The organism is Microcoleus sp. AS-A8 (genome assembly GCA_039962225.1).
Lineage (GTDB): Bacteria > Cyanobacteriota > Cyanobacteriia > Cyanobacteriales > Coleofasciculaceae > Allocoleopsis.
Window position 1 is genome coordinate 57,672 of the sequence record JAMPKV010000004.1, and the last position, 358,147, is coordinate 415,818.

Below are 358,147 nucleotides of genomic sequence, written 5' to 3' on the forward strand. Positions count from 1 at the left end.
CAACATCACCACAATGGCGTTGAGGTCTCTCGACTTTGTCATTCCTGGTGAGTGGCAAAATGTGGTTGGTTTTGAGAATACCATTCGCACGGTCACGGGTGAAACGGACGAACAAATCATTCAGCAAATCGGCGATCGCGCTGTCTACCTGTACAATGACCGCTCTCAAGGCTACCAACGTGCCATGTGGCTTTACCAAACCGTTGACAAGACGGATTATGCCTTGGGTGCGGCGGCTCTAGCCAATAAAGTCGGCGAAAAAATCCCACTCATGGGGTTTTTAAGCAACCTAACACCCAAAGCGGACAAAGCCCAAACGATTGATTTGTCCTTGAAGCTGGTTGTAGAGTTAGTCGCCTTCTGTCAGATTAACGGCATCCCCGGCGATAGTATTGGGGACTTTGTCGCCTCTTTAGGGGAGTACAGTGGCGAAAATTTGATGCGGATGGCCGCGTTAGTGTGTTTTGATGGCCTGATTCCCCTCGGCCCCGATTTTATCAGGCAGGCACAATCCACCCTTTCGGGACTGAGTCCTTCAGATTTAGAACGCAATCAGACCTTCAGCAGCGTTAGTGACGCCATTCCTGGGGGCGATGCGGGCGGTAAGCTCAACTTTATCGGTCAAAGCTTTGATTCAGTCAAAGGTTGGATGAGTAATTTTGTGGCCTCAAAAAGTTTGACTCCACAAAATGTCGCCAATAACCTGCAAGGGTTTATTGACGTTGCTGATAGCAAATTGGACTATCTAGGGGCTTTTCTCGATGTGTCTACGAACTATTTCGAGCATACAGGCACCCAAACCTTAGCTCGACGACTGATTGAGAGAGCGGTTGCTGAAATCTAGTGCCGTTTACGCATCAGCAGACAATTGCGCTCGTCTACGCGCAAGTACGCTAGCTCATCCATGAGCTGGTGCATAAAAATCAGCCCTCTGCCTCCTATTTCCTCTAGTGGATCAGCATCTTTATGGTGGTCGAGGGCTTTTTGGAGTTTAGTTTGCAAATCAAATGGCTGCCCCTGATCCCAAATTCGCATCTCTAAGCTGTCAGGAAATATCTTCAACTCCAGCTCAATGGGTGTTGTTGGAGGTAAGTTTTGATGAGCATGGCGAACTGCATTTGTAAAGCCTTCGACAAATGCGAGTTGGCACTGCGATTGAAAGGGTTGAGGCAGGAGCGGTTTGGTAAAATCCTCAAACCACTGTAGAACTGGTGTCACAGCGTGCAAGTCCGTCTCGACTTGGAGACGGTCTTGTTTGAGGGGTTTTTCGTTATGCCTCAACCAAACAAGGTTCCAGGGTTTTTTAAACAGCGCCACTGTCTTTACGAAACACAACCAAGATTGTTTTGAGAATGAGCTTCAGGTCATACGCCAAGCTCCAGTTTTGCTGGTAGCGTAAATCCAGTCTAATGATGTCTTCAAAATTGCGGATGGAAGATCGCCCATTGACCTGCCATTCACCAGTCATTCCGGGTTTGACATCTAATCGTTGCCATTCGGGTACCTCATAAATGTCAACTTCATTCGGTGTCGGGGGTCGGGTGCCAACCAAACTCATCTCACCTTTGAGGACATTCCAAAACTGAGGGAGTTCATCCAGACTCGTTTTCCGCAAAATGCGACCCACCTTTGTAATTCTGGGGTCGTTTTCCATTTTGAATACCTTACCATCTGCTTGATTTTGATTTTCAAGCTCTTTTTTTCTGGCTTCGGCATCAACATACATGGAGCGGAATTTCCAGATCTTAAACGGCTTTCCCATCCAACCTAAGCGGGTCTGACTAAATAAGATCGGGCCTGGAGCGTTGAGTTTAATCGCCAGCGCGATCGGAATAAACACTAAAGCTGTAATGCCTAAACCCACCAGCGAACCCAAAACGTCTAAGATGCGCTTGACCTTAGATTGTACAGAAGGGTGAGTCGTTGGCAACTCTGCTTTTGAGCGATTGGCAACGGAATTTGCCGATGCCTCCTGTGGCTCAATCGTCAAAACTTTGTCGAGCGCCGTCATTTCCAGTACGGCTTTCACCTGCGGAAGCACGCCCCTGAGTACCAACTGAACATCCTTGAGTCGAGCGCTCTTATGATTGCTAACGATTGCGCCAATCCCACTGCTGTCGATAAACGTCGTCTGTGAAAAATCAAAAACGAGTTTTTCGGGAAGTGAGCTTTTTTCTAAAAGCTGGTGACAAGCGTCTTTAAAGGCCACAGCGTCAACCCCAGCCAAGCGAATCGGTATCTGCATTACAGCAGCACCGTTTGTGAAATTTACCTCAAAACTTGTTTCTGGAACTGGGTCAGCCATAAAAATTTGGTACTCAGTTGTAACCTATCGTTCTGACCAACTATTGTGTCCTACAATCTTCGACATCGCCAAATATTTGGCTTAACTTCATGCTCCCTGCTTAATAGCACAACAGGCTTAGGGCTACATCGGTAAGACCCTTTTTAGGACGTACTGGCACTCTTCGAGACGCCTAACGCTTCCTTAACGCTACCACGGGTTGTGAACAATCCGGGTAATGAGTACACAGTCCATATCTAGTTGACCGACTACTAGGATACCGGAGATTAGAGTGAGGAGGACTGATGGCCTCCCCCCAACCCCTCCTGCAAGTTAAAATAAGCTATCTAGAACTGAATGCCCTTGGAAACTAAGCTTACTGCTCGCCTCGTTGAAATTTTTTCTGCCATTCAAGGCGAAGGTCTGAACGTCGGGACTCGTCAGATATTTGTCCGCTTTGCGATGTGCGACCTACGCTGTAAGTTTTGCGACAGTGCCCATACTTGGGGCATCCCCTCCCAGTGTCGCATCGAGCGGACGCCTGGAGAGCGGGATTTTGAAACGCATCCCAATCCGGTGCTAGGAAGCCTGCTGCTTAAATGGGTGGAACGGCAAAATCAGCCGGGTTTACACGATAGCTTGACGCTTACGGGGGGCGAACCCCTACTCCATACTCCGTTTCTCGTGGAGTTTCTTCCTTTATTACAACAACTCACTCCATTGCCAATTTATCTGGAAACCGGAGGTCACCGTCCCGAACAGTTAGCTATGGTTTTGCCCTACTTAGACTCGGTGGGTATGGATATTAAGCTCAAGAGTGTGAGTGGCGAAGAACACTGGTCGGCACACGCCGAATTTCTCCAGCTTTGTCATAAATCATCAGTGGAGGTATTTGTCAAGTTAATTGTTGACCGCAATACCGATGCCGCTGAGTTGGAGCAGGCGGCTCAATTAGTGGCACAGGTTAGTCCCCAAATCCCAGTCTTTCTCCAACCGGTCACCCCGTTGGAAGGCTCGAATCAGCCTTTGCGCGTGCCTGCTCCGGAACAGGTTCTTGCTTGGCAAGCTTTAATGAAGCGCACTCTCGCCTCGGTGCGTGTCGTACCGCAGACCCATAAAATGATGGATCAGCTTTAGTACTGTTCCTCGCGTTGGGATTTTACTCTGGCTTTGGCTTGAGATGCACTCTTTTTCAGAGCAGAAAGCCGTGCTTCGTATTTGCGCCGTTGACGCCGACTCGGTGTGATTTCCACCAGGGTTTTCAACGCGCTGCCTAGACTTTTGTAGGCGTTGGGTAGAGTATAACCAAAGCGAGTGGCAAGGGCGATCGCTTTTTCATCAGCCTCTACCGCTTCCTTGAGGGTTTTATCCCCATTGTTTTTTTGATACAACCGCCAGCCGGAAACGCCACACAACGCCAAGGCTAACAAGAGTAGCAAGGCATCCTGTACCCACAGTTCACCTACAGCACCGCCCAAACCAATGGCTAGAGCCGCCATTTCCCAGCCCTCCTTAGGGATGGTATCATTCTGAATCCGAGCCACTTCGTGCCAAAATATCAAGTTGCGCTGGTCAAGAGCAAGTTGCTCCCATTTGACTAGGTCAATTTGAATCTCAACCTCATCTCTGCCAATTTCTTCAGTGCGAAGCAAGGGGGGATTAACTTCAGTGGTTGCTTCTACCATGACCCAGCTCTGCAATTCTGGTGGCAGCAGCGTTTTTAAACGCCGGAGTTCACTCATCTCGGCTCTGGCAGAAGAGGTTGCATAGGATGTCATATTATCTGCCTCTACAAAACTCCAAAGTATCAATTCAAGCTAACCATAAGGGTATCACTAGGAATGGTGGCACCCGGTTAGCACCCTGTGCAAGAACTATGGCAAGGCGTTGTACCCTGCTGCATCCTCTTGTCAAGAGAGCGGTGGGATTTTCCAGCGACAATTGCTCTCCTCAAGCAGGCAAGCCTACTGGCTTACACCGTCTTAGCCCAGCAAGACACTCAAGCATCTCAACCTAACGGCATCGAAGAGAACATAAAACTTGTGTCCTTTACTATTCTCAGTTTAGCTAACTTCGGCAGAATCCCCAGGCGCTCAAAAGATGCGACGAACACAATAAATGATGGTTAGATCTGAAAGTCTCGAATCCCCTGAGTTCATCCTCTCTTTTCCGCCTCAGGAGAGAAGTCTTGTATACGAACACATCCCTGAATAGATAACTCAATCAGCTGCCATTGTAATCAGCCTAAGGTTACAATCAAGCTTTAATACTACTTGACTGTTGTGGGCTACCGATTGGAGGTGGATAAAAATAGACGACAAATCTACATGACCTTAACCCAAAAAGAATTTGCCAAGTTTTGATAAACACTCAATAGGCAAGTTTGTCAGTTTTATGAAGATTAACAGAAATATAACATTTTCAAAAAAGATTAATTCAAACTTTTATTAGTCGTTCCAATAAACTTTTCCGCAAGTAAAAATCTTGAGGAATAACATAACATAGAAAAAATCATGCATATTAAGAGTCAATCCATCTATATTTTGTTCACCAATCCTCTGAAAAAAAACTTGAACATTTCCAAGATGCGTTAGTCGAGTTGGTGCCCATGCTCATACTGCCAAAGCAGCCAGTATCACTTCTTTTCGACTCTCCCGTTAATTCCAAAAACGGTGTCATGCGAAGGGTTAAAAGTCTACTTATTTCGGATGCAACTAAAGGGAATAACCAACATAACAATGGAAGCCGAATCGTTTAAAGTCCTTTTGGTTGAGGGCAACCTCCAAGAAGCTGCACGTTTTGAAAAGTTCTTATCACAAGCCCGAAGGATAAGCTTTGAGCGGACTCATGCTCAGCGGCTTGATCAGGCGCTTAAGCTCTTGGAGCGAAACAGATTTGATGTCATTCTATTAAACCTCTCTTTGCCCGATAGTCAGGGGATGGAGGCTGTAGTGAGCGTCCGTGCCAAAGCATCCCTCACACCCATTGTTGTGGTGACCGATCTTGAGCATGAAGGTCTAGCCATGAAGGCCATAACCTCCAGTGATCAGGAGTATTTGATCAAAGAAGAAGTGAACAGCCCTTTGCTGGTTTACGTTCTGCGCTATGCCATTGAGCGCCACCAAGCTCAGATTGCCCTGGCCAAGTCGCAGCAACAAATGGTCAGCATTGTAGAAAGTATTAGCGATGCCTTCTTTGCCTTAAATCACCAATGGCAGTTTACTTACATCAACGGGCAAGCCGCACAGCTTTTCGATAAAACCCCTGATGAACTCCTCGGTAAAACCTTGTGGGATGAGCTTCCCGAACACGCTAACTCCATTTGCTTTGAGCAATATCACAAGGTAGTAAACGAGCAGGTTTGTGTCATATTTGAACAATTTTGTTCCCATCGTAACCTCTCCTATGAAGTCCGAGCCTACCCCTCTCCAGACGGACTCTACGCTTATCTCCACATTCGCGAGACTTGTGGCGAGGTTCGCTTACGCCAGCAGGTTGAGCAAGCACTAGAACGAGAGCGCCAGCAATTGCGGGAGATTATTGCCAATGCTCCCGTTGCCATCGCCATGTTCGATACACAGATGCGCTGTCTGGTGCATTCTCACAAGTGGTCAATGGATTACGGCTTAGAAGGACAGTCCATGATGGGTCGGACGCTGTGTGAGGTTTTTTCCGACTTTCCACACCGCTGGCAGGCTGTGGTGCAACGCGCGTTAAACGGTGAAGTCTTGTCCCAGCCGGAAGATAAGTGGGAACGAGAAGATGGTTCCACTCTCTACCTCCGTTGGGCCGTTCAACCTTGGTCTACCCCCGAAGGCTCCGTGGGGGGTGTGGTGATTGCTACCGACCGAATCAACGAGTTGGTAGAAGCCAGAGAAGCGGCATTAGAAAACTCGCGACTCAAATCCCAATTTCTCGCCAATATGAGTCACGAAATCCGCACCCCCATGAATGGGGTGTTGGGGATGACCGAATTGCTGGCAAAAACAGACCTTAATCCTGAACAAGTAGACTTTGTGCAGACGCTACGCGTCAGTGCCGAGAATTTGCTGACGCTGCTCAACGACATTCTCGACTTTTCCAAACTGGAAGCCAGTGAAATGCGTCTGGAGATTCAAGAATTTGACTTAAACCGCTGCATAGAAGATGTTGCGGATTTATTGGCAACCGCAGCTCAGAGCAAAGGGTTAGAATTAGCCGTTTTAATTGATAATAATGTGCCGCGACAGTTACTGGGGGATGCTCATCGACTGCGGCAGATTTTGATGAATTTGGTTGGGAATGCGATCAAATTTACGTTTGCGGGAGAAGTGGTGATTCAAGTGTCCTTAGAATTTGAGACTTCGACCTATTCTGAACTACGATTTTCCGTAACGGATACAGGGATCGGCATTGCACCCGCAGACCAAAAGAAGCTGTTTCAATCCTTTTCCCAAGTGGATACTTCCAGCACGCGGCAGCATGGAGGTAGCGGCTTAGGCTTAGCCATTTGTAAGCAGTTGGTAGAACTGATGGGGGGTGAAATCGGCGTTGCCAGTCGAGGGGGAGCTTTCGTGGCGGGGCGGTGGTCGGTGAAAGTGGCTTCACAGCAGGGAAAAAAGAGCAGGAAATCTGCCGTTTTCCTGCCGAGAGGAGCCGAAACACCAGAGAAACCGGAGAAATTTTTCCCACCCTGTGTACTAGCGTGCCCTGCTGAGCTTCCTAAAATCACGCCTCCAACCCTACCATCCCCGCTCCCCCTATCCTCCTGTCCCAAGCAGGGGTCAACTTTCTGGTTCACCTTACCACTGGTGAAACAAGCGAGTAATCTAGCTACGCCACCACCCGCTCTTGATTTGGTTGGGTTGAAATTGTTAATTGTCAGTGGTAACGCCACCATTCGGAAAGTGGTGCATTCTCTGGCAATCTTTTGGGGAATGGATGTCTTGGAAGCGTCCAGTTGTGAAGAAGCTGTCACGGTTTGGCGATCTGTTGAGCGCAAAAACCAGTTTATTGATGTCGCAATTTTTGACTTGAACTTGCTAGACAGGGAAAGCGAAAGTGTCAGAGCGGCTTTGGCTTTAGTGCTTCAAACCCAGAGTGCCAGTCAGGCTGCGACTGATTTAACCCGTAACACTGGCACAAACGCCTGGGAGTCGGTTAATTTACCCGGTTCTAGTCACACAACAGGGCTACATAGCTCAACAAAGTGGTTGCTGATGAACTCGGTGCAAGAGCGATCGCTGGCGTTACGTCTGATGGATTTGGGGTTTAGTGGGTGTATCACCAAGCCCTTGAAAGCCTCTAAGCTATTGGGTTGTCTCAGGCAGGTTTTGATGCCCTTGGATGAGTTGAAGCATCCGAGTCAGGTTACTGTGCTTCAACCGCCCTTACTAACGCCAAAGAGCGTATCCTACCGCTCAAAGGTGAAAATTTTGTTGGTAGAAGATACTCCGACTAACCAAAAAGTTGTACTCAATCAATTGAAAATGTTGGGTTATGAGGCCGATTGTGTAGTTAACGGCAGACAAGCACTCGACTTGCTAACGCGGTGTCTCAGCTTAGCTGGGACTGGCGAGCAAAAACTGTTGGCAGGGGAAGACAGTGAAATGGATGCTCTAGTGATGGCGTCCCAGTGGGATGAAGTCCGAATCGGAGAATTTCCTCACGTCACGCCCGAACTGGGCGTCGATAACACTCCGATTGTTGCGAATGCTTGGCGAACGCTCCGTACTGCCCCTTTGGAGCCATCACGAACAGCTGTTCGTTCGCTGATGCCGTCATCTGCTTCCCCCTATGACATTATCCTGATGGACTGTCAGATGCCTATTATGGATGGTTACGAAGCCACCCACCACTTGCGTGCCTTTGAAGGTGCATCGCGTCGAACAGTCGTGATTGCGATGACAGCAAATGCTTTGGTAGGCGATCGCGAAAAGTGTCTGGCGGCAGACATGGATGACTACATCAGCAAACCCGTAAGGCTAGAAGAATTGGAACAAGTGTTAGAGCGTTGGCTACCGCCGCGAGTCAAGGAATTAGCCAGTTTAGGAATCAAAGAGCCAGAATTCCCATCCGGGCACTTGAGCATTGCCACGACTCAAAACTCACCACCATTGACTCCCAACGTTTATCACCTCTCTAGTCCCTTAACAATTCCCCCATCCGTTGCCAAACATGCCAATGAAGTACCTGTCGATTTAGAGCGTTTGTCAGAACTCTCTAGAGGAGATACGGAATTTCTGAAAGAACTTTTACAAGTCTTTTTAGAAGATGCACTCGTTTACTTGGAAGAATTAAAGAATGCCCTTGCAGTAGGAGATTGTACCACTTTGGCTCGTCGCGCCCACCAACTCAAAGGTTCAAGTGCAACGGTAGCCATCTATAAGATGCCAGAAATCGCCGCTGAGTTAGAGCGTCAGGCTGAAAACAATCAGCTTTTGGGAGCTTCGGAGCTGCTCGTTGAATTAGATGAGATTCTAGAGTGTATTCAAGCCTTCATCAGTGAGGGTTAGGATGCATCATCGTTGATGGGAGTTTAAGCTCATGAGATTATGATTAAACATATTCTTGGTTCATATAAAACGCTCAAAAAGACGTATCGATCATAGAAAATGACTCAACCCATCTGTTACCTTAATGGGAAATATGTTCCATTCGATCAGGCTTGCCTGCCCCTTAATGATTTAGGCATTGTCCGAGGGTATGGAGTCTTTGATTTTCTCCGCACTTATAACGCAGTACCCTTTAAACTCACAGAACATGTTCAAAGGCTGCAAAATTCAGCGAAATTAATTGGCTTGAGTTTACCGTGGTCAACCGCAGAAATCGAAGAGATCACGCAAAATACACTCACACACAATCATCTCCCTGAAGCTAACATTCGGATTGTCGTGACGGGTGGAGCTTCCGCTGACTTTATTACACCTCTCGGTCAACCAAGTCTAATGGTGATTGTCACTCCTGTTTCTAAATATCCCCAGGAATATTATGAACAAGGCATAAAAGTGATCACTGTACCCATAGAGCGGTTCATTCCTAAAGCCAAAAGCCTGAATTATATCTCGGCGATTGGGGCACTCCAACAAGCCAAACAAACGAATGCAGTTGAAGCACTCTATATGAATTCGCAGGGGGATGTATTGGAAGGAACAACTACAAATTTCTTTGTTTTTCGAGGCTCTCAACTCATTACACCGAAAGAAGGTATTTTGAATGGGATCACAAGAGATGTGATTTTGGAACTGGCTAAAGATAGATTTGAAATCGTTGAACAATCGATTGCTTACAGCCAGTTAAATCATTGTGATGAAGCGTTTATCACCTCTTCCACTAAAGAGATAATGCCCGTCGTTCAAATTGATGAGTTATATATCTCGCAAGGTAAACCAGGAGAAAACACTCAAAGTTTAATGCATTTATTTCATAAGTATACGAAAGGCTGATGTGGGGTTTTCTCTATTAACCCAAGCCCTAGGGATAGGCATCGCATGATTGCCCCCAAGACTTTATTGTGTTGAGATAAACCAATCGATCAGTTTTCGAGCAATACTCAGTTTAGGAGGAAGCAACGGCAAATTGTGTTTGCTAAACCAGGCCGCATCTGACAATTCTTCAGGTTCGATCACAATTTCACCACTGGCATAGGTGGCAGTGAATCCAATCATCAGGGAGTTGGGAAACGGCCAGGGTTGTGAGCCAAAATAACGAATGTCTTTAATCTCAATCCCCACTTCTTCACGTACCTCTCGCACCACTGTCTCTTCCAAGGATTCTCCCGGTTCCACAAATCCAGCGATTAAAGCATACATCCCGGCTGGCAACCGGGGGGCACGAGCCAATAAGATCTCTTCACCACGACAAATGAGCACAATAATCGCAGGCGAGAGGCGAGGATAATTAACGAATCCACACTTGGGGCAACGCTTGGCACGCTCATTGGGTAATTGAGTGGTTGGCGTGGCGCAGTGTCCGCAGTACTGGTGGGTACGATCCCACTCTACGATTTGAATAGCACGACCACTGAGTACAAACAAGTCTTCGTCTAACGTTCCGTACAATTCGCGCAGTCCCCGCAAAGCCATGCCATCAAGTAGACTGACATCTTGGGGTAGTTGTGCCGAGTAACAAGGCTGAGCATCCAAGGTGCCGAGAAATTGGGTTCGCACGGGTACCAAGCCAATCTCTGCGAGGTTGATCAGGTTGGGAATTTCGCTGATTGTTCCTTCCAGGCGAACTAAGAGCTGATTGCCGACAAAGGCGAACCACCAAGCGGGTTCAGATTGTACTGCCGGTGGCGCAATGGCAGGGATGAAGATTCGATGCATATCAATAGAGTGCGTTCGTGTAGCGTGCCGCAGATCGTCGCCTTGATCGTATCATTGCGATCGCCATCTTCTAAGGGACTTCTTCAGTAGCCCAGAATGTCCTTTCCGCTCACGGCAAGACATCGCGTTGCTCTATCACCGTAAATACCCTGGCATGATGATTAAGGATGTTGTTTAAAGCAGGGGGAACTTAAATTATGCGGTGTGCCATTATTAGTCGTGCGGGGCAAGTCTTGGCTAGGGGAAGCCTGGTTCTTCACAAAGGCGATGAGGGTGAATTGCGCTTGGATTTGCAAACCGATGGAGGAAGGCTGATCGAGGGTGGAATCATTGAGCCGGATGGAGATATGACATCAGCCAGTGAACGGTTATTTAGTCGGTTCTTAGAAGTCTGGGGTATGAGCGATTTGACGTTGACTGTCACAGTCCGATAAGCGATCGCTTTTGGCACCACTGTGTTGGTAAGCGAATAATATTAGTTTTAAACAAAGAAAACGCTGAACACAATTGCTATTGGAGAATTCTCTAGGCCAAAAACCGGATTGATTAAAACCGTGCGATTGCCTTGTTGGTGCCGCAGGTGATCACTTTCCTACAGATCGGTTGTTTTTCTGGGACAGATACTCCACCCATCCCCAATAGGGTTTACCAATAAATTAGGCTAAAATCTGCTCAAACCCAGTATTCAGCTATATACGTGGTGGGGGGAAGCAAATGGTTCGTCTAAAAGGTTTGTTGGTTGGAGTAACGGCCATGATGTTGGGGGGTGTCGCGACTGTCGCCGGTCTTGGAGCAACCACACAACCAGCATCCGCTCAGGCGGCCTATGGCAGTTATGTGGGTGCTGGAGCGACCTTTGGGATTAATGACGGCCCACAGGGCAATGGTCGGCAAATCGGTGGAGTGCTGGCAGTACGCTACAAACTTTTGGAACTTCCTTTATCTCTGCGAGCACAAGCTTTGATTGGCGCTGGTACCGCTGTTGTGCCTACGATTTCCTATGATGTGCCTCTAAACTGGCAAACCGATGCTTATCTAGGTGTCGGAGCCGCCTTCGCCAGTGGGGATACACCTTCACCCGTGGGCGATAAGACTAGCTTGGCACTACAACCGGGTGTCGATTACGTCGTCCCGAATAGCAATACAGTTCTTTTTGGCAATGCGATTATTGCCTTCGACGCCTATCGCAATGGGGGAGGAACAGCCGTTTCCGTTCAAGGCGGCGTGGGTGTGAGATTTTAACGAATGACTGATCAAAAGGGACTGAACTCGTTGGGGTGGCCAGTAAATTTTGTAAGCTTTACCCACAATATAGCCTTGTTTTAAAAATCCCCAAATGTGGGAGTCAAAACTGTTGTTGCGATTGTCACCCATGACAAAGTAAGAGTCAGCCGGCACTACCTGCTGTTCTAATTCATAGATGGGAGGTTCTTCAATATAAACTTCTTGTAGCGGTTGGTTGTTGATATAAACGATGCCGTTGGTAATGTGAATCATTTGCCCCGGTTCCCCAATCACGCGCTTAATGAAATATTCTGCTTCGTTGTTGTTGGACTGATTGTCCAGGCGTTTGGCCGCGTCAGGTACTCGAAAAACGACCATGTCTCCCCGTCGTGGGAAGTAAGGGCTGGATTTGTGGACTAAGATTCTGTCTCCTACCTGGAGCGTCGGTAACATAGACTTGCTGGGTATCTCGAAAAGTTCTATTTTTTGCTCAATCCATAGGGGCAGATAGTTACTAATGAGTCCAACAACAAGGACGAATAAAGCAATGAGAGTAATTAGATGTGACTTTGCTTTTTTAGGCTTGGGAAAAACCACAAACGCATCGTAACAAGCGACCGCTGAGATAATAGGAATAAATACAATTAGATGAGAGAAAATATTAGCAAGGCTGGAAAAAATAATAATTAATGACAGGAGAAAACCACCCAAAATGGCTTTTTCCAAATAAAATTGACCCAGTCCTGGTAAGATTCGAGAGAGGAAAACGGCAAACCAAGGGTCTTTGTTAATTCTGGGAATTTTTTCAGATAACTGAACATTTAAGTGCCTCCTCGCACAGAAGTAGGCATCAAATAGATTCAAAATATAGATAGCAGTGATGGGGAATAAACAGCTAATCCCAGTCACCGTATTGCCGTTAGGACTGAATATAGACCAAGCCGCGATCGCAATCAATACCAGTTGACTGCATAGAAATCCTATTCCCCTGACCCTCTCACCGACGTATAACTGTCCTATACCTGGAAAAAACATCGAAAGATTAACAGCTAACCAGGGTTCGGGGGAAAGTTTGATGCTTTGACCCTCTACAGCAATCAAGGGCATTGTTTTGAGTTTTAAATCCGTAAACTAGCTCTGGGGGTAGTTTAACTTTAGCAAAACGCTGCAATGCCCGTACTCTCTTATAAGGTCGGCGCTGGGACGCGCTACAATCGCAAGATTTAGCGCGGGAGGATGTCACCGGATAGACTTTCTCGAAGTCGAGGAACCATTCACAACCTGTAAGCGCTGCGTAACCATTGTCATGCCATCCTTACGCACCAACACCGCTGACAGCCAATGGTCTTGGGGTTTCGTCGGGGCTTTACCCATCTTAAAAATTCCACCGGCTGGTAGTAAATCCAGCTTAAATTCACTCGGTTTAGCATAGAGATCGGGCTTAATCGTGTCTTCCAAAGCCCCCCCTAGTAGCAAACTATCCCCCAAAGGTTCCTTGACAATCACATCAAAGCTAAAAGACTGACCGGGACGCACCTGCTCTGGTAGCTGTACTTCAATATGGGGAGGATTGGTACCGGACATCTGTTGCGTGCGCTCTGCCAAAATTTCCTGCTGCACAATTTTTTGGTTTTCAATGCGCTGGCGCGATCGCATAGTGGATTCGAGTTTCAGCGTCGTACCATTACTTGGCTTCGTTCCCGTAATATACGTCACCGTTTCTGCAACAACTCCATTGCCCTCACTTTTCCAATCCTTGAGTTCTGTACGGTAATTCAACTGGGAGTAGCGCTGCCACAGTTGACTGATCGCTTTTTCCATGGAACCGCGTGTCAAACCATCGGAATGTTTGAAATTACCACCGTAGAACTGCATCACACCCGGAACATCACGACGATTTGCGGCTGCATCGATTTGCGTCAACATGTCTTTAAGCTGAGGAGGTGCTGTTTCGGGGCTTTCCGCTTGCACAATCCTGGCCCATCCCATGGTAAGACCTAAACTGAGTACAAACAACACTGACCAGCTCACACGGAGAGACTTGGCAAAGGATATCAGGGATTGGGAGCGCTTTTGCATAGAACTTACTGGATTGTGCATTGAGAGCATACTAGGGGATAGTTTAATAAACGCCAATTTCGTCTAAATAATTGAAGCTTGGAGGCTCCATTCGTTACTTTATAACTGATTGTCGATCTTAGCTTACTCGTCGAAAGCCCCACACTCTACCTGTATCTTTACCTGAGAGTAAAGCTACCTACCGGAACAAGCACACTCTTGGCGACTGCACGAATTTGATGAGACCTTTTGTAGGAATGATTGAAACCTCGCCCATGAATATATCGAATAATGATTGAGATTCCCGTTCGGCAGAGTAAATTATTGAGGCGTAAGACAGTGGAAGAGCCTAGGGAGTAAAATTGCCGGATTGGACATTGGGGGAATCGTAGGAAATAGTTTATATAGATATAGATGGTTACACCGTATTCCAGAAGGATACTCAAGTTGCCAATTTACAGCTAATCTTTAGATTTTAACGGAAAGTCCAGCCGCCCGTAGGAGAACAAAGAACCTTGCATCACCCACCCATTCGATTGTTGATTGCTGCCAGTGGCACTGGGGGGCATCTATTTCCCGCGATCGCCGTCGCCGATCAGCTACAAGATTATAAAATTGAGTGGCTCGGTGTCCCCGATCGCCTAGAACGAGAGCTAGTCCCCGCTCAATACCCCCTCCACACAATTCCTGTCGAAGGCTTTCAACAGCGTTTTGGTCTAGGTACACTGCGAATCTTAGGGCGTCTGGTAGCATCCATTCTCCAAGTACGACGACTCCTCAAAACCGGTCAATTTGATGGCGTCTTTACAACTGGCGGTTACATTGCAGGACCAGCGATTATTGCCGCACGGATGCTAGGCTTGCCCGTGATTTTACATGAATCGAACGCCATCCCTGGAAAAGTCACGCGTTGGTTTAGTCCCCTGTGTACTCGTGTTGCTCTAGGGTTTGCCTCAACGGCCAAATACCTACCCAAGGTGAAAAGCGTCTATGTGGGGACACCCGTGCGCTCTAGTTTTCAAGAACCTCAGAAGCTGGAATTGCCGATACCTGAAGACGTACCCTTGATTGTAGTGGTTGGGGGTTCCCAAGGTGCGATCGCGGTGAATCAACTGGTGCGTCAATGTGCCCCGGCTTGGTTTGAGGCCGGTGCCTGGATTGTGCATTTAACCGGTGAGAAAGACCCTGACGCCCAAGCCCTCCAGCATCCTCAATATTTTCCTATGCCCTTTTATCACAATATGGCAGGGCTACTGCAACGCGCCAATTTGGCCGTTAGCCGCGCTGGTTCGGGTTCATTAACAGAACTGGCGATTACGCAAACTCCTGCTATTTTGATTCCCTATCCATTTGCCGCGGAAGACCACCAAGCCTTTAATGCCGCCAGTTTTGCCACTACGGGAGCGGCTCTGGTTTTTCGTCAGACGGAACTGACCCCCGAACTGTTGGAAAGCAAGGTGTTGCATTTACTCCAGTCACCCCAAGTATTGCAGACCATGGCGCAAAAAACGGCGGATCTCGCGGTCGCGGATAGTGGTGAACGCTTAGCCGACTTGGTGCGTCAGCTTGTGGAGCATAAGTCTAGTGAGCTGAACGCTTAATTAACAAGTGGCACAGTTTACTCGCAGAGTCTAGCAATCATCAGGACTGACCCAAATTTGAACCTGTAAGAAAGGTGGGCATTGCCCACCTCTACATGTGTGGTACTCAAACTTGCGCTAGAACGGCTTACCGCTATCGGCGAACAACCACAGGTGTGCCGATAGGTGCCCAGTTATATAACCAACGAGCACTAGCGGTTCGCAAGTTAACACAACCATGACTGACTGGCGTACCAAAGCGGTTATGCCAGTAGGCACCATGCAGGGCATAGCCGCCAGAGTAATACATTACGTAAGGAACATTGGGTACGTTGTAGTTTCGACCACGCATTCGAGTTGAGCGGTGCTTGGATTGAACGGAAAAAGTGCCAAGACGAGTCGGCGTGCGCCGCTTTCCGGTTGAAACCATGAAAGAGCGAACCTTTTTTCTGCCATTCCAGGCAGTGACTCGCTGAGCAGAGAGGTCAACTTCAATCCAGCGCCCTCTACGTTGTTGTCGGGCAACGAGGATTTGAGGGTTAGCGCTGAACTGAGTTTCTAAGTTAGTCTTCCCGGCAAAAGCTGGAAGATCCCAAGTTCCTAACGCCACTAAAGCGAGTGTAGCGCCAAGCGATAACACTTTTGAGTAAAGCGTTTTTGCTGAGAGGCTATACCTTGTCATAAGGGCCCACCATACGAAGCTATGAAATTCTCAGAGAGCGAGGCAGCCTCGATATCTAATGAAATGCTTTGGCTAACTCGCTCTCCAGGTCGATCATAAAACAGTCTGGGGCTGGTGTCTTCTTTCCTGTTTCTTTCTAGATTGGTTAGTGTCTGTGAAGCTTGCCGTTACCATCAGTTCACTCTCGGATTCTCAGATATAGCCGCTAAGGCAACTCGATACCCTACTCAGCCCCAGGAGAAGTGGGTATGCGCCAAATCTTGACTAAACCTTCTCTCCCGCCACTGACAAGAATTTGATTATCAGCACTGAACGCTAAAGAAGCAACTGTGTTGGGATGTCCTCTCAAGGTATCAATTAACTTCCCAGTTTGGAGATTCCAGAGTGTGATGCTGTTACTCTCGTTGTCTGTTGCTAAAATTTGCCCGGAAGGGCTAATGGCAAAGGCACGGGAAGGACTGTAGGAAGAGAAATGAAGACTGCTAAGAGGCACCGTGCCGACTAACTTTCCTGTTGGTAAACTCCAGGCATTGATATCGCCCTTTCCATCCGTCCCCATTAGGACTTGTCCATCAGGTGAGACGCGAATGTCACCAAATGACTGTATAGGTAAAGTGCCTTTGAGCTTCCCTGCCTGCAAGTCCCAAACTCTCACCTCATCCCGGTATTGCTTACTAAAGAGCGTTTTGCCATCAGGACTAATAGCCAGGGAGAAAAACCCCTGGTATCTATTTTCCGACAAGGTGTGGCGTAATTGCCCCGTGGCTAGATTCCAAACCTTAATTGCATCTTTGCCATCATTGATACCGCCGCTAATCAAGGTTTGTCCATCAGTACTGAAGACAAGCTGATCAATGCTGCTGCTGTCACCTCCAGAGAGGGTAGTCTTTAGCTGCCCTGTCTTGAAATTGAATACCTTAATTATCTGGCTGCCACCAGCTCTGACACTGCTAGTAGCAAGAGTTTCTCCATCGGGGCTAGTTGCGATCGCGCACCCAAGTATTCCTGTTTTCAGAGTGTAAAGCAATGCTCCAGAATCACGATTCCAAACCTTAACCTCACCATTGTTATTGGCACTACAACTGGCGATTGTCTGTCCATCAGGGGTAAGGGCAACTGTATAAACTCCCCAACCTTGTTGAGGGGCGTTTTGATGGGCGTTAATAGTACGAAGCAATTGTTCATTTTGAAGAGAATCAGAAATCAGAGCCGGTACGCCCCAGATAGTAAGGCTACCATTGCCAGCACTAAAGAGAGTTTGTCCATCTCGGCTCAGGGCAAGCGCTTGGGAACCGATGCTGACGGTACGCGATCGCTCTCCTGTTTGAAGGTTCCACAACATAACATCCCCAGAACTAGCGATCAGCGTTTGTCCATCTGGGCTAAAGGCGATCGTATTAACTGAGTTACCCGATCCAGCTTTCAGGCTATGCACAATCTGCCCTGTCTTCAAACTGCGAATGCGAATCGTATTCCCTTCAATATGCCCCTTTGAGACATCATCAATCGTGGAACTAGCCACAAATTGTCCATCGGGACTGATAGCAACTGAGTTTACTGAATAACTGAAATAGCCTGGGTAAGGTGAAAAATTATCGCTGTAGGTTTGTAGTAACTTCCCTGTTTTGAGATTCCAAATCCTCAACGTTTCATCAACACTACCACTAGCCAGAGTTTCTCCATCTGAACTCAGGGCAAGGGCTGACACTGACTGTGTATGTCCTGTAAGAGTACGGATTAACGCCCCAGTTTCGAGATTCCACAGCTTGATTGTCTTATCCCAACTCCCACTGGCGAGAATTGTTCCATCCTGACTAATGGCAACAGTCCTTACAACATCGGAATGTCCAGCAAGGGTACGAATTAACTGCCCTGTGTTGACATCCCACAGTTTGATTGTTTTATCTCCACTCCCAGTGACAAGAATTTTTCCATCAGGACTGATGGCAACGTCTGCAACTGGACTGGTGTGCCCCTTCAGGGTACGTAAGAGTTGTCCCGTCTGAGGATTCCATAGCTGGATACTTGGCTCACCTGTGCTAGCCGTAGCGAGTAGCTGTCCATCTGGGTTAACAGCAACAGCACTAACTCCTCCCTTGATGCCAGGAATGATACGGATGGGTTGATTTTGTTGCCCAGAATCAGTCAGTGCAGGAGTTGTATTAGTAACCTGTGCCGTGCTTGTCAGTTGTGCGGCTTCTTGAGAAAGGGAGATTGCTGTTAAAGCCACAGTGGCAGCAACCGTCCACAAGGAGGCTGTTTTCCAAAACATTAAGTTAAGGCGAAGAGGTATCTCTAACTCAATGACTCGGAGGTTACTCTGTACGTTCCGCAGATCGCACTCCCATTTGCAGGGTGAAAGCTAGCCGCATTTTCACACCTCTCGCCCAGTTCTGTATATAAAATTGAGAGAGGGGAGACGATGCAGATGATAGAAGAAGAATTTAGAAGATACGACGAAATTCAGTTACTTTTTGAAGGACTGATTGGGAAAAATATTTATTTGCCCAGCCAATTTGTTCCAGAGATGAAAGTTGAACAAACAAAAAATTACGTCTTCATCAATTCTGGCTACAAAACAGATACGTTTAATCTCGTTATTAGTAAAAAATTCGATAGCGAAGACGGAAGGCGTATTATTGCCGAGGTGTGCGAAGAGTTTAATTCAGCTCGTTTACCAGCAGCTTGGTGGACTTGTGAAGAATTTCGGGATGCTTATGTCTCTTCAACCTTAGATGAGCATGGATTTATCGAAGATGAAGTGGACATGGGTATGGTTGCGAATCTTGATGATTTATCCCAAGACATTCAGTACCCGCCTAATCTAAATTTCCGCATGGCAACGTCTTTTGAAGGAATCTCTGAATTTGGAAAGATTATCGCTTCACTTTTTGAGCAGCCAGATGACTTCGTTATGTCATTTTATCAGCGGGTGGGCGAGTTGGATGATTTGGAGAATCGTCCTTTGAAATTGTTTCTGGGGTATGTCGATAATAAGCCTGTTTGTACAAGTTCAATCTTTTTGCTTCGTCAGACAGCAAGCCTCTTCGATATCAGTACGCTTCAAGAATTTAGAAGTCGCGGTTACGGCTCGGCAATCACACATTACACACTGAGTTATGCCAAGAAATTTGGAGCGCGTTTTGCCACCCTTCAGGCAGCGCCGGATGGTCTAAATATCTACAAGCGAATGGGCTTTAAGGAAGCTTGCACTTTCCGAATTCACTCAAATAAAAGAAGGGTTCTGGGATATTAAGGAAGTAATGCCTAACACCTTATTGCATTGGACGGACAAGAGTCTCAGTTATGATGCAAGTATTGTCTGCTGCCAATGAATTCAACCGTTACGATTAGTTCACGCTCAGATACAGTGGAGCTAAGCGCGATGAAAGATACTGCCCAGATTACTGGTTTTCATGCTCATATCTACTTCAATACTGCCAGTCGTGAGGCGGCTGCGCGTGTACGCGAAGGATTGGGCGCGTCTTTTGAAGTGCAACTGGGGCGTTGGCATGACAAACCGATTGGTCCACACCCAAAGGCAATGTATCAAGTTGCGTTCTTACCAGAGCAATTTGGCAAGGTTGTCCCCTGGTTGATGCTCAATCGTGAGGGTTGGGATATTCTCGTCCATCCCTCAACAGGCGACGATGTGGGAGATCATACCGACCGTTCTCTGTGGTTGGGAGAGAAGTTAGAGCTTAATATCGAGTCTCTCCGACGGCTTGGGACAACTTAACAAGACTATGCAGCCAAAAATGGTTGTGTTCAATGAGGGCATCGGCATGGGCGATCGCAGTTGACTAACCTTGTTGGTACTGAAATAGTTGGAATTCACAAGAGCAGAGCGATCACCTCCTTACTGTTCAACTCTAGGTCACAACCTCTATGCAGACTGAGCCGTTCCTGAATTGGGTGGCATCTGTGGGTAGTCAAGCTGCTTTCTCAGTCGCTACAGGAAGATGTGTGGAAAATTTCAGTAGCCACTCATTTCAAACGCAAGCTGCTAAACTGACTATCATGGATGTCTATAGAGAAATATTGATTCCGTTGTTGATCCTGCGACGGCGTTATCCAAAGTCAGCTTTACGCTCGATCGAATTAATCCGATTGCGATTTGCAGTAAGCGAGAATATATTCTGTAGACATCCTTCACCTATAAGATTTTATAATTAAGCCTCAGTAGAGCTGTTCTACAGAATTGGTAACAAGTTTTTAGTCACTAAAGGTGGGTTGCGCGAGTAAAAAAGATTTATGCCGGACAGCGATCAGCAGTCAACCCCATCAAAAACTTCCATCAAACCTGAGCTTCATAAGGAATGCGAGGAACTCCGCAAACAGTTCTTTGCAATGAAAACGCCTAGGGATGTAGCACAGCTTCTAGAAATACCATACCAACGACTTGTCTACCACCTATATCAGGTTCCTCTTGAGGAAAGATATCTAACTTTTGAACTGAAGAAGAAGTCAGGAGGCGTTCGTATAGTATCTGCCCCTGCTAGTGCTTTAAAGCTGATTCAGAAGAAACTGAATCAAGTTCTACAATGTGCGTACCAACCTAAACCTTCAGTTCATGGATTCACTTTTAGCAAGAATATTACTACTAACGCTAAGGCACATACAGGAAAAAGATATGTTTTGAATATTGATTTAAAAGACTTTTTTCCTTCTATCAACTTTGGCAGAGTGAGGGGAATGTTTATTGCAATGCCGTATTCTTTTAGTCCAGATATAGCAACGATTTTAGCACAAATTTGCTGCTATAACAATCAACTACCCCAAGGAGCACCTAGTTCACCAATAGTGAGTAATATGGTATGTGCGAAGCTCGATAGCCAACTTCAACAACTGGCTAGAAAACTTAGATGCACTTATACAAGATATGCTGATGATATAACCTTCTCGACAACCGTACCAAAATTTCCTAAAGAGTTGGCGTACTTGATAGACATCAATGAGCAGCAAAAACTCGTTTTAGGTGATGGGTTATTGTCAATTATTAAAGATAATGGATTTCAAATAAATGAAAAGAAGATTAGATTGCAATCAAAAGATGAGCATCAGGAAGTTACTGGTTTAACAGTCAATCAATTCACCAATGTAAATCGCAATTATATTCGTCAAATCAGAGCTATGCTTCATGCCTGGGAAAAGTTTGGACTTGAATTAGCTGAAAGAGAACATCGAATAAAGTATTATTTTAAGCAGAAAAGTCCCTACAAGAATATACCTTCATTTAAACAGGTTCTTCGCGGAAAGATTGAGTTTGTTGGAATGGTAAGAGGCAAAGAAGACCAAATTTATCAAAAATATTTAAATCATTACTTAAGACTAAATAATCCGGTAATTTGATGTAATTAAAAATTACAGTCTTTTGTAAAAATGACGCAGAATGATGATGCGCTTAGGAAAGATATCAATGAGCTAAAGAGTGAAATAATCACTCTGAAAGCTAGCTTTAATAAGTTAATTGTAATACTAAGGATTAATATTCCTGACCTTCAGGAAATTATACCCATAACTGAGAGTAACGAATCTAGGAAAACTTCTATTTCGATTATAAATTATTCTTCTATCCAATCTCATAAAATAAAAGAACTTATAAATTCTTGCAACAAAAATTTGAGTAGCTGTAAAGAAAATGGTTTATTTATTGAATTCTGCTCTTCTATTGCAGGATTAATTGAAGACGTTATTCGATTTTTTTTGAGAAGGAAGTTTCGTGAACTGCAAAACGGGAATAACGAAGACTTACTAGAAGCCTGCTCATTGCTGGAGAGAGATACATCAAAACCCTGGAAAATGCCAAAATTGTATATAAGTCGTAATGATGTAATTAGATTTCGTCAGCAATTTGGAGATGAAGATGATACTTATCATCCAGATGGCGATAAGTATTTATCTTTAAGCAGCTTAGAAAAAGCACCATCGATATTTATGTTTGAATTATGCTTTATCTTACTATTTAGAGATAATTTCCATCAACAAAAAAAAGATTTTTCCTATTCAGGGTACATGAAGATAATGAAAAATAATAGACAAATAATTTCTGCTGCTACTCAAAGACAACCCAGAAAATTAGCCAATTCTTCTAGTAATTTAAATATGGAGTATTACTATCGTCTTAACAACGTAAGAAAATTCCGAAATATATATGAACATAATAAAAACAACAAAAGCAAGCAAGAGGAAGAAATCAGAGAGCTTAAGGATTATATAAAAATAGATTTGGATAACTATGATGGCATAATAAAAGCGGTTCAATGGCTGTTATTTCAATTGGATTATCCTTAGAACCACGAAGAAAAGATAAATGCAATTTTACATTTTTCATAGTTGCAAAGCTACTGAATATTTTATACAGAACAAAACTTTTGATAGCGATTAAGACGCCTAGTTCAAGCTTTGGGTATACATTGTAGATTGTCTGCTGTCGGTAAACTGTTCCGTTACGACCAGCTCATTCGTTAGATGCAGTAAGAAAACCAAGGGCGATCGCACTCCCATTCGCCGAGTGAAGGCTAACCGCATTTTCACGCCTCTCGCCCAGTTCTGTAGCTAAATTGAGAGCGATCGCCCCACGCTGAATGTAACTGTTGATGAAATACAACGCGCTCCTTTGAAGTACCTTGTGATAAATCAATCCGACCGGATTTCAGTGTGCTTGACATTCATCCCTAACTCATTAAACAGAATCGGCATTACGCAGATTTTCTCGAACTTCCATTAAAATCAGCCCCAATTGATTTTTGCCACTGCCGTCTTTGCCACAGCCCCAATAATAATCGACAGGAGAATTTTCAACGATTGGTTCATCGTTGGTGGAAAGTAAGATTTCGCGAATGTCGGCATGGGTTTCAAATTTACGTAAAACGGCTTTCCGCATAATGTCGTCTTTGACTTGTTCCCAATCTGGACGCAGAGGGCGTTTTCGTTCACGCCCCATTTTCGCCGCATCTCTTGCTGTTTTCACCTCCCGAATTTGGTCAGCGTGAAGTGTTCCGGCAAACTTTTGGGCTTGAAAATAGTGCTCGCTGGTAGGCCAATAAACGCCATCCAACTCGAATCCATGGGGCGAAAAATTGGAAAAACAACCGTAGCGATCGCGAGTACCGTAGAAGTAAATCGTCATCTTTTGGTCGTTAGGGCGATTGTGTTTTCTAGTCTACTCATTGCGGGGAATTGATCTCCCTTCCTTTGAGGCTTCGGGTGGGGTAATAGTAAGTGGCGACCAAATCTTAAATTAGCCAAGACCCAGAACAAGGTTAATATTGAGCCAAGCTAGCTCTGATTGACGATGGTATCTGCCTCAACTTCCTTCTCTGACATTCAGAATCATTGGGCACGCTTATTCATCGAAGCCTTAGCCCAACGTGGCCTTGTTAGCGGGTTTCCTAACGGAACGTTTCGCCCCAACAACTCCATGACTCGTGTTGAGTTTGCGGCTATTATTGCCAAAGCCTTTACGAGACCTTCAAAGCGGCAGTATGTTGGCTTTGTCGATGTGCCTCCCAGCCACTGGGCTGCCACTGCCATTCGCAAAGCTTACGAAACCGGGTTTATTAGCGGCTTTCCCGATAAGCACTTCCGCCTAAACGATAGAATTTCTAGGGTGCAGGTTTTAGTGTCCCTAGTCAGTGGCTTAGAGATGGCCTCGAAGGTCAAATCTGACCTGATAGCAGGACTTCCCGTGATTTACCAAGATGCGGCGGCAATTCCTAGCTATGCCAACGATGATGTAGCGATCGCCACTCGTGCGGGAATTGTGGCAAACTATCCCAATATCAAGTTACTCGGCCCCAATGTTGCAGCAACCCGTGCCGATGTCGCGGCGTTTGTCTATCAAGCTTTAGTGTATCTGGGTGAAGCTCCTCCAATCCAATCTAACTATATTGTGGTTCCCCCACAACCCGGTGTTCCCCTTTATCCGACGGTTACCTTGAGTCATCGCCGGGAATTCCGAGGCGTGTGGGTGACAACGGTGTGGAACAGTGATTGGCCTTCCAAGCCGGGGCTTCCGGTTGAACAACAAAAATCTGAACTGCTTAACATCCTAAACCGGATACAAGCGCTAAATTTCAACGCCCTAATTTTACAGGTACGACCGGAAGGGGATGCCCTGTACGCCTCTCAATTAGAACCTTGGAGTGGTTGGCTGACAGGAACTCAGGGGAAAGCACCCTCACCCTTTTATGACCCTTTGGAGTTTGCGATCGCAGAATGCCACAAGCGTAACATTGAACTCCATGCTTGGTTCAATCCCTACCGCGCCAAAACAAATGCCAAACCAGGTGGCACGGTTCGCCCTCACATCACCATCACCAATCCCCAATACGTTTACACCTGGGGCAATCAGTTGTGGATGGACCCAGGCGCACAAGTCATTCAAGACAGGGCTTACAATGTAATGCTCGATGTAGTGCGCCGCTATGACGTGGATGGCATTCACCTGGATGATTATTTTTATCCCTATCCCATCCAAGGAAAGTCGTTCCCCGACAGCAAAACCTACTCCGCCTATAAATCCGCTGGCGGTAAACTCAGCTTGGGCGACTGGCGGCGGGACAATGTGAATAAAATGGTTCAGCGCTTATGGGCAGGGATTAAGGCCACAAAACCCCATGTCAAGTTTGGTATTAGCCCCTTTGGCATTTACCGCCCCGGACAACCACCTCAGAGTACTGGACTAGATGCGTATAGTGTGCTATATGCGGATGCGAAGAAATGGTTGGAACAAGGCTGGGTGGATTATCTAGCGCCGCAACTCTACTGGAAGATTAACCAAAAAGGCCAGAGTTATCCCGTGTTGCTGAAGTGGTGGACGGATATTAACGCTAAGAAACGACACATTTATGCGGGTAACAATCTAGGGCAGTTGGATGGCAAGAGTTGGAAGCTTCCAGAGATTAACAAGCAAGTTGAACTCACGCGCAACCTGTATGAGAAGTCCTCACTGGGGAATATCTTCTTCAGTATGAGTGCTTTCACGGAAAATCGTCAGGGCATCTATAACAGCTTCAAGTCTTCGCTGTATGCCAAACCCGCACTAGTACCGGCGATGGCATGGCGAGATAGCTTACCCCCCTTCCCGCCAGTGGGACTAGTCGCGAAGAACCGCCAACTGTCTTGGAAGGCGGCTGATAATCAGGATGTTCGTGCTTGGACGCTTTATAAGCAGAGTGCTGGTAAATGGACGCTTGAGCGAATTTTACCGACGGCGACAAGGGTAGCAACGGTTGAACCGGGAACCTATGCCTTGTGTGCAGTGGATAGGATGGCGAATGAAAGTGCGGGAGTGGTTGTTACAGTGAGTTGATAATAATTCGCCTTCTTCACCTTAATTAGGGTCTTAATATCTATGTTTTTTCCCGTTTAATTGGGAATAGACCGCGATCGCGTCAGCCTGCGGTCGGCATATCCGCTAATACTTTTTCGCCTTTGTTCGGTTATGTCTACTTTCGATATCTTTCTGTTGAGCCTTTGTGTTTTAGGAGTTGGGAAAAGGCGCTCGCACAATTGATCGATTTCTTCAGTTCATCTGCGAGCGAATGCCTCTTTCTCAGGACAATTGGCAACCGTAGTTGTACACTTCTTCTTCGCCCGAACGGTCGATAATCGCCCAATGGACTGTGTTGAGTTCAGGAATTTGTAACATAAATATCCAGTTAGCTTCTATGCTTTCCCCTTTTGTGGGGAGCATCGGTGTCTGTGGGGTACACAGGGTAATTTTAGTGGTGGGTTTTCGCAGATAGTGGTAAGCCGAGGGTACGTGATCGCCATTAAAATAGGCGTATGGCACACCCACAGCAGCAGCATTATCTGCGATCGCGTCTACAGCAGAGCCTTCTTCTGTGTTGTCACCTTCAAAACTATCGTATGCCAAAGTTAATGCTTCCTCAAAAGTTACCTGACCGCCTAAAGCTTGTTGTGCCTTAATCGCTTCTGGAGCTGCCTCTAGGATCAGATTGTCATAGCCAAGGGATTTTGTCAGATTAGATAACTTCTGACTGTGCTCAGTATAAGCATAGCTAGACATCAAATTTCCCTGAGCATCATACAGCCGTCCCTCATTTGAAGAGTTATTCCAAACAGAGCGTTTGCTACCGAAAGAGAAGCCGCCTGACTCTGGATGCACCTCGTTAGTATAAACTCGACACTCAGCTCCTTTTTTTAATACTGTCCCTGTGGGAAAAGAGAATTCCTGATTGCAATTTATGCCTTGAATTTTCCAGCCTGATATATCTATATCAACCAGACTCTCGTTGACAATAGCGATATATTCGTCCGCCTCTGTGGATTTAACACTTCCATCTGAAAAAATTCTGCTTATCCTGACGTGGGGTGTCGCCTTTGATAGATCGAGTATTGCATACAACCCTTCTCCATCAGGACTAGAAACGAGAATTTGATTGGCTTGCTCGTCAGGTTGAAAATCTATAATTGAACTGCCATTGCGTTGATAGAGAAATTTAACTCCAGCAAAAATCGGATGCTCGTTATTAATGGGTTGATTTCCTGAAATCCCGTTATAGCCCTCTTTAAACTGTAAACCCAATTCGCAAAGAAACCAGTTAAATTCATACCCTGTAGCATAGTCTTCATCTTCCGTATCGGCAGCTAAGTAAACGTTCCCTCCGGCGTTAACCAAATCTCTGAGTATATCGTCATAAATAGTTGTTTCATGTGTAAAGATCGCATCCACATTTTCTGGGATATCATATCCTACAGTCCATATATGACCAGCTTTAGTCATTGTCTTTGCTAAAGCAGATTCCGATTCGCGTCGATCCGGGTCAGAGTAAGAATGAAACTTGCCTGGACGACCGCCCGTGAACCAATTAGCAATATTTTTGGCAAAAATTGCCGCGTCAGGAGATTTTTCAAATCCGAGGTTACTTAAAGTTGAAGCATCATTAGCGAGAATTATTTTGCCTAATTTTTTGTTCATTTGAGCGGCTCCTAAGTTTTTTAAAATAGCAAAGCAGTTGAGTTTTCCTTAGAGGTTTAAACGAAGTTCGAGAGTTAGGGAGGATTAGAGCGATCGCATTAATAATCAAATGCGATCGCATCAAATTTTTCTGTAAAAAACTTATCTGTGAGCGGGAGTAGCTGTCACAGTAAGTTGAGTTCTAAACCAATTTTTTGATATCACCGTAAGCGCGGTAGAAGCCACCGCGTGCCGACTCACGCACCTCTTGAACCAGATAGCGATCGCCTTCTTTCCGAATATCCTTGGGAAACTGTACATTCCAACTGGGGTTGTATCCAGGCGAGACAGTGCGGACTCTCAATTTACCCCCCTCCCGGAAGCACTCCACAATTACCCCTTGCGTCGTGTCGGAAGTCGTTTCCAACGTTGTCGACGGGGCTGCCCCCTCTCCTTTGGGGGCTTTAATAATAGTTGCTTGGGGAACTGTACCCGCTTGGGCGGCAGCAATAGCCGCGTCACTGGCATCAATACAGGCTAAAGAACCATCGGTTGTCACAATATAAACACGCTGATCAAAAAACTGCATGGAAAACGCCGAACCACAACCTGTACCCAGTTTCCACAGCCGTTCACCTGCCTGATTAAAGCAATAAATCGAAGAACTGTTATCTCCGGCGAAGACATATTTGCCATCACTAGCCGTAGCGCAGGAGTAAACCGCAGCATCACAGGAGTAAACGGGGCCTACTTCACCCTTCTTACTAAAACAATAAACCTTCTTATCACTCGTGCCCGCATACACAAATGAGGCTTCCTGCCAACCAAAGAGAACACTTCCCTTCGTCTTTTGATGCCACAGCATCCGACCCTCTTTGGCATCATACATGGTCACACCTGCACTGTGACCGTGATAGACCCCCGCATCATCACAGCGTACCATCCAACCACTCTGACCTTGGCTCAAACGAGTCCACTGAGATTCATCATCATGATCAATCGTTGTTACGCCACCATTAGCGTCAGAAACGCCTAAGACGCCATCGTGGATATCCAACCAGAAGATATCCACATTTTCATCAATTTTATAAGCGAGTCGCGGTAACTTGCCTGTGAGGTCGTAGACGTTGCCGTCATCGCACCCTGCGTAAATCCAAACATCATCAGCCACCAGACATTTGACACCATCGGGGAGTTTAAACTGATTGAGAACTTGTCCTTGAGGATTAAAGGCAAAAACTTTACCGGCTTGGTTACCTACCCAACACCGTTCAGCATCAATAAAGATGCCAAAAGCGGATGAACCGGAGGCAAATTTCCAGAGGATGGGGGCTTGTTTTGCCGTTGAGGTAGTACTGGTGACTTGGCGGCGCGTCACCGGACGCTTCTGGCGCACACCAATGACGGCGTGTTCATAGCCTTTTTTCAGCTTTTCGTTGATTTTCTTCGTGGCGTCAGCTTTCGCCTTCTCAGAGGTAGGGTAAGTTTTGCTCTGAGTCTGTCCTGAATCACCAATTCGACCGTAGCGGATGGTAACTTGGGTATCGTTGATGGTGACTTCATAGAATTTGTGGGAGCTGCCCTCGGTTTGGGACAGTTCTAAATAGGTCTTTTCTTCAGCCATTACCCGACTCCCTCGCTTTTGCCTACGGTTGGTCTATTCCTAGCAACGGTTTTAGCAAATTGCGCTCTTTAATGGGAAGTTGGAGTAATATCTACTCTTCTTCTTTGTGTTAAGAAAATTAGCTAAATTTTAATCTTAATTGCAAAACTCCCAGCAACTGAAAAGCCAACAGAGAAGTGATGGTAGGTTGTAAAACTGTAACTCGCTGTTTTAACAACCTCACAGATAGATTACACACGATGTACAACAAAAATTCTCATAAAGACTGGCTGGGAGCAGCTGTAACAGCCGGATTAGGGGCTGGGATCGTCACATCTTTTGCTGTCAGCCAAGGGCAGCACCCCTTGATGGCTTTAGCTATTACAGGTTTTTCGGTGCTGGTTGCTCTGTTGTGCACTGAGTTAGGACTGATTTAAACAGCGTATCCTAACCCATCTTGGGCAGAACTCCTACGAGATTTCAGGACATTTTAAAGTTAAAGATTTGTACCATTAGCCCAGACTCCATGTCTGGGCTAAGTTATTGGATTACAAGAGACAGAACAGAACCTAAAGGTTTCTAATCGGAAAGATGCTGCCAATGCCTCATAGCCTACTCCTGAAAACAAGCGACAAGATTGATATCTCCTCTAGCAGGAATCCCATTAGACATCCATCCCACACTAGGCTCGGCAAGTTTACTCCACTCGCGTCCCATGCCATCTGTGATAAATTCTGGAGGATTGGAAAGCGTGACGCGATCGCCAAAAAAGACTGTACTAACTTGGCTAGAACTTATGTCGGGTGTCTCACGCACCGCCACACCCTCAACACCTTCATAAATCACTTGGCGGCAAAGATTTCGCCTTGCAGGCAGAGTGGAGACTTCACCACAACGTTTGAGGTCTTTGGTCTGGACAAATCCGCTGATGGGAGAACTAACAGCAATCCACCCATCTCTCCCACCTCCCTCTGCCAGGATCACTTGTTCGTTCGACTGTATAGCTCTGATTCGATTGGTGGTTGAACGCTCTTGGTAGATAAATGTCGATCTCGCTGCTGCCCGACACTCTCCTCTTCGCTGCGCCAGTTGAACATTGTTCCTCTTGACCAAGAGCATGGCTTCTGATCCAAGCCTTCTGTTGTCTGTCGCGGTGCTGGTCAAAACAGTGGCGGTAGCCTTCATACCTCCCACAGTGCTTAATACTACAGCGAACAGAGCAATAGGTCTGCCCCAGTGGCTCATCCGTTTCATACCGTTAACCCCCCACATCATTTTGTCAGTCTTTTTGTCAAACACCAGACCGAACAAAAACTGTATAAATTCTATTATTTATTGAAGCATATTTCACGATTCAATCAGTCGCTCAGACTCATTTTTCATTTCATGAATAGAGTATAAACAGTACTAAACCAATCCGCTAAAATAAAATCTTCCTTGATAAACTAATGACCAAAAATTACCTAAATCAATATGGAGACACTCACGTATTTTCATCTGGCATTAGCCTATGAAGCAACAACAGACGTAACTGAGCTTTTGATTCAGGACAGTCTGAAAATTTTGGATTGGTGGAAGCGGCAAAAGCTGGTCATGCAGGGTCGGATTTATTGGCTCTCCTTGCTGGTCATTCTCGGTATTTTAGGGATGGCAGGTGAGGCACTAGCTCAAAGGACTATTCAATTAGGGGATCGCAACCCACAGGTAACATTCATTCAAAATCGTTTACAGCAGCTAGGATATCTTGAACGCCCGGCGGACGGTATCTTTGATCAAGCGACTCAAGAGGCAGTCATCCGATTCCAGCGCGATAAGAGACTCAATCCCGATGGCGTTGTGGGCGAACAAACTGAGTCGGCACTATTTGAAGAATTTAACCGCCAAACCGACATTTCCAGTCGGGATTTTAGTGTTAGTAATCGTTCAAATAGAGTCTTGAAACAAGGCGATCGCGGAGCGGATGTTACTGCCCTTCAACGGCGTTTGAGGGAACTAGGATATTTCAATGGACAGCTAACGGGATATTTTGGTCGAACCACTCAAGAAGCTGTGAGCCGATTCCAGCAAGCCTACCTGATACAGCCGGATGGAATTGTTGGCTCTGACACTAGGTCAGCCTTATTCGGCTCAGGTACTGGCACATCCCAATTTTTTCAAAACGATTCACTCAGCTTACCGCCTCCGCCCCCGCTTTCGGGGAGTTCTATGTCTGGGAGATTCAACCCCATTCCTTCTATACAAGTATTACGCTTGGGCGATCGCGGCTCAGAAGTGACGAATCTTCAGCAAGAGTTAAGACAAAGAGGCTTTAATCCAGGTCGCGTCGATGGAGTTTATGGTTCGCAAACTCAGGAGGCTGTTCGGCAGTTTCAGAGAACTCGTGGCTTATTCACTGACGGGATTGCGGGTCGAGAGACGCTGAGCGCTTTAGGAGTAATTTCTCAAGCCAGAAGGAATCGCTACGTAGTCGTCGTACCCGTTCTTGATGAGAACACGCTGTATCAAGTACGCGATATAGAGGGTTTTGCCAGTGCCTCTTTGACGAACTCGAAACGCGGCAAGTATGTTAATGCTGGCTCATTTCCTAACCGTGCCACGGCGGAAAGCCGATCCTATCAATTGCGATCGCAAGGACTTGATGCCAGAGTAGCTTATTTTCCCTAGGTATAGGTCGTAGCATCGCGGCAAGTCTATATTATCCTAAACTAGAGCGTGGCAATCTACAACGGTCATTGCATCTTGCCTGTTCGTTTGATTGGGAATTTAGAAAAAAATCAGGAAAATCCTGAGGTTAAATTCCCCATACGACCAAACGCTAACGCGTTCGGGTCGAAGTACCCTTTGGAGGCTTCATCATGGAAACCCTTGCCTATCTTCATCTGGCTTTAGCTAACGAGGAACCGACAGAAACCGATTATGGGGATTTGACTTCATCTTGGGAAAGCTTAAAACAGTTGAGTAGAGGCGCAATTCATCAGGTCTGGAATCAGCCCAAATTTTCCACCAGTGCCGCTGTCTCTCTACTTTCCTTCAGTATTGCCTTGGGCGTCTTGGGAATCACTCATCAGGCATCCGCCGCGGTTCAGGAAGGCGATCAGGGCACTGAGGTCACGGCTGTTCAGCAACGCTTGCAGGAATTGGGCTACTTTAAGGCCAATATCACAGGATACTTTGGTACTCTGACCAAAGATGCGGTGATTCAATTCCAGCAAGCCAAGGGATTGGAACCCGATGGAATTGTAGGGACAGACACTCTAGTCGCATTGGGAGGGCAACCTAAACCGGGTGCCAAGCCAGTGAGAGAACTCAGTTCACAGCCACTACCCAGTCCGAAGTCAGTCAAAGTGTCTACGGCACGCAATTTGCGATTAGGCGATCGCGGTTCTCAGGTGAGTGCCCTTCAAGAGAGTTTAGCCGTAGCCGGGTTTCCGGGCGGTGCCGACGGTATCTTTGATGAAGCAACCCAAAAGGCGGTCATGCGCTTCCAGCAAACTCAAGGACTCGCACCCGATGGAATTGTCGGGCCGCAAACCTTAGCTGCATTGCCCGTGATCGGCGGACCCAATCCTTCCTCACCCCGCAGAAATCCCAGCAATCGTTCAACACCTAGAACAACTAATCGCTCCACATCCAGAGATAGTAGTAATCGCACCACGCCCAGAACAACGACCAATCGCTCAACCTCCAGGGATAGCAGTAATCGTTCAACACCTAGAAAAACGACGACCCGCTCAACCTCCAGGGATAGTAGTAATCGTTCAACACCTAGAAAAACGACGACCCGCTCAACCTCCAGGGATAGTAGTAATCGCACCACGCCCCGAGCAACGACTACTCGCTCAACCTCCAGCAATAGTAGTAATCGCGCTACACCCAGCACAACGACCAATCGCCCAACACCCAGAACGACAACCAGTCGATTGAATACAGCCAATGCTACTCTGAGTAACTCGGCTACACAGGCGCTGCAAAAGCGCTTACAAGAACTGGGCTTTTATCGTGGCGAAATCGACGGGATTTGGGGGCCACAAACCCAATCCGCTGTTGAAGCTGCCCAGCGTTCCTATGATGTGAGTGCTGCTGATCTCGAAAAAAGACGCCCTAATTGAAACTGAAAAACAAAAAGAACCGGCTGAAAAGCCGGTTCTAAAGCGTTTACAAAAGAGACAAGATCAACATGCTACTTAAGTAAGAGCTTCCAGATAATCCCGCACACGGTTGCGGCGCTTGGGCTGGCGCAATTTCTGTAAGGCTTTCGCTTCGATTTGACGCACACGTTCCCGCGATAGCTCCAGAGCACGACCAATTTCGGCGAGAGAATATGGATGACCATCTCCCAAGCCGAACCGCATCCGAATCACATCGCGTTCGCGGCTGGTCAGATCTGCCAACAGTTGGTGTAAATCCCGTTGCAGAGCTTCCCGCATCAAGACTTCTTCTGGAGAAGTTTCTTCAGTTTCGAGTAAATCACCTAATTCAGTGTCTTTTTCTTTGCCCACTTTAATTTCCAAGGAAACAGAGCGAGGCACTCTCAGTAAGACTTCTCGCACTTGCTCTTTGGTCATTTCTAACTCCAGAGCAATATCTTCAATGGTGGCTGTGCGACCTTTTTCCTGAGAGATTTTGCGTTGGGCTTTTTTGATTTTGTTGAGTTTTTCGGTAATGTGGACGGGCAGGCGGATGGTACGGCTTTGAGTGGCGATCGCCCGCGTGATGCCCTGGCGAATCCACCAATAAGCGTATGTACTAAAGCGGTAACCTTTGGTTGGGTCAAATTTCTCGACCGCCCGCTCTAATCCCAAAGTGCCTTCCTGAATTAAATCGAGGAGTTCCAATCCGCGATTTTGATACTTTTTCGCTACCGACACCACGAGGCGTAGGTTAGCTTTAATCATGTGTTCCTTGGCGCGATTGCCCTGGGATTGAATTTGTTCTAGCTCTTTGACCGACAGACCCGCTAATTCGGCCCAGCGCTGTTTTCCAGCGGCCAATATAGGCTTCAAGTCCGAAACTTCCACACCGGCAGTAGCCGCCCACCGTTCTAAAGAGGGACGGTGACCTAGTTGAGACACTAGGCGATCATGAGTCTCGATTAGATGGACATAGCGCTCAATTACAGTATCTGATGTCTTGGCAAACTCAGCTCGCAAGTCCAGCATCCGCATGTAGCGCTGAACTTTCTGGGCTTCCGAGACTTCCTCATCTCGCCTGAGTAAACGAACTCGACCAATTTCCTGAAGGTATAACCGAACAAGATCCGTGGTACGACGGTTGGTAGTTTTGGAGAAACTGGCGGCTTCTGGGCCATCACTCTCCAGGTCAACCAAATCATCTGCTACCGATAGTTCTAGATCTTCGCTTGTACCGTTGGACTCATAGCTGTAGGGAAACAGCTCTTGGTCGAATTCTGTGTCGGCATAGAAAGGAGTGGCTGGCATAATAATCTCTTAATTACGACCGATGACCGCACCATCATGAAATGTGCGTCACAACTTATTACTAGAGTTCCCACCCTTGATGACCGGAGAACAGCGCTTATATTTTGTTTACCAACAAGGATGACGAGTTGGGGCTAGCAGTCCTTGCCGATAACTAGTGCTGACGTATCGCTTCAGTCTCAACTACCGCATAAACATTAGGCTTGAGCCTAAAATCTATCTTTGGGTAGAGTGACTGGGCTTTTCTGTCTCATAGCTCTAGTATAAGCGTCTCACTATTGTTGGAATAGTGACCTTGGTCAAAGGCTATGTTAATCTTCATCACGAAAGGAGTGGATTCCTGAAAGATTTCTAAATCTTAAGAAATATTTTTCTGAGAAAAACCTCCCTTATCTTTCTGTTTCTCACTCTGGCTTAGTGTCTCGCAGCATTAATGCCTCAACAGCCGCTTGCGGCGTCATCTCACCTTTGAGTAAGCGAAACACCTGATAGGTAATGGGCACGGAAACGCCTTGTCGGTTGGCTCGCTCCAGCAGCACTGGAGTTGTGTTCACCCCTTCTGCTGTGCCTTCGAGTTGCGTCAGAATTTCTGAGAGCGTCTTGCCTTGAGCCAGTTGATAACCGACTTGATAATTGCGACTGAGTTCGCTGTTGCAGGTTGCCAGTAAGTCTCCCAGCCCGGACAGCCCATAGAAAGTTTCCGCTTGAGCACCCCAATCGGTACCAACCCGGATAATTTCAGCGAGTCCACGCGTCAGGAGAGCCGCTTTAGCATTCGTGCCCAACTGCAAGCCATCACAAGTCCCTGATGCGATCGCCATTACATTTTTTAACGTACCGCCCAGTTCCACACCCAGGGGGTCAGGATTGGTGTAAACGCGAAATTTTGGCGAAGAAAAAGCCTGCTGTACGAACTGAGCCGCCTTCGTGTTGGTACTGGACACCACCGTAGCCGCCGGGAGTCCCTGTTGAATTTCTTTAGAAAGATTAGGGCCAGACAGCACCACCACTGGATTTGCGGGAAATGCCTCTTGCCAGATTTGCGAGGGAGTGCGGGTTGTGGCCGGATCTAAGCCTTTAGTCGCGGTGATGAAGATTTGTTCAGAAGGAATTGATAGCCCCTGTAATTTTGTTGCCACAGGATTAACACCTGACATGGAGACGGCTGACAAAATGATACTGGCACCCTGTAAGATATCCTCTAACCGTTCTGGGCTACTACGCGACCACAAACGGATTTCCTGACCGTTCTGAGACGCGAGGTACCTGAGGGCAGTTCCCCAAACACCGGCTCCGATGATAGCGATTTTAGTCATTGGTTGAAGGTTGAATGTTAGAACGTTGAATGTTGGAAGATTGAAACTTTGGTAGACAACCTGTAACTTATTAACCTGCAACCTGCTAACCTTCAACCTTTATCGAGGGTAACGCTGCATTAATTCCCGAACTTGCTCGGCGTGATAAGAACTGCGGGTGAGGGGAGAGGAGACAACTTGCAAAAAGCCCAAGGATTCACCATACTCTCTCCAAGCATCAAACTGAGCGGGTGTGATGAAATCAGCAATGTTTAAGTGCTTTTGGCTGGGCTGGAGATATTGCCCGATGGTGAGGATATCGCAGTTCACCCCACGCAAATCTTGCATCACTTGGCGGATTTCGCTATCGGTTTCTCCCAATCCCACCATTAAGCCAGATTTTGTATAAATCCAGGGAGCGACCTCATGGGTTCGCTGCAAAAGTTCAAGCGATCGCTGATAATTGCCTTGAGGGCGTACCCGCCGATAAAGGCGAGGTATCGTTTCCGTATTGTGGTTGAGTACCTCTGGCTTAGCTTGGCAAAGGGTTTTTAGGGCATCCCAGTTACCACAAAGATCGGGAATTAAAACCTCAATCGTGGTTTGAGGGGAGACGGAACGAATCCCTTCAATGCATTGCACAAACTGGGAGATGCCGCCATCGGGTAAGTCATCCCGATTGACAGAGGTGATGACCACATGGTTCAATCCCATACGCCGCACGGCTTCTGCCAAACGGGTTGGTTCCGTAGGGTCAAGGGCTTTAGGCTTTTTTTCAAAGTCAATATCACAGTACGGACAGGCACGCGTGCAAGCCGGCCCCATAATCAAGAAGGTGGCGGTGCCCGCCTTGAAGCATTCTCCAATGTTGGGGCAAGAGGCTTCTTCACAAACCGTATTCAGCGCTAAATCACGCAAAATTTCTTTAACATTACCGACTCGTTCCCATTGAGGCGCTTTGACACGCAACCATTCTGGTTTAACGACCACTCCCAGCCCAGCTCCCACTGAAGTTACAGTGATTATCCTAGCAAGCTGAAGGCTGATTGCCGATACAATGTGATACCATAGGTGAGTTACGGCTATAACTTATCGGGATGTAGCGCAGCTTGGTAGCGCACTTCGTTCGGGACGAAGGGGTCGCAGGTTCAAATCCTGTCATCCCGATTATAACAGTGATGTAAATTCACAAATTAAACGTCGCTGTTAACAAATTGATGTCGTTTTTAACAAATTGACGTCGCTGTTAACGGCGACTCTTCATCTAGGCAACTGTTAACAAATTGTTGTCGCTAGACTTCTGAACGTGGAATATTAACTAAGAAAGTTACCATCTCATCCTGTTGAGAAGGTTTACCTCTATCAGAATAATCCCGAACGAAGTGCGCCTTTCAACCCTCCCTAAAAATCTCTGAAAATAACGTAAGGCAGACTATCAACCCACCCTATGACGGGAGGGTTGATGAAACATGAGTGTGTTTTTGTCAGCGGCTATCACACGATCGCTTTCAACCCACCCTATGACGGGAGGGTTGATGAAACCTTTCTCCTTCTCTAACTCTCACAATTCCCTCGAACTTTCAACCCACCCTATTACGGGAGGGTTGATGAAACCGCGCCCGCTGAAACCCTTGTCTACACAAGCTGACAAATACATTTTTGTCGGCTGATTTTAAAATCCTCATTTCAGCTCTTTCTCCCAAGAGAATACTGATGAAAGTAAAAGTCTTAAACCAAGACTAGGCAAGAGTTCTGAACAATTGACGGCTCCTCCGGGATTTTGCCCCCGCTTTGATCCGTCAGAAAAATAAAAAATAAATAGGGAGGGTTCCCCCGACGAAGGGGGTGATTCAGTAGCCACCACAGCGTCCGCCCCCTTGTTGCCAAGGAAACGCCCGCACCCCTGTTGCCAAGGGCTGGTGCAAGTCATGCATTACTCCTTATTGCTGGGAGCGCACCTCTGTTACGCTGTATCATTCAGAGATAAGATTATCTGACTTAGATAACACAGGTAAGATTCCCGTCTGGACAAAGGACTCAATAGACGGCAGCATCAGGAGTGGGCAGCTACCAGGGTCAGAAAGCAAAACGGTTTTCCAACCGTCAAACTAACCCAGATTTTTCACCGTACAGAGGCTCCAAAGAGCATAAACGGCGGCGCTGTTAATTTCACTTATTAAATTGTCAAGGTTCAGCAAATTTCCTAGTTCACGGAAGTAATGCGGGTGCTGTAGGCACTAAGCGCTAAATCTCGCGCTTTTTCCTGTGGACTGCCTCGAATCGATTGTTGCCCGACTTCAATAGCAATTCCGGTTTTGGCAGCAAGGCTTTGAATGCTTTCAATTAATCTGCCGTAGCTCCAACGGTGAACGCTGACACGATACTGCTTGGCATACTCTTGCTGACCTTTCTTGTAGTTGGGAACTTTTTGCTCGGCTCTAGCTTGAACTTCACTGCTCAGGATTTCCCGTATATCACCGAGCTTGGGCAGAACAATACTGCCAGCTTGATAAGTTTTAGCGATCGCAACAATCGCAAGAGCCAGCAGTCTGTCTACATACTGCCCTAACTCAGATTCCTTAAACTGATTGGGTTCGTGCTGTTTCTGAGCTTTGTGACGTTCGTGGGAGTGACGTGATGAGAGCTGTCGCTGGCGGTTCAGGAGCTTATAGTTTTCACCGAGTAGCTGTTTGACACTGCGATAGGTTAGAACTTCGCCCTGTTGAGCATCCACCACGGCTACTGTCGCTGGCTTTTCCAGACCGAGGCTAACACCGATGAGGATTGAGGGTTGACCTTGATACAAAGGCTTACTGGGACGTGGGAAGGGCGTATTAATGCGATCGAGTGTTGATTGCTTGCGTTTGACAAAAGCTTGCTGTTTATCGTCAAGCTCCCCCTTATCTTTTGTGTTAGTCAAGATTTTGGCAATTTCAGCCGCTTTTTCGCTCTTGACCTGTTGAGTTCCCTGTGATGTCAACAGACGGGTATCCATAGAACAGTAGAGAATTAGACGATGTATGTTCCACATCAAGCCTTTCCCCTGACGTTCTTGCCAACAAATCCGTCCCGCTCTTAGGGTGAATAAGCTGCTGGAGTGTTGGTTTTTGCTGTCACGCTTGGTTTGCTGGTCTTCTAGAAAGCGTTGGAACAAATGAAGTTGACGTTGGTCGCACCATACCTCAAAGCTGTGCTTGCCCAAGCTATTGAAGCGAACGCAGATGCGCCCTTGGTCATTCTTGAACCAAATCATATCTTCACTACTTTCATAAGCCACAGGAAATGGCACAAAACTAGATTTTCTCAATAGTGCTGCCTGCCAAGCTTTTGCCTCATCTTCATCTTTAGGAACGTTGTAGATAGCCGTTTCTAATGCCTCTAGCCACTGCTCTCCAGTCAAATCTCGACCTTTGGGTATGCGACTTTTCAGTTGTTCTTTGAGGCGTTCAATTTCTATCTCTTTTGCACGCCGTCTAGTAGCAAATTTTTCTGGGTCTTCCTCAACTTCGCTGACCTGACAGTCATTTTTGAGGAGGTAGGCAAGAGAACAACGGTTGAGCGGGTCTGTACTATTTTCGTAGGCATCAAATAGAAGACTGAATAGTCTACGAGGTGCTTTATCAGCTTTGCCTTTTTTAGTCTTCTTACCCTTTTTACTGTCAGTCGGCTGATTGTGATTGAGGTCAGATGGGGTAACAAGTTGGGTCAGGAGTTCGGTAGCTTTAGCACGAATCACATCCAGGCTAAAGTTACAGTCTTTCTCCAGTTCATCATCACTTTTGAGCATCGAAAGCCAGCGTTCTTTTCCGGATATTTGCCGCTGTCGTCGTTGCTGTAGGGCAAACCAAGATTTGTAGATGTAGTCTACAAGAGTAATGGCGGAATAGTAGAAACGACCCGGTTGACCGCTAAATCGAAGGTCGGTTTTGAGGGAGTTACACAGTGTTTTAACTAATCCAATAGGTAGCTTTCCTTTTTGTATCCATCCCTCTAGGTCAGGGTGCTTTCCTATCTGCTCCAACAATTCGTTAATCAGCGGTGTATTTTTCTGAGTCATCAATTCCCACAGATGGCGGAGGGTTTCTTCCTTAGCAACCAGACGACATTGAATGGTGATAACACTCATGGAATTAGCTGATACTTTCTGTGGATTAAGAAGTATGGGTTGATAGCGCGATCGCTAATATCAATCGCTTAACATCAGGTCTGTTAAATCAGATGGTCTATAACCAAATCTTGATTTTGCTATTCAATTTAATTTTTATCTGATGAATTGATTCTATAAGATTCTAGCTATTGGAAAACATTAAAAAATATATTGTTTTTGCTAGCTATGCTTTCCTATTCAATAAGAAAAAGTTCGATAAATAACTTTTTAAAAAGCGATGATTATCGAAAATTTGTCTGCTCTTCATCCTTGAGGAATGGATAAGCTCTGCCGGAGCGATCGCAAATTGGACTCAGGTTTTAGCTGTCTAACCGTTAGACAGGTAACACCTGCTACTGTTGTTGAGGAAAGCATATCAACACCGAGAAGCCTGGATTTACCTCCTGCCTCATCAGTAAGAGGACTTAGCCCTACTTACAAGCCTCTTCATGTGGATATTTTTAAACTTTCGTCTTTTCTTTTGTTCTTTTTCCAAACAGTGAGCTAAGTAAGTTAGAACCTCACTTGAGGGTTTGAGATAGATTTCTTCAGCATAGGTGGCAACCACATTCGGATATTCCTCGGTTACGGCTGTCTGTAACTCTCTTATGGCAAACCCTTGCATGATTAAGACAAAGTTTTTTCCAGCACGTATCCTTTGAGCCGGAGCGATCGCCCAATCTGCCGTTACATCAAGACGCAAGACGGCAAAAGCAATTTTATAACCTTCTGCTAATTTCTTTTCCCAGTCCTGGAAATCCTTTTGATATAGCCAGACGGTATCTGTTGTCGTTGACTTGACCTCAATTGAGAAGTTGCTCAAGCTGGGGTGATTCCAAATATCAATATCGACCCCCTGAGACAAATGATTTTTGACTCGAAAATCCAAGCGACAGAAGGTAATGGCTAGTAGCGTTTGGAAAATTTTGCCAGCGTTTTTGGGATGTACAGAACGTATGGTTTGTAGTTGAAAACCTGCGAGTCCTTTCAACGGTCTTCTTCACCTGGATATCTGAACTTGATTAACTGTCGTTACTCTAATCCAGGCTTGATGGTGAAAAATATAGAGTTTTGCTCTTGCTATTTAACTTGACTTCTGCTATTCATAACAACTTGTTTTTGATTAACTGACTGCTCAATTGTTAGATAACTACTATTGTTCTAAATCAATTTGAACATCGTTGCTAGAGAGCGTGTAGTCTTTCTCTTGTTTTCTACTACTGCTCACAAGACAAACGGTTCAAAAATGTCTGTGGGATGTCCTCATAAAACTCCAGAAATAAATCTGCCAGTGCTAGATACCATTTGTGGTAGTGCTTGGGAGCTTGGTAGTGGCGTCCTCGCCCAAACCACCGCGTAACTGTGGTGATGTCACAGTGGCATAGCTGCGCCATCTGAGTGTAAGTTACTCCCCATTTTGAGGAGAATTGCCGAGGGGTCATTTCCAGTCGGCAGTTGGCAAACAGCTCTATTAGGCGCAATTCACGCTCACCAAGGGGACGGGGATGAGTCATACTGTCTCGTCCTGGATGATTGGTTGCAAGTCTTCCTCCCATGCTGTGGTAGCAACTAACCAAGTAGCGCTGCAACTGTCTGTGTCAAGCCATAAGATGTAATGCCACATCCAACAGCAGCGATGAGGGGCATAGTTGTAGAAGCGCCCGATTACTACTCCTGATTCTCCCTCGCTAGTAGGAGAAACTAAGCGGAGTTTATCCCCGTACAAGAACTGAGGTGGCAGCGCTCCATTAGGAAAGTCTTCAGGCAACTCAACGGAGTGAGCAAATTCAAGGTTGATGGGGCAATGGAACACATTTAAGTTGCCCTGGCGGATGGCGTTAAAGTAACTGGCAATCAGTTTGCCGTTTAGCGTCTGGGTTAATTGCCCGATGAGTATTGCGGCTAGGCTCTCTAGCTCTTGTTCTTCCAGATTCATGGATGTGGCATCAAGGTCAGCATCTGAGTAGTTGCTGAGTCGGGAGAGCAGTTGTGTAATGCCAAAATCCTCTAAGGCTTGCTGGTAGCTGTCTGGGGAAGATTGTGTGTTAGTCATCACAGAAAGTATTTAAACAGCAGTTGAGAAAAAGCCGCCCTCTGCAAGGAATGAACAGTAGGGGAGTTGAGTAGGTACTCTTACGCCTGTATCGATTTGGTCAGTATGGGGTAGCGGTTTCCACTTAATGCGATCGCCCAATGGGCGCTAGCGAAGCTAATCGCCATACAGAAATTTGGGCATGGCTGTGCCATGTGAAAAGTCAGCGGGAAGCCTGACCGATGGCGGCGGTTCATCCAGACTAATTAGAGGCAAGTTGAGACTCACGGTTAGAGGAGGGTTAAGTCAATCTTCCTGTCAAAGTAGCATATCAGCTACTAATAAGCTACATATCAGCTAAAGATATTAACAGGAGAGAGGCTCAAGTGTACGATCAAGGCGGTTTGGATGAAATGGAACTTGTGAGCAAAAGAGTTTTCCTAACTCTGCCTGATTTGGTTTATGAAAAGTTGGAGCGGTGGGCGAACTATCAAGGAAGACCCGTCGCCAATTTAGCTGCGTACATTGTGGAGAAGGCTATGGAGGAAGCAGAGGCAGAAGGTAAGATTCCGCCACCACCAAAAAAGCAACCTCCAGCCGAGAAAGGCTAGAGATTGGGGGAGTAATGCGCTGACATCTCTGATTGAGGAAACGCTGAGTAACCGCGACCGGGCGCTTGGGAAGCTGGCGGCGGATGCTGAAATGTCTGTGGAACGGATTAACGAGTAGCTGGAAAGCGATCGCCTTCATTAACACTTGCGAGAGAACCTTAGAAGCTTTGAGTGGTAGGTTAGTCTGTTTGAGTAAGTGGAAGAACACTGGAAAGCAAGTTGATTAAGAGAATAGATGGCTAATTGGGTAAAAACTAGACCTCTGCGACGGATGACTCAGGCGGAACTCGATCGCTGGTTGGAGGATGCTGCTGATATTTTGCGGGGGAATGTCGATCACTCGGAGTTTCGCGGTTATGTATTTGCGCTGCTGTTTTATAAGCGCATCAGCGATGTGTACTTGGAAGAGGTTGAGAAACTGACCGAGGAATTGGGTGATGAGGATTTAGCCCGCGATCCTAAGATGCACAATTTTATCGTGCCAGAGGGTTTTTTGTGGACTGACCCTACTGATGATAGTAAAAGTGTAGCTCGGACAACATCAGTGAAATTGGGCAAGGCACTCAATGACGCAATGGAAGCTATCGAGGTAGCGAATAAGCCTAAGTTTGACAGAATTTTGACGACGATTGATTTCAATGACTACAGTCGGGTACCAAAAGATAAACTGGTTTCTTTAATTAACCACTTTAGCAAGCACTCTCTCCGCCGAGATAATGTCCCTGATGATTTGTTTGGCAATGCTTATGAATACTTAATTCGAGATTTTGCTAGTAAAGCAGGTAAGAGTAGCGGGGAGTTTTACACTCCAAAAGAAATAGCCTTTCTCCTAGCTGAGATATTGGAACCTGCACCAGGAGATAGTATTTGTGATTGGGCTAGCGGTTCGGGAGGATTATTACTGCAATGTTGTAATTATGTCAAAAAGCACGGAGGCAACCCTAATCAGCTTTTTCTCTACGCTCAAGAAAGCAATCTGACAACTTATAACATTTCGCGACTGAACCTAATTCTGCATGGGGTTAGGAGTTTAGACAATATTCGACAGGGGGATAGTTTACGCACTCCATTGCATCTGGATGAGCAGGGTAAACTGATGCAGTTTAAGCGGATTGTGATGAATCCGCCTTTTTCGCTGAAGGATTGGGGATACAGCGATTTTGAAAATAAGGATACCAAGGAAGTTAGCGACTCCTATGATCGCATGGTCTTTGGAATGCCGCCTCGCGATAATGGTGACTATGCCTGGTTGCAGCACGTTGTTAAGTCTCTGAAAGATGACGGCAAGGCAATTATTGTCATGTCTCAAGGTGTGCTGTTTCGTGGTCAACCTGAACAAACAGAGGAAGAGGACGGATAAAACCAGAAGGCTGATGCTGAGTACTTGATCCGCAAGGGATTCATTAACCAGGATTTGATTGAGTGTATTGTCGTTTTGCCTCCCAAGCTGTTTTACGGTAATAGCGTCCCTGGTTGTCTGATTTTGCTGAACAAGTCGAAAGCGCAGGATCGTCAGGGCAAGATTTTGATGATTTGGGCTTCGCGAAATTTTCAATCAGCTAATCCGCAAAACTTACTCCGTCCTTCTGATTTAATGCGGATTTTGGTTCCTTGGCGAGCTTTTGGCGATTTGGCTAAGGCGCAGCAACTTGTAGGCGAACATGAACAGCAATTAATTGCAGCCGTAGAAGCGGAACGAACAACCCGACTACAAGAAATAGCTGCTGCTTACGATCCAGTTTTGGAACCTCTGCCAGATTTGAAAAAAGAACTGACTGATTTAGAAGGGGCTGATTATGATGCCTGGGTTGAACAGTTATCAGCAGATGATGCCTATTTTGGTGAGCTTTCATTTTTAGTATCAGAAATCAAGCGGTTGGAAAGGGTTATAGCAAGCACAAAAGGTGAAGAGAAGAAGATTCGCCAAGAAAAACTAAAGCTATTTAAGGCAGAACACAGGGAAAAAATTAAAGCTATCAATAAACAAATTAAAAGCAGGCTTACGCAGGTAAAACGCGACATAAAAGAATTAAGTAAATTGACAACATTACGAGACTTGGAAGTTGTTAATGTTAATAATCATTCTGATCGGGAAGTAACTCACCTTCAGGAAGCTGCTGTTGATTTGCTGCGAATTTGTTCAGAGCAAGTTGAGGCGAGGCGTTATTTCACAGTAGTTGAGCGTCCTGAGCTTGAGGAAAATGAATTTAACCTGAATCTTCCCCGTTATGTAGATACTTTTGAATCTGAAGAAACAATTGAACTATCAGTTGCAATCAAGGAATTAGAAGAAGCAGACAACAAGCAAATCGTGGCGATGGAAGATTTAAAAAGGCTACTGAAAAAATTATCTTTGGATGAATGATATGGATTCAAACAATTATCAATTTAAAAAAAATAAACTTCGTAATATTTGCAAATACAACACGGGTAAAACTCCAACAAAAGAATGGTATGCCAATAAAGGTAATACAAAAATAATTAAATTTAGAGATATTAAGGAAGATGGATCTATCTGTTATGAAAATGATGAAGATGGCTGGGTAAAAGAGGAGTATTCGGAATGTAGCCAATTAATTGATATAGAGGAAAAAATGATTTTACTTACTTCCTCTGCTCATTCTTCTGAGCATATAGGAAAAAAAATAACGTTAGTAAAAGAAATACCTAAAGCAGCCAGAAGATACTGCTATGTAGGAGAAATAACTGGAATAAAATCGAATAGCGAAGATGTCTCAATTGATTGGATATTTTATTATCTTCAAAGCTCAAAAGGATTAGCAGAAATAGCCAAGATGGTCGAAGGGATGCACCTTAACCCTCGTCCCTTTGGTCAAATTAATGTTTTATATCCACCCAAAGAAGTTCAACCGCACATTTTATCGTGTATTCAGTCAGTAGATGAAGTTATAGCTAAAACAAAAGAAAAAATAGTAGCTATTCAAAGACTGAAACAAACTGTATTAAAGCAAATTTTTGCACAGGGTATTCCTGGAAGACATAAAGAATTCAATTCTACAAAAATAGGAAAAATACCTAAAGAGTGGCAGGTAGCAACACTTATGTCCCACTGTGGCGACTATTCATGTGTGAGAACAGGGCCATTTGGAGCGCAACTACTGCCAGATGTTTTTGATAAATCAGGCGTAAGAATGGTAAATATCACGGACATTGGTGAGGGTAGTTTAGACTTTTCTACAGAAGCATATCTTAAAGAAGATATTGCTAATAGTTTAGTAGATTATCAGCTTCAAACGGGGGATTTAGTTTTTTCTAGAGTTGCATCAGTAGGTCGAGTTGCTTTAATTTGTGACTATCATCTTCCATTGATTATGTCCTCAAATTGTATTCGCCTTCGTCCAGGAGAGGTATTCAATTCAACATTTTTAATGCTTAGTCTTATATATGCTGAGGGTGTTGCTAGACAAGTAGTAGCAGCATCTACAGGTGGAGCCAGACCAATTGTTACTCCTCGTTTACTTCGTAGACTACTAATTCCTAAGCCAGATATTGAGGAACAAAATCAAATAATTGAAATAATTGAAAATGTTAATAATTCCATCAAAACGTTAATAGAACAAATGGAAACATTAAATAAGCTCAAGCGATCGCTGCTACAAAACCTTCTTACTGGCAAAGTTCGTGTAAATCTGGATGGTGGAATATGACATTCAACGAAGATACAACGGTTGAAAAAGAACTTATCGAAACTCTCCAGCTACCAGAATTAAGCTGGCGTTACGAAAATCGAGATAGCGTCTCTCAAAAATATCGCCCAACTAATAAAGAAAGTGAAGTTCTGTTAGTTCCCATTTTACGCGACAAGCTCAAAGCCCTAAATCCCCACGTGATTACCAATGATGAACGGGCAAACATGGTGATTGACAAACTGCAAAGACTGACTGATAACCAAGAATGGATCAAATGGCTGCGAAACGAAAAGACAGAGAAATTTGCAGCCGATGAAAACAATGAGAATATCACTCTCATAGATTATGATGACGACCCTCTAAATAATAATGATTTTTTAGTCGCCAATCAGTTTCGGATTGAAGGGAATAACCCACGAAGACCCGACATTATACTATTTATTAACGGTATTCCTGTCGTCGATATTGAAGCCAAGACCTCTAGCCGAGGAAAGGTTGATTGGCAAGAAGGTGTTAAACAAATTAGAGAAGACTACGTTACAGATATACCGCAACTTTACTATTCCAATGCTTTCTGTATTGCAGTCAATGAAACCAGGATGAAATATGGCGTTCCTGGTACAAGGTCACAAGATTGGCAGCAGTGGCGCGATCCATCTCCTCATAATCACATTTCCACCTTCGATGAAATGAAGTGTTCCCTGTATGGGCTATGCGATCGCAGCAACTTACTGGATTTAATTCGTAACTTTATTGTTTTTGAAGTTGATAAAGGTAAAACAGTCAAAAAAATTGCGCGTTATCAACAGTATCGTGCTGCTAATCTAATTGTAGAACGGGCAACTAATCCTAGCTTACCAACTAGCCAGCGTCGGGGTGTAGTTTGGCATACCCAAGGATCAGGTAAAAGCTTAACAATTTTGTTTGCTGCTAAAAAACTCTGGCATCACCCACAACTAAACCAACCCACTATCCTGATTATCATAGACAGAGAGCAACTTCAAGACCAAACTATCGGGCAGTTTTATTCTACAAACACTGAAAATTGTGTTCCTGCGGGTGATATTCCTGACTTACAGGCAAAGCTGAGAGAAGATCATCGCGGTGTAATCATTACTATCATTAACAAATTTAGCGGTATGCAGGAAAGAAACCTGCGCTCAAACATTATTGTTTTAGCAGATGAGGCACATCGTACTCAGTACGGCGATTTAGGCGACTTTATGCGACGAGCCATTCCTAACGCCTCTCGCTTTGGCTTAACTGGTACACCACTAGAACTCAATGACCGTAATACCGCTCAAACTTTCGGCAAAGAGGAAAGCGAGGGTGAATTCGAGCGGTACATGGATAAATACGGGCTTGCCGAAGCAATTCGCGATCAAGCAACTGTACCAATTCACCTAGAACCACGATTAACAAAGTTGAAACTTTGGGGTAAAGCACTCGACAACAAATTTGAGGAATTATTTGGCGATCGCAGCGAACAGGAAAAAGCTCGACTGAAGAAAGAGGGATCGAAGCTGAAAAATGTGCTTCTCCACCCGCAGCGTCTCGAACAGATTACCAAAGACATTGCTGACCATTTCCAACAAAAAATCCAACCCAACCGATTTAAGGCAATGCTAGTTTGTGAAGATAAAGAAACTTGTGCTGTTTATAAAGCAGCCCTTGATAAATTGCTTGGAGCAGAAGCTTCTCTAGTAATTGTTTCTGAAGACCCCAAGAGAGATAAAGAAATTGTTAAATTGCACTATTTGGGAGAAGCAACTCGGAAAAAGGCAATTGAAGATTTTAAGAAACCAAAGCCTACCGACCCAGAAGAACTCAATAATCAAGCCAACCGATTTAAGCGAGTAGAAATTCTGATTGTTTGCGATATGCTACTCACGGGATTTGATGCGCCAATTGTCCAGGTGATGTATTTGGATAAAGGACTTAAAGCACATACGCTGTTACAAGCGATCGCTCGTGTCAATCGACCCTATAACGAATTGAAACAGCATGGTTTGATTGTAGATTACTATGGAATATTTGAGAAATTAAATGAAGCACTTAATGATTTCGATCGCAAGGAAATAGGAAAAGTTGTCTTTCCTTATAAGAAATTTATTAACCAATTTAAGGCAACTATCGAAAATCTCACAAATCTCTTCCCAGATGTTGATCGAGCGGGTAGTTATAATTCCTTAATAGAGGTGTTAGTTTTCCTAAATGAGAATGAAAAAGCAAAAGAGCAATTTGAATTAGGCTTTCGTAATGCTCGAATTCTTTATGAAGCAATACAAACTGATGAATGCCCTTACTCTTATAGAAAAGAATATAAATGGTTGTGCAAGCTATACACAATTTACAGAAAAAAGTTTTATCCAAAAGAACCATTTGAAATCGATAAAGAAGATGGAGCTAAAACAGTTGATTTAGTTAGAGAATCAATCGATGTTGAAGAGATTCAAAAACATTTCCCTACTTATGTATTAGATGCTAATTATCTTACACAAATTAAAGATATAGAACTCGATGCCAAGGCTTTGGAAATTGAGGCAAGACTAGCGGCAGAGTTAACAATTCGCCTAGATGAAGATGAAGATTTAAGACCTTTAAGTCAAAGATTACAACAAATTATCGACCAAAAACGGGATAAAACGATAAAAGGAATAGCTCAGTTAGAAGAACTAGAGTTAGAAAAAATTAATCGCTTAAAGGAACTAGAAGAATTAGCCAGACAAACTATAGAAGTAATAGAACAAAGACAGCGACCAATCAATGATTCTATTATTAATCTAGTGAAAAAGCGACTTCCCAATATTGCCGACGAGCAAGCGATTGCAGTCGCAAATGCAATTGTGAACAAAGCAGAAACTCTCTGTTTCCCCGATTGGTTTAAGCAAGCGCACATGGATACAGAATTATATCGAGAATTTACCCGCTTACTTAATGCTAAATTTAAAAATTTAGGATTGCATGGTAAAGGTAAAGACTTTATAGACTCCTGTATTAGACTCCTGAAAAAGGTACGTTTCTGTGGTTAAACTGAAATCACCAGAAAAGCAGCAATACAATCTCCCTAACTACTCTATCCGCGAAAGTCAAAGAGCCAAACATTTGCGCCTTAAGGTATCTATTGAAAATGGTGTAGAGGTAATTGTTCCCAAAGGCTTTGACCAAAGCCGCATCCCTGGCATTCTTCAAAAAAAACAGGTTTGGTTAGAGACAGCAGTCAAACGAATTGATGAACGGCGGCAGTTTTTTACATCAACGGTATCTAATTCTCTACCAGAGTCTATCTCATTGGTAGCGATCGCAGAAGATTGGAAGGTCGAATATCATCAAACCTCAGCATCAAGAGTAGTTATAACCGAAAAGCCAGGTAGGCAGCTATTAGTACGGGGTAAGGTTAACGATGTAGATGCCTGTAAGCTAGCCTTTCGTCGCTGGATTTCTCGAAAAGCGCACAATCATTTAGTGCCTTGGCTGAAAGAAGTAAGCCAGATAAATAATCTGCCCTTTGAGAAAACTCTCATCAAAGGACAAAAAACTCGTTGGGCTAGTTGTTCTCAGCACAAGACAATCAGCCTCAACTATAAACTCCTGTTTCTTCCCGCTTCTCTGGTGCATTACGTCTTTATTCATGAGTTATGCCATACCGCTCAATTGAATCATTCACGAAAATTTTGGGCTTTAGTGAACGAAAAAGAACCAAATTATAAGCAATTAAACGCTGAACTGCGAGAAGCTTGGCGCACCGTACCTTTATGGGTAGAACCACAATCGTCATTACCCAAAATCCCAACGTGCGATTGCATCTAAAAACTTCAATATATCTACACAAAGAGAACACCCCCCCTTCTGGCACTCATCTGATGACAAGGCGACTCGGCATGAGATGCGATCGCTCATTCATTCCCTCCCAACTTTGACCGCATCGCCTGCCACGCCTCAATCTGCTGCTGTAACTGCTGTTCGGGCGATCGCGAAGCGCTGGTGCAAAGCAGATCGCACTACTTTTACGACTTGAACCAGAACATAGACAGGCTTTGAACGAGAAGTTAGATAAAAAAGAAGGCGATGTGATTTTTCGGAGTCCAACGGTTAGACTTTGACAATGATTGAGGAGAGTAGACAATAATACCCTATTTTGTCATATAAAGCTGTATTTTATGCTGTCTAACGGTTAGACACGGGTAGCGTCTAACCGTTAGACACCGATTTCACTTGATTAAACTGGAAGAGTTTGAGCGGGAAGGGGCGATCGGAGCGGTCAGTGTTAGCGTTCTTTTAGCTGTACAACCGTTAGACACGTATTTCACTTGATTGAACCGGGTGCTGAAGCGTGGGATGCGATCGCAAACATTAGTCTTCCATACGAATTGGTTCTACTCAGGACGAGGGCTTGTCAGCGATTTTTGAGGGAATGACGGTTTACGCGAATCATTGATTGACAAGAGCCGTTTGGTAGTAACTACGAAATCTACAAAAAAGCCCAATTAGAGCTTTCGCTGCAACCAGTACATAGCTGTCCTCCGCTTAGCGATCGCGATTTGTGCCGTGGTTGTCCCAACTAGACCTCAAATTTTATGCATTAGGCGGGTTCTCTTTGGAAGACTGCTTACTCCCATCTAATTGACTAAGAAGAATAAATTAATAATAAAATTGCGCTTTTGCTCCTTGGCAGTCAGTTGACGGATTGATAAAACTGAGTCAGCTAGCTAAGGTAGCCGATGAGCATTGATGATGAACTTCGCGAAATTCGCACAAATATATGGACTTGGGCTAGACGATGTCAGGACATAACGCCAACGAAACTCCAAGGTGCAGTATGCAACCCGGATTATGTGAATGATGAAGGACACCCAGAAGGCAGTGGACCTGGTGTTGGAGATTCAGTACTGTTCAGCGCCATTCTCTGCTACAGCGGAGAATCGTGGGCATGTGAATCAGTCAAAAGGTCGCAGGGAGCTGATGGCAAACTGTGGCGTGCTCCACAGCGGGTTGAGCGCGATCGCGACTACCCATATATGCAAGATGGAAAGAAGAAAAACCATGCCACTTTCTCCCGTGACCATCTTCTAGGCGTTCTGTTGTGGATGGTCACAATGAAGAACAATGGACGAGGGAATGAGGCGATCGCGCTGGCAGATAAGTGGTGGAACTGGATCGCAGAAAAACGTCATAGGGAAATTCAAAAAGCAGTCAATCAGATCGCTGATACCGGGCTTCTGCGTGACCTATTCACCTCTCCTCGATCCACTCTAGATATCATACTGGGCGGTTCTGTTCCCTCAAGATATCGAATTTGTGATGGTGCAGACGATTATTGCAGCATCAGCCTAATTCCTTATGGACACTGGGGTCGTTTGATGCTAGAAGTTTGGCGTTACATTGGTGCAACCACCAGTCTTTCCAAATCCATTGAGGTACCAATATCAATTCCCGGACTGGATCGTTCTTCGTTCTCTTTGGATTTTGACTTGAATGAATACTCAGTCTTGGACTACAACACCATCTTTCTACAAAATGATTTTGCTGGTCAGACAGGTGGTACTGGATCGGCTTTCCACGATCACTTAAATGTTGTAACTACCCTCATTTTGAGAACGATGGGAAAGTCGAATGGGCTGGCAGAAGAAACTGTGCAGGCGGTCGCTGGTCGTAATCCAAATCCATTTTTCCTATGGGCAGCGGGTAAACTTCCCGAAGCAAAAGCGAAAGCCCTAGAACTTTGCCCAAGAGAACAACCAAAGGAGATGACTCAATGGGCGTGGGAACGCGCCTACAGTGAGGAAGCTTGGAAACAATCATTTGGTTGGGATGCGATCGCAATCATCAATCTTTTGTTGGCTGATTTGACTAGCCTTCCTCATCTCGATCAAGTCGTTTCGCATGTAGATTCTCATACAGATTTCTCCCCTCGGCTCGATTTTCACAATGACGCAGTCCTTGTGCCTGCTTTAAGTAATCACTTAGATAGCCCTGCTGTTCCTGCTTTAAGTAATCACTTAGATAGCCCTGCTGTTCCTGCTTTAAGTAATCACTTAGATAGCCCTGCCGTTCCTGCTTTAAGTAATCACTTAGATAGTCCTGCCGTTCCTGCTGTCAGTAATCACTTAGATAGTCCTGCCGTTCCTGCTGTCAGTGCCCACAGTGACACCCCTGTTATTCCTGCTGTTAGAACCCACGCTGATACACCCGTCGTTCCTGGTGCGAGAGCGCATGTAGACACCCCCCGTGTAGGACATGGAGATCTACATGGTGACGCTGGACATGGCGATCTACACGGCGATCGGTTTGGACTTAAGGTGCATACAGACACACGGGGTGGTGGTCCCCACACCGATATTCGTGGAGTCGCGCATGGCGACGCTCACACCGATACACCTTCGGTAGGACATGTGGATGCTCACACGGACACTCCACAAGCCGGACATATTGATGCTCATACCGATACACCTTCAGCAGGACATATTGACGCTCATACCGATACACCTTCGGCAGGACATATTGACGCTCATACCGATACACCTCCGGCAGGACATATTGACGCTCATACCGATACACCTCCGGCAGGACATATTGACGCTCATACCGATACACCTCCGGCAGGACATATTGACGCTCACACCGATACGCCTGCCGTTCATGGGGATATGCATACAGATGTTGCTGAACACGCCGATTCACACAGTGATGCACCTCCCACTCATCTAGATATTTCTTACTGAACTGTATGAGGTGCAATCTCTATCACTCATCCCTTGGATGTAACAGTTTCCAGGCAATTTTCCATAACAGAGTAATTCATGAGCGTTGAACTTAGACCATTGGGCGTTAATTGCAATATCGCCTGCCAATACTGCTACCAAAACCCACAACGCGATGCTGGCAATCTGACTCAGTCTTATGACCTTGAGTTGATGAAAGCAGCGGTAGAGCGTGAAGGTGGCTCGTTTATCCTCTTTGGTGGGGAACCACTGCTGCTTCCAGAACAGGATTTGGAAGCTCTATGGGCGTGGGGATTAGAGAAATATGGTTCAAATGGTATCCAAACCAACGGAACCCTGATCAATGACAATCACATCCGCATGTTCAAGCAATATCAGGTGCAGGTTGGTATTTCTATTGATGGACCGAGTGAGTTAAATGATGTGAGATGGGCAGGCAGTTTGGAGAGAACTAGACAGCAGACTGCCCAAGTTGAAGCCGTTATTGAGCGCTTGCTGAAAGAAGGAATTGTACCCAGTCTAATCGTCACACTGCATCGTGGTAATGCCACTCCAGACAAGCTGCCCCTGATGCATGATTGGTTCAGATCCTTGGATAGAGCCGGAATTCAATCGGTTAGATTGCACATTCTGCAAGTTGATTACTCACAAATCCAAAACAAGTATGCTTTGAGTCTCATTGAAAACATTCAAGCACTTCTCAGCTTTGCAGAATTAGAGCAAGAACTGACAACGTTGACTCCAGACGTTTTCAGAGATGTTGAGAATTTGCTGCTGGCTACTGACAATGAGGCAACCTGTGTATGGCGTGCCTGCGATCCCTACACGACCAGTGCTGTACGCGGTGTAGAAGGTAAGGGGCAGCGTAGTAACTGCGGACGAACCAACAAAGACGGTATTGATTTCGTTAAGGCGGATTCAGCAGGTTACGAGCGATATTTGGCTCTCTATCACACCCCGCAGGAATATGGCGGCTGTCAGGGGTGTCGCTTTTTTGTGATGTGTAAGGGGCAGTGTCCGGGTACAGCGATCGCGGGTGATTGGCGAAATCGGACAGAGCATTGTTCCGTTTGGAAGCAACTGTTTGAGTACCTGGAGCAGCGTTTGTTAGGTCAAGGAAAGACACCCATCTCCCTAGATGCCAACCTGCATTATTTAGAGGAGAACATGCTGGACGACTGGCAACATGGACTGAACCCTTCGTTAAACACCAAGTTGAATGAGATGCGAGCGATCGCGGCTCAGCAACCCCCCCTAACCTGTGCGCTGGAGAGTTGAGACGATGCAGAAATTAATTAGCTCCTCCTACGGAATTCAACGTTTGGACTTCCGTTTGCCGGAATTTACTCGCTATGCCTGGACGAGCGATCACGCTAGGGAAGTATGGGAGCCACGAGTTCACCGCATCATTGCTGGGTTGCAAGAAGTTGAGTGGCGCTCCATCGTCCTTGGATTGCGATCGTGTGCTTTGAGAGCTGTTATGCCCGAACAGCTTTGTTCGCTGGCAGCGACGCTAGAATCCTATGGTCTGAAAGTTGAGCCACTACAGGCGATCGCAGTTACAGAAAACTACAGTGCCTCAATGCAAGCGCCCCTGGACGGGCAGCAGTTTAGTTACTGGTCAGTTTTAGGTAGACAGGATGATATTCAACAGTTCAAACAAGCATATGAAGCGAATGACCAACCAGAAATTGGTCGGTTGTTAGGCTACCCTCCTTGCTGTACTGAATTCTTCGCTGATGTCTGGATGCACCAGGATTTTGTTGATACAACCTGGGCAATGGCACATAAGACTCAAACGCGGGCAAGTCTCTCTCCAACGGTGATTGAAATTCCTCACGTCTCTCAAAGTAGTATGCTCCTGCGTTGGTTAGGACCTAGACAGGTGTTTCATCTGCCTTGTCGATTTGATTGCGAGGCAACAGCAGAGCTAGCCAACCGGATGGCTGAAGTCTGGCAGCAAAGTGGGTTGATTGAGGAATTGAGCTGGCTCAATGAGATGCTTCGATGGCCCGTAGAATGGTCAGCACTGCATGGGATTGCAGAAATTAAAACTCCGGTTGTGAAGATTTCTACTCGAACTGATGCAACGGCTGAAAAATATGCTGTTCGTTACCTGGGTGACACGTATCCAAACGAGGGCGCACGAGGGCTTCATTTTCCGTATCAACAACCCGCCAAGCGGCTAATCTCCGACAGTCAGCAATTTCGAGATGGGCTTGATAACCCAGTCAAACCCTTTCAAGACTCGTATCTGCTTACGGAATGGTACTTCACAGATAATGGCTTTTTCTCAAAATACAGCATGGATTCTGCCCATAAACCTATTCTGGCACTGGCTCGTCAATGCTTACAGGGAGTAGCAGGCAGGGCGCTCGATCTTGGCTGTGGCAATGGAGTTCTCATGCGGAAAATTTGGCTAGAGCATCAAGAGATTGTTCCGGGAGGAGTAGATGTCGATCCAGCAAAGATTGCTCACGCTCAAGAACTGCTGCCCGAATTCGCCAGTCACTTTGGTGTTGCGGATATGTTTGCTTCTGATGCAATCTGGAGTTCCGAACAACTGTATGCACTGGTGATTTTGATGCTTGGTCGTCTAACTGAGGTTCCCACAGAGAAAGCCAATTGGCTCTTGGAGAAGCTCCAGACTTGTACCCAACAACTGTTAGTTTATGCCTACGATGACTATTTGCGATCGCACACTTCGTTGAACCAAATGGCAACCGATTTGGGGATTGAGTTGATTGACTATCAGCCGGGTGCAACAGTCAGTCTGGCAAAAATCAACCTGTAATTCTTGTTCGTCCACTTTGTTAGTGACTTTCTATGGAAACTGATGTTCAACTCGATCAATCTCATTTCGATGAGACGCAAATCAATTGGGAACGAATTGCCGAACCTCAAGATGACCAGTATGATACACAGATTACGCTGGAGTATGCTCAGAGAGCAGGCTATACCCGTCGGGATGTGGGGAATTGTCCAACCTTTTTTGACGGTCAAGTAGCGATTCGTCCAGATACAACGATTGTGTTTGCTTTGGATTGTATTCCGGCAGATCCATCTCATCCGAATGTTAGTAAAGGGAGCGACTTGTTACGTCACTGGTCTACTGTTTACGTTCAGTTCCAACAACTCGTCGATTCAGTTAGCCTCTTTTTCTACACTCCTCATTCATTTGATTTGGTTGTAGGATCGATCTGCGGTCCCGGTGGCGCTGGGTTTGGCACGATCGCTGCTACTGTTAATCACCATGTTGGATTTGCTGAAGCGTTGGTACATGAGATGGCTCATCACAAGCTTCAGGCGTTGGGCGTTCAGTTTGAATCAGCAGAACGATTAGTCACAAATCCAGCCGAACAAACATTCAGAAGCCCAATCCGCTATGATTGTCTGCGCCCGATGACAGCCGTTCTTCATGCTCAGTATTCCTATACTTATGTCTCTGCCCTGGATATCCATATCATTAATGCTGGCACTGATGCTGAGCGCGATCGCCAAATTGCAGCAGGCTCACTTGCATGGAATCTCCCCAAATTAGAGTTTGGATTGGATGTAATCGGTAAGTATGTCACCGTTGATGAAGCAGGTGCTGACTTTATGAAGGGGTTTTACGCCTGGTCAGAGCGCATCCTCAAAGACGGGTACAGTATTCTCGAAAGGTTCCAAATTCCTCCTCTACAATTTGAGCATCCTCTGGTGTAGCAGGAATTCGATTTACTAGGCTAAGGTGTAGAGTCACATCAGTTGCCTGAGAATAACGGAGGTTTGAGTTGCTCGTTCTGGCAAGCTAGGGTTTTGGCAAGTGATGGTTATTCAGCTTTCTTAGGAAATTCACACTTCACGGTGATTTCCATGTTGCAGGCACCTTTAGCGTTGGCAATGTAGGGCACTCCGGCTTCGCTGCTGATGTTGACTCCAAATTTCAGGGTGACTTCGCTGACTTCCGCGATCGCAACATTCTTAAAAGCATTTAGGGTATAGGTGGTGTATGCCCTAATGGTTTGTTCGATCGCTCGAAATGTTTGTGGGACTTGCTTGTGTGGATCGCCGATGAATACCCCACCTCGTTTAGGCTCTTCACCTCCTGTTGTCGGATTGGTGGGGACAACAACGCCGGGAGTGGTGCTGGTGTTGTCTATGGCTTCAATATAGATGGTGGCTCCGTCTTCTAGGGTGATTGGGGTAAGTTGTCCCATAGTCTTGCTTTATACCTCTGCGGTTTTTACTTTAGACAGCCTAATAACTTAGGAATCGCACTCTTACTTTTTGCTGGTGATGCCGCACATTTGCTTTTCACTCTCACTGGCATTTGGATTGTTGGTCAAATAGGCACGTACCCAATCACAGCCTAGCGCCATCAAGCTATCTAGATCGAAGTTCCACAATTGCACCGTATTGTCACCACCGACACTGGCAAGGGTTTTGCCATCAGGACTGAAAATCACGCTCTTGACAAATCTCTGATGTCCACTCGGGGTCTTGATTTCCCGCCCGGATGCCACATCCCACAATTGCACCGTATTGTCACGACTTGCAGTAGCAAGGATTCTGCCATCGGGACTGAAACTCACGCTCGTTCCACTCAGGGTCTTAATTTCCTGCCGGGATGCCACGTCCCACAATCTCACCGTCTTATCACTGGCAGTGGCAAGGATTTTGCCATCGGGACTGAAACTCACGCTCGTTCCACTCAGGGTCTTAATTTCCTGCCGGGATGCCACGTCCCACAATCTCACCGTATTGTCAAGACTAGCACTGGCAAGGATTTTGCCATCGGGACTGAAACTCACGCTCATGACAGCATTCTGATGTCCATTCAGGGTCTTGATTTCCTGTCCGGATGCCACGTCCCACAATCTCACCGTATTGTCACCACCGCCACTGGCAAGGGTTTTGCTATCGGGGCTGAAACTCACGCTCATGACAGCATTCTGATGTCCGCTCAGGGTCTTGATTTCCCGCCCGGATGCCACGTCCCACAATCTCACCATATCGTCAAGACTAGCACTGGCAAGCATTTTGCCATCAGGACTGAAAATTACGCTGTTGACAGGAAACTGATGTCCACTCAGAGTCTTGATTTCCTGCCGGGATGCCACATCCCACAATCTCACCGTATAGTCATCACTACCACTAGCAAGGGTTTTGCCATCGGGGCTGAAACTCACGTTCCTGACCAAATCCTGGTGTCCGCTCAGGGTCTTGATTTCCTGCCGGGATGCCACGTCCCACAATTTCACCGTATAGTCATCACTACCACTAGCAAGGGTTTTGCCATTGGGACTGAAACTCACGCTCGTGACAGAATCCTGATGTCCACTCAGGGTCTTGATTTCCTGCCCGGATGCCACATCCCACAATCTCACCGTATTGTCACTACCGCCACTGGCAAGGGTTTTGCCATTGGGACTGAAACTCATGCTCATGACAGAATTTTGATGTCCGCTCAGGGTCTTGATTTCCTGCCCGGATGCCACGTCCCACAATTTCACCGTCTTGTCCGAACTGGCACTGGCAACAGTTTTGCCATCGGGACTGAAACTCATGCTGATGACAAAATCCTCATGTCCGCTCAGGGTCTTGATTTCCCGCCCAGATGTCACGTCCCACAATCTCACAGTATTACCATCAATGGCAGTGGCAAGGGTTTTGCCATCGGGACTCAAACTCACTATCCAGACATAATCCGCATGTTTATTTAGAGCCTTGATTTCCCGCCCGGATGCCACGTCCCACAATTTCACCGTGTCACCGCTGGCAGTGGCAAGGGTTTTGCCATCAAGACTGAAACTCACGCTCCTGACAACAGACGGATGCCTACCCAGGGTCTTGATTTCCCGCCCAGATGCCACGTCCCACAATTTCACCACATTGTCATCACCAACACTGGCAAGGGTTTTACCATCGGGACTAAAACTCATGAGGGGGACAGAATTCTGATGTCCACTCAGGGTCTTAATCTCCCGCCCAGATGCCACGTCCCACAATTTCACCACATTGTCATCACTGGCAGTGGCAAGGGTTTTGCCATCAGAACTGAAACTCACGCTATTGACAGGCTTCTGGTGCTTCTCCAAGCTATTACGCTCTTGTACACCGTACGCGGCTTGCTGCAAAGCAACAGTTGCAACCAATTGTGTGTTATCCACTGCCCTAGCAGATTGATCAAGTTGTTTCAGTTGGTACGCTGCCTCCAATCCTTTCAGCAGCGCCTTAAATGGTTGTCCGGTTAAAAACAGCTCATTTGAAGTTGCGCTTTTTAAGCGCACATCCGCCACTGTCAGTTTCAGGGTTGCCGCAGAAATTTGGATTCCAGCTAGCCAAGCCGCCCCTGCTGCTGCCGCAATTGCCACCCCTGCCACTGCCGAGGTAATCTTTCTTGTTCGTTTCCCGTGCCGGATGATTTTATCTGTCTCCTGCTGCGCGATTGTCAACCGTTGAGTGGCTGCTCGTTCTTCCGCCAAGGCAAGCTCCGCCTTTTGGTTCGCCTCGGTTAAAACTCGCTTTGCCTGTTCCTCCGCTTCCAGCTTTTTTTGAATATCTCGCTTATCGAGTTCTTGGCTTTCAGCAAGAAACTGATAGTCTTGGTCACTCAGGCTTTTTCCTGCTGCCCATGCCTGGGCTTCTTGCAGCGCCTCTCCTCGCAACAGGCGCGACTCATCCTGGCAATCCGATGCTCTCCAAGCATTGAGCGATTCTGCATAGGGGCGCAGCTCATCGAGTGCTTTATTCAACCAATCTTGGTTAAACACCGTCTCATAAATCCGGTTATAAATCCTCAGCTTGCCTTCGCGTTTGACTACCAACCCCGTTAGCCGCATTTCCATCTGCTCCGGGCTGTCATCTGCGGCAATTTCTCCCTGCTGCACAATCTGCTGATACAACCCCAGCAATCGCCCCGTGCGCTGTTCTCCACTCAGCAACAGCCTGTCTCGAATCGTCTTCAAATGCTCCGGCGTATCCTGCGCCTCCCAGTTCTCAATTATCCTGGTAAGTACCAAATCTTCAACCCAAGCTGCCTCTTGTTCTGCTGGTGCGGTATCATCCGCACTCAAAATTAGTTTGCAGACCTTCTGGGTCAAAAACGGCTGTCCACCAGTCCAGTCCAACACTGCCTGCATCAACGCCTGGGGATTGCTCGTCTTTACAGCCAACCCCTGCACCAGTGGTTCTACTTCATGCAGTTGAAAGCCCGTTAGCTCAATCGGGCGACCCACATTAAACGGAGTTCGCTGCTTGTCTTGAATGAGGTCAGAAGGCGTAGCAACACCAAGTAAGGCAAACGTCAATCGTCCGTAAATAGGCTTGTCTGCCCGTTGGTTGTAACACTCCCGAATCAGTGCAAAAAAGTCATCCAGATTGAACGACAGACTGAGAACACTATCAATCTCATCAATAAAGATGACGATATTCTGCGAAATCGATTCCAGCAACACCTCCTCCAGAAAGGTGCCGAACCGCTGCACGTAAGACAGCAGACTGTTCTCACTCCACCAGGCATTCAAATCAAACGTGCGATGCAGCCGCAAGGGTCGGACAATCCGGTTAATCATGCCCACATACCACTGCTCCGGCGTCACCTCCGAGGTGCCAATCGCGGTAATATCGATCGCGGCACAGGCAATTCCCTCGGCCTGTAAGCGTTGCATCGTTTGCACTCGCAGACTGGACTTCCCCATCTGCCGAGAATTCAGTACATAGCAAAACTCTCCGGCTTTCAGAGCACTGTAGAGGTCATCATCCGCTTGCCGCTGCACATAAGTCGGTGCATCGATGGGAAGACTTCCCCCAACCTGATAGTCAATGGGAAACTCTGCTGCTGTACTCATCAGGCGACCCCTAGCCGATCTTGAAAGTACTGGCGATACAGATCGCACAACGGTACGACATCATTTCCCTGGTAACGAACCAATCCCATGCTGGCAAGCTTAAACGCTTCTGCTGTCTTGATTCGAGTTGGCTCCCTAACCGCCAATACCTGCTTAAAGGCACTCAACAAGTTGGTATCTTCCTCCAAGTTATACAGGTGGCGGCGGAGATGCTCTCCATACAGCCATCCCTCTGTTGGAGCCATCTCGAACAACTGTTCCAACGTCACTTCTCCCTTGGCAATGCGGTACAGCGCCACCCGCAACAGATAGGGATGTCCCCCCATCAGCGCCATCAATCGATCAACTTCTAAATCCGACCACTCCAATCCATGCCGCTTCACCAAGTCTTGCACCTGTACCCGATTCAGTTCAGGTAACTCGATTGGCACTCCAACATTAAACGGCGATTGGTTGATATTCAAAGGGATATAGACTTCCTTGGAGTGAGTAATCACCAGACGCAGGTTTCTCCAGATGGGATTGCTCTTCGACTCCTCATGCCAAGAGCGCAGCAACCCAAAAAAGTCACTAGCGATCGCGGGATGTTTGAATAACTCATCCACCTCATCTAGACACAAGGTAAGCGGACCGTTAATTTCCGAGAGCAGATACAACTCAAAGTAGTCCGTACACTTGTCATTACTGCCCATTGGACCCTTCCAGTAGTCCTCCAGCTTATCGGGCAGATTCAACTTCCGGGTAATCCGGGAACAGAACCAGTGCAAGAAACTCTCCAGGCTAGAGAGTACCTGTCCCCCTGCCGATTGCAAGCTCAGAAACGTGGTTCGATACCCCTGCTCTGTGGCGTGATTCAAAATCCTCAATGTCAGAGAAGACTTTCCCATCTGACGCGGTGCTTTGATCCGAATCAACGCCCCTGGTTTAGCGATCGCTTCGTAACAGCGAGTTTCGATCGGTGGACGCTCAACATACAGCGTTGACTCCAGGGAAACCTGCCCTTCCGGCTCATCCAAAGAAACGGCTTGAGCTGGGGGAGCCATCATCGATCGAGTAGTACCTGCCAAGGCTGGCTCTGGTGCTTGGATTGGGCTAGCGGGTTCTGGTGTCTCCGGCAGCGGCAACGATTCTACATCACTCTTCTTTTGCATGACTGGAATCAGGTCTTCTGCAATTCCTTCCAGTGCAATGCGGTTACAGCCAAGTTCATAGGCAAACTCTATCGATTCTCCAGCCCCCAGTGCATCGTAAAAACCAACCGCAAATAATCTGGCAGCGCGGTCTCCAATCGCCTGATTCATGCCAATCACGTAGGGAATGCAGTGAGCGATCGCGATGGCTTGCACTTCGGAGTAACAGGCATTGAGTACCACACACTCTACCTTGTCAGCAAACAACTTAAACAAGCCTGCTAAGGCTCCAGACTTAACGAGTTGCGCCTGCCCGATTACATTTTCCCAAACTAAGCCGTTCTCCCCCATTCCATGCCCAGAGAAGTGGACAATTTGCGGCTTATGGTCTAACATTGCCCGTTGCACATCGCTGGGAGACACCGCCCACACCTGCTCAAGCAGAAACTTGTCACGCTTTTGCGATCGCTGCAATCCAGCATCAATCTCTTTCACCTCCTGAGTCAGGTCAAGGGGTGTTGAATTCTTGGGGTTTGCCGCCAGGAATAGAATTGTCTTTTTCTTACGTGTCGAACTGCTGCCCATCAATCAGACTTAAACCGCGAGGTACCGGGAGAGCTTATTTTGCCTACACCAGTATTCCTAGCAATCCGGACATCTTCGGGAACAGGCACGTCAAAGTACATAATTTGTTCATCTTCTCTTAGAAGATTTGCCCTCTATCAAGGGTGAGATTTTACAATTCATACCGTTGGGCAGATTTCAGCAGCTTCACTCGATATCGAAGAAGCGATGCGATCGCACAAGTGATAGAACCTGCCCAAATTTGGAGTAAGTTACCAAATCGTGAATACTGGTCGGAAACTGAGTTTCACAGTTAGTGCATTTGATTAATAAACGCAACTGGTGGCGATGCCGAAGGCGCTTCGCTATGGGACCATCGCGTTTTAGTACTATGAAGAGATGCGATCGCTCCTACACCGTCAATACCTCCCAACTTCGACCGCATTGCCTGCCACGCATCAATCTACTGCTGTAGTTGTTGGATGCGATCGCCTGCGCCCGATTTTAAATACACAGATTGCTGCTTTTGTCAATCGTGTTGGAGCTTCTCCTCGTTCGGTTCAGGTACGCGAGTTAGGCTACCGTTGGGGTTCATGCGGACAAAAAGGAGATTTATATTTCCACTGGCGAGTGGCGATGCTGCCGCGAACCATGATTGAGTATGTGGTTGTTCACGAGCTGGTGCATCTGATTGAACCGCATCATACTACTGCGTTCTGGGATAGGGTGGAGCGGATTTTGAGTGATTGGTGCGATGCTTACGGCGGGCTTCGCCAACGTAAGCAGTGGCTAGCCCAGAATGGGGCAAGTATGACCTTTAGGGATGGATGAAAAGCCCTGAGTCAGTTTGTAGACGCACTGATTGGTTCTTGCAGCTCTAAGGATCTGACTTTTTTCCGACTTTCTTCTAACTTTTTCCGACTGCCAAGGCGTATGCTGAACAGTTAGATTGGTTTCAACACAACGAGATGAGGGTTTCAGATGCAATGGTCTTTTGCCGATTGCTCAACAATTGAAAAATTTACAAACCTTTACAAAAGTAGCTCACTTTTTCTGATCGACAGTCGGATGGGAGGTGGGGTATTCGTTGGTTAGACCAATATTGAAAATATTTCAACATGAGCAAACGCTCCAAGCTAATAGGGGTGTTAGACAGCTAGTGCGGCTTAATAAATAGTTTGACTGCTTTCAGTTATCGGTTAGGACGTGGCTTCAAAATTATCAGTGGGTGTATCCGACTTTTCTCTGAACGTTTTCCGCCTGAAAAAGTAGGTATACGGAGATTAGGTTAGCTAGTTAGACTTCGCGAGAGGTCAACTATTTGTTGGTATTTACCATGAACATTACAGGAGATAGAAATGAAATTAGGTAAGTTTTTTTTGGGCTACGGTATTGCCAGTACTCTAGCAATTAGTAGCTTATTTCTTTCAAATCCAGTCCAAGTACAGGCACAGTCTACTGATGCTTTTATAGTATTTGTAAATGGTAGCGGTGATTGTTGCGCGGAGTACATGAACCAAGCCCTAGATAGATTGCGAAGAGGAGTAAGAGGGGAGATTTGGACTACATCCTACGCAAATTTTAGAGATGGAAGCAGCACAGTAAAAGCTCCTGTAGTAAATTTATCAGTGAATGCTGATGCTCTTTTTATCAAAGAGGCTACTGAGAAGATTAATAACCTGCCTTCAAGTAGACCTGTTGTTTTGATTGGACATAGTTACGGCGGTGATTCAATACTAAAGGTTCTACCTTTTATTACTCGTCGTGTACAACTTGTTGTGGTTATCGATCCTGTTGGAACAGGAGGCTTCCGCAGAGTTGCAACTGAACGTGTAGTCCTACCAAACGTGGATTACTTTATGAATAGATGGCAGGAAAATGGGCTAACAGGTCAAAATGTGGTTCCTTTTGACAGCAGGATTAGTGGTCAGATTCGCTGTCTCGCTACTAGGGAATGCGACCAGAGCGCACAAAACCTCGTTAGAAATGCGGATGGTTCTGAAAACAGAGTTGAATGTGGATGGGAGGAAATCACTTGTCCTGGCTTTCAAGCACCAATACCAGGAATCCGTAGAGGGCGTAGAGGTACAAAAGCCAAGAGAATAGAACACAACTCCATGCCTCAAGATGCCTATATTCAACATACAGTTGTAGAAAAAATCAAAGTAGCGTTGAGGCCATTTGGTGTTCTTAAATAGCAAAAGTAATCTTGACGCTTCAACTTTTACGACTTGAACCAGAACATGGACAGGCTTTGAACGAGAAGTTAGACAAAAAAGAAAGCGATGCTATCTTTCGCTGTCTAACGGTTAGACTTTGAAAATGATTGAAGAGAGTAGATAATAATAACGTATATTGTCATACAAAGGCTTAATTTATGCTGTCTAACCGTTAGACAGCATCTGATTAGGATAGCGATCTGCGATCAACCCAAGGGGAGACGCCAACCGGAGATGAGAGTGAGGACGAACGCTTTACTCGCAACGCTCTCGCTTTCTTTCTCCCTCTTAGCGAAGTAACAAGTAATCTTACCTGTCTAACGGTTAGACACTTAAAAGAATTTCCGGCTCAGCAAATAAACCTCAGCATAGACTTACACCTTACCGAGGAATCAAAGGCAACGGTAAATTGGGGTTAAAAGCTTTAGGTAGGAGAAGCTCCTAAAACTAATCTTAATTGATTTGACTAGGCTTGCGATCGTGTAATTTTTACTCTCATAGTAAAGCCTAAATATCTAAATCCTCTTCCCGCAGTAGACGGGGAGCAGAAATTAAGGTGGCTTGCCATCGCTGCAATCGGGTTTGGTTGCGGTGTACAACATCAAGGCTTTGGTTGTAGTTATCAACGATGTAGCGCACCAGTAACCGCTCCAAAAAAGGAAGTGTTAGACAGCTCTGTGTCAAGTCGGCCTGCCAATAATTCACTCCCTCTAACCCTGTATATCCTTGCAACCCTGAGAAAAAGTGTGTGTTGGATATTCTCAAGAAACGTTCAACAACACCAGCATTTAGAGAGCGATAGTTTTGATGTAGAACCAAGCCTAGTTGAGTAGCTATTTGCTCTAAGCCAACGAATTTCATATTACCTTCACCTCCAAGAATTAAGTGTTGTGGTATGCCATAAGTTCCCCACTCGCTATGAAGGTTGTACTCTCGGTTATAGTGTTTAGGCAGAATGGCATGGCGTAGTGCTAGAGCCAACACTTGAAAACTGGGTGGGTCAAAGCCTAAATGAAAGCCCATCATACACTCAGAGCCGCTATCCATGATGATTGTCAGCCAAGGGCGACCAACAATCGAACCGTCTGTGTCCTTCAGCAAAACATCTAAGCGGGTATACTCACACAGCCAAGAATAATTACTGCACTCTGCTACTTTTAGCCCCTGAAATTGTTCCGAAAACATATTATTCCTCCGAAGTGTAATTGCTGTTCGGGCGATCGCTCACTCAACGCGCTGCTGACGCCTAGCCATCGTAGCAAACGGCAGAGAACAACGTGGACATTCCCCTTGCACCCATAATGCAGGAATCGGGAACGGTCTCTTACAGTTAGTGCATTTTAGTAATAGGCGCAACTGGTGGCGATCGCACTTATAGGCATCCTTGAATTGCCACTCAATCCGATGACAAGGTGACTCCCCATAGCAAGCACCACATAACTTTATCGGTCTTGGGTTCATCGTTACCCCCTTTGGCTGGAGCATTTGAGCCAACCTGTCAGCATCAACCATCACCACATCTGCCAATGCCTCCAACTCCTGCCGAGAAGGAAACGGATTGAAATAGAACTTTTCCCACCGTACCAAGACTGCCCCAAGTCCTGCTACCTTACCCAACCCGGAGGGAGCCGAAAATTTATTACCCTTCGCCCGTCGAAAACGACCGAGAAAGTGACTGATGCTTTCTCCTTCGTAGGGTTCAACTCGATTAAGCCAAAGTTGTGTTTCCAGCTCATCCATTACTTCACCGTTCTCGCTACTTGTTTCAACACTTCTGCGTCTAAAGTTTTGTATCCTTTGAGCAGTGAGCGAATCGCTGCCTTGCGTAGAATCATGTCTAAGCGACCAATCAGTCTTTTGGTTGTTTTCTTCAAAAGCTTGAGCGTTTCGCCTTTGACCAGATTTGAGGCTTCTGACATTCCCAGAACATCTCGCACCCAAATTCGTGCGATTTGTTGAAACTCCTTATCGTCTAACCTATCCAGCTCATAGCGTTCCAGAAAACGATTTTCAACCTGCTCGTCTCGCTCAACAACTCTGGTCAGTCGATTGGTAGTACCGACGAGAAGAACAGAGAGTCCCAGATTATCGTCGTCGTAGATGTGCCGCACGTCAGAAAAAGTTTCCAGCTTCAAATGATTTGCCTCATCAATAATCAACATCTGAGCCTGAAACAACTCAAGCGTGTCGAGCGTCCGTTCGCGTAAGTCTGTGATAGTTCCACTGGTGGCTCGATGTCCTAGTGCTTTGAGAATTTTGATGAATAAATCTCTTGAACCGCAGTTCTTGGGGACTTGAATATAAACTACAGGCATAACCCGCTTGCCCTTAGTTTTTGCCTGTTGATTGCAACGGTTAGTGAATGTTTTACAGGTAACGGTCTTGCCACTGCGCGATTCTCCAAGCAATAGCCCCGTCATCCGCGATACAAGAAGTTCGTACATCCATGTATGGCATCGTTTGACATGGTCGAGTTCCAAATAAGGCGGACGACTCAACCGCTCAATTTCCGCCTGGATTTCGGGACTCAGAGCTTGAAAATCGTCAAATTCCTGAACGCTTGATTTTGCAGTTGTCATAGATACCCCCTAATAGTCCTCAAATAGTTCGTCCATGTACTGGACTTGATATCTCGGTAGTTCTGCCTCCAATTCTTCCTCAGCTTCCGAATCAGCTTCTTGGGGTTCAACAATCCCGAATTTCTCAGCAACGGACTGTACGGGGTTGACTAGCTCGTGAGCCGCTTTTCGGCGCTGTTGGCGGTTCCGCTTGATAGTTTTCTCTGTCCATTCCTCCCGCTCAAGCATGGCTTGAATGGTTTCACTATTAATTTCCTCACTCGCCTCCCGCAGCCTCTTTTTGATTGCCTGATGTTCTCTCAGAGAAAGCCTTTCAACCTCTAAGCCTTGAGCGTGGGCATAATCGAGAAACTGCTCCGTGCCGTCCTCATGAACTTGGTAGACGAAGAGGGTTGTAATATCATCCGGGTCGTAGCGTAGAGCAACAACTTTTCCTTCGTGACCTCTCAGGTGTTCGGCGCGGTATGTGAGGCTTTCAAATTGAATAGTCCCGTATTTTCCAACTCTACGCCGCTCTGCCTTCATTAACGCGATCGCTAAATCCAGTTCATCGTAAAAGAGAGGCTCAATCATCAACCCAGCTTCCCAACGCTCAAACCGACTTTGGTTTTCAGACCGAGCATCAGTATGCGCGTTGTACTCTTTGACGATGTAGCGCACGAGGATAATCTTTAACTCCAGAAGATGTAGACAAGCATCTTTGTCTACATCTTCTGGACGCTCTTGTACATTTGACCCGGTATATCCTGGTAGATTGCGTAACACTTGGTCATTGAGCGTTCTGAAGAAGCGCTCGACGATGCCGCCGTCAGATGGTCTTCTTCTTAAGGCACAACTAAAACTTAACTGAACTGCTACTTGCTCTGTAATGTGAATGGATTGGAAATCTTTACCACCGTCAGTGTAAAAGTAATTAGGTATTCCGTATGTTCCAAATTCTGTGTCGCCAAGCCCGTATTCGGAACCGTAAGACTTCGGCAAAATGGCATGATGTAAGGCTAGGGTATCGATTTGCGAACTAGGAGCGAAAAATCCCAAGAAAAAACCGATCAGGCAGCGAGAGTAGGAGTCGATAATCACTGTTAACCACGGGCGGTCTAAAACCCCGTACTCATCCACTATCCTGATATCGAGACGAGTATGATCGCACTGCCAAACATCATTACTCCCTTCCACCTCCAGTTCTCGCCCATCGCGGGTCATGTGTGTTAACCGTGACCCTGAGTAGCCAGGACTTCGTGCATTCCGTTTTCGCTCTTTCCCCTCAATGTATTCATCCAGAATTCGATAAACAGTCTGATGGCTAGGATACTCTTCAGGCTTTAGACCAAGCTGCTTAGCTCTCCCTTTCACCCTGAGGACTACCTGATTCCGGAGCATCCGTTTGCTACCCTGATTACCCTCCTTGTAAGTTTTAACGATGAACTCTTGCCAGTCAGCACTAATGCGGCGCTTTCCCTTGTCCGAGCGGGTTTGAGTGAGTCCTACCAGCCCTTGTTCCTGATATTTTTTGAGTAACCGCTCTATGCTACGAAGCGTCACTCCCAGTTTTTTGGCAGCTTCTCTCTTCCTGATGCCGTAAGTTTTGCGATCGCATGGCTCGGTCAGACTTTGCATTATCTCCATCCGGAGCCTAACCTCCGGAGTGATTAGTTCATCACTAGGGAGCCTGTGAGATTTGGCGGGGTTTTCGCTAGTTCGTTGAATTTCAGTTGGATCATAATCATCTTCTGGAGGAAAAAACGGTTGTGAATCCTGAGACATTCTTCACCTACATACGTGACGCGAGGGTTCTACATAAATAGAGTGAGCCGTAGGCCACAAGTAGAACTAATGTACTAAATACTCTCCAAATAATAATCCGGCTTGCCACAAAATGCGACAAACAATTTGTGAAGTCTGATTAAGATTCAAGTTGAAGCCCCAACCAATAAGCGACAGATAACTTGTTAAAACTATAGGCTTGCGACGTATAAAATGTTAAATACTGACCTTCACCTAAGTTAAGATTGAAAGTGAGTGAAACCCTTGTAGAATGTAGATTACGAGCTAATCTACCCTCGACATTAATTTGTGAAAAAGCGACGTTTAATTTGTGAATGTACAAGTGAATTAATAGAAGACTTCTAGCATTCAGTCGCTAAGAAGTCTTCTATTATGGTCTGTGTCTTTTGGTAAATGCTTTGACAGGTTGGATATCTGCTGGCTGTCTTACTCATCCAAATTGCTAGAAATATTCAAAGTATTTAAGACCTATTTTTCTATTTTTAGGAAAAAATGATATGTAAATCAGCTAAATTAGGGGGCAATGAATAAATGGTTTTTTTTAGATGAAGCTGATTAATGCCAAATAACTGTAGCTCTCTCTCTTGCTTGAGATAGATTGAAATTTTAAGTTGATCAATCTCTACAGGTTAATTAAAAATCAGGTCAAAGCCATTGTACAAAAACTCATTTGCATAGTATCTTTGGCTTGACAAATTTCAATTTGGGCCAATGACTGAAACAGTTGCCGAACGTCAAAATGATTTGATCAAGTATCAGCAGCCTGGTGTAACAGTATGGTTTACTGGCTTAAGTGGTGCAGGCAAGACAACCATTAGTCGCGCTGTGGGAAATCGACTAAAGTCTTATGGGCAAAAGCTGGAAATCTTAGATGGCGATGTTGTGCGTCTGAACTTATGCAAAGGTTTAGGATTTAGCAAAGAAGACCGGGACGAAAACATTCGCCGTGTTGGTTTTGTAGCAGGTCTATTGACTCGCAACCAAGTTACAGTATTAGTCTCAGCCATATCCCCCTATCGGGAAATTCGGCAAGAAGTTCGCGAACGAATTGGCAACTTTGTGGAAGTATATGTTAATGCACCGCTTCAGGTTTGCGAACAACGGGATGTGAAAGGGCTGTATAAAAAGGCTCGTGCGGGCGAAATTAAAAACTTTACCGGGATTGATGACCCCTATGAACCCCCCTTCAATCCGGACGTGGAATGTAGGACTGATTTGGAAACTGTAGAAGAGAGCGTATCCAAGGTTTTAGCTAAGCTACGAGAATTAGGTTATGCGGGTTTAACCTGAAAAAGCCAACCTCTGGGTACTCTCGAAGTTTTGTAAAAGGCGCGTTTTACCGAAGTTTGGGAATTTAGCGCTTCTTATGAGAATTTTCCGATCACCTTCTCACCCCCCCTAAGCAGAGGGGTTCTTTGTGATTTCTTTATTCAGAAATACAATTAACCAAGGCTACACCTTCATCTATGTGATAACTGACCTAGGCTTAGGACATCTCTAAACTTTGCTAGGACACTTGGTCAACTAACACATCCGTTAGGCCTTGATTTTCAGCTTGAGCAAGGAATAAATTAATTTTTTTTGTGCCAGTTGAGGTTCTGAATCCCAATCCTTCAATGTTTTTGGAATGGTTTTTAACGTGAGTGAAGAAGGAATTAAGAGCTTCAGAGGTGATAACGGCATGAATATTAGAAAAATTAGTCCCTTAGTAACATTGCTGATACTTTCTTCTATCGTCGGAACCCCATCTTCCTTGAAGGCAGAGCTTCTTCGTAACCGTATACCAGAAATTGGCGAGCAACAAGCGACTAACTTTATCCCCAATCATTCTCTAATTCAGTTGGTCAAAGGTAGTGGGCCTGAAGTATTTTTGATTCAGGACGGAGAACGGAGATGGATTACCGATTCAAAAACCTTTGACGCTTATGGGTTTAATTATAGTGACGTTAAAGAGATATTTGATGAAGAACTCAACAGCTATCCAGAAGGAACACCCATTACTAAAAATGGAACTCTTTTAAAAGGCAGCAGTTCTGGACACGTTTACATCATAATTAACGGAAATCGCAGCTTGATGAGCGCTAGAGTCTTTGAAAAAGGAAAGTTTCAAAGTGAAGACATTCATTGTGTTACAGATAGCTATTTACTCTCTATTCCAGAGAAACCCACTTTTCGCTAGCAACATAAAGATATTAAAACACCCAGTCAATTGACTGGGCGTTAGTGAATTTTCTGATTTTTGGAATTTAAACTCAGTTGCTTCTAATCAATTGCATCTTCCAAAGCCTGCTGAGTTGTGCCAATATCTCTGTTGACTTTGCCCTTAACTGTATCAGCCGTACTTTGAGCCGCATACTGGATTTTATCACCAATATTTTTGCAAGCAGTGGCTACGGCTACATTATCCACTGCTTGCCCTGTATCTCTACAGGCCATTATTGGCCTTAGATTGGGCTTCCTCGAATTCAATCTTTGCAGTTTCTTTGCCAGCTTTCTTCACATAGTCAGGAGCTTTCTGGGCATTTTCCTTGATGTTTTGAACACCTTTCTGAACGCCCTTGGATGCACCTTCTGCAACTTCTTCAGCAGACTCGCCTATATCTTCGCCAAGCCGCCGTACTCTCTCGCCTAGAGGTGTACCAGTCCGGTAGTTTTCTACATATTGCTCGCGACTGTCAACGCTCTTTTCGTCGATGTTTTGTTGGGCGTTTTCAATCAGACCTTTAGCCTTGGCTTTGGCTTCACTGGTATCTCTTCTAGCATCGACATCTTCATAGTTATTCATCCCACCTTTGTAGGTGTTGGTTGTAGCACGGCTAGGAACTTCTTGTCTCACTTCATCCGATGTCTTGGCTAATACCTTAGTGCTACCACAAGCGGTGCTAACTAAAAGCAGAACTCCTGCCAGAAAGACCGTTAAGATTCGATCAACACGGATACTTTTTAACCAATTTATGACTTTTTTCATGTTTTCCTCCGATGGGTTTTGCCTAAAAGATTAACAAAGTGATGCTTTCAAACGGTAATCAATGGGTGGAGCTTGATAAAATACAATGTTTAAGTGTAGATCCAGCCCGACTTAAGAGACTCATGACCGTAGGAAGCTTGTAATTGATTTAACGCCAATTATTAAAAATTAGCTTTGGTCGTTTTGGGTGCGGATACTTCTTGTTGCGCAGATTCGTTTGCACCCTCGCGGACAAAGTCTGAAGCTTCACCAAACGTTTCTTTAACAACGCTTAAGCGATCTTTAATTCGCTCACCGATGTTTGACTCGCGCTGAATTTGCCCACCCGGTTCAGGTGCTTCAAAATCTTGCAGGTCTATCTGCCGGAGCGGTTTCTGTTCATCGGCGGGTGACCCCTGCATCACAGCTTCACCTGGATATTGTGCGTTATTGCTTACAGCAATCAACCGATTGGAGATGATTCCTAAATCAGCTCTGTCACCCTTGGACTGAGAAGCTTTGCCATTGATCTTCGGGTCAGGGGAGAAATTATAGTTGGTATTAGAGTCTCCACCGCCTTTATAAGGATTATTCGCACCTCCAGCTTGAACGGGAGGGTTGTCGGGGCGTGCACCTTGAACAGTCCCGCTATTGCAAGCGGTACCAACAAACACTACCACTGTTGCTAAAAACGCTGTCAATAATTGACTCAATCGTAGCTGTTTGAAGAAAACAGTTAATTTTTTCATGCAATCAATACTCCTTGTCAGCCTTAATTAAGCTGAGTATCTTTTGTGAAAGCTGACATCCTATACCCAGACATCAGAATAGAGGTAGAATGGCAAAAGTTTTTGAGCCAATGCTACCAATAGCAACTCTCTTTTGTAGCAGGGAGTTACGGCGTCATCTTTCCCTTACGCTTGTCAAGATTAGCGATAGTGATGGGATGGCTTCCTCTAGCAAAGGAGACATTCTTAGGGTTTTCCAAAAATGGCTATTTTCTAACTGTAGATAGACGACAAGGTTCGCATGAAAGGCTGCTTATTTCTTGACAAATGACTTCTTCAAAATGAAAAAAATCTGGTCATGGCTCAAACCCTACCTCCGCTGGGTGATTCTGGGTGGAACCCTATTTTTTTTGGCAAAGGCATTCAAGGAACACTGGCAAGAAGTTGCAGCGATTCGGATTGATGCTGCCGGATGGATAATGCTGGTTGCGGCTTTTTTGATGACTTTAGCAGCTCATACTTGGGCTGGCTTAGTATGGAGCTGGATTCTGCGCTCATTCAAGCAGCCGATGCAGTACCGCTGGGTTCTTCAGGTTTACCTGAAAACGAACCTGGCTAAGTATTTACCTGGCAATGTGTGGCACTACTATGGTCGGATTTGGGCGGTTACCGATGCGGGGGGTTCCTTGAGTGCCGCGACCATCAGTGTGTTACTTGAACCTCTATTGATGGCTGCCGCTGCCTTAGTGATTGCTTTAACAGGCAGTCTATTCGGGTGGTTGGACATGCAAGGGGATACTCGAATTTGGGGATTACAGATTCTCGGTTTGACTGGAATTTTACTAGCCGTTCATCCTAAAGTCTTAAACCCTGTGCTTGAGTTATTGAGGCGTTTAAAGGGAAAAGCGACCGATAGTGAAGGGTTTAAACTGGAACACTATCCCTTCATTCCGTTGTTAGGAGAACTGGGTTTTGTGGGGCTACGGGGGACGGGGTTTTTGGTCATTTTTTTCGCCCTGGCTACCGTGAATTCAAACCAGATTCCACTCTTAATGAGTGCTTTTAGTTTGGCATGGGTGTTGGGTTTGGTGATTCCTACCCCAGGCGGTTTAGGAGTATTTGAGACAACGGTACTGGGACTACTGAATCCCTATTTTCCCACAGGAATAATTCTCAGTGTTGTTGCCTTATTTCGTTTAGTTAGTATTTTAGCGGAAGTTGTGGGTGCCGGTGCGGGGGTTTTGTGCGATCGCGTATCGCGTATAAGGCATACTCTATAAAGTGAGAGAATAAAGGCTTTTGAGCATCCTGAATTGAAGTTGAGAAATTCTTCCCTGTTGATGAATATTAGGGCTTTTCTAAAGAGGAATGGGGCAACATTTTTTGTATAGGCATTTCTCCCTGAGCGGCTTCTACAGTCGTGCAATCTCGCAGTTGCGAAAAAACACGGTAAGTGTCTAGAGGAGCTTCAGACTCATCCTTTGAGTCTTTCGGTTCCATCTTGAGCAAATTGTATTGAACATTATCTGCATGAATTGCCAATGTTATGTTGAAAACTTCAAAGAAATTAACGACCCATTTACATTCAGTTTCGGGAGAATCTACGTAATATTGAATTAATTTAGCAATACAGTTTTCTAAATGAGTTCGAGAGCTGGGACAAATTAAAATAATTTTTAGGAGGACAATGACCAGAGTGAGAGGATGTCCGTGAGACAGCAGCAAAACAAACAGCCCAGAAGGTTCCTGTTGATCTTCCGTTGTCAAGTATTCAATCACTCGGTTGCTGGTTCTTAAGAGCAACGCTTCATTTACACGCTCTTCATGATATTTTTCATAAAGAGTTTCTAATTTTCTGGATAGTTTTTGATTGAAAACTTCTACAAAATCTTTATTAGCTACCGAAAAAATTAAATATTTTTGCAAGGAATATTTAAATTTTTTGTAATTCAGCTCTTGGGTTTGCTTAAGAAAAATATTAGCTAAATTTTCATAACTAAAGGTGCCACGTTTTGCCACAATCATCTTGATAAAGCGAATCACCTCATCGCCCAGAGCTGTAGGGTTTTTAGGTATTTTATCTTTCGGTAGGGGAGCTTCAGAACGCGCCGTATACATTGCCAAATCAAACTTAAACTTGTCTTTCAGCTTTTTGGAAAGGGTTCTTGCCGCCTCTCGCTGTTCGACAGGATTATCCAGGTTAGTATACTGAGGTACTAGGAGATACGAGGTATAACGACTACTCCAGTGTGCTTTATCCGAGTATCCGTATTTGGCCAGAAATAACTTAAGTTCATAATAGTCTTGGCTATTAATAAAATTGGTCAGCCATGCTCTTAAACGCTTCAGAGTAGGAGAGAGAGTTTTCTTACTCACTTTAAATTCAGCCAAAAGCTCAACCAATTCTCTGATCGCGTTATGGTTTCTTGATGTATCCCAGTTGTTAACAAGAATATAACAAGAGCGTTTTAGAGTATGGCAAAAGTCTTTTTCATTATTCGATAACAGAATTTCAGTTAGGGCACGGATTGCCTCTGGATTACACTCAGATGTCTCATAATCAAAGAATAAATGTTTAAACTCCACTAATACTTTTTCAGGTGGCTGTTGCCGAACAAGGTTCAATAAAAATTGATAGATTACTTCCTGAGTTGGCGGGGTCAATAACCCTACTTTTTTAAAACTACTGCGAGACTCAGGTGGATGACCCTCGGATGATAGAATGTCCCTGATCATGAAAGTTCTTTATGACATTTTATGAATTCTTCGATTGAGACTTGATGCGATTAATTTCCTGTTGGAGTTCCTCAATTTGACGTCGCAAAGTATCGGCTTCATTGTTGGGAGGAGTTGAGACAACATCAACAGCTCCTTCTTTCGTCACCCGTCGATAATGACCTTGACGAATTTGGCGATATTCTTCTGAAATTGCCCACTCCCGTAGGTAGCGCACGCGATCAACAGGGAAGGGATGACTTAGCATTGAACCCTGACCACCGTTATAGAGTAAAAATTTGTAGATTTGATTGAGACCATCCTGATCGAGGTCTTGATAGCTTTCAGATTGACGAATGAATTCATTGAGGTTGCATTCGTGACCATACTGAGAACTTCCTCCGGCCATTTTCATCATCGTCTGCAACACGGTATTTAGATCATCTATAACCAGTAATGCAGCTCGGTCAGCAGATAATTCCGCTTTACGACGCCATTCATAAAAGGCAAAGATGAAACCACTGCTAATCAGATTACCGAAGCCAAGTGTCACTTCACTCAACATAGAGGCGGCATTCAAAGCCCAAATTCCCATTTGAATTAAAATGGTGTGACCACATTTAATGTGACCTAATTCATGAGCTAAAACGGTACGAATTTCGGCTTCATTCAGCAAGTCCAACAAACCCGTGTTCACCACAACATAGGGATGCTCTTGCCCTAAAGCATAGCTATTCACTTGACGGTTTTGCTCAACAAATAAGGTAGGCTCTGGATGTATATCTAAATCCCGAACGCATTCTCGAAATAAGCGATAGAGAGTCGAATACTGACGAGGCCCAACCTGGATGCTGTTGCCCATCAGATAAACTAACTGAGGCCGCTCGTAGAGAAATTCCACAAACTTACGAGCGACCAGGTCAAATCCTGGTACGCTGCGTAAGGCTTGTTCAGCTTGTTGATCAAGGGGGTGTTTGAAGGCTTCGCTGGAAATACCAGGGTAGGTCGGCATAGAAGACCGTTTGTAGGAGTAATTAGGGATGAGGCTATACTAGAACTTTATTTATCATAAGCCCCACCACTAATTGTATTCACCTCTTCCGGCCTTTAGGAAGTCACTTTACGTTAAGAACTAGGACAAAAAATACGATACGTTACACAAAATCATCAACCGGGCTTAATATAACAATAAATGATTGGTGCTAACGATTGCCCGTCGAGCATCGAATCCTTTACGGGAAGCCGCTGCTTTGGGTAGCTTGGGTAATGTTCACCAGTTACACCAGATAGCCTTTATTTCTGGTAGTGCCAGACGAGGCGCATTCTCATTGAAAAGCCCAATTAAGCAAACATCTAATTCGATACTTCAGCCTTCAATTGACTGGGTTGGCGTGACCGATGACGTTTGGGAAATATTGAGTTGTCCCCTAAATTTTTGTAACTCGTAAACTTTAACTCCGATTTGATATTCATATTGACTTAATAATCGTCCATAAATATACCCAGCTTTTCCATCTAAAAAACCTAGCTGAATGATATAAAATAAAATAAACCTCAGTGTTGGTTTAAAAGGTAGCCGTACCCATATTTTTTTTAAAAATCGCTTGCGCTGCACGGCATTTCCCCAAAGACTGGCACCAATTGTGCCGGATTCCTCTTTACTATTGAGGAGATTGAGATAGACACGGGCTTCCCAGTTTGAGTAGCGATTATGCCGTTCTAACCAATGATAAATATCTCGAAAGTCGATATGTAGCATATCATTTTTTAGGTAACCCGAAGCCCCTTCTAAAATGACGTGTTCGTGAACTTCGTTGTCACCTGTATTGCGAATTTCTTCCGTTTTGAGATTTTCGTAGCGGCCTTTTTTGTGCTTAAACAAGCGTAAATTCCAGTCGGGATACCTGCCACCGTGACGAATCCAGGTGCCGAGGAAGAAGACTTTGCGGTTGAGGTAGTAGCCGTCATAAGCAGAATTTTGAATAGCTGCTTCAATTTCCTCCCAAAGTTCTGGAGGAATACGCTCGTCACAATCGACAATCAGTACCCATTCATGGCGAAAAGGGAGATTTTCTAAACTCCAGTTTTTCTTTTTAGGCCAGCGACCATCAAAATGAAATTGTACGACAGTTGCACCGTATTGTTCGGCAATTTCAACGGAGCGATCGCTACTTTGGGAATCGACAACAAAGATTTCATCCGCACGGCTTAAACTCTCTAAACAAGCGGGTAAGTTCGCTTCTTCATTTTTGGCGGGAATTAGAACAGAAACAGGTATTTTGGAAGTGGCCAATGCCATAACGATAAAGTATGAATTTTGTATCGGTTCCTTAATCCTTACTGAGATGACCGTGCAGGACAACTAAGGTTTCCGACAATTGGCTGAGGCGAGTTTCTAATTCTTCTTTACGGCTGATTAACTGCTTAATCTTTTGATACCGAGCGATCGCTACACTTACACTAGGAACCTGATCGGCTGGACAGGGTCGCGACCAAAACTGACCATCCCCATCGAGTCCACACAGGCGATAACCAGTACGAGGCGTTTCATAAGTGACGTTGTCATCCGGTTGATTGACCACTTCTGCCACGTAATCCATGAGGCGATCGCCTTGTGCTAAGCGTACTGCCCCTGCCTCTTCTTGGGCTTCGCGGGGATGAGACTCTAACCAGCCATCAATAATCGGCCCTTCTAGATAAAGGTCTTGAATGTTCCGCACGGCTGTTTGCAGTTCTGTTTGCCAACGAGCGACAATATCTTGAATCTCTTTGAGCAACGTCATCGCCAAGGCTGGGTTAGCCGCGTGACGATGCTCACTGATTTTAGCGGGTTTCAGTTTGGGCAGCGTTGGCGTCTTAATTGAGTTCTTGCGGGCAGGGAAAGGCTGTACAGACACCGAGAATGAAGGGTCACGCTTGTCTGGATGGCGATCATTCCCTTCTCCAAGGTGCTCGGTTTGGTGTCCCACAGTAGCAGATGTCTTCTGGCTGTCACTCGGTCGGGGTGGCGTCAATTGATTTAAAGCTGTCTCGATCCGTTGCAGTTCTGGTTTCATGGTTATTTCTTACCACTGTGTGAAAATCACCAACTTCTTAATTTCAGCATAGCCCCCTGGCTTGAGGCCAACGCACCAATGAATCTTGAGAGTTGCAATTTTTTCATTTTGAGGTCATTTTAACTGCATTGACCTACTCAACGGAGAGGGGAAGGTTTACTCTGGCAGCCATTTGCCATTCTCAATCAACAACAAGACGATAAAGGAAGCCATTACAACGCACTTGAGATGACAACTAATACCCGTCAGATCATCTTAGTAACAGGGCCAGCGCGGTCTGGTAAAAGTGAGTGGGCAGAAGACTTGGCAAGACAGACTGACCAAGCGGTGATTTATGTGGCAACTGCGATCGCTAATCCTGATGATGTAGAATGGCTTACCCGGATTGAAAAGCATCAGCAGCGACGCCCAGGGGAGTGGACAACACGCTTGGTGCCCGTGGAGTTGGCGGCAACGATACGAGACTATTCGGATAGCGGTTGCTGTCTTTTGGTCGATTCTCTTGGAACTTGGGTCGCCAATTTGTTGGAACAGGATGAGGCTACTTGGGAAAAAACGTTACAAGATTTATTGGACAGTCTGGTACAAACAGCCGGTTGTGTGATATTTGTGGCAGAGGAGACAGGTTGGGGGGTTGTGCCCGCCTATCCAATTGGCAGATTATTTCGCGATCGCCTGGGAGAATTAGTCCGTAAGATAGGTATCATTGCTAACACCGTCTACTTAGTGACTGGGGGTCATGTGCTCAATCTCAGTGCTCTGGGATCACCCCTCCCAAAGTAGATTCAAAACTCAATTCGCTGGTTACCATGAAGGTATCAGAACAAACTAGGGATTGGATAAAGTTCTCAATATCCCAAACCCCACACGGAGCGTACAATACCATTCATGGCATCTGAACAACAAGTAAAACGCTATCTGGCCTATTGGTTTCAGTTAGGCAAAAAAGTTTTGATTGGCAATGGTGACTCAGCCGTGCTACCACAATCGGTGATAGCCGGCGATCGCTACAGCGATGATTTTGAAAGAATTTGGCAATTAATTCTCTCCCCAGAAAGTGGAGATTGCTACCTAGACGGTACCGATCAAACCATTGCCGAACTGCTGATGTCCAAGTGGGTGATAGAACCCTGTGTTCGTTGTGAAATGCCTGTGCCCATAATCAACATCGGGCTACCGCCAGAACTTTGCCCCTGCAACGATCTACCGACTTGGCCGAATACAGAAATACCTGCTCCGCGAGAACCGGTCAGTAGTCAGACACGCCTGAGTCAGATTCGCGATCGCTTAAACCACGCTAAGCATGAGGGAGAGTTACAGGACGATTTATCGACTCATCCGACACCCGAATTACCGATGCCTCGCAGCACGGGTAGGGGTTAAGGGTGTCTCAGTGAGATTCGCGATCGCTTAAACCAAGCCAACAGTAACTAAAGCCTTCGATTTGAGCTTTTGGATAGTTTGTATAGCTCCAACTACGACGTGAGGTAGTTGACTTATGTTTGTGCCTTTCTACACTCGAACTAGGCTTTCGTCTTGATTATTTCCTTGGGGAGACGCCGAGGCACCTCATAGCTAAAGAAATCATAAGCTAACTTAGTCTTGGGAAAAATTGCCCGTGCCTCCTCTAGTAAGTTATCCAACCCGAGCGCATTTCCCGGAGCATAACGGGGACTGAAATGAGTCATAATGAGCTGCTTGACCCCAGCCAAATGAGCCACTTGTGCAGCCATCGTTGAGGTAGAATGCAAACGTTCAAAGGCTAACTGAGCATCTTTGTGGGCAAATGTCGCTTCGTGAATTAAAACATCCGCATCCTTGGCCAATTCTACGGCGTTGTCACAGTAGACCGTATCCGTGCAATAAACCACTTTACGACCCATTTCAAGTTCTCCACACAGCTCAGAACCGTTAATTTGGCGACCATCGGGCAGAGTCACGGTTTCCCCTCGCTTGAGCAGGCCATAGAGCGGGCCAGCAGGTATTCCCAGGGCCTTGGCTTTTTCTACGTCAAAGCGCCCTGGCCGGTCTTTTTCCTCCACCCGGTAGCCGAAAGCTGGAACCCGATGCTTGAGCATCCGGCAACTGACAATAAATTCCTCATCTTCGTAGATGACTCCAGGTTGTACGGCATGAAGTTGAACTGGGTAGGAAAAGTTCGTCTGAGAATAGCGTTTACTCGCGCGCAGGTAGTCGTCTAAATCCGCCGGCCCATACATATCAATCCGCTCAGTACTGCCAGCCAAACCACAGCTTGCCAAAAGCCCCATTAAGCCATAGATATGGTCACCGTGCATGTGGGTGATGAAAATACGGCTAATCTGGCTGCTTTTGAGGTCACTGCGTAACAATTGATGCTGAGTCCCTTCGCCACAGTCAAACAGCCAGACTTCTGCACGTTGGGGTAGACGTAGTGCGACGCTAGACACATTCCGCGAACGTGTCGGGACTCCAGAGCTTGTTCCTAAAAAAGTAATTTGCACAGGCTGACCTTTCTACCCCACTCCCATCCAGGAAATTACATCTCATCCCTATGGTACACAAGCTCCAGTCCCTGAGCATTTTCAGGAACACAGATTTCCTATGGCGGATTAAAAGAGAAATGGCAGTTGCTGACTAGGTGATCTGCTGCAAGCAGCAGCGCTTCGCTATCATCAGGAAACATGCTAAATGTAGGCGAAGAAATAGAACCATAGGAGTATGACTCTGGACAGAGAAAATGGGGACTTTCAACGGAATCCGAAGACCCATCCATGGGAGATTTTTCCTCAAGCCTTGGGAACCCTTCAATCTACCCTATGTCTTGAGTGAGAGTACCCTGAATCCTGAAAACGAGAATAGTTATCGCGAGAGGAAGTTTTAAAGATGGTCTTTAGACGTTTATCCGTCTCTGTTTTATCTGTGTTCCAGCCAATTGGTTTGCTGGGTGGGCGTCGCTGGTGGCTCTCTTTGTCATTCTGGATGATTTTAGTGGCTCCAGTTCAAGCTCTAGAACTGCGAGTGGCGATTGAAGATGGTGTTAGCCAGGTGCAAGTCGGGAGTTCGACTAAGGCGATTGTCCGAGATGCGGCAGGTCAGGAAGTCGGGGAACTAACGGCTCTGAACGGCTACAAAGCCCAAGCTGGGGGAGGTAGAATCGCTTTAGCTCAGTGGCGATCGCCATTGCTGTGGATTGAACCAACGGGTGATGGTTATGTTTGGATTGGCAAACGCTGGTATCGGGGACGTACCCAACTGGTTCCGACCCCTAAAGGGCTGACGGCGGTCAATCATGTGGATTTAGAGCAATATCTCTACAGTGTCCTCGGTGCTGAAATGAGTGCCAGTTGGCCGCTAGAAGCCTTAAAGGCGCAAGCCGTTGCGGCTCGTTCTTATGCCCTCTATAAGCGCGCTACGGGGGGGAATAATGTCTATGATGTCGGTGATACCACATCCTGGCAAGTTTACAAAGGGCTAGAGACTGAGTCTCCCAATACTCAGACAGCCGTTCAGGCCACCGCCGGACAGGTGATGACTTACGACGGTCAAGTGATTCTTGCGGCCTTCCACGCAGCATCTGGCGGACATACAGAAAATGTGGAAGATATCTGGAAAAGCCCCTTCATCCCCTACCTCCGGGGTGTGGCTGATTATGACCAGGGAGCACCGGTTTACGAGTGGAAAAAAAGCTTTTCTCGCCGTGAACTCAGCGGCAAAATTTCTGGGGTAGGCAATGTTAAGTCAATGACTCCAGAGCGCACAACGCCACAAGGGCGCATTGTAACCATGGTTGTCGAAGGTGATCGCGGCACGCGGCGTGTCAGTGGCACCGATTTACGCAGCGCCTTGGGCTTGAGAAGTACACTTTTTGTTGTGAATCAAACGGGTGAAAGGTTTGAAATTAGTGGTCGCGGTTATGGTCACGGCTTGGGTATGAGCCAGTGGGGCGCACGCAATTTAGCCAATCAGGGTGTCAACTACCAACAGATTTTGAGTCATTATTACCCCAATGCGATTCTTTCCCAACTTCAGTAGGAGAGTGACGCTAGTTGATGGGAACGGTTCCATCGGCGATCGCTCAAACCAATCTGTGAATCCCTGATCACTGGGTGCAGAATGAGGGATATCCCTTCAGCTCAGGAACCTGAATCTAAGCGTCGCTGCCATTCAGCATCAATTTGTTCTTTCCGCTCAAGCTGTTGATCGAGCAAGTCTGTTTCGCTGGTGTAAGCTAAGTCCTCATGTTTAATCACATTTTGAGCCGCAAACTGCTGGGCATAACCGATTTTCCTCTGTAAGGTGGCATTGGATTGAGCCAGGATGAGGGATTGCTGCTGCCGTTTGTGATTGCGTGCTTCCACCTGGCTGTTTTGCCATTGAACCCAAAAATAACGAATTAGCGGAATGGCTAAAAAACCGATGCCATAACCCAGTAAGAGCCAGTAAATGGACTGGACGAAGGCAATCAATCCCCCGATTTGTGCGGCGATTTGGCCATCTCTCAACAGAGAACCCAACATCAAGGCACCGACGACATTAATCCCACCTAGCCCAATGGCCAGCATATTTTGCCCACTACTGGCTCGACTAAAGCGCCACAGCTTCTCCTGAAGGTAGGTGGCTACAGGCTGCGGTTGCCAGGATGAAGCGGTTGTCTGCAAATCGGGGAAGTGATAAACGATGTCCCCATCTGGACTCACTTCAGGACGCCCATTGAATCGGGTGAGTACGGGTAGCATATAGTCTTCGGATTCGCGCTTGTACCCTTCTGGGATATCGTCGAGATACGGGGCGATCTGTTCTGCTGCGACGGCACCGCCGGAGTTGCGAATGACCGTACCCATTTCTTGCCAGCGGCGATCTTCTAAATCGGCATTTGGATTACCATCCCCAAATAAAAACGAGAAGATGGACTCCAGAAAACTCATCTCACTGCCTGAAGAAGAGCGAGAGGATTTTCGTTGCCGCCGATGGCGTCGCTCATAGGGATCATAACCTGGACTGAAGAACCACCAGACATCCGACCACAGCCAGAAGTTAGGCATAAAGAAAATGCCACCGCCACTGGAATGACGGCTATCGCCACCCCCTGAATCGTTATCGCTGTTACTAGCACTGATGGCGATCAGGATAACGGCGATCGCCACAAAGATCAGAACAATGGAAAGAATGAGGATAACCCCAAAAGAAATCCGAATCAGATAGAATAAAACACGCCAAATTTTCTGCCACCATTCCTGTAACCGGACACGCAGGAACTTGTTGCGGAGAATGGCACGAAAGTTTTGGGGAAATAGATAGGCAATCTCGCCCGATTCGGCGACTTGTAAATGTCCACCCGCCTCAGAAGCGAGAGCCAGTAATCCTTGCTCTGCCAAATTGATATTTAATCCTACCTGAGCAGCAACGTCCCCAACCGTAACGCGGTAGCCCATCTGCTCAACCGCCTTCATTATTCTGGGATCGCGAACCATGTTTTTGTATCACGAATTGCCTACTCTCTTTAGTATAGATTTTTGTTAACAAGACTATAGCGAACAGTCATGCCTTGACCGCAGGATTAGGGGGCGTCGCGACTGCCCCTGAATAGTCTCAATCAACCCAGTTGATTGACTGATAAGAAGCTTTGCGCTGTTCTGATAGAGCTGTGTCAGCATGAATGTTCGCTGACGCTGACGTTAGTTCTTAGGCTGCCTCACCGCTTAAATTTTTCCGGAACCACATCCGTCTTGTTGTATAAGAGTTAGTATTAGAGTTAACAATTAGTATTCTAGTTAACAAAACCTCTCCTATCCCCATTTAATCCTCTTGGAAAATTATTTCTTCTCTGTTAAATGTTTCCCTAAAAACAACTGAACTCGGTCAAAATAGGCAACATTTAAAATTGATGGATTCAAGTTTATCCCCTGTCTCTCGGCTGGAACTATTTTTTTGTTCCGGCCAGATATGATTTTCAGGAACTATACCCTAAGGGGGATACAACTCACCAAGGTGGATGGAAAAGATTGAATAACCATCCGCTGAATTTGTACATTGAAGGTGCTTAATACTACCGCTCATGAGCGAATCACATTGAGAATATTGCAACTGAAAAAATCAGTTTGTTTCTCTGCTTGACCTGGGTGTATCTCAACAACTGGATAGAAGTACCGCAACTGAGAATCTCCCATTTATGCAAGCATCTCTTTCACTCAAAAGCACCGTGTTAACCACCCTGCTGCTAACGGGATTTATTGGCATCACACCCACTTTGGCTCAGCCCATTGTTTCTGATCAAACGACCGGAACAATAGTGACGCCGAATGGGAACCAGCTTGATATTAGCGGCGGCACACTTTCCGGAGATGGGGCGAACCTATTTCACAGCTTTCAAAAATTGGGTCTCAATTCTGGCGAGACAGCCAATTTTCTTTCTAATCCAACCATTCAAAACATTTTGGGGCGGGTTACGGGTGGAGATGCCTCGATTATTAATGGATTGATTCAAGTGACAGGTGGGAACTCCAATCTTTACCTGATGAATCCAGCAGGTATGATTTTTGGTGCGGATGCCCGTCTGAATGTCCCCGCTTCCTTCACCGCGACTACGGCTACAGGGATTGGGTTTAACAACGGTTGGTTTAATGCTACAGGTAACAATAATTATGCGGCCTTAGTGGGTGCCCCCAATACATTTGCTTTTAACAACCCATCTCAACCGGGAGTTATTGTTAATGCCGGACAGTTAGCGGTTCCCAATGGCCAGAATCTTACCCTATTAGGTGGCACGGTGGTGAATACCGGGCAGTTGGCAGCACCTCAGGGGACGATTACGATGGCGGCGGTACCGGGTCAAAAATTGGTACGTATCAGCCAACCGGGGAATCTCTTGAGTTTGGAGGTTGAGCCAATCGAGGCTGGAACTCAAGCTGGAGGTTGGACAATTCCAGTCTTATCACTGCCAGAATTACTCACCGGTGAGGGGGGCAGTCAGGCGACGGGATTGGCGGTTAAGGCTAATGGTCAGGTTGAATTAACCGCTTCTGCGGTAAAAATTCCCTCGGAGGCAGGTACAACAATCGCCTCTGGCACGCTGGATGTATCCACCCCCCCCAACCAAGGGGGAGTGGGTGGCAATATTAATGTTTTGGGCGACCAAGTTAAACTTCTCAGCGCCAATCTAGACGCCTCTGGTACCGATGGTGGCGGTAATGTCAGAATTGGCGGCGATTATCAGGGTAAGGGAAAAATACCCAATGCCTCTGACACATTTGTCAGTGCGGATACGAATATCAAGGCTGATGCACTCTCTCAGGGTAAGGGTGGACAAGTGATTGCCTGGGCGGATAAGTCCAATCGATTCCTCGGCAAAATCAGCGCTCGCGGCGGATTAAACTCTGGGAATGGGGGATTTGCTGAGGTTTCCGGGAAGCAATCCCTAGAATTTAAAGGTCTGGCTGACTTGTTAGCACCGGCGGGTGCAGCGGGGACGTTGCTGTTAGACCCTACGGATATCACTATCGGCGATACTGATAATCCTCCCTCTAATATCAGTACCGCCACCCTCGTCAATCAACTCATGTTTGGCAATGTCACCGTTTCCACGGCATCGGATGGGGGTGGGGCGGGAAATATTACCGTTAATAATCCCATCAATTGGGAGAATGGTTTCTCTCTGACACTGCTTGCCGATAACAATATCACTATTAATTCCGGTGCCAATATTACCTACGCGGGTGCGGCGAACCGAGAACTAAATTTATTAGCAAATAACAATATTATTCTCAATTCGGGTTCAACTTTAGCCGCCACTGGGGCGGGAAGGCTGGATGTTAATCTTAGCGCGGGTCAAGGTGGGAATAGTGCAGGAGCGATCGCTATCCAGGGTGCTGCCATCAACTCCAATGGTGGTGATATTACCCTCGGCGCAGGGGCCATCAACATCAGCAACAACGCTCTCATTGACTCCAAAGGCGGCGATATCAGCCTCAACGCAGAAGCAATCGCTATCCTCGGTGCTCCTATCAATTCCAATGGCGGTGATATTACCCTCGGCGCAGAGGCAATTACCATCAATAACAACGCTCTGATTGAGTCCAAAGGGGGCGATATCATCCTCGGTGGTAGCAGCAACCCGTTAACGACGCCGACAACCAGCATCAATCTCAACGGTGCCCGACTGAGTTCCGAGACTGGAGAAATCAGGCTTACCAGTAATGATATCCAACTGACGGGTGCGAAGTTTGAAAGTGCCAGTGGCGGAAATATCAAGCTCAATACTCCGAATGGCACAGGGGAAATTATCCTCGATGGAGTTAACTTAAGTGCTGATAACGGTAGCTTGGAACTGGTTGGGACGGACGTGCAGCTGCGTAACGGTACTAAGTTGAGTTCCTCTGGAACCGGTGATATCACCATACGCAGTTCAGGCATGATCGACACCACGGGTGGCACCTTAGCGGGAAGCAACATCTTCCTTACCGCGAATCAGGCGATTACCACCGGTGCTGTGAGCTTGAGTGCCAATTCTGGCTCAGGGATTAATCCCTTGTTCAAAATCAATACGTCTGACATTGTCAACCTCAACGGAGCGATTTCCACCACCTTGCCTAGGGGAGGTGACATTGTGATTGGGGATGTAACAGCTCCCAGTCAGATTAATGTGAACTCGGCTTTGTCCACTTTAGGCGGGAATATCAACTTCACTAGTACGGGAGCGATCACGCTTGCGGGCAACCTTACGACGGCTGGAGGAGCGATTACCCTAACGGGAACAAGCCTGAACACCGCCCTCCTAGACTCCAGCAATACGAATGGCAATGGAGGAGCGATCGCTCTTACTGCCAATAATGCTCAGCTAATCCTGTCTAACCTGAACTCCAGCTCGACTTCAGGTAGGGGGGGCGATATTTCACTCACCAATCCAGGAGCCATTATTAGTGGAGACTTGAACGCTTCCGGCGCGACAGGTGGCGGAAACATTACCGTTCAGTCAGGCGGAGATAACACCACAGGAAATATTAACTCTAGTTCAAGCAATGGGAATGGAGGAGCGATCGCCCTCACTGCCAATAATGGCAAGTTGACCACGTCTAACCTCAATTCCAGCTCAACTTCTGGCAGGGGTGGCGATATTTCACTCACCAATCAAGGAGCCGTAATCAGTGGAGATTTGAACGCTTCCGGCGCGGCAGGGGGTGGAAGCCTTACCGTTCAATCCGGTGAGAGCATTACCACAGGTGAGATCGACACCAGTTCGAGCCAAGGTAATGGAGGCAATGTCCTCCTCGATCCCCCTGGTGATATCCAAGTCACCTCCATTAACGCCCAAGGTGGTGTCGGCGGTATAGGCGGCAATATTGATATCACCACCGAGCAATTTTTCCGAGCGACTGGAATTTTCACCAACGGCAGTTGTCTCAACACCAGTATTTGTAGCGTTGGCGGGGCTGGAGGCGGTGCCATCACCCTTCGTCATGGAGGTCAGGGAGTCATTCCTTTTAATGTTGGAGATGCTAGCAAGAACGGTACAGGGGGTGCGATTGTAAGTACTGGCGGCCCGTCAATCTTACCCTTCCAATCCTTGCCTTACACTTACAGCAATGGCGTCAACATTAACATTATTAGTGTTCCATCACCCCCTCCAACTCCTCCGACTGTAGACCCCCCAACCCCTCCGACACAACCCTCGCCGCAACCCTCGACACCACCTTCCTCCCAACCGACACTACCTTATGCATCACCCCCCTTACTCACGTCAGCACCACCACCGCCATTGGCTGTTGAGCTGAATGACTCTGTGGCGACTGTCGATCAGCTATTCACCAATGAATTTAAAAAATATCTCAGCCTGGGTCAGACAAAAAGCATTACCTTGGCAGATGCTCAAAATAGTCTACGTCGTATCGAAAGTGCGACGCGTGTTAAGCCAGCCATTATCTATGCAGTCTTCGTTCCCTCAACCTTAGCCTCCAAGGCAACTGGGAATGCTCAATCCTCCCCTAATGGGGGACTCGATCTCCAGGAATTGGATAGACAACGCCAAGATAGTGACCTGTTAGAATTAATCCTCGTCACTCCAGAGGGCAAACCCATTCGTAAGCGGGTGCCTGGGACAACACGCTCCTCAGTGCTTAAGGTGGCGGAGCAATTACGCAGTGAACTCACCGACATCACTAGTCGTTCTTCGGAGTACCTCCCTCCTGCCCAAAACATGTACCAGTGGTTGGTCGCTCCGCTAGAGGCCGATTTAAAAGCTCTTGACATCCAGAACCTTGTGTTCATTATGGATTCAGGGCTACGTTCCATCCCCATGAGCGCGCTTCATGATGGTCAAGGCTTTCTGGTAGAAAAATATAGCGTTAGCTTGATGCCGAGTCTCGGCTTAACGGATAGCCGCTACAAAGACATCAAAGATAGCCAAGTGCTAGCCATGGGAGCGTCAAAATTTAGCAACCAAGCTCCTTTACCCGCTGTCCCTGTAGAGTTGTCTCAAATTACATCCTTATGGAAAGGTCAATCCTTCCTCAATCAAGAATTTACGCTGACTAATTTGAAGGCGCAACGCCGCCAAAAACCGTTTGGCATTGTCCATCTTGCCACCCATGCCTTCTTTCAGCCGGGAGAACCGAGCAACTCCTATATCCAGTTATCGGACACGAAGCTGGGCCTGAACCAACTCCGGCAATTGGGCTGGAATGATCCAGCAGTGGAGTTGTTAGTGTTGAGTGCTTGTAAAACGGCACAGGGCAATGAAGAGGTGGAGTTGGGTTTCGCTGGCTTAGCCGTCCAAGCTGGCGTTAAGTCAGCCCTGGCAAGTTTATCTTTTATCAGCGATGAAGGAACAATGGCACTGATGACGGAGTTTTATGAGCAACTACAACAAGCCCCGATTAAGTCAGAGGCATTGCGACGGGCACAGGTAGCCATGCTCAAGGGAGAAGTGAAGCTGGAAGATGGTCAATTAATTACTCCGAGTCAGACACTCCCTTTACCGCCAGAACTGGCAAAGCTGGGGAATCAAACGCTGTCCCATCCCAAATTTTGGGCGGCATTTACACTGATTGGCAATCCTTGGTAAGTGCAAGGATGCCGTTTTAGCGCTAGGAAATTCCAGCGCCGCCTCTTTGCCAGGTTGAATTTTATAGAAGAGCATCCGGATTGTAAAAATATCTGAGTCAAAAATCCGGAGTTCTGCTATTTTCTGCATAAACAGTGTGTTTATTCCCCCAATTAAAAGTTCTCAAAAATTTCTTTTAATATCTCAAAAAATGGGACTTATTTTATTTGTTTTTAATAACTGAAACTATTGATTTCCAAGAATTGAAACTAATGAATTCCGATGCGCTATAGCAGTCGTAAAGGCGATTTGGATTTATCCAAATCCTGAAACCTTGACCAATTAATCTTTTCCCTTCTGCCCTCTACCTTCTGCCTTCTGCCTTTGGCTATAGCAAAATCAAAAATTGGTATAAACGAGCCGCGTTTACCCAGATTGGTGCAACTGAAATGAATCATAAAAATAATTGTTTAATTTCTCGATTTGTTCAGGTTTTCAATAGTTTTTGGAAAAAGAACGTTACGTCAAAGAATCTTGACTTAGTCATCACCAGCCTTGCGGCGTTTGGCTTGTTCCTGGGAGTGCGGCAGTTAGGCTGGCTACAGCCTTTGGAATTAGCGGCTTTCGATCTCATGGTTCGCCTTCGCCCGGATGAAGGCCCCGATCCGCGCTTGCTGGTGGTGGAGATTACAGAGCGAGATATCCAAGCTCTGAATCAATATCCTATCTCCGACGGACTTTTAGCCAAGGTCTTGGGAGAATTGGAGCGGCATCAGCCCATTGTCATCGGTGTGGATTTGGCTCGCAATGTACCGCAAGGGACAGGTCAGGCTGAGTTGATGACTCGATTCCGAAGTCCCAAGGTGATTGCGATCGCCAATATTGGCAACACCGAAGCCGAAGCGGTCATCCCCCCACCCGGAGTATCTCAGGAACGCGTGGGTTTCAGTGATGTTGTGATTGACCCCGATAGCGTGATTCGTCGCAATTTTATGATCGCTCCCATCGATGAGAAAACGACCCTCTACTCGTTTTCCCTACGTGTCGCCCTCGCTTATCTCAAACACAAAGGGATTAAGCCTCAATTCACCCAAACTGAGGAACTTCAGTTAGGTACAACGGTATTTAACTGGTTGGCCTTAAATTCGGGTGGTTATCAAACCATTGATGATGGTGGCTATCAAATTCTGTTGAATTACCGTTCCGCTCGAAATGTCGCACGCGGCGTTAGCTTTACACAGGTGTTGAACGGGCAGATTGATCCAAGCTGGGTGAAAGGCAAGATTGTACTCATTGGCGCAACCGCTCCAACGGCAAAAGATTTGTTCTCTACCCCCTACAGCGCCAGGGAAAAAGCTATTCCTCGGATGGCAGGGGTTCTGGTTCACTCCCAGATGGTGAGCCAAATTTTGAGTGCCGTTTTGGATCATCGTCCCCTGTTTTGGTATTGGTCTGAACGGGCAGAACTCTTGTGGATTCTTGCCTGGTCATTGGTGGGTGGCGTTTTGGTGGCACGAGTTCACAATCTGCTAATCCTAGGGTTGAGTGGTCTAGGCTGTCTGTGTGTGTTGTTTGGTTTTACCCTATCGCTGTTGATGCAGTCGGCATGGATACCCTTAGCGGCACCGACGATCGGATTAATTGTCACGGGTTTGGCGGTGGAGGCTTACCAACGGCAACTTTTCCAACGCCAAGAACAGATGGTGATGAAGCTCTTAGGACAGCAAACTTCACCGGAAATTGCCCAAGCGCTTTGGAATGAGCATGATCGCTTACTGGATTCGGGTCTTCTGCCCGGTCAACGCGTGATCGCGACGATATTACTTACTGACATCAAAGGATTCAGCACCATCTCGGAAAAAATGCCGCCAGAAGAGGTGATGGCTTGGTTGAATGAATACTTGCCCATCATGGTGCGGGAAGTGCAAAACTACCGTGGGATTATCAACAAGTTCACGGGCGATGGTTTGTTAGCGGTGTTTGGGGTGCCTGTACCCGCTACAACCGAGGCAGTTGTGGCAGAAGATGCTCGACGTGCTGTAGCTTGTGCGCTGGCGATGGATGATCGATTGCAAGAACTCAACCGGAATTGGCGCTATCGAGGTTTGCCGTTGGTTCAGATGCGGGTTGGAATTTACACCGGTCCTGTCATGGTAGGAAGTTTAGGCGGCAAAGAGCGCTTGGAATATGGGGTGATTGGGGACAGTGTCAATATTGCCGCTCGTTTGGAAAGTTGTAAGAAAGACAATCAACCGAGTGACTGTCGAATTTTGATTGCCCACGAAACTCTGGTTTATCTCCAGGATGAGTTTCAGGTAGAAGCTTGGGGTGCACTGCAATTGAAGGGAAAACAGCACAAGGTTGATGTTTACCGGGTGCTGGGTCGTAACGCTTGAAAATCACTTCATCGGTGTTCAGAGGTAACCTATTATGTTTTGGACAAAGTCTCGCACCACTCTTATCTCGTTCTGCATCGCCTTTTTTGTCGGTCTGTTTCTGTCTGTGGTGCCCCTACAAGTCATTGCCCAACCCTCAAATTTACAAGTTCAAGGGCAATTTGGGAGCAGCCAATCTCCTGCTTTGTTAACGCAGCGTTTAAAGGATGAACGACGACCGCTACCCGGAAGGAGAGAACCTGCGGCTGGACGGGGTTGTGGGGCTAATATACCCAACCTGCCACTGACGGCATTGACTCCAACAACGAATCTGGGATTCACGGTTGCCGCCTATCCGAAATTCTTTTTCTATATTCCTCAGACCTCTGCAACCGCTGTGAAGTTTACTCTTCTTAAGGAAGATGACACTCAGGTTTATGAGAAAACTTTTCCAATTTCTCGCACCTCTGGTATTTTCAATCTTCGCCTTCCTGATGACAAAACTTTGCCTCCCCTCGTGGTGGGAAAAAACTATCATTGGTACTTTCAAATCACTTGTCCACAATTAGGGAGTGGGGATATTTATGTGGATGGATGGGTTCAACGAGTCTCTCGTGATGGTCAGAATAATCTGTGGTACGACAGATTGGCCACTCTGGCTGAGAAACGCCGCTTGCATCCGAATGATTCTGCGATCACGGCTGAGTGGGAAAATTTGTTAAGTTCGGAGGGATTAGACCAACTTGCTCCACAGCGTCTAATGGGTAGTTTAACCAGCCAGAAGTTGTAAAGTTGGAGTGCGATCGCATTTTCCTCACGAGCCTGTAGCAGTTGTGCTGCCTTAGGAGGTGCTAAGAATGCGAAATGCGGACTACGAAAAGGGGATCACAAAAAAATTTAAATTGGGTAGTACAATTTGACTCTGATAGCCGTTTCTATCCTGATACTGATGCTGAGTCAAAAGATGTCATAGCCCAGAAGAGCGGACAAATGAGATGATTAGCAATAGCGGAGGTGAAATGTGCCAAAAAAAAACAAAAGCAACTATTTCTTTTGTTTACGGGGTTGGATTATTGGGTTTGTAGTGCTCCTTAGTGTTGGTTTCTGGAGCGATCGCGCAGAAGCGGCTCAATGGGTAGTGCTGAAATACCGTTTTTTGCGAGAGAGAGTATCGGTACCTGAACTCACAACGTTTGTTAAGACGGGAGAACTTTCTAGAACGCTGCGAGCTTATCTCAAGCTTGCCAAAAAAGAACCGGCCGAGTTGCGGCGCACTCTGACGCAAGAGGTTAAAGTTAACCCGACTTTCCTGTATCAAGTCCTCAAAACTCCAGTAGGAGACGGGATGCTCGATCAAGTCAGTCAGGTGGTTCATACCCCCTCCAATCGGGCCAACCGGGAGTCTTTGCGAGGAGCTTTGGTGAGTTCTGCTTTGCCGGATGGCAATATTACTTTAATTGAGACATTGCAAAACTACCCAACGCCCGAAGTTCATGTCGAGGGCGAACGGCTTGCTGAGGTTATACAGAACATTAGCAAGCTAATCGGACGTCTGCCGCCACTGCCCCGATTGTGAGACAATGCTCCCTAAATCGGGTTTGTTCTAATAAGCTAAAGTTTCTAAAGTTTCCCTCAGATACCGCCGCACCCGGTTATCCAGGCTATAATCCTGAGATTGCTCGCCGGCTCGATGTTCCATCTGCCAACGCTGAAATCCTGAACTAGTGGCGATCGCTTGTTTGAGGCTATCCCAGATTTGGCTGTCTTGAGGAAATTGACGGGATGCAGGAGTAGCTGAGCTTTCCATAAAATACCTTAAAAACTCTACACGGCGTTGTTCAATAGCGCTTCTTGTGAAAGGAGCGCCACAAAACTCCAGGTTTCTGCTTTTCTTTCAGGATAACCTGGGTATCTTATTCAGATTGTGACCTCGGCAACAACTTAATGAATTGAGAATTTTAAATGGGTAATTTACAGCTCAATCCAGCCGCTTCGGATTGAGTCACTCCAAGGCATTCGATCCCGCGGCTAAGCTTTACCCAAGATTTATTAATTATTCCATTGATTATTTCTATGGCTCCATGCACGAGAGAAGTCGATTGAGTTTTTTTCCTGAATTGGGAACGGTAAAAAAGAAGCGCCGCAGGGGTCACTCTTGCTCAACCGTCAACTCCGGTGAAGATGGAGTGGTAGAGACTGGCGTAGTTACAGCTTCTGTTGCCGTAAGGGACAAAATTTTATTGACTCGTAAACCGGGGAGTGTAAAATCCTGCGGTATTTTTTCAACGGGGTAGGGAGTAGCCGCGACAAACTCAGACTCGCTCGTCAGAAGGACTTGTGCCACAGCAAGCGGCACTTGTAAAAACAAATGACTGATGAGAAAAGCCAATCCTGCGCCAAGCAGGCCCAGGAAATGCCAACGGGGGCCTAAGGGAGCGACCGCTGCTGCCACGGGAGCCACTCGGTAAATTTGCCACAGAACCCAGAGCACGAAGACAGCCGCAACAATCGTGATGACTCCCTTTGTCTTCGTTTTGAACAAGCTTAAGAGGCGTCGCTGCTCCTGTGTTAGTTGCTCTGGCTTCAGGGCAAAAATCAGAATGCTGAAAATGTCAAAGGGGCGGGTCAATTGCATCCACAAAATCGGTGCTAGCCCAATCGCCGCCACAAACAAGAACTCTAGCCAGACTGGCAAGATGGGGTCACCCACCGCCAGTCCGAGCCAAACAAGTTCTAAGGCCAGAGGAAATGCTGCTAACCCAGCAAGATGAATCCACAAAAAAGGTTCAGTCCAGAAAGAGCGCATAAGTTCGGATTGGGTTGCAGGTTATGGGGGTTGAAGGTTAGTCGATTAACAGGTTGTAGCTATAGGGAGTGAACCTTCAAACTTTCAACCTTCAACCTGCCAACCTTCAACTCTTTAAGTGGCTGACAACGTCCGGCGTCGGCTCACCATCTTGAAGGTCTCAATTATGTCGCCTTCATTCCAGTCATTGAACTTATCGAGGCCAACTCCACATTCGTAGCCAGCGTTGACTTCCTTGGCATCGTCCTTCATCCGCTTCAGGGAATCCAGAATACCTTCATGGACTACTTTGCCGCCGCGACGTACTCGGATGTTGCAATTACGAACGGCTTTACCTGTCAGCACATAGCAACCCGCAACCGCACCGCGCCCGACGGGGAAGACCGCTCGCACTTCCACTTGTCCGAGTGGCTCTTCGACCATTTCTGGCTCCAACAGACCTTCCATCGCCGCTTGAATATCATCTAGGAGTTTGTAGATGATGTTGTATTCGCGAACATCGACCCCTTCTCGGTCAGCCGCCTGTCGAGAACCATGAGCCAGTGTGGTATTGAAGCCAATAATTACAGCACCACTAGCCGCTGCTAAGTCAACATCTGTCTCGGTGACTTCGCCAGCTCCTCCCAGCAGAACTCGGATTTGCACTTCATTTTGTGGCAGTTGCTTGAGAGCACCGAGAATGGCTTCGACGGAGCCTTGAACGTCTGCTTTCAAAATCAAGTTGAGTTCTTTGAGTTCGCCTTCTTGAGCCTGAGCGGAGAGACTGTTGAGGGTAACTCGGCGTGACGCCATCACCTGGTGCAGGCGAGATTGCCGCTGTTCATCAGCTCTTTTGTTGGCAGTCGAACGGGCTTCTTTTTCGCTGGCAAAGACTTCAAACTCGTCCCCAGCAGCAGGAACCTCGTTCAATCCTAGGACTTCGACGGCAAAGGATGGCCCTGCGGCCTCAACGCGTGCCCCCCGGTCGTCGATCATCGCTCGCACTTTACAGAAGACTGAGCCAGCCACGAGGGTATCCCCAACCCGTAGGGTGCCGTTTTGTACCAACAGGGTAGCAACAGGTCCTCTGGTTTTATCCAGGTTCGCTTCGATGACGGTACCTCTGGCAGGCCGATTCGGGTTAGCGTAAAGGTCTTCGACTTCCGCTACCAACAGAATCATCTCCAGCAACGTATCCAGGTTTTCTTTTTGGATGGCGCTTACAGGAACCATAATCGTCTCGCCGCCCCACTCTTCTGGCTGCAAACCTCGATCCGTTAATTCCTGCTTAACGCGGTCAGGTTGTGCTCCGGCTTTATCAATTTTATTGATGGCAACAACAATGGGAACTCCAGCCGCTTTGGCGTGGCTAATGGCTTCAACGGTTTGGGGTTGGACACCATCATCCGCTGCCACCACCAATATAGCGATGTCAGTGACTCGTGCTCCACGCGCCCGCATGGCGGTGAAGGCTTCGTGTCCAGGAGTGTCGAGGAAGACCACCTGCTGAGTTTGACCGTCATGGTCAACATCAACATGGTAAGCGCCAATGTGTTGGGTAATCCCACCGGCTTCTCCCTGCGCCACTTTGGTTTCGCGGATCGCATCGAGCAGGGTGGTTTTCCCGTGATCGACGTGACCCATAATGGTGACGACGGGTGGACGCCTGTGCAGGTTTTCTATATCTTCCTCACCCACCATTACTGTCACCTTCGTGGCGGCAGAGGCTTCTTCGACCGTCTCAATAGTCACTCCCAGTTCCTCTGCCACGAGGCTGGCTGTGGGGATATCCAGGGTTTGGGTGATGCTCACCGCCATTCCTTTGAAGAACAGCTTTTTAATAATCTCTGTTTCAGCAATGCCCAAGGCGGTCGCAAGTTCTCTAATCGTCACAGAACCCGTCAATACAATGGTTTCTGGACGTTCTGGAACCGCTTTTTTATCCCGTTGGCGATCGCGCGCATCCGATTTGCTGTGGTCGCTGCTGCCTCTGACACCGGGCTTCCTTCTCTGGGTCGTTGTGGGCATGGCCGCCGACACCGGTTGTTTTTGCTGAGACTTCGGCTTGGCAGGACGAGCGACGGCCTGAGTGGCGATGACTGGAGCCCCTAGCTCGGCTAGCTGATCTTCAAAATCTTCCTCATCATCTTCAAACAGTTCAGGTCGCCGCTTGAGTTTGGCCCCGGCTTTTCCGGCCTTAGCCAGCTCTTGCGACTCATCATCTTCATCAACCCATTCTTTCTTCTTCGTCGGGGGTCGGGGAGGAGTCAGTCGCTTGGGTGCCTTGAGCTCCTTAATCTCTGATGAGAGCCCTTCTATATCCTCGTCCGGCCCAGCAAAGTCATCTGCTCCCAGGGTTGCTGCCACATCAGCATCTTGACCTTCACGAGGGGGTTGGGGTCTTTTCGGCGGCCCGTAAAGTTTAGGCTGTACGGGAGCCACTGGCGCTGGACTCCGACGTGCTGGCGGTGAGGACTCAGTAGCGGTTGAGGATGGGTTGGAACTCACTGGCTGACGTGGCGCTGGAGTTCCACTCGGTTTAGCCGGCGAAGGCTCTGACCGATCGCGTTTCAAAACCGGTTTCACAACCTGTGTCGGTTGAGGAGTTTTGGGCTGCGTTGGTCTTACAGGGGGGCCAGCAAGTTGAGCCAGATTGGCTTCAGCTTCAACTTGAACGTCCACTGGCTCTATCTCTTGTAACTCCGGCGGTTCCTGCTCAATGCTCGGCTCGGATGGACGTTCCGGCTGCTGCTGCTGCTTAATGGCGGGTCGATTCAGCGTCGGCTTGGGGGGTGACACCGATGGCTTGACGGGGGGTTGAGGAGGAACTCCCACTCTATTATCCTCCTGTTGCGATCTAGGACTGGTAGGAGACTTCGGCTTGATTCCTACAATTTGTTGCCTGGGCTGACCCTTGGGACGGGTCGCAAATTTATGAGGGGGCGCTCCCGTAGCTCCTTCTGTGGAGGCCGCACCGCCACGGCTTCTTACAGCCAATTTTTCTGAGGCCGCACGAATGCGTTCCGCCTCGGATTCCGTGATCGTACTACTGTGACTTTTAACCGCAATATTGAGGTCTTCACAGATGTCCAAAATGTGCTTATTGTCCAAATCCAATTCCCGTGATAATTCGTAAATTCTTACTTTGCCGTTGTTCATCCAGTATTTCCCCGTCGTAACTACCAGTTTTACACCATATCGACATGCTCGAATGACTGCTTGCTCATTTGTTTTGTGACCAATGGGTGAAGTTGTTATCTTTGTGTGAATGTGAATGTGCTTCTAAATTAAGGGGTTAATCCTCAAGGCTCGATACTAGCCTATTGCCCCGTAACCTATTAGATAGTTATCAAGCAGTTAGACCCTTCCTCTCTAATCTTGCATAAATCTTAAAAAAACTGATATAGGTTTTGTGTTACTTCTGTTTCCACTTGGCCTTCTTGACCTAGGTGGCTGATTCGGGTTGCACCTTACTCACCTCCAATCGAGACAACCCCAAAAACCAATTCCTCTCTATCTATCCTAACGATTGTTCGATTCACTGAAAGCCTTTGATGGTGTCACTGTTATATCTCTCCTTCCCCGGATTGAGTTGGTATTGCTGGCAAAGCGGCTAAACGCTGCCACAAAGTCTCATAAAGTTTTTCTGGAACCGAGGTGCGAAGACTGCGCCCCAATCGATTTTTCTTTTGAGCCACTGCCAGACAACTCGGTTGAGGACAGAGGTAAGCAGAACGCCCCATCCCCTCATCTAATTGTACCTGTCGCGATGGGTAGAGTCGGACAACGCGCCAGAACGCCTTTTTGGGAGCCACCAAGCGGCAGCTCAAACAACGACGATAGTTAGGCTCCATAGAATGGGTGAGAGGTTTTGTATTCCTTAACGCAAACAGGGGTTGTTGTCTGTTGTAAACAGTTTAAAGCGTTTAACTTGACTAACGATCGCCTAAGAGCGCGGCACGAAGCGCTATCACGCTGAGGAAGCCAATGCCAACGGAACACCAAGCCAAATCCGTCTCCTACTCCTCTTCCTCTTGTTGATCGATCGTTTCATCCAGTGGCTCTGAATCATTCAAATTCAGTGTTTCTACTGCTTCTTCATCATCCTCGTATATGTCGTCAACATCAGGAGAACTGGCGATTAATGCTTCTATTTTGCGATGTTCTGCCTCGTAATCGTACTTAGCCACATCTTTAATATCAATCTTCCAGCCCGTGAGGCGAGCCGCGAGGCGGACGTTCTGACCTTCTTTACCAATTGCTAAACTGAGCTGGTCTTCCGCCACTAAAACATGTGCCTGACGTCCTTCAGGATTGACCAGTAGCACTTGATCCACGCGTGCTGGGCTGAGAGCGTTAGCAATATAGGTGGATGGGTCAGGCGACCAGCGAATCACGTCTATTTTTTCACCCCGTAATTCATTGACCACGACTTGAATGCGCGATCCCCTAGCCCCAATACAAGCCCCAACCGGATCAACATCTCGCTCTAGAGTATCCACGGCAATTTTAGTTCGGGGACCGACATGGCGAGAGGGAGGGTTGGCTTCCCGTGCCACAGCCACAATCCGCACGACTTCATCTTCGATTTCAGGGACTTCGTTAGCAAATAGATAGACGACCAAACCCGCCGCTCCTCTGGAAACGACAAGCTGTGGCCCGCGATGAGGGCCTTCACGCACCTTTTTGAGATAAACCTTAAATGTGGCATTGATGCGATAGTTGTCATTGGGAAGCTGCTCCCGCTTGGGCAATTCGGCCTCGACTTCTGGCTGACCAAAGCCACTGGTAATCGCCATAATCACCGATTGGCGTTCAAATCGCAGCGCTCTGGCTTGTAAAACTGTGCCTTCTAGCTCTTCAAACTCTTCTTGGATGAGTTTACGTTGCTGGTCTCGTAATTTTTGGGAGAGTACCTGCTTGGTTTGAATAGCCGCCATCCGCCCAAATTCGCTTTGGTCTGGAGTCACATCTAAAACAACCGAATCCCCCAGTTGGGCTTCAGAGGCCACTTCCTGAACTTCTTGCAGTGAAATTTGATGGTCGCTGTTGCTGACTTCTTCAACAATCGTTTTGGTCGATAAGACGCGAAAACCTTCTTCTTCAATATCCAGATCGACTTCAAAGTTGTTGAAGTACTCTTCTTCAAAATGGTACCGATCTAGGCGTTGAGCGCGACGATAGCGCTCATATCCTTTTAAGAGGGCTTCTCGTAGCGCTTGTTGAACGGCAGATTTCGGTAGATTGTGACTTTGACTGATTTCTTCAATCATCTTTTTCAGGCCCGGTAAGGCAACGATTGACATAAGCAAATCTCCGTAATGAATGATGAATACATAAAAATTGAAGGGTTTGTCTCCGGGTCGAAGGTTAGTCGGTTGAATGTTTTAACCGACGCTACCCCCGCCTTGGGGAGAGGCGATTCTCGAAGAAGCTACGGCGTCTCGTTTGCTCTAGGAAAGAGTCGCTTGTGCTGACTCCTGCCCAGCTTTGTCCAAACAGAAACGGCAATGAGCGCCTCCTAGAGAAGCTACTGGACTCAAACCAACGAGAAGCCCTTAGGCGTCTACAACCTTTTCACCTTCAACCCGAATTCAAACCTTTGCTTCCAACTGCACCCTGATAATCAGTGGACGGGGAATGGCGAGCGCACGACCTTTCTGGTTCAGGTAAACTCCGGTGTCATCCCGGCGAATTAACTTTCCGCGCCACTCTGTGTGACCTTCAAAAGGTTCAGATGTCTTGACAATGACAGAGAACCCTTTGAAAGAAATGAACTCTCGGTCTGTAGTGAGTTCACGCGAGATCCCAGGACTGGAAATTTCCAAAACATAGGAGTCTGGAATGAGATCTAAAGCATCTAGCTGCTCTTCCAGTGCCCGACTCATCCGTTCGCAGTCATCCAAACTGGTATCATCAGCGCAGTTACGGATATCCACACGCAGTACAGGGGGACGTCTGTTCGTGTGAAAAACAGCCCCGACGACTTCCAATCCCAGATTTTCGGCTACTGGCGTCGCCAAATCGATGAGTTGGGGAATTATGGGATGAGTCATTGAAGCACTCCAACAACAAAAAAAGTGGGTCAACCCCACTTCCAGGTAAAATTTCTTCCAACAAGAAGCTCCGCAGCAAATCGTAAGACTTCCTGCTATGTTCGAGTGTAGCGCAATCTGCTCTACCTGTGACGGGCGATTAGGGATTGAGAGTTTGATTTTTGACGGGTTGTTCTAGTCTGCCCACAGGGACTAGCGCTACTGCTGAGCAATTTGGCGGATGGCTCGGGTTTGTTCTAAGATTTCTTCAAAATCTTCTTCAGATAAGCGCTCAACGTAATTAATCTTGACTTCCTCCAATAAATCCGTCAATAAGGTCTGAATTTTTTGTAAAGTCTGCTTACCCTGTATTTCTGTACCTAAAGCCTCGCTCAGATGTTCAATCAGGCGTTTCATCAATTGTTCTCCAACAGGGTCTTCTTCCATGGCTGCATTGAGACCGTCGTAGATGGCTTGAATGAGTTCTTTGGTCAATCGTTCAGTGAGTTGGTGCTGGAGTTGTCCAAGTCCTGGTAATTGCTCAATGCTTTGGTAAGCCGGAGACTGCTTAATCGCTTTTTCCAGGTTATGTTGCAGCAAGGCTTCTAGGTCAGGTCTAATTTTGGGAAGAATTTGATAAACCACGAGCTGTGTGATCAACGTTGTGAGCGCTGCCACTTCATCGGTATTATTGAGGTCAATATAGGGACGAACTTCCCGTTGGGAGAGCCATCGAGCCAGGTCGCCTCCGCGAATAGAACTTTGTACCTGATTTATCACCCGAACCACTACAACTTCCGTTAAGTCTTCAGCGATGGTGGCAACAAACCCCTGAGTAATTTGCTTTTGGATACGCTCCAGGTCTATCAGTTTCGCCTGATTTAAGCGAATTGTAACGGGGATGATTCGCAGTAGCAGACCATAGCGCAAAAAGGGCACCAGAGAAAACGGTAGTACGAGGAAGAGGTCGTACCAACGCCACAGCATAGCATCTCGCCAACTGATAGCTGTATGCCGGCGACTGATCAACCAGGTACGTGCTAGAAACTCTAAACCAAACAGAATAACAAAGGGTAAATCAATCTTCCAAAAGCGGTCTATAAATTCGCCATTTTCTCCAATGGGGCGATAGTAGTTTGTTTCTATTAAAGGCCGAATTTCCTCACTAAAAAAAATCAATTCTCCCCTGACACCATTTAAGCCTAAGTAGTCTTGGCTCCAAAATTGTCTGAATGATTGTTTAGCTGAATTCTCCTGATTGGGAACATGATCGCGCATTCGATTTTTGATCTTTTCCAGGGTGCCTGTCTTATTGGCTACCTGAAACGGATTCGTATCTACCATTTCTTCACTCTGAAGACGCAGCGCTTCGAGGATTTCTGCTGTCTGTCGTGAGCGTAACCTAGCCAGGATTTCTTGATTCTGTAGGGGTGGTGACTGAATCAGGCCAAGCTGCTTGTCCAGATTATTTACGGTTTCCAAATACTTCCGCGTATCTCGGTTGGGTTCAATCCCTTTATATGGGTCATACCACTTGGCGATCGGCGGCAGAGGAACCTTAAGGGTTTGATTGAGCAAAGGAATCTTGATTCTGCCTTGAAGCCAGAAATTTCGTAAGGGGATATAGCTCAAGTCAAACAGGACAAGAAACAGGTTAGTTGACGCAATGAGCGCCATTCCTCGTTCAAACCAAAGGCTCCGGCGTACTTGAGTTTTAGTTTTTATTGGGGTCAGTTTTGGCAAGGATGACATATTTTTTGTAGTTAGAGATTATTCATCCCAGAAGATCGAATTCCAAACATTATTTATTTATATAGCGGAGGCATCAAAATCCGTTGAGTATAGGACTGAATTGCTCTGCTCAATTACCCAATCTTACAGAACCCATGCAGCCCTGGCAGCAGGCCCATAAAAATGCGTCGCTATCCTTGCGTTTTGCCCATCAGATTGGTATTGTCTAAATCAAGAAAAATAGTATATCAATTATAAAAAACAGCATCTTTCAGATTAGACTATACCTGTTCAAATTGTTATCGGCTCAATCAGTGGTGTGAGGAATGTAAATGATGTGGAATCGATATGGAGTACCCGTTGCTATCATCGGCTTGGGATTAGCCGCCAGTGTGGTGACTTGTGAAGTCGCCTTTGCCCAGCGCAGCCGGGATTATACCCCAAGAGAGTTTCGCGCTGTTTTGCGTGGTTTTGGCTACAATGTTACCCCCGGAGATACCGTTACAGATGAGGCAACCAGAACGGCTATTCGCCAGTTTCAGCAGGGATATAAGCTAAAGGTTGATGGGATTGCTGGTCCTCAGACCCAGAATTTTGCAGCCAATATTGTGAGAATTCTCAAATCTAACCTGAACCTGACTCTTCAGCCTAGCCCTGGCTTACCCATTACTCAGTTTTATGATGCAGCTACGGAAGCGGCTATCAGGCGGTTTCAGGAGCAAGTGAGTTTGCCAGTGACGGGAATGGCTAATCTACAAGTTCGTCAGCGACTTGATCAGGAGGCAAAAGAAATTCTGGGTAAGCCTACTCCAACTCCACCCCCAACTCCAGCCCCAACTCCAACCCCAACTCCACGGGCGACACCCACTCCAACTCCGACACCAACCCCACGGGCGACACCGCAAACAATACCGCCCTCTCCGTCACCCAGTCCATCACCCAGTCCATCACCCAGCCCATCACCCAGCCCATCACCCAGCCCATCACCCAGCCCATCACCCAGCCCATCACCACAAACGAGTCCTCCTGCGCCACGCTAAGGTCTTAGCCTTTAGCATCCCATGACTCAAAACTTAGCTGACTCCGGTAAAGGTCTTCCTTTAGGCTCTGGTAAAGCCGGACGCTGACCATAAGGCATCGGGATATATTGCACAGAAGGGCGTCCTCCTTGGGGTTGTGGGTATAACTCCATGAGATTGTAGATGGCAGGCGGCAGACCAACGGTAATCGGTAAACCCAGTTCTGTCGCCTCCTCAACTGTGACGGGATAGTCATGGGTGACTTGTCCTGTAGTCAGGGTTTCAATAATTTTTTCGATGTTTTCTGAGGCAATCTTTTGTTTTGGCACCTCATCGTTCAAAAGCGTCCGCACAAACCGTTGCACCTGTGCGATCGCTTTGCGTGACAGGTCTGCCATAATCAGGGTTTGGTCGTCGATTTTCTCAATGGGCTTTTGTTCAACCACTTTGAGGACACTTGCCGCTGCCATATTGCCCAGTTGGGGATCGACTGGCCCTAAGACGGCATTAGCATCCATGACAATTTCATCGGCAGCTAGAGCGAGCATTGTGCCGCCACTCATCGCGTAATGAGGCACAAAAACGGTAACTTTGGCTTGGTGGCGAATGAGTGCTCTGGCAATCTGTTCTGTGGCAAGAACAAGCCCTCCTGGTGTATGCAGAATTAAATCAATAGGCACATCAGGAGGGGTGAAGCGAATCGCTCTCAACACCTGTTCTGAGTCTTCAATTGAGATGTATCGCGATAGAGGAATTCCTAGTAAGCTAATTGACTCTTGGCGATGAATCAGCAAAATGACTCGGCTTCGACGCTGCTGCTCAAATGCTCGTAGGGTTTGAACTCGGCGGGTTTCCATCTGGCGTTTTTGCCACCAAGGCTGGAGTGAGGAGAAAACCAAAAAAATCCAGAATAGGTCAAAAAAGTTAAAATTCATGCCTTTGAACCCAAAATGCAGTAACAGGTTTCATATTGCTATCACTCGCAGCAACCGACTGGCATCTTGCTTGGGTTATAGTTACGCCATTTGCTGTGTAATTGCAAGAATAAGGGTACGACAATGTCGTGCCCCTACCCTGCAAAGATAAGTGGTCATGCTATCACGTCTGTATTGCAACAGATAACAGTAGTAAGGGAATATAAAATTATTAAAATTTACACAGGTAGCCTGTCACAAGATTATAGGCAGGAGAAAGTGGTAAATAGTAATCCGCGATCGGATCAATAATGACATATTGAACTTGTTGAGTATTCGTGTTTAATGTTGCTAGAATATTTTTCTGATTTAAACTAGGGATTATAATTCCTCTTTCAGACAAACGTTGAAATAAATATGCAGACTGAATTTTGAGCAGTTGCCGCTTCTTATCAGGATCGAGAAAACGATGTAAAGAGAACCTGAATTTGCGGAGAATTTCCTGGAAATTGGGAATCTTAAATGTCTGACAAAATTCAGGACTAAATCCAGCTTTTGTTTTTCCCAGGGTGGTACCCTCAATTTTTGGCATAAATAGGATTTTCTTAAAAAGGGCACTCTTGACCCGTGTTTGCAAGTGCAAGTAGACCGGGCAAATCTGGAGTAGTGCTTTTTCTTGATTGTTTAACCTGGTTTCAAATTCCCAAGCTAATTGTATGCTTCTGGAAAATTGTTTTCTTGGATTTTCTGTACCCCAACGGCCTTCTGAACATTTCAAGGCTAGATGTGAATGAGGAAAAACACCTAATTCAGAATCATACTTACCTAGGATGTGAATTCCTCGATTAAATTTTTCTTTGTAGGGATTGATGTTGTATCTCTCCTGGTTGTGTTCTAATGCTGTGATGAAATAAGTCAACTTTTGTATGAATTCAGCAAGATTGACAGATTGTTTTTGCAATTGCTGATCAATACTCTGTTCCAGGTCAAGCCTGATGTCCCCTTGGTTATAAGTTTGAATACCAAAAGGTGAATCTGCTTTATTCATAAGAAACATCAACCAGGCTAATGGGTTAGGTTTAAACTATTTACGAGCGACATACCAGCGGATAAATAGCTTCTCTGCTTCAATCCAGATGAACACAAGAGCGCTAAATCCAATGCAAACCAATAGCTCTAATCCACTCAGGTAATGAGTATTGAAGAAGTTCCGAAGTGGTTCAACGTAAATAAGCATCAGTTGTAGGATGCTGGTGACGGCAACGGATAGCAGCAGGTAGGGATTTGACAAGGGATTTACTTCTACCATCAACCGCGTATTGGAGCGAATCGCCAGTGCATGTCCCATCTGAGCTAAACAAAGGGTGGTGAACACCATTGTTTGCCAGCGATCGCGATCTAACAACTCACTTTGCACCTGTTCGGTATAACCGTATGCCCAAACCATCATCAAGATGGTGATCACTGCCAGAATAATACCAATCCGTACCATGTAAGAGCCTAAGCCCCTGGCGAAAATGCTCTCCTTGGGATCTTTAGGGGGTTGTTGCATGACGATCGGTCTACCGGGTTCGACGGCTAGTGCCAGAGCCGGAAGTCCATCAGTCACTAAATTCATCCAAAGAATTTGTAGGGGCGATAGCGGCACTCCCCCTAATCCTAATAAGGGCGCGGCGGCGATCGTCAAGACTTCTCCGATATTGCTGCCCAGGATGTAGCGAATGAAGCGACGAATGTTGATATAAACGACTCGACCTTCTTCAACTGCCGAAACAATGGTGGCAAAGTTGTCATCCAGTAGCACCATGTCACTCGCTTCTTTACTGACATCGGTGCCTGTAATGCCCATTGCTACTCCGATATCGGCTTGTTTTAAGGCTGGGGCATCGTTGACTCCATCCCCGGTCATCGCAACAATCTGTCCCTGCTGCTGGAGTGCCTGGACAATGCGTAACTTGTGTTCAGGTGCAACACGGGCATACACGCTGACGTGATGAACTTCTGCTTCCAGTTCTGGCTGGGAAAGCTTCTGGAGTTCCTGTCCCGTCAGGCAGCGATCGCCCATTTTCGCAATGCCCAGGTCTTGTGCGATCGCCTGAGCGGTGAGTTGGTGATCGCCCGTAATCATCACCGGACGAATCCCTGCGGCACGGCATTTTTCCACCGCATCGCGCACCTCCGGACGAGGGGCATCCAGCATTCCCACTAATCCCAACCAGGTCAAGTTGGTTTCAGCCTTATCGTCTGAATCTTGTGGTAACTCTGTCAAGTTCTTGCTAGCCAACCCTAAGACACGCAACCCTCGGCTGGCAAGCTGATTGTTCTGCTCTAAAATTTGCTGACGTTGTTCGGTTGTGATGGGTTGAGCCTGATTGTCTTGCTGAATGTGGGTGCAGCGTTCTAGAACCAGTTCGGGTGAGCCTTTGGTAAACATGACAAAGGGGCTGGTTCCAATTTGGCTGGATGCATCCTGCACAACAACACTCATTCGCTTGCGTTCAGAGGAAAACGGAAACTCGGTAACACGAGGTAACTGCTGCTCTTCCTGGTCTTTGCGGAATCCCCCTTTTCCGGCGACTGCCAGCAGTGCTCCTTCGGTTGGATCGCCCAAAATTGCCCAATCGCCATGCTCTTTCTGCAATACAGCATCATTGCAAAGCACACAGGCCATCAGCAGCGATCGTAATTCTGGATCTGCCGACCCGGAAATTTCTGGCGATGATTCTGCAATAGCCAGAGGGTAAAATTTGCCTTCAGGACTGTATCCCTCACCCGTCACACGAGCCGCGTAGCGATGGGTATGGACTGCCTGCACCACCATTTTGTTCTGCGTCAGGGTTCCTGTCTTGTCCGAGCAAATGGTTGTGACAGAGCCGAGAGTTTCCACCGCAGGCAATTTGCGGATTAGGGCATGGCGCTTCACCATGCGTTGGGTGCCCAATGCCAGGGTTACGGTGATTACGGCGGGTAAGCCTTCCGGTACAACTGCAACCGCCATACTCAGAGAGACTTTGACCAGTTCCTCAAACAATGAAGGATTGAACAGGGTCCCTCCAGCAATGACGAGGGCTACCAGAATTAACGACCCTGTCACCAACGTATTACCCAGTTGGGTCATGCGTTTTTGCAGTGGCGTTGGTTCTGTTTCCACTGATTGCAGCGCCGTGGCGATCTTACCCAATTCGGTTTGCATTCCGGTGCCTGTCACCAGGACCGTTGCCCGTCCCTGCACCACCTCTGTTCCAGAAAACACCAGATTGATGCGATCGCCTAACGGTGCATCCTCTGGCAAAATCGCATTGGCTTGTTTTTCGACTGCGTGTGCTTCTCCCGTCAGGGCGGCTTCTCGCACCTGCAAATTAGCCGCTTCCAAAATTCGCCCATCTGCTGCCACCTTGACCCCTGCCTCCAGCAGCATGATATCGCCCGGAACCAGTTCTTTAGACTCAACCTCTAGGGGTTTGCCGTTGCGGATCAGCCGCACTTTCGAGGATGCCATGTTTTTCAGGGCTGCCAGTGCTTTTTCGGCTCCGCTCTCCTGAAGATAGCCCAGTAGCCCATTCAGCACCACCACCGCAAAGATTGCCACCGCGTCTTTGGGAAAGATGAACTGCCCCTTCACCAGGGATTCGCGCACATCCAGAATTGTCGAAATAATTGCAACGGCGATCAGCATCAACAACATGATGTTCTTAAACTGATCCCAGAAAATTTCTAGGGGCGATCGCCCTCCCGTTTCGACCAGCTCGTTTGTACCGTAGTGCTGTAAATTCTGGTCAACCTGTTCCTGGGTTAAGCCTTGTGTGCGATCGCTCTTCAGCAGCCAAAGGGCTTTTTCAGCTTCGATTGTGTGCCAGGATTGGCTTGTAGAGGGCTGAGAAATTTGAGGGCGCGAGGAGATGGCAGACATGGGTCAACGCTCTTGCACTAAAAATTAGTTCTTATAAGCTAACATTGCACTATTTTTAGGTGCAAGTAGAGTGCATCGAAAATTCTTTTGGGGTGGTAAGGAAAAAGTAAATGGTTTCTCCGTGTAAGGCTGGCTTAAGGGTGAGGATGATAGGTTGAGCATGATGAACGATACGTTTAAGCCGCAGGGGTTGATTGGCAGGCAGGCTGAGCTAAAGCAAATCTGTGCAATTTTGGCGGCTGACCAGGATTTGATGCTGACTGGTGTGACTGGAAGTGGGAGGCGATCGCTGATTCGCTATGCAGCACAGCAAATTGGAGCCAGAGTTTTGGAGATTGATTGCCTACGAGCCACCACCTCTTCTCGCTTTTTAGAGCTGTTGGCAGAAGGGATGCTTCATATCTTTGCAACACCGGAAGAACGAACGTTAATAGAGCAGTGGGCTTCTGCCTATCCTCTGCAATTAGAACAAGCAACAGCCCATCAAGCCCGTTTTGTTTGGCAGGTTCCCCTCAATGATGAATGGCTGATCCTGGAAGCCTTATTGAAGCTTCCCCAGGTCATAGCAGAACAGTTAAGCGGTCGAGTGGTGTTTGTCTTCCAGAATTTCCCCCATATTCGTTCTTGGGATCGGGCAGGTCGATGGGAATCCTATTTGCGACAGGAAATTCAACAGCAAAATCGAGTCAGCTATGTTGTCCTGGCAACAACACCAGAAGACTGGGTGGAAAGTAGCCCGGTTCAAATAGTTTCCCTGCTTCCCCTGCAACATCAGGAACTTGAAACGTGGCTCGTTGAAGCAATGGCAGCAGAAGGATTGAAGTTTGAAGGGGATGCCCTGGAATTATTTCTAGATTACACGCAGGGGCATGTGGGAGATGCGATCGCCTTAGCGCGGCGAATTTGGAGTGACCATCGTTGCTTTTATCAGGATGAAGAAACCCGATTTTCGTTGCCATCTTCTCCAAAACTCATCCAACTCCATCACGTCCATCGCAGCACATTAAGATTGGTCGAGGATCTGTCTGTTACCTTTGAATCTCTTCTACTTCTCCTGCCTCCCATTCAGGCACGGGTTCTGGAAAGTTTAGCGATCGATCCGACTGATAGCCCTCATTCACGCCCCTATCTTCAGAAACACCAGTTTTCAAGAGGAGGTGGGTTTCAGGGGGCGCTTACAGGATTAGAACAGAAAGGATTAATTTATGGAGCCAAAGTAGGGTATCGAGTTGCAATGCCACTTTTATCGTTTTGGCTGAAACATCGCCTTTTATAACTTCAGAACGTTTGAGAGTATTCCGACGATATAGGTTCACAATATTTCAAGAAGCCTCCAGACCGTTAGAACCGTCGCTATTTACCCATTGATCCTGCGATCGCAACAATTATCCTAAAACAGACCCTAAACTCCCTGCTGGGGAAGAAGAAAAAGGAGAATGAACACAGCAAATCAGGCTATGATCCCCCCTAACCCTCCTCGTATGATCTCCGGTTAAAAAGGGGGGAACAAGAGTAAAAAAGAATTACCGACGTGCTACACCATCTTGTCGTGCCGCACGCTGCACAGCACCGGCAACGGCTGTTACGACTCGCTCATCAAATACGGAAGGAATGATGTGTTCTCGGTCTAAATCTGAGGCATGAATCAAAGAGGCGATCGCATTCGCCGCTTCTAAGTACATATTGGTAGTAATTGCCTGTGCGCGACAGTCTAAAGCACCGCGAAAAATTCCCGGAAAGGCGAGGACGTTATTTATTTGATTTGGGTAATCACTCCGACCAGTTGCCATCACAGCAACATCATGCTCCACTAATTCTGGTTGAATTTCTGGGATGGGATTTGCCATCGCCATGACAATCGGTTTTTTAGCCATCGACAGCACCATCTGTGGCGTTACGACATGGGGGACGCTAACCCCCAAAAACACATCGGCACCGGACATGGCACCAGCGAGGGAACCCGCCGCATCAACGGCAAATTCTTTCTTTTGCAGCGTTAAGTCAGCACGGCTTTTGGAGAGGATGCCTTGAGAGTCACACATTAAGATGGTCTTAGCACCGGCTTTCCGCAGTAAGCGGGCGATCGCAATTCCAGCCGCACCAGCCCCATTAATCACAATCCTCACGTCCTCCATAGATTTGTGTACCAGCTTCAAGGCGTTAATCAAGGCCGCGAGACTGACAATCGCTGTACCATGTTGGTCATCGTGAAACACAGGAATATCTAATTCCCGCCGCAGTCGCTCTTCGATTTCAAAGCAGCGTGGAGCACTGATATCTTCCAGGTTGACACCCCCAAATACGGGAGCGATATTCTTGACAGTTTCGACAATTTGGTCTGTACTTTGGTTCGCCACGCAGATGGGAAAAGCATCAATACCCGCAAACTTTTTAAACAGCATGGCTTTGCCTTCCATGACTGGCAGCGCTGCCTCTGGCCCCAAGTTGCCCAATCCCAATACTGCACTGCCATCGGTGACAATGGCGACGGTGTTGCTTTTGATCGTGAGGGAGTAAACTTTTTCTGGGTCTTCTGCGATCGCTTCACAAATTCGACCCACGCCGGGAGTGTAAGCCATGGCTAAATCGGCTTGAGTTTCTAGCGGCATTTTGCTCTGGACACAAATTTTGCCGCCCCGATGCATGTTAAATGTGCGATCGTAGACGTTGAGCAGTTTGATATGGCTCAGAGCCTTAACCGCGTTGACAATTTGTTCGGCGTGTTCCGTACTTGTGGCATCCACCGTAAGATCGCGAGTGGAAATCCTGCGAGTCTGTTCGAGGAGCGTTATTTGCCCAAGGTTCCCTCCCACATCTGCGATCGCCTGTGTCACGCTGGCTAACATCCCGGCACGGTTGGGAACTTGTACGCGGATCGTCAAACTGAAGCTAGGGTTGGGTGTGAGGTCTGCCATGCTATATCAATTTTGGCTTTTAACTTGTAAATTTTAGATTGATTTCCAATTGTTCAATCTAAAATCTCAAATAACACCTAGCCTACAGGGCTAACGGACTAGTCATTGTACTCAGTTACACCTATAGGAGGTGATATGCCTTTTTATGACGAGTCTTTACACTGAAATTGTGATTAATGCGCCGAAACAGAGAGTTTGGCAAACCTTATTCCAGAAAGAGCAATGGAAGCACTGGAATACGTTTTTATATGACCGTAACTCAAACATTCCCTTTCGCCCAGGAAACGAAGTCTGCCTCTCTGTGCGACGCATTCCCCACGAGGATGAAACCGAATTTGAGCCTTTGATAATACAGGTTCAGCCCAATTTCTGCCTCAGCTGGGTTTCCTCAATTCCTGGCTTGCGGAATGAGTATGTGTTTGAATTGCAAGAGATTGGTGTGGGTCGTACCCAATATATTCACAAAAATTATTATTCAGGTTTCTTAACCCGTGTGTTTCTGCCGTTTATTCGGGGAGATGAGCAGCGAGGGAATCAACGAATGGCTAGGGAATTGAAGCGATATGTTGAGAGTTTTTGATCAGCTTGCAGAGTTCCTCTCCTGACTGGCTGATTCGCAGAAACTCTTAAGTCCTAAAACCAACTAAAACGTCATACATTTCTGAGAGAATCAAAAAATAGTTTTCAGCGAAAGCTCCATTTGTCAAGTTGGAAGGTTCGTCGGTTGAAAGTTGGACGGTTGGACATAATTTTCTGTAGGCATTCCTGACGGGTAGGTTCAAACTAGCCCTAACCTTCCACTTGTGAACCTGCAACCTGCATACTTTCTAACCTCCAACCCATGCTGCTGATAGCGGATAGCGGATAACCAAGGAAGAACACACCAATGCCGGACAACCTTAGAAGCCAAGTTGTTACCCAGGGCGTTCAGCGATCGCCTAACCGTGCCATGCTACGGGCGGTGGGTTTCCAAGACCAAGATTTTACCAAGCCCATTGTGGGTCTTGCTAATGGCTACAGCACGATTACCCCTTGCAATATGGGCATCAATGTGCTTGCCCAACGAGCCGAGGCGGCGATTAAAAACGCCAGTGCCATGCCTCAAATGTTCGGCACGATTACAATTAGCGACGGCATCTCGATGGGTACGGAAGGGATGAAGTATTCCCTGGTGTCACGAGACGTGATTGCTGACTCGATTGAGACAGCTTGCAATGGTCAGAGTATGGATGGGGTGCTGGCGATTGGCGGCTGTGACAAGAATATGCCAGGTGCCATGATTGCAATGGCACGGATGAATATTCCTGCCATTTTTGTCTACGGCGGCACCATCAAACCCGGACATCACAACGGGCGCGACTTGACGGTTGTCAGTTCCTTTGAAGCGGTTGGGCAATACAGCGCCGGCAAAATTGACGAAAACGAACTGATGGAAGTCGAACGCAAGGCTTGCCCTGGTGCAGGTTCTTGCGGTGGGATGTATACGGCGAATACGATGTCTTCCGCCTTTGAAGCGATGGGGATGAGCCTGCCGTATTCGTCCACAATGGCAGCAGAAGATGCAGAAAAAGCGGACAGTGCGGAAAAATCGGCTTTTGTCTTGGTGGAGGCGATTCGGAAACAGTTATTGCCCCGCCAGATTCTAACTCGTAAGGCATTTGAAAATGCGATCGCGGTCATTATGGCAGTCGGGGGTTCCACGAATGCGGTATTACATTTCTTGGCGATCGCACATTCGGCTGGAGTAGAGTTAATTCTCGATGATTTTGAGACGATTCGTGCGAAAGTGCCGGTACTCTGTGACCTGAAACCCAGCGGTCAATATGTGGCAACCGATTTACATCGCGCTGGTGGCATTCCTCAAGTGATGAAAATGCTGCTGGCGCATGATTTGTTGCATGGTGATGCCTTAACGATTACGGGTCAAACCATTGCTGAAGTATTGGCAGATGTTCCAGAGGAACCCCCGAAAGACCAAGATGTGATTCGTACTTGGGATAATCCGATGTATGCTCAAGGGCACTTGGCAATTTTGAGAGGGAATCTGGCAACAGAGGGTGCCGTGGCGAAAATTACAGGCGTCAAAAAGCCACAAATTACTGGCCCTGCACGGGTATTTGAATCCGAGGAAGCTTGTCTAGATGCCATTCTTGCTAATCAGATTCAGGCAGGAGATGTAATTGTTATCCGTTATGAAGGGCCAAAAGGTGGGCCAGGAATGCGGGAAATGCTGGCTCCAACTTCAGCACTGATTGGTGCTGGGTTAGGCGATGCGGTGGGTTTAATTACTGACGGGCGCTTTTCTGGGGGCACCTACGGCATGGTTGTGGGACATGTGGCACCAGAGGCAGCGGTTGGGGGTGCGATCGCATTGATTCAAGAAGGGGATACGATTACGATTGATGCCCCTGCTCGGTTGTTACAGCTCAATGTATCGGATGAGGAACTCGAACGACGCCGTGCTAACTGGCAACCGCCCACACCTCGGTATACAACAGGTGTGCTGGCGAAGTATGCCAAGTTAGTTTCTTCTAGTAGTGTCGGTGCCGTGACGGATTTGGGATTGGGCTAAGTTTGTACCACACATGATCTCTATTATCTAGTTCCCCTTTTTTAAGGGGGGCTAGGGCGTGTTTTCAAACTACTCGTTATTGCGTTTCATCCTGGAAGATCCCCTTAAATCCCCCTTTTTAAGGGGGACTTTAAGAGTTTTCTCCCCCCAATTCATCGAAGGGCTGGGGGGAGCGAAAGGGTTTGAAAACAGGCCCTAGGGGGGATCTAATCTATAGCGCGACAGCTTTTCCCCGGCTATTGCTGAAGTTCCTGCTGAAAAGTCTTGATCGCATCAACATGATTCACCATATTGATGCAACGTAACAACAAATTTAGATCGATGGCTTTTACTTCCTCACTACTAGAAACCTTTTCATAGTGAAGTGTATTCCCCTCTTCCCGTAGGTGATAGACCTCTAAAACTCCGTCTTCCCAAAACCACACTTCCTTTATCTTCAGCCGCTTGTACACCTCCAGTTTGTTGATGCCGCCACTCGTAAACACCACCTCGATCGCTAGATCGGGACGCACTCGACTTGGGGCAAGTTTATAAGATTCATCTGCCTCTCGCTTGACAGCGCCCCCTTCACTTTCTAGAGTCATTGAGCCAGTTGGAGTAAAGTCAAACCCTGCCATGAGCAGGTAAAGTTCCAACAATGCAGCAATCCTCTTTTTAACTGTTTCGTGGGGTTCTCCTGGCATTCGTCGAATCTCCAAAACTCCATCCAGGAAAGAGAGTCGATATCCTGGACGATCTAATAATTGCTCAACGGCTTTAAACTCTCTCCAAGTTAGTCCCTCAAACAAAAGGGGTGATTCCTTTGTGGGTGTTGCGATTGTTGCTGGGGTCATTTGAGTCTCCAGTTTGTTTCCACACTTAGAAATAATCAAGTTTGGAGGGCGGTCTGTTTATTGTAACTTCTGCTATGTGAACACTCCGGACTAGGGGTTGATAAAAAATGTAGGCATTGATAGCCAGTTGTTAGCCTATGCGATCGCCCCTTCCGGGCAGCGCGGAGCGATCGCACTGCATAAGCTCCCAACTCATGAGATATATGTTGTTACGTCAGTAATCCTCTACCAACACAGGACTTGCCCAAATGCACCCCCGTCTCAAGTCCGTCAGCTTGTTTACGACAACGTTGCTGCTTTCCCTGACTCCTTCCCTACTCCCTAGGGCAAGCACAAGGGTTACCTCTACTCTCGACTTCCTACTCCCTGCCTCAGCACAGACACTCACGACTCAAAACCGCCAAACTGAGGTAGACAAGCTATTCCAAGAAGGCGTGCAGCAGTATCGCCACGGGGAATACCCCAAAGCACTGCAAACTTATCAACGGGTACTGGAGATACGGCAACAACTGAACGACAAAGCCGGAATTGGGCAAACCCTCAACAACATAGGTGAGGTTTACCTCGGTTTAGCGCAACCTGACAAAGCCGAAGATGTCTTGCAGCAAGCCTTGGCTATGCGTCGGGAACTAAAAGACCGAAAGGGGGAAGGAGAAACCCTCGATAACCTTGGCTCAATTTACCTCTTCAAAGACCAATATGACAAAGCTTTGGAAACTTTACAGCAAGCCTTAGCTATTCGTCGAGAGGGAAAAGATAGGGCAGGGGAAGGTAGGACACTGACAAAAATAGGGGTAACTTACTCTTATTTAAAACAAAAGTCTAAAGCTTTAGAAATATATAACCAAGCACTGGCAATTCAGCAAGAAGTAGGAGATAAATTTCAGATAGGTTATACGTTTGGTGCGATAGGTTCACTATATTCAGATTTGGAAGACTATCCCCGTGCTTTGGAGTGGTTTGAGAAATCATTAGACGCACACCGAGAGGTAGGTAATCGCTTCGCCGAAGGCAATTTTCTGTCCCAGGCAATAGAGTTAGCAAACCAAGCCTTACAAGTTGCTAAACGACTAGAAAATAGCGACATTGAACAGCATACTTTGGGTGAATTGAGGGACATTTACAATAACCAAGGGAACTATCAAAAAGCTCTGGAGTTAGCACAACAATGCTTGACACTGCTACAGCAGAGTGAAAGTAACTATGAGTTCTTGGCTTTACAAGATTTGAGCCGCAGTTACGGGGCTGTAGGAGACACCCAAAAAGCCATTGAGGTAGCAAACCAATCTGTGGCAAAGTCTCGACAACAGCAAAATCCCAATTTTGAACAACAAGCTTTGGCTGCTCTTAGCCAAGCATACAATGCACAAGGGAAATATGAGCAGGGGATTGAAGTAGGACAACAAAGCTTGGCTATTGCTCAAAAAATCAAAAACTTCCGAGGCGAAGCATGGGCGGCGGAGTCTCTCAGCAATGCTTATCAAAAATTGGGAGACTATCAAAAAGTAATTTCTGTTGTAGAACCAGGCTTAGTATCTGCAAGAAAATACAAAGACCGTCAACAAGAAGCAAGCTTGCTAATGAATTTGGGCGATGCTTACCAAATAGTTGGCAATTACACCAAAGGTAAGGAGTTCATCGAGCAAAGTTTGGCAATAGCACAAGAGTTAAAAAATCCTGGTTTGGAATCTCAAGCATTATCTTACCTGGGTAATCTTTACAACAATAGCAATGACTATCAGAGAGCATTGGAGTTGAATCAGCAAAGCTTGAAAATAGCTACAGAACTTAAGAGTCCTTTACTGGAGTCCATATCAGAGTTTAATCTCGGTGATATCTACAGTAAGCTGGGAAATTACCCCAAAAGTCGCGAATATTATCAACAGGCACTTGCCACGATGCGGCAACTTAAAAATCGCCAAGGTGAAGGTATTGCTTTATTAAGTCTTGCTGATACTTACTTTGCCCAAAGAGAACCGCAAAAAACTGTAGAATTTGCCCAACCGACAAGCCAAATGTGCCTCTAAGTGCAACTGAAAGCAAGATTCCCGCCGCTAGTCAGTCTTTAATTGCTTTGGGACGAAAGATTAGCGAATGCGATCGCACAAATTGTAGCCAAAAAAGCGCCCTCAATGACAAACTCACCGCTGTGGTAGAACAATTCAATCAAGACTTGCTGAAAATTGACAAGGAAATCCGCGCTAACCGTACCACCGACGATGTGTTCTTCGACCCCCGGAAACTGGCGAAAGCTAGAGAAATTGTCAAAGCGCAACCGGGTACAGTGATGATTTACCCCTTAGTGATGGAGAATAAGCTCTGGTTGCTGATGTACTCCGAAGGGGATGTCGTCAAGAAAGTTGAAGTCAATGTTGGACAACAGGAGTTAGGGGAAACAGTCGTCCAGTTCCGTAAATTACTACAAAGTCCTAACTCTAATATTGCAGAAGTTCAAGCCACCAGTGCCAAACTCTACAACTGGTTGATTAAACCCCTAGAAGCGGAACTGAAGGCAAACCCCATTAAACATCTAGTCTTTTCCCTTGATCGGGTGACGCGCTACATCCCCATGAGTGCTCTGTTTGATGGGAAAAACTACCTGATTGAGAACTACTCTGTATATACGGTGCTATCAGCCGATTTGACCGATATGCGCGATCGCCTGCCAACCGGAACTCAAAACACCCCTATTCTGGCAATGGGACTATCAGATGCTGTCTCTGGTTTCAATGCTTTGCCGAATGTACCCGCCGAATTAGATGCGATCGTGCTAACGAAAACCAACGATACCCAAGGCATTTATCCGGGAGAGAAATTCCTAAACCACGCCTTTGACTTTCGTACTCTGCGAGACAATCTCACGGGATACAAGATTTTGCACCTTGCCACTCACGGTGAATTTGTGCCAAATAGCTCAGATAAGTCTTACCTTCTGTTAGGAACAGGTGAACAGCTAACGATCGCCAAGATTAATGCCTTGACGGCATTAAGTAATATTCACCTCGTCGTCCTATCCGCTTGCGAAACGGCATTGGCTGGGCCTCGTCAAGATGGGGTAGAAATTGCCAGTGTCGCCTACTACTTTCTCAATGGGGGAGCTAAAGCAGTGATGGCTTCCCTGTGGTCAGTTAACGATGCCAGCACTAGCTTATTGATGCAACAATTTTACAAGGATTTAGCTAGTGGAATATCAGAAAAACCGATGCCTAAAGCCGAAGCACTGCGTCAAGCACAACTTAGTTTGTTGCAAGGTAAACTCACGGCTAAAGATGCTCCACAACGAGGACTTGGGGTTGTCTCCAAACCTGGGGTAGAGACTACCGCAGCTAATAACAGCCGTTCCAATTTTTCTCACCCCTACTACTGGGCACCCTTTATTCTAATTGGCAATGGTTTGTAGAGTGACATCTAAGCTGAAAAAAGAAGTCAGGAGTCAGGGGAGAGAACTTTTCATCCAATGCTCGTAAGCGCTTTTTTATTGGAGGGACTTGCACCAAATGAGAGGACGGGCGAGACGCCCATCCCACAATCAATAATTTTGTTTATGGGGTAGGCATCCTGCCTGCCCTATGCAAGGCTAATTGTGGCTGGTTAGCTTATCTCAGTACAGCGATCCAACTTAGGTAGAGTGTTAGCCTGGATATGTTCCAATACGTATTGTCAAATGTTCCTTGTATAGCTTTAAGCTGGTATAAAATAAAATGCTGTTAGCCCTCGAACAAATTATCGTACCACCCGGACATCAACTGCTCTTAAAAAATGTCAACTGGCAGCAATTCCAAGATATTTTAAACAATTTGGGTGAAAGTCGCAGTGCGAGACTTTCTTATAGCCAAGGTACGCTAGAAATTATGACTCCACTGCCAGAGCATGAAGATAACAAAGTCATTATTGGGGATTTTGTCAAAGCAATTCTGGAAGAAATGGACATCGAGTTTAGGAGCCTTGGTTCAACGACGTTTGAAAATGAAGCGATGAGACAAGCCGTTGAACCCGATGATTGTTTTTATATTCAGAAAGAAGCCAAAATTAGAGGCAAGAAACGGCTAAATTTAGAAATAGACCCGCCGCCCGAATTAGCCATTGAAATTGATATTACATCGAGAACTAAGTTTAATAATTATCAAGAATTAGGGGTGACTGAACTCTGGCGTTATAACGGCAAAAAGCTAGAAATTAATATTCTTCAGTCTGGCAAATATGTTCAGTCAGGAACTAGCTTGGCTTTTCCCAATTTACCTATGGCTGATGTTCTCCACGATTTTGTGGAACAAAGTAAAGTAAGAGGGAGAAATGCGACGATGAAAGCTTTCCGGGCTTGGGTGAGAGAACAATTAGCAAGGCATGAACAACCCTGAATGTTCAACCATCAAGTTAGCCGGATCAGTTTCCGACATAAATCAGACGAATTCTAGAGTTCACGCGCAGACTTTTTGGGTAATCGCATCTTGTCCCAACCAGTGGCAGAGAAATCTTTTGAGCCAATTTTCCATTGCGATCGCATATAAGGAATGCTGGTAGAAATGCTCATCACGAGACTGTGCCCCCGGAAGGGTTACCATGTGAGCGCCCTCTGTCGTCCACCGTTCCATCATCTCTCGCGTCATCTCCGGGTGAAACTGGACACCATAGGCATTCTCACCATAGCGAAATGCCTGATTCTTAAAAACTTCGCCTTCAAACAGGGAAACTGCACCCTTCGGCAGTTCAAACCCTTCACGGTGCCAGTGATAGACATACAACGGCTGATCGAAATGTTCGCTATCCATTCCAGTCGGCATCACTGGAAAGTAGCCGATTTCTACCCTGCCATCAGGATGAGGTTGAACCGTTGCACCGAGGACACGGGCTAATAATTGAGCACCGAGGCAGATTCCCAGGTAAGGTTTACCCGATTTTAGAGCAACTGGAATCCAATCAAGTTCGGTACCGATGAAGGGGAGAGTTTCGCGATCATTTGCACTCATCGGCCCCCCAAAAATGATCACACCTTCGTGATTATCCATCGTTGGGGGGAGTTCGTCCTGCTGACTCGGTACTCGGATATCTAGGGTATAGCCCCAAGCGCGAAGAATTTGCCCCACGAGTCCAGTATCAGAGGTGGGTTGGTGGACGACGATCAGAATCTTTTTCACGAGTTGCACACCTATATAGATTCTCCATCTTAACGAGAGTGGCATTGGTCTTCAGTTCAGAAAGCACTATTCTTACTCCCCCCTTAATAACCGGAGCGACCGCCGGAGCTCATACGAGGACTTTAGTGAGGATGAGGAGGGCCGGGGGGGTCAATGTGTAGCGTACTAAAAGTGAAATGTTATAGCTGTAAGCATAAGGTTGGGACTTTATTGAACGGCCTAAACGACCACATAGCAGTAATAACCCTTCTGCTTTTTGCCTCCTCACTAAAGCTCCGGTGCCTTCTGCCTTTTGCTATATCAGTGAGTTGGGATGCATTAGGAAAGGATATCGTTATTTATCCAACGTTTTAACTGTCAAAACTTGCGGTGGAGTGGAATCTGGAGGATAGACTAAGCTTACCTGGACTTCCCGACTTGCCTCAGGTGGTAGAGTTAGCGTTACCAAGGGTTCACCCGGTTGCCCCCGTCGCTGTACTAGATGCACATAGCGCGTCTGCGATTGTCCTGCATCATCCTTATAACTCACCTTCACCGTACCGCGAAAGAAAATCTGGTCAACTCGTGGGTTCAAGAACAGCAGTACATCTTTCCCTCCCTCATCCTTCAAGGGCGTTTGCAAGGATACCGTCACCGTCTGAGGTTGACTTGTAGTGTTTTTCAGCGGCAACGTGAGATTGTATTCCACCCCATAATTACTGTGGGCAAAATAAGCTGTATCTTCATAGCGCCTTAACATCGCTGCACTTTGGATTTGCCCCGTGCCCAGAGTAATCAAATGTAATGTACCCACGACGTAGGAGAACGCCTTTCCCGGTTCAGGGAGGCTGAGGTGTTCCCCATTCGGAGTATCTGTAATCTCTGCCTGCCATTGCGCCCCCTCAGAAACACCCGCCACACGACTAAACACCGTGGGTTCTCTGGGTGGGTCGAGGGGTGTGGGAATCGGGTCGCGTGGCCCTGCAAAACCTCCAGTTTCCAGTAATCCTTGCCATTCTTTCAGCGTTGGTGCGCGGACACCTCTCTTGGCTAAATTCGCCACATAAACTGGCCCATTACTCCTCAACCGCATCATCGTAGAACGACCATTAGAAGCGGGTGCCCGTTCTATCGTAATCGGCTGATTCATTAATATCTGACTTTGCCCCGGCTCAATCACCAACTGCGCGGGGAAAATCCCCTGCCGCACTCCTCGCAGAACATCACTCATCGTCCGGCTACCAGGGCCAGAGTAGACGCTGCCATCGGCATTATCCTTCATATCGGGTAACTCTTTGAAGGGTGCTTCTGGAGTCGAAAGATAACTGGCAGCTTGCAAAACCTCCACCGTGACGGGTTTATCACTGGGATTGTGGACAATCACCCCTTGGTAAAGGGTACCCGTTTCTGCTTGCGTTTCCGCCCTAGCGATATGGTGAGTAAAGACATCAAATCGTCCCTCAAAGGGGAAATTGAGATGGGCAGAGGGTACCTGTTTTCCTTCTGGTGGGAAGGTTGACAGCAAAATCCCTTCTGTTTTTACCAGTTCTGGACTGTTGCTGTTAAATGTAGGAACAGTATCGAGTTTTCCCGGTAGCGCCCGAACCGATTGGGGGCGAGTTTCTACCCCAGCAATGTACTGCGGCTGCACCGCATAGATGAATAACGCCCGACAAATTAACGACGCGACTTCCCCACGAGTGGCAGTTTGATTGGGTTTGAGCTGTTTAACGTTGGGATAGTTGACGACGAGACTATTGATGGTTGCAGCGGCGATCGCATTTTTGGCATAATCCGGAATCTGTGCCGCATCGGTAAAATACTGCCTTAGCGTTCCCTCCGCATTGCCGGAAAAGTTAAAATTCTTTGCCCCTGCCAAAACACCAATCGCTTGCACTCTCGGAATCGCTTGGTTCGGGAGAAACACCCCACCGGGATAACCGGAAAAAAAGCCGCGTTTGTAAGCATCCTGAATTGCCTTATGCGCCCAGTGACTCGTCGGCACATCTTTAAACGTTGTCCCAGCCCGCTTTTGGGGGGCATCTGGGAAAGCATTGAGCATCAAAACCGCAAACTCAGCACGGGTAATCGTTGCATTAGGACGAAAAGTACCATCCGGGTAACCACTCACCAGCTTGCGCGGTGCCATCTGATTGATACACGCTTGCGCCCAATGAGTTTGGATGTCAGTAAACCCCAACGCCCTGGGAATGGATAAGTTCAACACAGCAAAACTACTAGCCAGGAAACTTAAGCTAAAACGCATCAAAACACTTCAAGACCAACATGATTCTTTGAAGCATTGTCGGAGGAATTTGTTGCAAAAACTAGAGTTTTTCAGCAAACTTCTTGAGAAATACCAAACGAGGTATCCGGGGAATGAGCCGACTTAAAAAGTTAATCAGCGTAGCAATATTGACTTTACAGAAGAATAAGCAAAGCCCACCTCATTCATGGGTGGGATGTAGCGTAGCGCTTTTAAGGGGCGTCAGTGCTAGATGGCGGTGGCAGTCTGTCTATCCAATCCTCTATTAGCTGGGTCATTGTTTTCTTTTTCTGGCTAGCATATTGTTTTAGCTTTTCTAAACGACTTTCCTCAATTCGCAGGCTCAGAGGTTTCTTCTGCATGGCGTCTATACGTTGTATGGATGCATGGTATCATTAAAGACATGAAAACCCTGAAGTTTAAGCTCTACAGCCACAAGCGGAATAAATACCTCAAACGGACAATCAGCGCGGCTGGGGTAATTTATAACCATTGCATTGCTCTGCATCGTCGATACTATCGGATGTGGGGTCAGCACTTGCCCTCGCGTCAACTTCAGAAACATATCGCTAAATTGCGCAAGCGTAATCCGTTGTGGCAATTAGTAGGTTCTCAAGCTGTTCAGGATATCTGTCAACGCATTGATAAAGCCTATCACCTATTCTTCAAACACCACAAAAAAGGAGTCAAACCACCGAGTTTTAAGAAAGTCAAAAAATATAAGTCATTCACCCTCAAGCAAGCCGGATACAAATTCTTGGGAGGAAATCGAGTCAAGATAGGAAGTCGGGTATATCAATACTGGAACTCCAGAGAGATAGAAGGAACCGTTAAAACTTTAACCATCAAACGTACCGCTTTAGGTGAGCTGTTCATGGTTGTCGTTGTTGACGGATATTCAACAGCAGAAGTCACATTCGAGACAGGTAAGATAGCTGGATTTGACTTTGGGTTGAAAGCGTTCCTCACTTGCTCGGAAGGATTCAAGGTTGAATCCCCCGAATTCCTAAAATCATCCCTCAATGTCCTCCAAAAAGCGTCTAAGCAGCACTCTAAAAAACAGAAGGGGTCAAACAACCGTAGACTTGCAAGGAAACATTTGGTTCGTTGTCACGAGGCTATTAGTAACCGCAGGCGCGATTGGTTCTGGAAGTTAGCACACAAGCTGACTGATCAGTTTGACCTGTTATGTTTCGAGACGCTAAACCTCAAAGGGATGCAGCGTTTATGGGGACGCAAGGTTAGCGACTTGGCTTTAGGGGATTTCTTGCAAATACTGGAATGGGTAGCCAAGAACAAAGGGAAGCGAGTTATCTATATTGACCGCTGGTATCCCTCTAGTAAAACCTGTTCTTGTTGTGGTCATATTCTAGACGAACTAGATTTGTCGGTTAGACGCTGGCGTTGTCTATCCTGCCACTCGGTCAATGACAGGGATGAGAACGCCGCATTAAATATTAAAAGGGTTGGGAGTTCAACCCTAGGCTTAGGGGATGTCAGACAGGAGTTACTCCTGCAATCCCTGCTCGATGCCTGAATCCCACCGATTCAATCGGTGGGAGTGGCTCAATGCTTATTGGTTGTAACAAGGATGCAGTCTGGCAAAAGACTCTTGATAGCTCTCAAACACAGAATCCTACTGAAAGGATAACTGTTTTGAAAAAAATAATGAGTGTTGAACCTCCAACCCAAATCCTTGAAGCTCAGTACATTGGGTACCAGATAGGGGACAACTTTTTAGGCCCAGCGGACTACAGATTTTATGCAAAGATTGTGGTTGAACCCAAGAATATTAGTCAGTGGAGACACGAACTTCAACCTAAGATACCGCCAACAGAATTTCCTACCTCTCCTGAGATAAGTTGGTGGTTATCCGGACAAAAGAAAGAAGAATTTGAGTTTTACGCGCCTCATAAACTATTTCGGCAAATACATGGATTTGTTGCTGTGAGCCTCAAAAATGAGGGAATTATTTATATCTATACTTTCACGATGTGAGGGAGGATGCGTGGTGAGCGATTGTGCGCCACACCCTGAGGATTTAGTCCTCACTACAAACTCCCGCATAGTGTGGTTTTCTCAGCGCACATGATATTAGACAATTTCATCCTGCTCAAGACTCAGAAACGAGAGCGGATAGCTCATATCAGCAGCAAAACCAAGGATTCCCCGATCGCGGTGCTCGTAAAGCAATTCCCCCTGAGCATTCAAAAGAAACGTTCCCCCTCGCTGGGTTAAATAAGCTGGATCTGGAACGTAGGTGTTCCAATGGCTTAAAACCTCAACCATATTTCGCAGTCGCAGAGTTGCCAGTTCAAAAGGACGCTGAAACCCTTTACCTCCGGCCTTATTGAAGAACGAACCCTTGAGTGGGGGCAGAGGTTTCGCCAACACAACCTCTTCATCGTCAATCAACTGGGGTGCTTTGCGATCGCCCCGATAACCGCGAAACACCTCAGCCAGAGTCCCAGGACTACCGATTCCTGCACACATCAGCATCAAATTGATCCAGGCGTTTTGAGCCGTCGAGAGGCTTTTAAGTTTGAGCGATAGCCCTGGATAGAGATTAAGCTTTTGGTGTAGTTCTGCCTTGGGATCGATAAACAGACAATCGGGTGGGAACCCTGTGTAGTCACAAAATTGTTGCCCCGATGCGCGATCGCCGATACCCACAGCCCGGATCACCACTCCTTGCTTTTGAATCCGTTCAGCTTCTCGTTGTAGCCACCAGGCATATTCAAGAGTGTCAAAATCCCCCAGTTGAGGCCAAACCAACACTAACAGCCGAGTGAACAATTCGCAATCGCTCAACAGTGGCACGATGGCTCCATCGCTAACTCGCTGGTATTGAGCCTGCTTGAAGATGGCGTAAGCATCCATGAATTGGTTTATTGAAAAACGTGAGAATCAAGAAAAGTAAAATCTCTTTTAATTATCCACTAAGTAGTATTTTTCTCAGATTCAGAATGTCCAGGAGTTACGACTAAGGAGTGAGGGTTGAGCCTCCCGGAGCCAAGTACGCTTAGATTTATGGAAAATAGCTTATTCAATAAAACTTTCCGAAACAACAAGGACAAAATTGATTCATGGAAAATACCTTACTCGATAAAACTTTTCGAGACAACGAGGGCAATATTGTTATTGCTCAACCGCCAAATCTGCCGCTTTTGGTTGGGATTACAGCAACTGTACTCAACTTAATTGTGAGAAGTGGCAACATCCATATAGCTATAGATGCAATAGCGTTTGGCTCTTTGTTTACTTGGGCGTGGCAGGAGCTATTCGAGGGCGTTAACTACTTTCGTCGCGCCCTAGGTTTACTCATGCTGATTGTCCTCATCGCTTCGAGGTTCTCCAACAACGTCTGAGTGTCACTTAGCGCAACTTGTCAAGCGGATCGAGTTAAGCAATTGTACGATTAAGTACTCAATCTCTCACGCTTGGCTAAAAGTCTTAAGCAGCCAAAGATTAATCTTCGTATCATCCTCAAGATGACTGCGTTTTATCGCTTCCTCCACCAGAGAGATGGTCAACTCCGGCAGCACCAGGGACTTGCTAACTCGACCACTGCGCCCAGCCGCGATCGCAAATGCAATCACTTCCTCCACATTCAAATCATTCACCCAATATTCCTCAACCCCCGACTGTTCATACAATAAGCGCTTCCGTCCCAAATCATCACTAACCGAAACGCTACCAATTTCTACAACTAACGTTGGGGGGTCATACTCTTCCAGATCGATGGGGGCATCCGTTTGCGGCGGCACTCTCAAACCCGAACCAATGTAAAAGGCCAAATCGGGTTGAAATTCCCCAATACCTGCCTTGCGAAAACTAGTATTCACAAACTCAACAATCCGCACATTCTTAATGGTGGCAAAAAGACTAACCGCCTTGGAAATAATCGAATTTTGACGGCCATGTCGAGGGCCAAGGGGCGACATCTCAATTCTTAAGAGTCCTTGATGGTAATAAAACCTGCCATCGATATAAGCAGGGTCTTCCGCCAGACCAATAAACTCTTCCCAGCTAGCTTTGACCCAGGTATCTGTCGCCAAACTTTTGACTACGGCAGTGCCCCTGTGCCCATCCGAGGAAATCATCATGGCGATTTGTCTCCCACAAGTCAGCAAGAGTGAAGAATATTAGCGCGCCCCAGTTGATAGAGCGTGATAATAGGCGATTCCTTACCTTCGGCGCTGCCAAGAAAACGCAGTCCCGCCTTTCTGGCTATATGCGACACACCGCTCCATTTTTCTCATCCTGGCAAGGGCAACCGCCACTTTTCACTCTTCTAGAAAAAATTGAGCCATCAGGAATGGTTTGGGTCTGTCTTTTGGCGTAATTTAAGAATTTTAGATGTTATAGCTGTCGCCATAAAGGTTAGGACAGATTTAACGGCTGAAACCACCACGTACTAGTAATCAACATAAAAGCCTCCTCGTATGAGCTCCGGTGCCCTTTGCCTTCTGCCTGTTGCTCTAGATGTGAGATTTCAGAACCTACGCTTGCATCTTACTTCCGACAGATTATGGGTCTACTCTCCTCCGCTATGTTCTAGATAGATGCAACACAGAGTTCTCGACCCTATTGGCTATCCTCCCAATGGGGTTTCTTTTTAGTGAGGATGGATCACTAGAATTCAATCAGGAATTACGATATTTTCCAAACCCTCTTCTGCACTTGGGTATTGAGGATTCATGGCCTCCAGAGTATCTGCGATCGTGCGAGCAACAACTAGATTGCGATACCACTTATTGTTCGCTGGAACAACGTACCAAGGAGCATAGGTTGTAGAACAATTACTAATCGCATCCTCAAATGCCTGCTGATAGTCGTCCCACAAGAGTCGCTCTTTAATATCATTGTGGGAAAACTTCCATTGCTTGTCGGGATTTTGTAACCGACTCTCCAAGCGGCGCTTTTGTTCGTCTTTGGAAATATGCAGAAAAAACTTAAGGATGGTAATGTTGCTGAGCGTGAGCATTTGTTCAAATTCATTAATGATGTGATAGCGCTGCCGCCATACATCTTCTGGTACTAAATTATGAACACGCACAACCAGAACATCTTCGTAGTGAGCGCGATTAAAGATCGTAATCATGCCACGCTGCGGTACGCGATGGTGGTAGCGCCAGAGAAAATCGTGGCTGGCTTCTTCCTCACTGGGTATTTTAAACGACCAAACTTGGCAACCTTGAGGGTTAACTTCGCCAAAGACGTGTTTAATTGTGCCATCTTTGCCCCCAGTATCCATCGCTTGTAGCACAATCAGTAAGCTGCGTTGGTTCTCGGCATACAAACGCTCTTGTAACTTGCGAATTCGCTGACAATGTTTTTCCAGTTCTGCCATCACCTCTTTCTTTTTTCTGTAGTGTTCCGAGGCATTGGGGTCCATGTCAGCTAAGGAGATACGCTCTCCAGGTTGCACTCGATAGAGGGGATAGTTCGGCTTCGGCGGCGGATTGTCCACAACGACTGTTTCTGGTGCCGTTACGCTAGCCGCATAAGTTGTCGCTTTCTCTGCGGCTTGTTGCGTTTTTTTGCTCTCTGGGTGAGCCGTACCCTTAACAGGTGCTTTCCTGTCTTCTGGTAAATGTTTGTTTTTACTCATTATTTTTTCTGCTGATCGGGCTGTACTCAAATCATAATTGAGCCAAAGAGTGACAAACCGCTCCCTACAGGCGCAATATCAAACAAAAGATGCGGCAGATGAGATTACTTTTTGGGATTTCCTTGGTAGCATCCCAAGGTGAAAAAATTAGAGAGAAAACCTGCTATGCAATCGCTACCGATCAAACGCCTCACCGAAGAATTACTCAATACTATCGTCGAGCAAGCCCGTCACAGTCCTCGACAGCGGCAGAATTACGACTTTCACGAACCCTCCGAAAAAGTTCAGCGATTCCTGAATGTTCTTCAACCAGGAACCTACGTTCGCCCCCACCGACATCAGCGTCCATCCCAGGTGAATGGGTTCGAGTTTTTCCTAGTGATTCAGGGAGAAGTCGGTATCATTATTTTTGACGAGAGCGCTCAAATTTTGCAGACCGAACGCATCTCTGCCAATGGAGCGACTCGTGCGATCGAACTGCCGGAGGGGGTCTATCATACCCTAGTGGTGCTCGTTCCTGATACGGTAGTACTCGAACTCAAAGAAGGCCCTTACAATCCCAGTACGGATAAAGAGTTTCTGGACGGCTTTCCGGCGGAAGGAACCCCAGCCGCCGAGCACATGGTGGAGGAGTGGAGAGGGTACTTTGGTTAATTGTGGATTGATGAACCCTGAACCCGACGCCTCAGACTACCTGATAGATAAAACTTAGAGTAGCCCATGCATTAACATCTAGCGCATAGCTATCGGAAGTGGTGCCAATCAACTCTGGAGCAACGGCGCTGGCATTGTGTAAATCTTGGAGAACAGAGCGAGCGACTTCCAAGGGATTAAATAAATCCCCGATGCGTTCCCCTTCCCGCTTACGTCGCGCCGAGTCCAGTGCCATGAGACTTTTGGTAAAGGGTGTTCGACTGCAAATGAGTTGAATTTCTGCCAGTCCTGGTGGCTCTTGAACCACCCAGTTAGACGCTGAAGATTGGGGCAACGTCAGAGTTTCCCCTGGAGCAATCACCGCATTTTTTAGGGGGGGTTTGTTTTCTGCGTCCTCTGGGCCTTGAGAGACTTGGTTATGATAAAGCGCGATCGCATTGCCGCTGGTATCCATGCCCAGTAGCATGAAATAAATTGGGCGATCGCTATAATTTTCCAACCGATATTGGATCTGACTGCCAATCGGGACGGTGGGGAGATTGCCCTCTCCAACCTTAGCGATCAACTCATTCGTCTTCTTGTTATCGCCAAATGCCTTTGCAGGTAAAGAGGAGGGTGAAGACGCCCGCCAGGTTTCTCGTTGCATCACCACGGTTCCTTGAGGGGAAACCATCTCTAGGGATGCTCGGATGCCCAAACGCGAAGACCCTTCATTGACCGTCAGGCGCAACAACTTGGCGGCTAATAAGGTTTCTAGCTTAGGCGTAAGCCGATTCACCGCTGACCTTACTGCTTCTCCAGCTTCCCCCGTCGTATTCCGAATGGGTTCACGACCCAGATACAAGAGTCCATAGCCCGCCGTCCGTGCTAGAGTATCCATCCCCTCTGGGCGCGTTGTGGCTACATCCACGAGTACATTCGCAGCTACAGGTGCTGCCGCTGGGGATAAGGGCACTTTTCCGAACAAATAATCAGCGGGTTGTTCTCCGGCAATCACCACCGATGAGACGGGCGGGATAGCAGCAAAAGCACTCGTGGCATCCACCCGCTCAATCCGTTCTAGACCCACCTCCAGCGCGATGGTTAGACCCAGATTGCGGGGTAGGAGACGAACGGCTTCGTGGACTAATTGCCCTACCTTAAGTGGATAATTATCCGTCACACTAAGACCCACAATTCGCGCCCTTGCCGTCAGCCCTTCTTTTGAGCGGATTTGCAGTTGTGCTGATGTGGGGGTTGGGGGATTGGGGCTTAGGGCTGGAGTAGACACAGGAGAACTCTCTTGCCCCTCTTCCACAGCGACAGGGAGGAGTGAGCCATTTGGATAAAGGCTGACAATCGAATTGGAACCGTAGTATTCCAGAACGGTTGCTGGAAGCCCTGCTAACCACAACTGTGCTGTTCTGCCACTCTCTTCAACCGCCGTCACGACGCCATCTGCTCCGATGCTGGGATCGGGAGGTAAGTAATACGCCAGTAATGAACTCTGTTGGCTGTTTTGTTGGATGACGCGGGGCTGTTGCTCTTTTCCTACCAATTGATTCACCATTCCAGCCGCACGACTCAAGCTAATCTGAATGGTGGTTGCAGGTGAAGCCTGCCACAGATGTTGTGTGAGAGCGTAGGTAAATAAGCCTGCACTAAAACCATTCCATTGTGCCTCGGTCGCCAGTTCACTTGGCCCTGCGGCGGCGAGAAGGATTCCTGGCATTTGGTTCGGGCTTAGGGTGTTGAACAGCTTTTCCCCGATGGGGTTGGTGCGAAGCCGGATTTGTTCTTGAAACGCCAACTCATTGGGACTGGGGGCTTGGGCGGGTGGGTTGGGGGAAGACCGCACGCGGAGATTTCCTTGCAGGACACGGCTCGAACCGATGTAGCTGGTATCTAGGATGGTGGTGACGTGGTCTGTCGGTAGCGATCGCAACAGCAAAACCAGGGTATCTTCGAGTAAATCGTTCCCCATCGCAGCGTCTTTGGTTTGTCCGATTCCATCGCTCGGCACGAGGCTATTTTGCAGGCGTATAGAGTCATCGCTGGCAGATTCCTGACCCATCTTGACGCGACTACCATAGCCACTGAAGTGGAACACCACAACATCACCGGCCTTAGCTTGGTCGATTAAATGCTCCACAAACGCGGTTTCGATATTCTCCCGACTCGCTTGGCTATCCGTCAGCGTCAAGATATCCTGACGCTTGAAGCCAAATCGATGCAGTAACAGTTCCCGTTGCAGTTCCACATCCGTGACACAACCACTTAAGGCCATGTTCCGAGGATACTGGTTGATTCCCACCAGTAACGCTAACTTCCGTCCGCCTGGTTGTGCCAATGCTTGGAAATAGCGATCCAACACGGGTACGGCTAAGCTTTTATCACCCAGGAGTGATAGTACAGTCTCGCTCACTCCCAGCACGGCTAGCCCCAAACCAGCTTTTTGCAGAAAAGTCCGCCGATTAAGTCCCATATCAGCTATCAGCTATCAGCTATCAGCTATCAGCCTACCAGGAATGTCGAATTGGGAATGGCAAATCGGGGGAGATCGATTTTCCTCGTGGATGGGAGCGCACAGATCATCAAGTCTGAAGTTCAAATCTGTGAGACGGCTATCAAGCACCCATCAAATCTCGTAATTGGTAATATTCATCGCTCTTGCCAATTCTGCCGCTACCGCAGGGCGTGAAAACTCTGGCGGCGGCAACTCGCCCCGACGTAACATCTCCCGGACTTTCGTTCCAGATAGATGCACCCGCTCTTCCGGTCTGGATGGGCTAGTTTTCGTGGTTGCCATCTGATCAGTACGCTTGCAGTAGAAGGCATGTTCAAACTTCATCGGCACGATTCCCAGTTCACCTAGCTCATACTCATCAAAGATGTGCTGGGCATCGTAGGTACCATAATAGTCACCCACACCGGCATGGTCGCGCCCCACAATGAAGTGAGTACAGCCATAGTTCTTACGAATCAGAGCGTGAAAAATTGCTTCTCTGGGTCCCGCATAGCGCATCGCCGCTGGATTAATCGCCAGAATCACACGGGTTTCTGGAAAGTAAAGTTCCAGCATAATCTCGTAGCAGCGCATCCGCACCTCCGCGGAGATGTCGTCACTCTTGGTGGCACCGACGAGAGGATGTAAGAACAGACCATCTACTGTTTCTAGGGCACACTTGATGATGTATTCGTGTGCTCTGTGGATGGGATTACGCGTCTGGAATCCTACGACTGTTTTCCAACCCTTTTCTTGAAAAAGGGCACGGGACTTCGCGGGGTCAATTTGGTAAGCCGGAAAGTAGGGATGGTGGTCACGTTGTAACAACCAAACCGGGCCTGCTAAATTAACGTTTCCCTGGTCATAAACAACTTTGACACCAGGGTGCTCTTCCTCATCGGTGCGGTAAACATTCACCGCTTCCCGAATTTTGTCGTAACGATACTTCTGAGTCAGCTCTAAAACACCAACAAAGTTCCCTTTCGGATCATCCAAACGCACCAAGCTGCCTTCTTTTAAAGGTTCTGCTACGGCCTCATCCACAGAGAGCGTGATCGGAATTGACCAAGGCAAACCGTTGGCTAGCCGCATCCTCTCAACCACTGAGTCGTAGTCGGCTTGTTCCATGAAGCCAATCAAGGGACTAAATGCCCCAATGGCAATCATTTCTAAATCGGAGGTTGCCCGCTTGTCGAGTTGGACTCTGGGTAGAAAGTCGGCTTTATCTAAAAATTCATGCCGCTGGTTGTGCGAAGCAATACGGTGAATGAGCTGACCGCCGTGGGGGGCGATGCCCTCTGGATGCTGACTCAAAATGATCCCCTTTCTACGTAGACTGCAATTCCAAAATAATCTTCTTTCTGCACAACGGCAATTCCACAGGTAGTCGCTATTACCTCAGGTCAAGAACATATCTCTCAGAGGAGTTCTTACTCGCTTTGATGCGGTTGCTTTAACTAGCAGCCGCCTGTCGTTCGATAATGCCACCCCCTAACAGGATATCGCCGTCGTACAACACAGCCGCTTGTCCTGGAGTGACGCTAAATTGCGGCTCCTCAAAGACCAATTTCATGCGGTTTTCTTCTAAAGGGATCACAGTGACGGGTACGGCAGGTGAACGATAGCGGACTTGTGCGGTGGCTCGAATGGGCGCTGTGGGTTCAGGGATCGAAACCCAGTTGACTCGTCCTACTGTACATTCTGGCTGAGTGGCATGGGTGCGATCGCCAACAATCACTTGGTTCCGTCCCGCGTCTATTCCAATCACATACAGGGGTTGAGCCGCTGCAATCCCGATCCCCTTACGCTGTCCAATCGTGTAATGGTGAATCCCGTTATGCTGTCCCAACACCTTTCCATCCACATCCACAATCTCACCTGAGCTTTGGGTGATGTACTTGTCCAGAAAGGCTTTCATGGAACCATGAGATTCAATCAAGCATAAGTCTTGGCTTTCCGGCTTATCGGCTGTCTTGAGGTTATATTCAGTTGCAAGGCGTCGCGTTTCTGTCTTCTTGAGTTCTCCCAAGGGAAACAAGGTTCCCGCCAGTAGGTCTTGAGTTAAGTCGTAGAGAAAGTAAGATTGGTCTTTTGTCAAGTCAACGGCTCTGAGCAATTGATAGCGATCGCTGCTTGCCTCATACTTAATCCGGGCGTAATGACCTGTGGCAATGTGGTCAATCCCCAATTGTTCGCGAGCATAACTCAGCATGGGGCCAAACTTCACCGCCCGATTGCACTGCGAACAAGGCAAAGGCGTGATGCCGGCTTCGTACCCCGAAACCAGATAATCCACAATATGATGCTGAAACACATCGCGGCTATCCACAATCTGATGCGGAATCCCCAATTGTTCACAGATGAACGCCGCATCGACCATCCCTTCAGAGCAACATTGACCTTTCCCTTTCATTAACCATAGGGTTAGACCAACGACTTCGTATCCTTGACGATGTAGGGTAGCGGCGGCGACAGAACTGTCTACTCCACCAGAGAGGCCGACGACGACTCTGTTCATGAAATCACACGTAGTATGCTTGAAATACAACTCTTCTTATAGGCTAACATCTATACGCTGATTACGGTTGAAAACCTGAGCATGGATCAATGCCCGAAGTAATTTATGTGGAAATAGGTTGAATCGAATAATCCTAGTACAAGAAGGCAGAAGGCAGACCGGAGATGAGAGTGAGGACAGGAGGCAGAAGGAATATTGTTTATACAGTAAGCTTTTTAAGCTTTTTCAACTGGATAGTTATTTCCGCCATGCTGCACTAGTTATGCAAAATATACTGTTCCTAATCCCTTTCTCAACCTCTATCTTAAGGTTAGTTCTAATTAAAATTAATTTTGCAATTATATATAAGTAAATCTCTCACCCTTTTCTAAAAACGGCTGAATTGAGACCCTCAATTAACAAGCTTAAATACTAAAATTTTCCTCTATAAAAAAAAGCTGAGAATACGAAATCAGATTCTACCGTCGTGACTGTCCAATGGCTCTTGAAGCCAGAAGATAGCCGGAAATATTGGCTATCCACCATGCTCAAAAAAGAAGAAGAAGCTCGTAGTTTAGTTGAAACAAAACCGCTTTCCCTTCAGAAAATTCCAGGGGATATAGCATCCTTAGAGACGGTACTTCTGACCAACCCGCCTTTAAAACTTTCCAAACCGGAAACTCGCTCAACTCTTAGAGTATTAACTCTCGAAGGTGTCTTCGGTACGCTTTTTTACAGTATCATTGGCGGCGCGTTGCTCAGTAATTTTTTACTGGATTTGGGTGCCGGTCCGGTGGAAATTGGGATGCTCGCCTCTATTCCTCAGTTCGTGAATTTGCTCCAACCCTTCGGAGCCTATTTAGCAGACCGAAAAGAGAGCCGCTTTGGATATTCCCTACGCATTTTCGCCCCGTCGCGATCGCTGTGGCTGATTCTCGTGCTAGCTATTGGGTTGGGAGGCTCGGTTCATATCCCTGCACATCAGCTCGTGCAGTTGACATTGGCGATCATCTGGGTAACTCAGATCTTGGAATCTTTCGGTCGTGCTTCTTGGCTGAGCTGGATGGCTGCTTTAGTGCCTCAGCGGTTGCGGGGGCGATATTTTGGCTTTCGCAATAGTGCTGTCAGTTTGACGAATCTCATCGGTGTGCCGTTGCTGGCTCTAGTGGTATCGAACTGGCCTGGTGGAAGGATTCAAGGTTATGGTGCCATCTTGATTGTAGGAGTTGGGCTTGGCCTCACCAGTCTGGTTTGCCAGTTCTTTATGACCGATGTAAACCCCAAGCTTTTCCACGCCACCCATGCAGATTCAGAGGAAAGGTCGTCTATCAGGACAATTTTTAGTTTCCTCCAGGATGCTAATTTTTTGAAGTTTTTGGTTTACTCTGGCTTATGGAGTTTTGCGGTTAACGTCAGTGCTCCCTTCTTTAACCTCTACTTGCTGGATAACCTGAGTGTAGATGTCAGCGTAGTAACGCTCTATAACAGCTTAGGAGCGGGTGCTAACTTGCTGATGCTAGTGTTTTGGGGGAAGCTGGCTGACCGGGTTGGGAATCGCCCGATCATGCTAGTTGTGGGAATCTTGGTGGCTCTGACGCCTCTACTCTGGCTAGAAGCTGGAACCGCTCCTATTTTCTTGTGGGTCTGGTTCCCCCTGTTGCACATCATTGGCGGTGGGACGTGGGCGGCCATTGACTTGTGTAACAACAATCTTCTGATGGGGGTGGCACCGCTGTTGCATCAGTCCCTTTACTTTGCGATCGCGGCGGCGGTTCCAGGTGTGGCTGGGGCGATGGGAATCACCGTAGGTGGCTTTCTCGCTACTGTGACCGAGTTCGGTGGATTGCCGGGAGTGTTTGCCCTCTCAGCCGTCTTACGACTCGCTGCTCTGGTGGCGTTGGTTTTTGTTCACGAACAGCGTTCTGTGTCTTTGGGTAAGTTTTGGCTGCTGCTGTTGCCCGCCTGGTGGAGAAAAGTGCCGATTGAACCTGGGGACATCCGGTTCCAACCCTTGATCGTTGAAGAGTTGGATTCTCCACCGGAAAGCTCATCCGAGCAATCTTCAACTGTTGATTAACCCTACAGCACAACAGCTCACTTAGCTGTGGAACCAGAATGGGTCTGGCATCAAAATTTATCCCAACTGGAGCGGGCTGTAAACTGTTTCCCCATTGCCTCTTATTTCGATGGCTTGGATGAATTTTAGCCGAGATGCAATTTGGTATAAATCGTCACCAAACTGCTGCTGTAGAGCGATGGCATCGTCGCGTAAGGGACAATCAACGATCAAAGTTCCGTTGACTAGCACGACTGTTGAAAATCTGATCAGTTGCCGATAACCGAGTCGGCCATGACCGAGAAATCTTAACTTAATTGAATTCATGACTAACTTTTTTCTGGACACCTCACCTTCTATAAGCCTGTTTAATTTGTAGATTGCCCTCATTCTTGAGTTGGGTTTTTACTAAGAATCCGTTAGAAAGCCCCCTACCCTTGTGGTTAGAGTTAAATGTCGCTAAAAATAATGGAAATACCCGCTATTTCTCTCAATTTTGATGTAGAGCGTAAGGTTAAGTTTGATTTCACCAGGAAGCTAACTGGTATCGACTTAGGATTGGAATCGTTCTACACAGACTCACAGGGCAGGCACATTGGAAATCCTCGCTTGTTGAGGAAACCACAGAGGGCTTTGAAGGAGCTGTAAAAACGAGTTTTTCAACGCCCAAAAGAGGGAAAAATAGAGCCAGAGCTTGGCAGAAATTAGCTAGGCAGCATTTGCGAGTAAGCAGGCAGTGTCAAGACGGGTTGTGTAAGTTATCCAGTGCGTTAATAGCGTCTAATGACTTTATTTGAAGCGAGAAACAAAGTGAGCTGAGTTCGACCGCTTTGGCTTTTTGTAAGTTGTTCAATCTTTATCCTCCATTAGATTGATTAAGTTATTACCTGTGCTTGTTAGATTTGCAAGCGATAACACGTTATCTCTGATAAACCTTAAGCCATTTTCTTCCAAGGGTGATATATGACTTATAACGATCAAAGTTTGGATAAGCCTTACAAAAAAGCTGACTCTAGAAGCACAGGTAAACGCTATATTCGTTCAGAAGGCACAAGCCTGGGTGCGGAGTTAGATAAAGAGGAAAATGCTCCTACTCTGGAAAGTATAAGCATGGAAAGCACAAGCACAGGTGCTGGGTTACCTCAAACAGAAAATGCTCCTACTCTGGAAAGCACAAGCACGGAAAGCACAAGCACAGGTGGTCGGTTACCTCGAACAGAAAATGCTCCTATTTTGGAAAGCATAAGCACGGAGAGCACAAGCACAGGAGCTGGGTTACCTCCAACAGAAAATGCTTCTACCATGACGCCTCAACCCATTGCTCTGCCACCTGCGACTGACATGAATGTACCTTTGCTTGGTTCAGGCAGCCCAAGTCTAGATGCTGGGTTAGCTACAGACAAAAAGAGTTCTGCCAATTCGCCTCAACCCGTTGCTCAGCCAAAGGTAACTGAGAGTGTTAGCAACGCTGCCAAAGCTACATCTGACACCAGCAAGAGTGCAGCTACCGGCAGTGGCATGAATCCTAGAGTAGCTAGAGCACTAATGGGAGGAGCCATTGGTCTTGGGTTGGGTGCTGCGTTGGGCACATTAGCTGGGGCTTTGGCTCGTAAGAAAACTGCTCAAGGTCTTGACCGCGCGATACAAGGCGTAGGAGACGCAGCAAAGACTGTAGCTGAGGGTGCTAACCTCACGGCTAAAGGCGTAGGGGAAGCGGCAAAGACTATAGCTGAGGGTGCTAACCTCACGGCCAAAGGCGTAGGCGCAGCGACAAAGACTATAGCTGAGGGTGCCAGTCAGGCTGTAGTCGGTGCCTTACAGGATACAGGGGAGAGTGTTAACTACGTTGCTAAAGGTGCCTTGGAAGCAACCAAGAATACCGCTGAGAATGCTAACCACGCGGCTAAAGGTGCGTTGAACGCACTCAAGGGTGCTACTAAGGATACAACCGAGGGGGTTAGCGATGCAGCCAAAGCTGTAGGGGATGCACTCAAGGGTGCAGCTAAGGATACCGCTGAGGGTGTTAACCAAGCCGTAACAGGAGCATTGGACACGGTTAAGGGTATAGCTGAGAATGCCCAGCAATCTGTAGTCAGTGCAAGCGACGCAGTCAAGGATAAAGCTGAGGATGCCAAGCAATCTGTAGTCGGTGCCTTAGACACCGCCAAGGATAAAGCTGAGGATATCAAGCCATCTGATAATGCGTCCGACAAGGTAGCTAAAGAGCGGGTGATTATAGATAGCTCGCCCTCGTCGGTCTACACAGGTGCGGTTGGCATTGCAGAGCCAGTTGAAACCCAGGTCGAGGTCATTTCAGACCCAACGGAAATAGACCGAATTGTCGAGCAAACTCAAGATGTAAATATTGGAACGTCCTTTGTTCTTGATGAAGGGGATTTGAGTGCAGGGCATAGTGTTGAGTTTTGAAAAGTGGTGACATGAAAGAAGCAAGCCTTCGTAGGTGAAAAATTGAGTCTTTGCAAACTAGTCGGACACGATAACGTTGAAGTCGAAGATCAAATCCTTCGGGTAGCCTACAGGCAAAGCAATAAAGTAGTCATAAATATCTAGGGATTAATCGCAGTTCCTTTCCGTGACGGACAGAGACGGTATCCTCAGGTCTTTATGACTACCGACAAAAACAGCAATTAACAAGTTAAGTTACCTAATTTTTTTGGCTTAGCGTCTTTTAACCGCAGAAAAATTCGGTCTAAGTGCCGCTTTTTCTTTGTATAAACAGACAGCTATTCATCACTTTTAGTACCAAGGAGATGATTATATGAGTGACAACAATCAGGTTTTGGATGCACATGAGATAACCGTTGAGCAGATTCCGTATGAATCCAGTGCTGATTCAAGAGACACAGGCATGGATAATGCGTTCGCTAAAGTAGCAATTGGAGCAATTATTGGTGCTACATTGGGGGCAATAGCTGGTGCTTTGGCTCATAAAGGTACAGCTCAAAGAGTTAACCTGACTGTAAAAACTGTAGGGAACGCCGTCAAAAATGGAGCTGAGCGGGTTAACTACACTGTAAAAGATGTAGGGGACGGAATCAAGAATGTAGCCGAAGGTGTGAACTCCACTGTAAAAGATGTAGGGGAGACCGTTAAGAGTACCGCTGAAGGCGTTAACTACACTGTAAAAGATACACTAGACGCTGTTAAGGGTACAGCTGAAGGTGTGAACTCCACTGTAAGAGATGTAGGAGACACTGTTAAGGGTACAGCGGAGGGAGTTAACGAGACAGTCAGAAATACAATCGACGCCGTCAAGGGTGTATCTGAGGATGTCCAGCCATCAGGTAATCAGTCCGTGAACACATCCGATAAGCAGAGGACTTACATTTTAGTCCCAGTAGATAACGAAAACGAGCAACTTGTTAGGTGAACTATCCCTGTAGATGCACACAACGCCAGTAGCTACTGGTGAAGCGGTAGTTGACCAGTTTTGAATTCAAAACGTCGCTACCGCGATCGCACATGCCGAAGTCTTTATTCTTCGCTTGCAGGTTTTTAATTACAAGAATTGCCACATCTATCGACTTGCGCCCAAACTTTTGTTACAGGTGTTGCAGGTCGAGTTGTATTAGGAGGTGTTATAGATTCTACTTTAAGAATCTTGAGCTTCTCTGTCGGCTTAATAATAGCTAAAGCTTTCTGTTCTCTAGCGTTAAAATTAGGTGCCTGTGGTCTATTTTGCCTTAATGTCACGCCCGGTCTAGCACTTACATTTACTATCGCTCCTACTGAGGGAATAACAGTTGAATTGATAGACCCTGAACCCTTAATTAGAGATTTTCCAACGAGTCTGGAAGCTGAACCATTGTTGATATTCCCTAGAAAAATCCAGCCATCTGCAATTGTTTTCGATGTTGTTTTTGGAGATGGCTTTAGACTTTGATTCGAGGTTGGAGGTTTTGTTGCTAATTGGGATAATTTTGGTTCTAGATTAGATTTTCTGGATATAATTCCTAATGCAGGTGATTTGATTGCTAAATTGGATTCTGGAGATTTTGTGGCTAACAGGTTTTGTCTTAAACTAAATCCCCAGACTGCACCTATCAAACTTATAGTAACGGCTCCTATCAGAATTCCCGTTAATTTTTGGATTTTTTCAGTTTTTAATAGATTTCTTTGTTGTTCAAGCTCTTGAGCAGTTTCTTGTTGATTGCGCTGAAATTCTTCTTGCCTTTGTTGAATATTTTTATATTCAATGGCTATGATGTCTATTTCTTTAAGCGTCTCAGACTCTTGTGCATCCTGTAAGCTTTGAGGAGGCTGTTCTTTAACCTCATGACTAACAAGATGCTCCTGGCTTAGTCTCCTCATCTTCACCCCAACTAGCTGATATTCATTTAGCTTGTTGTTGTAATGCTCAGAGGGCTTGACCTCTTCATCTGTAGCTTTTGCGGAGTTCTCTACAGCTATTACAGAGGGTTTTGCTTCCTCTGTTGTATCCTTTACTGCATTCCCTACACTGTTCCCAGTAGGGTTAACAGTCTCAGTTACACTCTGGGCTGCACTTACTACAGAGGGCTGGGCTTGCTCAGGATTATCTATTGTTGGGTTCTCTACCTCTATTACAGACTCGTTAGCTACACCCTTTACCGCCTCCTCTATAACTATTAGAGAAGGCTTGACCTCCTCATCTGTATCTTTTACTGCATGATCTAGACCGTTTATGGTGTGGTTAACACCTTCAGCTACTACAGATGATTGAGTCTCCTCAACTGTATCTTTGGTGGCGTCTTCTACACTTATAAAAGAAGGCTTGACCTCCTCATCTGTATCTTTTACTAGATTATCTAGACCGTTTATGGTGTGGTTAACACCTTCAGCTACTACAGATGATTGAGTCTCTTCAACTGTATCTTTGGTGGCGTCTTCTACAGTTATTACAGAAGGCTTGACTTCCTCATCTGTATCTTTTACTGCATGACCTAGACCGTTTATGGTGTGGTTAACACCTTCAGCTACTACAGATGATTGAGTCTCCTCAACCGTATCTTTGGTGGCGTCTTCTACAGCTATTACAGAAGGCTTGACTTCCTCATCTGTATCTTTTACTGCATGACCTAGACCGTTTAGGGTGTGGTTAACACCTTCAGCTACTACAGATGATTGAGTCTCCTCAACTGTATCTTTGGTGGCGTCTTCTACAGCTATTACAGAAGGATGGACTTGTTCATCAGCATCATTTACTGGATTACCTAGACCGTTGACAGTGTTGTTAACACCTTCAGCTACGCTCTTGGCTACATCTACGACAGAAGGTTTGACCTCCTCAACTGTATCTTTGATTGCATCGACTACAGCTATTACAGAAGGCTTGACCTCCTCAACTGCATCTTTTACTGCATTCCCTACAGTTTTTACATCGTTGACAGTGTGGTTAACACCTTCAGCTACACTCTTAGCGGCACCGACTACTGATGATTTGGTTTCCTCAACAGTATCTTTTATGGCATCGACTACACTTATTACAGATGATTTGGTTTCCTCAACAGTATCTTGTATTGCATTCCCTACACTGGTCGCACTGTGGTTAACAGCCTCAGCTACTCTCTCGGCTGTTTTTGCTGCCTCCACTACACTTCCTACAGTGCGGTTAACACGTTGAGCTGTACCTTTACCGACGAAAGCACCCGCTACTGCACCGACTATACCGCCAACAACTCCTCCAACTCGACGACCGAGTAAAACACCAATCGCTGCTCCAACTAACCCGCCGCCTATGCCTGTTCTTGCTCCATAAGCCGCACCTTGATCTCTAATGGGGTTAGTCTTTTCGTCCTGATGATCAACAGGCTGCCTGTTATCGCTCATAGTAATTGTTTGATGTATACCAAGGCGGCATCATGCCTATCCAGAGCAACTTGTTATTTATGACCCAATTTAACAATCTTAGGTAAGACCTTAACCGACCTAAAGGGGTAGATTGCGGAAGGAACGAATGTGTTGAGAAAGGTCTGTTCGCGATCGCACTCCATTTTACTCGGCTTGATGCCCTGCAATTGATAGGCTGTTTCTAAACAAGTGTAAATGTCTGGAGATCCCCCTAAATCCCCCTTAAAAAGGGGGTCTTTCAGTCAGATCCGTATAGACTTTACTTAAATGAGCTTGGATGAATAGCCCATACTTGCCTACCGTTGATGCTGGCACTATCTGATAAAGATGGGTGTTCCATTCGTCAAGTTGACGTTTCGTCGTGAATACAATAGTATTCACTACATGGTATACACTGTCATTGATTTATTTGCTGGTGCTGGGGGCTTGACTACAGGTTTTCACTTGGCGGGCTTTCAGACAATATGCGCTATTGATAAAAGCGTAAAAGCTTTAGCAACCTTTAAGCATAACTACCCACAAACTAAGCTTATTCTTTCAAAGGATATCCGTACAGTCAATGCTAGAGAGCTTCGACTGGCACTTGAATTAGAGCGGGAAGAGCTAACAGCCATAATTGGTGGACCTCCATGTCAAGGATTCTCTCGCAACATTCCTGCTGAGTACCGATATTTAGAAGATCCTCAAAACCAACTATATAAAACTTTTTTAGAGTTTATAAAAGAATTCAGACCTTTATATGTTGTGATGGAGAATGTACCCGAAATTCTAAAAGCCTATAAGGGTACAGTTAGAGAAGAGATCACCATACAACTAGAGCGGATGGGGTATGGAGTAACATCTGCATCATTAAATGCTGCAAACTACGGTGTTCCCCAAACTAGAGCAAGAGCTTTTTTTGTGGGATGTTTGAACAGTGCTGCTCCTAGACTCCCAGAACCTACTCATCATGGAGATATTAGATCTCTCAAGTCCAATCAACAAAGTATTCAACTGAATATACTACAACCCGTAGCCTCTTCTATTGTTACTGTCAGAGACGCTATTGGAGATTTGCCAGCACTAGAAGCTGGACAGGAATATACCCTAGAGGCATATATCTGTGAACCGCAAACTGACTATCAAAGGTTACTACGTAGTGGTAGTAACGCGCTCGTTAATCATATTGCTCGTGAACTGAGTCCCATCCAAATGACCAGAGCTAGAGCTTTAACAGAAGGACAAGATGCCAGAGATTTGCCTCCAGAGCTAGCCCCAAAAAAGCATTACAGCGGAGCTTATGGAAGGCTTTACTGGGATAAACCCGCCAGAACTATTACTCGATGGGTTTTTCACCCTGGCTCTGGAAGATTCTTTCATCCCATACAAGACAGAACTATCACAATCCGTGAAGCCGCAAGGCTACATTCTTACCCAGATAAATTTCACTTCCTGGGTTCATACACTCAAATGGCTGATCAAATCGGAGAATCAGTACCTCCCTTATTAGCTAAAGCGCTCGCTAAATGTATCCTCCAGACGAGTCATCATTATCATCTTGCGTTGAATTAAGCTTTTGCTGAAGTGTTGACATGATAGCTTTCACATACTCGTCAGGTGTAAGACGGTTTCGCTCAATTCCGAGCCGAATTGGTTGCTCTGGAATAGTTTGAACCTTGAACAGCTGCTTTTGGTTTTTGTACCAGATTAGTGTTAGTTGACCATCAACTTTTCCCTGTAATCCTTTGCCTGCCTCTCCAGTATTCCTATCTATCGACCAGTTCCAGGAAAACTTAGCCGGATCGAGTGGGGTTAGGGGGTACTCAACATAGACATATTCAATGGCATTTTTCTTCTTGCAAAGAATGCCTTCGTTGCTATTTGTTACACCTTGCAGATTGCGATCCTGTATTAGCTTTTGGTTCCAATGGTGAATGATGGCTTCTCCGAGGGTTGCTGGCGGTGAGTCTACTGTCAAGCCCGGAAAGCCGAGTGATGTTGCTTTTGTAACCACATCAGCTCGTTGAATTACAAACGCAAAAGTAAGTCCAGGATTAAGGTTTGGTAGCTGAATTGTTTTTAATGACCAACCTGTTCGTGTTTTGATATCAACAGCATCATGAAGAAGCTTAGTGCGCCCAGATGTTGGATCTGAAAGGGGAATATTCTTAACATAATGAAATATAGCTTCCCAGGAGTAATCCTCTATCGAGCCGACAATGGGAGCTGCGATTGTAGCAATGATAGCTTCCCTTAATCTCTCAACTTCGTCACTCGTCAGCATCAAGAGATTCCTCAACTGCCTCCAGCAGTGTGCTCATCGTTACACCTAGGGCAGTAGTGATTTGATAGAGAACCCGGACGGATGGACTTTTCAACCCTCGCTCAAGTTGGCTGATGTATGTTCGATGCAGATTTGCAACCTCTGCAAGATACTCCTGTGACCAACCTTTCCCAGTGCGAAGTCGTTGTATCTCTGCTCCTAGAAGACGATCTAATTTTTTGAGTGGCATTAAAGCTAAGTTAATGCCTTGAATACAATAGTTCTATAGACTATAGTATTCAAACCGATGTAAGCTCCTTGTAATATGTAGATTCAGCCTGCTAGAAGAATCAACGGACATGGTTGAATTCAAAACTGCACAACAGCTAACTGACCTCCGGAACCAGAATACGTCCGGCAAAACCCGATCGCATATATCGTTCCATCACATCTCGACTAATCGCTTCCCCCTTACCCGCAGCAACCAAAGCCACGCAAGCCCCCCCGAACCCAGCACCCGTAAGACGTGCCCCAAATACTCCAGGGGTTTCCTGTAGCATCGCCACCAATGTATCCAGAGCAGGCACCGAAACTTCGTAATCATCGCGTAAGCTAGCGTGGGAAGCGTTCATCAACTCACCAAAACGCTCTGCTGATACTCCCTGTAGAGCCTCCAGTACTCGGTTATCCTCAGTGATGACGTGACGAGCACGACGACGTTGCGGTTCGGGTAAGTCTTCCACAGCTTGCGGATCGGTAATATCCCTCAGCGCCTTTACCCGCAAGAGATGCGCCGCCTCTTCGCACTCAGCGCGTCGCTGGTTGTAGCCACTCCCTGCCAGAGTGCGAGGCACACCACTATCTATTACTACAACTTCTGCCCCAGATGGAAAAGGTATCACCTGACGCTCAAGCGATCGCGTATCGAGAAATAGCATATGTTCCGTATCAGCTAGGCTCGACGCCATCTGATCCATAATGCCGCATTGCACACCCGAATATTGGATTTCTGCCTGCTGTGCTAGCTGAGCGATCCGCACATCATCGATATCTAAATTTAAGAGCGATCGCAACCCCCTAAGAGTCGCCACCTCCAAAGCCGCACTGCTAGACAACCCTGAACCGATCGGAACCGAGGAAGTGACGTGCAAATTAACAGGCGGTACAATCTGCCCTTCCCCCTCTAACAGCCGAACACACCCGAAGATATAACTGGCAAATCCAGAGGGTGTATGATGATTTTCTGAAATACTCACCCGTTCGTCAAGTTCCACCGAGTAAAAGTGATGCTGTCCATCCTTGCTCAAACCCAGTTGCACCTTAGTGCGTTGGGGAATAGCCGTTGGCAATACAAATCCATCGTTGTAGTCGGTGTGTTCGCCTAGTAGATTCACCCGTCCCGGCGCACTGGCTTCTGTTTCAGGTGATGCACCAAAAATCTGCTGAAAGTTCATCATGGTTAGTTGAGAGCCAAAAAAGTATTTTTGTGGTAATGTTTTTGCTATTTTATTGAGATCAAATCCATTTTTTCATTGCTGTCGGGTTTTATTTTAAAAATTGCTAATTGGGAATAAGTATGAGACTATAGCCCTCCTAATTTATTTGTGAAATTTGATTTTTTTTATAAACCACAGACCCACACAGAGCGCTCCAAGAGAGAAAGAAAGGTTCTCATGAATCATCTAGGACTGAAGAGAGAAAGCCATTATGTCTTAGGAATTAACTTCCTCTACATATAATAATGATGCCACTACAGAGGGTATGTTCTATTTTATTAAGGTTTAATGTGATTGGCTTGACAAGACATTTTAACGTTCTAATTCTGTTAATTCCAATGGGAGATGGCGGCAACGGTAGAGCGCACGAATAATTAGTTATAGTTCCACCCATTGAGTCTGTTGGGATTTGTCCTTCAGACGCTTTTTTTATCGGAAAAGGGAGAAAAATGTGACTTTAGCAATCATTGTTCATGGAGGAGCCAAAACGGTTTCAGAGGACAAAATTGCGGCGAACCACGCGGGTTGCCTTGCAGCCGTTGAGGCTGGTTGGGCGGTGCTTCGCAGTGGTGGCAGTGCTGGAGAAGCTGTTGAGGTAGCAATTCGCGTCCTCGAAACGGACCAGACTTTTAACGCTGGATTTGGCGCAACTCTCAATAGTGAGGGAGAGGTAGAGCTAGATGCGGCAATCATGGAGGGCGCGACCCTAGGTTGGGGGGCAGTGGCGGCAGTTCAAGGGGTACGCCATCCGATCTCAGTGGCACGGAAGATTATGGATGACAAACCCCGGCTGCTAGTGGCGCGGAGCGGCGAACGCTTTGCCGCCGAACACGGAGCTGAGATGTGTGCCAAAGAAGATCTCATTAGCGACGAGCAGCAACAGGAGTGGGAAGAGGAGCAGGAAGTTTTGGATCGCCCTAATACCGTTGGCTGTGTAGCTCTAGATGCTAGCGGTACCCTAGTTGCTGGAACCTCAACTGGAGGAACCACAGGTCAGCCTCAGGGTCGCGTTGGTGACACAGCCCTAGTGGGTTGTGGCTTGTATGCTGATAATCGTTTGGGTGCTTGCTCAACAACGGGTGATGGTGAGTCCATTATCCCCGTGGTTCTTGCTAAGACAGCGATCGATTTCCTAGCTGGGAGCCGACATCCAGAGGAGGCCGCGCAGATGGCGATTGACACTTTGGTATCTAAGGTTTCAGGCGAAGCGGGTTGCATCCTCTTAGACCGCCAGGGACGAATAGGATGGGCCTATAACTCACAGGACATGGCAGTCGGTTATATGACCGCAGAGATGGACAAGCCAGCCGTGTTTACCAACAAAGAAGCAGAAAATGAGTTAAAGCCAGAATGGCTTCAGTCTGCTTAGCCACGTTATTGCAATCCTTTAGTCTGTAAGTTCTGCTCGACGTGCTGCATTTCCTCTAGCGTCTCTCCAGCGACGATTCCATAAATTTCGGTGTAGATTTTTCCGTATTTGACCTTCTCTAGAGCCGAAAGGATGATAAAGCTCTTGCGATTTAATTCGGCTTTTAGAGTCACTAGAATGGAATCCAATGTTCCATCCATACGGTAGTCACTGGAATATTTAGCCACCTCTTTTCCCAGTCCTAGGAGAGTATGGCGCTGTAAACAAAGTGGAGTTGAGCCATTAACGCGGAAATTAGCGTCGATCGCATAAAGCTGTCCATCTTGGTCTTCTAGCACATCGAAGCCAATCACTCCGAAATACCCCTGCTGGTGAGCATACTGACCAACGGCGGCAATCATCTCAAAGAATCTGCTCATGTCAGTTTTATCGTAGTGAATCAGTCCTCCTAAATAGTTACCTTCTGGGGTGACGAGTTGGCTGGTAGTGCCGATGAGTGTGATATCTCCTGTCTTGCTAACGTAGAACTGCACGCAGTAGTTCTGCACTTCATTTTTAACGAACTCCGAGACAATAATCGTATCGAGCAGCTTAATATCAAGATATTTCCTCAGTTCGTCAAAACAGTAGCGTAGGTCGCTAGTACTTCTGATGATGTAAGTGCCTTCTCCAGAAAGTCCGTGGGATGTTTTGATCAAGTAGGGGAATTGTTCTGGTAGGTCAATGTCTTGCAGAGCAATTTCGTGCAGATTGTAGCTCTTGTAGTTCGGACATTGCACTCCCAGTTCGGCTAGTGTCACTTTGCTGAGTAAGCGGTAGTGGGTATCTGGATTAACAGCATGTTTTTCAGGTTTCAGATTATCAAAAGGAAATAGCGTGATGATGCTGTCAAAGCGATCGCTTTGGCTAAGTTCATCCAAATAACTTGAGCAATGTATCCGCTCCAGATTGGAATATTTGAAGCCAAAATGCTCCCTCCAGTAGTCAATTAGCAAGGTTTGCACTGGACTGATGACAATGCCCGGAAGGGCATCGCCTAACACCGCCAAATTTTTCCAAGGTTCTTTCTCGCAAATCTTGTCGAAGGAGGTTTTCGTCGCTTCACTACTGCCGTCTTGAAGAAAGTATTTTTTCGTGTTGGGATAAGCAGCCCAGCTAGCAGTCGCCGGGTAATTTAAGAGGAATCCACAACGGGTATCTGTGGTGTCTTGTGCAAACAGATCAGAAAGCGAATTTCCCTTAAAGTATTGAAAGTTATAGGTTGAGTTCATAAAAATTGCCTCTTTGGAACAAAAGCTGCTCAGGCTGCACAATGATGAGGTCTGGAGGTTGGAAGCTTAGGTTTTTAATTCATAGCATCAATAAAACTGCCCTCCATGGATGGGCAAATTGCCCATCCCCAAGAGTTTCAAAAATTTAGTCATGTAAAATTGAATGCCCATTAGTTGAGCCGAACCCCCCCTTCGAGAATTACCGATACAGCCTGTAATTCCTTCGCTTTCTCTTCAGGTAAGGCATCATTAGCAAACATTCCTGCCGCCAGTTCGGTTCCGGCTAAGTACTTCAGCTTATCCGGGGTACGATACGGCGGATAGAATTCAGCGTGCAGGTGTGATTCCGGATGGGGTTGACCGTCAGTCGGTGCCTGGAACCAAGCCATCAAATAAGGAAAAGGGCGGCTCCATAAACCGTCATACTTGAGAGTAACGGTTTTTAAGGCTTTAGCCAGTCCTCTACGCTGCTCGACGGTAAGGTCGATAAAGGTTGCAACTGGCTCAAGGGTGGCAATCCATACTTCGTAGGGATAACGCGCACACACGGGGACAAATGCGATCGCATGTTCATCCAAATACAGAATCCGCTGCTTGTCCTCAATTTCCTTCTGTATTAAATCTTGCAACAAACCCCGCTGGTGTTCCTGGTAATATGCCTGCTGCCGTTCCTGCATTCGTGCTGGGACAGGTGGCACAAAGGGATAAGCGTAAATCTGACCATGGGGATGAAGCAAAGTCACTCCCATCTCCACACCCCGATTCTCAAAAGGCAGCACATACTGAATTTTTGGATTCTCGCCTAAAATACGAGTTCGCTCAGCCCAAACTTGTAACAGTAGCTCTAGGTGATCCAGTTCCAGAGCACCGAGGGACGCTTCAGAGTCTTGGGTGAAGACTATAACCTCGCATGTGCCATTGGCAGGGAGAGTTTCAACAATGAGCTTCGGCGGGTTCTGTGCCAAGAGTGTCATTGAAGGAAATCGGTTGTTAAAAACCGCGATATCATATTCTCCCTGAGGCAGTTCGCTAGGGAAATGAGGGTCAATGGTGGGTGCTAGCGGATTGTACTCCGGGGGCGGCATGAACGTCCGTCCCTGACGATGACTGGCGTATGCCACCCACTCACCTCGTAAGGGATGCCAACGTAAGTGGGGATTGGCTTGAATCGGTTCGTTACCGGGACTTGGAGCCTGGATGCCCTGCACAATGGGGTACCGGCTGTAGAGAGTCAGGGGACGCCCATCCGGCTTTAACAGCTCCTGGGAATACATTTTCCTCTGGCGACTATTTTAGCTTTAACTCTTGAGAGCATAGCGCCCTCTTTTTCCTATTCGCCCCTATCTAAAGTGGCATATGCAGTCGCGCCCAGTCTGCCATGAGCTGAACTTTATGGGTATAGTCGCGACTTCCAGAATACTGAGTAGGAAGATATCACCAAGGGAACGGGAGCTTTGAATCAGCTAATCGGCACTCCCGTTGCAGGGTAAGAACATGACGAAGCTTTCGAGGCTGGGGGAGCTGGGGGAGCTGGAGGAGAAGATTATGCCATATTTTAGGCACATCAGTTTATTAATTTTGTTTAATCTACTACGCCAATGATATCTATAGATAAGAACCCATAGAATTTTACTCAAACCCAATAAGGGGAGAAGATTATGCCATATTTTAGGCACATCAGCTTATTAATTTTGTTTAATCTACTACGCCAATAATATCTATAGATAGGAACCCATAGAATTTTACTCAAACCCAATAAATAGATAAACACTAATCATTTATTTATCAGTATCATTTAATATTTTTTTAGGATTTGCATCGATCAGCTAATTATTCATCGGTTGAAGGTGGTAAGCTGATAGCAAGTTACAAATGAATACATAAATCTCATCGCTCAAGGAGCGAAAGAGCCTAAGAGATTATTCTCGCCGCTCAAAATGAGCGATTCATGTAACTTAGTCTTGCCACCCTTTTAATTAAAGTAATTCCTGATTTAGGCAACTAAATCTTACGAGATTGTCTAAATGTAGGTCGCTTAGTTTGTATAAACCTAAGCGTAGGTTGCTTATGGCAGCCAAACCCTGCGACAGAATCCCCAAATTCGCCATTGTCTATAAACAGAGCAATGGTTAAGTAGCACTACAGAAGAAAGATTAACTGTAAGGAGATTTTATGACCAATTTTTCAACGTTTTCTCGACGCAGATTTTTGTTAACAGCTGGAGCATCGGTAGCTAGTTCCATATTCCTTAAAGGTTGTTTGGGCAACCCACCTTCTCCTGCTGCACTATCACCCAAGGCACAAGCGCTTGAACTGAGTCCAGAACAGGTACCGGAAACTCGAACGGTCACACTTGGCTATATCCCAATTGTCGAAGCAGCAGCACTGGTCATCGCTCAAGAAAAAGGCTTCTTTGCCAAGTACGGCATGACCGACGTTAAGCTGGCAAAGCAAGCAAGTTGGGCATCCGCACGAGACAATGTGACGATTGGTTCAGCCAATGGTGGCATTGATGGCGGTCAGTGGCAGATGCCAATGCCTCATTTAATTAGTGAAGGCATCATCACCAACGGGCGCAAAGTTGGCATGTATGTTTTAGCTCAGTTGAATACGCAGGGGAATGGAATTGCCGTTGCTCGGATGCACAAAGGCAAAGGACTGGGTTTAGACATTTCCGGTGCTGCCGACTACATCAAAGGGTTTCAACAAACCAACGGTAGGAAATTTAAAGCCGCACATACCTTTCCCCAAGTGAACCAAGACCTCTGGATTCGCTATTGGTTTGCCGCCGGTGGTGTCGATCCAGATAATGATATCGACCTCTTGGCAGTGCCATCGGCTGAAACGGTGCAAGGGATGCGAAACGGTTCGATGGATGCCTTCAGTACAGGTGACCCCTGGCCCTACCGCATCGTTGCCGATGATATCGGTCACATGGCAGCAGTTTCTGGTCAAATCTGGAGATTTCACCCAGAGGAATATCTAGCCTTGAGAGAAGACTGGGTAGACAAAAATCCCAAAGCGACCAAAGCCATCTTAAAAGCGTTGATGGAAGCGCAGCAATGGTGTGATAAGGCCAAGAACCGAGAGGAGTTGGTTCAAATCGTTTCCCAACGAAACTTTTTCAACGTGCCTATAAGGATTCTGCAACCTCCCTATGCCGGGAAGTACATGATGGGTGATGGCAAATCAGACGTTGGGGACTTCAAGATGGGACCCATGTACTGGAAAGACGATATTGGTAGCGTCTCCTACCCTTATAAGAGCCACGATTTATGGTTTTTAACCGAAAGTCTGCGCTGGGGTTTCCATAAAGGGAAGATTAACGATATCGATAGCGCTAAGAAGATTATCGATCGCGTCAACCGCGAAGACCTCTGGCGAGAAGCGGCGAAAGAGGCAGGCTTCAGTGCTGACATTCCCCAAAGTACATCGCGAGGGGTTGAGAAGTTTTTCGATGGGAAAGAGTTTGACCCAGAAAAGCCAGAGGCTTACCTCAATAGCCTTGCGATTAAGAGAGTTTAATCAAAGGCAAAGGGCAAAAGGCGAAAGGCAAAAGGCAAAGGGCAAAAGGCAAAGGGCAAAAGGCAAAAGGCAAAGGGCAAAAGGCAAAGGGCAAAGGGCAAAAATTACTCTACAGGGAAATCTTCCGATTTGTTTGCACTAACCTTTACAGCCTGAAAGTTTTCAAATTTTCATTCAACTTGTACCAAAAAACTGGAGAAAAGGAAAATGACTGTCAACACAATCAACCGCAACTCAAGATCCAGTTCAACCAACCCAATCCAAGCTTTCTGGAAAAAGCAATCTAAGGAGATTGTGCCGCCTTTGATGGGAGTTTTGGGATTCTTAATCGTATGGCAGCTATTTTCCTGGTCTGGATTGACAAGACTGCCAGGGCCACTCAGTGTTTGGACAGACCAACGGACAAGAGAACTACTTTTGTATCCCTTTTATGATAAAGGTGGTATTGACAAAGGTCTGTTTTGGCAGACTATGGCAAGCCTGGGTCGGGTTGCCCAAGGTTACTCATTAGCGGCAATTGTCGGGATTGGTACAGGTATTTTTGTGGGCACGAATCCACTGATTGATAAGGCTTTAGACCCAGTCTTTCAGTTCCTGCGAATGGTAGCGCCTTTAGCCTGGGTTCCAATTGCTCTGGTCGCCTTGCAACAAAACCAGCCTGCTGCAATTTTCGTAATTTTTATTACCTCAGTCTGGCCGATTTTAATCAACACGACCGAGGGTGTGAAGCAAATCCCGGATGATTACAACAACGTCGCCAAGGTTTTGCAGCTTTCTCGCAAGGAATACTACTTGAACATTCTATTGCCCTCTGCTCTTCCCTACATCTTTACAGGATTGAAAATTGCGATTGGATTAGCATGGTTGGCGATTATTGCCGCAGAAATCGTGATGTCAGGTATTGTCGGAATTGGTTTCTTCATCTGGGATGCCTATCAACAGAACTATGTCAGTGAAATTATCTTGGCTGTTGCCTACATCGGTGCAGTAGGCTTGCTCTTAGACCGAGCAATGGGGTACTTACAGTCCAAGATTGTTCCACAAGAAAAGAAATAACGTCGCTAATGGCTAATAGCTAATAGTAAATGGTTAATGGCTAGGAAAAACCAGAAACGACCATAAGCAATTAGCCACGACTCATAACCGATGACCAATGATTAAAGATTAAGGACTAAGGACTAAGGACTAAGGACTAATGAGTGTTTTTGTTGCTGTTGATCAAGTTGATAAAGTTTTTTCCTTGGCGGGTGGTGGTGAATACGTTGCCTTAAAAGGAATTGACCTCCACATTAAAAAAGGAGAATTTATCTCGTTCATCGGTCACTCCGGCTGCGGGAAGTCCACCCTGTTGAACATGATTGCTGGTTTGTCTCTGCCAACTGATGGTGTAGTTGCGTTGGAAGGGCAAAGAATTCAACAGCCAGGGCCAGACAAGATGGTGGTGTTCCAGAATTATTCTCTGTTGCCTTGGCGAACAGTTCGGCAAAATATTGCCTTGGCTGTTGACTCGGTGATGAAGGATTTGCCGGCAAGTGAGCGCAAAGCTATTGTAGAGCGACACATCGACATGGTGGGGTTGCGTCCTCATGTGGACAAACAGCCTGCGATGTTGTCAGGTGGACAAAAACAACGGGTTGCGATCGCACGCGCCCTCGCCATTCGCCCCAAACTGCTGCTTTTAGATGAACCCTTCGGCGCACTCGATGCCCTAACACGGGGTAATCTGCAAGAGCAGTTAATGAAAATCTGCGAAGAAAACGAAGTCACGGCAATCATGGTTACTCATGATGTCGATGAGGCCGTGCTTTTATCTGACCGGATTGTGATGCTTACTAATGGGCCAGAATCCAAAATTGGTCAGATTCTAGAAGTCGATATTCCCCGCCCACGCAAGCGCATGGAAGTGGTAGAACATCCCAGCTACTACAGCTTACGCAGCGAGATGATTTACTTCCTCAATCAGCAGAAGCGGATTAAGAAGATTCGGGCGAGAAAAACAGCCGTCGTTGCTCGTCATGGTTTGGAAAAAGTTAACCTTGACATTGGTTTTGTCCCCTTAACCGCTTGTGCTCCCCTTGCTGTTGCTCAAGAAAAAGGCTTCTTCAAAAAACATGGCTTAGATGAAGTTAACCTCGTGCGCGAAACCAGTTGGCGCGGCATTGTGGATGGCATGGCTGGTGGTTATTTAGATGCGGCTCAAATGCCATCAGGAATGCCCCTATGGTTAACATTGGGAGGTTACGAGAACCGACCCTTGCCAGTCGTCACTGCCCTAACCATGACTCGCAATGGTAATGGCATCACGCTAGATAAGCGATTTTATGACCAGGGGATACATACTCTAGCTGATTTTAGAAAGATGCTGTTAGACTCCCCATCTCAACAGCACAGAATGGGGATGGTTCATCCCTCCTCCATGCACAATCTGCTGCTGCGTTACTGGTTAGCTGCCGGTGGCATCGACCCTGACCTGGATGTGGAACTCAAGACTATTCCTCCTGCCCAGATGGTCGTCGATTTGCAAGCGGGAACCATCGATGGTTACTGTGTGGGAGAACCCTGGAACATCCGGGCAGCAATGGAAGGAGTCGGCTTTACTGTAGTCACAGACTTAGAACTTTGGCCGGGACATCCAGGAAAAGTTCTCGGCGTTCGCGAAGACTGGGCTGACGCCTATCCCAACACCCATATTGCTTTGACCAAAGCGTTGCTAGAAGCTTGTCGCTACTGCGCTGATCCAGCCAATGACCAAGAGGTGCGTCAGATTACTGCTGGGCGCGAGTATGTGAGTACGGATATCAACTATATTCACATGGGAGACCCCAATGCCTCTACCTGTAGCCTAGATGTCCCCATGCGCGAATATGCCCATCACTTGTTCTATGGAGATGGTGTCAATCGCCCCAGTCGAACTGAGCAACTTTGGCACATGACTCAGTTGGCGCGTTGGGACCATACTCCCTTCCCTAGAAACTGGGTGGAAATCTTGGAACGAGTATGCCGAGTCCGCGTATTCAGCATCGCCGCAAGAGAGATGGGTCTGTCTGATATTAGTTACACCAAAAGCGGGATTCAATTGTTCGACGGTACCCCCTTTAATGCCGAAGACCCAATTGGCTATCTCAACAGTCTGCGGATTAAACGCAATTTCAGCATTGCAGAAGTTGTCCTCGATTCACGTCCTGGCGTAGCTGCTTAGAGGTTGGCCGGTTGCAGGTTGCAGGTTAATCAGTTGTTCCAATTTCCTAACCTTCAAACCTTCCAACCTTCCAACCTTCCACTTTCAAACTTTCCAACCTTCAAACCTTCAACTTTCTTATAGACCAATGCGTAACCGCCCTCTAGCCTTTAGCGATAGCCAAACCCTCCCTACCCGAAGGTCAGTAGTAACGGCTAACAACCGTGAGCCATTCCTGGCGATTGAGAATGTTTCCAAGATCTATCCGACCCAAAAAGGCTCTTTCACCGTACTTGACGGCGTTAACCTAACCGTACAAGAAGGCGAGTTTATTTGTGTTATCGGTCACTCTGGCTGTGGCAAATCAACACTGCTGAACATGGTATCGGGTTTCGCCTTTCCCACCCATGGAAAAGTTCTGCTGCAAGGGAAGCCGATCACTAAGCCGGGACCAGACCGCATGGTAGTGTTCCAAAACTATGCGCTCCTGCCGTGGCGGACGGCTTTTGAAAATATTTACCTAGCTGTCCACGCCGTTTACCCTAACAAGTCGCAAGCTGAGAAAAGAGCGATCGTTCGGGAACATCTGGCGATGGTGGGACTAACGGAAGCCGCTGATAAAAAACCGCCGCAAATGTCCGGCGGGATGAGACAACGGGTTTCCATTGCACGAGCTTTAGCGGTTCGTCCCCAAGTCTTGATTCTAGATGAGCCGTTTGGTGCGTTGGATGCCATCACCAAGGAAGAGTTGCAGGAAGAACTGCTGAAGATTTGGAACGATCATCGCTGTACCGTTCTGATGATTACTCATGATATCGATGAGGCGCTGTTCCTAGCCGATCGCTTGGTGATGATGACCAATGGCCCTGCGGCTAAAATCGGTGAGGTGATGGAGATTCCTTTCGCACGTCCACGCGATCGCGCCCGCATCATGGAAGACCCAGAATACTATAAGCTGCGGAATCACGCCCTAGACTTCCTGTTCCACCGTTTCGCTCACGATGAATAGCTTTTTCTTGGGAGACTCTCCCCTTGAGAAAAGGGGAGGTTCTTTAACCGAACCTCTTCAGTATTCGTTGTCTCAGAGCAAACTCACCCACTCCTCCACTTTTTTCCCAGGGGGTTAAAAACTGCTGCCAGAATGCACGAGTGGGCAACAGGTTGTGATAGGTTTATTACCAAATCGGGTGAATTTCCCCTCATGACGAGATGGTTTAACCCATTCAGGCGTTCTCAATCCCTAATTAGGGCGGCATTTTGGGTGCCCTTGTTTTGCTTCGGCGGTAGCTTACTCCTGCGTGTGGCTCCAACTTATGCCCAACAAAACTTGCCACAACCTCGAATCTTTGATGAATTACCGCCCCCCTCATCTTTCCCTTCCCCCTCATCCATCCCAACGTTTAACGTTCCTACCTCGCCGTCGCCCCCAGTTCCCTCCAATACACCCTCCAATACACCCTCCAATCCAATGCCCCCGGAGCGAGAGTTTAACTTCCAGGCACCTCCCGCGCCCATCCCATCTCGTGAGCCAACCGTAACATCGAATCTGTACCGAGTTGATATTGATGGAGATAGTTCTTTTGTGTTATCCCAAGTCCGGCAGATAGAACCGCAAGCGTTTGTGCGACGAGGAGAAGGGGTAATTCAAGCGGGAGTATTTACCAATGCCTATAATGCCGAGTCGCGGGTTCGTGTTTTGGCAGAACGAGGGATTCGGGCACAAGTGACCCCAATCACCGATGGTATGGAGGCTGGTTTTCGGGAGCCGATGACTCCATTCACGCCTGGTACTGATGCGGGTTTAGAGAATCCTGACAGACTCCTGAGCAATTCCCTACCGGATAACGTCGCTTCACGCGGCTATTTTGTGGTCATTCCAGGAGACAGAAGAAACTTACCCAATCTGGCTGCCGAAGTCATCCAACTTGGAGTCAGCGAGACTGCTGTGAATCAACGAGAAGCGCCCAGAGGCCCCCATGTTGCCGTTGGCCCTTTTGATAGTCGAAAGGAGGCAGATCGGTGGAGTAACTATTTTCAGTCTTTAGGAATGGATGCTCGCGTTTACTTTGGAAATTGATCAGCTCATCACATAGAATTTAGTAGCATTGCAGTTAGGTTTTTTTTACGCAGAGGTTCGCAGAGGTTGGCACAGAGGAACGCAGAGTTTGTGGAGCTTTCAGTTAATTTTTATTGCATAGAAAACAATATGATTAGTCATGAGAGTGTTCGTTGTTTTCTTCGCTGTTGGAAGGTCTCTCAAAAATTAACGGTAGCGTTACGGTAAAGGTGGCTCCCAGCCCTTCTCCTGGACTTTCTGCGTAGACTGTCCCACCGTGGAGTTCTACCAAATGGCGGACAATCGCCAGTCCTAGCCCTAATCCGCCGAAAACTCTGGTTGTTGTACTATCCTCTTGACGAAAATGCTCAAAAACGTGGGGGAGAAAGTTCGGATTGATACCTTGGCCTGTATCGCTTACCTGGATTTGAGCATAAGAGGTTGAAGGTTGAATATTTGCAGGTTGTACTGCATCGGCGAAACCGTAGTCGATGCTATCTTCCCTTCTTTCAACTTTCAAATTGTTGACTTTCAACCTTGTAACAACAGACAGTCCTACTTCTACCTTTCCCCCTTCAGGTGTGAACTTAACCGCATTTGAGAGCAGATTCCAAATCACTTGCTGTAGGCGATTGGAATCGCCCATAACTTGTCCTACATTCGGATCAAAAAGAGTCTGAATCTGAATAGACTTAGCTTGGGCGGCTAAATACACAGTATCGATGGCAGCTTCCAGGGTTGATACTAAGTTGACTGGAGAGACATTGAGGCTTAGCTTGCCTTGCAAAATCCGAGAGACATCCAACAAGTCTTCAATGAGTTGTGTTAATAACTTTCCATTACGTTCGATAGTAACTAGCGCACGTTCCGTTGTGGCTTCATCGCACTGACGGGTTCGGAGTAGATTTGACCATCCCAAGATGGGATTGAGGGGAGTTCTGAGTTCGTGGGAGAGGACGGCAAGAAATTCATCTTTAAGGCGGTTGGCTGCCTCCGCTGTCTTTTGTGCCGCTTCACTATCAGCACGGGCGATTTGTTCGCGTAAGAGCAGTTCATCCTTCTCTCGATTGGATTCTTCTAGGCGGGTGTTGGCTTGTTGGAGTTCGCTGTTGAGTTGAAGAAGCTGTTCGTTGAGTTGGGCGCGAGCTTGATGCTCTAGAACTCGGACTCCTTCCACTGCCAGTGCAACTTGAGTCACGCTCTGTTGCGTGGTAGCACATCCCACCAACAAACTCACGGCACACTGTACCAGCAAACTGAGTTTGTGGACAGACAAAACTTCTGCGGGTAAAGGGAAGCTAGACAATGAGATGGCATTGGGGTAAGTGAAGAGATAGGCAAGCAGCGTCACCAGCACACAGAAGCTGGAAATCAACATGCCGCCTGTTACCCCAAAACGAGTTGCCGCCCAGAGCATAGGTATAAAGCTCAAAAACGAGAACTGCTGAAACACAAAGCCAGCATTATTGCTTTTTGAAACGGTGAGTGCGGCTGTGGCGATGGTGAGCAGCATGATGGTGACCACTTCTACCCAGAAGCTACGGGATTGGCAATCCCGGACAAGATGCGGTTCGTTGGGTGGATGAGCCAGCGATAACCAGCCCCAGCGTTGCAAGAAGGGAGTTAGTACTAACAGGGCTGTGGGTGCGATCGCGAGTGTCCCCAGAGCATTGCCCAGCCACCAGTGCAAAATACTCCTATCTAGTCCGGACAAAGGCATCTTGCCCACAGCGACTAAAGCGAAACTCCCGACAAAAGCGGAGGTGGCACAGGCGGCTAAGGGCGCACTTAAAGTAAAGGCGACGGCATCCCTAAGGGTCGAGAGGGAAAGCGTTGCCAAAAAGCAACGCCGATAAAGAAACCAAGCCACTAAGGGTTCCGTTGCGTCGGTTAAACTCATGATTTGAGTCCAGCCTTCATTTCCCCACTGCGGTGCAATTAATATTGAACTGACGGCTGTTAGCAGAACTCCCACAGGGCCAAACCAGAGAGTCAGTGCGATCGCCACACCCGATGGGGGAAACCACAAAGACACGGCAGGCTGAATTCGGTAAATCAGCGCCATGCCGTGAGCCAAAAGCAAAACCAACAAACCCAATGGAAGAATTAGCCACCAACGTTGGGGCACAAAGAAAATAGAATTTGGCTTCCTAGGCATGGGCGTGGCGTCAATTTAGTCTAAATGACTACATAAATTGTGAGGATACAATTGTCATCCCGCCTTCCTTCCCCACGATCAACCGATGAAGCTGAAAGTGGCTCTGATTTCTCTATCCTAAAAGAAGGATTTGATTAACCCCACACTCTTGTTGAGTAGATATAGTCAGATTTCTCAGGTAATTTAGACCCTTGGCAAATACTACGAATCGGCAAGAACAAATCGAGCAAGTTGTCGTCACAGCCCAGCAAATGCGCGAGATTGAAGGGCGCATCTTTGAGGCAGGAATGCCGATTGCCGCGTTGATGGAAAAAGTGGCTGGGTTGATTTCCCTTCGCTTTCAGGCGCTTTATCCCCTTTCTCACTATCACCGTGTAGGTGTATTAGTGGGGCCGGGTCATAATGGCGGGGATGCTGCTGTGGTGGCGCGAGAGCTGCATTTACAGGGTTACGAGGTACTGATTTATCGCCCGATCGCGAAACTCAAGGAACTCACCTCTGGGCATACCCAGTATGCCGCCAGTTTAGGAATTCCAGTTTACGAGCAGATTGAGCCGTTGCAAAACTGTGACCTAATCATTGATGGGTTGTTTGGGTTTGGTCAAACGCGATCGCTTTCGGGTAACCTCGCGGATGCCGTTAACCGATTAAATCAGTGGTCGCAACCCATTGTCAGTATTGACCTGCCATCAGGTATCCATACCGATACCGGAGAAGTGCTGGGAACAGCCGTTCGGGCAACCCACACCTTTTGCTTAGGATTATGGAAACTGGCTTTTCTGCAAGACCAAGCCTTGGAGTATATCGGGAAAGCCGAGTTAATTGATTTTGGCATCCCGGCCCTGGATGTCTGGGCAATTCTGGGACAGCCCGCAGGACTGCTACGCATGACAGCCACCGTGGCGCGAAACTATCTGCCCTTGCCTCGCCCAGCCGTCACTTATAAATATAAAGAAGGACACCTGCTGCTGATTTGCGGCTCACGCCGGTATGCGGGAGGAGCCATTTTGACGGGATTGGGAGCGCGTGCCAGTGGGGTGGGGATGCTCTCGATCGCTGTCCCCGAATCGCTCAAACCCTTGCTAGTGAGTCATTTGCCAGAAGCGCTGATTATAGGATGCCCGGAAACTCCAGAAGGCGCGATCGCTCATTTACCCGAAGCCATTGATCTGGAAGATTACAGTGCGATCGCTTGTGGCCCTGGCTTGACACGAGACGCTAAGCCTGTTATACAAGCCGTGATAGAGGCTACATGCCCTCTGGTTCTCGATGCAGATGGCTTAAATATCCTTGCCGAACTCAGAACAATCCCAACCTTGTTGAGGCGTAAGACTCCCACCGTATTAACCCCTCATGTTGGGGAGTTCAAGCGTTTATTCCCCGACTCAGCGGGTTTGCTTCCAGACCGAGTCAGTGCTGTTTGGAAGGCGTCCCAGTTGAGTCGGGCAGTCGTGTTGTTAAAAGGGGCGAGAACGGCGATCGCTCATGCTGGCCGCTCTGTGTGGCTAATTCCGGAAAGCACACCTGCTCTCGCTCGTGGTGGTAGTGGGGATGTTCTCACAGGGCTGATGGGGGGCCTAGTGGCGCAACCGGCGTTGGCGGAGCAACCGTTAGAAGCCATTGTGGCAGCGGCGGCTTGGTGGCACGCTCAGGCGGGTATTTTAGCTGCCCAAGAGAGGACAGAGTTAGGGGTGGATGCGTTTACCTTGACGCAGTATTTGATGCAGGTGGTGCAAAAAGCGACGTTAATGCCGTAGGCGATCGCTCCTTTCCAACCATTGATGTGAATTTTTATAACATGTTGCGTAATTTCCCGATGAATCGCTGACCAGCCTATAGGGGCACCAGCTTCTTATGGAAAAGAAACCCACTTTTGTATCCTCACTCAGGGACGCATCGGTGAAAATTAGTCTTCTTGCATAAGGGGCAAAGTTCTGGAGATAAATACTATAGCTGCTTAGCGACCATTAACTTTTGCAAGAGATTTATTCCACCCAAACGTTGAAAGATACGCTGTATTAACCCACCCAGTAGACAGGAGAATCGATCCCTCTCCTAGTTACTTAGTCGATTTTTTTCTTCTTATCTACCCAAGTCAAGACGATGTTAGAAAGCTTACAAAAATCCCATCACGGTATACGTAACGAGTTATATACACCAGCAACATGGCAACTGCCGTTACAGGGTTCAGAGGAACTCACAGAACCCATACAGTTAAGACAGTTTTCCCAGAGTAGTTCCTTCAATACCGCTGGTGTTACCGATGGCAGCTTAGATAGCACAGACCCCACGAATCCTAATCGTTCTGGAACCTTTCGTGATGACTACCTATTGACCAATCTGGTAGCAGGTCAGTTGGTGCAGTTGAACCTCAACTCTGCTGCCTTTGACGCCTACCTGCAAGTGGTGAATGCTAACACCGGAGAGGTGATTGCCTATAACGATGATTTCAATAGTCTCAACTCCCAATTAACCCTCACAACACAAGCGGGTATTGACTACATTGTTCGAGCCACGAGTTATGGATCAAGTGCTATCGGTGCCTATAGCTTGGTTAGCAACAACGGTAATCTCACAGCCGCTACTTCCATCAATCCCAACCAGACCTTTAGTGGCACCCTTGTCACCACCGACCCCGCCAACTCCCTGCGCGCTGGTAGTCTCTATGATGGCTATTTGTTGACCAATCTTGTGGCTGGTCAGCAGGTACAGGTAAACCTGAACTCCGGTGCCTTTGATGCCTACCTGCAAATCGTGAATGCGTCTACCGGAGAAGTGGTCGTTCAGAACGATGATGCCAATGGCACTCTCAACTCCCAGGTCAACTTCACAGCACAAACAGGTGTGAATTATATCGCGAGAGCCACAAGTTTTGCCGGGGCTGCTACTGGGGCTTACACCCTTACAACTAGCTCAGCCGAGGCTTTCAGCGGCACCTTAGATAGTACAGACCCCACGAACCCAACTCGCACGGGCACCTTCCGCGATGACTACTTATTGACCAATTTGGTGGCGGGTCAGTCGGTACAGTTGAACCTCAACTCTCCTACCTTCGACGCCTACCTGCAAGTCGTGAATGCTGCTACTGGAGAAGTGGTCGCCGAAAACGATAATTTCAGTGGGACAAACTCCCAGTTAACCTTCACAACCCAAGCCGAAGTTGACTACATTGTGCGGGCGACGAGTTCTGCCTTGGGGGCTACGGGTGCATACAGCCTAGTTACCAACAACGGTGATCTTACCTCCGCCACTCCCATCAGCGGCAGCCAGACTTTTAGCGGCACCCTCGTGAATAGTGACCCTGCCAACTCCCTGCGCCCCGGCAGCTATTACGATGGCTATCTGTTGACCAATCTGACAGTTGGTCAGGCGGTGCAGGTCAACATGAACTCGGCTTTTGATGCCTACTTGCAAGTTGTAAATGCTGATACTGGGCAAATTGTAGCCTTCAATGATGATGCCAAGGGTAGAAATTCCCAGCTTGCCTTTATTGTGGAATCGGGTGTTGATTACATTGTTCGTGCTACAAGCTATGGAGCGAGTGTGACTGGTAACTACACCCTCACAACGCAATCTTTCACACTTCCTGAAGGTTATAACCTCAACTACGGATATGGTCTGGTTGATGCCGCAGCGGCTGTAGCGAGTGCGGATGGACAGGACAGTGCCTTCGCTGATGTTGACTATTTTGGTGGGCAGAATGATTGGGGTCTTAATATGGTTAAGGCTCCCGAAGCTTGGGCACAAGGGTTCACGGGTGAAGGCATCGTCGTCGCTGTCATCGATACCGGTGTTGACTACACCCACCTTGACTTGGATGGCAATATTTGGGTCAACGAGGGTGAAATTGCAGGCAACGGCATTGATGATGATGACAACGGTTTTGTAGATGATGTCCGGGGTTGGGATTTTGTCGCTAATGACAACAATCCGATGGATGAGCAAGGACATGGAACCCATGTTGCGGGTACAATTGCCGCAGAAAAGAATGACTTCGGAGTCACTGGCGTCGCCTACAATGCCAAGATTATGGCTGTGAGGGTACTGGATGCAGGTGGCTCTGGGTCTGTGTCAAACATTGCGGCTGGGATTCGTTATGCAGCCGATAACGGCGCTGATGTGATTAACCTCAGCTTGGGAGGAGGATATTCTTCTGAGGAAGAAGATGCTATTGAATATGCCACAGCCAAAGGTTCAGTCGTGGTTATGGCAGCAGGAAATGAATCTGCCAGTCAACCGAGTTATCCTGCTAACTTGGCGAACCAATGGGGAATTGCCGTCGGGGCGGTAGATAGCACGAACACGATGGCTAACTTCTCCAACAAAGCGAGTATCCCACCACTGGATTATGTCGTTGCTCCGGGAGTGAATATCTACTCTACAACTCCAGGTAACACGTATAGCTCCTTTAACGGCACATCCATGGCTACTCCTCATGTAGCTGGTGTCGCAGCGCTCATGTTGAGTGCTAATCCTAACCTCACGCCGGCTGAAGTTGAGAGTATCCTGACGAAAACAGCAAATCCGACAGGTATTACTGTCTAGCAAAAGCTAATAGGGTAGGGAGGAGAAACTTTCTTCTTCCTGCTACACAATCCTAGGAATTCCTGTTGATGACAAGGATTGCTCATTTCTTCGTCCGAGTTCTAAACGGTTAACTGATATTTTTCGGTTAAACACATCGCGATGCCCTTTTCGTAGTAAGCGGCCTCATTAATGAAGATGGGATAGACGATTGATTCCCCTTCGTAAGCAATAACTTGATTCTCAAATGTTAGAAATATTGGTTCACCTGGATTAAGGGCTTCATAGTCTTTCCCTTGAAGCTGAGGGTGAATCATAGCCTGAATTTCCCCATTTTCATTTCTGGGATAATCAATGCTTCCCACATATTGATAGAGAGTGAGAACGGAGTTTCTAGGCAGTACTTTTCCTTGATTATATTTTTCTAAATAATTCAAAATGGCATGGATGAGTTCCTCTGTTTTATTAAAAAAATCGGCATCCAGAACACCTTGAGCGACAGGGCCGATTTCAATGGAAAAACTCAATTCACACAGAGACCTCAAGACGGCACTTTTTTGACCGTATTGTGTGCCATTATAAACTCTAACTAAAGGATTGATTGAACTCAGATAGGCCGCTAATCGCAAATTAAAAGGATGGCTGTTACCCAAAATCAGCGTTAGACCCATATTCGCGGTTGTACTATGCAAATCTATAATCAAATCAACTGGGGCTTTACCAAGTGGTCTTAGCTGCTGATAAATCGTTTTGGCGCGGCGTTCTTCATAGCTAGAAAGTGTTGATTCATGTAGCGATTGTGTGTGGAAACAGCGATTTAAATCTTTATCAATGTATCGTCTGCCTACCTCAAAAGCTTGAGGATTTCCCAATAAAGTAAAGGTTTCAAAAGTCGCTCTCTGAATGAGCTGAGGAAATCGCTCGAACTTCTTGACTAGGTATATCCCTGTCAATTCATTTCCGTGAATCCCTCCAACGATTGCAACCCGACTAATTCGCTGCATACCCTCCATACCTAACCTCCTGCTGGAGTACGATTGCTTTATTACAACCACACTAAACGAGGGTTTTACTATATGTCCAATACTTTTTTTATCAAAAGATTATAACTGTAATAGAAATCTAAATTTTTAAGTTATAAATCTTAGTTAGTTATTATCTAACCGAGAATCCCTCACTAAATCGCCGAGTGACAGGCTCTATTAAAAATGTCAAGATAGATTTTTTTCGAGTAACAATTTCTCCCGTAGCTGCCATCCCCGGAGTAAAGGCTACTTCTTGACCACGCACATTGATTGAATGCTGATGTAGTTTAATTCGAGTGGGAAAAACCAAACCCAATTCCTTATCAATAATTGCATTGGGGCTAACTTTAACCACTTCTCCTTCAATCGTGCCAAATTCTTGAAAGGAAAAAGCTGCCATCTTGACTTTCGCTTTCATTCCTTGCCGAATAAATCCAATATCTCGGTTGAGGACTTTAACCTCTAACACCAATTCTTCACCCTGTGGAAGAATAGAGAGTAACTCTTCACCCGCTTGTACAGGCCCTTTCGTGGCTTTGATACTGTAAACAGTACCCGCAACTGGAGCTTCAATCGTTTCCCGTTCTTGTTGCTTTTTGGCCTGCTCTAGTTCACCTTCAACCGTTGTCTGTTCTTCCCGGCGCTTGTTGAGTTGAGTGAGAATTTCACTATTACGCTCCGCCCCAACACGGGTAGAATCATTCCGAGCTTTTTGATAGGCTTCTTGAGCTTGACGGATTTCTTGCTGTTGGGTGGCGATGTCTTTCTCTAATGAGGTTACTTTGTCTTGAGCTTCCGTGACGCGATCGCTGGCATTGGTAATCTCAGATTGCGTCCTCGTCACATCGGCTTGCGCTTTCACGAGTCTATCTTGAGCCTCTAAGTAATCGAGTCGAGGGACAGCACCAGAATTCACAAGTGGTTTGTAGGACTCTACCCTTTTTTCGGCGTTGGCAAGGTTTTCTTGTGTTTTCGGCAGCAGCTCTTTGGCATTAGCGAGGTTAGTTTGGGAATTGGTAAAGTTGATTTTGGCATTCGCAAGGTTGTCTTGCAATCGGGTGAGACGAACTTTGGCGGCATCGATCGCCGCCAGTTGGCGATTGGCTTCGGCAACTGCTGCGGCTTTAGCAGCTTCAAAGTTGCGTAGACGCGAGGTGAGGAGTTGGTCTTGCAACGATGTTCCGGCGGTTGTCTCTCCCTTACGTTCGGCGTCGAGACGACTTAAATCTTCTCGAATCAGTTTGGCTGATTTGGCGAGGCGGTCAACTTCGGTTTGGGGGAGGCCGGAATCTCGTTCGACGAGGATTTCACCTTTTTGGACGCGATCGCCTTCTTTCACCTTCACCTCCCGAATCGTACCATCACCGAGCGATCGCACGGGTCGCACTTGGGTCGAAGCCAGCAATTCTCCTTGACCCACAGCCACTTCATCCACTAGGCTAAAGTGCGCCCATGCGATCGCGCCAAACACCAAGAGACTAATACTGCCAGCTAACAGTCGCGTGTAGAGGGGTGGTAGCTCTTGTACCGCCTTACCGAGTTCGTAAGATAGCTCGTCTTCCGGATTGGCTAATCGCTCTCTCGTCTGTCGAGATTGAGCTGGAGAAGAAATTAGGGGAAATTGCATAACACTTGATGCTGATTTAAATTACTTTTTTATACCTCCGATCTTGCACCATTCTCAGCCCAGTAATTTTAGTCAGGTGAGCAATCCATATAAAAGACAAGCGTAAGTTATCGTTGGTTGACTCAAGTCTAGCTGTGGATTCCGCCGAAACTGGCGACAACTCCATCTCTACGACGATCGCCAGCACCTTCCATTAACCCTTCATCCGTTTCCCGTACCGTATGCACGCCACCAAAGAATAAATTATGTTCTTGCCATCTCACTAATTGTTGATTAGCAGGCAGTCGTATTTTGTTAACTTCCTCCTCTGCCAATCCCGGTTCCATATTAAAAACATTACTTTCCCAGTGAATTCGTGGGCTGTTTACGGCTTGATTCACAGGCATTTTAAAATCTAAAATATTAGAAATTACTTGTAGAATTGCCGTTCTAATTCGTTTAGAGCCGCCTGTTCCTAGGACAATCTCCGGTTGATTGTTTTTTAATACTATGGTAGGAGACATCATGGAAGAAATCCGCCTGTTTTCTTGCCACTGATGGAATCCCTGAGGATTAATATCTTCCTCGCCCAGCATATTATTAACCATAATGCCCGTACCAGGAATGACATATCCAGACCCCTCACCATTAGAAGTGGTCACACTGGCCGCATTTCCGTCGCCATCTAAAACACTAATATGAGTTGTACTTCCCCATTTATTCACCGTCTCTGTTAACTGATTTGTATAGGGCAAAACATGTTCATCCGCTAAAAAACGTTCGGCAACGTTTTCTTGGTAAAGATTAGAATCATATCCATCCTTTCTAGCTTCATTCGTCAAACACATGACCTGAGCCAGAATTTCCAAGTGGGGAAGACTACCGAATTTAAATTGAGATAAATCAATCTTTGATAACAGCTTTAAAGCAAAAGCAATTAGAATACCCCCTGAACTAGGAGGAGGATTAGTTAGGAGCGTATTACCTCGATAATCAATGATTAGGGGTTTTCTCTCGATGACTCGATAATTTTTTAAATCTTCTAAGGTTAAGTATCCCCCAAAATCTTGACAATCTTGAACGAGCTGATGAGCAATATCTCCCTGATAAAATTCTTGGGAACCTTTTTCAGTTAAATAGGATAAGGTATTGGCAAAATCTACCATCCTTAATAGACCTTCCGACTCAAGTGGCTCACCCGTTAGGGAAAAAACTTGCTGACCTCCTTTATGGGTGGTAATAATAGGTTTCAGAATTTCCGCTAAACAATAATATTGAAATGGATTTAATTGAATACCATTTCGGGCATAATCAATGGCTGGCTCGGCAACTACGTGGAAAGGCAACCTACCGAGTTTTTGGTGAACGTGAAACACTCCGGCAAGATTTCCGGGAACTGCCATAGAACCCAGTCCAATATGAAACTCTTGCACGGCAACCCCAAAATTGACTTCCACTGGGTAAAAGTTAATCTCGTTCGGATTTCTTTTATAACGTGGGGTTTGAGAAAAAAAATCAAAGAGAATGTTTTGGTTCTCCTGAGTATGCGCTAGAAGAAAACCTCCACCTGCCGCCGAGGTAAGTCCTGGTTCGGCAACGAAAGAAGCAAGAATAGCAGCAACAGCGGCATCAAACGCATTTCCCCCGTTCCGAAACATTTCAATCCCAGCTTCGGCTGTCTTTTCATGCCCAGCCGCAATGACACCGCGAGTTTTTTGGCTCATAAATTTTGATATCCCCAAGCAAGAACACGGCGACTTATTAGATTGATAGAATGATTCATTCCTTCATTTTTTAATCAGGATGCCATCTTATATCAATTCTCGATGACGTTGCACTTTATGAACCCCCGGCTGTCGCCGTCCCCCTTATTAAGGGGGACTATAGAAGGTAATCAATTAAGTGGATTGCTACAGAGAAATGGTATTAGCGGCTCGCCTCTTGACAACGCTATGACTCACAACAGTTTCTATCACATTGGCTTTGGGCGAGATGACATTGGCTCACACCCTCCCACCATCGCTCTATTATCCGGCGCTCCAGAACGCGCCCGTCTGATTGCTCAAGAACATTTGCAGGATGTGCGCCTGCTATCGGAAAATCGCGGACTGAATAGTTATGTGGGTCGCTTAGCAAACGGTCGTCCAGTCTTATCGGCTACCAGTGGCATGGGTGCCCCTTCCCTGAGTATTGTAGTCAATGAGTTGGTGCAAGTCGGGATTCTGCAAATTATTCGGATCGGGACTTGCGGCTCAATTCAACCCTATGTGCCAGTCGGGGCACTTGTGATTAGCAAGGGAGCATTATGTCGCCAGGGTGCGGCAAATGATATTGCTCCGATTGAGTATCCCGCTGTTGCTGACCCATTTCTCACGGTAGCCTTAGTTAAGGCAGCAGAGGAATTAGAGGTTGAGCATTACCTAGGAATTACGGCGTCGGTGGATACGTTTTACGAAGGACAGGAACGCACAGATTCAGCTAATCCCTATTTAATGCGATCGCTCCAAGGTATCACGGCAGAATATCGCCGTTTGAATGTGTTGAATTATGAGATGGAATGCGGCACTCTATTTAAGATGGCGGGAGTGTATAAGTTTGCCGCCGCTTGCGTTTGCGCTGTAGTGGCTCAGCGCAGCGCTGATGAGAAGGTTATTCTGGAACAAAAAGATGTTGCGGTGAAAAATGCGATCGCGGTTGCCCTACGTGCGGCTACCGATTTAATCCAATAGTTATATCTAAAAAATTAGAAGTTTGAAACAACGACTCGATACATTATTAGTAGAACTTGACCTTTGCTCGTCACGACAACTGGCGCAACGGCTGATTCGTGCGGGTGAAGTGAGGGTAAACCAGCAGGTGATTGATAAACCGGGAACCGAGGTTGACACCACCGCAGAAATTCAGATTAAAGAGAAATCGCCTTATGTTTCCAGAGGTGGGGAAAAGCTTGCCAAAGCCCTAGAAGAGTTTGCCATTCCTGTGGAAGGGCGCATCTGCCTCGATGGGGGTATCTCAACCGGCGGCTTTACCGACTGCTTGCTGCAAGCTGGAGCCAAACAAGTGTACGGCGTGGATGTGGGTTATGGACAAGTTGCCTGGACGTTGCGGAATGATCCACGGGTCATTTTGAAAGAACGCACCAATCTCCGCCATCTGCAACCGGCTGAGTTGTACGGTGATGCCCAACTTGCGGAGTTGGGGGTTGTGGATGTTTCGTTTATTTCCCTGACGAAAATTCTAGAGGCGTTGTGGAATCTACTACAACCACCGCGTGAGGTGGTGTTGCTGGTGAAGCCACAGTTTGAGGTGGGGCGTGAACGGGTTGGGAAAAAAGGTGTGGTGCGCGATCCGAATGACCATGCTTTGGCGATCGCACAAGTCTTACAATCGTCCCAAAACCTAGGCTGGGCATACAAGGGCTTAACTTGGTCGCCCCTAACTGGTCCTGCGGGTAATATCGAGTATCTTCTCTGGTTAGGCATGGATAGCCAAAACCCAATTCCTGATTTGGCGGCAGTTAAACAAATTACTCAGTTAGCGGTTTCTCACTTTCGGCAATTCCCATCTTCGTGAAGTTTTCTGTAAATTTCGCTACAGTTTAATGAAAAAGAGGTGAAATTAAGTACAGAAGAACGTTTTAGCCGTTAATCACACAGGAACACGATGAATACACAAGAACAAGCGCGGGAGTTAGCCGCGCAGGAACGTCAGCACAACGAGCATGTCAAAGAAGCCATGTTGAATCGTGCAGAGGCACAGGTGCATAATCCGGCTCAGGATAACCTGACTCAACAACATGCACGGCAGTTGATCGCACAGGAACGTCGGCATGATGAACATGTCAAAGAATCCATGTTGAGCCGTGCAAAAGCTGAAATAGATTCGTCTAGTGATGCCGCCGACAGTTCCGCCCCATAAGGTTTGAAAATTCCCCGTGTTAAAAAAGCCGATATTAAATTAACTTAGGGTTTGTCCAAAAATAATTTCGCCATTTTCAGCAGGGGCTAAGGCTTTAGTAACATCTTGGCTGACGCACAATATAGGCAATGCCGTGCCCCTACACATCATGGATTTGTTTTTGGACGCCTCCTTAAAAGCCTTCATTGTATGGGCTAAGTTCTACAGGACTAGGAGGGGGTGGGTTTAAACTCCTTTGCCAGGACTGAATTTGCGATTGAGCTGAATCATAGGCATTCGTTCCAGAGGGAATCATTCTGGCAATTTCAATCGCTTCATTGAGATTGTACAACGACCGATCATTGGCCATGGATAAGAGTTGATCGCTCCATCGATTCACTGAGGTTCTGGCATCCCCCTTAACCGTCGCAGAACTAGGAACTTGTCTCGCCAACCGAATAGCGGATGAGAGAGCTTCTGGGGTTCCGGGTGTCGCGGCTTGGTAAGCTTGTTGTAAAAGCTGCTGACCCTCAACTTCCCTCTGCCAGCCTCTGATTTCACTTTGTGCCTCTTTGTAGAGTGCCCGTCCGGCTTTAATCTGTTGAGCCGCCGCGATCGCGTCGGGCAGATTACCACTCGTTGCCAGAATACGTGCTTGGTCGAGGAACGGCTGGTCTTGCTCGCGCTGAATCGTGTCAGTCCACTTAGCTATCTTGCCTTGTGCTCTCTTATACAGAGTGCGACCTGGAGCAATGCGACTGGCTTCTTGAATGGCTTCTTGTAAAGAGGCAGCCCCGCCAAAACTGGCGATTTGGTCAGCACGGTCGAGATAGGGCTGGTCTTCTATCGTCTCAGATTGAGCCGTCCAGCGTGCGATTTCCTTACGCGCTTCGGAGTAGCGGGGATTGCCATTGGGAATCTGATTGGCTTCTGCGATCGCTGTTTTCAAGTCTGGCACCAGACCCGACTCAGCATACATTCGCGCCCGTTCCAGTCTTGTCACATCTTCCGTTTCTCGCTGCCAACGACCGATGAATCCCTGTGCTTTGTTATACAAGGGGCGACCTGACTGTAGCTTTTGCGCCAAAGCGATCGCTCTTTCCAAATCCGAACTCGTTCCTGATGACGCCGTCGATAAAGCTTGTGCCAAATCGATCAAGTCGGCTTTTTGGTCTTCTAATTTAACGCTGGGAGGAATCTTATTGGCAATTTCCAGAACACCTTCCCAGTTCCGCTGTTCTAGTCGAGCCTCTGCCAGTTTCACCAGCTTTTTGCCCGACTCAGCAATTAAATTTTGAGCCTCCTTATAGGCATAGCTTTCACGGGAAATCTTCTCCGCTTGCTTAATGCCTTCCAAGATATCATCGACTTTCCCACTCTGACTCAGTTGGAAAGCTTTATCCAGCTTGGCACTATCTTCCCGTGCCACCTGAATCTTTTTCGCCACTTGGTCATACTTGGTCGTGGCCCAGTATTTGTTGTCGATTGAGGTTAATTTGACCGCCTCTCTAAATGCCTGAGTCCAGTCTGACTGCCTCAGCTCTTGCTCAACTTTGCTAAATATGCCTTCAGCTTTCGACCAAATCGTCTGCCAGTGGTCGATTTGCTTTTCCACTAAATTGTGAGCCGAGACACGATCGGGAATTTTTCTGGCAATGTCGATCGCTTCACTTAACTTCCCCGCCTGGAACTTTTGTTCACCGATTCTCAAGATATCGAGTGACCACTGTTCAATATTACGATTGATTTCTGTCCGCATCGCGTGATTGTTAGGCAACGCCTCTACTAAGGCAATTGCCTCTAGCAAGTCCTCGGCTGTCTGCTTGTTTGCAGCCAACTGAGCGCAATAAAGGCGCATCGACGCCGAAGCGGTCGGCCAGAATATGGCAGGGCAGTTGGGAACTGCGGGCAACTTCAACAACAGGGCTATGGCAATAAATCCCACGCCACCGGAAAACAGCACAATTAACAAGGCCCCAAAATGCCAAGGCCGGGGGAATCCTCGTTTAGGCTCCCGCCGTTTTTTTGGGGGTGGGGGCGAAGTCACTCCCGGTGCCGCCAAATTTTGAGGAACTGCATACCCGTCAGCGATTGGCGCATCGGGTACTCCTCTGCCAGGATTAACCAAAGGACGATTGGCACCAAAAGCTCTACTCGTGCCTTGCCACTCAGGGTTCTGACCTGGCTGCGAAGACTTGGAGGGAGGCCAACTGTCGGGAATTTCTCGATTTCTGGTCATAACTCACACCACGCGCAATGCCTGTTCCAGCGTGCTTTTTACACCCTCAGTAGTTGCCATCCTACCCTTCTCAGACAGAAAAAGCTACCTATACTGAGAGGCGTCAAGAATGGAGACTGGGGAAGAAGCACGTCCAATAAAGAATACCTTAGCCTTCCCCGATCGAAAGATTTACGACTGACATTCAAGGCTTGTACTCGCAAAGCCATCGTTTCCTTACGTTTACCCCTTCTCGATTCCCCACTCCTGATCCGTACATTTATCAAACAGACTCAGCCCGCAAATCTTCAATCAACTGCGCCAGATCATCAGAACTCGCCTGGTAAACTTCCCCGCAGAAATGGCAAGTAGCTTCAGCTCCGTTGTCTTTTTCAATCATATCCCGAAGTTCGGCTTCGCCCAGCATCTTCAGCGCACCTAACACGCGATCGAATGAACAACCACAGTGAAAGCGTATCATCTGGATTTCTGGAAGAATCACCAAACCCATATCGCCTAGAAGCTCTTCAAAAATCTCTGGCAGCGTTTTGCCTACATTTAAAAGAGAAGTCAGTCCTGTCTGCTGAATAATTTGAGCACGTTCTTCTAGTGTTTGCACTAAGGCTTCATCTCTGGCGGCTTTGGGGAGAACTTGGAGTAGCAATCCCCCAGATGCTCTAACCCCTTCTGTGCCAACCAATACACCCAAAAGCAGAGCGGATGGCGTTTGTTCGGAATTCACGAGGTAATGAGTAATGTCATCACCAATTTCACCCGATACCAGCTCCACGGTGCTGGAATAGGGGTAACCATAGCCTACATCTCGCACAACGTAGAGGTAACCCTCACGGCCTACTACACCACCTACATCCAGTTTGCCTCGCTCATTCAGGGGCAATTCTACGGATGGGTTGTCCACATAACCCCGCACAGTTCCATCTAATCCAGCATCAACGAGAATTCCCCCCAAGGGGCCATTCCCTTTAACCCGAATATTCACCCTCGACCCTTCTCGCTTCATGCTAGAGGCTAGCAATAGACCCCCAGCCATCGTGCGACCTAAGGCCGCTGTTGCCTCACTGGAGAGTTTGTGACGCATTCGTGCTTCTTCAGTGAGGCGTGTGGTAATGACGCCGACGGCTCGGATGCCCCCCTCCGCCGCTGTGGCGCGAATTAACTGATCAGCCATGAACGATCCTTACACTTCTTAACAGTCCTTCTTTTATCTTATCTGCCGAGAAGACCTCCTGTGGAGCGTAGCGTCCCGTTGGGGATGAACCGGAGATGAGACTGAGGACGGTCAATTGCGGTCGCTCAAGCCCGAAGTATTAACAAATTTGCCTTAAATCAATGCATTAGATAAGCGACAAAAATCCCTGGAGCGGCAGGAATCTACGCCGAAAGAATACCATTCAGTTGGCCAAACAGGTCCTCGACCTATGACTAATAAATAGGAATTCTTTCTGAAAGCATACCTGATTTATTCCTAAAAGTAGAAGCCAGTGGAATTAACTAATGGGTAAGGTAAAAAGAGTGTTAACGAAGAGCCTGCTTGAGAAGCATCCTTTAGGGAAAAATGTTGTGTTCTGCGTTAAACACCAGTTTTACAAAAAAATGGCCTGAAGTTGGTGTAAGAGATGAGCTTAGCTACTCTTACATCACTAATTTTCTGCTGTTCAGATTCCGGCGAAAATCCTCTAATTAAGTAAAATTTTACTAAGGAGTTTAAGTAGAATGCTGTTCCATGTGTTCTGCGAGTTTGCTGACGGCTCATCCAGATACTTACAGCTAAAAACATCTACTATGAAGGAAGCTTGTCAGCAAGCTAAAGACGACTATTATGCCTCACAGGTGCTTTTGATTATTAGTAGTATCGACCCTTTTTGTAGAACTCTCGGCTTGGATTACACCCCGCTAAATTCCTCACAGAACTGTAGAGAAAATGTGTCTTGAGTCCGTAAATTAACTAGGGCGATGGATTAAAGAACTTATAAAAGGTTGGAACCCGTGAACTTCAGGGAACCCCTTAGGCGAATACACGACTTAACTCAGTCTGTTGAACTCCCTGTAGAGCAGAGGGATGTTTAATCGAGTTGGAATTCCGTGAATTCACGGCACGAACTCTAGGAGCAAAGGTAGGTTCCCACTGCTTAAGACGCCAAGTTTTTGTATCATTGGGTGCCATTAGGGCTGGCACTCTTGCCGATACACTCAATCCCGTCATTTCCCGCATGGGTAAAGGTACATTTTGCACAAACTCAAATTGGCCTTTTTGGAGTTTACATAAGTCACAAATCGGCTTCAATACCTGAGCAATAAATAGTTGTTTGAGTTGGAAGTTTCGTAAAACACCTTGATTTTTAAGATGAACGCCCAGTGGCTTATCCGTTGGACATAATTGAGCGAGTTTATCGATTACGCGAGGACTCACCCACTGGCGCTGATGAATCAGCCTTACTAAGCCATGCTCATCCAAATGATGAGATCCGGCTACAAGGCAACCTTGATACACCCAGATATAGTAAACGGGTAGGGATTTAGCTTGAGATACGGGTTCGGTAAAAAGCGTAAGTAAGCCAGTTTTCTTCCCTTTTTCGGTAAACAGAAGAATTTCTGCTAAGGATAAGTCTGTTAAGGAACCTGTAAGGCACATAATTCTGATTTAAACCTAAAAAAGATACAAATTAATAAGAAGATTAAAAAGTTTAAGCAATAAACTACCAGGCTTAAACTCTTGATGATGCCACCCCAGATGAAGTAATGATTTCCTAGAAAGGTGAAAGTCGATTGCATTAAGAATAGGTTAAAATTTTTGAAGTTTAAAGTTATCCTTCTGAAGATGGAATAACCCTCACCCAGGGGATAGAAGTCTCGACTCCGCTTTCATCTATCTTTGGAACGAATTACAGGAAAAAGGTACAAAAACCCCATGATCTGGCGCTCACAATATCAGAACAAAGGATGAAAATTTCTATTAGCCATTACCGATTATCCATTACCGATTACCCATTTTCAAGTTAGATGAACATCATTAATCGCATCAATGACTGGCTAGAAACTCACTGGGTAACACCGGCCTATGCTGGCTGCCTCTTAGCAGGAATTGCTCTGTGTTTTTTTGGAGCGGCTAGCAATACAATGGCAGGGTGGCTGTATGTGATTAGCGGTCTGATTTTCGGTCTGCTGGTGGTAGCGGCTGTTCTGCCAGCGCGATCGCTCAAGTTAATTCAGGTACGGCGATGCCCAATTGCACCCGTCAGTGCAGGCGACGATCTCTGCATTGAATTAGAAATTGAAAATCAAGCTTTTCATGCCAAATCCCTGTTACAAATTCGGGACGTTTTACAATCCACATTAGGGTTACCAAGGCAGACGCCCGTGGAAGCGATCGCGCCCCAAAGTGTCCATCGTTGGGTTGACTACTATCCCACCCAAAAACGCGGTGTCTATCGGTGGCACGAGGTACAGATTAGAACCGCAACACCACTAGGATTATTTTGGTGTCGTCGTAGTTGGGAAGCACCAGCTAGGGCTATTGTCTATCCCCTGGTGTTACCTCTCACCCATTGCCCCTTAGTGGATGAAATGGGTAGAGAAGATAGTGCCCAATTTTATAGCGATCGCCGTTCTCAGTCCGCTACAGAAGACATCACCAGAGGACTGCGTCCCTATCGAGTCGGCGACCCTATCCGCTTGATTCACTGGCGGACTAGTGCCCGTTACGGCGCATTACAGGTACGGGAGTTAGAGGTGTTCACGGGTTCTCAAGAAATTATCATCTGTCTGGATAGTTCGACCGTTTGGCGTCCCGATGACTTTGAACAGGCGGTTATTGCTGCCGTATCGATGTACTTCTATGCGATGCGTAGTCAGTTAAACGTGAAACTTTGGACGCCAAAAACTGGCTTATTGCATGGCAACCAAGTGGTTTTAGAGGCTCTTGCTGAAACGACGGCGGGAGAGGAGGCTGAGATAGAGGCTCCATCCAATCTTCCCTTAATTTGGCTTACTCAAAATCCCCCTAGCCTCGACACTTTACCTATGGGTAGTCGCTGGATCTTATGGCCTTCAGTTGCATCGGTTTCTGACTCGGAAATTCCAGCGCAACGCCGTCATTTAGGTGTGGTTATCGACCCCGCAAAATCTCTACAAAGTCAGCTTCAGCAAGCTTTAAGATAGATAAATTAATGCTGATATTCCCCTTAAGCTCCGATTGAAAAATTGCGGTCGGTTTTAGCGGAGTCTTGGCTGATCTGCTTAAAGCGATTCCTCGGCTGTAAACTGATTGAGCGCTTGAGGAGGCAATGGATTTTATTTGTAGGATAACGACTTTGAATTCTTTCTTGGGGTCTTTCAACCTTAATCGTTTGCCACCCTTGCTGCTTATAGCGGTTCAACTGATTATTTAAATGTTCTTCTATATTTTCAATACCACCGGCTAAATTGTGTACACTCGTTACTCCATTTTGGGTGATGAGTAATCTGATATTGTTCCAAGACATTTCCTTCGAGCTACCGGGATTCATACAACCTTTTGAAGCGGTGAGGTTAAGAGATAGGTACTCAGAATACAGCATGTTTATTCGCTCAATTTGTGCTTGTAAACATATATTAATAAATTTATTTCGCTATCTAACTCCGCCAATACCCTGAAAAAGGGTACGCCATTATGCTTAGATTTATGAAGATATTTTCTACTTAGAAAAGATAAGTTATAAGTCTATGTGAGAGAATTTTATCCTTGAATCAAGGCTTCGTTAGGTAACCCTGACTGAGGCTTTATTCTCGTCTTATATAGGTTGATTGATGGGGAGTAGGGGCTTTTCTAATATTCTTTATTCAATAAAAATGCGATCGCTCCTTTGGGTGTGGGGATGCGATCGCTTTTTCTTCTATGAGGCTAATATGCTATGAGTGCTGACTCAGAAACCAGGCAAAGGTTACTCGTGAGCTGTGCCATCGGGCATAATTGCGCCACTGAGCTTTGCATCTTTCAAGATTGTCCCATTGAGGTTTGCATCTTTTAGGTTGGCTTTTTCTAGGTTGGCGTTGGAACTCAAGAATGCAATTCCGCCAAGCATGAGAGCTAACCCAATAAACTTGGTAAAAAGCTCCACATGATATTCTTCTTCCTTTTCTGCCTCGAATATTTCTAAAGTGGCAACAACTATCCGTATTTAAACGGAGAGATTGCACGATTTACTTAAGCTATGCATCATACTTTTCTGGTGTACCCAGGCAGAAATAATCCACCAGTATTTTTTTAGGTTTTTCTCCCCATCCTCCCCCCTCTCCCCATCCCCCTCTCCTTTCATGTGAGTGTTGGGTAAAAGCATTGCGTTACAATGCAAAAAAATTGTTTACCTGCCGAACCTGACTAAATGAGTACTTCACCAGCCAATAATCTCTCCAGTGACAAAAACTTGGATGCAATGAGGCATTTTTCTGAAACCTACGCCAAGCGGACTGGTACTTACTTCTGTGTTGACCCTTCCGTGACGGCTGTGGTGATTGAAGGACTCGCCAAACACAAAGATGAACTTGGCTCTCCCTTGTGCCCGTGCCGTCACTATGAAGACAAACAGGCCGAAGTCAAAGCCGCTTATTGGAACTGCCCTTGTATCCCTATGCGTGAGCGCAAAGACTGCCACTGTATGCTGTTCTTGACTCCGGATAACGACTTTGCCGGTGAGCAACAAGAGATAAGCCTAGAAGAAATTTATGCCGTGCGAGAAAGCATGGGCTAAGTTTCTTTCCATATTCAAGGCTCAATCCCCTGGATTCACCCAGGGGAGTTGACTAAGCCATCGGCAATCGCCTATCTACAATCCTCATCTAAAATCCCATGACACCTGTCGCACAACCCTCCTCATTGCCCCCTCAAAACGGGGATAGCAGCGCCTCGAATGTTCTTCCTGAAGAATTTTGGCAGGGTGTTGAGCAATTTAACCAACAGGAGTATTACGCCTGTCACGACACCTTAGAAGCATTGTGGATAGAAGCGGTTGAGCCGCAAAAGCGATTTTACCAAGGGGTTTTGCAAATTGCCGTTGCCTGCCATCATCTGCTTAATCTCAACTGGCGCGGTGCTGTAATTTTGTTAGGTGAGGGGCTGGGACGCCTGAGGGATTATCAGCCCGACTATGAAGGAATTGATGTTACGAGTTTAATAATCCAGAGTGCCAAACTTTTGCAGGCACTACAGGAGTCAGGGCAAGAGCAAGTGGCTGATTTTGTCAAGCAGCTAGAAGCCGAGCAGACTGGTGGCTCTAACGAAGTCAGTGAATCAGTGAGCCGTTGGTTGCCAAAAATTGGGCGGGTTGAGTCTTAAACACCTGTTGTAAATTGAAAGTGAATCGGTTAGTCGCTTAGGCCGTTAGAACCTTTAACCTTGCAACCTTCAACCATGAGCCGAGAAACTTCCGGAGGTGTCTGGTCGTCAAGAGATTTATAGCCTTTTCTCGCAGGAAGCGTTCTTGAACCCACTAACTAGACGACGTGGGCTTTCGTACTGGATTTCTGTAAACTAGGCACAGCAGCATCACAATCTTTGACCTCAGTTACCCGTAGAACCTATGAAGCCTTCTTTTCGACTCTCTGACAGCTTGAGGCGACGCTTAGGTTTAATGGTATTGCTTCCAGCTACCTGCCTCGGAGCGATCGCCATTCCCCACCTACAAAACGCCCAAGCTCAAACTGGGGATAGTCGTGCCATCACCATCCGTTCCGATGTCCAAGAAGCTGACCGAACCACGGAAGTGATTACGGCACGGGGTAACGTCCAAATCGACTACCCAGCCCGACAAATTCAGGCAACCGCCGCCCAAGCCCAATTCTTTAATCGCGAACGTCGCATCGTCCTGAGTGGCAACGTGTACGTTTTGCAAAATGGGAATAGTATGCGAGGCGAGACGATCACCTACTTGATTGATGAGGGTCGTTTTATCGCACTGCCGAAGAGCAACCGACAAGTAGAATCCACATACATTATGTCTGACCCCGACTCTCTTACATCCCCTGGATCACCGTCCGCGACTTCCCCCAAACCCCGATAATATGCAAGCTCCCCGTCAGCAAGCCAGTGTCTAGGCGGTAGGGTTGAAGGTTAGAACGTTAAAAGTTGAAGGTTAGAACGTTAAACGTTCAAAGTAAGAAAGATAACTTTCAACCTGATAACCTTCAAGCTGATAACCTCCAACCCCTAAGAGGTGAAATCCTTGAAAATCGTTCTCGAAAATATTCATAAATCCTATGGCAACCGGGCAATTGTTAAACGTGTCAACCTTTCAGTAGCCCAAGGGGAAATAGTAGGGCTGTTGGGTCCCAATGGTGCAGGAAAAACCACAACCTTTTACATCGCAACCGGTTTAGAAAAACCGAACCAGGGCACTGTTTGGCTCGATAATGTGGACATCACAGCATTGCCCATCAACCAACGGGCGCATTTAGGGATTGGCTATCTGGCTCAGGAAGCGAGTATTTTCCGTCACCTTAGTGTCCACGACAATATTAAACTCGTCCTAGAACAAACCGGTGTGCCTCGTCACGAGTGGCGCTGGCGGCTGCGTAACCTGCTCTCTGAGTTTCGCCTAGAAAAAGTCGCCCATACTCTGGGGAATCAAGTTTCCGGAGGAGAACGGCGTCGCACCGAACTCGCCAGAGCCTTAGCGGCTGGTATGGAAGGCCCCAAATTTTTGTTTTTGGATGAACCCTTTGCTGGGGTTGACCCGATTGCCGTGTCGGAGATTCAAAAAATGGTGGCGGGATTGCGCGATCGCCAAATGGGTATTTTAATTACCGACCACAACGTTCGAGAAACCCTGGCGATTACCGACCGAGCATACATTATGAGGGATGGACAAATCTTGGCGGCGGGTAGTACCGAAGAACTGTACGCTAACCCCTTAGTGCGGCAGTACTATCTCGGCGATGAATTTCAACGATAGTATTGGGATTTTATCCTACTATCATTCCTTAGGTTTGACATATAGCAGTTCTCAATTACACGCCTGTACATCAGAAGAATCAAAGCCTCTCTCCTACAAGCAGAGAGGTCAGAATGTACCCCATCCAATCGAGAATGGCTATAATCTGCCGACTTGGCTTTTCCGAGTAAGCCGTAAACTTCTATGTGAATTGTTTATGTCCATGGCCTGGTGGTCTACTGGTGTACTAGTAAGACTGACCCCCTGATTTTCCTAGACTCCATGAAATTAAGTTTTAATCGCCTAATTACACAAGGTTTAAAAACCTGGGAGCGTCATCCAGCCATCCCTTGGGTGCTGTCAATGGCGTGGATACTGTTGATAAGCTCCGTCGCCTTCTTTTGGAACTTGGGCAACACTGGCTTATTAGATGAAACAGAGCCATTGTTTGTAGAAGCTTCTCGACAGATGACGGTTACGGGGGATTGGATTACTCCTTATTTCAACGGAGTGACTCGATTTGATAAGCCGCCACTGATTTATTGGTTTCAGGCGATTAGCTTTCTCACCTTCGGTACCAACGAATTTACTGCCCGACTCCCTTCCGCACTTGCCGGTTTGGCACTGACGGGTTTTTGCTTCTACACCCTACGATATTTTGGCATTCCTGAACAGGGCTGGAGACAAGGGACAAGGGACTGGGCACAAATAGGACAAGGAGATCCAAGGGACAAGGACGTGGCATCACTCCCCGACTCCCCCAATCCCCCCCTCCCCCTCTCCCAATGGCAATCCTGGCTAGTCGCCAGCCTAGGAGCCGCGATGGTAGCCTTAAACCCCCTAACGTTGTTCTTTGGGCGCACAGGCTACTCCGATATGTTACTGAGCTTATGTTTCGCAGGGACGCTGCTGGCTTTCTTTCTGGGCTATGCTCAACCGGAACGACGCAAGGTGCAGGAACGTTGGTATTTGGCCTTCTACGTCCTGAGTGCTTTGGCTGTATTAACCAAGGGGCCTGTGGGCGTTGTTCTACCCGGATTGATTATCCTTGCCTTCCTGCTTTATGTGGGCAAACTCAGGGAAATCCTTGGGGAAATACGTCCCGTGCGGGGTGGTTTGATTTTTCTGGCCATCACCCTGCCCTGGTTTATTCTGGTGACGTTGCATAACGGCGAGGCTTATATTAATTCGTTTTTTGGATATCACAATTTTGAACGCTTCACCCGTGTCGTTAATGAGCATGGGGGGCCTTGGTACCAACAAATCTTGGTCATGTTCCTTGGCTTTATGCCTTGGTCCGTTGCTTTACCCGCCGCCATTGGTCAATTTAAAGTGTTCCAGCGACAGCGTTGGCAAAAATCGCCGCGTTCCACCCATCTGGGATTATTTGCCCTGTTTTGGTTCCTGATTGTCTTAGGCTTTTTTACGGTCGCCGTCACTAAATACTTCAGCTACACCCTGCCGTTAATGCCAGCCGCCGCCATTCTGCTGGCACTTTGGTGGAGCGATTGCATCGTCCAAGGGCAAATTTTTCATCAAACTGGCAATAATCTCAAACTCACGAGCCTCTTGAGTATTGTGATTTTTTCAGCTTTAGCAGGGGCAACTTACTACTGTCCCAACTGGCTCAATGATGACCCCTCCATGCCTAATTTGGGAGTATTGATTGACCAATACCATTTAAATTGGGTTGGCGCAGTTATTTGGGGAGCCAGTGCGATCGCAGGAATCATTTTACTCCTACGCCGTCAAGCCTACTGGCTGTGGGGAGTCAGCTTTTTGGGATTTGTGGCCTTCTTAATGTTTGTCATCCTACCCGCCTTAGGCATCGTAGATCTTGAACGCCAACTTCCTTTGCGCCAAATGGCTGAGGCGGCGGTGGAGGTGGAAGCACCCGGTGAAAAGTTGATGATGATTACAGAGGGATTTGAAAAGCCCAGTCTGGTTTTTTACACACAACGACAGGTGACTTTTGTGCATGACTCTTCTCAAGCCATCTCTGAGATCAAGAAGGTACAACAAAAATGGAATACTAACTCTGTACTATTAATCACCACCCGCAAATCTCTAAAGAATACCCGCTTAAAACCGAACCAGTACCAAGAGATTCGTCAAGCTGGAATTTATCAGTTAGTCCGTGTACCAAGGACCGAGGTTCTCTGATGCAGAAAGTTCAGAAATGGTTGGCTCAAAAAGCTAATCAATCCGTACTGTTTTGGATACTTGGGGGACTGCTATTTCGGAGTTTTGTTGCCTTTTGGCTTTACCCCGGCTTTGATGAAGCCTACTATTATCTTTACAGCATCCACCTGGACTGGAGTTATTTCGATCATCCAGTTTTAGTCGCACTTCTTACAGGTTTAGGCCCTTGGTTGACTGGAGAGGTATCGCAATTTACGATTCGTCTGGGAACGCTAATTTTATATACCGGTAGCTTGATACTTCTGTATTTAACTAGCGCTAAACTTTTCTCGGAAAAAGCCGCCAGAATTACATTAGCCATCGCCTCCATTATTCCTATCTTTCAAATTGCCTTTGGCATCTTCACTCTACCCGATGTCCCCCTGATGTTTTTCTGGACAGCCAGTTTATACTGTGCCGCCCATGAATTTTTCCCCCAACCGCAGCCCCCTCAAAATTACAGCGGATTAGAAGCTGAAGAATCTTCACCCTCAATTCCCTACCAACCAAGCTATCGCTTAGCCCTTCTCGGTATCCTTGTCGGTTTAGCCTGTCTTGGCAAATATCACGGTTTTATTTTAGGCTTTGGGCTTTTTGCTTTTTGTTTAACCAGTTCACGGTATCGTGCTGCATTTCTCTCCGTTTGGGCATGGCAGGGGGTCGCCTTATTTATCCTCACCATTTTTCCCATTTGGTTCTGGAATATACAGCATGAGTGGGTATCTTTTGGTTTTCAATTAAATCGGGGAGTGCCACAGCGTGATCTCAATTTCGTCAAGGTAGGACTTGTCTTTTTAGAGGGTATTGCTTACTTGTTCCCTACCTTCGCGTTGCCGTTGTGGTGGATAAGTTGGCGGTCAGTACAAGAGCAAATTAGACCACTTTTTACGAAGAAATCCTCAACAGTATCCGCAGACTTTCGACACAAGCAACTGTTAATTTTATGGGTGTCCTTGCCCCTAACGGTAGGATTTACCTTGATGGGAGCTTACCAGCAAATTTTACCCGCTTGGCCCATGCCCGGATTTTGGGGACTCACGCTCCTTTTAGGAGAACGTGCTGTTCACTGGCAGCAGCAATCTCGACGTGGGGTACACCGCTGGCTGAAGAATTCAGGAATTGTAGTGGGTACAGCTTTACTACTAGCTCTGTTGCATGTGACAACGGGAACACTGCAACAAGGAAGTCAATACGCCATACTGGGAGGGTTCTGGCCTGCTAAAGATGACCCCTCTACACAACTGCTGGATATTCAGCAACTGCGGCGGGGTTTTGCCGAATCCCCTGTCCTGAGTCAGGCGCTACGGGAGTCTAGTTTTATATTCAGCAATGGCTATTACCTCGCTGCACCCATTGGGATGGCTCTAGTGCCTTTGCAACATACCCCAATTACGGCCTTTAGTTCGGATATGCGGGGTTTTGCGTTTTGGTCAAAACCTGATCAATGGGTGGGCAAAGACGCGCTGTATGTCACGATTTCCCGCTTTGAACAAGAGAAAGAGTTAATGGAACGTTATCAAACTTACTTTAGTAGCCTACAGCAGATTGGAACGGTACCCATTCGACGAGGTGGTGAAGTGACAGAAGTCGTTTACGTTTATCAGGCTAAAAACCTGCTCAAACCTTATCCTCGACCTTATGGTATTTGATATTTTGCCCTCTCTAAATGCCAGAGTATAATCGCCGGATTGAAAACTTAGGATTAATCGGTCGTCACTTCTAAAAAACTATCCCGTGAAGGTTAACCACTGACTGCAATGAAATCAGGTTCAAGCCAAATTTTTTATTCACTAATCCCTGGCATATCCGTCATGGATCGGTATATTGCCACTGAACTAATACCGCCTTTTTTATTTGGGGTTGGAGCCTTTTCCTCAGTCGGCGTCGCCATTGGTACCCTATTTGATTTGGTACGAAAAATAACGGATGCGGGATTACCCATCGGGATTGCGGTTCAAGTCTTGATGTTGAAAATGCCCCTATTTATTGCCTATGCATTTCCAATGTCTACTCTCTTAGCCGCAATGATGACATTCTCTCGCCTCAGCAGTGACAGTGAGTTGATTGCCTTGCGTGGCTGTGGTGTGAGCCTCTACCGAATTGTTGCGCCTGCGGTGGTTTTGAGTTTGGTGGTGACGGGTATGACGTTCTTATTTAACGAGTTGGTTGTTCCTGCTGCCAACCGCCAAGCCACTGTCACAATGGAGAACGCACTGAAAAAAGAAAAGCCATCCTTTCAAGAAAACAATATTTTCTATCCCGAATATGGAGAAGTCACACAACCAGATGGTCAAAAAATTCGGGCACTCAAACGATTATTTTATGCTAATCAATTTGACGGCGAACGTCTGAAAGGTTTGACCATTTTAGACTGGTCTCAGCAAAGTCTCAACCAAATTGTGACGGCTGAATCAGCGATTTGGAATCCAGCTCAGAATACTTGGGATTTCTTCAATGGCACTATTTATGTCGTCTCTCCTGACGCTTCTTACCGCAATATTGTGCGATTTGAAAATCAACAACTAAAACTGCCTAGAACACCTTTTGAAATTGCAGGTAAAGACCGTGACTCGGCTGAAATGAATATTGCCCAAATTCATGAATATAAGGGAATTATCAGGCTTAGTGGTGATGCCAAAAAACTCCGCCGACTCGATTTACGGGTTCAACAAAAACTCGCTTTCCCTTTCATTTGTTTGGTCTTTGGATTGATCGGTGCGGTATTGGGCACTCGACCTCAACGCACAGGTAAAGCCACGAGTTTTGGTATCAGTATTATTATTATTTTTACATATTATTTACTAAACTTTATCTGTGAGGCATTAGGTCTGTCTAATGTTCTTTCTCCGATTATGGCGGGCTGGTTGCCTAATGTCTTTGGTGTAGGAACCGGAGGATTCTTGTTATATAGAACGGCTCGTTAAATAGGATGAACTGACAGTAGGGTGCATTAGGCGCAGACTAGGAATTAAATTTTATCAATTACACGACTTAGTGCGCCGTAATGCACCGTTTTTAGCTGGTGCGTTACACTCCGTTAACGCACCCTACTAACCAGGATCTCATGTGAAGTGCTTGATAATTGCATCCGCAAACTCGGAACATTTCAAGGGTGGATCGACGGGCGGAGTCATCATCCGGGCTAAATCGTAGGTGACGGCCCGATTGGCGATCGCATCCCCAATTCCCTTCTTAATTAGATCCGCCGCTTCCTGCCAACCCATAAATTCCAACATCATCACCCCGGACAGGATAACCGAACCCGGATTAATCCGGTCTAAGCCTGCATGTTTGGGTGCTGTGCCGTGAGTGGCCTCAAAAATGGCGCAAGTGTCACCAATATTGGCTCCTGGCCCCATCCCTAAACCACCTACAATCGCCGCCGCCGCATCAGAGAGGTAATCCCCATTCAGGTTCATGGTGGCGAGAATCGAATATTCATCCGGTCGCGTCTGGATTTGTTGGAAAATGCTGTCAGCAATCCGGTCATTGACCATGATCTTCTCTTTCCACTGACCATTGCCGTGAGTGTCCCAAATCGCATTGAGGACACCTTCCACTTCACTGGTAACTTCAGCTTGTTTCTCTGGTGTCAGGGCGTCGTAACCCGGTTCGATCTGACGCGCATTCTCTTCCAGAGTAATATCAGGATTTCGTTCCTTGTTGCTGAGAATCCAGGATTCCCGTTCGGTCACACATTCAGCCCGGAACTCGGTCGTCGCTAGCTCGTAGCCCCAATCTCGAAAGGCTCCTTCGGTGTACTTCATAATATTGCCTTTATGCACCAAAGTCACCTGCTGCTTATCTTTGGGAAGCCGCAGGGCGTGCCGGATGGCGCGGCGTACCAGACGTTGGGAACCCGTTTTACTAATGGGTTTAATACCAATCCCAGAGTCGAGGGGAATTTGCTTCTTGCCGTGTTCGGGGGTTCCGGGGATTAGCTCATTATTGAGCAGGGAAATCAGTTTTTCAGCCATGGGGCTACCTTGACGCCACTCGATTCCCAGATAGATATCCTCGGTGTTCTCCCGGTAGATAATCACATCGAGTTTCTCCGGCGTTTTGTGGGGAGAGGGTGTTCCCGCGTAATACTTACAGGGGCGCACACAGGCGTAGAGGTCGTTAATTTGCCGCAGGGCAACATTGAGCGAACGAATCCCACCCCCAATCGGAGTGGTTAATGGCCCTTTGATGGCAATGCCATACTCTTTAATGGCTTGGAGCGTGTCTTCGGGTAAATATTGATAAGTCCCGTACTTGTCGCAAGCTTCGTCACCCGCATAAATCTTAAACCAGCTAATTTGTCGCTTATCACCATAGGCCGCGTGAACAGCCGCATCGAATACCTTTTGGGCCGCTGGCCAAATATCAACACCTGTGCCATCACCGCGAATGAAGGGAAGAATCGGATTGTCGGGAACGATGGGTTCACCCTCTTTGAAGGTAATGCGAGAGCCGGTATCTGGAGGAGTTATTTTCTCGTACATAGAGCAGTGTATTAGAGTCGAGATTAGCATCGGTAGAGCCTATGCAGGCAAACTACCAGATCCCTTGCGCCAGATCTAGTTCAGTTAAGGTTTTTTGCGGATAAAACAACAGGTATCCCTTTGGAAAGGAACTTTAACCGCAACTGGGCAGGCCGTCTTTTCCGACCCAGGGATGACAAGCTTCGTTAGAAACTAGCATCTTTGTGCTTAAACTACATCGTGCGAAAGGTTAATTTTTGTATGAATGAATTTAATTTTTGTATACCTTATCCAACCAGATACCGATGATCATCAAGGCAATAAAACAGCCAAGTACCACAACCCTAAAAGCTTTGTCTAAGCCAGGACAGCTTTGAGCCACTGTAGTAATAAGCCATTATGCTGTAAGAGAGCATCTTAGGCGCTAGAGAGCAAAGCGAGGCTTTAGGTAACAACGAGGTGCCTAAAGTCCGATAGTTTAGACTCGCTGATCGGCGTCTGCAACCCTATGGCTTGTCATGGCAGTCTTATGCTAGAGCTAAAGCGATTGCGCGGAGCGCAGCGCCAGAGGCGGATCGCTCTCAGCCACATAGCGATGACGCTACCTAGCCCCAGCGTGAACGTGCCTAGAGCATTGTCCCGAGCAGTTTAGACGGTGAGAGTGTGTGGCTAAGCGAATGCCAAAGTGCCTAGCCTAGCTTAAAGCCTAGCTATCCTATTTTCGCTCTTGGCTTAAGGCGCTTGAATCTTACAATTCCCCTTATCTGTGGGAATTTTCTACGGTTAGGCTAGAACAAAATGTAGAGCAAAGCGCCTATCCCTGATCTATCCCAGTCTCCGTACTACCAGTCGAAATCGCCCTCATGCAACTTATGAGCTCAAGTGACAAAATAGACCTGAATTCAACCTAAGGCAGAAAATCAGATTTTGACGACCTTGAGCTTGAAGTCGCTCTTGCCTTTGGGCACGGTCTAAATGATGCGCTCGGATTTAGGTAAACAGAATAAAGTAAACAGAATAAATATGATGTATTGCTTATCTCAGTCCGACTCTCAAGCACCCCAACCTACAGGGGTAAGAGATAGGTTGAGTAACCCAATAACCAGGACTCTGGCAGGAAAGGTGGCTCCAGCAAAACGATGAAAAAGATTTTAATCGTTGACGATGATAGAACGATGCGAACGGTCTTGACTCGCTACCTGGAAAATCGGGGATACCAAGTAGAACAAGTGAGTTCTGGCGCTGACGCTTTAGTGGCTTTTGCCAAAAATCCACCGGATTTGGTCGTTTCTGATGTGATGATGCCAGAAATGGATGGGTTGGAATTTTGCCGCCGTTTGCGAGCTACTCCTTCCGGTCAACTGATGCCATTTATATTTTTGTCGGGGAAGGGAGAATTAGAAGACCGAATTTATGGTCATGAAATCGGAGCCGATGATTATTTAACCAAACCCGTTGACCCTAGAGAGTTAGTCGCTAAAATTGAAGCGCAGCTAGAGCGCACCCGCCGCATCCATTCTGAGATTATCCGGTTAATGCAACTGTCGATGGGTTCACGCCCGACCTCGTCATTCAACCCATCTTCGCTCGTGGAAACCACGGAGATATCCGAGACGATTCCTGAGGAAGTGAGTACACCGAGTCCTTTACCCTTGACACCCGCAGAAGAACGTGTCTTTTGGGAAGTAATTCAAGGATTGACCAACAAACAAATAAGCGATCGCTTATTTATCAGCCCTCGTACCGTTCAGACTCATTTAAGTAGCATCCTCAATAAGCTAGGACTAGAGAATCGCGCTCAACTGATTCGTTTTGCCTACGAACAGGGATATCAAGCGCCTAACGAAGACAAAGACAGTGAACAGGAGGGATGAGGCGATGAACCGTTTTGGGAACTCGGCAGAACCTCGACACAGTCCATATATGCCCCACTACCCATTACCCAAAAAACCGACTGTACCCGTTGAGGGCAAGAATGTGAGTTCCGACCTTCCAACTTTTAGCCCTTACCCGCCACAATTAATATTGCCGCAACCAACAAACAAGCCGCTTCATGACAGACCAAACCACTGCCTCAGTAACAGAAGACTCCGATCGCCCTTTGGGCGGTGCCGTAGGCAATCGCATGGCTGAGCTAATGCACCAGCTTCGGACGAGTTCTGAAAAAAAACAACTTCAGCTCATTGCCGAATTGGCCAGCTTAGGCGAGACTGGCTTAGAAGTCTTAATGGAATTTTTAACAGAGCAACAGTCCACTCCAGCGACTCTAGCTATAGGTCTTGCCTACCAAACGCTATATCAGGTCAATACACCCGACGTAAAAGCCTTTGTGCAAAGCCATTTTCCCACAGGGGTCGTGCCCTTGAATTCTGAGGTTGGGATTGACTATTTGCCTCTACAACAGCAGCTTGTCCTTGCCGATTTTCTCGCCGCTGACCGTCTTACATTAGAAAAACTCTGTGAATTAGCCGGCCCAGCCGCATCTGCACGAAAATGGCTGTACTTTTCTGAGGTAGAAAATTTTCCCATTACCGATTTACAAACCCTGAATAACCTGTGGTACATCCACTCTCAAGGCAAATTTGGATTTACTGTCCAACGGGAGTTGTGGCTGTCGATGGGCAAAAACTGGGAAAAGCTTTGGCCTAAAATCGGTTGGAAGACAGCAAACAATTGGACTCGTTACCCAAACGAGTTTACATGGGATCTCAGTGCTCCTAGAGGTCATCTACCGCTTTCTAATCAACTACGAGGTGTACGGGTTATCGCCTCTCTGCTCTCTCATCCAGCTTGGACTGCCACAAACCAGGGGGTTGGGTAATGGGTGATCACCCAATGGGTTTTGATCATTCCCTGATTGTCCTAAACAGAGAAATCGGTTTTTCTCAGGACTCATGACCACTTGAGTTAGTCTCGAAACAATCTCCATGCCTTCTAATGGTTGTTCTAGACGCCATACGGGAACGTTATCTATATCTATGGCGGATAAAACTTCAGGAACCCTGAGAGCCGCTCAAAGCAATAGGTATGGAGCTTTAAGTTTTTATGACCAATCCGGAGACCCGAATTTTTTGTCGTTTAGATGGTTTGACGCCCGCAGTACGAGAACAAAAACGGCTCACAGCGCTTAGAGAGCTTGGCTTACTCGAAACGGAAACCGTTACTGTTTTTGAGGAAGCGGCTCAAACGGCGGCGCGGCTTGTGGATGCCCCTATTGGCATATTAGGCGTCATGGCGCAAAATCACCTGCACATCAAGGCAGCCGTCGGTTTATCCAGAGTTGGGCTGATGAATCAGTTGGCACAGTCGCGCCTTCTGCCGCGAACTGAAAGCTTTTGCAGCTATGTCGTAGACTCTCATCAAGTTTTAGCGATTCACGATACAGCAACTCATCCCGTCTTTGCCAGTAGTTTGTTAGTTGGACATTACGGTATCCGTGCTTATCTGGGCGCACCGCTATTGACGGCAGATGGGCTATGCTTGGGTACGCTCGCCGTCATGGATTGGGAGCCTCGCTGCTTTAGCGCCAAAGACATTGAATTGCTAGCTATTACAGCTCGCTGGAGTCTGAGCGAATTTGAGCGGAACCGTTTTTTAAAACAAGAGTACAGCCGCTCGAGCCAAAAAATTCCCCTGTCATCCACTCTCAGTCAGTACCAAGACGAGTGGGAATGTGAATCAACAACGGATAGACAAGATATTTCCCAGAATTTTTCTGCTGGCCTTAACTCTGGTAACTCGCTTAAACTCCAATTGCTCGCTCAGTTGACTCAGGAACTGCGAACACCCTTAACGTCTGTGATGGGGATGGCTAGCGTACTGACACGCCAGGTTTATGGCCCTCTGACCACAAAACAGAAAGAATACTTGGAAATTATTCATCTTAGTGGTCAACAGTTAATATCGCTGGTTGATGAAATTGTTGACCTCAAGATTTTGGATGACGGCAGCGAACAACTCCAGCTGACATCCGTCGATATCGAAATGCTCTGTCAACAAGCCATCAATAGCCTGTTAGAAATCGCCCAGCGTCAGCAACTCCAAATCCGTTTATCTGTCGAGCCTGGGAATCGCATTGGGTTGCTCGATAAGGAGAAGGTTAGGCAAATCCTCTATTACCTGATCTATAGTGTGATTCAGTCTGCTGAGGCGGAGGGCGAGGTTCGCCTTCATGCTTCTCGCAAAACAGACAAAATCAATATGGCGATTTGGGTTTCTCACCCTTGGTTAGGGGAGGGGTTACCTCAGTTCGGTGAGGGAATTGGCGCATCGTATTTACCTTCATCGGCAATTGCGGCGGTTTCTAATGCTCTAGAAACTTCACCGGGCCATAGTGAGATGGAAAGCAGCGAACTGATTGCAACGTGTTACGAATCACCTGCTGCTCCGGTTGTTTCGAGAGCTTCGCTCCCGGTACCCTTGAGTTTGAACGGTGAACCCAACCAGACTCCTGATCAGGCTGAGTCCCGTGAAAGCCTAGGGCTATTACTCAGTTGCCATTTGGCAAAACTTCATGGAGGAGAAATTTCCGTTCAAGGCTCCACAGAAGCCGGGTATCGCTATGTTGTGACGCTGCCTCTATTTGAGTCCGTGAAGGAAAGGTTGTAGTCTAGAGTCCGGAATCCAGATGCAGCCTTAAGAATTAAACATCAAAGAATCGTGATTTTTGGTTCTTATATTTTGCATTTTTCAGGCTTCTAGTCTCTCGCTCTTACTCCCTATTTATGAATTCAGTTTGGCAACAGCTTACTCTGTCAAATTTACAGCTATATCAGTGGCGAGGCGCTAGCTATTTGTATCGGCTGGTGGGATTGCTACAATCTTGGCGTCGGGGCAGCTACGTGATGCAGTGGGCTGAGCCGATAGGGGCGCTGTTGGTGGCTGTAGTGCTTGTTCTAGCTCCCTTTGTCGGGAGAACCAACAATGCACTGATTGCTATTTTGTTAATAGCGACTGCGGCTTTTTGGGTGTTGCTCACCCTATCGGATGAGGCAGAACCGCGACAAGGGTTTCACCGGAAGGTGACGCCAATTCATCTGTTGGTGTTGTTGTATTGGGGCATTTCTGTGGTAGCGTGTGCCCTCTCCCCCGTGAAACAGGCAGCGGCTACGGGCTTGGGAAAGCTAACGCTTTATTTGCTGCTATTTGCCTTGATGGCGCGGGTATTGCGCTCGCCCCGGATTCGTTCTTGGATTATTGCCCTTTTCCTGCATGTATCACTGATTATTAGTGTTTACGGGCTACGGCAGTGGTTTTTTGGGGCAAAAGCCCTGGCGACTTGGGTCGATCCCACCTCAACTGCGGCAAAACTAACGCGGGTCTATAGTTATTTAGGTAATCCCAATTTACTGGCTGGGTATCTGATTCCGGCGGTGGCGTTGAGTTTAGCTGCGATCTTTGTTTGGCAGCGGTTACTGACCAAAGCATTGGCAGCGACCATGTTTATCGTGAATTCCTCCTGCCTAGTGCTAACATTCAGTCGCGGTGGCTGGATTGGCTTTGTGGTCTGTCTTTTTGCCTTCTTAGTGCTGTTGGTGTATTGGTACAGCGTCCAACTACCACCTGAGTGGCGTCCTTGGGCAATGCCAGTACTGGTGGGCGGTTCGGCTGGGGTTGTGCTTCTGGCTGTGCTGTTTGTGGGACCTGTGCGCGATCGCGTTGCTAGTATGTTTGTCGGTCGGCAAGATAGTAGTAACAACTTCCGGATTAATGTCTGGTCGGCCGTTTTAGAGATGATTCGCGATCGCCCCATTATCGGCATTGGCCCAGGCAACACGGCGTTCAACAAAGTCTATCCCCTCTACATGCGTGCTCGCTACAGTGCCTTGAGTGCCTATTCCATTCTTCTGGAAGTGGCTGTTGAAACGGGATTGATTGGATTATCCTGTTTCATCTGGTTACTGATGGTCACGTTTAATCAAGGTGTCCAGCAAATGCGTCGTTTCCGGAGGTTAACTAATCGTAATGGATTTTGGCTAATGGGTGCGATCGCGGCGATGTTTGGGATGCTCAGTCATAATCTTTTTGATACCGTTTGGTATCGTCCCGAAGTTAATACCCTCTGGTGGCTGATGGTCGCTCTTATTGCCAGTTTCTACGTCCCTCCAGTTGCTGATACCTCAACGGTTGAAGAGTTGGAAGTTGAAGGTTGAAGTCTTCTCAGCTGCTCAATGAGCAACTTGCTTTCTTTTTAACCGACCAACGTTCAACCCTTTAATCTCGCTTCATGGCTCGTGCCATATCTCGCTTATCTTGACGCTCCTTCAGGCTTTCGCGCTTGTCATGGAGCTTTTTGCCTTTACCTAGAGCAATGGTGACTTTGACAAATCCCCGCGTAAAGTACATTTTCAACGGCACCAGCGTCAAACCCTCTTGTTCCACCTTGCCGATGAGCTTGCGGATTTCCTTTTTGTGTAACAGGAGTCGGCGGGTGCGACGTGGGTCATGGTTAAAAAAATCAGTAGCTTTTTGGTAAGCGGAGATATGCACATTCAAAAGCCAAGCTTCTCCATTCCGAATCAGGGCATACCCGTCTTGTAAGTTGGCTTTCCCCTGTCGAATGGACTTAACCTCGGTTCCCTTTAACTCAATCCCTGCTTCGTAAGTTTCTAGAATTTCATAGCGGAAACGGGCTTGCCGATTATCCGCAATCACTTTATAACTATCACTCTTTTCACTCATACCAACAAATTTAACGTCTGACGGCAAGCATTGTGATTGTGAATTACCCCTAGTGAGAGCTACACTAGGGGCTTCCCAAGCCCAAGGAGTAACCCCCTTGGTGTCCCCGTCTTTCAACAGGCTCTTTGGGCGTAGATTTCGGCAATTCCTGCCGTATTTGAGGGTCTGAAAATATCAAGATATTCGTGGATGCGTTGATATCTCGGTCGTGGTGCGTATCACACTCTGGACAAATCCATTCTCTGACATGCAGTGTTAGATTTTCATGAATATATCCACACTTAGAACAACGCTTGGAACTGGGAAAGAACCTATCTAGCTTGCGAATTTCACAGCCGTAGAGTTTTCCTTTGTACTCCAGCATTGTCAAGAATTGACCCCAACTAGCATCGAAGAGCGCTTGTGCAAGCTTGTGATTTTTTACCATGCCTTTGATATGCAAATCTTCCACCGCCACAACTTGGTTATCGCACGTTAACTGTAGAGAGAGTTTGTGTTGCATATCTAGGCGTTGGTTGGCTACTTTTTCATGCGCTCTTGCGACAAGGTGTCGCTGCTTGTTTCGGTTGTTTGAACCTTTAACTTTACGAGAAAAAGAACGTTGTAGCCGTTTCAAGCGCTTTAATGCACGCTTGTAAAATCTAGGATTTGGATACTTTTTACCCTCACTGGTAATTAAAAAATCTTTCAACCCCAAATCAGCGCCAATCTTCCCACCATTTAGGGGAGCTTCATGAGGTTCGTACTCTACCCAAATAGATGCATAGTACTTACCTGTAGGAGTTTTACTGATAGTAACACTGCTAGGCGTTCCCTCCATTTCCCGATGTTGAACCATTTTAATCGGTTGCATTTTAGGGAGTTTGAGCATTCCATCGCTGGTAATGCTCCAGTGTTGAGGAACGCGAAATGATTGGCGGTTACGCTTTTTCTTGAATACAGGAAAGTTACCCAGTTTCTTGAAGAAACGAACAAATGCTGATTCTAAGTCCTTAAGCGATTGCTGTAGGGATTGGCTGTTGACTTCAGTTAGCCATGAGAAATGCTCATCTTTTTTGAGCGTTGTCAATAACTTAGCTGTATCCCCGTATTTTAAATGCTGCTTAGACTCAGCATAAGTATCAGTAGTCAACCGCAAAAAATGGTTATACACAAAACGACTACACCCAAAACACTTAGCAAGATATGATTCCTGTTCAGGTGTCGGATATAGTCTAAATTTGTAACCTTTATTTGCCATTGGCCTAATTTATCCATTTCCTTGATTTTAGGTAAGCTATTGATTTTTGTCAATTGCGTCGGAACACTTCCGACCACAACCCTTCCGCCTTTCATCCCCAAGTTCCGCATGGGCTAGCGCCTCGCTTCGCTAACGCTACACTTGGGGTCTTCCCGGCGAGTAAGATAAGAGCAATTTCTGGTGCTGAGAATATTGTCTTACAAGTTGTCACATAACAAAGAGGCTGTTTGTCACTAAAATGTAAATATTTATTAAAGAATTGACATTTTCCCAAAAAACGGTAACAATAGATACAGAAGTCAAATCGTTCATCTCTCTTAGCCCAATAACAATGTCGCTAACAGGGAGACGGAAGTAGGGAGAAACCCCGAAGGAACGCGCCTCATATCACTACAGTTCATTTAGAGGCGAAAACCATGAAACTCTCTTATCGCGGTGTTCAATACGATTACAACCCTCCAGTTGTAGAAAGCACTGAAGATGTAGTCGGGGGCAAGTATCGGGGTCTAGATTGGAGATTCCGCAATATGAAAAAGCCGCCCGTGCTGCAACCTCGGGTTAACCTAACCTATCGCGGTGTTCGCTACCAAAATGGTGTGACTTCAGCTCCTAACAGCGCCCAACCCACAACAAGTCCTGTTTTCTCGACGCAAGACAAAGCACGTTCATTAATGCTGAATTCCCAGCGAGTGATCAAGAATCGTCAGCAAGCCATGCTATATCGTTCCGCTGCGGAAGTTGGATTGGTCGCGTATCACTCCTAATATCTAGCCAGAATTCTAAGAAAGAGCCTATCTGGCTTTTCCTAGAAACGATAATTAGCTGATGAATAAAAATACTCCCTAGATTACATTAGGGGGTATTTTTTTGTTATTTACCATACGCTTATAGATGTTTTTAACTCGTAGCTATGCCACTCCTTGACCCCAATCAAAGCTATACCTTCAACCGATACTTCGAGCTGGGCTAATAAAAGTAATTTTTGCTGTATTTTACAAGCAAATTTAAAAGCGTATTAGAGTACTGTCATTAACTTGAGGTACGGTAATTAGCCTAACATTCTGCTAAAAAACCACACCTGTAAATTATTTTGCCTCTGATAGACTCGCACCACACAACCACGGAGTTGAGCATCATGGCAAAGGTAATCGGGATTGATTTAGGAATGACGAATTCCCGTGTGGCAGTCATGGAATATAGGAAAGCTAGAGTTATTGCCAACACAGATAGTTTGGGAGCAACGCCTTCCGTTATAGGTTACGCCCAAAACGGCGTTAGCGAAGTGGGGTCGAAGATCGATCGCCTCATGGGTCAAATTGCCAAACGCCAAGCTGTAATCAATGATCAAAACACCATTCACTCCGTCAAACGCTTCATCGGGCGCAAATACGATGAAGTCACCCAGGAAGTAAGTAAGGTTGCCTACGAAATCGTTTCCGCTAGCGACGGCGGCATTACAATCAGCTGTCCCAATGCAGGCGCACAGTTTACCCCTGAAGAAATTTCTGCCCAGATTTTACGCCAACTTGCCGACACTGCCAGTGCCTACCTCGGCGAAGACGTTACCGAAGCTGTGATTACTGTTCCTGCTTACTTTACAGATGCTCAACGACAAGCCACCAAAAATGCTGGCTATTTAGCGGGTTTGGATGTGCTCCGTACCATCAATGAAGCCACTGCTGCCTGCCTTGCCCACGGACTAGATAAGCGGGACAACGAAACCATTCTAGTTTTTGACCTCGGTGGCGCTACTTTGGATGTCTATCTTCTAGAGTTAGGTGATGGTGTCTTTGAACTACTCGCTACTAGCAGCGACGCTTACCTCGGCGGCAATGACTTCGATAAAAAGATTGTTGATTGGCTGGCTGATGAATTTCAGCGTCAAGAAAATATCGATCTGCGCCAAGATAAGCAAGCTTTACAGCGGCTTCTAAAAGCCGCTGAAAAAGCTAAAATTGAGCTTTCCAGCCTTAATCAAGCAGAAATTGACCTCCCCTTCATCGCAGCTACTGAAGACGGCCCCAAACATATTGATACAGTCCTTACCCGTACTGAATTTGAGGAAATGTGTTCAGAACTCCTTGACGGCTGTCGCATTCCTATCGAACAAGCACTCCAAGAAGCCAGACTGAAAATATCTGAGATTAATGAAGTTGTCTTTGTGGGTGGCTCTACCCACATCCCAGCAGTTCAGGAATTAGTACGCCAATTCACTGGCAAGGAACCCCTTCAAGGCGTTAATCCTGAGGAAGCTGTAGCCCTCGGTGCAGCTATCCAAGCCAGTGTTTTGTCTGGTCGAGTAGACTACGGTTGTATATCTTGGTGTATGACCTCCCTGTCGTTAGGTATAGAAACGCAGCATGGGTTGATGACTAAGCTGATTGACCGCAACACATTCCTCCCAATCCGAAAATCCCAAGTTTTCTCTACCGAAACGGATGGGCAGACCAGTATAAAAATCAATGTTCTACGAGGAGAGCGACCCTTCGCTAAAGATAACAAAAGTTTAGGAATTCTCCGCCTCGATGGAATTCCCCTTGCTCCCAAGGGTGTACCGCAAATCGAAGTCACATTCGACGTTGACCATAACGACATTCTCTCCATCACTGCCAAAGATTTAGCAACTGGGAAAGAAGTAGCGATGGTACTTCCTCATGCTTTAACCGTTGATCGGTACGAAGTAGAACGAATGATGGTGGATGCAGAAAGACAGTTCAAAGAAGACCGAAAACTCCTTGAACCGATTCAAGCAAGAGAACAGGTCAAATCAGTTCTTTGGGAGACCGAAAGACAGTTAACTGAACTTGTTGAAAAGCTTTCATCTGTTGATAAAGAATGGGTTGAAGGGTTGGTGAGCAACCTGCGAGATGTGACACAGAAGCAGAGCGGATGCTGCCAACAAGCTCAGTTACCAGTCAGTAACCCTGCCTTTGTTCTAGCAGGAACGCCTACAAGCAGTGCAATGGCAGCTCTTTGTGGCAGAGATGATCAAGAGCTAGATTAAGCGTTTTGCACAAGGGGCGATGAGATTTTGGTATGGTGTACCCCTACAGAAAGGGTATTAGTGTCCGGACTCCTCCGAGAGTTGTGTGCAAAAATCGAGTAATCATCCCTGCGATGCCTGCATTCCTTCGGTGAAACTGCATGAACTTGGGTCTTGGACAAACAATTGGTGGACGCTACACTATCATCAGCCAACTGGGTCAAGGTGGCTTTGGCAAAACTTTTGTGGCACAAGACAAGCACTTGCCCGACCACCAGCAGTGTGTCGTCAAGCAACTGAAACCTCAAGCAACTGACCCCTTTACTCTGCAAACGGCAAGGCGTCTATTTGATACGGAAGCTAAAGTCTTGCATCGGTTGGGAAGTCACGACCAAATTCCGCAACTTTTTGCTTACTTTGAGGAAAATCAAGAATTTTATTTGGTGCAGGAATTCATTGAAGGGGATGACTTGAGTAAAGAACTCACCCCCCCAACTCCCCCCTACCAAGGGGGGGCTACTACAGGTAATGCCTCCTCTTACCAAGGGGGAGGTAGGGGGGGTCTCTGGAGTGAAGACGAGGTGATTTCCCTATTAAAGGAAATTCTAGAAATATTAGATTTTGTTCATCAGCAGAACGTCATTCATCGAGATATCAATCCGCGCAATATCATTCGACGGAAGCAAGATGGCAAATTAGTTTTAATTGATTTTGGGGCGGTTAAACAAGTTAGCACTCAAGTCGTTCAAGGAGGACGAACAAACGTTACCGTCGCAATTGGTACTCCTGGCTATTTACCCAGCGAACAAGCCAACAGCAATCCTAAATTAAGCAGTGATATTTATGCTGTAGGAATGGTGGGCATTCAAGCCCTGATCGGCATCAGCCCTGAGCAACTGCCAATCAACCCCGATACAGGTGAACTTAGTTGGAATGAAAAGGCATCGGCTAGCTCTGAATTTGCCGAAGTATTAGATAAAATGGTGCGCTACGATTTCCGGCAACGCTACCAATCAGCAGCTTTAGTCTTACAAGCGCTTAATGAATTAAAGACTGTTTCTAAAAGTACTGTTTCCTTCCCTGCTGCATCACCAAAACCGATTAGTGCCAAGCCAAAACTATCTAAATCGTTACTGTACAAAGTTTTAATTTCAATGGGTGTCCTGAGTTTGGGGTTGGCGGCAACAGTACTGATAGTTAATTTTGTCAATTCTTCTAATGCAACGGAGTTGTATAAACGGGGCGATACGCTCTTAGAATTGAAGCGATATGATGATGCACTTGCATCTTATAATCGAGCCGTTGAACTGAAACCCGAATACGCAGAAGCTTGGAAGGGAAAAGGTAGTACTCTTTTAGCCCTGAAGCGATATGAAGAAGCCCGTAATGCCTACGACAAAGCGATTCAAATTCAGCCGGCTTATTCAGAAGCTTGGATTGGTCGAGGGAACGCCCTAGATTCCTTGCAGCAGTACAAAGAAGCCATTAATTCCTTTGACAGAGCTATTGAATTTCAATCAGATAGTCTAGAAGCCTGGAATAGTAAAGGCAATGTGCAGATTAAATTGCAGCAATATTCAGATGCGATCGCCTCTTTTGATAAAGCCATTCAACTTCAACCTAAGTACGCTCCCACCTGGAACAATCGTGGCTGGGCACTGCATAATTTGAGGCAATATGAAGAAGCCGTTAAATCCTATGATAAAGCGGTTGAATATCAACCCGATTTCCCTCATGCTTGGTATCAGCGAGGAAATGCCTTAATTAATTTAAAAAAATATGAAGAAGCCGTGGAATCCTATGATAAAACTGTTCAATTTCAGCCTAACTTCTCTAAAGCATGGTATAGTCGAGGCAGCGCTCTAATTAATTTACGGCAATACGAGCAAGCATCTGCCTCATTTGACCAAGCGGTTAAATTCAATCCTGACGACTCGGAAGCTTGGTACAATCGCGGTTGGTCGCTTCATCAATTACAGCGCTACCAAGAAGCCGTTGCTTCTTACAGCAAGGCAATTCGATTACGGAGAAATTTTTACCAAGCCCAATACAATCTGGGTAATGCATTCTATAACTTGAAACGCTACCAAGATGCGTTCGTGTCTTACAGCAGAGTTGTAGAAATTCAGCCCAACCACTACGAAGCTTGGTTCAGTCGCGGCAATGCTTTAGTTAACTTAAAGCGATATCAAGACGCTATTGAATCCTATGATAAAGCGCTCCAATACAAGCCAGATTATCAAGCGGCAAAAGATGCCAGGAACCAAGCGCAGAGTCAGCTAGATGCGGTACCCAAGAAGCCAGAAGGCCAAAAACAACAGGGGGAAGCTAAGAACTAATCCCAGGCATCATCTATCATTGCTTGTAGGATGATGAAAATGCGACAACTCATGTCGCGTTTTATCCTTAAAAAAGGGCTAAGAAGGCACGTTTAGGATTATGGCTTCATATGAAGACAGGGAAGCATTTATCCCCTATCGACGCACAGACCTTATTGAACTTTGCCTAGAAGATGGTCAGTTGGATTCCGCAGAAGCTCAAAAGTTTCGAGAATTCTGCTCCATTATTGCTGCCTATTACCATTTTCAGTTTCATGGGTATCTAGAAAGCTTAAAAGATAACTATGCTCTTTTTGATCCGGACGCTGATACCAAGTCTCGAACTGAAACCACTCCCCAAGAGCGGGGGGTTATGCAATCCATTCTTGTTGCCGACTTTAAGAATATTTTAGAAAGAGCAAATTATGTTCCTCTATCACAAGATAACTTACAACAAGCCTTTGAAGCAAGGTCATTGATTGAACTTAAAACCCATGTCGATTTTAACGACTTCGAGCAGATGATCTGCTACTGCCGGGGCGATATTTATAAAAGTGTTTGGGTGAAGAAATTTTTCAGGAAGAGAAAAAAGAAAATTAATGTCTTTGAACGAGTAGCTTTGTTGATTAAATTTAAAGAAGAATCTTATTTTGTTGCCAAAAAAGCTAAGCCGGATAAGCTAAATTTTACGCCCGGTAAAATGTATGTTTACCTTTATAAAAACATTCCAAAATTTGATATAGAGTTCCTATTTCCCAATGTCAAAACTAGCATGACTTGGAAAGACCGCCTCTTGTTTGGGATTCCAGCGATTGGGGCAGCTATTCCGCTCATACTGAAAGTTTTCCCCCAACTATTACTAGTTATCGGTGTTATTCTCTTGGTCACTGTCGGCCCTGAACATTTAAAACAATTGACGCCCAGCAAGGAAGAAGCGCGGAATATTATGCCTGTGCTGGTGGCTATATTATCCCTATCACTCACCTTAGGCGGATTCGCATTCAAGCAATACACGAGTTACAAGAGTAAGCAGATTAAATTTCAAAAAAATGTAACTGAAACTCTCTTTTTTAGGAATCTAGCCAGTAATGTTCGCGTTTTTCAGTCTTTAATTGATGCGGCTGAAGAGGAAGAGTGTAAGGAAATTATCCTTGTGTTCTATCACCTGCTAACCAGCAAGACACCTCTTACCCCCGAGCAGTTGGATAACCGAATTGAGGTATGGATGGATGAGAAATTTGGCACCCAAATTGACTTTGATATTCATGGCCCCCTGCACAATTTGGAAGTGATACGTGGCAAGATTGTTCAGGATGGCTCCGGGTCAATGAATACACCCGATGTAGCGATACTCACCAGAGATTCTCAAGGCTATTGCCACCTTCTATCCTTAGATGATGCCTTAGCCGTGATCGATTACGTTTGGGACAAGGCTTTTCTCTATAGCCTGTAAAAAACTAATCTTCTTTCAATTAAGAGCATAAAGCAGGCAAATCACGGTTAAACGGAGTTAGTGTTGCCAAATCGCTCTACCTCAAATCCTCATGCCATGAGAAAGCCGAAAAATGAAAGAAAGAATTGCTTCGCCCACACTAAGCTTGTCTTAAAAAGGGAGGGCTTAGCGTCAACCCCTGATCAATCATCCCTTGCACCACTCTAAAATTCGATTCCATGCCCACCAGCAATCGGGGTCATTCCCTTGACGCTGACAAGCTGGACTAGCGAGATACCCCACATGACCCCCGTATGTAGTTATCACCAAGTCGATCGCAGAATTAGCAGCACAGGCCGCTTGCAAGTCCGGTACAAGCGTGGGATCAAACAGGGGGTCGTCGGCAGCGTAAAGGATTAGAGTCGGTTTTTTAAGATGAGGTAACAGGTGCATCGCACTGCTAGCGTCGTAGTACTCTTCTACGGAACAGAAGCCCAATCCCGAAATCACCAGTTCGTGGTCAAAGCCCCAAATACTGTTGGCTCGCTCAATAGCGGCTGAGTCGATGGCTCCAGGATGAGTCTCATGAATTCGCCAAGCCAGTTTTTTGAGTTGCCGTGCGATCGCCTTTTCCAAATACTTGCCCAATGGAGCATTCACCAGATAGTTGAGAGAACGGTTGGAATCCAAGCTAGGACAAATCACTGCCGCACCCCTAATGTCTGACTCCAGCAGCCCCAAATCTTGTCCCCAACTCTCTATCGTCTGCGCTGCTTTAACACCCCATAACGCCAATTGTCCTCCTAGAGAATAGCTTGTAAACCAGAATGGGGCGGGACACCCCATTGCCTTAGCCTGAGCCGCAATGCGGACAAAATCTTCTCCTTCATACAAGCCATCAGAGGTTAATGTCGGGGATAATTCAGCCGTTTTGCCGTGAGCTCGCCAGTCAAACAGAACCACGGCATAGCCTTGGGCAAATGCCTTACGCCCCAGCAGTCTAAGAAACCATTGATTATCTAGGTCGCCTGTAATGCCATAGGTACCAACAAAGGTTCCTTGGGGGTTCTCTGGGATGGCAACAAGGCCAAAAATCGGCACACCGCCTGCACCCCTAAAGATTTTTTCTTGATATAGCGGCTCTGTTGCAGAGGTGGTCTTTTCCCAATGGCGTGCTGTCCACAAAGCCGTGTACAGAGTCATGAGGAGTCCATTTTGGATCCACCAAGGTGGAGTGTAAGAGGGATAGGGCATACTGGGGCTGGGGGATAGTGAAAGGATAAATAGGACGCTATTGCTGGGAGTGAGCCAACCCATAGAAGCCTACAGCCAGTGCCAGGGGTGAGAGTACCCTGACGTGGAAATCTTGACTGCAAAAACGCTTCAGCGAATCGCCATCACTTCCTTTATAAATCTTTACACATTGGCATGGATCTACTCGGATTGATGGCGGTGTGAGGGTCGCGACGCAAACCGCTGAAGGCATAGCTTCCCACAGACCTGCTCATGGGTCTATGTCCTCCTGTGAGGAGGAAGCAAACAGGGTGAACAACGGAGTAATTGTCAAATCACTACCGAAAAAAGTTCAGTTACCCCTAGTTTCTTCAAAAAGAATATAGAATCTGTGCTTATAATCAGTAAAGTATTTTTAGCTCAGCTAACAGTTCTTATCGAACGTTAACAGACACCTTAGTTCACACTCTTAGTGATGCCCCGGATACTGGTCATCGACGACGACCCTGCAATTTCAGAATTAGTCTCCATCAATTTGGAGATGGCTGGTTACGAAGTTAATCAAGCAGCCGATGGCATCAAGGGCCAGGCACTGGCTCTCCAGATCCAGCCAGACCTGATTATGCTTGACCTAATGCTGCCCAAAGTCGATGGTTTCACAGTCTGCCAACGACTTCGCCGGGACGAGCGCACTGCCGATATTCCTGTATTGATGTTGACTGCCCTAGGTCAAACTCAAGATAAGGTAGATGGGTTTAATGCTGGTGCCGACGATTACCTGACCAAACCCTTTGAACTCGAAGAAATGCTGGCGCGGGTACGAGCGTTGCTAAGACGCACAGACCGTATCCCGCAAGCCGCTAAGCACGCAGAAATCTTGAACTATGGGCCTTTAACCCTTGTTCCCGAAAGGTTTGAAGCGATTTGGTTTGAAGAGACGGTTAAACTTACACATCTAGAGTTTGAACTTCTGCACTGCTTACTCCAGCGCCATGGTCAAACCGTTTCTCCCAGCGAAATCCTGAAGGAGGTTTGGGGCTACGATCCAGATGATGATATCGAAACGATTCGGGTGCATATTCGCCATCTTAGAACCAAGCTAGAACCTGATCCCCGCCATCCCCGATATATCAAAACCGTTTATGGCGCAGGTTATTGCTTAGAATTACCCACGGCTGATCAGTCTATGGCAGAGGCTGATTCAGAAGCGAGTTGAAAATATCCGTTTCAGGTTGTTTAGCCAATATTAGGGTCACTCCCATCGCAGGATTGACCTGTTTTGCTCTTGATAGATTCGCTTCCATTACATTCAAAATTTCGATTCCCTATTTCTTCCCGATCTCTTCCTCAATTTTTTTACTTCTGGCCTGTACACTCAGGACAAAACAAGTTAATAGACAACGATACAAACGAGTGAGCTATCTCTGAAAAGAGCGATCGCTAATCCATAAATGATAGCCGTAGAGTGAACAGTGACGCGGCAACATAGCTGCTAAGCACCAACACCATCATTCATCAGGGTGTAAATCAACCATAATTAACAACCTCATCAAACCTTTAGAGAAAATGGGTTCCTAAAGGTAGCCTGAGCTTTGAGAGAAAAATATAACACTTTTCAAGGGAGCCTGTCATCGCCTTCATCGCAGCCACCTCTTGATAAAAATAACTCTCTCCTAATACCTGGACTATGGAATGTGACACCTAAGGAGTGAAAAATGGATATAACAGTCGTCAATTTAACCTTATTAAAAATAAATGGAGAGATGGAAAATCTTTCAGGCCATATTTATCCGGCTGCTACGTATCAGAAAATTTTGAATAATCCGAGATTACGGCAAAAGCTATTAACCTACATCTTGGCTCGGATTCCCAATAACTATGCTGCGATCAATGCTGAGAAAATTATCACAATTTCCCCTGAATCTTTATACTGTTCAATTCGTGAAAAGCTTGAAATCAAACAGTTTGTTCAACAAGGCGTTGTTTATCTCATTCTATCGGAACTTAACAAAAGTTCTTCACTAAATCAACAGAATGCAGTCTGAAATAAATGCCAAAAGGAGTGAAGAATTCATCTGAGACATTGAAATTAAAATTATATGTCTTGGGACGAATGCCTCACTCCTCTGGAATAAATAGGATGATGGCTGAGTTTTAGGGAGCTAGGGCATTTCCGCGCAGCAGGCTACCAATCGTCTTGGCTGTTATTTTCATTTGCACAAAAGGATTGGCGGGTACAACGGTTTTGTAGAGATAGCTGTCAAAGGTTAATTTTTGCACATCCTTGTCAGCACACATCTCGACAAACGCCTCACGAGTGGCGTCGGAGCGATAGAAGACGGTTTGGAGAATATCCAGGACTTTGTAGGTCATGCCGTACTTCTTATCCCAGCGCTTCAGATACAGCTTGAGGTCAGCTTCTGTGGGGATGCGAGTACCGCCGTTGGAGGTTTCGACAATGGTTTCGGCACACATGCGAGCGGATTTAGCGGCAAAATAAATGCCTTCACCCGAAGACTTGGTGACTGTACCAGCAGCATCACCCACTAACGCAACCCGACCGACGACGCGACGCGGTCTGGGGTGCTCTGGAATGGGGTGAGCTTCGACTTTAATGATTTCTCCCCCTGCTAAGCGTTTGGCAGCACGAGCACGGATACCGGCTTGCAGTTTTTTGATGTCGGCTTTGTTCACCTTCATCGTACCGGTGCCAACGGCGACATGGTCGTATTTGGGGAAGACCCAAGCGTAGAAGTCGGTGGAAACATCGTTACCCACATACATTTCTGCCAAGTCTTCGTAGTAAGCCATTTTGTCTTCTGGCAGACGGATGCGCTCTTGGAAGGCGATCGCATAATTATAATCCCCAGCGTCAATGGCTTTCGCCACACGGGAATTAGCCCCATCGGCTCCAATCACGAGATCAACCTTCAGAGTCTTGGCTGTTCCTTCCAGACTGCCATCTGAATGGTCGGCGTAGTGGATGGTATAGGGTTCTGTATTATTGCTCGGAATATCGAGTTTGTGAACGGTACCGTTAATCAGCTTGGCACCTAACTTCGCGGCACGGTTACGCATGAAGCCATCGAGGACTTCGCGGCGGCACATGCCTATATATTCGTGTTCTTTTTCTATGTTGATATCAACTTCGACATTAGAGGGTGAGATCATCTTCATTTTTCTCACCCGACGGTCGATGATTTCCGCTGGCAGGTCAAACTCACTCACCATACACAACGGAATCGCGCCACCACAGGGCTTCGCGTTGTCGAGCTTGCGCTCAAACAGATAAGTTTCAATTCCGGCTTTTGCCAAAGTCTCGGCGGCAGAAGATCCGGCTGGCCCTGACCCAACAACAGCAACTCTAAGTGCTGGCATGTTTTCTCCCAATCTTGCTAGAGCTACGGAATGCATGGTATCACGGACTTTCGGCACAGCTGACCGACAAGCTTAGATATTGGCACAACTTGAAATACTGCTTAACAACTGTGCTTCACATAATTTAACAATGGATAGAGTGATTGGTCATCCTGTAGGATACGTCGCGACGCAGCCAGCGACGTCCTAAATGGGGGTTTGAGTGTTTGTAGCTAATCTGTGCATGGTCAAATTCCTTCGACCCCTACAACTCAATGAAAACTTTGGCTGCCGCTTCTGTACCCCAGCAAATTGCCATTGCCTTAATTGCTGGCTATCAGAAGCACATTTCCCCTCAAAAAGGCTTTTCTTGTGCTCACCGCCTGCTACATGGTGGCGAATCCTGCTCCCAGTACATCAAACGCTTGATTGCTCAAGAAGGTTTAGTGGAAGCCGTTAGAGCATCGCGGCAACGATTTCAGGCTTGTCGAGAAGCTAATGAGATTTTGAACGCCCGGTCTTCCTATCGCTGCCAAAATGAAGATAGTCCTAATCCAGAGCAAAAGACTAAACGACGCAGGCAACGTCGAAGAAAGACTTCTTCACAACCTGTACATAACGATAGCTGCCCTATCGAGGAAATGGCCGATTGTGTAGATTTGAGTTTTGAGTTGGGTTGTGAAGTAGCTGATTGTAACGTTTCTGCAAGTGATTGCTCTACAACGGATTGCGGGTCTAGGTTAGAGTGTGGAGCATTAGATTGTGGTTCAGCCGATTGTTGCAGTTGGGGCTAGTAAAGGGGGAAAGATTTTTCTCCCGTTACATTATAAAAAAACACACAAAAAGTCATTGTTTTATGATATAAGACTACAGTAATCCTATCCAATAACCGGGGATTAGAGTGTTAGCGGTTAACTCACTATCTTGTAACACCGCCCAGTATAAAAAAGCCGATCGCTCCATAGAGGTTTCATCGCCGTGGGTATTGTTGTTGAAAATGTATCTAAACAGTTTGGTAGTTTTAGGGCTGTTGATGACGTCAACTTAGAAATTAAAAGTGGTTCCTTAGTCTCCCTACTGGGTCCATCCGGTTCTGGGAAATCTACGTTGTTGCGGGTGATTGCGGGCTTAGAGCCACCCGACACGGGTAAAATTTGGCTAACGGGCAAAGATGCCACTAACACTAGCGTCCAAGACCGTAATATTGGGTTTGTATTTCAGCACTACGCTCTGTTCAAACATCTAACACTACGACAGAATGTTGCCTTTGGCTTAGATATTCGCAAAACACCCAAGTTAAAAGTGAAGGCACGGGTAGAGGAACTACTGAATTTAGTGCAGTTAGGTGGATTAGGCGATCGCTATCCTTCCCAAATATCGGGGGGTCAACGGCAGCGTGTCGCGTTGGCACGAGCCTTAGCCGTTCAACCCCAAGTCTTGCTGCTCGATGAACCCTTTGGAGCCTTGGATGCCAAAGTGCGGAAAGACTTACGGTCTTGGTTACGACGCCTGCATGATGAAGTCCATGTGACAACCGTTTTGGTGACTCATGACCAAGAAGAGGCGATGGAAGTCTCCGATGAAATCGTGGTCATGAATAAAGGACGGGTGGAACAGGTGGGAACTCCCGCCCAGGTTTATGACAACCCCGCCACGCCATTTGTGATGAGTTTTATTGGCCCCGTGAATGTGCTGCCTAGCAGCGCCCAGATTTTTCAAAGCGGCGGCTTTGATTCTGCCCATCCCGAAATCTTCTTGCGCCCTCACGATGTCGTCGTGGAAACCAAGCCCAACGGTTCAACAGCCCCGGCTAGGGTGACGCGTGTGATTCACCTGGGATGGGAAATTCAGGCAGAGTTAACCCTGGGCGATGGTCAAGTTCTGATGGCGAATCTGACACGGGAGCGGTACGATCAGTTGAAACTAGAACCCGATCAGCAAGTTTACGTCAAACCCAGAGACGCCAAGGCATTTCCGCTGTATTACGAAATATAGTGAGATCAAGCCGTGTGCAGGGATTGGCTTTGAGCTGTAATGTATAGCTGAATATAATTAACTTCTGGCTCATCGCCAATCCCAACTCAATCCCCAATGCAAGTGCTTAACTGGTTTCGTCTATCTCGTAAACGCTGGTGGTCTAGTGGAAAATACCTAACCTTATGGGTTTGTTGCTGCGCTCTCGTCATTAGTTGTGGAGGGCGGCCCAAAACTGAACAAGCGGCTGCACCCAGTACTAGCGCTAGCGGGAGTGGCAGGTTGGTCGTTGGCACCACTCTCAAACCCAGGACACTCGATCCAGCAGATGCCTATGAATTGGCAGCGAGTAACGTCCTCTACAGTTTGGGCGATCGCCTCTATAGTTACAAGCTGGGTACAGACGAACTCGTTCCACAACTGGCAACAAAACTGCCCGAAGTCAGCCCGGATGGTTTAACTTACAAGATTCCCCTGCGCGAGGGCGTTGTGTTTCACGATGGGACAGCCTTTGATGCCCAAGCCATGGCATTTTCTCTCAAGCGGTTTATGCAAAACGGGGGTAAACCGTCGTCCCTGCTAGCGGATATTGTGCAATCAGTGGAGCCGTCAGGCAAGTCCGAACTGACCATTAGACTGAAAAAGGTTTTTGCTCCATTTCCTTCACTCCTCGCCTTCTCCGGGATGTGTGCCGTATCGCCCAAAGCCTATGAGATTGGCAGTGGGAAATTTCAGCCAACAAAGTTTGTAGGAACTGGCCCCTATAAGCTAACTGCATTTAATGCCAACTCGATTCGCTTGGATGTGTTTGACCAGTATTGGGGAACCAAACCCCCGAATCAAGGGTTGGATTATCAAATCCTCACCAGTTCGGCCAATCTATTTAATTCCTTCAGCACGGGTGCCGTTGATATTGCCTATCAAACCCTTGATCCCGATCAGATTACCAGTCTGAAAACTAGAGCCAAATCCGGTGGTTGGCAAGTAATTGAAGCGCCAAGTAATGTAGTGAGCTACATGGTGCTGAATGTGAAGCAGAAACCGTTGGATCAGCTAGAGGTGAGACAAGCTCTTGCTTCCCTTATTGATCGAAAACTGATCAACGAGCGCCTCCTGAGAAACCAGGCACAACCCGCCTATACTCTAATACCGACTAGCTTTCAGGCTTCTAAGCCGACGTTTGAAACGGCCTACGGAGACGGCAATTTTGCTAAAGCCAAAGAACTGCTGACAAAGGCAGGATTTAGCAAAGAGAAACCCTTAAAGTTAGAGATTTGGTACCCCACCGGCTCAGCGGTTCGGCAACAGGTGGCTAGTACCCTAAGAGAATATGCAAACCAAAAATTAGAGGGGATACTCCAAATTCAGCCGCAACCGGTAGAGGCTCCCACGCTGTTTGCCAACATCGGCAAAGGGATTTATCAGACAGCTTTAGTGGATTGGTATCCGGATTTCTCCGATGCCGACAACTTCATTCAGCCTTTAGTGAGCTGTAGCAAAGGTTCAGAAGCTCAAGGTTGCCAAGAAGGCGCGAGTAAGAGTCAGGGGTCGTTTTATTATAGCGATCGCATGAACAAACTAATTGAGCAGGAACGCGCCGAACAAAATCCCCAGAAACGCCAACAAATTTTTGCGGAAATTCAAGATTTGCTCGCTAAAGATATTCCCTTAATTCCGATTTGGCAACCCAAAGAATATGCCTTTGCCAAACAAGGATTAAAGCAAGTTCAGCTAGACCCCATTCAGCAGCTTCCTCTGTGGCAAATCGCCAAAGGAGCTTAAACAAAAGGTCATCCCGTCAGCGCGATCACTCTCTATCATTAAGATTGGTCGCGACAACTCCTCCTCCTAACCCTCTTCTTTCCTACGCCATACAAATGAACTAAAAATCAACTTCCAAACCTCTGCGTCCCTCTGCGTTAAAAAAACATACTCTTAGGATCGTAATGGCCTCAATATCACTTCTATTCTCCGCTGTGAGCCAGTCCTCTACCGCTTACTAGACGACTGTACATCCATCCAAGCCAAAGACGCACCGGGATAATACTTACCGAGAATTTGTTGATAGTTGTAACCCTGTTGAGCCATACTCAAAGCACCATTTTGGCTCATTCCCCTACCACCATGCGCCTTGCTGACAATTTCATCATTAGCGGCGTACATTGATTCAACCACCCCACCTTTGTAACTGAGAAAAACGCCCTTCGTTTCCTCCGCAGCATGACGAGTTGTATTCCATTCAGAATTCACACCTCGATAAACTTGCCAACGCTGAGTATTACCGAGATCGTACAGAGAATTGGCTGGTCGTAAATAATGAACTAAAGCATAAGAACGTGCGGCAATCGCTTGCGCTTTTAAGGCATCCATCGGCCAGCTAGGAGAGACTTCACAACCCACCACACTAGCGATGTAAGACTCCAGATCAACGTAATTCACCGCTAAGAGAGTATTGCCTTGAGAAACTAGTAATAGATCGCCACGGTACCAGCGATCCCCAACGAAGACAAATCCTCCTTGGGAGGGTTTCACCCAAACACCGGCTGGTGTTTCCCACTTTCCTACCCGCATACCTGCGCCATTGGGGACAACGTTTGCGGCTTCATTGGCTGGGAGTTTCCCTAAAACCTTGCCACGCCCATCCCGGAGTTCACCCCCAGTTGAGGTACCAACCACCAATGATTTCTCTCCAGTGGCGATCGCCACTCGTATATCTATCGACGGCGTTGTGTGAGAACTTTGTGTACCTTTTGCCTTGTTTTTGGTAGAACTCTGAGATTTATTTTTCGGTTGATTGGTTTTAGAAGATTTTGGTGTTTGAGCTTTAGCTACGGGCTGTGAGGTATTGCTCTTGGTTGTAGGGACAGCCGATTGAGATTGGGATGTATTGGTTTTGGGGTTATTTGTCTGAGAGACAGTCGCTTGAGATGGGGATGTATTGGTTTTGGAATTAGAAGTGTGGGCTGGGGTTGGACTTGTAGCGGAATTTGGACTGCGTTCCCAGGAAAGACTTTGGCTGGCAATACGCTGATGCCATTCTTGTTCGGCGGCACGCGGATCTGGAGACGGTTGAAGTGCAGGTTCAGACTGGGGGGAAGGTGTTAAAGAAGATAGTTTTGACTGAGCTTGATCGGGTAAGGTTTCTGCTAATACCCAGGGCACAAACAAGGCGGCAGAGAACAAGAAAACCGACCATAATACGGAACGGTTAAAGATTGCGTGCTTGTTAGGCAGACGAAACATACATCCTCACTTCTAATTTTGGCTTGGCTGAAGATTAAAACAACCGCAAATTCAATCAGCTTAGCAAATCATTAGGGAAAACATCCCAACAGCAGGGATTGGATATTTGTTCATCCTTCCTGTGAGTGTTGCTCACAACCGAACCACTAAACTGGAGTCAATATCTTGTAACTTGGCACAACCACTTAAAGCCATCGCCAGATCGAGTTCATCCCGCAATAGCTCAAGTACATGTTTTACCCCCGCTTCTCCTGCTAAGGTTAATCCCCACAAGACAGGCCGTCCCAACAGTACGGCTTTTGCCCCTAATGCCAAAGCTTTCAGCACATCAGTACCCCGCCTGATACCGCCATCCATTAGTACATCAACTTGATCTCCAACAGCGGCGACGACTTCACTGAGGGCATCAAGGGATGCGATCGCACCATCCAATTGTCTGCCTCCATGATTGGAAACCATCACAGCTTTTGCCCCATGTTCCACCGCCCGAATCGCATCATCTCCCCGTAAAATTCCTTTCACCACTAATGGCAACGGGGATAAGGATTGCAACCATTCCAAATCCGACCAAGTTAAAGCGGGATTAAGCTGTTCTAAAAAATAGGCAAATAAGCCCGATTCACCGGGTTGGTAGGGAATTTCCAAATGGGCTAATCTGGAGAAATTCGCCAGTTCCATGTCGGAGGGGAGGACAAACTGATTGTGTGTATCTTTCTCCCGCTTGCCCAACACGGGAGCATCAACCGTGAGGCAAAGGGCTTGGAATCCCGCGGCGTGAGCGCGTTCTACGAGGGCACGGGTTAAACCGCGATCGCGATGGACATAAAGTTGAAACCATTGAGGGGTTTGGCTTCTCACACTCGCCACGTCTTCCATACTGGTGGTTGCAAGTGTACTCAATACCATCACGCTTCCCAATTTCGCAGCCGCTTTGGCAGTGGCAATTTCCCCTTCTGGATGAGCCAGACATTGAAACGCCATTGGGGCAATGAGAATCGGCAGTGGCAGTGATTGACCGAGAATTGTGGTACTTAAATCTCGTTGACTCACATCCACTAACATGCGGGGACGGAGTTTATAGCGTTCAAAAGCTGCACGATTATCTCGCAGCGTGATTTCGTCCCAAGAACCACTCGCGTAATAATCTCTCGCCATCGGAGAAAGTTGCTGGGAGGCTAGGGTTTGATATTCAAAAAGGTTAATCGGTTTTGTAGGAGGAGTCATGAGCTAATCCTACTGGATGGTGGGGGGCATGTGATCAGCTCTTCCCATCAGCCAATACGTGATCATATCTCCTTTACCCTTAATATGGGTTACCCCTCGCTCCTCAAACACATACTTATCTTTCAATCGCTCGTAAGTGGTAGGCGTCACTTGAATGCATCCAGCAACCCCATGAGATTCCATGCGAGACGCCACATTAACCGTATCGCCCCACAAGTCATAAGTGAATTTTTTAGTGCCAATGACTCCGGCGATGACCGGCCCTGTATTAATTCCAATGCGGAGGCGGAAGGGTTCGCCATTGAGTCCTTTAAAGCGAGTGATTTTCTGTTGCATATCCAGTGCCATTTCTGCGATCGCTTCCGCATGATCAGGACGAGTCGTCGGCAGTCCCCCCACAACCATGTAAGCATCTCCAATCGTCTTAATCTTCTCTAAAGAGTGCTTCTCTGCTAACTGATCGAAGTCAGAAAAGATTTTGTTGAGCAAATCCACTAATCTGGTGGGAGGAATTTCAGCCGAAATTTCGGTAAAGTTAACGAGGTCAGCAAACAAAACGGTGACATCGGCAAAGTTATCTGCAATCGTACTTTCCGCCCGTTTTAGCCGTTGTGCGATCGGAGAAGGTAAAATATTCAGCAGCAATTCTTCCGTGCATTCCTGTTGATAACGCAAAGCTTCTTCCCAAACTTTACGCTTAGTAATATCAACAACACTCCCTTCGTAGTAAAGCAATTCACCCTGAGTATCGCGAACAACGTGGGCATTTTCCGAAATCCAAATCACCTCACCATCTTGGCGATACACCTGAGACTCAAAATCGCATACCCGTTCTTCAGTTTGCATCCGTGTCAAAAAGGTATCCCAACGGTTTTTATCAACGTAGCGTTGCTGATTGAGGCAGATTAAAGCCGCCCTTAATTCTTCGGCAGACTCATAACCATATATTCTTGCTAACCCAGGATTTGCACTCAACAAACGCCCATCCGGTGTCATTTGAAATAGACCTTCATAAGTGTTTTCAAAGATACTGCGATATCGCGTCTCAGCGCTGTGCCTTGCATCCTCTGCCTGCTTACGTTCGGTCATATCACGCGCTACCCAGATTACGGAATCATTGTCCAGGGGAGAAATGCTAGCCGCGAACCAAACTTCTTTGTGCTCGATTGTGGGATGACTGTATTCAATATTGAATGTCTGTTGGGTCTCCAGAGATTCTTGAATCCGACTTAAAAAGGTATCGGCTTGAGCTTGAGGAAAAACCTCATGGAGTGTCTTGCCAATCAATTCATCAGGGGGTTTATGGAGAAGTGCCAGATTAGTCGGTGCAATTTTAAGATAGCGCCCCTGTACATCAAGGACGAGGACAACGTCTGTGATCGCTGTTAATAAAGCATGAAGTTGCGCCTCTGAATCCCGCAATACAACTTCTACATTTTGGTGTTGAGTAACTTCACGTTTTAACTGTAGATTAGCGGCCTCTAATTCACGAACTTTTTGAGCTAACTCCCATGTTTGATGAGTTTCTCGACTGACCTCAACTAACATTTCGAGTGCAACTTTAGAGGTCTTTAAATTCACTTGTTTAACTCCTAACCAAGGCAATGGTTGAATTGGGTAATTATGGCTATCAATCATGTCAAATTGCCCCGTGGTCAAAATTTTCCCAATACGGCAGGCTCTGCCTACATGATGATTGGGTTCGATTCGGACTAATCCACCTGGAGCTTCAAAACTCTGACCATAAGCCGCTACTCGCACGCATTCCACTTCAAAGGATTGTGCCTGTTCCACAGCTTGTTTCCAAAGATAAACTTGAGTATAGGCAGCTTCAATCGGGGCAGAAGTTACACGATCGCTGCCGTAGCGTTGTTGAAAGTTTTCTACAAACTGTCGATTTCTGGGAGTATCTAGGCTCTGAAAATAACTCCAACAAGCATAATGACCCGCTGCCGCCTTGCCAATTCCTTGCAGTTCCGCTTCGGCAATGCTGACGGCTAGGATGGGAATTTGGTGGAATGTAATTCCTGCTTCTTGATACTGCTGATAAAAAGCAATGTTGCTGTCGCCGTTGAGTGTATTGAAAACAACATCAGGTTGAGCTTGTTGAATTCGATGAATAATTTCTGTAAAATTACTTTCTCCTAAGGAAACATATTCTTCGCCAACAACTGTGCCTTTCTGCTGTTTGAGCTGTGCTTTAATAATTGTGTTAGCTGTGTGGGGAAAAACCGAGTTACTTCCTAGAAGATAGAAGCGTTTTCGTTTGTGAGAGAGTAGCCAAGCGACAGCAGGCTCGACTTGTTGATTTGGACAAGAGCCGGTGTAGAAAATGTTTTGGGAACACTCTAATCCTTCGTACTGGACGGGATACCAGAGGAGAGCGTTAAGTTCTTCCACCACTGGCAAGACGGCTTTGCGACTCTCAGAAGTCCAACCACCAAAAATAGTAGCGACTTGATCGGATTGGATGAGTTTTCTCGCTTTGGCTGCAAACAAGTTAGAATCAGATGCGGCATCTTCAATCACAGGTTCGATATCCTGACCCAGGACTCCTCCAGTTTGGTTAATCTCTGCGATCGCCATTAGTGCTGCATCCACCAAAGGAGCTTCACTAATTGCCATGGTTCCGCTTAGAGAATGCAAGATGCCAACTCGCACATGTGACATAGCTGGGTTTTTAGCTGCTGATTTGACATAGATCCCGAACGCAACAAGCACACAACGCACTTGGCTGGGAATGCGGTTGGGCTTTTTGCCCTAAATTTTTTGTTGCAATGATGGTAGAGGTGTCCCTTGTAAGTCTGTATAATCCAAGAGCAGGCGATTAAAACCCAATTTCATGGTGACAAGACCACGCTGCATCAGCCCCTGAGCCGCAGCCTATATGGCTTTTAAAAGTTAGGAGCCTCCACTCAATGGGTGAAGGCGTCCTTTAACTTATTTTTGTCGCTAATCGTCTAATACCCTAGATCAGTCTACCTGTGAGGGTTACGGTTAAACCTTCAGCTCAAGGTCATGGGGGTTCTCAGAGACTCATTACAGAAAGCACAGGAAATAGCTTGTGCTTTGCTTTGTGGGAAAAAGCAACGCAGCACCGAAATCTATGCACCCACTCTTCTACCTTACTCGATCTCAAAATTCGTGATGGAGGTAAAAGAGTCAGGAGAGTATCAGGGGAGATGGGGAGAATTAATCTACTTTAACTGATTCTGCGGAATTCCCCATCCTCCTATGAGGTGGGGTAGTTCACCTCTCTTTTGAGGGCAGGCAACAGACCTTGACGCTTTGACTAGCTCACGACAAAATCCAGTCATCTTCTTGCTCATCTAAAGGCTGAAGGAGTACCGACTGCGGTAGGCTAGATCGAGTCACTATCATTGCTCCAATTCACGCGATCGCTCTATGTCCCCTATTGTTAGTAGCCCTCCTCGCACTATTCGTATTGGTTCCCGCAAAAGCCAGCTTGCTCTGGTTCAAACCTATTGGGTACAGGAACAACTGCAAAAACACTTCCCGGATCGGCAGTTTGAAGTCCAGACGATGAGTACCCAAGGGGACAAAATCCTAGACGTTGCCTTATCCAAAATTGGCGATAAGGGATTGTTTACCAAGGAACTGGAAGTGGGAATGATCCATAATGAGATTGATTTAGCCGTGCATTCCCTGAAGGATTTGCCGACCCGATTGCCTGAAGGGTTGGTTTTGGGGGCTGTGACGGAACGAGAAAACCCGGCTGATGCGCTTGTGGTTCACGCCAAGCATCAGGATAAGCAGATTGATACTCTCCCGGAAGGCGCTGTTATTGGAACTTCTTCACTGCGGCGGTTGGCTCAACTGCGTTATCACTTTCCCCATCTGGCCTTTAAAGATATTCGGGGTAACTTGAATACGCGACTGGCAAAACTGGATGCGGGTGAGTACGATGCCCTAATTTTGGCAGCCGCAGGGTTAAAGCGATTGGATATGAGCGATCGCATTCACCAGATCTTACCTTCAGACATCTCCCTTCATGCCGTGGGACAAGGTGCCTTGGGCATTGAATGTCGTGAAGATGATGCGGAAGTTTTACAACTACTCAAAGCCCTGGAACATATCCCAACGGCTCAGCGCTGCTATGCTGAACGTGCCTTTCTCCGTGAACTTGAAGGCGGTTGTCAAGTACCCATTGGCGTAAATACTATCCTGGAGGGTGAACAACTCACATTAACGGGTATCGTCGCTAGTGTGGATGGACAAAAACTGGTGAAAGATACGGTGAAGGGCAATGCCACTGAGGCGGAACAGATAGGGAATGAACTCGCTCAGCGGATGCGCCAACAAGGAGCACAGGAGATTTTACAAGAAATCTTTGCTCAAATTCAGCGCGGATAGGGCGTTAGACTTCTGGTAAGAATACTCTAAAAATCCCTCCGATGATTCATCAGGAGGGATTCTGTTTTTTCTGATTTCCCTCATGTCGTAGCCGAGAGGTTGGGTTCAACAAAATTATGGAAATACCCTGCCCCTACATACCCTAATGCGATGAGGTACTAACCTACTCCGCTGTTGCTAATTCAGTACTACCGCGAGTGCGACGGCGAGTTATCGAGTTGTACAACATGCGACCGATCGCATCAATTAAATTTCCTTCCAATTCTTGGTACATCTTCCCATTCATGGCAAAAGCCGCGTTGGCTTCATCCACAATCCGCTCACAACCCGCCTCATCAATGGGCAGTTCATCCAAGGTTTGACGATAGTCAGCTTTGAATGCCTTCGCATCAGGAATATCTGCAAACTCATAGAAAGCCACACCCTTTCCATCCGGCAAGTTCATCGCGGTTTGAGCAATGCCTTTGAAAATTTGTCCGCCGGATAAATCACCTAGATAGCGAGTGTATGAGTGAGCAACTAACAGTTCCGGTGCTGTTTGGGAGAGTTCCCGAATGCGTTCCACATAAGCTTGACCGGCTGGAGAGAGTTGGATTTGCTCCCGCCAGTTCGCCCCATAATAGTAAGCCAAGTCTTGCTCTAGAGTCTGCTTGCGGTGAAGTTGGGGAAATTGAATTTGGGAGACAATCGGATGGTTGCGGCGCTTCTCCATCTCCTCTTCCATCGCGGAATAGACGAAGTAGAAATTAGCCAGCAGCTTCCGGTAGGAATTTTTCTCCACCACTCCCTTTAAAAAGCACTTCACAAAACCGACATTCTCGGCAAACGTATGGGCTTTTTTCGTGCCGACACGCAGTTTAGTGGCTAAATTGCTGCTCATGCCAAAGTTCTCAACGTTTGTTTATGAGAACTATCATAGGAAGGGTTCCCAATCGAGCCTAGTCCCTAAATGGGTACAGTTGTAATTAGTTGATGGCACGCTCTCTTCATCCTCTATTTGATGCGATCGCAAGTGCTCGGAATGAGCAGGAACTCCAACTGGCTATCATGGATACAGTGGGTCAACATTTTGGCGTACAGCGATCGGGTATCTATCTCCTCAATGACCCCTCTCGTGTGACTGAACTTGAAGTCCAGAGTATTCCTGAAGCTTGTGTCGCCCATAATCCCGTCTTGGGCTACGTGGTTGAACGTCATGTTCCCGCCCATGAGGGCTTAGTCTTACCCCCAGGAGACTGGAAGCAGCTTTGTCCGCGTCATGACCACGGACATGTGATGACCGGCCCAATTGTTAGTGGGGGGCGTCTGGTGGGAACGGTTAACTTTACCCGCATGAGTGGCACACCCGCTTTTGATACCCATGATATTGCTGACCTCAGCGCTCTATGCTTACATTTGTCAGCAAAATTTGCCACCCTACAGACGCAACCAACACGATTAACATCCCCCTTAGCCAGTCGCCTAACGCCACGCGAACTCGAAATTGCTGAACTCGTTGCCCAAGGACTGACCAATATTGAAATTGGTGCAGCCCTTTGGATTCAGCCCAATTCTGTTAAACAAGCGCTCAAACGCATGTTCCGTAAGCTGGAAGTTTCGACTCGCGCTCAACTGGTAGCACAGCTTCAATCGGTTCTGTGTTCACGCCCAGTTCTATAAAACCACCTAACGAGGCTTTCTCAGCTAATTCCGCCAGGAGCCTCACACTGAACCCGGAGGGTCAGTGTCGAGAGGAATGGCGGGTCTGTCGATGGGGTTCAATACCCCGGAGACAGACAAACTCCTAATGTATTGTCGAAGTACATCACTAATTGTTCTTTCTGTAAGCTCACAGTACCGCTCCAAGTGAGCTTTTTCCCTATCTGCAATCCTAAAGTTTATCTGTTGCATATAGCATTAATCTAGATATTGGCTATAATTATGGCATGAAACTAGCCTACCAATTCAAGCTACTACCAAAGCCTGACCAAAGCTGTCGCATGAGCAAGTGGCTCGATATGCTACGGCATCAATACAACTGGCTGTTGGCAGATAGGTTTGATTGGTTCGAGATGAACCGCTGCCCTGTCAATGCTTGTCCGTTAGTGTGCAGTATCACTGAACCACGAGAACAGCCCGAATACTATGGGCAAAAGCGCTCACTGGTGTCTCTCAAGGCAGAGAGAGAATGGTACAAAGATATCCATGCCGATGTCTTGCAGGACATGGTGAAGCGAGTAGACTTAGCCTTTGCTCGGTTCATCAAGGGAGATAGCAACGGCAAGCGTAGCGGGAAGCCTCGCTTCAAGGGCAAGAACCGATATCGTACTTTTGCTTATCAACGGGTAAAACCTGAGTGTATTCAAGGGAATCGAATTGAACTTCCCAAGCTGGGGAAAATCAAGTTCATCCAACATCGCCCTATCCCAGAGGGGTTTATCATCAAGCGAGCATTAGTTACTCTCAAGGCTGATGGCTGGTATGTGACGCTGACTCTAGAAGACGCTTCCGTCCCGGACAATCCAATCATCGACATTGAACCGACTGAGGCAAATAGTATTGGTGTTGATGCAGGACTGGAATACTTTGTCGCTTGCTCTGACGGTATGATGACAGAGCCTCCTAAGTTTTACCGACAAGCTGAACAGAAGCTAGCCAAACTGCAAGCCAAGCGAGAGTTAAGGAAGAAAGGTTCTACGGCACGTCGTAAGCTCAATCACCGGATTGAAGCGTTGCATCAACAGGTTGCTCGTCAGCGCAAGCAATGGCATTTCGAGCTAGCTGCTGAATTGGTGAATAAGGCTGAGGTTATCTTCGTAGAAGACCTCAAGGTTTCAAATATGGCAAAACGCAATAGACCCAAACAAGATGAAGAGGGTAAGTTTTTGCCTAATGGTCAATCCGCTAAGTCGGGTTTAAACAAAAGTTTTGCTGATGCTGGGATAGCTGGGTTCCTTAACGAAATTTTGCCCTACAAAGCTGGAAAAGCTGGGCGGTTGGTTGTAAAGGTCAATCCTGCTGGAACCTCCCAGCATTGTGCAATATGTCTCAACAGAGTTCCCAAGGAGTTGAGCGATAGGTGGCATGAATGCTCTTGTGGCGTGTCCATGCCTCGTGACCTTAACTCTGGAATTCTAATTAAAAAAGTGGGGTTGGGCGTTCGCCTCACTATAAAACGCGAATCCGGGAATTCTCGGAGGAGAAGCCCACACTCTAATCTTTGATTGAGTGTGGGAGTACGTCACCTATTTGATTTAGTGCAGGAGGATGTCAAAGTATTACTAAGTATGACTAGCTGAAAAGCAAAAGCACAAAAAATCAACATGAGAATTCTATTTGTTGCCGCCGAAGCCGCGCCCATTGCCAAAGTCGGTGGTATGGGGGATGTTGTGGGTGCGTTACCCAAAGTCTTGAAGCGGATGGGGCACGATGTGCGTATTTTTATGCCGTATTACGGTATGTTGCCGGATAAGATGAAAATCCCCGCAGAACCCATCTGGCGGGGATATGCCATGTTTCAAGATTTTGCCGTCTATGAAACGGTTTTACCGGGTAGTGATGTTCCGTTGTACCTGTTTGGGCATCCTGCCTTCTCCGGTCGTAACGTCTATGGTGGAGAGGATGAAGAGTGGCGGTTTACTTTATTCGCCAATGGTGCCGCTGAGTTTGCCTGGAATCACTGGAAGCCACAGCTAATCCACTGCCACGACTGGCACACGGGGATGATTCCGGTGTGGATGCACCAAGACCCCGATATCAGTACAGTCTTCACGATTCACAACCTCGCTTATCAAGGGCCATGGCGCTGGTATTTAGATAAGATTACTTGGTGTCCTTGGTACATGCAAGGACATAATACAATGGCCGCGGCGGTTCAATTTGCTGACCGCGTGAGTGTGGTTTCCCCCACCTATGCGGAGCAAATCAAAACTGCTGAATATGGTGAAACTTTAGAAGGATTGATGTCTTTCATTAGTGGCAAGATCGTTGGTATTGTCAACGGCATTGACACCGAAAGCTACAATCCAGAGACAGATAAATACATCCCAGAAAAATTTACGGCGGATACCATTGAACAACGCCGTGCCAACAAAATTGCCCTACAAGAAGAAATCGGCTTACAGGTGAATTCCGGCACCTTCCTCACCGGAATGGTGACACGGTTGGTAGACCAAAAGGGGATTGACCTGCTGATTCAGGTACTCGATCGCTTCCTCGCCTATACCGATAGTCAGTTTATTTTATTAGGAACAGGCGAGCGCTATTATGAAACCCAAATGTGGCAGATGGCCTCCCGTTATAAGGGTCGCATGTCCGCCCAATTGCTCTATAACGATGCCCTCTCCCGCCGCATTTATGCAGGTTGTGATGCCTTTTTGATGCCTTCACGCTTTGAACCCTGTGGCATTAGCCAAATGCTGGCGATGCGTTACGGTTGTGTCCCCATTGTGCGACGGACTGGCGGTCTTGTCGATACCGTCTCTCACCACGACCCTGTGAACCAAAAGGGTACCGGGTATTGTTTTGACCGCTATGAGCCGTTAGACTTTTATACGGCGGTGGTTCGTGCCACTGAGGCTTTCCGCTTTAAAGACCAATGGCAGACTCTACAGCAGCGTGGTATGCAGCAAAACTTTAGCTGGGATAAGTCAGCGGTTGAGTACATCAGGATGTATCAAGACATCTTGGGACTGCCTCAAGATGAACCTACACAGGCACAGTCAGAGCAATCACTAGCGGGTATTGTTGGCTAGTGGCAATGCCGTGATTAGTAGATCTTAAAAGATTGGGAGAGACAGTAGCACAGATCAACACACAGAGTTTGCTGGACTTCTCCCCGTCTTTATGGCAACCTATCGCCTTTTGATCTAAACCTGTGGAGTCCATTCAATGGGTGGCTGTCGTTGCCCGCCTTGCCGGACGGATAGAAGAAAACTCACGCTCAAACAGGTTTGGCTGTGTTGACTAAATTACGTCCTGTAAGACCTTGCGCGTGTTGCGCCACGCCCAGATCCCGGCTACGGCTACTACAATGCTCATGCCTACCAGTACAACTCCTAAACCCAGCCGATCAGTCAAAGGGCCTGCCACTGCCAACGGAACACTGAGGGCAATATTCACCACATTATTTTGAAACCCAAAAACCTTGCCTCGCATGGTTTCTTCTGTAGCGGTATGGATGACGGTTTGCATCGGGACGCCAATCAAGGAGGCGGCTAAACCCAACAACCCACTCAGAGCCAAGCCCAACCCAATATGTTTGGTAAAGGTAAATACAGCCAAGACAAACGCCATACTCACAAAACCAACCAGGGGAAGGGGCTGATGATGGAAGCGATCGCCCCAGTTTCCTAATATCCCAGCCCCAAAGACTACGCCGATGCCAGCGGCGGCTAAAAGAAAGCCAAATTGAGTTGGCTTGAGTCCAATCCGTTCTGCCAAGCTAAAGGCCAGCACGGTTAAAGCGGCAAAGACCGAATATAGAACGGTCAGTTGCATCATGGCATTTCTCACCAGACGATTTTGCCACAGATAGCGCAGACCTTCTTTAAAATCATTCCAGGGGTGAATGCCTAAGTCCTTGGTGTTGAGTTTCTTTTCTTTAAGGGTGACGAACAAGCCGCTCAGCGCTGCCAGCAAGTACACTCCAGCCACAAAAAATTCTTGACTATCTTCTCCTGCCCAAGTTTTGACCAGACTCAATACTGGCTCTCCGATCGCGAAACCGACAATCAAGGAGCCCATCATGGTTGTAGTAAATAGCGCATTGGCTGACATCAAGTTTTCCCGTCGCACCAACAGTGGAATTGCCGCCTGCTCAGCAGGGGCAAAAAATTGCGTCACGCTAGAGATTAAAAAGGTAATCACTAACAGGATAAAAAACTGCTTGGGCAATAGGGGAATTAAGAGCATTAGTGCTGCCCGCAGGATATCCGCCGCAATCATCACTTGCTTCTTGGGCAAGCGATCAACAAAAATTCCTGCCGCTGAGCCAAACAAAATCGCTGGTAGTGTAAAAGCGATCATTAAGGCAGACCGCATTGAATTTTCAAAACCAGGTGGTGACTGATAGTTTTCGAGCAGGGAGATCAGCAAAACAAAAAAGACTTTGTCTGCTACCTGAGATACTACCTGACCAAACCACAGCACCATAAAGGATCGGTTCTTGAGCAGGGCTTGAAATCCGCTCGTCCTCGCCGGAGGTTCCGCTGGAAACATAGCAATCGTTCGGTCGGCTATCGATTTCTTTACTTAGTGTGTCTTGTTAAAAAGCGCTGATGCCAGTCTAGCAGCCAATTTTTTTTGTGGGCTACGACAAGGAACAGGTGTAAATTTTATACTCTAACTTAGTAACAGCTAAAACAGAAAAAGCAGATCGAGTCTGGAAACTCACCCGTCGTAAGGTTTTACCGTTGGGAACCATATCTGCCAAGGACAAGGATTGCTCCTGTGTGGGGAAAATTTACAGGACATTGAGACTCAAAACATTTCTAATGGATATGCCGCTTGCTCAATTGTCACATAGATCCTGGTTGACAATCGTTTTTTGTTGACTACACTACAAAACTTAACTCCCTGATGGGTTAAGTAGCTAGCTATTGATTAACCTGAGAGTTCTTACCCAAAGACTTCTCAGGTTAATCAAGCGATAAGTCTTCCTCTGTTTCAAAAAAGTCAACGGCACCACTGCTGATTTCGTAATAAGCACCAATCACAGCAATCTCCTTGTTTCGCATCGCTTCCAATACAACTGGGTTTTGCTTAAGTTCGTGTACTTGGCTGCGAACATTGGCGATTACTGCTTCGCGCATCCGTGCTTTTGAGTCGCGAATCCGTGGCAGTCGGCTCACAGATGGCACAATGTGAGCCAGCAGAAATTGGATATGTTGCGATTCAAAGCGCCGTTCTGCTTCATCTAGCATTGCTGCTTGCACAGCACCACAGCCCTCATGGCCCATCACGACCACTAGCCGTGTTTTTAAGTGCCTGATAGCATACTCAATACTTCCTAATGTTCCCGCCTCAACAACATTACCGGCAATACGAATGACAAATAAATCGCCTGCCCGTTGATCGTAAATAATTTCCGTCGGCACCCGACTATCCGAACAGCCAAGGACGACAGCAAAAGGAGTCTGCGTCAATAGTTGGGCGCGACGGTCGATGGCTGAAAAATCAGAAGGGAGTCTTTCCCCACTGAAAAAGCGGGCATTACCAATCTTGAGAGCAACAATCGCTTCCTCTCTAGTTTGGATCGTAGGGGCTTTGAGCTGAGCCACTTCCCTCATTGTCAGGTTTGTGCGAAACACGCGGTCTAAGTCTAGATTGTGTTCTATGAGTGACTGGTCATCCAGTATTTTTTCCGAGTGATTGGCTTTTCCATCCATAAAGCGTTGTCTCGTAAAATTTTTTGACCATAAAAACTTTACTCTTACCCAGAGGGAGTTATGCATCAACTGCAACAATTTGGCCAAGTGGGGACTGATGCTGTTGGGAAGAATGGCTGTGTAGCGAGTACAGGTTAGGCTTTATCAGGGTGAGAAAGCTGAGGATGAGGAGGCGGGATAGGGAAAGATGCGCGATCGCACGACTGTAATGTACAAAATTACTATTGTTGGATTTTGTATGATTTTAAATAACTAGGAATTCTTTATCATAAAAAAGCTCTAGACTTACTTAAGTTTGATAAAAATTTAAGCTCTCAGTTTTAGGATGAGCTTTTTACATTATGGTCAAGCGATCGCTTCAGGCGTCACCCATCGGGATTCAACAGGCTAAACGAGCGTTTGCCCGTAAGGGCTGGACTCAAGAAAATCTAGCTCTTGAAGTGAACGTAAAGACTCGTCAGCCCGTTTGGAGATTTTTCTCAGGTCGTCCGATTGAACACGATACTTTTAAAGAAATTTGCTCTGTCTTGGGGCTGAATTGGCGGGAGATTGCGGAAAATCCGCCAGCAGAGGGGTCTGAACCTGGAGAACAGGCACGTCTAGAGATTGATGCCTTGGTACAACAGGTGCGAGCGCAACGCCACGACAAAATTCAAAACCAGTGTGGCACCTTGCAGCTATTGGATATCAGCCGTCCCGTTGGGATCGACGACATTTACATCGATGTCAATATTGTTGAGGAAATCGCAAGCCAACAGTGGTTAGAAATAGCTGACCTAAAAAGCCTTACGCCAGAAGAATTTGACCGCTTCGGCTTGGGTGAAGTTTCCCAGAAAAAAATATCAGGGATGAGGGCAGTTGAAAGCTACTCTAAGCTTAGGGTGTTGGGTAAACCGGGGTCTGGTAAAACCACTTTTTTGCAACATCTCGCCATTGAGTGCAACCAAGGCAAATTTGCGACAAACCGGGTTCCCATTTTTATTACCTTAAGAGATTTTGCGGACGAGTCTAAAGAGGCAGGTCATAGCAGCTTATTAAACTATATCCGAGCAGAATTTCTTACCTCTGGAATTTCAGACCCTTCTGTAATTGAAACCCTGCTGCGTGAGGGTAGAGTCTTGCTGTTGCTCGACGGGCTGGATGAAGTACTCGGATCAGATAGCAACGCCGTCATCAATGAAATCCGCAGATTCTCCGAGAACTATGAAAAGAATCTATGTGTCACCACCTGCCGAACAACACATCAAACATTTACCCTCAGGCGCTTTACGGATGTCGAAATTGCCCCATTTACCCAAGAGCAAATTGCTGCCTTTGCTCAGAAGTGGTTTGCCACATTGACGAAAACGAATGCCGAGGATGACGTTGATCCAGCCGTTCAGTTCATTGAGAAATTGGACTTACCTGAAAACTTGCAATTCCGCAAACTCGCCGTCACGCCCTTGTTTCTGCATCTGGCTTGCTGGGTGTTCCGTCGCCAGGAAAAATTTCCAACCAAAAAAAGCGAGTTTTATAAGCAATGTCTAGACCTTCTCCTGGTCAAATGGGATGAAGCCAGGGGGATTCAGAGAGATGAAGTTTACCGGGGGTTTTTATTGCCCCAAAAGCTCAAGCTGCTGAGTCAGGTTGCAGCCGTGTCGTTTGAGCAGGGGCATTACTTTCTGGAACAACATGCCATTGAGGGACACATTGGCGACTATATTCGTAATTTACCCAATGCATCCACTGAGCCAGAGGAATTGCAACTCGATAGTGAAGTGGTACTCAAGGCTATAGAGTTACAACATGGTTTATTGATAGAACGAGTGCGGGGAATTTTTTCCTTCTCTTATTTGGCGTTTCAAGAATACTTCACTGCCCGGAAAATTGTTGCCAGTCATAATTTACAAGCCTTAGAGAAACCCCTAGAACGACTGGTGAGTCACATCACTGAACCCCGGTGGCGCGAAATCTTTTTGTTGACGGCTGCCATGCTGCGGAGTGCAGACTCCCTGGTACAGTTGATGAAGCAACAAGTTGATGGGCTAGTCGCCCAAGACCCCTATCTCCAAGAGTTTTTAACCTGGGCGAGTCAAAAGTCCCAAGCTGTTCCTCCCCAGCCCTCTGCAATTCGCGCTTTTTACTTTGCCCTTGCCCGGACTCCTCACATTGCTCCTCACGTTGCCCTTGCCTGCACCCTTGACCAAGGTATTTTTCTGGATGCCGCACTGGATAACTTGGTGTTGGAGAGCGCTATTGGCTCCAGTCCTGATTTTGCCCATGCCTATGCGTGTGCCGATGCCTTGAGTAATGCCCTGACTATTGTTCTGGATCTGGGGTTACAGCAGTCCCTGCAACAACTCCAAGACCAACTTCCTGACTCAAAACGGGATAGAGAAAAGTTTCAGGAATGGTGGCAAACCAACCATGTAGCTTGGAGTGAGCGGTTGAGGAAAGCGATCGCGCTTCACCGAAATATTCAGCATCAGTGGCACTTCAGCCCTGAGCAGCAGCAAGTGTTGCAACGATACTATGATGCCAATCAGTTACTCATCGATTGCCTCAATAGTAACTGTGAAGTAACAGGTGCCGTGCGGCAGGAAATTGAAGCCGCCTTGTTGTTGCCGCAGAAAGAACTTGAGGAGAGAGAATGGCATTGACGTACTCCCCCATCTAAAGAAGGGGGATTCTTAAAAGATGTTACGAGGCGGACTGAAGTCGCGCCTCTCCACCCTTCTTCTTGCTTCTTGGACTCTTAACTAGACGGTTACCCGTCCCCGTCAGACCGTCTCCACAAGCATTTTCTTTATTCTCCAGGATGCGTCCCACCCCAGAGATTCCGCGATTACGGACAATTTGAGCAGCAGCTACGTCGCGATGCGTGGTGTACCCACACTCAAGGCAAGAATGAACTCTGTCGCTAAGTTTTTTCTTGCCTGTATGGGTATCGCACTGAGGGCAGACCTGAGAGGTGTAATCCTTGTTGACTTCACCAAAATACACACCACGCTTCCAGCACACCCATTTGAGGATATTAACGAACTGCCCAAATCCAGCATCTAAGGTATGTTTTCCAAACAAACCCTTTGCCCATACTCGAAAGTCGATGTCTTCAACAAACATCATCCCAGCGTCATCACATAGCTGATGAGCAAGTTTAAAGTGCCAATATGAACGAGTGTCGCTAATACGCTGATGTAACTTTGCAATTTTTCTGTTGAGTTTGTGGCGATTATTGGAACCTTTCTTCTTGTGCTTAAGTCTGCGTTGGAGCAATTTCAGCTTACGGTGCAGCGAGTTCAAGAATCGAGGTCTATCAACCACAAGCCCATCAGAGGTTGCGACAAACTTATCTAACCCAAGGTCAATCCCAACCGGATGACCATGAGGCATAACATCAGGAACAGATACATCACATTCCAGTGATAGCTGCACGAAATACCCAGATGCCTTGCGGATAATTCGAGCCTGCTTAACCACAAACCCGTCTGGGATTTCCCGTGATTTAATATATTCCAACCAACCTAGCTGGGGAAGCTTAATTTGATTCCCCTTCAATAGCTGACCCTTTCCCAGTTGCGGATAGACAAATGACCGCATTCGGTATCTGTTCTTAAATCGAGGGAAACCCATTCCCTTGCGCTTCATGTCCACAAAAGCGGCTTCCAGTCTTTTGAGAACTTACTGCAATGCCTGAGCATTAACCGTTGCTAGTTCTGGGAATTCAGTCTTAGCTTTTGTTAATGTCCTGCATTGCTGAGCATAACAGTGCTATCAGTATGAGCGCCACAACACAATTCACGAGAGCGTCATGTATCTCTCATTTATTTTCCCGATTCCCTCAGCCTCGTTTTCTAAACATGCATTTCCTGATGGCAGTGGCTACAGCGCCAGTAAAGTTCTCCAAAACGCACATGACGAAGTAAAACGTATGAACAGTAAGGACAAAGATGCTTATTCATCATCGATTGACTCCTTGTTGTCGATATACCCAGGTGACTGCGACTCGTTAATAACGTTTTATTCCTCATATATTTCACCAAGCTTTGGTCATTTATTTTAACAAGTATTAGTATTACATTTTGCTGTTATAAATCATGTATAATTCAGCGTTTTATCAGCGTATAAGTTGTATATTCTGTCCGGGATTTTCTAGATTTTCTACAATAATCTGTAAACGCATCACTCAATCTTATGGTTCAAATAACCTTCTTTATGCAAGAGATTTATTGGCTATTTTCTCTACAGGTGTGACAAAGAAATCTTCATGCCACTTTTTTCTATTGCTGCCAAATATTTCCATTACCTGCCATACCTGACAAGTCACAATATAACTGCATTGACCATGAGCAACACCGTACAGCTTAACCCATTGTTCCGGGGCTAGCTGCTCAGACTCGTTCAACGGAATCAATTCCTGCATCTTTAATGGTGTATCAAAGTACTTAATTTACAGGCATGGAGATAAGTAGGGTAGACAATGCCCACCCTACGGATGTCACACACTCTTGAAATCCTCAACCAGTTAGGAAAGGTTTGGTTCCTACTGCATGGCACAAATGAGAGCGTTCTACCGAACCAATCCCAAGTTCATCAGTTCCTTGGGAGATGCCAGCACATCAATTGCCACTAAGAAAATCTTGCCTTGAGGATTGAGCAAGAACCGCCATGATAGGTTGATGCCAACACTGTCACCAAACCAAGGAGTGTGTACTTTACCCGTCACTTTAATCTGGGTGAACTCTCCTTCTGCTGCCTCAGATACCCCCCGCTCTGGTATCAGCTTGAGTCCGTAGCATTCTTCACGCATATACATGAGGATGTTCTCATGACCCACAATCGGTTTCTCAAAAGGAGGTTGCAAGGCACCGTCTTCAGCAAACAAAGCTACAGCCGCAGGAAAGTCAAAGGCGTTCATGTTCTCCATGTAGCTCAACACTGTTAAGTTGTCGATGCCCTCAATTTTGACCTTAGTTCGGGATGCAAAATCTTGAGGTGGAACTACAGGTTCTTTTACTTTTTGAGTACCGCCAGTTGGGACATATCCCATGTTGACGACAATCTCCCGTAACACGCTCAGTTGTTGTCCTCCTTCAAGCTGACGGATGGCTTCGAGTACATCGGATGCTTTCGCAGACAGTTTATAGCCTTCTGGAATCGGAGCAACAATTAAGAGTTTCATCCACTCGCTTAACTGATACCAGAAGCCCAACTTGACATTCATGCCGAAAGACGAATAGGTACGGCAGATGGGAGTGTCAGTCTGGTTAACCAAATCGCACATGACTTGCGCTTGCTCCAAAGCAGGCATCTGCTTGATTTGATTTAGGGTGTTTTCTGCAAAGATCATGTTAGCTGCCGACATAGCAGCGGGAGTGATGGTAACTCCCATTTCGGTATAGGCAAACCACAGTAAAGCTAACTGATCTTCAGCACTGAGTTGATTGAATGATTCAACCGTAGCTGGAACCGCATCAGCAACTTGAGTGTTCGGGAAAATAGAGCGTGCTGAATCGATAGTAAAAGACATGATCAAAATCTCCAGAACGAAATTACGTTAATTTGTTGGCAGTGTTTCAAAAGTAGTGATGCTAGCTTGGAACTGCCGGACATAACTGATTTTCGAGATTGCTCTCGTCATGTCTAAGGACATTACCCAAAATGCGTTGAGCGATCTGCGCTGACGCTCCTAACGTCGCTACCGCTTCGCTATCGCAGCAGCGCTTCGCTATCGCATAAGTGGATTGTTGGCAAATTGCTAAACCGTCAAGCACACCCAGGAACTCATCCAAATTCAGGGGTTTAGTGAACCACCTGTCAAACCCAGCCGAGAGAGCACGTTGTTCCATGTCTTTATCGGCATAGGCTGTCACAGCCAGGGCTAGCGTCTCTTTCCCTCGCGCTGCCGTGAGTGTTCTCACTTGACGAATCAGGGCAAAGCCATCCTCGTTTGGCAAGGCAATTTCGCTCACGAGGACATCCGGCTGCCATTGCACAAATATTTCCAGAGCTTGCTGGGCTAAAAAAGCTACTCGCACCTCTACACCATAGGGTTCTAGCAGCAGCGTCATCAAATCGCAGGCATCGATATTGTTATCTACAACGAGCATTCGCAGCCCTTGGAGGGATGGAATATTACTCGGAAATCCATGATCTATATACATAGCAGCTCCTATGAGGATTTCATGTGTAACGACTGCTAAAAACGCTAACCCTATAGAGGCGTTAACCAGAAGGTGACTAATTTCTTCAAGTTCCCCTACCCAATGACAGGGTGCTGCTTCATTTCTGGGGTTATTTGGTTAACTACGACCGGAAAAGTAAGGAAAGTATCAAATCTGAGTTCTTACAACGTGGAGTAGTAAGGATAGGGAGTTACTAGCCCATAGATAGTATTAGCTATCTATGGATTTAATTACTCAGGAATCAATACTGTGTCAATGATGTGGATGACACCGTTATCAGCATCAACATCTGGTGTTGAGACTGTTGCATCATTCACCTTAACACTGCCATTGGAAGCGTCAATTTTCACCTCTGAACCTTCAACCGTAGTTGCTGATTTCTGCGTCAAGCTAAAGTCAGCCGCCTTTACCTTACCTGAGACGACATGATAAGTCAGGATTTTCTTGAGCTTTGGAATATCCTTCAGCAAGGCGTCTACGGTACCGTTTGGAAGCTTAGCAAACGCCTCATCAGTAGGTGCAAAGACGGTGAATGGACCAGCGCCTTTGAGAGTATCTACCAATTCGGCAGCCTTGATTGCAGTAACCAGCGTGTTGAAAGAACCAGCCTTAACGGCAGTATCAACAATATCAGCCATGTTTATACCTAGTTTTGTGCAATCTCTTAACAACCTTTAGTATGACATCCTGCTGTTAGAAATCATGTTTGACTCAACGTTTGATGAGTGTATAACTTGTATAAGTTGTACTGTTAATATTTAAATTTTTACAAGAAAACTAAAATATGAAATTGCATCATTAAAAATATGTATCTTTGGGCTGGTTAACTTATTTAAATTTTTCGTTAATAAGTTATTCGTTGCCCTGCTAGTGCTGATTGCATTTGTTGCGAGGTAATCGTATCAATAAGCGATCGCTTGGTTATTGGGGTCAGTGACGATGCAAATTTTGGCAGAGGTTAAGCGTTTGCAACTGAGTGAGGGCTGCGATCACTTCTGGCACTTCCGTCAACCAATTTTGGGAGAGGTTAAGCACTTGCAATTGGGTGAGGGCTGCGATCGCCTCTGGCAGTTCCGTCAAGCAATTGTGGCAGAGGTTAAGCGTTTGCAATTGGGTGAGGGCTGCGATCGCTTCTGGCACTTCCCTCAATTCGTTGACGGAGAGGTCAAGCACTTGCAACTGGGTGAGGGCTGCGATCGCTTCTGGCACTTCCGTCAATTCGTTGGCTAGGAGGTAAAGCTCTTGCAACTGGGTGAGGGCTGCGATCGCTTCTGGCACTTCCGTCAATTGGTTGCAGGAGAGATCAAGCCTTTGCAATTGGGTGAGAGAGCCAATTGCCTCTGGCAGTTCAGTCAGTTTCATTTCCCTGAGATCGAGTTCCGTTGCTCCCTTTTGCCGTGCTGCTTCGATGCGCTGTTCGGCTTCCTGATATGCCTCATCCCGTGCCATCGCCAACTCCTATTTGTTCGCTCAATCCCCTACAGACTCAGTTATAACTTCAATCTCTGCTAAGCTTTCCCAACTTATAACGGTTATCTCCGAAGCGATCACACATATTAAGAGGTTGGGGGATAAGATTGTGCAATGTTTTACGCACATCCGCTTACAAATTGCGGTTGCTATGATATTCGGAGTAGCGGTAGGGATAGCGAAATGACGCTCACGGACGTTCGTGAACTAATGCAATATGTCACCAATGCTCAGGGTAAAACTACAGGCGTATTAGTACCTCTAGAAGTTTGGGAAGAACTCCTGAAATCGTGGCAGGCTCTTGCAGACGAGCTTGAGCAAGTTGATGAAGCGGAACCTAACGAGCAAATTCTGGCAGATTTGAAAGATTCTCTTCGCCAAATAAAAGCCGGACAAACATTCCCTATTTCTGAATTATGGGATGGAATTGATGTCTGAAGATTCTACTAACGTTCTCATTGGAGTAGAGCTTAATCATCTCTAAATCAACGCATCTGTATTTTCAGTTCGCGCAGCATCCGACTGGTTCCCTCATCAATCGCTTTTTGCACCAATTGGGGAATCATTTCAGTGATAGGCAGGTTGGGAAAGATGTCGCTGACGAATGATTCAGCGTAGTCACCATTCTGAAGGAGGTAAATCTTGAGTTGGCGATTCCTATATATCCACACTTCCGGAACACGCAAAGCTTGATATGCATCCAGAGTAGTCTTTGAAGTGACATCAGACTCAATGGCAAGATCAGGGGGTGGATAAACCGCCAAATCCATGTCGGTACAGCCTCGGACACAACTGGCATTCTGGATGTAAAGGCAGGTATCAGGTTCAACTCCAGCAATTTCGGGTTGCTTCAAAGTAGTTGAACCAAAATCTTCCCAATCACGCTCTTGGGCATCCAAGATAGCTTTGACAATATCACCAATGATGCGATGCGGACGTTCATGCAATGCTAGAGGAGACATAATTTCGAGCGTTCCTCGGTAGTAAGCAATGCGGGTGTTGCGTTGTTCTCCCAGTTCAGCAAGAAGTTGTTCAAAATCCTGCCAGGACAAGTTATGAATGCTAATCATGCTACCCGGAGTCAGTTCAATCGCACGAATGGGAATGGTAACGCTCATCGGTAGTTCCTCCGTTGATGCCTGACAAAAAATAGAAAGAAGAACCAGAAAAACCTAGTCCCTGTTCTGATAACTGGCAACCACTCTCCCCGCCCTAACAAACTGCCGAAAATACGATCGCGCTATTTCATCCCCATCTTCCGAGAGTTGGTCAACAGCAATTCCATTCCGCCCTGTTTGTTGACCCGAACTATGGATATAATACCCATCACCTAAATGTAATCCCACATGGTTTACTTTCTCGGCTTTGGCGAAGAAAACCAAATCGCCGGGACGCAATTCTTCACGCTTAATGGGTTGAGTAAAATCGGCTTGCTGATAAGAATCCCTCGGTAACCAAATTCCCGACCCCGCAAACGCCGCCTGCATCAATCCCGAACAATCGTAGTTTGGCCCTACCGTACCGCCCCAGAGATAGTAATTCGGTTGTTGCATTGCCGCTTTTGTAAAGGCAATGATAGTAGGAATACGTTCTTGAATTTGCTCTGGAGAAAGTCCGATCGCACGATACCTCGTTTCCGCCTTCTCCAGTCCAGCAAGTTCCTGCACAGGCAACCAAGCACCATAGCCATCTTCACACAAACGTACCTCCAACGCCTCCTCGACAGGCTTGCTTGACAAAATCTGCAAGTGACGCCCGACAGCCGCCTGCGTTGCCAAACCCTTGCAGGTGGGAGAATCATACAGGTTTAGATTAACAAGGCAGCGGTACTCATCCGATTGATACGAGGAGTCATGAGTCATTCGAGTTATTCGTGATGGATAAGCAGTAATCTGGGAAAGACTTTAACCCTAAACGGCAAAATTCCAAAGTCTAAACACCAATTTTTAATCACTAACTGCAACTAATGACCTTTTTCCGGAAAGACGAACAACTAGAAAAACTAAGTACCGAAATCCTAGAAGCCACTTGGGCCGAGTTTTCAGGACTTGCTCGCCATCAAATTGCGCTCACTTGGATTGTCTACGACCCACCCGTACCTGTCAATACGGGGGGTGCCCTCTCCGCAGAGGAATTCTGGAAACACCAAGTTAGGGGTTTTAGCTATCGAGGTGTGGAGCGAATTTACCCAGCCAGTGTGATAAAACTCTTCTACTTGGTTGCGATCGCAGAATGGTTGGAAAGTGGTATGACTCCCGCCTCGGCTGAGTTGGACAGAGCCATGCGGGATATGATTGTTGATTCCAGTAATGATGCCACGAGTCTAATTGTCGATATCTTGAGCGGCACCACCAGCGGCCCGGAGTTACCCAATGGCCCCTTTGAAACCTGGAAGTTCCAGCGCAATATCGTCAATCGTTACTTTCAGTCTTTAGGCTGGCAAGAACTGGAATCCATCAATGTGAACCAAAAAACCTGGGGAGATGGCCCCTATGGGCGGGAACGGGCGTTTTTGGGAGAAATGATGGAAAATCGCAACATGCTGACGACTGAGGCTACGGCACGGCTATTGCACAGCATTATAGGAGGAGTAGCGGTTTCTTCGGTGCGATCGCAAGCCATGATGAGTTTAATGAAACGTAACCTCAACCCGGCGGACTTGGGGCAGGATGAGGAAAATCAGATTACAGGATTTTTGGGTGAAGCCCTTCCCCAAGACGCTCAACTTTGGTCTAAAGCGGGTTGGACTTCTCAAGTACGCCACGACGCTGCCTATATTGAGATTCCGTCCCTACGTCCCTACTTGTTAGTGGTCTTTACCGAAGGCAAAGCTCACAGCCAAAATCGAGCTATTCTTCCTTTTGTTTCCCAGCAAGTTGTTGCCGCTGTGAATAAATTAGCCTAGTGGGGAATAATCTCGTAGGGTGCATCGCGACGCACCCTATAAGTTTTTAAGCCGCGTAACTTAAGATATGGCTTAGAGTTGAAAGAGCAGAATGTGGCTTCCAGAATAATTCTGAGTCAATTTGTTGAGTCCGAATGAGATACTCTAATTGTGTTAACCGCGTGAATCCTCTAAACCGAAAAATATCTTCAGTCAGCTCGATTTTATTGAACAAATCAAACAACTGCTGGGCACCTCGTTGAGCATTCCACTCGCATTTGAATCCAGGCAATTTCTGATTAATTTTATCAAAAGAAACTCGATAGCTGCGGTTGTCTGTACCTCGCTCTCCAAAACTCAGCTTACACTCGTTGAACACCGTGGCAATCATCTCAGCAATCTCTTTGATTGTGTAGTTGAGAGTGGTATCGCCGACGTTAAAAATTTGGTTGTGAACGATGTCTCTGGGCGCTTCAAGCGTGCAAACAATAGCATTACAAATATCAAGAACGTGAACTAACGGACGCCAAGGACTCCCATCACTCATGATCTTGAGTTGTTGAGTTGTCCAAGCCATTCCGGCTAAATTATTTAAGACGATATCAAAACGCATTCTAGGAGAAGCGCCAAAAGCAGAAGCATTCCGCAAAAAAGTTGGAGAAAAACTATCATCAGCTAACGGTTTGACATCTTGCTCGACCAAGGCTTTACATTTGGCATAAGCTGTTTGTGGATTGACAGGGGTTTCTTCCGTCGAGAAATTCTCCTGACTCGCAATGCCATAAACACTGCACGAAGACATATAAACAAAGCGACAGATATTCATTGCCTTAGCCAGTTGGGCAAGACGAACTGAGCCTTTGTAGTTGATATCGTAGGTAATATTGGGAGCCAATTGCCCAGTAGGGTCATTAGAAAGTTCTGCCATGTGCACGATGGCTTCGATTCCTTCTAAATCTTCTGCTGTAATATGCCGCAAATCTTTGTTGAGGGTTTTAGCGGTTAATTCTGTGGCATTGTACAACCAACCTACTTTATAAAATCCTGTATCTAGTCCAATGACTTCATGTCCGCGTTGCATGAGAATTGGAGCTAATAAGGAGCCAATATACCCTTCCGTTCCAGTTACCAAAATTTTCATGGGTTGTCATCAAGCTGATTAAGGCATGTCAAAAAATACTCCTTACCCTAAAATGCTAGAAGTAAAGAGATTGTTGATGTTTGGGTTTTCCAATTGGAGAAATTGAATGGCCTCTTGCTAGTTCACCATTGCTGAGACTTCTCTCGTCGGAACAAAGTAACTCTGCCAAGTTTCAACTAAACGCTTAGAGTCCGGTGTTCCTTCCAAGGGAAATATTTCCATAAATTCTTTATCCGTGCTTGGGTCGTATGGCCCTTCTTTGACTTCCAATGTCACAGTATTAGGAGCCAACGCTACTGCCGTATGATAAGTTCCTTCAGGGACTTCGATTCCAAGGGTTGAGCCATTGGCACTCACTAATTCTTGGTGAATAATTTGACCTGTTTCATCCATGAAAATGAGTCCCATTGCACCCTGAATAACCAAGAAAAATTCAAAGCCATTGATTTCCGGTGGGCGGATGTGTCGATGGGGACGGACGTAAGTACCAGGTTGGAGAACATTAACAAATCTTTCAACTTTTTCTGAGTGATGATGGAAGTTATAGTTCTGACGTTGGCGAGGATTTTTGCTCGATTGCTCTGCTACTTTTTCCAATAATTCTTGGGTAAGCCGCTTGATCGGTAATGATTCCATGCAAGAATTCCTAAGGACTAAATGCTTTAAGGCTGATGAAAAATACTCTATAGACAGCTAATTGGAATCCCTATATTCCTAGTATTGATACCGGGAAAAAATTACATTCCCTTAATCGCTGCGTCTTATACTTGCAAATCCTAGTCCATTAGGAGTTATTTATATGTAAAACAATTTATAAACCCAAAAAAGACAAAAAACTATACTGAATAAAATTATTAAAAAGTATTTTAATAATTAAATGATCGAGGGTTTTCCCTATTCCTGAAATATAGCAATTTGGTTAATTTTATGGATATTTTATTTGGTTTTTCGGTGATTTATTTGAGAATATAAATTTATTGTCTCTGTAAAGTAAAAAATTGTCAAGAATGATTTGGAGCTATAAAAACTACAAAAATCCCTTGTAGATTTTGTAGTTTTTAGTAAATTTTGTAGAATCAACTCGATTGTGGCTGCACAAGAATTACCGAAATTATAAGATCGAGGTTGCACCTGAGCTGAGTGTTTTTGTTGTGCGATCGCCAGTGCTCTGCCTAAACAAAAATTAAGAAACGCAACCCATGCCTCAGATTCAACATATGGTTCTGCTCAAGTTCAAGCCACAGGTCACACCCGAACAAATTAATCAGGTGTTCAGCCTACAGGCAGAACTTCAGCAATTAATTCCGGGTATTACCTATTTTTCCGGGGGGCCATACTCCAGTCCAGAGGGACTGAACCAAGGTTACACTCATGGATTTCTGATGACATTCGAGAGTGTAGAAGCTCGTGATGCCTTTGTGCCCCATCCCGAACACGAACGGGTCAAAGCCGTATTTTTTGAATTGCTCGAAAGTGCGATCGCATTTGATTTTGAAGCGTAGTGGTTGCCTCGATGGACAGGTCAAACAGGTAAACCATTTTCATCCGTCACACACAGACCCTACTTACTAATACCTCCACACCTGTTCTCAGACACAACCTTTAGCGTGCTGTTTGAGGAATGCCAATCCTTCATAGGCGATCGCCTCCGGCGTCGAGGCGAGGTTCCGCCAGATGCGTCCCATCGCAGCGGTTTCTCTCACCGAGAAATTAAAACTCTCGATCGTCGCCCACCGATCATATTGCACTTCCTCAAGTGCGGCAAAGACGCTATCCCAAGGCACATGACCAGTGCCGGGAATGCCGCGATCGTTCTCGCAGACGTGCAGGTGTTTAAGGTAACGACTAGAGCTGCGGATTGCCTCCGCGATATCCTTCTCCTCAATGTTGGCGTGAAACAGGTCAATCATCATGCCAACATTCGGATGGTTGACCGCTTCACACAAGGCCACGGCATCAGCCGCCGTGTTCAGGAAGTAGTTCTCGAAACGATTAACGGGTTCAAGCGCCAGCATAATCTCGCACTGCGCTAACGTGTCTCCCAACAACTGCAACCCCTCGATCGCATACTGCCATTCCTCATCACTGCGGCGGCGTCCGCACAGGTAACCGACAGGCGACCAAAACACTCCAGCCAATGTCGTTGCTCCTAACTCAGCCGCAATTTGCACAAGCTGACGCAAAAACGAAAGGGTCTTCTGGCGGACACTACTATCATCGTCAATCAAACTATATTCTCCGCTCAGACCGAAACACATCGTGCATTCCAGCCCAGTTCTCTCCAATTCTCTGCGGATTTTCGTCGCCGGAAAGTCATTATAGTCAAAACGGGCGATCTCGACGCCGTCACAGCCATGTTCTTTCAACTGTGGCAGAAGCGCTAAGTTCGACTCGTCAAATGCTGCTGTCCAGAGAAAGGTGCTGATGCTGTATTTCATGACTCAAGCAGAAATCCTTTGGCAAACGTGATTTAGGAAAATGATTATTTATCACAATAAGTCTATATACCACCTTTTCAACAAGTACAGTCAGTATTTTGGGTTTCATCGTTCTGTGCCTATCCTTCAGCCTCTTTGCCAGAGACTCTGTGACCCGTCGTGCAGGTCAATCTGAGGATGCATTCTAAAATCTTCCGACAGATGGAAGATCGTTTTGCTAAGTCTCTTCCAGAGTAGGTAGCGTTAAATCGCAGAATCTTTTAAATTGACCTCAGGGATTTTAGTTGTCTGAAGACTATAATCCGAGAAAATTGACGAATAAGTTGAGTTTCTTACAGTTTCTGACATTATTGTCGAGGGGTGACCGTGAACAGTATCTCTTTTAAACTCGTTTCCTTCCTACTCGGTATGACAGCATTAACCGTTGTCAGCAGCACCGGGTCTGTTAGGGCGCAAACGCCTAACACTGATTTATCCTTGGAGCGTTCCGCACCGACCGATGCACCGATGCAAGTTGATGCGCCTGCCGTGACACCCATGGCTACCGTTAATCCACTGATGGCTAATTCTACTCCTCCTGTGGAGCCTGCGGCACCGACTTATGCACCCATGGAGACGGTTGAGCCTGCCGAGACATCGGCTACAACAACTGACCCACTCACGACTAATCCTACATCCGAAGGAATCCCAGAACAAACGGTAGGAATTCCAGAACAAACGGTCGTTGAGCCTAATCGCCCACAAGTGAATGTCTCGAACTCCGATTCTGACCTAGCTGATGCCCAAAGATTACAAGCGGCAGCCATAGATGATGACCCGCAAACGGCACCGGAGACAACGGTAGAGGTCAGTGAAAGCGACCTGACGCCCGGAACCGTCTCAACCTCTGCAACCCATCTCACCGCACAGCCAGAAACTGCTCCTCAGTCAGAGGTAGCCCCTGAGCAGGCAGATGTGACTGTAGCTCAAGACCTGGAAAATGTTGAGCCGGGTCGAGCCACTCGTGGGGGTCGGAGCTACGTTGGGATTGGTGGCAATCTCGGTTTGAGTGGTGGTACCGGGATAGGTCAGGGTGGCTTTTTAATTAACAGTAAAATTGGTTTGACTCGCGCCATTTCCTTTCGACCTTCCGTAATCATCGGAGAGAGTACCGATTTCCTTCTCCCAGTCACTTACGATTTCTTTCTTCAGTCCACTGATCCCTTTGAGCCAATTCCTTTCGCTCCGTTTGTGGGTGGGGGTATTGCCTTTTCTACATCTGATGATAATACTGTGGGTTTCTTGCTCACGGGTGGCGCGGATGTCCCCCTGTCTAGACAATTTGTTGCCAATGCCACGGTTAATGCGGGTTTCTTTGGAGACACAACCTCTATTGGAATTGCCATCGGCGTCGGCTATCAGTTCTCAGGTTTCTAACGTTAGGTTATAAAGTTCTGAGTTCTTAACGTAATAGAAAGCCCTCTGGATGAAATGATTTTCTTTCGGGGGCTTTCTTTATAGCCAGTCTCAATGAATTGTAAAATTCTCTCTTCTCTGGCAATGTTTTTAGCTAGAAGGGGGACATTCAAAGCCTCTCTCTTCATAGGATAGAGGTATGGAGAGAGATCTATGCGTAGTCTATTCATTTGAACATCGCTCGAAAAACCGCACTAGACAGAAATCGGGTATCTATTTTTTTCATAGTTGCCATGCAATCTATGATTAGATTCTTACCGAGAGAATCCATACAGTAAAAACATCATCTGAAATTGAAGAGAGGTTAAAGCTCATGCGTCTAGGTATGAGTCATAGGGTTGCGAAGACTTTTTTCTTATCAACCCTCTTAAGTTCTTTCGCGTTGCGTGCAAACCGATTTAGGAAATTTACTCATCCTCATCGCCTCCAGAACAAACTAAAATCTCTAGCACCCCAACAATTTATCCTGGAAAAAGAGCAGGTGTTTCCGATTCCCTCAGCTTATCAAGAACTTCTTATTTTATCCGGGATTGCTTGGTTAACTGTCGCGGGTCAAGATATCATTTTGACCACAGGAGAAAAAGTATCACTGGATTCCAATCAAGGCTTAGCTATCTTATCGACTTTAGGTGACAAGCCGCTGATTTTAGAAGTGATTGGATGAGTCTGGGTTTTTTAGAGATGCTTGTTCGAGGTGTGTAAGTCTTGGTGTAATTGCCGAGAAGGTAAAATCTGATGAGCCAAATTTTAAGTTTCGCCTAAATATGCCTTGCGAACCGTTTCATTGGATTGCAAATCTGTCGCTGTACCGGCTAGAACAATCTGACCCGTTTGCAGGACATAACCTCGATGAGAGACGGTCAAAGCCATACGGGCGTTCTGTTCAACTAATAAAATTGTAGTTCCTTGCGTGTTAATATCTCGAATAATCGAAAAAATTTGGCTAACCAGCATAGGGGCTAAACCCATACTTGGCTCATCTAACAATAATAAGCGGGGTCGTGCCATCATGGCTCGTGCGATCGCCAGCATTTGTTGTTCACCCCCACTCAACGTTCCCCCTTTTTGATTAATTCGCTCTCTCAGACGCGGAAAAAGATGTAATGCTTTTTCCAGATCAGATTTAATCCCCACAGAATCCCGGCGAGAAAAAGCCCCCATTTCTAGGTTTTCTTGCACCGTCATCCGGGGAAAAATGAGACGACCTTCAGGACTTTGAGAAATGCCTAAACGGACAATCGTTTGTGCCGATAATGACTCTAAAGGACTCCCTTCAAATAAAATTTGACCCTGACGAGGTTTCAATAGCCCTTGAATTGTGCGAAGCGTGGTTGTTTTCCCCGCACCATTACTCCCAATTAAGCTAACAACTTCGCCCTGTTCAACGTCTAAAGAAATGCCTTTGAGGGCATGAATATTGCCGTAGTAAGTGTGAAGGTCTTTAATTTTCAGCATTTTTGCTAACTGTTAATGGCTAATTGAGCATTGTTTTTTGCTAATTAGGGATGAGATTTTTCCATTACCTTTAACCAATAGCCATTAACTATTAGCCATTGGTTCTTCTTCTTCTTTACCTAGATAAGCCTCAATGACACGAGGATCAGATTGAACTTCAGCGGGAGTTCCTTCGGCAATTTTAGAACCATACTCCATCACACTCACCCTGTCGCTAATTCCCATCACCACCTTCATATCGTGTTCAATCAGCAAGATGCTCAAATTTAATTCATCCCGGATGCGATGGATAAAACGAGTTAAATCAGCCGTTTCGTTGGGGTTCATCCCAGCCGTTGGCTCATCTAAGAGTAGTATCTTGGGTTCAGAGGCTAGCGCTCTGGCAATTTCCAAGCGACGCTGATCACCATAGGAGAGGTTTTTGGCTAACTCCGGCCCTTTTGAGGCACCTAAACCCACAAAGTCAAGCATAGCCAGTGCTTTTTGCCTTGCTTTACGCTCCTCCAAACGCACCTTTGGGGGACGAAGTAAGGAACCGATTAAACCAGTCTTTAGACGGCTATGCCTGCCAACCAAAACATTTTCCAACACTGTCATATTGTTGAACAGGCGAATGTTTTGGAATGTCCGAGCAATTCCCAGACTGGTGAGTTTATCAGGTCTTGCCCCAGTAATATCTTGATTCTCCAGACGTAACTCACCCGATGTAGGGACATAAATCCCCGTGAGCATATTAAAAAAGGTCGTCTTACCTGCCCCGTTCGGGCCAATTAGACTAGCAATAATACCTCTTTCAATCGTAAAATCAACCTGTTTAACGGCGGTCAATCCCCCGAAACGCATGGTCAGTTGACGGGCTTCCAGCAGTGACATTATTGGCTCCTTGCGTCTGCTAAAGATTCCTTCATCGCCTCGTCCTCCGAGTGCAATTCGGCACGATGCAAGGCATCTGGCACCAGTCCCTCTGGGCGGACGATCATCATAATGACTAAGGTTAAGCCAAACAGAAACAGGCGCATCTGGATGGGGTCAATACTCGTTGCAATAAAGTCTCTCAACGGCGGATTCCCAATATTCGGTAATACGGAAGTATTAAGGAAACTCTTTAAAACCTGCGCCAATTGCGGGAGATATAGTCGATCGGCAGACATGATAATAATTCCCCCCAGGATGACCCCAGTCATATTACCCAAGCCACCCAAAATCACCATACACAAAATAATTACGGAAACGGAAAAATCAAACACACTGGGAAAAATGGCGCTGATATTAGCGGCGTAAAAGGCACCTGCAAATCCCGAAAAAGTTGCCCCCATCGCAAAGGCTAATAGCTTCGTTTGAACCAGATTAATTCCCATCGCACTAGCCGCGAGTTCATCTTCACGGATCGCCGTCCAGGCTCGTCCCAAGCGAGAATCTTTCAGACGACTGATCATAAAGTAGGAAAATACGACCAGCAAAAGAATTAAGTAGTACCAGGGCAGATAGTCGCTAGCGTCAAAGGTGCCGATGAACGGGAGCGTGGGACGACCAATGGGGTTGATCCCAGCTTCACCTCCTGTTAGGTTAAGGGGGCGCTCGCATCCGACTAAACAAATCGCCCATTCGGGATGACCCACTAAACTACCCATGATTTTAGAGATGGGTTCCTCAATTCTTACCCCCGTTAAATTGCGAAAAATAACAGGAACAATTTCCCCAAAACCAAGGGTCACAATCGCTAAGTAATCGCCCCGCAGGCGCAAGGTTGGTGACCCCAAAATTACGCCAGAAATTGCGGCGACCAATGCAGCAATGGGCAGTACAAACCAGAAGTTCCAGGCAATATTGAGCTGGGGAGATGATAATAAGCCAGTAGTATAAGCCCCGATCGCAAAGAAAGCTGCGTAGCCCAAATCCAGTAACCCCGCATAGCCCACCGTAATATTGAGTCCTAAGGCGAGCATGATAAAAATTTGGATTTGGATCACGGTGGCGATCCAGTTCGTCTGAGCCAATTGATCAACAAAAGGAAAGATAATCAAAATAAAGGCTAGGGTTACCAGCGTTGCTGTTCTCCTGCGTTCATTGGGTAAACCTTGCAAGGCTCCCATAACTCCTGCGGCTAAAGTGGCAACGACCAGAGCCAAGATACCATACTGAAAACTGTCCGATAGGCTGACTGTCGGTTGCCCTAAAACTGGTGCTAACAGTGCTTGCAACAGGCTAGCGATTAACAGCCAAATTCCCAATTCAAGCCCTGCGATCGCGCCGAGGCGTACTCCCTCTTGCGGTGTGGAAACCCTCTTTCCTTGACAGCGCATAAAACCCGCTGCCGAACCCAGTAACCAACCGATCACCGCACCACTCCAACCGCTAAATAGCAGTACGGTTAAAACTGCGATCGCGCCTAAAATACCACTCGATTTAATTGCCTTAATAATCTGCTGTGTCATATCCCTAATGGGTAATAGCAATTACTTTTATCCACTTTTATCTATGACCTATAGCAGTCCTAAATGATTCATTAAAACCTCCCTTTCTCTCCTCTGAGACCTTTGTGTCTCTGTGGTTTGTTAAAAAGAATCAAATCTCACAAATGATTTAGGATTGCTATATGATTCATTACCCAAATTTCATACCTTTTCCTGAACATTCTCTCCCAATAAACCCCCAGGTCGGAATGCCAAAATAATCACTAAGACGGCAAACACCCAAGCATTAGTCCAACGACTAGAGAGATACTGGTCACTTAATGCAGAAAGCAGCCCAATTAACACTCCACCCAACATGGCACCAATGATGTTGCCAATTCCGCCTAACACGGCAGCCGTAAAGGCACGTAACCCGGCCGTAAAGCCCATCGTAAACACAATGGTGTTGTTGTAGAGTCCAACCAGCAGCCCCGCCGCTCCCGCCAATGCCCCACCAATCAAAAATGTCAGCGCAATAATCCGATCGACATCGATCCCCATAATCAGCGCCGCATCCCGATTCTGAGCGGTTGCCCGCATCGCTTTCCCCAGACGCGTGTACTGCACAAATAGATGTAGTCCCACCATTAACGCCACGGCAACAACTAACACAATTAAGTCTTTAGTGGTAAAGACAATACCAGACTCAATGCCCATTGCTTTGAGAATATCAATTCGGGGCAATAAATCAGGAAAGCTTTTAGGTGCCGCTGCATTGGCTCCCATGACAGGGATAAACGATTTAAGTCCGCCCCAAAACAATCCCATGTTTTGGAAAATAAACGACACTCCAATGGCTGAGATTAACGGTGCAAGCCGGGGGGCATTCCGTAACGGTCGGTAGGCGTATCGTTCCGTCAGAATGTTTAGGCCCGCACAAAAAACAGTTGCGATGATTAAGCCCACTAACATCGCTGGGATAGCCACTTGCAGAGAGGCCCCATCTGTAGCCCCAAAGGCACCAATGGCCGTGAGGGAGGCAAATGCACCTAACATATACAAGTCCCCATGAGCAAAATTGATCAGCTCAATAATGCCGTAGACCAAAGTGTAACCCAGGGCAATAATGGCAATGATCCCGCCGTTGACGAGACCCACCAAGATTTGTTGGATCAAAACTTGAGGGTCACGAGCGATATCCCCCATAATTCGGGGTATGTCCAACCCAGCAATTGGGCCTAGCAAGAGGATCAGGTAGGCGACAACGAGGTATAGAAGGGGCTTGCGCCATCGTTTCATAGCGATTGGTCAGAGGTTGCTATAGTGCGTATAGATTATAGAGCGAAGCTCAGACGCTCGTAGACTCGCTACCGCTTCGCTATCGGTTATTGTGCAAAACGCTGGCGGGTTAATACGGCTGATGAATCTGTGATCAGTCCTAGTCAGTCGAGGGATATTGACCCTCAACTCAGGACTAACGACTAGGCCGAGTGAGCTAACTGTGCAATTTACTGCGCCTTGAGCACACTCACAAACTCCCACTTGCCATTTTTGACAACATTTCCTGACAAAGTGGTGAGGGTTGTATCGCCATTAGGGTCAAAACTCCAAGTACCGAGTACCCCATTAAAGTCTTTGGTATTCAAGACAGCCTCTCGAATGGCGTCACGGTCATTTTTGCAGACTTTGTTAATGGCATCCACAATTACCTTGGCAGATTCATAGCCATAAGCCGCATAGGCTTCAGGTTCTGCCGTGTATTTTTTCTTGTAGCTCTCATACCACTTTTGGCCTGTCCCCTTGAGTTCTGTGGCAGGTACGCCGCCAAAGGTGGCATAAACGCCTTCTGCATCTTTACCCGCCGCATCAATTAACGCCTTTTCAAAGATGCCATCCGGCCCCATGAATTTTACTTTATCCGCACTCATCCCAACGTTACGCATATCCTTAATTAACTGTCCGGCGTTGGTTTGGGTCATTCCTCCAAAGTAGATGAGGTCGGGTCCGAGGGCTTTGATTTTGGTCATCAAGGCTTTATATTCACTCGCTTTGGCGTCGATTCCTTCGTGTCCTAAGACTTGCAGTCCTTCCTTTTTGGCAGTCGCTTCAAAAATATCTCCTAGCCCTTTGCCGTAAAGTTCTTGATCATCGAGAATAAAAACTTTTTTGGCTGCTAGTGATTTAGCCCATTTAGCCCCCGCAACCCCCTGAAGGTCGTCCGCCGGAACCACACGCGCATAGTTCCGCTTGCCATTGGGGTAGTACACATTAGGCTCATTGGCTTCGCCCTTTCCGGGTTTAGTCAAGCCTGGGTAGGTGTTGGCAGGACTAACCATGACTAAGTTGGACTTGTTGAGGATGGGAATGGATAGCTTAGCCGCACCGGAGTTGAAGTGACCAATCATAGCAACCACGGATTTATCTGCAACAGCTTTGTTGGCGTTTGAGGTAACCTGTGCGGGGTCCCATTTGCCAGCGGCAGCCGTAGCATCGTCATAGCTTTCATAAGTAATCTTAACTTTGCCATCGCAAGCCGTTGAGTTGGTTTCATCAAGGACTTGTTTGATCCCGTTCACAATGGTTTGATTCTGACCTATGCCACTTCCTGTCATGGGCAGACTGGAAACAATTTTGACGGTGTTTCCACCTGCGGCGGTTCCTCCCTTGTTACTTGTACAAGCCGTCGTGAAAAAGCCTGTAGCCAGGGTCGTGAGGGCTAGGGCAATTGCTGAACGAGGGTTAATGCCATTGACTGAGGCGAGTTTACTCATTTGAATGTTTCTCTCCTCTACTGTCACCAGTAGATCACAATTGAATAAATCTACATCTTAAGCGCATCTTCCTCTAGGGTGATGACTGGTAACGGTTTTTGAAACACCAATGCAGTACTGCCCAGTCTGAATGGAGTGACGAAGGGTAATTATCGATGGTTTAACGGAGAGGGAGGGATTCGAACCCTCGGTACGGAGTTACCTGCCGTACAACAGATTAGCAATCTGCCGCTTTCGACCACTCAGCCACCTCTCCAGGCGGGTTTTTATGTTTTGGTCAGGGTTTGACTACACTTGAGAGTTATCAGATAGCCATTCCGTTTTGACCGCTTTATCAGTGTAGCACTTTGGCGGTATGGGTCAACTACTGCGGAACACTTATTACTCGGTGTTACCCGCACAGCGTTCAATGACCTTTAGCTAGCCTAACAGAATTTTCCGGTGGCAGCGGCGACTCAATCGGGGCTTGGGTTGGTGTCTAAGAAGCGAATTTCCCTCTTAACTCCTTCGTCAAACCGGGTTGTCCAGCTTTGTTGACTTTACATTTTGCAACTTTAGGCGCTCAACGGTATACTGATTTGCGAAGAGGAACGAGTTCTCTCTTTCTTGAGGAAAAATAATTCTTTCTGGGCAATTGCAGGAAAAATACTACGAGGAAAAATCGCGATTTGCGTTAGGTGACTAGCGACACTCTGACGTTTTCACGCTAGTCAGTAAACTCTACCCATCAGGAGAGGTAAAGCTCCGCCCTTGACGCTTAACATTTCTTAAATAAAATAGAAGAAAGTTCGTGATGAGGGAAACGTGGGGAAGAAATAGACCGTTAATCCGTTCTAACCTTCGTCAAAATCCAGAACCAATCAAACCTATGGACATTACAAGCAAACAGCACATTGCTCTGATCTCAGTACACGGTGACCCAGCAGTGGAAATCGGAAAGGAAGAGGCTGGGGGACAGAACGTTTATGTGCGTCAAGTGGGTGAAGCGCTTGCCCACCAAGGATGGCATGTTGATATGTTTACCCGTTGCTCAAGTGCAGAGCAACCCAAAATCGTTGAGCATGGTCCGCGTTGTCGGACCATTCGTTTAACAGCCGGTCCAGAGGAATTTGTACCGCGAGACGAAATTTTTGGGTATGCCAACACGTTTGTAGAGGAACTCGTTAAGTTTCAACAGGAGTCTGGGATTAAGTATTCCCTGGTACACACGAATTATTGGATTTCCGCCTGGGTGGGAATGGAACTGAAAAAGCGGCAAGCGCTGAAGCAGGTTCATACCTACCATTCATTGGGTGCGGTTAAATACAAGTCGGTGACAACGATCCCCATGATTGCAACCACCCGCTTGAGCTTTGAGAAGGCGGTTTTAGAAACAGCCGAGCGAATTGTGGCGACGAGTCCGCAGGAAATGGAACATATGCGATCGCTCGTTTCGACAAAAGGCAACATCGACATCATTCCCTGTGGTACTGACATTCACCGTTTTGGTTCCTTGAGCCAGGAAGCAGCGCGTGCCGCCTTAGGAATCGAATCAGATGCCAAAATGCTCTTCTATGTGGGACGCTTTGATGAGCGCAAGGGCATTGAAACCTTGGTGCGAGCCGTGGGTCAGTCGCAGTTGCGGGGTCATGAGAAGATTAAGCTCGTGATCGGTGGTGGCTCTCGTCCCGGTCAAAGTGATGGCATAGAGCGTGAACGGATTGAGAAAATTGTCGCTGAACTTGGGATGAGCGACTGTACCCTATTCCCTGGACGCATCGGGGATGATATGTTACCCGCTTACTACACTGCCGCTGATGTTTGTGTGGTTCCCAGCCATTACGAACCCTTCGGTTTAGTAGCAATTGAAGCAATGGCCTGTGGCACGCCTGTTGTTGCCAGCGATGTCGGCGGTTTGCAATTCACCGTCGTTCCCGAACAAACCGGTCTTTTGGCACCCGCCAAAGATGAAGTTGCGTTTGCAACAGCGATTGACCGGATTCTCTCTAACCCAGACTGGCGGAACCAACTCGGTCAATGCGCGAGAAAGCGTGTTGAGGAGAAGTTTAGCTGGGATGGTGTCGCGCATCAGCTGAGTGACCTCTACACAAAGTTGCTGGAGGAAAAACCGGCTAAAGCGTTGCAGCCAGTTAGCGCTTAAACTCGTTTAGCGATCAGCTCAATCAAGCGTGGAGCCGCTACATTAACGTAGCGGCTCTTCTAGCGTACAGGATAGCTGGTGCCGTAGACGTGAGCGCCTAGCCCACTTGCTGTGAGAGCCTGATCTCCCAACAGCAGGCTGAATTCTCGGTTTACCAAGGGTCATCAATTGATTCGCGCTCTCCATCTGCTGATGAGTTGCTCTCTATCAGTGCTTCTTTGACCAACTGTAGAATTTCGGACTGTACCTGTTCATAAACGTCCGCTCTACACCAAGGGCGCAAGTACAGCGTGGTAGATTTCGGTGAAATAGATGCCACATGGGAAGTCGTTTTTGGGTGACTTAAAACGAGGGGATGGGGTTGCGCCAAGGACAACAGCAGAGTAATAGTAGGTTCAATGGGGCGATCTCCAATATCAATTTTCAAATCTACGCGTCGCGTCCTCATGGCTGTTGTATTTTTCAACACACCACTGAATAGATTGCTGTTCGGTACTGTAATCTTGACATTGTCCGGCGTAACCACCGTAGTTGAGAAAATACCAATCGCATCCACTACACCCTTGACCCCCTGTTGAGCTTCAATGAAATCACCCACTTCAAAGGGACGCTGATTCAGGAGCATGACCCCCGCCGCGAAATGGGATAAGGTATTCTGCAATGCCAAACCGATCGCTAAACCAGCCGCTCCTACTACAGCAACCAAGCTGGTGGCTTGAATCCCCAGCGCACTCAAGAACGCCACAATTCCAACGACTAGTGTTAGGACTTCTGAAGCCTGAATCAGAAACTTGCGTAATGTTGGCTCAACCGGATTGAACGCTCGGCGCGTGAAGCGAGCAACCAGGTCAATCGCATAGCGGGTAATGAGGATAATGCCAAGCGCCCACAGCAGTTTTGTGCCAACCTGAAAGCCTAAATCGATCAAGTTTTTGTTAAACCACGATGCCATATCAAAGCGGTTAAGCACAGGTGTCACATCAAAAGCCAAAATCGTCATAGGCAACTTAGGGTCTGTCCAAAATTAATTCCGCCCTTTTCAGTCGGGCACGGCATTATCAATATTGTGCTTCACCCTAAATGTTACTGTTGCCATACCTTGGGAGTAGAGCCTAGCCATCTGCCAAAACCAAGGGCTTGAGTTACGATTGAGGATGCAATATTGAGAAATCAGCGATCGCACTATAGCTATTTATCCTGACGCAGCCATTAAACGATGAGCAACCTGAATTACGCCAACCGGAACTTGCAAAATTGTTCCTTTAAAGGGCAGGATTTGGCTGGCGCAGATTTCAGTGGCTCAGACTTGCGGGGCTGCAATTTCACAGGGGCAAATTTAATTGGGGCAACCTTTAAGGGGAGCACAACGGGGCAGAGTCGCCGTCAAGTATATATTTTACTTGGTGCCGCTATTGTTGGTTCGATTGTTTTAGTCGGGTTCAGTATAATCGCGGCTCAAGTGTCAATTGGCTTGTTGAGCGATCGATCCAATAAGATGCTCAACTTTTTCCTCAGTACGCTGCCTGTATTGGCTTTGGTATTTGGGAGCTTTTTCCGAGATAGTCTTAATCTCCACTTTCCACAAGTCACGACCTTCTTTGGCCTTGCAGCCATTACTGTACTGTTTGCGGTAATGATTACACTCACGGTTGGACTGGCAATTGCTAGCCTTTCTAGCTTCAGTGATGGAACACTTGCTCAGGGATTTTTCCTGTTACTGTTGATGGTCGTTTCTGCGATCGTAACTTTCCGGATTCTCAAATGGTTGAGCGAATCTATCCAGAGTGGTCCCGGAACATCTTTTAAAAAAGCAAACTTAAGTAATGCTGACTTTAGCCATTCCGAGGTGCAAAATACAGATTTTTCTCTTGCTATCTTAACGGGAACCTGTATCTTTAACTGGACAATTAAATCCCATAGCCAATTTACGCAGGTTTATTGTGAATGTCTTTATCTGGAACCTGGGCACCAGAATCGACAACCAGCAGAGGGAAGTTTTCAACCGGGTGAGTTGGAACGGCTACTAACTCAATTCACCAAATGAATCACGGACAATGATGCAACCCTGTAAGTCTCGTCAGAATCTTTGCTCCGATGCCTGCGGTTGTTATGAGGTGATGGTGTAACGCGCGATTCCCAGCACGCGGCAATCGCAACAATGGTCATCGTCAGGGTGAGCATCACGAATGGTTTCAGCGATTTTTGTAACGCGCTCAAGGTCATCGACCAAGCCAAGTTGATTCAAGTCATCAGCTGTGTAGATGGATGGGAAACCACCACAATTAACCAAGACGCTGTACGAATCACCAGAATCGAGGATGTCATATCCGCAGAACTCGAAACCGTCAATCGGTGCCGGGTCCTGAGTTGGTCGTTCAGTCAATGCAAGAATGTTATGTCGCGATGAATCATATCCGATTCGGCGTTTTAGGTATTGGTAATCATGAAAGAAGTGAGTGCGGTAGTCAGCGTGGATATTGAAGTTCCAATCCTCGTCAATCAATGTGTCCATCAGCGACGGGCAGAGCATTATGTCAGTGGAGACGATTTCCTGAATGAGGTGGAAACCTGACGATTCGATGTAGCTTGACCATGAATCGCCGCAACTCGGATCGAATTTATGACAGGCTACGAATAAGGAAATCATGATTGCTCTAGCCCTATAACGGCTGAATTGAGCGGTAAATGAGCGCGACTAACTCCAGTTCAAAATATCACCATTTCGTTTGAAGTCAGCCCAAAAACAACAACATTCACTGCATAAAGCGATCGCTCCACTTTACCTACTCCACAGAGCGATCGCCATCTTACCCGCACTGATGAGTGCGTAAAGCCAAGATGAGCTATACTCCGTTCCGGTTGAGCGATTTGTTATGCTGCGTCGGTATGTCAGCGAACCTACGTGCCAAAGTGGATGAGGGCTGCACGGATTGCGATGAACCACACCGCGATCGTGGCAAATAGGTAGAGGTAAAACCGGAGTATGACAAGATTGAATGTGCAATGGACAGCGCTGTGCAATATGCGAAACACAACGAAGACCCACGCGGCGTTCACATACACTGTATCCACCTGCTTCGTAATGAAGAGGTATAGAACAAGCGCATAAAAAAGTACCGGAATCTCGAACAGGTTCTTTAGGTTATCCGATGGATTGGATACATTGGGTGGCGAGATCTGCGCCAGTGTGCCGGGTACAGAAATCTCCTGCTGGCTGATCTTTCTACCTATGATGAAACTGATACGGCGGCTGTACATATACACCCAGACTAGGAGTGTCAGAAATATTGTTGCAAAGAAGGGACTGAAGATTGCATCTTGCCTCATTTCTACCTCTTAAATTTGATCATTCTGATGGTTGGTGGGCGATAAAATGTGCCATGTACGATGTACAAGGCTTGAAGAAACGTAGAGTAATGCAAATCCAATCAGAGGATGTAGTACCTCTAGGTGAAGCGCAGTTTTTAGATGAATGCTGGAAAATTGTAGTCCAAGCAGCACTGGTAGACTGGCGGCGAGATGTCGTATTCTACGTGAGAATGGGGCTATAAACGACCATCCCAGTAATATTAATGACAGTCCACTGTACCCTCGCACTAGCCAAACATGAATATCCCACCATGCAGGATTATTAAAATAGGCAACCCCAACCGTTAATAGCTGAGAAATCAAGCAGACATTAAAGACGATTGAAGCCGCGTAAAAGCCACTCTGCATCCAACCAGTGGGAGCGTGAGCGCGATCAATTTCTGAATTTATTGTCATGTCAAGTTGTTTTTGAGATTAAAGGTAATATAAGCTGAGTACTTCAATGCTTCTAGACCTCGATCGGGTACACTTCGACACTTCACCTATGACAAGTTCTTTGAAGCTTCTTTTTGAAGCTATCAACCAAGCCCATAGTGAACATGACCTGCGATCGCATCTCGTGCCAAAAATTGGTGAGTATTTTGCAGCTCAACGCTGGGGGATTTTTTTCTTCGACCAACTTCCCTTAGCAGATAAAAGTTTTCAGAAAATCCTGAAAGTTGGGCTATCAATTGAGCATAATCCTGTTATGCGTTATTTAGTGGAGCGCCATTTTCCTGCCCACGATGCATTGGTGACATCACCCAAGGCTTGGAGAATAATTTGTCCGCGTCCCGATCATTGGCACGTAATGGCGGGACCAATCGTAAATTGCGGTCAATTAGTGGGTGTAGTGAGCTGCACCCGTGACAAGTCAATGCCTGCCTTTGATACACAAAATCTAGCTGATTTGAGTGCCATCTGTTTGCACTTATCTGTTTGGACTGCAACAGTGAGACCGCAGCACCAACCCTTGAAAAGCGATCGCTTAACGCCTCGTGAGTTGCAAATTGCAGAATTGGTGGCTTTGGGGCGAACTAACGCAGAAATTGGGAATGAACTTTGGATTACTGAAAATTCTGTGAAGCAAGCCTTAAAGCGAATGTTCCGTAAGCTTGAGGTTTCGTCTCGTGCAGAGATGGTTGCACAACTTTCAGCTACGAGACATTATTCACCGGAGGCAATCCTAGCTCCATTTGTGTAAAGTAAACAGTTTAGCTTAGACTGCTCTAATCTGAAGACCATCTCAACCACAACTACCTTAAATTCCTCGCAGACAACCTTGAGGCAGTGTCCACACCAAGATATAAAGCAGCCAACCTTCCTAGTCAGCGGCTGCCGATAACCGTTAAATCCCACACCAGCGGCTTGGGTCAGTCCACTGCATCAGCGTTGTTATGCTGCTCTCTGCTCACATCATGTATTGTGAATTACTTTCTCTAAAGGTATCAACCTCGTCTATAAGTCGGTTCCATGCACTAGCTCCCGTTCCTGTATATGTTCCCTGAATTTCGGCTAATATCTCGCCACCAATACATATGAGAAGAAAAGAATCTTTAGAATCAATCATTTGCTCAGGTACCAAGACTCCTTCTGGGCTTATTTCTGCATACAAGGCTTTATTTCGCAATTTAAATAACTCTTCTTCTCGAAACCACTTTGCAAAACGATTCTCATTTTCTCCATAAATCCGAGTGACACGCGAATTTATTAATAATGTTGTATAAACTGCATAAATGTACTTATTTTGATGCTTGTAAAAAGCTTTCTTGTCCAATTTTCCTGAAACTTTTTTGTTACCTAAAATAATAACTTTTCCTACTTCTTCAATTAACGAAATAGCGAAAAAAGTGGAAAGGGCATAATCACCTTCTTGGAAAAAACGCTGACTAAGCCTCCAGTATTTTTCAAGATGCTCTCGATGTTGTTCGCCAATCATACTCTAAAAAACTTTGTATCCAGTACTTAACTTTTACTCAAGTAACAGCATTTCAAAAACCGTTGCCTGAAGCGTGTCTACTCAACGCTTTCGCTGCACCTTGCTCGTCAGGAGATTCCTGCTTTTGATGTCTATCTCAAACAGAAAACAATTTCCAATTTCTCAAAAGCAATTTAATAGTTTATACCAAAATTAAAGATGCTGAATTAGCGCCATAGGATACAGCCCTAATCAAAGCCAGGGGAGTAAGAATCAAAGCCTCTCTCCTTGTAGGAGAGAGGTTTTGAGAGAGGTAAGAGTGTACCTCATCCAATCGAGAAAGGCGATATTTACGCGCAACCTATAAAGAGATCGCAAACGTCTTGCTTCGCTACGCTAACATCCCGTCACTGACTGCCACGCGGGGTAGCCGATGCTTAAAACTGCAAAGGATTTCCCAGGAAATGGTTCCTAAAGATTGTGCCCAGTCATCAGCAGATATTTGCAAACCTCCATCCTGCCCAATCAGCGTGACCACTTCCCCAGTCTGTATATCGGGAAGGGCACTCACATCCAACATCATCTGATCCATTGTAATCGCGCCAATCTGCCGTACCTGCTGACCCCGAATCAGGACAGTCATTTTATTCGAGAGGTTACGAGGAACTCCGTCCGCGTAGCCAATACCAACGATCGCAATGCGCGTTTCCTCGTCGGCAATAAATTGATAACCATAGCTAACACCTGTGCCAGGGGGAATCGTTTTCACTTGTGTTACTCGCGCTTTCACCTGCATCACTGGGTGGAGATCAACCGCATTTCGCAAGTGTTCAGCCGGGTAAAGCCCATACAAGGCAAGCCCCGCACGTACCCAATCGTAGTGTATTGATGAGTCTGCTAAGGTGGCAGCGGAGTTCGCTAAGTGTAAACAGGGTGGCTGAATTCCAGCATTCCGAAGTTGTGCGATCGCATCCTCAAAGCGCTGATGTTGCAGTCTCATAGTCGTGGGATCGGGACTATCAGCAGTAGCCAGATGAGAGTAGATACTAGCAATTTTCAGATAAGGTAATCGCTTGACTAGCTGAACAAATTGCGTTGCCTCTTGCCAAGGCATCCCCAACCGTGACATTCCAGTATCTAGCTTCAGGTGTACGGGTAAGGTTTTTTTCAACCCACTCAGCGTTTCAGAAAACATCCAAGCTTGTTCGGGGGTGCAGATTGTGGGTTCCAATTGCCAATGTGCGATCGCTTTCACTTGTTCAGGAATATTCATCGCCCCCAAAAGCAAAATTGGTGCTTCAATCCCCGCTTCTCGCAGTTGAATCCCCTCTTGCAACGTGGCAACACATAGCCCACGCGCACCCGCCTCTAACGCAATTCGAGCAACCATTGTTGCCCCATGCCCATAGGCATCCGCTTTCACCACCGCCATCAGTTGAGTTGGTGCTGACAACAGCTTTCTCAGTTGCCGCACATTATGGCATAAAGCCCCTTGATCAATCTCTACCCAGGCACGTTGACAAAGGTCGCCAAACGCATCAACGGTACGGGGAAATCCCTCTTCCAACTTTCTATGCGTCACCCCAGTCGTCCGCTGTAGCTCTTGCATAACAACTCACTCCTCACATAAATTTTTAAATTTTACTTTAGAATTCCTGGAGAACTAAGAAGTTGAGAAAGTTCCCCCTCGCCCAGTCTGAGGAAAGGGGACGGGCAGGTGAGGGCAAGAGATTGTTAGCAAAAAGCTATCACTATTTACGGGTCACTGTTCAAGCCATTCTTATCACTTGGACTTGGCAACTGGATGAAAAATTCACAGGTGTGAATGGACAAAATCACAACCGTGAATAGACAAACCTGAGCGGCTAAATCAATAATTAGATTAAAAGTAAAACTGATTAGAAGTTGAGAAGTTATAAAGAACTTTATCGCTCTCTAAAAAAGCTTTCCTATTGCCTGAAAAATAACCATTCTGCTTGAAGGCAGAAGAAACATTAAGCAATGAACTTGCTTAACACACTCGTATATGTGGTAAACATCTACCCGGAATGTATAGAAATGAACAAACGATACTGGCTAACTCAATTCAAGAAAAATGCTGTTGCGATCGCATCTATCTGTGCGTTGGTATTGGCTCCAACTGCCACTCCCCCCACCTTCGCCCGTTCGGATGATCCTGCTCCCACTCCCTACGCCCTTGCTGAAACAGAACTTCCCGAAAACTTCTACGTACTCTATCGCATCGTGGAACGGATAGCTCGTGCCAACAACCTCGACCAACATCCTTGGCGGGTGGTTATCGACTCCGAATACAACATCAATGCTCATGCCACCGATGCCAATTTGATTGTGATCAATCGAGGGCTACTCGACCAGTTGGCAGGGGATAGCTCCGCCGTTGCTTGCGTTGTCAGTCATGAAATGGCGCACCATGCTCATCGACACATTGCTATCCGTAGCAGTGAGTACGCCAAGGAGTTAGAGCAACTTGCTCGATTAAACCCCACTAGACGACAGCAACGCATGGCTGATTTGAATAAGCGCATGGGTCAGTTGAGTCGATTGCAAGAGTTAGACGCCGATGCCTCTGGGTATAAATATGCCGTCCAAGCAGGCTTTGAACCAGAAGGGTGTTTGCGTAGCCTGGATGTTCTCTCTCGATTACCCGGAAGCGGACACTCCAGTGAAAAACACCCATCTGTGCAAGAGCGACTTACGGCTATCCAATCGCTTATCAGGAAACGTCCTCCTGAGCAACTGGCATTGCTGGGTCGTCGGCATCTTCGCACGACTAAGGCTTTGACTTATTACTGGTCGGCAGATGAAAAGTGGTTACGGATTAATTCTAGGCGTGGTGACTGTTTTAAGTGTGACTTAGACCGCGTCTTAACCAATCGATGAGAAGTCGATGAGTTCTCGAAGAACTCACGCTCGATCTCACATGCTGCTCAAGCACTCCAATTTCTAGTTGCTCAGAACTATCTAGAGATGGGAATGAGGATTGGTAGTAGTGATAGTAGCAAGGTGATGTTTTTAGATCCCCTAGACGGATTGCATAAGTAGGAACGCTTTAGAGATAAGTAGGTACAGCCACCTAGAAAAAATTCATTTTTGCAGGAGATTGAATCATGCAGCTTAGGAAAAAATCTGAGTTCTCTCTAGACTCCTTGCCGAATGACTCTAATTCACCGCCGGATTTTCCTGTCCTTGATTCCCCTTCGACTTCAGAGGATAGCAAAAATTTGTTGCCCGATCGCTACAGTTCGCAGCATATAGACCTAAGCCTTCCAAACCTGCCTGGGGATAAAATTCCCAAGCAATACGGTATATCTGAAGGGGTGCCGATTAGATATCTAGAACAAATAACTTATCCATTTAAAAGGAGCCTTAAAAATGCCAAATGAAGTTTCAGAAAAAGGGGTTAATCGTTATTTATGTCTTTTGATTTTGATTATTTTTATCAGCATTCTCGGTGTTGGAGCTTTAAGTGTAGGAGCATTGGTTAACCATATGGATATCCTAACTTTTATCGCAAGTTTCAATACTAAACAAATAACAGTTGCCGAATTGCAGCAGGGTAAGGTGAAATCTGTGGTTTTAATTGATGTGCGATCGCCAGAAGAATACGTTGAAGACCACATCGGTCAGAGTTTGTTTGTCCCCCTAACATATATTGAAGCTGGAGTCGGCGTAAAGCGTATTCGTGATATTGCTCAAGCGAGTACCCAGTCTAATCATACTCAGCCAACTATCGTACTTTATTGTACATCCGGTATGCGATCGGTTAAGGCATACCAGAAGTTGGAAAAAACTGGGCTAAATTTGGTTGTCCTCAAAGGGAGTATCACAGCATGGCGAAAAGCTATACCTGCCCAAAAAGAGGCGGAGATATTATCTCGAATTGACATCATGTATCTGACGCACTCATCCGTCAGGGAATAAATTCCCAAAGCGAGTAGCTCAAGTCCTCGTGCATAGGACTAAAAGCTTATAGATAAAGTCCATTTAAATGGACTTTATCTATAAGCCCGGAAATTAATTTCCGGGCGTGATTGATTCCTCCATGATTAAATGAGGCTCGCTCTCTCGTCAATTAGCAACAGAGCGTTTCAGTCAACTGACATATAGGAAAGGAGCCGACAATGAAAGTCAAATTCAAAGCTAAGTACCTGCAATATCTCTTAAATAAAAATGAGAATCAAGGATTTAGTTGGGTTGATTTACTTTATGTCATTATCATTTTTGGGATTTTAGCAGCCATTGTTTTGCCTGGTATGTTCAGTCAGATTCATAAAGCCAAGGAATCAGAAGCTAGACATAATATTGGTGCAATGAACCGAGCACAGCAATCCTACTTTTTAGAGCATCAAAATTTTACTACTGATTTTGCTCAATTGAGACTAGGAATTAAGACAGAGACAACCAATTATAGCTACCGAATTCAGTTGGTTTCTCAAAACGGCTCCTTTCAACGATTAAATGGCAAATTATTACCTCGTCGTAATTATGTGATGAACATCGCCCAAGCTAAGAAACCTCAACTCACAAGTTACATCGGAATTGTGGGAACGGTTGTAGGCAACGTACATACTGGTGAATTACTTACCGTAGCAGATAGTTGCGAAAGTGATGAACCCACTACCCTACCTCCTCCTCTTGTAGCAACGGAAAATGGGGAATATCTTGGATGTCCTAAAGGTTACCACGGGCCGATTTGTTGGAAAGGTAAAGCGAAATGACAAAATGGTTGCAAAGAGGGTGTGAAGGAATGCTTCAGCCCTTTCTGTTCGGATGTTAAAGAACCACTTAAAAGCTATGTTGGGGCTGTTTTTGCTGTACCTGCTACTAATTTAGACCCCAAAGCAAATAAGAAGGAAATATTAACTGTAGCGATCGCATGTGAAGCAATACCCCCTAGTGCAACCCAACCAGCAGCACTAAAACTTCTGAAGGGTATTCCTACTTTCAGTGACATTCGACTTAAAATAAATAGCGCTGCAATAATCCAATCATCACCTCCGGCTGCTCCAGATGCGGCAATACGCCAGTTTCTGGAATCACCTCAAATCCTCGAATCATTTCCGGGTTCAAACCTGCCAAACGCTGCCCCAAATCTTGGCGAGTAAATTGAGCTTCTTCTCCCCAAAATATGACAGTCGGCACTGTTAGTTGCGGGATATAAAGGGACAAATCAAAGTATAAGTCACCCCTCAAAAAAGCTAACGCAGCGTATTCCCCATTGGGTTGCTGGGCAGAGGCTAAATAAGCCTCTACCATTTCCTGGGATACTCGTTCTGGCTTGGCAAACAGAAACTGCACCAGAAAGTTACTCACAGCTGCTTCATTCGTCGCCCCCAGACTATAAATCAGGTTGTTTAACAGGGGTATTCTAATTACATTCAGTGGCAATCTACGCCCAGCATCTTGCCCAAAGTCAGCAAATCCCGATGGACAAACTAGAAACAGCGCCTTGAACAATTCCGGACGTTCAATGGCAAGGCGAATCACCAAAGCACCTGTTAGAGAAGAGGCTACAACAGGTACTGGGGAGTCACTCACCTGGGAGAGAAACTCCGCCAGTGTCGTCAAATAGTCACTCACTTGATAATCTCGGATGGGGTGAGCTGATTGCCCCCAGCCAATTAAATCAGGAGCAATGACCCGGTACGTAGTCGCAAAAGCGGGATACACTTTAGACCACTCGTAAGCGGAAGCCCCACCACCAAAATTATGCAGGAAAATGAGTGGAGGTAAATTTTTCTCTTCTGGGCTATCTACCTTCCAAGGGGATGCAACGGGAGTATAGTAAACCATTGCACCCAAGGAGGTATCAACGACGTTTAGCCCAAATCCAGGGGGTTGAAACTGGAACATCAATATCAGGCTCGAAGCCTCAAGGAGATTTTAAGGGGTCAGTTATTGCTACTTTCCTATTACTAGGAAAAAGTCGCTTTCATTACATAGATTTTAAGATAGATTACACGATAATCGCTGAAGAATCTTCTGAGGGGTCTGCGAGTTCTGTAGAGATGGAGCTTGCTTGATTTTGTCGTGATAGAGCGAAATTAAAAAATCAATTTCTTTTCGGGCTATCTTCCGCAAGCGTTGGGGAAGTGTCGGTTCGACAATATCGTAGGTTTCTATAGCTTCTTCCAGCAAATCGAGAACTTCTTCAGGGATGGCATCCTGATACTGGGATGTCCTTTCCGCTGGTATCTCAGCCAACATCAATCCCATATCTTGCTCAGCAACAATTTCTAAATCTTTAAAGTCCATATTCATGTTTTCCTTACCCTGATTCAAGACGTTAATTTTCTTTGAAAACCCTTCTGTTACTACTAGTCTTACTGATGAGCGCGATAAGTGCAATAACTTAGACTGCACGTGAGCGTTTAACTCATTAATAGTTGAGCTAGCCCTGCTATGATTCATTGATTTTGCTTATCCTAAATCAAGCAAAACAGCAAGAGCTTAATCAATGGCTTGACTTGAAGTAGATGCTTTGTATTAAAAACATAAATATCTTTAATAGGGATTAAACTCCGCCTAAAGAACTATTTTGAGCCACACGGCTATTATTTGGTTAACATACATAACAGAACAACCCTGTCAGGTGTTAGTTTCAAATCTTTATAATCGATTTAGATTTTGAACAAAACCAACAGGATTTTGTGTAGGCGATTGAATTATGATCGCACAACTCTAAGTGTTAACAAGGTGTTAACAAGCTCATGAATAACCTAAGTCTACCCGATATCTTAGAACAAATTTTAGCAACCGACCGTGAGCCAGATGCGGTCTTTTCCGCTTTGCTGCCAGCTTTAGGCGAAGTGTTGCAGTGCCACCGCTGCTTTCTTTACCTACGTAATCCACACACTAAAATAGGTAAAATCGATTATTGTTGGCTTCGCAGCGATCGCTACCCCGATGTCACTGACTCAGACTGGAAAGCAGAACCAGAATCGTTGCCCGACGAAGATCCACTGTTTGCTGCCGCCTTACGTACCAAGCCGTCGATTTTTGTGGAAGATGTCGAGACGGCTAATCCAGAGGTAGTCAACCGAGATTTCGAGCGAAAAAGCTTTGGACACAGAGCCTTAATTCATTCCCACCTGTGCCAGGACAGCCTTTTATGGGGAATTTTGCAACCCTGTCTTTTCGAGCAGCCTAGAGTATGGACTGAATTTGATCGCTTCGTGATTACTCAAGTAGAGAAACAGATTACACCCTTTGCCATCACCTATGTAAAAGCAAATTGTCCTTAACAGATGAAATCGCATAAATAGGGTAAAGGTTAGCTCATTGAAATAGCCACAAGCATCAACTCAATGAATCATGATGCTTTTGGACGTTAACGGTCAAACCCCATCCTACCCACTCACTTCCAATTCGATACACTGAAGAAAACGCTAAAGAGGCGATTGTGACAAATCAAAATCGCTCCCCATGGGATGCTGGCAGATTTTTAGAAACACTGACCTACTTTGAGGTTATTCCTTTTCTGAGCTGCCTAAAGCGGCTATTTACAAATCGTGCCAAAAACAAAACAGAAACTCAGGGCGGAAGTCAAACAATGGGAGTGATACTCGTAGCTGGGGCAACAGGTGGCGTCGGGAAGCGAGTCGTGCGTCGTCTAATTGAGCATGATTATCCGGTGCGGGCGCTAGTTCGGGATGCTGAGAGAGCGCGGGAGATACTCGGCGAGAAAGTAGAACTGTTCGAGGCAGATATCACCCTCCCAGACACACTCACTCCTCAACTGATGAACAATGTTTCTGCTGTTGTGTGTTGCACGGGTGTCCGGGTGCAACCTGTTGAAGGGGACACCCCTGACCGTGCTAAATACTATCAAGGCATCAAATTCTATATGCCAGAAGTTGTGGATAGCCCGGAAATCGTGGACTATCAGGGTATCCAGAACCTCGTGCAAGCCGCCGCGAGAAGTCTGCCAAAAGCAGCGTCAACACTACTGTTTGATTTTAAAAATCCCACAGACCAATTAAAAGAAACTTGGGGAGCTGTCGATGATGTGGTGATGGGTGGAGTGAGTGAGAGTTCGATGCGACTGATTGAGCAAGCCGCTCTATTCAGTGGTAACGTCTCAACAGCCAACTCTGGGGGATTTGCTTCCGTTCGCACACGTAATTTTGACTCACCCCTAAATTTGACGCAGTACGAAGGCATCGAATTGCGAGTCAAAGGAGATGGACAGCGTTATAAGTTCATCCTCAGATCAGATGCTAAATGGGATGGTATTTCCTATTGTTATTCTTTCGATACCGAGAGCAACCAGTGGATTGATGTTCGCGTTCCCTTTGAGGCGTTGATTCCCGTCTTTCGTGCCAAAACATTGCAAGATGCTCCCGCCTTCGATTCCAGCCAAGTCTATGCCGTGCAACTGATGCTCAGTAAGTTTGAGTACGATGGGGGACTGAATCCAAAATTTGCACCGGGTGGTTTTGCCTTGCAAGTAGAAAGCATCAAAGCCTATGGGGGGGCGACTAAGCCACAGTTCATCATGATTAGCTCTGCTGGGGTAACCCGTCCAGGGCGTCCGGGGATCAATTTAGAGGAAGAACCCCCAGCGGTGCGGATGAACGACCAACTCGGAGGAATCCTCACCTGGAAGCTTAGGGGTGAAGATGCTGTACGCGAGAGTGGAGTAACTTACACCATCATTAGACCCTGTGCCTTAACGGAAGAACCAGGAGGAAAAGGATTAGTGTTCGAGCAAGGCGACAATATTCGGGGTAAAGTGAGTCGCGAAGATATTGCTGGACTTTGTCTTCAGGTCTTAGAGCAACCGAAAGCTTGCAACGTCACTTTTGAAGTGAAAGAAGTAGAGAGTTTTAATAGTTCCCACAACTGGGACAGTCTGTTCTCCAGTCTCAAACCAGAGAGTTGTGATACATGATTACACCTATATCGTTGCAAGTGAAAGGTTATCTTCAAAACCCCTAACTTTCAACTTTCAACTTTTAACTTTCAACCTTCAACCTTCAAACCCTAACTCGCAAGACGCTCAGAGGTATGAGGCTGCAACAGGGAAACTAACTCATTAACTCCCCGTTGTACGTATCGGGATACTGTGATGGGACTGACACCAATCTTTTTCGCCACTTCCTGACGAGATAAATCGTGGAAAAACACAAATTCAAGGGCGGCCTGTGTTTTTTGGTCTAGCTGACCGATGGCTCCTTGTAGCTGTTGTCGCTCTTCTTCTCGATGCTGCCAAGCTTCCTCTTGGGGATCGGTTAGCGTCTCTCCAAAAGTCGTTGGGCTATCCATTGTATGGCCTACCGTCGCATCCAAGCTTAAAGGAAAGCAATTTTGAGTCGCGAGCTTACTCTCTATCCACTCTTTGAGAGATATGTGTAGAGCTTGAGCAATTTCGGTATCTTTGGGGAGTCGTCCTAGAGTAATGGTTAATTCTTTCGTGACTCTTCGGCCTTCCCGCTGAATTTCCTGCCAGCGGCGAGGAATCTTGACAAGAGTACCCTTATCACGGATGAAATGTAGCATCTCACCGCGAATGTAGGGCATAGCAAACGAACTGAAGGCACAGCCTTGATAAGGGTTGAATCGTTCGATGGCGCGAATCAAGCCAATAAAGCCAATTTGTTGCAAATCCTCATAAGATTCGCGACACTGCCGACTGATTCGATAAGCAATCTGTCTCACCAGCCCTGCATTAAGCTGTACTAGCTGATTGCGAACTTTTATAGAAGGATTGCGATGGTAGGCAATCAAAAGTTCCATGCCCTGAAAACCTACAGACTGAGTTGCCATAATCCAAAAATTCCAGCAGTGGAAACCTCTCTCCTCAAGCCGACTTGGTTTTACCAAGCCATCTTGAACTCATTGTCTGTAGAGCCAAAGGATTACACCATCGTTGTTTTACGGAAATAAAAACTGTGAATTTTTTGACGTCTCCGCATAAATACGCAGATTTCACCCTCCCTGACTGATTCAGAAGACACCCAATCGGGCTTCAAACCAAGGTGCTAAAGCGGGTCTGTTCTTTTCTCTGCTAAGGTCTGCGGTTGTCAGTCACAATAGAAGCAAATAACAATTACTGTTTGTAAATCATCGGTAACGTTCCGAGGAATTCTCATGAGTAACACCAGTAACTTTCGTCAGGCGATTCGCGAAGCTAAAGGTCAATCGTTAGTTGGCCCTAACGTGATAGCCAACGCTCTGCCCTTCGTCGGTGGCGGACTTGTCTTAACGGCACTCGGCACCTACGGAGGTCTGAGTGTTCTCCGTTCCAACCCAGGACTATTCATGACCACCTTCTGGGTTGCCTTTATTGTTGAAATCGCTCTTTTCTTCGTCGCGAGTGGCGTTGCCCGAAAAGGGAACAATGGCGTTGCGCTGCCCCTGTTGGCGACTTACAGTCTGCTGTCTGGCTATACCCTCAGTGGTCTGGTATTCCTGGCTCTGAGAACACCAGGTGTGGGTTTAGCCGGGATTGGCTTTGCGGCATTGAGCTGTGGAGTCACCTTTATTGGTGCTAGACAGATTGGCTCCAATTTGTCTGATGAAGACGGCATGGCGTTAACCAAAACAGTACAACTTGGCATTATTGCCCTAGTTGTTGTGGTCGTCGCTCAGGTACTCTTGTCCTTCTTTGGCATCTACACTCCCTCTTGGTTAGAAATTGGGATTTCTGGCGTTGGAGTCTTGCTGTTTGTCGGTGCCGCTGTCGTGGATTTCTACATCCTGCCTCGCTCCTACCGTGACGAGGAGTATTTGCCTGCCGCACTCTCGATGTACCTAACTTACATCAACTTGTTCATCTTCATTTTGCGGCTGCTCATCGCCATTAACAGTCGGGATTAACCCAGTTCCATCAACCCAGTTGTGGGGGTACGGACTGCCGTACCCCTACTTTTGTTTTACGGGACAAACTCTAGTTACAATCGACAATGCAACCCTCAAGTGGTCGCGAAGGACTGCAATTATTATGGACGCATCAGACATTAAACGCGAAGTCGAAACGTTGTCGCACCGCCTGGGTAAAACCCAGGACTATCTTTGACGTTGCCGCTCTCAACGCCAAAATTCAAGACTTAGAGCAACTAGCGGCTCAACCCGATTTTTGGGATGATCAAAATGCCGCTCAGCAAACGCTGCAACAACTCAATGACCTCAAATTCAACATAGAGCAGTACAATCAGTGGCAAGCCAAGCTGGAAGACGCCAAAGCCGTTTTGGAACTGCTAGAACTAGAAGCTGACACCGCTCTGCTCACAGAAGCTCAAACCAACCTGAATCAGCTCAGCCACGAGCTTGACCGTTGGGAGTTAGAACAGCTCCTCTCTGGCCTCTACGACGCCAAAGGAGCCGTCCTCACCATCAATGCGGGAGCTGGGGGTACAGATGCCCAAGATTGGGCAGAAATGCTCCTACGCATGTACACCCGTTGGGCCGAGAAGCGCGGCTACAAAGTCCACCTGGCGGAAAACTCGGAAGGGGATGAAGCGGGGATTAAGTCCGCCACATTAGAAATTGATGGGCGTCATGCTTATGGCTATCTGAAAGCCGAGAAAGGAACCCATAGACTCGTGCGAATCTCGCCTTTCAATGCCAACGGCAAGCGTCAAACCAGTTTTGCTGGGGTGGAAATCATGCCGATGATTGATAATTCAGTTGAGCTGGACATTCCAGACAAAGATTTAGAAATCACAACCTCCCGTGCAGGCGGCAAGGGTGGGCAAAACGTCAACAAGGTGGAAACAGCCGTGCGGATTCGGCATATTCCCACTGGGGTGGCGGTGCGCTGTACAGAGGAGCGTAGTCAACTGCAAAATAAGGAAAAAGCCCTCGCGATTCTTAAAGCTAAGCTGCTGATTATTGCTCAAGAGCAACGCGCTAAAGAAGTTGCTGAAATTCGAGGCGACATGGTAGAAGCGGCTTGGGGTAACCAAATTCGCAATTACGTCTTCCATCCTTATCAAATGGTCAAAGACTTACGCACGAATGTGGAAACAACGGCCGTCAGCGATGTGATGAACGGCGACCTCGACCCCTTTATTGAAGCCTACCTGCGTCAGGAAAATCAGCTCATCTAAAATTTTCCCAGCCACATCCTCACTCAGGTTCCAGCTTGTGGCTGTGGTACATCCAAAATTCCAAATCGCTTGACCTTTGCAGAATGCGGTTGGTCTGCCTATAATTGAGCTGCAATTGTAAAGCAAACTGTTACATTAGAAACATAAAAAACCCTTACAACTAAACATATTGTTTTTTATGAGCCAGCCATCTTCACCAACCACTGACCAACAACAGAGTCCTCTTGAGGAGACAACGGTGGCAGGAGCCGCCTCAACTGAACCTAAACCCAGTTACGTCAAGCTCGCCATGCGTAATATGGTACGTAAGCGAGGAAAGTCCCTACAGCATTTCTTCCTGACTACTGTAGGTCTTTTAACTGTAATGGTTGGTCTTGCTTATCTCACCCGTTAAACCTCTAGCAACAAGACCTTAGGAGACAGGACTCAAGTGGAAGTCGAAGTGAATGTGCAGGATTATTTTTCCACAGCCTCTGAGCCAACCGCTACCGAGGCTGACTCCTTATCCTGCCCAATTTCCACCCAAACCTGGGAACGTTGGTTTGATCGATGGTTAGACACCCTACAATCCGATCTTCCTGCGGCTGACGGCTACGAACTAACGCTTCGTCTCACAGACGATACAGAGATTCAGTCACTCAATGCCCAGTATCGTCATAAAAATCAACCTACCGATGTACTCGCTTTTGCCGCTTTGGAGGTAAACTCTCCTCAGTTGCCGACTTCCATGCCGTTGTCTTTCCCTTTATATCTCGGTGATCTCGTGATCTCTGTCGAAACGGCTGAGCGGCAGGCTCAACAACAAGGGCATTCCTTAAAAACAGAACTAGCCTGGTTAGCTACTCACGGTTTACTCCATCTTTTGGGCTGGGATCATCCCGATGAAGAAAGTTTAAAAGAAATGCTGAATCAGCAGGAAATCTTACTTCAGACCGTGGAGCTAACTCTTTAGCGATGGTGATATCTACCGTTTATCAGTGTCCCTTCCCGATGGAATTTAAAGTCAATGGTGTCACAAAAGGCTCAATCTTCTACTTCCGAATACCTTACATCGCACTCCCTGTCTATACCTTCAGACCTGTCGATGCCCAAGCCAAACCAGTCCGATCCAGTTGTTAACCGAAACAGAGACTTCGCTTGGCAGATTGCCCCGACTTTATTCCTTAGTTTTAAATATGCCTGGACTGGAGTCCGCTATGCCTTTATTACCCAACGAAACTTTCGTATTCATACGATTATGTGCACCCTGGCCATTGGCTTGGGTGTTTTTTTACAGTTAAGTTCTGTGGAAATTGCCGTAATTTCTCTGACCAGTGGTCTGGTAATGGTGATGGAGTTGTTAAATACGGCGATTGAGTCGGTGGTTGACTTAACCGTTAAACAGTCTTACCATGACCTTGCCAAAATTGCCAAAGACTGTGCAGCCGGTGCTGTTCTTGTCTCGGCGATCGCATCCTTATTGGTCGGTCTAGTGCTGATTCTGCCACCGCTATTAACTCGGATTCAATCAGTTTTGTTTTAGTTATACAATGACGAGGACTCTCCATTTAAGGTATAATTAAGGGTTATCATTGCTCGGCTCGAAGGAGTAGGCTTTTTGATCATTGTTATTGACAACTACGATAGTTTTACTTACAACCTGGTGCAGTACCTGGGAGAACTCGGTGCACAATTGCCTGTGGCATCTGAAATTCAGGTCTACCGCAATGACAAAATCGACCTCAAGCAAATCGAAGCACTCCAGCCGGATGGAGTTGTGATTTCTCCGGGGCCGGGGCGTCCTGAAGATGCTGGAATCTCTTTAGATGTAATTCGTCAGCTTGGTTCGACGCTGCCAATTCTTGGGGTTTGCTTGGGTCATCAAAGTATTGGACAGGTCTTTGGCGGAAATATTGTCTCAGCCCCCGTGCTGATGCATGGCAAGACCTCTGAGATCTATCACACAGGTGTTGGGGTTTTCCGAGGATTAGCTTATCCCTTCATGGCAACTCGGTATCATAGTTTAGTGATTGAGCGCCAAAGCTGTCCAGATATCTTGGAAATCACGGCTTGGGTTGATGATGGCACTATTATGGGGGTCAGACACCGGAACTATCCCCACGTTGAAGGCGTCCAATTTCATCCAGAGAGTATTTTGACCGCTTCTGGCAAGCAATTGTTACAAAACTTTCTAGAATCACTGCCGACGTCACAAAAAAGTATGCAGTGTGTTCAAGAAGTGGGACCTAGCCCCGTGTAAGTTATGAAATATGAATAGGGTTATTGAATGCCCCGTCTCATTTTTTAATGAAGTGAAGCGGTAGTTTAACATTCATACTTTATACTTCATTCTTGACGCTTAAAGTCCTCTTCAACGTCAGTATTATCACAGGGGAATGAGTTCTAGAAAATATGAAACGGCGACAGTTAATGCGCTACGCGGGTGCAGGTTTGCTTACGACGATGGGCACAGTCATAGCTTCTGAATTTAGCCCATCTTTGGCACAAAAACCCAGTGGTGGGCTTTCAGTGCAATGGCTAGGGCATACCTGCTTTTTATTTAGTGGAAATGGGTTGCGAATTTTAGTCAATCCCTTTCGGCCGATAGGCTGCACCGCTGGGTATCGCCCACCGAAAGTAGCCGCTGATTTAGTCCTGATCAGTAGCCAGTTGCTGGATGAAGGAGAAATCGAGGGACTACCAGGAGATCCTCAAATCCTCTATGAACCCGGTGCTTATAAGGTGAGCGGCATACAATTACAGGGAATTAGTATCGCTCATGATCGCGAGGGTGGACGCCGATTTGGCAACAATGTCGCTTGGCTATGGAATCAAGGCGGTATCAAGATTCTGCATTTAGGAGGAGCCGCTGCACCCATTGATCTGGAGCAGAAAATTCTGATTGGGCGTCCTGATCTGGTGCTAATTCCAGTCGGCGGTGGCTCCAAAGCTTATAATCCTGAAGAAGCCAAGCAGGCTGTGAGTGCACTCAATCCCAAAATGGTGATTCCGACTCACTACCGTACCCAGGCGGCTGATGCCTCAAATTGTGAGATTGTTGCGGTGGATGAGTTCTTAACGTTGATGGATGGGATGACAGTACGTCGCGCCAACAGCAATGCGATCGCGCTTAAGTCATCGGATTTGCCGGAGAACGGCTCAGTGGTTCAATTGCTGAGTTACAACTTTTAGCTTAATCCGCACGAAGCGTCACGCTGTACTACGCTAGAGCGTTGGTTCGATTAATGGTAGGGGCAATCCCTCTGTGGTTGCCCCCTCTCAATTACCGAGAAGAATGCAATATTTGATATTTTTCTGAATAAAGCGCATTAAATTCATCATTGGGTAATAAACCTAATGGATCGAGAGCCAAATGTTTTTTAATTCCATTCACAAAATACATATCAATATTTCCCTTATTTTTAGCAGCAATTTTTCCCCGATAATCACAATCAAAAAAATCTTTCACCAGATCATAAGTTGGCTTAGAGATATTAATACAACCCGGAAGGCTTGATGATTCCAATCGGGCGGCTATATTCACCGTGTCTCCCCAAACGTCATAAGAAAATTTTTTCTTGCCAATCACACCAGCGAGTAAGGGCCCAGAATGAATTCCCAAGCGAATTTCCCAAAAAGGTTGCTGCTTTTGCATTTTTTCATATCTCCGCCAACCCATAAAAGCTTTAATTTGTAAAGCGGCGAGGACAGCATCAAGAGCATGAGTAGAGCTAGGAGTGGGAATTCCGCCAACACACATATAACTATCACCGATCGTTTTTAATTTTTCCAACTTGTGGGTTTCAGCCACCATATCAAAGAATGAAAAGCAATAATCCAGTTCACTCACTAACGCTTCAGGAGTGAGTTGTTCCGCGAGTCGAGTGAAGTCTTTGAAATCCGTAAATAAAATAGAAGCAGACTCATAATGAACCGGTTTGACTTTACCCGTTTGTTTGAGTTCCTCAGCAATCTTTTGGGGAAGAGTATTCAAAAGCAGTTGGTCAGATTTGCGCCTTTCTTGTTCTAATTCAGAATACAGTTTATTCATCTCCTCCAGCAGTCGATTCATATCCTCAAAGCGCTTGGCATTTCGGATGGCTGTTGCAACTTGTACAGCCAGTAAGTGAACAATACGTAAATCTTCTTGAGTGTAGGCGTTTGCAAGTGTGGTGGCAAAGTTAAGTGAACCCAGAATCTGATTTTCGCTTTCCAAAGGAATAATAATCTGCGAAGGATAAGCAGCTAGAAATGTTTTGATATAATCTTGAGGGTTGAGCTGAGGCTGTCCCGTTCTCAAGGCACGACCAATTGGTTTTTCTTCTAGGAAATCACAGGCGTTATATTCTATTTCAGGACCAAATAGCTTGATCAGGCGGAAAGAACTGTCATAGTTCTGGAGACAAACACTACAGTGTTTGAAGTCAAGCAACCATTTGGCTTGCTTGCCGACGATTCGCAAAATTTCATTTAAATTGAGGGAGCGGTTAATCGCATTAGCAATTTCATTCACCGCCGCAATGCGTACCGATAGGGCTTGAACCTCAGTGATGAGGTGTCGGGTTGTCTCGATGAGTTGCTCCCGATCCTGAGCTTCTAAACTTTTGCTATTAATTGAAAAAGGGTTAGAACTCATCTAAAAACATCCAAAAAGTCCCTATTTTCAGCGTCGAAACTTGATTCAAACAAATAATAGGGAGCAAAGTTAGTGAAGAATTGTAGGATGGAGTTTCACGTTACTCTATTCATACTATTGAGCCGAGCCAGGACGGAGGCATTTACAACTGAGCAATTTACAATTGATCAATTTCTAATGCGATCGCATCCGTGTATTGATTAACTTCTGTAAATAAATTCGCCGTCGTAATCAGTTCAAAGATTTCTGCTGAGTCTAGTCCCAACTCTTCCAACTGCTGGTAATGGGCATCCGTTAAATGCTGGGGTTTAGTAGCCGCAAGTAGCCCAAAGCGAATCACTGCTTTTTCTCGTTCCGGCAGTGGGCAGTTGTCAAAATCCGCAACCAGCATCTGAAGCACTTCTTCACTAATCCCCAGGGCGGATAATCCATGCAGGTGAACTTGGAGAGCATACTGACTCTGATTCGCTTGGGAAATTGCTACACCAATCATTTCCTTAATCGTGCGTGGCACATCTCCCTGAAGGATGATTGAGCGAAATTTTTTCCAACTGGCTTCTAAAAAGTCAGGATTGCTCGCCATCGATTTGAACAAATTTGGAACCATACCAAATCCTAACTCTGTGCGAATTTCCTCATAGACAGCCTTGACCTTTGGATCAGTTACATGTTCATAGTCTTCGATCGGAAAATGTGCCATGTCTACTTCCTGTGCTAATAAATGTGGATACAAATTTATTGTGCGAATGGATGTGGGTAGATCACACCTGATTTCGGCAGATATGCCCCTCACTCAGGAGTGATAGAAGTTCTAAATCTATGAACTTTCAGTAGAATGCCTGTAGGGTTTGAGTAAAATACCTGGTAACGCACCCTGGTGGCGAAAACCAAACTGACCTGAAAAATGCAACCCCCTAAAGCATCAAAATAATAACTCTGGCAGACCTTTGTCCAGTGAATTGACTTAAGTCGTTAAAATCACAAGATAAGCTTTAGATCCTCGCAAGTTAGAGAAAACAAAAACAGATATGATTCCGCAAACCGAGTACACAGAACGTCGCGAACAGTTGATGGCGAAGATTGGCAATGGTACCGCCATTTTTCGCAGTGCCCCGGTTGCGGTGATGCACAATGATGTAGAGTATGCTTATCGACAAGACAGCGACTTCTTTTATTTAACAGGGTTCAATGAACCCGAAGCGGTAGCAGTACTCGCGCCGCATCATGAAGAACATCGATATATTCTATTTGTTCAACCTAAAGAATGGGACAAAGAAGTCTGGACAGGTTATCGGACGGGGGTGGACGCCGCTAAGGAAAAATACGGTGCAGATGAGGCGTATCCCATCGCGGAACTGGGTGAAAAGTTACCAAAGTATTTAGAAAAGGCCGATCGCATTTATTATCACTTAGGGCGCGATCGCCAGTTCAACGATTGTATTATCACCCACTGGCAACGGTTGATGGCAACGTATCCCAAGCGTGGCACAGGCCCGATTGCGATTGAATCCACCCATCCCATTCTCCATGCCATGCGCTTAATCAAAAGCCCAACGGAGTTGGAGATGATGCGAAAAGCGGTGGAAATTTCCGTTGAAGCCCACAACCACGCACGGAAGTTTACCCAACCCGGACGCTATGAGTATGAAGTCCAGGCTGAGTTAGAACACATTTTTCGCTTGCGGGGTGCCTTGGGGCCAGCCTATCCCTCGATTGTGGCGTCGGGGATTAATAGCTGTATTTTGCACTACATCGAGAATAATCGGCAGATGCAAGATAATGACTTACTGCTGATTGATGCGGGTTGTTCCTATGGGTACTACAACGCGGATATTACTCGTACCTTTCCGGTAGGTAACAGCTTTACCCAAGAGCAAGGAATTCTGTATGAGCTGGTTTTGGAGGCGCAGTTGGAAGCGATCGCGCAAGTGCAACCCGGAAACCCCTACAATTCATTTCATGATACCGCCGTGCGGGTATTAGTCGAAGGGTTGATGGATTTGGGACTGCTCGCGGGGGATATTGAAGAAATCATCAAAGAAGAGAAGTACAAACCGTTCTACATGCACCGTACCGGACACTGGCTGGGGTTAGATGTTCACGACGCCGGTGTTTATAAGCATGGCGAAAATTGGCAAACATTACAACCGGGTCATGTAGTAACAGTGGAACCGGGACTGTATATTGGTCTTGACGCTAAACCGGCGGAAGGGCAACCAGAAATTGATCACCGTTGGCGCGGCATAGGGATTCGGATTGAGGATGATGTTTTAGTCACCGAGTCGGGACATGAGGTGCTGACGGCAGCAGTACCAAAATCCATTGAGGATATGGAACGGTAAGAGGGAAAAGGGTGCGTGAAGAAGGCAGAAGGCAGAAGAAGGAAGGCAGAAGGCAGAAGAAGGAAGGTTCCGTTCTCTTTACTCAATCACTTCTTCTTGTTCCCTCTGCCACTGAGTTAACACTTCACTAGGATTAAACCCTCTGTACTGAAGATAGTTCCATAACTTTGCTTTGGTTTTCGCCTCGATGGCTCGGAAGTCATCAATTTTGTACTTTCGCATCACTTTAGCCTTTAAATCATCCAGTTCTCCGGTTTGCTCTTCATCAATTTGTGACTCCCAGATTTCCTCAAATACATCGGCATTAATTCCCTTTTCACGGCATTTGCGCTTAATCACAGATTTTCCATATTTGCCGTGATAAGAAGTAATCATACTTTCGACTATGCGAGTATCAGATTGATAATCTTTACTCTGAAGTTCCTGAATTGCTTCAGCGATTTCATCTTGTTCAAATCCCTTTTCCTTGCCTTTCTTAGTGAGTTCATAAGCGCTGTAATCTCGGCGAGATAAGAGTTGGTAGAAATAATCTAAGCAAGTCATTTATTTTAAGAGTTTATAATCCAGAAAAAACCTATGTTATTACAATTTTAATAAAAACACTCAGAGCTAACTTTTTTATAAATTGAGACAATATAGCAGTCGCCAAGGCAATTCGGACTCTCGCCAAATCGTGAAGCCTTGACCCATTAATATGCATCCCTTCTGCCTACTCTTGCGGAGAACGCTGCGCGAACTGCCCTCTGCCTTTTGCCTTTTGCTATAGAAAGCGAAAACCCAGCCATCCAAGACTGGGTTCTGTCGCTAGGTTGATGAAGAATAAGTAGCTTGATGTTCTTGAGGACTCTTGCTTTACCCATGAGTCTGGTGTTGACTACTTTTATGCATGGGTTAATGCTTTATCGTTTAGGCAATCATCCCAGCCTTGGAGTTTTAAGCTTTGTCGATTATTTTCTTGGCCTTATCTTTAAGGTCTTCTCTGGCATTCATGGCTGAAGCTTGCACCTGCTTCATTTGGCCTTCTCTTTTTTGTCTTTCGTTGCCTGTCAACTCTCCAACAGTTTCTTGGACTTTCCCTTCCAAGTTTTTGGCAATTGCTTCCACGCGCTTTTCAAGACTCATGTTGAACTCCTTTCCTGTGGAAATACTAAAAATTTGCCTTTCTTCCAAGGCACACCCTGTTGGGAGATTGGCTACCCAATTCTGGGTTTCAGCTTTCATACTATATCAGATAAATTAAATTTATACATCTGTCTAAAGAGAGGTTTTATACCCTCTTCAATCAATAAGCCAAAGGCTGGAGGGAGTAAGGCGGAGAAGTGAACTCCAGTGGTGCACGAGTTTCATGAACCAGTTGCAAGCATTCTCTAATATCATCGCCTTCCCAAGTGCCTGCAAACTTTAAAAGGTCATCAAGAGTAGTGCCTGATAAAGTAGGAGTATCTGTAGTTTTAACAGGCGATGTTTCTGATGAGTCGGTTTTAGTTTCTGTCGTTGCCTGATGTTGTTTGTATTGCAGAGATTCTATGAAGTCAGCAACTAAAGCTAGAGACTCCGGGGTGATATTCTCCAGGGATTGGGTGATTTGCTGTCGAATTTCAAAAGTATTCATTGAGATAGGAGAAGTACACGAGTTTTCACACGGCTGGTATACCCTGAGTGTACTATCTTGATTTAGTGTTAGCGGCGATCGCACTTCTAGTTGGTGTCAGATGCGATCGCACTTTTCGAGTCAAGCTTGTAGGCGATTCCCTGTGGGATAGCTAACGCTTCATGCATTTCCCCTAGCTATCCAGTTGAAACCCACAGCCCTTCATCATTGCGTCGGAAGCATTCGACTCGCTGCCGCGTTTTGGTAATCCTCTGCCTAAAGTTGGGATTGAGCCGAGATAATTGAAGCGCAGCGACGGTCAGACTTAGCTTTCCTGCTTCGGAATGATCGAGATGCCGCCATTGCGCTCTAGCACCGCGTACTTGATCTGATCCATCCGCTCCAACCCTTGCAAAATGCGTGCGGCTATCAGGACATCCGCCTCGTCCACTCGCACCTTTTTCATGCGATTCAATAGCGGTCGCCCCTCCTCAACAATGATCAGAGGTTCATCTTCCAGAATCTTCTCAATTCTCTGCGATCGCTGCTTCAATAGGGACAGACCAATATCGATTCCAACCAACGTCACGATGACCAAGAAAGCATTGGTCAGCGAAAAATCCTGACCCAATAGTGCTTGCTGAGTCGCCTCACTTATAATCAGCAGCAGTATCAAGTCAAAGGTTGTGATCTGGGCGATGGAACGCTTTCCACTCAGGCGGAAGATTAACAACAAGAAGAAATAAATAGCAGAAGCTCGTAGAACGGCATCCATTGTGACCTCCTCACGCTAGGTAGCAACACCACTATCGCTGCTAAGGGTAGATAAACTGACTAAAGTTAAGCGGCTGTTTCTCTGCCAATCCCACTTGACCGGATAGCAGGCCAACTTGTTGTGTCTGTAGGTAAAATGTAACCGCTGTCGGTTGGTTGAGTTTGGCTGTATGGAAGACATAGGTTAGCCGATCGGGTTCAGCCTCAACCCGCTCTGGCTCTGGGATGACCTCCTGAATCTGAACCCCTTCTACGTAATTGCGGTTCAGCCAGACACGAACTTGACCTTCCCGCTCAACACCTGGTTTGATGTGAATCCGCAGCCTTGTCGATGCTTCAAAGCGTCCAAAGCGCTTGTATTCCAGTTGTAACGGATCGCCCTTCCCGCCTGTAGTTGCGCTACTCAGTGGTCCAGAGCCAAACAGCCCTAGAAGTGCCGCTAGTGCCACTAGCCCCATCGCTACCCAACCGACTCGCTGCACTTTCCATGAGCGACGCTGGTAGTCAAGATCCTGGATGAGGTGAATATCACCATTCACCTGCTTAATTTTCGTCACCTTTGTTACCTTCGCTTACGTCAACTCAGTCCCTTGCATTCGAGCTGCTGTTCTATTAAACAAAGTAACTGCTACTGTTTCCCACATTTTCTACCAACGGATTAAACTACCTTTTACCGAAAGAATGAATTAATGTTAATTGTGTTTGTAAAAAGGTATACAACAACAATTGATTGGGTATGCTAGGAAGTGGCACTCTTATTCCTCAATTGAGCCATTTAACGCCGCCGCCATTGCAACTGTTCTGAGAGTCGCAACAAAAACTGACGAGCAAGTTTTAGTGCTTCTTGGTACTGTTGCTCCGAACTATGCTCCGACCAACTTCTCCCCGTCTTCTCCTTAATAAACCCAAAAACTGCTGAATGAATCAACGCTGAATTATTCTTAAAATTCGGCTCCTCACCCCTAGCGTGAACTCGCTCTATTGCCTCAACCAGCAACTTTGTTGGACGTTCCACCAATGAGCAACCATTCGTCCCATCTGGAATCAGATTCTTCGTTTTAAACAAATCGTTGATGAAACTTCGTACCTGTGCGCCATAACGAGCTTGAGTTTCCATCTTCGCCTTATCGGGACGAGCAACAGCCTCCGGGTGAGGCACCTCTACCACTTCCGAAGCTAACTCCGTCTCTAATCCTTTCAGAAACAGCTCATAAGCCGCTTGGGGCATCGTATCCTTGAGCCGTACACCCCCAACAACAATTTCACCCTGATCATCCAAATCGAATCCGCGTTTTTGCAGTACCACTCGCCGCGAATAGTCTCGGTAAGAAATTAGCTCCTCACCCACCAAAACCTGCCAATCTAACCCAATGTGGGAGAGAAAATGGGCAGTTCTTTCCTCTCTAGGTTCCCTGGATTTACTAACATCCACCCCTACGCCCCTAGGAAAATCACTCCAAGCGGGAGTAATTTGCACCGTCCCATCATCCAGAACTGCTTCTACCTGAATTTCGTAAGTTCTGATGCTTCTAATTTGGGTCAATTTTTCACTAATTGCATCCGCTTCTTGCTGCCAAGGCGTTGACCTCTCCCCCAACCCCTCTCCTTGCACCAGAGGGGAGCTCGACTCCTCTGTTTCTAGCCCCCCCTTAATAAGGGGGGGTTGGGGGGGTGAAAGACGGGTTAAGTCATCCACACAATAACTCCCCCCCGACTCCGACACAAGGGGACTCTTCCCCTTCACCTCTTCCGACAAACTTCCTGTAGAACGAAGTTCTTCAACTAACGAAAACTTCGATGAAACCTCTTCCCTCGCCACCACTGGCACACGCACCTGCAACATATCCCCCGGTTTAACAGTTGAAGTATCACTTAAATGGAGAAGGGTTTCACCCGCTTCATACTCCGTTGTGAGGAGAGGACGCACCCGTTCCCGCACCACTTCATCTCGAATCACATCCGAAGTTACTCCTAACTGAAACTTCTCAAATAACTCCCTCAGTCCTAATGCCGAATGAGTGACAACAACGCCCCAATTGGGATGCGTTAATTGCGGAAAATACCCCGGTGGTTCCCCCGGTACTCGTCGCAACGCCCTCCCCCATTCCTGTTCCGCAGGGGACATGCTTTTGAGAATACATAAACAGCAGGAAACTGAAATCCATTGATGGTCAAACCCTACCCCCACTAACCCGCAATGCACAATCACCCAATAGTCACCGCTATAAAAACGCGACAAAATTGAACTCGGACGACCGGCTAAGTCGTAAGACTCATGTTCAGAATGAATCACGCCAACTCTTCCCTGCAAAATGGGAAAGTTCTCTTCTAATAACTTGGCGACTCGATGGGTATGGGGAATATTCAGCGCCCGCACCAGCATGGCATGAGGTTGCCCCGTGTGTTCGCGCTTCCTGACTAAAATCTCTACTGCCATTTCTAACACCGGCATTGAGAAAGAATCAGCAAATAAAATCTGACGAAACCACTGCTTATCTGTCTCGGCTTTATTTAAAAATTCCTCAAAGTTATATTCAACTTCTTCCCCATTCTCCTCAATCAGAAATGCGGTCGAAGTCGCTTCCTTATACATCAACTTTTTAATCGGCGGGGGGGTGAGCTTCCAAGCATCTTGAAGGGTAAACTCGTAATCGGCAACAGGGGCATATTTGAGGACACTTCGCCCCAACGCATCTTCCTCTTCCACCTGGGTATAGCGAACATGAGGAAGGGGTTGAGAGTCAGAACGGAATTTTGACCCGGTAAAATAAGCGAGCAGCGACTGATCCAAATAATTACTAATCGTGCGATAGCTCATCGCTGCCGAGAAATGCGCTTCATCGGTAATGATCACTCCAACTGAACCGGGTTCAATATCTCCTCGACTGACGAGATTGACCAAAAACTGCCGATTACTAACAAGCATATTTGCCTCATTTAAGCAATAGGCATAACTGTTGAAATCGCTAGCATCTAACTCGACAATCTTGGGCGGTGGCACTCCTGGCGGTAAAATCTTGAGGCGATATAGCAGCCATTCATCGTAGCGTGGACGGTGCTTATAATCGGTAGGAAAATCCTTTAAAAATCGGGCACGAAGCGTACAATTATCTGACAAAAATAACGCCGTTCTCCCTTTCATCCAAGGCGCAAGGATAAAAGGCGTAACGGATTGAATCAGCGTTTTTCCCGTACCCACTCCCGCCAGAATCAACGCCGCCTCTCGCGGTGATGCATCCATCTCCCCCCGACAAGCTTTCTGATAAATGGCTAACAGCGCTGCTTGCTGATGGGGATAGAGTCCTGTCTGCCCTTGGAGGAGGCGGTTCAGGACAAGCGAATGATACTGGAGGAAGTAGTTGTCAGAATCTGGCATCATCGATAGCTTGACAGTGTTAAATTAGAACAAATGTTCTGTTTCAGCTAAATTCGCGTGGGTTGACCCTGCCTCTACGCGATCGCATCTGACCTTAATTCAAGATTTTACTCCTAAATACTAGAACAAATGTATTAATCCAAGCTCCTAACATCACTTCTGCACACCGTGCTGCTTGAGAACTTTAGCAGGACTGACAAACGAAATGCCCTGATTAGACGACGTGCTAATCATGACGGCTTCAATCACAGGCTCATAAACCGTTTTTAGTGCAACCCACTCCACAATAAAGTTTGCACCGGACCCTCCACTGGTATCATCTGCTGCAATAAAGAAGTCTGTGGAAGCAAGCGGCTTTAGTTCTACTGGACTCTTAATATCCTCCCTAATCAATTGCCCATCGGTATCGTAGTAACGCACGGAAGTGATGATAATCGAATTTGCCAAATCCGTATTTCGGATACTGAGCGTGGCTGACAAATTCATGGCATGATTCTGGCTATTGTGGTGATAAATCTGCGAGTAAACCGGGACGTATACAGTTTGTCCCATCACAACTTTTGTCTTATCTAAGGTGACTGCTCTGAGTGAAGTTTCACGCTTTGTATCAGGTTGTTGCCTTTGTGAGGTAGTTTGGGCCGAACAGGAGGCAAGGGCGATCGCAAAAATCGCCCAAAAAACCCAGAGATGCTGTTTCAGCTTCATCGGCATTTATCTGAACAGACCACACATTGCGGTTACACCTTCAGTAGAGGGAACTGGCTCCTGTAAACTCAAACGTAGCTAATCTCTCAATTTCTTTGAGGAAAGCGAGTTTATGGGAGGAGTATCGGTTATGGAGTGGATTGTAGCGCAACAAACTCCCTTGGGCAGCAATCCTGCTACAGATAGCCAAACAGCAGGAAGCATTCCTGAGCTGGTCATTATCCTAATTATTTTGCTGATGATTGCAACAGCAGTTGCGCTCATCACTCAGCGGTTGCGAATTCCCTATGTTACGGGTTTGGTGCTGGCAGGTTTACCGATTACGGAGGTTTTGTCGCGTCGAATTGGATTAGACCCGTCTTTAGTCTTAAATCTTTTCCTACCCATTCTAATTTTTGAAGCCGCGATCAATACAGATATCAGCCGCCTCCGCAGCACCTTTAAGCCGATCGCACTTTTAGCGGGTCCAGGCTCTGTTTTTTCCTCGGCAATTATTGCGGTTCTGGTTAAATTTGGGCTAGGGCTACCCTGGATTCCCGCGTTGCTGATTGGAGTCATTCTGGCAAATACCGATACCGTTTCGATGATCGCGGTCTTTAAGGAAATTCGCGTACCTTCGCGATTGAGCACCATTGTAGAAGGAGAAACCCTATTCAATGATGCGGCGGCTCTAGTCTCATTCAATTTGATTCTAGTCATTTATGCCACAGGTTCTCTCAGCGCTGTGGAAGGAGTGAAGGAACTGCTCGTAGTCGCCTTAGGTGGAGGACTTGTGGGAGGCATCTTAGGCTACTTGAGCCTGCCAATATTTGTTCGATTAAATGACCCCTTGAGTAGTCTCTTACTAACCGTTGCCCTAGCGTTAGGAACTTTCCAAATCGGGCAATTTCTAGGAGTATCCGGTGCAGTTGCTGTGGTGATCGCCGGACTGATTTTTGGCAATCTTGGACTTTCTCGCAGTCCGTCTGCCTCGGATCGAATTAACTTGTTGAGCTTTTGGGAATACGCCGGTTTTGGGGTTAATACGTTTATTTTCCTGCTCATCGGCATTGAGATTAACCCAGTGACACTGTGGAGAATTTTGCCATCTATTCTGTTCGTCATTTTGGCGTATCAACTAGGACGGATTCTCTCGGTCTATCTGTTGTTAGCAGGGCTGCGGTGGTTCGATCGTCCGATTCCTCTTCGCTGGCAGCATGTTCTGTTTCTAGGAAACATTAAAGGCTCGCTCTCGATGGCACTGGCGCTGAGTATTCCGCTCACATTGCCAGGACGGGACAATATTATTGCGCTGGTTTTTGGTGCCGTTTTATTCTCGCTGGTTGGACAGGGATTAAGCTTACCCTGGCTGGTCAAACGCTTGCAGATTAGTCGTGCTTCTGATGTGATGCAGGAAGCGGGACAGTTGCAGATTCAGTTGATTGCCTCCAAAGCCGCTCAAGATGAGCTAGATAATTTGCTCAAATCAGGCGTATTGCCGAAGGCCGTTTACGAGGAATTGTGGGCATCGTACCAGGCACGAGTAGCCGAATCTGAGCGGGTGTTGCGCGATCTCTACAATCAACATCGGGCAGGTCATTTGAAGAGCGATAGTAGTGGGCTAGATGCGATTCGACGGCGATTGCTTCTGGCGGAAAAGGGAGCAGTTAGCAATGCCCTCCGTAAACGAATTGTTCCAGAAGATTTAGTGCAACCCTACATCAAAGATTTGGATGAGAAACTTCTACGGTTGGAAGATGACTAGCGTGAATGCCGAGATAATCAATCATGGCGTGGACTAGCTCAGGACGGGTGACGACCAGAATGGTAGAGCCTGCTTCGAGGACAGTATTGCCGTTGGGAATCTCCAAATTAGCGCAGGAATGACATTGGTAACCAATGATCAGCGAACTGGTTGGGAATCGAGGGTCTTGAGCAATTTGGGCAACGGTTCGACCGGCTACATAACAATCGCCTGGAACGGGCAACTTTAACACCTCGACTTGCCCTTGTTCAAAGTGCATCATCGACTCGACTTGGGGGTATTCGATCGCATTCGCCATTGTTGCGATTGCCAAATCAATGGTGCTGATAATGTGGCTAGCTTGAGCCAGTCGGTAGGCTTCGAGAAATTCGCGATCGCGCATCCGCACCACAATATGCGAAATGCCATAGCTCCTGGATAGGGTGATCAGCGCTAAATTCAACGCATCATCCCTAAGTGCAGCAACGACTGCGTTTGCTTGTTTGATTCCCGCTTCGAGAAGAACAGTTGTGCTGACGGCACTGCCCTCAAATGCCATCACCCCAATCTTTTCACGCGCAAAGCGACAGGCAAGCGGATCGGTGTCGATGATGGCAACCGTATGACCGAGTTTTAATAACTGCTGGGCCAAGCCAAGCCCCATCATTCCTGCTCCACCAATTAAGACATACATCGCTGACTCTCACTCTAAGAACGAAACTACCCAGTTCTCTACAAAACTGGTCTACCCTTGATGCGGCGCTTAACATCGGCTCGGTGCAGCACCCCCACAACCTAGCCTCGTGTCTAAGTTCACGAGCAGTTCACGAGCATTGTCCTCAAACAGCCGCACCTCAGTCAATCAATTGGTCGGATTTGCGTCTGTTGCAGTTGGCACATAGCGCCAAAGCATTCCAAACTTCGGTTGCGCCCCCTTGGGAAAAGGGGATTTTGTGGTCAGCCTCGAAATTTTCTGCCGCTAAAGGTGTGCCACACAGTTGGCACTGGTAACCGGCACGCCGCAAAATCAGAAGTTTTTGAGTCTTTGTGAAGCACCGTCGCCGCAACTCAACCGCTCCTTTGGAAAACCTTAACCATCATTCTATAGCAGTCGCCAAGGTGATTAGGACAAAGCCAAATACTGAAACCTTGACCCGTTAAGCTTTTCTCTTCTGCCTTCTGCCTTCTGCCTTCTGCCCTCTGCCTTTTGCTATAAGAGGATTCCAGAGTCGAATCACAAACCCCAAGGGGACGAATTAAGGGTAAGATTAATAACTTCAAGGGTAAGCCCACCCCTGTCTGGAATACCCGATCAGCAATCATTCACACTCTCTCAGGAATCCGATCAAGATGAGCAGCACAGTGTCTGACATTGTCGTGAAGACGATGGACGCAAAGGAAAAGCCACTATCAGAATATGCAGGAAAGGTTCTCTTAATCGTTAACGTTGCTTCCTACTGTGGCTACACGTCCCAGTACGCGGGATTAGAAAAGTTAAATCAAAAGTATCAAGACGCGGGGTTACGCATTTTGGGGTTTCCCTGCAATGATTTTGGAGCGCAGGAACCCGGAAGTAATGCGGAAATTGCCCAATTCTGTTCCACTTCCTACGGCGTCAGCTTTGAATTATTGGATAAAGTCCATGCCAAGGGTTCTGAGCAACACCCTCTTTATGCTCGACTGACCCAAGGCGCACAGCCATCTGGGGACGTGGCTTGGAACTTCGAGAAATTTTTGGTGAGTAAGCAAGGTGAGATAGTCGCTCGTTTTAAGAGCAGTGTGACGCCAGAGTCTCCAGAATTGATTGCTGCGATTGAAACAGAATTAGCCAAATAACACGAGAGGTCAAGCTTCGCCATGAAGGTTGCTATCATTGGCTGTGGTTATGTGGGGAAAGCGATCGCAGATTACTGGCGTCATGAGTTAGGCTTTTTTGTCACCGCAACAACGACCCAGCCTGAAAATGTGAGTACTCTCGAAGACTATGCTCAGCGCGTTGTCGTCGTGAAAGGTCATGACTCAGTGGGTTTACAATCAGCGCTACAAGACCAAGAGATTGTACTGTTGAGTGTTGGGGCTAAAAATGCTGAGGTGTACGAAGAAACGTATCTGCACACTGCTCAAACTTTAGTCTCCGTCCTCAAGCAATCGCCGACTGTACGACAACTAATTTATACCGGAAGTTACGCGGTTTACGGCGATAGAGACGGGGCGTGGGTGGATGAATCCTCAGCCGTTGCACCCGCTAACGCGAATGGACAAATTCTCGCTCAAACCGAGCAAGTTTTACTCTCGGCATCTAATGATAACCTGAAGGTTTGTATCCTGCGACTAGGCGGAATTTATGGCCCTGGGCGGGAACTGGTGAAAATATTTAGGCGCGTTGCGGGTACAACCCGTCCGGGTAATGGTTATGATGCCACCAATTGGGTGCATTTGGATGATATTGTGGGTGCGATCGAATTAGCTCGGTCTAATCGATTACAGGGCATTTATAATCTCGTGGATGATGCCCATCTCACCACTCGCGAACTCCTAGATAGGGTGTGTGAACGGCACCATTTACCTCAAGTGATTTGGGATTGTTCCTTGAAGAGCGTTCGACCCTACAATGCCAGGGTTAAGAATCAGAAGATTAAAGATGCTGGGTATCAGTTCAATCATCCACAAATTAGTGTGTAATTGTTGAGGCATGGGTAATGGGTAATAGGTAATGGGTAATAGTGGAACAATGATTTTTCATATTGACCTTGTGCCTAACCAAGTTGATCGCATCCGTTAGCATCGGAATACTTTTTTGTAAAGCAGCGGTTCACGCAGGTTTTCACAGAGGTGGGTAGAACTTGTGAAGCTGATTTTTCGTTAATTCCTATTGCAGAAGAAACAATCTTACTCATTCGCCAAAACCCTATAGACTAAAGGCAGGACGCCAGGAAAAGCATTCTCGCCTTGAGTACGTAGAACTGAATCGGGGGCTTGTATTGACTGAAAACCAAAATCCCCTCCAGGCAATATCACGCAGTGAACGGCGGCAGCAGGTTCGTAGTCAACTGCAAATACTGCTGGAACAAGGAAATCTGCAAGACGCTAAAGCACTACTGGTACCCGTACAACCGGTGGATATTGCCGAAGCGATCGAGGGGTTACCCGAAGCCATGCAGGCGATCGCATTTCGCTTACTTCCTAAAAATGAAGCGATCGAGGTTTACGAATATCTGTACTCTAGTGTCCAAGAGTCACTGATTGAGAAATTCAAGCAGCAGGAAGTTCTTGACATCGTTGACAAGATGTCGCCTGATGATCGCGCCCGTCTGTTTGATGAATTACCAGCAAAAGTTGTCCGGCTTCTAGTTGAACAACTCAGTCCGGAGGAACGCGCCGCAACCGCCCAACTCCTGGGTTACGAAGCCGATACGGCGGGGCGACTGATGACGCCCGAATATATCTCCCTCACCGAGAATTTGACGGTTAGCGAAACCCTAGAACGAATTCGTAGTTTAGCCAATGCCAGCGAGATTATTTATTACCTCTATGTCACAGATGAGTCACAACACCTGAGCGGAATTGTCTCATTACGAGATTTAGTCACGTCCCAGCCTCAGCAAACTTTGGGTGAAATTATGACTCGCGATGTGGTCTATGTGCAAACAGATACAGCCCAAGGGGAAGTGGCACGACTGATTCAACGTTACGATTTTCTCGCGGTGCCTGTCGTGGATCGGGAAGAGCGTTTAGTCGGTATTATCACGGTTGATGATGTGATCGATATTTTGGAGAGAGAAACCACGAAGGATATCTATGCATTAGGGGGTGGTGTACAGTCGGAGGGTGACAATTATTTCCAAACCAATTTATTTGCTGTTGCTAGAAAGCGGGTGGTTTGGCTGTTCGTCTTGCTGCTCACGAATACCGTTACGGGTAGCATTATCCGCTCCCAAGAAGATATCTTGCAGCAAGTTGTCACCCTAGCAGCGTTTATTCCCCTACTTACAGGCACTGGTGGAAATGTGGGTGCTCAATCTTCAACGGTGGTGATTCGGGGTTTGAATACGGATGAAATTCGGGATTTGGGAGTTGTGCAAATTGTGTTTCGCGAGGCACTAGCAGGCGCACTATTAGGAACAACTTTGGGAACCGTCGCGACACTATGGGCTTATTTGTTACAGGGAAATTTCTTTGTGGCACTCTCGGTAGGCGTGAGTCTCGTGGCGATCGCAATTCTTGCCTCTATTGCCGGTTCAGCATTGCCCTTTCTCTTCCGTTCCTTTGGTTTCGATCCAGCTTTAATGTCAGCACCGTTTATCACCACAGCGGTTGATGTTTTAGGGGTTCTGATTTATTTCTCTATTGCCCGCATGGTTTTAGGGCTTTGAACACAGAATCAAGGTAACGACTCAGATATCTAAACCAACCCGAGTAGAGCGTTTGGAGGAAGCTTCGCGAGAAAATCCAGTATTACCTTCGCCACAGTATCCGCCGACTCTACCACAAAGGCGTGACCACCCTGCTCCAGGATAACGAGTTCAGCATGGGGAATACCTTGAGCGAGTTGCTCGGAAAATCTAACTGGAGTCAGAATATCTTCCTTGCCAACCATAACCAGTGTAGGGCAATGAATGTTTGCAAGGCGATCGCTAGTATCACTGCTAAGAATGGCTCGACTTTGGTGATAGAGTCCATGAGGTGTTGCCGGAAACGGGTAATCCTCAATCAAATTGATGAGTTGCTCGATTGTCCCTGGAGTTGAATAAAATTCATCGGTAAACAACCAAGATAATAGAACCTTCTGATAAAGCGTTCCCTGTAATTTCTGTGTCAAGTCGCCAAACAGTTCAATCAGTGAATTGAACTTACCATCTCCCTTTGCCCAAGAGGAGAGCAGTATCAAACTTTGGATTTTTTCTGGATGTGCCAAAGCTAGTTCTTGAGCAATTTGTCCACCCATCGAATGGCCTGCAACATGGACTTGAGAAATGTTCAAGTAGTCCAACAATGCCACTGCATCAGCTGCCATTTGTTGGATGCTGTAAAGACTATCTGGCGCTGAAGATTGCCCAATTCCTCGGTTGTCAAAGCGAATCACCTGATACTGCTGAACCAGCGATCGCATCATTGCAGCCCAAGTTGAACTATCAGTGCCAAACCCTGCTATCAACAGTAATGGCTCGTTTTCACTGGAACCTTGAATCTTGTAGTACAAATCGATTCCATTGACTTGAATGACTGACACAGCTAACCCTCCTAAAATCCCGCTTGCACGAACTCCAAAAACATAGAGTTTGCCGAGCATAGCACAAGAAATTCAGGAGGTTATAAAGACGGGTGTCGTATTCTAAGTTGGAGCTATAGCAAACTTTATCTGCTGCCCCTGAGATGATGTCCCCTTAATTACTTATCATAAAATCCTATTCGTAGTAGGCACAAAGAGTGCCCTCTCCAAGAGGACTAAAGTCCTCACGACCAACTCTCCACCTATTAGGGTTGTATTGACGAACACCCTATAAATCAATGGGAATTGACAAACTCGCTTGAAGTTTTAAAGGATACTCTCTGTTTCTGGCGCAACAATCTCACCCTCAGTCTTAATCAGATTGTCTTGCTCAGTAATCAGGTCAGTGAGTTCATTAAATGTAACACCCATATCACTGCAAGCACTCTTTAGTTCTTGACTGAAAGTGTGAAGATCATTGCCATAGCCACACTGTTTGGCCGCCGTTTCAATTCCCTGCTTAGCATTAGCTCTTGCACAATCAACTAATTCCAATCCTTGAAGGCGAGTAGAGGATGCCATAGCTTTAGATTCTTCCTGTTTTCGAGTTAACCCTAGATTAGTCGAAACGTTTGCTAGGGCTAATCTCTCAGTAGGTAGAACATCCTAACGGCGTTTCTGCCAATATTGATAGATACTGTAGGCCAGAGTGACAACACCCGTCACGATCGCAGACTCATTCACTTCAAATTGAGGGTGGTGCAGTGGGTAGTTGGGCTTATCCGGGAACCCCACACCCAACCGGAACATGGTACCGGGGGCATGTTGTAGATAGATGGAAAAATCTTCAGCGCCCATTGAGGGTTCGGGTAAGATTTGAACGCGATCGCTTCCCCAAGCTTCTTTGGCGGACTCTTCCAAAAGTTGAGTGAGGGCTAAATCATTTTGTACCGAAGGCACTCCTCGGCGGTAGTTAATCTCGTAACGAGCACCGTACATGTTGCAGACATTCGCGACAATCTTTTCCACCCACTGCGGTAAATCGGCATGAGTGTCAGGATGGAGCGATCGCACCGTTCCCGCCAATCGCACTTGGTCGGCAATCACATTCGGTGCCCTTCCACCACTAATCTGCCCAATTGTCAAGACGATCGGTCGCAACGGATTTTGGGTGCGGCTAATCGCTTGCTGAAGCGTCGTAATCACCTGCGAGGCAATCCAAATCGCATCAACAGCCTCATGGGGACGGGCACCATGACCGGATTCTCCCATAATAAAAATTTCTAAATCATCCGCCGCCGCCGTCAACGCTCCATAACGAACCCCTAAGGAACCACCGGGAATCGAGGGGAACACATGAACGCTAAAAATCGCACTCACATCATTCATGGCCCCATCTTGCACCATCCAATTGGCACCTTGGGCAATTTCCTCTGCGGGTTGGAACAAAAAGCGGGTATTACCCGGTAACATTTCTCCCAACTGGGACAGCAGCATTGCCGTGCCTAACCCGAGTGTCGTGTGGACATCGTGACCGCAGGCGTGCATAATTCCTGGCTTGCGCGAGGCGAATTCGACATAGGTTCGTTCGGTGATGGGTAGGGCGTCCATATCTGTGCGGATTGCCACCAAGCGGTCATCCGTACCACCCACCAATTCGCCAATCACCCCGGTTTTACCGATCGCCTCTTGGACAACGATACCGCAGGAAGACAGCACACCCGCAACGTAAGCCGCTGTCTGCTGTTCCTGTCCACTCAGTTCGGGGTGGGAGTGGAGATGACGCCGGATTTCAATCAGGCGTGGTGCTAGTTTTTCAGCTAAGTCTTTAATACGAGAAAGCATGGGGTTGTTCTTCGTGCGACTGCATCCGGACTTACGCACCGACTCTCAATGTAGGGTACGTCGGGATGTACTCTACCAATTCTTGGGGTGTCGAGTCGTCAAATTGACGTAAGTCCTATTTATAAAATCTTCTACAGTATTATCCAGATTTCTGGAATTATCATGCTCTGTGAGGATAAGCTCTCTGAGTTAACAATGACCTTTTCTTTTACAAGGTAATCCTTTCTGAATAGCACCCACTCCTTCGGTAAAGTGGTTAAGAGTATTTTAATCATGTTCGCTAAACTCTATGACCCAAGACAAGCCAAACCGTATTGATCAACCTGAAGGCACCCAGAATTTATACCGCCGCCCTTCTCGGCCTACTCGCCAAGAACCCAAGCCGATTCAGGTACTCGAAAGCGCAACGAACCAGGCGGGAGAGGTGTTTAACGCGGGGGACATAATTCAGGTCACTTCACCTTGGGGGAGTAAAGCGAAAGCAGAGATTACGGATTTTTATCAAGATGCCGAGGACAAAGCTTGGGCGCACTATACTCCCAGCGAAACCCGCGAAGGCTGGGATTGGGAAGGTGGCTGCATCTTGGCAGGGCTACTCGTGAAAGCGGCTGAAGCGCCTTCAGACTAAACGTTTTTACTAGTTCGTGAGTAATCTTGCCTACAAAACCAAAGAAAGTGTAAAGAAAACGAGAGAAATGAGCAAATTCCTGATAAAAATTAACTTAAGTTCAAATGGAGTCAGCCTGATAAAGACTCTAAACATAAATCACTCGGATTAATATTTGTTGGGAAACAGCCCCAGTTTTTAGGGGCTGAATTTTTATTTTATATCTTCTGAAAATAGCTCTCTCCTCCAGCTTTAATTGATAGCTTCCTGATATCAGGCTTTGTCAGTGCCTATGCCGAGGAATGTAAATTTGGCTTGTAAATGTATCGAGCTGAAGGAATATTATTAAGAAAGTCCTGTGAATTTTTCTTCAAAAAAGGTAGCCATGCGTTTTGGCTCAAACTTATAAAAGTCTTCTAGGAGTCCAGCGGTACAATAAGTGTGATATCGCTCGATCAAAGACAGCAAACCCTCCTGCACAACCTCGATATAATATAGCGTCGCGTTGTACTCGTTGTTCAGGGCTGTCAGATTCACTAAGATAGCCTCTATATTGAGTTCACGATGCATTCGTTTCAGCCTGGATAAACGCCGTCTGGCGGCATCAAATATCTTATCGGGTGGGACATTATTAATGGATTTTTCCAGATGCTCTGCTGCCACTTGCAGGTTGCACATCTGGCAAGCTTGCCTTGCTTGCAGACAAGCGACTTTACTCTCAAGAACTCGTGAACGACAGTTTTGTATCTCACGAGCCAGGTTAGCTAGTTGTTGGTGCGCCTCAAAAGATAAAGGTGAAAACATTGGATGACATCTTCTCCAGATAGTTGAGTGGATTGAGCGTGCGTTATTTAATAAATCAACAGGGTTGGAGAGTTTTCCGCACATTCAGACATAATAGGCACGATGGCTTACTCTTGTATCCTCAAATTGAGCAATTTTCTCAGAGGACTTGCCAATCAGCTTGCCAATGCTTAAATCCTACTCAGGACAGACAGCCATATTAACCGTTATTGTTTAAAAGAGGTGAAGGAAAAAAGCACAGAGAGCAAATTTCCGAATCTAGCACCTTTTGGAGCAAGCCAATCTAACTAGCTCAAATTTAATAAAGAAACTTTAACAATTCCTTAAATTCACTTTAAGTGATACTCTTTAATCAGGTTAGTTAAAAGCTATTTTTGTTAGAAAATCAAGTCATCCACAACGAGTGCTAAGTAGGTAGGCATAAATAAACAAAGGTATGTCAACAAATATTAAGAGACGCCCGCAAACGCACAACATAGAGTCAGTCTCTTGATTTTCTACGTTACTGATACCCTGCGGCTTGAAGTGAGAACAACCTTGCGTAACGCCCTCCCAGTTGCAATAACTCCTTATGGGTTCCCTGTTCAAGAATTTCTCCCTCAGCCATAACCACAATGGTGTCAGCCATCCGCACCGTCGAGAAGCGGTGGGAAATTAACACCACCATCTGATGTTGAGTAATGGTGCGGAAGTGGTCAAAAATTCGCACCTCGGCTTCCGCATCCATCGCCGCCGTGGGTTCATCCAAGACTAAGATGTCTGCACCCGTCCGCATAAATGCACGGGATAGGGCAATTTTTTGCCATTGACCCCCGGAGAGTTCCTGTCCTCCCTTGAACCATCGACCCAGCTGAGTGGCAAAACCCTCTGGCAACGATTCAATAAACGGTTTAGCCATCCCTTTTTCAGACGCCACTGCCCAGCGTGTGTCATCTTCTAGATGGTTGACATCCCCGACCCCCACATTTTCACCGACGGTAAAGTGGTAACGCACGAAGTCCTGAAAAATCACACCGATTCTTTGGCGCAATACCTCAATATCCCACTCTTGCAAATCCAAACCATCTAGGAGAATTTGTCCCGAATCTGGGGTATATAAGCGGGTTAACAGCTTAATGAGAGTGGTCTTGCCCGAACCATTCTCACCCACGATCGCTAATTTCTCACCCGGTTTAAGATGAAGTGAGATGTTTTTCAGCGCAGGTTTGGCAATTCCTGGATAAGTGAAGGAAACGTCGATAAAGCGCATCCCATCCCCCGGAATTAAACCCTGACGCGCTTTTCCCCTGGGTTTAGGCACATTCTGCTCCAAAAATTCGTAGAGATTGGAGAGATACAGATTATCTTCATACATGCCGCCGATTGAAGTTAAGGCACCCGCAAAGGTGGACTGTCCCTGCCGAAACACGGTGAGGTACATAGTCATATCCCCCAAGGAAATGCGACCCCAGATGGTTTCCAGCACAATCCAAGCGTAAGCGGCGTAAAATGTCGCCGTACTCAGCAAGCTTAAGAGGTAGCCCCAAATTCCTCGACGGATGGTGAGGTCACGGTCTTCGTCGTAAAGGCGAAGAAAGATATCACGGTAACGTTGTAGCATTGTGGAGCCAAGTTGGTAAAGCTGAACCTCCTTGGCATAGTCTTCGCGAGCAATTAAGGTTTCTAAATAATGCTGCTGTCGGGTTTCCGGCGATCGCCAACGGAACAGGCGAAACGCTTCCCCAGCAAAGCGAGTTTCGGCAATGAAGGGAGGAACCGCCGCGATAACCAAGACTAATACGGCCCAGAATGAGAAGTTCAGCAGTAAACCGCTATAAGTAACCAAGGCAAGGGCAGACTGAATCAGCCCAAAGGTTCGCATCACCAAGGAAAGGGGACGATGGGATGCTTCATGGCGTGCCTGAGTGATCTTGTCATAAAACTCAGAGTTCTCGAAGTGGGTGAGGTCGAGAGTGAGCGCTTTTTCTAAAATCAACACATTCACCCGTTGTCCCAGCAGAACTCGCAGCAGGGATTGGCAGACGGTGAGTCCTCGTTGCGTTGCCGCTAATGCCATAACGGCGATCGCTTCTAACCCCACATACCTCAAAGCCATCCACCGTTGGGTTTGTGCCCCTGACTGCGAAGCCAAAACGACGCTATCTACAATTAATTTACCCACGTATGCGATCGCACCGGGTAACAAACCGGCGACCAACGTCAGAAGTGCCAACACAAGGGTTAAGGTATGGTTAGTCGTCCATACTAATTCCAAGGCTCGCCCACTGTAGCGGAAGACTGAGAGGGATTGACGCAACCCCCGTGTGGGAACTCTCAAATTCTCTGGAGATCGTTTTGTTGGTCTACTCATGCTTTTGGTATAACAAATTCATGCTACCAAATGAGAGAGCCATGATATTTTCAGACAAAAATGGACAAAACGCCTCGCTCGCCCCTCCCGATGCGCCGAGTGAACCGAAACAAACGGTTCGACATTGTGAGTAATCGGCGCTTTGACGTTAAAAGAATTGGTGTATCGCACTCCCGTTGGCACGATCCTTACCATTTACTGCTCAGAATTGATTGGCCTCAGTTCTTTTTGCTGACGGCGATTTTCTATATAGTCACTAACGCCCTGTTTGCCCTGTTGTACCTGGCAGGAGGAGATTGTATTAAGAATGCTCGTCCTGGGTCGTTCTTAGATGCCTTCTTCTTCAGTGTTCAGACGATGGCTACCATCGGCTACGGGGCAATGTATCCCCAAACCGACTACGCTAACCTGCTCGTTTCAATTGAAGCGCTTGTTGGTTTGTTGGGAGTAGCAATGGCTACGGGACTGATGTTTGCCCGCTTCTCCCGCCCTACAGCCAGAGTTCTCTTCAGTCGTGTGGCAGTGATTACCCCCCATAACGGGTTGCCCACCCTGATGTTACGCGTAGCCAATGAGCGTCGTAACCAGATTCTCGAAGCCCAAATTGGGTTAAGCTTGCTGCGCGATGAAGTCACGATGGAAGGTCTTTCCATCCGCCGATTTTACGACCTCAAACTGCTTCGGAGCCAAACACGAACCTTTGCACTGAGTTGGATCGTGATGCATGTGATTGATGAGGATAGCCCCTTGTATGGGGCAACACCAGAGTCACTAGAAGAGGTGCAAACAGATATTGTTGTCACGCTCACCGGCATTGATGAAACCGTTTCACAGACCGTTCACGCTCGTCACTACTACATTACTGACGAAATTCTGTGGAACATGCGCTTTGTTGATATTTTCTCCAAGAAACCCGATGGGCGGCGCGTACTTGATTTCAACCGCTTTCACGATGTGACGCCGCTTTAGAGCGAGTTTGGCTTGGCATCAGTTCATGGGTTGCAGGGCTGGGGCTAGGGTAGGTAACCACTCTTGTCGCAACTTAGCGATCGCTTCTTCTTTGTGTTTCGCTTCAATCTCAATCCAGGGAGCATGGCGATAGGAACTCGGCATCACCGTAATCAAGTCACTATGGTTGCGGTCACTAAATGATTCGCGCCCGTTGGAGATATGCACCATCTGCCATTCAGGTAGCGGCCAAGTGCTTCGTGCTTCTGTCAGCATCTGGGCAACGCTGGGATGGTCGTAACTGTCTAAACCTTCATGAATCACATGGTGGTGGGCATCAAAGACCATGGGTACGCCAGCTTGGCGACAAACAGCTAAAATCTCCTCGGCGCTGTAGGCATATTCGTCGTTTTCCAGTGCTAGTCGGGAGCGAATTGCCTCTGGTAAGTTGCCGATGACTTGAACTAGCGCGGGAGAGCGATCGCTTTTCCCTCCATGAATTTCCATCACTGCCCAAGGCGATCGGGGTTGCCCTAGCTTATCCAGAATCATCGCGTGCATCTGTAGAATTTTGATGCTATTGGCAACGACATCTGGCTTATCCGAACTGAGAACAACAAACTGATCGGGATGCACCACTATTCGGATGCCAGCCGTAAGCGCACGCTGACCGGTTTTCAAAATTTCTTCATTCAATTCATCGAGAATTTTTCCCCCTAATTCAGTATCAGCGAAGGGAAAAAGACTAGAGGTTATTCGATAAAGTCGGAGTTCATGATTGAGGCAAAAATCGATGGCTTGGTTCAAATTTTGGATATTTTTGGCATACAAATTCCGCAAGATTTCCGCTTGCTCTGTTTCTGACAACTGTAATAAGCGCTTGCGCGTAACCGTGGAGTAGCGCACCTCTTTGGATGCCGTGATACATACTAACCCCAGTTGAGGGATGATGCTCGTCGAACTCATTATTTTCCCTTAATATTCCCTACACTTTTAGGAATAACAAATAATTTCTAATTAGCACACCCACCGCGAGAGGGAACTCTCCCTCAATGCTGGCAGACAGAGGCCATTGATGAATAACCAAAAAAGGCAGACCGGAGCTCATACGAGGATAGAAGGCAGACCGGAGCTTTAGTGAGGACAGAAGGGAAGAGGATTTTAGTCTCTTAACATTTGTTGATATGCCTTCGTTTATTTGTGCTTAGCTAGTTATGCTCTCCGGTGCCTTCTGCCTTCTTCAACCTCACTCAGGAGATACTCTTGTGTGACCGGAATCTCTACAATAAATTCTGTCCCTACTCCTGGAGTCGACACACAACGGATTTGACCCTGATGTTTTTCTACCACAAGTTGGTAACAAATTGCTAACCCCAAACCCCTACCACTGCCGACAGCCTTGGTGGTAAAAAATGGGTCAAATATTTGCTTTTGGATGTTTTCGTTCATGCCACAACCGTTGTCAGTAATCCGAATCACAACGAATGGGTTCTGTTGTACACTCGCCCCGATTTCTCCCTGTCTTCTTCGTACCCACTCTTCAGTTCCCACTTCCGTGCGGATGGTAATCTTGCGGGGAGGTGGTTGGTTTTCTAGGGCGTCAATGGCATTGGAAAGCAAATTCATAAATACCTGATTGAGCAAACTGCCATAACAGGTCACTTTAGGCAATTGACCATACTCTTTAATCACTTCAATTTCGGGGCGAATGACGCTATTGCTAACGCCTTCTGCCTTAAATCGGTACTGTAAAAGCTGTAAAGTATGGTTAATACCCTCATGGATATCCACCGGTTTTAGATCGGATTTATTCAATCGGGAGAAGTTTTGTAACGAGAATACAATCTCTTGGATACGTTCCGCTCCCACCTGCATCGAATTTATAATTTTTTGCCAATCTTCTTTTAAAAAATCTAAATCCAGTTCGGCAATCAGTTTCTGAATTTCAGGTGTAGAATCAGGGTAAGATTTCTGATATAATTCAACGAAGTGGCTGAGGTCTTGAAAATATTGACGGACGAGAAATAGATTAGTGTAAATAAAGCCAAGGGGGTTGTTAATTTCGTGGGCAACGCCTGCAACCATTTGTCCCAGGCTCGACATTTTTTCGGATTGAATTAATTGGGCTTGGGTGCGTCTCAATTCGCTTAAAACCAGTTCTAGTGCTTGTGACTTTTCTCGTTCTCGTGCTTCCGATTGTCGCAGAGCATCCTCCACTTGTTGGCGCTCACAAATTTCCTGTTGCAGGCGTGCATTTTGCTCGCTCAGTTGCTTAGAGAACCAACGCACGGTCAATTGATTCTTAACACGCGCCAAAACCTCTTCACACTGGAATGGCTTGGTGATGTAGTCTACACCACCGACTTCAAAAGCTCTGACTTTATCCCACACATCATCGAGCGCACTGATAAAAATTACCGGAATTACTGAAGTTTTTGGGTCGGCTTTCAGCTTTTCACAAACCTCATAACCATTCATTTGTGGCATGTTGATATCGAGCAAAATCAGGTCGGGCAAAGCCACCGAAACCACTCTCAAGGCTAGCGGCCCACTCCTGACTTTCCGCACTTTATACCCTTGCTCACTCAACATGGTAGAAAGAAGGCGCAGGTTGTCGGGTGTATCATCAACAACCAGGAGGTCTGCCAAAGGGACGAATGCCGAGTTGCTATTCATGGCCTAGGGGGTTCAGTCAAATTGATGATTTGCTCGAGAAGAAAGTTATCGACCAAAGCTGTTAATGCTCGACGCAAAGAATCGTATTCTAAAGGAATTTGCTCAATGAGCTGTTTCATCAATTCGTCATCAGCGTAGAGCGCAGCTTGATGGAGCTGGGTGACCCAAGATGCAGGCATAACGGTTAAAGCATTGGGTGCCATTGGCTGCAATAGAGCTGGTGGCTGGCATAAGCTGGGTATTTCCTGCGGTTCATAGACATATAGCACTCCCAAGTGATGAGCAATCTTTTCGAGAAGTACCTCTCGCTGAAAAGGTTTAGGTAAAAAGTCATCACAACCCGCTTTTAAAATGGCTTCTTGCTGCTCTTCAAAAGCATTAGCCGTTAGAGCAATAATTACAGTTTTTTGGCCTTTGGGGGTTTGTTTAATGTGTTGGGTGGCCTCATAACCGTCCATCACCGGCATAATCACATCCATCCAAATTAGATCGGGTGACCAACTTTCCCACAAGGCGACTCCTTCCTGACCATTCGTTGCTGTGCGGACTTCAAAGCCTAAGGGTTCAAGAATCTTAACCAGCAGTTTGCGATTGACAGCACCATCCTCAACAATGAGGAGACGATAGGACGGTTGGTTTGGCTCTAAACCGATCACCCGCCGTTTACCGGATACGGGTTTTTCGTCCGTCGTTGTGGCTAAGCCTATTGGGATATCAAACTGAAAAATGGCTCCTTGACCGGGGGTACTGGTAACGGCAATTTCTCCCCCCATCAGGCGCACAAATTGTTGGCTAATCGGTAGACCTAATCCCGTACCTTCCATGGACTGGCGACCGGTTGCGCTTTGTACGAACGGGTCAAATAAGCTACTGAGTTCTTCCGGGGCGATCCCAGGGCCAGTGTCTTCCACTTCAAACCACAGGCGGGTATTGGCAAGGGGGAATTGGGGGAGAGGAAACCGCCCTGCCTGATTTCCCCTGCCTCTCATGCCTACGCGCAGCGTGACACGACCGGTTTGAGTAAATTTGATCGCGTTTCCCAACAGGTTAATCAGAGTTTGACGCAATTTACTGTCGTCGGTTTGGATGTATTGAGGGACATCAGAGGCTCGTGTAAATATCAGTTCCAGACCTTTGGATGTGGCTTTGAGTCCGAGCATTTCTTCTAAACAGTCGAGCAGGCGATACAAGTCAAAGCGATTTTGATTCAAGGTGACTTGACCGGCTTCGATTTGGGACATTGACAAAATGTCATTGATCAGATCGAGTAAATGCTCTCCACTGCGATTAATAATTCCCAGGTATTCTTTGTGTTCTGAAGTCATGGACTCGTCACGAGCCATCACCTGAGTAAAACCAAGGATGGCGTTGAGGGGAGTACGCAGTTCATGACTCATCTTGGAGAGGAAGTGGCTTTTGGCGCGGTTGGCGGATTCTGCCTCAAGTTTAGCTTTCTCTAGAGCATTATTTTGCAGCGCTAGTTCTCGACGCTGTTGTTTTTCCTGTTCGAGGAGATTAGCTTGGGCGATCGCAATTCCCAGTTGTGCCGCTAGCGATTCGATAAAGTCAATTTCTTCTGGAGTCCAATGGCGGAAGTGGTCGTACTGATGTAAACCAATGGCTCCATTGGGTTTTCCTTGATAAGAAGTCCGAACGGCTAGCATTGATTTGAGTCCCAGTTGTTGGCATAGGGGTAAAGCGCCTTTTATCAATGGCTCCGTGTAGATATTATCAGAGGCGATAGCTGAGTCTTGAGCTAACATCATCTGCACATGGGGATTGCCAATCACTGGAATTTCTACATTCAGCAGGGAAACTAATCCTGGTGGTTTGTACTCTGCCACTAAAGGAATCAGGGGAATTGGGCGGTCAATGTAGGTATGAATCAGGCAACGATTAACGCCAAAGGCTTCACCAATCTGGATGGCAGCCGTATGAAACACTTGCTTGGGATTCAAGCTAGAGCGAATTTCTTGAGTAATTCTTTCTTGCAACAACACTCGTTGGATTTGTCGCTCTAGGGCGGTTTTAGCCCTCTGAAGTTCGAGTTCTGCGGCTTTGCGATCGCTCACATCAATCACTAAACCATGCCACAGAATCGTTCCATCGTCGCAACGTTCGGGTCGAGCCGCGCCTCGAATCCATTTGAGGGTTCCAGATGGTGTAATGATGCGCCCTTCCCATACCCAAGGTTGTAAGGTTTGGGCGCTGGTTTCGATCGATGCCAAGAGGCTTTGGACATCATCTGCATGAGTGAGTTCAAAGCTGAGTGCGGGATTCTCCAAAAGCTGCTTTGGCTCCAATTCATTAATGTCCCGGCAACCCGAACTCACGAAAGCAAAGCGATAGGAACCATCTGGATATCGCAGAAATTCATACAGCATTCCTGGTATATTAGCAGCCAAGTTTTGCAGGCGAGCTTGACTTTGTTGTAAGGCAATTTCAATGACTTTGCGATCGCTAATGTCCGTATTCGAACCAACCATCCGCACGGGATTCCCCACTTCATCCCAAACGGCTTGTCCCCGCCCCAAAATCCATTTGTAGCTGCCGTCTTTGCACTGTAGGCGAAACTCCACAGCATAATGCGGGATTTTCCGCGCCAGGTAATCTTGCTGAATTTGCATCACCCGCTCCACATCATCGGGATGAAGGCGTGCTATCCACTCATGATTGTCGTACCCAATTTCCGAGTCTTCATAACCCAGCATTTCTTTCCAGCGCCTGGATCTGAAGGCTTCATTGGTTTTGAGGTTCAAGTCCCAAATCCCTTCATGGGTGGCCTTGTTGACTAATTGCCAGCGTTCTTCACTCTTGCTCAATTCCTCCTCAACCCGTTTGCGAGCGCTAATATCCGCCGCCGAGCCCAAAATCTGCTTCGGTTTCCCGTCGGTGTTTCTGGTAAACACCGTCTCCCATGCAAACAGCCAACGCCATTCACCGTTTTTGTGCCTCATCCGGTACTCAAACTCTAAGATTTCGCCATCTTTAGCCGACTCGAATCGTTTGAAATGTTCCGGAACTGCCGCGAAATCCTCAGAGTGCATCAGGGTTGGCAGTACAGCCATACCCAGCTGCTGTACTTCTTCTGGAGCGTAGCCAAGAATTGTGTAAACTTCGCGATTGATATAGACGTTACGCCGTTCTATCAAGTCATGAACATACAAAATATTGGGATTCGCGTCTGTGATGGCACACAGCCAACGCTGGCTTTCTTGCAGTTTGGCTTCGACTTGCTTGCGTTGGGTTATGTCGCTCATGGAACCAATACACTCTAAGGGGTTGCCCTGAGCGTCACGCACTAACTTGATAACATCCAAAAGCCAACGGTAAGTCCCGTCTTTGTGTAAAAAGCGATATTCAAAAGAGTGCTGTCCCAAGTCAAATAGCTGTGGGAGTTCCGCAAACAGACGCTCTTTATCGTCTGGGTGGATATGGTTTTCCCAGAAGTGCAAATCCTCTAGGAATTCCTGAGCGCTGTAACCGAGAACGAGGGTGATATTCTCGCTGATGAAGGTGGGGGTGTAGTCGTCAGGCTTGCAGCTATAAATAATGGCTGGGCTATAGGAGACTAAATGCTGTAGACGTTTTTGAGCGATCAGCAGAGCATCAGCCGCCTGCTTGCGATCGGTGATATCCCGGAATGTTACCGCGAAGCCATCACCCAACTTAACCACAACCTGGGCAAACCAAGCCTTGATGCCGTCATAGTCATAATAGAATTCCCCCTCTTGGGGCATACCCGTCTCAATGACAGTGACATACCGCTCAAATAAGCCCACCTCACGATTTCCCGGCAGTTCCACCAGCAGTTGCTTTCCCAGGAAATCGTGAGGGGTTCGCCCCGTCATTTTTGCGGCTGCCTGGTTGGCTAAAATCCACTTAAAATCGACAATTTTACCCTGACTATCCCGAATCGCCTCAAACACCATCACCCCATCCTGGGAGGTATTTAAAACACTAGCGAGTAAAGACTGCGACTGTTGGAGTTGTTGATTTTGTGCTTCGAGTTGCACAGAGAGTCTTCGGATCTTCAGTTGATTCTCAATCCGTGCTAAGACTTCTTCTTGCTGGAATGGCTTAGTAATATAATCGACTGCACCGACTTTTAATCCTTGAATCTTATCGAGCGACTCTGACAGAGTCGTCATAAAAATCACCGGAATATCTTTTGTTTCGGCCGTTGCTTTCAGACGCCGACAAGTCTCAAACCCATCAAGTCCTGGCAACATGACATCTAACAAGATTAAGTCCGGTGCTACCTTGTCCAGCTTGGTGATAGCACTTTCCCCACTCTGTGCCATTAGAACTTTAAAGCCAGACTCTTGCAAGAAGCTAAACAGCATCTTGAGATTGGTCGGTTGATCATCAACAATCAAGATGGTGCTTGGGTTGGCAGTTGACATGGTTATAGCTTGGAAATATGTTGTTCGACCCGTTTCAGGATTTCCTGTTGTTCAAACTCTTGAGCTAGTTAAGTTTGGGATTGCAAAGCCAACATCTTTATTTTTAGAGGAAAACTCTCTAGTCGCTAACCCTAATCCCTAATGCCCTGGAACAATTAGCCATTACTAATCAGCACTTGTAATAAAAAAGGGTAGCGTACCTCTACGCTACCCTGTGAGTGATTGCAATGACAAAATTAAGAACTAAGTAAGCCAGGAACCCTACTTTAAAGTCCCTCTTACGCCTCCCTAGGCTATAGCCGCGATCTTAACGTCGTTATTCGCTAAAAGTTCTTGCAGTTCATCGGAATCCACTGTTTCTTTCTCAATCAACATTCCGGCTAATTTGTCAAGAATGTGCTTGTTGCCGAGTAAGACATTCTTAGCGCGTCCGTAAGCTTCATCCACCAGCCTACGCACTTCTTCATCAATGGTAGCCGCTGTTGTATCCGAGAAATCTCGGTCTGAGGCAATCTCCCGACCCAAGAACATATTGCCATTCTGGCGTCCTAGAGCGACAGGGCCTAAGCGATCGCTCATGCCAAAGCGAGTCACCATTTGCCGTGCTACGCGAGTCACCTGTTGCAAGTCGTTGGAAGCACCGGTGGTGACTTCTTCTTCACCGAAGATAATCTCTTCCGCAAGGCGACCGCCCAAAGCCACTGCCATTTGGTTTTGCAGGTAAGAGCGGGAATATAAACCCGTATCCATCCGGTCTTCACTCGGTGTGAACCAAGTCAAACCACCGGCACGACCGCGAGGGATAATGCTAATTTTCTGCACTGGGTCATAATCCGGCATCAAGGCACCCACCAACGCGTGACCGGCTTCGTGATAGGCAACCAGCGTCTTGCGCTTCTCGCTCATCACGCGGTCTTTCTTCTCTGGCCCTGCCAACACGCGATCGATCGCATCGTTCACCTCATCCATCGAGATTTCCGTGAGGTTGCGACGTGCTGCCAAAATTGCCGCTTCATTCAACAGGTTGGATAAATCCGCACCGGTGAACCCAGGAGTCCGACGCGCAATTTTCTCCAAGTCCACATCCTTCGCCAGTGTCTTACCGCGAGCATGAACTCTGAGAATTTCCAAACGTCCCGCATAATCCGGGCGATCAACAACCACCTGACGGTCAAATCGACCGGGACGCAATAGAGCGGCATCCAAAACATCTGGGCGGTTGGTGGCAGCAATAATAATGATGCCTGTATTCCCCTCAAAACCATCCATCTCGGTGAGTAACTGGTTGAGGGTTTGCTCCCGCTCATCGTTACCGCCGCCTAAACCTGCTCCCCGTTGACGCCCTACGGCATCAATTTCATCGATGAACACGATACAAGGAGCATTCGTCTTCGCTTGCTCGAACAAGTCACGCACGCGAGAAGCACCGACGCCCACAAACATCTCGACGAACTCAGAACCAGAGATGGAGAAGAAGGGCACGCCAGCTTCACCTGCAACGGCACGAGCGAGGAGGGTTTTACCCGTTCCCGGAGGGCCAACCAACAGCACGCCTTTGGGAATTTTGGCTCCAACAGCGGTGAAGCGATCGGCATTTTTCAGGAAGTCAACGACTTCATTGAGTTCCAGCTTGGCTTGGTCAATCCCTGCGACATCCCCAAAGGTCACCTGAGTTTGAGGCTCCATCTGCACTCTCGCTCTGGATTTGCCAAAGTTCATCGCCTGAGAACCGGGGCCATTCTGAGCGCGGCGCAGCAAGAAAAACAATCCCACTAGCAGGAGGACTGGGAAGAACAGGCTGCTTAATGCTCTAAACCAAAAGCTTTCATCACTCTGGGGCAGAACAGAAATGTCCTCAACTTTTTCAGCGAGTATGCTGATGAGCTGAGGGTCATTGGGCAAGTTGACCAAGACTTGCTTGCCGTCTTGAGCTGTGACGAGTGCTCGGGTGCGATCGGCACTGAGCTTAACCGTCTCAATTTTGCCGTCTTGAACTTCCTGTATCAGCTTGCTGTACTTCCAAGTCTCCCGGCTTTGGGAGGGTTTATCTAAAAATGCTGTCCCTAAGGCAATGACTACGATTGCTAATAGCGCGTATAGCCCTGCGTTTCTCCACTTCTTATTCACTACTTACTTATCCTCCTAAGGCTTAGGATGTCGGAACGTCGAATGGGTTTCTTAATATTAACTAATGTTAACGTCTCTCAGGATTAGTTGGCGAAATTGTATTCACAATTGCTTTTTCCTCTTCTAATGGTCTTCTTTATGGTAATATGCCTGACTCCAGACTGTGGCAGAAAGCCGATCGGGAGTTCGCTTAAAAGTAATGTCTTCATCCTTAGGGTAGAGGTTCGTGGTGTTGTCGCCACAGACTCTGCAATAACTCCAGTGTCGGGTGAAAGGCGTCGTAGGAGAGAGACTGGGAGGACGTCAGGACGGTGTGGATGGGAATCACTTCTATAACACTGTTGGTGTAGGCGATCGCTTCAAACTGCAACACCCGTTCCCAATCCCAAGGGGCTTCGCGAACCGGATAATCCTGTGTTTTAAGCCAGTCCATGAGTTGCGATCGCACCACGCCCGGTAAGATACCCGCAGCTAAGGGTGGCGTCCACCAACATCCCCCTTGCCAGCCCCAAAGATTGCCCGTGTTCGTCTCTAACCAACTCCCCGTAGCATCTACTAAAATCGCCTCAGCCGCCCCCTGCTGCCGTGCCGCTTGTCCAGCCAGCCAAGCCGAGAGATAGTTCCCTGTTTTATGAGCCGCAAGCGATCGCCAATACTCAGGGGCAAATGCCCCCCATGCGGTAATGCCTTGCTGTTGGCGTTGTGCCAAGTCAGGGGGGAGAGAACGTCCGGTAATCCACTCCCGCCCATCAGGGAAAATTGTGATTCTGAGAACCGCATAAGATGCACTTAATTGCTCTGCCCCACAGCGTAACCGCTCCCAGTCGGGTTGTTGCCAGCCGAAGGTTTGCAAGCTGGAGGTGAGGCGATCGCCATGACCCCTCCAATTTGTCAGGGGATGCTGCAACGACTGCTGATAAACGCGCAGCGTTGTAAAAACAGTGGCACCATAAAGTAAGCCAGGGTTATCAATGGTGAGTTCCAGCCTACCGCCACGAATGAGCCGACCGTCATACCAGAACAACGTTTTTCCTGTTATATCGCTTGCGTTTATAGAATCATTATTAATTTTGCCCCCCAGCTCCCCCACTCTCCCACTGGCAACGGGTGGGTTATTTCTACCTGGATGCACTAGGGGGTTTGACGCTGTGGATAGCTACCAATTGCCTGTGATTATCGCGATCGCAAATCGCATTAATTCTTGCCTGTTGCTGGGGTCGTAACTGCTGATAGATTTGCATAAACTCCTGATAGGAGTAATCTTCCATCAGGGCGTACATCTCACCCAATGTTTCAGCACAGAGCATTGCGTTCTTGAGGGGTGCGATGGCTTCGTGAGAATTCATCCTTAGTTCGGCAGACTCCGAAAACAGATTTTACTACTACTAGGCGTGTTTACTGGTAAATTTTCCTTAATTCTTAAGAAGTATCCCTTGCTCCAGTCAAGTTATTCCGTTAATGTTATTCTCTCGTCAAACTTTTTTAAAGATTCACAAGATGTAGAGACAAATCAATCAACAATCATATCTAGGATGAGATTAATTGGCTGACACTCCAGGGAATTCGGTAGCTGAGTCGCGATCGCCTCAGGGTCATCAATATATATAACCAGCGGGATTGAAAAAATCCAATTGACTCCATGATTGGGGGACTTTTTCAGAAATCAACTGCATCCAGCAATTAACCTAAGACAAGTTTTTATCAACCAGTAGCCTGTGCAAGCTGAATGCGACTTAATTCTCGACAAGCCGTTAGCCAAGTAGCTAGAGTACCAGCTTTGTGACTCTCTCCATGCAATACCTGAAGCGATAGGTGTCAACAGTGTCTGGAAGGCTGACTCATACCTCTATGAAAAATCGTTTTTTTTCCTATTTCGCGGCTTCATTGACAGTCGCGAGCATTCTGGCAACCAACTGGGTGATTGATCACTCAGAACGAGACCGCTTCCAGCAACGTAATCGCGCCGATGTTCTCAATCAACTCAGTGCCGTCAGAGCTCGTCTCGAAGGGAAGTTAAACCAGCGACTTTTTCTGTCACGGGGTTTAGTTGCTTACATCTCTACCATCAATCCGGAGATTGATCGCGAAAAATTTGACAACCTTGCCAAAGTCATCGTGGCGCAGCAAGCGGGTATCCGTGGCGTAGCCCTATATAAAAATACGGTTATTACTTATATGTATCCCTTAGCGGGCTGGGAAAAAGCGATCGGGTTTGACCCGATGGCCATTCCAGCCGAACGAGAAGCCATTAAACGGGCGATTAAAACCAAACAAAGTATCTTTGCAGGGCCGATTGACCTAGTGCCAACTGGGGTGGGATTCATCAGTCGTACCCCAATTTTCCTCACGCCTCCCAATGCGGCGGCTGAAAGCGGTCAATTTTGGGGCATGGTGGGCATTATCATCGACCGGGATACCCTGTTTCAAGAAGCCGGACTGCTCGACCCTGATGCTAACCTCCAGTACGCTATACGCGGCAAAGACGGATTAGGAGCGGATGGGGAGATATTTTTCGGAGATGCCAAAATTTTTCAGGGAGAACCCGTCACCTTAGAGGTAACTCTGCCCAATGGTTCCTGGCAGTTAGCTGCCATTCCAGTACGAGGATGGGCGAAAAGTGATCCCATTTCTCAATGGTTTTGGCTGGGGGGTGGGTTGCTTGCTGTGTTGGCGGGAGGCTTGGTGTTCATTTTAGTTAGTGCTCCGGCGCAATTGCGAAAAGTTGTGGAACGAGCAACAGCCGCACTCAGAGAGAGTGAGGAGGCGCTGTTGCAGGCGAATGCTGATTTGCAACGCTTGGATAAGCTCAAAGATGAGTTTTTGGCGAATACGTCCCATGAACTACGTACCCCCCTGAATGGGATTATTGGCATTGCCGAGTCCCTGATGGATGAGGTGACAGGCTCACTGCCACAAGCCACTCGTTTCAATCTCAGCCTAATCGTTTCCAGTGGTCGGCGTCTCGCTACCCTGGTCAATGATATTCTGGATTTTTCTAAACTGAAGCACGAAACTATTGAATTGCAACTCAAGCCAGTGGAAATGCGATCGCTGGCAGAAGTTGTGTTGACGCTCTGCCAGCCTCTAATTGGGCAAAAAAAATTACAGTTAATTAACCGTATTTCCCCAAATCTACCGGCGGTGAATGCGGATGAAAATCGTATGCAACAGATTCTGCATAACTTAGTCGGTAATGCGATTAAATTTACAGACAGTGGCCTGATCGAAATTTCAGCCGAATTAACTGGGGAAGGAAATCCTAATTCCCAAATGGCGATTACTATCTCTGATACAGGGATTGGTATTCCAGAAGATAAACACGATCGCATTTTTGAATCCTTTGAACAAGCTGATGGAACAACTGCACGTCAGTACGGCGGTACGGGTTTAGGGCTAGCTATTACTAAAACTTTAGTGGAGTTACATGGGGGAAAAATTGGTGTTGAATCTACCCTGGGTGTTGGGTCACGGTTTACGTTTACCCTCCCCTTATCACAAGGGTTGAACACTGGCATGTTGAAGGGTGAAAGTTCCCCACAACCTACCAACTTGCAACTTGCCAACTTGCAACCTATCAACCTGCAACCTATCAACCTGCAACCTATCAACCTGCAACCGAAAACCTCTGATGGCTCGACGTTCCAAATTTTAATTGTGGATGATGAGCCTGTGAATCGTCAGGTCTTCACTAATTATTTATCATTGCAAAACTATACTATTAGCCAAGCCAGCAATGGTCTAGAAGCATTAGAGTTATTGGAAAGTGGGTTTAAACCTGACTTGATTTTATTAGATGTGATGATGCCCCGATTGACGGGTTATGAAGTCACGCGGAAAATCCGGGAAACTTGGCAAGCGAATGAATTGCCAATTTTGCTCTTGAGTGCTAAAAATCAAGTCTCCGATTTAGTAGTGGGATTAGACGTGGGGGCGAATGATTATTTAACGAAACCAATCTCTAAAGATGAACTTCTCGCTCGCCTTAAAACTCACTTAAATATCAAGCAACTCAAAGCGGAAAACTTACGTCTGGCGACTGAATTGGAAATCACACGCCAACTTCAGCAGATGCTATTACCTAGAGAACGGGAACTGGGAACCATTGCCGGCTTAGATATTGCTGGCTTTATGGAGCCGGCTGAGGAGGTTGGTGGTGACTACTATGACGTACTCAAGTACAATGGCAACCTTAAAATTGGCATTGGCGATGTAACCGGACATGGTCTGGAAAGTGGAGTATTAATGGTTATGGTGCAAACGGCTGTACGGACTTTGTTGTGCAACAACGAAACCGACCCTGTTAAATTTTTAAGTACTGTTAATCGGACGATTTACGACAACGTACAACGTATGAATTCTGATAAAAACCTGAGTCTTTCCTTGTTGGACTATAAACAAGGTCAACTGTGTTTAAGTGGACAGCATGAAGAGATGATTGTGGTGCGTGCTGACGGCTCTTTGGAGCGGATCGATACAATTGATTTAGGCTTCCCGATTGGTTTGGAGGAAGACATTGGTGAGTTTATCGCTCACACTCAGGTGCAGCTTCATCCAGGAGATGTGGTTGTCCTCTATACTGACGGAATTACGGAGGCGGAAAATTTAGCGGGAGAGCAATACGGAATTGAAAGATTATGTGAAGTAGTTAGAGACAACAGGCAACAAACTGCGGAGCAAATCAAGCAGACAGTGCTTGATAATGTGCGAGCGCACATCGGCCAGCAAAAAGTTTATGACGACATTACTTTGCTGGTACTTAAACAAAAGTAGTCATTTTTTGGAAAAGGGATGACATTGATCAGTTGATAGCTTGATTTGTTCTAACCTCAAACCTGCACTTTTCAATCTTTAACTTTTTGTTCAATGACCAATGACCAAAATCGATATGACTCAGATATTTGGTGACTTTAGTGACAACTTGCCTGACGGTCAGGAAGGTCTGACCATGGTATTTTCACCAACCTCTGTCTCACTCAAGCAGCGCTGGCGCAATAATGGTTTGTCTGCGGATTTTATGGCGGACTATTTTGCCACGTTTTTTCCTGGTAGTGAAGAGGCTAACTCTGAAACGGCGACCCAAAATCAAGTCAAAAGTGCTGTTAGTTTTATCGCCAATGAGTTATTAGAAAATGCCATGAAGTTTAACGACGAATCATTACCCCAGCAGATCAGTATCAGACTCCAAATGGATAGCCACAGACTTGTTTTCCTGGCAACTAATAGTGTGCATCCCCAAAGAGTCAAGAAGTTCCAGCAATTCATCCAAGAGTTATCCACCTCAGACCCTAGCGAGTTATACCTTCACCATCTGGAAAAAGATACGGAAGACATCAACGAAAACCACTCTGGATTAGGCTTGCTAACCATGATTAATGATTATCAAGCCAAGCTCGGCTGGAAGTTTGAGATGGTTGATCAAAACCCGGATGCGCTCGCCGTCACTACAATGGTGCAGTTAACAGTATAGGTCACTAAAACGATGATAAGGAGTTCATTCGTCATGGAGATTCAGTCTAAAGATTACAGCATCTTTTACGACTCAGTGACCGAAACAATTAGCTGCCAGGGTTCACTTCGTTTAAATGGGATGGAAGAGTATGCACCCATCGTACAGTTACTCAATGACGTAGCTGATCATGACCCACCGACGTTGACTCTGAATTTACGAAATCTAGAATTTCTTAACAGTTCAGGGATTAATGTGATCTCGAAGTTCGTGATTAAGGTACGTCAGAAAGGAACGATGCAAATGGTGGTTCTAGGATCTAAGAACATTCCTTGGCAGGGGAAGTCGTTAAAGAATTTGCAACGTTTGATGCCAAAATTGCAACTGGAATTAGAATGATTATTCTATCAGGTGCATCGTTCGATATGGACTATACCGATAAAGTCGCTTTTATGAAAGCCCAACCCTTATGGCGATGCAGGCAGAACAACTATCATCAGAACACTTACTTCTAGAAATAGAAAGGCTACGTCAAGAACTAGAAGCCGTGAAGCGGGATAAGGTCGATCTGGAAATTTTACTGGAAACGACGACAATTCATGCTGATGCGATAGACGTTCTGTTGCATGAGTCGAATCAACAACTCCAAGCTGAAATTGCTGAACGCCAACGTGCCGAGGCGGCTCTCCATGCTTGTGCCATGGAGCTTCAATCTTTTTTAGACACTTTAGCCAGGGACAAGGCAGACTTAGAACTGTTGTTAGAAACAACAACAGAACACGGTGATACGGTAGAAAATTGGTTGTACAACCAGGCAGAGGAGGCGGTAGTGAATGGGCACAAGAGGTTGGCTCAATTTTTGGACGCTGTGCCGATCGGGGTGTTCGTTCTTGATGCCACTGGGAAACCCTACTACGCCAATAAAATGGCACAGCAAATCCTGGGACAAAAGCGCGCACCAGGAACGAGCGCCCCTAACTTGCCAGAGAGCAGTCAAATTTATGTAGCGGGAAGCAATCAGTTGTACCCATGCGATCGCCGACCTATTTTGCGGGCATTAAGTGGTGAAAGTGGCACGATTGATGATATGGAAATTCGCCAAGGAGACAAGGTTATCCCCTTAGAGGTGTGGGCCACTCCAATTTTTGATGAAAAGGGCAGAGTTGAGTATGCGATCGCCGCGTTTCAAGACATTACCGAGCGCCAAAAAGCTGAAGCCGAGCGGCTCAAATTCACTTCAGAACTGTTTCAACTCAACCATGCCTTCTCCCGCTTTGTCCCGCGCCAGTTTCTTCAGTTTTTAGATAAAGAAAGCATTGTCGATGTCCAATTAGGTGACCACGTACAAAAGGAGATGTCGGTGTTATTCGCGGATATTCGCGACTTTACCACCCTCTCCGAAAGTATGACCCCAGAAGAAAATTTTACATTTATTAATGCTTATTTAAGTCGCATGGAACCTGCGATTCTAGAAAATCAGGGTTTTATTGATAAATATATGGGCGATGGGATTATGGCACTGTTTAATAAAGGTGCTGATAACGCTTTGAAAGCGGCGATTTCTATGCTGCAACGTCTGGCTGAATATAATAAAGGCCGTGCTAAAGCTGGCTACATTCCCATTCGGGTTGGCATTGGCATCAATACAGGGTCACTCATGTTAGGCACGGTGGGGGGATACTCCCGAATGGACAGTACAGTGATTAGTGATACAGTTAACTTAGCGTCTCGGATTGAAGGATTGACGAAAGAGTATGGGGTATCTTTGTTAATTTCTCACGATACTTTTTCACAATTACACGATGCGAATCAATATGCTTTTCGCCTCATTGATCGAGTGAAAGTTAAGGGTAAATTAGCGGCGGTGAGTGTCTATGAAGTGTTTGAGGCCGATCCGCCTAAAATTCGAGAGAGTAAGTTAGCCACAAAAACCGCTTTTGAAGAGGCATTGTTACTCTATAATCTGCATTCTTTCAAAAGTGCGTCCCAACTGTTTGAAGAATGCCTGCACTTAAACCCAGAGGATACTGTCGCACAAATTTATCTCGCACGATGTCAAAGAATGGATAGTACGTTAAGGTCTAACTCCAAAGGGTGATAGTTATCAAGAACGATGAACTAAGAGTTAGGCTTAAAAGCTGCCTCTTATCAAGAGGCTCTCAAGGGGGATGGGTTCCCATCCTGTTCCCTGACATTTGCTTAAGGGGCATGGAGAGTAGTACTATTATAGATTGTGCCCTTATTAAAGTTAGTCCATGCCGAAACTAAAAACGCGCCGAGCAGCGGCCAAACGTTTTAAAGCTACTGGTAGTGGCAAAATTTCACGCCGCAAAGCGTTTAAAAACCACATGCTAGAACACAAAAACTCATCTCGGAGACGGCGTCTGTCTCAGAAAGCACTTGTCAATGAACGCGACGCTGAAAATGTACATTTGATGCTGCCCTATTTGTAGATATTAGGGATGGGTGACAAGGGAGCAAACTGAGATGGCTGTTTTACCCTGTTGCCTGCACTAGCATTGAACCACTGACAGGTGTCTGCCTGTCCTACCCAGTAACAACTTACAACTGACAACGAATCATGACACGGGTAAAACGCGGTAACGTCGCTCGGAAACGACGCAAAAAAATTCTGAAGCTGGCTAAAGGGTTCCGGGGTTCTCATTCCACGCTGTTTCGCACGGCGAATCAACAGGTGATGAAGGCGCTACGGAACGCCTATCGCGATCGCAAAAAGCGCAAGCGGGATTTTCGTCGCCTGTGGATTACTCGCATTAACGCCGCAGCGAGAATGAATGGCGTAAGCTATAGCCAACTGATGGGTTTGATGAAAAAAGCCAACATTCAGCTAAACCGCAAGATGCTGGCTCAGTTAGCTGTACTCGATCCAACCAGCTTTAATCAAGTGGTGGAATTGGCGAATCAAGCTGGGAAATGAAGGATGGATAATGGGTAATGGGGTAGACTCTTGCCCAGTCCCCACCCCCTAATCCCCAGTCCTAACAAAGATAGCCAATGGGGTTTAACCGCAAGTTCTTCAGCTTTAGTGTTGTCGTTGCATGGGTGGCGCTATCTTTGGTGACACCTCCATCAGTTTTTAGTGCTGAGCTCAACGAGATTCAGCAGCGGGGTGAGTTAATTGTTGCCGTAAAAGACAATCTGCGCCCCTTGGGTTTCCGTGACGCGGCGGGGAATTTGCAAGGGCTAGAAATTGATATTGCTAAACGTCTAGCTGAAGAACTGTTGGGAAAACCAAATGCTGTGGTTTTGCAGCCGGTGAAAAATACGGATCGGCTGAAGATGATATTTGAAGGTAAAGTGGATCTTGCGATCGCCAGAGTGACGGCAACGGAGTCCCGTTCTCGATTAGTAGACTTTAGTAGACCGTATTACTTAGATGGTACGGGATTTGTGACAAAGGATGCTTCAATCCTTCAGTTAAATGATCTAACCACAAAGACAATTGCAGTCGTTAAAGGCTCTAGTACAATTCCGGTAGTGAAGCATAACTTACCCAACGCGAAGCTGGTAGGGGTAGAGTCCTATGAACAGGCGCGATCAATTTTGGAAAAAGAAGGTGCCGATGCCTTTGCGGGTGATAATAGCGTCCTGACGGGCTGGGTTCAGGAATATCCTCAGTATCGGATGCTGCCAGTGCGGCTTTCGGCTCAAGCTTTGTGTGTCGTGATGCCCAAGGGGTTGCAGTACGCCAAACTGTACCAACGCGTAAATGAAGCGATCGCTCGTTGGCAAGAGTCGGGTTGGCTAGCCGAACGCATTGCCACTTGGGGTTTACCATAATTAAAGGATGAAGGATGGAGGATGGAGGATGAAGAATACATCTTCATCCTAATGGGCAAGTGTGAATTCTAATTTTTCATACTTCATCCTTGACACTTCATACTTTTATTAGAGTTTCAAAAATGATGGAGAATTCGCTTCCAATTGTTTATTTGTTTACATTGCTAGTGCTGCTGGGCGCGGCTGGGTGGGCGATTGTTCGGCAAGTCCTCAAAACTCGTAAAATTGAAACCACTCTTTCACGGCTAGAAAACAAGCTCAAGAAAGAGCGAGGAACCGTTCAAGAGTATTACGAGTTGGGCAGCATCTATGCTGATAAGAAAATGTTTGCCCAATCGATCGGTTTGTTCCAAAAAGCACTCAAGGGTGTAGATATTGAGGAAGAAAACCTTGCCCCTGTACATAATGCTCTAGGCTTTTCTTACTTTGCACAAGAACAATATGATATTGCCATTCGTGAGTACAAAGAGGCTCTAAAGTTAGATCCAGGATATGTCACAGCGCTCAACAATTTGGGTCATGTTTATGAGCGTAAAAAGTTAACGGCTCAAGCCTTACAAACTTATGAAGAAGCGCTCAAGTATGAACCTGATAATGCAACGGCGAAGCGTCGATCTGAGTCACTGCGTAAGCGGCTTGTACCTTCGTCTTAAGGTAGGCTGAGCTTCACAAGCGTTTAGATTAATAGAACTTCAGGGACACTCTTTGGAGTGTCCTTTTTTACAGCCAATGGCAAGTTCATATAGAGCTTCTCGTCTTCCGGGCATCACCCAATAAATATTGATTGATAATACGTTCGATCGCCGTCTTGTGAATCACAGGAATTGCCCAACTCCGAGTGTCAAATAAAGGAATACGTTGTTTCAGCCACACCGTTAAGGTATTCCCTTGTTTTCCCTCCCATGTGTAGGAGGCAATTTGTCCCCACTCAATTAATCCAAACTTAAAATAAATGCCATTTTCTCGAAGTTGCAAACGGCTTAACCCAGCCCAATAAAAATAAAAGGCTGTAGTCCAGTATAAAATGACCTGAGAGATATAATATTCTGGCAGGTGAGTACTATCAGCAAATCCCTTCCTTAATAAGTCGAAAAAGACAATCGTTTGCAGAGTAGCGCTCATCACGAAAAGGAGACTCACAATCAACATAATCCTGTAGGTTGAGGGTCGCCCTAAATTCCATAAAAGACAGCCGGCGCGTTTCCTACGTCGCGACCAAGTGAGGATATTGCCCCAGAGAATCACTGAAAAAAGCAGAAATATGCCTGAAAAAGAAAAATCTTGCCAGGGTTGGGAGAGAAAAAGCAGGGCAAATATCATCCCAATAATCAGCAATAAAATCAAAGCGATCGCGCACAAATTTTTCCAGGCCGCTTTTTTAGCGAACATCGATTTCTTCCTCCTCTCATACCCCGTTCAGATTCCTTAATAACGGGGGTCTTCCCAGCGATTAGATTAAGATAACCCAATCACGAAGGGAATGCGGAGAAATGCCCAAACTATTTTTTTCTTCCTTTCGTCGCCAAAAAAGTAGACCTCTTGCAAGCAAATAGCTACGACGGGCAAGATGCCCATCCCACAAGAGTCATTTTTTCTTGTGGGGTAGAAGTTTGATTGCTTTGATTCCTGGCTAACAAATCAATGCAAAAAGTGACGAACGCCAGTGAGTACCATCACTAAACCCAGTTCATTAGCCGCTTGAATCGAATCTTTGTCCCGCAGACTACCACCCGGTTGAACAACCGCCACAATACCCGCCGCCGCCGCCGTTCGTACCGAATCATCAAAGGGGAAGAACCCATCACTCGCCAGAGTAGCACCTTGGGCTTTTTCCCCAGCTTGTTCCAGAGCAATTTTCACGGAACCTACGCGATTCATTTGACCGGCACCAACTCCTAAGGTCGTGCGATCGCGTGTGACCACAATCGCATTGGATTTGACATGCTTACACACTTTCCAAGCAAATAGTAATTCTGCCAATTGTTCAGGCGTGGGTTGCCGTTCTGTTACCACCTGCCAACTCTCTGGCGTTTCCACAACATCGTCAGACGCTTGCACCAAAAAACCACCGGCAATCACTTTTACGGTTTGCTGCGGCCCTTTGTTTAAATCGGGCAAGATTAAAACCCGCACCTTCGCTTTCGCAGCCAAAATTTCTTGGGCTTCTGCCTCACAAGCGGGTGCTACAACACATTCTAAAAATGTCTTCGTCAGTTCCGTTGCGGTGGGCGCATCAATGGGTTGATTTAACGCCACAATTCCCCCAAACGCCGAAACGGAATCCGCTTGAAAGGCTTTTTGATACGCTTCTACCAGTGTTGTGCCTACCGCCACACCACAGGGATTGGTATGTTTGAGAATTGCGGCTGCTGGAGTATCGGGAAATTCCGCAATAATCCGCCGTGCGGCTTCTAAATCCACCAAATTGTTGTAGCTGAGTTCTTTGCCTTGGAGAATACTTGCTCCTGAAAACCCGGTTGGCACAGCCCCAACTTGATACCAAGCTGCCGATTGATGGGGGTTTTCCCCGTAACGCAGGGCTTGTAATGGCTGTCCTGACAGGAGAAATTGGGGAGGAGGTACCGGTTGTCCGGGACTCGTGGCTTGTAGAGAGTCGTCGCTGAGGTAAGTGGCGATGGCGCGATCGTAAGCTGCCGTATGCCCAAATGCCCTCTGGGCGCATACTTTCCGGAAATTCAATGGGGCTTCTCCCCCATTCTGTCGCAACTCCCGGAGGTAGTCGTTATAGTTCCCCGGATTGCACAATACGGTCAGATTCGCGAAATTCTTCGCCGCTGCTCGTAACATAGCAGGGCCACCAATGTCAATCTGCTCGATCGCTTCAGCTTCCGTGACATTCGGGCGTGCGATGGTTTGTTCAAAGGGATACAAATTCACAACCACCAAATCAATGGGACGAATTTGGTGCGTCTCCATCTCTGCCCGATCCTGCGGTAAGTCCCGACGCCCCAGAATGCCCCCATGAATCCGAGGATGCAGCGTCTTTACTCTTCCACCTAAAATCTCAGGAGATCCCGTGTAATCGGAAACTTTCGTGACGGGCAACCCTGCCTCTTGCAGCGCCTTTGCCGTTCCGCCACTGCTGATTAAATCAAACTCAAATTCCTCAACTAGTTGACGGGCAAAGTCGATTAGCCCAGTTTTATCCGACACACTCAGCAGTGCCAAACGTCCCATGAATTTTCCCCTGATTTGCTCGCTCACTAGCTATTATGCATATTTCAGCATATAGGGAAGTGCGCTCCAAGGAAAAAGGAACTTCAAAGCCGGGAATTTCTGCCTAGAACTTGTACGCTGAAAGGCATTGACGTGCCCCAATGAGAAACCCTGTCTCCACGGCCAATTGAGACAGGGTTCTGGTGTGAGTTTACCGATGAAATTTGTGCTTAGGTTAACTCTTATTTAAAGAATAAACCCTTGGCGTTTAGGACATGGGATGGAACAGTAGATCTGGAAAAAAGCGATTAAATTCGATCAAAAGTCCCGCTGTAAATGATAACCACAGCATGATTAACACGGGTGCGCTTGAAAGAAATCTGGGTAAACCGTCCATAAACTTCCTCCTAATAATGGTAGTCAAGTCAAACTAAATTAACGGGGTGAAACAGGAATCTCTTCGTCCTTAGCCGTTAACTTACCGGATGTTAGTTCCCCAAGGGCTGCTAGAGGCCATGTGAAACCGGATAGCATGAAGCTGATTGCCCGTGGAACATCGATGATAATTTCTCTTTCTTCGGGGTTTGCTTCCTTTTTAATTGATTGTAGATAGGCACGACCAACCCAACCAATCCAACCGGCTATATAGAGAAACAGAATGCTAGGAATTAGAAAGTCGCCAGCACGGTTTAAGCGACCATCTACAATCAGGTGAGGTAACCCCTCAGGGCCACAGTAAGCTTCAGAATAACGCTCAAACCGATTTTTCCCAGAACTGGGGTCGTCGGTGGTATTCAGCGCAGATTTAGCCCGTTGCTGAAACGCCTTAGATTCCTTACAAGGAACGAGTCCAGATACCTCAGCAGAGGCTGGAGGGACAAAACTAAACCACAGAGAAATCGCAAAAATTAGAGCCAACAATCGTCGCATAAAATTGTTTCCTTTTGTTAAGCAACAAAAAGTAATGTGTACACTATGAAGATTAAACGATGCGTACACCCAAGCAATCTTACTCTGACAGGTTAACCTAGTAAAGTTTAACGAACTAAAAGTAGTTTTATTAATTAAGGTCATGAGCAATGGCTTGCGTGTTAGCAATAGAAACCAGTTGTGATGAAACCTCGGTAGCGGTTGTCAACAATCGCCACTGTTGCAGTAATGTCGTGGCTTCTCAAATTCCGGTTCACCGTCAATATGGGGGTGTGGTGCCGGAAGTAGCCTCACGCAGTCATGTGGAGACGATTAACCAGGCGATCGCGCAAGCCCTTGTTGAAGCCCAACTCGACTGGAGTGCGATAGACGGGATTGCTGCTACCTGTGCCCCTGGCTTAGTCGGTTCCCTGTTGGTGGGGTTAACGGCTGCAAAAACCCTGGCAATTGTCCACCAAAAGCCGTTCATCGGTGTTCATCATCTAGAAGGACATATTTATGCCACCTATTTGAGTGAACCAGAGTTAGAGCCACCTTTTTTGTGCTTGCTGGTGTCTGGCGGTCACACGAGCTTAATATATGTTAAAGATTGTGGTCATTACGAAACATTGGGAGAAACTCGCGATGATGCGGCGGGTGAAGCTTTTGATAAAGTAGCACGGTTGTTGAAGCTAAGTTATCCCGGTGGCCCCGTGATTGATCGTTTGGCACACGAGGGGAATCCCAAAGCCTTTCCCCTACCTGAAGGTAAAGTGTCCCGTCCGAATGGGGGCTATCATCCTTATGATTCCAGTTTTAGTGGCTTGAAGACAGCCGTGCTGCGGTTGGTGCAAAAATTGGGGCAGGATGAATCTGAGTTACCTGTACCTGATATTGCTGCTAGTTTTCAGGATACCGTAGCCAGAGCGCTCACCAAACGTGCGATCGCTTGTGCCCGTGACTATGGGTTGAATACCATTGCCGTTGGGGGTGGTGTGGCGGCGAATAGTGGTTTGAGGAAGCAGATGCAAGAGGCGGCAGCGAGTCACAACTTGCGAGTTCTCTTTCCTCCCCTTAAGTACTGTACTGATAATGCGGCGATGATTGGTTGTGCGGCGGCGGATCATCTGAACCGGGGACATACTTCTCCACTCACTCTAGGCGTTCAGTCGCGTTTGCCCCTGACTAGGGTGATGGAACTTTACGAGGATTTAGAGTAAGTTTTTTGAGAGTTTCAAAACGCGATCGCATCTCTCCCCTGACAATGGCAAAGTGCGATCACATTAATCACAATTCTCCCCCTTCCCTCGCAGGCAAGGGGGTTAGGTTTTTAACGCCCTAAAAACCAGAAGCATTGTTCCCAAACTGGCGAACTGGGTCAACATTATCCGAATTCGCCCCCAAGAACGGAGAGTCAGCAACTGCTTGAGGATTATTCAAACTCAGCAATGTATCCGGCGTCTCACCTGATATCCCTCCAAGTAGCCCTGCTGTTGAATTCACCTGGCTTTCAGAAATATCGGCAACTGTATAGCCTGAGTTGAGATTGTCAATACCACCTGTAGACTCATCTACCCTCGCAGCACTCGATAAATCGTTAGAGGCAATGTCTGGGTTGACAATACTCTGCGTTGGCACTAAACCTGTTAACGAATCACCGGATTGGATGAGTTGCACGTTTAGTACCATGTCGTTAAAGTCGGCGTCCCCACCACCGACTAAGTCTTCCCAAGCTAGGCTAAAGCTACTGATGCCAAGTTCTGAAACCTGAAGATGGTCGAAGTTATCCGTATTCGCCTCTGGTGTGAAGAAGAATACATTCTCTAAAGAGGTCTGCCCAGCCTGCACGGCAGCAATGGTACTGTTGGAAACTAGGTAAAATCCTAAATGCGTACCAACATTCAAGCTGAGTTGACTAGACAGATCTGGACTGAGGGGTTGACGGTTTGGGGGGACAGAGAAAAGGGCTTGAGCTCGGTTGATAGCGGCTTGTTGATAGCCAACTTCACCTGGAGCAACACCATTAATCTTGCCAGAATCATCATCCACTACAAAAACGCCAACTTCATTGATATGTTCCGTCTCTCGGTTAGTTAGCTGAACTTGAAGTTGGGCTTGTCCTTGGCTGCCTTCGATGGTAAAAAGATCGCTGGCATTTTTAATCAGACGGGTTGGAGTCGTTGGCTGAGTACCCGAAAATTCATAAGCGCCAATGTCCACAATTGCCGTACCATTGCTATCCCCATCCAGAGGACGAGTCACCCCCCGTTGGTCGGTGCTGGGTGCGATCGCATTATTCCCCGCATCAATCGCGGCACTCCCTGGCAGCAAGGGATGGACTAAAATACCGTTGCCATTATCTTGTAAGGGGCCGAGTTTCGGGTCTGCGATCGTAATCGTTGCCGTTACATTGTTGTCATTGGGGTCACCGTTCGTCAGTTTCGCAGGAAATTGGAGATTATTCCCCCCGTCGGTTAATTCACGGTTGGTCTGTTGATCGATGTTGTAGGGATTCCCGGCTGTATTATTGGCAAAAATCGAATTGCTGACTGTGACAGGCGTTTGCTCTCCGCTTAAAATCGCTCCAGCAGACCATCCAGCGGAATTGTTGGCAAACGTTGTGTTGACGATATTGGTGGGACTGGTGCCATTGATCAGCGCGATCGCACCCCCCGAACCACCGCCATCGGTATCCTGAACTTTGTTGCCGGAAAACGTACTGTTGGTAATACTGAGAGGCGCTTGCTCTCCTACCCATAAACCGCCACCTTGTTGCAGCGCCGAATTGTTAGCGAAGGTCGTGTTGTTGATCGTTAACGCCACGTTACCCTGGCGAATGCCACCGCCGAAGGAGTCTCCCTTAGCATCCTTAATCACCTGATTGTTGATAATCGCGCTATTTTCAACAATCACTTGGTCTGAACCATAGGCAAACAGAAACAGTCCTCCCCCCTGTCCTGCACCTTTATTCCCGTCAAATCGACTGCCGCGAATCGAAATCTGGCCTCCCGAAGCGCCATCGGTGTAGATTGCGCCGCCGTAACCCTTGGTATACCGGGGAGGTAAACTCAAGAGTCCACCCGGTGTTGAGTCGTTATTGGCAAAGGTGGAATTTTCTACTAACAGACTGCTCAACAGGCTGTTAATTGCCCCACCGTTAATCCCTCGGTTATTGGTAAATTGACTATCCCGAACCGTGAGATAGCTTTCACTTTTGACGGCGATCGCACCGCCACCTCGCTCATCCGTACCGGCGGTGCCATCATTTCCCACAAATTGGCTATTAACGACAGTGATGGTGCTGCGAAACCCGCCCCAAATTGCTCCTCCGCCACTACCCAAAGAGGCGTTGTTGTTAAATTGGCTATTCTCTACCGTTAGGGTTGTGCCACTGGCTGTGCGAATTCCTCCTCCTGCTCCTTCTTCACCAATTCCAATGCTTTGCCCATTGGCGATCGCTAGATTGCGCAGTGTCACCGTGGTTGGATTAAAATTCGGATCGACATTGACATCCAACACCCGATATGCATTATTCCCACTGATGGTTAAGCCGGGAGCATTGGCACCATCAATAATCAGGTTTTTGTTGATTTCAAGTTGACCACTCGTAAGGATTATGGTCTGATTCGCGAGACTGGGGTCAAATTGAATCGTCTCCCCTGGCGCAGCAGAAGCGATCGCTGCTCTGAGAGTACCAACCCCATTGTCTGCACTACTTGTAACTGTGACCATATTGCTAAGAATACTCCTAGGTAGTCTTCACCTAACCTTTACAAGAGTGTTCTTAGCGTTCAGGAGTTTTTTTGTTTGTTAGCTAGATTTTCAGTCCTAGGAATTAGAGCAAACGGGCATAGATAGTGCGATCGCTGATTCCCTCAGTGATTAAAGATAGAAACCTGGAGACTTTAAACTTCTACCCAATGAGCCATAACTTATGACCAACGAATATAGAGGTTTTCAGTTGCATGTACCACACGGTAAGGGCACGACATGTCGTGCCCCTTGTTATACCCAGCAGTCAAGTGAAGTATTCCTTAAGGCCAAAGATTGCGCCACCAAGGACTAGATTGACCTTGAGCCACATTAGTTTTCTTTCGGATATCCTTAATATCCCAGCCAGTGAGCTTCGCCAAAGTCTGGGCTTCCTGTTCCAGTCGCTCCTTCAAAGAGCGTTGATATTGTCGCCCCGCTTCACACTTCATTTCCCCGGTGAATGGATGACGCAAGATATATCGTCCCTGAAACTGTTGGCGATTAGACGTTTCTTGAAACATCAAATCTTCAGGAAACTTATCGCGGGTATAGCGCACATGGAGGCGAGTAATAAATACATTATTGGGTGCATTTGGAGAAAGCCAAAAAACACCTGCTTTCTTCAGTTCTTCTAGATTTAAAGGTTCAGCTGAGCAAGGGTCACAGCTCCCCATATCCCAGGCATATTCCCTAAAAGCAACTTTTCTATCTTCACGAGTATAGGATGTTTGGAACATGGCCTTGTAGAAATCACCAAACTCGTTTTTTACGAAAACGGGTATCTCAGCATCTGAAGGAACATTCACAGTGCGGTAGTTGATAACTTCGGCTTGACCTTTTGGTGATAAGACATAAACAATCAGGTCTTGCGCCGTTGTCGCATTCATCATGCCTAACCGAATGGGCAACATGAATTTGGGTGATTCGTAGGCCATCTGGAGGGGGCGCAAAAATTGATAGCCAGCTTTTTCAAATTCTTGAAGATTGACTTTAGCAACAAAGAATTTCATATTCTGCCGAATGTAGGGGCGTAGCAGCTGATTTGCCCCTTGTGGCAGTTTATAATCGTTGCGTTTGAGCCATGTTTCTAGACCATTAGACTCTTTGGCACTGAGGATGAGGATGTCATATTCTCCTACAGTAAACCGGGCTTCTACCGTAACACCCAAAGCGCTGTCACTTTCACTGGAGCCACTCCTTGTTCCTCCTCCTTCCATTCTTCTTGGTGCAGCCATCATGGGCGGTGGAGGAGGCGCACAAGGGTCGGAGTCAAAATATTCCACTAGCCGAGGCGCACTAAAACTATCCAGCCGTTCCATAATATTTGGGTCGCCTACATTCACCTGGTCTTGTTGGATAACCACAGGCACCGGCACAACGATCGCAAAATCTTTGACATCCCCCTGAAAATCATTCGCCATTGTGAGAATGGTGCGATTTCCATTGCGAGCAATGATCACTTGGGACGCCTGATTATAAAGCTTGCTGTCTGCTTTTGATACATAGAAACCACAAAATGCCCAGGCATTTTGAGTTAAGCCAATCGTGAATACAAATGTAAGCAGTAAAGTTATTAAGCACCGAAATAATCTCATCCTTACCTCCTTAAGATTGGTAAAAATTAGTCGTGATCAAGATTGTCTATAGTCCATCAACTGAGGCTTAATGGCTCCAAATTTGACTGATTAGCCTCCTTATTGACTAAACCTACTCTGTTATTGGCAGAGGTTTCATTCCAAGAAAATCTAGAGGATGACCAGATAATATCTAAAATCACAATTAAAGGAGAAAGAGCAAATAAAGCCCAGAAAAAAGATGTAGAAATGAAGAATTGATTGCGGAGGATAAATGTGAGAATAGCAATGCAACCAGCCCAAATCATCCGACTGATTCTCGCATTAGGAATGGAGCGAGGATCGGTAATCATAAATAAAGCAAATAGTAACAATGAGCCACTCATTAACCGATGGCTAAAGACATCCCATGTCCAACCGAGCCAAAGATTGCGAATTGCTTCTAGCAAAGTGTAGGCACCCAAAAAAGCGACTGTTGTGTCCCAGCGACCTACTCGTTTCAAAACTAGCCCACCAGTACCTGCAAACAACAACGCACACCAGCCATCCTCTCCCCACTGTCCGGGGGAAACCCAGGCATCATGGGTCAAGAGTAAAGCAGCAACGATACCGAAGTTAGCCGGATTAAAAAAATGTTTGCGTTCAAATTGAAACAGAAATTTACTTGAAATGGCTAGAAACCCTGCCAAAATCATGGTGGTGTAGTGGTCAGCCCGTAGCAACAAACTTAAACTTAAGGATGTAATCATTGCACTCTTAAGTGAAGTTACTTGGGGAAAATTCACTAAACCATAATTTTCTTTTTCTGATCTATTTTGGTCTTGAGTTGGTGAAGCAATGGGCAACTCAAGACGGGTCTGATTGTTACAATTTTTAACGTTTAACCTGCAAAATTGAAACTTCTCTTGCCAAGTTTTAATCTGCTTAGCCTTGAGCCAATTCATAATTTTTTCTTGGGGATTTGGCCACAAGGATACTGCGACCCACTGGGTCAGAAGACAGGTAATCGTCACAACGAGAATTAAGTCAGGTCTTAGTGTCCAGTCCCTGGTTCCGATCCCCAATATTAAAAAGAGTGAGAGAAACAGGATTTGATAATTTCTGGGATCTTGTTGTAGCATGGCCTCCCTCAACAAGGATGAATTTCATTATTGTCTTTAATCTAGGAACGTTAGGCGGGAAAGATTGTTGAACTGTTGCCTAACTTAATAAAAAGTAGGAAAGCGGGTAGAGTCCGTGTCAAGTTCCCTAATTTTGAGACGGCTTTTGGCTCACAGATGATTAGAAAATCCTTGCAGCGCTCGATAAATCCTACATAAGCTGTAGAATTTATCACCTTTTTTGTTAAAAGTTATGCAAGAAACCTAATTGTTGCTAATATGCCTGCCCTTCCAACCACCAAACGACTCTGTTACGCTTTCGGTAACCGCGTCTACTTTATCCCAGCAAAGGGAAAAATTTAGAGGATTTTGGATTTTGATGTTTATTGGTGTGAGCAAAGCGATTCGCGATCGCCTTGGCCTGTAGCCCTTGAGCAATGCCAATGAGGGGGAGGTTAATGATTCATGAGAATCTTACGGATTTGAGTCTCCAGCTTGTCTGGCTGCTCTACCATGGCTAGATGCCCACACTCAGGAATTTCAATCACGTTCTCATCACAGCCTTGAAATAACGCGTGGAAGCTAGCCAGATGGCGCACGTACTTCGGTTCCATGATCTTATCGTTGGCACCAGCTATAAAATAAACGGGCTGCGTGAGCTTGGACACCACTTCAGGTAACCGATTCACTTCGGTTTCTGTGGTTGAATCGAGTAAAGCTCCAACAGCGGCTTCAGGACTAGCGGCAACGAAATCAATCAGTCGCTGGCGTCCCCATCGACGTGGGATCGGACGTGCCACCTGCGATCGCGTCAAGAGCAAGTCCAGCAAAGGCAGGTAACAAAGCCAACGGGGTCGTTGCTTCACCAGTTGTTGACCCACAGCCCGAAAGCGCTCAAATTCTTCTTTGATGTAAATTCCGCCTCCAGCATTGACACAAATAACCCCCTTGACTCGATCCGAAGCCATCGACGCGCCCCAAAGGGCGATGCTGCCGCCTAACGAGTGACCGATGAGCCAAGCACAGTCTATACCTAGCTGTTGCAGCAAAACATTCAAATCCTGAGCATAGGCGGCTAGGGTGTACCTGGAAGAAATCTGTTTGAGCGCATCAGCGTCCGCTAATGTAGCATCGATTAACTCAATACTGTTTTGAGTTTTATCCATTTGGGGCTGAGAATCACCAAATCCCCTCAGGTCATAAGTAAGGCACTGATAATCCGGTGCCAACGTATCAATTAAAGGCTGCCAATAGTTGCGGCTTAAAAGCCAGCCGTGGATAAAAACAAGGACAGGAGAGGGGGATGCAGGGGGAGGCGTCAGTTCGTAAGCGTGAGTAGCCCCCAGAATGTCAATGAATGCCATATTTTCATCTTATCGAAGATTGGGCAATGGGAAAGGGTTGAAAGTTAGCCAGGTGAGCCGGTTGAAGATGATTGAGCGAACCTTCCAACCTTCAAATTTCAACCTTCAACGCCAATTCCTAAAATCGGCGACCGAGTAATCGCTGCCGCACGCTTTCCGCAATTTTTTGACCAAGGTATTCGGGAATCAAGTTTTCGTTGGGTCCCAATAAGTACAGGATTAACCGGGTTCGTCCACGCCACACCAGCAAGTTGGCATTGACCACCAGTAAATCTTCTTGCCAGATGGCATACATGACTTTGTAGAATAAACCGGGCTGGTTGTCCGCCTCAATCAAGAGTGCCGGGAGATGGAAAACCGGATCGACATAAAATTCTGTTTCCACTTGTTCCAAACCAGCATCGAGATTAAACTCCACTGCCAGCATTTCTTCTACTTCAAATCGCCCTGCTAACGCCTCTCGAATCGCCCGACAGACATTTTCTGAGGTTGTGTTGGTCAGCGCTTGGCTACCGCGAGAAACCACCAGTTTGATAAATACCAACATCGGCGGACTGATTTGACCATAGAGACTGAGGCTATGAATCGTCAGTCCATAGGCCGCTAGAACGCCAAAAATGTCACTGAGGAGAAATGATTGGTTCCGGTAAGCAAAATGCAGGGCACTTTTGGAGCCTTCCGGTTGGATCTCAATCACCGCCCGCCTACTTTTGTACAGTCGGTAGGCGAGCCTCAGGTTTTGCAGTTGGATCTCACTACTGACAAACTGTTCATAAAACTGAGGAAACGCCCGATTAAAGCGCTTGAGGAGTTCTAATGTAGATGTTTTCAAACCCGCAGCCATAAGTAGGGGTAGGGGTAGGACTCGTACCAAGGTAATGAGGTTGACCTAAGCCATCGCTGTGCTCAAAAGCTTTTAGCCAGACACAGCGACAGACACTTCTAAGGAAAGAACCTGCTGTATCTGGTAAATTTCTCACAAATTCTGCGAGGGTACCCTCAGTCTACCTAAAGAAGGACAAGCCTGGGTCTTTTGGCGATTCTGGGATGGAAAGATACAGGGGAGCTGTTAGTTGTGTTATTATCGATGGCACGAAGTTTTGCGTCGATTTAGCCCGATAAGACTTATCGCCAAACCCTAAGTTTATGCCATGGGGAATGTTTTGATAAACAAGGGGTATAGGTGCATCTAGCAATCATCTACGGATGTTTCGGGGTAAATTCCCGCCAATGTTCTGAATCTATAGAGATTTTACCTCTCCAGTTTGGGATAAACTTCTAGTGTTAAGTCTGGTCTCTATTCAAAGCAGAAAGTCTCATCCGTTAGGAAAAGAAAATCTGCTCTCACCTTGGGGACAGAAGTAGGAAAATGCCACAGCCATACCTTCATGGGTTTTTGGAAAAGCTTTTTTAGCAGTTCTGATGCTGCCTCTGGGCAAACGCAGTTTGAGGGGGAAGCAATAGAAGGTACGAGCGATCGCACCGATAACACTTCCCGGATATTTTTTAGCACGGATCGGGATATCGACCTTTATGAGTTAGAAGAACTCTGTGATGCCGTTGGCTGGTCTCGGCGACCCATGCGTAAAGTTAAAAAAGCCATTCAGCACAGCTTCCTGGTGACTTCAATGTGGCAGCAGCGAGGTAACACCAAACGCCTCATTGGCTTTGCTCGTGCCACGTCTGACCATGCTTTTAATGCCACAATCTGGGATGTGGTGGTTCACCCAGACTTCCAAACCAAGGGGCTAGGTAAGGCTTTGATGAAGTACATGATTAGGAAACTGCGGAATGAAGATATTAGCAATATCACCCTGTTTGCCGATCCCCATGTGGTGAATTTTTATCGGAGGATGGGATTTATGGCTGATCCAGAAGGTATTAAAGGCATGTTCTGGTATCCAGATTAACAAGCCAAAATTTTTTCTGTAGACTCTAATCAGCCAAAAGCAAGTTATACTAGCAAAAGGCACCGGGATGTAGCGCAGCTTGGTAGCGCGCCTGCTTTGGGAGCAGGATGTCGCAGGTTCAAATCCTGTCATCCCGATTAATTAATTTGATAGATATCCCTTAGGGCATTGTGCCCAGTTGTTCAGGCATTGGGGATGAAGAGGACTATCCCTGTTTGAGGAAACTGGGCTGAAGCGTTGATTTTTTGTTAACTGTATCCACGTAAAATCGTCAATCTCGCCGAAAATCCTCTAAGAGCGATGGCTCTCATGGCTACAGTCAGCCTGGGGATGAGCCAAAAGCTTTTTGAGGGGAGAGAGATTGCATTCATGTCTCTAGTGCAGTAAAATACATCCTCTTCGGCTCCCTAGCCTAATAAAATTTAGGACAGCCGACTTCAGCTTGAGGAATTAGGATAGATTAGGTAATTTGGCTCAAAGAGATGGGGTGGAACTATTTGAGATTACATAGAGTCAGGAAACTCACCCATGCAGAAGAAAATGGTTGGAGTTAGTGAGTAATTCTACGATAAATGGTGAAAGTTAAACGACAACATCAATAAAGTCAAAAAAGCTTTGATGCATATTTACTCTTGCTACTCTAAACTCTCAATAAGTCATCCCCAGGCAAGAGCAATATTTTAATGGGGTCTAAGTATTCTGAGGAAAAAAACTGAGGTAATGACCATGAAATCACTGGTTCGCTGGAGCACAACACTAGGTTTAGTAGGAACTGCACTACTCGGTTCCTTCGGTTTAGAAAATCTCAAGGCGCTGGCATTACCAGAAGCGCAGGTGATGGAAAAATTGCAACCGGTCCCCGTGTTTACCGTTACCGATCCCCAAGGCGCTCCCCTGGTTGCGACAATCCCCGATGGGCAAAATAAAGCTCAAGCGGTAGCAGGAGTTTTTATCAGCCAGAAGGATGCTCAGGCTTTTGTTCAACGGTTGCAGAAGGAAAAACCCGATATAGCCAAAAACGTGCAGGTGGTTCCTGTGTCTTTGGCGCAAATCTACAAACTGAGACAACAGAATCAAAATAAGCCAGAAGGTCTAAACTTTGCCTTTATCCCTGTGCAGCAACAATTACAAGCCGCACAAGCTATTGCCGGCCAAGCTGGTCAACAAGCGCAGTCATTTCAGGGCACACCCTTGTTTGTGGCTAGAGGGGGTAAAGAAAACGGATATCTAACGGTTCAAGAAAATGGTAAGTCGGTGATTCCCTTCTTTTTTGAGAAAGAGCAATTGCAGGCGATGGTAGACCGCTTCAAACAGCAGAAGCCTGAGTTGGCATCTACAGTTAAAGTAGAAGCCGTACCTCTGGAAGGCGTCATTTACACCTTACAGACCAGCAACAATCAGGAGCTGAGTAGCGTCGTCATCGTGCCATCGCAAGAAGCAATCTCCTTCTTGCGTACCTTACCCGCCGCTCCTGCTGGGCAAAATGCGCCCCAAGGCGGTCAACAACGGCGATAAGGTACCTATAACCGTTGCAGCAAGGAGGGCGAGGCTTGGACAGGAATAACACTGACGATGACGAGTCAGTGGTCTCAGGACTGGCTCTCTGGCAGTGGCGTCAGGAGGCTCGCAAGTCCGCACTAGAAGCGGGTGTCCCAACGGCTGAAATAGACTGGCTTCTCGCCGAAGTGGCTGGACTAGACTCCCTGACGCTGCGCTTGGAGTCCTTTAAGCAGCGACCCCAAATCGCATTGCTATTTCCTTTGTCGGTGCTATCCCAACTGTGGCAGCGGCGTATTGATGAGCGATCGCCGATTCAGTACTTAGCTGGAGTCACCCCCTGGCGTCATTTTCGAGTCAACGTTTCGCCTGCTGTTTTAATTCCCCGCCCAGAAACCGAGTACCTGATTGACTTGGCTGTGAAAGCGGTCAAAAACAGTCCAACACCCAATCTAGGCTCAGGACACTGGGCGGATTTAGGAACCGGAAGTGGTGTTATCGCTCTGGGACTCGCTGAAGTTTTCCCGGCTGCCACCATTCACGCTGTGGATTACAGCGCGGATGCCCTAGCCATGGCTGAGCAAAATGCTCTACAGCTAGGCTGTGCCCAACGAATTCAGTTTTACCAAGGGTCTTGGTGGGAGCCTCTTGACGCTCTTAAAGGTCAATTGAGTGGTATGGTGGCAAACCCTCCTTATATCCCTAGCACTTTGGTACAACAGCTAGAGCCGGAAGTTCGTGACCATGAACCTCATCTGGCTCTAGACGGTGGCAGCGATGGTCTAGACTGCATTCGGCACCTGATTAAAACCTCTCCCAACTATCTGCGTCCAGGCGGTGTCTGGCTAATTGAAATGATGGCAGGACAAGCCGATGCAGTCACTCAGTTGCTAGAGCAGCAAGGCAGCTATTCCCAGATTCAGATTGTTTCCGATTTGGCAGGCATTGACCGCTTCGCTCTGGCTTATCGAAGTGAGAGGGTTCAAACTTGAGGGTTGAAGGTGGGAAAGTTGGGAAGGTTTGGATAATCATCGACAACCTGCTAACCTGCAACTTTCAACCTTCTAACTTTCAACCCATTGACGAATGACTCAAGTTTCTCTGTCCGCTTTGGTGACTGGCGCAAGCACCGGTCAGTTAGTCAGCTTTCCCACAGATACGGTACCTGCCCTAGCCGTGCAACCTGAGCGCTCAGACTTGATATTTGCCGCCAAGCAGCGCTCTCAAGAGAAACCCTTGATTTTAATGGGGGCATCGCCCGCCGCTCTCTGGCCTTTTGTGCAAGGTACGGCGACCGAAATGGAGATTTGGCAGCAAGTTGCTCAAAAATACTGGCCAGGAGCACTCACATTGGTCTTGCCTGCCTCAGCCAAAGTCCCGGCTGCCATGAACCCGACTGACCCCACCACCATCGGCATACGAGTGCCAAACTCTAGAATTGCGATCGCGATTTTGTCCCAAACTGGGCCTTTGGCAACCACCAGCGCCAATCGATCGGGTGAGCCTCCCTTGCAAACGATGGCAGAAATAGAGACCTATTTTCCTGCGGTTCTCACCCTTGAGAGTCCTGAATTGGAAGCCGCTCAAATTAGCACGACGGGAGTTCCTTCGACGGTTGCCAAGTGGACGACTAGCGGCTGGAAGATTTTACGCCAAGGAAGCATTCAACTAGAAAGCACATAGAGAGTACAAAGCCTTAATACGGCTTGTGTACCCAGGCTGAAAGTTCTCTAGGAACTGCAAAAAACTCGCTATGCTTGAGAAGATTTTACTGTTCAGCAGGGCAGGGCAGGGTCTATATTGAATTTTCGTTGAGAGGCATAAGCGTAATGGAGCTAATCTTTTTGCTATTGGGCGTCGGGTTAGGGTTTTTGGGAAGCCGTATGACCCGCTCTGTCCCACAACCTGTGATTTCCACCCCATCTTTACCTCAACAGACACCCATGAATGATCTCCCGTCTCCCAAAGCGCACATCGAGCCTGCACTAGAGGAACCCAAACCTCTCCTAGAGGAGAGCCAGCCTGCACTGGAAGAACAAAAGCCTCTCCCCAATGACATTGAGCCTCTGAAGGAAGACTCAAAGCCTCTTGAAGTCAACACTGAGCCGCTTGAAGAACAACTCAAGCAAACCCAACTCGCTTACGCCATGGCCAAGGAAATGAGCCAGTTTAAAGGGGGATTTTTGGCCAGGACGGCTCATGAGTTGCGATCGCCTCTGAGTAGTTTAATCGGTATGCATCAGCTAATTTTGTCTGATTTGTGTGACTCGCCAGAGGAAGAACGAGAATTTGTGGCTCAAGCCAACAATTCAGCCCTAAAAATGGTGAAAATTTTAGACGAGGTGATTACGGTATCGAAAATTGAACACGGCAGCAATCGTTTAGACATTCACCCCTTGCCGTTAACGCAGATTTTTGAAGAGGTTCAAGGTCTAACCCACATGCAGGCGACTAATAGCAATCTTCAGTTTGAAGTCGTTCCGCCTGACCCAGAAATTTATGTTTTAGCAGACTCACGTCGTTTCCGGCAGGTCTTAGTGGCTATTGTAGACAGCGCTATTACGAAGTTAGCCGACCTTAAAGAAGGCAGTATTAAGATTTCCGCTTCTAGAGTCCCAGACTCTCAAGAAGCTCGCATCTGGATTGATGTTAACACTCCAACCAGTGCCTGGAGTGAAGTGGTCGATTTACTTTCTACGACGCCTGAGGTGGAAAAGTCAGCCATCCAATCGGCTGAACTTTCACCAGGGCTGACCTTATTGATGGCTCAAACCCTGGTCGAAGTGATGCAAGGAAAGCTGGAAGTGCTATCGGTTTCGGATGAAGAACTCGCCGCAACCTCAGCCACGGACAACTTTATCCGACTTCAATGTTCTATGCCCCTAGCGATTCCTGAGCCTGTAGAGCAGGCGTTGGCATAGAGCGGTGTATGGGCTGGTTATACAACACCATTGTGGTTGTGGAATTTGTCTCAAAACCAATGCGCTCGTAGAAACTTTGTTGATGGGTGGTCATTAGGTAGACTCGCTCTACCCGGTTCATGCGGGGATGGGATAGGACTGTTTCTACTAACTTACGACCTAAACCTACACCGCGATAGTCCGGGTGAATCACTACATCCCAAATTGTGCCTCGGTAAATACCATCTGAGGTTGCCCGTGAAAAACCAATGAGCTGTTCACCGTCCCAAACGCTGATCACGGGTTCGCTGTTGGCGATCGCTATTTTCAACTCGTCAATTTTTCGCTCTTTTGCCCAAAACGCTCCCAAGCCGAATAGTGCTTGAAGTTGATGATAATCGATTTGAGATTTGCGATCACAAAATTGAATATGGCGGCAATCCATTCCAAAATTCCTTCTGAATATTAAAAAATGTACCTGGTGAGGGATGCCAGAATTTTTTGTGCCTGATCAGAAAGAGTTGCCTAAACTTGCGAAATTATACTCAGGCACAATTTATTATTGTAACGATTCCCAACATTTGTGGAACATAGAAGCCTTTTTTTGTTATGAGTTCCTAACATTATCAGGAAGCTATTGTTCCTTGAGCGCAGTACACCTGAGAGTGAGTAAGGATGAGTGAGCTTCCTCTTTTTGGTAGAAGTAGACGTAAATCATCGGTTGATACTGTGGAGATGAGTTCTACGGATATAGACTATGACCTCAAACCCCAGTACAGCCCCTCGTCTCAAGGAAATTTTCCGAGCTATTCTTTCGGTATCCATCATCGTGGTGGGGATTACACACTTTGTCAAACCCCTAGAATACGCCTCGATTGTCCCGCCTCAATTTGGGGATAGGTTGGCGATGGTTTACATCAGTGGCTTCTTTGAGATTTTGGGAGGCATTGGTTTAGTCATTCCATTTGTTAGTGTTGCGGCAGCTTGGGGACTGATCGCACTGTTCATTGCCGTATTTCCAGCTAACATCTACCAGGCGATTCATAGCATTCCCATTGAGGGCATTCCTCATCATCCTTTGTTTTATTGGTTCAGGCTTCCGTTTCAGGCGGTTTTTATTGCTTGGGCTTGGTTGTATACGAAAAAACCAGAGAAGCAACCCGGAGCCTCTAGCGTGGAATCTCTCGTTGAATCGTCTATGAACCGTTAGGTAACCCCAATGCCACAATAAATCTCTACTCTTGGAATGTGCAATTTAGATGATTGTTCGCTGATGAAGCGCTCACGGCAAACATGCTTTTACTCAGGGTAATTAACCGGGCCTCATATTACCTATTACCCAATTTTTCCCTACAAAAAAGTCCGCCGATGCGGACTTTGTAAACCAAAGCAGGAGAATTGTTTTTGAATAGAAGAGGCTTACCTTTTACCCTTGCAGCCAACGAGCAGCATCTTTAGCGTGATAAGTGAGAATTAAATCAGCACCCGCACGCTTGAACCCCGTCAACGTCTCCAGCACCATACGTTGTTCGTCAATCCAGCCATTTAGGGCTGCCGCTTTAACCATCGAATACTCACCAGAGACGTTATAAGCCGCAACTGGTAAGTTGCTGGCTTCCTTAACACGCCAGATGATGTCCATATATGCCAACGCGGGTTTAACCATCAGCATATCCGCCCCCTCAGCAATATCTAATTCGATTTCTTTGAGGGCTTCGCGAGCATTAGCGGGGTCCATTTGGTATGTTCTGCGATCGCCAAATTGGGGCGCTGAATCGGCAGCATCTCGAAATGGGCCATAGTACGACGAGGCATACTTAGCGGCATAGGAAAGAATCGGCGTCTCCTCAAACCCAGCCTCATCCAATCCTGCCCGAATCGCCTGCACGAAGCCGTCCATCATCCCTGAAGGCGCAATGATATCGGCACCCGCCTTCGCTTGGGACACGGCTGTTTTCTTCAGCAATTCCAATGTGGGGTCATTCAGGACACGACCCGTCAAATCACCGACTTCCAAGTAACCACAATGACCGTGACTGGTATATTCACACAAACAAGTATCAGCGATCACCACCAAATCGGGCACAGCTTCTTTCACGGCTGTCGCGGCTTTCTGCACCATGCCGCAATCATGCCATGCGCCCGTGGCATCTGTGTCTTTATCTTCAGGAATACCGAATAGAATAATCGAGGGAATGCCAAGGTCGTAAACTTCCTTAGCCTCTTCAACGATTTTGTCGATCGATAATTGGTAAACTCCAGGCATGGAGCGGACTTCATTCGCGATACCAGTACCCGGTACGGCGAATAGAGGGTAAATCAAATCATCAGTGGTTAAAACATTCTCACGCACCATCCGGCGTAGAGGGGCTGTTTTGCGGAGACGGCGAGGACGATGGGTTGGGAACATAGGGCTAAGACTTGAAAAACTAACGGACTGGGGAATAAAAGACAAAAAGACTCTGGGAAATGGGCAATGTTTTAACAGTTTAAAGCTTCGTTTTCTCGTCTTACTCTCAGAATAGGTTACATTCTGTTAAATTTTGCTGGACGACTGGAATACAATTTGGCTAGCCCTCAACGCCTGTGTCAGCCTTGTTAGAGGCTTTGGCATTGATGGGTTGAGCGGTCTAAGTTTATATTTCGTTACATCTCTAGGCCATTTTCTTCCTAAAATTTCTCCTATCCCCGTCTCATCTTTGGGCTTTGAGGTTTGATGATACAGCCAAGTGAAAATTAGCCTAGCGGCGTGGAATGAGCATCGCCTGCGTAGGGAACTCTCGATTGACAACGCTCCAGATAGATTTGAGCCACTCTATCCCTTGGGTTAATTTTCAAGACACCTGTCAACAGTTCTGCCGCCTCACTTTTTAAACCCAGATTGTAGAGCCACAGAGCCTGCTCAAAACTAACTTTTGTGGCTAATTTTCCCTGTCTAATTTCTGGCTCATCTCCATCAAAAACTTCAAAGACGGCTACAGCTTGAGACTTTCCCTTCACTTTAACTTGCTCAATAAAGCGGATACTATAGTTCGTCGGGTTTTGGAAATTCGCTAAAGTATGATGAGAGATTAATAAGGACACACCATAATGTTTGGTCAGGTTTTCTAGACGCGAAGCGATGTTGACCGCATCACTAATTACCGTACCATCCATTCGATTTTTTCCCCCTACGGTTCCTAGCATCAAAGAACCTGTATTAATGCCAATACCAATTTTGAGCGGGATATAGCCAGAATTGGCGCGATGTTGATTATATTCTGTCAACCGATGCAGCATGGTAATTCCAGCTTTCACTGCATCATCAGCACTGCCGCTGAACAGAGCCATAATCCCATCACCAATGTATTTATCAATAAACCCCTGATTCTCGACAATCACGGATTCCATGCGAGATAGATAGGCATTAATAAACTTAAAAGTATCCTCCGGTTTCATACTCTCTGAGAGAGTCGTAAAAGAACGAATATCAGAAAACAGAATTGACATTTTTTTCTGAATATGATCGCCCAATTGAACATCAAGAATACTTTCTTTATTTAATAAGTGAAGAAATTGATGAGGCACAAAACGACCATAAGCAACAGCGAGATTAGAGAGGCTTAGATGAGTTTTTATTCTAGCAAAAAGTTCGTTTTTAGAGATAGGTTTTGTCAGATAATCATTAGCACCGACACTAAATCCTTCCACTAGGTCAGTGACTTGATTTTTCGCGGTTAACATCACAACCGGAAGTTCATAAGCCGGAAACTGTTCACGGATCTTTTGGCAAACTTCATAACCCGTCATTCTCGGCATCATGACATCGAGTAAAACGAGATCAGGTTTGAACCCCCGTTCAATCATGGCCAATGCCTCGATGCCATTGGTAGCCTGAGTAATTGCATAATTTTGCAGTGACAGATGGTTGATGAGTACCTGAAGATTGACTGGCTCATCATCCACAATCATAATTTGGAATTGTTGTCCTTGGTCTTGGGTTATTTCTAAGGGTTGGATACTCTCTTCTTGATTAAGTTTAGATATCGGAGGCAACAGGCAGGACGAATAGGACAGACTATTGAGTTCTGAGGACTGACCGAATGCTGCTGTTAGGGTAAACGTAAAGCGTGAACCCACCCCTACCGTTGATTCGACCTGAATAGAGCCTCCATGTAACTCCACTAGCTTTTTAGTCACAGCTAGCCCTAAACCAGTACCTCCGTATTCACGCGCCGTGGAACCATCCCCTTGTTCAAAGGATTCAAAAATTCGGTCTAGTTTATCTTCTGGGATACCAATACCCGTGTCCGAGACGGTAATGGCTAGTTGCTCTTTAAACGTTGAAGGTTGCAGGTTAGAAAGTTGCAGGTTAGGACTTTCAACATTCAACTCTCCAATATCCAACTCTTCTGAGTGACTACTAACTACTGCTGCTGAGATTTCTACCCTACCCTTTTCGGTAAATTTAATCGCATTACCGACTAAGTTGTATAAAATCTGTTGCAAACGGTTCTCATCAGCTTCGGCGGGAGTCAGGTCAGGGGGAATGGCGTTAATGAGCTGCAAATTTTTGCTTTTAATTAGAGGTTGGCTGAGATTGAGTACAACCTCAACAATTTCTCGCATTCCTATAGGTTTAAGTTGCAATTCAATGGTTTTGTGTTTCAGTTTGGAGAAATCAAGAATATCGTTAACGAGAGCGGCTAGGCGACGTCCGCTTTGAGCAATGAGTAATAGATTTTTTTGTTGAAGTTCTGAAAGCTTTCCAGTGGCTCCATCCAGCATTGACTCAGCGATGCCAATCATGCCGTTGAGGGGTGTACGCAGTTCGTGAGAAGTATTCGCTAAAAACTCATCTTTGAGTTCGTCGAGGTGCTGTAAGGCTTCATTTTTTCGTTCTAATTCTTCAGTAAAATGAATCCGTTCAGCTTCAGCTTGTTTGCGTTGAGTGATATCCGTCAAGGCAACAATGGCATAAGCGATCGCCCTTCGGGCGGTGCCTTCAACAATCGCACCCTTTTCATCAAAGATCGGTGTGGCTCTCGCTTCCACCGGAATAATCTGCTCTCCTCGATGAATGGTTAAATCATCAATCGTCAAACTTTCGCCGTTTAAAGCCCGCAAGGCCGGCAGGCGTTCTGTGGGGCATAATTGATCAGTATCGGCGAGATAGATTTGATAAACCTCTGATAATTTTTCGGGTAACTCTTCTGGGATTATGCCCTTGCCTAATATACTTTGGGCTGTAGTATTGGCATAGCAGATTTTGCCTGTTGCATCGTGGACTGTCACGCCGACGGGTACCGCATCGAGGAATTGAGTCAGCCTGCTCTCACTCTCATGCAATGCCTCATTTAAGGCTTTCATCTCGGCATTATTGGCTTCGAGGGTGGTAAATAGCTGTTTCAACTGCCCCGACATAGTACCAAAGGACTTAGCGAGTTCTCCTAGTTCATCGGAGCGTTTTATTTCTACCAACTGCTCCCATTTACCTTGAGCAAGAGCTTTAGCCGCTGCGTTTAAGCGCAGAATCGGTCTTGTAACCCATTGCGCCGTAAGAATGCAGAAAATGATGGCGACCACCAATGCAGCCAAACATAACGCGATGGTGGTGTGGGTGTTGGCGTTGATTTGCGCCATAAAGTCGGCTTCTGGCACTACCACCACGATGAGCCAATCCAGGCCCAGCTGATCTTGCCAGGGGGTAACCTGGATAAATTGGCGTTGACCGGCAATCTTGAAATTGAGTTGTTGGCTCCTGTCAATCTTACGCAGGTTACTAAAATGTCGGGTCAAATACTGAGTTGTTAATCGAATTAAGGGGTCTTTACTTTCGGCTGCCTTGACTCTTTTCGCCTCACCATTAACGACCTTGAAAGGTCGTTCGCTCGTGGAACTGGCTACCAAGAGTCCGTCACGTTCCAAAATAAACGTCTTTCCCGATTTGCTCACCTTTAAGTTGCTCAAGTAATAACTAATCTGGGAAAGCAGATGGTCGATACCGAGTACGCCGACAATCTTCTTTTTTTGGTTGTAGATCGGATAACTAGCAGAAATTGATATGATATCCGGCTTATCTTCCCATGGGTAAATTTGACTCCATGTCGGTTTACCCGCTTTCACGGCATCCGTATACCACGCCTCCGTGTGCGGGTTCCAGTCTTTGACTCCCTGAAGTTTCGTGCGATTTCCCTGGTTATCTGTCTCGTAGATGTAGAGTTTACCAGGGTTAGATGAGGAAACTTCATTGAGCAGCAGGCTACCATTTTCTAGGCGTTCGACTCCAATATATTCACCTTTGATGTTGCCGTAGCAAATGTAGCCCACATCAAACACCTTCATTTGTTTCCAAAAGTAGCGTCCTGTACTTTGGAAGTCAGAGATGCTCAATAAGCCTAAATCAATGGCATCCCGATTAATTTGATTAATCTGAGGAGGGGTAGCAAAATAAGTATCGAGATGTTGATCGATGCGATCGCTAATTTCACTGCGTAACCGGCTGGCGAGGTCGTTTACCGCTTTCTGCCCGTTCATAAACGAAAGATACCCCACAAGACCCACTGCCCCAACAATTTGCACAACGAAGGGGACAATTAGGACAGTTCGCAAGGGAACTTTTCCGGAAACTTTAGCAAATAAGCGGTTTAGAGAGCGTAGTGACATCGGGGCGTGCATCAGTGCGCTTCTGAATCAGGAGCGCTCAAGAGAGGGCAAGATTTACACCATTGAGCTATTCATACCAATATCTCTAGATACGTGCTACAGCTACTTTTCTTTCTCCCCCTTGTTAAGCCGGAGCTTTAGTCAGGATTAGGCGGAGCGATATGTAGCACCTCAAAAGCGAAATGGTATGAGTACACTATTCAGAGAATTTGTGCAGCATCCCTGATCATTTGCTGCGATGCCCCTACCTCCCATTGTCGCTTGCCCAGCCCAGCAATGACTTCCTTCATTTTTATCAACATTTCTTAAAGATTTACGACAAAAAAAGCACCCACGAGGGGTGCAGTTGCTGTTAAGCCACAAAAATTACTCGTTAAGAAATTTAAGCCTCAGCAGTTGCCATCTCTGCTTCAGCAGGGACTTGAGCCGCGACGGGGTAAACGCTGACTTTTTTACGGGTTCTATCTTTTCTCTCGAAGGTGACGACGCCATCAATCAGCGCAAACAAGGTGTCATCGCTACCGCGACCCACATTGACACCTGGGTGAAACTTGGTACCGCGCTGACGGATCAAGATGTTACCAGCTTTGACGACCTGACCCCCGAAGCGTTTAACGCCTAAGCGCTGAGCATTCGAGTCACGACCGTTACGAGTACTACCTGTTCCTTTCTTATGAGCCATAGTGTCCTGAGTAAGTGTTGTTTACAGTCAGCTTAAACCGTAGAGGTGTAACCCATGCCCACCCCTACTCGGATTGAAGCCTATTTCTATTGTGAAGTAGCTTCGGTTAATTCCTCAGTGCTGGGTGCTTCAGTTGTGGTTTGAGCTGTGACAGGTGTCTCGTTTTGCTCCTGTGAAGAGGAAGCGACAACAGAACCATTCATAGTGATGGAATTAATCATCAAGCGGGTAATTTCCTGCCGATGTCCCCGCTTCTTGCGAGTCTTCTTCTTGGGCTTCATCTTGTAGACGAGGATTTTGCGACCGCGAAAGTGCCGCAACACCGTACCCTCGACGGCTGCCCCCTCAACGAAAGGCTGACCGATTGTCAGTTCACCATTATGCTGAACGAGCAAAACGTTATTAATGGTGACGTTCTCTTCGGGTTGGACAGCTAACAGTTCAATGTCATAAAAGCGACCGGGTTCTACTCGCACTTGCTTGCCACCGGTTTCGATAATTGCATAACTCATGGGATTGTCCTTGAAGGGTTGCCGTACAGGTAGCTGGCTGATCAGGCGCACGAGACGCTTTAATCATGTTTTCCAGCTTTTGATATGTCTCAACCTGATCCGAGCAGGTAAGAGCAGACAATCTCTCATCTTACCTTGATTATTGGGCTATGTGTCAAGTCATTCTGATCAGTCGGACAACAGTATCTCTCGTTAAGTCAACAACCACACCCACTTTCTGGGCGTGGTTTCTCGCAGGAAGCTCATGAACTTGAGATGGATTTGGGTGTGATTCAGGACGTTACGCTTTGAGGAAACTCAACTCCGAACAAACAAAAAAATCACCAAGCTCTAATTACTCCTCACTTCGTCTTTCTTAAAAAACAATTCTCTTTAGTTACTAAGAAAGCCAATTTTAGGGAGGGATGGCTAAAAGTACTGAATTACATCAGTAAAGTTAAGCATTGGGATAGATGCATTCATCATTTACTAATTGGTAATCTGCACATATAAGATCAAGCGCGAGGCAGGACAGATGACCTGATCGAGAGTTGCTTTTCCACTCTTGTTGAGTAACTTGCAAGGTTACTGCAAAGCCTCTAAGGAGGAAAAAATGTGGGTGGAAAGACTAGCGCGATTGGGCTATACCGCGAAGGGAATTGTATATGCAATTATTGGAGTGTTGGCAGTACAAGCTGCCTTTGGCACAGGTGGTAAAACGACCGATCAAAAAGGTGCTTTAGGAGAGATTGCCACACAACCATTTGGCAAGTTCTTGTTAGTGTTAATGGCGTTGGGTTTAATTGGATATGTGATTTGGCGGTTCGTTGAGGCTGTTCAAGACCCCGAACACAAAGGTAATGATGCTAAAGGTTTGGCAACACGTCTTGGTGCGGGGATTAGCGGGATAATTTATGCAAGTTTAGCCTTTAGTGCGCTTCGGCTAGCGATGGGTTCGGCTGCTAGTAGTAGTAATTCAACCCAAGATTGGACAGCACGCTTGATGTCGCAACCCTTTGGTCAATGGTTGGTTGGTCTTGGCGGCGCTTTGGTCATTGGTCTTGGCTTTTACCAATTTTACAAAGCCTACAAAGCCAAATTTCGTAAACATTTGAAGTTGCAGGAAATGAGTCCTACCGAAGAAACTTGGGCGACGCGCCTGGGTCGATTTGGCGAGGCCGCACGAGGCGTTGTCTTTGTGATTACCGGTTTTTTCCTGCTAGAGGCTGCACGTCAGTCAGATCCAAACCAAGCGCGAGGACTGGATGGAGCATTACAATCTTTAGCACAGCAGCCATATGGCCCTTGGCTATTGGGAATTGTTGCCCTTGGTCTTGTGGCTTATGGAATTCATATGGGGGTACAGGCGCGATATCGTCGGATCAATGCCTGAATCAAGCTGATAACTCCATGGGAGTTTAGAGAATTTAGATTTTGCGATTGGGTGCTGGTAACTGACCAGCAACTAACGAGCACCAAAAATTTCTCCCAAGGCTTGAAAGATATCTAAATAAAAGTTTCCCTGCATTTCACGAAATAATTCAAACGGCGAGTTTGGTCTGCCAAAGAAAGGCCGTAACGTCCAGGCCAACTGTGTACCCACAAAAGCATAAAGAATCAGCCAAAAGCGTAAAATACTCATTCGAGTTTTTAGCCCTTCCTCATCCTCTTTCGACAATAGCTGCATTCCTTGATAAAGGAACTTCACTCCTATAATTCCTGTGATCGCCAAAATCGCTACATTCAATAACTTAAAAAACTGGTAATTATAGGTTGTAATGAGAAAAAATAGCGTAATTGGTGCAAAACTAAAGAGTAAAACACTAATCACAGCGGCAGCCGTCAGGAGCATGACAAAATGCTGTCCTGCCGTTTTCCTCGAACCAAACAGAATATTGAAAAAGTATAAGGTAGGAAAACAAATGATTAGGGTGATTAAGTAGAGTGAGGGAAGTTTAACGGCAGAGGATAAGGCTTGTGCCCAACCATTAAATGAGCCAATAATCGCACCATAGAGGGCAAAAAAGAGGGAACTACAGATGAGCAGAGCCGTACTCTTGCTGCTCAGCTTGACACCGGAACGAATTTCTTCCAGAAATGCGGTGCGATCGCGTAAGAGACCTATTAAGACGCTAAAAGATTTCGTCGCTTGAGATTGACGTTCTATCATCTGCCTGTCACCTAGAACCTAAGGTTAGTTTTAGCCAGAGTTTTCCCTCACCAAAAACCACAAGAGTGACGAGGCGTTTTCCGGAATCTCCCTATTTTTGTGTCCTCTGTGCCTGGAGTGGTTGATTAAAAATAGACTGACGAGGCACATCGAGTAGGCTGCGGAGATTTTGGCGGGTCAGTTATTTTTGCCGGGGTGAACTAGTAATAGTAAGGATTGGCTGGTTTGGCAATTTTTTTGAAGGAAGTCGCCTCAATCACTAGTTGGCGTTTTCCATCCAGAGTTTCGGTAATCATTCGACCTTCCACTTCTTGCCAACTGTCAACGGGATAGGCATCGCGATTGCCATTGAGCTTGACGGGTAATGCAACGGGGTAAGCGTCTGCCGCACAGCAGGTAATCACAAAGCGGGAAATTAACAGATATTGTGAGGGCTGATTGGGAGGATAAACCACAAAGCCTTGGACTTTCACCGGTTGACCTGTGTAGGCATCAGGTTCGGGATAAACCGCAAGCGTCCGTACCCATTCAATCAGCGATCGCTCCTCTGGTCTACTGTTACTGCGAAACGATTGGGGTTGCGTTCGTGTCATGGTGACCGATTCCGTGACACCTCGCTGAATAGCCGTCTGACTCGCAAATACTTGGGGTGTTATCACTAAGCCCAAAATAGCAGCGGCTAATAGCAGAGTCGTACTCCATCCAGGGGGAAACAAGCTGATGTGTTGACCCACTGGCATCATCGGTACCCGTCCGGCAGCCTGTTGACGCACCTGATTGATCAGCTGGGATATTCTCAAAGCTGCCAGTATTAATAGGGCAATACCGGTGGCAACCACCAACCCAAAATAATTCGGGTGAATCAACAAACTTAACTGACCCATCAGCCAATATTTCAGCATCAAAATGCCCCAAGCTGCCAGAGCCAAAATATCTAATAGGGGGAGGAAAAGGTTTTGAAATTGAGGGCGCTGCTTCCGAGGCCGCCTTGAAGTTTGATTGGAACTCATAAACTTCGGTCGTAAGTTAAAAGGTCGTCAGTTAAAAAGTTGTTCGCGTAGCGTTTCCCGAAGGGATAGGTTAAAAGTTAGAGAGTTTCAAAGCATCAATCCGCTAAGGGGCTAACTTGTCAATCTGGCAACTTTTAATTCCGTTTCGGACGAATGGCAAAAGCTAGATTTGAAGGGGTTCACCCCACAGCAAAAATTAACTAATCCGCAGATTAACAAATAAGGTCAACAAAAATGTTAACTGTGCCGCTAGACCAAAGATATAAAAAATTGCCCTTGGCTTAAACACCGATAACATCAAACCGATCGCCTTGAGGTCAATCATCGGACCGAGTACCAGGAAGGATAACAAAGAGCCACTGGTAAAGGCGGAGGCAAAGGCGAGAGCAAAGAATGCATCCACGGTGGAACAAATGGACACAATGGTTCCCAACAGCATCATCGCCAGAATCGACGTAACTGGCCCTTGGCCTAGGCTGAGGATGACTTCACGGGGGACGGCGACTTGAATGGCTGCGGCGAGCGCACTTCCCAATACCAAGACTCCTCCTAACTCCCGCAACTCTTGCACCGTATTTTCTATGACGAGACGCAGTTTGTAGCGTAACGGTTTGCTGCGTTTCGTACCCAATAATGATGCTTGTAAAACCGTAGTATCCATCCGTACAGGAGCACCCGGTTCACCCAGTAAAAATGAACCGGATTGTAACAGTGCGGGTTTTGATTCTTGATTACCAGAGGAGGTTTTCCCCTTTGGTTCTCGCTCGCTTGCAGGTTGCTTCATGGAGCGAGTCGTCATCGATTGCAGCAGGGGACGCAAGTCAGACTGAACACTGAAGACACAGCTAATAACAACCGCAATCCCTAAAGAAAATAGTACCCGCAACACTACAATTTCGGGTTGGTCTCGAAACGCCACATAGGTTGAAGCAATCACAATCGGATTAATCGTTGGTGATGCCAGCAAAAACCCAATGGCTACAGGGGGGGGTGCTCCTTGCAGCAGCAGACGGCGCGCCACTGGCACGTTGCCACACTCACAAACTGGGAAGAAAAGACCCCCAAAACTGCCCACAATCGCCCCTAAAAATGGGTTTCGAGGCAGCGATTCCATTAGTTTGCGCTCATCCTCGACCAAAGATAGCAGTAAGCTAGAGAGCAAAACCCCTAGGAGCAAAAAAGGGATGGCTTCGACCAGCAAACTCAAGAATAGGGTAAAGGCGTTGTTCAACTGATTCATGCGTTCGGCTTATCGGATGGTATTTTCCCCTGTAGGGAGGCGAGTTTCGCCATTGTATCGAAAAAGAATATTACTCTTTATTCAATTAATGCACTCCCTGACACAGATAAATGCAGAAAAGTTGCAACAACAGGCTTGACTATCATTGTTAAAACTGAGCTCTTTGCTGGGTGTGACGGTGACGGCAACTGTCATGTTGTGGAAGTGCAAGTCTAAGCTTGGCTGATTATAGGTGATGTTGATTTTTTTAACGATACAATGGCACTTAAGGTCATCAGGCTACAGACCACTGTTTACAGAAAGTGGCAGGTGCTATGCAGGGTGCGGTAAAGCGATCAGTTAATTGGGTAACTCGTTAGACTGGAAAAAAATTTGTTGTGATTGTGCCCTTCACGTCGGCGACAAGAGCTGTTCCTAGGACTGAAGCCCTGACTACAAATGAGTTGCCTGGGAAAAATGAATGATGATTAGCTCGCTCTCCCCTCTTTGGTTGCATCAGCTATAATTTCCCCTGTAGAAGCACAGTTCATTTATTTTTTTTATAAAGTTTTTTTTTCAATTTTGTATATTTTTTGTCTTGTATTAAGACAGAAAAATTCTGATTAAGGATAACCAAAATTTAACCTAGGCTTAGTCAGTTTAGAGATAATAAAGGCTAGAATTTTTTTAATAACTGGCTTCTAAAACACCTGGCTTGAATATCAAAATTCAATGTTAAATTAAACTTTAGAATCTGTTTCTTCTTATACAGATGATGTCAATCCAGTGGATTTTTCTATGGTTGCCTTAACGGAACCCTACAGCAAGCTACCCGTCCCATCCCAACCCAAGAATCACAATCTGCGTCTGGAGTCAACACTCCAAGAACTATCACTCTACGATTGTCAGGTTGAATGTTCTCATCTGGGTAAGGAAGTTGCACAAACCTTTCAAGAAAATCCGCTGCTACCAGGAGTGATTCTCACGGAACAGAATCAGTTTGTGGGCATGATTTCGCGGCGTCGCTTTTTGGAACAGATGAGCCGCCCTTATGGACTGGAACTGTTTTTGAAGCGCCCTCTCTATTCGTTGTATCGCTTTGCTAGTGCAGAGGTTTTGCGGCTCCAAGGTGAGACGCCGATTGTGGAAGCAGCTCGCCGTTCACTACAGCGTCCTGCTGAAATGCTCTATGAACCGATTGTGGTTGAACTGGAAGCGGGAACCTACCGCTTGTTGGACGTGCATCAGTTATTAGTGGCTCAGTCGAACATTCATGAACTGGCGACCCAACTGCTGAACGAACAGACTCAAGCTCAGCTTATTCAAACTGAAAAAATGGCAACTCTGGGACAAATGCTAGCCAGTATTGCCCATGAGATTAAAAATCCGGTTGGTTGCATTACCTGTAACTTTGAGTTTCTCTGTAACTACTGTGAGAAACTGATGACGGTTTTGTCAGCCTATGAAATTGAAATAACCGACATATCTGATAGTCTCGCTGAACTAAAACAAGACTCTGATATTGATTTCATCCTCGAAGATTTACCCAAAATTTTGAACAGTATGGGAGCGGGGTCAGATCGACTCACCAAAATCGTAGGAGGCTTGCAATACTTCTCCCACTTGAGTGAAACAAAGCGTCAGCCAGCAGACATTCATGAATGTATTGAAAATACTTTAATAATTTTAAATAACCGCCTGAACAAAGCAGATATTAAGATTCTTAAAACTTATGGTGAGCTACCGCTAGTCAATTGCTACTCCGGTCAACTCAGTCAAGTGTTCATGAATCTGATTAGCAATGCCATTGATGCCCTCAGCGATAAGCTATCTGAGCAATCGGTGGATTTCGAGACATGGCAACCTGCAATTGAGATTCGCACTGAAATTGTCGAACGATCTGCGACTGATTGGCTGTCTGTGCGGATTGTGGATAATGGTCAAGGGATGCTACCCGAAATTCAACAGCGGATTTTTGAAATGTTCTTCACCACTAAGCCAGTGGGGAAGGGAACTGGCTTAGGGTTAACCATTAGCCATCAAATCGTGACTCAGAAACATGGTGGGGAATTACTATTACGTTCTCAGCCAGAACAGGGCACAGAATTTCAGGTTCTACTGCCCCTGGATTAGGAGTAATCTACGTCCGGACGCACCCTATTATTTGAGTTCTGGATGAGTCGCTGCCGGAGAGGATGCACCCATCTGGCTAATAGTGGCGAGTAGCTGGTAAATACGCCCAAAGTCTCGCTGGTTGAAGTACAAAACTAGGCGAGGTAAGTCAGCCGTTTCGTCAGGGGTTTCTTGAGATAAAGCCTTACTTTTTTCAATCCGACCCTTGACCAAGATGTCGCTAAAATTTTCATTGAGCTGTTCAACTTGGTCATCCGATAACTCAGATTTGAGCCGAATAACGAGTAGATCGCCAACGTAGCGGCTGGAGTGATAGAGTCGATAAAAGCTATCGATCGCTTCATAAGCCACATTTAAGTCGTCGGTGACGGTGTAAAGACTTGTATCTTCCGGACTGATTAAACCGCGTTGAATTAGATGATTGCGAATATAAGCATCCCAGTCTTGCCAGTAGTTGCCACCTGGTTTATCAATTAATACTAAAGGCACTGGCCCACTTCGGCCAGTTTGGCAAAGGGTTAAACACTCAAACGCTTCATCCTGGGTACCAAAGCCGCCTGGGAATAGAGCGATCGCATCACTTTCTCCAAGGAAGAATAACTTGCGTGTAAAGAAATACTTAAAATCAATTAGCTTGGGGTCGCCTTGGATAAAAGAATTTGCCCCCTGCTCAAAGGGTAGCTGAATATTCAAGCCAAAAGACATTTCCGCACCTGCGCCTTTGTTGCCTGCTTCCATAATGCCACTACCCGCACCAGTCATAACCATAAATCCTTGCTGCACTAAATAACGTGCAAACTCAGACGCCAGCTTATATTCTGGGGTATCGGGAGCAATGCGGGCTGAACCGAAAATGGTGACTTTCCGAACATGCCTATAGGGATAAAACACTTGAAACGCCCGCTCCATATCCTGTATGGAAGCGGTTAAGATTTTCCAATCCAAGCGATCAATTTCCTCTCCAGCCAGTCGGACTAGCACAGATAGCGCCCGTTGAATCCATTTCCCATGTTGCAAAGTGGGCAGTTGGTCAATCAGTGCCGTTAACTGTGTTTGAAGTGACTTAAGGGCAGGGTCTGGAGCAGATTGAGCCATAACTTATTAACTAATGGCTCTCTATTTTATCGAGATTCGCAAGACCTATGGCAAGCATGTGTATCTTTTAACACATTATTTCGGGATGCCCTCTGATACTCAATCCGTTTCCATCACCCCCTTATTTCCCAAAGGAGGCGTGGGAGATGAGAGTGAGGATGAGGGAGTGGGGAGTGGGGCCGGAGATGAGAGTGAAGATGGGGCCAAATATGAGAGTGATAGCGTTAGCGAAGCCATTCGCTAGGGCGAATTAGCGGACACAGCGTAGCGAGTAGGAGGTTGGGGTTAGGTTATTCTGATGTACCCATGTGTAACTGAGAGCTGCAATAAGCCTAGGGTAAAGCTTACGCTGGATGCGACTCTCTTAGGTTTTATAACACTAACTATCGTTGCGATCGCTGTTATTCGAGCGCTGTGGTAATCTGTTAAGCTAACGCTTACCGCCGCTACCGATGAATTAGATATATTTTTCTAACGTATTCGCGAGAGTCGTTTTAGGGACTGCACCCACTACCATATCAACGCGCTGACCACCCTTAAAAATCATCAAGGTGGGAATGCTGCGGATACCGTACTGGCTAGCTACTTGAGGATTCTCGTCCGTGTTGAGTTTAACAACCTTGACTTTACCGTCGTATTGCTGCGCAATTTCATCCACGACAGGCGCAACCATTCGACAGGGACCACACCAGGGAGCCCAAAAATCAACTAAGACGGGAATGTCGCTTTCAAGTACGTCTTGCTTAAAGCTGGCGTCTGTAACTTGTACGGCTGCTGACATGCCTGGAAATCCTTGCGTGTACTTTGTTCTATGTATCTATGGAATTCTACCACAGCCAAAACACCGATTAGACATCGAAAAAGGTATATATTTAGACATAAATCATCAGAGAATAGCGCTTGATGATTTTCACGAATCATGCCAGAGTTCTATGCACAAAAGGAACCGCCCGAACGTAGTCGGGCGGAGTGTGGTGTGAGGAGTGAACGGAAACATGCGTCTCCGCTCTCTCTATTGTAAGCGACAGCCATAGTTTTTCTATGACTCCTTAGGGGATACCGGAAATTTTTAAGAATCGGTGTAAGCTTTAGAGCGATTGACTTTTCTCAGCCTTGAGACATAGTTTAACGCTACTGGCGCTTTGTGCTAGCAAAGCTAATCGCCGCTGAAGCAGCTATTTCCCCATTCCTAACTGCTGAGCTTTCTGGTATACTTTGCCCTCGGTCAGCAGCGAAGGGGCAATGACCACTTCAACTTGCTGCATTTCCTTGAGGTTTTTGGCTCCCAAGGTACCCATACTGGTTTTTAGCGCTCCCAAAAGATTGTGGGTGCCGTCATCGAGTTGTGCAGGACCAACGAGAATTTGTTCCAAGGTGCCAGTGCTACCCACTTGGATGCGTGTGCCGCGTGGTAAAACCGGGCTAGGCGTTGCCATCCCCCAATGAAACCCTCGTCCGGGTGCTTCTTGAGCACGGGCAAACGGTGAGCCAATCATGACGCCATCAGCTCCACAGGCAATACATTTACAGATGTCACCACCGGTGACTAAACCGCCATCGGCAATCACAGGGACATAATTACCCGTTTCATTGTAGTAGTCGTCACGAGCCGCCGCACAATCGGCGATCGCACTGGCTTGAGGCACACCCACACCCAAGACACCACGGGAGGTACAAGCTGCACCAGGGCCAATGCCCACCAGTACAGCGGCAGCACCCGCTTTCATCAAGTTAAGGGTCACGTCATAAGTGACGCAATTCCCCAAAACCACCGGCATCGGCATATCTTGGCAGAACTGAGCCAAATCGAGAGGAGTTACCGATTCGGGGGAGAGGTGAGCCGTGGAAACCACTGTTCCCTGGAGAAAAAATAGATCGGCACCGGCTTTCCCCACAATCTCGCCGTATTTTATCGCCCCGGCAGGTGTCGCGCTGACAGCGGCAATCCCGCCTTGATCTTTGATTTCCCGAATTCGCTGGGTAATCAGTTCTGGCTTAATTGGCTCAGCATACAGTTCCTGCATGAGAGTGACAAACTCTGTCTTGCCCACTGAGGCAATGCGCTCAAGTACTGGCGCTGGGTCTGCATAGCGAGTTTGAATGCCCTCTAAGTTGAGAACACCCAGCGCCCCAAGCTGGGACAACAGAACCGCCATGCGGACATCTACCACCCCATCCATCGCACTAGCGATGATGGGGATTTCTCGCTCAATGCCGCCAATGCGCCAGCGAGTATCCGCTAAACTGGGGTCTAGGGTTCTAGTCCCCGGACACAGTGCAATTTCATCGATTCCGTAGGCTCGGCGAGCACTTTTGCCCCGCCCGATTTGAATATCCACAGCTTCTAAGGTTCCCACAACCGTTTTGTGTTAGCGTATCAAATTCAAGAGAAAACTGACTCAGGCAAATGCCTCCGCCTGACAAGATTCAAAACCTGGGTGAATTTGTTATTTTACACCTACATTTTAGATTTTCGGTCGCCGCTTAAATCGGACAGAGGCCGCACAGCCGAAAACAAGAGGATATCAAGAGATATCGGGGGTTTATAAATGCGGATTTGGTATCGCACCCCTCACCAATTCGTCAGTGGCATCATAAAATTCGCTAGGTGATGGAAGCTATAAACCGCCTAGATTCGTGGAAATCTTCATCTATAGCTCAGAACTAAGGTCGTCAGGCATAAGAATATTTTCTCAGAACTGCCGCGACCAAGTTTTAGGCCAGCGCTCAACAACGACTTTCGTTTGCGTAAAAAACTCTACCGCATCTCGTCCCTGACCGTGTAAATCTCCATAAAAACTTTCCTTCCAACCACTAAAAGGAAAGAATGCCATTGGTGCAGCTACGCCAATATTAATCCCAATATTTCCCGCTTCTGCCTCATAACGAAACTGCCGCGCTGCTGCACCACTGCTGGTAAACAAACACGCCATATTGCCCCATTGACCGCTATTCACTAATGCGATCGCATCTTCTATCGTCTCTAGGTGCATCAACCCCAACACGGGGCCAAAGATTTCTGTCCGAGCAATTTCACTGTTCGGGTCTACATTTTGCAGAATGGTGGGTCGGATAAAGTTGCCTTGTTCATAACCGGAAACCTTCGGGTTTCGCCCGTCTACTAATGCAGTTGCGCCTTCATCTACTCCCTGTTGAATTAATTCCTCAATTCGAGCTTTACTTTGAGAGCTAATCACCGGCCCCATTTGTACGCCATCATCCAAACCAAAGCCTACTAATCGTGTTTGTGCAGCCGATGCGATCGCATCTGTAAACGTATCACGCGCTTCTCCTACCGTAACCGCCACAGATGCCGCTAAACAGCGCTGTCCGGCACAGCCAAAGGCACTATCGGCAGCAATTCGGGTGGTCATTTCCATATCCGCATCGGGGAGGATAATAATCGGATTTTTCGCCCCTCCCTGACATTGCATTCGCTTGCCATGTGCGGCCCCTTTGCTGTAAACATACTGAGCTACAGGGGAAGAACCGACAAAGCTAATGGCTCGAATGGTTGGGTGTTCTAAGATGGCATCGACTACTTCTTTTGCCCCATTTACCAAATTAACCACACCCTTGGGTAATCCTGTTTTTTCGAGTAATTCAAACACCTTTTGTAGGGTCAACGGGACTTTTTCTGAGGGTTTAATAATACAGGTATTCCCACAAGCGATCGCATAGGGCATAAACCAGAAAGGAATCATGCCAGGAAAGTTAAACGGAGCAATTATGGCTGTCACTCCCACCGGCTGACGAATCATCATTTCGTCAATGCCACGCGCCACATCTTCTAAGTTGTATCCCTGCATCAGCATGGGAATGCCACAGGCAACTTCTACATTCTCGATCGCCCGTTGCCACTCGGCTTTTGATTCCCCATAGGTTTTACCGCATTCTAGGGTAATCGTGCGGGATAACTCATCGATATGGTCTTCGAGTAAGAATTTGAGTTTGAACAGGTATTGGATGCGATCGGTGGGAGGGACGCGCCGCCAACTGGTGAAAGCTGTTGCCGCCGCTTGGGTAGCCGCCTCCACATCACTTTTCGGTGACAGAGGCACCTGAGTTAGTACCTCAGCAGTGGCAGGATTCACCACATTCAGAAATTCACTCGCTTGGGAGATGCACCACTCCCCATTGATGTAGTTAGGTAGGGGATTTTTATAAGACACAGCGATTCAAAGTGGGTATTGTTAAGATGCTACTACTTAGGAGGTAAGGTAAAGCTGGGGTTAAGCCACCCTTTATAGAACGTTAGATTATTGGATTTGCTCTGGCTTTATCCAACCCTTTCGCCCACAAATATTGACAGTAGCTGGACGATGTTCTTTTAGACGTGCTTTAACGTCTTCTGGTGGTGTATCGAGGATGTGAAACAACTTGCGCTTTGATAAGTAGCAAGGTGTAACCCACCCGTCACAAGTAATATTTGGCTCAACACAAGACCAACAAGTACCCGTTAAGGCACAACTGGGACTAACGGCAACCTTCGCAGTTAAGCTAGCCTTGTACAGTTTGGTGGTAAGTTCTCGCCACAAATCATGGTCTAGCACATCCTGGCTCATCAACTGTTCAGCCCGTCCCTGACTTGCAAGGGCAGAAAAGTTTATCTCTTGTACGCCCAAATTTTCTGCAAGTTGTACAAAGTGCAAACATTCAGGGGCATTGCGACGACTGAGAACAACTTCAATATTGACTCGAATCTTAGCCGCCAGCAATTCCTGAATACCAGCCAGCGTTTTTTGGAACGCCCCAGTCCCGCGAATAATATCATGGCTGTGTGCTGTGGCACCATCCAAAGACACACCAGCTACAGCCAGTTCTAATTCTGCCAATTGATGTGTCACTCCAGTTGTGATCAGAATTCCGTTTGAGCGCAACCCAATTCCGATATTGTGGGTTCGGCAGTGTGCCATTAGCTGAAATAAATCGTTTCGCACTAGAGGTTCTCCCCCAGCGAACACAATAAAAGAAATGCCAACTTCAGCTAGACGGTCAATAACGGCAAGAGCCTGTGCTGTATTTAGGCTGTGACGCTTGTAATTAACAACGTCATAACAGGTTGTGCAACGAAGATTACACGCATGGGTCACACCCCAAGTGACTGAATAAGGAAGGAGTCGTTCTTCTGGTAATCGATAGGGGGGTTCTATCGGGTTTTCCTCAGGGAATTCCTCAATATCGTAGTCTGGGTCTTCGAGTGGTTCATCATCAGGGTCAATATTGGGAAATTCTGAGGGTTCGGGCCAGCGTGTTGGCCAAGGACTGGGTGCGCCCATTGGTGATTCTCCTTTTGTCGTGCCAGCTTAATGCCTGCTACTCACTATCGAGACGATTGTCTAAAGAAAACGTATTCCATAACTCGATGCTAGATAAAAGTTTTTGTGTGTTCATAAGACGAGGGTCTTCTATCCGTTCTCTAAGCTTGGCAGCGCCTGTTGAAAATTTTTGCGCTTTCTGGATGTCTTCTTTTCGGAATAAGACCTCGGCCATTAGATGTAATGCGTTACCGTGTCCCCAAGCATAAGCCATATCTGGATCGCAGGCTAACTCCAAGGCGGTTTTTGCCTTTTTTTCAGCACTAACTAAATCCTGCCGTGATATGGCAATCCAACCAGCAGTAACGAGACAATCAATTTCATAGAGTTTAAATCCATGTGCTATCGCAGTTTTGTAGGCTTCATCAAGCGCATTTTCCGCTCCTGATAGCTGATTTTGGGCATATCTAAGTCTCGCCAAGCTAAGATGCGCCCAGCAATAAATTTCTTTTTGATTGGTTTGTTTCGCCCATTCTAGTGGATGTGCAAGATTCTGCTGTGCTAACTCATATTCACTCTTTAGTCGATAGACATCACTGAGCGCCAGTTCCGCATAGACAACCATGCTAGGCAAGTGATTGCTTCGGCGTGCAGCCCAGCGTTTTGAATAATTAAGAACTTTGAGAGCGGCATCGAGCTTGCCTAGACGAGTTAACAGGAGGGCGTAAAAGATAGCTGCTTGACCCGTTAGTGTACGGTGTCCCAGATCCAACTTATCTACATCTTTGGTTTCTTTGGGTATAAGCTGTCCCAATCTTTTTAGGCGCATTTTCGATGCTACTCGGTGATCAAACGGATCATCGCCGAGCTTGCTGAGACTAAAAGCTTCTGCCTGTTTAAAATCTGTCAGTGCTTGATGGACTTTGCTTTGCAAGGTTCGCGCTACAGCACGCCGAGCATAGGGATTAGAGCCACAATAAAGTCCCCTATCCCTACGATAGCAACGCTCACCTAGCCTTAACCTGCCAAATAAAATTTCTGATTGAGTGCCGCCCCCCATCGTAGTTAAGTCTGATTCATAAGCCTGTATCATGCCATCCGCGATTTGTTCGGCTTCCCGTAATTTGCCTGCCAGAACCAACACGTCACATAAATTCTGTCTGGCAACATATTGGTAGAGGCTTTTAGTTTCTCCGCCAGGATAATAATAGCTTTCGGAAGCAAATGCTAATTCTCGGAGTAGAGTTTCAGCTTGCTTTAATTCGCCCAGTTCCGTTAAAAATAGAGCGTGGTCATGTTTGATAGGTAAAATGCCAGATTCAGGACGATCTTTTGTTTGCGATTGCAGCCGATGTGAAATATCAGCTTGATGAAAGGGAGAAGTGAGGCGTAGACCCAATCGAAAATCTGTCTGATTTAAACCAATTTCTATGTAACCTCCTGTATAAAAACTGAATGCAAGCTCTGAAGCGTCCGACCCTAAAAATTCGTTAATAACTGCTTCCAGAATCTCAGCCTCGTTGATGCGGTTAGCTTGACCCTCGGCAAGATTTCGTAGGATAACTCCAACGCGCTCCAGCGCAAATTGATAATAGCGACAGAGGCTAATCAGGTTTAAAAGTTCTGCATCGGTGCCTTGAACGCCATAGGAACAAAGGAGCGCTTTGGCAGCTGTTGATTCGAGACGATTGATGTCCAATACCTACCTCCGTCGCGTTTATTTTCACCATTTTGCCTCTGATTTCAACTCTAGAATAACTAAAATGACTACTAAGGGACGAAGGCTATAGGTAGCTGGCAGCTGATCTTTAGATACGAAAATTAATGCGCTAAATAGGAAAATTAAGTACAAAAATCCGAACTTTCTCATAACCCTTTCTTTCTAGCCTGATTGGCTAAAAAATATCAGGAAAATGCTCACTAGAACATCGATTCATTAATGGTAGGGGCAACCTCCTCACTAAAGCTTCGGTCTTGGTTGCCCCGTCAAGGTTTTGGGGCTTTTCCCGGAGGCACTGCCCCTACGAAAAATCGTCATTTCGGCGATTACTGAATCGGTGTTCTAGAATAGGTTCCCGTTTTGGTTTTGCCCCAAGCCCGCCCAGTTATGGGATAGCTTCTTAGTATAGGAGAGGGAACACACCTGGGATTAGCATGGAAAGAGGGATACCTACCATGCGTTCTGCTTGATTGGTCTGAGTCTTGGTCGGAGTAGCTTTGGGGAGATAAAGATGGCTGTCAATTTACAGCGACCTATTTTAGTGGGAGGAGTTGGTCTATCGGTGTCACTCTGGCTGTTGCAGAGTTTTCATGACTCGGTAGGTCAACTGGGTGAGTTTGGGATGTTGGGTGCAGTCGCACTCGGCGCTGGTTTATGGTTGTTTGGCAAGAAAACCTCCAAAACCCTTGATTTATCGCTCTTGGCAGCACCGGTAGATCGGGAGGCGGTGGAAAAAGCGATCGCCAAAGCTGAAACCCTGCTCAAGCTGCTGGAAACGGAGGCCGAAAATCATGCTTCCCTTCCCCAGTTACGGCAACGGCTGACTCAGCTAACCCCAGAGTTAGACCGGCAGGAGGTACAGTTATCGGTTACGGGTGGCAAGGGTGTCGGCAAAACCAAGTTGGTTCGAGTACTGGAATCTAGCTGGTTACCCCAACAGCAACAACGTCTCAGTGTGAAAGAGACACCAGCTTTGTTTGTAGGGACGGATACCCATGTCGAGGCAGAAACCGTTGCCAGAGAAATGGCGCTTTCCTCGGATTTAGTGTTGTTTGTTACAGCAGGGGATTTGACCGATACTGAATTTCAAACCTTGCAGCAACTCAAGGCGGCGAATCAGCGAGTGATGCTGGTGTTTAACAAACAAGACCAGTATTTACCCACCGAACGAGCGATTGTGCTGCAACAGTTGCGGCAGCGGATGGCGGGACGATTGGCAGCAGAAGATGTAGTGGCGATCGCATCTCACCCTTCACCATTGAAAGTACGTCAGCATCAGGCTGATGCTTCGGTGCAAGAGTGGATGGAAGAACAAACGCCTGATCTGGCGGTACTCACGGGGCGATTAAGTTCCATTATTGCTCAAGAAGATCGGCAATTAGTATGGGCAACAACAATCCGGGAAGCAGCAGCACTGAAAGCTGAGGTGAAAGCAGCGTTGAATCAAGTGAGACGCGATCGCGCTTTACCCATCATCGAGCAGTATCAGTGGATTGCGGCGGCGGCGGCGTTTGCTAACCCGGTTCCTGCGCTGGATTTGCTAGCAACGGCGGCGATTAGTGCTCAGGTGGTGAGTGATTTAGGGGCGATTTATCAGCAAAAGTTTTCGTTGCAACAAGCTCAAGCAGCCGCTAAAACCTTGGGGAGTTTGATGCTCAAGTTGGGTTTGGTGGAAGTAACTACGCAAACCATTGGCAGCATTCTTAAAGGTAATGCCTTCACCTACGTTGCCGGTGGAGCCGTGCAGGGTGTGAGTGCGGCTTATTTAACCCGATTGGCGGGTTTGAGTCTGATTGAGTACTTCCAGGAGCAAGAGGTTAGCGAAGCCACTGGGCAAGCGTTTAACCTGGAGCGATTGGGACAGACGCTGCAAGCGGTGTTCCAACAAAATCAGAGAACAGCATTTTTGCAGGGATTTGTCAAGCAGGTGGTAGGGCGTCTGATACCGGATGCGCCTCAGCCTCAATCGGCGGCTTCTGAAACGGCGGCAACGGCTGTTTAATCTGGAATCTTTCTGTAGGGTGCGTCGTGACGCACCCTATGTTTTCCCAGCGTTTTGTCCAGATTTGGCTCAAAAAGGGGTGGCTTTTAGGGTTATACTGGTTTTTGTACTTATTCCAATCGTCTTCAATGCCAAGCCATAATTGCCGTAGTTGTTGCGGCGTCGATCAGTTTTGAATCTGACAGGCAACGGCATTGAGTCAATACCAGTAGACCGAAAACTTTTGTTTTTCAGTCGATAGCTACTTTAAATTCTGAAGCGAAGACGATAGTCATCATATATTAGCTTTTCTTAATTACATATAAACTAGCGTAAGCCTAGAAAGATCAAGTTCCATTTTTGGATTGGCTCCTATAAATAAATGGTGCTTCTTCTAGATTTGATTCTCCATAGTAGGGAATCAAGTGAAGTCAATAGCAACTTTTTGCCGTGAAGAACGGATGCCATCAGGTAAAAGGCTTTGAAGCGCTTGATTTAAATTCGATTCCAGAGAAGCTAAATTTTCATATTTTTCTAAGTGATACCGAACATCGTTACTTGTTGGAACATTTTTTAGGGACTTTGGTAGTATTTTCTATGCTATCTTTCTGACTAGCTGCTCGGATTAAAATTTCAAAGATAGTCTGCTGGCTACACTTTCCTTAAGTAGTATTGCCTGATTACAGCGGACTCAGTAATTTCTCGGATGAAATCTTAAGAAGACTCATACTAAGCTCAAGAGTTAGCTAGTCCAACATGGCGGAAATAACTGTCCAGTTGAAAAAGGTTAATTCAATTATGTCAAGAAGGGGTCTGACCCAAAACTATCTTTTTCTCAAACCCAAAACATTATTAATTACTTGAAGCGTCGATAAAAGGTATAGCAGTCGCCAAGGTGACTCTTGACTCTCGCCAAATACTGAAACCTTGACCCGTCAATCTTTTCTCTTCTGCCTACTCCTGCGGAGAACGCTGCGCGAACTGCCTTCTGCCCTCTGCCTTTTGCTATAACTTTTCGCGACAAAGCAAGTGCAAGTGCCAAGTGCATAAACAAGCCCTGCCATATCGAGGGGATGAGAGTGTTGTGTGGGAGTGCGCTCGCGCTTGGCAATATGTTAACAACTGTGTTCCTACTCACCACTTCTACCACCATCTCTTTAGGAGACAATTCCATTGAGCTACCTTGAGCCAGAAATGACCAGTACCTACGACCTGCGACTCGTCCTTTTCTCAATTTTGCTTGCCATTGTTGCATCCTACACGTCGCTAACTCTAGCGGGGCAAGTGACGACAGCCCCCAAGCGTACCCAGATCGCCAGGGTGATTGGTGGCGCACTGGTCATGGGTATCGGTATCTGGTCGATGCACTTTGTCGGAATGCTTGCCTTCTGCTTACCCGTTCCACTTACCTACAACGTGCCAAGGGTGCTGTTGTCTGTGTTAGTTACTGTTCTCACCTCCGGGATAGCTCTGTTTTGGGTAAGTCACACAAAACAGCCGAGTCTTCTTCAGTTGATGGGGGGTGGCATCGTTTTGGGGCTGGCGATCGCCTCAATGCACTACCTGGGTATGAACGCTATGCGGGTACAAGCACACATCCAGTACAACTGGATGCTTGTAGCTCTTTCAGTCGCCATTGCCATCTTTGCCTCTTGTGTGGCCTTGTGGCTCGCCTTTAAGCTTCGAGAACAAACCCCAAAATTTGGGTTGAAACTTTGCGGTGCTCTGATAATGGGAGTAGCGATTTGTGGAATGCATTACACAGGCATGGAAGCGGCTCGTTTCCTACCCACTTCGTCAGTCGAAACATCCCCATCTCCCACATTAGATACTCAGTTGTTGGCTACAGCAATTGGGATTGCAACGCTCATCATCTTGAGCTTGACCTTACTGGTGTTACTGTGCGATCAAAGAACTGCTCTCCAAGCTCTAGAGACATCACAAGAAAGCGAAAGGCGCTTGGCAACTCTCATAAAAGGTATGCAGGTTGGCGTGCTGTTAATCGGGTCGCAAACAGAAATCCTCCTGTGTAATCAGACCGCTTCTAGGCTGCTAGGACTAACAGAAAGCCAATTATTGAGCAAAACCACTACCGATCCAGATTGGCGGGTGATTCACGAAGACAGCAGTCCATTTCCTAGCCAGAACCATCCGGTACAACAAGCAATTGCTACCCGCCAACTTGTCCAAGGCGTAGCGATGGGTGTATACAATCCCACTGTTCAAGATTGGGTCTGGTTGCTCGTCAGTGCCGATCCGCAGCTAGCAGCAGATGGTAGCGTCGTGCAGGTCATCTGTACCTTTAGCGATATCACCGATCGCAAGCGAGCTAAAGACGCGCTGGCTAAGCTCAATGAAGAGTTAGAAAATCGAGTCAAAGAGCGCACAGCTCAACTAGAACAGAAAAATCAGCAACTTGAAGTTGAGATAGTCCAACGCCAACAAGCAGAAGATGCCATTCGGGAAAGCGAAGAGCGCTTTCGGCAGCTAGCGGAAAATATCCATGAAGTTTTCTGGATGTCAACTACGCATTTGAACCAGCTACATTGCGTTTACGTCAGTCCTGCCTACGAAGAAGTCTGGGGTCGAACTCGCGCTTCACTGTATGCACAAGCTACCACCTGGATAGATGCGATTCATCCAGCCGATCGCCAACAAGCAAAGGCTAATTTTCATAGTGGTATGGATCAGGAGTATCGGATTATCAAACCAGATGGTTCGATCCGTTGGATACGCGATCGCGCCTTTCCCATCAAAGACGAAACCGGGCAGATTTACCGCTTTGCTGGCCTCGCTCAGGATATAACGGTACGCAAGCAGGCAGAAGCAGAGATTTACAAAGCGTTGCAAAAAGAAAAGGAACTGAGCGAACTCAAGTCTCACTTCATCACCATGACAAGCCATGAGTTCCGCACTCCACTATGCACAATTCTTAGTTCTGCCGACTTGTTAGAACTTTACGGAAGACAATGGACTGAGGAGAAAAGACTTGAACACCTCCAACGCATTCAAACGGCTGTCCAACGGATGACCCACCTATTAGATGATGTGCTGTTACTCGGTCAAGCCGAAGCCGGAAAGCTAGAGTTTAAGCCTTCTCCACTAGATTTGGACAAATTCTGCGGCGATTTGGTAACAGAATTGCAACTGAGTACTGGCAGCAAGCACACGATCGCTTTTGTTAAGCGGGGGCAATGCACTACAGCACGCATGGATGAGAAGCTGTTGCGGCATATCTTTTCTAATTTGCTCTCTAATGCCATTAAGTACTCACTAACCAACAGCACTGTACATTTTGAAGTAAATTGCCACGATGGAGAAGCGAAGTTTCGGATTAGAGACCAAGGACTTGGTATTCCTGAAGACGACCAACAACGATTGTTTGAGACATTCTATCGAGCTAAGAATGTTAGCACTATTGCTGGGACAGGACTCGGTCTTGCCATTGTCAAAAAGTCTGTAGACTTACATGGTGGTCACATTACAGTAGAGAGCCAAGTTGGGGTTGGCACTACATTTACGGTAACGCTGCCGTTAATCGACACGGTATTGAGTCACAACGAGCCTAAAGCTTATTCTCAAAATTTTAGTATCTCCAGTGAGTTTTCTTTATCACTTCCTAGTAGTTCTTGAAAAGTGATATCAGGCGATGGCCATCTCTTTGCCGCTAAATTTAGCCATTGTCCGACTCAAAAATTTTTAACGGTTGCAACAACTTAACTGATTAGAAGCCGAACCGATGAAAAAGATTTTGATTATAGAAGACGAACCGTCAGTCCGAGCCAATATTTTAGATCTGTTGTCGGCGGAGGAGTTTAACGCGGTTGCTGCTGACAACGGTGCTACTGGCGTGCAGTTAGCCCTCTCTCATCGACCTGATTTAATTATCTGCGATGTGATGATGCCACAACTTGATGGTCATGGGGTGTTACAGGCGTTGCGTCAAAATCCCGTTACTGCCACAATTCCCTTCATTTTTCTCACGGCTAAAGTTGATAGATCTGATCTGCGTGAGGGGATGTCTTTAGGAGCGGACGATTATGTAACTAAGCCATTTAGACCCAGAGAACTCCTACAGGCGATTAATACAAGACTGGCAAAAAAAGCTGCGATAGAGAAACAACAAGCGCAAAAACTCAACGAATTGCGTAGTAGTATCACCCAGTCACTTCCGCACGAACTGCGGACTCCCCTCAATGGCATTATAGGTTGTTCAGAATTTCTAATTGCCGAATATGAAACGCTTGAACCGTCTGAGGTTCAGGAGATGCTTTCTGACATCCGGACATCGGGTCAACGATTATATCGGCTCATCCAGAATTTTTTGCTGTATGCCGAACTAGAGCTAATCGTAACTGATAGTGAGAAAGTTAAGTCGCTCCAAACTCATCACACTAGTTCAGTTAAGACACTCATTGCTTCCCAGGCAAGCCTTCAAGCTAGACAGAGCAACCGGGAAGCTGATTTGCACTTAGAACTTCAAGATACTAATGTCCAGATTTCAACCAATTACCTGAATAAGTTGGTTGAAGAACTGACACAAAACGCCTTCAAATTTTCGAGTGCAGGGACATTAGTAACGGTCACCAGCACGTTATCGAACAATACCTTTACTCTAGCGGTGAGTGACAAGGGACGAGGCATGACAGCAGAACAGATTGCCCAAGTGGGAGCTTACAGGCAATTTGAGCGTAAACTCTACGAACAACAAGGTTCTGGGTTGGGGCTGACAATTGCGAAATGCCTGAGTGAATTACACGCTGGAACACTCACAATAGAGAGCATTCCTGATGAACAAACAACTGTGCTGGTTACTCTTCCTGTGGCACAAACTACAGAGTAAAACTTCTGGCGTTTAACCTCTTGGCGCAGGCTTCATAAAGATTTATTTAATGCCTGTCTTGCCGAAAGGAAGACAGCATATCAGCGCGAAGGTCGCTCTATCAATTACTTCGACCAGCAGAACGCTTTACCTAAATTCAAGGAGCATTTTCCTGACTATAAAGAGTTAGGTTATCAAGCCTTGCAAGCAACGGTAAAGCGCGTTGACTTGGCGTATCATCGCTTTTTTCAGGCTTTAGGCAAATACCCCAGATTCAAATCATCCCGCTATTACAGGGGATGGTCTTATCGGGACTTAGACAAAAATTAAGCCCAAATAAACCCTAAACTGGCTTTATAAGCAGCAAATACGTCATGATTTAGGTTCAACCAATCAAAAAATCGAAAAGACATAGCTGTTCT

The 358,147-nt window shown here is 46.7% G+C and carries 293 protein-coding genes, 3 tRNA genes, 4 pseudogenes and 1 riboswitch (1 of these 301 running past the window's edge); of the genes and pseudogenes, 143 read left to right on the forward strand and 157 right to left on the reverse strand.

The features are described from left to right. A protein-coding gene (locus NDI48_07650) for a hypothetical protein (protein MEP0831082.1) crosses the window boundary here: on the forward strand, window positions 1–844 show its 3' portion. Its footprint begins 44 nt before the window's first position; 844 of the gene's 888 nt are visible here — the last part of the coding sequence; the start codon falls outside the window, past its left edge; the stop codon is at window positions 842–844. On the opposite strand, the gene NDI48_07655 is transcribed toward NDI48_07650, so the two are convergent. After that, window positions 841–1,317, reverse strand: a complete 477-nt coding sequence (locus NDI48_07655) for an ATP-binding protein (GenBank protein MEP0831083.1) — start codon at window positions 1,315–1,317, stop codon at window positions 841–843. The two genes, NDI48_07650 and NDI48_07655, sit on opposite strands and share 4 nt — an antisense overlap. After that, a complete protein-coding gene (locus NDI48_07660; GenBank protein MEP0831084.1) occupies window positions 1,304–2,305 on the reverse strand; it encodes a sugar transferase in 1,002 nt (333 codons plus the stop codon). Before NDI48_07660 ends, NDI48_07655 begins: the two co-directional genes overlap by 14 nt. A 336-nt stretch (window positions 2,306–2,641) precedes the next feature. Here NDI48_07660 and NDI48_07665 point away from each other — a divergent pair, with 336 nt between their 5' ends. Next, entirely contained in the window at window positions 2,642–3,421 is a 780-nt protein-coding gene (locus NDI48_07665; protein MEP0831085.1) for a 7-carboxy-7-deazaguanine synthase QueE, read from the forward strand. On the opposite strand, the gene NDI48_07670 is transcribed toward NDI48_07665, so the two are convergent. Next, a complete protein-coding gene (locus NDI48_07670; GenBank protein MEP0831086.1) occupies window positions 3,418–4,062 on the reverse strand; it encodes a DUF3318 domain-containing protein in 645 nt (214 codons plus the stop codon). The genes NDI48_07665 and NDI48_07670 overlap by 4 nt on opposite strands. A gap of 87 nt (window positions 4,063–4,149) precedes the next feature. Here NDI48_07670 and NDI48_07675 point away from each other — a divergent pair, with 87 nt between their 5' ends. The 3 genes from NDI48_07675 (at window position 4,150) to NDI48_07685 (ending at window position 9,708) form a co-directional block, all read left to right on the forward strand. Next, the gene (locus tag NDI48_07675) at window positions 4,150–4,413 is read left to right on the forward strand and encodes a hypothetical protein (protein MEP0831087.1); all 264 of its coding nucleotides are present in this window, start codon (window positions 4,150–4,152) and stop codon (window positions 4,411–4,413) included. A gap of 609 nt (window positions 4,414–5,022) precedes the next feature. Then, window positions 5,023–8,778, forward strand: coding sequence for a response regulator (locus NDI48_07680; GenBank protein ID MEP0831088.1), 3,756 nt, complete (start codon window positions 5,023–5,025; stop codon window positions 8,776–8,778). Window positions 8,779–8,877: 99 nt separating this feature from the next. Then, a complete protein-coding gene (locus tag NDI48_07685; GenBank protein MEP0831089.1) occupies window positions 8,878–9,708 on the forward strand; it encodes an aminotransferase class IV in 831 nt (276 codons plus the stop codon). A 63-nt stretch (window positions 9,709–9,771) separates the two neighbouring features. Here the strand turns inward: NDI48_07685 and nudC are convergent, their stop codons facing one another. Then, window positions 9,772–10,590, reverse strand: a complete 819-nt coding sequence (nudC, locus tag NDI48_07690; GenBank protein MEP0831090.1) for an NAD(+) diphosphatase — start codon at window positions 10,588–10,590, stop codon at window positions 9,772–9,774. A 197-nt stretch (window positions 10,591–10,787) separates the two neighbouring features. Between nudC and NDI48_07695 the strand changes: the two genes are divergently transcribed. Then, complete coding sequence (locus tag NDI48_07695) at window positions 10,788–11,024, forward strand: hypothetical protein (protein MEP0831091.1); 237 nt, start codon at window positions 10,788–10,790, stop codon at window positions 11,022–11,024. A 280-nt stretch (window positions 11,025–11,304) separates the two neighbouring features. Next, the gene (locus NDI48_07700) at window positions 11,305–11,832 is read left to right on the forward strand and encodes a hypothetical protein (GenBank protein ID MEP0831092.1); all 528 of its coding nucleotides are present in this window, start codon (window positions 11,305–11,307) and stop codon (window positions 11,830–11,832) included. A gap of 96 nt (window positions 11,833–11,928) precedes the next feature. On the opposite strand, the pseudogene lepB reads toward NDI48_07700, so the two are convergent. Both lepB and NDI48_07710 read right to left on the reverse strand, forming a co-directional pair. Further along, window positions 11,929–12,849: pseudogene (gene lepB, locus NDI48_07705) on the reverse strand (signal peptidase I). Between the two features lie 204 nt (window positions 12,850–13,053). Then, on the reverse strand, window positions 13,054–13,893 hold the full coding sequence (locus tag NDI48_07710) for a nuclear transport factor 2 family protein (GenBank protein MEP0831093.1): 840 nt from the start codon (window positions 13,891–13,893) through the stop codon (window positions 13,054–13,056). 494 nt (window positions 13,894–14,387) lie between these two features. On the opposite strand from NDI48_07710, the gene murG reads away from it, so the two are divergent. Next, complete coding sequence (murG, locus tag NDI48_07715) at window positions 14,388–15,473, forward strand: undecaprenyldiphospho-muramoylpentapeptide beta-N-acetylglucosaminyltransferase (protein ID MEP0831094.1); 1,086 nt, start codon at window positions 14,388–14,390, stop codon at window positions 15,471–15,473. 133 nt (window positions 15,474–15,606) lie between these two features. Here the strand turns inward: murG and NDI48_07720 are convergent, their stop codons facing one another. Together NDI48_07720 and NDI48_07725 are read right to left on the reverse strand one after the other, a co-directional pair. Further along, window positions 15,607–16,092 (reverse strand): L,D-transpeptidase, encoded by a 486-nt coding sequence (locus NDI48_07720; protein MEP0831095.1) that lies wholly within the window; start codon window positions 16,090–16,092, stop codon window positions 15,607–15,609. Between the two features lie 265 nt (window positions 16,093–16,357). Further along, complete coding sequence (locus NDI48_07725) at window positions 16,358–18,406, reverse strand: WD40 repeat domain-containing protein (protein MEP0831096.1); 2,049 nt, start codon at window positions 18,404–18,406, stop codon at window positions 16,358–16,360. Window positions 18,407–18,556: 150 nt separating this feature from the next. Between NDI48_07725 and NDI48_07730 the strand changes: the two genes are divergently transcribed. From NDI48_07730 to NDI48_07745, 4 genes are all read left to right on the forward strand, one after another. Beyond that, entirely contained in the window at window positions 18,557–19,390 is an 834-nt protein-coding gene (locus tag NDI48_07730; protein ID MEP0831097.1) for a GNAT family N-acetyltransferase, read from the forward strand. A 75-nt stretch (window positions 19,391–19,465) separates the two neighbouring features. Next, window positions 19,466–19,873: a 4,5-dioxygenase gene (locus NDI48_07735; protein ID MEP0831098.1), complete on the forward strand. Its 408-nt coding sequence runs from the start codon at window positions 19,466–19,468 to the stop codon at window positions 19,871–19,873. 515 nt (window positions 19,874–20,388) lie between these two features. Further along, the gene (locus NDI48_07740; GenBank protein MEP0831099.1) at window positions 20,389–21,486 is read left to right on the forward strand and encodes a reverse transcriptase family protein; all 1,098 of its coding nucleotides are present in this window, start codon (window positions 20,389–20,391) and stop codon (window positions 21,484–21,486) included. Between the two features lie 30 nt (window positions 21,487–21,516). Continuing rightward, on the forward strand, window positions 21,517–22,428 hold the full coding sequence (locus tag NDI48_07745; protein MEP0831100.1) for a hypothetical protein: 912 nt from the start codon (window positions 21,517–21,519) through the stop codon (window positions 22,426–22,428). Window positions 22,429–22,594: 166 nt separating this feature from the next. Here the strand turns inward: NDI48_07745 and NDI48_07750 are convergent, their stop codons facing one another. After that, window positions 22,595–22,744 carry a hypothetical protein gene (locus tag NDI48_07750; protein MEP0831101.1) on the reverse strand — a complete coding sequence of 50 codons (150 nt, stop codon included), beginning with the start codon at window positions 22,742–22,744 and terminating at the stop codon, window positions 22,595–22,597. Between the two features lie 75 nt (window positions 22,745–22,819). Further along, window positions 22,820–23,266 (reverse strand): NADAR family protein, encoded by a 447-nt coding sequence (locus NDI48_07755; protein MEP0831102.1) that lies wholly within the window; start codon window positions 23,264–23,266, stop codon window positions 22,820–22,822. Window positions 23,267–23,431: 165 nt separating this feature from the next. Here NDI48_07755 and NDI48_07760 point away from each other — a divergent pair, with 165 nt between their 5' ends. Beyond that, entirely contained in the window at window positions 23,432–25,450 is a 2,019-nt protein-coding gene (locus tag NDI48_07760) for a family 10 glycosylhydrolase (protein ID MEP0831103.1), read from the forward strand. Between the two features lie 243 nt (window positions 25,451–25,693). Here the strand turns inward: NDI48_07760 and NDI48_07765 are convergent, their stop codons facing one another. Together NDI48_07765 and NDI48_07770 are read right to left on the reverse strand one after the other, a co-directional pair. Continuing rightward, on the reverse strand, window positions 25,694–27,082 hold the full coding sequence (locus NDI48_07765) for a lamin tail domain-containing protein (protein MEP0831104.1): 1,389 nt from the start codon (window positions 27,080–27,082) through the stop codon (window positions 25,694–25,696). Between the two features lie 181 nt (window positions 27,083–27,263). Further along, window positions 27,264–28,685, reverse strand: coding sequence for a WGR domain-containing protein (locus NDI48_07770; protein MEP0831105.1), 1,422 nt, complete (start codon window positions 28,683–28,685; stop codon window positions 27,264–27,266). A 239-nt stretch (window positions 28,686–28,924) separates the two neighbouring features. On the opposite strand from NDI48_07770, the gene NDI48_07775 reads away from it, so the two are divergent. After that, entirely contained in the window at window positions 28,925–29,101 is a 177-nt protein-coding gene (locus NDI48_07775; protein MEP0831106.1) for a hypothetical protein, read from the forward strand. Between the two features lie 175 nt (window positions 29,102–29,276). On the opposite strand, the gene NDI48_07780 is transcribed toward NDI48_07775, so the two are convergent. Further along, window positions 29,277–29,909: an SH3 domain-containing protein gene (locus NDI48_07780; protein ID MEP0831107.1), complete on the reverse strand. Its 633-nt coding sequence runs from the start codon at window positions 29,907–29,909 to the stop codon at window positions 29,277–29,279. A gap of 228 nt (window positions 29,910–30,137) precedes the next feature. On the opposite strand from NDI48_07780, the gene NDI48_07785 reads away from it, so the two are divergent. Continuing rightward, window positions 30,138–31,328: a peptidoglycan-binding protein gene (locus tag NDI48_07785; GenBank protein ID MEP0831108.1), complete on the forward strand. Its 1,191-nt coding sequence runs from the start codon at window positions 30,138–30,140 to the stop codon at window positions 31,326–31,328. A gap of 191 nt (window positions 31,329–31,519) precedes the next feature. After that, window positions 31,520–32,773 (forward strand): peptidoglycan-binding protein, encoded by a 1,254-nt coding sequence (locus NDI48_07790; GenBank protein ID MEP0831109.1) that lies wholly within the window; start codon window positions 31,520–31,522, stop codon window positions 32,771–32,773. Window positions 32,774–32,848: 75 nt separating this feature from the next. On the opposite strand, the gene sigC is transcribed toward NDI48_07790, so the two are convergent. The 3 genes from sigC to lipA all read right to left on the reverse strand — a co-directional run bounded on the left by sigC (window position 32,849) and on the right by lipA (window position 36,387). Beyond that, window positions 32,849–34,102: an RNA polymerase sigma factor SigC gene (gene sigC, locus NDI48_07795; protein MEP0831110.1), complete on the reverse strand. Its 1,254-nt coding sequence runs from the start codon at window positions 34,100–34,102 to the stop codon at window positions 32,849–32,851. Window positions 34,103–34,506: 404 nt separating this feature from the next. Further along, on the reverse strand, window positions 34,507–35,418 hold the full coding sequence (locus NDI48_07800; GenBank protein MEP0831111.1) for an NAD(P)H-dependent glycerol-3-phosphate dehydrogenase: 912 nt from the start codon (window positions 35,416–35,418) through the stop codon (window positions 34,507–34,509). A 99-nt stretch (window positions 35,419–35,517) separates the two neighbouring features. Continuing rightward, on the reverse strand, window positions 35,518–36,387 hold the full coding sequence (lipA, locus tag NDI48_07805; GenBank protein MEP0831112.1) for a lipoyl synthase: 870 nt from the start codon (window positions 36,385–36,387) through the stop codon (window positions 35,518–35,520). Window positions 36,388–36,490: 103 nt separating this feature from the next. Here lipA and NDI48_07810 point away from each other — a divergent pair. Beyond that, window positions 36,491–36,564: transfer RNA gene (locus NDI48_07810), tRNA-Pro, on the forward strand. 1,036 nt (window positions 36,565–37,600) lie between these two features. Here NDI48_07810 and cas12k read toward each other — a convergent pair. The 4 genes from cas12k to NDI48_07830 form a co-directional block, all read right to left on the reverse strand. Continuing rightward, window positions 37,601–39,523, reverse strand: coding sequence for a type V CRISPR-associated protein Cas12k (cas12k, locus tag NDI48_07815; protein MEP0831113.1), 1,923 nt, complete (start codon window positions 39,521–39,523; stop codon window positions 37,601–37,603). A 433-nt stretch (window positions 39,524–39,956) separates the two neighbouring features. After that, a complete protein-coding gene (locus tag NDI48_07820; protein ID MEP0831114.1) occupies window positions 39,957–40,535 on the reverse strand; it encodes a hypothetical protein in 579 nt (192 codons plus the stop codon). A gap of 226 nt (window positions 40,536–40,761) precedes the next feature. Then, window positions 40,762–41,058, reverse strand: a complete 297-nt coding sequence (locus NDI48_07825) for a helix-turn-helix domain-containing protein (protein ID MEP0831115.1) — start codon at window positions 41,056–41,058, stop codon at window positions 40,762–40,764. Then, a complete protein-coding gene (locus NDI48_07830) occupies window positions 41,055–41,597 on the reverse strand; it encodes a hypothetical protein (protein MEP0831116.1) in 543 nt (180 codons plus the stop codon). Before NDI48_07830 ends, NDI48_07825 begins: the two co-directional genes overlap by 4 nt. 365 nt (window positions 41,598–41,962) lie before the next feature. Here NDI48_07830 and NDI48_07835 point away from each other — a divergent pair, with 365 nt between their 5' ends. From NDI48_07835 to NDI48_07875, 9 genes and pseudogenes are all read left to right on the forward strand, one after another. Further along, on the forward strand, window positions 41,963–42,187 hold the full coding sequence (locus tag NDI48_07835) for a hypothetical protein (protein ID MEP0831117.1): 225 nt from the start codon (window positions 41,963–41,965) through the stop codon (window positions 42,185–42,187). A 271-nt stretch (window positions 42,188–42,458) separates the two neighbouring features. Continuing rightward, window positions 42,459–44,552, forward strand: a pseudogene (locus NDI48_07840) (N-6 DNA methylase). Between the two features lies 1 nt (window position 44,553). Further along, window positions 44,554–45,855 carry a restriction endonuclease subunit S gene (locus NDI48_07845; GenBank protein MEP0831118.1) on the forward strand — a complete coding sequence of 434 codons (1,302 nt, stop codon included), beginning with the start codon at window positions 44,554–44,556 and terminating at the stop codon, window positions 45,853–45,855. After that, window positions 45,852–48,869, forward strand: a complete 3,018-nt coding sequence (locus tag NDI48_07850; GenBank protein MEP0831119.1) for an HsdR family type I site-specific deoxyribonuclease — start codon at window positions 45,852–45,854, stop codon at window positions 48,867–48,869. The genes NDI48_07845 and NDI48_07850 overlap by 4 nt, the downstream gene beginning before the upstream one ends. Then, complete coding sequence (locus NDI48_07855; GenBank protein ID MEP0831120.1) at window positions 48,862–49,647, forward strand: M48 family metallopeptidase; 786 nt, start codon at window positions 48,862–48,864, stop codon at window positions 49,645–49,647. Before NDI48_07850 ends, NDI48_07855 begins: the two co-directional genes overlap by 8 nt. A 911-nt stretch (window positions 49,648–50,558) precedes the next feature. After that, window positions 50,559–52,559: a hypothetical protein gene (locus NDI48_07860; GenBank protein ID MEP0831121.1), complete on the forward strand. Its 2,001-nt coding sequence runs from the start codon at window positions 50,559–50,561 to the stop codon at window positions 52,557–52,559. Window positions 52,560–52,637: 78 nt separating this feature from the next. Further along, window positions 52,638–53,837 (forward strand): radical SAM protein, encoded by a 1,200-nt coding sequence (locus NDI48_07865; protein ID MEP0831122.1) that lies wholly within the window; start codon window positions 52,638–52,640, stop codon window positions 53,835–53,837. Window positions 53,838–53,841: 4 nt separating this feature from the next. Next, window positions 53,842–55,353, forward strand: coding sequence for a methyltransferase (locus NDI48_07870; GenBank protein MEP0831123.1), 1,512 nt, complete (start codon window positions 53,842–53,844; stop codon window positions 55,351–55,353). 32 nt (window positions 55,354–55,385) lie between these two features. Then, window positions 55,386–56,264, forward strand: coding sequence for an HEXXH motif-containing putative peptide modification protein (locus NDI48_07875; protein ID MEP0831124.1), 879 nt, complete (start codon window positions 55,386–55,388; stop codon window positions 56,262–56,264). Between the two features lie 107 nt (window positions 56,265–56,371). Here NDI48_07875 and NDI48_07880 read toward each other — a convergent pair whose 3' ends face one another. The 3 genes from NDI48_07880 to NDI48_07890 form a co-directional block, all read right to left on the reverse strand. Beyond that, window positions 56,372–56,758, reverse strand: a complete 387-nt coding sequence (locus NDI48_07880; protein MEP0831125.1) for a hypothetical protein — start codon at window positions 56,756–56,758, stop codon at window positions 56,372–56,374. A 63-nt stretch (window positions 56,759–56,821) separates the two neighbouring features. Then, the gene (locus NDI48_07885; protein ID MEP0831126.1) at window positions 56,822–60,391 is read right to left on the reverse strand and encodes an AAA-like domain-containing protein; all 3,570 of its coding nucleotides are present in this window, start codon (window positions 60,389–60,391) and stop codon (window positions 56,822–56,824) included. Beyond that, complete coding sequence (locus NDI48_07890; protein MEP0831127.1) at window positions 60,391–62,106, reverse strand: AAA-like domain-containing protein; 1,716 nt, start codon at window positions 62,104–62,106, stop codon at window positions 60,391–60,393. The genes NDI48_07885 and NDI48_07890 overlap by 1 nt, the downstream gene beginning before the upstream one ends. A gap of 143 nt (window positions 62,107–62,249) precedes the next feature. On the opposite strand from NDI48_07890, the gene NDI48_07895 reads away from it, so the two are divergent. The 3 genes from NDI48_07895 to NDI48_07905 all read left to right on the forward strand — a co-directional run bounded on the left by NDI48_07895 (window position 62,250) and on the right by NDI48_07905 (window position 64,283). Then, window positions 62,250–62,402 (forward strand): hypothetical protein, encoded by a 153-nt coding sequence (locus tag NDI48_07895; GenBank protein MEP0831128.1) that lies wholly within the window; start codon window positions 62,250–62,252, stop codon window positions 62,400–62,402. Between the two features lie 82 nt (window positions 62,403–62,484). Then, the gene (locus tag NDI48_07900; protein ID MEP0831129.1) at window positions 62,485–62,916 is read left to right on the forward strand and encodes a M48 family metallopeptidase; all 432 of its coding nucleotides are present in this window, start codon (window positions 62,485–62,487) and stop codon (window positions 62,914–62,916) included. A 527-nt stretch (window positions 62,917–63,443) separates the two neighbouring features. After that, window positions 63,444–64,283 carry an alpha/beta hydrolase gene (locus NDI48_07905; GenBank protein MEP0831130.1) on the forward strand — a complete coding sequence of 280 codons (840 nt, stop codon included), beginning with the start codon at window positions 63,444–63,446 and terminating at the stop codon, window positions 64,281–64,283. 528 nt (window positions 64,284–64,811) lie between these two features. Here the strand turns inward: NDI48_07905 and NDI48_07910 are convergent. From NDI48_07910 to NDI48_07925, 4 genes are read right to left on the reverse strand one after another with little or no spacing between them, the layout of a single operon-like run. Beyond that, complete coding sequence (locus NDI48_07910; protein ID MEP0831131.1) at window positions 64,812–65,489, reverse strand: hypothetical protein; 678 nt, start codon at window positions 65,487–65,489, stop codon at window positions 64,812–64,814. A gap of 39 nt (window positions 65,490–65,528) precedes the next feature. Then, window positions 65,529–66,044 carry a TniQ family protein gene (locus tag NDI48_07915; protein MEP0831132.1) on the reverse strand — a complete coding sequence of 172 codons (516 nt, stop codon included), beginning with the start codon at window positions 66,042–66,044 and terminating at the stop codon, window positions 65,529–65,531. Continuing rightward, complete coding sequence (locus tag NDI48_07920) at window positions 66,044–66,883, reverse strand: TniB family NTP-binding protein (GenBank protein ID MEP0831133.1); 840 nt, start codon at window positions 66,881–66,883, stop codon at window positions 66,044–66,046. The genes NDI48_07915 and NDI48_07920 overlap by 1 nt, the downstream gene beginning before the upstream one ends. 9 nt (window positions 66,884–66,892) lie before the next feature. Continuing rightward, window positions 66,893–68,647, reverse strand: coding sequence for a Mu transposase C-terminal domain-containing protein (locus NDI48_07925; GenBank protein MEP0831134.1), 1,755 nt, complete (start codon window positions 68,645–68,647; stop codon window positions 66,893–66,895). A gap of 732 nt (window positions 68,648–69,379) precedes the next feature. Here NDI48_07925 and cysC point away from each other — a divergent pair. Both cysC and NDI48_07935 read left to right on the forward strand, forming a co-directional pair. After that, on the forward strand, window positions 69,380–69,958 hold the full coding sequence (gene cysC, locus NDI48_07930) for an adenylyl-sulfate kinase (GenBank protein MEP0831135.1): 579 nt from the start codon (window positions 69,380–69,382) through the stop codon (window positions 69,956–69,958). Between the two features lie 349 nt (window positions 69,959–70,307). After that, window positions 70,308–70,847 (forward strand): hypothetical protein, encoded by a 540-nt coding sequence (locus NDI48_07935; protein ID MEP0831136.1) that lies wholly within the window; start codon window positions 70,308–70,310, stop codon window positions 70,845–70,847. 83 nt (window positions 70,848–70,930) lie between these two features. On the opposite strand, the gene NDI48_07940 is transcribed toward NDI48_07935, so the two are convergent. The 3 genes from NDI48_07940 to NDI48_07950 form a co-directional block, all read right to left on the reverse strand. After that, complete coding sequence (locus tag NDI48_07940) at window positions 70,931–71,104, reverse strand: hypothetical protein (GenBank protein MEP0831137.1); 174 nt, start codon at window positions 71,102–71,104, stop codon at window positions 70,931–70,933. Next, window positions 71,094–71,636: a hypothetical protein gene (locus NDI48_07945; protein MEP0831138.1), complete on the reverse strand. Its 543-nt coding sequence runs from the start codon at window positions 71,634–71,636 to the stop codon at window positions 71,094–71,096. Before NDI48_07945 ends, NDI48_07940 begins: the two co-directional genes overlap by 11 nt. Window positions 71,637–71,797: 161 nt before the next feature. Beyond that, the gene (locus NDI48_07950; GenBank protein MEP0831139.1) at window positions 71,798–72,364 is read right to left on the reverse strand and encodes a hypothetical protein; all 567 of its coding nucleotides are present in this window, start codon (window positions 72,362–72,364) and stop codon (window positions 71,798–71,800) included. Window positions 72,365–72,684: 320 nt separating this feature from the next. Here NDI48_07950 and NDI48_07955 point away from each other — a divergent pair, with 320 nt between their 5' ends. Next, entirely contained in the window at window positions 72,685–73,623 is a 939-nt protein-coding gene (locus NDI48_07955; GenBank protein MEP0831140.1) for a YbhN family protein, read from the forward strand. A gap of 67 nt (window positions 73,624–73,690) precedes the next feature. Here NDI48_07955 and NDI48_07960 read toward each other — a convergent pair whose 3' ends face one another. The 4 genes from NDI48_07960 to NDI48_07975 form a co-directional block, all read right to left on the reverse strand. Then, window positions 73,691–74,929, reverse strand: a complete 1,239-nt coding sequence (locus NDI48_07960) for a hypothetical protein (GenBank protein ID MEP0831141.1) — start codon at window positions 74,927–74,929, stop codon at window positions 73,691–73,693. Between the two features lie 169 nt (window positions 74,930–75,098). Then, window positions 75,099–76,070, reverse strand: a complete 972-nt coding sequence (locus NDI48_07965) for a M48 family metallopeptidase (protein ID MEP0831142.1) — start codon at window positions 76,068–76,070, stop codon at window positions 75,099–75,101. 354 nt (window positions 76,071–76,424) lie between these two features. After that, window positions 76,425–77,357, reverse strand: a complete 933-nt coding sequence (locus NDI48_07970) for a glycosyltransferase family 2 protein (protein ID MEP0831143.1) — start codon at window positions 77,355–77,357, stop codon at window positions 76,425–76,427. Window positions 77,358–77,388: 31 nt separating this feature from the next. After that, the gene (locus NDI48_07975; GenBank protein MEP0831144.1) at window positions 77,389–78,114 is read right to left on the reverse strand and encodes a hypothetical protein; all 726 of its coding nucleotides are present in this window, start codon (window positions 78,112–78,114) and stop codon (window positions 77,389–77,391) included. A 228-nt stretch (window positions 78,115–78,342) separates the two neighbouring features. Between NDI48_07975 and cobU the strand changes: the two genes are divergently transcribed. Together cobU and NDI48_07985 are read left to right on the forward strand one after the other, a co-directional pair. Then, complete coding sequence (gene cobU / locus NDI48_07980) at window positions 78,343–78,897, forward strand: bifunctional adenosylcobinamide kinase/adenosylcobinamide-phosphate guanylyltransferase (GenBank protein ID MEP0831145.1); 555 nt, start codon at window positions 78,343–78,345, stop codon at window positions 78,895–78,897. 105 nt (window positions 78,898–79,002) lie between these two features. Continuing rightward, window positions 79,003–79,497, forward strand: coding sequence for a hypothetical protein (locus NDI48_07985; protein ID MEP0831146.1), 495 nt, complete (start codon window positions 79,003–79,005; stop codon window positions 79,495–79,497). Between the two features lie 140 nt (window positions 79,498–79,637). On the opposite strand, the gene NDI48_07990 is transcribed toward NDI48_07985, so the two are convergent. After that, entirely contained in the window at window positions 79,638–80,597 is a 960-nt protein-coding gene (locus tag NDI48_07990) for a ribonuclease Z (protein MEP0831147.1), read from the reverse strand. A gap of 382 nt (window positions 80,598–80,979) precedes the next feature. On the opposite strand from NDI48_07990, the gene NDI48_07995 reads away from it, so the two are divergent. Further along, window positions 80,980–82,128, forward strand: coding sequence for a SpoIID/LytB domain-containing protein (locus NDI48_07995; GenBank protein ID MEP0831148.1), 1,149 nt, complete (start codon window positions 80,980–80,982; stop codon window positions 82,126–82,128). A gap of 101 nt (window positions 82,129–82,229) precedes the next feature. On the opposite strand, the gene NDI48_08000 is transcribed toward NDI48_07995, so the two are convergent. Beyond that, window positions 82,230–83,567 (reverse strand): hypothetical protein, encoded by a 1,338-nt coding sequence (locus tag NDI48_08000; GenBank protein ID MEP0831149.1) that lies wholly within the window; start codon window positions 83,565–83,567, stop codon window positions 82,230–82,232. Window positions 83,568–84,265: 698 nt separating this feature from the next. Here NDI48_08000 and NDI48_08005 point away from each other — a divergent pair. The 4 genes from NDI48_08005 to NDI48_08020 all read left to right on the forward strand — a co-directional run bounded on the left by NDI48_08005 (window position 84,266) and on the right by NDI48_08020 (window position 93,082). Beyond that, window positions 84,266–89,152, forward strand: coding sequence for a CHAT domain-containing protein (locus tag NDI48_08005; protein ID MEP0831150.1), 4,887 nt, complete (start codon window positions 84,266–84,268; stop codon window positions 89,150–89,152). A 428-nt stretch (window positions 89,153–89,580) separates the two neighbouring features. After that, window positions 89,581–91,527, forward strand: a complete 1,947-nt coding sequence (locus NDI48_08010) for an adenylate/guanylate cyclase domain-containing protein (protein ID MEP0831151.1) — start codon at window positions 89,581–89,583, stop codon at window positions 91,525–91,527. A gap of 34 nt (window positions 91,528–91,561) precedes the next feature. Beyond that, on the forward strand, window positions 91,562–92,296 hold the full coding sequence (locus NDI48_08015; protein MEP0831152.1) for a DUF928 domain-containing protein: 735 nt from the start codon (window positions 91,562–91,564) through the stop codon (window positions 92,294–92,296). A 231-nt stretch (window positions 92,297–92,527) separates the two neighbouring features. Continuing rightward, window positions 92,528–93,082 carry an alpha/beta hydrolase gene (locus NDI48_08020; protein MEP0831153.1) on the forward strand — a complete coding sequence of 185 codons (555 nt, stop codon included), beginning with the start codon at window positions 92,528–92,530 and terminating at the stop codon, window positions 93,080–93,082. A gap of 27 nt (window positions 93,083–93,109) precedes the next feature. Here NDI48_08020 and NDI48_08025 read toward each other — a convergent pair whose 3' ends face one another. The 7 genes from NDI48_08025 to NDI48_08055 all read right to left on the reverse strand — a co-directional run bounded on the left by NDI48_08025 (window position 93,110) and on the right by NDI48_08055 (window position 102,003). Further along, window positions 93,110–93,313, reverse strand: coding sequence for a hypothetical protein (locus NDI48_08025; GenBank protein ID MEP0831154.1), 204 nt, complete (start codon window positions 93,311–93,313; stop codon window positions 93,110–93,112). A 342-nt stretch (window positions 93,314–93,655) separates the two neighbouring features. After that, window positions 93,656–94,312 carry a low-complexity tail membrane protein gene (locus NDI48_08030; protein MEP0831155.1) on the reverse strand — a complete coding sequence of 219 codons (657 nt, stop codon included), beginning with the start codon at window positions 94,310–94,312 and terminating at the stop codon, window positions 93,656–93,658. A gap of 114 nt (window positions 94,313–94,426) precedes the next feature. Then, entirely contained in the window at window positions 94,427–97,450 is a 3,024-nt protein-coding gene (infB, locus tag NDI48_08035) for a translation initiation factor IF-2 (protein MEP0831156.1), read from the reverse strand. A gap of 407 nt (window positions 97,451–97,857) precedes the next feature. Further along, complete coding sequence (locus NDI48_08040; GenBank protein MEP0831157.1) at window positions 97,858–98,145, reverse strand: YlxR family protein; 288 nt, start codon at window positions 98,143–98,145, stop codon at window positions 97,858–97,860. Window positions 98,146–98,310: 165 nt separating this feature from the next. Then, window positions 98,311–99,597, reverse strand: coding sequence for a transcription termination factor NusA (gene nusA, locus NDI48_08045; protein MEP0831158.1), 1,287 nt, complete (start codon window positions 99,595–99,597; stop codon window positions 98,311–98,313). A gap of 288 nt (window positions 99,598–99,885) precedes the next feature. Next, complete coding sequence (gene rimP / locus NDI48_08050; GenBank protein ID MEP0831159.1) at window positions 99,886–100,347, reverse strand: ribosome maturation factor RimP; 462 nt, start codon at window positions 100,345–100,347, stop codon at window positions 99,886–99,888. 198 nt (window positions 100,348–100,545) lie between these two features. Further along, window positions 100,546–102,003, reverse strand: a complete 1,458-nt coding sequence (locus NDI48_08055; GenBank protein ID MEP0831160.1) for a hypothetical protein — start codon at window positions 102,001–102,003, stop codon at window positions 100,546–100,548. 386 nt (window positions 102,004–102,389) lie between these two features. On the opposite strand from NDI48_08055, the gene NDI48_08060 reads away from it, so the two are divergent. Then, complete coding sequence (locus NDI48_08060; GenBank protein ID MEP0831161.1) at window positions 102,390–103,097, forward strand: peptidoglycan-binding protein; 708 nt, start codon at window positions 102,390–102,392, stop codon at window positions 103,095–103,097. A 26-nt stretch (window positions 103,098–103,123) separates the two neighbouring features. Here NDI48_08060 and NDI48_08065 read toward each other — a convergent pair whose 3' ends face one another. The 3 genes from NDI48_08065 to NDI48_08075 all read right to left on the reverse strand — a co-directional run bounded on the left by NDI48_08065 (window position 103,124) and on the right by NDI48_08075 (window position 107,900). After that, window positions 103,124–104,011 carry a hypothetical protein gene (locus tag NDI48_08065; GenBank protein MEP0831162.1) on the reverse strand — a complete coding sequence of 296 codons (888 nt, stop codon included), beginning with the start codon at window positions 104,009–104,011 and terminating at the stop codon, window positions 103,124–103,126. 211 nt (window positions 104,012–104,222) lie between these two features. Continuing rightward, window positions 104,223–105,038, reverse strand: coding sequence for a hypothetical protein (locus tag NDI48_08070; protein ID MEP0831163.1), 816 nt, complete (start codon window positions 105,036–105,038; stop codon window positions 104,223–104,225). A gap of 36 nt (window positions 105,039–105,074) precedes the next feature. Next, window positions 105,075–107,900 (reverse strand): cation-translocating P-type ATPase, encoded by a 2,826-nt coding sequence (locus NDI48_08075; protein MEP0831164.1) that lies wholly within the window; start codon window positions 107,898–107,900, stop codon window positions 105,075–105,077. A gap of 160 nt (window positions 107,901–108,060) precedes the next feature. Here NDI48_08075 and NDI48_08080 point away from each other — a divergent pair, with 160 nt between their 5' ends. After that, on the forward strand, window positions 108,061–109,176 hold the full coding sequence (locus NDI48_08080) for an ATP-binding protein (protein ID MEP0831165.1): 1,116 nt from the start codon (window positions 108,061–108,063) through the stop codon (window positions 109,174–109,176). A 247-nt stretch (window positions 109,177–109,423) separates the two neighbouring features. Here the strand turns inward: NDI48_08080 and NDI48_08085 are convergent, their stop codons facing one another. Beyond that, entirely contained in the window at window positions 109,424–110,815 is a 1,392-nt protein-coding gene (locus NDI48_08085; GenBank protein MEP0831166.1) for an ACT domain-containing protein, read from the reverse strand. Window positions 110,816–110,960: 145 nt separating this feature from the next. On the opposite strand from NDI48_08085, the gene NDI48_08090 reads away from it, so the two are divergent. Then, complete coding sequence (locus NDI48_08090; protein ID MEP0831167.1) at window positions 110,961–111,395, forward strand: SRPBCC domain-containing protein; 435 nt, start codon at window positions 110,961–110,963, stop codon at window positions 111,393–111,395. A gap of 306 nt (window positions 111,396–111,701) precedes the next feature. After that, entirely contained in the window at window positions 111,702–113,387 is a 1,686-nt protein-coding gene (ilvD, locus tag NDI48_08095; protein MEP0831168.1) for a dihydroxy-acid dehydratase, read from the forward strand. Window positions 113,388–113,623: 236 nt separating this feature from the next. Here ilvD and NDI48_08100 read toward each other — a convergent pair whose 3' ends face one another. After that, window positions 113,624–114,220, reverse strand: a complete 597-nt coding sequence (locus NDI48_08100; protein MEP0831169.1) for a Uma2 family endonuclease — start codon at window positions 114,218–114,220, stop codon at window positions 113,624–113,626. Between the two features lie 248 nt (window positions 114,221–114,468). Here NDI48_08100 and NDI48_08105 point away from each other — a divergent pair, with 248 nt between their 5' ends. The 3 genes from NDI48_08105 to NDI48_08115 all read left to right on the forward strand — a co-directional run bounded on the left by NDI48_08105 (window position 114,469) and on the right by NDI48_08115 (window position 118,578). Beyond that, complete coding sequence (locus NDI48_08105; GenBank protein MEP0831170.1) at window positions 114,469–116,247, forward strand: tetratricopeptide repeat protein; 1,779 nt, start codon at window positions 114,469–114,471, stop codon at window positions 116,245–116,247. Beyond that, window positions 116,238–117,620: a CHAT domain-containing protein gene (locus NDI48_08110; GenBank protein ID MEP0831171.1), complete on the forward strand. Its 1,383-nt coding sequence runs from the start codon at window positions 116,238–116,240 to the stop codon at window positions 117,618–117,620. The genes NDI48_08105 and NDI48_08110 overlap by 10 nt, the downstream gene beginning before the upstream one ends. A 301-nt stretch (window positions 117,621–117,921) precedes the next feature. Further along, entirely contained in the window at window positions 117,922–118,578 is a 657-nt protein-coding gene (locus tag NDI48_08115) for a Uma2 family endonuclease (GenBank protein ID MEP0831172.1), read from the forward strand. 60 nt (window positions 118,579–118,638) lie between these two features. Here the strand turns inward: NDI48_08115 and NDI48_08120 are convergent, their stop codons facing one another. From NDI48_08120 to NDI48_08130, 3 genes are all read right to left on the reverse strand, one after another. After that, the gene (locus NDI48_08120) at window positions 118,639–119,355 is read right to left on the reverse strand and encodes a glutamine amidotransferase (protein ID MEP0831173.1); all 717 of its coding nucleotides are present in this window, start codon (window positions 119,353–119,355) and stop codon (window positions 118,639–118,641) included. A gap of 334 nt (window positions 119,356–119,689) precedes the next feature. Continuing rightward, the gene (locus tag NDI48_08125; protein MEP0831174.1) at window positions 119,690–121,600 is read right to left on the reverse strand and encodes a DUF3370 family protein; all 1,911 of its coding nucleotides are present in this window, start codon (window positions 121,598–121,600) and stop codon (window positions 119,690–119,692) included. A 212-nt stretch (window positions 121,601–121,812) separates the two neighbouring features. Then, entirely contained in the window at window positions 121,813–121,962 is a 150-nt protein-coding gene (locus NDI48_08130; protein MEP0831175.1) for a DUF6364 family protein, read from the reverse strand. A 41-nt stretch (window positions 121,963–122,003) separates the two neighbouring features. Here NDI48_08130 and NDI48_08135 point away from each other — a divergent pair, with 41 nt between their 5' ends. Both NDI48_08135 and NDI48_08140 read left to right on the forward strand, forming a co-directional pair. Beyond that, complete coding sequence (locus NDI48_08135; protein MEP0831176.1) at window positions 122,004–123,137, forward strand: transposase; 1,134 nt, start codon at window positions 122,004–122,006, stop codon at window positions 123,135–123,137. Window positions 123,138–123,169: 32 nt separating this feature from the next. After that, the gene (locus NDI48_08140; protein ID MEP0831177.1) at window positions 123,170–123,598 is read left to right on the forward strand and encodes a hypothetical protein; all 429 of its coding nucleotides are present in this window, start codon (window positions 123,170–123,172) and stop codon (window positions 123,596–123,598) included. A 96-nt stretch (window positions 123,599–123,694) separates the two neighbouring features. Here NDI48_08140 and NDI48_08145 read toward each other — a convergent pair whose 3' ends face one another. After that, a complete protein-coding gene (locus NDI48_08145) occupies window positions 123,695–124,480 on the reverse strand; it encodes an AhpC/TSA family protein (GenBank protein MEP0831178.1) in 786 nt (261 codons plus the stop codon). Between the two features lie 206 nt (window positions 124,481–124,686). On the opposite strand from NDI48_08145, the gene NDI48_08150 reads away from it, so the two are divergent. Beyond that, window positions 124,687–124,968 (forward strand): hypothetical protein, encoded by a 282-nt coding sequence (locus NDI48_08150; protein ID MEP0831179.1) that lies wholly within the window; start codon window positions 124,687–124,689, stop codon window positions 124,966–124,968. 66 nt (window positions 124,969–125,034) lie between these two features. On the opposite strand, the gene NDI48_08155 is transcribed toward NDI48_08150, so the two are convergent. After that, window positions 125,035–125,706, reverse strand: a complete 672-nt coding sequence (locus NDI48_08155; GenBank protein MEP0831180.1) for a Uma2 family endonuclease — start codon at window positions 125,704–125,706, stop codon at window positions 125,035–125,037. Between the two features lie 536 nt (window positions 125,707–126,242). Further along, window positions 126,243–127,214 (reverse strand): polyphosphate kinase 2 family protein, encoded by a 972-nt coding sequence (locus NDI48_08160; GenBank protein ID MEP0831181.1) that lies wholly within the window; start codon window positions 127,212–127,214, stop codon window positions 126,243–126,245. A gap of 165 nt (window positions 127,215–127,379) precedes the next feature. Between NDI48_08160 and NDI48_08165 the strand changes: the two genes are divergently transcribed. Then, window positions 127,380–127,868, forward strand: a complete 489-nt coding sequence (locus NDI48_08165) for a WbuC family cupin fold metalloprotein (GenBank protein ID MEP0831182.1) — start codon at window positions 127,380–127,382, stop codon at window positions 127,866–127,868. A 31-nt stretch (window positions 127,869–127,899) separates the two neighbouring features. Here the strand turns inward: NDI48_08165 and NDI48_08170 are convergent, their stop codons facing one another. The 3 genes from NDI48_08170 to mnmA all read right to left on the reverse strand — a co-directional run bounded on the left by NDI48_08170 (window position 127,900) and on the right by mnmA (window position 132,871). Continuing rightward, on the reverse strand, window positions 127,900–130,332 hold the full coding sequence (locus NDI48_08170; protein MEP0831183.1) for a caspase family protein: 2,433 nt from the start codon (window positions 130,330–130,332) through the stop codon (window positions 127,900–127,902). Between the two features lie 153 nt (window positions 130,333–130,485). Next, window positions 130,486–131,667, reverse strand: a complete 1,182-nt coding sequence (gene sat, locus NDI48_08175) for a sulfate adenylyltransferase (GenBank protein ID MEP0831184.1) — start codon at window positions 131,665–131,667, stop codon at window positions 130,486–130,488. A 139-nt stretch (window positions 131,668–131,806) separates the two neighbouring features. Beyond that, window positions 131,807–132,871 carry a tRNA 2-thiouridine(34) synthase MnmA gene (gene mnmA, locus NDI48_08180; protein ID MEP0831185.1) on the reverse strand — a complete coding sequence of 355 codons (1,065 nt, stop codon included), beginning with the start codon at window positions 132,869–132,871 and terminating at the stop codon, window positions 131,807–131,809. A 466-nt stretch (window positions 132,872–133,337) separates the two neighbouring features. On the opposite strand from mnmA, the gene NDI48_08185 reads away from it, so the two are divergent. Continuing rightward, complete coding sequence (locus NDI48_08185) at window positions 133,338–134,927, forward strand: MFS transporter (GenBank protein MEP0831186.1); 1,590 nt, start codon at window positions 133,338–133,340, stop codon at window positions 134,925–134,927. A 57-nt stretch (window positions 134,928–134,984) separates the two neighbouring features. On the opposite strand, the gene NDI48_08190 is transcribed toward NDI48_08185, so the two are convergent. Then, window positions 134,985–135,233 (reverse strand): hypothetical protein, encoded by a 249-nt coding sequence (locus tag NDI48_08190; protein MEP0831187.1) that lies wholly within the window; start codon window positions 135,231–135,233, stop codon window positions 134,985–134,987. Window positions 135,234–135,869: 636 nt separating this feature from the next. Here NDI48_08190 and NDI48_08195 point away from each other — a divergent pair. Further along, on the forward strand, window positions 135,870–137,333 hold the full coding sequence (locus tag NDI48_08195) for a hypothetical protein (GenBank protein ID MEP0831188.1): 1,464 nt from the start codon (window positions 135,870–135,872) through the stop codon (window positions 137,331–137,333). Window positions 137,334–137,685: 352 nt separating this feature from the next. Next, window positions 137,686–138,297, forward strand: a complete 612-nt coding sequence (locus tag NDI48_08200; protein ID MEP0831189.1) for a hypothetical protein — start codon at window positions 137,686–137,688, stop codon at window positions 138,295–138,297. A gap of 1 nt (window position 138,298) precedes the next feature. Here NDI48_08200 and NDI48_08205 read toward each other — a convergent pair whose 3' ends face one another. Together NDI48_08205 and NDI48_08210 are read right to left on the reverse strand one after the other, a co-directional pair. Further along, a complete protein-coding gene (locus NDI48_08205) occupies window positions 138,299–138,442 on the reverse strand; it encodes a hypothetical protein (protein ID MEP0831190.1) in 144 nt (47 codons plus the stop codon). Beyond that, entirely contained in the window at window positions 138,423–140,735 is a 2,313-nt protein-coding gene (locus NDI48_08210) for a hypothetical protein (protein ID MEP0831191.1), read from the reverse strand. Before NDI48_08210 ends, NDI48_08205 begins: the two co-directional genes overlap by 20 nt. 348 nt (window positions 140,736–141,083) lie before the next feature. Here NDI48_08210 and NDI48_08215 point away from each other — a divergent pair, with 348 nt between their 5' ends. Beyond that, entirely contained in the window at window positions 141,084–142,307 is a 1,224-nt protein-coding gene (locus tag NDI48_08215; protein ID MEP0831192.1) for a DNA cytosine methyltransferase, read from the forward strand. Here the strand turns inward: NDI48_08215 and NDI48_08220 are convergent. From NDI48_08220 to galK, 3 genes are all read right to left on the reverse strand, one after another. Continuing rightward, window positions 142,258–143,019 carry a hypothetical protein gene (locus NDI48_08220; protein ID MEP0831193.1) on the reverse strand — a complete coding sequence of 254 codons (762 nt, stop codon included), beginning with the start codon at window positions 143,017–143,019 and terminating at the stop codon, window positions 142,258–142,260. The two genes, NDI48_08215 and NDI48_08220, sit on opposite strands and share 50 nt — an antisense overlap. Next, on the reverse strand, window positions 143,006–143,248 hold the full coding sequence (locus NDI48_08225; protein MEP0831194.1) for a helix-turn-helix domain-containing protein: 243 nt from the start codon (window positions 143,246–143,248) through the stop codon (window positions 143,006–143,008). The genes NDI48_08220 and NDI48_08225 overlap by 14 nt, the downstream gene beginning before the upstream one ends. 136 nt (window positions 143,249–143,384) lie before the next feature. Next, window positions 143,385–144,452, reverse strand: a complete 1,068-nt coding sequence (gene galK / locus NDI48_08230; protein ID MEP0831195.1) for a galactokinase — start codon at window positions 144,450–144,452, stop codon at window positions 143,385–143,387. Between the two features lie 493 nt (window positions 144,453–144,945). Here galK and NDI48_08235 point away from each other — a divergent pair, with 493 nt between their 5' ends. Continuing rightward, on the forward strand, window positions 144,946–145,863 hold the full coding sequence (locus NDI48_08235; GenBank protein MEP0831196.1) for an isoaspartyl peptidase/L-asparaginase family protein: 918 nt from the start codon (window positions 144,946–144,948) through the stop codon (window positions 145,861–145,863). A 5-nt stretch (window positions 145,864–145,868) separates the two neighbouring features. Here the strand turns inward: NDI48_08235 and NDI48_08240 are convergent, their stop codons facing one another. Then, a complete protein-coding gene (locus tag NDI48_08240) occupies window positions 145,869–147,134 on the reverse strand; it encodes an ATP-grasp domain-containing protein (protein ID MEP0831197.1) in 1,266 nt (421 codons plus the stop codon). Window positions 147,135–147,304: 170 nt separating this feature from the next. Further along, the gene (gene galT, locus NDI48_08245) at window positions 147,305–148,408 is read right to left on the reverse strand and encodes a galactose-1-phosphate uridylyltransferase (GenBank protein ID MEP0831198.1); all 1,104 of its coding nucleotides are present in this window, start codon (window positions 148,406–148,408) and stop codon (window positions 147,305–147,307) included. Between the two features lie 898 nt (window positions 148,409–149,306). Here galT and NDI48_08250 point away from each other — a divergent pair. The 5 genes from NDI48_08250 (at window position 149,307) to NDI48_08270 (ending at window position 155,914) form a co-directional block, all read left to right on the forward strand. After that, window positions 149,307–150,659 carry an ABC transporter substrate-binding protein gene (locus tag NDI48_08250; protein MEP0831199.1) on the forward strand — a complete coding sequence of 451 codons (1,353 nt, stop codon included), beginning with the start codon at window positions 149,307–149,309 and terminating at the stop codon, window positions 150,657–150,659. A 207-nt stretch (window positions 150,660–150,866) separates the two neighbouring features. Continuing rightward, complete coding sequence (gene ntrB, locus NDI48_08255; GenBank protein ID MEP0831200.1) at window positions 150,867–151,715, forward strand: nitrate ABC transporter permease; 849 nt, start codon at window positions 150,867–150,869, stop codon at window positions 151,713–151,715. 139 nt (window positions 151,716–151,854) lie between these two features. Then, the gene (locus NDI48_08260; protein MEP0831201.1) at window positions 151,855–153,858 is read left to right on the forward strand and encodes a nitrate ABC transporter ATP-binding protein; all 2,004 of its coding nucleotides are present in this window, start codon (window positions 151,855–151,857) and stop codon (window positions 153,856–153,858) included. Window positions 153,859–153,985: 127 nt separating this feature from the next. Further along, window positions 153,986–154,846 (forward strand): nitrate ABC transporter ATP-binding protein, encoded by an 861-nt coding sequence (locus tag NDI48_08265; protein ID MEP0831202.1) that lies wholly within the window; start codon window positions 153,986–153,988, stop codon window positions 154,844–154,846. Window positions 154,847–155,038: 192 nt separating this feature from the next. Further along, entirely contained in the window at window positions 155,039–155,914 is an 876-nt protein-coding gene (locus NDI48_08270) for a hypothetical protein (protein MEP0831203.1), read from the forward strand. A gap of 133 nt (window positions 155,915–156,047) precedes the next feature. Here NDI48_08270 and NDI48_08275 read toward each other — a convergent pair whose 3' ends face one another. Then, window positions 156,048–158,051, reverse strand: coding sequence for an MASE1 domain-containing protein (locus NDI48_08275; protein MEP0831204.1), 2,004 nt, complete (start codon window positions 158,049–158,051; stop codon window positions 156,048–156,050). A gap of 251 nt (window positions 158,052–158,302) precedes the next feature. Between NDI48_08275 and NDI48_08280 the strand changes: the two genes are divergently transcribed. Further along, window positions 158,303–159,808 carry an NAD(P)H-hydrate dehydratase gene (locus NDI48_08280; GenBank protein MEP0831205.1) on the forward strand — a complete coding sequence of 502 codons (1,506 nt, stop codon included), beginning with the start codon at window positions 158,303–158,305 and terminating at the stop codon, window positions 159,806–159,808. Window positions 159,809–160,154: 346 nt separating this feature from the next. Next, window positions 160,155–162,596 (forward strand): S8 family peptidase, encoded by a 2,442-nt coding sequence (locus NDI48_08285; GenBank protein ID MEP0831206.1) that lies wholly within the window; start codon window positions 160,155–160,157, stop codon window positions 162,594–162,596. A 101-nt stretch (window positions 162,597–162,697) separates the two neighbouring features. On the opposite strand, the gene NDI48_08290 is transcribed toward NDI48_08285, so the two are convergent. The 3 genes from NDI48_08290 to ggt all read right to left on the reverse strand — a co-directional run bounded on the left by NDI48_08290 (window position 162,698) and on the right by ggt (window position 166,930). Then, window positions 162,698–163,579 carry an aspartoacylase gene (locus tag NDI48_08290; protein ID MEP0831207.1) on the reverse strand — a complete coding sequence of 294 codons (882 nt, stop codon included), beginning with the start codon at window positions 163,577–163,579 and terminating at the stop codon, window positions 162,698–162,700. A 151-nt stretch (window positions 163,580–163,730) separates the two neighbouring features. After that, complete coding sequence (locus tag NDI48_08295) at window positions 163,731–165,227, reverse strand: HlyD family secretion protein (protein MEP0831208.1); 1,497 nt, start codon at window positions 165,225–165,227, stop codon at window positions 163,731–163,733. 128 nt (window positions 165,228–165,355) lie between these two features. Further along, complete coding sequence (gene ggt / locus NDI48_08300; GenBank protein ID MEP0831209.1) at window positions 165,356–166,930, reverse strand: gamma-glutamyltransferase; 1,575 nt, start codon at window positions 166,928–166,930, stop codon at window positions 165,356–165,358. A 228-nt stretch (window positions 166,931–167,158) separates the two neighbouring features. Between ggt and NDI48_08305 the strand changes: the two genes are divergently transcribed. The 3 genes from NDI48_08305 (at window position 167,159) to NDI48_08315 (ending at window position 169,124) form a co-directional block, all read left to right on the forward strand. Further along, a complete protein-coding gene (locus tag NDI48_08305; GenBank protein MEP0831210.1) occupies window positions 167,159–167,935 on the forward strand; it encodes a nucleoside phosphorylase in 777 nt (258 codons plus the stop codon). A 22-nt stretch (window positions 167,936–167,957) separates the two neighbouring features. Further along, on the forward strand, window positions 167,958–168,779 hold the full coding sequence (locus tag NDI48_08310; GenBank protein MEP0831211.1) for a TlyA family RNA methyltransferase: 822 nt from the start codon (window positions 167,958–167,960) through the stop codon (window positions 168,777–168,779). Window positions 168,780–168,869: 90 nt separating this feature from the next. Next, window positions 168,870–169,124 carry a hypothetical protein gene (locus NDI48_08315; GenBank protein MEP0831212.1) on the forward strand — a complete coding sequence of 85 codons (255 nt, stop codon included), beginning with the start codon at window positions 168,870–168,872 and terminating at the stop codon, window positions 169,122–169,124. Between the two features lie 172 nt (window positions 169,125–169,296). On the opposite strand, the gene NDI48_08320 is transcribed toward NDI48_08315, so the two are convergent. From NDI48_08320 to NDI48_08330, 3 genes are all read right to left on the reverse strand, one after another. Continuing rightward, window positions 169,297–171,342, reverse strand: a complete 2,046-nt coding sequence (locus tag NDI48_08320) for a chromosome segregation ATPase (GenBank protein ID MEP0831213.1) — start codon at window positions 171,340–171,342, stop codon at window positions 169,297–169,299. A gap of 262 nt (window positions 171,343–171,604) precedes the next feature. Next, window positions 171,605–172,510: an Hsp33 family molecular chaperone HslO gene (gene hslO / locus NDI48_08325; GenBank protein ID MEP0831214.1), complete on the reverse strand. Its 906-nt coding sequence runs from the start codon at window positions 172,508–172,510 to the stop codon at window positions 171,605–171,607. Between the two features lie 837 nt (window positions 172,511–173,347). Then, the gene (locus NDI48_08330; GenBank protein MEP0831215.1) at window positions 173,348–173,974 is read right to left on the reverse strand and encodes a DUF4388 domain-containing protein; all 627 of its coding nucleotides are present in this window, start codon (window positions 173,972–173,974) and stop codon (window positions 173,348–173,350) included. 368 nt (window positions 173,975–174,342) lie between these two features. On the opposite strand from NDI48_08330, the gene NDI48_08335 reads away from it, so the two are divergent. Beyond that, a complete protein-coding gene (locus tag NDI48_08335; protein ID MEP0831216.1) occupies window positions 174,343–175,500 on the forward strand; it encodes a DUF58 domain-containing protein in 1,158 nt (385 codons plus the stop codon). 23 nt (window positions 175,501–175,523) lie between these two features. Here NDI48_08335 and NDI48_08340 read toward each other — a convergent pair whose 3' ends face one another. Together NDI48_08340 and NDI48_08345 are read right to left on the reverse strand one after the other, a co-directional pair. Continuing rightward, window positions 175,524–175,898, reverse strand: a complete 375-nt coding sequence (locus NDI48_08340; protein MEP0831217.1) for a hypothetical protein — start codon at window positions 175,896–175,898, stop codon at window positions 175,524–175,526. Window positions 175,899–176,261: 363 nt separating this feature from the next. Further along, window positions 176,262–176,438 carry a pentapeptide repeat-containing protein gene (locus NDI48_08345; GenBank protein MEP0831218.1) on the reverse strand — a complete coding sequence of 59 codons (177 nt, stop codon included), beginning with the start codon at window positions 176,436–176,438 and terminating at the stop codon, window positions 176,262–176,264. Between the two features lie 264 nt (window positions 176,439–176,702). Between NDI48_08345 and NDI48_08350 the strand changes: the two genes are divergently transcribed. The 7 genes from NDI48_08350 to NDI48_08380 all read left to right on the forward strand — a co-directional run bounded on the left by NDI48_08350 (window position 176,703) and on the right by NDI48_08380 (window position 184,351). Beyond that, window positions 176,703–177,068, forward strand: a complete 366-nt coding sequence (locus tag NDI48_08350) for a ferredoxin--nitrite reductase (protein ID MEP0831219.1) — start codon at window positions 176,703–176,705, stop codon at window positions 177,066–177,068. A gap of 98 nt (window positions 177,069–177,166) precedes the next feature. Then, window positions 177,167–177,652, forward strand: coding sequence for a DUF309 domain-containing protein (locus NDI48_08355; protein MEP0831220.1), 486 nt, complete (start codon window positions 177,167–177,169; stop codon window positions 177,650–177,652). 244 nt (window positions 177,653–177,896) lie between these two features. Beyond that, complete coding sequence (locus NDI48_08360) at window positions 177,897–178,376, forward strand: organic solvent tolerance protein OstA (protein ID MEP0831221.1); 480 nt, start codon at window positions 177,897–177,899, stop codon at window positions 178,374–178,376. Between the two features lie 162 nt (window positions 178,377–178,538). Beyond that, the gene (gene lptB / locus NDI48_08365; protein ID MEP0831222.1) at window positions 178,539–179,267 is read left to right on the forward strand and encodes an LPS export ABC transporter ATP-binding protein; all 729 of its coding nucleotides are present in this window, start codon (window positions 178,539–178,541) and stop codon (window positions 179,265–179,267) included. Window positions 179,268–179,528: 261 nt separating this feature from the next. After that, window positions 179,529–181,409, forward strand: coding sequence for a glycosyltransferase family 39 protein (locus tag NDI48_08370; protein ID MEP0831223.1), 1,881 nt, complete (start codon window positions 179,529–179,531; stop codon window positions 181,407–181,409). Continuing rightward, complete coding sequence (locus tag NDI48_08375) at window positions 181,409–183,076, forward strand: glycosyltransferase family 39 protein (GenBank protein ID MEP0831224.1); 1,668 nt, start codon at window positions 181,409–181,411, stop codon at window positions 183,074–183,076. Before NDI48_08370 ends, NDI48_08375 begins: the two co-directional genes overlap by 1 nt. Window positions 183,077–183,238: 162 nt before the next feature. Further along, window positions 183,239–184,351: an LptF/LptG family permease gene (locus tag NDI48_08380; GenBank protein ID MEP0831225.1), complete on the forward strand. Its 1,113-nt coding sequence runs from the start codon at window positions 183,239–183,241 to the stop codon at window positions 184,349–184,351. 138 nt (window positions 184,352–184,489) lie between these two features. Here the strand turns inward: NDI48_08380 and NDI48_08385 are convergent, their stop codons facing one another. Then, on the reverse strand, window positions 184,490–185,914 hold the full coding sequence (locus NDI48_08385) for an NADP-dependent isocitrate dehydrogenase (protein ID MEP0831226.1): 1,425 nt from the start codon (window positions 185,912–185,914) through the stop codon (window positions 184,490–184,492). A 1,118-nt stretch (window positions 185,915–187,032) separates the two neighbouring features. Here NDI48_08385 and NDI48_08390 point away from each other — a divergent pair. From NDI48_08390 to NDI48_08405, 4 genes are all read left to right on the forward strand, one after another. Beyond that, on the forward strand, window positions 187,033–187,767 hold the full coding sequence (locus NDI48_08390) for a response regulator transcription factor (GenBank protein MEP0831227.1): 735 nt from the start codon (window positions 187,033–187,035) through the stop codon (window positions 187,765–187,767). Between the two features lie 179 nt (window positions 187,768–187,946). Beyond that, window positions 187,947–188,714 (forward strand): GUN4 domain-containing protein, encoded by a 768-nt coding sequence (locus NDI48_08395; protein MEP0831228.1) that lies wholly within the window; start codon window positions 187,947–187,949, stop codon window positions 188,712–188,714. Between the two features lie 224 nt (window positions 188,715–188,938). Continuing rightward, the gene (locus tag NDI48_08400) at window positions 188,939–190,501 is read left to right on the forward strand and encodes a GAF domain-containing sensor histidine kinase (protein ID MEP0831229.1); all 1,563 of its coding nucleotides are present in this window, start codon (window positions 188,939–188,941) and stop codon (window positions 190,499–190,501) included. A 116-nt stretch (window positions 190,502–190,617) separates the two neighbouring features. Continuing rightward, complete coding sequence (locus NDI48_08405; GenBank protein MEP0831230.1) at window positions 190,618–192,045, forward strand: IctB family putative bicarbonate transporter; 1,428 nt, start codon at window positions 190,618–190,620, stop codon at window positions 192,043–192,045. A gap of 61 nt (window positions 192,046–192,106) precedes the next feature. Here the strand turns inward: NDI48_08405 and smpB are convergent, their stop codons facing one another. Both smpB and tnpB read right to left on the reverse strand, forming a co-directional pair. Then, entirely contained in the window at window positions 192,107–192,574 is a 468-nt protein-coding gene (smpB, locus tag NDI48_08410; GenBank protein MEP0831231.1) for an SsrA-binding protein SmpB, read from the reverse strand. 64 nt (window positions 192,575–192,638) lie between these two features. Then, complete coding sequence (gene tnpB / locus NDI48_08415; protein ID MEP0831232.1) at window positions 192,639–193,814, reverse strand: IS200/IS605 family element RNA-guided endonuclease TnpB; 1,176 nt, start codon at window positions 193,812–193,814, stop codon at window positions 192,639–192,641. A gap of 303 nt (window positions 193,815–194,117) precedes the next feature. Next, window positions 194,118–194,196, forward strand: a riboswitch (Glutamine riboswitch). Window positions 194,197–194,230: 34 nt separating this feature from the next. Here tnpB and NDI48_08420 point away from each other — a divergent pair. The 4 genes from NDI48_08420 to NDI48_08435 all read left to right on the forward strand — a co-directional run bounded on the left by NDI48_08420 (window position 194,231) and on the right by NDI48_08435 (window position 200,568). Beyond that, complete coding sequence (locus NDI48_08420; GenBank protein ID MEP0831233.1) at window positions 194,231–194,578, forward strand: DUF4278 domain-containing protein; 348 nt, start codon at window positions 194,231–194,233, stop codon at window positions 194,576–194,578. Window positions 194,579–194,949: 371 nt separating this feature from the next. Beyond that, window positions 194,950–196,818, forward strand: a complete 1,869-nt coding sequence (gene dnaK, locus NDI48_08425; GenBank protein ID MEP0831234.1) for a molecular chaperone DnaK — start codon at window positions 194,950–194,952, stop codon at window positions 196,816–196,818. 140 nt (window positions 196,819–196,958) lie between these two features. Further along, entirely contained in the window at window positions 196,959–199,136 is a 2,178-nt protein-coding gene (locus tag NDI48_08430; protein MEP0831235.1) for a tetratricopeptide repeat protein, read from the forward strand. Window positions 199,137–199,236: 100 nt separating this feature from the next. Then, on the forward strand, window positions 199,237–200,568 hold the full coding sequence (locus NDI48_08435; GenBank protein MEP0831236.1) for a TMEM143 family protein: 1,332 nt from the start codon (window positions 199,237–199,239) through the stop codon (window positions 200,566–200,568). A gap of 186 nt (window positions 200,569–200,754) precedes the next feature. Here the strand turns inward: NDI48_08435 and NDI48_08440 are convergent, their stop codons facing one another. Then, on the reverse strand, window positions 200,755–201,801 hold the full coding sequence (locus NDI48_08440; protein ID MEP0831237.1) for an alpha/beta fold hydrolase: 1,047 nt from the start codon (window positions 201,799–201,801) through the stop codon (window positions 200,755–200,757). Between the two features lie 454 nt (window positions 201,802–202,255). Between NDI48_08440 and NDI48_08445 the strand changes: the two genes are divergently transcribed. Both NDI48_08445 and NDI48_08450 read left to right on the forward strand, forming a co-directional pair. Beyond that, a complete protein-coding gene (locus tag NDI48_08445; protein ID MEP0831238.1) occupies window positions 202,256–202,996 on the forward strand; it encodes a response regulator transcription factor in 741 nt (246 codons plus the stop codon). A gap of 499 nt (window positions 202,997–203,495) precedes the next feature. After that, complete coding sequence (locus NDI48_08450; protein MEP0831239.1) at window positions 203,496–203,825, forward strand: hypothetical protein; 330 nt, start codon at window positions 203,496–203,498, stop codon at window positions 203,823–203,825. 109 nt (window positions 203,826–203,934) lie between these two features. Here the strand turns inward: NDI48_08450 and chlP are convergent, their stop codons facing one another. Further along, a complete protein-coding gene (gene chlP / locus NDI48_08455) occupies window positions 203,935–205,158 on the reverse strand; it encodes a geranylgeranyl reductase (GenBank protein ID MEP0831240.1) in 1,224 nt (407 codons plus the stop codon). Between the two features lie 254 nt (window positions 205,159–205,412). Between chlP and yidD the strand changes: the two genes are divergently transcribed. From yidD to NDI48_08470, 3 genes are all read left to right on the forward strand, one after another. Then, entirely contained in the window at window positions 205,413–205,931 is a 519-nt protein-coding gene (gene yidD / locus NDI48_08460) for a membrane protein insertion efficiency factor YidD (GenBank protein MEP0831241.1), read from the forward strand. A 184-nt stretch (window positions 205,932–206,115) separates the two neighbouring features. Beyond that, a complete protein-coding gene (locus tag NDI48_08465; protein ID MEP0831242.1) occupies window positions 206,116–207,132 on the forward strand; it encodes a TOBE-like domain-containing protein in 1,017 nt (338 codons plus the stop codon). A 96-nt stretch (window positions 207,133–207,228) separates the two neighbouring features. Continuing rightward, window positions 207,229–208,893: an ABC transporter substrate-binding protein gene (locus tag NDI48_08470; protein ID MEP0831243.1), complete on the forward strand. Its 1,665-nt coding sequence runs from the start codon at window positions 207,229–207,231 to the stop codon at window positions 208,891–208,893. A gap of 207 nt (window positions 208,894–209,100) precedes the next feature. On the opposite strand, the gene NDI48_08475 is transcribed toward NDI48_08470, so the two are convergent. The 3 genes from NDI48_08475 to NDI48_08485 all read right to left on the reverse strand — a co-directional run bounded on the left by NDI48_08475 (window position 209,101) and on the right by NDI48_08485 (window position 214,203). Continuing rightward, window positions 209,101–210,354, reverse strand: coding sequence for a SpoIID/LytB domain-containing protein (locus NDI48_08475; protein MEP0831244.1), 1,254 nt, complete (start codon window positions 210,352–210,354; stop codon window positions 209,101–209,103). A gap of 132 nt (window positions 210,355–210,486) precedes the next feature. After that, entirely contained in the window at window positions 210,487–211,578 is a 1,092-nt protein-coding gene (locus NDI48_08480) for an alpha-hydroxy-acid oxidizing protein (protein MEP0831245.1), read from the reverse strand. 9 nt (window positions 211,579–211,587) lie between these two features. Continuing rightward, window positions 211,588–214,203 carry a transporter substrate-binding protein gene (locus NDI48_08485; protein MEP0831246.1) on the reverse strand — a complete coding sequence of 872 codons (2,616 nt, stop codon included), beginning with the start codon at window positions 214,201–214,203 and terminating at the stop codon, window positions 211,588–211,590. Between the two features lie 780 nt (window positions 214,204–214,983). Here NDI48_08485 and hemC point away from each other — a divergent pair. Beyond that, on the forward strand, window positions 214,984–215,952 hold the full coding sequence (gene hemC / locus NDI48_08490) for a hydroxymethylbilane synthase (protein ID MEP0831247.1): 969 nt from the start codon (window positions 214,984–214,986) through the stop codon (window positions 215,950–215,952). Between the two features lie 163 nt (window positions 215,953–216,115). On the opposite strand, the gene NDI48_08495 is transcribed toward hemC, so the two are convergent. Further along, a complete protein-coding gene (locus NDI48_08495) occupies window positions 216,116–216,832 on the reverse strand; it encodes a heme oxygenase (biliverdin-producing) (GenBank protein ID MEP0831248.1) in 717 nt (238 codons plus the stop codon). 92 nt (window positions 216,833–216,924) lie between these two features. On the opposite strand from NDI48_08495, the gene NDI48_08500 reads away from it, so the two are divergent. The 3 genes from NDI48_08500 (at window position 216,925) to glgA (ending at window position 220,685) form a co-directional block, all read left to right on the forward strand. Continuing rightward, a complete protein-coding gene (locus tag NDI48_08500) occupies window positions 216,925–217,611 on the forward strand; it encodes a LuxR C-terminal-related transcriptional regulator (GenBank protein MEP0831249.1) in 687 nt (228 codons plus the stop codon). Window positions 217,612–217,877: 266 nt separating this feature from the next. Then, window positions 217,878–219,155, forward strand: a complete 1,278-nt coding sequence (locus tag NDI48_08505) for a transposase (protein MEP0831250.1) — start codon at window positions 217,878–217,880, stop codon at window positions 219,153–219,155. Window positions 219,156–219,254: 99 nt separating this feature from the next. Continuing rightward, a complete protein-coding gene (glgA, locus tag NDI48_08510) occupies window positions 219,255–220,685 on the forward strand; it encodes a glycogen synthase GlgA (GenBank protein MEP0831251.1) in 1,431 nt (476 codons plus the stop codon). A 211-nt stretch (window positions 220,686–220,896) separates the two neighbouring features. Here glgA and NDI48_08515 read toward each other — a convergent pair whose 3' ends face one another. Both NDI48_08515 and NDI48_08520 read right to left on the reverse strand, forming a co-directional pair. Further along, window positions 220,897–222,150: an MFS transporter gene (locus NDI48_08515; GenBank protein MEP0831252.1), complete on the reverse strand. Its 1,254-nt coding sequence runs from the start codon at window positions 222,148–222,150 to the stop codon at window positions 220,897–220,899. A 419-nt stretch (window positions 222,151–222,569) separates the two neighbouring features. Beyond that, window positions 222,570–223,319: a carbonic anhydrase gene (locus NDI48_08520; protein ID MEP0831253.1), complete on the reverse strand. Its 750-nt coding sequence runs from the start codon at window positions 223,317–223,319 to the stop codon at window positions 222,570–222,572. A gap of 341 nt (window positions 223,320–223,660) precedes the next feature. Between NDI48_08520 and NDI48_08525 the strand changes: the two genes are divergently transcribed. Beyond that, entirely contained in the window at window positions 223,661–225,958 is a 2,298-nt protein-coding gene (locus NDI48_08525) for an NACHT domain-containing NTPase (GenBank protein ID MEP0831254.1), read from the forward strand. A 40-nt stretch (window positions 225,959–225,998) separates the two neighbouring features. Here NDI48_08525 and NDI48_08530 read toward each other — a convergent pair. From NDI48_08530 to NDI48_08555, 6 genes and pseudogenes are all read right to left on the reverse strand, one after another. Continuing rightward, a pseudogene (locus tag NDI48_08530) lies at window positions 225,999–227,054 on the reverse strand (transposase). Between the two features lie 457 nt (window positions 227,055–227,511). Continuing rightward, a complete protein-coding gene (locus tag NDI48_08535; GenBank protein MEP0831255.1) occupies window positions 227,512–227,721 on the reverse strand; it encodes a hypothetical protein in 210 nt (69 codons plus the stop codon). A gap of 147 nt (window positions 227,722–227,868) precedes the next feature. Continuing rightward, entirely contained in the window at window positions 227,869–228,828 is a 960-nt protein-coding gene (locus NDI48_08540) for an orange carotenoid-binding protein (GenBank protein MEP0831256.1), read from the reverse strand. 61 nt (window positions 228,829–228,889) lie between these two features. Continuing rightward, entirely contained in the window at window positions 228,890–229,462 is a 573-nt protein-coding gene (locus NDI48_08545; GenBank protein ID MEP0831257.1) for a response regulator, read from the reverse strand. Between the two features lie 251 nt (window positions 229,463–229,713). After that, on the reverse strand, window positions 229,714–230,121 hold the full coding sequence (locus NDI48_08550; GenBank protein ID MEP0831258.1) for a fasciclin domain-containing protein: 408 nt from the start codon (window positions 230,119–230,121) through the stop codon (window positions 229,714–229,716). Window positions 230,122–230,413: 292 nt separating this feature from the next. Next, a complete protein-coding gene (locus NDI48_08555; protein MEP0831259.1) occupies window positions 230,414–230,932 on the reverse strand; it encodes a leucine-rich repeat domain-containing protein in 519 nt (172 codons plus the stop codon). A gap of 204 nt (window positions 230,933–231,136) precedes the next feature. Here NDI48_08555 and NDI48_08560 point away from each other — a divergent pair, with 204 nt between their 5' ends. After that, window positions 231,137–231,391, forward strand: a complete 255-nt coding sequence (locus NDI48_08560) for a hypothetical protein (GenBank protein MEP0831260.1) — start codon at window positions 231,137–231,139, stop codon at window positions 231,389–231,391. Between the two features lie 47 nt (window positions 231,392–231,438). On the opposite strand, the gene NDI48_08565 is transcribed toward NDI48_08560, so the two are convergent. Together NDI48_08565 and NDI48_08570 are read right to left on the reverse strand one after the other, a co-directional pair. Continuing rightward, a complete protein-coding gene (locus NDI48_08565; GenBank protein MEP0831261.1) occupies window positions 231,439–232,071 on the reverse strand; it encodes a Uma2 family endonuclease in 633 nt (210 codons plus the stop codon). 54 nt (window positions 232,072–232,125) lie between these two features. Then, window positions 232,126–232,815 (reverse strand): C40 family peptidase, encoded by a 690-nt coding sequence (locus tag NDI48_08570; GenBank protein ID MEP0831262.1) that lies wholly within the window; start codon window positions 232,813–232,815, stop codon window positions 232,126–232,128. A 104-nt stretch (window positions 232,816–232,919) separates the two neighbouring features. Between NDI48_08570 and NDI48_08575 the strand changes: the two genes are divergently transcribed. Further along, window positions 232,920–233,858 (forward strand): class A beta-lactamase-related serine hydrolase, encoded by a 939-nt coding sequence (locus tag NDI48_08575; protein MEP0831263.1) that lies wholly within the window; start codon window positions 232,920–232,922, stop codon window positions 233,856–233,858. Between the two features lie 46 nt (window positions 233,859–233,904). On the opposite strand, the gene NDI48_08580 is transcribed toward NDI48_08575, so the two are convergent. Together NDI48_08580 and NDI48_08585 are read right to left on the reverse strand one after the other, a co-directional pair. After that, complete coding sequence (locus NDI48_08580) at window positions 233,905–234,978, reverse strand: SDR family oxidoreductase (GenBank protein MEP0831264.1); 1,074 nt, start codon at window positions 234,976–234,978, stop codon at window positions 233,905–233,907. A 117-nt stretch (window positions 234,979–235,095) separates the two neighbouring features. Further along, entirely contained in the window at window positions 235,096–235,614 is a 519-nt protein-coding gene (locus NDI48_08585; GenBank protein ID MEP0831265.1) for a WbuC family cupin fold metalloprotein, read from the reverse strand. 563 nt (window positions 235,615–236,177) lie between these two features. Between NDI48_08585 and NDI48_08590 the strand changes: the two genes are divergently transcribed. Next, the gene (locus NDI48_08590; protein ID MEP0831266.1) at window positions 236,178–236,480 is read left to right on the forward strand and encodes a Dabb family protein; all 303 of its coding nucleotides are present in this window, start codon (window positions 236,178–236,180) and stop codon (window positions 236,478–236,480) included. 87 nt (window positions 236,481–236,567) lie between these two features. On the opposite strand, the gene NDI48_08595 is transcribed toward NDI48_08590, so the two are convergent. Further along, window positions 236,568–237,416 (reverse strand): sugar phosphate isomerase/epimerase, encoded by an 849-nt coding sequence (locus NDI48_08595; protein MEP0831267.1) that lies wholly within the window; start codon window positions 237,414–237,416, stop codon window positions 236,568–236,570. Window positions 237,417–237,782: 366 nt separating this feature from the next. Here NDI48_08595 and NDI48_08600 point away from each other — a divergent pair, with 366 nt between their 5' ends. Together NDI48_08600 and NDI48_08605 are read left to right on the forward strand one after the other, a co-directional pair. Next, complete coding sequence (locus NDI48_08600; GenBank protein ID MEP0831268.1) at window positions 237,783–238,832, forward strand: hypothetical protein; 1,050 nt, start codon at window positions 237,783–237,785, stop codon at window positions 238,830–238,832. 421 nt (window positions 238,833–239,253) lie between these two features. Next, a complete protein-coding gene (locus NDI48_08605; GenBank protein ID MEP0831269.1) occupies window positions 239,254–239,535 on the forward strand; it encodes a hypothetical protein in 282 nt (93 codons plus the stop codon). 83 nt (window positions 239,536–239,618) lie between these two features. Here the strand turns inward: NDI48_08605 and NDI48_08610 are convergent, their stop codons facing one another. From NDI48_08610 to NDI48_08635, 6 genes are all read right to left on the reverse strand, one after another. Next, window positions 239,619–240,326 carry an ABC transporter ATP-binding protein gene (locus NDI48_08610; protein ID MEP0831270.1) on the reverse strand — a complete coding sequence of 236 codons (708 nt, stop codon included), beginning with the start codon at window positions 240,324–240,326 and terminating at the stop codon, window positions 239,619–239,621. An 84-nt stretch (window positions 240,327–240,410) separates the two neighbouring features. Next, window positions 240,411–241,199, reverse strand: a complete 789-nt coding sequence (locus NDI48_08615) for an ABC transporter ATP-binding protein (GenBank protein MEP0831271.1) — start codon at window positions 241,197–241,199, stop codon at window positions 240,411–240,413. Next, window positions 241,199–242,761 carry a branched-chain amino acid ABC transporter permease gene (locus NDI48_08620; protein MEP0831272.1) on the reverse strand — a complete coding sequence of 521 codons (1,563 nt, stop codon included), beginning with the start codon at window positions 242,759–242,761 and terminating at the stop codon, window positions 241,199–241,201. The genes NDI48_08615 and NDI48_08620 overlap by 1 nt, the downstream gene beginning before the upstream one ends. Window positions 242,762–242,941: 180 nt before the next feature. After that, the gene (locus NDI48_08625; GenBank protein MEP0831273.1) at window positions 242,942–244,018 is read right to left on the reverse strand and encodes a branched-chain amino acid ABC transporter permease; all 1,077 of its coding nucleotides are present in this window, start codon (window positions 244,016–244,018) and stop codon (window positions 242,942–242,944) included. 209 nt (window positions 244,019–244,227) lie between these two features. Beyond that, the gene (locus tag NDI48_08630; protein ID MEP0831274.1) at window positions 244,228–245,490 is read right to left on the reverse strand and encodes a branched-chain amino acid ABC transporter substrate-binding protein; all 1,263 of its coding nucleotides are present in this window, start codon (window positions 245,488–245,490) and stop codon (window positions 244,228–244,230) included. 164 nt (window positions 245,491–245,654) lie between these two features. Next, a tRNA-Ser gene (locus tag NDI48_08635) sits at window positions 245,655–245,746 on the reverse strand. A gap of 612 nt (window positions 245,747–246,358) precedes the next feature. Here NDI48_08635 and NDI48_08640 point away from each other — a divergent pair. After that, window positions 246,359–247,630 carry a glycosyltransferase family 1 protein gene (locus tag NDI48_08640; GenBank protein MEP0831275.1) on the forward strand — a complete coding sequence of 424 codons (1,272 nt, stop codon included), beginning with the start codon at window positions 246,359–246,361 and terminating at the stop codon, window positions 247,628–247,630. Window positions 247,631–247,781: 151 nt separating this feature from the next. On the opposite strand, the gene NDI48_08645 is transcribed toward NDI48_08640, so the two are convergent. Then, entirely contained in the window at window positions 247,782–248,630 is an 849-nt protein-coding gene (locus NDI48_08645) for a mechanosensitive ion channel family protein (protein ID MEP0831276.1), read from the reverse strand. Window positions 248,631–248,846: 216 nt separating this feature from the next. Here NDI48_08645 and NDI48_08650 point away from each other — a divergent pair, with 216 nt between their 5' ends. Next, complete coding sequence (locus tag NDI48_08650; GenBank protein MEP0831277.1) at window positions 248,847–249,674, forward strand: pentapeptide repeat-containing protein; 828 nt, start codon at window positions 248,847–248,849, stop codon at window positions 249,672–249,674. 63 nt (window positions 249,675–249,737) lie between these two features. Here NDI48_08650 and NDI48_08655 read toward each other — a convergent pair whose 3' ends face one another. The 3 genes from NDI48_08655 to NDI48_08665 form a co-directional block, all read right to left on the reverse strand. Further along, window positions 249,738–250,013: a hypothetical protein gene (locus NDI48_08655; GenBank protein ID MEP0831278.1), complete on the reverse strand. Its 276-nt coding sequence runs from the start codon at window positions 250,011–250,013 to the stop codon at window positions 249,738–249,740. A 515-nt stretch (window positions 250,014–250,528) separates the two neighbouring features. Beyond that, window positions 250,529–250,957: an MAPEG family protein gene (locus NDI48_08660; GenBank protein MEP0831279.1), complete on the reverse strand. Its 429-nt coding sequence runs from the start codon at window positions 250,955–250,957 to the stop codon at window positions 250,529–250,531. 9 nt (window positions 250,958–250,966) lie between these two features. Further along, window positions 250,967–251,395: a DUF6220 domain-containing protein gene (locus NDI48_08665; GenBank protein ID MEP0831280.1), complete on the reverse strand. Its 429-nt coding sequence runs from the start codon at window positions 251,393–251,395 to the stop codon at window positions 250,967–250,969. Between the two features lie 88 nt (window positions 251,396–251,483). Here NDI48_08665 and NDI48_08670 point away from each other — a divergent pair, with 88 nt between their 5' ends. Beyond that, window positions 251,484–252,182, forward strand: a complete 699-nt coding sequence (locus tag NDI48_08670) for a LuxR C-terminal-related transcriptional regulator (protein ID MEP0831281.1) — start codon at window positions 251,484–251,486, stop codon at window positions 252,180–252,182. A gap of 207 nt (window positions 252,183–252,389) precedes the next feature. Here the strand turns inward: NDI48_08670 and NDI48_08675 are convergent, their stop codons facing one another. Together NDI48_08675 and alr are read right to left on the reverse strand one after the other, a co-directional pair. Continuing rightward, window positions 252,390–252,917, reverse strand: coding sequence for an AbiV family abortive infection protein (locus NDI48_08675; protein MEP0831282.1), 528 nt, complete (start codon window positions 252,915–252,917; stop codon window positions 252,390–252,392). Window positions 252,918–253,287: 370 nt separating this feature from the next. Beyond that, the gene (alr, locus tag NDI48_08680) at window positions 253,288–254,505 is read right to left on the reverse strand and encodes an alanine racemase (protein ID MEP0831283.1); all 1,218 of its coding nucleotides are present in this window, start codon (window positions 254,503–254,505) and stop codon (window positions 253,288–253,290) included. Window positions 254,506–254,567: 62 nt separating this feature from the next. Here alr and NDI48_08685 point away from each other — a divergent pair, with 62 nt between their 5' ends. The 6 genes and pseudogenes from NDI48_08685 to NDI48_08710 all read left to right on the forward strand — a co-directional run bounded on the left by NDI48_08685 (window position 254,568) and on the right by NDI48_08710 (window position 257,635). Continuing rightward, a complete protein-coding gene (locus NDI48_08685; GenBank protein ID MEP0831284.1) occupies window positions 254,568–254,747 on the forward strand; it encodes a hypothetical protein in 180 nt (59 codons plus the stop codon). A 207-nt stretch (window positions 254,748–254,954) separates the two neighbouring features. Then, window positions 254,955–255,797, forward strand: a complete 843-nt coding sequence (locus tag NDI48_08690; protein MEP0831285.1) for a M48 family metallopeptidase — start codon at window positions 254,955–254,957, stop codon at window positions 255,795–255,797. Window positions 255,798–255,839: 42 nt separating this feature from the next. Continuing rightward, a pseudogene (locus NDI48_08695) lies at window positions 255,840–255,959 on the forward strand (paraslipin). A 65-nt stretch (window positions 255,960–256,024) separates the two neighbouring features. Further along, window positions 256,025–256,300 (forward strand): hypothetical protein, encoded by a 276-nt coding sequence (locus NDI48_08700; GenBank protein ID MEP0831286.1) that lies wholly within the window; start codon window positions 256,025–256,027, stop codon window positions 256,298–256,300. Continuing rightward, a complete protein-coding gene (locus tag NDI48_08705) occupies window positions 256,290–256,838 on the forward strand; it encodes a rhodanese-like domain-containing protein (GenBank protein MEP0831287.1) in 549 nt (182 codons plus the stop codon). The genes NDI48_08700 and NDI48_08705 overlap by 11 nt, the downstream gene beginning before the upstream one ends. 200 nt (window positions 256,839–257,038) lie before the next feature. After that, window positions 257,039–257,635, forward strand: coding sequence for a hypothetical protein (locus tag NDI48_08710; protein ID MEP0831288.1), 597 nt, complete (start codon window positions 257,039–257,041; stop codon window positions 257,633–257,635). A 74-nt stretch (window positions 257,636–257,709) separates the two neighbouring features. Here the strand turns inward: NDI48_08710 and NDI48_08715 are convergent, their stop codons facing one another. The 3 genes from NDI48_08715 to NDI48_08725 form a co-directional block, all read right to left on the reverse strand. Beyond that, entirely contained in the window at window positions 257,710–257,871 is a 162-nt protein-coding gene (locus NDI48_08715; GenBank protein ID MEP0831289.1) for a hypothetical protein, read from the reverse strand. A gap of 5 nt (window positions 257,872–257,876) precedes the next feature. Continuing rightward, window positions 257,877–258,770, reverse strand: coding sequence for an alpha/beta hydrolase (locus tag NDI48_08720; protein MEP0831290.1), 894 nt, complete (start codon window positions 258,768–258,770; stop codon window positions 257,877–257,879). A gap of 93 nt (window positions 258,771–258,863) precedes the next feature. Beyond that, the gene (locus NDI48_08725; protein MEP0831291.1) at window positions 258,864–259,172 is read right to left on the reverse strand and encodes a hypothetical protein; all 309 of its coding nucleotides are present in this window, start codon (window positions 259,170–259,172) and stop codon (window positions 258,864–258,866) included. Window positions 259,173–259,627: 455 nt separating this feature from the next. Here NDI48_08725 and NDI48_08730 point away from each other — a divergent pair, with 455 nt between their 5' ends. Both NDI48_08730 and NDI48_08735 read left to right on the forward strand, forming a co-directional pair. Next, window positions 259,628–260,161 (forward strand): GAF domain-containing protein, encoded by a 534-nt coding sequence (locus tag NDI48_08730; protein ID MEP0831292.1) that lies wholly within the window; start codon window positions 259,628–259,630, stop codon window positions 260,159–260,161. A 158-nt stretch (window positions 260,162–260,319) separates the two neighbouring features. After that, entirely contained in the window at window positions 260,320–261,810 is a 1,491-nt protein-coding gene (locus tag NDI48_08735) for a CIA30 family protein (protein ID MEP0831293.1), read from the forward strand. A gap of 92 nt (window positions 261,811–261,902) precedes the next feature. Here NDI48_08735 and NDI48_08740 read toward each other — a convergent pair whose 3' ends face one another. Further along, a complete protein-coding gene (locus NDI48_08740) occupies window positions 261,903–262,685 on the reverse strand; it encodes an RNA polymerase sigma factor SigF (GenBank protein ID MEP0831294.1) in 783 nt (260 codons plus the stop codon). A gap of 324 nt (window positions 262,686–263,009) precedes the next feature. Here NDI48_08740 and NDI48_08745 point away from each other — a divergent pair, with 324 nt between their 5' ends. The 7 genes from NDI48_08745 (at window position 263,010) to NDI48_08775 (ending at window position 268,141) form a co-directional block, all read left to right on the forward strand. Further along, on the forward strand, window positions 263,010–263,738 hold the full coding sequence (locus NDI48_08745) for a Bax inhibitor-1 family protein (protein ID MEP0831295.1): 729 nt from the start codon (window positions 263,010–263,012) through the stop codon (window positions 263,736–263,738). 124 nt (window positions 263,739–263,862) lie between these two features. Beyond that, window positions 263,863–264,970, forward strand: a protein-coding gene (gene prfB, locus NDI48_08750) for a peptide chain release factor 2 (GenBank protein MEP0831296.1) whose coding sequence is annotated in 2 segments (ribosomal slippage) — window positions 263,863–263,934 and window positions 263,936–264,970 — 1,107 coding nt in all. Because the reading frame shifts where the segments join, the coding sequence is not laid out codon by codon here. A 178-nt stretch (window positions 264,971–265,148) separates the two neighbouring features. Beyond that, entirely contained in the window at window positions 265,149–265,364 is a 216-nt protein-coding gene (locus tag NDI48_08755) for a DUF3285 domain-containing protein (protein ID MEP0831297.1), read from the forward strand. Between the two features lie 36 nt (window positions 265,365–265,400). After that, window positions 265,401–265,922 (forward strand): rRNA maturation RNase YbeY, encoded by a 522-nt coding sequence (gene ybeY, locus NDI48_08760; GenBank protein ID MEP0831298.1) that lies wholly within the window; start codon window positions 265,401–265,403, stop codon window positions 265,920–265,922. 54 nt (window positions 265,923–265,976) lie between these two features. Then, the gene (locus tag NDI48_08765; protein MEP0831299.1) at window positions 265,977–266,492 is read left to right on the forward strand and encodes a diacylglycerol kinase family protein; all 516 of its coding nucleotides are present in this window, start codon (window positions 265,977–265,979) and stop codon (window positions 266,490–266,492) included. A gap of 75 nt (window positions 266,493–266,567) precedes the next feature. After that, the gene (locus NDI48_08770) at window positions 266,568–267,209 is read left to right on the forward strand and encodes an aminodeoxychorismate/anthranilate synthase component II (GenBank protein ID MEP0831300.1); all 642 of its coding nucleotides are present in this window, start codon (window positions 266,568–266,570) and stop codon (window positions 267,207–267,209) included. 152 nt (window positions 267,210–267,361) lie between these two features. Further along, complete coding sequence (locus tag NDI48_08775; GenBank protein MEP0831301.1) at window positions 267,362–268,141, forward strand: MBL fold metallo-hydrolase; 780 nt, start codon at window positions 267,362–267,364, stop codon at window positions 268,139–268,141. A 91-nt stretch (window positions 268,142–268,232) separates the two neighbouring features. On the opposite strand, the gene NDI48_08780 is transcribed toward NDI48_08775, so the two are convergent. Then, window positions 268,233–269,585, reverse strand: coding sequence for a GAF domain-containing protein (locus NDI48_08780; GenBank protein MEP0831302.1), 1,353 nt, complete (start codon window positions 269,583–269,585; stop codon window positions 268,233–268,235). 157 nt (window positions 269,586–269,742) lie between these two features. Beyond that, window positions 269,743–270,285 carry a peroxidase-related enzyme gene (locus NDI48_08785; protein MEP0831303.1) on the reverse strand — a complete coding sequence of 181 codons (543 nt, stop codon included), beginning with the start codon at window positions 270,283–270,285 and terminating at the stop codon, window positions 269,743–269,745. A 328-nt stretch (window positions 270,286–270,613) separates the two neighbouring features. Here NDI48_08785 and NDI48_08790 point away from each other — a divergent pair, with 328 nt between their 5' ends. Beyond that, window positions 270,614–271,927 carry an aminopeptidase P N-terminal domain-containing protein gene (locus NDI48_08790; GenBank protein ID MEP0831304.1) on the forward strand — a complete coding sequence of 438 codons (1,314 nt, stop codon included), beginning with the start codon at window positions 270,614–270,616 and terminating at the stop codon, window positions 271,925–271,927. A gap of 78 nt (window positions 271,928–272,005) precedes the next feature. On the opposite strand, the gene NDI48_08795 is transcribed toward NDI48_08790, so the two are convergent. The 7 genes from NDI48_08795 to NDI48_08825 all read right to left on the reverse strand — a co-directional run bounded on the left by NDI48_08795 (window position 272,006) and on the right by NDI48_08825 (window position 278,373). After that, entirely contained in the window at window positions 272,006–272,470 is a 465-nt protein-coding gene (locus tag NDI48_08795) for a recombination regulator RecX (protein ID MEP0831305.1), read from the reverse strand. Window positions 272,471–272,860: 390 nt separating this feature from the next. Continuing rightward, window positions 272,861–273,049, reverse strand: coding sequence for a CsbD family protein (locus tag NDI48_08800; GenBank protein ID MEP0831306.1), 189 nt, complete (start codon window positions 273,047–273,049; stop codon window positions 272,861–272,863). Between the two features lie 160 nt (window positions 273,050–273,209). Further along, on the reverse strand, window positions 273,210–273,539 hold the full coding sequence (locus tag NDI48_08805; protein ID MEP0831307.1) for a hypothetical protein: 330 nt from the start codon (window positions 273,537–273,539) through the stop codon (window positions 273,210–273,212). A 304-nt stretch (window positions 273,540–273,843) separates the two neighbouring features. Continuing rightward, window positions 273,844–274,293 carry a DUF421 domain-containing protein gene (locus NDI48_08810; protein ID MEP0831308.1) on the reverse strand — a complete coding sequence of 150 codons (450 nt, stop codon included), beginning with the start codon at window positions 274,291–274,293 and terminating at the stop codon, window positions 273,844–273,846. 40 nt (window positions 274,294–274,333) lie between these two features. Beyond that, complete coding sequence (locus NDI48_08815; protein ID MEP0831309.1) at window positions 274,334–274,849, reverse strand: hypothetical protein; 516 nt, start codon at window positions 274,847–274,849, stop codon at window positions 274,334–274,336. Window positions 274,850–275,067: 218 nt separating this feature from the next. Beyond that, complete coding sequence (locus tag NDI48_08820; protein MEP0831310.1) at window positions 275,068–277,671, reverse strand: DEAD/DEAH box helicase family protein; 2,604 nt, start codon at window positions 277,669–277,671, stop codon at window positions 275,068–275,070. 150 nt (window positions 277,672–277,821) lie between these two features. Further along, the gene (locus NDI48_08825; protein ID MEP0831311.1) at window positions 277,822–278,373 is read right to left on the reverse strand and encodes a DUF3124 domain-containing protein; all 552 of its coding nucleotides are present in this window, start codon (window positions 278,371–278,373) and stop codon (window positions 277,822–277,824) included. 130 nt (window positions 278,374–278,503) lie between these two features. Here NDI48_08825 and NDI48_08830 point away from each other — a divergent pair, with 130 nt between their 5' ends. Continuing rightward, window positions 278,504–280,117, forward strand: a complete 1,614-nt coding sequence (locus tag NDI48_08830) for a sodium:proton antiporter (protein ID MEP0831312.1) — start codon at window positions 278,504–278,506, stop codon at window positions 280,115–280,117. On the opposite strand, the gene NDI48_08835 is transcribed toward NDI48_08830, so the two are convergent. Together NDI48_08835 and NDI48_08840 are read right to left on the reverse strand one after the other, a co-directional pair. Continuing rightward, entirely contained in the window at window positions 280,074–280,790 is a 717-nt protein-coding gene (locus NDI48_08835; protein MEP0831313.1) for a TrkA family potassium uptake protein, read from the reverse strand. The two genes, NDI48_08830 and NDI48_08835, sit on opposite strands and share 44 nt — an antisense overlap. Before the next feature lie 160 nt (window positions 280,791–280,950). After that, window positions 280,951–281,163, reverse strand: coding sequence for an HNH endonuclease (locus NDI48_08840; GenBank protein MEP0831314.1), 213 nt, complete (start codon window positions 281,161–281,163; stop codon window positions 280,951–280,953). Window positions 281,164–281,446: 283 nt separating this feature from the next. Here NDI48_08840 and NDI48_08845 point away from each other — a divergent pair, with 283 nt between their 5' ends. The 3 genes from NDI48_08845 to mgtE all read left to right on the forward strand — a co-directional run bounded on the left by NDI48_08845 (window position 281,447) and on the right by mgtE (window position 284,469). Then, window positions 281,447–281,932 (forward strand): glutathione peroxidase, encoded by a 486-nt coding sequence (locus NDI48_08845; protein ID MEP0831315.1) that lies wholly within the window; start codon window positions 281,447–281,449, stop codon window positions 281,930–281,932. 21 nt (window positions 281,933–281,953) lie between these two features. Continuing rightward, window positions 281,954–282,778, forward strand: a complete 825-nt coding sequence (locus tag NDI48_08850; protein MEP0831316.1) for an SDR family oxidoreductase — start codon at window positions 281,954–281,956, stop codon at window positions 282,776–282,778. Between the two features lie 299 nt (window positions 282,779–283,077). Then, on the forward strand, window positions 283,078–284,469 hold the full coding sequence (mgtE, locus tag NDI48_08855) for a magnesium transporter (GenBank protein ID MEP0831317.1): 1,392 nt from the start codon (window positions 283,078–283,080) through the stop codon (window positions 284,467–284,469). A 29-nt stretch (window positions 284,470–284,498) separates the two neighbouring features. Here mgtE and NDI48_08860 read toward each other — a convergent pair whose 3' ends face one another. From NDI48_08860 to NDI48_08870, 3 genes are all read right to left on the reverse strand, one after another. After that, window positions 284,499–285,326, reverse strand: coding sequence for an alpha/beta hydrolase (locus NDI48_08860; GenBank protein MEP0831318.1), 828 nt, complete (start codon window positions 285,324–285,326; stop codon window positions 284,499–284,501). A 306-nt stretch (window positions 285,327–285,632) separates the two neighbouring features. Next, window positions 285,633–285,887, reverse strand: a complete 255-nt coding sequence (locus NDI48_08865) for a hypothetical protein (protein ID MEP0831319.1) — start codon at window positions 285,885–285,887, stop codon at window positions 285,633–285,635. Window positions 285,888–285,971: 84 nt separating this feature from the next. Continuing rightward, window positions 285,972–287,150 (reverse strand): M20 family metallopeptidase, encoded by a 1,179-nt coding sequence (locus NDI48_08870; protein ID MEP0831320.1) that lies wholly within the window; start codon window positions 287,148–287,150, stop codon window positions 285,972–285,974. Window positions 287,151–287,439: 289 nt separating this feature from the next. Here NDI48_08870 and NDI48_08875 point away from each other — a divergent pair, with 289 nt between their 5' ends. After that, window positions 287,440–287,778: a hypothetical protein gene (locus NDI48_08875; protein ID MEP0831321.1), complete on the forward strand. Its 339-nt coding sequence runs from the start codon at window positions 287,440–287,442 to the stop codon at window positions 287,776–287,778. A 324-nt stretch (window positions 287,779–288,102) separates the two neighbouring features. Here NDI48_08875 and NDI48_08880 read toward each other — a convergent pair whose 3' ends face one another. Then, a complete protein-coding gene (locus NDI48_08880) occupies window positions 288,103–288,561 on the reverse strand; it encodes a hypothetical protein (GenBank protein ID MEP0831322.1) in 459 nt (152 codons plus the stop codon). A 502-nt stretch (window positions 288,562–289,063) separates the two neighbouring features. Beyond that, entirely contained in the window at window positions 289,064–290,911 is a 1,848-nt protein-coding gene (locus NDI48_08885) for an ABC transporter ATP-binding protein/permease (protein ID MEP0831323.1), read from the reverse strand. Window positions 290,912–291,001: 90 nt separating this feature from the next. Between NDI48_08885 and NDI48_08890 the strand changes: the two genes are divergently transcribed. Continuing rightward, window positions 291,002–291,880, forward strand: a complete 879-nt coding sequence (locus NDI48_08890) for an ion channel (GenBank protein MEP0831324.1) — start codon at window positions 291,002–291,004, stop codon at window positions 291,878–291,880. 18 nt (window positions 291,881–291,898) lie between these two features. Here the strand turns inward: NDI48_08890 and uvsE are convergent, their stop codons facing one another. The 6 genes from uvsE to NDI48_08920 form a co-directional block, all read right to left on the reverse strand. Next, window positions 291,899–292,825 (reverse strand): UV DNA damage repair endonuclease UvsE, encoded by a 927-nt coding sequence (gene uvsE / locus NDI48_08895; protein MEP0831325.1) that lies wholly within the window; start codon window positions 292,823–292,825, stop codon window positions 291,899–291,901. A gap of 246 nt (window positions 292,826–293,071) precedes the next feature. After that, complete coding sequence (locus tag NDI48_08900; protein ID MEP0831326.1) at window positions 293,072–294,535, reverse strand: response regulator; 1,464 nt, start codon at window positions 294,533–294,535, stop codon at window positions 293,072–293,074. Then, on the reverse strand, window positions 294,532–298,941 hold the full coding sequence (locus tag NDI48_08905; GenBank protein MEP0831327.1) for a PAS domain-containing protein: 4,410 nt from the start codon (window positions 298,939–298,941) through the stop codon (window positions 294,532–294,534). The genes NDI48_08900 and NDI48_08905 overlap by 4 nt, the downstream gene beginning before the upstream one ends. Window positions 298,942–299,229: 288 nt before the next feature. After that, on the reverse strand, window positions 299,230–301,068 hold the full coding sequence (gene ftsH3, locus NDI48_08910) for an ATP-dependent zinc metalloprotease FtsH3 (protein ID MEP0831328.1): 1,839 nt from the start codon (window positions 301,066–301,068) through the stop codon (window positions 299,230–299,232). Between the two features lie 211 nt (window positions 301,069–301,279). Beyond that, window positions 301,280–302,092 carry an aminotransferase class IV gene (locus NDI48_08915; GenBank protein ID MEP0831329.1) on the reverse strand — a complete coding sequence of 271 codons (813 nt, stop codon included), beginning with the start codon at window positions 302,090–302,092 and terminating at the stop codon, window positions 301,280–301,282. Between the two features lie 94 nt (window positions 302,093–302,186). Continuing rightward, window positions 302,187–302,414 carry a hypothetical protein gene (locus tag NDI48_08920; protein ID MEP0831330.1) on the reverse strand — a complete coding sequence of 76 codons (228 nt, stop codon included), beginning with the start codon at window positions 302,412–302,414 and terminating at the stop codon, window positions 302,187–302,189. A gap of 502 nt (window positions 302,415–302,916) precedes the next feature. Here NDI48_08920 and NDI48_08925 point away from each other — a divergent pair. From NDI48_08925 to NDI48_08960, 8 genes are all read left to right on the forward strand, one after another. Then, window positions 302,917–305,838 carry a SpoIIE family protein phosphatase gene (locus tag NDI48_08925; protein ID MEP0831331.1) on the forward strand — a complete coding sequence of 974 codons (2,922 nt, stop codon included), beginning with the start codon at window positions 302,917–302,919 and terminating at the stop codon, window positions 305,836–305,838. Between the two features lie 100 nt (window positions 305,839–305,938). After that, entirely contained in the window at window positions 305,939–306,535 is a 597-nt protein-coding gene (locus NDI48_08930) for a DUF6272 family protein (protein MEP0831332.1), read from the forward strand. A 33-nt stretch (window positions 306,536–306,568) separates the two neighbouring features. Next, window positions 306,569–306,913, forward strand: a complete 345-nt coding sequence (locus NDI48_08935; protein ID MEP0831333.1) for a hypothetical protein — start codon at window positions 306,569–306,571, stop codon at window positions 306,911–306,913. A 70-nt stretch (window positions 306,914–306,983) separates the two neighbouring features. Next, window positions 306,984–308,612, forward strand: coding sequence for a PAS domain S-box protein (locus tag NDI48_08940; protein MEP0831334.1), 1,629 nt, complete (start codon window positions 306,984–306,986; stop codon window positions 308,610–308,612). 157 nt (window positions 308,613–308,769) lie between these two features. Next, on the forward strand, window positions 308,770–308,967 hold the full coding sequence (rpmI, locus tag NDI48_08945) for a 50S ribosomal protein L35 (GenBank protein ID MEP0831335.1): 198 nt from the start codon (window positions 308,770–308,772) through the stop codon (window positions 308,965–308,967). Window positions 308,968–309,095: 128 nt separating this feature from the next. Further along, entirely contained in the window at window positions 309,096–309,452 is a 357-nt protein-coding gene (rplT, locus tag NDI48_08950; GenBank protein ID MEP0831336.1) for a 50S ribosomal protein L20, read from the forward strand. A gap of 77 nt (window positions 309,453–309,529) precedes the next feature. After that, entirely contained in the window at window positions 309,530–310,315 is a 786-nt protein-coding gene (locus NDI48_08955) for a transporter substrate-binding domain-containing protein (GenBank protein MEP0831337.1), read from the forward strand. Window positions 310,316–310,440: 125 nt separating this feature from the next. Further along, a complete protein-coding gene (locus NDI48_08960) occupies window positions 310,441–310,968 on the forward strand; it encodes a tetratricopeptide repeat protein (protein ID MEP0831338.1) in 528 nt (175 codons plus the stop codon). A gap of 85 nt (window positions 310,969–311,053) precedes the next feature. On the opposite strand, the gene NDI48_08965 is transcribed toward NDI48_08960, so the two are convergent. The 4 genes from NDI48_08965 to NDI48_08980 all read right to left on the reverse strand — a co-directional run bounded on the left by NDI48_08965 (window position 311,054) and on the right by NDI48_08980 (window position 314,422). Then, window positions 311,054–311,704 carry a DUF5673 domain-containing protein gene (locus NDI48_08965; protein MEP0831339.1) on the reverse strand — a complete coding sequence of 217 codons (651 nt, stop codon included), beginning with the start codon at window positions 311,702–311,704 and terminating at the stop codon, window positions 311,054–311,056. A gap of 249 nt (window positions 311,705–311,953) precedes the next feature. Then, on the reverse strand, window positions 311,954–313,513 hold the full coding sequence (gene purH, locus NDI48_08970; GenBank protein MEP0831340.1) for a bifunctional phosphoribosylaminoimidazolecarboxamide formyltransferase/IMP cyclohydrolase: 1,560 nt from the start codon (window positions 313,511–313,513) through the stop codon (window positions 311,954–311,956). A gap of 247 nt (window positions 313,514–313,760) precedes the next feature. After that, window positions 313,761–313,889, reverse strand: a complete 129-nt coding sequence (gene psaJ / locus NDI48_08975) for a photosystem I reaction center subunit IX (protein ID MEP0831341.1) — start codon at window positions 313,887–313,889, stop codon at window positions 313,761–313,763. Between the two features lie 38 nt (window positions 313,890–313,927). Further along, window positions 313,928–314,422, reverse strand: coding sequence for a Photosystem I reaction center subunit III (locus NDI48_08980; GenBank protein MEP0831342.1), 495 nt, complete (start codon window positions 314,420–314,422; stop codon window positions 313,928–313,930). 149 nt (window positions 314,423–314,571) lie between these two features. On the opposite strand from NDI48_08980, the gene tsaD reads away from it, so the two are divergent. After that, window positions 314,572–315,621 (forward strand): tRNA (adenosine(37)-N6)-threonylcarbamoyltransferase complex transferase subunit TsaD, encoded by a 1,050-nt coding sequence (gene tsaD / locus NDI48_08985; protein ID MEP0831343.1) that lies wholly within the window; start codon window positions 314,572–314,574, stop codon window positions 315,619–315,621. 118 nt (window positions 315,622–315,739) lie between these two features. Here the strand turns inward: tsaD and NDI48_08990 are convergent, their stop codons facing one another. The 5 genes from NDI48_08990 to NDI48_09010 form a co-directional block, all read right to left on the reverse strand. Beyond that, a complete protein-coding gene (locus tag NDI48_08990) occupies window positions 315,740–318,133 on the reverse strand; it encodes a DUF4114 domain-containing protein (GenBank protein MEP0831344.1) in 2,394 nt (797 codons plus the stop codon). A 302-nt stretch (window positions 318,134–318,435) separates the two neighbouring features. Next, entirely contained in the window at window positions 318,436–319,749 is a 1,314-nt protein-coding gene (locus tag NDI48_08995; GenBank protein ID MEP0831345.1) for a DUF2330 domain-containing protein, read from the reverse strand. A gap of 56 nt (window positions 319,750–319,805) precedes the next feature. After that, window positions 319,806–320,849, reverse strand: coding sequence for an RnfABCDGE type electron transport complex subunit D (locus NDI48_09000; GenBank protein MEP0831346.1), 1,044 nt, complete (start codon window positions 320,847–320,849; stop codon window positions 319,806–319,808). A 434-nt stretch (window positions 320,850–321,283) separates the two neighbouring features. Continuing rightward, entirely contained in the window at window positions 321,284–322,192 is a 909-nt protein-coding gene (locus tag NDI48_09005) for an alpha/beta hydrolase (protein MEP0831347.1), read from the reverse strand. 118 nt (window positions 322,193–322,310) lie between these two features. Beyond that, window positions 322,311–323,036 (reverse strand): hypothetical protein, encoded by a 726-nt coding sequence (locus tag NDI48_09010; protein MEP0831348.1) that lies wholly within the window; start codon window positions 323,034–323,036, stop codon window positions 322,311–322,313. A 544-nt stretch (window positions 323,037–323,580) separates the two neighbouring features. Here NDI48_09010 and NDI48_09015 point away from each other — a divergent pair. From NDI48_09015 to NDI48_09040, 6 genes are all read left to right on the forward strand, one after another. Further along, entirely contained in the window at window positions 323,581–324,102 is a 522-nt protein-coding gene (locus NDI48_09015) for a GNAT family N-acetyltransferase (GenBank protein ID MEP0831349.1), read from the forward strand. Between the two features lie 63 nt (window positions 324,103–324,165). Further along, window positions 324,166–324,239, forward strand: a tRNA-Pro gene (locus NDI48_09020). A gap of 589 nt (window positions 324,240–324,828) precedes the next feature. After that, complete coding sequence (locus tag NDI48_09025; protein ID MEP0831350.1) at window positions 324,829–325,617, forward strand: hypothetical protein; 789 nt, start codon at window positions 324,829–324,831, stop codon at window positions 325,615–325,617. 35 nt (window positions 325,618–325,652) lie between these two features. Next, window positions 325,653–326,591 (forward strand): peptide chain release factor N(5)-glutamine methyltransferase, encoded by a 939-nt coding sequence (gene prmC, locus NDI48_09030; GenBank protein MEP0831351.1) that lies wholly within the window; start codon window positions 325,653–325,655, stop codon window positions 326,589–326,591. A gap of 94 nt (window positions 326,592–326,685) precedes the next feature. Continuing rightward, a complete protein-coding gene (locus NDI48_09035; protein MEP0831352.1) occupies window positions 326,686–327,282 on the forward strand; it encodes an L-threonylcarbamoyladenylate synthase in 597 nt (198 codons plus the stop codon). Window positions 327,283–327,428: 146 nt separating this feature from the next. Next, window positions 327,429–328,520 carry a HAMP domain-containing histidine kinase gene (locus tag NDI48_09040; GenBank protein MEP0831353.1) on the forward strand — a complete coding sequence of 364 codons (1,092 nt, stop codon included), beginning with the start codon at window positions 327,429–327,431 and terminating at the stop codon, window positions 328,518–328,520. Here the strand turns inward: NDI48_09040 and NDI48_09045 are convergent. After that, window positions 328,474–328,944, reverse strand: a complete 471-nt coding sequence (locus tag NDI48_09045; protein ID MEP0831354.1) for a GNAT family N-acetyltransferase — start codon at window positions 328,942–328,944, stop codon at window positions 328,474–328,476. The genes NDI48_09040 and NDI48_09045 overlap by 47 nt on opposite strands. 312 nt (window positions 328,945–329,256) lie before the next feature. On the opposite strand from NDI48_09045, the gene NDI48_09050 reads away from it, so the two are divergent. Then, window positions 329,257–329,709: a hypothetical protein gene (locus tag NDI48_09050; GenBank protein ID MEP0831355.1), complete on the forward strand. Its 453-nt coding sequence runs from the start codon at window positions 329,257–329,259 to the stop codon at window positions 329,707–329,709. 216 nt (window positions 329,710–329,925) lie between these two features. On the opposite strand, the gene hemB is transcribed toward NDI48_09050, so the two are convergent. The 4 genes from hemB to rplU form a co-directional block, all read right to left on the reverse strand. After that, the gene (gene hemB, locus NDI48_09055; GenBank protein MEP0831356.1) at window positions 329,926–330,909 is read right to left on the reverse strand and encodes a porphobilinogen synthase; all 984 of its coding nucleotides are present in this window, start codon (window positions 330,907–330,909) and stop codon (window positions 329,926–329,928) included. A gap of 326 nt (window positions 330,910–331,235) precedes the next feature. Then, window positions 331,236–335,144: an ATP-binding protein gene (locus tag NDI48_09060; GenBank protein MEP0831357.1), complete on the reverse strand. Its 3,909-nt coding sequence runs from the start codon at window positions 335,142–335,144 to the stop codon at window positions 331,236–331,238. A 382-nt stretch (window positions 335,145–335,526) separates the two neighbouring features. Continuing rightward, window positions 335,527–335,826: a 50S ribosomal protein L27 gene (rpmA, locus tag NDI48_09065; GenBank protein ID MEP0831358.1), complete on the reverse strand. Its 300-nt coding sequence runs from the start codon at window positions 335,824–335,826 to the stop codon at window positions 335,527–335,529. Window positions 335,827–335,912: 86 nt separating this feature from the next. Next, complete coding sequence (rplU, locus tag NDI48_09070; GenBank protein ID MEP0831359.1) at window positions 335,913–336,338, reverse strand: 50S ribosomal protein L21; 426 nt, start codon at window positions 336,336–336,338, stop codon at window positions 335,913–335,915. Window positions 336,339–336,930: 592 nt separating this feature from the next. On the opposite strand from rplU, the gene NDI48_09075 reads away from it, so the two are divergent. Next, window positions 336,931–337,710, forward strand: coding sequence for a DUF1206 domain-containing protein (locus tag NDI48_09075; GenBank protein ID MEP0831360.1), 780 nt, complete (start codon window positions 336,931–336,933; stop codon window positions 337,708–337,710). 72 nt (window positions 337,711–337,782) lie between these two features. Here the strand turns inward: NDI48_09075 and NDI48_09080 are convergent, their stop codons facing one another. The 3 genes from NDI48_09080 to NDI48_09090 all read right to left on the reverse strand — a co-directional run bounded on the left by NDI48_09080 (window position 337,783) and on the right by NDI48_09090 (window position 340,737). Beyond that, window positions 337,783–338,487: an actin-binding WH2 domain-containing protein gene (locus NDI48_09080; protein ID MEP0831361.1), complete on the reverse strand. Its 705-nt coding sequence runs from the start codon at window positions 338,485–338,487 to the stop codon at window positions 337,783–337,785. 200 nt (window positions 338,488–338,687) lie between these two features. Then, a complete protein-coding gene (locus NDI48_09085) occupies window positions 338,688–339,497 on the reverse strand; it encodes a TIGR03943 family protein (GenBank protein MEP0831362.1) in 810 nt (269 codons plus the stop codon). Between the two features lie 196 nt (window positions 339,498–339,693). Beyond that, entirely contained in the window at window positions 339,694–340,737 is a 1,044-nt protein-coding gene (locus NDI48_09090) for a permease (GenBank protein MEP0831363.1), read from the reverse strand. A gap of 777 nt (window positions 340,738–341,514) precedes the next feature. Between NDI48_09090 and NDI48_09095 the strand changes: the two genes are divergently transcribed. Further along, the gene (locus tag NDI48_09095) at window positions 341,515–342,849 is read left to right on the forward strand and encodes an ATP-binding protein (GenBank protein MEP0831364.1); all 1,335 of its coding nucleotides are present in this window, start codon (window positions 341,515–341,517) and stop codon (window positions 342,847–342,849) included. Window positions 342,850–342,876: 27 nt separating this feature from the next. On the opposite strand, the gene NDI48_09100 is transcribed toward NDI48_09095, so the two are convergent. Then, entirely contained in the window at window positions 342,877–343,944 is a 1,068-nt protein-coding gene (locus NDI48_09100; GenBank protein MEP0831365.1) for an LOG family protein, read from the reverse strand. A gap of 13 nt (window positions 343,945–343,957) precedes the next feature. Here NDI48_09100 and NDI48_09105 point away from each other — a divergent pair, with 13 nt between their 5' ends. Continuing rightward, window positions 343,958–344,188, forward strand: coding sequence for a hypothetical protein (locus NDI48_09105; GenBank protein MEP0831366.1), 231 nt, complete (start codon window positions 343,958–343,960; stop codon window positions 344,186–344,188). A gap of 213 nt (window positions 344,189–344,401) precedes the next feature. On the opposite strand, the gene trxA is transcribed toward NDI48_09105, so the two are convergent. The 5 genes from trxA to NDI48_09130 form a co-directional block, all read right to left on the reverse strand. Then, on the reverse strand, window positions 344,402–344,725 hold the full coding sequence (gene trxA, locus NDI48_09110; protein ID MEP0831367.1) for a thioredoxin: 324 nt from the start codon (window positions 344,723–344,725) through the stop codon (window positions 344,402–344,404). Window positions 344,726–345,119: 394 nt separating this feature from the next. Next, window positions 345,120–346,283, reverse strand: a complete 1,164-nt coding sequence (locus NDI48_09115; GenBank protein MEP0831368.1) for a GuaB3 family IMP dehydrogenase-related protein — start codon at window positions 346,281–346,283, stop codon at window positions 345,120–345,122. Between the two features lie 354 nt (window positions 346,284–346,637). Continuing rightward, window positions 346,638–348,116, reverse strand: a complete 1,479-nt coding sequence (locus NDI48_09120; protein MEP0831369.1) for a CoA-acylating methylmalonate-semialdehyde dehydrogenase — start codon at window positions 348,114–348,116, stop codon at window positions 346,638–346,640. Window positions 348,117–348,203: 87 nt separating this feature from the next. Beyond that, window positions 348,204–349,223, reverse strand: a complete 1,020-nt coding sequence (locus tag NDI48_09125; protein MEP0831370.1) for a radical SAM protein — start codon at window positions 349,221–349,223, stop codon at window positions 348,204–348,206. Between the two features lie 37 nt (window positions 349,224–349,260). Continuing rightward, window positions 349,261–350,901: a hypothetical protein gene (locus tag NDI48_09130; protein ID MEP0831371.1), complete on the reverse strand. Its 1,641-nt coding sequence runs from the start codon at window positions 350,899–350,901 to the stop codon at window positions 349,261–349,263. A 532-nt stretch (window positions 350,902–351,433) separates the two neighbouring features. On the opposite strand from NDI48_09130, the gene NDI48_09135 reads away from it, so the two are divergent. The 3 genes from NDI48_09135 to NDI48_09145 all read left to right on the forward strand — a co-directional run bounded on the left by NDI48_09135 (window position 351,434) and on the right by NDI48_09145 (window position 357,746). After that, complete coding sequence (locus tag NDI48_09135; protein ID MEP0831372.1) at window positions 351,434–352,924, forward strand: DUF697 domain-containing protein; 1,491 nt, start codon at window positions 351,434–351,436, stop codon at window positions 352,922–352,924. Between the two features lie 1,152 nt (window positions 352,925–354,076). Beyond that, window positions 354,077–356,536, forward strand: coding sequence for an ATP-binding protein (locus NDI48_09140; GenBank protein MEP0831373.1), 2,460 nt, complete (start codon window positions 354,077–354,079; stop codon window positions 356,534–356,536). 106 nt (window positions 356,537–356,642) lie between these two features. Further along, the gene (locus NDI48_09145) at window positions 356,643–357,746 is read left to right on the forward strand and encodes a response regulator (GenBank protein ID MEP0831374.1); all 1,104 of its coding nucleotides are present in this window, start codon (window positions 356,643–356,645) and stop codon (window positions 357,744–357,746) included. The last annotated feature ends 401 nt before the right edge of the window (window positions 357,747–358,147 follow it).

Coding starts and splice junctions, on each gene's coding strand:
- NDI48_07660 (MEP0831084.1), bottom strand. CDS start 2,305: ATGGCTGACCCAGTTCCAGAAACAAGTTTTGAGGTAAATTTCACAAAC.
- NDI48_07665 (MEP0831085.1), top strand. CDS start 2,642: ATGCCCTTGGAAACTAAGCTTACTGCTCGCCTCGTTGAAATTTTTTCT.
- NDI48_07670 (MEP0831086.1), bottom strand. CDS start 4,062: ATGACATCCTATGCAACCTCTTCTGCCAGAGCCGAGATGAGTGAACTC.
- NDI48_07680 (MEP0831088.1), top strand. CDS start 5,023: ATGGAAGCCGAATCGTTTAAAGTCCTTTTGGTTGAGGGCAACCTCCAA.
- NDI48_07685 (MEP0831089.1), top strand. CDS start 8,878: ATGACTCAACCCATCTGTTACCTTAATGGGAAATATGTTCCATTCGAT.
- nudC (MEP0831090.1), bottom strand. CDS start 10,590: ATGCATCGAATCTTCATCCCTGCCATTGCGCCACCGGCAGTACAATCT.
- NDI48_07695 (MEP0831091.1), top strand. CDS start 10,788: ATGCGGTGTGCCATTATTAGTCGTGCGGGGCAAGTCTTGGCTAGGGGA.
- NDI48_07700 (MEP0831092.1), top strand. CDS start 11,305: ATGGTTCGTCTAAAAGGTTTGTTGGTTGGAGTAACGGCCATGATGTTG.
- NDI48_07710 (MEP0831093.1), bottom strand. CDS start 13,893: ATGCAAAAGCGCTCCCAATCCCTGATATCCTTTGCCAAGTCTCTCCGT.
- NDI48_07725 (MEP0831096.1), bottom strand. CDS start 18,406: ATGTTTTGGAAAACAGCCTCCTTGTGGACGGTTGCTGCCACTGTGGCT.
- NDI48_07730 (MEP0831097.1), top strand. CDS start 18,557: ATGCAGATGATAGAAGAAGAATTTAGAAGATACGACGAAATTCAGTTA.
- NDI48_07735 (MEP0831098.1), top strand. CDS start 19,466: ATGAATTCAACCGTTACGATTAGTTCACGCTCAGATACAGTGGAGCTA.
- NDI48_07740 (MEP0831099.1), top strand. CDS start 20,389: ATGCCGGACAGCGATCAGCAGTCAACCCCATCAAAAACTTCCATCAAA.
- NDI48_07745 (MEP0831100.1), top strand. CDS start 21,517: ATGACGCAGAATGATGATGCGCTTAGGAAAGATATCAATGAGCTAAAG.
- NDI48_07755 (MEP0831102.1), bottom strand. CDS start 23,266: ATGACGATTTACTTCTACGGTACTCGCGATCGCTACGGTTGTTTTTCC.
- NDI48_07760 (MEP0831103.1), top strand. CDS start 23,432: ATGGTATCTGCCTCAACTTCCTTCTCTGACATTCAGAATCATTGGGCA.
- NDI48_07765 (MEP0831104.1), bottom strand. CDS start 27,082: ATGAACAAAAAATTAGGCAAAATAATTCTCGCTAATGATGCTTCAACT.
- NDI48_07770 (MEP0831105.1), bottom strand. CDS start 28,685: ATGGCTGAAGAAAAGACCTATTTAGAACTGTCCCAAACCGAGGGCAGC.
- NDI48_07775 (MEP0831106.1), top strand. CDS start 28,925: ATGTACAACAAAAATTCTCATAAAGACTGGCTGGGAGCAGCTGTAACA.
- NDI48_07780 (MEP0831107.1), bottom strand. CDS start 29,909: ATGAGCCACTGGGGCAGACCTATTGCTCTGTTCGCTGTAGTATTAAGC.
- NDI48_07785 (MEP0831108.1), top strand. CDS start 30,138: ATGGAGACACTCACGTATTTTCATCTGGCATTAGCCTATGAAGCAACA.
- NDI48_07790 (MEP0831109.1), top strand. CDS start 31,520: ATGGAAACCCTTGCCTATCTTCATCTGGCTTTAGCTAACGAGGAACCG.
- sigC (MEP0831110.1), bottom strand. CDS start 34,102: ATGCCAGCCACTCCTTTCTATGCCGACACAGAATTCGACCAAGAGCTG.
- NDI48_07800 (MEP0831111.1), bottom strand. CDS start 35,418: ATGACTAAAATCGCTATCATCGGAGCCGGTGTTTGGGGAACTGCCCTC.
- cas12k (MEP0831113.1), bottom strand. CDS start 39,523: ATGAGTGTTATCACCATTCAATGTCGTCTGGTTGCTAAGGAAGAAACC.
- NDI48_07825 (MEP0831115.1), bottom strand. CDS start 41,058: ATGACTCATCCCCGTCCCCTTGGTGAGCGTGAATTGCGCCTAATAGAG.
- NDI48_07830 (MEP0831116.1), bottom strand. CDS start 41,597: ATGACTAACACACAATCTTCCCCAGACAGCTACCAGCAAGCCTTAGAG.
- NDI48_07845 (MEP0831118.1), top strand. CDS start 44,554: ATGGATTCAAACAATTATCAATTTAAAAAAAATAAACTTCGTAATATT.
- NDI48_07850 (MEP0831119.1), top strand. CDS start 45,852: ATGACATTCAACGAAGATACAACGGTTGAAAAAGAACTTATCGAAACT.
- NDI48_07860 (MEP0831121.1), top strand. CDS start 50,559: ATGAGCATTGATGATGAACTTCGCGAAATTCGCACAAATATATGGACT.
- NDI48_07865 (MEP0831122.1), top strand. CDS start 52,638: ATGAGCGTTGAACTTAGACCATTGGGCGTTAATTGCAATATCGCCTGC.
- NDI48_07870 (MEP0831123.1), top strand. CDS start 53,842: ATGCAGAAATTAATTAGCTCCTCCTACGGAATTCAACGTTTGGACTTC.
- NDI48_07875 (MEP0831124.1), top strand. CDS start 55,386: ATGGAAACTGATGTTCAACTCGATCAATCTCATTTCGATGAGACGCAA.
- NDI48_07880 (MEP0831125.1), bottom strand. CDS start 56,758: ATGGGACAACTTACCCCAATCACCCTAGAAGACGGAGCCACCATCTAT.
- NDI48_07885 (MEP0831126.1), bottom strand. CDS start 60,391: ATGAGTACAGCAGCAGAGTTTCCCATTGACTATCAGGTTGGGGGAAGT.
- NDI48_07890 (MEP0831127.1), bottom strand. CDS start 62,106: ATGGGCAGCAGTTCGACACGTAAGAAAAAGACAATTCTATTCCTGGCG.
- NDI48_07900 (MEP0831129.1), top strand. CDS start 62,485: ATGCGATCGCTCCTACACCGTCAATACCTCCCAACTTCGACCGCATTG.
- NDI48_07905 (MEP0831130.1), top strand. CDS start 63,444: ATGAAATTAGGTAAGTTTTTTTTGGGCTACGGTATTGCCAGTACTCTA.
- NDI48_07910 (MEP0831131.1), bottom strand. CDS start 65,489: ATGTTTTCGGAACAATTTCAGGGGCTAAAAGTAGCAGAGTGCAGTAAT.
- NDI48_07915 (MEP0831132.1), bottom strand. CDS start 66,044: ATGGATGAGCTGGAAACACAACTTTGGCTTAATCGAGTTGAACCCTAC.
- NDI48_07920 (MEP0831133.1), bottom strand. CDS start 66,883: ATGACAACTGCAAAATCAAGCGTTCAGGAATTTGACGATTTTCAAGCT.
- NDI48_07925 (MEP0831134.1), bottom strand. CDS start 68,647: ATGTCTCAGGATTCACAACCGTTTTTTCCTCCAGAAGATGATTATGAT.
- cysC (MEP0831135.1), top strand. CDS start 69,380: ATGACTGAAACAGTTGCCGAACGTCAAAATGATTTGATCAAGTATCAG.
- NDI48_07940 (MEP0831137.1), bottom strand. CDS start 71,104: ATGGCCTGTAGAGATACAGGGCAAGCAGTGGATAATGTAGCCGTAGCC.
- NDI48_07945 (MEP0831138.1), bottom strand. CDS start 71,636: ATGAAAAAAGTCATAAATTGGTTAAAAAGTATCCGTGTTGATCGAATC.
- NDI48_07950 (MEP0831139.1), bottom strand. CDS start 72,364: ATGAAAAAATTAACTGTTTTCTTCAAACAGCTACGATTGAGTCAATTA.
- NDI48_07955 (MEP0831140.1), top strand. CDS start 72,685: ATGAAAAAAATCTGGTCATGGCTCAAACCCTACCTCCGCTGGGTGATT.
- NDI48_07965 (MEP0831142.1), bottom strand. CDS start 76,070: ATGCCGACCTACCCTGGTATTTCCAGCGAAGCCTTCAAACACCCCCTT.
- NDI48_07970 (MEP0831143.1), bottom strand. CDS start 77,357: ATGGCATTGGCCACTTCCAAAATACCTGTTTCTGTTCTAATTCCCGCC.
- NDI48_07975 (MEP0831144.1), bottom strand. CDS start 78,114: ATGAAACCAGAACTGCAACGGATCGAGACAGCTTTAAATCAATTGACG.
- cobU (MEP0831145.1), top strand. CDS start 78,343: ATGACAACTAATACCCGTCAGATCATCTTAGTAACAGGGCCAGCGCGG.
- NDI48_07985 (MEP0831146.1), top strand. CDS start 79,003: ATGGCATCTGAACAACAAGTAAAACGCTATCTGGCCTATTGGTTTCAG.
- NDI48_07995 (MEP0831148.1), top strand. CDS start 80,980: ATGGTCTTTAGACGTTTATCCGTCTCTGTTTTATCTGTGTTCCAGCCA.
- NDI48_08000 (MEP0831149.1), bottom strand. CDS start 83,567: ATGGTTCGCGATCCCAGAATAATGAAGGCGGTTGAGCAGATGGGCTAC.
- NDI48_08005 (MEP0831150.1), top strand. CDS start 84,266: ATGCAAGCATCTCTTTCACTCAAAAGCACCGTGTTAACCACCCTGCTG.
- NDI48_08010 (MEP0831151.1), top strand. CDS start 89,581: ATGAATCATAAAAATAATTGTTTAATTTCTCGATTTGTTCAGGTTTTC.
- NDI48_08015 (MEP0831152.1), top strand. CDS start 91,562: ATGTTTTGGACAAAGTCTCGCACCACTCTTATCTCGTTCTGCATCGCC.
- NDI48_08025 (MEP0831154.1), bottom strand. CDS start 93,313: ATGGAAAGCTCAGCTACTCCTGCATCCCGTCAATTTCCTCAAGACAGC.
- NDI48_08030 (MEP0831155.1), bottom strand. CDS start 94,312: ATGCGCTCTTTCTGGACTGAACCTTTTTTGTGGATTCATCTTGCTGGG.
- infB (MEP0831156.1), bottom strand. CDS start 97,450: ATGAACAACGGCAAAGTAAGAATTTACGAATTATCACGGGAATTGGAT.
- NDI48_08040 (MEP0831157.1), bottom strand. CDS start 98,145: ATGGAGCCTAACTATCGTCGTTGTTTGAGCTGCCGCTTGGTGGCTCCC.
- nusA (MEP0831158.1), bottom strand. CDS start 99,597: ATGTCAATCGTTGCCTTACCGGGCCTGAAAAAGATGATTGAAGAAATC.
- rimP (MEP0831159.1), bottom strand. CDS start 100,347: ATGACTCATCCCATAATTCCCCAACTCATCGATTTGGCGACGCCAGTA.
- NDI48_08055 (MEP0831160.1), bottom strand. CDS start 102,003: ATGGCGCTCATTGCGTCAACTAACCTGTTTCTTGTCCTGTTTGACTTG.
- NDI48_08060 (MEP0831161.1), top strand. CDS start 102,390: ATGATGTGGAATCGATATGGAGTACCCGTTGCTATCATCGGCTTGGGA.
- NDI48_08065 (MEP0831162.1), bottom strand. CDS start 104,011: ATGAATTTTAACTTTTTTGACCTATTCTGGATTTTTTTGGTTTTCTCC.
- NDI48_08070 (MEP0831163.1), bottom strand. CDS start 105,038: ATGAATAAAGCAGATTCACCTTTTGGTATTCAAACTTATAACCAAGGG.
- NDI48_08075 (MEP0831164.1), bottom strand. CDS start 107,900: ATGTCTGCCATCTCCTCGCGCCCTCAAATTTCTCAGCCCTCTACAAGC.
- NDI48_08080 (MEP0831165.1), top strand. CDS start 108,061: ATGATGAACGATACGTTTAAGCCGCAGGGGTTGATTGGCAGGCAGGCT.
- NDI48_08085 (MEP0831166.1), bottom strand. CDS start 110,815: ATGGCAGACCTCACACCCAACCCTAGCTTCAGTTTGACGATCCGCGTA.
- NDI48_08090 (MEP0831167.1), top strand. CDS start 110,961: ATGACGAGTCTTTACACTGAAATTGTGATTAATGCGCCGAAACAGAGA.
- ilvD (MEP0831168.1), top strand. CDS start 111,702: ATGCCGGACAACCTTAGAAGCCAAGTTGTTACCCAGGGCGTTCAGCGA.
- NDI48_08100 (MEP0831169.1), bottom strand. CDS start 114,220: ATGACCCCAGCAACAATCGCAACACCCACAAAGGAATCACCCCTTTTG.
- NDI48_08105 (MEP0831170.1), top strand. CDS start 114,469: ATGCACCCCCGTCTCAAGTCCGTCAGCTTGTTTACGACAACGTTGCTG.
- NDI48_08115 (MEP0831172.1), top strand. CDS start 117,922: ATGCTGTTAGCCCTCGAACAAATTATCGTACCACCCGGACATCAACTG.
- NDI48_08125 (MEP0831174.1), bottom strand. CDS start 121,600: ATGCGTTTTAGCTTAAGTTTCCTGGCTAGTAGTTTTGCTGTGTTGAAC.
- NDI48_08130 (MEP0831175.1), bottom strand. CDS start 121,962: ATGCAGAAGAAACCTCTGAGCCTGCGAATTGAGGAAAGTCGTTTAGAA.
- NDI48_08135 (MEP0831176.1), top strand. CDS start 122,004: ATGAAAACCCTGAAGTTTAAGCTCTACAGCCACAAGCGGAATAAATAC.
- NDI48_08140 (MEP0831177.1), top strand. CDS start 123,170: ATGCTTATTGGTTGTAACAAGGATGCAGTCTGGCAAAAGACTCTTGAT.
- NDI48_08145 (MEP0831178.1), bottom strand. CDS start 124,480: ATGGATGCTTACGCCATCTTCAAGCAGGCTCAATACCAGCGAGTTAGC.
- NDI48_08150 (MEP0831179.1), top strand. CDS start 124,687: ATGGAAAATACCTTACTCGATAAAACTTTTCGAGACAACGAGGGCAAT.
- NDI48_08155 (MEP0831180.1), bottom strand. CDS start 125,706: ATGATGATTTCCTCGGATGGGCACAGGGGCACTGCCGTAGTCAAAAGT.
- NDI48_08160 (MEP0831181.1), bottom strand. CDS start 127,214: ATGAGTAAAAACAAACATTTACCAGAAGACAGGAAAGCACCTGTTAAG.
- NDI48_08165 (MEP0831182.1), top strand. CDS start 127,380: ATGCAATCGCTACCGATCAAACGCCTCACCGAAGAATTACTCAATACT.
- NDI48_08170 (MEP0831183.1), bottom strand. CDS start 130,332: ATGGGACTTAATCGGCGGACTTTTCTGCAAAAAGCTGGTTTGGGGCTA.
- mnmA (MEP0831185.1), bottom strand. CDS start 132,871: ATGAACAGAGTCGTCGTCGGCCTCTCTGGTGGAGTAGACAGTTCTGTC.
- NDI48_08190 (MEP0831187.1), bottom strand. CDS start 135,233: ATGAATTCAATTAAGTTAAGATTTCTCGGTCATGGCCGACTCGGTTAT.
- NDI48_08195 (MEP0831188.1), top strand. CDS start 135,870: ATGACTTATAACGATCAAAGTTTGGATAAGCCTTACAAAAAAGCTGAC.
- NDI48_08200 (MEP0831189.1), top strand. CDS start 137,686: ATGAGTGACAACAATCAGGTTTTGGATGCACATGAGATAACCGTTGAG.
- NDI48_08210 (MEP0831191.1), bottom strand. CDS start 140,735: ATGAGCGATAACAGGCAGCCTGTTGATCATCAGGACGAAAAGACTAAC.
- NDI48_08215 (MEP0831192.1), top strand. CDS start 141,084: ATGGGTGTTCCATTCGTCAAGTTGACGTTTCGTCGTGAATACAATAGT.
- NDI48_08220 (MEP0831193.1), bottom strand. CDS start 143,019: ATGCTGACGAGTGACGAAGTTGAGAGATTAAGGGAAGCTATCATTGCT.
- NDI48_08225 (MEP0831194.1), bottom strand. CDS start 143,248: ATGCCACTCAAAAAATTAGATCGTCTTCTAGGAGCAGAGATACAACGA.
- galK (MEP0831195.1), bottom strand. CDS start 144,452: ATGAACTTTCAGCAGATTTTTGGTGCATCACCTGAAACAGAAGCCAGT.
- NDI48_08240 (MEP0831197.1), bottom strand. CDS start 147,134: ATGAACTCAACCTATAACTTTCAATACTTTAAGGGAAATTCGCTTTCT.
- galT (MEP0831198.1), bottom strand. CDS start 148,408: ATGTATTCCCAGGAGCTGTTAAAGCCGGATGGGCGTCCCCTGACTCTC.
- NDI48_08250 (MEP0831199.1), top strand. CDS start 149,307: ATGACCAATTTTTCAACGTTTTCTCGACGCAGATTTTTGTTAACAGCT.
- ntrB (MEP0831200.1), top strand. CDS start 150,867: ATGACTGTCAACACAATCAACCGCAACTCAAGATCCAGTTCAACCAAC.
- NDI48_08260 (MEP0831201.1), top strand. CDS start 151,855: ATGAGTGTTTTTGTTGCTGTTGATCAAGTTGATAAAGTTTTTTCCTTG.
- NDI48_08265 (MEP0831202.1), top strand. CDS start 153,986: ATGCGTAACCGCCCTCTAGCCTTTAGCGATAGCCAAACCCTCCCTACC.
- NDI48_08270 (MEP0831203.1), top strand. CDS start 155,039: ATGACGAGATGGTTTAACCCATTCAGGCGTTCTCAATCCCTAATTAGG.
- NDI48_08275 (MEP0831204.1), bottom strand. CDS start 158,051: ATGCCTAGGAAGCCAAATTCTATTTTCTTTGTGCCCCAACGTTGGTGG.
- NDI48_08280 (MEP0831205.1), top strand. CDS start 158,303: ATGCGCGAGATTGAAGGGCGCATCTTTGAGGCAGGAATGCCGATTGCC.
- NDI48_08285 (MEP0831206.1), top strand. CDS start 160,155: ATGTTAGAAAGCTTACAAAAATCCCATCACGGTATACGTAACGAGTTA.
- NDI48_08290 (MEP0831207.1), bottom strand. CDS start 163,579: ATGCAGCGAATTAGTCGGGTTGCAATCGTTGGAGGGATTCACGGAAAT.
- NDI48_08295 (MEP0831208.1), bottom strand. CDS start 165,227: ATGCAATTTCCCCTAATTTCTTCTCCAGCTCAATCTCGACAGACGAGA.
- ggt (MEP0831209.1), bottom strand. CDS start 166,930: ATGAGCCAAAAAACTCGCGGTGTCATTGCGGCTGGGCATGAAAAGACA.
- NDI48_08305 (MEP0831210.1), top strand. CDS start 167,159: ATGACTCACAACAGTTTCTATCACATTGGCTTTGGGCGAGATGACATT.
- NDI48_08315 (MEP0831212.1), top strand. CDS start 168,870: ATGAATACACAAGAACAAGCGCGGGAGTTAGCCGCGCAGGAACGTCAG.
- NDI48_08320 (MEP0831213.1), bottom strand. CDS start 171,342: ATGACCAGAAATCGAGAAATTCCCGACAGTTGGCCTCCCTCCAAGTCT.
- hslO (MEP0831214.1), bottom strand. CDS start 172,510: ATGGCTGATCAGTTAATTCGCGCCACAGCGGCGGAGGGGGGCATCCGA.
- NDI48_08330 (MEP0831215.1), bottom strand. CDS start 173,974: ATGTGCCTTACAGGTTCCTTAACAGACTTATCCTTAGCAGAAATTCTT.
- NDI48_08335 (MEP0831216.1), top strand. CDS start 174,343: ATGAACATCATTAATCGCATCAATGACTGGCTAGAAACTCACTGGGTA.
- NDI48_08340 (MEP0831217.1), bottom strand. CDS start 175,898: ATGCTGTATTCTGAGTACCTATCTCTTAACCTCACCGCTTCAAAAGGT.
- NDI48_08350 (MEP0831219.1), top strand. CDS start 176,703: ATGAGTACTTCACCAGCCAATAATCTCTCCAGTGACAAAAACTTGGAT.
- NDI48_08355 (MEP0831220.1), top strand. CDS start 177,167: ATGACACCTGTCGCACAACCCTCCTCATTGCCCCCTCAAAACGGGGAT.
- NDI48_08360 (MEP0831221.1), top strand. CDS start 177,897: ATGAAGCCTTCTTTTCGACTCTCTGACAGCTTGAGGCGACGCTTAGGT.
- NDI48_08370 (MEP0831223.1), top strand. CDS start 179,529: ATGAAATTAAGTTTTAATCGCCTAATTACACAAGGTTTAAAAACCTGG.
- NDI48_08375 (MEP0831224.1), top strand. CDS start 181,409: ATGCAGAAAGTTCAGAAATGGTTGGCTCAAAAAGCTAATCAATCCGTA.
- NDI48_08380 (MEP0831225.1), top strand. CDS start 183,239: ATGGATCGGTATATTGCCACTGAACTAATACCGCCTTTTTTATTTGGG.
- NDI48_08385 (MEP0831226.1), bottom strand. CDS start 185,914: ATGTACGAGAAAATAACTCCTCCAGATACCGGCTCTCGCATTACCTTC.
- NDI48_08390 (MEP0831227.1), top strand. CDS start 187,033: ATGAAAAAGATTTTAATCGTTGACGATGATAGAACGATGCGAACGGTC.
- NDI48_08395 (MEP0831228.1), top strand. CDS start 187,947: ATGACAGACCAAACCACTGCCTCAGTAACAGAAGACTCCGATCGCCCT.
- NDI48_08400 (MEP0831229.1), top strand. CDS start 188,939: ATGACCAATCCGGAGACCCGAATTTTTTGTCGTTTAGATGGTTTGACG.
- NDI48_08405 (MEP0831230.1), top strand. CDS start 190,618: ATGAATTCAGTTTGGCAACAGCTTACTCTGTCAAATTTACAGCTATAT.
- smpB (MEP0831231.1), bottom strand. CDS start 192,574: ATGAGTGAAAAGAGTGATAGTTATAAAGTGATTGCGGATAATCGGCAA.
- tnpB (MEP0831232.1), bottom strand. CDS start 193,814: ATGGCAAATAAAGGTTACAAATTTAGACTATATCCGACACCTGAACAG.
- NDI48_08420 (MEP0831233.1), top strand. CDS start 194,231: ATGAAACTCTCTTATCGCGGTGTTCAATACGATTACAACCCTCCAGTT.
- dnaK (MEP0831234.1), top strand. CDS start 194,950: ATGGCAAAGGTAATCGGGATTGATTTAGGAATGACGAATTCCCGTGTG.
- NDI48_08430 (MEP0831235.1), top strand. CDS start 196,959: ATGAACTTGGGTCTTGGACAAACAATTGGTGGACGCTACACTATCATC.
- NDI48_08435 (MEP0831236.1), top strand. CDS start 199,237: ATGGCTTCATATGAAGACAGGGAAGCATTTATCCCCTATCGACGCACA.
- NDI48_08440 (MEP0831237.1), bottom strand. CDS start 201,801: ATGCCCTATCCCTCTTACACTCCACCTTGGTGGATCCAAAATGGACTC.
- NDI48_08445 (MEP0831238.1), top strand. CDS start 202,256: ATGCCCCGGATACTGGTCATCGACGACGACCCTGCAATTTCAGAATTA.
- NDI48_08450 (MEP0831239.1), top strand. CDS start 203,496: ATGGATATAACAGTCGTCAATTTAACCTTATTAAAAATAAATGGAGAG.
- chlP (MEP0831240.1), bottom strand. CDS start 205,158: ATGCCAGCACTTAGAGTTGCTGTTGTTGGGTCAGGGCCAGCCGGATCT.
- yidD (MEP0831241.1), top strand. CDS start 205,413: ATGAAAACTTTGGCTGCCGCTTCTGTACCCCAGCAAATTGCCATTGCC.
- NDI48_08470 (MEP0831243.1), top strand. CDS start 207,229: ATGCAAGTGCTTAACTGGTTTCGTCTATCTCGTAAACGCTGGTGGTCT.
- NDI48_08475 (MEP0831244.1), bottom strand. CDS start 210,354: ATGTTTCGTCTGCCTAACAAGCACGCAATCTTTAACCGTTCCGTATTA.
- NDI48_08480 (MEP0831245.1), bottom strand. CDS start 211,578: ATGACTCCTCCTACAAAACCGATTAACCTTTTTGAATATCAAACCCTA.
- NDI48_08485 (MEP0831246.1), bottom strand. CDS start 214,203: ATGGCAATTAGTGAAGCTCCTTTGGTGGATGCAGCACTAATGGCGATC.
- hemC (MEP0831247.1), top strand. CDS start 214,984: ATGTCCCCTATTGTTAGTAGCCCTCCTCGCACTATTCGTATTGGTTCC.
- NDI48_08495 (MEP0831248.1), bottom strand. CDS start 216,832: ATGAGCAGCAATTTAGCCACTAAACTGCGTGTCGGCACGAAAAAAGCC.
- NDI48_08500 (MEP0831249.1), top strand. CDS start 216,925: ATGGCACGCTCTCTTCATCCTCTATTTGATGCGATCGCAAGTGCTCGG.
- NDI48_08505 (MEP0831250.1), top strand. CDS start 217,878: ATGAAACTAGCCTACCAATTCAAGCTACTACCAAAGCCTGACCAAAGC.
- glgA (MEP0831251.1), top strand. CDS start 219,255: ATGAGAATTCTATTTGTTGCCGCCGAAGCCGCGCCCATTGCCAAAGTC.
- NDI48_08515 (MEP0831252.1), bottom strand. CDS start 222,150: ATGTTTCCAGCGGAACCTCCGGCGAGGACGAGCGGATTTCAAGCCCTG.
- NDI48_08520 (MEP0831253.1), bottom strand. CDS start 223,319: ATGGATGGAAAAGCCAATCACTCGGAAAAAATACTGGATGACCAGTCA.
- NDI48_08525 (MEP0831254.1), top strand. CDS start 223,661: ATGGTCAAGCGATCGCTTCAGGCGTCACCCATCGGGATTCAACAGGCT.
- NDI48_08535 (MEP0831255.1), bottom strand. CDS start 227,721: ATGCAGGAATTGATTCCGTTGAACGAGTCTGAGCAGCTAGCCCCGGAA.
- NDI48_08540 (MEP0831256.1), bottom strand. CDS start 228,828: ATGTCTTTTACTATCGATTCAGCACGCTCTATTTTCCCGAACACTCAA.
- NDI48_08545 (MEP0831257.1), bottom strand. CDS start 229,462: ATGTATATAGATCATGGATTTCCGAGTAATATTCCATCCCTCCAAGGG.
- NDI48_08550 (MEP0831258.1), bottom strand. CDS start 230,121: ATGGCTGATATTGTTGATACTGCCGTTAAGGCTGGTTCTTTCAACACG.
- NDI48_08555 (MEP0831259.1), bottom strand. CDS start 230,932: ATGGCACGGGATGAGGCATATCAGGAAGCCGAACAGCGCATCGAAGCA.
- NDI48_08560 (MEP0831260.1), top strand. CDS start 231,137: ATGACGCTCACGGACGTTCGTGAACTAATGCAATATGTCACCAATGCT.
- NDI48_08565 (MEP0831261.1), bottom strand. CDS start 232,071: ATGAGCGTTACCATTCCCATTCGTGCGATTGAACTGACTCCGGGTAGC.
- NDI48_08570 (MEP0831262.1), bottom strand. CDS start 232,815: ATGACTCATGACTCCTCGTATCAATCGGATGAGTACCGCTGCCTTGTT.
- NDI48_08575 (MEP0831263.1), top strand. CDS start 232,920: ATGACCTTTTTCCGGAAAGACGAACAACTAGAAAAACTAAGTACCGAA.
- NDI48_08580 (MEP0831264.1), bottom strand. CDS start 234,978: ATGAAAATTTTGGTAACTGGAACGGAAGGGTATATTGGCTCCTTATTA.
- NDI48_08585 (MEP0831265.1), bottom strand. CDS start 235,614: ATGGAATCATTACCGATCAAGCGGCTTACCCAAGAATTATTGGAAAAA.
- NDI48_08590 (MEP0831266.1), top strand. CDS start 236,178: ATGCCTCAGATTCAACATATGGTTCTGCTCAAGTTCAAGCCACAGGTC.
- NDI48_08595 (MEP0831267.1), bottom strand. CDS start 237,416: ATGAAATACAGCATCAGCACCTTTCTCTGGACAGCAGCATTTGACGAG.
- NDI48_08610 (MEP0831270.1), bottom strand. CDS start 240,326: ATGCTGAAAATTAAAGACCTTCACACTTACTACGGCAATATTCATGCC.
- NDI48_08615 (MEP0831271.1), bottom strand. CDS start 241,199: ATGTCACTGCTGGAAGCCCGTCAACTGACCATGCGTTTCGGGGGATTG.
- NDI48_08620 (MEP0831272.1), bottom strand. CDS start 242,761: ATGACACAGCAGATTATTAAGGCAATTAAATCGAGTGGTATTTTAGGC.
- NDI48_08625 (MEP0831273.1), bottom strand. CDS start 244,018: ATGAAACGATGGCGCAAGCCCCTTCTATACCTCGTTGTCGCCTACCTG.
- NDI48_08630 (MEP0831274.1), bottom strand. CDS start 245,490: ATGAGTAAACTCGCCTCAGTCAATGGCATTAACCCTCGTTCAGCAATT.
- NDI48_08640 (MEP0831275.1), top strand. CDS start 246,359: ATGGACATTACAAGCAAACAGCACATTGCTCTGATCTCAGTACACGGT.
- NDI48_08645 (MEP0831276.1), bottom strand. CDS start 248,630: ATGACGATTTTGGCTTTTGATGTGACACCTGTGCTTAACCGCTTTGAT.
- NDI48_08650 (MEP0831277.1), top strand. CDS start 248,847: ATGAGCAACCTGAATTACGCCAACCGGAACTTGCAAAATTGTTCCTTT.
- NDI48_08660 (MEP0831279.1), bottom strand. CDS start 250,957: ATGAGGCAAGATGCAATCTTCAGTCCCTTCTTTGCAACAATATTTCTG.
- NDI48_08665 (MEP0831280.1), bottom strand. CDS start 251,395: ATGACAATAAATTCAGAAATTGATCGCGCTCACGCTCCCACTGGTTGG.
- NDI48_08670 (MEP0831281.1), top strand. CDS start 251,484: ATGACAAGTTCTTTGAAGCTTCTTTTTGAAGCTATCAACCAAGCCCAT.
- NDI48_08675 (MEP0831282.1), bottom strand. CDS start 252,917: ATGATTGGCGAACAACATCGAGAGCATCTTGAAAAATACTGGAGGCTT.
- alr (MEP0831283.1), bottom strand. CDS start 254,505: ATGCAAGAGCTACAGCGGACGACTGGGGTGACGCATAGAAAGTTGGAA.
- NDI48_08690 (MEP0831285.1), top strand. CDS start 254,955: ATGAACAAACGATACTGGCTAACTCAATTCAAGAAAAATGCTGTTGCG.
- NDI48_08700 (MEP0831286.1), top strand. CDS start 256,025: ATGCAGCTTAGGAAAAAATCTGAGTTCTCTCTAGACTCCTTGCCGAAT.
- NDI48_08705 (MEP0831287.1), top strand. CDS start 256,290: ATGCCAAATGAAGTTTCAGAAAAAGGGGTTAATCGTTATTTATGTCTT.
- NDI48_08710 (MEP0831288.1), top strand. CDS start 257,039: ATGAAAGTCAAATTCAAAGCTAAGTACCTGCAATATCTCTTAAATAAA.
- NDI48_08715 (MEP0831289.1), bottom strand. CDS start 257,871: ATGTCACTGAAAGTAGGAATACCCTTCAGAAGTTTTAGTGCTGCTGGT.
- NDI48_08720 (MEP0831290.1), bottom strand. CDS start 258,770: ATGTTCCAGTTTCAACCCCCTGGATTTGGGCTAAACGTCGTTGATACC.
- NDI48_08725 (MEP0831291.1), bottom strand. CDS start 259,172: ATGGACTTTAAAGATTTAGAAATTGTTGCTGAGCAAGATATGGGATTG.
- NDI48_08730 (MEP0831292.1), top strand. CDS start 259,628: ATGAATAACCTAAGTCTACCCGATATCTTAGAACAAATTTTAGCAACC.
- NDI48_08740 (MEP0831294.1), bottom strand. CDS start 262,685: ATGGCAACTCAGTCTGTAGGTTTTCAGGGCATGGAACTTTTGATTGCC.
- NDI48_08745 (MEP0831295.1), top strand. CDS start 263,010: ATGAGTAACACCAGTAACTTTCGTCAGGCGATTCGCGAAGCTAAAGGT.
- NDI48_08755 (MEP0831297.1), top strand. CDS start 265,149: ATGAGCCAGCCATCTTCACCAACCACTGACCAACAACAGAGTCCTCTT.
- NDI48_08765 (MEP0831299.1), top strand. CDS start 265,977: ATGGTGTCACAAAAGGCTCAATCTTCTACTTCCGAATACCTTACATCG.
- NDI48_08775 (MEP0831301.1), top strand. CDS start 267,362: ATGAAACGGCGACAGTTAATGCGCTACGCGGGTGCAGGTTTGCTTACG.
- NDI48_08780 (MEP0831302.1), bottom strand. CDS start 269,585: ATGAGTTCTAACCCTTTTTCAATTAATAGCAAAAGTTTAGAAGCTCAG.
- NDI48_08785 (MEP0831303.1), bottom strand. CDS start 270,285: ATGGCACATTTTCCGATCGAAGACTATGAACATGTAACTGATCCAAAG.
- NDI48_08790 (MEP0831304.1), top strand. CDS start 270,614: ATGATTCCGCAAACCGAGTACACAGAACGTCGCGAACAGTTGATGGCG.
- NDI48_08795 (MEP0831305.1), bottom strand. CDS start 272,470: ATGACTTGCTTAGATTATTTCTACCAACTCTTATCTCGCCGAGATTAC.
- NDI48_08800 (MEP0831306.1), bottom strand. CDS start 273,049: ATGAGTCTTGAAAAGCGCGTGGAAGCAATTGCCAAAAACTTGGAAGGG.
- NDI48_08805 (MEP0831307.1), bottom strand. CDS start 273,539: ATGAATACTTTTGAAATTCGACAGCAAATCACCCAATCCCTGGAGAAT.
- NDI48_08810 (MEP0831308.1), bottom strand. CDS start 274,293: ATGGATGCCGTTCTACGAGCTTCTGCTATTTATTTCTTCTTGTTGTTA.
- NDI48_08820 (MEP0831310.1), bottom strand. CDS start 277,671: ATGATGCCAGATTCTGACAACTACTTCCTCCAGTATCATTCGCTTGTC.
- NDI48_08825 (MEP0831311.1), bottom strand. CDS start 278,373: ATGAAGCTGAAACAGCATCTCTGGGTTTTTTGGGCGATTTTTGCGATC.
- NDI48_08830 (MEP0831312.1), top strand. CDS start 278,504: ATGGAGTGGATTGTAGCGCAACAAACTCCCTTGGGCAGCAATCCTGCT.
- NDI48_08835 (MEP0831313.1), bottom strand. CDS start 280,790: ATGTATGTCTTAATTGGTGGAGCAGGAATGATGGGGCTTGGCTTGGCC.
- NDI48_08845 (MEP0831315.1), top strand. CDS start 281,447: ATGAGCAGCACAGTGTCTGACATTGTCGTGAAGACGATGGACGCAAAG.
- NDI48_08850 (MEP0831316.1), top strand. CDS start 281,954: ATGAAGGTTGCTATCATTGGCTGTGGTTATGTGGGGAAAGCGATCGCA.
- NDI48_08865 (MEP0831319.1), bottom strand. CDS start 285,887: ATGGCATCCTCTACTCGCCTTCAAGGATTGGAATTAGTTGATTGTGCA.
- NDI48_08870 (MEP0831320.1), bottom strand. CDS start 287,150: ATGCTTTCTCGTATTAAAGACTTAGCTGAAAAACTAGCACCACGCCTG.
- NDI48_08875 (MEP0831321.1), top strand. CDS start 287,440: ATGACCCAAGACAAGCCAAACCGTATTGATCAACCTGAAGGCACCCAG.
- NDI48_08880 (MEP0831322.1), bottom strand. CDS start 288,561: ATGTTTTCACCTTTATCTTTTGAGGCGCACCAACAACTAGCTAACCTG.
- NDI48_08885 (MEP0831323.1), bottom strand. CDS start 290,911: ATGAGTAGACCAACAAAACGATCTCCAGAGAATTTGAGAGTTCCCACA.
- NDI48_08890 (MEP0831324.1), top strand. CDS start 291,002: ATGCGCCGAGTGAACCGAAACAAACGGTTCGACATTGTGAGTAATCGG.
- uvsE (MEP0831325.1), bottom strand. CDS start 292,825: ATGAGTTCGACGAGCATCATCCCTCAACTGGGGTTAGTATGTATCACG.
- NDI48_08900 (MEP0831326.1), bottom strand. CDS start 294,535: ATGAATAGCAACTCGGCATTCGTCCCTTTGGCAGACCTCCTGGTTGTT.
- NDI48_08905 (MEP0831327.1), bottom strand. CDS start 298,941: ATGTCAACTGCCAACCCAAGCACCATCTTGATTGTTGATGATCAACCG.
- NDI48_08920 (MEP0831330.1), bottom strand. CDS start 302,414: ATGAATTCTCACGAAGCCATCGCACCCCTCAAGAACGCAATGCTCTGT.
- NDI48_08925 (MEP0831331.1), top strand. CDS start 302,917: ATGAAAAATCGTTTTTTTTCCTATTTCGCGGCTTCATTGACAGTCGCG.
- NDI48_08930 (MEP0831332.1), top strand. CDS start 305,939: ATGACCAAAATCGATATGACTCAGATATTTGGTGACTTTAGTGACAAC.
- NDI48_08935 (MEP0831333.1), top strand. CDS start 306,569: ATGGAGATTCAGTCTAAAGATTACAGCATCTTTTACGACTCAGTGACC.
- NDI48_08940 (MEP0831334.1), top strand. CDS start 306,984: ATGGCGATGCAGGCAGAACAACTATCATCAGAACACTTACTTCTAGAA.
- rpmI (MEP0831335.1), top strand. CDS start 308,770: ATGCCGAAACTAAAAACGCGCCGAGCAGCGGCCAAACGTTTTAAAGCT.
- rplT (MEP0831336.1), top strand. CDS start 309,096: ATGACACGGGTAAAACGCGGTAACGTCGCTCGGAAACGACGCAAAAAA.
- NDI48_08955 (MEP0831337.1), top strand. CDS start 309,530: ATGGGGTTTAACCGCAAGTTCTTCAGCTTTAGTGTTGTCGTTGCATGG.
- NDI48_08960 (MEP0831338.1), top strand. CDS start 310,441: ATGGAGAATTCGCTTCCAATTGTTTATTTGTTTACATTGCTAGTGCTG.
- NDI48_08965 (MEP0831339.1), bottom strand. CDS start 311,704: ATGTTCGCTAAAAAAGCGGCCTGGAAAAATTTGTGCGCGATCGCTTTG.
- purH (MEP0831340.1), bottom strand. CDS start 313,513: ATGGGACGTTTGGCACTGCTGAGTGTGTCGGATAAAACTGGGCTAATC.
- psaJ (MEP0831341.1), bottom strand. CDS start 313,889: ATGGACGGTTTACCCAGATTTCTTTCAAGCGCACCCGTGTTAATCATG.
- NDI48_08980 (MEP0831342.1), bottom strand. CDS start 314,422: ATGCGACGATTGTTGGCTCTAATTTTTGCGATTTCTCTGTGGTTTAGT.
- tsaD (MEP0831343.1), top strand. CDS start 314,572: ATGGCTTGCGTGTTAGCAATAGAAACCAGTTGTGATGAAACCTCGGTA.
- NDI48_08990 (MEP0831344.1), bottom strand. CDS start 318,133: ATGGTCACAGTTACAAGTAGTGCAGACAATGGGGTTGGTACTCTCAGA.
- NDI48_08995 (MEP0831345.1), bottom strand. CDS start 319,749: ATGAGATTATTTCGGTGCTTAATAACTTTACTGCTTACATTTGTATTC.
- NDI48_09000 (MEP0831346.1), bottom strand. CDS start 320,849: ATGCTACAACAAGATCCCAGAAATTATCAAATCCTGTTTCTCTCACTC.
- NDI48_09005 (MEP0831347.1), bottom strand. CDS start 322,192: ATGGCATTCATTGACATTCTGGGGGCTACTCACGCTTACGAACTGACG.
- NDI48_09010 (MEP0831348.1), bottom strand. CDS start 323,036: ATGGCTGCGGGTTTGAAAACATCTACATTAGAACTCCTCAAGCGCTTT.
- NDI48_09015 (MEP0831349.1), top strand. CDS start 323,581: ATGGGTTTTTGGAAAAGCTTTTTTAGCAGTTCTGATGCTGCCTCTGGG.
- NDI48_09025 (MEP0831350.1), top strand. CDS start 324,829: ATGAAATCACTGGTTCGCTGGAGCACAACACTAGGTTTAGTAGGAACT.
- NDI48_09035 (MEP0831352.1), top strand. CDS start 326,686: ATGACTCAAGTTTCTCTGTCCGCTTTGGTGACTGGCGCAAGCACCGGT.
- NDI48_09040 (MEP0831353.1), top strand. CDS start 327,429: ATGGAGCTAATCTTTTTGCTATTGGGCGTCGGGTTAGGGTTTTTGGGA.
- NDI48_09045 (MEP0831354.1), bottom strand. CDS start 328,944: ATGGATTGCCGCCATATTCAATTTTGTGATCGCAAATCTCAAATCGAT.
- NDI48_09050 (MEP0831355.1), top strand. CDS start 329,257: ATGACCTCAAACCCCAGTACAGCCCCTCGTCTCAAGGAAATTTTCCGA.
- hemB (MEP0831356.1), bottom strand. CDS start 330,909: ATGTTCCCAACCCATCGTCCTCGCCGTCTCCGCAAAACAGCCCCTCTA.
- NDI48_09060 (MEP0831357.1), bottom strand. CDS start 335,144: ATGTCACTACGCTCTCTAAACCGCTTATTTGCTAAAGTTTCCGGAAAA.
- rpmA (MEP0831358.1), bottom strand. CDS start 335,826: ATGGCTCATAAGAAAGGAACAGGTAGTACTCGTAACGGTCGTGACTCG.
- rplU (MEP0831359.1), bottom strand. CDS start 336,338: ATGAGTTATGCAATTATCGAAACCGGTGGCAAGCAAGTGCGAGTAGAA.
- NDI48_09075 (MEP0831360.1), top strand. CDS start 336,931: ATGTGGGTGGAAAGACTAGCGCGATTGGGCTATACCGCGAAGGGAATT.
- NDI48_09080 (MEP0831361.1), bottom strand. CDS start 338,487: ATGATAGAACGTCAATCTCAAGCGACGAAATCTTTTAGCGTCTTAATA.
- NDI48_09085 (MEP0831362.1), bottom strand. CDS start 339,497: ATGAGTTCCAATCAAACTTCAAGGCGGCCTCGGAAGCAGCGCCCTCAA.
- NDI48_09090 (MEP0831363.1), bottom strand. CDS start 340,737: ATGAATCAGTTGAACAACGCCTTTACCCTATTCTTGAGTTTGCTGGTC.
- NDI48_09095 (MEP0831364.1), top strand. CDS start 341,515: ATGGTTGCCTTAACGGAACCCTACAGCAAGCTACCCGTCCCATCCCAA.
- NDI48_09100 (MEP0831365.1), bottom strand. CDS start 343,944: ATGGCTCAATCTGCTCCAGACCCTGCCCTTAAGTCACTTCAAACACAG.
- NDI48_09105 (MEP0831366.1), top strand. CDS start 343,958: ATGGCTCTCTATTTTATCGAGATTCGCAAGACCTATGGCAAGCATGTG.
- trxA (MEP0831367.1), bottom strand. CDS start 344,725: ATGTCAGCAGCCGTACAAGTTACAGACGCCAGCTTTAAGCAAGACGTA.
- NDI48_09125 (MEP0831370.1), bottom strand. CDS start 349,223: ATGGGCGCACCCAGTCCTTGGCCAACACGCTGGCCCGAACCCTCAGAA.
- NDI48_09135 (MEP0831372.1), top strand. CDS start 351,434: ATGGCTGTCAATTTACAGCGACCTATTTTAGTGGGAGGAGTTGGTCTA.
- NDI48_09145 (MEP0831374.1), top strand. CDS start 356,643: ATGAAAAAGATTTTGATTATAGAAGACGAACCGTCAGTCCGAGCCAAT.